Here is a 461,373-nt window from a genome sequence, read left to right as displayed (position 1 = left end):
CTCAAGCTTGCCGGTTTTGCTTAGTTCGTCGTTCAGTTTGTGTTCTTTGTCCTTAATGCGTTTTTCAGCTTCCTGCATCTTCTTTTCTCTGGACTGAATATCAGCATCATGCTGCGACTTCAGTTCAAGGAATTTTTCTTTTGCCTGCAGCTGCTTTTCTTTTTTAATGGATTCTGCCTGAACGGTGGCTTTTTCTATCAGGTTGTCGGCGTTTTTCTGTGCGTCATCAAGGATGAATTTTGCCTTTGAATTCAGAGAGCTTTTAGAAAACAAATATCCTAAGACCGCTCCTAAAACTATACCGACAATGCCAATGATTATTGCGGTTGTTGTCATATATGTTGAGTTTAAATTTAAAATGTTCAAATGCGTGTTTCAAGTTTCAAATTTTAGATTTCAAGTTTTACTAAATTGTAACGTGAAACAAAAAAACCTACAACAGTTCAGTGATTTAGAGTAAACTCCTAATCAACACGATTTGGACTGTTTTTCACTTTCTGTAATCCGCGTAAAACGGCACGCCATTAAGTGAACATTCGCCCGGTAATTGTTTAGCGTTGAGTTTACCTGTAATGTGTTAGAACTATTGTAGGCAGTTTTTATCGGAAAAGAAAAATCTACTTTTCCAGCTCTTCCAGAAGTTTGTTCATCTGCTGAACACGCTCGTTGGAGGCGTTTATATTTTTTTCATTGTTTAAAGCAAAAACTTCGGCATTGGTTCCCAGTTTCAGGGCGCACATGGCCAGTGCATCCTGTTTGTCGCGAACATCAAAGCTGGCTTCAAAATCCTTGATCATACTTTCAATCTGCTTTCCGACCTTCCGAAGAGTTTCTTCCTCGGCGGCGGGAACATTCAGCGGGTAAGTACGCCCGGCAATGTTGATGGTAATTCTCCTCACATCCATTATAAGCCGCTGTTCTGAAGTTGTGCAATACAGTAATCCACTTCTTTTATGAGCCTGTTGATATGATTTTTCATCAGTCGGTTATGCTCGGGATTTCCTGATATTGCGGACTGAAGTTTTATATTTTTTTGTTCTTCCGCTAATTCCTGACTTTTTTTCCGCTCAGCCTCATACTTCTCCTTCATTTCCTCGTAATCTTTAGAAAGTGCCGCGTGCTCCTCACGCAGATTCTGGTAATCTTTTTTAAGCATCAGAATCCTTTTTTCCAGCAACAAAAAATTACTTTCTAAATCTTTCAGCATCTCAGGTTTTTAATTCTAACTATTGCAAAAATATAAAAATTTAATATTAAAAGATGGAAAACCACACTTTAATTTTTTAATTAAAATAATAAAAAGAGCAAATCATTTCAATCTCCTCTTTTAAATATTTTATAATCAGAAGCTTAAATTATTCAAATTTCAGAACAAACATAAATACGCGGCTGTGCATTGCAGAAATTGCGCTTGCCCAATATGGCGGCGTGTCTGCATTGTCTTTCACCAGTTCATTATTCATCACAAAAGTGCCGCGGAAGCCTGGCGTAAGCTTAAATCTGCTGAAGTAAAACTGCAAACCGGCCTCAACACTCCACCCGAAATTGTGCGTGGTACTTCTGAAAACTCCCGTTGAATTATCTTCAGTTGCGTTTTCGTTAGACTGCAAATTTGCCATATAATTAACACCTGCCGCAGCATAAGGGCGCGAATTGTACCAGCGGTCACCATGAAACTCCAGCAAAAGCGGCACATCCAGGTAAGTGGATTTTAAATTTCTTTTTTTGTCGGCGTCTGTAAGAGTTATGGGCATGAATGGTGGGATTGAATTCGTCCCCGCTGCAAACTCTGAATTTTCCTGTGTGTCGAAAACGAGCTCTCTCTGCACAAACTGAAGTCCGGGTTCCAAACGGAGATCGAAACTGTTGTTAAGCTTCATTTTTCCGATCAGTCCTGCGCCAAAACTGTAAGAGCCTTTAGACTGTACTGCATTTTGCCTGCCGTTCATCCCCAATTTTGGATCCAAGACGAGTTTGTAGTCGAAATTATTACCCGCCAGGAAAAAGCCCCAGCTGAATTTCTGCTCATCAAATTCCTGCAACTTGTCCATCCGGTCTTTGGTGCGGAAAAGCTGCGCATGTGACAGCCCCGAGACTAAAAAGGAGCAAAGTAGCGTAATTTTAAAAATATTGTTCACCATATCATTTGGTTGCTTTGTAAATCGTGGCAATACCCAGGCTGAGCTTTTTGTATTCTACTTTTTTGAAGCCAGTATCGAGCAAAATCTGCTTCATTTTTTCGCCAAAAGGAAACGCATTAACTGAATCCGGAAGATACGTATAAGCGCGGTTGTCTTTGGAAACCAGTTTACCGATCTGCGGCAAAATGTTTTTAAAATAAAACATGTAAAGTGGCCCCAAAAATCCTTCAACTTTAGAAAATTCAAGGATATAAACGCTCTTGCCTTCTTTCACGACGCGTCTAAGTTCTGCAAGACCTTTAGCTAAATTTTCAAAATTCCTCACACCAAATCCAACGGAAACGGCATCGAATTTATTATCCTCGAAAGGCAGGTTTTCCGCATCACCTTTCATCATTGAAATTTTTTCCTGCAGGTTTTGTTTTTTCACTTTTTCAATGCCTACATTAAGCATTTGCTGTGAAAGGTCGAGGCCTACCACATCGGCTTTAGTTCCTTTATGTACAGCGATGGCAAGATCCCCGGTTCCTGTAGCTACATCCAGAGTGAGTTTGGGTTGGTCTTTGTTCATCCATTTCACCAGTTTGTCGCGCCACAGTACATCTATTTTCATGGAAAGTACGTGGTTCAGCAAATCGTATTTCGGCGCTATGTTGTCGAACATATCTTCAACCTGGCTTTTCTTGCTCGCTTCTGTATTGTATGGTGTAACCTGTTTCAATGTCTTAAAAGTTGTAATATTCTTTGTAATAATTTAAAAAATCCTGCTTTCGGAAAATTTTCACGCGGGATTCAGTCTTCTGTATGTTTTTGATGACCTTATCGTAATCCTCATCTATATTATAATAGAAATCCTCTGTGTAGAGTTTACTGAATTTCTTAGGCCCACCATAGTAGATTTTGCCATCGATGTCGGTTTTACCCAGTTTTTCGAGGAGTGAATCTTTCTTAATGTCGTAACCGTAATATTGTGTGTAGATGTAATAATCTGAATTGGTGATATTGATAAGCCCCCGAACTTTATTAACACTGAAAGCCGAGTCGTAGATCAACTTTTTAGCATCATCGAAAACTTTGATGTCGTTTTTACCTTTTTGCAGGTCCACTTTAACGTACTGCCCGGCAGAAATCACTTTTTCTTCGCCGTTATTTATTTTGAAATAATAAGTCTTGGGTGTGGGGTTATCAACAAGGTAATAATTCTTCTTTGCCAAAAAGAGAAAATAAATTCCAAACGCAAACACAGTAACCACTAACGCCACGATAAAACCAAAAAGCGCAGGATTTTTTTTCATATTTTTACAGGAGTAAGCTGCAAATTTAATAATAATTTTGGTTTGTTTGGGATTGCATTATAATTCTTAACTTTGCTGATTATATTGATTAAAAGTAAATACGCAAACCATTATGCCAAATACCATAATCATTGGTTCAGGAAGTTATTTGCCGGAAAGAGTGATTGAGAGAAACCACTTCAGTGACTCGGTTTTTTATGACGATAATTTCGTAAAAATTGATAAACCCAATGATGAAATTATACAAAAATTTGTAGAAATCACAGAGATTGAAAACAGAAGATATGTAGATGATGACCTTGTGAATTCTGACATCGGCGCGAAATCGGCACAAATCGCTTTGGATGACGCCGGGATTGATAAGGAAAGCCTTGATTATATCATCAGCGCAACCAATTTCGGGGATGTGGACCTACACGGACAGCAGAGCTTTATGCCTTCCCTTTCGGCGATCATTAAAAATAAACTTGGTATCAAGAATCCAAAATGTATCAATTACGATATGATTTTCGGTTGTCCGGGCTGGGTTGAAGGAATGGTATTGGCAGACACCCTGATTAAATCCGGAAAAGCTAAGAATATTCTGGTTGTGGGTTCCGAAACTTTAAGCAGGGTTACCGATCCCTATGACAGAAATAAAATGATTTTCGCGGACGGTGCCGGAGCAGTTGTAGTGACGGCCACTGAGGAGGAAAACGTTGGAATTATCGCACACAACACCTTGTGCTTCAACGGTGATGAACTGGCATACCTTGAAAATTCACATTCACTGAATCCTGAAGCGGACCAGACTAAAAAATACATCAGGATGCGGGGCAGAAAAATCTACGAATTTGCGCTGAAATATGTTCCTGATGCGATGAAGCAGACCATCGACAGTGCAGGGCTCACCCTGGATGACATCGATAAAATTCTTCTTCACCAGGCCAATGCAAAAATGGACCATGCGATGATTTCCCGCCTGTTTAAGCTTTACGGAAAGAGCAGTTACGAGCATTCTGTTTCTCCGATGACGATTCAGGAATTTGGGAATTCATCAGTTGCCACCGTGCCTACGATGTACGATTTAATTAAAAAAGGAAAAATGGAGGGTCACTCATTTAAAGATAACTCCTACATTTTATTCGCATCAGTTGGCGCCGGGATGAATATCAATGCGATTGTTTACAAATTTCCGTAACTGGTATAAATTATAAAGAGATACGATTATAAAGCACAATTAATTAGAAGATTGTGCTTTCTTTTTCCAGATGAAACAATTTTTTCTAATCTTCACCGGAATACTTTTTCTGCTTGAATTTTACATTTATCAGGCATTAAAAACCGTTGTCAGCAATCCGTATGGCAGAATTGCGTACATCGCCATCAATGCGCTGGTTTATATTTTTCTGGTTTATAACCTGCTATTTATCAACCGAAGCGACCGGGACCATCATCGCGTTCAGGTATCTGCAACCGTAGTTCTGGCTGTGCTTTTGCCGAAACTTTTTATAGTATTTTTTCTTCTCATTGATGACATTTTCCGGCTTTTGCAGTTCGGATTCAGTTACTTTACCAATAAAGAAACCCATTTTCCGGAGCGAAGGAAATTCCTTAGCCTGGCCGGGCTCGCAATTGCAGGCGTGTTCACTTCACTTTTTCTGGATGGTGTTGCCTTCGGAAAATACCGCCATCGGGTAAGAAAGGTTAAGGTGAAGATTAAAAATCTGCCTGAAAGTTTTAAAGGTTATAAAATCATCCAGATTTCCGACATGCACGCGGGAAGTTTTTTCCATCCGCAAAAATTACAGCATGCTTTTAACATGATTAATGAGCAGAAACCAGATCTTGTGCTTTTTACCGGGGACATGGTCAACAATCTTGCGGAAGAGTTTAACAGTGTGAAAAATCTTTTCGCTTCAATTAACGCAAAAGACGGTAAGTTCTCAGTTCTGGGAAATCACGATTACGGTCTTTACATCCAATGGAATTCGAAACAGGAACAGGCACAGAATATTCCGAATTTAATAAAACTTCAGAAAGAAGCCGGATTTGAAATGCTTCTCAATGAGCACCGAATCATCGACAAAAATGGTGAGAAACTTTACATCATCGGTGTTGAGAACTGGGGACTGAAACCATTTCCGCAATATGGAGACTTGGATAAAGCCACGAGAGGAATTCCGCAAAATGCCGCAAAAATCCTAATGAGCCACGATCCTACCCATTTTGATGAAATTGTAAAAGAACATCCATCGGACATTTCTCTTACGCTTTCCGGACACACACACGGGATGCAGTTTGGTCTGGATTTAAAGAACATCAAGTGGTCACCGGTGCAGTACCGTTATAAAAAATGGGCCGATCTGTATGAAAGCGGGGGCAAATATCTGTATGTAAACCGTGGTTTCGGAGTTATAGGTTATCCGGGAAGGGTTGGCGTTTTACCGGAAATTACTTTGATAGAGCTTACTTAATTGGATAAGAAAAGTAATTCAAAAATCTTTCACATCAGCCTTTCTTCAAAGTTTCAAGCCAGTTTTCCGCAATACGCTTAATTTTATTTGATTCATTATCAATAAGCACCCAAAGAGTCCGGGAATCTGCTACCAGTTCATCACCTCTGTAAAATTCAACCTTTCTAGGCTGGCGAATACCTTCCGGATTTTGTGGATAGGTTAATATTTTCAGGTCATCACCTTTGTAAACCTGCTTTCTGTATTGGATATGATGATCCGCCATCACCCAGTAATCGTTGGGATAAGGCGTATCAGCTTTAACGAGTTCCCAATGCTCCTTAGCAATTTCTTCCACCCACTGCACATATTGAACGTTATTCACATGATTGAACTCGTCCAGATGCTCTTCTTCAACTTCAATTATTTTTGAGTGAATCAAATACATTCTAAATTTTTTAAAATCCTTTTATAGATTATCAAATTCAGTTAATGATTTGCGTACCCAATCCGGAACTTCGACTGTTTTTCTGGTTTGCATATCGAACATGATTTGTGTAGTACTTCCGGTGGCATGGATTACGGTTTCCCCTTTTTTGTCAGAGGTGATTGCATATTCAAAAACAAAACTTTTAGTTCCGATTTTGGAGGTTCTTACATGAACCCGAACGTTCTGTGAAGTGAGCAAAATTTCCTTCTGAAAATTTACGCTTACATTACCGATCAAAAACATATTTTGCAGCCAGTCCCACTGTGGACAGGCTTTCATCATATACAGACCTCTTGCAGTTTCAAAATAGGTAACATAAATAGCATTGTTTACATGACCCAGAGCATCCGCATCATTCCACCGCATCTGTATCGGGAAACTGAAATTGAAATCGTGATCTATAGTTTGCATAATGGTAGAATCGAAAAGTTTTTTAGCCCTCAAATTTAGCTCAATTTTGATAACTGATTATTAATGCAGAGTAAAATATTGATGTCACTGAATAGGTCACTGCACACACTCGAAAAAAAATCCAAAATTTGGTCTGAAAAAATCATTTCAAAATCAATTTTCAATCGCTCGTTTAGATTTTTTCCAGTGACCTATTTTTGAAATTGAAACAGGTCACTGAATAGGTCACTGAAAATATGTGCGAATTTGTTGCTCTTTGATATCAGCATAAAACGAAAAATGCCGTAAAACCTATGTTTTACAGCATTTTGTGCTACTTTGGTAAAGTAATCGCGATCCGGACGGGACTCGAACCCGCGACCTCCGCCGTGACAGGGCGGCATTCTAACCAGCTGAACTACCGGATCAATTTTTTCGAAGATAAAATTGTAAATCTCTGCGATCCGGACGGGACTCTTTTAAATTTCTTAAAAGCCCTATCCACAACCGTTATGCGGAAATAGTGTTATGACAGGTCACTGAATAGGTCATTGTCAAAACGCTATTAAGAGCGTCGTTTTTCAATAGTGCAAATATATTGTTTTTTTGATTATTTGCAAATAAAGTTGATTATTTTTTGGACGGGTTTGGTAGTAATATTTGACTCTAAAAAAAATGATAAAGAATTTCATTAATCAAAGTATAGTGTATTTACTTAAAAAAATGACTAACAATTTGATTAGATGCTCACTATTATGAAACAAATTCAAAAATTTTGCTTTACCCACTCACGCAAATATTTAATTGGAAATGGAAAAACGGTCAACTCACCATTTTTCACAAAATCAACGTTCATCAAAGATGTCAATCTATCAAAAATTATTTCTGAACCTTCATATGACTCTATTTCTCTGATCGTTGATGCTCGGGAGATCTGTTGCTGAATTCCCTCTCCTTTGATGCCTACGTAATAATAGAGCTTTTCATTTTCTCTAAGTATATGAATATCCAATTGGCTATCTAAGATTTCGTATCTCGTTTTATCTCGAAAGTACGATTTCAAAATTTCTCCTGTTTCAGTTTTAATTTTTTCCGCGAATTTCTTTTTATCAGTTCTATTTTCAAAACAATCAAGAAGTGACTTTTTGCTCCAATGCTCAATCTTGTTTATTCTAGCAATTATTTCATCCCCATTTTTAACATTTTCGACGATTTCACTTAAATATTTTATTGCATCAATTCTTGATAATTTTAAGGGAATGGATTCATTATGAAGTTTTTTGAATAAAAGACCATAATTTGGTATTGTATAAAATGGTGTCTTGTTTATTAAATTGATGTTACCTTTCTCGTCTTTTACTAAAAATTCTACATTGTTATTTTCTTCAAAAGCTTTACAAAGCATATCAAATTCGGTTTGATTGAATAAATTCGGTTCAAAAATCTCAAATTTCAAATTTCCATTTGGATGAATAGTAAGAAAACAAAACTGTTCATTTAACCTGGCTCCGAAAATCCATTTTTCTTTAAATTCATATTTTTCCCAATTTGTTATTGAGATTTGATTATTCTTAATATCATTTCTAATAATTGATTCTATAATCAATGCTTTGAGTGTTGCATTTGAATCAATTGTGAAATCTTCGAATGTAAAATGTTGGCTAATTAAACTAGATTTATAAGGATCCTTTTTCCCATATCTAGTATAGTATGATTTATTGTGAATTAAATTTAAATTGTAACCATTCTTATTTTCCTTTTTCACAATCTTAACATTCGCTTTTGGCAGTAACCTTTTTAGCGAACTTTTAACTTGATTAATGTAATCCCCTGAATCCTCGTCTTTAATCAAATCAAGCAAATAAATATTTTTGTCAAACCCAGCAATATTAAACGATGAATTATAGCGAATCGTTTTTTCGACAGGAAGTTCAGTTAATTCAATTGACAAATAATCAAACAATTTTTCTTCAATGCGTTGAATGATTAAATTTAATAATCCTATTTTACTGTCATTAAATTCCTGTAAATTTTTGAACGATAAAAATGGAATGAGATTTTTCTCCAAAACTCCGTTCCTAGTTGTTTGTTTTTGAATAAATTGGTTTTCTCCTTGAATATTATTGTCAGAAGCTAAAACTCTCCTTAATGTCCCTGTGGAATGTACAAAAGTATATTTTGGAAATTCGCTGAATTTTTTCTTAGAAAAATCCATGTGTTTACTCAGGAGTACGCTTGAAAATGTCTTTACATTAAGTTGAAATGATAAATCAGAAGCAATATTCAATTCTAAAGCAACTATTTTAAAAACCTGTTCCCTATCCTTCGTCTTTGATATTTTGAAGAAGTTAGGTGAAAAAAGATATAATTTTCCTGTTAGATTATTAAAAGAGAGTTTATTATTCTTGGGGTTTGAAAGTGAGTTTATGAGTAGTTGTGCAATAGTATGGTTAGCTATTTCACTTATTTCAGTTGTATTTAATAACTTATAAAATAGTGTTTCTCCACTTTCTAACTTTTCTAAAGATTTTGATAAATCAATCTTTTCAATCTTTTCTTTTTCAAACAAAGCATAAAAAGATTTCCCTCCTTCGAAAACAATGCTTTTTGCCTCTAATGCATAGCTTAATTCATCCAAGATTAAAGCTCCGTACTTAATGTAATTTTCTGAAGTGGAAAACTTTACAATGATAAAATCTCGAAAAATATTATCTAAAGTTAAATTTATCTTAAGTCGATTAATTTTGCAAATTTTCATACCCTTTTAAATTCTTTTAGAAAGTTAGTATCCAATTCCTGTCTACTCATATTCCAAAGACAAGGAATTTCTACGATTTTGCCATCAGAAGATTTTATAGGACTTCGGTCTTCCGAAGATAAAATATTAATAATAAATACTCTTTCTCCCTTAACTTTTTTTAATTTTTCTCGGATTTTATTTTCTTGTTCGTCGAAACTAATTTCTGTATTTTCTTTCCAATGCTTAAAGTCAATATAAGTATTGGTGTTTTTTACTTTAAAGTCAAAAAGTTCATAATTTTCTAAATCCAATTCTTCTAGTTCTACTTCAAAGTGTTTTTCGAAGATAAATCTTCCCACTTGCTCTCCTAAAGCACCTTTGTAAATATTGTTGAATAAAATGGGAGAAAGCATATATTTGTTTAAGGCAAAGTCTGTCGCCCAATTCTTTGATTTAAAATATGATTTCACTCCATCTATTTGTAAAAGTTCGACCAAACGACTTGTTCCAACAGAAACTTCCCTTCCAATATTCTTATCAAAATCAATTTCAACATTGTGATAATCATTAACTTCATCTCTCTCATTTAATTGGAAGAAATATTTATTGTTTTCGCTTGGCAATTCTATATATAAGTCTAGAATTCTATTAAGTTTAAATTTGCTTATTTCATCTACGGAAATGGTTGGAAATCGCAAGCACATTTCTCTTAAATGCTCCCACTCCACTTTTCTATTTTCGTTCCATTTCCAATCGCTAGATATAAACTTCCGAATTTTACTATATACTTTTTTATTAGTTGCAGTTGCAATGTTTTTTAATTTCAAATCTTTGTTATTTTCATCTTGAATTTTTTGCCTTCCTGATTTGACAAGAGCTTTAAACTCATTTAAAACTAAATTGTTGTCAACATCATAATCAGAAATCAGACTGTCTAATTCACTATCTGCAAAAATGTAGATATTAGGAGATTTTAAATTTGTCCTGCAAATTCTTCCTATAGCTTGAATGATGAATTTTACAAAATGCTGTTTGATATTATAATCTTTGTATAAAAAGCTGTTATTAGGACTCTCAGGTTTTTTCGAGGTGCTAAAAGATGCTAATAAATTTTTAAATGCAATCGTAACCTGATAGTTTAATTGCTTTACAGAAATTAATCCTGCTTGAGCTAAAAACTCTAGCTGAAAAAGGTATTTGATGAATCCTTCTTCATTTAGGTTAATATTGATCTGTTGGATTATGTGTGTAGGTTTATCTAGATATATCGCATTAATGTCAGTTTCATTTTGAAAATTCCAATTAAAGGACGATTCATCCTGAACATTAACCAAATTTTCAGGATTAGGCGAAATAAATTGTAAATTTTGTCCCGCTCCCATAGTTTGATACATCGAAATAATAAATACTTTTTTGCCTTTTTCCAACCGCTTGATGAATGACTGCTTTTTATTGTCAAAGTCGCTACTGTTAATTATAGTATAAGATTCGATAACTTTAAAAGTGTTATCATCCGAAATAAAAAAGGATTGCGTTTTCGTTGTTTCTTCAATTAGATATTCGAAGATAAGTTCAAGTATTCTCAAATTAAGGTCTTTATCATTCTTTTTAGGTTCCTTGTTAAGCAAACATAAGAAGCCCAAAATATCCTCTTTTGATATAAATTGTTTGAAACAATAACCTATTTTTAAGTATCTATTGAAATGATAATCTGTTGAATTTGGATTTGTAGCAATTAGTTCTCCCACAATACTTTCTGCCAATTCCTTATTTTCAAATAATTTTTCAAATTCCTGAATTGCTTTTTCTTTTGATTCTCCTCCACTCAAGAAATTTACCCATTCGGGAATAATATGTACATTATTGTAATGCTTATTTTGGTTGTCAAATAAATTTTTCAAATGGAACTTTTCGTTTTCAGTTAATTCGAAAAATTTCTCTCCAAGTTGTCTTTTGAAATATTGAATATCATAATTGCCCGTAACAGTCTCAATAAGAGCAGTAGCCGAAATACCAACCACTTTCGCTTTTTCTGCTAATTTTAAAATAAATTTTTCAGGTGTATTTTGAAAATTATAAATGAATGTTTTTGTCTTGGACTGATGCGAATCATCATCTACAAAATCATAGTATCTAAATCCATTCTCATAAAAACTCAAATCATAATTTAATTCATAGGCACCGTCTAATCTTCTGCGAGTTTTTTCCCTAGCGCTTAAAATATTGTCGATAATATAGTTTTTATGCCTACTTTCCAACCCAAACTCTTCAATAACAGTACTAAGTGCTAAATCGAAAGTAAACTCATTTCTTTTGGGATTATTACTTCTTTCTTGTTCCTCTAATTGTTGATAATTCTCGGCAATACTTTTAATAATACCACTAAAGTAATTAACAAATCCTTTAATTTGATTTAGTAGTGATACAATATTCTCACCTGTTTGAGGTTTGTCGCTCTCAAATGTAATTTCATTTATTTTTTCATACTTATTAGGATTTAATTTTATATATTTTTTATCATTCCTATAAACTGAATGGTATTGGAAATCGTGAAATAGTAAATTTCTTTGATTTGAATTTTCTTCATTAACATCCATAGTCTTAAAACTAAAATCCAAACTATATTTTTCGACAATTTCCTCGGCTTTTTCAAGTAAGATACTTTGGATATTTTCTAATGTAAGACCATACTTGTTCTTAATTTGCTCTATACGTTTTTCAGAATGAATTGTGAATTTTTTAGGGAAAACATTTTTGGATAGTGCCCAATATATTTCTGTGAAAAGGTGCATGAAATCAATCCTTTGCTTCTTACCCTTTTCAATAATATTATTTAGGATATTTTCTTTCGTCGCATCAAATTCATCAATAAAAATAATAGCATTTTTAGTTAGTTCATTTTCTAAAAATGAATAAGAAGGTTCAACAAGTGTACTATTTTTATGATAGAATTTGTCAATACTTAAAAAGAAAATTTTCTTTTTAGAAGAAAAGACAGCAGGGTACAACTCTCCAATCCACATTAAATCTCTATTGGTTTGAATTGCCCTGATTCGCTCTTGCCGATTAGAATAATTTTCCTTTAAATATTTTTCTATTGACCTTCTAAATTTAGGTTCAAGATCATTGCGCAATTCTTCATTTAATTTTGCAACAATTGTACGTAATGAAGGATTTGATTGATGTCTTTTAATTTCCGAAACACTATTTTTGATTGCGTAGAATATTTTTAAATTTTTAAAATACTCATTAACTGAATGTTCTACTTGTTCAAATCTTTTAACTAGACAATCTGCGTTTGAATCTAAAAAAGTTACATATTTATCAAAATCCTCCAATTGTTTATTTGGCGCGAAGAATTCATCCTTTAGCTTTTGATCGGGAAGATTTTTTTTCAAATTGGTCACAAAGAAAATTTTCTTGTTGTCTTTGCAGAATTCTTTATAATTTTTAAAAATCCAACTTAACACATGGTGCGTTTTGCCTGAGCCTGTAGGAGGATTGAAGAGCAAAAGTCCGCTCTCCTTATTACAATAATTATTTAATATTTCGATCATGCTCTTTTAGTGTTATTTTTGTAATAGTTATCTATATTTAGGTATTAAAACAAAAGGTCATGATAACAAGATAATACCTTCACCATTCAAAGAAAGAATCATCACCTACCTTTAAAAAATGAAAAAATAATTAAAGTGATAATTTTAACTAATTATTTACAATCTTTAAACTTCTTAAAAATCTTTCACAACCAAGTAAATCATAATATGAGTTTTTCAATATTTCCAATTGGAATTTTACAGGCAAGAATTTACCATATTTTGAAAAATCTAAAATGTTGGGGTTTGCATCTAAAACATTTGCTAGCACCAAATCAATGTTAACATCAAAAGATGATAATTTTTTTAATTTTTGTGCAAATTCATCCTTATTTATTTTGATTTCAAATGCGCTTTCGAGCTCAGTATAAAAGTTTTCAATTCCTACTGCATCGAAAACTATTTTTAAAGTTTTATTAATTTTTGAACTCGTAAAAGAAAAGAAAGTAAGATTACTATTAGTGGAATGAAGCGGTCTTTGACTATATAAATCATTGATATCAAAAATCGAAAATTCTTTTTGCATTTCAGTTATGATATTCTGACTTGGCTCGTCAAGAAAATCATACTCTTTTTTTGAAACCAAAATTTCTAACATTTTTTGCCTTATTCTTTCAGCTATATTAGCACCGTTTCCTTCAAAAATAGGTTTCTTTCCATCATTTGCCGGAATAACTTCAATTTTTTTTGATTTCAAATCAACATGAGCAATTTTCCAAATTCGGGCAGATAAATAAATATTTTCATCTTCGCGAACCTGAATCGTAAGTGGTATTTCGCCGATTTTATTTCCTTTATGCGAAACTTTAAATAAATCTTCGGTTTGAAAAACACTATAAAACTCCCGATTGTTGACAATCTTTTCTCCCTCAATTCCTAAAATTAATTCAAATTCAAGTTTTTCTAAAAGGTCTTTTGCTACTAAAAAATCAATGATCTCTTCAATATCGGTTTTTGAAATATTTTTAAAGGCGTTATTTTCTTGTAAAACAGAAATTAGATTCTTTTTTAATATACCCGAAGTGCCCTTTACCGTAGAAAGTATCTGATGAACCAAAATATCATATGCCTTTTCTTTCAAAATTACAGGCTCGATATATTTTTCCTCATATAATAACCAACAAGCAACAGATTGTAGCAATGTCCATCGATTGGTTGCATACAAAAATAAATTACTCGCTTTATCATCCCTTCTTCCACTTCGTCCTACTCGTTGGATTAATGAAGCAATACTATGAGTTGCATCAATCTGTACAACCTGATCGACACTTCCAATATCAATTCCCAACTCTAAAGTTGACGTACAAGCAATGCTAAAATTCTGATAGGTATTATTTTTCGCAAAAAACTCTACATATTCTCTCACCTCTTTATCAACAGAAGAATGATGCGAAAAATAATTTTGATGTCCACCAACTTTATCTGAAATCTTTCTCAATTTTACAGCGACCTCTTCTACCCTTCCTCTAGCATTAGGAAAAATAAGTGATTTATTATTTCTTGTCTGAACGTATAAATCCTTCAACAAATCGAGAGGTAATTCAGCACCTGTACCTTCAAAATATCTAAAAACAGCATTGATAGGTTTTGGCGTGATATCCCTAATAATTTTTGTATTCTCAACATCGCCAATAAAATTTTTTAACTCAACATATTGATTAGAATCACTAACAGTGGCAGAAAGCGCTAAGGTTTTGAACTTTGTTTTATTTATTTTTTGTAGTCGCGACAATATTGATTGCAATTGGATTCCCCTGTCAGAACCTAAAAATGAATGAATTTCATCGATGACAACAAATTCTAATGATTCAAACAAATGCTTTACATTGTATGGCTTGTTTACAAACATTGCTTCCAAAGACTCAGGAGTAATCAATACAATTCCACTTGGATTTTTGAGTAGTTTTTCTTTTTGACCTCTGCTTGCTTCACCATGCCATTTTGTTACAGGTATGTCCAAATATTCGCACAATTCTTCCACTCTGCGAAATTGGTCATTTATCAATGCAATTAATGGAGAAATATAAAGAATCCTAACTCCTTCTTTTTTGAAATTTGCCCTTGACAATATAGGCAGAAATGCGGCTTCTGTTTTGCCTGACGCAGTCCTTGAAATCAACACATAATTATTTTCTGTGCTTAATATTCGTTGGATTGCAGCTTCCTGAATTGGTCTAAGACTTTCCCATCCTTTATCTCTAATATATTTTCGAATCGGCTCGGAAAGTAGATTGAAGGCTATCATAATTCTTCGATGCTATCCAAGATATTCAAATCGTTTGGTCTTTCATCCTCAATTTCTATATCTCCAAACAATTGGTTCTTGTCCACTTCTGGATTTTGGCGAATGATATTTAAAATGTTTAAAAAATCACGAATCACTTCTCTTGGTGTAAGAAATTCAGAAGCTCCTGGTTTATTAAACATTTCCTCCATAAAGGCTGAAATTTCTTCATCAGAAATATTGATATCAGTCTTATAATTAAAATCAAATATTAACTTTAACTTCTTTAGTAGAACAAAAATTTCATTATGGTTTAACGGAGTGAGTTTGATCACTGGCTGTGCAAAATCCCTCATCTCCAATGTTTCAAATTTATTAGTTTGTAATCGAGATTTTAAAGCTTGGTAACTAAATAGACCGCGTCTTTCATTCTCCAAAAACTCCCTCGTACCTGCAAAATTGATGAATAAGTTTGATACTTTACCCTGAAAACAGTCATTATAGATGCTGAGAATTTTTTCGTAATTCTTCTCCCTCATCACAGAAGTTGAAATTTTATAGAGGTTGATTGCTTCATCCAAATTAATCATAAAACCACTGTAACCCATGCTGACAAACAATTTGCAGAAATTTTTCAGCATATCATAAAAGTTTTGGTCGTTGATAATTTCACGAACCCCTAAATCTTGCCTTGCTTCAGTTTTTGTTTTGTATTCTCCCTTCAACCATTTTAACGCATTTCTACGCAAAAGTTCATCTCCTTTTATATAACCCTCATAATATTTGACAATGACGGAACCGAAATCAAAACCTCCTACTTCCGTAATTTCATTAATAGTCTTGATTATAGAATTTTGAATCAAGCCAAGGTATTCCTCATTTCGAATATCAACCAAAGAGATTTCATTTTCCTGTGCTGTTTTTGTAATTACTTGCTCAATCCATTTTTCCAACAGCGTTTGCAAAGCTCCACCTTCAGGCTTGGTTTGAATCGCAATATTGTCCATAATTGATGAATAGAGCAAAACACTCTTTCCATCGTTTGAATAAAGTCGATTGTCCGGTGTAAAATCTGCGTTTGCCACCACAAATTTCTGTTTCAGTGCAACAGTATTGAGCAAATGAAGCATAAAAGACTTCCCACTCCCAAAATCACCAATCCAAAACTTGGCTAAACTATGCCCGTTTTTAACATCGTTGAGTGCTGAGATGAATGCTTCTATTTCATCGGTTCTTCCAACCGTTATATGCTGAACACCAATTTTGGGGACTACACCGCTTACAAGTGAATTTACTATTGAGGTAGCTTCTTTTGGTTTAATGTTATCAATCATTCTTTAATAGTTTTTTGTAATAATTTTCGTTTATAGTAAAATACTCATCGTCTTCTTCAATAAGTACATCATCAAATGTATCAAAACAGTGTTCGTTAATAGAATCTACTACCGAATTCATCATTTGGTTTTTTGCTTTTAGGAAATCTTCAAGTTCGGTTTGGGGAATACTGAAACTGCTTTTTTCAAAGATTTCCAAAACTTCTTTTTGAAGTTCAGAAAGATTTAATTCATTTAAAAATTTAGAAGAAACTAAATCTTCATTATCGTTAATTATATTAATTTGAACAACATCCTCTTCTTTTCCCCATTCTTCATTTTGCACATCTTCTTCCATCTCTTCTTGCAAATATTCATTAAGGAGACTTACCGTTCCCGAGTGTTGTTTCTGGACATCTTGAATTGTTTTTTTATCAATGGATATTTTTCGTCTCTTTGGGATATAAAACTCATTTATACACTTTAATGCCTCTTCAAGATTCTTTTCAACAATGAATTTATTCAATATTTTTTCAAAATCGTCAAATTGTTCAGCTGTATTAAATAAACTTTTTTGAATTGTTTTATTCATCTGCTTATTGTCAAACTGCGTTGATTTTAAGTCAGCATCAATATAGCGAAGGTAAAGCCGGAGAGAACAAACTTTGTCAATTTTTGCCACAGATTTTGATGCTTCGTAAAAAATATTTTCTACTGAAGGATTTTTGACATTCTGCTCCGCCAAGTTGATGATTTGATTTTCGAATCCATCCGCAGATGAAAAATCTTTTAAAATTTTTTCAAACTTGGACTTCCAACGAGTGGTATTACTTTCATTTAGTAGTTTTTCTGTGTCCAAATCCGGTGGTATTATGTTCTTCTTGTCTTCAACAAAAAAGTCAGCTAATTTTGAAATGATTTTTTCATCATATAGATTTAAAATCTCAGGAGTTCTGTAATTCAATTCCGCAGTTAATTTTCGTTTATTGGAAAATTCTTCTCTAACATTATTTTCTGTCAATTTCAAAATGTGACCGTAGATTTCTCCTTTTACAGAATCGAAAGTGTATTTATAATTTTGACTACCTTTTCTATAATGATAATATTTTCTAACAATAAAATCCGACAGTTCGTCCATTAAATTTTCAAATGAATTGTCAGTCGAAACATAATTACGCTGTAAAAATTCGTAAGCTCTCAAAAATCCTTTTAGTATTTCAATTTTGCAGAACTCAATTTCATTGAACACATTATTTTGAAGCCATATTCTGTTAAGAATTTGCTCTTGTTCATTGGTAAGATTAAGCTTCTTTTTGTATCGTCTTCCCAATTTCCAATAGTCGTAATCGTATTGGTAGTTTTTCTCCCTGAATAAATCAGCTTCATTATCCATATTGTATTCTTCAAGTTTTTTGAGCAAAAACGACACGCAATATGATTTTGTTCTAGGATAGTTATTTCCTAAATCTTCTAATTGTTTTTCAATTTTGTGGTAATCTTTGTGATTTTCGAATTCATTCAGTAAATCAAAAAGTAAAATAAAGGCATAGTTATTATTGCCATTTAGATAGATGAAGTTTTCTTTTAAGAATTCATTTCTAAATTTTTCGTAAAATGCCTTTTGCGCTTGAGTTGCATAATTTATTTCGTTGTATGAGTAAATATATTGATGTGCCCAATACGGAATTGAGGAATAAGAAGAGGTGTAATCAGAAGTAACTTTGATATTTCCAATCAATGTGCTTACAAGTTCAGAAACATCAATAACGCTATCATCATTTATTTTAGATGAATTTGTGTTATGAAAAGACATGTCTTCTATTGCTTTAGAACGGCTTTTTGCAGATATACTATTAACTGCAGATGGTTGAATTAAAGAATTTGAGTTCTTAAAGTATACTTTTTTGCTTGGATTCTTTTTCTTACTTAGAACAACGATAAGAATTATCAAAAATAAAATAATAAAAATTGTCATATTTACTAAAATCAGATTCTATCAAATTCCGATAAATGTTATCAAGGAATTTGATTTGGAATTAAAAAGTTAATATTAATTTGGATTTTTTTACCAATATTGGCAATCTAACAAAGATAAAATATTTGTCTTAAATATTTGTTATTAAGAAAAGTGATGAATAAAAGAATCAGAACTATTCATTTTTTGCTATGAAAATGCTCTTAAGTTCTATACACATTTGTACCAATAAAAAAATGCCTCGGGATTACTCTTTTTTAACTTGTTCAGTTTATTGTAGGTGGGATGTTCAATCAGCCAATCTTTGATTTCAGTTGGATTATTAAAGCGCTCTATTTCTTTATTTCCACCCTTTTTTATTAAAGTTGTGAGATAAGCCACTTTTGAAGATGCAACAATCGCCTCTTCAATTGAAAAACGGTCGATGATAAAATTTGTGAAATTCTTGATACCTAACTGCAAATGTTTGAATTCATCAGACTTCTCATCTCTTTCCGACAAGATATAGCATGTTTGCCAAGTATCATTCAAAACCACATCAGCGTCAATTTTCAAATTCCTATATCTTATTTCTTCCCCTACAACTCTAGAATAACTTTTTCTTACAACATCCAAATCAGTTATTTGGTCGAATAGAAACGCAATGTCATACAATTGTTTAATAATTTCTACAGGACGATTTTTAGAATACAATATTCCTGTTGTTTTTGGAGCAAATGCTGTTAACTTATCTCCTAAAATGGCTTCAAATGTTGGTAAGACGACATCAGTTGCTTCTCCATCAGTTAATAGCCACTTATGTTTTATCGGATAAAGTTTTGTTTCAGGATAAGGATTGGTTGAATATAATAAATCCAACAAAATAGGTTCTTCGTGACCATCTACACTGCTTTTGTAAAATATTTTGAAATGTCCAATAGGTGCATCTTGGGTGTGTTTTCTATCATTATCGTCCTCCCATCTGATAAACATCTCTAATTGACTTATTTTTTCTAAAACCGTTTTGATTTTGTCTTCAGATTCTTCGGTAATAATGTCGATGTCTATTGAAAAGCGTCTCGGATTTTCCGTCGCTAAAAGTAGTGCTGTTCCTCCTTTGAAGACAAATTCTAGATTGTTCAATCTCAATTGCTCCAAGAGTGTCAATGCATATATTACTTTTTCTATAAGTTTCGGGTCAACACGTTTGCCAAAACTATTTCGTAAGTTAGTTATCCATTCTTCAGTGTAAGATTTTGCATCTATCATAATTGTTTAAAATTGGCAAAATATGTTTATTTTGCCAAACTTATATTTATTAATTCATAAATTTCCTTTTCCCTGTTTCTTCTTGAAGCATATCTATTCATCTTCAGTTCATTTAATGTAAATCTTTGTTTTACATTCTTAATGATTATTTCTTTTTCATTTTGTTGAGCCGAAAAAAGCGAAGCATCAATCAACATATCTACCAATAACTTTTCAAGTGTAGGAATAGTTATTTTATCTCTTTCAATTAATGGTGATTCCGAAATCAGATTCTTCACAATTACAACCTCATCAACATTGTGAATGTAGCGCTCAAAAATTTCTTCATCAGGATTGAAAAAGACATTTTTCATTGTTTGCGACAAAAATGAAAACACTGATTCACAAGCATCTTTTTCAACCTCTAAAACAACATAGTTCTTAAAAGGCTGATGAATCATAAAGTCATTGAACCATATCGTGTCCCAAACACAAAACGAAATATAGGGGAATTCTCGATTTACTTTATTGTAAATTCTTTTAAGATTACTTGAGATTTTAGGATAAAACTGTTCTTTGTTCTCTATCTCATAGATTCCTCTTGAGGGATTATTTAAAACTCCGTCTTTTTTAAGTTTGGAGAGATACATATTGATGGTATTTTCAGACCAACTTGGAAAGTCCTTCTTTATAGAAAATACAAGCCTATCCTTGGAAAGTTTATCGCTTCCCTTAAAATAATGTTCAATATGTTGTTCCAAATTTCTTAACATTACAGTGCAAAGATATGCATTTATATAATATTGGCAAAATTCAATATAATTGACGAAGTTATATTTTAAAAAATTAACTTAATTATGACATGAGGACAACTATCATTACAAATGTTTTATCATTTTCTGTAAAAATCTTCTTTTACTAAATATGTAGTATCGTTCTCAAATATTTTTGAAAAATTAAGTACGTAACTATCATAACCTATGTATTTCAAAATTAACAAATTGATTAATGTATAAAATCGAACAGATGCATAATACATATCTCTATCTTTTTGACTGATTCCCCTGTTTTCTCCTAAATTTTTGTAATCAGTAATACGACCATGCAAAAAATCATTTCTTGACCCAATCACTTTCACATCTCCTTCAAATAATTCAATACCGATTATTTTGAATGGAAGTATGAACTTTGGTATGTTGGTTATTTAATTTTATTTTATTTATTCGATGATTCCTATTTAAAATATGGATATGTATATATTTTTTGTGTCCCAACTTCAAATGGTAATGTTAAATCGGGATAAACATTTCTTCCCTTAAGGTGAAGCTCAAAATGTTCAATATCAATAGTTAAATATTTGCTACAAAACATATAAAAAGTTGGAGTATTTATTATGAACATTCCATTTACATTGTAAGAAGTAAAATCAAGATTTTGATTGTTGGAAATTTTAACAAAGTGTTGATTAACAATCGGTATATTATTAGCAACCCAATCTATCTTTTTTTGCAATTGAGGTTCATATTTTTTTTCAAAATTTGTAAAATCCTGTCTGTAGCCTACAGCTTCATACCTCGCTTTATTATATTTAGAATCTGCAACAACAATTTCTTTTCGAATACCATCAATGAAGATAAAATCTATTTCGCCACAAGTAGCATTATCAATATTAATATTATTATTTGTTGCTGTTTTAAAACTCTTTATATTCCGAGCAAATAAGATTCTATTAGTTTTAAAGTATTGTTCAATTCGGTCTTCTAATAATTTATCATGTTCATTACTTTTTTTATTAATATACTTTTGAAAGCATTTTTTTTGTCTCCATTCAGCATTTAATGTATTCCATTGAACTGCGTTTGTTGCTAAAACATAAACTGATTCAGAAAATTTATCTTCTGAAGTTAATAGTCGTTGCTCATTGTTTATATTATAAATTAAAAAAGGTCTGTAAAGAAAGCGTTCAGTAGAGTAGGGCTTCAATATTGTATCAATTAAAGACAAACAATTTTCTTTTGATATAGACAATCCTTTGTAAATATTTTCTGCATCCTCATTAGATAAATCACTAAATTCTGACTTTAAATTTATTGGTAGTACATAAGGTTCAATAGTTTGACAAGGATTTCCCGAAAAATGCTTTTTTATGAAGAAAGGAATTCCAAATGTTTTATCATAATGTACTCCATAGCATTCTTCAATCTTTTGTCTCAATTCGGTAACGCCCGTTTCATCAACCACACCAGTCTCATATCCTTTTGAAAAATAAGACATTAAATGATGTTCAACAGTACCATAATTATTTTGCCAGTTAATAACAATGTCATTTTCTTCGAAGTTAATAAAATATGCACCGTTAAGCATTCTATGATAGGCTATCTTGTCAGCAAACATATAAAGTTGCATCCCAATATAAAATAATCTTTGAACATTTTCACTAAACGTATCTGCAGAAGTATCATTAAGAGTTCCCCATTGCATATCTACATTACAGCCTTGTTCAAGTACTATTTTTAAAATCCTTCTGTATATAGCGAAATGAGACTCCTCAATTGATTCAAAAAGGTCTAATTCACCGCTTCTTTCCTTAAGCATTAATTTTAAAGAATCTTCGTGCAATCTAAAAACATAACAGTAGAATTTGAAGTTGCTAATATTGGAAACTATTTCTTCGAATTTTTTAATGAAATATAAAAAGCATTCATTAAGACATTCATCTACTTTTTCTAAATCATCAATGATATTATCCCCATATTTTTTAATGATCTTTTGACTTATTTCATTCCAATAAATGTCTTTGTAAGGGCTATATTCATAAGTAAATACTATATATCCTGCAATGCTTAATTTTGCCATAAAAATTGGTTTCGTTTTGTAGTATCCCGGTTCGTTGGACACTTTTAAACTCTTCTTTTTTGTAAATATATAAATTTCACGTTGATGTTGTTGTTAAATTTGTTGAAAGGGAGAAAACTGCTTTTTGGTGATTGGTTTGGATGAGTTTTCCTCTTTCAACAAATACGTCATCGGGAGTAAGTTCCCCAAACTTTCATGTGGACTGACAGTATAAGTTATAACTACAACAGCGACGGGAAGGCATTCGAGCAAAATGGCTTCGCATGTTACAAGGAAAGCATTTTACATAATCTTAAAATATGGGCAGTGCGGTCTTATTACGACGAAATTTTAGTTTTGCAGTAAGATGGGTTTCAAACGTTGTTTGGCGCAAAACCATTATGGACGAACTTACCGTTGAAGCTTGCTTTTCTTATGATTTCACTTATCTTACTTTCTGTGGCTGAGCGGAGATTATTTAATGGATTTAAGAAGATTTTTAAAATTTGAATTCAATGTTTCTTTTACATCACTTTCAGATACTGACCATAATTCAGATAAAAATGTAATAACACTTTCAACTTGTCCTGGTTTTAAAGGTGTATTATTCTCCTGCACAAAAGGTCCATCTGTTTCAGTCAAAAGAAAATTCTTAGGAATTTTTTGTAAAATTTTTCTCCCATTTTGAGATTTTATCATAGCTGAGTTAACAGAAAAGAAAAAACCACATTCTGCAATTTCATCAATCAATTTTATGCTTCCAGAATACCAATGAAAAATAGCATTTCTAATTTTATACTCTTTAAGTAAATTTAAAACTTCCCTTTCAGCCTTTCTTGAATGTATGCTCAATATTTTTCTCTGACCAATAATATTAGATAATATTTTTGTGAATGTTTCAATTTGAATATCCTTAGTATTAATGCCTTCCATTGAAAAATCTAACCCTACTTCTCCAATGTATGAAGTCTTATGTAAATTTCTCATAAATAAAGGAAATTCTTTTTTGTGAAATTCCGCCATTAAAGGGTGCATACCAAGAGCTAATCTTACTTTTTTAAGCGTCTTAAAATACGAGTAACCAAGCTCAAAATGACTCGGTAAATTTGTCATTGATAAAACAGCTAAATTAGAATTATTAGCTTCAATCAAAATCTTTCTTGGATTCTGATATAAATCTATATGACAATGAGCGTCAATATTCATTAAATGCCTAATTGAGATTTTACAAAATTGTTACCTTTATCTCGAAACAAATTTATCACTTCCTGCTTAGATCGTAATACCATTGCTGCATAATTCTCCAAAACCGACACCTCTATATTACCACTCACAACTAAGTCTCTTTTCATTTTTTCTAATGTAATATCTCTTTTTAGATATGAAAATAATGCCGGCAAATCGTGATTAAGAGAAAGTACCGTCGTAACATCATTACCAAAGATTTCATTGTCGAAACCAGATGCGTTCAGTGCCGCTCGCCTATAAATACAAGGCATACACCTACCACATTGCTCTGTGCCATTTCTAATTGACCAATGCTGTTTTCTTCCTCTTTTACCACAAGATACTGAATCCGGAAAAGTTCTTTGTAAAAATTGTGGGTTTAAACATTCGGTGAACATTTCGCCTTTTGTCTTAAATGAATAAGAATTTATTAAGTGAACCGACAAGCCTATATCGTTAAACAACTCCTGTAATTTCATTAAAACAAATGGATGTGTTGACCTAGTACTTAAAGAACTTACGCGAGAAGGAGTTAATGGATAATTGATGGAAATTGTTCCATTTTCCGGAATAATAAGTTCGTTAACAGGGCTTAAGTAAATGCCCAAGCCAATAAAAAATAAAGATCTACTTCGATAGTTATTTTCTACAACAACTTTATTTCCTTCAATATCCTTACGTGAAAGTGCCAATTTTGATTGTATCCATTCAATTTTATTTGGGTATTGAGATGATAAATGTGATAATAGTCTATGTTGGTCACCATTTGGACCAGGTGATTTTGAATCAAAATGTGAAACCAAAAGCAACTTTTCATTATTCCGAATTGATTCCAATTTGTCTATAACTCCTATAAATGAATCAAGACCACCCGAAAATAAACTTGTTGAAATGATTGAATCTTTATCATAATCTCTCGGTAACTTTCTTCTTCTAGAAAGAGGTCTAGGATAATAAAAATTATCATGATTATTCTCACAGAAGGACACCATCCAATTGTCGCCCGTCAAAAAATCAAGTATTTTCTTTAGTTTTTCTTCCTTTCCTATCCAAACATGTAAATTAATTACAGGAAATTCAACTTCTATATCTCTTGACCATCCATCATTAGAGTGCACTGCCCTATTTAAAAGATTATCAACTCCGTATACTATAGCTGCTATTAGGAAAAAATCAAACTTAACAGAACTTAAATCATTTGAAAAGTCATAAACATTTTCATATCTTAAAAAAGAGAGTGGCACTCTTCTTTCTCTTCCATTTTCAACAAAACTAAGATGCATATCCGAAAATTTACCATAATCCGCATCATTAAAAAATATATCTACTCTCATAATTATTCGAAAACAGTTAAAACATCTTGTTGAATATTTTTTACAAGCCTATCAGCTTCATCAGAACTCCAATCCACATTCTGTAGTGGGTTTCTTCGGTGGATATCATTAACTCTTTCGAAAATGAAGTTTTTAATCTGACCGAAAAGATTATTGCAATCATTTTCACCCTTACTTTTTATTAGATTTTCGTAAAACCATTTTGAAAGAAGCTCATTAATGTAATAAGCAAAATATTTTACTATTATATCTTCTAAACTATTTGAAGAAAAAGTTTGTTCTAATAGGGTTTCTACTTCGTCAACCGACTCAGCCTGTCCGATTAATTCTTCTAGCAATTGTCTTGTCGCTTCTTTCGCTGCGTTATCATCTATTGATGCTGCACTATCTGAGCAATATTCAATCAAATGGTTAATAACATCACCAACAGACCTATTATTAATATCTGTAAGACCCGTATAAGCTAAAGTTTCTCTAATATTATTTCCCGAACTTATAAATTGAGATAAAACGCCACCAATTTTTTTTGCAGTTCTAATACTACTTCTCGCGCCAGCTCTTGAACCCCCACGACCTCCGGTATTAGCACCACTTAATGCTGATACAAAATTCCCCATAATGGATTTAAGTTTTGGTGTTGTAAGTTCGGATGAATTACAATTTGTAGTGAGTGATGAACTCAAATTACCCCAATTGGGAATCATAGAGTGTTTCACATCTGAAAAGGATTTTGATGTGCCCATAGTTATTTTTTTAAATTAAAAGATCTGCTTGCCGGAGATTTACCACCTTGAAAATAATTGATTAAAAAATCACCAATTATAGGGTCAGATTTAAAGTTAGACAGTCTTAAAGCTACTGCCGGCTCAATATTAGATATATTAATTACTTTAAGAGCTTCAATATAATATTGAGCAGTGTTATCAATTTTTTCCTCTAGCATAATTGTAAAGATATCATACAACCTTTTTTGTTGTGGATTTCTTTTAATATTAGAAGAAAGTAAATTAAAGAAAGCTTCTTTTTCGATATTATTTAGTTGCTGAAAACTGTTGGAAAGTATATCCTTAGTTACGGCAGCAGGCATTTCATCAGGTAATAGCTGACCAAATAAAGATTTTACTACTGGCGGAATCATACTACCTGAAGTTATTGAATTTTCTAATTTGTCTCGGGCAATCCAATAATAATCTCGCAAATCTATTTCAGACAAAAAAGGTTCAATTTGGAACCACTTTATGACTTTTGGTTTATTCCATTCTTTAAAGTCAGAATCATTAAGATCTTCGCTTATTTTTTCAATTTCTTTTTCTTCACAAATAGACTCAATCTCCCCAATTTCTTTTGGAATGCCGTCCTGCACTATTTGCCAGTCAAATAGCTTTTTGAATAATTTTGGTTCGGAATATTCCAGAATCATCATTTTTGCAAGAACCGAATCTTTAAAACCTGTTAAAGATGCCACTTCTGCAAGTCTTTTCCTAACTGTAAATGTATTTAGAAAGCGCTTAATTTGCCGTGGATTGCCATATAGACTATTTGTAATTAGTGGAACTAGCGCAGGAATTGTAATAACGTTATCTTTGACTTTACTAAAATCATCTGCATCCAAAATTGACTCAAATTCTGACAAACCAAAAGCAGAGTATTTATTTTTTAGTCTGTATTTCTGAAATGCCTCTATAACAATTTTAAATTTCTCATTTCCAATTTCTTTTTTACATATTAGCATTGAAATATAAGTTTCAACCTCTGACTCAGAAAGTCTTGGCAAAGAATAGGGTAACTGAATTAATTTTTCTAAATAATCAATTACTATCCGGCTGTTATCTTCTTCAATTTCCTTGTCGTTTTTATATTTATGCTCGATTGCATATTTGACAATGCGTGGATCTGCACCAATAACGAAGGCTGTTTTCGAAACATTAACGAACAACTTAATTGCCTCCAAATTTTCAATAATTCTTTCGGGACTGCAACGATCCAAATCATCTATTATTACAACTAATCTTTTAAAATTAGTTGCTTCTAAAAGTTCTGAAAAATCCTTTCTAAATTCTGCTACTGCATTAATAGTTTTTTTATCTTCTTCTTGCGATTTGAAGAAAGCTTTAAAAGTTTCCTGACCTTCTTTTGATTGAAGTTTTCCAATTATTTTCTCAGGATTATCGCCCAATTCACTCAATTTTTGAATAGCAAAAGGAACTAAGCTGACTCCACCTGTAAAATAAGCTGAAACTGCTGGTAAAGCAATATTTTTCATAACCATTCCGGCACCACGCATCCAGTCAACAGATTTCCATAGCTTTTTTGCTTTTTCTTTAATTGTTTCTTTTATTTCTGCTGAAATCTTTTTGTTATCCTCTAATTCTTTAAGAATTGAATTCAGCAATGCAGCTTTTGCATCATCATATCCTTCGAAAGTCCATCCATTAAAGTATATGCAAAGCGAATCCTTATCTTCTTCTTTATCAAATTCATCTTTTACAATCTGCAAAATACTAGATTTACCGCTTCCCCAATCACCAAAAACTCCAATCGTAATTGGAAGTACGGATTCATCTTTTATTATATCGATTAATAAGTCCGCGTGTACTTTAAATCCTAATAAATCTTCGGAAGTTTCATTATCTGCCCACATAGATTATAATTTAATATTTTTATAATATTATAATATTCATAATAATACAGTAAATCATTTACTGTAAAAGAAACAAAATCAGATAAAAATAACCAAAATAATTGTGATTATAATACATTGTGGAAAAGTAATTTGAAAGAACGCTAGTAGAATTGTCCTTTCATTTAAAAAATTACAATTTATATATACTTTGTATACTCCAATTATATAACCAAGCAAGAATCGTTCAAAATAGCTATTAATAAAGAGAAGTAACAAAATACGTTATATAACAACTTAGTTACACTTGTATACTTTTATGTTACTTTTCGTGACTCCTACTCAATCCGAAAATACCCCCTTGCTCAATTTAGATATAACCTACCTGCTCAATATAAATACAACCCCTTCCTCAATTCAAATACAACCACCCTGCTCAATCCAAATACAACCTACATGCTCAAAATATACACAACCCCCTGCTCAATTTAGATACAACCACCCTGCTCAATCCAAATGCAACCTACATGCTCAAAATATATACAACCCCTTCTCAATTCAGATACAACCCCCTGCTCAAAATAGATACAACCTCTAATATTAATTTCTTTTTCAGAGCTTGCTCAAAATAAGTACAACCCCTGCTCAATTCAGATACAACCTACTTGCTCAATTCAGATACAACCCACCTGCTCAAATTAGATACAACCACCTTATTTAACTAATTGAAAATCAAATTTTTAAAAATTTCATCAGTTACACAATCCACTCCAATTTTGAAAACGATTTTTCTAATCAAAAATCAAACTTCAATTTTTCTTCTGCAACCGTCAATCTTTGATTATTCAAAAAACCGCCTATTTAAAGCCTTTTTCACCACTTGATGTAAACATTTATTGCTATCGATGTGAAGTTGCAAGATGTGTCTTTGTACGCACAATTTTGCAAATTGGCTTCCAAAGACCCTCTTGCCTTTCCTGTCGGAAAGGGTGAAAAAATTCGGAACTCATTTTTTTCTTTTTTCTGAACATTAGATTTTGGATTTTTTATTCAACAATATTTTTATCAAAATCATCGAAATATTTTCAGGAATGAAAATTCAAAAATTCATTTCCAATCATTTCTGTTTTCAATCATATCTTGTTTGCCATCAACTACAAAGTCCGTAGCAAATCGCGAACGAAATATTTACTTTCAAAAATCTTCATTTGAAATTCTCAACTGTCTATTTCAAATCTAAATCGGCGACAATTCAAATTACCCAAACTGCAAAAAATTCCACCGCAGTCCATTCTATTTCTTAAAATTTAGAAAAACGTGTGTTTATGTATCACAGGTTATGTTTATAGTCTTCCGAAATTGAAACATAGTGATAAAACTGTCCGCACAGTGCAACTTTGTCCCCGAAGAACAGAGAAATATTTTGCAGGCAGAAATGAAAACAAGCACCAAAAATGTAAGACTTTTTATACGCCTGCAAAAAGAAAAAAAGGAGGCTTGGAAGAAATTGTGCGACACAAGAAACATCAGCCTTACCAATTTCATTATCGATTCCGTGGAGCAAAAAATGCTATCGGACGAGAGAAGAAAAGTATTGGCGTTCATTGAAAAACAGGATAACCTATTTGCGAAAATCGAGAACAACATCAATCAGGTGGCGAGAATTGCAAACTCCCAAAAGTTCATCAGCGAAACCGAACTGAATTCGTTCAACCAAAAATTGGAAAAGATTGCCGAACTGAAAAATCAGCAAAACCAAATTTTCCTCAAGATTTATGAGATGATGTCGGATGCTAGTTAAGATTTTGGGTTCGGCAGGCGATGATTTTCACGGGGTGAGGTACAACGAGAAAAAGATTGATTCAGGAAAAGGAGAACTGATGCTGATGAAGAACTTTCCGTCATTCATTAACGAAGAAAGCAGTTCCGAGGAGGTAAGAAATTACCTGAGAGCAATTTCCAAAAGTGACCGAGTGAAAAAACCACAGTTTCACGCCGTGATTTCGTCGAGATTTCAGGAGGAAACGAAAGAGCAACTCACCGAAACCGCCGAGAAATTTATGGACGAAATGGGATACGGGAAACAGCCGTTTCTAGTGATTTTCCACAGCGATACCGAGAACAACCATGTCCACATCGTTTCCACGAGAGTCAATAAAAAATCGGGTAGAAAAATCAACGATTCCTATGAAAAACTCAAAGCACAAAAAGCGTTGGCAAAAGTTCAGGAGCAGATTTTCGGAATCAGCCAAGAATCAACCTTGAACAGACTCTTGTCCTACCGATTCGCTTCCATCAAACAATTGGAAACACTTCTGAATCGGAATGGATTTCGGGTAGCGATGAACAAGGCAGATGAAAATTCAATCGACCTCCTTAAAAATGGAGTGATTCAGAAAACGCTCGACATCGGAAAAATTTCATTTCAAGATTCAGATGATTTAAGCCGAAAGAAAAAGATTAAAGCCATCATTTCCAAATACAGGGAAATATGCTCCCCTAAAGTTTTCAAGGTGGAAGACAACAGAAAGTTTGAAGGATTATTTGAAAAGCAAGCCGATTCCACACCAAAGATTGAGTTCGAAAGCGAACTTCAGAAAAAGATGCTAGATGTGTTTGGAATCGACATCGTCTTCCACCACAAAGATTTTAAGAAGCCTTTCGGTTGCACCATCATCGACCATAAAACGGGAAACGTCTTCAAAGGAAGCGAAATTTTCAAGATGAACGAGATGTTTGAGTTTACCGAAAACACCATCGACAAAAGGATGTTTGAACGCTTGAAAGATTTCAACATTCGGGACGAAAAGGAAAAGGAAGTCTTGATTAAATCCCTCAACGACGATTCAGTAAAGGACTTTATGGTTTTCGAGAACAAGTTTAGAAAGACCAAGGAAATTTATCAGTCCATCAGAAAGGAGGTTTTGGAGTACCTGAAAAATGGACAAAACGACCAAATCTCCATAGTGAAGAACGATGAAGGCGATTTTTATGCAGTACACCACCGATACCACCATATTCAGGACTTGAAGTCTTTGGTGGGCGAAAAAATCATCGAGCAAATATTTTATCCTGACCAAAATCTGCAGGAATCAAAGGGAACGATTCAGAAACATGAAAGCAACCTCTCAAAACTGATTGACGAACTCCTGAAATCTTCCTTCATCCCAAAAGACCCTGCCGAAGACGCACTGAAAAAGAAAAGAAAAAAGAGAAAATAATGATTATCACATTTGCCACACAGAAAGGCGGTGCCGGAAAAACCACGCTTGCCATTGCCTTTGCCAATTATCTCGCCTTACAGAAAAAGGAAATCCACGTTTTCGATTTCGATTTTCAAAAATCTTTCTACAACAAGTGGATGGAGGATGAAGACTTGAATCTCCCAAAACTTTACGAGGTTCAGATTTCGGAGGACAATCAGGCTCCTTTCTCCGATTTTGAAACATTGATGAAGATGAAGTCCGACGAAGCGGTCTATCTTTTCGACCTTGCCGGAACACTTGATATGAAGTACACCGACATCCTTCAATACAGCGACTTTATCATCATTCCTTTTGAATATTCCGACATTTCCACCAAATCGACCTTGGTCTTCATCAACTTTTTGGGGCTTTTGGAAAGTGAAGCCGGAAAGATTTTCATCCGTTCACGCTACGAGAAAAATTTTGAGTATCCCAACAAGCCTATGATGGACGAGGAAATCTCAAGGTTCGGAAAACTGATTAGCCAACCTGTCCTCAAACGGAACATCCTTCAGAAAATCAACACCCGCTCGCTAAAAGGTCACCAAAGACTTGCCGTGAAAGATGTTTTCTCGGAAGTGGTGGAACACATCGAAAAGGCTTCCAAAGAGAAATAACCTTCAAGAAAATCAATCTTCAACACCTAAACACCTTTATCCATTATGGGAAAATTTACAATGATTATTTTGGGAATCTATATTCTCTACTATGCGGTAAATATTGTCTATGACTTGTTTCTAAAGAAAACCAATTCGGTGAAAACCGACGACACGGAAGTTTTTTCGATTGGCGATTTTGCAGAACGCGACCACCCGGACATTATCCAAGTCGGAATCGAGGATGCTGAACCGCTGAATGTCCCAAATTCCTTTTCTCCATCAGATTATGCTTTTGAAGAAGATCCGCAATCTGTTTCCGAAACTGAAACAGAACCCGACATCGAAGCACTCCGTAGGAAGTTCGAGCAAGAAGAATTTTATGGACAGTTGGATGAAGCATTGGAAAATCTATCAAAAATAACGGAACCCACACACAAACCTGAAGAAGTCCAACAGGATTTTTTAAGCAGGCAGGAAGACAAGTTCAGACAGATGCTTAACCTTGCTGAAACCAACGTACAGATGGTCAATGTTAATGGAATCAAATCCTACAAATCTGTACTCCCCTCTTTCAACTAACACAAACCCTAATTTTTAACCCTTACGAATTATGAATTCAAAAATGAACAAAAGAAAATTGTTTGGAAAAATGCTGACCGCAGGACTACTGTTTTTGGCGGTTGCACCACTACTCGCACAAGCCGGAGGAGCAGGCGCACTTGCCGGAGCGAACACCTCTATCCGTTCCTATTGGGAACCCATCAAACTGATTATTCAGGCGATTGGTGCCGTAGTCGGACTGATTGGCGGTGTGAGAATCTACAACAAGTGGACGAATGGAGACCAAGACATCAACAAGGAAATTGTTGGTTGGGCGGGAGCCTGTCTTTTCTTGGTGATTGTTCCACAATTCGTCGGCGCCTTCTTCGGAATGTAATGGGCTTTTTTCTTTACAAGGGGCTTAAAAAACCCCTTGTCTTTTTCGGACTGAAGGACAAGTACATCTACTATGCGATGGGAACGGCAGTCGGTGGACTTTTTTGCGCCGCCATCTTCTCCTCACTCATCGGGATTTTCGGAACCGTGTTGGGATTGATCCTCGCCGGAAGCGGAATCTATATGATTTACAAAATTCAGGATAGAAAAGGACTCTACAACAAGACCAAAAACCACGAGCAGATCCACATTTTCCCAAAACGCTTCAACCTTAATGAGCAAAACAATGAAAAAGAAAAAAATTGAAATGGACATCCCGTTCATCGGCTATGACCACGGCAACAAACACGATTGGAATTTTGACGTGATGGTCGGAAAGTTCGGAAATCCCGTCATCGGAATCAAAATCAAAAATATGGTGGAGCAATATTCTGCCGATCCCGACCTTTATCTGCAGTATCACACGCTTTTAAACCAAATCGTGGCGACTTTGGGAGAGGGACATTTACTCCAAAAACTTGACATTTTTTCCAAAAGGCAGTATTCGGCGGAACCGTCCAATCAGTTCCTGCAGCAAAAATATTCCGAACATTTCGAGGGAAGAATCTTTAAGAGTATTGACACCATTTTACTCTTTACCGACATCCTCGACCAACAGAAAAAAAAGACCTCGTATTCCTTCTCGGAAAAAAACTACAAAGACTTGCGCGACCGTTGTCAGAAGATTTTTATGCTTCTCTCCCAATACCACTGCGAACCGAAATTTTTACGGGAGAAAGATTTTGAATATTATGTCGGTGGAAGTCTCTCGATGAATTTCGTTAAGAATCAAGTCTTCGACAATATCTACTCCAATAACGAGTTTCTGCGCATTGGAAAACAGTTTGTGAAAACCATTTCCTATGTGGATGTGGAACGCATCGAACTTCCCTCCGAAATTGAACCCTACTCGCTTTTGGGCGGAAACAACGCCTCTTCCGATACGGCGGTGGATAATTTCTCCTTCATCAACGAGTTGGAGGACTACAACACCATCATCTACAACCAAATTATCTCGATTCCCATCCAAACCCAACGACAGCGCGATTTGGAAAAGAAGAAGAAAAAGCACGAAGGCGTTGCAAACAGCGCACCGTCGAATGCGATTGTCGCTGCCGAAATCGACGAACTCCTGCACAATGTGACGGTTGATGGTCAACTGATTGTGGACGCGCATTTCTCCATCGTCTATTCCGCCGACTCACTCGACAGAATGGAGGAAACACAGTCGCTGATTGAGAGCAAACTGTTCACCAAGGGCATCAACATTTCCAAGAACGCCTTTAACCAATTGGAACTCTTCCGATGTTGCCTTCCCGGAAATGCGGTCGAACTGAAAGACTACGATTTATTTACCACGACGAGCGAGGCTGCGTTATGTTTTTTTTTTAAAGAAAGTTACCCAATGAGTGAAAATTCGAATTTTCATTTGAGATTTACCGACAGACAGGGCGTTCCGCTTCGCGTGGATCCCGCCGATTTGCCGATGAAGACGGGACGAATCAACAATCGGAACAAGTTTGTTTTGGGACCTTCGGGAAGCGGGAAATCTTTCTTGATGAACAATATCGTGGAGCAGTATCTCACCTACAATTACGACGTGATTATCGTGGACACTGGAGATTCCTACTCCGGAACTTGCAGTTATAAAGGCGGAAGATATATTCAGTACACCGAGGAAAAACCTATTACGATGAATCCTTTCCTGATGAACAAGGAGGAATTCAACATCGAGAAAATAGAGTTTTTGACCAACCTCATTTTTTTGATTTGGCAGGGAGCGGACGCAACAATGAGCAATACCCAAAAATCCATCTTGGACAATGTGCTGATGTCGTATTACCACCAATATTTCAATGCGGGAACGAATTGGTTTGAACACAAGGATTCCGACGAACTGATGCTCTACCTCAAAAAATACAATATCGACGAGGCGGACATCGAGTCCGAGTTTGAAAAGGATTTTCAGGATGCCAAGACTTTTTACGATTTGTTGGGACTTCCATTTGATGCCTCGACCAAAGAAATTAAGGAAACGGGAAGAAAACTCATCCGTTATTACCATCCCGATTCCAACATCGGAAACCCCGATTACGATAGCGAGATGTTCTACCGAATTTTTGAAGCGTATGAAACTTTGACTGACGAGGAAAGACGAAAAACCTACAACGAGTCGCAATTGGTTCTGACCAAAACGAGAGACCTTATAAAGCGTCCCGAATCCTCGCAGGAATGGAATGACGCCTACCGAAAGACGCTCATCAAAAAAATTGGCGGTCTTGAGGAAAAACTCGCTGTAAAAGAACTTTCTTTTAATGGGTTTTATGAATACTGCGAGAAATTTCTTCCTGTCTTTTTGAACAATAAAAAGCACAAAATTGGTGAAAAGGAATTCAACCTGCGAACCTTTTTGTTTGTTCTGAAGGATTTCTACAAAGGTGGAAGATACGGAACAACTTTGAACGAAAGTGCAGATAACACTCTATTTGATGAACCTTTCATCGTGTTTGAAATCGACAATGTGAAGGACAACCCGAAACTCTTCCCCATCGTGACGCTCATCATCATGGACACTTTTATTCAGAAAATGAGGTTGCGAAAAGACCGAAGAAAAGCCCTGATTATCGAGGAAGCATGGAAGGCGATTGCCTCAAAACTGATGGGAGGCTACATTCTTTATCTCTATAAAACGGTGAGAAAGTTTTGGGGCGAAGCCGTAGTGGTGACACAGGAATTGGACGACATCATCGGAAATGCAGTGGTAAAGGATTCCATTATCAATAATTCGGACACCTTCATTTTGTTGGACCAAACCAAGTTCAAGGACAATTTTGACCGAATCGCATCGCTCCTCTCGCTGAACAAGGTGGAACAGAACAAAATTTTTACCATCAACAACCTGAACAACAAATTCGGAAGAAGCCGATTCAAGGAATTTTATATGAAGCGGGGTTCGAGAGGCGAAGTTTACGGAAACGAGGTTTCTCTAGAACAATATCTCACCTACACTACCGAAAAACCCGAAAAGTCCGCCATAGAATATTACGCCAAGGAAAGCGGAAGTTACGACGACGCGCTCAAAAAATTTGTGAAAGATGTGATGGCTTTCAACAACGATTTGGGTACTATGGTTTCCCTCGTGAATCTCTACAAAAAACCTTTGGACAAAAAGGCGACCTCCTTTTACCAAAAAATGAAATCACAGTTCAAAGATCAGAACGTGTTCAAGAAAATCACAGAAATGATGGAGTATTCCGAACTGACTTTTGAAGAATTAATTCAACAAAACGATTTGCATCATGAAAAAGTTTAAAATTTTGACCGCCCTTTTTGGAATCGGATTCATTTCCGCCCAAAACACCTACATCGACCCGACCACGACGGCAGCGCTGATTCTCTATTCCGAAAATCTAAAATCGGAGCAGCAGAAAACCATCGAGCAGCAGAACAAACTGCAACAGGCACAAACTTGGGTCGGTGCTCAAATGGTGGTAGCCAACGATATTCAGAACAAAATTCTGAAAGGGCTTCGTGAAGTTTCGGGAACGCTTCAAAACGGTATTCAGGTAAAAGAAATCTATTCCGATTTACAGGATTGCGCCAACTATTCCTCGCAGATTTCAACCTTGGTGAGTGATGCTCCCGAATACGCCATTTTCGGTGTTAAAGCCACCAAGGAAACTTATGAGAGCGTCCTTGCAATGAGCACCGATGTTTCGGAACTGATGAAATCGGGGGAACTCAACCTCGCCACAGCAGGAGACCGTTACCGACTTCTATTCAGTATTTCTGAAAAGGTGAAAACATTGAAGATTTGGCTCCTGACCATCATGATGACCATCGAACGCGCCAAACGCCTCGGCTTTCTGAAAGCCATCAATCCTTTTCAGGGCTACATCAACACCGACAAGACCATCGTGGAAAATATCATGATTAAATACAAGCACAATTTCTGATGAAAGCCAAATTCTATCTTTCGGCGGTGCTGATTGCGGCACATTCGCTTCTGACTTCGAGCAGTGGCGGTTCCACGCCGTCGTGGCAGCAGGAAAATGTCTCCTTTCCGATGATGAATTTGGAAATCCGCCACACGATGGAGGAAAACGGTCGGCAAAAGGAGATGAAGAACAAACAGACGCTGAATCTCGCCACCGAAAACCAAAACAAGAAGCAGTGGACGAAACTTCGGGAAACGACGGTGAAGATTCAGGACCGGCTCCGTTTTGTAGATTTTGCGATGCAGTCCATTCCCACGGGTTACGCAATCACGCAGGAAGCGGCAAGAATCCGAAACAACGAACTCTTGATTATCGAGGAACTGCAAACCGCTCCTTATGCACTCATCGTGGCGTTGCCGGGACAGATTCAGTTTGCGGACGATCTGCAGATGGTGGTAAGGCTTTTGGCGGGCATCGTGGTTTCCTACGGCGCCATCAACCAAATGGAGAAAGCCGAACGGAAAGTTTTGTTGGATTACGCCCTTGAGGAAGTGAAACGGCTTGAGAGCGAATCCTACTACACCCTTTTCCTGATTCGGGAACTACGAAGAAAAATCGAATACAAGAAGGCTTTGTTGGAATATTATGTCAACCGAGACCGACAGGTGGTTCAGAGCATTATTAACGGAATAAACACTTTTTAAAAATGAAAAAGATTCTTTTGACCGCATTGTTTTTTTCGGGATTTTGTCTGTTTCAGGCACAAGACACGAGCTTCATCGTGATCAACGACAAACTGTTGGCGCAGCTCACCAAAAATCAGGGTGTCCGTTTGGCAAGCAATCAGGCCTACCTCGATTCCTACGAAAAGCAAAGAAAACTCTACGAGCAGGCGAACCAAAAAATGATTCAGGTGGTCGCCATCCACGAGTTTATCTACGACAAACTTTCGAACATCAATTCCTCCATCAGAAACGGGAAACAGCTCGTGTATTTTTATAAATATTTGGGCGACATCCTCACCCATTCTCAGGAAATGATGCAACTCAGCGCACAAAATCCCGAATACGCCATTCTGCTGACCAAATACTACAACCAAATCATTCGGGAATCCGTCCTGCTGAAGCAGGAAATGGTTTCCGACATTATGAACGAGAACAAGGATTTTCTGATGAACGCCTACGACCGCGACCTGCTTATCGAAAAAATGTTGGCGCGCGCAAGAGCCATCGACGGTTGGATTTTGTACATCAACATCATCCTGAAGACCGCCAAAAACAGACCCTACCTCTATCAAATTCCCGTCCTACAAGACTATATCAATCTCGACAGGATTTTGGTTCAGGACATCCTCACCAAATACAGAAACCTTTTTTAATGAATCATTATGCATACTAAAACAAACTTCGCCTTCCTCATTGCCCTTATTGCAATGATTTTCTCTGAAAATCTGAAGGCACAATTTACCGTCAAACGACTGAACGACCCTTCCATCGTGGCACAACAGAAAAGGATGGTTTTCGAGGGATGGGGCGATTGGAGACCCTATCCAAAATATTTGCTCGGGATTCAGACCAATTTCGCCTACGCCACAATTTGGGGAATATGGGCACCGTCTAGAAACCGTGACTATAAGGACGGTCCCGATATCCGACCGCTAAAGCCGACAGGATTGGAAACCCAACGATTCGGCGAACTCGAACTGCAAAGAAAGGAGACGGAACGCATCAAGATGGAAACCGACACCATCCACAAAAGAAGCGTTCAAGATTTTGCGCATTGGACTTCAGCCACAGTCAGCGCAGACCCGCTTTGGTTGCTCTACTACAACAGGATGCTGAAACCGCTACGTGAATTTCCCGACAACCCTCAAAATTATTTGGAGTGGGGATTTCAAAAACCCGAAGTCTATCAGACTTTGCTTTCTACGGGTGGAATTAGTCTCCTGAAAGAAAAATTGGATTTGCTTAAAGACAAGTACAATATTTCAAGAACGGTGGATATGCCGAGAGGGAAACGCTTCCTGATGTACCACGAAACTTTGATCGGATGGCGAAAATTTTCGTCCGAAATCCGAAGCCACGACCTAAAAGGCGGACTGTATATGGATTATCACAAGATCCTTCAAGACCTAAAAAATACTACAAACCTATTCGGAACGAAAAATTTCAAAACCGACAAGGAAATCGCACAGGAAGTGATGAACCACTACAAACACCAATTTTAAGATGAATAGCAAAACAATTTTAAACGTGCTTTGCCTTATGGCGCTCCTGGTTCCCGTAATGGGATTTGCGCAGACCAACAACAGCGTCAACAGTTTATTGCAGTTTCTGAAAGGTGACGGCGCATTTGAACGATGGTATATGGAGGTCTTCACTCAATTGGACACCGACATCCAAAGCAACGCGATTGCAGCGAGTATGCTCGGAAGAACCATCGGCGGTTTGGGAGCGTTGATGTATCTCGGATACCTCGGATTCCAAATGCAGGAAGGAGCGAGACCTTGGGAAGTGACGCCGATGATTAGACCCATCATCATCGGGATGATTCTCCTGCATTGGGTGAGTTTCTACCAAATGATTCAATATCCGTTGCAGAAATTGGCGCAACCTTCCAAGGACATTTTTTTATCGATTGAAAAACAGGCAAACGACATCCGCGTCAAAAGATTTGAAAAGCAGACCCAATTGTTGGAGTTCCTGATTAAGCAGAAAGCCGAGGAGGAAGCCAAACAGAAGGAACTTCAAATCAACGAGGACAAAGGATTCGGTGACCGAATCATCGAGGGAATGAGCAAACTTTTCACGCCGATTCAGGAGTGGATGATTAGGATGGATTTCCAATTTCAGAAACTTATTTCGGAAGTGTTGGAGGCGGTTTCGCTGACGATTTTGCGGGTCTGTACCTACTTTATCTTCTTTATACAAAAAATTTGGAGTTATGTGTTGATTGTGCTCGGTCCTGTCGCCGTCGGTCTTTCGCTGATTCCGGGATTTGAGAGTTCCTTTCAAAATTGGGTGGCGAAATTCATCAACATCAATCTCTACACCTTCGTTTCCTACACCATTATCAACATCGGTCAGCAACTGATTATCTCGGGCTATCAACTTGAAATAGAACGCTACGACCTGCTTTTGAACAACGGAACCGTGACCGACCTCAATATGCTCGCTGCCTACATTTCTAATAACGGGATGATTCACACTGTACTTTTCCCCTGCGTCGCGTACATCGTAACGGGAATCGGCGTACTGATGACCCGACCATTGCAGACTCCATCGTTTCTGCGGGAGGTGCGGGAATCATGACCAAAGGAAAGAGTGCGGCAGCCAAAGTGATGAGCATGGGTAAAACCGCTGCGGCTTCTGCGGCAACGGGAGGAAAGGCAATCGCAGTATCTGCCGCCAAGACTGCGGGTGAAATGGGAAAATCAATCAAGGCTTTACGATAAAAACTAAAAACTATGCTGATAAAAAGTATTGAAGAAAAAATAAGGATTAACAAGGCGGTCTCCATCACGGCTTTGACGGTGTCCCTGTTCATGGTTTTGGCGGGATTCGGATTCGCCTACCAACTTATCAAGGAATCGAGAAAATCGCTCTATGTTTTGGATAACGGCGTTCCGGTTTTGGTAAAGCAGACCGACGAACTGCTGAACCGTCCGGTGGAATACCGTTCGCAGGTGGAACTCTTCCACCGACTGTTTTTTACCCTTGCTCCCGATGACCAATACATCAAGGACAATATCGAGAAATCGCTATACCTGATTGACGATACGGGAAAAAAAGAATACACCAACCTTCGTGAAAAGGGATTCTACAACCAACTGATTTCCTCGAACTCGATGGTGACGGTTACCACAGACTCCATCCAAATCAATTCCAACGAAAGGAAGTTCATGTATTTCGGCAAACAGATGATCAACAGAAAAACGGCACTCATCGTGAGAAAACTCTTTACCGAAGGTCGTTTCGAGGACATCGTCCGAAGTCCGAACAATCCGCACGGTGTGCTGCTGAAAGATTGGCGCATCATCGACAATTCAGAAATCTCCAACCAACCCAAATTCTCCTATTAACATGCAAGAAAACATCATCAAAAAATACGGGGTGCTGAAGGAACGAATAATCTCCCAACCCCGAAAAGTGTTCTTTTATGCGATGGCGGTACTCATCCTCTCACTGATTTTCTCCATCCTGCAATACTGCTTCTTTCCACCTAAAGTAACCTTGGGAAGCGCAATTCCAAGTTTGTACACCAAAAGCGACAAGGTAAAGCAAAATCAGGAGGCGAAAGAGAAATCGATGGAAAAAATCGTGGGCGAACTTTCGGCCTTTAAAGCGAAAGGTTCGCAGCAGTCTTTGTCGAAAACCGACAGCATCAGGATTGAGTACCTCTATAACCAATATGAAAAATTAAAAAATGGACTTTAAAAAAATAAACCTTAAACAGCAGAAATACATCCTTCCGCTCATCGCACTGCCCTTTATCCTGTTTTTAGGATTTCAAGGAAGCAAGTTTATGGGAAGTGATGATGCGAAGAAACCGCCACAGCAGGAACTTTCGGTATCGCTCGGCGAAACGCAGGACTCTATCCTCTCCAAAAACGACGCCTACGACAAATTATTCTCGAAAACCGACGGCAGGACGATGTTGGACGGACTGCAACAGGAAAATGACAGCCTGAATCAATTCAGCGACAATTTGGAATACCGACAGAAACGCTATATCGATTCCCTGAACGAGTCGAGAAAAAGTCAGATTTCGGAAAAGGGAAATCAGGGACAAAACTCTTACTACACACCGAAAACTTCCGACGACGGAGACTTTCAGCGTTCCAAGGACATCATCCGAATGTTGAACCAAGAAGGTTCGAGCGGAAGTTCAAATAATGCGCAGAATTTAGCAAAGAACACCTCTCCATCTGCTGAGGATTCAAAAGCGTTGGATCCGGTAAAGATGATGCGTCAGCAAATGCTCGTGCTCGATTCCTTGGAAAAATCAAGAGACCCCGAATTTCAGGCGCAATTAAAGGCGCAGGAACTGCTGAAGAAGAATAAGGAAAAGATGGACGCCTTTCTCAATTCCACCTATTATGTCGCAAAATCCAATATCCACAACGGCTTCAATTCCATCTACCGTGAAAAGGAGGGCAACTTTGTGAAAGCCGTCATAGATGAAAACCTGACCGGATTTCTAGGCAGCAGGATACGGTTGCGATTGTTGGAGGATGTCTTCGCAGGCGGACAAAAACTGCCGAAGGGAACCCTGCTTTATGGTCAGATTTCGGGATTTTCTTTGCAGCGGGTGAACCTGAACGTGGTTTCCGTAATGCGCAGTGGCGAAATCCTACCCATCAATTTAACCGTTTACGATACCGACGGAATGCAGGGACTTTATGTTCCGAACAGCACCTTCCGTGAAATGTTGCGAGAGCTTGGAAGCAATTCCGTGCAGGGAACGAACATCGATTCCGAAGGCAAGGGATTTTACACGAGTCTTTTGTCGGGAGCGTTCCGTTCCGCCTCACAAACCGCGGCAAACCTGATTAGAACCAACAAAGCCAAACTCAAGTACAATTCCTACATCTTTTTAATTAATGAAAAAGACCTTAAACAAAATACCAATCAACCTTAACATTATGAAGCCCTTTTTTTACACCATCCTCTCCTTTTTATTTTCGGCAAGCGTTTTTGCCCAAACTTCCACACCCGAAATCCGCATCACCCAACTTCCCGAACTTGACATGGGCGAAGGCGTGAACGTGCACATCATCTCCCCCGAACCGATTCAGTTTGTGGACTTGTCCTCGGATTTTTTGGTGGGCGACCTTCCCGCTGAAAATATTGCGAGAATTAAAATCAATCCCGCTCCGAAAGATTCGATTTCCTCGAAACAGTTCAACAAAAAAATAATGAAGTCGAGCGAGGAAGTCGGCGTGGTAACCGTAGTGGGACAATCGTTTATGGCGCAATACCGCGTTCTTTTTGGATCGAGCGACCGAATCAATGTGCAGACCAACATCCAAATTCAGCCGGAGGATATGCAGCCCTTGGAATTTCCGAAACAGGCTTTTTCCAACACGGAACTCCACCGATTTTCGAAAAACATCATCGAAAAAACCTACAAAACGCCTTTGAGGACGGTGAACGAACTGAAACTTTCCCTGCAACTCAACAATGTGTACGTGGTTGGCGACTACATCTTTCTCGACATCAATATCGCCAACAAGTCGAATATGAGTTACCAAATTGACGACGTCAAGTTTTCCGTGGAGGACAAGAAAATCTACAAGGCAACCAACAACCAAAGCATCGAAATGAAACCGATTTACCGATTTCAGTCGCAGAAAGGTTTCAAGAAAAACTACCGGAACATCTATGTCTTCAAGAAGTTTACCTATCCGAACAGCAAGATTCTGAAAATACGCTTCGTGGAGGAACAACTTTCGGGAAGAACTATTGAGATGGGAATCAAGTATTCCGACATCCTGAACGCAGACACTTTTTAATCATTTAAAATCAAAAATTATGGCTACCAAAACCACCAACAAACTGAAAACACTTTTTCTAAATCTGAACCTCGACGGACTTATGACCCCGAAAACCGACAACCCGAGATTTGTTGACGAATTCAACGACACCGTCAACGAGGCAAGCATCATGAAGTTTCAAAAGGAATTCATTAGCCTGTTTGACGAAAAATATTTCTGCATCCGCTTTTTCTACGTTTACGATTGGCTTCAATTCAGAAAGCGATTTGAAATCTCCGCTACAGATTCCGAAAAATTTGAAAAAGCCGTCCAATTGATTAAGCCGCTTTACGGCGTAAAGGTGTATTACGACAAGATTTCCAAGGAACATTTTACGGACATCATCCTTTTCCTGCGGGAATTTGCCTCGCTGTGCCACATCGACATCTCTTTGAACGACATCAACACCATTATTGAAAACAGATACCCATAATGCAGGAACAGCAGCACCAAATCAAGATTTACGGATTCTTCCAAAAATTGGTCTATGCCGTCGTGGCGATGGAATGCATCACGTTGTTTTTCCTACACGCCAATGTTCCCGTGCTTTCAAAACTGTTGGAGGGATTTGCCAAGATGGGGATTTTCTCCCCGCCCATCAACGCCAAAATTTCGACACTGATTTTAATCGCCATCGTAGCGGCGGGAACCAAGGCGAAGAAGAAACAGGATTTGAACATCGTGAAATCCATCATCCTGCCGATTATTTTCGGTGTCGGAATGATGGTCGGCTCACTCTTCCTCATTCCTCTTACCGACGACAGATCCATCCCAAACATCCTGCCCGGAATGAACGTCTTCCAAATCGGATACGCCCTGCTTTCCCTTTTGGGAGCGATGATTGCACAGATGGGTGCCGACAGCATCTCGAAATACATGCAGCAGAAAATGGGGAAAGACCGATGGAATGTGGAGGAGGAAAGTTTTGCTCAAAACACAGAATTGGCGGAAACCGACACGTCGGTGAACCTGCCCTATTTGTTCCGCTACCAAAAGATGACGCACAAGGGATGGATCAACCTCAATCCGTTTCGTGGAACGATGGTCATCGGAACGCCCGGCTCGGGAAAATCGTTCGGCGTCATCAATCCCGCAATCCGACAGATGGTCGCCAAAGGTTTCTCGCTGTGTATCTATGATTTCAAGTTTCCCGACCTTTCACAGATTGCGTACTACCACTATCTTTTGAAGAAATCCAATGATGGAGGATATCAACATCAATTCAACATCATCAATCTGAACGAGGTGGAAGGCTCGAAACGAGTGAATCCCTTTAAAAAGGAATACATCCGAACTTTGGCGGAAGCACAGGAAATGGCGGAAGCGATGGTTTCAGCACTGCAAAAAGGTGGTGCAAGTGCAGGTGGCGGTTCGGAGCAGTTTTTTACGCAATCAGCAATTAATTTTTTATCCTCGTGCATCTACTTTTTTGCAACTTACGAGAACGGAAAATTTTCCACACTGCCCCATCTTTTGGCTTTTATGAACAAGAGTTACGAGGAAATATTCGAGACGCTCTTTACTCACGAGGAACTGTCCTCGCTTCTTTCTCCCTTCAAGACGGCATATGACAACAAGGCATTCGACCAATTGGAGGGACAGGTCGGAACCTTGAAAATCTTCCTCTCAAGATTGGCGACCAAGGAAAGTTTTTGGGTGTTTTCAGGCGACGAAGTGGAACTGAAGATTACCAACAGCGAAAATCCGTCGATAATGATTTTGGCTTCCAATCCCGGAACACAGGACATCAACTCAGCCCTTTACTCTTCCGTCTTAAACAGAACTTTGACCTTGATTAACAACAAGGGAAATCTTCCCGGCGGAATTATTGCCGACGAGTTCCCAACCATCTACATCCACAAAATCGACAATGTGGTGGCAACCGCAAGAAGCAACAAGATTGCCGTGCTTTTGGGACTTCAGGAAATTCCGCAACTCCGACAGTTTTACAAAAAAGAAGTCGCAGACACCATTTCCGCCATCGTCGGGAACATCCTTTCAGGTTCTGCAAGGGATAAGAACACCTTGGAATGGCTCGAAAAACTATTCGGAAAAATAAAGCAGAAAACCTATTCGCAGAGTATCTCGCAACAGGGAACCACCACGAGTATCAACGAAAAGATGGACAATATGATTCCTGCAGGAAAAATCGCCGCACTCCGCACCGGAGAAATGGTCGGAATGATTGCCCAAAGCGAGGAAAACGACAACTCGGAATACAAATCTTCGGCAATCAGCGGGAAAATCAACCTCGATATGGAGAAGATTAAACACGAGGAACAGAACTATGTGAAAATGCCGACCTACTACAATTTCACGGACAAAACGGGAAAAAACCGAAAAGAGGAAGTGCTGATGACCAATTTCCGAAGAATCAACAAGGAGGTGGAACTCATCATCGACGCCCTGAAAATCTTAAACTGACCAAAATGAAACGATACATCCTACTTTTTACCGTGCTCATTCAATTTTCGATAAAGGCACAATTCAACACTGTGACTTTTGTGAAGAAAATGGAAGAAAACAAACCTGAATTTATTGAAAATTCAGGCAAGCAAACTAATTCTAAAACCAATGAAACAAGAGTTTCTGAAAAGGGAAATTTTTTGCTGAAGAATTCTTCAAAGAAAGTCTTGCTTAAGGAACTTGATTCTCTGAAAAAGATGATTTTGGAAATGAACAAGGTAAAGCCTATTCCACATCAATTAGACATCAAACGCGTGGAAGATTCCCTTATCCAAATCCTTAAAAGAAATCTTTCTGTGGAAAAATCGGGATTGCAAAAATCCTTAAAACCAAAGGAAGAAAATGTTCTTTCCCCGAACAAGATTATGATGCCCGTGAAAAATGCACTCAACTTGAGTTCGGCTTTTGGAAACCGCTTCCATCCAATTTTTGGCGGACAAAAATTCCACAACGGCATCGACATCAAGGCTCGATACGAAAATGTTTTTGCCGTGATGGACGGCATCATTACCGAATCGGGATGGGACACCAAAGGTGGCGGAAACTACATCAAAGTCCTGCACCACAACCGTTTCGAGACCGCCTATCTGCACCTCTCCGAAAAATATTATAAAGCGGGAGAAGTGGTAAAGGCGGGATTCGTCATCGGCAAAAGCGGAAACTCGGGAAACTCAACCGGACCGCACCTGCATTTTTCCGTGAAGGAATTTGGAAAATTCATCAATCCCCTGAATTTTCTGAACGAACTCATTCAAGCAAAACAATTAATCGCACAACATTATGAACACTAACCCACTACCAACAGACGACCTAAAAAAATTCGGCATCATCGAAGCCGACAATTCGTTCTCGAAAAGACTGAACGCAAACGACATTATCGAGTTTATGCAGGGAAAAATCCTTGTCGCCGACAACGAAAAAGACCGAATTACCTTCCAACTGACCGACAACAACTCCAAATTGGAGGTAAAGGTCTATCAAATGGAGCATTCCCTTTCCGAAATTTTAAACCAATCCAAAAAAGACTCGGTACAGTATGTTTCGGAGAAAAATCTGAACGAACAAAACCCCAATTTGAACATTGCTAAAAAGGCTTTCCTCTACAACGAATCCACAAAATCGTTGGAGGAGTACGATATGGTTCTGAATGCTGAAGTTCTGACCAAGACTATTTTGGGGCGAAACGATTCCGAGGAAATCAACCGCTACAAGGACGAACTCCTGAAATTGAAAGAATTCCTGCAGGAAAAAATCGACAAGTATCCCGAAATCGCCAAGGACATCATCAACGACCTCAATATCGTGTCCAAGGAAATCAATACCGTGAACGAGGTGTCTCAAAATCCAAAACAGGCGCAAAAACAGCAGCAGTCCGAAGTACGGTTGGATGTGAACGACCCCGACCTTTATCAGGATGCGAATTCCGCAAGGGAAGCCAAATCGCAGCACGAGGACGAGGAAAACGATCAAGAAATCGAACAGGAACAAGAAAAACGTAGAGGATTCCGCAGGTAATTTTTATGGCGATGGACATAGACCTTTTTAATTATCAAAGCAAATATGGACCGAACACGAATTTCCGCTTTCCAACGGACGAGGCGACGAAATATCTCAAAACTTCGGAAGGCAAAGTTTTACCGTACAAACTTTTCAGCGGGAGAAATGATGCTTACCCAAATTCCGCCATTCTACGGGAAAAGGACAATCAAGGTTATGCCAATGATTTTGCGCTCGTAGAGAGGCAGTTTTCGGAAAATAAAAGTCTTTCATTTCGAGCGGGAACAAAAGTTTCCGATGTGAACGATGTGGCGTGGCTTTTCCGCGCCCTTGAAGACGAGGCGGTGGAACACACTTTTGCACTCTACAAATTCAAGGACGACAGTTACCTTGTTCAGCATCTTTCGACAGGCGGAATTACTTCCACGGTGGTGGATTTGCGCTTGTTGACAGGAAATGTCTTCAAAATGCAGCCCGAAAGCATCACGCTCGTCCACAACCATCCAAGTGGACAGCTGATTTCTAGCAAACACGACCGACTGATGCTTCAAAGATTGCACGATATTTTTGACCATACGGGAATCAAGGTGGAAGACGGCATCGTCATCAACCTTCGTTCGGGAAAATATTTGGTTTTCAATGGCGAGTTGGGAAGTGACCGTGTATTGGAACTTTCCGAGCAAAACCAACCGCAGGGAAAAGTCAGCACCTTTTCTTTCAACAAGCAGATTTTTGCCGCCAATTATCAGCCGTTCAAAATCAGCAGTCCCGAAGATAGCGCCGCGTACATTTCAAGCCAAAAGTTTGGATTGTCGGACAAAACGGAAGCCATCATCCTGAACAATGCAAACGACATCGTGGGGAAGTTCATTCTGCCGCAACATCGACAGTTCGAGAAACTGACGGAATTGATGACCATTCACGCCGGAACCGGAGTCATACTTTATGGAAATAATATGAACGAGCAGATGTACAAAGATTACCGTGAAAAACTAGAATTGATGGGATTCACGGCTTTGGACGCGATTTTATTGGAAAGCGGAAATTTTCATTCCCTTTATGAAAAGACTAAAATCAATGTCTATGACCATCTCGTGGACAAGTTTAGCAAGAATAATCTGAATGCGGAGCCGATGGTCGGCGAATTGGGAAATCGATATGGCTCGAATGAAAAGATAACCGTGGAAATCGGGGTTTATGCGAATGAAGAAGCCAAATCCGTGGTACCAAAACCTTTTGATTTTGACTCGACTGAAGAACTGAAGGCATACTTGGATTTGACGATGTCGCAGTATGATACACACCCGATTCTTTTGGTGAGAATCGCCAAAGGAAAACAGCCCTTTTTATTGGACAGGCTTTCTCAATACGCACTGAATGAACTGATGAACGAGGTGGAAAACCATTTTTCATCAAAAAATGTCGTTGAAAATACCTTGACTGAAAATCACGAGGAGAAATTTCTCAAGCATATTCCCGAGGAGCGTCAAGGTGAGGCATTCCATATCAAGGTCAATCGCTCGGAAGCAGAATATCTTTTGGCGAACGATATTTTGGAGGACATTATGTGTAAAGAATATGGCGACGACGATGATTGGGTTGGCGTTACTAAAGACGATATGGATGAGGAAATCGGCGGTTTTGACGAGGAATACATAACCTTTGAAATCGACCTTTCCCATAATCCACCGGAAGAATTTGTAAAGAAAATCCTCGAAGAACTCGAATTATTTAATGGCATTTTTCATCAGAAGGAGATTCCGAAAGATGTTCAAAGCCATTACGAATTGACCTTTTTTGACAAGTACATCACGCCCAAAACCAAAGCCTATAAAGATTTTATCTCCGAAATGGAAACCACTTCCCCCGAGATATTCTTTAAGAACGGAGAACGCGAATTTTCCGAAAAGGAAAAAAAGTGGATGCAGATTTATGATTTTAGAAATGGACTGAATCCCGCTCCCAAATCTGCTTCCCTACAACAAATAACAAATCAAGACAACCAAAACAATTTTATTAACAACCCAAAAACAAGCATTATGAGCACACAAGAATTCGACACTGCGCAGTACCTGAAAGACCAAATGAAATACCTAGGTTTCGGGGAAGGAGAAAAACTCCACAAAGATTTGGAAAACGCCATTAATGGCGAGGAAAGACAGTTTGAAATCAAGACGACTTCAGACAAAACCCTGCCCGAAAACAAGGTGGATTTTACCCTTAAATTCAACAAATCTGAAAAGGGCGGAATCTTCCTGAACGCTTATCAGGCGGAACTGACCAACGACAAAGGCGAAAAATTCACGCACAACTTCGGCGTAGGCAAGGAAAATTCCTTTACCGCAAAAGAAGCCGTAAATCTTCTTGAAGGCAGAGCCGTGAAAACGGAACTGAAAAACACCAAGACCGACGAGATGATTCCCGCCTTTGTGAAACTGAAATTCAACGAGGCCAAAAACGACTATGGAAACTACAAACTCGAAATCTACAACGAAAATTACGGGGTGGACACAGGGAAAATTGTGGATAAGGCAGGTCTGATTTTCGACAAGCCGGAATACAGAGACAACGTCATCAAGTCTTTGGAGAAAGGCAACATCGTGAAAGTGAAATTTTCACTCGACAACCAAACCGTGGAAGGAAAAGCCGTTTTGAATCCGCAGTACAAAAACCTCAACCTGTACGACAACGAGATGAACCGAATCAATACCAACAAGCCTTTGAAGGGTTTGGAAGTTGAGAGTCCCGAAAAGAATCAGGTGAAACAGCAGAGTATTTCAAGAGGAATCTAAAAACCATTTCAACATCTAATCTTCGGCGGTAAATGACGGTGTTGTTTACCGCCTTTTAACAACCATCAATGCTATGAAAATTATAATTCTGCTATCGGTGCTACTATCTTTTGTTTCGTGCAAAAAAGAAATCATCGCCAAAAAAGGCGGACTCGACATTATTTCCAATGTCTATATCGGTGCTTCCAAAAACCTTGAAAATCGCAGGAGTTTCCTGATTTCGAGGTTAAATTATTTGGGAGACTCCATCGTGGAAATTGTTCCCGAACCCGAAATTCCCGAAATGAGCCGACATCTATTCTTCATCAAAGATTCCGTGTTTTATCCATTGGAACCTGCGGGAAATCTGTTGCTTTCTGAAATTTCAAAGAAGACGAAACCTTCCTTGGTTTTTGATAAAAAAGCGGGCGCCATCTTTTCGAAAGACCCAATTCCCAATTACAGAAACCGCAGAAATTTGAGCGATACCATCTTGTTCAATAAGAAATTCAGACGCTTCGAAATTAATTCGCCGTGGAATTACACGAGGTATTATGTCTATCCAACAGACACGATTTTGCCGTATGCACTTTATCGGCACGCCGAGAAAGATTATTCGGGAAGAATTGAGCGTATCGATTCCTACAACAAAAAAGACGATGTCTTTGTGTCGATGCAACTGATTCCAAGAAAAAATTGGGACAACGAGGCGAAAGAAATCTTTGAGTTCAACCATTTTGCAACCCAAAGGAAATAGTGGAAAATAGATATTCTCAGGATGAAATACGGCAGATTTCGGAAAGTCTTTCCATGTTGGACTATTTTCAGGATTTGGCGCGAAGAAATCTCGTGCGTTACGACCGAAAATCGGGAAAAGACCACTATTTCCTCACGCCTGAAAACAAGTTTTCGGTGAATGAAAGAAAATATTTCGATTTCAAAACCAAGGAAGGTGGCGAAATCATTAAAGCCGTGATGCATTTTGAGAACAAAAGTTGGAAGGAGGCAATGGAATATCTAAAACAATTTTCTCCAAATCACTTTAACCATCCTATCTCCACAAATCCACAATCATCAAAAACCTTGAATAATTCAACTATGGTGAACTCCTCTCCTAAAATAGTGAACATCATTCCACCCAATAACGAGACGCTTATCGATTATTTTAAAAATCGGGGGATTTCTAGGGAGATTCTTGCGGAAAACACCAAACAGGTTCATTATGAATCTAGCGGAAAATCCTATTTCGGATTGGGTATCGAAAACCTTTCCGGCGGTTACGAACTGCGAAACCCGATGATAAAGACCAAAATAGGAAAAAGCGACATTTCCGTGGTGGAAGGAACAAGAAAAGATGAAGTCATCGTTTTTGAGGGAATGACTGATTTGCTTTCTTTTCTGCAACTGCAGAAGGACAATCAGATGAAAAACACTAGAACTTTGGTGGCGCTCAATTCTGTAGTAAATTCGGACAAGTTCATCAAGTCCTTCCAAGATTTTGAGGGGAAAATTTTTCTTTGTCTTGACGGCGACGAAGCAGGAAACTATGCCACGAAAAAAATCCTTTCCGAAATGAAAGACCTAAAAATAAAAGATGTTCGACTTCTTTACGGAATATCAGAAACGGGACATAACGATTTGAGCGATTATCTGCAAAAGAAGGTGGAGAATCTGAAAAAAAGCCTTAATTTAGAATGTTCAAAACACAGCCAAAATGGAAATACTGAACCTCAATCCGAAACAATATCCCAAACTCTCCAATTGGGAGGAAGAACACCTGAACGAGACCTTGGAAAACCTGAGCAAATCAGCCAATCCGAGCAACAAAACCATCAGCAGAGCAGACAAAAAATGGACGGCGAAAATGCTAGAAATGGATTTACAAGCGCAGTCGGGAGCCATCTTCGAGGAGCAGGAAAAATGGGAACACCCGCACTTGGAACACAACCAAAAAATGCTCAAGAAAATGCAGGAGCAGAAAATTCCGTGGTCGGACGGTTATCCGGAATAGCCGACAAGACAGGAATTGCTGAATTAGACCGAATTTTAGAACAACATAAAGATCAGAAACTGACCAACGAACAAGTTGCGGAAATCGTCTCCGCGACTTGTTTTGTTTCGGATGATAAGGAAGTTCATCTGAAAGAGCATCTGAACATTACCGACGAACTCAAAAAAATTTGTCGTCAGTTCAAAAGCGGCGGAATGCTAAAGGAAGGTCGTGGAATTCTTGATGAATATTATACGGACACCAAAATTGTCGAAGCTGTCCGAAATTTAATCAAAGACCATTTTTCGGGAAAAGACCATATTTCTGTGCTTGAACCGAGTGTTGGAACGGGTAATTTCATCAATGCCTCGAAAAATTTAAGCGAAAACATTTCCGTCAATTCTTTTGAAATCAACGAAACTTCTGCGAAAATTGCCAAAATCCTACATCCGGAAATTACCGTCAATCTGCGTTCTTTCGAGACGGAATTTATTTTTGAGAACGGCACGAAAAAAAATCCTGAAAATTTTTCGGAAAAATACGACTTGGTTCTCGGGAATCCGCCTTATGGAGAACATCGTGGCATCTACAAAGGTTTGGGCGAGGAGAGCAAAATCTCAAAATACGAGGACTATTTTGTGAAGCGTTCCTTAGATTCTTTGAAACCAAATGGAATTTTAGCAATGGTGCTTCCTTCGGGATGGATGAACCGACAGAAAAAATTGAAATCCGCCGAATTGCTTGAAGCCTACCGATTGCCTGCAGGTGCTTTTTCGGGAACGAAAATCGGAACGGATATCGTGATTTTGAAAAAGACTTCCGATAAATTGTCCCGAGATTATTCCGAATATTTCGAGAAAAATTCAGCCCATATTTTGGGGAGCATCAAGGAAAAAACCAACCGCTTCGGAAAACTTGAGGAATATGTTTCCGGAAGTTTGGAAGACGCTCTCGCTATTCTTGAGCAACTTCAAAACAACAAAAAGCAAGTCCGTATTGGAAATCTTTTTGAAGACCTTGATGCAGAAATTTCACCGCCACCAAAACCTTTGCAAAAAAAGGAAAGAGTTTCGGACAAAAAAACGCAAGATGCAGAAGAAAAAAATGCAGAAGTTTTTGACCGAACTGCTCAAATCGATTTGGCAAAAGCGAAAGTGGAAGACGTTTTGGCGCACCTTTACCACATCAAATTCAAGTCATCGCTTATAACTTCGGAGATTTTACGGTATGAAAAATTGAAGTCTGAACTTTCAGAGAAACCCGAAATTTTTGACCAAAAACAGATTGCGGAACTGCTGAAAAAAGCGGAAATCATCATCAAATCTAGAAAGGAAAGAAATTCCGAATATGAGATTCAAACAAAACCTGAAATCAAGAAAGGAATACTGAAATATCAGTTTTTTAAAAATGATGAAATCGTTGATACAGCGCTTCAAAATTCTTCCAACATCAGTCCCGAACAGCTATCTGCTTTTCACGATACGGAATATGACGGAACACTCAACAACAGAGGAAAACATTACGAACTTGCCAATTATTTTGAAGGACGATGGATGCACGATTTCTATTATGCTGAAGGAAATATTTACGCCAAATTGGAACAATTGGAACGTGATTTTGCCGATAAAAATGCAGTCGGCGGTATGGACAACCAATATGAAAAACAAAAAGCGCTCCTTGAAAGTGTTTTGCCTAAACCCAAAAGTTTGGAAGACATCATTATCAGTCCCAACCACGAATTTGTCCATCAATTTTCAATGGGAAAAATGGAAAAGGAAAAATGGAATCCAAACACAAGACAAACGGAAAACGTAAAAGAGGATGCGTCTTTGGCGGAAACTTTCAAAACTTTTGTGAGTTCGTTGCCCGCTTCTGCTTTTGCGGGTTCGTCGTCGTGGGAAGTGCGCAGTTTTGTAGACAATGAAAATGTAACCGGAAGCGACAAGGAAAGAAATGCGCTGATTCGGGAAAGAAGAAAGGATTCCGCAAACGACCTTTTTAGAAAATATGTAAAAGAGGAACTTTCCGAAGAAACCCGAAATCGCTTTGTGGCGGAATTCAACAGAAAGTTCAACAATATCCACGTTCCGGATTATTCGCGGTTCCCTTTGTTTTCAAAAATCAATAAAAATTTCAAAGGAGAACCGCTTTCCTTGACCGAAGTTCAGCGAGCCGGAGTCGGAAGATTGACCACGAAAGGTGTCGGACTTTTGGCGCACGAAGTGGGATTCGGGAAAACACTTTCGGGAATTATCTCGATGCACGAAGCGATGCAAAGAGGAAATGCAAAACGACCTTTAATCGTTGTTCCCAATGCAAATATCCTGAAGCAATGGGTGGAAACCATTTTTGAAACGATTCCCGAAGCGAAGTTGAATGTTTTGGGAAACTTGGGAAGGGATTACGATTTGTCACATTTCGACAATAAGGACGGGGAAATCACTTTGGTGACTTACGAAGGTTTCAACAATATTGGTTTTTCAAGGGAAACAACGGAGCAACTTGCGTCCAAGTTTTCTTACATCACCGAATCAGAACTCAAATCCATAAAAAACAGCGAAAGAGATTCGCAAATTGAGATTCAAAAAGAAAAAGAGGTGGAAGGAAAAATGAGGCGCGGAAAAATTTACGATTGGGAGGATTTCGGTTTCGACCACATCACTTTCGATGAAGTGCACAATGCCAATCACATCGTCGGGAAAGTGAGGATTGAGGACAGAAGATTTTCTTCGGATTTTAGAAATCAGAATCAGCGGACATCGGGGTTGGGAATCAATGCTTGGATGGCGTGTCAATACATTCAGGAAAAAAATAACGGCAGGAATGTTTCGCTTCTTTCGGCGACGCCTTTCACGAATAAGCCTTTGGAATACTACTCTATTTTGTCGCTTATCGCCAATAAAAGATTGGAGGAAAGCGGATATTTCAATGTGAACAACTTCTTTGAAACCTTTATGGAAGCCGACAACGAGATGGAAATCGGTGCGACAGGCGATGTAAAATTCAAATCGAATGTGCGAAGATTTAAGAATAATTCACTTTTTCAGCAATTGTTGTCGGAGTTTATTGATTTGAAGGGCGAAGAAGACAATCCCGAACTGAAGCGACCTAACCGAATCAATAAGGAGTATAAAATTGAGCAAAATGATTTGACGAAGGAACAATACGAAATTTTGAATGATTCTTTTTCGGAGAAGGAACCGGGAGCGATTCTAACACATATCCTTAATGCGAGATTAATTGCGATTTCACCCTATCTTTCGATTCATTACGAAGATGAAAATCCCACCACAAAAGAATTTATCGAAAATTCACCGAAACTGAAACTGACGATGGATTTGATTTCCCAAAATAAAAAGGATGTTCCGAATGCAGGACAAATCATCTATTCCGAATTGGCGGTTGCAGAATTTCCGAAATTGAAGGAATATTTGGTTTCGGAAATCGGTTTTAAACCCAATGAAGTCGGAATTATTACGGGATCGACCACAAAAAATCAGCGGATTGACATTCAGAACGATTTTAATTCGGGGAAAATTAAGGTGATTATCGGAAGTGAGGCGATTCAGGAAGGAATGAATCTGCAGGAAAAAACTTCGGATATGTATCTGCTTTCCCTACCCTACAATTTTACTTCGCTTCGGCAAGTGGAAGGTCGCGCTTGGAGACAGGGAAACCAATGGGAAAATGTGCGCATCAATTATATGCTTACCAACGACAGCATCGATGTTTTTATGCTTCAAAAATTGCAGGCAAAACAGGCGAGATATCTTGAAGCGATGAAAAAGGGAGCAAATGTGGTAGATGTTTCCGATGTGAACACACAGGAACTGAAAACCGCCATCATCACTAAACCTGAAACTCGTGCGAACATCGAAATTGAACTTTTAAAGAAAAAACTGCAAAATGAAAAAGACCGATATTTCGCCGACCAATCTTTTGTCCTACGAAAATTTGAGGATTATACTAAAGTAAAAGAAAAGTTGGACTACGCCATCTCAAGTTTGAAAAGAGTAGAACAATGGGCGAAAGACGCAGGTGAAGACAGCACTTGGAATCGCCATATCTATAATTACGAAGACAATGTGAATCGAGCAAAACAGGAACTGCAGGAAACCATTGACCATCTCGCAAAAAAAGGCGTGAATATCTCTGAAATAGAACTCCAAAACGAACTTACCGAAAAGAAAATTGCCGAATTTGAGGAACAGATTGAAAAACTTCCCGAAGTTCAGTCGGCCTTGGTGTTGCAATATCAGAAAGAAAATGAGGAACGGTCGAGAAAGGTTTCTTTGGTGGATAATTTGGCGGAAAGAAAGGTGGAAAATGAAGTTTTGTTTGGAAGTGAAAAAATGAAAAATCAATCCATAGTAGCGGAAAGAAGTATTGGAAAGAACCGATAAATCTTACTCTTTTGGACGAGTGATATTGGGAACTTTTTGTAGAGAAATGGAATTGGAAGGCGCATTTTGCAGATAAGGAATGAGGTTTTTTACCGAGAGTTTCCAATTGGTAATGGGTTTTCCCAATGCGTTTTTCCAACCATTTTCTAGCCAATTTCTGTATTTTTCTTCAAGAGCGTTTTGCATATTTTCTTGGTAGCAATCTAGGGTTTTGGCAAATGAAAGAAACTCATCCAAAGATGGAATGCTTATTTCTAAATCTAATTTTGGAGTTTCTGCAATTGTTGGCGTAATTTCTGATTTTGGAAATTTCTTTTCTGAAGATTTGATTGCTTTTTGTTTCTTTAGAATTATTTTCTCTTTTTGGAAACTTTCTTTTTGGGTTTCACTATTTTTCGCATTATTTGTTTTTTCAAAATTATACTGCACGGAACCACCTTTGGGGATTTCAAAATATAAAAGCCCTACCCTTTTCAGTTTTTCTCGGCAAATTCTTACCGTGTTTCTGCTGATGCCCAAATCTCGTGAAATTTGAGTGTCAGCAACGGAAAATTCTTTTGCTTGATTTTTTTTCAATTGCCACAACAGATAGAAATACATTGAGACCGTCGATGTTCCCAATAATCCGAAATCGCAATGATTCCAAATCCGCTGAAACAATTTTTCATTCGTCATTTTTGTGTAGGATTGTTTTCAGAAAAAAGTTGAAGCGCTTTATCCACATCAATGACGATGACTTTTCCATTTTGGATAATGGCATCATCTAAAATCCCCGATGCTTTGATTTGGTAGGCTTTGGAACGAGAACAACCTAAAATCTTAGCCAAACCTTTGATGCCGTATTCGTAGGTTTTTTCTTTGGTTACTTCTCTCTGCAGTTCCTTAAACTCGTCAATGGTGAGTTGCCACAGGTATTTTTTGGTTTCCTTGTCCTCTTTTCCCTTCATCTTGGTTTTTACTTTTATGAAAATTTTGATAAAAGTAAAGTGGTAAGACGGATGCTACAAGATATTCAAAAGGTGGATAAGTGAGTTGATTGGTTTATTTTTTTGAGATAGAATATGTTATCTGTAGTTGTTTTTATAATTCAATTTTAAACTTAAAATTACGTTTTAGAACTTCTTTTGCTCTTTTTTGTAACCAATTCTCTATTGATTCGTTTTTTCTTAACAAATTTTGTTCAATAAACGTTATTAAATCTTCTTCTGTTTTTATTTCATGCAATACTTTTCTTAAAAATTTCACACCTCCTTTCTCAATAATTGCATCAATAATTAATGCGCCTGTCAAATAAGCAGTTGAAATATTTTTGTCAAAATTGGAACTATTTTTAATGGATAATCTATAATTTTTGTCTATTAATTGATGATTTTCTAAAAGTTGAAATAATTCTTTGAAAGTATATTGTTGCAAAGCATTTTCACCATCATGATAAATACTTAAACCTGAAAGTAAATAATAGTTTGCATCAAGATATTTTGAGTTTATTGCATGAATCAATTCATGTCTATGGAACTCACGATAAAATTTGGTTGTGTAAATAATATTATTTGAGGTGTCATAAAATGCACATTTCTCTTGTGTAGTCATTGTTGGAACAAAATCAAATCCTGAATTACTAAAAACATCAAAACAATTTTCTGAAATAAAATAGTCTATATTTTTATCTAATTTTATTTCAAAGAGATTAAACATTTTTTTTAAATAATTATTTGCTTCTTTTGCAATATCAGTGTTAAATTCATAATTCTTTGGAAAATGATAATTTATCATTTCGGTATTTTTTGTTTCCCAATTTGATGTTGATTTTAGTAAATAATCAGAAAATAAATAATTGTTATCAATTTTATAAACTAAAACTTTTGTTATAGCAAAAGGGTTTAATTCATTTTTTTCAGAAGTAAAATAGAAAATTGAAGATAATTCATATTCTGATTTTGAAATTTTTCTAATGCCTAAAATTTGATTCCTAAAATGTAAATTGAACAAAGAAGGATTATAAAATCCTTGGCTTGAGAGAAGATTGCAATTATCACTTTTTAGAAATTTATTTTGCATCCAAAATGAACATTTTCCATTAGAATTTGAGTTCATTGTTGATAAATAATCTTTCCAATTTTTTGTAATTAAAATCTGCTCCTCGTCAAACAAATACTCATAAGGACTTTTTTCACTTATTGTTTGTGAAAACAATAAAGAATTACATAAAATTATTAAAACATTAAGTATTTGACGCATAGCTGGTGACAATTACAGATAACGGAAAAAGTATTGGCGAAGTGCGGGCTAAAATGGACTGAAAGTTCAATTTAGACTAAACGTAGCCGATGCTTTTTTCGGATTGTCAAATTAAGAAAAAAATCAATACGAAAAAGCAGCGGCGGATAAATTTTACAAAAAGTTCAACTTTTCCTTCACCCCGCATTTTGCCAATACGATGTTATCTGCTGTGTTTATTATTTTTCTGTTTTTACATCAATATTTATGGCTGGAACGACACCTGCAGAAATTTTTTGCCAATTTTCAACATATACTCTTAAAAATCCTTTTCCGAAAAGACCTGCACTAATCCAAAATTCATCGCTGAAATCTGGTTCAAGCACTTGATAAGCGACAAATATTCTGTCGTTAATCCAAATGTTTTTGTCAGAAACATCTAAAGTAAAAACGCCATTCTTAATATTTTGCTTACTGATTTCAAATATTATGTCTTCTGAATTAATAATCTCGTTTGGAATTCCATTTTTTTCAGAATAGATTGTAAATCTTGAGCGTAGTGAATTGTTGAGTTCAAACTTTGCAAAATTCATCTTAATTCTTAATAATTTGGATCTTTTCTTATTGTCAATTTGAATTGCAACTTCGGGATTTTGCATTTTTTCAAGTTGTTCCTTATTGAAATTTTTCTTTGCATAATCTGAACTTCTTGAAATAAAAAGAATGTGTGGCCTTTTCATTTTAGAATTGCTTCCCAAGTTTTGATCAACATAATTTTTACCTAAAATCGATACTTCTTCAATGCTTATGACTCTCGGATTTAAAGAAATTTTAATAGGATTTGTAAGTTCTAATGTTGAAACTTTGTTTAGATAAGTTTCAAATCCTGCAACTTCTATTTTGATTTGTGAATTTTTATCAATACCGGTTAGATCAATACTGAAATTTCCATTGTCATCGGTTAAACTTCCAACTTGCAAATTTTCGACCCCAATTTTAACAAAACCTATGGGAGAATTATCTTCGCTTGAGACTATTGTTCCGTTAACGATTTGGGAATAACTCAAAAAGCCCAAAAATGTAAATATAAATAATGTTAATTTATTCATGTTTTATTTGATGTAGTGTTTTTTTAACATAGCAGATAAACCCAAATATACGCAATTATCACAAATCACCAAATAGTGAATAAAATTTTATAAATTATTGATTATTAGACACAAAACCATTTATAAGCATTTGTAAGCATTTGTATCGCTTAAAAATTGTTAGAAATACAAAATATACATTTAAAATTTTTGGAATAAACCTTACTTTCTCTTATCCCAACAACTTTCTTCATATCCAAAAAGATTAAACATTTCACGCATTCTTGAACGTAGTCTATTTCCGTAAATGGTTTCAATTTCTGTTGCGGTTAGATTGGTCGTAATATGCGTTATCAATCCTTTTTCTTTAAATAAATCGTAGCGTGTGAGGAGAATTTCTGCCATTACATTGCAGTCGTTCCCGAAGTATTTGGACGCTGATTCTGCTCCAAGATCATCAAAGCAAATGGCACGAGGTTGCCGTGTTTCGTTATAAAGATTTCCCCGAGAATATTTCTCGATGGTTTCGTAACCCGACTGCATAAATTCTGACACAATCTGCCTAGTAGAGATGATTCCGAAAGATTTTCTTTGGGACGGGAATTTCTGCATCAACATCATCAAAGTAGTTTTTCCACAACCAATTGGTCCTGTTAAAATCAATCCTTTATTAAGGTCGATGTCCATTTCTTTTGCCACCAATTCATCTTGTAAAAACCACGCCAATGTTCCAAAAATAATTCCCCGTTCGTTTTCTGCAATTTCAAATTTTCTGCCAAGAAAATCCTGCGCGATTTTGGTTAACAGAGCCACAACTTGCCTGTAATCGTATGACATTTCAATTTCTCGTTTGGGAAGTTGCATAATGGTTGAAATTTTCAGAGTTTTTCTTGATAGGATTTTTGAGTGTTTGCATTTAGATGATTTGCTTTCGGAATGGAAGGCATTTTTGAAAATCCACTATTTGTAGATTTCGAAGTTTCAAAACCATATTTTTTGCTGTTCAAAAGCCATTTTCTAGCACTTGCCTGCCAATTTTTCATTAGAGAATTTCCACCTACAAGCCAACCGTTGCTTTCGTAGTAGTTGAAAAATTTTTCGGCTTCCAAAATTGTGGAATCTTTTTCCTCAAAAAACATTTTCACTTCCCATAACTCGGGCGGAATGTTGGAACCTTGTTTTTCCATTTTTGAATTAAATCTATTTTCTTCTACCAATAACCTTTGTGGTTGCGCCGCTCTCTTTGTAAAGTTTTTATAGTTTGATAGGTTTTTATAAGGCATCAATGCTTGTTCAGAACCTGTATGAATTTTGGTATCATTGCTGTTCATTACTTGTTCAGCACCCGTCTGTTTTTTGATATGATTGTCGTGCGATTTTTGAACGGGTTCCTGTTCATTTTTTGCATGGGTAATTTTTTGGTTTTGAATAAAATTTTCTTCACTGTTAATTTTGTCTAAATCTCCAAAGTCAAATAGATGCACCAAACTTCCTTTGTATGGATTGAAGGACGGTAAATATTCAATATATCCAAATTGGTGTAGTTCCTTGATGCATTTGTGGTAAGTTCCATAAGCCGAAATTTTGCTAAGTTTCATCATCTCGTTTCGGGAAATGCTGATTGGATTTCGAAAGAGATTGAGATTCCAAAACTGAAACAATGCGAGATACAGACTGATGTGTGTAGGATTCAGTTGCTCATCATTCTGAATTTTATCGAAAAAACCTGTTAAATGCCGAATGTAGTTCATAACTCTTTATTTTTGATTCAACATTTTTTCGATGTCCTCGTAATTGTAATAAAGTGTTCCACCGACTTTGGAAAACCTTAAAGTCCCATTGATTCGTAAAGTTTGAAGTGTTCCTGCTGAAATCTTCAGCATCTCCCTCACTTCTGCAGATTTTAACCATAATTTTTGTTCGGTTGTCTTGAAATGAAAGAGATTTTTGATCTCTTCAATGAGTTCTGTTTTGAAGTTCTGCAAGTCTTCCTGAGTGATGATGTTTGTTACCATAATTTTTGATTTGTTTTGTTTTGACAAATTTTGGAATTACGGGAAAATAAAACACCCAAGGTTTTCCCAAGTTGGGTATGAAATTTTTGAACGAGTACGATGCGAAGGTGTATCGGAGCGTATTTTTTTGAAAAACGACAAAAACCTCAACAAATTTCTGACGAGGTAAATCTTGAAAGAAAGGTGTTTTTCAGGTGTTACACAAGTTGGGTGATTATTATAATGTAAGAACTTTGGGTTAAAGTTTTAAATATTCTCAAAAGTCGGGAGACTTTGCGCAGCGGTGTAATGAGTAATGGGCAACAAGTATTCTCCCCCAATTCGCTTAGCAATATCGTGCCAACTCCGCTATTTTCCATTATTAACAAAGGCTTGGATTTCTTTAATAAACGAATAAGGTTTTTTTACTCAAATATTTCCTAATTTATCTCTCAATTTTCACGTCCACATTTATGGCAGGAACAATACTTGCCGGAAGAACTCGCCACGGTTCGAGGTAACTTCTTTGAAACGCTTTTCCTAAAAATCCTGCGCTTACAAAGAAATTCCCTTCAAAATTTCTGTCCAATGGTTGAAAGCTGATAAAATGTTTTCCTTTCAGCCAAATGTTTTTTCTTGAAACATCGAGTGTGCAAACGCCGTCTTTTATCGCATCCTTCGAAATTTCAAAAACAAGGTCTTGTGAATTAACTAATTGATTCGGTTTCCCATCTTTTTCATCATAAATATTGAATCTTGCAGGAATTGGCTTATCTAAAGTGAACTGTGCAAAATTCAAATTAATTTTCATCAGTTTCGTATTTTTCTTTGGCTCAATCGAAATGGCGATTTCGCTTTGCGGTTGGTTGAGTTCTTCTTCGGAATAGCGTTTTTTGACATTCTTCGAGTTTTTCGAAAGATAATCGATATGAATGCTTTTGGATTTTGAGTTGTAACCGAGATTTGCATCTTTGAATTTTATCGGCGTAATCGCGATTTCAGGAATATCGCTGATTCTTTCTTCCAAGAAAATCTGATGATTGTTTTGGGAAATAAATTTGCCAACCGAAATCTGAAAAGGTTTAAAACCCGCGACTGCCACAATTAAGTTTCCGCTATTATTCACATTGGTGAAATCTAAAGAAAAGCTTCCTTTTTCATCTGCAATTGCTCCCAAAATTTCGTTTTGAATTCCGATTTTGGCAAAAGGAACGGGTTTTTTGGTTTCGTTGGAAATGATGGTTCCGTGTATGATTTGCGAGGAAAACCAATTGGAAAACAATATGAATATTAATAAATAAAGGTGTTTGAATTTCATCGTAATTTATTAACAAATTTTAAATATATACTAAGTTTTGGCAAATTATATTCGTATCTTAAAGAATCGACATTTTTTATGTTTTCTATTGGATATGACCCTAATTTTTTCGTTTCTGCGTCAAATTGTAGCTGAGTGCCAAATTTTTGTTTCTTTTTCTCGCTCGTTAAATCTCTATCGATTAGATATGCTTTATTGCCTAAAGAAAAGGAGTTTAATTTCGACACATATTCCAATATTTCCTTTCTGAAATTAATCTCCATGTCGCTATGTTGAGCAATATAAAAAATACTTTTGCTTGCCAAACAATCACAATCCTCATCAAGTATTTTCTTTAAAGTATGTTTTTTTATCAACGATTTTACAAATTCCCTGCTTATTGAATCATGTTTAATCATCAAACGAGTTATGCTGTCACTTTTTTCAGGATTACTTTGGTATTTATTAAACAATCTTCTGTATTTTTGGTCATCTTCATAAATCTGATTCCAATCGATTTGGCTTAATTCACTGTTTTTATTGCAAGTACTGTATTGATTGTAATATTGAATTAGTTCTTTGGTTCCCAAATCACATTTGCTTATTTTATCATGATTTTTTTTGATTAGTTCTTCCGCTAATAAAAAATTCTTTTTCTCTTTTGATTTTGTTAGATATTTTAAAATTATCGCTTTTTTGGAATCATTATATGAATGAAATAATGGAATCAAGTTTTTTTGGGTATAGTTTGAAAGGGTTGCGCTATCAGAAAGTAAATTCAAACTATCTGCCTTTTGCATTTGATTTACTAAATTTACAGGTGTATTACTAGTTTTCAGACAAGAAGTAAGAAATAAAAATGAAACAAAACAAACAATAATATTTTTCATAATTAACTGATATTTTTAGTTTAATTTTTCCGCATATTCTGCAATAAAATGCTTATTCGGTTTCAGATAAACCACATTGTTCTGAAAATCTAAAATCGCATTGAACCTTTTCAAAATCTCGTTACCTAAAAAATTAGTTTTAAAACCTGCAGGTTTATTGTGCGAATTTATTTGTGCAGGAACGCTCTGTAAAACATATTTTCCAACATGCAATTTCGGAAGCAAAACCGTTTTTACAGGGATTTCCTCGTTTTGAGAGTTATACATTTTTGTTTCCTTGATAAGTTTAAAGTTTTCAATTCCTAAACTGATTTCTTTCAAAATATCATTATCCAACATTACGGCTCTTTGATAACCGCTGTCAAAAAGATAGCGGGTTTTATGTTTTTTGCCGTTCTGTTCTAAATCTAGATAAATACAAAAGTGTTCTTTCATCAATTCCATATCAAACTTTTCATAATCTTTGCTGATTTTGGGAAGTTTGGAATGGGCAATCATCAAATTTTTATCATGATCGATTTCCAAGACTTTTCCGTCGAAAGCGTTCCAACCAAACATTCCGCCCGTTCCTTGTCCTGTTGTATCGATAGGATAAATCTGCTGATGTTTCCATTCAAGATTTCCGATTTTAAAATTATTGTCACTAATGTCGTCCATCGTCAACTTTTTTCCTTCGGGATTTAAGAATTTTTTTATGGATGATTTTATCATATAGAAATCTATCGAACCTGTATCAAAAGTGAGAAAAATAGTGTCTTTTTTATTGAGAACCGATTTTACTTTGATATTGTTGAACTCCGTAATTTGAAAGGGAATTGTATCTCGTAAGACAGGTTTCGCTTTGGAAAAGTTTACAATTTCGGGACTTTCAAATGTCGTGTGGCAAGAATCTTTGCCTTTTAACAAAACAATAAAATCAAATTTTTGCTTTGGTTTTAGTTTAACTTCAATAGAATCGATATCTGTAACAAGTTTTACCGATTTTGTTTTGGCGATTTTTCCTGTGGTGTACACATCGGGTTTCAGTTTTGGGTTTAAAGTCCAATCCGTTATTATTTCGCCGCTTTCAATGATTTTTACATTTGGGGAATTGGATTTGATGATGGGAAGTTTCTTTTGGGAGAAAACCATTGTAGAAATTAAACAAAAGAATAGTAAGGCAAAGTTTTTCATTAAGATTTTCAAATAGTATTACTGTTAGAATAGAAATCAATAATCTCGGGAATGTGAAGAAGTTGTTCTAAATATTTTTTAAGATTTTCAGTTGTCAAATCCTGATTTTCTTGAATTTGCATACTTCTTAAACTGCCATCTTTTTGCGGTGCAATTAGAATTATTTTACCATATTTCAAATTATATAGTTTCATATTCACAATTGCAAACTGCTCATTTTCTATTGTAATAAATGCAGAAAAATCGATCTGATTATTCTTTGTTTTGATATAACCTTGTCCAATTGCATCAGGGAAATTTCTTGAAACAATTTGAGACTTCATGGATGAAAATTCTTTATCATCAACAAAATCAGTCAAAACAGCGATTGTAAAAAAGACATTGTCTTTTCCTTTTATTCTATATTTATTTAGTTTGCTCTTTCCTTCAAAAAAACTTGTATAAACTACCTTTTTGCCGTTCACATCAATTCCGTAGAAGTTTCCAAGTGTTCCAATTCCTGCAAAGGTGTTTTTACTAATGCTGTCATAATCGGGATATGGAAAAATGCCGTATGTAAATGGCCCCATTTTTTCACCTTTAATTGCCAATTCTTCTTTTACTCTATTAAAATCGAGCGCATTATTTTGGTTCTGAACCTCTAGTTGTTTTTCTCTGACTTTCGAGATTACATCGTAGTTTTGCGCACTACAGGAAATTGCAAAAAGTGAGAAAAAAAGAAAACGGGTTAATTTCATATCATCAATATTTTAAAGAATTACCAATTATTTATTCGGATACACAATCGCCTTATCCAACTCAATCGGATTATTAAATTTCTTCAATTGAGTTCGCAACGTCTCATTGATTTCTCTTTGGTTTTTCGAGTTCACCACAGTTCCGTCATTCAAGAAGAATTCAGAATTATTTGAAGAACCAATTGCATTTTTAATGAAGTTCACAGGAGAATCGTAGTAAGAAAGTTTGGAACTTTTGTACTTTTCCCAAGTTACGGGAACGCCCATTTTCTTTGACATTTCGATGAATTGGTTTTCTTGCGATTCTTTAAAGTTTTCAGATTTTACCAATGAAAATTTATAGTTTCCCTTATCGTCCTCAAGTTCTACAATCAATCCAGGCAATCCGTGAAATTTATATGGTCCTTCCTGAAAATGGATTTCCTTTGCAAACCAAGCCATCCAATTTCTTTTTCCCCAATTTGTAGTCGCCTTTTGTAAAGTAAGACCATTGATGACTTTTTTTTCATCCGATAGTTTCCAAATCTGCGAATCTTTTGATTTTAGGTTTAGAACCGTATTTTCAAGTAAATCGTATTCTTCAAAATCTTGGCTTCCTTTTTTGTGCGAAATAATATTTGAAGTATTGAGTTTCATCTCTTTTGGAAAAGGGATATTGTTGTTAATCAACGAATCTGCAACAAAAAAATCTCGGGAATAATAATCGGAATGGGTCGGAAAAATATCCAAATGCCAATTTTCCTTGGTCATCAAAGTGGAAGTAGAATCTTTTTTATATTCCACATCATAGATGAAACGGTGCGTTTGTGAGTTTGCAAGGAAACCAAAAAGCGCCAATAAAATCAAAAATTTATTCTTCATCAGTTTTTTCATTTATAAATTGTTCTTCTTCTTTGCTTAATAGAACTTCGCCTTTATCCTCAGAAACTTTCATTTTGTTCCAAAAGGGTTTATATATTTCCACAGGATTTTCAACGCCTTTTGCTTCTGTTGGTTGAAAGTTTTTGAAAATAATTTCTCTCGCGGAACGTAATTCAAACGTTTTTGCATCCGTAATTGTTTTGAAACCTTCCGCAACCACGCTCACTTTTGAGGGAACATATTTTTCACCATTTTTATAGAAATCGAAAATTATAGTTCCGTCACCACGTTGCCGAAAATATTCTTTTCCGTTTTCATCTTTCATTTTTTCGGGCGGAAAATTGCTTTGGCGGAAATTCATTTCATAATAGGTAATCGCTTTGTCTTTTTTGTTGTAGGTAATTCTCCCTCTATACAAAAGGTTTTCATCTGTTTTTATGGAAAATGAAATTTCCTGTTCTTCTTTATTTTCATGAATTAATCTTCCTGTTGTAAGTGATTTTTTGAAACCGATAAAACGATTGATGTTGAATAATTCATAACTGAAAAATAGACTTCCGATATAATCATGTCCTTTATCTTGCTTTTTAACTTTAATAAAATTTTCATAAGGTTTTGATTTTAAATATCTTAAATCATCAATTTGGAGTTGCACAAAATTATCAAACTTATTGTTGAATGCTTCCTTGGAATTGTAACTTCCATCTCTGCTCCAAAATTTTCCGTGGGCAATCATCAGCAATTTCATGTCGTTATTTTCAAATGCTCTCTGTTTAAAAGTAACATCATAAATCGCGGATTTGTCGTAATAAATTTCGGAATATCGGTTGGAAACGTCTTTAAATATTTTCTTCACATCTATATTTACAATCTTTACTTCCTCGATGTCCTGATAAAGTGGCGTCAAAGAAATTATTTCCGAAACTTTATTCAATTTTTCAGTTTGATATCCTGATTTTGAAGTTTCTAAATTCTTTACATTTTCAGGAATTAAGGCGAATCCATCATCATTGGAATAGACCACCTCATTAGAGAAAAGAAGTCGCACATTGGAAATCGGTTTCGAATCTTGTGAATCGATAACTTTGATTTTCTTTAAGTTTTGCGAGAATAGAAATCCGCTAAAAAGGAAAAATAGTAATTGTAAATATTTCATTTAATCATCGTTGATAAAGTCCCAAAAAAGTTACTAAAGTTGTGTGATAAAATCGCAAGCAAAATACTTCTGCTTTTTATAGTTATCCATCCCCAAATATATCCTGCAAAACCTGTTTGTATAAAATATACCGCATCAAAATCAATCGAAAAACCTTTATCAAGAGTTAGTGCGTGCATAAAACCGAAAAGAACTGCTGTAATTAACACACTCGGATTTCCAAAAATTGAAAAATTGTCTTTTAGAGCAGTTGACAAAAGTCCGAGTAATATTCCTCTAAACATTATTTCTTCATCAATTCCAGGAACCGAAATTTGAAATGCCAAAGTTTCTAAATCAAATTTTTGATTTCCCAATAAAAACCAAATGACTGTGGATATTAAAACTACTAAAATTGCTCCAATTTTTGCTTTTTTGAAGCCGTCTTTATTTTGTCTAAAAGTGAAGAAATCGTTTTCAATAAAGTATTTATTAAAAGTAAAATAGGATAAAATACCGAAAATAATTCCATAAACTTTTCCATCCCAATTCCAACTGCTTGTTATGAAATCGAAAGTCGAATTTATTTTTGGAAAAACAAGGCATAACTGATAAACGACATAACAAAGGACAAAGATTAGCAATCTTTGAAAATTAACTTTTGTTTTATCTTTTAGAAATAAAATTGCAAAAGGAATTAGAATCAAAACCTGCAATAATGCTTCTGCTAATATTTTTGTGATAAAATTCTGTTTAAATAAATTACGCATCCGATTCGTTCATTTTGTCATTCAATAAATTTTGCAATCCTGATAGGAATTTTGTTCTTGCATTGCGGTTCTTAATCTCAAGATAAGAACGGTAAACATCTCCTAAATCCGTATTGAAAACCACTTCAAAATATTTTGCAATTTCTTTGATATCAGCCTGTCCATTATTGAAAGAACCTTTGTAATAGAGTGCATAAATAAGTTCAATCAGCGAGGCTTTGCTGTCCGTCCAATTCAGTTTCACTTTGGGTGCAAAAATTTTATGTTCATCAGGTTCGGTTCGTTTCAAACGATCCAATTCTTCTTTCAAGTAAACTTCCAACATATCATTGGCGATGATTCTTGCCACTTTAAAATCATGAGAAGTGGTAAATTTCGGGTCGGATTCAAAAACGAAAGTATCAATGCTCAAATGCATATCCAATTTACCTCGGACAAAGTATTTATAATCCATAAAAGTATTTTGAGCACGATAGTAAGCATAAAAGTCAGAGTTGTTGTTAAAATATCTTTTCAGTTTTTTCAGTTCGTCCCGCAAATATTTTCCAACAATTTGCTCTCCACCACTAGGTCTTTTCATTTCTATATTATAAACTTTATTGAAGTATATAACCTTGGAAAGAAAATGCGGCTTTATATATTTAAAAAATTCAATCTCTTCAGTTTCTGATTGGAATTTATATTTCAGAATAAACCTCTTCAATTTTTTTAGTGCTTCCAAGCATTCCTTCATTGACATTTCTGCCAAAACAATATTTTTGTGATTTTCAAGACTAATAAAATGCAGTCGGCTGTTGAGTTCCGACTCTAGATTAGAAGTAAAGTTTTTCAAAGAGTGTCGTCGTTTTTTTCATGTTGTGCATTTAGAATCAGATAGCAAATATAATACATTTCACTATATAGTGATATGAATTGAATTGAATTTTTCACTTCGTCGTGATTTGAAGATATAAAAATGAAGTAAATTTGTGCAAAACAAACAAATCAATGGCAAGAAAACGCATCCAAGGACCCGTCCGAAACAAGGAAAAAACCAAAGACAGAATGCTTGAAGCAGTAGGCAAAATCCTAAAAAATGAAGGCTACACAGGACTGAAGGTGACCAATATTGCCAAAACTGCGGAAGTTGATAAAAAACTAATTTACGATTATTACGGCTCTACCGACGAAGTGATTAATACCTATATCAAATCACAGGATTATTGGGATAATGTTTCTGAAAACAGTACAGAAATCATCGAAGAAAGTATAGCAGATAACGGAAAAAGTCTTTTGAAAGATTTTTTGAAAGGTCAACTTGCCACGATGACAACCAATACGGAACTTCAAAAAATCATTACTTGGGAACTCTCCGAACCACAACCAATTTTAAAAAAACTTGCAGAAGAACGAGAAGAGCAGGGAGAAATGCTTTTCAAGAATCTTACAGACCCCTATTTTAAAGAAAACGCCATCTCCTTTCGAGCAATACAGGCATTGCTGATTTCTGGAATTTATTATTTAAGCATTCATAATAGCGTGAATGGCAGCAAATTCTGCGGAATTGATATGAATACAAAGGATGGCTTGTCCGAAATTGAAAAAGCAGCAGAATTGGTAGTACAAATGTCATATGAAAGATTGGGAGAAAAGGAATAGTTGAAACATTAAAAAAAACTTATCAAATTAAATTTTCAGAATAATAATTATATCACTGAATAGGGATATAAATTAAATGCATATATTGTCACTTCTATGTGATATGTAACAAAATAGGCATCCCGATTGTCATAGTTTAAATTTGATTAATGAAAAAAAATACCGTTGCCGTTGTTCTGCTTTTCTCTCTTTCTTTCTATTCCCAAGAAGTAAAACCTTCCGATTCAATTATCAAAACGAAAGAAATTCAGGAAGTTTTAATTAAAGCACAGCGGAAAAAGCAGTTTTCCGACCACGCCAATTATACTTTCGACAAAGAAGCGTTGGAAAAAGCGAGACATTCCAAAGATTTATTGACAACGCTTCCCGAATTGCAATTAGACCCGATTTCAAATACCGTAACAAGCATTAAAGGCGGAAAAATCTTGTTTTTGATAAACGGAATCGAAGCAAGCGACAACCAAATTAAAAGCATTGCGCCAACCAATGTGGTGAGGGTTGAATATTTTGACATTCCACCAACAAGGTTTGTGACAAGAGCAGATACTGTGGTCAATATTGTGACGAGAAATCCTGAAAAAGGCTACAGTTACGGCGCAGATATTACTTCGGCTTTTATAACGGGTTTTGTAAATGGCTCTGCTTATGGAAATTATACCAAAGGCAAAAATGATTTCGGATTGGAATACAATATCAATCTCCGAGATTACGACAACCGGATTGTTGATAAAATCTACGAATACGACCTAAATAATCTTCGTTATCGCTCTGCTGAACAACAGAATGACCATTTTGGATACACCGACTAAAACATTACCGCAAGATACACCAATGCAGAAACAGGAAAATATGCTTTTCAAGCCAAACTGAACTTAAATATTAGTGATTCTTTCAGCAATGGAAACGGACAAAGTGTTTTCTCGCAGGGAAATCTACAAAATGAGCACGGAACTGTTCACAATCGTGCCTCCAATTACTTGAATCCGACTTTGGATTTATACTATTCTAAAAATATCGGTAAAAAAGATGAATTGAGTTTGAATTTAGTTGGTTCGCATTACGACACCAATTCCACACAATTTGACAGAGAATGGATTTTAAATTCCAATCAAGATGTTTTCAACAACGATATGATTTTGAAAGCGAAACAAAATGGAATTGTGGCAGAAGTAGCACACTCCCACAGTTTTAAAAAAGGAAAACTGAATTCGGGATATAGAATTTCCAATAATTCCATTTCGAACGATTTGCAGAATTTGGCGGGAAATTCAAATTACACCGTAAATTATCTTCAACAATATCTTTACACCGAATATTCAGGGAAGAAAGATAAATTCACTTACAGACTTGGTTTGGGTTTAACGAATATTCACAATAAAAGCGCAGAAACAGTTACAAATAATTGGTCGCCAACTCCTAAAATAGTACTAGGATATCAAATAAACAAAAATCAAAGCATCAGGTTTAGCAGCGATTATACACTTAGAAGTCCTTCAAGTCAAGCCTTGAGTAGCAATATTGTTCAGGTTGTTCCTAATATTACTCAGTTTGGGAACCCATTGCTAAAACCATACAGTTTGTTTTATAACAGCCTTCAATATCGTTTGAATAATAAATATTTTGATATGAATGTGGTAGTTTTTCATAATTACCTGCCTAATTCTTTCAGCCAATTTTATATAAAAACAGATAATGGTTTTGGGCTAACCTATGTCAATTCAGAATTGTTAGAAATTTAGGAATGCAATTATCGGGTTCTATCAAGCCTTTTGGCAACAATCTATTAGTTTTAAAAACCTTCTTGATGCCAATATCCATAAAGGTTAAAAAAGACGATCAAACCCAAATGCAAAGTTTTTGCGTGAGAAATAATTTTAACATTTCTTCTGAATACAAAAATTTTTCACTTCAATATCAGTTTAATTTCCCTGTTTTTATGCTTAATGGAGCTTTTCTATCAACAACAGAAAACGCAAGTCACTTGTTTGCAAGTTATAAACTAAAAGAATGGACTTTTAAAACAGGATTGTATTGGATGGGAATGCCATCGGAATACAAAACTAAAAGTTTGCCTGAAAGTTTAGTGAATTATTCAACACACACCCAAATCTTCAACAACAAAAATATGTTTGTTCTCGGATTGAGTTATGATTTTTCAAGCGGTAAAAAACTGCAGATTCAAAAGAAATTGGAAAACTCTACTGCGCCTGCGGCAACTTTTTAATTTTACATTCATATTTTTCTCAGAAAACTCGGCTATGTGCCGAGTTTTTTGATTTCTTTTTTTTTAGTTTCTTGTTTTTGCTGTAGAATAAGTTTTAGATTTCCCATATCTTGGCTTACTTTAGAATCCAAAATCTTCGCATAATGTTGTGTAGTTTTAATGCTTTTATGTCCAAGCATTTTGCTTACGCTTTCTATGGAAACACCGTTTGACAAAGTAACCGTCGTTGCAAAAGTGTGTCGTGCAATATGATAGGTTAATTCCTTTTCAATTCCACATAAATCTGCAATCTCCTTCAAATAGGCATTCATCTTTTGATTACTCAAAACAGGAAGCAGTTTCCCCGAATTGAGGCAGGTTTTGTTATCCTTGTACTTTTCTAAAATACTTTCCGCCTGTGGAAGTAATGGAATATTGGAAGTGGTTTTTGTTTTTTGGCGTTTCGTGAAAATCCATTTGTTACCGTCCAAACCAAGATTGATATTTTGATGCGTGAGTTTTTGGGTATCAATATAAGCAAGTCCTGTATAACAACTGAAAAGGAAAATATCCCGAACCAAAGAAAGTCTTTCGTTTTTGAAATCTTTTGTGCTAAGGTTTTCAAGTTCATCTTCATTTAAAAATACTCGAGTTACCTCGTTGAATTTGGATTGATAATTCAAATAGGGATCTTTATCTAACCAACCATTCGCCAAGCAAATCCTGATGATTTTCCCGAAGTTTTTTAGATACTTAACCGCAGAATTGTTGTTGCAGGATTTTTCGGTTCTTAGATAGAATTCAAAATCATTGAGAAAAGCGTAATCAATCTTCTTGATATCTATGTCCGAAACTTTAAATTTCCATTTTAGAAATTCTTTGGTGTGGCTCATACAGGTCTGATATCTTCCTAGCGTACCTTTCGCATATTCCTTCCCTACCAATTTCTCCATTTTATCGTTATGGTCTTGAAAAATGAGGATAAGCATTCTTCTTCTGACCTCTTTTCCGAGTAGTTTATTTTTTAATAGTTCGCAGGTAATGTGACCTTTGTCCTTCATCAACTCGTGATAGGTGTCATAAATACGTTGTTCAAAAGTTTTAAGGTAGAAATTAAGCGATTTTACCGCTTCTGAGTTGCCATTCACCTTTTGTCCCACAGAATTCCACAAAGAAGGATTTATGTTCCTTTTCGTGCTTATTTCGGAAACGATTCCATCAATGGTCATTCGAAGATAAATTGGCGCTTCGCCTTTTGAATTGGTCTTCGCTTTTCGGACATAGAAAAGCAGGTTGAAAGATTGATTCATTTTTTATGCCTTTAAAAGAGTTTAAAACTAATCTTAAACAAACCTACTCACAAGATATTCAATCCTTGAATAAGCCTTGTACAGGTTGTTTTCAGAATTTTCAGTGACCTATTTCTGACCTTTCTAACAGGTCACTGAATAGGTCACTGACAGATTGTGAAAATTTGACTCTTTTTGATAACGGCATAAAACAAAAAATGCAGTAAAACCTCTATTTTACTGCATTTTGTATTACTTTGTTGTAATAATTGCGATCCGGACGGGACTCGAACCCGCGACCTCCGCCGTGACAGGGCGGCATTCTAACCAGCTGAACTACCGGATCTCATCAAATCAAAAGAGCTCTTTCTTTTTGGTGAGTGCAAAAATACAACTTTTATAGAACTTTGCAAATTAATTTGTAAAAAAAATGCCTTCCTAATGGGAAAGCATTCATTTTCAATATTTTTATTTTTTATAAGTGCGCTGAAAGCTTCTCGGCAAGCACCTCTTTCGGCGCTACACCCACCACTTTATCCACAACTTCACCATTCTTGAAGATCAATAAAGTAGGGATATTTCTGATTCCGTAATCTACAGAAACCTGCTGATTATTGTCCACATCTACCTTTCCTACTACTGCCTTTCCTTCAAAATCGTTAGCCAGCTCTTCTACGATTGGCCCTACCATTCTGCACGGCCCGCACCAAACTGCCCAAAAATCTACCAATACCGGCTTATCTGAATCTAAAACCAGCTCTTTAAACGTGTTGTCTGTAATTTCTAATGCCATAATTTTTATGTTGTTTTAATTAAAATCTTTTTACAAAAGTAACAATTCTGATACCATTAAGACTCGTGAAGTGTCTATCCTACACATTTGTTTTTTCTATAGCGGATGTCTGATAAATTTCTTGCAATGCTTCAACAAAATAGTCAATATCAGCTTTTGTGGTGTGGTGGCTGAAAGAAATTCTGAGCGGCGTGGTATTCTCCAGCTCATCATCTTGCAAAATCATCATCATTACCATAGAGGGTTTTGCGGCGCCCGATGAACAGGCACTTCCCTGAGAAATCGCGATACCTTTCATATCCAGCTGAAGCCCGATCAAAGGATTTTTGAATGGCAGGAGCGCGCTTAAAACAGTATAAAGGCTCTTCTCCAAATCTTCCGAGTGACCGTTGAATTTTATTCCCGGAATAGTTTCTCTAAGTTTCTGGGCTGTGTAAGATTTGATTTCTTTCATATGATTTGCATAACGGTCAAGATTGGTCATGCAAAGGTCCAGTGCTTTACCCAAGCCCACAATTCCGGAAACATTTTCAGTTCCGGCCCTCAGTTCCCTTTCCTGTGCACCGCCTAAAATCACCGGTTTGATGCGCGATGTCTTGCGGATGTACGCAAAACCTACACCTTTGGGACCGTGGAATTTATGGGCGCTGCATGAAGCGAAATCAATATTAATTTTTGAAAAGTCAAGATCCAAATGTCCTATGGTCTGCACCGTATCCGAATGGAAATAGGCACCGTACTTTTTACAAATTTCACCCACTTTTTCTATATCCAGTATATTACCAATTTCGTTGTTAGCGTGCATCAGTGATACCAAAGTTTTCTTGTCCGAGGCTTGCAAAGCTTCTTCAAGTTGTTGTAAACTGATGTCACCATTATGATCAGGACGCAGATAAACAACCTCGCAGCCTTTTCTTACTTTAGCATCCCGAACGGCTTCTGCAACGCATTTGTGCTCAAGCGGCGAGGAAATAATTCTTTCCACGCCAAGATGTGTGACACAAGATTTGATAATCAGGTTATTCGATTCGGTTCCGCATGAAGTGAAGATAATTTCCCCCGGCTGCACATTCAGATACCTGGCAACATTTCTCCGTACGCCTTCTATCAGGGCTTTTGCTTCCTGTCCTGCGCTGTGCGTGGAGGATGGATTTCCGTAATTCAACCTCATCGCTTCTACCATTGCATTGATGACCTCCTCTTCCACCGGCGTGGTTGCGGCATTATCCAGATAAACTTTGGTATTCATTTTTAGTTTAGAGTTTTACTTTTTAGCTTAAAATTAGATTTTGAATTAAAAAAAACCGATTTCAATAACCGGTTGTAATTTTAACAGCGTTAAATTTAGTGAAAAAATTTAAAATGACTTTCGTCTGCAAATGCCAGCATTTCTCTGTCGCCTGAGGTGTCCCCGAAAGCTATTATTTTATCAAACTTTTCATTTTCGATTTCTTTTTTGATCCGGTTTACTTTCTCCCGGCCATTACAGTTTTTTGTGGCAAAATTTCCCGTGAAAATTCCGTTAAGAAATTCCGCTTCGGTGGCAAGCAGCTTAATCTGAAATTTATCTGCAAAAGGTTTTACCCATAAATCCACAGACGCTGTTACGATCAACGACTCTGTATTCTCCCGGTCCATGTTTTCGATAAAATCCAGGGCATTTTTTCTTATGATTTGAGGATAATGTTCTTCGAAAAACTTCTGCGCCTTCAGTTCTAATTTCTCTTTTTTTTCGCCCTTTAAAACTCCCGATATAAAACTTCTCTTTACTTTTTCAGCCTCAATTAAACCTAATTTTAATAAAATGAACAGCGGCGTATGTTTTACAAACTGCCGGTAAAATTTCTTTTTATCATAAGATTTCAGGTACAAAAACATCGTATCCCTGTAAGTAAGTGTTCCGTCAAAATCGAAGCAATACAGTTTTTTCATTTAGAATGAGCGAAAAAGGTATTCCGCATTATGATTTTAAAGTTTAAGTTTTTTAAATATAAACTCGGGAATATGTTTAATGATCAGCATAATGAGCCACCATACTGGTAAAACGTAAGCCACATTTTTTCTTTTTTTATAGGCTTTGTAAATACTTCCTGCCGCCTGCTTGGGGGTGGCTGTGAGTTTAGGATTCAGCGGCAGCCCTTCGGTCATTTTGGTTGCCATAAATCCGGGTTTCACCGTCAGAACATGAACTTTTTTATCGAAAAGATAATTGCGTAAACCGCTCAAATAGGCCGTAAACCCTGCTTTTGCAGATCCGTAGATAAAATTGCTCTGCCGACCTCTGTCACCAGCTACAGATGACAGTGCGATAATGGTTCCGCCCCTCCTGGATTCCATTTTATGGACAAAATAATTCAGCACCGGAACCAGTTTTGCATAATTTATATCGATGATTCTTTCTGTATTTTTAAGATTGTATAACCCTTCATCAGTGCCTTCACCCAGATATCCCGCTGCACAGAACAGAAGCGGCGAGGAAATATGATCGAAGTTACTGTAATTAACCTCCTGCATCAGATCCAGAAAGACAATTTCACTGTTCTGCAGATACTTCACTTCCAGATGTTTTGCAAATTTTTGGGTTGTCTCTGTATTTGATGTGAAAAGATATATTTTTGGAAATTTCTCCCCCTCACCCAATACTTTTTCTACAAAAGCCTGCGCTACATCTGAATTACTGCCAAGTACGATCATTTTTTAAGTTAGTTATTGTGAATTATTCTTTTTTGTTGAAGGGAGACAAATTTCGGATTCTTCACGTTTTGTAAGTAATTTGTGAGGGAGGGCCTGCTCATGCTGTCCTTAGTAAGGTATATTCTGCCCCCAAATTCTTCCACAATGGCGTCGAGCTCGCTGACAAGTTTCTTCAGCCGGTTATTCATTTTAAAATCAAGCGCTAAAGTATAACCTTCCAATGGGAAAGAATTGTAAGCCTCCGGATTATTTTTACCGAAAAGCTTCAGCACCGCAAGGAATGAGCCGTTTCCACTATTTGCAATAACATTGAGGATTTTCTTTAACCCTTCTTTTCCCTTTTCTTTTGGAATTACCATCTGATACTGTATAAAACCAGCCTTTCCGTAGATTTTATTCCAGTCGCTTACAATGTCCAGCGGATAAAAAAACGTTTCATAATCTACAAAACTGTGCATTTCTTTTTTACGCTGTTTCTGGAAGTACAGTAGGTTAAAAAGCTTTACGGCAAAGGCATTGAGGACAAATGCCGGTAAATAGAACGGAATGGTTGGTATAAACCTCTGCTTTAATCTTAAGGGATTTTCGCGGAGATTTGTCGGAAGTTCTGCTTTCAAGGCATGTTCCCCGCGCATAAGTATTGAGCGGCCAATGTTTTTACCTTTCTGCAAACAGTCAATCCACGCGACATTGTAAGTCCAGTCTTCGCTTTCTTCGAATAATTTAAAAATTTCATCAAGATTTTCAGCTTTGATGCTTTCCTGCTTTATGTAAGCTGTTTCAATATTTTTTAGCTTCAGTTTGGCTGACAGGATGATTCCCGTAAGGCCCATTCCTCCGACAGTAGACCAAAACAATTCTGCATTTTCAGTGCGCGAACAAGTCAGCACAGTGCCTTTTTCATTCATAATGGAAAATTCTGTAACCCAAGCAGAAAAACAACCTTCCGAATGATGGTTCTTACCGTGAACATCCGATGCTATAGCGCCACCAACGGTAATAAATTTTGTCCCGGGAGTAACATAGAGAAAATATCCCTGCGGTACGATGACTTCTAAGATTTCGGAGAGCAGGACACCCGATTCACATTCGATGATACCATTAAGCCGGTCGAAACTGATGAATTTATTTAACCTCCTGGTGGAAAATATGTGCTCGGCCAGAGCAGCATCACCATAACACCGGCCATTGCCGCGGGCGATAATTTCATTGTTTTTTAAAATAAATTCTCTTATTTTTTGCAGAGAATCTTCGGATTTAACTTCTTTTTCCACAATTGGGTAGTTTCCCCAATTTGTCACCTTTTGTGTAAAATTTGCCTTCATTTTTATCCCATCAAATATTTGTGATAAATCAACAGCATGAACGATACAGCCCACAGCACAATCGTAATCTGGATATATCGGTCTCTGTAAACGATTTTGGTTGGGGATTCCGTTCGGTTATAAACCAGTGTTTGCTGAAGATAACGCAGAAAAGCGAAAACAACAAAAATCACCGTGTAAAATATTCTAATTCCGAAGCGTTCCTGAACTTCAGGAGTTACAGTAAACATCAAATAACTTACAATGGCCAGTGTAACCGAAATTGAAAGCGCTATGTCCGCAAACTGCACATTGTAGCCGTCCAGCGCCCGTCTTGTTTTTCCTGAGATTTGTGCATTAATCAGTTCGCCACGCCTTTTTCCTAATGCTAAAACCAAAGCCAGCACAAACGTCAGAAGTATCGCCCATTGCGAAATAGGAATTCCGGTTGCATAACCGCCGGCTAAAACCCTTAATACGAATCCCATTGAAACGATCGTTACATCAATAATCGCAACATGCTTCAGCCGGGATGTGTACGCAAGATTCATTAAAAAATAAAAAATGATAATGACGCCGAACTTCCAAATGTTGATTTTAAGGAAAAACGCTCCAAAAAAAAGTAATCCTGTGACTGCGAGAATTAAAAATCCTACGATAAATAATGCGTTATGTTTTGCGATTGCACCACTTGCCAGGGGACGGTATTTCTTTTCGGGATGTTTTTTATCAGCTTCAATATCTGTATAATCATTAAGAATATAAATACTGCTGGCCGTAAGCGAAAATACAGCGAAAGCATATAAACTTTTTAGAAATAAATCTGTTTCAAAAATATTGCCTGAGAAAAAAAGTGGAAGAAACACAAAGAGGTTTTTCACCCATTGTTCAATACGGATAAGCTTCAGATATTTCGTCATTTATGCTTTAAAAAGTCAAGAACAAAAGTAATGAAATTTATTGATATCAAATTTAAAGAAAACAAAAAAGCCGCTATCAAATAACGGCTTAAATATTTTGAAGTTTAGAAGTTTACTGTTTTACTTCTTGCTGTGCATCTTTAATCATTTCCTGGTTTGCAGTGATCGCAAATTCCACACGTCGGTTTTGCGCTCTGCCGGCTTCGGTATCATTAGTGGCAACAGGTTCTTTCGCACCCACACCCATTGCAAACATTCTGCTGGAAGCTATACCTTTCGAAACCAAATAATTTTTTACAGAAGCTGCTCTCCTTTCGGACAATCCCTGGTTATAAGCGGCGGAACCTTTGCTGTCCGTATGCCCATAAATGTTGATATTGGTATCTGGGTTGTTTTTCAGAACTTCTGAAAGCTTGTCCAGATTGGCTTTTCCTGAAGCTGTGAGCGCCGCAGAATCAAATGCAAAATTCACGATGCTTTCCGGAAGCGTTACTTTAATACTTTCACCCACTCTTTCAACTTCAGCTCCAGGCAAAGTTTCTTTAATTTCTTTGGCCTGCTTATCCATTTTCGCCCCGATAGCATTACCTACAACACCTCCAACAACACCTCCCAATACAGCACCTTGTGGAGCGTTACCGCCTTTACCGACGTTGTTACCAAGCACACCACCGATTACAGCACCTGCGGAAGTACCAATCACTGTACCTTTCTGCTGATTGTTTGCATTCTGTACCGCTTCGCAGCTGGTGAGCACCAAAGCGGAAGAAAGGAACAGTGCACCAATATTTGTTTTATTGAAAATTCTCATAATCTTTTATATTTTGATATTATTTACTTAATTATTTGTCCGCTGTTCTTTGGAAATTGTAGGTTACTCTTACAATCTCACCGTTAAAAGGAACATTTTGCTGAAGGCTGAACTGATCAATACCATGATTAACCATCGTCAGGCTGTAACCTGCGATGTTTTGTTTAGCTTTCGTTCCGTCTTCAATTTTTTTTAACTGGAATATATTTCCGTCCTTCACCTCAAATTTGATGGGTCTTGTTAGTGAGGGGCAAGAACCGCCACCATTCAAGGTATAAGCTCCGGAATAATTATTAGGAATCAGCCTCCAGTGGCTTCCCACGAAGCACTGCGCGTCAGCGCCTTCGTCAAACGGCCTGATTCTGTATGATTTGTCGTAATCAACACTTGTAATTTCCCAGTCACCTTTCAGTTTTAGGAACTCAGCTCTGTTTTGCTGAGCAGTTTTTGCTGTAGAGCATGATACGGTAAGTGCCGCACCAAAAATTCCTGCTAATAAAACATTTTTCATCTCTAGAAAAAATTAATTGTTCGTGAGAACAGATATTAAAAAACCGTGCCATTTTCTCTGAAAAAATAAAAAAAGCCCGGAAAATCGCTTTTATAAGATCATATTTTGAAGAATTACTTCCTTCTCACGGGATATTTCTTTTTAGTTGCTGATTTCTTTACCGTTGCCGTTTTCTTCAGGACAGGTGTAGCTGTTGAAGATGTTGGTTTATAGAAATTTGTATACGCATACTCTGCAGCTTTCCTCAAATCTATCACACCGCCAGCTCTGGAAATCAGATCAAACCTGTTATTTTCATTGGTTGGCAACATCGCATTTACTGTTGACTGATTTGCGGTTTTAACCAACGACTCAATGATCTGCTCGGGTTTGAGGTTTGGCATATATGCCAGAAGAACTGCCGCCGAACCGGCTACAACCGGCGAGGCCATCGACGTGCCCTGCAGATATTCGTACTTTCCGTCCGGTACGGTAGAATAAATTTCATCTCCCGGAGCAAAAACATCAACCATTTTCCCGTTAAAATTTGAGAAGCTGGCTCTTAGGAACTCGCTGTTATTCGTGCTGGCGCCCACCACAATCATATTCTTAAAATATGCCGAAGGGTCCGATACATTTTGAAAATTGGTAGGATAATAAACATTTTTCGAAATGTCTTCATTTTCGTTTCCGGCAGCTTTTACCAAAAGAACACCTTTATCCTGAGCATATTTGAACGCATCCCAAACGTATTTCTTGCCCGGAGAAACAGGTTTGCCAAAACTCATGTTAAGGATTTTAGCCCCGTTGTCAACAGCATATCTTATTGAGTTGGCAACGTCTTTATCACGCTCATCACCGTCAGGAACGGTTCTTACGGTCATGATTTTTGCAACCTTATAAGCAACGCCGTACTGAATTTCTTTCCCTTGCGGGTAACCGGCAATGATTCCGGCGACGTGAGTTCCGTGTTTTGCATCGGGACCTTCGTAATGGTTGTTACCGTAGTATCTTTCAGAATAATCTTCGTAATTATCTCCTACCATCGATGCACGCGGATCGAAATCCAGATTATACTGTTTTGTCGCCTGAGGTCCGTAATAATCAAGAGCTTCCTGAATTTCCTTATTCAGCATTTTATCCACTTCCGCCGCAGACTTTCCTGCAAATTTTGGATCCTGAGCTACATTTGCCAGAACGTTAGCAGCAATAGCCTGATCCTGAGTTGTCGGCCTTAGGGTCGCCACCACTTCCGGCGTAAGGTTTCTGCCGTTTAGCATTGCAACCATCGTTGGAATCAGGGTCTTGATTTTTGAGTAATTTTGAAAGGCCTGCTGAGCTTCAGGGTATTTTTTGTTGTAGATTTCCTTGCTCTTCATATACATATCAAATTCCTCCTTCATATTCGCCTGGTTCGCTTTGTTGGTTGCCGAATTAGGTCCTTCAAATATGGGTTTGTATTTTTTTACGACTCTGGTAACCTCCATATTGTCAACATCGACATCTGAAGTTTTGTTGCCAAGGAAATTCCAGCCGTAAACATCATCAATGTACCCGTTTCCATCATCATCTTTACCGTTATTTGGAACCTCGTTGGGATTTTTCCACATATTTTTCACCAACCCTGGGTGATCTACTTCTACACCACTATCCAATACACCAACGACAACGGTTTTTGGTTTCAAACCTCTGGATTCCAAATATTTATAAGCATTTTGCGTATTTACACCGAAAGTGCTTGTGGAAGCGTGATCCTTGTGGTACCAAGTCATCAAATCCCTGTCCTGCATCGGATCGGGCTGAGTTTTTTCAGTTTGAGCATAAACTGCTGTAAAACCTGCTAAAAACGATGCGGAAATCAATAGTTTTTTCATCTTTATAATTTAATATTCTGTATATAAGTTAAACTTTCCGGTCCCTTGTTACAAAGCAAATCAATAATGGAAAGATCAGCCAAAAACCCTAATTTGTCCGAAAAGGTCTGGTAGTACTCTTCCATTTCAAATTCCGACGGTTGTTTTGCAGAGAACTTTTCCCTGTAATTTATCTCCGCGGGATTGCGGGCGTATTCATCATTCAAAGAATATGCCTTTTCAGTTTTCAGGAGCTTTAGAATAATTTCCAGCGCTCTTAAATTGAATTTGATAAGAGATTTTTCTTCGGAATCAAAGATTTGTTTCAAATGATCTTCGTAAAACTCAAAATACGGTGAGCTTTGGTAAGCATTTTTTATGGATTTCCAGTGAAGGTGCTGCCAGTTTTCCGAATACGAAATTTCAATATCCTTCATTGCCCTTTTTCCGTTGTGATGGATGGGAATGATGAGTGAAAGTTTACCGTTCGCCCCGTAGATATTGGCGCGGTTTCTATAGGTTTGCTTTGGGAAATTTTCGTACTGCTCCAAAACAACTTCTGAATCGTGATGGAGGAATACTGAAAACCACGAAACTGGTGGCAGATAAAATATCGGTAAAAGTATTTTCATTTTATGTTCAGGCGAAAAGCCAATCTGTTTTTAAATTTAAAAACGGGCTTCAGCCCGTTTCATTTTAGTTTATGTATTCAGTTTTCATAGCCCCGATTGCAGTGTAAATCCTTTTTTGTGAGAGGCTTTGACGAACAAAAAAGATTGCAACGGAAAGCGGGAAAAAGCTCCTGATAATTAATCTTCTGCTTTTTTCTTTTTAAATAATTTGGAAATGTAATCCCAACCAAAGAAGAGCACCAAAATCAGCACCGCCAGCCACGCATATGAAGTTTTGTGAAGCTCACCGGTATTTGTGGCTTTGAACATTCTGTCCCATCTTATTTTTTTTCCGTTCGCCTGATAAGTTGAACTCTGGTCCGGGAACAAGCCTTCCACGCTCATCCATGTGAACATCGGTTTTCCAACAATGTGTGTTTCAGGGATATAACCGAAAAATCTGCCGTCAAGGGATGCATCACGGTTGTCGCCAATCATCATGTAATAATTGTATTTTACCGTGTACTTACTGGTTGGCTGCCCGTTGATGAAGATCTGCCCGTTCCTGTTTTCGAGGGTGTTGCCTTCGTGTTTTACGATGAGTTTTTCGTATTCCGGCAGAGTTTCCGGGGTAACGGTGATTACGTCACCTTTCTTTGGAATTCTGATTGGTCCGTACCAGTCGATATTCCAGCTTTTATTGTGTGGGAAAATGGTCGACGAATAGTTGATTTTTTTACTTGGCACCATTTGCTGCGCTTCGATAGACTTTTGAATATCAGGATAGTAGCTGATATCCTGTTTTCCCTGCGGCTGGATTTCTTCCTGAATTTTCACAACCTGCGGAAGCTTGCCGATTTCCCTGGCATTTTCATCCGTCAAACCCTGAAACCTGTAATAATATCCGTTCTGCATTTGCTGTTCATTCACCGGTAAAAATCCGTAAACGTCGTACAGCGCAGGAACATCAAGCTGCGAACTGGTATAAACTTCGTAAGCATGCTGCACTTGGGCATCGCCCATTCTCACTTCCGGTTTGCCGTTGATGTAAAGTTTTCCGGCTCTGAACTCCACCGTATCACCGGCTTCGGCTACCAAACGCTTTACGTAAGGGTCTTTGCGGTCAATCGCCACGTGCACGGAATCATCCGGATAATTGAAAACTACAATATCATTTCTCTTTGGCGATTCCCAACCTGGAAATCTGAAATATGGCAGTTTTACGGCTTCCACGTAAGATTTTGGATCGTCTTTCGGATTGCCTTTTTCGCCGGTATCCATTATCGTTCCCTGCAAAAACGGAATGGCCAGCGGGCGCATCGGCGGACGGAAACCATAATTCAGTTTATTTACAAAAAGGAAATCTCCGACTAAAAGCGTGCGCTCCATGGAGCCGGTCGGAATGCCAAACGGCTGCGTAATAAAAACGTGGATTATTGTCGCAAAGACAACCGCAAAAGTGATAGAACCGAGGAATGTATCTTTCTTTTTTGCCGGTTCTTCCTCGCCTGGAAGCAGGAAAGCCGGTTCATCAATTTCGGTATCCTTGCCGTAATTTACCACCGCCATATAGATGAACGGCAGGAAAACGGTCATCAGTTTTTGACCAATGGTGTTTTTCCCGAATTTATCCATCAAAAACAGATGGAAAACCGTCATCATAATGGGACCTACAATCGGAAGGTAAGCCAGCGCGGCCCACCAGGTGGAATGTTTGGTTTCCTTTAAAATAATGTAATAATTATAAAACGGGATAAACGCAAACAGCGGATTATACCCCATTTTCTTAAACAGCTTCCACGTAGAAATCCCCATCAACAGAGATAAAATGAGAACATAAACGGTATAGGTGATAAAGTAATTCATATTGATTTTATATCGGCTTTCGGCTTATTCTCAGACTTTAGTTTGTGAATTAGTTTCTTTAAAATTAAAATTGTTACAGTCCCAAAACATCGTTCATAGAAAAAACCCCTACTTTTCCCCTAACCCATTCTGCAGCGATCACCGCTCCCAGCGCAAACCCATTTCTGTTGAATGCGGTATGCTTGATCTCGATTTCATCGACTTCTGAACGGTAGTAGACGCTGTGTGTCCCAGGAACTTCATCTTCGCGGATGGCGAAAATTCCGAGCTGGTTTTTTTCTGTTTCGTGAAGTTTCCACGCGTTGAAATTTGGATTGTTTTTTATGATGCCCTCTGCAATGGAGATCGCAGTACCGCTCGGAGCGTCTTTTTTGTGGGTGTGGTGAATTTCTTCAAGCTGAATGTTGTATTCGCTGAAATTCTTCATAAGATCAGCAAGTTTTTCATTCAACGCAAAAAACAGATTTACGCCCAGGCTGAAATTGGAACCGTAAAGGAATGCGGTCCCGTTTTCTTTGGCAATATTTTCGATTTCCGGTTTTTGGTGAAGCCAGCCTGTAGTGCCACATACCACGGGAATTTTATTTTCAAGACAGGTTTTTATATTGTTGAACGCCACTTCAGGCTGGGAGAACTCAATCACGACATCGGGATTGTTCAGGTTTTCAGCTGCCGGCGTTTCGTTGAGGCGTGCCACCACTTCATGACCTCTGGAGGTTGCAATTCCGTCAATAATTTTCCCCATTTTTCCGTAACCGACGAGTGCTATTTTCATTTTCTTATTTGAAGTTTTTGTTATATGTATCCTTAGACATGCACAAGGAGCTATTTTTTAATTGTATCCTTTAAAACCTGAAGCTTAAACTTACACCGGGTTTTGTATTCTGTTTTGCGAATTCATCATAAATCACCGCCGGTTTTATGGCCAAGTCCGGATCGTTTTTCTGTTCGTAAAGATGTGCATCTACGACGGCATCCATAATATTAAGGATATAAACGAGCCCCGTAACCGCAATGGAATAATCGCGCTGGCGCTTCATTCTGTCCTGCGTTCGGCCTAATGCCTCTTTGGTAATTCCGGGAATATCAGAAAACTCGTGCGGCAAACCGTTAAGCTGGGCTACATAAGCATCCCGGTAGCGCCTGTACTGTTTATCGTTCCACAGGGTCACGCCAACACCGGTTCCAATTGCTCCCCAAACGAGAGGAATTTTCCAGTATTTTTTGTTGTAATATTGTCCCAAGCCCGGTAAAACTGCGGAGTAAAGACCGGCTTTCGTAGGGCTGTAATTTGGCTTTACGGCCGGAGCGTTTGATTCTTCAATATCGGTAAGAACCTCAACCTCGGATCTTGGCTTGATGGTAGAAATACTGTCTGTAGGGTGATTTTCAACACGTATTGTGTCGTTTTTCGTGACCTGCGCGAAAACGGACAGCGAACAGAACAGCAGAAATATTGAAAGTATTTTCGGCATTAACTAAAGTGTGAAAGAATTTGCTCCAGTTCTTTTTCGTTTTTAAAATCAAGGACAATTTTTCCTTTTTTACCGTTGGCAGCAGTTTTAATCTCAACTTTTACATCCAGAATATCAGCTAATTTTTTTTCAGCTTTTCTGTGCTCGTTTGACAGCGTTTTTGCCCTGGTTAAAGACTTTGTGGGATTTTTAAGAGCATTTGCAGCAAGTTCTGCCTGGCGCACATTGAGCCCTTCATTAATAATCTTTTGAAATAATTTTTGCTGAAGCTCTTCAGAATCCAGACTAAGAATTGCCCGTCCGTGTCCCGCAGAAATTTCGCCGCTGCGCACGGCATTCTGAACATCAGGGCTTAGTCTTAGCAAACGGATGGAGTTGGTAATCGTAGAACGCTCTTTTCCTACTCTTTGGCTTAGATTTTCCTGCGTCAATCCGATTTCATCAAGTAATCTCTGATATGTTAAAGCCACTTCAATCGCATCAAGGTCTTCACGCTGAATATTTTCAACCAAAGCCATTTCCAGCAATTCCTGATCATTTACTAAGCGGATATAGGCCGGAACTGATTTTAATCCCGCAATTTTTGAGGCACGGAAACGTCTTTCCCCCGAAATAATTTCGAACCGGTCGCCGTCTTTCCTTAAAGTAATCGGCTGGATGACACCGAGATTCTTGATGGACTGCGCCAGGTCGTTCAGCGCTTTTTCGTCAAAGTAAGTCCGTGGCTGCGACGCGTTAGGATAGATATCGTCCAAAGAAACCTCAACGATATTTCCCACCAAAACCTCTGCACCCTCATCAGTGGCAGAATTGATAGAGACTTTGGATTCGGAGCTTAAAATCGCGCCGAGCCCTCTTCCCATTGCTCTTTTCTTATCTTTCAACTTTTTCTTTTTTTGTTTTTTTTGATGTCTTTTCGTTTTTTAGAAGCACCTCCTCAGCCAACTGAATGTACTGAATTGCACCTTTACTTTCGGCATCATACATTAAAATGCTTTCGCCAAAACTTGGCGCTTCACTCAATCTCACGTTACGGCTGATGATGCTGTCGAAAACCATTTCCGGAAAATGCAGATTCACTTCCTCTACAACCTGGTTAGACAGCCTTAATCTGCTGTCGTACATGGTAAGCAAAAGCCCTTCGATATCTAAATCCGGATTATGGATTTTCTGCACGTTTTTGATGGTGTTCAGTAATTTACCCAGACCTTCCAACGCGAAATATTCACACTGGATCGGGATAATTACGGAATCTGCGGCAGTAAGCGCGTTCACGGTAATCAAACCTAAACTTGGTGCGCAATCGATGATGATATAATCGTACTGCTCTTTTATCGGTTCCAAAGCGTTCTTCAGCATATACTCACGCTTGGTCTTATCTACAAGTTCGATTTCAGCTGCAACCAAATCAATGTGAGACGGCACAATATCGAGATTGGGCGAAGTCGTTCTTTGGATACATTTTTCAACATCAGCACTGTGTTCCAGCAGGTTATAAGTTGAAAACTGCACTTCTTCAACCCCAAGTCCTGAAGTTGCATTAGCCTGCGGATCGGCATCAATTAAAAGAATTCTTTTTTCCAGAACTCCCAAAGCTGCTGCAAGATTTACTGCTGTTGTCGTTTTACCGACGCCCCCTTTCTGATTGGCAACACCAATGATTTTAGCCATTACTAAGATTTTAATCACCAAAAATACAATTTTTTTGATGCAAGGACAGTCCTTAATAAATATGAAGGCGTTAAAGTATTGTTAATTAAGATTTTATCCCCCAAAAAAATTATCCACAAAATCAACGACCTTGTGGATAAAATATAGAGAGGCAATGTCAATATCAATTATTCAAATATCATCGAAACCGGAAACTTAAAGTAGCTTCTCACGGGCTGGCCCTTCACTTTTGCAGGCACCCATTTTCCCTTTACGCTTTTTATAGTTCTTTCGGCTTCACGGTTGAAGGATGCATCAGGTCCGTTGGCTTTGATATTGGAAATGGTTCCGTCTCTTTCAACAATAAAAGTTACGGTCGTTTTCAAAGTTTCTCCGCTGCCTTCAAAATCTGAAGTTTCAAAATTACTGATCACTCGGTTCCTGAAACTGTTGATCCCTCCTGTAAAAACCGCCTCTACATCTACATTTTCTGCAATCGCATCCGGGTTTTCAACTTTGGGTTCCGGTGCAGGTATTGTCACTGGCCCGGTTTGTACTGGTCCTGTTGTATTGGGCGACTGAAAAGACCCAGTTGGTTTTTCACCTGCAATATCCTGAGTTCCTGCAACTGCCTTATCGTATTGATCAATGGTAGCAGCCGGAGTTTCTTTTTTTACATTCGCTTTCGGTGTAGGAACGATGGAATTGAAAGTCTCTACCTGCTTTGGGCGAATTAATACTGGTGGTACAACTTCCGGTACTTCGGGCGTATCCACGTTGTCGAGAATATGAGGACCTGATGGTGTTGATGTCTCCACTTTATCAGCTGTTCTAAAAGAATTGACGGCAAACGGCGTCAAAGTAATCGCCGCAAATAGACCGATTCCGATAAACATTGATTTTGTAAGGATCTTATCAGCTTCATGTCTCAGTACATAGGCTCCATATTCCTTATTACGTCCCCTGAAAAGGATTTCATCCAACTGAAATTCCTGGTTTTTAAATAAATTTTTCATCATTACACTTATTTTATGTTTAAATTTAGGTTAAAAAAATTAGAATATTATCCTTTCGCAATTATTTTCACAGATACCTTAAACTAAATTCAATTTTCTTGCCAAATTTTTACATGATTTACATATATATACAAAAAAATATTTAAACCCCAATATTCTTACAAAAAAAATCCGGCTGTTTGCCGGATTTCCATATTTTATTTAAAATTAAATTTAAAACAATTCCTTTCTGATGATATTCTGACTCCTTTCCGGGCCTACAGAAACCAAATAAACATTAATTCCTAAATAGTTTTCGATAAACTCGATGTATTTTTTGGCATTTTCTGGGAGGTCGTCGTACGTCCGGGCGTGCGAAATATCTTCATCCCAACCTTCAAGCTCCTCATAAATCGGTTCGTAATCGTAGAGTTTTGTGGTTGAAGAAGTAAAATAATCGATAATTTTTCCGTCTTCGGTTTTGTATTTCGTAGCGATTTTCAGTGGTGAAATTCCCGAAAGCACATCCAGTTTGGTAATCACAAGATTGTTGATACCGTTGATCATCGTCGCATGTTTCAGGGAAACTAAGTCGAGCCAGCCTGTTCTTCTCGGTCGGCCGGTTGTTGCGCCAAACTCACCACCTATTTGGCGGATTTTTTCGCCCAGTTCATTGCCGAGCTCGGTTGGGAAAGGTCCGTTTCCCACTCTGGTGGTGTACGCTTTTGCCACACCAATTAAATTTTGCAGCGATGTGGGCGGAACCCCAGCCCCGGCACAAACTCCGCCTGTGGACGGCGATGAAGAGGTCACGAAAGGATACGTCCCGAAATCAATGTCAAGCATCAACGCCTGCGCGCCTTCAAAAAGGATAATTTTATTGTCGCGGATGGCCTCGTTCAGTTCCAGTTCTGTATCCACGATTCTGTCCTGGAGTTTTTTGCCGATTTCCACAAATTCATTGTAGATCTCGTCGATATCAAGCGTAGGTTTTTCAAAATATTTCTCGAAAAGGGAATTTTTTACCCGGAGGTTTTTCTCAATTTTTTCCCTCAGGATTTCAGGATTCAGGAGGTCAACCATTCGGATGCCTACTCTGGCAATTTTATCTTCATAGCAAGGGCCTATTCCTTTTTTGGTCGTGCCGATTTCTGTGCCGCCTTTCTCTTCTTCACGATACGTATCGAGCAGGATGTGGTAAGGCATAATGACGTGCGCCCTTCTGGAAATAAACACGTGGTCGGTATTCATTCCCTTGCTTTCCAGTTGCTCAATCTCGCGGCTAAAAGATTTGGGATTTACCACCACTCCGTTTGCAATGATGCACTTCCCTTTGCACTGCAAAACACCCGACGGCAAAAGGTGCAGCACAAATTTCTCATCGCCTACATACACTGTATGCCCAGCATTGTCACCACCCTGAAAACGAACAACATAATCTGATTTAGCGGAAAGAACATCGGTAATTTTCCCTTTTCCCTCATCTCCGTACTGAAGACCAACAACCACGTAAGTTGACATAAAATTTTACTTTTTATAGATTCACGCAAATTTACTCTTAATATAAAACGTGGGCAATTTTTGTGGAAAATTTATTTGGGCGTGCCCCTCGTCCCTCACCTTCCCCGCACAACTCGGGTCGGGCTTTCCGCTGCAAGTCCTCATGCCATCGCTCCAGGCCGGGCAATTCCGGGCTTTCCGCTGCAATCCCTCACGCAAGATTGCGGGCGCTCCAAAAGCTCACCTCATTGGCGCTCGCTGCGCTCGCGCCATACTTCCTTTTGGCCAGTCGCGACTTCTCACTACGGTTACCCAACTTTTTCTTAAATTTGCCTTTTGGAATACTATATGGAAACAGTCAAAATCCACGACAAAGAATTCGTTCCCTACCTGAGAAACGATGAAATTCAGGAAATCATAAAAAATCTCGCTCTGAAAGTTTACGAAGATTACAAAGACGAAACACCCGTATTCATCGGCGTATTGAACGGCGTGATTATGTTTTTCTCAGATTTCCTCAAACATTACCCCGGCCAGTGCGAAATCGCATTTATCCAAATGAGTTCATATCTCGGCGGAATGCAGTCTACAGGCATCGTTTACAAGAAAATGGACCTTACCAAAGATGTGGAAGGCCGCCACATCATTTTGATGGAGGACATCGTGGACACGGGAAACACCATCGAGAGCCTTTTTGAATATTTTAAAAATACCCAAAGGCCAAAATCTCTGAAAGTGGCTTCCCTGCTACTGAAACCGGAAGTTTTCAAAAAAGATTTCACCATCGATTATGTTGCCAAGGAAATTCCCAATAAATTTGTTTTAGGATACGGCCTTGATTATGACGAATTGGGAAGGAATCTGCCGGATTTGTACCAGTTGGCAGAAGGACGAATCAATCATTAATACTTGGGGAGAGGTCATGAGTTGGCATCAGGCATTTATACTTTCGCATAAGCCGAAGAACTGAAGATGAAAAATCCCAAACTCACCTGAAGATTCAGGAAGATATAGACAGTAAGAAGAAAAAGAAAGGAAAAAACAACGATCCTAATAAAGTTAAACCATAAAATGGCAACGCTCAAAGCCTAGAGCCGACAGCAGCTTGCCGACAGCAAATCATGATAAACATCGTACTATTCGGCCCTCCCGGAAGTGGCAAGGGGACACAGGCACAGAATTTAATCGAAAAATTCAACCTGAAACAGATTTCAACCGGAGATTTGTTCCGCTACAATATGAAAAATGATACCGATTTAGGGAAACTTGCAAAATCGTACATTGATAAAGGAGAGCTGGTTCCCGATCAGGTAACGACCGATATGTTGGTTGATGAAGTAAAAAAACCGACGGACGCTGCCGGATTTATTTTCGACGGCTACCCGCGAACAGCCAACCAAACTGCAGAGCTGGAACGAATTGTAAAAGAAGTTCTGAATTCCGAAATTTCTGTTTGTCTTTCTTTAGTTGTAGATGATGAAATATTGGTTGAAAGACTGCTGAAAAGAGGCGAAACTTCCGGCAGAACCGACGATTCCAACGAAGAAATTATCCGCAACCGCATCAAAGAATACTACACCAAAACCGCTGAAGTCGCCGAACTGTACAAGCAGCAGGGTAAATATGTGGAAATCAACGGCGTAGGCGAAATTGATGAAATATCGCAGAAACTTTTCGCAGAAGTAGAGAAAATTAAATAAAGGCCCCGGCTTTGGCAGTCCGCTTTCAGCGTGAAGGGCTGACTGCAGAACGCCGACACAGAAAGCAACAGAGCATGAGCAACTTCGTAGATTACGTAAAAATACACTGTACCAGCGGACACGGCGGCGCCGGATCTGCACACCTCCGCCGTGAAAAATATATCCCGAAAGGCGGTCCCGACGGTGGTGACGGCGGCCGTGGCGGCCACATCATCATGAAAGGGAATTCCCACGAATGGACGCTCCTGCCCTTGCGCTACACACGCCACGTCAAAGCACAGCGCGGCGAAAACGGTGCAAAAAACCAGCTGACCGGCGCTGACGGTGACGACGTATATATCGAGGTTCCAATCGGTACCATTGCAAAAAATGAAGAAGGCGAAATCATCGGTGAAATCCTTGAGCACGGCCAGGAAATTATCCTGATGAAAGGTGGAAAAGGCGGCCTCGGAAATGAACATTTCAAATCTTCCACCAACCAGACGCCGCGTTATGCCCAGCCCGGACTTCCCGGTGAAGAAGGCTACATCACTTTCGAACTGAAAATTTTGGCAGATGTCGGCTTAGTGGGCTTCCCAAATGCCGGAAAATCGACGCTTTTAGCTTCAGTTTCGGCAGCAAAACCTAAAATTGCGGATTACGCGTTCACCACTTTAACGCCCAACCTCGGTATCGTAGATTACCGCAATTACAAATCTTTCGTGATGGCCGATATTCCAGGAATTATTGAAGGTGCAGCTGAAGGTAAAGGTTTGGGACACCGCTTCTTAAGGCATATTGAAAGGAATTCCATTTTACTTTTTTTGATTCCGGCGGATTCAGAAGACCATTTCCAGGAGTTTAAAATCCTTGAAAATGAACTGAAGGAGTATAATCCCGAGCTTTTGGATAAGGATTTCATTATTTCTGTGTCAAAATCAGATCTTTTGGACGATGAACTGAAAAGAGAAATTGCTGCAGAATTCCCGGAGAATAAGCAGCCGCTGTTCTTTTCGGGCGTTACGGGCGAAGGATTGACGGAACTGAAGGATGTGATCTGGAAGAAACTGCACGGGTGATTTTAGAAGAAATATCATATTACAGACTTGAAATTTCAGGTCTGTTTTATTTTAGGAATGGTTATTGGATTGCAAGCATAAAATTAAAATTATGAAATTTTTTTTAGCCCTTTCTTTAGGATTACTATTCACCTCCTGTACTGTAGCAAAAAACAATTACACAAAAATACAGTACGAAGCCGGAGCATGTTTCGGATTCTGCCCGATGTTTAAACTGACCATCAATCCCGACCGCACCACCGTCATTGAAGCCGAACATTTCACGTTTGAAGAAGGTCGCAGCAAAGATGATTTTTCAAAAGAAAAAGAAGGAAATTTTACCTCTACCATCCGGCAGGAAGACTATAATACTTTGATTAAGATGCTTAATAAGATTAATATAAAATCCCTTAATGCAAAATATGGAAACCGCAATGTGACCGATTTGCCAACCTCATATCTTACGGTAACTTTTAAAGACGGGACCGTGACAAAAGTGGAAGATTACGGAAAGAACGGCACTGATGAGCTCGCCGAACTGTGGATGTTCCTTGAAAATCTGCGCAAAACACAGACCTGGACAAAAGTGAAGTAATTCGGTTAGCTTTTACAACAGGTTTCAACATATTTCGGGAAAAAGGTCACGAGCCAATCTTCTGCGACTGCCACACAACGTAAACTCAGCACAATAACAAAATAAAACATTATCTTTGTGCCATATTTCGCGGCATTCTTTGGCCAAATTCGTGAGCGTTGTTAGGTCTTGGAACCCTAAATAACGCTTCCAACTGCTGAAAAAATGTTGAAACAGAAGGTTTCGCCCGCACACATTTTTTAAACTTATACATTTGTTATTTACCGAATTAAAACTTATTAAGCCCATCCTCGATGCGCTTCAAAAGGAAGGTTACGAAAGACCTACACCCATTCAGGAACAGTCTGTCCCGTCAATTTTAGAAGGAAAAGATTTATTGGGAACCGCACAAACCGGAACCGGCAAAACCGCCGCTTTCGCCATCCCCATCCTGCAAAATCTTCATCAGAAAAACATCAGGAACAACCAGATAAAAGCCTTAATCCTAACGCCAACCCGAGAACTGGCAATTCAGATTGAAGAAAGCTTCAAAGCGTACGGCGCCAATCTTCCGCTGCGAACTTTGGCGATCTTCGGCGGCGTGAAACAGGGCGCCCAGGAAAATGCACTGAAGAGGGGCGTCGATATCTTGGTGGCGACGCCGGGAAGGCTGCTGGATTTTATTTCACAAGGCATCATTTCACTAAAAAATCTTGAAATTTTTGTACTCGATGAAGCCGACCGGATGCTCGACATGGGTTTTGTGCACGATGTGAAACGAGTGGTGAAACTTTTGCCGCAAAAAAGACAGACTTTATTTTTCTCCGCCACATTTCCAAAAGAAATTCAGGAACTTGCCAATTCGATGCTCACGAACCCGGTGAAAGTTTCGGTGACGCCGGTTTCCTCTACTGCGGACACCATCCAGCAGTCCGTTTATTTCGTTGAAAAAGAAAATAAACTGGATTTGCTCACGCATATTTTGAAAAACCACATCGATGAATCTGTGCTGGTTTTTGCGAGAACCAAACACGGTGCAGACAAAATTGCGCGCAAACTGCAGAAAGAAAAGATTTCCGCCGAGGCCATCCATGGAAATAAATCCCAAAACCAAAGGCAGAACGCTTTAACCAATTTTAAATCCGGCAAAACGAGAATTTTGGTCGCGACGGATATTGCAGCACGCGGCATCGACATAGACGAGTTGAAACACGTGATTAATTTTGAACTTTCCGACGTTTCAGAAACCTACGTTCACCGCATCGGAAGAACCGGCAGAGCCGGTAATGAGGGCAGTTCCATCTCTTTTGTGGACGGCCTGGATTTAATCAATTTAAAAAATACCGAAAAACTGATTGGTAAAAAAATCCCGGTGGTAAAGGACCATCCATTTCATACCGACGATTTGGTGGTGCAGAAAAGAGACAGCAACAATAAGCCTTTCACGCCGAAACCGAAACCGCAAACCAAAGAAACCATCAGTTTCAAAAAGCCGAAAAATAAAGGATTTTTCAGGAAGAAATAATTCATTGCCACGAATTCACGGATCATTTGTGCATTTGTGGCAATTTAATGTTGCTGAAAGATTTTCTCGGCATTTTCGGTGGTGATGCGGTCGATTTCCGCAAAATCTTTTTTATAAATATCCACGAGTTTTCCGACAACCAAATCGAGATAAGCACTTTCGTTGCGTTTTCCACGGTGCGGAACCGGTGCGAGGTAAGGCGAATCGGTTTCCAAAACGATTTTTTCTAACGGAATTTCGTGCAGAAACTGGTCGATTTTTCCGTTTTTAAAGGTCACTACTCCACCGATTCCCAAAAGAAAATTCAAATCAATGGCGTGTTTTGCATGATCTAAACTCCCTGAAAAACAGTGGAAAATACCGCGCAGTTTCGGGTGTTTTTTTCTTTCCAAAACTTCGAAAACCTCATCAAAACTTTCGCGCGTGTGAATGACGATTGGCAGGTCGTAAGCCATCGCCCAATCTATTTGCTGCTCAAAGGCTTTAGTCTGAATGTCCAAAGTGGTTTTATCCCAATATAAATCAATCCCGATCTCGCCAACTGCGCAAAATTTCCGCTGCTTCAGGTAATTTTCGACAATTTGCAGTTCATTTTCCCAGGTTTCCGGCTTTACATACGTTGGGTGAAGACCCATCATTGCGAAGATTTTGCCAGGATAATCACTTTCCAAAGTGAGCATATTTTCGTGATATCCGGAATCGATCGCGGGAAGGAAAAATTTAGAAATTCCTTTGTCTAAAGCGCGCTGAATCATTTCCGAACGGTCGCCGTCGAATTCCTCGGAATATAAGTGGGTGTGGGTGTCGATCATAATAAACTCAGTATTGAGTAAATATTTTGTGTTTCACTTTCGTTTGCTGCAATGCGATTCTGCCTTTCAGGTTTTCAAGAAATTCCTGGTATTTTGCATTGGTTTCATCAGCAGGCTTATGCTGTAAAGCCTGGTGTATTTTAAAATTTTCCTCAATAAAATCCATGGTTTCATCAGAAAAAAAGGCATTTCCGAATTTTTCAAAAATATAATTCACCGCCTGAGAACTCGGATGGATCATGTCTTCTTTATAAAAACGGTAATCCCGCAGATCGTCCATCATGATTTCGTAAACCGGCAAATACTGGCAGTTTTCAAAATCTGGAATGACTTCGTGAATCGCCGAAATCAATTTTGCTTTGCTCAAAGTGTTTTCCACCATGCCGTCTTTGGTGTGGCGAACGGGGGAAAGGGTGAACAGAATCTGAACATCCTGAGGACAAATGTCCTTTAAATTCAGAATGGTATCACGAATGGAATTTGAAATTTCCTTGTTGGTGAGAAGTCTTTTTTCAAAGAATTTCCCCGGAATCTTATGGCAGTTGGCCACGAGTTTATTCTTCGGCAAAAATTCGTGGATGAAAGCAGTTCCGTAAGTCACAATGACCCATTTCGCCGATTGCAGAAAAAGGTTCCCTTCCTCAATCCCCGAATTGATTTTCTCCAAAGTTTTGTGCGTGAAAGCGGAATTGAAACTGGTATGGTGATCCAGCGAAATTACCTGCTCATGGTACGTTATCAGATCATTCTCTGTATAAAATTCAGAATCGTGAAGTTTTTTAACCGCAACATTGATGCTGTAAGGATTGAATATGGTTCCAAACGGATTGTTGAGAGACCGCAGCTGCCCGTTTGCCAAAAGCGCAGAAATCTCCGACGAAAAACATGAACCGATTGAGAAAATTTTATCATTAATTTCAATTTTCTCTTCAGAATCAGCAATATTTACTTCTGTCCGGAACTTCATTTAAGATTCTCTGCGTAAAAGGTAATTGGCAAGCTCGATAAACGGTCTTTTCTTTTCTTCCGGCAAATTGATTTTGTTCAGGTAATCCTGTCCGATTTCATTGTGTTTTTGAATCAGTCTAAGAACTTTTTCATCGATTTTCGTGCGTCTGAAAATATTAATGACGCTGTGAACTTTATCGACATTATCTATTTTTTTAGAATACCAATATTTTAGCTCCGCTCTTTCCTCTTCGGTAGCCTGCTCCAATGCGAGAAGATAAAGTACCGTTTTCTTATTTTCATAAATATCGCCGGCCTGTCTCTTACCAAACTGTTCCATATCTCCATATACATCCAGATAGTCATCCATGATCTGGAAGGCGATTCCAATGTGCTTACCGAAATTATAAAGGGCTTCAGCATCTTGATCAGATGCTCCCGCAATCAAAGCGCCAATTTTAAAAGACGCCGCACTCAAAACGCCGGTTTTATTAGTAATCATCTGGATATAATCGTCGTAAGTCACATTATTATCCGTCTCGAAATTGACGTCCATTTGCTGGCCTTCACACAGAACAGCACCGGTTTCGGAGAAAATCTTAACACATTTTTTAAACAGTTCAGGCTCCAAATCCTCAAAAAACTGGTAAGCCTTTATCAGCAATGCGTCGCCGGAAAGAATTCCAATATTGATTCCGTGAATCGTATGAATTGTTGGTTTGTTTCTGCGCAGCGGCGCTTCATCCATAATATCATCGTGAATGAGTGTGAAATTGTGAAAATATTCGATGGCAAGAGCCGGTTTGATCGCTTTTTCAGTATTGCCGCCAAATAAATCATTAGCCATTAAAACCATAATCGGGCGCAGCCTTTTACCGCCGTGGCTGATGATGTAATTCATCGGCTCATATAATTCTGCGGGCTTATTTTTAAAGGTATATTTTTCTATTGCCTTAGCAACGGTTTCCTGATAGTGGTCTAAAAACTCCATAAAAAATGTTTAAATGCAAAAATATGATTAATTGGGCGTTTTCTAAAATTTAATAAAATAAAAAACCACCTCCGGAGAAATGGTTTTGTATAAGATTTAAATGGTTTTTATTAAGTGAAAGCTGTTACCAAAAGGTAAGTAACCGCAGCGATTATCGCACTCACCGGGATGGTAAGAATCCACGCCCAAAGCAAACTTACAGTAACTCCCCAGCGAACTGCGGAAACCCTTTTAGTCAAACCAACACCGATAATGGAACCGGTAATGGTGTGCGTTGTAGAAACCGGGATCCCCAGGTGATCGGTCAGGAAAAGTGTAATAGCACCGGCAGTTTCCGCGCTTACACCTTCAAGCGGTGTTACTTTCGTTATCCTGGTACCCATGGTCTTTACAATCTTCCAGCCGCCGCTCATAGTCCCCAATCCAATAGCCAGGAAGGACACAAACGGAACCCAAATATAGTCTGTGGAGAAATACTTGAAACGTTCCGATGATTCCATCATCGCGTAAGGATCATTGCCACCAATCATCGTTACGTGGTAGTAGATTACCGCAGCACCGATGATACCCATAACCTTCTGTGCATCATTCAAACCGTGACCCAAACTGAAGAGCGCCGATGAAAACAGCTGCCATTTCTTGAACTGGCTGTCGGCTTTGTGAGGGTTAGTATTTTTAGAAATATTTACAATAATTAAGGTAATAATTACCGAAACTATCATCCCGATGATCGGCGCCATAAATATGAAAAGGAAAATCGGAATTACTTTTTCGTATTTTACGACACTTTGGGTAAAGAGCTTCTGAAAGGCCTCGCCTAAGTTCTGAAAGACGTTATAATCTGGGTGAGCAGTCGCTACTGCGTTGTAATCCAGCATCAAAGCATGCATTAGAGCAGCTCCAAGGAAGCCACCAATCAATGTATGTGATGATGATGAAGGTATACCGAACCACCAGGTAAGAAGGTTCCAGAAAATCGCTGCGATAAGTCCTGAAAATATCACTTCGAGGTTGATGAAATCTTCATTCACGGTTTTGGCAATGGTATTACCAATTTTAAATTCCCCGATGATATACATCGCTACGAAGAATGCCGCAAAATTCCATAAAGCTGCCCAAACCACCGCCTGAAAAGGTGTAAGCACCTTTGTGGAAACTATGGTTGCAATTGAATTCGCCGCATCATGAAACCCGTTGATAAAGTCAAAAATAAGCGCAAGCCCAATAATAATGATTAATAACAGAGGAAAATCCATCTATAATGTTTTGTTAAAAATAATTAAGCGTATTTGATGACGATATTTTCGATGGTGTTGGCCACATCCTCCGCCTTATCGGTCACGATCTCAAGATACTCCAATACGTCTTTTACTTTAATGATATTTATAGGGTCATTGGATTCGAAAAGTTTTACCAAAGCCTGGCTCAGCACATCATCTGCAATATTTTCAAATGAGTTGATTTTAATACATGATTCTTTAACCTCAGCCGGGTTTTTGAATCCGTTCAGGTTGTGGATTGCGTTCTGCAGTTCCACACAAGATTTGTGAATCAGCAGTGAAAATTCTGAAAATTCTTTGACCTCAGGAGTTTTGTAGAGGAAAATATATTTGGCTGATGAAAAAATATAGTCTGCAATATCATCCAGCCCGGAAGCCAGGTAATTGATATCTTCCCTATCGAACGGAGTAATGAAGTTTTCACCAAGCTGAACAAAAATCTCATGGGTAAGATCGTCCATCTTGTGTTCGTAATCACTCATTTTTTTTAGAAGCGTATCATCATTCAGATCGAAGTCGATAAGGCCTTCGTGAAATTCTTTCGACATCTTTACAAGGTTACTTGCAACCTCTTCAAATAATACAAAAAAAACTTTGTCTTTTGGCTGAAATGCCTTGAAAATATTACCTATTCCCATCTTAAGTTGTTGTTATTTTTTAGGTTTGCAAATATCCGTATAATGCCGCCAAACTTTTTTATTTGGATATTAATTTTTGTTAACATTGGAATAAAAGCACAAAAAACCGGCCTTAAAAAAAGCCGGTATTAAGATTTAGTTAGCTTCTTCAGCTCTCATTTCCTTTCCTTTGAATTTCATGGAACTCAAATTGTTCAGGATTTCATTTGTAAAGTCTTTTTCAACTTCGAAGAATGAGAATTTTTCCAGGATTTCTATATCGCCGATATCGGGGCGTTTTCTGGCTTTCTTGGTTGCTTTGTTGATGATGTCGAGCATATCAACTTTTTTCAGGTTGTCTCTCTTACCAAGATTGAAGAAGAAACGCGTCATATTATCATTTTTGCGCCTTGGTTTTCCGCCGCGGTCTCTGCCGCCATCACGGTCGCCACGTCTTCCGTCCCTTTCATCTCGCCTGCGTTCACTTCTGCTTGACGGCACATCTCTTTCGTCTGAAAGTTTATGGGCTGCCAAATCTTTTTTGTCTTTGTAGAACATTGAAAGATCTCTCAACTGCAACTGAAGTAACTTGTGAACCAGTTCTTCTTTTGAAAATTCTGATAAATCCGGAATCAAAGCGTCATCAAATGTAAAGAAGTCCTCATGCTCGGTAAATAATCTTTCAAAGACACCTTCTACCTGGGCTTTGATGATTTCATCACCAGTCGGGATTTGCTTTTCAGTAATATCAATCTTCGTGACGGACTTGATCTGTTTCAGTTTCCTGGTTTCTTCAGGTTTAATCAAAGCCATAGAGATACCGTCTTTCCCTGCTCTACCGGTTCTCCCGCTCCGGTGAACGAAAACTTCCGGGTCATCAGGCAATGAATAATGTATGACGTGAGTAAGCGAATTGACATCCAAACCTCTCGCCGCAACGTCAGTCGCTACCAGAATATCAATATTTTTCAGCCTGAATTTCTTCATTACCGTATCTCTTTGCGCCTGCGACAAATCGCCGTGAAGCGCATCCGCCGCATACCCGTTCTGCATCAGGAAATCTGCAATTTCCTGAGTTTCCATTCTGGTACGGCAAAAAATGATGGAATACTGGTTCGGATTGGCATCGATTAATCTTTTCAATGCTTCTTTTTTCTGCCTGTAACCTACCACATAAAATTCGTGGGAAATATTTTTCTTCACCTCATTGATAGAACCCACAGAAATTCTGTGCGGTTTGGTAAGGTAATTTTTTGAGATTCTTTCCACCTCTTTATTCATCGTTGCCGAGAAAAGAAAGGTTTGTTTCGTTTCCGGTGTTTCGCTTAAAATGGTTTCCAAATCGTCTTTGAAGCCCATGGAAAGCATTTCATCCGCCTCATCCAAAACCAGCCAGTGAATTTCAGAAAAATCAAGCGCTTTTCTGTTAATCAGGTCGATGACACGTCCCGGAGTTCCCACAATAATCTGTGGTTTTTCCTTAAGGGAACGGATCTGTTCCATAATGCTGCTTCCACCATACACCGCTGTGGTTTTGATGTTTGGAAGGTATTTCGAATAATTTTTAATGTCTTTGGTAATCTGCAGACACAGTTCTCGTGTAGGACACAGCACCAATAATTGGATTTTGCGACTCCCGTCGTCAATCATATCCAAAATCGGAAGCGAAAATGCTGCTGTTTTGCCTGTTCCTGTCTGCGCAAGTGCGATGAGATCGCGAATATCTGAAGAGATAAAAGGAATAGTCTGTTTTTGGATTTCTGTAGGGCTCACAAAGCCCAAATCGCCAACTGCCTTCAAGATTTCAGGACTTAAGTTGGTCTCCGTAAATAAATTCATGTAAATGATCGTCTATAATTCAGCGGCAAAGATACGTTTTTTATTTTTGATAAATTTTGATGTGTTTTATTAAATTTTTGTTAAAGAAAAGTAAATCAAATTTTTAGGAGATAATTTTATTAATTTTGATATAAATAAGAATAAAATGTCCGCCACCATCACAAAAGAAACTCTCAGTTTTCTGAAAAAACTTGAAAAGAATAACAACCGCGAATGGTTTAACGAAAACAAAACACTTTACACTGCAGCACAACAGAATGTGTTGGAATACGTGACTGAACTGTTGGAAGAAATGTCAAAATTTGACGAAACCTTCGCGAAACTGGATCCGAGGAAAACGTTGTTCAGAATTTACCGCGACACAAGATTTTCTAAAGACAAATCACCTTACAAAACCAATTTCGGCGCATCGATCAATAGTTTCGGAAAAAAAGACGGCAGTGCGGGTTATTACCTGCACATATCGCCTGGAGAATGTTTTACTGCAGCTGGAGTTTACAGGTGCGATCCGAAAAAATTTAAAGACCTTCGCAAGGAGATTTCCGTCAATGCAGACGAATTTAAATCAATAATTCAGGATAGGAACTTCAGGAATTTTGAATTCAATAATGAAAAACTTTCGCGTGTGCCACAGGGTTTTGAGAAAGACAACCCCATGGCAGAGTATCTAAAAATGAAACATCTGGTGGTATCACAAAACATCAAAGATGAAGATTTAATGAACACAGAATCGGTAAAATTTGTTGCAGAAAACTTCAGGAAAATGTCAAAGTTTGTAGATTTTCTGAATGCTTCTTTCGGGTAATTTATCTGATCCTTCAACGGTTTGAAATCCTTGAAGGATGCTGTAATTATATTTTCTCAAACAAAACTATTCCAAAACCGGTGTCTATAGCGGCTTTTCCGTTCTTCACGGTGGTGGTTTTTCCGCTGTATGCATCGCGGAGTTTTGTTCCGTCTGCAAAAATGTTTGCTACGGAAATTTCCTTTAAGCCAAAACTCAAATCCAGACCCACCAAAACTTTATCTGTTCCATAAGTTCTTGTAAACCAATAGGGCGACTGTGAAATCATATTATGAATCCCCGCGCCCACCGCCGGGTGATTGGCCCTGAATTTTCCTAATTTCTGATAATGTTCCAAGAGTTTTTGGGTTCCGTGGTTATTTTTCACATCATTCCAGTTCATATTGCTGCGAAGGTTGGCATCACCTTCTGCACCCGCAACGGTTAAGGTTCTTGCGGTTTCATCACCATAATAAACCTGCGAAATTCCGGGAGCAAGAAGAATTTTGGTACCGGCTTCATAGGTTTTTTTCCGATCTTTATCGAATGGTGAGCCATCATCGTGAGAGGCGGTATAATTCATCACGCTCAAACCTTTCAGATCAGAATTGAGAATCTTCGAATATTTGCTGAATATTTCTTCATAAGATTTCGTGGCATCACCTTTAAAATCAAAATTAATCAAAGAGGCAAAACCATTATCGAAATAATTTACTTTTCTGTCTCCAAAATCGTAAATCTGCTTCTGCGAAATTCCGTAGCCATATACTTCACCCACGGTAAAAAACTTACTGTTATCCAACACTTTATTTGGATTATTTCTCCTGTATTCATCAAAAGCGGCCTGACAGACTTTCTGGAATTCCTTCCAAACATCTTCATTGGTATGTTTCACAGTATCAACACGATATCCGTCAATTCCAAATTCGGCAATATAATCGGCAAGCCATTTCATGATATAATATTTTGGCGCTCTTGGATAACCTGTTTTGGTGAAAAAAGCATCAAGTTCCTGCATTTCTTTCTCATAACGGCCTTCAGATTTCCATTTATCAACCAACTGTTTCGGTAAATCTGCAGGCGCATTGCTTTCCGTTAAAATATCCGGCAGGTTAGCCACCAGGGTACAGGCAGTGGTATTGATGTAATTGTCATATTTACACTGTGGGGAAGTTCGCACCCAACTGTTTGGAAAAACCGGATCGACCGGCGTCACCGGACCTGTATGATTAATGACAGCATCCAGAACAATCCGGATTCCCTTTTTGTGGGCTTTATCCACGAGTTCTTTTAAATCGGCTTTGGTTCCGAAGTTGGGATCAAGGGCAGTCCAGTCTTTGGTCCAGTAACCGTGAAAACCATAGGTATTTCCTGTTCCTTCATTGGTTGCCCCGTGAATCTGTTCAATAACCGGCGTCATCCAAATCGCATTGATTCCCAAATCTGAAAAATAATTATCATCAATTTTCTGAATGATTCCGCGCAGGTCACCGCCTTCAAAACCACGTAAAACCGCAGTTTTCTCGGTACGGTTGAAGTTGACGTCGTTATTTGGATTTCCGTTGTTGAAGCGGTCGGTTAAAAGAAAATAAAGATTGGCGCCTTCCCAAACGAATGGCTGCTTATCGGATCCGGAATTCTGCACCGCAGTACAGGAAGTTAACAATGCGAAAGCACCAATGAATAAGGTCTTTTTCATAATTTTTAAAATGTTCTTTAAAGTTACGGAAATACTTGAAATTTAAATATGAGTATCAAATAAATTCCATTTTTGATGGCGATTTTAACATTTCTTTAACAAATTTTTCTATATTTGTTTTTCCCGTAGCTCAAAAGTATGTCGATATACAGCCTCATTGCAGAGAAACTGCAGTATTTTAGCCCAAGTTTTTACAAGGAAAGGTTTTTCAAAAAACTGAAAGGCCTGAACCGTGAGAATATCCTTGAAAGAAGAGTAGAACCGGAACTTCTTTGGATTAAAGATTACCTCAGCGAAAATGATGTGTATATGGACATAGGAGCCAATGTTGGTGCCTACCTTTACCAGCTGGAAAACAAACTTCAGCATCAAAATATTTACGCATTTGAGCCGAATCAAAAACTTTATAAAAGGTTGAAACGTATTTTCCCTGCTGTGTACACCTTACCGCTGGCTTTGTCTGATGAGAACACTTTTGCAGAATTTAAAGTGCCGGTGATGAACGGAAAAAAAATTCACTCCAGGGGAACCTTACAAACCAAACTGAGGGAAGAAGGCGAATCCGCCTCTGAAATCCATAAGGTGAAAGTCACCAGGTTGGATGACTGGGCTGAACTTGAAGATTTTACAAGGCTAAATTTCATAAAAATTGATGTAGAAGGCAATGAATTACACACACTTCGGGGTGCAAAGAAAACCCTACAGAAATTTAAGCCGACAATAATGGTTGAGATAGAACAGAGACACCATGAGGAGCCGGGCTGGAACATTATTTCAGAAGTAGAAAACTGGGGATTTGAGGCGCATTATCTCGACAGGAATTCTTTTAACCTTGAAAAACTTACCAAAAACCTAATCGAAGCGCAAAACAGCGAAAATGTGAAGCAGTACACAGAGTATATTAATAATATTATCTTTGTGCCCGCAAAATGAGTGTTGTAGCTAGACAAGGATTTAAGTATTCGCTGATTGGTTATTTTGGTTTTCTACTGGGAACCATTTCTTCGGTATTTATTTTTCCGTTTGATATGGAGTTCTACGGAAAGCTGCGCTACGTGCTCCCAACTGCGGAAATGCTTTTGCCGATCGTGGTATTTGGGCTCTCATTTTCCAATGTAAAATTTTTTCTGCAAAGCCAGAAAGACGGCAAACACCAGAATTTTCTTTCGCTGTCGTTGGTAGGAGTCATCATCAATTTTATCATATTTCTGGGATTGTTTTTTGCCTTTTTCTATTTCTTCCCCTCCTTCAAAGCATGGCAGATATGGGAAATGAAAGGCCTGATTCTTCCTTTAATATTGATTTTGGCACTCTCCGCGGTGCTGAATAAATATATTTCCAATTTTAAGCGGATTGTTGTCCCCAACATTTTTGAAAACATCTTCCCCAAGATTGCTAATTTAGGCGCTTTCGTCCTGTTTTTTTGGATGGGCGCAACTGAGAAAACATCCTATGCTTTTTTCTTTGCAATGTTTTTTACAGCTTTTCTCGGATATATTTTTTATGCCAACAAGCTGGAGAAAATAAAGCCTGATTTTACTACTGATTACATTAAAAAAAATAATTTATGGCGTGAGGTTTTGAGTTACAGTTTCTTCGGATTTTTGGGAAACATTGGAAATTATATCGCCTTCCGTGTCGATAATTTTATGATAGGCGAATTCCTTTCTTTTGAGGAGAATGGCGCCTACGGCATTCTCCTTTCTGTTCTTTCCTTCATCATGATTCCACAAATGGGGCTCTTTAATATTTCTGCACCAATCATCTATCAGTCTATTTATGAAAATAACTTTGAAGAACTCGACCGGTTTCATAAAAAAACTTCGCTAACACTTTTCTTCCTGGGCGCAGTTCTGTTTTCATGTATTTTAATCGGCTTTCCTTATTTAACGCATTTTATAAAGAATGGTGAACAGCTTCGGCTGGCCTCTCCTGTAGTTTGGATTTTAGGCTCAGCGATGCTCTTTGATTTGGCCACTGGCTTCAACGGTCATATTATTTCACTTTCCAAGTATTACAGGTTCAATATCGTCGTGATGCTCTTTCTGGCAGTAACCACCATAGTTCTGAATATCTATTTTATCAAAAACACAGATTTCGGAATTGTTGGCGTGGCTATGGCGACTGCAGTTTCGCTGACACTTTTTAATATTGTAAAGATTGCCTTTAATTATTGGAAATTCAAAGTTTTGCCTCTTTCTATGGAAATGGTTTACACTACAATACTGTGCTGCCTGGGAATTACCCTTTCAATCATTTTGCCCGAAAGCAAAAATGCCTTTGTGAACATGATATACAAACCCGCAGTGGTCCTGGCCATTATTGGAACAGGAAATTATTTCATGAAAATTTATCCGCTCGAAAAGTACTTCAATAAAAACTTCTTTAGGAGCCTGATTAAATTTTAAAACAAAAAAAAGCAGCTAAAAAACCGCTTTACTTTCATTTTATATATCTCAGGAGATAACCGTCTTTAGAATACATCACATCGTAAGTTCCGTTAAGCTCCACCAGAAATTTTTCGTCCCCGTCTGCTTCTTTAATGATATAAGCTTTTTCCACTTTATGTTTGGACTGTTTTGTGTTCAAATGTGATTTAGAAATGGTCGGGAGGTTGTTGACATCAATTCCGTAGTAAGTTTCAATCAACTCACCATTCTTATAAACCGCAAAAGATTTTACTTTTTCCTTATTCAAAAATTCCACGAAAACTGCGCCTTGACCGGCCGTCCATTTCAGAGCTTTCGATTCCGGGAAATCTGAATTAAAATTAAAAACCAGTTCAACTTCTGGATGATAAACTGCTGCGGCCGGTATGATATCTTTAGGCAAATCTGTCGCTGAAACGGTTGTAAAAGTAAATGCTAATAAAAAGCCTGCTATATAATTTTTCATAATGTTCATTTTAAAGGTTGCTGAATAATTGCCAGAAAATGTGCCAATAAAATGATAGATGAGAATTTTGAAAATCTATCTTTTAATTATGGAAAATCAGATGATGGAGTGCAAAAGCTGATGTAAATCCCTGGAAACGAATTCGTAAGAATATTTTTTTTCAAAATCAAAATACTTTTCTTTCAAAGCTAAAAACTGCCGGACAATATCTTTTTCCTGGGGAATTATAAACTTGAAGGAGCTGTAATAATCTTCCGGAACTACAGCAAGTTTAGAATATTTGATGGCATCACCAATATTACCGGTCATTTTGGTTTTACCGTAAATTTCAGGGTTGCTGAAGAATTCCGTTTTAGACTGAACGGGGCACCAAAGGATATCCGCCTTTTCCATCCATTCATCAAAATCTTTTTGATTTACTTTTTCGGTGAAATACCTGATTTCAACGTGTTCCGGCTTTGTATGCTCCAGGTTCTGCAGAGATTTCAGCTCATTTCCTGTTGCCTTTCCTAAGAATACGAATTCCCACCTTTGATTTTTTGGAAATGCAGGAATTGTACTGAAAATCATCCGGTAATCTCGGCGCTTTTGCGAAACCGCCCCAGGAATCACAACCGTAAAAACCGAGTGCTTTTCATTATTTTGAGATCTGGTATAGAAGACGGGCAAATATCTCAAATTTTCTGTTGCTAAATTTTCATCCAAAACCAAAAGATGGCTGGCGTTTTTATAAATTTCAGGTGCCTCCAAAAGACCTTCCTTCAGCAATAATTTGAAGCGGAAAGTAAAATCTTTTTTGAAAATTTTTGCAAACAGGTGAAATTTTGAAAGCCTGGAAAAATTAAGGTTATGCACGATGACCGAAGTTCTGTATTTCGTGCAAACCTCATTGAAAACATTGAAATAACGGTGCACCGTACCGATAATGACCAGATCGTATTTTTTTCGCGAGAGTTGATGAAGCAGGTTTGCTGCGGAACTGTGAAAAACGTTATCCGATTGTGAAAGTCCCAGCTGTTTCAGAATTTTCTCCGAGAAATAGAAATCAACTTCAAACTCCTCGGAACTTTTAGTCAATTCTTTAAAGTTTGAAGCTATTTCCGCGTGGGTATCGAGCTCTATGTAGGCAATTTTTTTCAGTTACTTACCAAGTTTTATGTTCTCGAGGAACGTTTCGTAATCGAAAACCAGCTCCCCATTGATGAAGGTTTTAAAAACTCTCGTTGCCAAAATCTGATCTTCCGGAATCGTCATCAGGTCTCGGTTCAGCACCACAAAATCAGCATATTTGCCTACTTCGAGGCTTCCTTTTTCTTTCTCCTCGAAACTTCCTTTTGCAGCCCAGATCGTCATTCCGCGCAGTGTTTCTTCTCTCGTGAGTGCATTTTCTTTCTGGAAACCGCTGGCTGGCCAACCTTTGGCATCTTTCCTGGAAACTGCGGCGTAAAATGTGAGAATCGGGTTCACCTCCTCAATCGGAAAATCAGTCCCCAAAGGAATCCAGCCGTTCTGTTTCATTAAATCCTTAAATGCATAGGCATATTTCAAGCGTTCTTTTCCCAGCCTCTCTCCTGCCCAATACATATCTGAAGTGGCGTGAGTGGGCTGTACAGAAGGCACAATGGAGTATCTTCCAAAATAATCGAAATCATTTTTATTCACCACCTGGGCGTGTTCAATCCTCCAGCGACGGTCGTTTTTACCTTTTAAGATTTCGGCATAAATTTTCAGCAGAACACGGTTTGCAGAGTCACCGATAGCGTGTGTATTCATCTGGAAACCATTATCGTACATAATTTTAGCCATTTTTTTGAAGTGTGGAATATCAGAAAGCAAAAAACCTCGCTGATGGGGCTTATCCGAATAATCTTCCAGCAAACACGCGCCGCGCGAACCTAACGCTCCGTCCCCATAGAATTTAAAACCGTTTACATGCAGCCTTCCGGTATTGATCTTCCCTTTTTTGATGAGCCAGTCTATGTTTTTCTGGGAGTCCGAAAGCATGACGTTCAGTCTCATTTTTAGTTTTCCGGCTTTTTGCAGAGCATCAATTTCGTTCACCAAATCGTAATCTAACCCCGCATCTACAACCGTGGTAAGTCCGTACGAAAACGAATTTTTCTGTGCATCTAAAAGGATTTGTTCCACCTGTTTCTTATTGGGTGGCGGAATCTTACGGGAGACCTGTTCCATCGCATTATCCACCAAAACACCTGTCAGTTTACCGTTCTGTTTTATAAAGTCGCCACCTGCAATCTTCGAGGTGGTGTTTATCCCTGCCACATCCAACGCTTTTTGATTTACAATCGCTGCGTGGCCATCAATTCTTGTGAGGTAAACTGGCCTGTCCGGGAATAATTGATCGAGTTTTTCCTTCGTTGGAAATTCTTTTACAGCCCAGTCATTCTGGTCCCAACCTCTGCCCAGAAGCCAGCCTTCGGGATGTGTTTTTGCAAAATTTTGTAAAACAGTGAGAATTTCATCCCAGGAATTCGTATCGCGCAAATTGGCGTTTTGAAGATTACCGCCGTAGCCGAAGAAATGGGCGTGAGCATCAATAAATCCGGGATAGACCGGCTTCTCGTACGCGTTATAAATTCTATCTGAAGAATATTTCTCTAAAATTTCCTTATCGGTCCCCAATGCCAGAATTTTACCGTCTTTCACCGCCATGGCCTGCACGACAGAGAATTTGCTATCCACAGTATAGATTTTCGCATTGTGAATGATCTGGTCGGCATTTTCTTTATTGGTGGAAGCACAGCCAGAAATTATTGCTAAAGCAAATAAGAAAAGTACATTTTTCATAATTAAATCTTGAATTTGCTGAACATGTTTTTCCATCTTAAACCGCGGATGTACGAGATTTCTTCCGAAGTTAATACCCGTCGCGATTTTTGTCTGAGAAACGCATTCATGGTGATGAAAAATTCTTTCAGCGATTTATTCTTCAGTGAAGATTTTAATGAAGAAACAGCTGCCAGAGGCAAATTTAAACCAATATTATAAAAATATTCACCAAGTTTTTCTGCCTTTTGGTTTTTGTATTTATAAGCGGTTGGCCGAAGATGTTTTACCCAAAGAGATTTAACGGTAACCACTTCCCAACCGTGTTTCTGTGCGAGCATGACGTCGATATTATCCCATCCCAAAACGGTACGGAGACCGTTCATATCATCAAAACATTGCTTCCGATAAGATTTTACCGGACCGCGAACATGATCTTTGGAGGACAAATTCTCAAACTGCCATTGCCTTTTTTCGTCCTGAAAATCAAAGGCGAGGTCTTTTTCAAAAACCGACTTCTTGATTTTTACAATTCCCGAAACCATTCCTGCCTTAGGATTAATGGTATAAACCTCACTGATTTTTTTCAGATAATTCTGTGGAAAAATGATATCAGCATCAAATTTACATATAATATCAAAAGTGGTTAGGCTCTGGGATTTCAGTCCGGCATTGAAGGTACGGACGACTTTCGCACCCGGCTGATGTTCAGATTTCTCAAGATTTAAAAGCTCGAAATTTGGATTTTTTGAAATAAATTCTTTCGCAATTTCAGCAGTTTTATCCGTCGAACCATCATTCACGACCACAACCTTGAAATCCTCAAACGTTTGCTGTTCCAGTGATTTCAGGCAATAGAAAATATTTTTTTCCTCGTTGTGCGCGGGAATGATGATCAGGATCTTCAATGCGTTTAATTATGCGGTTGAAGCATATTTTTAGGATCTAAAATTTCATCCAGTTTTGCCTGTGAAAGAAGTCCTTTTTCCAGCACCAGATTATAAACGCTTTTGCCGGTTTCCAGAGCTTCCTTGGCAATTTCTGTTGAATTTTTATATCCAATGTAAGGGTTGAGAGCCGTTACGATCCCGATGCTGTGCTTCACCAAATTCAGGCAAACCTCTTTATTGGCTGTAATTCCAACCACACATTTTTCGCGCAGTGTTTCCAGTGCGTTCCCAAGGAAATGGATATTTTCCAAAATCGCATGAGCCATCACAGGTTCCATGACGTTCAGCTGCAGTTGGCCGGCTTCGGCGGCAAAAGTTACCGTAAGGTCATTTCCAAACACTTTATAGCATACCTGGTTTACCACCTCGGGAACAACTGGATTTACTTTCCCCGGCATAATTGATGATCCAGGCTGCATTGGTGGCAAATTGATTTCAAAAAGCCCAGCTCTGGGACCAGATGAAAGCAGCCTCAAATCATTACAGATTTTGGAAAGCTTTACCGCCAGGCGTTTCATAGCTGATGAATAAATTACATACGAACCGGTATCGGGCGTGGCTTCAACCAAGTCCGGCGCGGAAACGAACGGGTAACCGGAAATTTCAGCAAGGTTCTTAGCACATAATTTTGCATAACCTATGGGAGCATTCAAACCGGTACCAATCGCGGTTGCGCCCATATTGATTTCTACAAAGAGCTTAGCGTTGTTGTTAAGTTTTTCAATGTCTTCTTCCAGGTTTGCTGCAAAAGCTTCGAATTCCTGGCCCAATGTCATCGGCACCGCATCCTGCAGCTGGGTTCTGCCCATCTTAATAACATCGGAAAATTCCTTACCTTTTGCACGGAAGGCTTCAACAATCGCTTTCAATTTTTCAACCAATTCTTCATTTTCCTGAAGTAAAGCCAGTTTCAGGGAAGTAGGATAAGCATCGTTGGTTGACTGTGAAAGGTTGATATGGTCGTTTGGGGAACAAAACTGATAATCGCCTTTATTTTTCCCAAGCTTCTCAAGGACAACATTTGCGATCACTTCATTGGCGTTCATATTGACTGAAGTTCCGGCACCACCCTGTATCATATCGAGCGGAAATTGGTCATCGTACTTTCCGGATGCCACTTCGTCGCAGGCTTCGGCAATTTTAAAATATAAATGTTCTTCAAGCAATCCCAGCTCGTAATTGGTTTTTGCAGCCGATTTTTTCACCAAAGCCAATGCCTTAATGAATTTTGGGTAAGATGACAGCTTTTGACCTGATATTTTGAAATTTTCAATCGCACGCTGCGTTTGGACCCCATAAAAAACACCTGCGGGAACATTCAGTTCACCCAATAAATCGCTTTCTTTTCTGAAACTTACCATTAAAAAATATTTGAGTGAAAAGTTAAGATTTTTTTAGAATACAAAACAAAAAAAGCGCATGATCACCATACGCTTTTTAAACCTGTTTTCGAAGCTATTTTGCAGGATACTTTTGTAAAAGTGCCTGCAGAATCGCCCATGTCTCCAAATCCATAATGCCGTCGTATTTTTCTGGCCTGAAATGGTACTGAAAGGCTTCTATAGTCCGCTTTGTAGCATTATCATAAGTTCCGCTTGGCATAATTCCGTAACCAAAATCATTTAGAAACGTTTGATATTTAAAGATAAAGGTTGAATTAGCACTTTCCAACGCAAAGGTTTCCGGCGTCATTTGGTTCATAAAAGCCATTTTTGCAGTGTCATCATACCACATTCCCACGCCATATTCGTTATAAAGGCGCTTCCATGGAAATTTCGGACCCGGATCTTCTTTCCTTGTTGGCGCGATATCCGAATGTGCGATCACGTTTTGTGGCTTAATATCATATCTTTTCACAAGATCTTTTACGAGTTCACCAACTTTCTTAAACTGCCATTCCGGATAGTCATAAAAAGTTTTCACGCCCTGCGCATCAGCCGTATAACCGGGGTTTACAATTTCAATTCCGATTGAGGTGTCGTTAAGATTGGTAATTTTTCGCCATTCGCTAATACCTGCGTGGTAAGCTCTTTTATTCTCATCAACCAGCTGATAAATTTCCCTGTCATCAGTGTCATTAACCAAATAATGGGAGCTCACACTTTGCTCGGTCAGCACTCTTACCGATTTATCGTGATCCAAAGCTGTGTAATGCAGAATAATATAGCGCTGTCTGAAATTTTGCCCAACTGAAGGAAAAAAACTGTGAACCACTTTGTAGCGGCCTGGATTGGCAGAAACGACCGATCCGTAACTGATGGTGTTATCGCCCTTTGAAGCATCTGCAATATTAACTTTATAAAAATGATTACTTCCCTGGTTATCCATCTGCGGTTTTACAGGAGTCTGTACCGGAGTTTTTACCGGTGCAGTGGTGGTTGGTTTCGGAACAGGCTTCGCCGCAACTTTTTGCACGGGTTTCTGCGTGGTTCCGCACGAAATTACAAGCATCCCTAATGCGATGATATGTAATGAATTACGCATAAATAGTAGTTTTGAGTGATTTGTTGGGGTAAAAATACAAAAAAAATTAAGCAAATTTTTTTGGTAATAATGGAAAAGGTTTATATATTTGCACTCGCAATTAAGAAAAGCAGTTCTTACAAAAATTGCAGGGAGGGTTGCCGGAGTGGTTAACGGAGCAGTTTGCTAAACTGTCGACGCGCAAGTGTCGCATGAGTTCGAATCTCATACCCTCCGCAACAGAAAAACTCGGGGTGTAGCGTAGTCCGGTCATCGCGCCTGGTTTGGGACCAGGAGGTCGCAGGTTCGAATCCTGCCACCCCGACAAATTCTAAAAATTCAGCAGAATTTTTGATAATCAAAAACTTTAGGGTGCGTAGCTCAGCTGGATAGAGCATCTGCCTTCTAAGCAGACGGTCAAAGGTTCGAATCCTTTCGCGCTCACTTTAAGAGGAATCATTTTATGGTTTCTCTTTTTTTATTTTATATTTTGTAAAAAACAAAAGAGAAACCTTTCTGTTCCTCTTTTTTTCTTAATCGCGCTGATAATCGTCCTCGATCCGGACAATATCATCCTCTCCGAAATAAGAGCCCGTTTGCACCTCTACAAATTCTAAAGTTTCCGATGAGCGGTTTTCAATTCTGTGTTTAGCTTCGCGGGGAATGAAAATACTTTCTCCGTAGCCCAAAAGATGTTCCTCGCCTTCCAGGGTTACCACAGCATTGCCCTTAACGACCGTCCAGAATTCCTGTCTTTTAAAATGGTATTGGTAGGAAAGCCGTTGTCCAGGGTTCACCACTATTTTCTTTAGCTTAAAATATTCCTCGTCCTGCAGCACGTAATATTCGCCCCAAGGCCTTTTTCCCACTTCCAGATATATTCCATTTTGACTGCTTTCCATTTAAATTTCTTTGTTTAAAGCACAAATTTAGAAAAATTAAAACAAGATGCAGCAACGGCTCAATCCGTGGTTTTTAACTATTTTTGCCTGATGAAGCACGTTGTAATCATCGGAACCGTAATTCCAGAGCCCAACTCTACCGCCGCCGGGAAAAGAATGCTTCAGTTGATTGATTTTTTTCAGTCTGAAAATTACAAAGTAACATTTCTCTCTGCAGCCTCAATTTCCGAGTTCAGTTTCGATTTAAATTCCATTGGCGTTGATTTGCACAACATCTTGCTTAATGACAGTTCTTTTGAAATTTTAATAAAAGATTTAAACCCAAACGTTGTCATTTTTGACCGATTTACCACCGAAGAGCAGTTCGGCTGGAAAGTGTCGGAAATGTGCCCAGAGGCTGTCAGAATTCTTGATACAGAAGATTTGCATTTTTTGAGGAAAGCACGTGAAAATTCCTTTAAGCAGAACAAAATTGCGGAGGACAAAGATTTAATCTCAGATGTTTTTAAACGTGAAACCGCATCAATCCTGCGTTGCGACTTATCGTTGATCATTTCTGAATTTGAAATGAAGCTGCTCACCGAAAAATTTAAAATTAATGAAACGATACTGCATTACCTGCCGCTGTTTGCGGAAATAAAACCGGCTGAAAGATCATTTTACGAAAGAAAAAATTTCGTTAGCATTGGGAATTTTCTGCATGAACCAAATTGGCAAACGGTTTTGAAACTCAAAAAAATATGGCCGGAAATCCGGAAGAAACTGCCGGAAGCTGAAATGCATATCTACGGTGCCTACGTCACAGAAAAAGCCAGACAACTGCATAACGGAAAGGATAAATTTATGATAAAAGGACGCGCAGAAAGCGTGGAAAAAATCTTTGAAAATGCCAGACTGTTACTCGCTCCGATTCCATTCGGTGCCGGTATAAAAGGAAAATTGCTCGACAGTATGGTAAACGGGCTTCCAAGCGTGACATCCACCATCGGCGCGGAAGGAATGAACGGAAACATGGACTGGAACGGCCACATCACCGATGACGATTCTGATTTTGTAAAAAAAGCCGTTGATCTTTACAGCAACGAAAATGAATGGAAAAAGGCGCAGCAAAATGGCTATAAAATCATTGAATCAAGGTTTAAGAAAGAGAATTTTTTACCTTCTTTTTCTGAAAAAATCAAAGATCTTCTAGAAAATACTGATGAGCACAGACAACGGAACTTCCTTGGGCAGATCCTGCAGCACCACACTTTACTAAGCTCGAAATATCTCGGAAAATGGATTGAGGAGAAAAACCGCAATTAATTTTTCTCCAGTAAAAGCGACATCCATTCTTCGCGCTGCTGCCTGTTTTTCAGGGTTAATCCCTCTTCATAGCAAACCTCCAGAATATCGTCCACATCGAAGAAGCAGAGCCCAGATAGCAAAAGCTGTCCGCCGTCATTCAGCACCGAAACATAAACCGGAATGTCAGAAATCAAAATATTCCTGTTGATGTTGGCCAAAATGATATCAAATTTTTCACTGCCCAGATTGTCTGCAGTTCCTTGAGAAATATCGAGCTCTACCCCATTTCTGGCAGCATTTTCCCTGGAATTTTCTACGGACCATTCATCAATATCTATCGCTACCGTCCTGCCGGCCCCTTTCTGTTTTGCAAAAATGGCTAAAACCGAAGTTCCACAACCCATATCCAGGACAGACTTATCCCTGAAATCCATTTCCAGCATCTGCTGAATCATCAGGTGTGTTGTGGGGTGATGGCCGGTTCCGAAAGACATCTTGGGCTGAATTACGATTTCGTGCAGATCTGCATTGGGCGCGTGGAATTCTGCACGGATCAGAACTTTATCTGCAACATAAATAGGGTCAAAGTTCTTCTCCCATTCCTCGTTCCAGTTGATGTTCGGCATTTCCTTAAAATCATAGGTAATCTCCACATCAGGATTATTAAAAATGTACAAAGATTTCATTTCATCTTCATTGAAAGCATCTTTTTGAACATAGGCCAGAATGCCGTAGTGCTCTTCCGTAAAGCTGTCGAACCCGACTTCAATAAGTTCGGCCATTAAAATTTCGCTCCAGGGCTGAACGGGATTTATTTTAAAATTGAATTCTAGATAATTCTGCATCGTGATATTTTTAGCAAAAATAAGGAATACGATTTTGCTTTGCTGCGATTTCAGGAACTGAAGAAATAAAATTGCCACGAATGCACTAATTTCTTAATGATTCGCGGCTAATTTTATTATGGTGCAGAAACCCATAGCCCTGATCGCAGCGGCTACCCCGCAGCCAAGCTTCGGCAGGCTATGCCTGCCCGCCTTGGCGCGAGGAGTAATAGCGGAGAGCAGGTTCCCGGCTCCTGAAAAAACTAATTGAAAGCCCCGATGATTTTTGAGAAATCCTCGATCTTCAAAGCTGCACCGCCGATCAGTCCGCCATCGATGTCCGGCTGCGAGAAAATTTCTTTGGCGTTATCCGGTTTTACAGAACCGCCGTAAAGGATAGAAACTTCGTCAGCGACCTCCTGGCCGTATTTTGCAGCAATGAGCGAACGGATGTGCGCGTGAATTTCCTGCGCCTGCTCCGGAGTTGCGGTTTCGCCGGTTCCGATTGCCCAGACCGGTTCGTAAGCGATCACTACTTTCTTGATTTCATCGGCTGAGAGCGTGAAAAGTGCGGTTTCCGTTTGGTTTTTCACTACATCGAGGTGTTGCCCGGCTTTTCTTTGTTCTAAAGTTTCGCCGTTGCAGTAAATTGGCGTTAAACCTTTATCCAAAGCCAGTTTCACTTTTTTATTGCAGTGAGAGTCGGTTTCGCCGTGGTACTGTCTGCGCTCAGAATGTCCGATGATGGCGCCTTTCGCGCCTACAGATTTTATCATATCGGCAGAAATTTCACCGGTGTATGCGCCGCTTTCGTGCTCGCTTATATCCTGGGTGAAAACTTCTACTTTGCTGTATTCAAAAATATTTTTTGCAGTTACGGTATAAAGTGCAGGTGGTGCGATGTAAATTTCACAATTGGCAGAACTGTTCGCAGCATAAGCGGCCAGCTCCTCCATAAGAGACTGCGCACCAGCGAAATCCTTGTTCATTTTCCAGTTTCCTGCAACGATGTTTTTTCTCATTTGATTAGAATATTTTTATTGGTTAGTCCACATATTTTTCAAAAGCCTGTAGAATCGGTGCTCATCATCGCTGACATCATCATCAGCCTTGATCAAAGATTTTGCAAAATCCAAAAATTTTGCGCGTTCATTTTCCTCGGAATCCTCCATGAAACATCTGGCGTGGAACTCGAAATGGTCTTTCCATTCCTCTGGTTTCAGGGTTGCGATTACATCAAGTTCGTTGTCAAGATTTACGCGGAACGGAAACTCTTCAGCAAGATATTCCTGGATTTTCATGCCTTCTGCAGGCGCAAATTCGCCGTCAACTGATGACAAAATCATTAGAAGATGGTAACCTGCAATGGATTTATTTGATTTTTGCATAGCAATTATATTTGTTGTGTTTATATTTAAAATTATTTATTTGAAATCTTGTGCGGGTATTTTCTCGACAATTTTACCTTTATTTAAAACCAAAATAAAAGGATTGCTCCTCGCGATGGTCTTGATTGCGGTCCCGTCCATGGTTGCGTTCGGAATTCTTGTAAAAGTATTTGGATTGGTAGAAACACCGTAAACAAAAGGTTTTCCACTCACTGCATTTTCTGCGTTCTGGATTTCCTCATTGGTCAACGCTTGCGGTTTATAGGAAAACACCAAAACCGCTTCCTGGGCATTAAGGATTTGGCTGGTGATATCATTGCCCTTTTCATCATCAATCCTGAATTTTGAGATCTCGGATTCGTAGCCTTTTTTTACGATTTCAGAAGTGGTTTTATCTTTCTGAATTTCCCAAGGTGTGCCCTGCTCCCAAAGTTTTTTATCTGAAACAAAATCATCTGAACTTACCTTTCTTTCCTCGCCCGTCGATTTGTTTTTAAGTATATAGAATGTCTTGTACTCCGACGGATTTTGCTCAATTTTCTGTTTTTCAAGCCTTATATCGGTACCAATTTTATAATCCCTGAAATCGACCAGCGGTTCATTTTTAATTCCCCAACAAATGATGAAAGTGGTTAAAAAAACTGTCATCCAAAGGATTGGTGACTTAATGCGTCCTGCAGGCTTTTCGAATTTACCGGAATTTTTGTAGGCCAACCATAAACCAATGAGACCAGCAAGCAACAAGACATCCTTCCAGAAACTTTGCCACGGTGTCATTTTCAGGGCGTCGCCAAAGCAACCGCAGTCGGTCACAACATTAAAATAGGCAGAATAAAACGTAAGAAATGCAAAAAATACACACAGTGCAATCAGCAAGGCGAGTGTTTTGCGAAGCTGAATTTTCATCAGCAGCATGACACCTAAAACAATCTCCAAACCGCTGACAAATGCCGCAATTACTAACGCAAATTTTTCCATAAACGGCATATTGAAGACTGATGGTGAAAAATATTCCTCCAGCTTAAAAGAAAAACCAACGGTATCTACTGCCTTCACGAAGCCGGAAGCAATGAAAATCAGCGCGATGATATATCGTAGAATTGCTTTCATCATACAAATTTGGGTTTGGAAGATTCCTGATTTTCAGAAACTTTAATTAAGCAGAACACCGCATAATTCAGCATATCGAAAAAGTTGGCATCTAAACCTTCGGAGGCTTGTGTGAGCCCATTATTTCTGTGAATGGATTTCATTCTTAAGATTTTCTGAAAAATCAAATCGGTAATCGACTCAAGCTCCATATCCCGCCAAGCCTCACCGTAATCGTGATTTTTCTTTTCCATCAAGCTTTTGGCTTCAGCAGTATACTGATCGTACATCGTCATGATTTCCGCTTTTGTACCTTCAAAATCTTCTGCAAATCCTTTCTCTAACTGAATCAGGCCAATGACGGAGTAATTTACTATTGCTGTTAAATTATCTTTTTCAGAATCACCAACTTTAGAGATTCCCGTAAGCTGATAATTCCTTAGATTTTTAACCTTAATAAGAATTTGATCCACAACAGAAATGGTGCGCAAAACCCGGAATGACGCGCCATAATCTGACTGCTTTTTTTCAAACAGATCGCGGCACTCACCGATAACCTCATCAAACTGAATCGAAGTTCTTGTCATATCTTTTCTTAATGTTTCAAAGATACTGAATTTACGGTGAAGATGGAAGCAAGTGCCCGAAGTTTTCTTTTGCTAAATTTGCAGCATGAAACCTACTGAATCGGGACTTGAACTGCCTTTCTTTTCCATGAACTGCAACGGTAAACTGATAGATTTATCGGTTCCAAAAATTATGGGAATCCTGAATATGACACCGGATTCCTTTTCGGACGGCGGAAAGTTCAATGATGAAAAAAATGCGCTTCTTCAAACTGAGAAAATGCTGGCAGATGGTGCTGAAATCATTGACATCGGGCCACAGTCGACCCGGCCCAATGCTGAGTTTTTATCTTCTGATGAAGAAATCGCCCGTTTGGGAAAAATCATTTCAACCATAAAAAGAGAATTCCCCGAAAGTTTACTTTCCGTTGATACTTTTTGGTCCGAAACCGTGAAATATGCTTACAATGAGGGGATTGATATTGTAAATGACATCTCGGCCGGGCAGTACGATCCGAAACTTTTTGAAACGGTTGCCGGGACCGGTTTGCCATACATTCTGATGCACGTAAACCCCACCTACAAAAGTATGCATGAGAAGATTGCGTATGATGACGTCACGGTTGCCGTTAATAAATTTTTGCTCGAAAAAGCCCGGGAACTTCTAAAAATTGGTGTAAAGGATATTATCCTTGATCCCGGTTTCGGCTTCGGGAAAACGTTTGAAGACCAGCACAAAATGATTGAGGAAACCCAATTCATCGGACTTGGAAAATTCCCGGTTTTAATCGGTATTTCAAGGAAATCATTCATTTATAAACCCTTAGGAAAGGGACCGCTCGATATCAACGAAGAAACCCAGAAACTACACCTGAAAGTCCTGCAGCAGGGCGCAAAAATACTGCGTGTTCATGATGTTGCGGAAGCGAAGAAAACTTTAGATTTATATGTGACCTCATTGTTTTGATATAAAAAAGTAAAGCGGAAATCATTCCGCTTTAATATTTTATCTTTCAAATTTCACGTTGGGCAGAAGCTTAGGACGTTCAGGTTCATTGGCAACTTTCCAGCTCGTTCGGTACATCCATTCGGTCATTTTATACAATTTTTTGTAATTGATGTTTTCAGATTCATCCTGCGGCTGGTGGTACTGATGATGCAGCACACTGGTGAAAAATAACGACGGGATACCGAGCTTCGCATACGGAACATGATCAATCCTGAAGTAGAAATATTCCGGATGTTCCGGCAAATCCCATTCTCGCAGATATTTGAATTTTGTACTTTCATTGTTGGCTTCTTCGGCCATTCTTACCAAATCATCGGAATTTTTGTGCGGCGAAGTACCCCCTAAAAGTGCAGCTTCATCCAAATTATTTCTGCCGATCATATCGCCGTTCAGCACGGCAACAATATTTTCCCTTGGAACCACAGGATGTGCGGCATGCCATCTGGAACCAAGCAATCCGCGCTCTTCGGCACCGTGAAATACAAAATGAATGCTTCGTTTTCCGGGCTGTTTTCTGTACGCTCTCGCCATCGCCAGCATTGCCACACAGGTACTCGCATTGTCATCAGCACCGTTGTAGATCGTATCATTCTTCACAGGATGGCGAATACCGTCGTGATCCTGGTGACCGGAAACCAGCACATATTCATCTTTTAGTTTTGGATCTGTGCCTTCAATTTTCCCAATAATATTTACCGAAGGATATTTATATGTTTCAGTAATTAGTTTGAAATCAATTTTTGCATTATTTTTCACCCAATTTTCGTTGGCTCTTTGAATCCAGAAAACAGGAACTGTATTCGAAACTTTTTCACGAAGGCCTTCCACACCGTACTGCCCGCGCGTCATTTGCGGCACCACTTCAACCCAGCTTTTTTCTGAAATATCGTCGGTGATGAAGATGATTCCTTTCACGCCAAGGTTTTCCGCAGTTTTATAGTATTTCGTCCGGATGAATCCTGGATATCGGCGCTCAAAAAGCGTCATTTCCTTTGCCACATCTTTATCGGAAACATTGATAGCCACAACTTTGCCCTTTATATTAAGTTTTGCCAGGTCTGCAGGCTCGGCTTTTCCTGCGTGTATGATTTCACCGCTGTATGCAGCATTTACCACATCCGCTACCAGAATATCTTTCCAGATTTTGCGTTCACTGCCGTTGATCTTTATTGAGCTTTGCGGTGCAACCTGATGCCGGTACATATCAAAGAACTGGAAAAAAGTACCGTTATCTCCAGCAGGTTTCATACCTGCTTCCGCGGCTTTGTTAGCCAGCCACATGGAGACCTTCAGTTCATCCAAAGTTCCGGCTTCTCTACCCCAAAACTGGTCTGCAGCCAACTGAAACATGTCGGTACGCAGGTCGGTTTCCTTGATGGCGGAAACCAACGGCTTTTTGTAAGTCTGCGCATTGGCAAACCCGACAAAAGCCAGGAAAAACCATGTCAAAGTTTTGATTTTGATCATATTAAATGAATTTAATTTGGTTTCGTTTTCTGAAATCTGATGCTAATTATTCTGCGCAATTTTTTCAGCGTACTCCTTTGCGAAAACTTTTTGGTCAGCCTTCAATTTTTCAAGATCATCCGGAAGCGTGTAGTTGAAAAGCACTTTTTCCTCGTTATCTAAAAAGATAATTTCCTTCTCCTCGCCATCAATCATCTGGGCAAAAATTTCCCACATGGAAGTATCTCTTATCTTTAAAAGTTCAAAAAACTGCTGGGCTTTTATTTCAATCGTCTTCATATATCAAAAATAAAACTTTTCCGAAAATGTTCATTATTTTTACCAAATGATTTCCAAAGAGACCATCGACAAGGTTTTTTCCGTCATCCGCGTGGAAGAAATCATCGGCGAATATGTGCAGCTGAAACGTGCAGGCTCCAACTTCAAAGGGCTGAGCCCATTTCAGGATGAGAAAACGCCGAGTTTTGTGGTATCGCCAAGCAAGCAGATCTGGAAAGATTTTTCGACCGGGAAAGGAGGAACGGCAATTTCTTTTTTAATGGAAATTGAAAATTTTACGTATCCTGAGGCGCTTCGCCACGCCGCGAAAAAATACGGCATTGAAATCGAAGAAACGCAGGCTGAACAAACCGAAGAGCAAAAAGCTGCACAAACGGAGCAAGATTTACTTTATAAAATTCACGAGGTTGCCAATAATTTCTTTCAGGAACAGATGTATGACACTGAGGAAGGCCAGAACATAGGGCTTGCGTACTTTAGAGAGCGCGAACTTCGTGAAGACATCATCCGAAAATTTCAGTTGGGTTATTCACCCGAACAGAAAAATGCATTTACCGCATACGCTCTGGAAAAAGGCTATTCCAAAGATATTTTAGAAAAATCCGGACTCTCCATTTTTCCGGAAAATTCATCCAACGGCATCGACCGTTTCCGGGAACGTGTGATTTTTCCGATTCACAGTTTTTCGGGCAGAGTGCTGGGTTTTGGGGCCAGAATTCTTAAAAACAATGTCAAAACTGCCAAATATCTCAATTCTCCGGAAACGGGAATTTATCACAAGTCCAGCGTTCTTTATGGCTTAAACCAAAGCAAACAGTCGATTTCCAGAAATAATCTTTGCCTTTTGGTTGAGGGCTATATGGATGTGATTGCCCTTCATCAGGCAGGAATCGAGAATGTGGTTTCAAGTTCAGGAACTTCTTTGACGACCGAACAGATTAAGCTCATCAAAAGGCTTACAGAAAATGTGACCATCCTTTTTGATGGTGATGCTGCGGGAATAAAAGCCAGCTTCAGAAGTATTGACATGCTGTTGTCGGAAGGAATGAATATCCGCGTGCTGCTGTTTCCTGACGGTGACGACCCGGATTCTTTCTCCAGAAAACATCCGCAGGAGTTTGTTGAAAACTATATTAAAAACGAAGCAACGGATTTCATCGACTTCAAAGCTGAAATTTTACTTAAAGAAGCAGGAGGCGATCCTATAAAAAAAGCGGAAGCAATCCGCGACATTGTAAAATCGGTCGCTTTTGTTACAAATGCCCTGAAACGTGAGGTCTATCTAAAAGAAGTTTCGAGTAAATTTGGGTTGAGCGAACAAAGTTTATTTAATGAACTGGGCGTGCAGAAGCAAATCGCTCAGCAAAACCAAAGATCGGAAGCCCCAAAACCACAACCAAAACTTGAAGTTGTTGGGGAGACCGTTTTCGCAGTAAATCCATTGATTGTTTTGGAGGAAAAACTCGTCGAGCTGATGCTGAAGTACGGCGACCATGTTTTAACGCGGTCCGACCATGAAAACCAGCCCTACCAAATCACAGTGATTGAAGAAATACTGGCACATTTTGACGAAGACGGTTATGAAATTCAGTCTCCCGTAAATGAAAAAATCATTTCAGAAATAAAATCCGGGATTGAATCGGATGAGCTGCGGGCCGGGAAATTTTTCTTAACTTTAATGGATGAAGAGGTTTCGGACCGTGTGGCAGATGCACTTTTGGAGCCGTATGAAAACAGCGACTGGAGCAAGCATAATATCTTTTTCAGCAAAGAACAGGAACTGGTTCCAAAAATCATTGAAGACGTCATCATCCGCCATAAACGGGAATTTACGGTGAAAATGATCAATGATTTAAAAGATACACTGAAAGCCGAAGCCGACAACACAGAAACTTATATGAAAATCTTGCGTCTGAACCAGCTGAAAAATGAGATCGACGAAGCGCTGCACAGGATTTTGTGACAAAAGGTCAGAATTATTTTGTGGAATAAGGTTTGTTAAAATACTCCCGAAAAGAAACATCTGAAACAATCCAGGTTTCTGATGAACTGGCGTGGTGAGTTATAAAAAACTTTGGCCTGTGCCGGAACAGGAAGTAAAACAATTATTAGACGAACAGATAAAAGATTATATATGGATATAAAAAAAGATTTCAGAGATTTCTCTGTAAAACATTTAGGAAACAGCGGTTTGGCAACAGACCAGTATATGGGGATGTACGGCCCCACTAACCTTACACCTTACATTATGGAGGAAAGACGGCTGAACGTAGCTCAGATGGACGTTTTCTCCCGTTTGATGATGGACAGGATTATTTTTCTGGGAACCGGAATCGACGATCAGGTAGCTAACATCGTCACGGCTCAGCTTCTTTTCCTGGAAAGTGCTGATCCATCGAAAGATATTCAGATCTACATCAACTCGCCGGGCGGAAGTGTTTATGCAGGTTTGGGAATTTATGATACGATGCAGATCATCAAACCTCATGTAGCGACGATATGTACAGGTATGGCTGCAAGTATGGGTGCTGTGCTTCTGGTAGCCGGTGAAAAAGGTAAACGTTCAGCATTGAAGCATTCCAGAGTGATGATCCACCAGCCGTCTGGCGGTGCGCAGGGCGTAGCATCAGACATGGAAATCAACCTAAGAGAGATGCTTAAACTGAAAAAGGAACTTTACGAAATCATTTCTCTCCACTCCGGACAGCCGTATGAATGGGTAGAAAAAGCGTCTGACAGAGATTACTGGATGACATCATCCGAAGCTAAGGAAATGGGGATGGTGGATGAAGTTCTGGAAAAAAAACCTACAGGTGAGAACTAAAAAACAGATTAAAAAGAAAGCGGCTTTTGGCCGCTTTTTTATTTGAAATCTTCCCTGATAAATTCGATGATATTTGGAAAGATTAAACTGTCGCGTTTCTTTTTGCTGAACAATCTGGGCATATGACCCGCATTTTTCATATAAACAAGCTTATGCGGAATTTGCTTTTCTTCCAGTTTTGATGCCAGCGACAAACCCTGATTCTTGTTTACCAAATGATCTAAATCTCCCTGAAAAATCAAAGTAGGTACATGACTGACCTGCCATAGTGGGCTCGCTTTCCGAAATTCCTCCGCAATGTTGCCGCGTTTAAATTTAGTTCCTACCACATCCTGAATAGTGGGCGAAGTATATTTGGAATTTAATGTTGACGTAAAACGCTCTGAATAAAAATCGGTCGGTCCGCTCATTGATATTAATTTGCTCACTTTATCCGGATTGTTATATCCGTACAGCAACGCCAAATGTCCACCGGCACTTTCTCCCAGAAGTATAAGATTACCAGGATTAAATTTCCACTCTTGAGAATGCTTTTTGGTTTCTTTAACAGCCGATTCAATATCTTCCAGCTGCTGTTGATACGTAATTCCTTTTTTTGAGCTAACCAAACGGTAGTTGATATTTACTGTCGGAATATTTTCTTTAAAAAGTCTTTTCTGAATCATCTTCATATGTTCCTTTCTTCCAAATTTCCAGGCTCCGCCGTGCACAATCATTACCAATGGGGAATCTTCCGAATGATTCTGAGGAAGAAAGACATCCATTACATTCCTTTTATCTACACCGTATTTATAATTGTAATTTTTTTTTGAACCTTCTTCATTAACAACCCTTTGCGCTGTGATACAGGATGAAAGGAGCATGCCCATCATTCCAAGAATCCAGAAATGATAATTTAAAATATGTTTCTTCATATTTCATTATTTAAAAATCTGTACCATTAAAGTATCTTTTCACACTAAAAATTATTCTACACATCTAAAAAAAGAGACTCTTTAAAAGTCTCTCTATTGCTCATCAACTGAATAAATCTTTTACTTTATCAAAGAATGATTTTTCTTTTCCTGACGGTTCAGCGTCCATTTCACCGTTCTGCATCTGTTTTTCGAAGAAATCTTTTTGCTCTGGAGTTAATTTTTGTGGCGTCCACACGTTGATGTGTACAAACATATCGCCTTTGCCGTAACTGTCTATACTTGGCAAACCTTTCCCGGCCAGTCGTAAAATTTTACCGGATTGCGTTCCTGCATCAATTTTTATTTTCACTTTTCCGCCAACGGTTGAGATCTCCTTTGAGGTTCCCAAAGCTGCTTCTGCAAAAGAAATGAATAATTCCTGGTGAAGATTATCACCTTCACGCTTGATCTTGCTGTCTTCCTCCTCTTCTACAACCACGAGCAAATCTCCCGGGTTTCCGCCAAAAGGCGCATCATTACCTTTTCCCCGGACGTTCAGTTGGATTCCTTCTCTCGCTCCCGCCGGAATGTTGATGGTTACTTCTTCGTCTTCTTTTACAAGGCCCTGTTCATTGGCACCGCTCGGAATTTTGTCGGCAACCTTCCCAATTCCCTGGCAGGTTCCACAGGTCGTCTGCGTCTGCATTTGCCCAAACATGGTGTTCATTACCTTGATCTGAGCGCCACTTCCGTTACAGGTAGGGCATGTTTTAGAAGTTGCTCCCGGCGCACCTTTCAGCTTTTTAACCTTAATCGTTTTCTGCGTACCGTTCACCATCTCTTCAAGACTGAGCTTGATTCTGACTCTCAAATTGGAACCACGCAACTGCTGTCGGCCCCCGCCGCCGCCGAAACCGCCAAATCCGCCGCCGAAATGTCCACCGAAAATATCTCCAAACTGGGAGAAGATATCTTCCATATTCATTCCGCCACCGAAACCTCCGCCAAATCCGCCGGAACCACCCATTCCTGCGTGACCAAACTGATCATAGCGTGCTTTCTTGTTATCATCGCTCAAAACTTCATAAGCTTCGGCTGCTTCCTTGAATTTTTCTTCAGCCTCCTTGTCACCCGGATTTTTATCGGGATGATATTTTAAAGCCTGTTTACGGTAAGCCTTCTTTATCTCTTCTGCGGAAGCACTTTTGGACACGCCAAGCACTTCGTAATAGTCTCTTTTCGACATAAATTATAGTGAATTTCTTTGAATGAATCGCTGGCTGTGAATTGTGAATTAAGCCTCACCTTTTAATTCACTGCCCAGCAAATAGACTACGGATTAGTTTCCTGTAACCACTTTTGCGAAACGGATCACTTTGTCATAAAGCGTATAGCCTGTTTCGATTACATCTACGATTTTACCCTTCAGCTCCGGTGAAGGTGAGGGAATCTGCGTGATTGCTTCGTGCAGATCGACATTGAAATCGTCTCCGGCTTTCACTTCCATTACTTTCAGGCCTTTTTCACCAAGTTTTGACTTGAATTTCTGGTAGATGAGTTCCACACCCTGCAACGTGAATTCGTCTCCGTTTTCAGAAATATTTTTGATGGCTCTTTCAAAATCATCAAGAACACCAAGCATCGAAATCATCATGTCCTGATTGGCAAACTGAAAGAACTCCATTTTCTCTTTGGCAGTCCTTTTTTTATAGTTTTCAAATTCAGCATACAGACGGATATAACGGTCTTTTTCTTCTGCCAAAAGGTCTTCAGCGGAAGGCTGCTCTGTCACATTTGCAGCGTTTTCAGTCTCAGTATTCAGATTTGTCTCCTCCTGATTCTCCAGATTTTCGTCGTATTTATCGTGATTTTCTGACATAATTTTAATTTTAATATTGATAGATTTTCAAAACTATTGCCAAAGACAATTTGTGGACAATTAGTCACGTTGCTATTTTCCGGAAAAAGTTTCAAACAGGAGATAAAGATTGAGAATAACGATAATCATGCTAATGATCCAAACCAAAATTCTGAACCAGTTTTTGTTGACGAATCTTCCCATTTTCAGTTTATCATTCGTAAACATCACCAACGGAATGACCGCAAAACTTAGCTGCATCGAAAGAATTACCTGGCTCAGAACCAAAAGTTCCGAAGTTCCTTTTTCACCATAAAATAATGTGACGAAAAATGCCGGAATCACTGCAATTAAGCGGGTAATCAATCGCCTTAGCCATGGTTTTAATTTTAAATTTAAAAACCCTTCCATCACAATCTGTCCGGCCAGTGTACCAGTCAACGTTGAGTTTTGGCCCGATGCCAAAAGCGCCACAGCAAAAGCAATACTTGCGAACGATGTCCCTAGCAGCGGTTCGAGCATACGGTGTGCATCATATATATCCGCAATATCCTTATTTCCAGAAGTGTGAAAAGTCGCTGCCGCAACGATCAGAATCGCGGCATTGATGAAAAACGCCAACAGCAAAGACGCCGTGCTGTCGATAGTGGCAAACTTTATGGCTTCTTTTTTACCTTCATCGGTCCGCTCATAATTTCTGGTTTGCACGATACTGCTGTGCAGGTAAAGGTTGTGCGGCATCACCGTAGCCCCCAAGATTCCAATTGCGATGTAAAGCATGGACGGATTAGAGACAATTTCCTTTTGTGGAACCAAACCACTCAGAATTGGGAAAATCTCTGGTTTTGAAATAATGATCTGGTAACCAAAACAGATTAAGATAATAAAAATCAAACCGCCCACCACGCTTTCAAGCCAGCGAAAACCTTTTGACTGCAGCAATAAAATAACAAAAACATCGATAATTGTTATTGCAACGCCCCAAGTTAAAGGAATTCCGAAAAGCAAATTCAGTGCAATCGCGGTTCCCAGTACCTCCGCCAGATCCATAGCTGCGATTGCAATTTCACAGAAAACCCATAAAATAAAATTTACAACGGGATGAAAATGGTCTTTGCAGGCTTGCGCCAAATCACGCTCAGCAACAATTCCGAGCTTTAATGACAAATGCTGCAATACAATCGCAAAAAGATTTGAAATCAGGATGACCGAAAGCAACGTATAACCAAACTGAGCACCGCCGGCAATATCCGTAGCCCAGTTTCCGGGATCCATATAACCCACTGAAATCATCAAACCCGGACCTAAAAACGCTATAAGCTTTCTCCAAAAGTTTGCATTTTTTGGAATTTCTACCGAGGAAAATACTTCTGCAAGGGAATCAGAGCTGCGCTCCTGCCGCCAGGCTCTTTGTAAAAGATTTTTCATTTGTTAGATTAGACTAACAAAAATAATAAATGTTTCCTAATTTATAATCATTGTTAAATTCATTTTGAAAAGTTTCAGACAAAAATTTCTAAATCCAATAACAGCATTAAACCCAAACTCTGAATTCAAATATTCAAAATCACTATTTTTGCAAAATGATTAACAGCGACCAACTGAAAGAAATACAGTCCAGGATAGAGGATCTACATAAATTTTTGCAGATAGACAGAAAGAAAATCGAAATCTCCAATGACGATGAAAAAACAGCCGCTCCCGAATTTTGGAACAACCCGAAGGAAGCCGAAGTTTTCCTGAAGCAGCTCCGTTCCAAGAAAAAGTGGGTGGAAGATTACGAAAATATTCACGCTGGATTTGAAGATCTGCAGGTGCTGATGGAATTTGCTAAAGAAGATCCGGATTCTGAACAGGAACTCGATATTCAGTTTCCCCAACTGGTTGAAAAAATCGAAAACCTGGAGTTTAAAAATATGCTTTCCAATGAAGGTGATGAACTTTCGGCTGTGCTGCAAATTACCGCCGGAGCCGGTGGAACGGAAAGTTGCGACTGGGCTTCGATGCTGATGAGAATGTATGTGATGTGGGCGGAGAAGCAAGGCTACAAAATTCGTGAACTGAACTTTCAGGAAGGTGACGTAGCCGGAGTGAAAACCGTAACTCTCGAAATCGACGGCGAATATGCGTTCGGTTATCTTAAAGGCGAAAACGGGGTTCACCGTTTGGTGAGAATTTCACCTTTCGACTCCAATGCGAAAAGACACACAAGTTTCGTTTCTGTGTATGTGTATCCCTTGGTTGACGACACCATTGATATCCAGATCAACCCGGCGGATATTTCTTTTGAAACGATGCGTGCTTCCGGAGCTGGTGGACAGAATGTAAACAAAGTAGAAACTGCAGTTCGCCTCCGCCACGCACCCACCGGGATTATTATTGAAAACTCAGAAAGCCGTTCGCAGCTGCAGAATAAGGAAAAAGCGATGCAGTTATTGAAATCCCGACTTTATGAGATAGAACTGGAAGAAAGAATGAAAGCCCGAAACGAGATCGAAGCCAACAAAATGAAGATTGAATGGGGCAGCCAAATCAGAAATTATGTGATGCATCCTTACAAACTGGTGAAAGATGTAAGAAGCGGATACGAAACTTCGGACGTGGATTCTGTGATGAACGGAGAAATCACGCCTTTCCTTAAAGCTTTTTTGATGGCGGATGGAACAGCAGTATCCGAAGACGACTTCGATTTGTAGATATAACTAAAAAGGAATATTTGCCACGAATGCACAAATTATTGGTGAATTCGGGGCTTTTTTTATTATTTTATATTAATTATTCTGCTTTACTTTTACGAGACGTGTACACTGAGTTTAAGGGTTGGAGAAAGCTATGGTTGCACAAATCACCTCTTCTGAAATCGCAATGCAAAATATGGGCATATTTTAATGCACTGATAAAGAATAAATAATTAATTGTTAAAAAATCTTAATAATTTTTGTTAAGGATTTAATTACATTATTTTTGCGAAATTAAGAAAATTTATGGAGCATTTTGAAAGTTGGAAGGACCTCCTCAATCCTGAATTCTACATCAAACTTGGGGGATTTTGGCTTATTTTATTCATTATTTTCGCAGAGACCGGTCTTTTCGTAGGATTTTTTCTTCCCGGCGACTCGCTGCTCTTTGTCTCCGGAATCTATGCCCAGGAGCTTATCGCCGAAACATTTGGCAGTACCGGCAGCGACTTTCTGGATACAACAATTTTGGCGACTTGCGTAGCGGTGGCCGGAATTATAGGTAATGAAGTTGGTTACTGGTTCGGTCTGAAGGCGGGCCCCACTTTATACAAACGGGAAGACTCCACATTTTTCAAGAAAAAATATCTGTTCCAGGCGCACGATTTTTTTGAAAAACACGGCGCATTAGCAGTAATTATGGCGAGATTTTTACCGATTGTAAGGACGTTTATGCCAATTGTTGCGGGAATTGTAAAGATGGATAAAAAAGAATTCCTGAGAGACAATATAATTGGCGCTTTCCTGTGGGCTTTTTCGCTGATTTTTGCCGGACACTATCTTAACGAACTTTTCAAAACGCAGTTTGATATTGATTTGAAGAAACATCTTGAAATGATTATCATCATTATTGTTTTGATTACGACGGTGCCGGTGATCATCAAATTTATTTTTGGTAAAAAGCAAAGCGATGAAAATGAATCCCCAAACATCTAGGATTCACTAAAATAATTATACGAAAGTCCTTCAAAGAAGGGCTTTTTGTTTGCCAAAAATTTTATATTTTTAATAATAATTTCCTATAAAAAATGAAAATTCTCACTTCCTTTTTCCTGGTACTTTCCTTACTGTGTTCAGCTCAGAAAAAATATGTTTTGGTGATACACGGGGGAGCTGGAACAATTACCAAAGAAAATATGACGTTTGAAAAGGAAAAAGCGTACAAAGACAAGTTAACCGAAGCTCTGAAAGCCGGTTACGCAGAAATTCAAAAAGGAAAAACTTCAGTTGATGCGGTGCAGTCTGCGATTGTCGTGATGGAAAACTCACCACTGTTCAACGCCGGAAAAGGCGCTGTGTTTACCCACGAAGGAAGGAATGAACTGGACGCATCGATTATGTATGGTAAAGACAAATCTGCAGGTGCTGTCGCAGGGGTACATACCATTAAAAATCCAATCAAGGCAGCGATTGCCGTGATGCAGAAATCTGAACACGTGATGCTCTCCGGTAAAGGCGCTGAAGAATTTGCAAAAGAACAGAAGCTTGAAATTGTAGATCCAAAATATTTTTGGACCCAGGACAGGTGGAACGGGCTGCAGAAAGCTTTGGAAAAAGAAAAACTGAAAAAAGCAACCACCCAGAACAAAAAGCCGGACTACCTTGAAATTGACCAAAAGTTTGGAACGGTAGGCGCAGTGGCTTTGGATAGAGAAGGCAATATCACCGCAGGAACTTCTACGGGCGGCATGACCAATAAAAAATGGAACCGCATCGGCGACTCCCCGGTGATCGGCGCCGGAACTTATGCGAACGCTCAGGTCGGAATTTCCGGAACGGGTTGGGGTGAATTTTTCATACGTTCCACCGCTGCCAGAACTGTTGCCGCAAAAATGGAATACCAGCACAAAGATGTGAAAACAGCAACCCAGGAAGTGATCGCAGAAATAGGGGAAATGGGTGGTGATGGTGGCCTCATAGCATTAGATAATAACGGAAACATTGCCATGGAAATGAACACGGCCGGAATGTACCGAGGTGCGATCACAGATAAGGGCGAAATTGAGGTAGAGATTTATAAATAAGCAGAAAGATTGAAGTTTGGAACCAGCAGTTGGAAAACAGATAAGCAGTTATAAAATTTTAGAGTTTAAATGACTTTCAAAATTCATAAAATCGAGGACTGGCAGGAAGTTGTAAATCAAATTCTGCCGAAACTTGAGCATAATTTATTACTTTTAAAAGGTAATCTCGGTGCTGGAAAGACAACTTTTACCCAATTTTTACTCAAAAATCTGGGCAGCACGGATGAAGTGTCCTCGCCCACCTATGCAATTGTTAATGAATATCGTACTCCAAAAGGAAATGTTTTTCATTTTGACCTTTACCGGATGAAGTCGGTTGGTGAAGTGTATGATATCGGAATGGATGAATATCTCGACAATGCTTTTCTATGCATCATCGAATGGCCGGAAATTTATGAAGAGGAACTGCAGGCGCTGCCTCACCATACCATGACCATCGAAAATACGGGTGATCTGCGCGAAGTTTTTTTCAGCTAAATTATAAAGTTTAATTCTTGCAGGTTGTGTATCTTTGCTCATTAATTCTTTCAACTTTTTATAATGAGCGGAACGATTTTCACCCCTTTTAAGGAAGAAGATTTATTACCAAAGGAAGAAAAACTGGAGGTCGTAAAAAAAGGAAAAAAATTCACCATCGGAATACCGAAGGAAACCTGCCTGAATGAGCGCAGGACATGCATAACCCCAGATGCAGTGCAGGTTTTGGCATTAAACGGCCACGAAATCATCATAGAATCTGAAGCCGGAAAAGGCTCTTTTTTTACCGACCAGCAATACTCCGAAGCTGGTGCGAGAATTACCAGCGACCCAAAGGAAGCTTTCGGACAGGATCTTGTTCTGAAAATCAATCCGCCGACCGATGAAGAAATTGAATATCTGAAACCTGATGCTTACTTGGTTTCGGCTCTGCAGATCAATCTGCGAGATAAGGAATATTTTAAAAGGCTTGGTGAAAGAAAAGTCAATGCCATCGCCTTTGAATTTATTGTGGATGATTACGAGCAACTGGCTTTGGTAAGACTCATCGGCGAAATTGCCGGGACGACTTCGGTACTTTATGCATCTGAACTTTTGGCACTTTCAAACGGGCTGATGCTGGGCGGAATTACCGGCATACGCCCCACAGAAGTGGTGATTATAGGTGCGGGAATTGTGGGCGAATTTGCTACTAAAGCGGCCATCGGTTTAGGGGCAAATGTGCGGATTTTCGACAATTCACTTTCAAAATTAAGAAGACTTCATACCCTGATCGATGCCCGGGTACCAACTTCAATTATAGATCCAAAGGAACTGTCAAAGAGCTTAAGGCGTGCTGATGTCGTGATCGCCGCATTACCGAGAATGTGCCAGTGTCCTGTGGTAACGGAAGATATGGTTCTGAAAATGAAGAAAGGCAGCGTAATTATCGATGTAACCATCGACAACGGAAAGGCGATTGAGACCTCTGAACTGACGACGCTGGATAACCCGTATTTTATAAAACATGGTGTCATTCACTGTGCTTTGCCAAATATCACTTCCAGAATTCCACGCACGACAACGAAGGCGATTTCAAACTTTTTCCTTTCTTATCTTTTAAATTATGATGAGGAAGGAGGCTTCGCTAATATGCTGATCCACAAAAAACAAATGAAAGACAGTCTCTACATGTACAAGGGCCGCCACACCAACAAAGCGATATGTGAAAGGTTTGATCTCACCTACCACGACATCAATCTTTTGATTTTTTAAATTTAAACCAAAAAAACTTCGCTGAAAATCAAATTCTGACGAAGTAAAATATATGCGCAAACTTAAATTCTTTTTTATCGGATTGATTCCGGGATTGCTTTTCGTGTTTTTCATTCTTAATAAAAAGGGGGCAACCTGTTCCGGTTATCTGCCAAACAGCCGCGTGATCGCGGAAACACTGAGCAAAGATTTTAAATTTTCTGAAAATTTTAAAAATGAGATTTCTGCCTTAAAAATGGATGAAAAATTCCTGAAAGACAGCATCATTACCAAAGGTGAAATCGATTTTACCAGAAGTCATGCCCAGAAAGTTCCCTGCCCAGATTATACTTTAGTTTATCCGAAAAAAAATCCGCGTTTCGAAATTACTTTTGAAAAATGCAGGGAGGAAGCTATCTTCAATACAATAAAAAAAATTAAGTGATGAAAATCGCGGTTGTGGGTGTTGGATTAATAGGCGGTTCGATGATGCTGAAACTACGGCAGAGAGCTTTGGCTTCCTATGTTTTTGGTATTGATAAAAATGAAAGGCATCTTCAGGAAGCACTTCAGCTCAATATCATTGACGAAGCCGCTGATCTTGAGAAAGGGATTGAAAACGCTGACCTGATCATCATTGCGATTCCTGTTGATTCCACCCGAGTCCTACTTCCTGAAATCCTTGACAAAATTTCAGAAAATCAAACGGTAATGGATGTAGGCTCTACCAAATCGGGAATTACGGAGGCCATAAAAACACACAAAAAGAGGAACCGTTTCGTAGCATTTCATCCGATGTGGGGAACCGAGAACAGTGGCCCAAAATCCGCGTCAGCAGACAGTTTTTCCGGTAGGGCCGCAGTGATCTGCGACAAGGAAGATTCCGCACCAGATGCCTTAAAAACTGTCGAAAAAATCGCAGAATATCTTGAAATGAATCTGCTTTACATGACCGCGGAAGACCATGACATTCACACCGCTTACATTTCTCATATTTCGCATATTACCTCTTACGCTTTAGCCAACACCGTTTTGGAAAAGGAACGTGAAGAAGACACGATTTTTCAGCTGGCGAGTTCCGGTTTTTCCAGTACGGTTCGCCTGGCAAAATCGCATCCGGAAATGTGGGTACCGATATTTAAGCAGAATAAAGAAAATGTGCTGGATGTTCTGAATGAACACATCACGCAGCTCCGAAAGTTTAAATCTGCGCTGGAAAAAGAAAATTATGATTTGCTGGAGCAGCTGATTTTAAATGCCAATCGGATACGCCCGATTCTCGAGAATAAATCCTGAATCAACGTGCTTTAATTAAAAAACAGGCTTGAAGCCGTTGTCTATTTTATCTCAAATTTAACATTCAGCTACGTTCACCGCTATCGCAAGGCCACCCTCCGAAGTTTCCTTAAATCTTTCGTTCATACTTTGAGCGGTATCCCACATCGACTGAATGACTTCATCCAAGGTAACCCGGGCTTTATTCGGATCACTTTCTATGGCGATATTTGCGGCCGTAATCGCCTTCATTGCCCCCATTGAATTTCTTTCAATACAAGGGATCTGAACCAGTCCCGCGATCGGGTCGCAGGTCATTCCGAGATGATGTTCCATTGCAATCTCTGCCGCCATGACAACCTGGCCTGGCGTTCCGCCCATAATTTCTGTTAAACCGGCTGCAGCCATTGCCGCAGAAACTCCCACTTCTGCCTGGCATCCACCCATGGCTGCGGAAATTGTTGCATTTTTCTTGAATAAGGTTCCAATTTCACCGGCAACCAAAATAAAACGTATTATATCGTCATCGGAAACATGATCGGTGAAAGCCTGTGCATACATCAGCACTGCCGGAATTACGCCGCTGGCACCGTTGGTTGGAGCCGTGATGATTCTTCCGAAACTTGCATTTTCTTCATTCACGGCCAGGGCAAAACATGAAACCCATTTATTGATGGTATTGAAAGTTTCCTCGGCATCGACCACCAGCTTGAACCATTCATCGATATTGGTGTAGGTTTTTCCGCCAAGGAGCTTTTTATTTAAACCAGCTGCCCTTCGCGAAACGTTCAAACCACCTGGCAAAACGCCTTCTTTATTCACACCTTTGTAAATACATTCTTTTATCTGCTGCCAGATGTAGAGCGCTTCCGCATCGGTCTGCTCTTTTGTCCTCCAACTTTCCTCGTTCAGATAAACCAGGTCCGAAACCCGGTTCAATTTTAATTTTTCGATATTTTTTAAAATTGCACTGCCGCTGTGACAAGGATATAGTGTTCGCACACAATGGCTCTGTATAGAGTTTTCCTCTTTGGTTGCCACGAATCCTCCACCAACAGAGTAATAATCCTGTTCGAGAGAAGTACCGTCCGAAAAAACAGCTTTGAAAATCATTCCGTTGGGATGAAAATCAAGAGAATTTCTCATATTTAAAACCAAATGATGCCCATATACGAACGGAATGATCTTTTCCCCACCGAGATTTAACTGGTTGCTTACTTTTATTTCAGCAATTTTTTCATCAATCTTTGTGGTATCAATCCGTTTAAAATTTTCTCCGGAAAGTCCCAGCATCCCGGCAATATCAGTTCCGTGCCCAATTCCGGTTTTTGCAAGCGACCCAAAAAATTCAAGATAAATTTCCTGCACGTCCTGGATGGAACGGTTTCTCCTGATTAAATCCAAAAACATCTCGGCAGCATTCCAGGGACCCATAGTGTGTGAGCTGGAAGGGCCAATACCTACTTTTATAATTTCAAAAACTGATATCGATTGCATAAATAGTTAGCTATTGTACAAATATAATCATTATGCAACACACGATAAAAGCCTTCCGTACGTGAAAAATAAACCTGACAACAATTATTGAAGAATTTTTTCGAGAATAAGCGATACCTCCTTATGTTTTGTGGCCGGGAACAGATGTGTGCCGCCTTTGATTACGTAATCCGGCTTAGAATTTTTGAGTGGGAAAACGATATCCTTATCGCCCATGATCTGTACTACATCGGGGATTTCTTCACACTTCCATGCTGAAATTTTTTCGATACTCCATTTCAAATAATAGGGATCGCGTACCCTGAAATATTCTAAGACCTTTGGATTTTTTGGATCAAAAAAATTACGGATGTATGAATAAAGTAGCGAAGATTTACCGTTGAAAATTCTTTGCGGTATATATTTCGGAAGGCCCGTAATTTCGCCCATTTTTATAAAACGAGATTTCTCCTTATCTGAACGGATGCTTGCTAAGATCACCACTTTTTCTGCCGGTTTTATCTTATGGATTTCCTGCACCATAATTCCGCCGAAAGAATAGCCCAAAAGGTAAAACGGTTCAGAATCATCAATTCTGTCTGCCATTTTTTGCACGTAATGTTCAAAAGATTCATTAGAATCAGGAATCATCCAATCTAAGAATACGACCTCCAGCACCTCCGGAAATTTCAGTTTTTCCAGAACTTTAAAATCTGCGCCAAGCCCGCTTATAACATAGATTTTCATGACTCAAAAATAAAAAAAATAAAAAACCTCTGCCAAAAAATAGCAGAGGTTCCCATTAACACATAAAAAAACTTATTTTGCAGTAATATCTACCTTCATATCCACATCATCTTTCACCACTACGTCCTTCATTGTTGATTTGTATGCAATGTCGAACTTCTGTCTGTCGAAGCTAAATTTATCAGAAACCAGCCGTACCACACCGTTATTAACCGTAATTACAGCCGGGAAAGACACAGGATTGGTCTTGTTTTTAGCGGTAAGATTACCGTTTACCTGATATTTATTTCCTGCAATTTTCCTTACAGAAGTAATTCTGTACACTGCTGTAGGGTATTTGTTGGTTTCGAAGAAATCGCCGTTTTTAAGGTGATTGTTCAATTTTGTTCTGTACTCACCGGTAAGGTCGGTCGCATTGATTGAATTCATATCCAGCACGAAAGTTCCGCCAACAACATTATTACCTTTCAAAATAACATTTCCTGACTTTACGCCAACGGTGCCGGTGTGCTGAGATGCTTCTGTCTTAGCAAGTTTGTACCCCCACCAGTTTACATTAGATGCCAATACTTTTTTTGTTTGTCCGAATGCAAGTCCGCTTACAAGAACCGCTCCAACGATTATCTTTTTCATTGCTTAAAATTATTTTACGCAAAATTAGACCTAAAAAAGCGGCAAGTACATTGATCTATGATAAGAAAAGAGCCTTAGGTTTGTAAGGCTCGATTATTATTTACTGATTACCGGTTTCTATGAAAGTTCCGTAGTAGGCTGCACCCTCGATGATGCCCATCTCATTCCGTAAAATATATATAGGAATGTCTTTAAGCAAATGCTCCATCCGGTCAGAGATTTTAAAATCTTTATAGAATTTTTCCCTGTCGATCAGACTGTGGATTTTGTCGGTAATTTCACCAGTAATAATGAGCCCCCCGGTAGCTTTCAGTTTAAGAACTAAGTTATTGGCTTCTCTTGCCAAAAATTGCAGGAACATTTCAACCGTAAGATCAACCAGCCTCGATGAATTCTCCCGCCCGTAACCCGCGATCACATCGAGGAAATCTTCATTATGCACTTTTTCATTCAAGCCCTGATCCTCCTTATGACGGCCGACATCGCGAAGAAATCTGTAGATATTATAAATCCCATTTTTGCTCAAAACACTTTCCCAGGTTACAATGCCATAAATTTTATTCAGAAACTGATAAAACTGGATTTCAAAATCGGTTCTTGGCGAGAATTCGCTGTGCCCGCCTTCGGTTGCAAAAGGCCTCAAACTTACGCCATCATAAAACAAACCGGCTTCACCCAAACCATTTCCGGGAGCTAAAATAGCCACATTACCACGAACCCTGTTTTTTGAAGTGTGTATTGTTTCAAATTTATTGTCGTAAACATCGGCCAGGCTGTAGGCGGTTGCTTCAAGGTCATTTATTAAATAAGCTTTTTTGAATCCCAAATCCGTCCGCACCACTTCCGCTTCAATAACCCATGGCAGATTTTCAGTCTCACACCTTCCGGAAATCACCGGACCGGGAACTGCGATTGAAATCCTTTCGATGCCGCTGATTTGGTAATCCGAAATGAATTTTTGTGCTATCGCAGAAAAATCAGGGAAATCTTCAGTATTGTAATCAGCCTCTACTTTTAGTTGAATATCCCCTTCGGAACAGTTATATACAGATATTTTACTTTTTTTTCTGCGTAAATCGGCCGCAATTACTGCCGTATTTTTATTCGTAGGACAGTCTCTGCCAGGTAAATATAATGGGAATTTGGTTTTAGCGCACATATAAAAATGTTTACTTGTAAAGATAAAAAAATATTCTTTTTAGGCTGCAAAAAAAAACTTCCCAAAAAATTGGGAAGTCCGTTTGATATCTGTGTTAAATTACTTGCCTAGAGGAATATTATAAGATACTCCGGCACCCAGTGCTCCTGCACTGTATTTTTGGCCTCCTATCTCTCCTTTGTCACCTGTAAATACTTTTTGGTACTGTAGGGCAAAGTTCCAGTCTTTATTGTGGTAACCGATTTCCGGCTTGATGTAAAATCCACCGTCTGGTCTTTCTACAGCTGAGTTTGAAGCAACCTGTTTATCACCAGTGATAAATCCGTAACCTAAATCAGTACCCAAATAAAAACCTGTTTGTTTAGGGTAAACTCTAATTAGCGCTGCTACCGGTACCACACCAAAGTCATTATTATTCAACCCATTATTTTCTTTACCGAAATAATGTGTATATCCGGTGGCAATACCAAAACCGAAGCCCGGAGTTGCAAGATTTTGATAGGCTACATCAACACCTGCAGCTGCTGAAGCATTTTCAGCGGGCAATGCAACACCAGCATTAGCACCAATTTTAAGCATATTTGTCATATCTGCACTTTGGGCACTTACTATTCCTGTTGTTGCTAATCCTAAAAGAAGAACTGTTTTTTTAATTGTTTTCATAATTTTAAATTTTACTCTTTTAATTTTAAATTAATTTTAAATTTTACTGATGTCTTAATTGAAAACATTGTGCCAAAAGAGATTGCAGCAGGTCAATAAATACCGGGAAAAAGACCTATCAACTTGATAACCAATTATTTAATAGTTAAACATTTATTTAATTTCGATAAGTAAAAAAGTGATATTTTGTCATTAATTTTTCATTAATTTTTTGTTTAATACAAAAAAAACTCCGCCTATGCAGAGTTTTGATTTAATTTACTTCGTTATAAATCAACTTAATCCGGTAATCACACCATTTAAGTCAATGTCCATGCCTTCAGCAGCCGGAACATTTGGCAGACCAGGCATCCGCATCATATCACCTAAGATGGGAATGATGAATCCTGCACCGGCTGCAAACTCAAACTCACGCACGGTCACCTTGAAGTTAGTTGGCCGCCCGATTTTGGTTTCATCGTCAGTTAGAGATTTCTGCGTTTTCGCCATGCACACCGGAAGTTTATCGAATCCCAAATCGTAAATCGTCTTAAGCTGAGCTTTTGATTTTTGAGAATAATTCACGGCATCAGCACCATAAATTTCTTTAGCAATGGTTTCAATCTTGTGCTCCACCGTATCTTCAACATTATATAATGGCTGAAAATCATTACCGCAGTTGGCAGCACAGTAAACCACTTCTTCGGCAAGCTCCCTCATTCCTTCGCCACCATGAACGAATTCATCAGCAAGAATGGCTTTTACGCCCAATTTTTCACATTCAGATTTAACGAATTCAATTTCATCCTCAGCATCTGTCGCAAAGTGGTTGATGGCAATGATCGGTTTTAAACCAAATTTAAAGGCGTTTTCAATATGTTTTTTAAGATTGTCAATTCCATTTTTAACAAACTGGAGGTTCGGTTGGCCGTACTCCCCTTTTTTGGTCGCACCGCCGTGATAGCGCAATGCTCTGATCGTTGCCACGATGACGTACGCATCGGGTTTCATTTTACCGTAATGGCATTTGATGTGAAGAAATTTTTCTGCGCCTAAGTCTGCACCGAAACCAGCTTCAGTCACGACATAATCCGCAAGTGACAGACCGGTTTTTGTAGCAATGATTGTGTTGGTACCCTGCGCGATGTTTGCGAACGGGCCGCCGTGCAAAATCGCAGGATTTCCCTCCAACGTCTGTACAAGATTTGGTTTAATGGCATCTTTCAAAAGAATTGCCATAGCGCCTTCGGCTTTTAAATCTCTGGCAAAAACCGGTTTTTTATCGAAAGTATACCCCACGAAAATATTCCCCAGCCTGTTTTTTAAATCCTCGAAATTTTTTGAAAGGCAAAGAATTGCCATCACTTCCGATGCTGGAGTGATATTGAAGCCTTCTTCGCGTGTGATCCCGTTGTTGGAGCCTCCCAGGCCGATAACAATCTGGCGGAGCGAACGGTCATTCATATCCATTACTCTCTTCCAAACGATGGTTCTGGGATCTATATTTAAAGAGAATTTTTTATTCTGAAGATTGTTATCAATCAAAGCTGAAAGTAAGTTATTGGCTTTCTCAATCGCTGCAAAATCTCCTGTGAAATGCAGGTTAATATCCACCATAGGAATCACCTGGGCATAACCACCGCCGGCAGCACCGCCCTTGATCCCGAAAACCGGACCCAAACTCGGTTCGCGGAGCACAGCAACTGCTTTTTTGCCGATTTTATTCAGTCCGTCACAAAGCCCAACAGAGACCGTCGTTTTACCCTCACCGGCGGGAGTCGGATTAACAGCGGTAACCAAAACCAGTTTGGATTTTTTTATTTTTTCTTCGTCGATGTAAGTGAGTGGGATTTTGGCTTTGTATTTACCGTAATATTCTAAATCATCGCGGTGGATACCAATTATTTCTGCTATTTCCCGAATGTGCCGGATGTCGGCATTCTGCGCAATTTCTAAATCTGTAGGAAAACTCATAATATGATTGTAATACTCACAAATTTAGCAGTAATTGGGCAATAGAAGAAATGTACTGGTTTGAAATTTATCAGTTTAAGATGAAAATAAAAAAACCTCACGAATGCTGTGAGGTCTTTAACATTAAGGCGCAACACGCTGTGCCATGGCCTTTTCCTGCTGTTTGCGGTTTTGCTTCTCTTCGTATTTTTTTACGATAAAACCGATAGCGATCGGCGCAACCCACATCAGGATTCTTCTTAAAAGTGTTGGATTCATAATTTAATTTTTATTTACTTTTCTTTTTGCAATTTGTGAGCCAAAACCGCCGCACGTAGAAATCTTGTAAATAAAAAAGCCCCTGAAAAGGAGGCTTCGTTTTTATGCATTCTCAGTTGGCTGCTGCCCTTCCTGATTATGATTTCTTGGTTTATCCTGTCTAGGTTTGCTTTCCGGTTTTGGCGGTCTTGGCAATAAAACTTTTCTTGAAAGCCTCATTTTCTTACGGTCATCATAACCTAGGAATTTCACTTCTACCTCATCGCCTTCGGCATAAGGTACTTTTTCCGTACGCTTCCAGTCGATTTCAGAAATGTGAAGAAGGCCTTCCGTTCCTTTTGCCAACGCTACGAAAGCTCCGAAATCCATCACCTTTACTACTTTTCCAGTGTAAACATTACCTACAACAGGTACAAAAGTAATCTCATTGATGGCCGCAATCGCTGCATTGATTTTTTCGCGATCTGTACCTGCGATTTCAATTCTTCCGATCTCGCCGATTTCTTCAATCGCAATTACGGTATCAGTATCTTTCTGAAGCTGCTGAATGATTTTTCCGCCAGGCCCGATTACCGCCCCAATGAAATCTTTCGGAATTTCCAAAATTTCCATTTTCGGTGCGTGAGGTTTCACATCGGCTCTTGGTTTATCAATCGTTTTAAGGATTTCACCAAGAATATGGAGACGCCCTTCTCTTGCCTGGTTTAGTGCTGTTTCCATGATATCCATCGTTAGGCCCTGGATTTTAATATCCATTTGGCAAGCCGTAATTCCGTCTGCAGAACCCGTCACTTTAAAGTCCATATCTCCAAGGTGGTCTTCATCACCTAAAATATCAGAAAGCACTGTGAATTTTCCTGTTTTTGGGTCAGTGATTAATCCCATTGCAATTCCGGAAACTGGTTTCGTAATCTGCACACCCGCATCCATCAATGCTAAAGTACCGGCACAAACTGTTGCCATAGAAGACGAACCGTTGGATTCCAAAATATCAGATACTACACGGATCGTATAAGGATTTTCTGGCGGTATCATTCCTGCTAAAGCTCTCTGCGCCAGATTTCCGTGACCAACTTCCCTTCTTGAAGTTCCTCTTAAGGGTCTTGCTTCACCAGTAGAAAATGGCGGGAAGTTATAATGAAGGAAGAATTTTTCGTCGTAATTGATCGCTACGGAGTCCACCATGTTCGCATCCTTTACAGAACCTAAAGTTACTGCCGTCAAAGACTGGGTTTCACCTCTGGTGAAGATTGCGGAACCGTGCGCGCCTGGTAAATAGTCGATTTCAGACCAAATTGGGCGGATGGTTTTAGAATCACGGCCATCCAGACGGATTCCCTCGTTAAGGATCATCTGGCGCATCGCTTCTTTTTCCACATCGTGGTAATACACTTTCGCGAATGGCTCTACCTCTTCTCTTTCTTCTTCAGAATATTGTGAAAGGAATTCCTCTAAAACAGCCGCGAAATTTTCGTGTCTTTCTTCTTTTGCAGAAGGTGTTTTCGCTACAGCGTAAACTTTATCATAAGTTTCTTTCCACACTTTTTCGCGGATTTCCTCATTGTGCGTTTCGTGCTCGTAGGTTCTTTTTACCTGTGAAGACGGAATTCTTGCAGCCAGTCTTTCCTGAGCCTCGATCTGAACTTTGATTTCTTCGTGAGCATATTTAATGGCTTCAAGCATTTCGGCTTCAGAAATTTCCTTCATTTCACCTTCTACCATTACGATGGAGTCTTTGGTAGCACCCACCATAATATCAAGGTCAGCTTTTTTAAGATTTTCGATGCTTGGGTTTACGGAATATTCGCCGTCGATCCTCACCACTCTAACCTCTGACATCGGCCCGTTGAACGGAATATCTGTAATGGCAATCGCTGCAGACGCTGCAAGCCCTGCAAGCGCTTCAGGCATTGTTTTTTCGTCGTAAGAAATAAGGGAAATCATCACCTGCACTTCCGCGTGGAAGTCTTGAGGGAATAATGGACGGAGAACCCTGTCCACCAGTCTCATCGTAAGCACCTCATCATCAGAAGGTTTTGTTTCTCTTCTAAAGAAATTTCCCGGAATTTTACCGCCAGCGTAGAATTTTTCTCTGTAATCTACCGTCAGAGGAAGAAAATCCACTCCCGGATTAGCATCTTTGTTAGCAACAACGGTTGCCAAAAGCATCGTGCCGCCACATTTTACAACCACAGAACCGTTCGCCTGTTTTGCGAGACGACCTGTTTCGATGGAGACTTCTCTCCCGTCTTTTAACTGAAATTTTTCAATAATTGCTTCTGGAGCATTCATAAATTGATCTGTCTTTTGCAGTCCGTATTGACTGCGTTAAATATTTAAACTTTTTAAATTTCGAGGGCAAAGATACGTAAAAATGAGGGATTTTTTTTGAAATTTAACCCGTTAAAAATTTGAATTCCAGATTTTCATAATTCCCATTTACAAATCTGATGGCATAAAACTGGAATTTAACAAATGGAAATCATTAAAAAAATTATTATGGGAATTTTATGGACTATCATTATCGGAGCCGTTGCAGGTTGGCTGGGCTCCCAGATCTTTAAAGGCGGCAGCCTTGGATTGATCGGGAACATCATCGTTGGGATCGTAGGCGGATTTATCGGTTACTGGCTTTTGGGAAATACTTTTGGCACAGAAATCATAGGCCAGATTTTAACAGGAGCTGTGGGTTCCATCGTGCTTTTAGCAATAATTAATCTCGTCTCCGGCAGGCGCGTTTAGAAAATTAAAAAAAAGCAACTCGGGCTGAGTTGCTTTTTTTGTCCGTAAGAGATTTATTTTCTTAATCCTAATTCAGCGATAATCGCTCTGTATCTTGCGATATCCTTGTTTTTAAGATAATCTAACAATCTTTTTCTTTTACCTACCAATTTTACAAGGGCTCTTTCAGTAGCATAATCTTTGTGATTAGCTTTTAAATGACCTGTAAGGTGGTTGATTCTGAAGGTAAACAATGCGATTTGACCTTCTGCAGAACCTGTGTTTTCTGCCTTTCCGCCGTGTTTAGCGAAGATTTCTGCTTTTTTCTCTGATGTTAAGTACATGCCAATATTAATTAATGATTATTATGTAACGAGGTGCAAAAATACAACTATTTTGAATAACAGCCAAACATTATAGATATTCTTGATAAAGCTTATAACGAAAAACGTTAAAAAAATCTTAAAATCTATAATTAAAATCAGCAAAATGGTGCTATTTTTGCATCACTAAAACAAGATGAAAAAACTTTTACTCCCTCTCCTTTTTATCGCTGCCGGGACACTTGTACTTACCAGCTGCATCAGCATTCCCAGGAATTTATCTGAAAATTCATTGGACAACCTGCAGCACGACAAGCACCGGATTGTTTACTTTAATCCTGAAGTTTACCCGGATGTCGAGGAGATAAAGTTTCCCTCTTATCAGGCGTTTTTTGATGGCGTTACTGAAAAACTGCGCAAATTTGAACATTTAAAACTGTCCAGAGTAGACACTCCCCTGGTTTATGATTCGATCGATGTGCAGACGATCAAAGAAATTTGCCATAACAATAATTCTGATCTGGCTGTCGTTCCAAAAATTAAATATTTTAAAGTTGGCCTGGGAAAATATGTATTTTCAAACCAAGTAGTGATCAGCATGAAGATGTTTAATTCTGAAGGTACACTCCTCACTGAAACATCTTACGACACTTACAGGAAGAACAGGAGAATGCTGGGCAGTACCACCAACTCCATCAAAATCGGGACAGAAGGCGCTATGAATGAAATCCTGAGAGAAATAAGACTTATGAACCGCATCACAGCTATCGAAACACCGCCCGATACACCAAAGGCACTTATTACCACACCTTAATTCTCTTTATTTTATTAATTTTATGGCTGAAAACAGTGCTTCAGCTTATGAGAATTATTTCGACGGTACCTTCGATCACAGAAACTTTATTCGATTTTGATTTAGATAGAACTGAAATCGTTGGTCGTACTAAATTCTGCATACATCCTACAGAAAAGGTTTTCGAAATTGAAACTGTTGGCGGTACGAAAAACCTTAATCTTGATAAAATTAAATCCTTGATGCCGGATCTGATCATTGCCAATAAGGAGGAAAACCAGAAAGACCAGATTGAAGCACTGATGCAGGATTTCAACGTTTGGGTGACCGATATTGAAACATTGGAAGACAACGAAAAATTCCTCACTGAACTCGGCGGCAAACTCCATAAACAGGATCTGGCTGAGAAATTTAACAGCGAAATTTCAAATATTTTCAGAAATTTAAATACCGAAAAAAGAAAAAAAGCAGCCTATCTGATATGGAACAATCCTTATATGACGATAGGTTCAGACACTTTCATTCATCATATTTTAAATAAAATCGGCTTCGATAATATTTTCGACAATCAGAAACGTTATCCCAAAATCAATACAGAAGATTTGAAAAATGCTGAATACATTTTGCTTTCTACGGAACCTTATCCGTTTAAGGAAAAACATAAAAAAGAGTTTGAGACTTTATTCCCAAACTCAAAAATTATGATTGTTGATGGCGAAGCGTTCTCATGGTATGGCACGCATTTAACCAAAGTTAAAAACTACCTGTCGGAACTCGCACAAATTAATTAATCCTATAAAATCCCAGCGACCTTTTCACAAAGCCATTCCAGCAGCTCTCTGTCTTCATCGGTAAAAGGATTGAGCTGGTGCGAATCGATATCAATTTGTCCGATATTTTCTCCGTCTTTGATGATTGGAACCACAATCTCAGCTTTTGTATCCACTGAACAGGAAAGATAATTATCCTGCTCATGAACATCGGGCACAACAAAAGCTTCGTTGGAAATAGCCACCTGTCCGCAGATTCCCTTTCCGAAAGGAATGACTGTATGATCAGTTGGCGCACCAACGTATGGCCCCAAAACCAATTCATCCTTATCGCCATTTTTGAAATAAAAACCCGTCCAGTTATAATAAGGAATCTCCTGATCCAACAGATGGCATATTTTTTCAAGTTTGGCATTGGTGTCTGCACTTGGACTTTCTATGATAGACAGCAGTCTTTTTTTCAGCTCGCTCATAATTCTTCGATTTGTATAGTTTCTTTATAGCCAAAGAGCCCCCTTTCCTTGATCATCTCGGCAACGCCTTCGGGCAGCTGGTTTTCCCAGCCGGTTTCGTGTTTCGCGATTTTTGCAAGGACTTCACGTGAATAAATTTCAGAAAAATCAGGATTATAATCTACAATATCCACAATTCTCCTGTTGGCGATAAAATATTTATATAGCTCTTTCACATTATCGTTTACTTTCAGGTTTTTCGAGGTCAGCAATTCGTGGGTCTCAGGATCTTTATAAGGATAGAGGTAAACCCGCATGTCTTTCCTGAAAAATTTACCGAAAGCCTCCAAAATACCACCTGACAGGTGTTCATAATACTCTTCATCAAAAACCATCTGCAGGTTATTAACGCCCATTGCGACGCCAAAATAACGGATGTTATAAGTCGTAAAATATTCTGCCAGGCGGTAATATTCTGCAAAATTTGAAATCATCACCGTGTAGCCCAATTTGGCGAGCACATCCACCCTGTCGAGGAAATCCCTTTCATCAATCTTACCGGTCGCACGCAGGTTAAACGTCGTAATTTCGAAAATAATGACAGTATCTTCGGGCTTGCCCTCCGTATCTTTCAGGAACATCTTCAAGCCTTGCTCGAACATATCGGTATTAACCAGTGTGACCGGCCTGAAACTTCCACGCACCGCAAATACATCTTTTTTATAAAGAATATCAGCCGGCAGCATATTTTTACCTTCTGAATTGAAAATCACGGCATCCGTCATTCCTTTTTTTACAAGCTGAAGCGACATCAAACGGTTGTCAACATAAGGAAAAGCCGGGCCTTCAAAATGAATGGTATCGATCTCAATTTTATCTACTGAAATATCATCGTAAAGTGATTTTATCAGTTCCCGCGGATTGTCATAAAGATTGAACGCCCCATAAATCAGGTTTACACCAAGACTACCAAGAGTTTCCTGCTGCAGACTGGCTTCATTTTCCCGGAACCTGACGTGAATGAGAATCTCGCTGTATTCCCCATTCGGCGAATGCTGAAACATAATCCCAACCCAGCCGTGACCTTTGAAGGTTTTATGGTAATTGATGGTGGTTACTGTGTTGGCATACGAAAAGAAACGTCGGTTCGGCGTTTCTGTATTATCCAATCTCTCGTCGATAAGTTTTATCTCGTGCTTCAGCATCTTTTTAAGACGGTTCTGCGTTACAAATCTGTTTTTCTCCTCCTTACCGTAAATCGAGTTACTGTAATCCTTATCGTATGCAGACATTGCTTTCGCAATGGTGTTTGATGCGCCGCCCGCCCTGAAGAAATGCCTTACAGTCTCCTGTCCGGCTCCAATTTCGGCAAAAGTACCATATATATTATGGTCAAGATTTATTGCTAAAGCCTTCTGTTTAGGGGTTAAGAACTGCTTAATCTCGGACATTTTTAAATTTTTGTAAAAATATGAATTATTCAGGCAAAATACCAATTTTTCTTTCAAATGCCGATGAACAGGCACTTTAAAATTTTCTACTTTTTAAACAAAAGCAGCAAAAAGCAACCAAATTAAGCATTTGTTGTACTAAATATTATACTTTTATTTCACGGTATTGGTACCAAATTGAGCCGTATAAATATCCTTTCTGTCGCATTTTTTAATGCAGACACTAACCCTAAATTTTTATACAATGGCTACATTGAAATTTATCCTGAAAACCCACCAGGAAGACAAAAGCGGCAAATGTCCGCTTTACATCAGATTAATTAAAGACAGAAAAGCCAAGTTTATTTCTACCGGAATAAAACTTGAAGCACAGCATTGGGACGAAGACAAGCAGAAAGTAAAAAAGAATTATCCCAACAGTACCAGGATGAATGCCGTTTTGGCTTCCAAACTTGCCGATGCTTCTATTCAGGTTCTGGATGAAGAAAGAAAAACCAAAAATGTAACTGCCAAAAAATTGAAGCAGGCCCTTGTAGGTTCCAGTTCAGTTAATTTTTTTGAGTATGCAGACAAAACACTTAAGAACATCCGCGAAACCATATCTGAAAACACTTATACTGTGTATCGGGCGCAGGTGAATAAGTTCAAAGAATTTGTAGGAACAGATGAACTGTTGTTGGAAGATCACCACAAAGCAGGAACTTTGGCGAACCTGCTTCAAAAAATGGTTTGTGGCAATGGTAGCCTGCGTACTGGACGAGAAACAGGTAAACCAGACCGTAATCGTTTTTTCCGGAAAACAGGGATTGGGAAAAACAACCTGGATAGAAAAGCTCATGCCTAATCCATTGAAAGAGTACATCTTTTCCGGCACCATTAACCCAAGCAATAAAGATACTCTCATTCATTTGGCAGAATGTATGCTCATCAACCTGGACGAACTGGAAAACCTGAACAAAACAGAAATCGGAACGCTTAAGGAAATTATCACCAAAACGCACATCAGAATGAGAAAAGCCTACGGTCACAACAACGAAAATATGCCCCGAAGGGCATCTTTTGCCGGCAGTGTAAACACTGCCCAGTTTCTGAACGATACCACCGGCTCACGCCGTTTTCTTTGCTTCGAGGTGGAGCATATCGAATACACCCACGAAATCGACATCAACAAAGTTTTTTCTCAGGCTTTAAAACTCAAAACAAGGCTTCCGCCACTGGTTCAACCAGGAGGAAATCAAAGAAATCAATGCGAATAATGAACAATATCAGTTGAGAAGTCCGGAGGAAGAGTTGTTGCTGACTTGGTTTGAAAGTGCAGAAAAAGAAACCGCCCAGTACTTTTTAAACACCACACAAATTCTGCAAATGATAACAAGCCGGGCAAATCTAAATATTTCGGATGCTTCTGTAAACAAATTGGGAAAAGCGTTACGGAAGCACGGTTACAACCGGGTGATGAAAAATAACTCGTATGTGTACGCAGTTAATTTTTTGGAACCTGAAATAGTAGATGCAAAAAATAAAGAGGGTTCAGAGGCTAAGAAGGTATGTGCTGTCCAGCAGGAAATTCCGTTCCGCTTTAAATCGTGATTTTTAAATATATTAAAATTGAGATGGTTTTGCACTAAGTCTGGTCTGCTGCAGGCTTTACGCTCACTTTTTCAATCCTTTTCTTATCAGTTTTAAGTACGGTGAAGACATAATCGTTCCAAAAAACTTCTTCTCGCTCTTTTGGGAAATGTTGCAGTTGGGAGATGAGGAAGCCACCCACGGTGCTATAGTCACCGGGTTCATACTCATCTTCCAATTCTAATTTTTGCAATAGTTCGTAGTAGGAAAATTGACCGTCCAATATTAAGCTGCCGTCCGTATTTTCAGAAATCTGCATGTCTCTTTGTCCATATTCGGTTGCATCACCTATTAAGGCATCCATTAAGTCATCCATCGCAATCAATCCTTCCAGGGAGCCATATTCGTCAACAACAAATGCATAGTGTATTCTTTTAGTTTTAAACTGTTCCAAAACCCGGTAAGCAGCAGTGTTTTCATGCACAAATAGTGGTTCTCTTATAAATGGCTTTAGTTGAAATTCTTCATAATCAGTAACTTTTGAAAAAAGCTCTTTTACAGATACATATCCTATCAAATTATCCAGGTTTTTATCTACCACAGGATAAATCGAATGGGATTCTATATTGCTTTTTTCTTTAATCATCTGCAAACCGTCGGTAATGTCGAAATAAATTAGGTCTTTCCTTGGCGTCATGAGTTCGCGCACACGTCGGTCTCCCAATGCGAATACACGCTCAACAATATTCTGCTCTATTATTTTCACATCACCACCTTCCACACTTTGCTGCAGCATGGCTTTTATTTCTTCTTCGGTTACCAGTCCGTCATTTTTTTCGTTTATACCGAAAATACCAAGGACAAAATTATTGGTCTTGGTAAGCAACCAAATAAACGGTTTTGCAATGGTGGAAAGCAATGTCATAGGTTTGGCCATCATCACGGCAATTTTTTCCGGAAAAATCAGGCCTATTCTTTTCGGAATGAGTTCGCCCAAAACAATGGAAGAAAATGTTAATACAACCAGTACCAACACCACGGATATTGAATCAGAATATTGCTGCAGTGGCTCCAACCTCGAAACGTATACTTTCACATCTTCAGTAATTTTATCGCCGCTGTAAATACCTGTTAAGATGCCGATTAAGGTAATGCCAATCTGTACGGTGGATAAAAATGTGTTCGGTTTTTCGGCGAGTGCTATTGCTTTTCTAGCATTGGCGCTCCCTTTTTTAGCCAAATTTTCAAGTTTGAATTTCTTTGCGGATACCAACGCAATTTCACTCATTGAGAAAATGCCGTTTAATAATATCAGTAAGAATAGAATCAATATTTCCATGTAATAATCTTTTGCTTCCTAAGGAGCGAATTTGCTATGCACAAATATAGATAACCTAAATAATAATGTAATTTCGCGAGGTTTTAAGGTTACGCTGGTAGATAGGAAGTCTTTATTTCTCACAGCTGTAAATTATACCATCATCCGCTTAAATCTTCCCACACTAAAAGTATGGTATATTTTACATTTGCACTAAACTTTTATGAGGATGAATAATGCGATAAAAAATATACTGATTCCCCTAGACTTTACCCGTAAAAATGAAAAATTTCTGAACATCGCTGCAGCGATGGCTAACCGTCACGGTGCTAAGGTGCATGTTCTTAATGTGGTCCCTTACTCATTGTTGGGAACGGGGAGTGCATCAAGCGGAAAATTTTTTTTCCACGGAAACGCAATGATTGAATCTGCGGAAAAACAGTTGGCAACTTTCAAAATGGTGATGAGTCAAATTACAAATGAAGATGTTATCGCCCAACACGCCATTGGATCTGTCGCTACAGAAGTTCTGAAATACAGCAATCAGAAAAACATAGACCTCATTTTGATGCCTGTGCAATATCCAAAACGAAGACCGGGCTTCATCAGTTCGAATACTTATGAGATTATCGCAAACAGCGCGGTACCAGTCATAACGATTCCTGAAAATTTCAATAAGGAAAAGTTTGAAAAAATCCTTTTTCCCATTCGCAATGTAAAGGCGGTGGAAGATAAACTGCAGTCTGTAATACCGATCGCCAAAAAGAATAAAGCCAATGTTCGTCTTGTGGCTATTGACGCTTTCGAGCGTAACAGCAACATCCGAAAGTTAGAAGATAAAGTACAACTTCTTGGTGAAAAGTTAAGCAATTCTAAAATTGCTGCTATTAAAGAGGATTTAAGAGTTTCCTTGGAGCCCCACAGCGATATTTTGGCACTTGGAGACCAGAATAATTCAGATTTGATTGCGGTTAATGTTTCTACGAAAAAATCTTTTACCCAACTCTTCAAAAATAATTTTACTGAAAATATAGTTTACAAATCCAAAAGACCAGTTTTTTTCTTCCGCAATGAAGAAGATGCTACGCCCGCACAGGAATATGTTGCTATGCCTTATCCAATGATGCCGGTCTAAAAATAACGAACACAAATGCAAATTATAAAGTTTTCCAATACACACATTCCGCTATCGTACCGTCACGAAGTTGCTAATTTTCTTTTTGAGCATTTACAAGAATTTGGCGATCCGAAAGACGATATTATGCTTTCCCTCAATTATATTGATGATAAAGAAACAGGAAAAGGGGGTTATTTACTTGTCGCGATGGATGATGATGTAATGGTTGGCGCCGTAGTGGTAAATAAAACAGGAATGCAAAGATACATTCCGGAGAACATTTTAGTATACATTGCCACGCACAACCAGTACAGAGGGAGAGGAATTGGAAAAAAACTGATGCAGGAAACAATCAAGGTTTGCGATGGTGCTATTGCGCTGCATTGCGAACCTGATAATCCTGCAAAATACCTTTACGAAAAATTAGGCTTCACTTCGAAATATCTCGAAATGCGCCTGCCAAACGAAAAAAATGTCAATAGTAACACTCAACAGACGAAAACTAAGGGAGAATTTCAACTATCTTAATCGTTTTTTTGCTGAAAAAAATATAGAATGGAGCGTAGTAACTAAAGTGCTTTGCGCAAACGAAACTTTTCTCGAAGAAGTGCTTTCGTTGCCCATTGATGAGTTCTGCGATTCCAGAATTTCAAATTTAAAAACAATAAAAGCCTTAAACCCGGATGCTCAAATCGTCTACATAAAACCTGTTCCTCTTACTTTTGTAGAAGATGTTGTAAGATATGCAGATGTTAGTTTTAATACGGAAGTAGAAACCTTGTCTTTATTGTCCAGTAAAGCAGTGTCGCTGAATAAATTTCATAAAGTTGTTATAATGATTGAAATGGGTGAATTGCGGGAAGGTGTCGTTCGGGAAAGGCTTTTAGATTTTTTCGGTAAAATATTGAAACTTCCTAATATAGAAGTGGTGGGAATCGGCACCAATCTTTGCTGTATGAATGGCGTATTGCCCGACTACGACAAAATGAAACTGCTTCACGAATCAAAACAAGAAATAGAAAAGACGTTCGACGTTCATATTCCCTATATTTCGGGCGGTGCATCTGTGGCTATACCGTTGCTATTGAACGGCGAAATGCCACCGTATATCAACCATTTCCGGATTGGCGAAACTTTGTTCTTTGGAACCAATGTTTATGACGATTCCCTTATTGAAGGCATGCATCACGATGTCTTTAAACTGAACGCCGAAATTATTGAGATTAAAGAAAAACCCAATATTCCTGAAGGGAAATTAGGGACGAACCTCACCGGAGAAAAAAAAGATTTTAATAACCTGAAAAAAATAAAAAATACCAAAAGGGCCATTGTGGACATTGGTTTGTTGGATTTGTCACCCAACAATATTAAGCCCGTCAATAAAAACCTCGAAATTGTGGGGCAAAGCAGCGATATGTTGGTCTTGGATCTGCAAAATTCCTACAAAAACTATAAAGTGGGAGACATGGTTGCTTTTGAACTGAATTATATGGGGTTGTTGAGCCTTATGAACTCTTCCTACGTACAAAAGAAAGTCATTTCAGATGTTCACTGTCATATAAAAAAAAGAAAAAACCGTTTCCTGGAACGCATCTGCTAATTAACTGTTTCATAATTTTAATTTATAATTTGTTCCATGGCAGTGTTGAAATATACCATAATTTATTTTATGGTATATTTTATCTTTGTGGTATATTTTACATCGCTTATGGAAGATTTTGACACCTTGATAAAATATACTATTAAGAACATAAAGGAGCATGATGCGGACGTGGTAGATTTTGCTTTTTACAGGTTTGCTCACTTCTTGAAGGATGCCCCGCATCTTTCGGAACCACACCGCCACGATTTTTACGCTTTAATTTATACTATTAAAGGTAATGGCTCGCACAGCATCGATTTTGAAGAATATCTAATCGCACCAAACCGGCTTTTTTTTATCAATTACGACCAAGTACATTCTTGGAATATTGCTTCCGATGTCGAAGGGTATATCCTGCTTTTTTCAAAATCTTTTTACAATCTTATATTTACCGGTAATGATTTGGTGCAAAGCGATACGGCGGTAGAAAGTTTGCCGGTATATATCGACATACCCGAAGACGAGAAACATTTTTGGCTGAACATTTTTGAAAACATCAAACTCGAATTCCAAAAAAAGGAAGGCTATTCTCGGGAAGTCATCTGTTTGTTGCTGAAAACCTGCGTTCTGAAGATGTCCTCGGCGTCAGAGAATTCTAAATTCGAGGCTTCTGTCTCAGACCACAAGGGTTTATTAGTTTCCGAGTTCCGTAAGCTGGTCAATCTGCAGTTTCGGGAGAAGAAAATGCCTAAGGAATACGCTGCTCAATTGTCCGTAACGCCTAATTACCTTAATGCAGTGGTAAAAGAATATCTTGGCAAACCGGCCGGAAACGTCATTAAAAACCGTATTGTATTGGAAGCCAAACGGCTGCTTTCGCACACAAAACTTTCCGTGAGGCAGATTTCTTTGGAATTGGGTTTTAGCGACAATTCTCATTTTGGGAAATATTTTAAAAATTCCACAGGTCAAACACCCGAAACATTCCGTAAGAATCTTCAGCATTAAAATTTTAGTCCGAACCGTTTTCCTAAACTTCAGGAAAACAATATTTAACATTTAAAATCTAAAATTTAAAATCATTAATATGATGAACTCAACACAACATATAGAAATTTGTCCCTTAAAACCTGAACAGTATTCAGAATTATTGGACGTCATGAAGATGGCCTATCCCAATTGGCAGGGCGGTTATTGGAGTGAAAAATCCATTCAAAAACTAACACAAATTTTTCCGGAAGGGCAGTTGGTTGTCCTTATCGAAGGAAAAGTTGCCGGATGCGCACTCTCGCTAATTGTGGATTATGAAAAATTTGGCGACAGGCACACCTACGAGCAAATCACCGGCAATTACACCTTTTCTACATTTGATGAAAACGGAAAAACGCTTTACGGTATAGAAGTATTTATCCACCCGGATTACAGAGGGTTAAGATTAGGCAGAAGATTGTATGACGCACGAAAAGAACTTGCCGAAAAACTGAACCTTAAGAATTTCATTTTCGGTGGCAGAATTCCTTTTTATCACAAATACGCCGATGAACTTTCACCAAAACAATATCTTGAAAAAGTAAAACACAAGGAAATTTATGACCCGGTGCTGAGTTTTCAGATGAGCAACGATTTCCACGTGAGGAAAATTATTAAAAACTATATTCCGGATGATGTGCAGAGCAAGGAGTTTGCAACGCTTTTGGAATGGAACAATGTCTTTTATGAAGATGAAGATTCCGACAAAAAAACACCAAAGAAAAACGTCCGCATCGGCTTGGTGCAGTGGAAGATGAGGATGTATAAAAACTTGGATGATTTGTTTACACAGGCAGAGTATTTTGTCGACGCCATTTCCGGCTACAAATCCGATTTTGCCTTGTTTCCGGAATATTTCAACACCTCGCTGATGGCGGAATTCAAAAATGTTTCTGAGGCTGAAGCCATGCGTTTGCTTTCCAAATACACGCTTGAAATTCGGGATAAATTTAGTGAATTGGCTGTTGCTTACAACGTCAATATCATTGCCGGAAGTATGCCTTTCTACGAAAACGGCGAACTGAAAAACACGGGTTTCCTGTGCCACAGAAACGGGAAAATAGACCGTTACGACAAAATTCACATTACGCCCGACGAAACCAAATATTGGGGCTTGAAAGGTGGCGACACTATTAAAACTTTCGATACCGATGCCGGAAAAGTGGGCGTTTTAATTTGTTATGATGTTGAATTTCCGGAACTTCCCAGAATCTTGGCAGACCAGGGCATGCAGATTCTGTTTGTGCCTTACCTTACCGATACGCAGAATGCCTATATGCGTGTAAGAAAATGTGCCGAAGCCAGAGCCATAGAAAACGAATGTTACGTGGCAATTACAGGAAATGTGGGCAATCTTCCGCAGGTGGAAAATCTGGATATTCATTATTCTCAAAGTGCGGTTTTCACACCAAGTGATTTTGCTTTTCCGAGTAACGCCGTGAAAAGTGAATCCACACCAAACACTGAAATGATTTTGATTTCTGATGTAGATTTAAAATTATTGGACGAACTCCACGAATATGGCAGCGTAAGAAACCTGAAAGACCGCAGAAGTGATCTTTATAAAATTATGTCCTGCACCAAGGTGCTTGAAGTGAAAGAGATTGCTTCAGGACGAAAACTGCCTGTAGAAGTGGGGGCGCGTTATACCGGCCTTAGAAACCGCGTAGATATGCCGGTCGGAACTATAGGAATGATTGGCATCAACGAAATTATGCAGGAAAAACCTAAAGAAAAAAATGTAAGAAATGGAAAAGTCCGTTCATAAAAAACTCAACGAGTTACAGTCCACTGCAATCAGCGGAAACGACATTAGTTCAAGTTGTCTGTATGTTTCAGCGCTTACCGTGATGTATGCCGGTCAGTTTGCTTGGATTTCACTTTTGGTAGTTGCTGTGGTCTTGTTTCTATTCAGGAAAATATATGTAGAAGTCGTGGGTGCTTTGCCTTTAAACGGTGGGGCTTACAATGTATTGCTCAATACGTCCTCAAAAAAAGTGGCTTCAGTTGCGGCGGCTTTAACAGTGCTTTCTTATATGGCAACGGCGGTGATCTCCGCTTCCGAAGCCATGCATTATCTTGACCATTTAGTTTCGGTGAATGTAATGTTGGCAACAGTAGTGGTTTTAGCCATTTTTACGCTGTTAACCATTATGGGAATTTCCGAATCGGCAATTGTTGCGGTGGTAATTTTTATTACCCATTTAGCCGCTTTAAGTTTATTGCTTATTACGGGAATTGTGTTTGTTTTGGGAAATGGTTTAGATGTTTTCGAACTCAATTGGAGTTTGCCGGTGAAGGGCGGAAGTTTGCTCACGGCACTTTTCTTAGGATTTTCTGCAGCAATGCTGGGGATTTCAGGCTTTGAAAGTTCAGCCAATTTTGTGGAAGAACAGAAGCACGGCGTCTTTCCGAAAACATTAAGAAATATGTGGGCCGTAGTTAGTTTTTTCAATCCTGTGATGGCGCTTTTAGTGATTTTTATAATTCCTGTGGCCGACGTTCAGGAGCACAGTTCGGCATTATTGGCTTACCTCGGCAGCAAAACCGGCGGAAGTTGGCTCGCAACCATTATTTCCATTGATGCGGTTTTGGTGCTTTGTGGTGCGGTTCTTACGTCTTTCGTGGGTGTTTTGGGTTTGGTAAACCGTATGACTTTAGATAGAATCTTGCCCAATTATTTTCTGAAAACCAACAAAAAAGGCTCTTTTTACAGAATTGCAATAGGTTTTCTGATTCTGTGTGTTTCAGTATTGCTTGCTACAAAAGGCGATTTGGCTTCGCTTGCAGGGGTTTATACCTTTTCATTTCTTTCGGTAATGGCACTTTTCGGAATAGGGAATTTACTGCTGAAAATCAAGCGGCGAAAACTTCCACGTCCCGAAAGAGCACCGGTTTTTAATGTTCTGATTGCGGTTTCGTTTGTAGTTTTAGCATTTTTTGGTAACATTTTGCTTAACAAATCGGCTTTTTATACGTTTCTGCAATATTTAATTCCGGCATTATTGGTGGTGGGCGTTATGCTGAACCGAACCATCATTATTTCGGCTTTAATTTCGGGTTTAGAAGCATTTTCCAGACCTTTCAGGAAATTTTTCTTCAGGTCAAACAGATATTTACGGCGTTTAAACCGCAATATTCATTCGCAGGAGTTCGTGTTTTTTACAAAAAAAGATGATGTGGCCATTATGAATAAGGTGATGCAGTATGTGCAGAATAACGAGACCACCAAAAAATTTAAAGTGGTAAATGTTTTCAGAGCGGGGGATGACAACGGAGATTTAAAATCGGACCTTCGTGTTTTGGACCGTGCCTATCCGGAAATTGATATCGAGTTTGTAGAAATTCCCGGCGAGTTTACACCACAACTGATTGATGAACTTTCCCGCCATTGGAATATACCGAAAAACTTTATGTTCATAGCCTCGCCAAGCGACCGGTTTAGTTATCGTGTGGCAGATTTGGGTGGTGTAAGATTAATTATGTAGAAATTATGAAAGATATAGAATTTACGTTCAGAGAACTCTTGAACTTCAAACTTTTTACCATTGGTAAAGCCGATATTTCGGTTTCTTCGCTGATATTTTTAGTCATTTTCATGTTGGCTTTGAATTTCATTGTGAAACTTATCCGAAAACTGATTTACCGTTCGCAGAAACTCGACGAATCCAAGAAATTTACCGTTTTCAGTTTGATAAAATATGTGCTGTATGTCGTTGGTTTCATTCTCGGGATGAATATGATCGGCATAAATGTTTCCGTTTTGATGGGCGCTTCCGCAGCTTTATTGGTGGGTATTGGTTTGGGTTTGCAGAATATTTTCAGCGACTTTGTTTCAGGAATTGTGTTGCTGTTGGATTCGAGCATTAAAGTGGGCGATATTATTGAAGTGGATAACCTGGTGTGTCAGGTGAAGGAAATTAATTTGAGAACCACCACCGTTTTAACGCGGGACGACAAATATGTGATTCTGCCGAACACTTTTCTCACCAAAAACAATCTGTTCAATTGGACGCACAGCAATCTCAATTCACGGTTTGATATTCAGGTGGGTGTTGCTTACAGTTCCGATGTTCAGACTGTTATGGATCTTTTAAAATCTTTAACTGCCACTAATCCGAAAGTGGCAAAAACACCGGAACCGTTCGTTAGATTTAATGATTATGCAGATTCTGCCCTTATTTTTAATGTCTATTTCTGGTCAAGTGATCCGTTCAGGGTAGAAAATCTCAAAAGTGAATTGAGAGTTAAATATTTTGAAGCGTTCAGAGAGCACGATATTGAAATTCCTTTTCCTCAGAGAGTTGTTCACCAGGCAAAATGATGAGGGTTTATTAATTAATATAAAATCTAAATGGAAACCGGAAAATTAATACAGTCATTTCAGGACAGTTGGAACAGTTTTGTAGAACAGATTCCCAGTATCCTTGCCGCTATTTTGGTAATTGCATTGGGCATTTTTATAGCCAATAAACTCACGGACCTTTCACGGAAGTTTATAGCAGGCAAATCGACAGACCCGTTGATGAGCAATTTTTTGATCAAAGCCATTAAAACGGTATTTGTCATTATCGTTATTATGTTCGGGCTGAAAGTTGCCGGTTTGGACGGAATTGCTACAGGAGTTTTAACAGCGGCAGGTGCTTCCGCAGTGATTTTGGGATTTGCCTTTAAAGATATTGGCGAAAATTTTATTTCGGGAATTATTCTGTCCTTCAACAGGCCTTTCAACATTAATGATACGGTGAGCATTGGCGATATATTCGGCAGGGTGAAATCCATGGAGTTCCGCTACACCAAACTGAAGACTTTTGACGGAAAAGATGTCTATATTCCGAACAGCGACGTGATAAAAAAACCGGTGTTCAACTTTACCGAAGACGGTTACTTTCGGATGGATTTTATGGTCGGAATTGCTTATGAAAACGATATCGACCAAGCCAAAAAAATCATTTTGAACACGATGAACAGTCATCCGCTTTCCTTAAAAGATGAAGACCGCGAACCTTTCGTAATGACGGACGAATTGAGTGTTAATTCCGTCAATATCAAGGTCTTTTTCTGGGTAGCAGCCGAAGATTACCGGCGCGATGCCCTGATGATTCGCAGCGAAATGATTGATCAGGTGAAAATCAATCTGCTTGCCAACGGAATTTCTATGCCGGCCAACATTCAGGAACTGAAATGGTATAAGGAATAAAATTGTAATTTTAGGGCCTAAAGTACCCTGTAAATGAACAAACTTTTCAACCTTCACAACGGCGAAGAGAACAAAGAGAAAGTCCTTGAAAATGTAAAAAATAGCATTTCTTTTTCGGGTTCCAATTTCTGGATTTTGGCCTGTGCAATTATGGTGGCTTCGGTTGGTCTCAATGTCAATTCCACGGCGGTGGTTATCGGTGCGATGTTAATTTCCCCTTTAATGGGACCAATTGTGGGCGCAGGTTTCGCTTTAGGGATTTACGATTTCACGCTTTTAAGAAAATCGCTTAAAAATTTGCTGATTTCTACTTTAGTGGGTTTAATAGTATCATTTTTATACTTTTTACTTTCGCCTTTCAAGGAAGCGCAGTCTGAGATTTTAGCAAGAACAGCACCTAATATTTACGATGTTTTAATAGCTTTTTTCGGTGGTTTGGTAGGCGTAATTGCAGTCACGAGAGTTGAAAAAGGAAATCCAATTCCGGGCGTGGCCATTGCAACGGCCTTGATGCCACCGCTCTGCACCGCAGGCTATGGTTTGGCTACAGGAAACTTCGGCTACTTCGCCGGTGCGATGTTTCTCTATACCATCAATTGCGTTTTTATCTGTATTGCCACTTTCATTATTGTGAAATACCTCAATTATCCGGCAGCAGGGTTGGTGGATAACAAAAAAGCAAGTTCAGTAAGAAACTGGATTACGGGAATCACCTTGCTGATGATTATTCCGAGTGTATATTTCGCCTATCGTTTCATTCAGCAGCAGAGGTTTTATGACAAAGTTTCGCAGTATATCACCAAAGAATTTGAAGATAAGGGAAATACCATCGTTTACCGGAAAACATTTTATTCCAGTGATCCGCGTCGAGTAGAACTGGCATTTCTGACAAGGCGTTTTACTGCAGATCAGATTGCCGAAGAAAACAAGAAGATGGCAGACTTCGGTTTGGAAAATACCAAGCTGATTATTCGTCAGGACAGTGCTTTCCTCGCCAATGCCAATAAAATTCAAAATAATGAAGCCGGCAATGACGCTGCAAAGATCGCTGCCGAATTGAACGCCAAAATAGACCGCTATACTTTTAATACAGAAAATCTTTATTCCGAAGCCAAAGCAATATTCCCCGAGTTGAAGTCACTTTCTGCTGCAAAGCAGGAAATCCTTTCTGATGCTGATTCTGCGGCTGTAATTCCTGTAGCGATATACGAATCTGAAAAAGAACTCCCGGAAGCCGAAAAACAAAAACTCAGAAAATGGTTACAGGTTAGGCTGAAGGTAGATACACTCGAACTTTACAACAGAAAAAAATAATGATACCTTATTACTATTTAATACTTCTTATTTCGTTGTCTGCGGGTTTGGCGTATGTCAATCAGCGGTTTATCAAACTGCCTTTCGTTATTGGTTTGTTTTTTCTCTCTGTCGTTTTGTCGCTTGTGGTAATAATCACGAAAAATTTTTATGCGGAACCTTTTCTTCAGATTCGTGATTTGGTGGTACAATCCGACATCAGTAGTTCGGTATTAAATATCTTTTTGGGTTTTCTGCTCTTTGCCGGCGCGCTTCACACTAATTGGTTTGCACTGAAAAACCACCTGAAAAACATCAGCGTTTTGGCAGTTGGCGGAGTTCTGTTTTCCACGATTTTCATTGCGTTTGTCTTTCATTATGTCGCATTGCTTTTAGGATTGGATATTCCGATGCTTTACTGTTTTATTTTCGGGGCGCTCATTTCGCCAACGGATCCAATTGCAGTTTTGAGCATTCTGAAAGAAGCCAAGGTTCCTGAAAAAGTGGAAATTACGATTGTGGGCGAATCGCTATTTAATGATGGTATTGGCGTGGTTTTGTTCATTGCGCTTACCGAAATGATTGGCGTAAATGCGGTGGGCTTTGATGCCCGTCATTTTGCGTGGCTCTTCCTTCAGGAAGCCGTGGGCGGAGTTATTTTCGGACTGGTTATCGGTTACACTTTACATTATTTACTTTCCACGATAGACCATTATGAAACCGAAGTTTTATTAACCCTCGCGTTTGTGATGTTGGGCTATTTTATTTCTTCGACATTGCATATTTCCGGGGCTTTGGCGATGGTAATTATGGGTTTGATGGTCGGTAATTTTCGGAAAGGACAGGCTATGAGCGACAGAACCGAAGAGTATGTCGCTAAATTTTGGGAATTGGTGGATGTAATACTGAATGCGCTTTTATTTATTCTAATCGCTTTGGTTTTGGTAGTCATTGATTTCGATATTAAATATTTGATTTTGGGTGTTTTATCCGTCCTTATCCTCATATTTTCACGCTTTTTGGCGGTGAGTGTGCCGAGAAGACTGTTTCCAAGGCTTTTGGACATTCGTAAAGACGAAGCAAAAATCATCATTTGGGGCGGTTTGCGTGGAGGTTTGTCGTTGGCCTTGGTGCTGTCACTTCCCGATAATGAAACCCGCGATATTCTTTTGGTAGTTACGTACATTGCAGTGGTGTTCAGCATTCTCATTCAGGGGATTACCATCGGAAGATTTTCTAAAAGAGTGTTGAGAGAACAATAGTGATTAGACCGTTCACTCAAGTATACTTGGAACATATTCATTGATTTCCACTGAAACTCCTTACTTTCTCAAAGTAAGTAAAGTAACCAAATTTCACCAAAAGAAAATTTTTATTTTTTCTTTCAGAAAAAAAATGCTGAAATAAATATTTTCAACGCAAAGCGCTCTTCACACTTCATTGTTTTTCATTTTTCTTCATTGTATTATATAACCTGTTGTGCATTTAGAAATTAAAAAGAAAAAAGATTGTTCATTTGATTAAAAAATCGTATATTTAATTGGTTACCAAGCCATTAAATACATGAACAATCTCATTCAAAACTACGAAATTATTTTAAAAGAATTGACAAAAACCTGCAACCATATTACCACTAAGAAGCAAATCAGACTTCCAAAAATGTCCGACTTGGAACTTGTGGCACTTAATATTACCGCAGAATACATGTCGATTAACTCTGAACTACAGTTGTTTAGGTGTATTTCGGGAACTGGTTTGGACGAAAAGATAGAAAGAAGCGTATATAACAGAAGGAAAAGAAAACTTTTCCCTTACATTGAGAAAATTCGGGAAACTCTGAGCGGAAAGTTTGCAGACTTTACCGACGTCTTCATTGTGGATTCAACACCCATTGAAATATGTAAAATAAGCAGGGCAAATCGTTCCGCAATTTGCTCTACGGATGAAATCAAACCTGCATTTGGATATTGTGCGGCGCAGAAGTCAAGATATTTTGGCTATAAACTACATGCAGTTTGTGATAAGAATGGAATCTTTCACTCTTTTGATTTTTCGCCCGCAAATGTCCACGATGTAAATTATCTTTTCGATATTAAAGAAAATTTTCAAAATTGTTTATTAATCGGAGACAGAGGATATATCAGCAAAGAATTGCAAGTGGATTTATTCAATTTCTCCAAGATTAATCTTTCGGTTCCTATGCGCAGGAATCAACATGGTTTTGTGGAGTTTTCAAGGACGAAATCAAAAATAAGAAAGAGAATTGAAACCAATATCTCGCAACTGTGCGGACAGTTCACCATAAACACGAACTTTGCAAAAACCTTTCAAGGTCTTGCGACAAGAATAGTGTCAAAAATAACTTCTTTCACAATGATTCAATACCTGAATTTCTTCGTGTTTAAAAGAAGTTTAAATAAACTAAAAGTTAATTTGTGCTAAATGCACAACAGGTTTATATAGTTTTTTCTCAACAAAAAATTTTAAAAAAGTTTTGTTTCAAAACTTACTTACTTTACTTACTTATTTTTTACTTCATTGTGATCTGGCCTATGTCATTCTGCCTGGCGGCGAATGTCTGAATGAGCTGATTTTGAGGAATGGATATGCGAAACCATCCAGCGATTACTTTTGCTTTCATTTGCCTTACTTTCAGCAAATTGATACCTTTGCTAAAATGCAAAAGAAAGGAATTTATGCATTTACAAGCGATCTTTAATTTGTTGTACGTATGTTGCACTAAGGAAAGTAAGGATGCAGGTAAAAGCTCAATTTTAGGGAAGTCCCGAAAGTCTTTGGTAATTTTTGTAAATTTACTAAAAATAAACCCCAACCTCAAAAAATGAAGTTGAAATTTCTAGGAACCGGAACTTCACAGGGCGTGCCGGTGATTGGCTGCCAGTGTAGGGTCTGTACTTCTGAAAATCCCAAAGACAGCAGATTCCGGGCATCTGTAATGATTACAAATAATGATCAGAAAATCCTGGTCGACTGCGGTCCGGATTTCAGGCAGCAAATGCTCATTAATGAAGAAGAAAAGGTGGATGCAGTATTGATCACTCATGAGCACAATGATCACGTTATCGGTTTAGATGATATGCGCCCGCTTATCTTCAGATACGGAAGGGACATTCCTATTTATTGCAGCAAAAGAGTTGGTGATGAAATTACGGCGCGGTTTCCGTATGCATTTGCTGAAGTGAAGTATCCGGGTGCACCGTCATTTGAACTTTTTGAAATTGAAAATAAGCCTTTCACAATAGGAAATACCGAAATTACGCCCGTAGAAGTTTCTCATTACAAGATAAAGATCTTCGGATATAAATTTAAAAACCTGGTGTATATTACCGATGCGAGCTACATCAGTAAAGCAGAAAAAGAAAAGCTGAAAAACCTTGATTGCCTGATCCTGAACTGTATCAGGAAGACGGAACCGCATCCGGCGCATTTTATTTTACCAGAAGTCATTGAACTTTTTAATGAACTAAAGCCGAAAAAGCTTTATCTCACACACCTCAGCCATCATTTCGGGACTTATTCTACTGAAGAAAACAAGCTGCCGGAGAATATACATCTGGCTTTCGACGGGCTGGAAATAGATTTTTAGAAATAATCTTAAATAATTTTTTCAGAATTTATTTTTTGTGCTATATTTGCACACCAATTTGGAAAAGCCCAGATGGCGGAATTGGTAGACGCGTTGGTCTCAAACACCAATGCCGCAAGGCGTGCCGGTTCGATCCCGGCTCTGGGTACTAAGGATCCGAAAACTAAAAGTTTTCGGATTTTTTTGTTTCAAATTTCAAAGTTTTACTAAATAACTTTAGACACAATAAAATTGTATTTAAAAAGTGGGGATGATGGCACCGCAAGACCTTTAAAACTTCCTGCTGCCGCTGAATTATTCATAATATTATTTTGAAGTAACTGGTTCAAAGAGTTTACAAATAATTAATATCAGAGTTATAGCAAAATATTTGGTCATTTAAAATAAAATAGTAAATTTAATAGCGAAATATTTAACCAAATATGCAAAAGAACACCAAGTCGCAAAAAAGATTCAAATTCAGAGTAAAAGTTGCCCCAAAAAGAGTACAGAAAAGACATTGATTTTCACCGGTAATACAATCCGCTGAAAATCATTTTCTTTTACAGCAATCAAAACTTCGTGAATAATCTTTAAAATCCTGAACAGAAAATTTCAGGATCAGGATATTCTCCCCAAAATAATCCGGCAATCACACTTCCGGATCAGGACGATCACCCAAAAATTCTATATTCCGTTTCAGCCCTGCAAACTTGGTTCGCTTCACCGGGCTTTTCCTGAATATCTCTGAAAAAAGTTCCTGTGTAAGCTCTTTCCAGTCAGCCTTGCGGTAAGTTCTCAATATATGATTAGGCAAAAATTTAGGCTGGTTATGGGCTACAGAAAACCGGTTCCATGGGCAAACGTCCTGGCAAATATCGCAGCCGAACATCCAGTCTTCCATTTTATTTTTAAAACTTTCGGGAATTTCATTTTTCAGCTCGATCGTTGCGTAGGAAATGCATTTACTGCCGTCAATAATTCTATCGCCAACAATCGCATTGGTTGGGCAGGCATCGATGCAGCTCGTACATCTTCCGCAGTGATCCGTAACCGGTGAATCCGGTTCAAGCTCGAGATCACAGATGATTTCCGCCAAAAAAAAGAAGGAGCCTTTCTGTTTTGTAATCAGATTTGCGTTTTTTCCAACCCAGCCAATTCCTGATTTTCTGGCCCAACTCCGTTCCAGAACCGGTGCGGAATCTACGAAAATCCTGAAATGAAAATCTCCAATCTCTTCCTGAAGTTCAGCGACCATCTCTCGCAGGATTTCCCTTATAATTTCGTGGTAATCCTCGGCGTAGGCATACTTTGAAATTTTATAGTTATCCAAAGTAGAAATCTCTTCTTCCGGAAAGTAATTGTATGATAAGGAAATGACCGATTTTGAACCTTCGACCAGTTTTGTGGTATCCAAACGTTTATCGAAATAATTCTCCATGTACTGCATCTCGCCGTGATAGCCTTGGCCCAAATAGTCTTCGAGCGGCTGAGCATCTTCTTCCAAAAAGCCGGATTTAGAAATTCCACAGCTTTGAAACCCAAACTTTTTAGCCCTGGATTTTATAAGTGCAGAATATTTTTCTCGATTCGGTAGCATAAGTGACAGTGCGAAGATAAGGCAATTCATATTTTTGCAGTGAATTTTATGGAATTTCAATTCAATGAAAAATGATTTCCACCTATCAGCCGGAGAGTCTTAATGTACAATTTATTAAAAAAAGAATCCGATATTTTTTCAAACCAGTATTAAATTAAAAAATTGCCGTTGTTTGAAAAGTCAGTATTTTAGCATAAATAAAATTAAAAAAAATGGAAAATCTACAAGACATCCTGAAAGCAGGAAACTTTGAATTAATCGATGTTCGTGAACCTATGGAACTTGAAATGGACGGTGAAATCAACGGTGCAAAAAACATCCCTTTGGGTGAAATAGAAGAAAGAAAAGATGAAATCCTTAACCTTGAAAAGCCGGTAGTCCTGTTCTGCCGCAGCGGAAACAGAAGCGGAAAAGCACTAGAATATCTGAATTCTCAAGGCTTGCAAAACGGTTACAACGGCGGTGGCTGGGAGCAGCTGAAGGAAACTTTGGAGAATATCTAGAAAAAATTCAAAGACAGAATAAAACCTCTTTTAAGCCATTTGAAAGAGGTTTTATTTTTTAAAAAAGATTCATTAAAAACCACTGTATCCAGCTTCTTCAAACTCTTTTAAAAGATTTTCAAAAACTTTTTCCACAGGTAAAATCTCATCAATCAAAGCGGAAACCTGGCCTATTTCCAGTTCGCCTTCTTCCAAATCGCCTTCAAACATGCCGCGTTTTGCACGGGCGCGACCGAGCGTTTCCTTCAAAGCTTCAATATTCCTGCCTTCTTCGTAGAGTTTTTCCAGATCGCGGAAGAATTTGTTCTTTACCATACGTACCGGCGCCAGTTCCTTCAAGGTAAGATGCGTGTCACCTTCATTGAGGTTTTTAATCAAATCTTTCCAGTTATCATGAGCACTTGCTTCCACAGTTGCGGCGAAACGCGAACCGATCTGCACGCCGTCCGCGCCCAATATCATTGCGGCTTTCATTTGTGAGCCTAGCGCAATTCCTCCGGCAGCAATCAGTGGTTTGGTTATATGTTTTTTCACGTTCGGAATTAAAACCAAAGTCGTCGTTTCGTCTCGTCCGTTGTGCCCACCGGCTTCAAAACCTTCGGCCACAATGGCATCTACACCGGCATCCTCACATTTTACAGCAAATTTGGTTGAGGAAACGACGTGGGCAACTTTAAGCCCTTCTTTCTGTAGAGTTTCAGTATAGGTTTTAGGATTTCCGGCGGAAGTAAAGACAATTTTCACCCCTTCCTCCAAAATGATATTAATGATTTCTTCCAAATTCGGGTACAGCATCGGCACATTGACTCCGAAAGGTTTATCGGTAGCGGCTTTGCACTTCCGGAGATTTTCTCGCAGAATGTCCGGATACATACTTCCCGCGCCAATAAGTCCTAAACCGCCGTTATTTGATACCGCAGAGGCCAAACGCCATCCGGAATGCCAGATCATCCCACCCTGAATGACCGGATATTTTATCTCAAAAAGATCGCAAATTCTGTTTCTGTTTTGTGAATCGTGCATTTTTTTGGCTACGCCAAAATCTAAAAAACTGCTCATATCCCAAAAATAAAAAATCCCTCAGAATTTCTGAAGGATTTATGGAAGTTTATTTTTTGTCCCAGCTGCTCTTGAATGCGCAGTTGTTATATCTCTCGTTGATAGAAATAAATACGTCCGGAAGCCTGGATTTGATCCAGCGTTCTACCGTTTCGCCCTTTTTCCTTTCCAGAGCGAGGTTCTTGATTCGTTCATAATCGGTAGCGATATCGAGCTGATGGGATGGAATTACCTCATTCACCATTACGATATTTACAGTTTTCTGCTCTCTTTCGTTTTGGTCTGAAAATACATCGGTGATGTCACCTGGATTTAAACCTGCAATTTGATATGCCAAAGTCGGCGAAAGGTTGATCTTTTCTATTTTGCTGCTGCCGTCCTGTGAAGAAAGCACACCACCGTTAAATTTCGTCTGTTTATCGTCTGAATACTTATAGGCAGCTTCTTTGAAGGTTATTTTTTTCTGCTCGATCTGAGTTCTGATGTTGTTCAGCTCCTCTCTCGCCGCAGCAATTTCCTCTTCGTTTGGTGTTGATTTTAACAGAATATGTCTTACATCGTACACTTTCCCGGTTTTTTTCACCAATTGAATCAGGTGGTAGCCGAATTCCGTTTCTACAGGATCAGAAATTTCACCTTCCTGAAGGTTCAAAGCTGCGGCTTCGAACGGCTTTACCATTGTTCCTTTCGCTACATTGGTAAATAAGCCACCGTTGGAAGCAGAGGTATCTTCAGAATAAATTCTTGCCATCTGCTCAAATGTTTCTCCGTTTTGGATGTCCTGCTTTATTTTCAGAAGTTTTGCTTTGAGCTCATTTTTGTGTGCCTCCGTAAGTTTTGGAAACATCATAATTTGCGACACGGAAACTTCATCTTTCACCATCGGAAGCTGGTGTTTGTAAGTATTGTAAAAGTCGGTAACCTCATTTGGTGTTACGTCCACTTTTTCGGTAATTCTCGCATATTTTTGCTGGCCGTAATACTGATCTGTATCAATTTTCTCGATCGCATTTTTCATTTCATAAGCTGACCTGAATTTGTAAGCATTCAGCATCGTGCGCTCATCCGGGAAATTTCTCAGGATTTGGTTGTATTTCTGGTCTGCCCTTTCCTTGATCATCGCAGACTGGTTTGCGATCAGCGTATCTCTTTTGGCCTCGTAAATCAGGAGTTTGTTGTTGATGATGTTTTCAAGGAACTCGCAACGGTCGGTTACATTGGCGCCCTGCTGACGGGCATAATTCATCTGCTCTTCTATATCGCTCTCCAGCACAATTTCATTGCCGATAACCGCTGTAATTCCGTCAACCAGTGAACCTTTCTGCAACTGCGCATTAACTTTTACCGTGAATAAAGTAAAAACTGCCATAAAAAGTGACAGTAACTTTAAGTTTTTTACCATTCTGAATTTTTATAATTTGCAAAATTAAAATTCTAAATCAATTTTACTCAATTTATTTTTATAATTATTTCTTAAAATTTGTCTCGAAATCTTTTATAAAAGCAGGTTCCACAACGATTTTGGATTTCGTCCGCTGCTGAGCAACAGTTTGCTGCAAAAACCCAGCTGAAACCGCCTCAATAATAAAGGCTGTTATTTTTTTTCCATTATTTAAAGCCATTTAATCAAAATATAAATCAACTTCGAAAGTGGTAAGCTGCTTGAAAAGCGCTATCCTGTCGAGTAAATCCTGCTGGGTAACTTCCTGAAGCCTTTCGGTTCCGAATTTTTCTACGGTGTAAGATGCCATGGCTGAACCAACGATAATGGCAGATTTCATATTATCGAAACTGAAATCGCCTGTTTTTGCCAAATGTGCTGCGAAACCGCCGGCAAACGTATCGCCGGCTCCCGTAGGATCGAAAACCACCTCCAAAGGAAGCGCCGGAATTGCGAAAACTTTACCTTCGTGAAAAAGAAGCGCACCGTGTTCCCCTTTCTTAATAATCACATAATCAGGACCCATACTGTGAATTTTCTGTGCTGCTTTTACCAGTGAATATTCACCGGATAGCTGTCTTGCTTCTTCGTCATTGATCGTGATCACATCCGTTTTTGCAATCATCTCCATCAAGATATCCCATGCAGTATCCATCCAGAAATTCATTGTATCGAGGATCACCAGCTTGGGACGCTTTTCCATCTTTTCCAAAACAGAAAGCTGCACGCCCGGATGAAGGTTTCCGAGAAGTAAAACTTCGGCATCTTTGCCGCTTTCAGGAATTTTAGGGTCAAAATTTTCCAGAACGTTTACTTCTGTTACCAAAGTATCCCTGGAATTAAGGTCGTTATGGTATCTGCCGCTCCAGAAGAATGTTTTACCGTCTTTCACGACTTCAACACCTTCAGTGCTGATGTTTCGGGATTCCAGCATATCGAGATATTCCTGCGGAAAGTCGCCACCAACCACAGAAACGAGGCTCACATCTGTTTTAAGGACAGAAGCCGCCAAACCAATAAAAGTGGCTGCACCGCCCAAAATTTTATCTGTTTTTCCGAAAGGCGTTTCGATTGCATCAAACGCTACGGACCCTACTACTAATAATTTCATTTATAATCTTTTTTTTGTTTCTAGTTTCAAGCTTCCAATTTCTTTCTGCTTAATTTTTCCATTTAAAAGTATCCAGCATATGCAAAATATCCTTTTTAATATAATCTACGGCCGGAGCAAGAGAATCGGGTTTCGGTCTTGTGTTAAAATAAAGGTTTGCCGTAACGAAATGCTTCGCGCTGTCGGTCGCATAAAACTGGATGTTCGAAGCGCTCTGCCCTTTCAGTTCATATAAATTTCCGTACACTTTATTTACCGGATAACTGAATGACTTGGTTTTAATCGAAGAAGCTTTGATCGTGTGTTCGTAAACCATTTTTTCGGCTTCTTTCACATGAAGATCAAAATCGTTTTTTATAGGAAAATAGGTGAGAAAGACCTTTGCCTTCATTTTTGGATAGGTAATATAATACCAGCAAGGCTGTTTTCCCTCCTCCACTTTTGCAAAACCAGAATACTCAAAAGAATAAGGACAGGCAGATGAAAACTCCTTATATCCGGAGTTTGGATACTCGAGACGAAGGTCGCCCATCGGTTTGGGAGCAGCATCTTTACCGCAGGAAAAAAGTAAGAGGCAAATAATTGCAAAAACTGCATTTTTTAACATTCTGCAAAAATAGGCTTTTTAAGGAAATAAAAAGATTCAGAGACCTCGTTTTGATTTTGCATATCAATTATTTAATCATTTAATTTCAGTCGGTCTCTGAATCCACTTATCTATGAAATTCTCCAAAGGTTTGGGGAATGATTTCTTTTTAGATTCAGAAAAATCGACAACGTTAAAATGATTTCTTTTTGCAAGTGAAATAAAATCTACTTCATCAGTAAGATTCACAGTTTCAATCTGTATGGTAAGGTTTTTATGGGTAAGTTTATGTTTGACAACAGTTGAATTCTCCACAAATTGTTCGAACTCCACAGGAACCTCATCCGGAAATTCATAAAGTTTTTTCCAGATAAAATCATCGGCACGCTGCTTTAATAAAAACTGGTTTTTGTGATGAACGAAGTAATATTTAAGGAATAAATCCGTGGTTTTGGTACGTTTCAGTTTCACTGGAAACTTATGTACGGTTCCTGACTGGAATGCGATGCAGTTTTCGTTTAAAGGGCAACTGCCACAATCGGGCTTTTTGGGCCTGCAAATTTCTGATCCCAGATCCATCACAGCCTGATTGAAATCGCCCGGTTTATTTTCAGGCATCATCATCATCGACAATTCCGAAAAATATTTAAATGCGGAACTTTGGGAAATATCAAAATCATCGGCAAATAACCTGGAAACCACACGGTAGAAATTGCCGTCAACCGCTGGGATTTTTTCATCAAAACAAATGCTTGAAATTGCTGCGGCAGTATATTTTCCTATTCCTTTCAGTTTAAGAATGTCTTCATATTTTTCAGGAAAATTTCCGTTAAAATCTTCTACAACCTGCTTCGCTGCTTTATGAAGATTCAATGCGCGGGAATAATAGCCCATCCCTTTCCAATATAATAAAACTTCATCCGTTTCTGCTGCGGCAAGCGCCTGCACATCCGGAAATCTTTCAACAAAGTTTAAATAGTGATTAAGCCCCTGTTTTACCTGTGTTTGCTGCAGTATAATCTCGGAAATCCAAATATTATACGGTTGTTTAGTATTTCGCCATGGCAACGCTCTTGCATTCGAATCGTACCACTTCAGAAGTTTTCTACCAATGTGAACAAAATCAGGGTTTTGTTTGTTTCGTTTCAAAAATAAGTTTTATATTTGCACACCAAAATTAAAAACAAAAAAGGAAATGACAAAGGCAGAATTGGTAAACACCATCTCCAATAAGTTGGGTACGGAAAAAAACGAGACACAGAAGGTTATAGAGGCATTTATGCAGGAAATAAGAACTTCAATGTATAATGGAGACAATGTGTATTTGAGAGGTTTCGGTTCTTTCATCATCAAAACAAGAGCGGCAAAAACAGGAAGAAATATTTCTAAAAACACAGCGATCGAGATTCCTGCACACAATATTCCGGCATTCAAGCCATCCAAAAGTTTTACTGAGAAAGTAAAAGCTAAAGTAGCTGTAAAATAATAAACTGAATATTAACTTTAATCATTAAAAAAATGCCAAGCGGAAAGAAAAGAAAAAGACATAAGGTAGCGACGCACAAAAGAAAGAAAAGAAGAAGAGCGAACAGACATAAGAAGAAAAAATAACTTTTCTTTAAAACATACATAATATAGTTGATGAACTCTATTTCATTAACTATATTTTTGTTTAAGGACGTTCGCAGCACTGAACTGTTGATTCGCAGCAATGCTAAACGCATGTTTAAAAATTAATAAAATTCTAAAAATAAATCAGAGCAATGAAGAAAGAACTGATCATCTCCTATGAGAATGAAAGCACGAAGATTGCACTGCTTGAAGACGGAAGGCTCTTTGAACTCCACGAGGAGGAAGATAACAATGATTTTAACGTCGGCGATTTATTTTTAGGTCGGGTAAAAAAACTGGCGCCAAACCTCAACGCAGCCTTTGTGAACATTGGCTACGAGAAAGATGCATTTCTGCATTATCAAGATTTGGGGCCGGACTTCTTAAGCTATCAGAAATTTCTGAAAGACACTTTTGCAAAACGTCAGCAAAAATCGAGCCTGAAGAACTTTCAGGTTCAGAAAGATATCGATAAACACGGTACCGTAGATAAAGTGCTGGCAAAAGACGATGTGGTGCTAATACAGATCACCAAGGAACCTATTTCTACGAAAGGGCCGAGAATTTCTACACAAATCTCGCTCACGGGACGTTTCCTGGTCCTGATTCCTTTCGACAACAAGGTATCCATATCAAAAAAGATCAAAAGCGCTGAAGACCGCGAAAGACTTAAAACTTTAATTGACAGCATTAAACCGGAAGGCTTTGGGGTTATCATCAGAACCGTAGCGGAAGGTAAAAAAGTAGCTGAACTACATAACGACATGAATCAGCTCATTCAAAAATGGGAAACTGCCTTCAAAAATATTCAGAAGCAGAAAGTCCCGTCTAAAGTTTTAAGCGAAGAAGACAGAGCTTCAGCGATTTTGAGAGACAATTTCAATCAGGATTTCACCGGGATTATCTGCGATGATGAACAGATGGTGAGCGATATCAGGAATTACCTGGATGTGATCGCTCCTGAGAGACAGAAGATTGTGCAGTTCTACGATTCGCACATTCCGCTTTTGGAATATTACAACGTAGAAAAACAGATGAAGCAAAGCTTCGGGAAACACGTGAATATACCGAGTTCCAAAGGCGCCTATCTGGTGATTGAACATACTGAGGCACTTCACGTGGTGGATGTGAATTCCGGGCCAAATATCGCTTCAGCAGCAAACAATAAAGACCACGCGCTGACTGTGAACAAAATGGCTGCGACAGAAATTGCAAGACAGCTTCGCCTACGCGATATGGGCGGAATCATCGTTGTAGATTTTATCGACATGACGAATCCTGAACACCGCAAGCAGCTGTATGAACATTTCAAGGAGGAAATGAAGCGCGACAAAGCCCGCCACAAAATCCTTCCGCCAAGTAAATTTGGCCTGATCCAAATGACAAGGCAGCGTGTGAGGCCTGAAAAACAAATTCATACGAAAGAAGAAAATCCAAATGCTGACGGCGAAATTCTGGCACCGATCGTGGTTGTAGAACGTATGGAAGAAATGATCAGAAACCTGATCCAGAAGGAAAAAGGTAAAGTGTACCTGCACGTACACCCTTTTGTAGAGGCTTATCTTACCAAAGGAATAATGAGCATCCAGACCAAATGGTACCTCAAATACAAAAAATGGGTAACAATCATCCCTCGGGACAGTTTCAAGTATCTGGAATACCGTCTGTACAACGCAAAAAAAGAAGAATTAGTAAGTTACTCGAACTAAAAATAATTCAAGCCAAAGTGCTGAAAACTTCCGGAGCGGTCCGGGAGTTTTTTATTTATCGTCAACTTTTTGAAAAGATGCTCTTCCGGATTTTCTTCATCCAAAATTTAACCTTTCTTTAAAACTTTACCCTTCCAAAATTGCTTATTTTTACTCTATGAAAATTTTTGGAAAGGATTTACTGCGAAAGATCAAAGAGGCCGACCTGCACGGTGAACATGCGCACTCGGTGTACTCGCCGCCTTATCGTCCGCTATTTACCTACGAAGAAATTTTACAGCGGAATCCGCGTTTTGCAGCTGTAAACATCTTGCTTTATCTGAAAAATGATGAGTGGTATTTTCCATTAATGGTCCGTACCGAAAACGAAAACGACCGACACAGCGGACAGATCTCCCTGCCGGGTGGCAGCCGTGAAGAAGATGACCGTGATTTTGCACATACCGCACAGCGCGAAACTTCTGAAGAGATGGGAATTGAAGAACATTACGTACGCATTATCAGAGAAATTTCGCCTATTTATATTCCGCCGAGCAATTTCTATGTGCATCCCTATATTTCCTATACGAAGAAGAATCCGGTTTTTAAACTTCAGGAGTCTGAAGCTATGGAGCTGATTGAGTTTCCTGTAAGCTCGATCCTGCAGCTTAATGAAAAGCCTGAAATGATGGTGCTGCCTTCATCCAGAGGAACAGAAGTTCCTGTGATCAACTTTAACGGTTACATTATTTGGGGCGCAACTTCAATGATACTGAGCGAATTCAGCCAATTACTCAAAAATTTGTAATTTCGCATATTGTGTTAATTGAATAATGGCGAAGAAAAACATATTTGCAGATGCATTCGGCACCCCGTATTTCCTTAAAAGATTTGTGATCTTTATCCTGGGAATAGTATCTTACAGAAGATTCAACGGCTTCAATAAACTGAAGATTTCGGGCACCGAGCACATTAAGGACCTTCCGGATTCCAATGTGCTGTTCGTATCAAACCACCAAACTTACTTTGCGGATGTGGCTGCGATGTACCACGTTTTTTTTGCGGTGAACAATGGATATATGAACACCATTAAAAACCCTGTGTATCTCCTTAACCCGAAAGTTGATTTCTATTACGTGGCGGCCGAAGAGACGATGAATAAAGGCCTTTTGTCAAAATTTTTCAAACTCGCCGGAGCAGTAACCGTGAAGAGAACCTGGAGAGCACAGGGACAAAACGTGAACCGTATGGTTGATTTGAAGGAGGTTGATAATATCATGAAAGCGCTCGACAACGGTTGGGTCATCACCTTCCCTCAGGGCACAACTTCAGCATTTGCACAGGGCAGAAAAGGTACAGCCAAACTGGTGAAACAACAGAGGCCAATCGTAGTTCCAATTAAAATCAACGGATTCCGCAGGGCATTCGATAAAAAAGGATTAAAAATAAAAGTTACCGGCGTAAAACCTACTATGGAGTTCAAACCGCCGTTGGATATAGATTACGATAAAGAAAATGCTCAGGAAATCCTGGATAAAATCATGATCGCCATAGAACAAACTCAGGATTTCAACGTTCTGTATGAATACGAAGAAGAGCTGAAAGCTAAAAAAGAAGAACAACAATCTGAAGTAAACAATTAAAGCATGAAAAAATTAATCGCATTATTTCTGATCACAATACTGGCAGCGTGCAACAGCCATAAAGTTTTTGACAATTACGAATTAAGCTACAGCAAAAGCGGCGGCTTCGCTCCGATCTATGAAAATATGCTCATAAAAGGAAATACCGTAAATTACTTTTTTGAAGGCCAGGGTAAAAAATACAGCAAAAAAAGTACGATTACCAACGCTGAAAAGCAGAAACTTTATGACGTGATAAAAGCCAACGACCTGAAAACGATCCGCGAAGACGTAAAAAAGGTTTATGATAACATCACCACGACTGTGAAGGTGAAGTCTGCCACAGAAAACACCTTTAAGGACGACGGCAGTTTCATCGTTCCGGAGCACCAGCAGAGATGGGACAATATCACAACTGAATTTGAAAACTTCATCAACTCTAAAAACTTCAGAAAATAATTTAAATTTTGCAGTCTCCTGATCCAGCCTTAATTTTCGAACAAAACACTGATAAAACACGGGTTCTGGTCACCGGCAATACCCCCGGAATCTCTGAGCTTCTCACTAAAATCATTGATTTTTGCGGCAAAGATCTTGATTACATTTTTGCGGATGGTCATTCGAGAAGCGTAGGCAGCGACTTTCTTATTTTAGAGCTAAATGATGCTTCCACCGCCGGAAATTTTAGACCGACAGTCGTGTTTATCGCTACAGAAAACTCGAATGATGATTTTTCTGGGGTTTTAAGAAATATCGTCGCAGGTGGTATTTTAATTTATAATGAAAATGATGGAAACGTTGCAAATGCTGTGGATTTGTCAGAAAATTATTTCCGGAAACTTCCCTATGCAAAACCGGAAACCAACGGCAATTATCTGAAAACAGAAATTGGTGATATCCCTGTTAATTTCGACCCAAAAATCATGGCGCATATCGACGGTGCAAGGCTCTTTTGCCAACAATTCGGCATTATGGAAGAAGATTTTTATGAAGGATTGGCCAGCCTTTAAGACCCCAGTTCAAATAATTTAAAAATTAAAGCCGTTTCACAACTGGTGAAAACGGCTTTTCTGAGTTTTTTCCTCCTGATGGGATCTCCCTACGTCATATGGTTTCGGAATCTTTCATTTTTTATGTATAAATGAGGCGTTTTATTTACTTATTATTTTTAATTAAATTTACAAAAATCAAAAAAAGCAGGATGAGATACATAAAATCGGGAAATATTCCGCAAAAAAGGCACACCGTTTTTAAATCTGAGGACGATAATTATTATTACGAACAGCTCTTCGGAACTGAAGGTTTTCACGGTATTTCCTCGCTTCTCTATCACATTCACCGCCCAACGCAGATTAAAAGTATTGGCGTACCACAGGATGTTAATCCAAAAATTGCAGTGGAGAAAAATGTGACACCGAGAATGTTCAAGGGAATGAATATAACTCCGGAAGACGACTTCCTGGATAGCCGCAAAATCCTGATGCTCAACAACGATCTTAAAATGGGATTGGCAAAACCGAGAAAATCTACAGACTATTTCTATAAAAATTCGGAATGTGATGAGTTGCTTTACGTTCACCAAGGCACAGGAACACTTAAAACTTTTGTAGGAAATCTTGATTTCGAACGCGGCGATTACCTCATCATTCCAAGAGGAACGATCTATAAAATTGATTTTTCCGGTGAAGACAATGTATTTTTCGTCCTTGAAAGCCACTCGCCTATTTACACCCCAAAGCGCTACAGAAACGAATTTGGGCAGCTTTTGGAACATTCGCCCTTTTGTGAACGGGACATTATTGCGCCATCTTTTGTAGAACCAGTCGATGAAAAAGGAGAATTTCTCATCAAAGTAAAAAAAGAAAATCTGATCTGGGATTTCATCTACGCCACGCATCCGTTTGATGTTGTGGGATGGGACGGATATTTTTACCCGTATAAATTCAATATCAAGAACTTTGAACCGATTACGGGCAGAGTGCATTTACCGCCGCCGGTTCACCAGAATTTTGAGGCGCACAACTTTGTGGTCTGCTCTTTCGTGGCAAGAATGTACGATTACCATCCTCTTGCTGTTCCGGCTCCATACAACCACTCAAATATCGATTCTGATGAAGTTTTGTTCTACACAGAAGGCGATTTCATGAGCCGGAACCATATCGATCTGATGGATTTCACCCTGCATCCCGGCGGTGTGGTTCACGGTCCGCATCCGGGAGCTATGGAGAGAAGCATCGGGCAAAAATTTACCGAAGAATACGCTGTAATGGTGGATCCTTTCCGTCCGCTGAAACTTACGGAAGAAGCGCTGAAAGTAGAAGATGTAAGTTATATGACTTCGTGGCTGGAAGATGATCCTTCAAACCACATCGGAGACCGAAGCCAGGAATAATTTAAGAAAAATATGCATGTTGAAAAGATCCGCCATCCGGGTCTTTTTTCTTTGATAAATGTCATCTTTACTTTCCCCACGAAAATTCTTAAATTTGAAAGGAAATCAAAGTGTAATTTAAACATAAAATTCAGTATGTATACCTACGTTAGCGCTGAAGAAGCGGTATCATTGATCAAAAGTGGCGACAGAGTTTTTTCACACGGCTCCGCCTGCACGCCCAATGTTATTTTGGATGAATTGGCCAGGCAGTCGGCCAGGCTGAAGAATATTGAATTTGTTTCAATCACGCAGCAGGGCAACGTAGAAATCGCAAAACCGCAATATCAGGGAAGTTTTTATATTAATTCCCTGTTTACTTCAACACCGGTTCGTGAGGCTGTAAACTCAGAGCACGGCGATTTTATACCTGTTTTCCTGAGCGAAATTCCGACACTTTTTAAAAACGGGCTGCTGCCTATTGATGTGGCAATCGTAACGGTTTCACCACCGGATAACCATGGTTACTGTACTCTAGGAACTTCAGTCGACGTAGCGCGTTCGGCGGTAGATACTTCAAAAAAAATCATCGCAGTGGTAAATCCCAAAATGCCGAGAACCCACGGCGATGGGATGCTGCATATCCAGAAAATCGATAAAATGGTTTGGCACGAAGAGGAACTTCTGACCGTAGATTACGGATCAAAAGTGGGCGAAGAGGAACTGAAGATCGGTAAAAATGTCGCTGAACTGATTGATGATAAATCTACCCTGCAAATGGGAATCGGTACCATTCCTGATGCGGTTCTAAAATGCCTTCACAATCACAAAGACCTGGGAATCCACACAGAAATGCTGAGCGACGGGGTTATTGATTTGATTCTGAATGATGTGGTAAACAATAAATACAAAGGAACGCACAACAACCGGACGATTACAAGTTTCTGCTTCGGTACCAAGCGCCTTTACGATTTTGTGAATGATAATCCTTCGATTGCGTTTATGGATGTACAGCACGTGAATTTCCCGATCAATATCATGAAGAACAGGAAGATGACGGCGATTAACTCTGCAATTGAAGTGGATTTAACCGGACAGGTATGTGCAGACTCCATCGGAACTTTCCAGTTCAGCGGAATTGGAGGACAAATGGATTTCATGAGAGGCGCAGCGCTCAGTGAAGGCGGCAAACCAATTATCGCTATAAGTTCCAGAACCAAGAAAGGTATTCCGAGAATTGTCCCTTACCTGAAACAGGGAGCCGGCGTTGTGACTACCAGAGGACACATCCACTGGATAGTGACTGAGTATGGCGCAGTGAACCTTTATGGTAAAAATCTTCGCCAAAGGGCAAAAGCACTCATTGAAATTTCACATCCGGATGACAGAGAAATGCTGGAAAGAGGCGCCTTTGAAAGACTGAAGAAAACCATATATTAAATGCCCGACCTTTTGGAAAATAACTGAAAATTTAGATCAGCATCATTGATCAATTACAAACAAAAAAAACAGGCCGTCTTAATTGAGCGGCCTGTTTTCATTCGTGTCTTTAGAATCCTTTTAAATTCTTGCAGCATTTTTACAAATTTGAGGCCATTTTTTTAAAATAATATGTATCCTGATGAAAATCAGGCGACAAAAAAAAGCTTGTTTAAACTGAGAAAATAAGCATTCTGTACCGCAAAGACAGTAACAGTTCCAAAACCCTTAATTCATCATGAAAATAATGTAATAAATAGTTTTTTACTGATTTGAAGCTTTTTATTAAATTAGCAGATAACAAAATCAAAAAGTAAAAATAAATGTCAACACTTACATTTGCCGAGAAAATAGCACAGGCAGAAAACTTTTTACCAATCAACGGTACAGACTATATTGAATTTTACGTGGGCAATGCTAAGCAGGCCGCGCATTTCTACAAAACCGCTTTCGGCTTCCAGAGCGTAGCCTATGCAGGCCCTGAAACTGGCGTGAGAGACCGCGCATCTTACGTTTTGCAGCAAGGAAAAATCAGGCTGGTGCTTACAACTGGACTTAAATCTGATTCACCTATCAATGAACACGTTAAAAAACACGGCGATGGTGTGAAAGTTCTGGCACTGTGGGTGGATGATGCTTATTCAGCTTTTGAAGAAACCACTAAACGTGGTGCAAAACCATATTTGGAACCAACCACACTCACTGATGAGCACGGTGAGGTCCGTATGTCCGGCATCTTCACCTATGGTGAGACGGTGCATATGTTTGTAGAAAGAAAAAATTACAGCGGTGCGTTCATGCCTGGTTACGAGAAGTGGGAATCCGACTACAATCCAACCGACTGCGGATTGCTTTACGTAGACCATTGTGTTGGAAATGTAGGTTGGGACAGAATGCTCCCGGTTGTAAAATGGTACGAAGATGTCATGGGCTTTGTAAATATCCTGAGTTTTGATGATAAACAGATCAACACTGAATATTCTGCACTAATGTCGAAAGTAATGAGTAACGGCAACGGTTTTGCAAAATTCCCAATCAACGAACCGGCAGAAGGAAAGAAAAAATCTCAGGTTGAAGAGTATCTGGATTTTTATGAAGACGAAGGTGTACAGCACATCGCCGTAGCAACAAAAGACATCATCAAAACCGTCACCGATCTGAAAGCCAGAGGCGTTGAGTTTCTTTCTGCTCCGCCAGAAGCTTACTACGAAATGGTTCCTGAGAGGGTTGGACATATTGATGAAGATCTAAAAAAACTTCAGGAACTGGGAATTCTTATTGATCATGATGAAGAAGGTTACCTCCTGCAGATCTTCACAAAACCGGTTGAAGACAGGCCTACCCTTTTCTTTGAAATCATCGAGAGACACGGTGCACAGAGCTTCGGTGCCGGCAACTTCAAGGCCCTGTTTGAAGCACTCGAAAGAGAACAGGCAAGACGCGGAAACCTTTAAATATTTTTGGATTGATATTTGCAACTGATAGAAAAAATCAAAATAAAATATCTAATGAAAAACCTGCTTTTTGTATTACTTGCCATTTTCAGCGTCAGCGCACACGCGCAGTACAACGTGGTTAACGCAAGACTTGAACGCCTCGAAGCCAATAAAAAAACCGTCGAACTCACAGATCTGGATATCAGCAATAAGAAATTTGTCCTGATCAAGGATTTTGATGACCATACGGAAAGAATGTTCATCACCGTGAACGGGGAACAGGCCACTTTTGTGGAAGTTTTTGATGACAAGGCTACCGGCGAAACCGCTTCGAACATTTTCTCCGGAGATGTTGTAAAAACAGAAAACAGCGTGCTTTCTTTCCGTTTCGATATGCTTGAAGGAAAAAAAGTTGCGCTTCCCGTGGCTAAAAATTTATTGGCAACGAAACAAAAAAAGGTTCTTTATCTGGTGGATGTCAACACAGGAGAACGTTGGATTGACGAATCCGCCATTAACAAAAAATAAATCAGAGCAAACCCAATATCACAAAGTTCAGAATTTAAACCTCTGGACTTTTTTTATTAAATTTAAAAAATTAAAATCTTAAGAAGAGAAATATGAAATCTTTTGTAAACTACCCTGAAAATTCGGACTTTTCAATTCATAATATTCCATTTGGCGTAGCGGTTTTCAATAAAGAGTATATTGCGTGTGCCACGAGGATTGGCGATGTGGTTATAGACCTTGCCACACTTTACGATTTTGGTTTTCTGGATGACGTAGAAGGATTAAATGACAATGTTTTCGAAGCTTATACTTTAAATGAATTTATCGAACTTGGAAAGCCGGTTACTAATGCCGTTCGCCTGAAAATACAGGAACTTTTGCTTGAAGGCTCTTCCCTTTCGAATGACGAAAAGACAATTGAAGAATGCTTTTTCCAGATTGATGAAGTAAAGATGCTGATGCCGGTCCACGTCCCGAATTACACCGATTTCTACAGCAGTATAGAACACGCCACCAATGTTGGGAAGATGTTCCGCGATCCTGCCAATGCCCTTTTGCCAAACTGGAAACACCTGCCAGTCGGTTATCACGGACGGGCTTCGTCGATAGTGGTTTCCGGAACAGACATGCACAGGCCAAAAGGGCAAACTAAACCGGCCGATGCAGACCAACCTGTTTTCGGACCGTCGAAACAGCTCGATTTCGAATTGGAAATGGCATTCATCGTGAACAGAAATACGGAAATGGGGGAAAGCATCAGTACTGCTCAGGCTGAAGATTCAATTTTCGGGATGGTATTATTTAATGACTGGTCTGCACGCGACATCCAAAGCTGGGAATATGTACCTCTGGGACCGTTTTTAGCAAAAAATTTCGGAAGTTCAGTGTCACCCTGGATCATAACACTGGAGGCATTGGAACCTTTCAGAACTGCATCTCCTAAACAGGAACCTGAGGTTTTGGATTATCTGAAATTCAGCGGCGACAAAAATTACGACATCAACCTTGAAGTTTCAATCGCGCCTGAACAGGGTACTGAAACGGTTATTTGCCGAAGCAACTACAAATTCATGTATTGGAACATGTGCCAACAACTCGCTCATCATACTGTAAACGGCTGTAACGTGGAAGTTGGCGATATGTATGCTTCGGGAACAATTTCAGGTGAAGAAAAAGACTCATTCGGTTCGATGCTCGAACTTACATGGCGCGGACAAAATCCACTAAAACTTTCCGACGGAAGCGAAAGAAAATTTATTGATGATAATGACACGGTGATTATGCGTGGTTTTGCGGAAAAAGACGGGGTACGTGTAGGTTTTGGTGAAGTGAGTGGGAAAATATTGCCGGCGAAATGATTTTTTTTTTAAACCCTTAAGTCACTTTAGAGATCTATAACGATGGGTACAAATCTTTTGCAGCTACTAATTTTTCAAAACTTCTTTTACAATAAATGAAAACCATTATACCATCCGAAGTTTCCTCGATGGAACTGCAAACCATACTGCAAACCGCCATAGCACCGCGGCCGATCGCGTTGGCGTCCACAATTGACAGCGAGGGAAATATCAATCTTTCGCCCTTCAGTTTTTTCAATATGTTCAGCACGGCGCCGCCGGTTGTGATTTTTTCGCCGTCGAGAAGAGTGCGGGACAATACGACTAAACATACACTGGAAAACGTTTTGGAAGTTCCGGAAGTCGTTATCGGAATCGTGAATTTCCCGATTGTGCAGCAGATTTCTTTGGCATCAACCGAATATGGTAAAGCTGAAAATGAGTTTCTAAAATCTGGACTGACAATGAATGATGCCGATTTGGTAAAGCCAAAACTGATTGAAGAATGCCCTGTAAATCTGGAATGTAAAGTTCTGGAAGTAAAACATTTGGGCACAGAAGGCGGCGCCGGAAATTTAGTTATCTGTGAAGTTCAGAAAATTCATATCCAAGAGGAATATTTAAATGAAGACGGAAAACTTGACCAGAAAAAACTGGATCTAGTCGCAAGACTCGGCGGAAACTGGTATTCGAGAAACAACGAAGCCAATCTTTTTGAAGTGCCAAAACCGCTTGTGACAAAAGGAATTGGTTTCGATCAACTTCCAGCTGCGGTCAGGTACAGCAAAGTGTTTACAGGTAACGATTTGGGAATGCTGGCAAATATTGAAAAACTTCCCTGTGGCGAATTCAGTGCTGATGAACAGGCACATCTCGACGCCCAAAAGTTGCTCCTTGAAAATAAAATAGAGGAAGCATGGAAGCTTCTAATCAATAAAAAAGAGTGAAAAAAATTCACTCTTTTTTTGTTAAAAATTAAAGATTTCTTCTACACTAAGTTCTTGAAACGTACCCATCTTCCCGACAGATTCCATATCCAGATTTTCCCTTTTCCCAATAATCGCAACATTGAAATCAATTGGTTTTATATTTGAATTATAAAATTGGGTTAGATCATGGAGCGAAAGTTTTTCGATTTCTTTAAACAAATCTATACGTAAGTCGTAATCAATTCCTAATTTTTTGAGCCTTAAATGGTTAAAGAAAATGTTGGTTCTGGTAATTCGTCCGGCTGCCAACTGTTTCAGCGCCGCATTTTTTGAATTATTAAACTGAATTTCCACCTGCGGAAATTCGTTCATGAGGTCAGACATGGTTTCCACGGCAATAGCCAGTTTGTCGGGCTGCGTCCCGATGTAGGTCGTGATATAATCCGGGTGCTGAAGTTCGGGATTCGCCTGATATGAAACGTAGGCCGAATACGCCAAACTTTTGCTCTCACGGATCTCCTGAAAAACGATAGACGACAATCCGCTGCCAAAATATTCATTAAACACATTGATTTTCCCAAAATTCTTCGTGTTCACCAAATTTCCGCGGCCCACTTTCGCCATTTCCATCTGCACCATGTCGTAGTTTACGAAATACACCTTGCCTTTGGTTTCCGGTTCGGGATATATTTTCCTTTCAGGAATTTTTAAGGTTTCGGGTTTTACATACGGTTTTGAATAGAGTTTAAATGACTCAAAATCAATTCCATAGAAGAACATTTCGTATGGGAAACTGAGGAGTGATTTCATTTTGTCCGTCATTTCCTCACATCTTATCTCCTCTAATCTTTCCCTGGAAACCACATCCCTGAAACGCGAGTTATGACCAAATTTTGCGTAATGCTGCAGCCCCTGCATGATTTTGTTTTTGTCTTTTTTAGCGGCTTCGCGGCTTTCCAAAATGGTTTTTATACATTCATCGTAAACCTGTTGATCCGGAACGCAGTTATTCATCCAGTGATGCAGCAGTTCGATGCCTTTTTCGAGATTTTCTTCAAGTCCGGTTAAAGAAATGGTGAGCTGGTCTGGCGAAGTTTTAAAATCGTTACTGATACCGATTTTATAGAACTCCTGTTTCAGTTCTTCGGTGGTAAAACGGTCAGTTCCAAGGTATTGCAGCACCATCGTCGCCAGTGAAAGTTCCCGGTCGTGGTCGCTGCCAAACGGAAAAATATAATGAACCTGCGCAATGTCATTGTATTTATTTTTTACAAAACTTACTTTTTTGCCGTCAAGTTTGTCTTCGGCGATTTCTTTCTGGTAATCAATAAATTGGGGCTTAATTTCTTTTGAAGGAATATTCAGAATTTCTTTTAAAAAATTGGATTTTTCGTCACGATTGATCTGAACCGGCGTAATTCCGGGATTTTCAACGCGGATTAAATTTTCATTTTCACCCTTTTCTTTATACACCGCTACATAGTTTTCTCTGAAAAAATCATTGGCAAAACTTACCACTTCTTCCTTCGTAATCTGCTGATAACGTTCAAGTTCTTGCAGTTCTTCGCGCCAGGTTTGTTTGCGGATAAAAGTCTGGTAAAGATTGGTCGCCAAACCGTCCGCAGTTTCAAGTCCTTTCAACCGTTGAAGTTTAAAATCGTTCATGATTGCCGGCAGCAACCAGTCGGGAAAATCACCTTTTTTCACCTTTTCAATCTCTGCAAGAATAAGGTCTTTGGCTTCATCCAGCGTCTGGTTCTCCTTTGGTACAATCACCGCCGAAAAATAACCGTATTCGTTTAATCCCATCGAAAAGGCTGTCGCATAAAGCGCTTTTTGGGCGTTGTTGATATTCAGATCCAAAAGTCCGGCCTCCCCCTGATTGCTCAGAATATTGGCAACCACATCTGCCATAAGGTTTTCCTGAGTTCCGTAACTGCCGGTTCTCCAGGCAATCTGGATGCGCGGAATCGTGGGACTTTTTACGGTGCGCTTTCTAATTTCGGTAATCGGTTCTTCGTTCACCGGTGTTCTTGCAGGCAGTTCTCTATATTCAAATTTCCCAAAATATTCATCCACCAGTTTGATCGTTTCATCAAATTCAAGATCGCCGACCAGGACAATTGCATAGTTATTGGGAACGTAATACTCATCGAAATATTTGTGAATTGCCTTCATGGAAGGGTTTTTCAGATGCTCCGCTTTTCCCAAAGTCGTTTGCTGACCGTTCGGATGCGTGGGAAAAAGCAGCTCCATCAAAGCGTATTGAACCAGGCGAGCGTCGTTGTCCTGTGCACGGTTAAATTCCTCGTAAACACTTTCAAGTTCAGTATGAAAAAGCCTTAAAACCAGTTCGGAGAAACGCTCTTTTTCGATTTTGAGCCATTTTTTGAGTTCGTTGCTGGGAATGTTATTTTTGTAAACCGTTTCGTCGAACCAGGTGTGCGCATTGGTTCCGGTTGCTCCTAACGAAGAAATGGCTTTGTCATACTCGTTTGCGATGGCGAATTTGCTCGCCTTTTGAGAAACCTCATCAATTCTCTTGTAGATTTCTTTCTTTTTTTCAGGGTTGTTTTCGGCTTTGTGAAGTTCAAATAATTCTGAAATTTCATCCAGTAATTCTTTCTCCTTTTCCCAGTTCGAGGTTCCTATTTTTGAAGTGCCTTTAAACATCATGTGCTCCAAATAATGCGCAAGCCCGGTATTGTCCTCGGGGTCATTATTGCTCCCCGTTCTCACCGGAATATAAGTCTGGATTTTTGGTGCATCAAAGTTCTGGGCAAGGTAAACTTTCAGTCCGTTTTTAAGGGTGTAAACCCGTACATTGTTTTCATCGTTGGTTACTGTTTCGTATGGATAACCGTTTTTATCTGAATGATGTTGAATGATATATTTTTCCAAAAGTGTTTAATTTTTTTATTATAAAATTATTTTTGCGCAGATGTTTTGCATTCTGTTTATGAGTAAAAATACCGAATAAAATTGTTAAAATTTCTAGTTAAAGTGATTTTTAACTTTATTTTTCTATAGTATCTGATTTTTAATTAATTATAAAATTTAATTTATATATACATTAAGTTCGTTCTAAATAAATTTTTAAGAATAAAATAGATATTTAGATCTAAATAAAGATTTCCAATCGTTTTTATTAATGGTACTTTCACAATTATTCCAGTCCGAATTTAATTTATGCAAATGGTGTTTAATTTTTATTCTGTAAATTAGACAGTAAAATTAATTCACAAACTCATCAAAACCATACGCCTTTCTCATACTCTTCCGCCCTTAATTTTTATATGGACGAAGCCGCAAAAATACTAAAAAAAATCAGCGCTGAAATCAATCCAACACTGATTAAAAATCGTCGATCCAAATAATGAAATTTACCCCAAAGCGTGTGCAACATTTTGGACAGTTAACGCTCACAAAAAACTTCCAAAATAAACCGGTATTCTTTCGAAAATTTTTAGCACTTTCGTAACCTTGGAAATTCTCACCTCTACTTTGCGCTCCCAAGTACCGGATTTCCGCGTTTAAATTTATCTTGATCACGAATCACCCATTCCCTACTCTACAACTAAACCACTCAAAAACTTTTTGACTTAACAAACTCAACAAATGTACATTAATGCGCTTCAAGCCAGTTTTTCCCCACGCCCACTGCCACGAGCAGCGGAACCTGGGTCTCAAAAGCACTTTCCATTTCGGTTTTTATGAGTTTTGATGCGGTTTCCACTTCATTATCAGGCGATTCAAAGACCAGTTCGTCATGCACCTGAAGCAGCATTTTGGTTTCGAGGTTTTCTTCCTCCAGTTTTTTCTGAATATTGATCATCGCAATCTTGATAATATCTGCTGCAGAACCCTGAATGGGGGCGTTTACCGCGTTTCTTTCCGCGTGGCCTTTCACTACAAAATTGTTTGAATTAATATCTTTCAAATGGCGTTTCCTGCCCAAAATGGTTTCCACATAACCCAATTGACGAGCCTTGTGAACCTGTTCCGCCATCCATTCTTTCAGTTTCGGATAATTTTCGTAGTAGGCATCAATCATCTGTTTTGCTTCGGTGCGTGAAAGCCCGGTCTGTTCTGCCAGCGCAAAGGCACCCTGTCCGTACACAATTCCGAAATTCACCGTTTTTGCCTGCGAACGCTGGGTTTTGGAAACTTCCTCCAGTGGAATTTTAAATAATTTTGAAGCGGTGGAAGCGTGAATATCCTCCCCTTTTTTGAAGGCATCGATCATGTTTTCTTCGCCCGCAATTTCAGCAATGAGGCGCAGCTCGATCTGGGAATAATCCGCGGAAATCAGTTTTTTGCCTTCTCCCGCAACGAAAGCGCCGCGAATTTGCTGGCCGCGTAAAGTCCGGATCGGAATATTCTGCAAATTCGGATTCACCGAAGCGAGACGGCCGGTTGCAGCCGTGGTTTGCGAAAAATTGGTATGAACGCGGTTATCATCCTTGTCAATCTGCGTTGGAAGCGCGTCCACATAAGTTGATTTAAGTTTTTGGTAAGTCCGGTATTCCAGAATATGCGGAATGATTTCGTGTTTGGGAGCCAGCTTCTGCAGGACATCTTCGGAAGTTTGGTACTGTCCGGTTTTGGTTTTTTTGGCCTTTGGGTCGAGTTGCATTTTCTCGAAAAGAATTTCACCGAGTTGCCGCGGCGAATTCATGTTAAATTCTTCACCGGAAAGTTCGAAAATCTTGGTTTCGAGTTGTTTCAGGTCGTTTTCCAAATCCCGGCTTTCCTGTTTCAGCCAATTTTCGTCGAGGGAAATCCCTTCAAGTTCCATTTTAGCCAAAACTTTCATCAGAGGCATTTCGACTTTGTAAAATAAATCTTCGAGGTTTTCTTTTTGGAGTTGGGGCGCGAAAATTTCGTAAAGTTGGAACGTCACATCTGCATCTTCGGCAGCATAATTGGTCTGTGTTTCGAGGTCTGCCTCACGGAAAGTCAGTTGGTTTTTGCCTTTTTTTCCGATAATCGTTTCGATGGAAACCGGTTTATAATTCAGGTAAATCTCTGAAAGATAATCCATTCCGTGTCTACCGTCGGGATTCAGGAGGTAATGCGCAATCATGGTGTCGAAAAGATTCCCTTTGATGCCAACACCGTACAGTTTCAGAATTTTATAATCGAACTTAAGATTATGGGCAATTTTCAGCACGTCTTCTTTTTCAAAAAAAGGTTTGAAAATTTCCAAAGTTTGACGTGCTTCATCCCGTTTTTCACTCAAAGGAACGTAGTAAGCGAGTCCTTTTTTGTAAGAGAAACTCATCCCGACCAATTCAGCTTCCATTTCGTTTAAAGAAGTGGTTTCCGTATCAAAACATACGGCACGCTGCTTCATCAGGTTGTTCACAAGCATTCGCTGTGCCATGGGATTATCGATGAGCTGATACAGATGGTCATTTTCCGCAATGGTATTTTTGCTGGAAGTGCCCTGTTCCAGTTCTTCAAAATTGGCGAATAAATCCAGCTGTACCGTTTCTGAAGCGTCCTTTGAAAGGTTCACTTTATCATACCGGGAGATCTTGCCTGGATCCGTTACGGCATGTTCCATACCTTCAGGTTTGAAAGCCCGGTACAGATTTTCATAAAGCCTCCGGAATTCGATTTCATCAAATACTTCGCGTACTTTTTCAAAATCGGGCTCATCCAGGTTGTAATATTCTTCCTCAAATTCAATCGGAACATCGCAGATAATGGTCGCCAGTTTCTTGGAAAGTAATCCGCGTTCAGCGCTGGCTTCCACTTTTTCTTTGAGCTTACCTTTGAGTTGATGAGTGTTTGCCAAAAGATTTTCAATGGAGCCATATTCATTCAGAAATTTCATGGCCGTTTTTTCGCCCACACCGTCCAATCCGGGAATATTATCGATAGAATCGCCCATCATTGCAAGGAAATCTATGACCTGTTTTGGATCTTCAATCTGGTATTTGGCCTTTATTTCATCTACTCCCAGAATTTCTACGTCGCCGCCTTTCAGTCCGGGTTTGTAAATCTTGATATTTTCTGTCACCAACTGCCCGAAATCTTTATCAGGCGTCACCATAAAAATCTTATAGCCAACAGGTTCTGCTTTACAGGCAATGGTTGCAATCACGTCATCAGCTTCATAACCTTCCACGCCCAAAATTGGAATATGCATCGCCTCCAAAATACGGTGAATATATGGTATCGCAGCCTGAATTGCTTCCGGAGTTTCACCTCGATTCGCTTTATAATCTGCAAAATCATTGGTGCGGACGTTCGTTCTTCCCACATCGAAAACCACGGCCAAATGTGACGGCCTTTCACGGCGGATGAGTTCAATCAAAGAGTTGGTAAAACCAAAAATGGCGGAGGTATCCAACCCTTTTGAAGTAAGACGCGGATTGCGTATCAGAGCATAATAACCACGGAAGATCATCGCATAAGCATCGATGAGAAAGAGGCGTTTATCGTTGTTGTGTGACATAAGGACAAATATAGTTTTTTTGGCCGGAAGATGGGCGCTGGAAAAATGTAGATTTTGAGCAGGAAAATGTGAAGAAGGAGATTTTTCATTTTTAATTATCATTACCATCCTCCCACTCCTATCTTTTATGTATTTTTGAACTATGGTGAAAGACTTGTCACTTCGATCGGTAACGGTGATGCGCTACATTCTTCCGCTGCGTGAAGGCGGAAGTCTGCCGGCGTTGGCTGAAGCCGACGACGACTTTAAATACGTAGTAAAATTCCGCGGAGCCGGACACGGCGTTAAAATGTTGATTTCTGAACTTTTGGGCGGAAAAATCGCTGAAGTTTTAGGGTTAAAAATTCCGGAAATGGTTTTTATAAATCTTGATATAGATTTTGGAAGAACCGAAGCCGATGAAGAAATTCAGGATTTGCTGAAATTTTCCGAAGGTCTAAATCTCGGACTGCATTACCTGTCCGGAGCTTTGTCATATGAACCGAGTATGAAAATCGATCCGCTGCTGGCCTCAAAAATCGTGTGGCTGGACGCATTCATCACCAATATCGACCGAACCTTCAAGAATACGAATCTTCTGATGTGGCACCGCGAACTTTGGGTGATTGACAACGGCGCTTCATTTTACTTTCATCATTCCTGGCAGAATTTTGATGCCGCCGCAAAAACCCCTTTCAAATATGTAAAAGACCATGTTCTGCTTCCGCAGGCGAGCCAACTGGATGAGGCTGACAGTTTTGCAAAATTAGTTTTAAATGAAGAAATTTTCCGTGAAATTGTGAATTTAATTCCTGTGGACTGGCTTCAGTGGAATGATGCGGAAGAAACACCGGACGAAATCCGCGAAGTGTATTTTAATTTCCTGAAAACAAGGCTGGAACATTCTGAAATCTTTTTAAATGAAGCGAAAAATGCAAGAGGATAAGTTATACGAATATGCCGTAATCCGCCTGGTTCCAAAGGTTGAAAGAGAAGAATTTTTCAATATCGGACTGGTGATGTTTTCGAAAAAGGAAAAATTTATCCGGGTGGCGTTTCACATCTGTCCCGATAAATTCAAACTGATGCACAGTAAAGTTGATTACGAAGAAGTGCAAAATTCTCTTGAAAACTTTCAGAAAATTGCCAGTGGCGACAAAGACGGCGGACCAATTGCCCAACTCGACATTCCCGAACGATTCCGCTGGCTAACAGCGGTGAGAAGTTCTGTGGTTCAGACATCCCGGCCACATCCTGGAAAAACAAAGGATTTAGATGCTACGTTTGCGAGGTTGTTTGAGGAGTTGGTGAGGTGAATATGGAAATTTTAAAGGGCATTTTAACACCTATAAATTTGCAAACACTGTGTAATTAATGGGAAAAATTAAAAAGACCTGAGGTGGCTGCGTCGTTCGTTCCTTACTCCCGCAACGACAACACGTGAAAATCTGTGTAGTTCTTGAGAAAAAACCATGCGAAAATCAAATCTTCACCAGCTTCGCAAACTTAAGAATCAGATTTTTCTCCCCTTCGTTCTGGAAGATGACTTTTGCTTTAATGTTTTGAGGATCGGTGCCGTCCAGAAAAACTACTTCTCCAATTCCGAACCGGTCGTGTCTCACTTTGTCGCCGACTTCAATATCCTGTGAACTTGCGCCGCTTGGATTAATGATTTTAGCTGTGGAAACCGGTTTTAAATTTTTAGACTGAGGCAGAGACAAAGCATCAGAAGCTTTGGAAATTTTCTTTTTCGGATCAAGTTTGCGGAAAGATTTCGGTACTGAAGGTTCATCATCAAAAATATTCGATTTTAAACCTGAATGATTTACGAAACGGCTTTCTGTTGCCGGATTGATCAATTCTATATATTCACTGTTGACTTCGCTCAGGAATCTTGAAGGTTCTGCATCGGTAATTTTCCCCCATTGGAAACGGGAAACCGCGTAAGTAAAAAACGCCTGTTTTTCGGTTCTGGTAAGCGCTACGTAGAACAAACGCCGCTCTTCTTCCAGTTCTTCACGGGTCGACGAACTCATGAAACTTGGGAACAGGTTCTCCTCAAGCCCCACCAGATGCACTACAGGGAATTCCAGGCCTTTGGAAAGGTGAATGGTCATCAGCGAAACTTTCTCCTGATCATCATCCTTATTGTTGTCCTGATCCGTGGAAAGTGCAATGTTTCCGAGGAAATTGCTCAGGCTTGGGTCACCGTCTTCCAGTTGCTGCTGCTCATCGATGAATCCGCGCATTGAGTTCAGGAGTTCCTGCACGTTTTCTACTCGGGAAATGCCTTCCGGTGTCTGGTCGTCTTTCAGAAATTTGATCAGTCCCGAACGTTTGGCAACTTCCATCGCAACGGTATAGGCGTCATCGGTTTTCAGCATCACTTCAAAGGCTTTAATCATCGCCCAGAAATCAGCCAGTTTGGTTAAAACTCCATTATTTAAACCCAACTGCGGCGCATAAAATCCCAGATTATCAAGAACTTTTGACACCGAAATTCCCTGACTGTCCGCAAAAACGATAAGTTTGTTCTGTGTTGTCTCACCAATTCCGCGTGTTGGATAATTGATGATTCGGGTGAGCGCTTCATTATCGTTTTCGTTTACCAAAAGCCGCAGGTAAGCAACCAAATCTTTCACCTCTTTCCTTTGGTAAAAGGATAAGCCCCCGTAAACACGGTAGGGAATATTTTTCTTTCTTAAAGCGTCTTCAAAGGCTCTGGTCTGCGCATTGGTTCTGTAAAGAATGGCAAAATCGCTGAATTTTCTCTGTTGAGAATTGTGCTGCTCCCAGATATTTCCGGCTACGAATCCGGCTTCGTCGGCATCAGAAAGCGCGCGGTAAACCTTTATTTTCTCCCCGATTTCGTTATCACTGAAAACGTTCTTCTTGAACTGCTGCACGTTTCTGGAAATCACGGCATTGGCAGCATCCACGATGTTTTGGGTAGAGCGGTAATTCTGCTCCAGGGAAACCGTCACAGCGTCGGGATAATCTTTTTTGAAATTTAAAATATTATAAATGTTGGCGCCACGGAAGGAGTAGATCGACTGGGCGTCGTCACCCACCACACAAATATTTTCAAATTTTGACGCTAATGCCTTTACTATCAGGTACTGAGAATGATTCGTATCTTGATACTCATCCACCAAAATATAGCGGAACCTGTCCTGATATTTCGCCAGTACCTCTGGGAACCTTGTCAAGAGTTCATTGGTTCTCAATAACAAATCGTCAAAATCCATTGCGCCATTCCGGAAACAGGCATCAACATATTTGGCATAAATGACTCCCAGATGTTTCATGTTTGCCCGTTCATCCGCTTCCAGAAGTTCGGGATTGTTCATGTATGCCTTTACGGTGATGAGATTGTTTTTGTAGGCAGAAATCCTTGCCAGGACCTTTTTAGGCTTGTACAAATCTGCATCTATATTGAGTTCCTTCAGCACTTTTTTCATCACATTCAGTGCATCCTGTGTATCATAAATCGTGAAATTCGAAGGAAAACCCAGATAATGCGCTTCACTCCTCAAAATTCTGGCAAAAACGGAGTGGAACGTTCCCATCCAAATGCTTTTCGCATCACTGTCGCCGACGACTTTCGCGATACGGTCTTTCATTTCACGGGCAGCTTTGTTGGTAAAGGTCAAAGCCAGAATATTGAAAGGGCTCACCCCGTTGGTAATAAGGTGGGCAATCCTCATGGTGAGCACGCGCGTCTTGCCGGAACCAGCGCCTGCCAGAACCATCAGCGGTCCTTCGATCGTGGTTACTGCTTCGTGTTGTGCATCATTGAGTCCTTTCAGATAATCCATTATTATTTTAAAAAGTAAGAAAGCAAATTTAAGGTTTTTAACTTGAATTTTTAAGCCTGATAACTAAACATCCATTTAGTTAAAAGTTAAGCTTTCATAAAGTTAAATTCTAAAAACCATTTTTTCTAATGAAAGATTCAATGCAATAATTAAAATTTTTTAATAAAATATTTTAACCTATAACAAAAACTGACGAAATATTTTTGTATCAAGCTGATTTTGGGTGAAAATAAAATACTTTTAAATAACGATCAAAAACGTTAAAGAAACCTTAAATCCTAAAAATCTTAAGTGCGATGGAATGCTAATTGTTTGTAAAAGAGCATAACCAAATTAACAGAATATTATTATGGAAAATCAAAATGATTACAGACCAGAGTTCAGAAGCGATTATGTTTCGAGAGTTTTCAGAGACAGAGAAAGTGCGGACCGCGCATACAATGAATTAGCTGAAAGAGGCTATACAAAAGATGATGTAAACGTACTGATGTCCGATGATACCAGAGACCGTTACTTCACAAACAGTGATGTAGATACAGATCTGGGCGATAAAGTTGCCGAAAATGCAGGTAAGGGATCCTTAATCGGTGGTGGTATTGGTGCAACTGTCGGTGCGTTGGCAGCGATAGGAAGCAACATTCTTCTACCAGGACTAGGACTGGTGGTAGCAGGACCTCTCGCAGCCGGACTGGCCGGAGCAGGTGCAGGAGCCGCGACCGGAGGACTGATTGGTGCTTTAACTGGCGCAGGTGTTCCAGAAGATGAAGCAAACAGATATTCAAACGATATCAAAGAAGGCGGAATCTACATGGGATACAAGCCAAGAAACGAAGAAGATGCCCGTTATACTTATGACAGATGGCATTCTGACAGCAGAGAATATTAATAGATAATCTTTGCATAAAAAAACAAAACCGTTTACAATCGTAGGCGGTTTTATTATTCAAAATCTAAAAAAATAAATTATGAAAAATATACTGATGATCCTAACTTCCCACAGTAAGCTTGAAAACACCGACACGAAAACCGGCGTTTGGCTGGGTGAATTTACAGATCCCTATTATGAATTTAAAGATGCCGGCTACAGCATTACTTTGGCAAGCCCGCACGGTGGACAACCGCCGGTGGATGAAATGAGCAAAATGACTGAAAACATAACAGCTTCCAACAAAAGATTTCAGGACGACGAAGAGTTGAAAACGGCTTTTTCGTCGACAAAAAAGCTTAGTGAGATTGATCCCAAAGATTACGATGCTGTATTTTTTGCGGGCGGACACGGTCCCATGTTTGATCTGGCAAAAGATCCGGAATGTGGTAAAATTATTGTATCATTCTTTAATGACGGCAAGCCAATCAGCGCGGTGTGCCACGGTTCCGCAGCATTTCTAAGTACAGAAAATATTGATAAAAACTTTCTGAACGGAAGACGGATTTCCTGCTTTACCAACACCGAAGAAACTTTAGTACTGAAAAGAGGAAAAGTTCCTTATCTGTTGGAAGATGCACTGAAGGAGAAAGGCGCTGAGATTAAAAGTGCGTTAGTTCCCTTCACTACTCACGTGGAACAGGACGGCACCATTATCACCGGCCAGAATCCAGTCTCCGCCGGACCTACTGCAAGAAAACTGATCGAAGTCCTCGATAATATGTAAAATAAAATCCCGCAGAACCGGGATTTTTTTTATGCGGTGAAGTAATTCAGTTTTTTGACGACATCTTCTATATCGAAAGGTTTTGAAATAAAGGCATTTGCCCCGGATTCCAAAGCTGTATTTTCGAGGCCGTGGCTTGCTGACATGATGATTACCGGGATGTTTTTCGTGGTTTCATTGCTTTTCAGCTGTTTGCAGATTTCTCTTCCGTCCTCTTCAGAGAGCCACATATCTATAAGAATTGCATCGGGTTTGCAGGTACTTTTTATGCAACTAAAAATTTCTGAGCCGCGCTCGAAAGACTTTACATCAAACCCTTCAAAATTTAGCAACAACCCAAGAGAATCGAGGATTGCCACATCATCATCTATTATTAAAATCTTCTTTGCGTTCATTTATAAGCTGTTAAGCGTCACTTTTCGGGAGCGAAAAGCAAAACGTTGATCCTTTACCCAAAACACTGTTTACCCAAATTTTTCCGCTGGACCTTTCAACGATTTGCGATGCGATATAAAGACCTAAGCCAAGCCCCGGAAAAGTATGCTGTTCATCTCCGCTCACCCGGTAGTACTGCTCAAAAACCTTGTCGGCTTTATCGCTGGGCATACCAATTCCAAAATCTTTGACAGAAAACTGGATATCGTTATCGCATATTTCAGTTTCAATGATAATTTCATCTGCCTCCGGCGAATATTTTATGGCATTGCCGATTAAGTTGGTAATCACCTGTCCTATTCTGCTCCTGTCCGCAAAGACCGTTCCAACGGGCTTGGAATAATTGAGGATTTTGTGTCTGGAAGAAAGTTGCTGCTCCTCTACAATTTCATCTACCAAATTTTTAAAATCAAAATGACTTAGATTCAGGCCGAGTTTACCACTGTTTATTTTGGTCACATCAAGCAAATCACCAATCAATGCGGTAAGTTTCACAATCTGCTCATCCATTTTCCTGGCAAATGCCGCATTTTTTTCATCTCCAGATTTTTTTAACGCTTTTTCCAGCACCTGAGCATAGATTTTCATGCTGGTCAGCGGTGTTTTCAGTTCATGGCTGGCAATTGCAAGAAATGTGTCTTTTTGTTTCTGAAGGATTTTAAATTCGTTAATATCGGTACTGCTGCCAACCCACTGCAAAATTTCACCATTTAAGCCCAAATCGGGAACCCCACGCGACAGCAGCCAGAAATAATCGCCTGTTTTTTTATCGAAAGCGCGGTGTTCTACCTCAAAATCAGTTTTGTGCTGACTTGCTTTTCTCCAAACCGAAAGTATTTTTGGTAAATCATCAGAATGAATAAATGAACTGACGTCGCGGGGCTGCAGTTCGTGCTGGTTGAGGCCCAGATATTCTTCCATCCTTTCATTAAAATAGGTAAATTCGCCTTCGGGGGAGGCTGTCCACACAATCTGCGGCATCGCTTCAGAAAGATTTTTATACTTGGCTTCGGAAAGAGAAAGCTCTTCCGCATTCTTTCTCATCCTTTCCTTGGATTCCACCATGTCGGTCACATCAACCGCCATATTCAGTATGGCGTAGATTTCCCCCGAGAGATTTCTTATGGGTTTATAAGTGAAGTTGTAGTAAAATGTCTGCAGTTTACCGTCAACCACCAGATCAACCCGGTCTTCCGTTGCCGCATAGGTTTTCCCATCTTTATATACGTTTTGCAGCAGCTGGATAAAAGGCTGCCCTTCAAGTTCCGGAAGAGCTTTCTCCAGTGGCATTCCGATTACGGATTTATCTTTGCCCCAGGTCTCGATCATCCTGTCGTTCGCCAGCTCGATCACGAGGTCTTCACCGCGGTAAATGGCTGTGGAAAAATCTGCATTGAGTAAAAGCTCTTTGAAACGAAGTTCGCTTTCAGCCAGTTTCATTTCGGACAAAACCTGCGAGGTCACTTCGGTTGCTACCACGCTGACACCGTTTACTTTCCCTTTGTCATCATAAACAGGAGAATAAATGAAATCGAAATAGCAGGCCTCCATCCGGGAATGACGCTCCAGATAACACAACACTTTATTACCGCGAAAAGGAACGCCGGTAGTATACACTTCCTTTAGAATACTGAGGAATTCCTGATCCCTGATTTCGGGCAAACCCTCTATCAGCGGCATCCCAATAACACTTGAAGGTTTACCCCAAAGCTGTAGAATATGCTGGTTTGCGGACTCAATCACAAAATTTTCGCCCATAAGGAGAGATAAGGCGACAGGAGCTTGTGAGAAAAGTGTAATTAAAGAATCTGGACTAATTTTAGCGTTGATGAATTCATCCATTTTATCGGGTACAGTAAATCAAATTTAAGGAAATGCAAAGTAAAGGTTTTTTCATCCTTTAATAAAGAATTTATATAATTTAAATACCGAACTCTTAGCAACACTGGAAATTATATAATAAAAAAATTGCAAATGAATAAAGTACGCGGCACAAAACTTGTAAATTTAAAAACGTAATCTTAAAAACGCAGCAATGTCTGAAAATATACTTTCTTTAGAAGATTTAAAATTCCTGGAGCAGCTTTACTCAAAGCATGCGATTGAAACTTTAAGATTTGATGAAAACGGCATCACGCTGAATAACTCCGGTCTTCACATTGAAGAATCGGGGCAGATAACCTATCTTGAGGAAATCAGCAGGAAACTCAAATTCAGGCTGCAGTCGAATTGCCAGCTCATCTTCAGATCGGGTTTTAATTTTGATGTTGTCAGAATTTAATGTACATTCAGATTAATAGAGCATAACTTAAAGACGGGAAATTTCTTCCGTCTTTTTCTTTTTATCAATCCAGCAAAATGCTGAACAGCAAATAATACCATGCACAATTTTTGCTTTTATCCGCAAAAACATTATATTTGCAACCTAAATTTTTAAAGAAATAATGAGCACAATATTTACATTATTTATGGTTCTTATCGTGATCGCAAGCGTACTGCTGATCATCATCATTATGGCACAAAACCCGAAGGGAGGTGGTCTTTCAGGAACTTTTGGCGGTTCGGGAGCAGCTCAGTTTGGCGTTCAGAGAACCAATGATTTTATGGAAAAAGCAACCTGGACTTTGGGGATTGTAATTGTTTCCCTAATTATATTAAGCGTAATTCTTACAGGTAAACCTGTACAGAGAGTGCAGCCTGCCTCTAAACAGCAGACTACAGCTCCGGCACAGCAGGCACCGGCACAAAGTGCACCTGCTGCTACACTGCCAACGACACCGGCACCTGCAGGCAATTAATTTAAAAAAATTGGTTAAAAATTAAGCGGTTCAGACTTCTGAGCCGCTTTTTATTTGAGTTTCATTTTCTCTATCCGGTGACGAAGCTTCAGTCCGGCAGACAGCAGATTATGCTGCAGCCTATCGTCCCTGTAATATTTATCTACAAAAATCTGCATCGCTCCGTAAAAGCGTTCCAAATAAACCATGTCCTTAACCGTGCTTTCGCCTTTGTGATGCAGGATGGATGCCTTTCCGTAATACCAAATTTCAAGCCCTCTTCTGATAAAAGTATAGCACAAATCGATGTCTTCACCATACATAAAATAAGCTTCGTCCAAGCCACCGGCTTCTTGGTAAACTTTTTTCCTACACAGTAAAAATGCACCGGTAATCACCTCTACCTCAGCAATTTCATATTCACCGATGTCATTTCGGTAATAGGATTTTGAGTTATTTTTTTTGAAACTGATGAAGAGTTTCTCAAACGAATTGAACATATCCGGGACAGACCGTTTGCTTTCCGGCAGGAAATTGCCTTTTGCATCATGCATCCTTACGCCGAGACATCCAAAATCTTTTTTAGAATCAGCAAACTCCAGAATTTCCTTCATGTAAAAACCTTCCAGTTCCGTATCGGGATTCAGAAGAAGAATGTATTCACCGTTTGCTGCAGCTGCGGCTAAATTGTTGGCCACCGCAAACCCGCTGTTCACTGCGGATTCTAAGAACTTCACAGCAGGAAATTCTTTAATCAGTTCTTTCCACGAACGGTCTGGTGAAGCATTATCAATCACGATCACCTCATAGTTTACATCACAGAACTTTTCTATTGAAGAAAGGCATTTCCGCAAAAGCTCCGTGACATTATAATTGACGATGATAATCGAAAGTTTCATAAAGACTTACTCCCTTTCGTTATACGGCACACGGTTCTGGATTGAACGGCCCAATGAAATTTCATCCGCATATTCCAGTTCGTCGCCAACCGAAATTCCTCTTGCGATGGTTGAAAATTTCACACCGGAATTTTTGAATTTCTTGTAGATATAATAAGCGGTGGTATCGCCTTCCATAGTAGCGCTTAAAGCAAAAATCAGTTCTTTGATTTCGGTATTGCCAAGTTTTTTTTCGATTGCTGAGATATTGAGCTGATTGGGGCCAATGCCTTCCATCGGCGAAATTTTTCCGCCTAAAACCAGATATTTTCCCGTGTACTTGCCAGTATTTTCAAGTGCCATTACATCCCTAATGTCTTCTACAATACAGAGTTGTTCAGTATTTCGTTTGGCACTTGCGCATATTTTACATACCTCGAAATCTGAGAAATTGTGGCATTCTTTACAGTACTGAATATCTGTTACCAGTTTTTTCAGTGCATCTCCCAGCGCTATGGCCTGACTTTCCGGCTGCTTCAGGAGGTGGAGTGCCAACCGCAGGGCAGATTTTTTCCCAATTCCGGGCAAACCTGAAATTTCATCCACTGCTTTTGCCAAAATTTTACTCGGATAATCCATTCCGCAAATATAATTTATTGAAACATCTTACGAAAACTTAAAACTTATCGCGAAGCATACTAAATGTTTTATAATCTTGACAGAAAGCCGCGAATTCATTCCTCAAAAACATTTATATTTACCTAAAATAATATTACGATGATTCTTAAAAATCTGAATTACCCGCTCGATTTTAAATTTAAGATTACCACACTTTCAAGCGATTTCAACATCACCGATGTGCACGGAAATTATGTTTGCTACGTGCGGCAGAAGCTTTTCAAGCTGAAAGAAAATGTGGTTATTTTTTCAGATGAAAGCCGTACAAACGAACTTTACACCGTTAAAGCTAATCAATGGATTGATTTCAATGCATCATACACAATGCGGGAAGCCAGCGGAAATCCTGTGGGAACGCTCGCAAGAAAAGGAATGCGCTCATTCTGGAAATCCACTTATGATGTCCTCGACCTTAACAAAAGGCCGCTTTTTCAAATTACGGAAAGAAATGCGTGGACCAAATTTTTAGACGGTTTGGTTGGCGAAATCCCTATAATTGGCATGTTCACCGGCTATTTTCTTAATCCGGTTTATGATGTAAAAGACACCACAGGCAGGCTGATTTTTGAACTTAAAAAAATGCCTTCATTTTTCGGAAGAAGGTTTCAGCTGGAAAGAAAAGTGGATATCGCTGATGAACATGAAACATTAGTGGTTCTGTCACTTCTGATGATGGTTCTGCTAGAAAGGGAAAGAGGTTAATAAATTTTTAATCTTACCTGTTGTGCATTTAGAAATTAAAAAGAAAAAAGATTGTTCATTTGATTAAAAAATCGTATATTTAATTGGTTACCAAGCCATTAAATACATGAACAATCTCATTCAAAACTACGAAATTATTTTAAAAGAATTGACAAAAACCTGCAACCATATCACCACTAAGAAGCAAATCAGACTTCCAAAAATGTCCGACTTGGAACTTGTGGCACTTAATATTACCGCAGAATACATGTCGATTAACTCTGAACTACAGTTGTTTAGGTGTATTTCGGGAACTGGTTTGGACGAAAAGATAGAAAGAAGCGTATATAACAGAAGGAAAAGAAAACTTTTCCCTTACATTGAGAAAATTCGGGAAACTCTGAGCGGAAAGTTTGCAGACTTTACCGACGTCTTCATTGTGGATTCAACACCCATTGAAATATGTAAAATAAGCAGGGCAAATCGTTCCGCAATTTGCTCTACGGATGAAATCAAACCTGCATTTGGATATTGTGCGGCGCAGAAGTCAAGATATTTTGGCTATAAACTACATGCAGTTTGTGATAAGAATGGAATCTTTCACTCTTTTGATTTTTCGCCCGCAAATGTCCACGATGTAAATTATCTTTTCGATATTAAAGAAAATTTTCAAAATTGTTTATTAATCGGAGACAGAGGATATATCAGCAAAGAATTGCAAGTGGATTTATTCAATTTCTCCAAGATTAACCTTTCGGTTCCTATGCGCAGGAATCAACATGGTTTTGTGGAGTTTTCAAGGACGAAATCAAAAATAAGAAAGAGAATTGAAACCAATATCTCGCAACTGTGCGGACAGTTCACCATAAACACGAACTTTGCAAAAACCTTTCAAGGTCTTGCGACAAGAATAGTGTCAAAAATAACTTCTTTCACAATGATTCAATACCTGAATTTCTTCGTGTTTAAAAGAAGTTTAAATAAACTAAAAGTTAATTTGTGCTAAATGCACAACAGGTTTAATCTTAAATAAATCAATGAAATATTTTACTGCATTCATACTTCTCTTACTATTTGTATCATGCAAAAAAGAGGAAAAAACGGCCGGGGAAAAAGTTGTCCCGAAGATTGAGACCCCAGCGGAAAACAAAAAAGACACCTTAACCACAAAAGCGATTAAGCTGGAAGTTTTTGGTTTTCCACAGGAAGTTCAGGGCTGTTCGTGCTATTTCGCTACCGACCGTGAAGAGTTTGTAAAGCAAAATTACATTTATGTGGATGATTATCAGCAAAATGGTTTTATAAAAATCAATGGCGAGCGGATAAAACTGGAATTCGACCGGAAAAATGAAGTGTTACCTGATAAAATGCTCAACATTAACCTGCATAATGATCAATTCAAAGTCAACCTGAAAGGAAAAGCCGTAGAAGAAGGGGAAATAGAAACCCATCTGTACAAAGGAACGCTCACGGTAGAAAATAAAGCCAGAAAGAAAACCGTGGTTGAAGTGTACGGCGAATGCGGCTGTTAAAAATTAATTAAATTATAAAAGTGCGCTTCCGAAAGGTGTTGAAAGCGTTTTTTTATTCTTAAATTTGGTAAAAATAACAGTTATGGACATCACACAACTTGAACCACAAATAATCTGGAAAAATTTTACTGCACTGAATTCAGTTCCAAGACCTTCCAAAAAAGAAGAGAAAGTTATTGCATTCATAAAAAATTTCGGTGAAAACCTTGGCCTGGAAACTTCTGTTGACGAAGTAGGCAACGTAATCATTAAGAAACCGGCAACCGCGGGCATGGAAAACCGTAAATCTGTCGTGCTTCAGTCGCACCTGGATATGGTTTGCCAGAAAAACAACGATATTAATTTCGATTTTGAAACCCAGGGCATCCAAATGGAGATCGACGGCGACTGGGTAAAAGCCAAAGGAACCACACTCGGTGCAGATAACGGTCTGGGCGTGGCAGCGATCATGTCGGTTCTGGAAAGTTCTGACATCCCGCATCCGGCTCTAGAAGCGCTTTTCACCATTGATGAAGAAACGGGAATGACAGGCGCTACCGGTTTGAAACCCGGCCAGTTAACCGGTGACATTTTACTGAATCTGGATACTGAAGAAGATGATGAAATCGACATAGGCTGTGCCGGCGGAATTGACGTAACAGCGACCCAAAAGTACGAAACCGTGAAACCCCAAGGCCAGGTTGTAAGAGTTTACGTTAAAGGACTGCAGGGCGGGCACTCCGGAATGGACATTCATAAAGGATTCGGAAACGCTAATGTAATTTTGGGAAGGCTGCTCTACACAGGAATTTCCAACCAGAATATCGAGCTGATCTCGATCGACGGCGGTGGATTGCGAAATGCCATTCCACGAGAGGCCTACGCTGTATTTGCTGTGAGACACGCAGCGGAATTCATAGAGAACTGTGTTGCGCTAAAAGCAGATATCTTGGAAGAATTTGCAGACATAGAAAAGAGTATTGAAATCCGTATCGAAAACTATACTTCACCTGATCTGGCAGTTTCAGCGGCAGATTCAATAAAAATAATTTCAGCCCTTAAAGCAGCCCACAACGGTGTGTACAGGATGAGCCCTGATGTTGCAGATTTGGTAGAAGCATCCAACAACATAGCCAGAGTAGAACTGAAAAACGGCGAACTGAAAATCTTAAACCTTTCCCGCTCCTCGGTTGAATCTACGAAAATGGCGGTTGCCGAACAGCTAAAATCTGTATTTGAACTGGCTGGGATGGAAGTGGAATTCAGCGGTTCGTATCCCGGATGGAAACCTAAGCCAGGCTCGGAAATCGTAAAGACCATGGAAGGGATTTACGAGAAAAATTTCGGCAGCAAACCGCACGTTGTAGCCTGCCACGCAGGATTGGAGTGCGGAATCATCGGAGCCAACTATCCTGAAATGGAAATGGTAAGCTTCGGACCCACCATCCGTGGGGCACACTCGCCGGATGAACGGGCGAATATTCCTTCAACCCAAAAATTTTGGGGTTTTTTAAAGGATATTCTGGCAAATATCCCAGCGAAATAAACAGTTCCTCGAACAAGCGAGCCTAAATCCAAAAGCCGACCTGATGACCGGGGTTATCTGCGCTTACCATACTGAATAAATTGAAAATCCTGCCAGATATGTGGATAAGATTGCTGAGGTGCTGGCAAAAGGTTAAAAGAGGGAGAAAATTCTAAGGTAGTACACTGGTATTTCAAAAAAAATAAAGAAGCCGTCTCACGACTAGTGAAAACGGCTTTTTCTGCGTTTTTTACCGACCTTACGAAGATAGGTTTTTAGTGCGGACAATGTCAGTCAACGTCATATTGTTTTGAGACATTTTCTTTATTTAATTTATCCTTAAAAACTTTTATGGATAAGGTGCGATTTCCACCTCAAGTCCTTCCAGTTCTTCAGTGATGTGAATTTGACATCCCAATCTTGAGTTGTCTTTCACGTGCCAGGCTTCTGCGAGCATCGCATCCTCTTCATCACTTTTCTCTGCAAGCTTTTCCGCCCCTTCCACGATGTAACACTGGCATGACGCGCACATCGCCATCCCGCCGCAGACGCCAATCGTACCTTCCTCAGCCAGTTCATAGGAACGGAGGACTTCCATAAGGTTCATCGACATGTCGGTTGGCGCAAGAACTTCGTGGGTTACGCCTTCCCTGTCGGTAATTTTTATACTGATGTCTGACATATTAATCTATTTTTTTAACCACCGCTTTTTCGGCTTCTTTCCGGCTGCCGTCGAAACCGTCCACACCGCTTACGGTTGTATATTTTAAAACATATTTTTTACCAGGATTGATCCTGCTGTAAACGCTTTGGCACATCAAAGTTGCTTCGTGAAAACCGCAGAGAATCAGCTTCAGTTTGCCAGGATAAGTGTTGATATCACCTATTGCATAAACACCTTCAATATTGGTCTGGTAATCCAAAGCATTATTTACTTTAATGGCATTTTTTTCAATTTCAAGGCCCCAGTTTCCTATTTCGCCCAGCTTCGGCGTCAATCCGAACAATGGAATGAAGAAGTCCGTTGCAATATCCTGCTGAACGCCTTCCTGGTCAACGGTGATGGCTTGAATATGCCCTTCGCCTTTTAGTGCAACAACTTCGGCAGGTGTAATGAGGTTGATTTTCCCCTGGTTTTTGAGTTCCTGTACTTTTTCAACCGAATCCAAAGCACCACGGAATTCGTTTCTGCGGTGGATTAGTGTCACCTCGCTCGCCACATTGGCCAAAAATATACTCCAGTCCAGGGCAGAGTCGCCGCCACCGGCAATCACCACTTTTTTATCTCTGAACTGTTCAGGATCCTTTACAAAATATTCCACACCTTTTTCTTCGTACTGGGCCAAATTTTCAAGATGGTCAGGCTTTCTCGGCTCAAATGTTCCCAAACCTCCGGCGATCGCAACGGCTCTGGCTCTGTGCACGGTTCCTTTGTTTGTTACCACTTCGAACCAGTCGTCATCAACTTTAGTCAGTGTAACCGCGGTTTCCGCAAGTGTAAATCCCGGCTGAAACTGCTTAATCTGCTCCATCAGGTTATCTACAAGTTCACCGGCATTTATGGTTGGATATCCCGGAATATCAAAAATCGGTTTCTTAGGATACAGCTCCGCAAGCTGCCCGCCCGGTTGTGGCAAAGCATCGATGATATGGCATTTTATTTTTAAAAGCCCCGCTTCAAAAACTGCAAAAAGCCCTGTAGGCCCTGCTCCGATAATGAGTAAATCCGTGATAATCATTTAAAGAAATTTTAAATTTTTCTGAATAAAAAACGTTGCAAAAATACTAAAAATATAATGAAGCGATGCCTGACATACGATACAAAAAGTTCATAAACCGGCTGATATTGATCAGGAAAAACACATTATCTTTGTGGCAAACTATTTGCAAAAAAACGTGTATGAATAAGATTTTAAATATCCTTACCATATTCAGTTTCGTATTTACTTTCGCACAGCTCGGCAATATCAAATCCGGTGAAAGGCTGCATTACCGCATTCATTACGGTCCGCTCAACGCAGGAACAGCCACCCTTACCACGCTGAAAACCAACTATCAGGGCGTTCCTCATTTTTACGTGAAAGGTGAAGGCAGATCTACCGGTGCAGTGCGAGCATTTTTCCCGGTAGATGACCGTTATGAAAGTTTCATCAATATAAACACCGGCTTACCAAGCTTTTATGTAAGAAATGTGAAAGAAGGCGGCTATTCGCAGCATTTGCAGACGGCATTTAATCACAGTAACCAAACTTTAATTTTGACGGACAAAAAAAATCCGGCTAACGGGTCGAAAACCCTCAAAAGTGTTCGTGGAATTCAGGATATGCTTTCAGCGTTCTATCATTTAAGAGGAAGAAGCGACTTGACGGTTGGAAAAACTATACGGATGAATGTGTGGATCGATGATGAAATGTTCCCTTTTCAGCTTAAGGTAAACGGCACCGAAAATGTAAAAACGAAATTCGGAACAATAAACTGCCTGAAAATTACTCCCATGGTAATGAGCGGAAGGGTTTTCAAAGCCAAAGAAAGCGTAACCATGTGGGTTAGCAATGACGAAAACAAAGTTCCTATAGCGATAAAAGCTGAGCTCGCAGTGGGATCCCTGCGCGCTGATTTGGAGCGGTATTCCAATGTCATGTACGACTTGAATTTCAAAAAGTAATTTCAGTAAAAGAGTATTAGACCGGCAATTTGCCGGTTTTTTTATGCCTGGATGTAACAAACGGATGTCTTGCGTTGTCTTATCATTGTACGAACTAAAACAACTATGAAAAATCGATGGTTATTCCTGCCAATTATCATCTTCCACTCACTGATTTTCGCCCAGAGCAGCGAAGGTAAAGATGAAATAACCCGGAAATCTATAAATTCCATCCGAATCAGTTCTTCTCCAAAAATTGACGGTATCCTGGATGATGAAGTTTGGCAGAACGCACCGATTGCAAGTGATTTTATTGAAAGAAATCCGAACAACGGGAAACCACAGCCTGAGCAGTACAAAACCACTGTAAAAGTCCTTTACGATGATACCGGGATTTATTTTGGTGCGCAGATCAACTCTCCGGAACCTTCAAAAATTGCTCGCGAAATGACAGAACGCGATAATATTGCAAATGACGATCTTTTGGGAATTACAATCAATGGCTATAATGACAAGCAACAGAGTCTTATGTTCATCGTGCAGGCTTCCGGAGTGCAGGCAGACGCCAAAATTGTCATTAACAATAATGATGACTTCTCCTGGAATGCCGTTTGGTACAGCGCCGTAAAACTGAATGATAAAGGCTGGGCAACGGAAATAAAAATTCCATATTCTGAACTGCGTTTTCCGAAAAAAGATGTGCAGGAATGGGGAATTAATTTCTTTTCCCAAGTTCGGAATATACAGACGCAATACACCTGGAATTTCGTGGACAATAAGAAAGGAACTTTCATGACCTACGACGGAATCCTTACCGGAATTGAAAACATCAAAACCCCGACGCGCCTCTCCTTCCTGCCCTATTTCTCGACCTACGCCAATCATTATGATGGGAAAACGACTTTTAATGTAAACGGAGGGATGGATTTAAAATACGGCATCAATGACGCCTTCACTCTGGATATGACGCTGATTCCTGATTTTGGGCAGGCCAATTTTGACAATGCTGTGCTGAATCTTGGACCTTTTGAACAGCAATACGAAGAAAACCGCTCGTTTTTTACGGAGGGAACGGAGCTTTTCAACAAAGGAAATTTGTTTTATTCGAGAAGAATTGGTGGCAGCCCGACAAAATATCCCAACTTAACACAAAATGAAGAAGTTGTGCAATTTCCTGAAAAAGTAAAATTATTCAATGCTCTTAAAATCTCCGGCAGAACCAGTAAAGGCCTCGGTATTGGATTTTTTAATGGAATTACAGAAAAAACGTACGCGACAATTAAAAATAAAAACACTGGCGAAATGCGCGATGAAGTTGTGGAACCGTGGAGCAATTATAATGTTTTTGTGCTGGATCAAAGATTTAATGAAAATTCTTCCGTAAGCCTGGTGAATACCAATGTTACCAGAGACGGAGCTTTTCGTGATGCCAATGTGACCGCGCTTTTGGGCGACATCAGAAATAAGAAGAATACGGTCAACATTTTTGGGCACTTCAAGGAAAGTGTGGCCAATGATGCCAAAATGATTTACGGAACCGAGGCGGCGGCCGGAGCCAATAAAATCTCGGGCGTACACCGTTATGGCGCAAGTTTCAATCTGAAAACCAAAGATTACAATATCAATGACCTTGGCTACACCGGGGGAAACAACAAAGTTGCTTATCATGGAAACTACAGTTACAGATATTTAAAACCACGGGGAAACCTGAACAATCTAAATTACAACCTAAATCTTACGTCTGTTTACAGATTAGAACCTTATATGTACAGCAGCTTTGAAATCCATCAGAATTTGCAGTTGACTAATAAGAAATTCCAGAATTTTGGCGTGGGGCTACTTTTACAGCCGTCCGGGCAAAAAGATATTTTCGAACCGAGAACCTTCGGAAGGCACCTTAACGTTCCGGCGATGGTAAATCCGTGGATCTTCTACAATTCTGATCAAAGAAAGAAATTCAGCTACGGCGGCTACACTGAAATCTATGTTTACGATGCACCCGGAAGAATCAGGTACGTCTCTGAACTCAATACGCGGTACAGGGTTTCGGACCGGCTTTCAGTTGGTTACGAATTCGATTACGACATTCAGAAAAATGATCAAGGTTTTGTCGGGAAAAATGCTGACCAAATTTTTATTGGCAGAAGAGATATCAACACGTTTACTAATTCAATTTACTCGCAGTATATTTTTAATGATAAAATGGCTTTAAGCTTCAATTTCAGACATTATTTCTCCGGCGTGAAATACAGTAAATTTTCTTCGCTGAACCTGGATGGAAGCTTGGCAGATTCCGATTACGCAAAAAATAATGACGGCACCTACAATTTCTGGAATATCGACCTGCGTTACAGCTGGTGGTTTGCGCCGGGCAGCCAGTTGACACTACTTTACAGGAATGCGACAGACAGCTATCTGCCGCTAGCCAATCAAAATTTCAAAAAGAATTTCGATTACATGTTCTCGCAGCCGATGCTGAATAATTTATCGCTAAAAGTCACATATTACCTCGATTATAACAGAATAAAAAACTGGTTTTAAACTTATTATACATTTTACATTCATTTTAAAACCAAAAAATGCGCTTCCGATTGAAGCGCATTTTATTATTGTTAAAAATTCCTTACAGTGATTTGAATTGTTCCAGCATTCTTTTATCATTCTCAAAGAACATCCTGATATCACCCATCTGATAAAGCAGCATCACAATTCTTTCGATTCCCATCCCAAACGCATAACCAGAATACTGATCCGGATCGATGTTTACGTTTTTCAGAACCGCGGGATCTACCATTCCACAACCCATAATTTCCAGCCAGCCTGTACCTTTGGTGATTCTGTAATCGGTCTCAGAATTCAGTCCCCAATATACATCCACCTCTGCACTTGGCTCAGTGAAGGGAAAATAAGAAGGTCTCAATCTGATTTTTGATTTACCGAAAAGTTCGCTTGTGAAGAACTGAAGCGTTTGTTTTAAATCTGCAAAACTTACATTTTTATCAATATAAAGTCCTTCGATCTGGTGGAAAATACAGTGCGAACGGGAAGAAATCGCCTCATTACGGAATACTCTTCCCGGGGCAAGAATTCTGATCGGAGGATCATTTTGTTCCATATAACGGATTTGGACGGAAGAAGTATGCGTCCTCAGCAGCACATCAGGATTCTGCTCAATGAAGAATGTATCCTGCATATCACGGGCAGGGTGGTATTCGGGCATATTCAGCGCGCTGAAGTTATGCCAGTCGTCCTCAATTTCCGGTCCGTCTGCAACAGCAAAACCTATGGATTTGAAAATCTCCACAATTCTGTTGCGCACGAGGTTTATCGGATGCCTGGTTCCCAATTCCAGTGGAAAAGCCGGCTTGGTAAGGTCATCTTTTTCTACTGAAATATTGGTTGTGGCAGCATTTTTTAGATCTTCAAGTTTTGTCGCGACCGCCTGTTTCAACGTATTGATTTTCTGGCCAAATTCTTTCTTCTGATCATTCGGCACTTCCTTGAATTTATGGAAGAGGTCATTCAAAATTCCCTTTTTTCCGCTGTATTTTATGCGGAACTGCTCAATTACATCCTTTTCTGCAGACGAAAAGCTGCCAACCTCAGCCAGTAATTCATCAATACGTTCTAACATTTGTCTAAGTTTCTAAAGGTGCAAAGTTACGATTTTGCCCGGGAAATAAAAAGGCAAAGGTGCGACTTCAACCGCACCTTTGTCCCATCACTATTAACACTTAAAATTTTATTTCTTTTCCAAAGCTTTTACCAGGATCTGAACGTTCATTTCGTTTTTAATCAAACCGTTTTGTACCGGCAGCTGGAACTTCACTCCAAAATCTTCACGCAAAATGTCTTTAGGCTCAGTAGCAATGCTTACTTCACCGTTATCCACCTTTACGTTAGCTTTGAACTGAACAGGTTTGGTGATACCTTTTATTGTAAGGTTACCATCCAAAACCGTATTGTAATCGCCGTTTTCAGCAGCTGTTACCTTTGCAATTTCGTACGATGCAGTAGGGAATTTCTCCACTTCAAAGAAATCACCGGATTTCAAATGGCTTTCCAGTTTTCCTTTTTGCTCAGCATCATCTGCTAAATCCACATTTGCAAGACTGGACATATCTGCTACGAACTTTCCGCTTTCTAACTTGTCGCCATTTACGGTTACATCACCGCTTTCAAACTTTATAGTTCCGAAATGGCTGGTGTTATCAGATTTTAAAACCTTAAAGCCCTTCCATTCAATCTTGCTGTTCATCGTATCGAGGACGTACATCTGCCCGTTTTTGGCCGTTTGCACTTCTGTACTCTCGCTGGTTAAAGGCTTATCCTTTCCGCAGGAAACCAAAACACTACTTAAAATAATTGCCGGTAATAAGGCATTTACGAGATTTTTTTTCATCCAATTAAATACTTTATCTAATTTTCGCTAAAATACTAAAAAAATTTCAATAGAGGGAAACTAAACCTTAATTTTGCATTATGCTTCTTGAAGTTAAAAACCTGCACTTTTCATACGGCACCGACAGGAAAATTTTCAACAACCTGAACCTCAGAGTTGACGAAGGGAAAATTATCGCGCTTGCCGGTGAAAGCGGCTGTGGGAAATCCACGCTGCTTAATATTATTTACGGACTGCTCGACTGGCAGGAAGGCGAAATAATTTTTAATGGCAGAAAGCTCCTCGGTCCGAAAGGAAATATCGTTCCTGGCGAAAGCGAAATGAAGTTCGTAGCGCAGAATTACGATCTTATGCCCTACTCCACGGCTTATGACAACGTTGGAAAATTTATTTCAAACATCAATCTTGCTGAAAAACGCGAGAAAGTGATGCAACTGCTCGAGGTGGTTGGAATGGAAGATTACGCTGATGTAAAACCCCGTTTTTTGAGTGGCGGTCAGCAGCAGCGTATTGCGATTGCAAGAGCGCTTTCAGTAATGCCAAAACTCCTTTTGCTGGATGAACCTTTCAGCAACCTTGATTTTTCCAGGAAAATTGAGCTTCGGGAAAGGCTTTTTAATTATGTGAAGAAGCACCACATTTCCCTGATGATTTCAACCCACGAAATTCAGGAAGTGATGCCCTGGCTGAACCAAATTATCATTTTGCAGGAAGGCCGCCTTATTCAGAACGATTCGCCGGAAGAAACTTATAAAAATCCCTACAACGAATATGTGGCGAAGCTATTTGGTGAAGTAAATGTACTTTCAGATGAAGAAAAATCAAAACTTAACCTTTCAAAAAACCTCTGGTATCCTACACAAATAAAAATTTCAGAAAACGGTACCGAAGCCAAAGTGTTAGAAAGTCGTTTTGCCGGAAGCCACTACTGGAACAGGGTTCTGGTGAATGAGGTCCCCATCGTCATCTATTCAGAAAACCAACTCTCTGATACGGTGAAAGTTAGATTTCAATAGTTAATGTTAATATGTTGATAACTAATGAGATCATCTTTTACAGATTTGGCAGGAAAATTGAAATAATATTGTAAATTAGCTCTCCCGACAACACAAGGAAATTTTTGGTTAATTCTCTTTCTGCCTTTGTGGACTGAAATTAGTTTCATTCTATCGGAACAATGAAGTCCTGGAATTTGAACCCTGTCCAAATTTTTCCTTTTTTTTATTATTAAAAAATAAGTTCACAGTTAACCCAGATTGTGAACTTTGGTTTTTAAAACGACTTTTATCTTCTGCCGCTTTACTTTATTCTTTAATTAAGCTTTCCGTACAAATTCAGATTTGAGCGCCATTGATCCGAAACCGTCAATTTTGCAGTCAATATTATGGTCAGAATCTGGCCGCAAACGGATGTTTTTCACTTTCGTTCCTGCCTTCACTGGTTTTGGCGCACCTTTAACCGGTAAATCTTTGATTACAACGACTGAATCTCCATCAAACAGCTCATTGCCGTTGCTGTCGAAAATCCTGTTCTCACTGCCACCTTCCGCCGGATCCCATTCGTGGAAACACTGCGAACAAACCATCAGATCGTCCTGTTGATAAGTAAATTCAGAATTACATACTGGGCAGTGTACTGTATCGCTCATAATTTTCTTTTTTACAAAGATAAGATATTGGCTTAATGTTTCCGAGCGAAGCTGTAACGATTGAAAATCTCTTTACTTCAAAAACCGTATTTTTGCAAAAAATCGCAGAACGCTAATTTGCATCTGCCGAAAGCTTAAATATGGAACTCATACACCGCAATCTCCTCATCGGAATTCACGATGCTCTGCAGGAAACTTTTTTTGAAAAAAATAAATATGCCGATAAAGTTATTGAAAGGCTTTTGAAATCCCACAAAAAATGGGGCAGCGAAGACCGGAAAACCGTTTCGGAGATTTTCTACAATATCATCCGCTGGAAAAAACGCCTCGAATACTATATGGGCGAAGGCGCCAAGCCCGGAAATATCTACAAAATGATTCTGGCGTACCTGCTCTGGAGCAAAACCAAATACAAAAAATTTGAAGAATTTGAGGGCATCAAGATTGCGGACATCCTGAAAAAACTCGAGAAAAATACAGTTCCGTCTAAAGCCATTCAGCATTCAATTCCAGACTGGCTGGCCGAGACACTAGAAAAAGAACTTGGTGACAACTGGGAAAAAGAAATGATTGCTTTAAATGAGCAGGCACCAACCGTACTTCGTGCAAACACGCTGAAAACCACAGTGCGGGAGCTGATGGATGAACTGAAAGAGGAAAATGTGGAAAGTTTTAGCTTAAAACAATATCCGGACGCTGTACAGCTGGAAGAAAAGAAGAACGTCTTCCTAACCTCTGCCTTTAAAGACGGTTTGTTTGAAGTGCAGGATGCCAGTTCCCAGAAAATTGGAGAAATGCTGGATGTTCAGGAAGGTATGCGTGTGGTGGATGCCTGCGCAGGAGCCGGTGGGAAAACACTTCACCTGGCTGCTCTGATGAAAAATAAAGGCCAGATTATCGCACTGGATATTTACGAGTGGAAACTTGCCGAACTGAAACGCCGTGCCAAACGTGCCGGTGCCCACAACATCGAGACCCGCACCATTACAGATAATAAAGTCATTAAAAGGCTTCAAGAAAAAGCCGACAGGCTTCTGATCGACGCACCGTGTTCCGGTCTCGGCGTTTTAAAAAGAAACCCGGATTCCAAATGGAAAATCGACCAGGAATTCATTGACAGAATCAAAGACGAGCAACAGCAAATCCTGCAGGATTACTCCAAAATCCTTAAAAAAGGTGGCAGAATGGTCTATGCAACCTGCTCCATTTTGCCTTCCGAAAACAATGAACAGGTAGAAAAATTTCTTAAAAACAACCCCGACTTCAAATTGCTCAAAGACGAAAAAATAATGCCAAGCGAAGGCTATGACGGTTTTTATATGGCTTTGATCGAGCGACTGAAATAAATCTTGAAGTAAATCTCTCTGAACAATTTTTAGCCGTGATTTCACTCATTTTGTTCTGTTATTTCGGGGCAATTTCTTTTTACTAAAAAAAATCCTCTCAAACACTGAAAATTCCGTTTTGAACTTAAATTTTTTCGCTTTAAAAATTAATTTTAGTAAATTTTTAATTAATTAGCGTTTTTAATTTTTATTTATAAACTTTGGTTTTATTATTGCAAAAGAATTTTAACCAAAACGAATAAAACAATTTAAATCAGGTTTGAAGCTTTAAAAAACCTCGAACTTGAAACTTTAAACAAAAAAATTTATGTGCGGAATAGTATGCCTGTTTGATGCAAAACAAAAAACCGAAAGCCTGAGGCCACAGGTTTTGGAAATGTCTAAAAAAATCCGTCACCGCGGCCCGGACTGGAGCGGGATCTTTCAGGACGAAAAAACCATAATGTCACACGAACGTTTGGCAATTGTAGATCCAACTTCCGGTAAACAGCCACTTTACAGCCAGGACGGGAAAATCGTTTTAGCGGTAAACGGTGAAATCTACAACCACCAGGAACTCAGAAAAGAATTTCCGGAATACGGGTTCCAGACGCAATCGGATTGTGAAGTGATTTTGGCCTTATACCAAAGGGACGGAAAAAATTTCCTTGAAAAACTGAACGGAATCTTTGCATTTGCGCTTTATGACAGCGAGAAAGAAGTTTTTCTCGTTGGACGTGATCACATGGGAATTTGCCCGCTGTATCACGGTTGGGACAAACACGGCAACTATTACGCAGCATCAGAATTAAAAGCTTTGGAAGGCGTTTGCAACAAAATTGAAACGTTCCTGCCGGGACATTTCCTTTACAGTGAAGACGGCTACGAACTCCAAAAGTGGTACCAGAGGGATTGGGAAGACTTTGAAAATGTAAAAGACAACGAAACCGATCTTGCGAAAATCAGAAAAGGTCTTGAAGACGCAGTTCACAGGCAGCTGATGAGCGATGTACCGTACGGCGTTTTACTTTCCGGCGGTTTGGATTCCTCAATCATATCCGCGGTTACCGCAAAATACGCCCGAAACAGAATTGAAAGCGGCGACACACAGGAAGCTTGGTATCCGCGGCTGCACAGTTTTGCAGTGGGTTTAGTAGGTTCGCCGGATCTGCTTGCTGCACGAAAAGTTGCGGATCATATCGGTTCCATTCACCACGAAATTCATTTTACAGTTCAGGAAGGCCTGGATGCAGTTCGGGATGTGATTTATCATCTGGAAACCTACGATGTGACGACGGTTCGCGCGTCCACTCCGATGTATCTTTTGGCAAGAGTCATTAAATCCATGGGGATTAAAATGGTGCTTTCCGGCGAAGGTTCGGATGAGCTATTCGGCGGATACCTTTATTTTCACAAAGCTCCGAATGCAAAGGAATTCCATGAGGAAACCGTGAGGAAACTGAGCAAACTTCACCTTTATGACTGCTTACGGGCGAATAAAGCCCTGATGTCGTGGGGTATCGAGGGCCGCGTGCCATTTTTGGACAAAGAGTTTATGGATGTTGCGATGACCATTAACCCGAAAGATAAAATGGTGGACAAAGCCGAAGGTAAAATTGAAAAATGGGTTTTGAGAAAGGCTTTTGAAGATTTGCTGCCTGAAAGCGTGGCGTGGAGACAGAAAGAGCAGTTTAGCGATGGCGTGGGCTACAGCTGGATTGACAGCCTGAAGGAAGTTGCAGAAAAAGAGGTGACCGATGAAATGATGGCCAATGCAAAATTCAGATTCCCGGTAAATACACCACAAAACAAGGAAGAATACCGCTACAGAACCATTTTTGAGGAACACTTTCCAAGTGAAACAGCGGCACTGACCGTTCCTTCAGTTCCATCAGTAGCTTGTTCTACCCCAATTGCCCTGGAATGGGACGAAGCCTTCAAAAAAATGAACGATCCGAGCGGAAGAGCCGTTCTTAGCGTTCACGAAGACAGTTATTGATTTGTGAACTTACAGCCTGGATGAATGTGAATTTTGTGATAAAGTGAAGATAAAAAAGTCCCGAGGATCTTTCTTCGGGATTTTTCGTCTACGAATTTATTAACAGGTTATAAACCGTTTCGTGAGTAGTGAAACTCAGCATACATTGCTGAGCTGGCAACAGTTTTTGCTGTATGTCCTCCGTTATTTTTCTTAACAAGGTCGCGTCGTTACCATGATCAGGTAATACTTCCGATTCATCGAAGAGCTGAGGAACCGAGGGGTATGTAGAAACTGAATTTTTCGTTACGATGATTTTATCTAAACCGTAGTTTTTATGGAGGCTGAAAAGCAGCATCTTATCCGAATGGAGCAAGAAACAATTTTCCATATTCATTGTGTTGTGAGGGTGTTTTTATTCATTTTGCTGTCAATTCCGCCGTCAGCACTCCTATACTTGTTGGTTGTGCTCTCCCTTAAAATTATTTAGAATAGTGTGGTAGGTTCCTTAGGTGCATCTAAATTCAACGCCAATAATTCAGATTCGTGATTTGGAAAGGCAAAATCTTCTATATCTCTGTCTTTCAGCCATTCCTTTTCCATTGATCTGAAGAGGACGATCGGCATACGGTGTTTCGTGTTATGGATTTCCGTCATCAACTCATTTGCCTGTGTGGTAACAATCGAGAAGGTATTTAATTCTTCGCCGGTTTCCTTATCCGTCCAATTACTGTAAATCCCGCCTAGAGAAAATATCTCCTGATCTTTCACAGAAAGAAAGTGCTTATGTTTCTCCTTTCCTCTGTCATCCAGCCATTTCCATTCATAGAAGCCGTTTACCAAGACCAAACAGCGCTTATTATAATTATTTCTGAAGGAGGGTTTTTCTTTAATGGTTTCTATTTTGGCATTAAGCGTTTGCTTTTGAATTTTCCTGTCTTTTGACCAAAACGGAATCAGTCCCCAGTTTGCTGTCGTGCATACATCAGGATTTTCATCTAATATAACCGGAACCAAGGCATGAGAAAAACCGTTTAAAAATTTTGTGGGTTTATATTCCTTACCCTCAAATCCCACTCCATAAACTTCTTTGATTGCTTCTTTGGTAAGGCTGGTATCAACGTAATAGCACATAAGATTCAGTTTTGTAATGTTTTGCTAATGTAATAAATATACAGCAAAGGAATCAGCAATCCCAAACGTAGTGAAACTAAGTGCAGGGTTGTGAAATGACGATCTGGATATTTTTTTTAATAAAGTCGCGATAAGCGGTTTAAGCAATAACGCTCCCTTTGATAAGATGTTACACTTTTTTGAGTTGACCTCCTTTAAAATATCGATGGAAATCTGCTGGTCCGCCACAATGCGCTTGAGACGGGCATTTTCGGCCACCAGTTCCTTCACCCGCTGAAGCTACCTGCAAGGCAGGAAAACATTTGAAGCGAAAATCTTCTACGAACTCAGCCTGGACGGGCTCGTTCGAACTCCTGCCAAAGTTCCTCTCTAACCAAAGGTTCTATAGTTCGCTGATCACTTCATTTTAAGCCACCCTAAAATCTGAACTGCTTTGCCCGACAAAAATAGAGACCTCCCTTAAATCGCTTTAAAGGAGGTTTTTTTTATGCTTTTACTTTGGAAATTACTGAAAATGTAGAGTTGAGCAACGGTTACCGATGTTATCTGTAGTCGCAATTTCAATTTTGCAAGTCAGATATACACTTTTCTCTAACCTCCCAAATTTTTTCTAAATCGAATTTCGGTTTATCTTGTATCCATCGTTCGAGAAACAGTTTATGTATTTTAATTTTTTCGTCATTTATCTCATTGTATTCTATCTCTTTTTCTTCTAAGATTTTATCTTCAAGGTCAGAATACAGAGAATTCGGATTTGTGAAATCATAATATTCGTTCTCAATCTTTAAATAGTTATGTGCCTCAGGAATATATTCAAGACCATATTCATTCAGTGTATTTTCAATCTTTTTGGTGTATTCAGCATCCATCTTAATAATACCAACAATAAGTTTAATGTCATTCCTATCATTTTCAAGTGCCAGTTTTCGTAGAGTTGAATGTTTCGTGCTACAAGTTCCAGCTTTATCTTCGAATACGCATAAAACGCTCTTCTTGTTGCTATTCCTCTTGTATGGAAGTTTTGAGATAAAGTCACACGCACCTTTGAAATCCTTAATTCCTTTTTTTAGAAATTCATTTGAAACAACGCCTTTATTTTCAATTGTAAAATTCATTTATGGAAAGAGTTTTGGAGCGATTATAGATAACGGAAAAAGTATTAGCGAAGTGCGGGCTTTGGGAGAACTGAAAGTTCAATTTCGACCGAACGAAGCAAATTGCTTTTTCAGATTACCAAATTACAAAAAAAAGTAATATGAAAAGCAAGATGCGACTTAATGCATCGGGTTTTTCTATTATATATTCAGCCCGCCTTTTGCAAATACTATGTGCCTGTTGAATAACCTCTTTTAAAAGATACAGAAAAAAGGATTTCAGAAATAGAAAATATGGTTATAAACGGGTTTAAAATATTGAAAATCAGCTGTCTATATCCTTTATTCTCATTAAATTTGCGTATGCAAGGCAGGAAAATATTGGAACCGAAAATCTCCTATGAACTCAGCCTGCACTGGCTCGTTCGAACTCCTGCCAAAGTTCCTCTCTAACCAATGGTTCTATAGTTCGCTGATCACTTCAATTTAAGCCCTCCGAAAACCTCAGCTCCTTTGTCCGACAAAAATAGAAACCTCCCTTAAATAGCTTTAAAGGAGGCCGTTTTTTTATGCTTTTACTTTGGAAATACTGAAAATTTGGAGTTGTGCAACGGTTACCTATGTTATCTGTAGTGCTTTTTATCTCTTTAAAACTTTTCCACCATCATTCCAGCCATTTTGAAAAGCAGTTTTAGTTCCATTCCAATCATAAACACTTTCAATTATTAACATTGTTAAAATTCCTGCTATAAAAAATATAATTTCTCTTTTAGTAATTTTCATTTTATTGATTTATTTAAAGTTAAGATGAAATTTTTGATTGCTTGTTAAAGATGAGTTTATGAATAGTAATAATAAAAATGGAATAATTAAAGGATACATAAATTTAATTTGTTGATCATATAAAAGATATGTAATTACTACAGCATAAACCAATAGAAATCCCACGACAAATCCATTCATTATTTTTGGCATTTCTGTGGATTGCTTTGTCCAAAATAAATTTTCATTAATTTCTATCGGTAAAACTATTTTTCGCGAACTTAAATTAAAATTCTGTTCTATTTGAAAGTCTTTTCCTTTCACAAGAATTTTATGAGTTCCAAGATTGGTTATGAAATCTAACTTGGGATTTTTGTAATCTATATTACCAATAAAATTTCCGTCAATAAAAACTTCATACATATTATTTTTTATTGAAGATTTTTGATTTAGTTTTAATTTAATTTTCCCGTTCATAATATTCTATTTTTTTGGAAAGATAATAAAGTTTCTTTTAAAACACTGTTTTGACAGCATTGCACACAACGGTTCGGGTATTGCCGAAGGCGGGGATTTTTAGCATAAATGTTCAATCGGATAACGAAAGCTGAACCTTGCACAAACGTCCAATCGAAGGCGGTCAGACCCGCTTTTGGCAATACCTTGTAGCGGCTGGCATTCTTGTCGTCATTGTGCTAAAAGTTTATTTTCCGCAATTACTCTTTTCAAGTTGTCGCCCCAAAATGTTATGTCGCCAAACTTGTCGACACAATTTTGAAGTGAATTTAATTTGTCTAAAGTCGGCAAAATATGATTGCCAAAGTCAGATTTAAGTTCAGTTATAAAATCATTGGTGTCCACTTGCTCCGTCAAAACATAACCTGTTTTGTTTCTAAATTTATACTCCTGTCTACTACCGGGTAAGTATGAGCTTTCTCTTAAATAAACTGTCAGGTCGTGAACGGTTGGCTTCTTTTTGTCCGTATCTTTCATTGTCTCTTTTAAAGCAACACCAATGTTGAAACAAAAGTCAACGCTGTCCTTACTGTTCCAAGAAAAGTTCTGCAAGTTGATTAAAATGAAAAAGTCCCCCTTGTCTTTCCACCAAGTTTGTCCACTTGTTTGATAGCCGAGATTTTTTAAAGTCGGCTTCAAATAAGTCTTGATGAACTCTGTCTGTTTTTCTTTTGCAGTCATTTCTGTTGTCGATGGTCAATGTCGGTTGTTATGCTTGCCGCTAACGGAAAAAGTATTGGCGAAGTGCGGGCTAAATGGAACGATAAGTTCAATTTAGACCTAAATGTAGCCGATGCTTTTTTCTTACACTAAATTACTCTTTTTTGTGGAATAAAAAAGCAGCGGCGGATAAATTCACAAAAAGTTCAACTTGTTACTTTCCTCCGCATTTTGCCAATACGATGTGCCTTTGCACAACCTCTTTTCAAAGATACGGTAAAAAAGATTTCAGAAATAGAAAATGTGGTTATAAACAAGTTTAAAATATTGATATTCAGCTGTATAAATGGTTGTTTTCGGTAAATTAGCGTATGCAAGGCAGGAAAACATTTGAACCGAAAATTTTCTATGAACTCAGCCTGGACGGGCTCGTTCCCGAGGATGATTTCTACCGTAAAATCAGTCAGGAAGTACCCTTTGGCTTCCTCTACAAGTCAACCTCTCATTATTACGGCCCTTGCGGGCAGGACAGCATTGATCCGGTGGTCTTCTTCAAGATTCTTCTGGTGGGTTATCTCAACAACCTCAGCAGCGACCGCGAGCTGAACCGCCACTGTTCTAATGCGCTTAACTTGCGCCCTGGCAGATTACCCGTGCATAGATTGTAGCTTTGGATTTGTCATACTTCGATTTCTTTGCGTAGAAAGATACTTTGCAGGTGTTCATATTGTGGTGTTTTAAGGTTTAGCAATTTGAGCTAAAACACACCACAGCACAAGATGTTCAAAATTTGTACACGTCGATGAACAGGCGCATTTTGAACATTTTGGTGAGTCGTAAAATTCAGATTAACGACTCACCAAATGACTCACCAAACCATTTAGTATAATTTGCATCATTTTGGCTATGAATTAAACAAAAAACCCTTTAAAATTTCCATTTTAAAGGGTTTTGCTAAGTTTTGATTTCTTATTTGCAGAAAGGAAGGGATTCGAACCCTCGATACAGTTACCCGTATACTACCTTTCCAGGGTAGCCTCTTCAACCACTCGAGCACCTTTCTAATTAGGATTGCAAAGATATTTAAAAAATTTGGATTTGAAAATCTTAAATTATAAAATTTAGAAATCTTCGGTCATCTCACCACAAAGATCGCTGCTGAAATTCTCGGCGAAAGTCCCCTGATAATTAGGGTTATCAATTAAGTGCATCGCTTTGGTAATCGCAGTTTCTGCGGTAATATCGTTACCGCTGATGGCTCCGATTCTAGAAAAAATATTACTGTTTTCGTATTTCCCAAAACTGATTCCCCCGGAAACACACTGGCTCACGACGACAATTTCAGTGCCGTTTGCCCTGATTTTTCGCAATGTTTCTTCGGTTTCTGCGCTGCTGAAAATGGTTCCGGAACCGAAAACCTGCAAGATCAGAACTTTCATTTTAGGCAAAACCGGAAATAAATCCATCGTCATACCCGGGAAAATCCTCCAGAACAGAACCTCCGACGAAAGATGCAAATCTACCGAAAAAGGGCTATCAACCCTGGTGCGGAACAACGCGTCTTTATCAAAATTAAGGTGAACGCCCGACTGGCCAAGTATCGGATAGTTTGGGCTTTGGTAAGCATCGAAATATTCCGCAGAAAATTTCAAAGTACGGTTCCCCCTTAATAATTTATATTCAAAATAAACGGCAACTTCCTGCACCACCGCTTCATCATTCTCATAAAGGCTGGCGTAATAAAGGCTGGTCAAAAGATTTTCCTTCGCATCCGTGCGCAAATCGCCAATAGGAAGTTGAGAGCCGGTAAGGATGACAGGTTTCTTTAATCCTCTCAGCATAAAACTTAACGCTGATGCGGTATAAGCCATAGTATCCGTACCGTGAAGAATCAGAAAACCGTCATAGTTTTCATAATTTTCACCAATGTAGCCGGCAATGATTTTCCACTGCTCCGGCCCCATATCTGAGGAATCCAGCGGTTTTTGAAACGGGTGCACGGAAACTTCAGATTCGATCAGTTTCATTTCCGGAATTTTGCCGAAAATATTTTCAAAATTGAACGGGACAAGGCTGCCCGTTTCATAATCTTTTTCCATGCCGATCGTGCCACCGGTGTAGATGAGAAGGACTTTACGTTTCATATCTTCAAAAATACGTTAATTTGCGGTGAAGAAACAAATGGCTTTGGTGGTTCTATTTGTTCTATTTTCTGAAAAGAGATATTTTCGCAACAAACAGAACCGTTTATTTTGAGAAGACCTGGAATTAATGGAAAAACATCAAGAGATTTTTGAATACCTGAAACAGTTCCTGACGGAAGAGCGTCTGCAGAAAATCGAGCATTTTGCTGAAGAAAGTTCAGATTTTGTACTGCCAGTTTTGGAAGATGTTTATCAGTTCAGAAACGCAGCTGCAATCGTAAGAAGTGTGGAGGCATGCGGATTTCACAAAGTCATTGCGCTGGAGGAAGAAAATGTTTTCGATCCCAATTTACGGGTAACCAAAGGTGCCGACACCTGGGTTGAAGTGGAGAAAATGCCGGCCACACTGCAGTCGCTCGAAGATATTAAAAGCCGCGGGTACAAAATTTTAGCCGTTTCACCGGAGAAACATGCGTCCATGCTCCCCGATTATCAGGTTACAGAACCGATCGCGCTGGTTTTCGGGAACGAACTGGAGGGAGTCTCAGAGGAGATTTTGGATTTTGCGGACCAAACCCTTGCCATTCCGATGTATGGTTTCACCAAGAGCTTTAATGTTTCGGTTGCTGCGGCAATCTGCATGTATGAACTAAAACAGAAACTTCTGAAATCGGGGATTGATTATAAACTTTCTGAAGATCAAAAATTGAAGATGAAAATCCGCTGGGCAGTAAATTCAATCCGTAGTGGCGAAGAAATCTACACAAAATATATGCGGGAAAATCTTTAATATCTGAGTTCTGAGGGATAAGTGATGACTATTTATTCATTTGGTGATAATTCCATGCTGCGACAAATATTCCGGCAGTTTCAGTTCTTAACCTCTGATTTCCGAGTGAAACAGCCTTAATTCCTTTTTCCGAAAGCATTTTTATTTCATTTGGCGAAAAATCTCCTTCGGGACCTATTAAAAATGTAATATGCTGAAAGCTTTGGGAATTATTTTGGTTAATATCCTTCAGTTCTGTTCTTTCAAAACTTTCGTCGCAGTGGGCAACAAATGCATTTTCAACATTTATGTTTTTAATGAAGTCTGACAGTTTCGTAAGGTCATTAATCTTGGGAAAATGAAACCTCAGCGACTGTTTGGACGCTCCTATCGCCTGTTTCTGTATTTTTTGGGTATTAATATTTTTACGCTCAGTCTTATCCGTTTGAAGAAAAGTTATTTCGGAAATCCCGAGCTCAGTGGCTTTTTCTACAAAAAATTCAATGCGGTCGATATTTTTTGTCGGCGCAATCGCAATATGGAGTTTTGGCGAGAAATCAGCCAGATTTTCTTCAGTTTCAGAAACGTTTAACGATACCTTTTTTCCTTCAAAAACCAGATTTCCTTTAGCCAGGTTTCCTTTACCATCAGTCACATAAATTTCCTCGCCTTCCCGCATACGAAGAACTTTCACGATATGCTGCTGCTCATCATCGTCAATTTTCACCTGCGGAAATATTTCACCAAAAAAAAGTTTCATTATTATTTTAAGACCTTTTATAAAAATCCTCTTCCAAATCGTAGCGGGCAGTTGCTGAAACCGATAAATCCGAAAACTCCCCTCTTTCATATTTCAGTTTCGCCACCATTGCGATCATCGCTGCGTTATCGGTGGTGTATTCAAATTTGGGGATATAGATGTTCCAGCCCAATTTGGCAGCATTTTCTTCCATTGCCTTCCTCAAACCAGAATTTGCAGAAACACCACCCGCAATCGCAACCTCCTTTATACCATAATCCTCTGCCGCTTTTTCAAGTTTCTCCATCAAAACTTCGATAATGGTTTTTTGAACAGAAGCGCAGAGATTATTCAGATTTTTGTTTATAAAATCAGGATTTTTCCTTATTTCTTTTTGAATAAAATATAACACGGAGGTCTTCACCCCACTGAAAGAATAATCATAATTCTCCAGTCTCGGTTTATTAAATTTAAAAGAATTGGGATCACCTTCCTTCGCCAGCCGGTCAACAATGGGGCCAGCCGGATAATCCAGCCCAAAAATCTTTCCTATTTTGTCGAAGGCCTCTCCTGCTGCATCATCAGTTGTCTTACCGATGATTTTCATGTTGAAATAGTCCTTCACCAGCACGATCATCGTATGCCCGCCGCTCACGGTAAGGCATAAAAAAGGGAACTTTGGCGGCACAGGATTTGCATCCTCGATAAAATGCGCTAAAATGTGGGCTTGAAGGTGGTTTACCTCGATTAAAGGTACCTCCAGACTCATCGCCAAAGACTTGGCAAACGAGGTTCCGACAAGCAGTGAACCCAAAAGCCCCGGACCCCTCGTAAATCCTATGGCTGCAATATCATTTTGTTGTATATTTGCTTCAACCAGAGATTTTTGTACAACCGGGATTATATTTTGCTGATGAGCGCGTGAAGCCAGCTCCGGAACCACACCACCATAATCGTTGTGGATTTGCTGATTGGCAGCAATGTTGGAAAGGATTTTATTTCCTTGAATGATGGCAGCAGATGTATCGTCGCAGGACGATTCGATTCCCAAAATTATTGTTGACTCGCTCATAACGATGGCAAATTTAGAGAATAATTACGATAACGAAAAAGAACAGGAACAGTCGCCCAAAGAAGAGGTAAGCATCGAAAATGCCAGGGAACTGGTAAAAGATGCTGTGCAGAATCCTGTGGGAACCGCAAAAGAATTCACGGAGCAGGCCGCTAAAGATGTTACCAACGTCAAGTGGTGGGCAAAACTTCTGCTGATTCTTTTTTGGGTGGGCTTGGCACTTGTGGCTACTTTCTTCATTATTATCAATTTGGATTCTACCAAAAGATGGGCAGCGAACCAGGCCCTTAAGGTGCTTAACCAGGACTTCAAAGCAAAAATGTCGTACCAAAGTGTGGATGTCAACTACTTTGGCGACGTCACAATCAAAGGGCTAAAAATTCAGGATGAGAAAGGTCTCGATTTCATTAAAGCCCGTGTGTTCAGAGCCAATTCGAACTGGATTGCGCTCGCCACCAATCAGCTTCAAAAAAACAACCACTTAAGTTTCGACGCACTGCAGTTAACAGAGGCGGATATAAAAGTGGTTACTTATAAAGGCGACAGCATTTCAAACTTCATCAAATACATAGGGAATTTCGACAGCGGAAAACCGTCAGACCCCAATAAACCGCCGTTTCAGCTGGATTCCCGCATTGAGCTTGTAAATTCAAAAGTTTCAATCATCAACCAGAACAGCGAAGGCGACAAAGGAAAGTGGCTCTTGGCAAAAAACGTCAATCTTTTGGCTCCGAAGGTTAAAGTAAACGGCCCTAATGTTTCAGCACAGATCAATAACCTGACTTTCAGGACGACACGCTGGGGAAAGGAGCATTTTGTAGATACATTTTCCACGGATCTCGCGATGACCAAAGAATATTTATCCTTGAAAGATCTGACGCTGAATACCAATCACACACTTCTTCAGGGCGATCTGAAGTTTAATCTGAATAACGGTTCCTGGGCTGATTTTACTGACAAAGTACGTTGGGAAATGGACCTGATGCGCGGCAGCCAGATCAGCGGCTACGACATCAGCTATTTTGTGACGAACTGGGACAATTACAAACCGGTGAACATATCCGGCAGGATGACCGGCCCACTCAATAATTTTTATCTTGAAGATTTCGTTATTGGCAATACGGACGTGAGCATTGCCACAAGAACGATGAAACTGCGCAATCTGCTGGGCGGAAAATTCGTAATCGAAACCAATAATTTGTCAACAGATTTCACTTATAAAGGTCTGAAAGCGATGCTGCCGACTTTCATCTCCCAGAAAATGAAAAATTTCGCAGATGATTTCGGAAGGCTGCGTTTTACCGGAGCTGCGAGAATTATGCCGGAACAGGTTTATGTCCCAAACGGAAATCTGATTACGGGTGTTGGCCAGGCACGGATTAATAATTTTTATCTTGACGATTACAGCACTAACCTACCTAAATACAGAGGTTTCTTTGATATAAAAAACCTCAATACAAAGGTGATTACAAAGATGCCGCAGGTTGGCCTCATCACCGGAAAAATCAATCTTCAAGGCCAGAGTTTTGATGTAAACCAAATGATTGTTCGCACCAAAGCCAACATCTCGAGTATCGAAATCATGGATAAAACCATTAACAATTTGTACCTCGACGGCCTTCTGAACAAGAAAACTTACCAAGGAATGATCAGGGTAAATGATGAACAGGCGGCAGCTGATGTGGATGGGTTTATAGATTTCCGCACTTCAAAAATAATGGCCGATGTTGTAGCGAATATTAAAAGACTGAACCTCAACTATTTTACAGGGAAGCGGGGAAGCCAGATATTAAGCGGCTTGATTGACGGTAAAATTTCGATGACGAATCTTAATGATTTGGATCTGAATGCCAACATGAAAGGCCTCACCTTTACCGCAAACGGAAAAACGTACACCATCCCGAATGCAGATCTTAAAGTTTATTTTGCCAACGGAAACCGAGTGGTTGAAGTAGATGCACCAGGTGCTGTTAACGGTCGTATTGCCGGCAGATACCAACTGGAAGACCTTGCCGGCATGATACAGAACGGCATGCAGAAAGTTCTGGTAGGCCCACCGCCAAGAAAACTTTACAGAGGACAAAGCTTCAACATGGAATTTGATGTAAAACAGGCCCTGGTGAATTACTTTGAACCCAATTTGAGAATTCCCACCGGTGCCAGGATTTCCGGATCATACGAAGGCAACTCCAATAACCTCGTTTTGAATGTGGATGCCCGTTCGATTATTTATCAGATGACGAAAACCCGGGAGATTACAGATGCCGACAGAGCGCTTGCGGCAGCTAACCCAGCTTATAAAATTCCGGATGGCGCACGCACAACCCGGGACAGTGCTATGGTTGATAACCTCATCCTTAAGATCAATACGGCCAATCTCGACGAGCAGATTTTTGCCAAGATCGACCGTGTACTTTACAACCAGAATGTTTTCAAGGACGTTATTCTTACCGGGAAAAATGAAAACAATCAGGTGCTGCATCTCGCCGCGAATTTTCTGCACGGATCGCCGGCGGAGGAAATCGACGGCAATCTGAAAGCATACGCTGTAAACCTTAATCAAACTACCAACAGCGCTGGAGATTATGTGGTAAGGTTTGAACCGACTGAAGTTAAATTAAACAATGTGGTCTGGCAGATCGATACCAGTCCTGAACTGAACCATTCCATCACGTACCGTAAGCGGCAGGGCGATTTCTCTATACAAAATCTAAGACTTTATTCGGATGAAAGTTCACTTTTGGTAAGAAACGCACTCTTTAAATCAGCAAAAGATTTCAGTGCCGAAGGTGAAATACAGAATTTGCAGCTCGCAAAACTTATGGCTATGCAGACCGGCGGGAACGATATGGATATACACGGAGTTGCCAACGGCAAGTTCGATATTAAAATGAATAAAAATAATCTTGAGCCACTGATTGATATGAACATCGACAACATCTCAATGAATGGTAAAGATATGGGCAGTATCGTGATCAATGCTAAAAACAGTTCCAAATCCAATGTTTTTGATATCGATGCCAAGGTCATTTCATCAGAAATAATTGGCAACAACAATCTTCACGTCACCGGTACCATTAATAATAACACGAGCAAACCGACTTTGGACATCAAAGCGGATATGAAAGATTTTGATCTGGCATTTACCCAGGAATTCGTGAAAGGCGTGTTCGGAAATATGCGTGGTAAAGCCAACGGCGTTTTGGCTATAACCGGCCCACTGAACGATATCGACTACAGTGGGGACATCGCTTTGAAAGGTTTTGGAATGAAGCTAAATTTCACCGGGGTTGATTACAGTTTTGAAGACACGGTGATTCCCCTGGCCAAAGGCAGGGCAATCCTGAACAACATAAAACTGAAAGACGGCCGCGACATTTCCAGCGGAACCATTTCTGGGGTTATACAGTTTGAAACACTTGCTTCTATGGCCGTCAACCTCATTATGAGAGCAGATAATCTTATGGTACTCAATACGCAGCAAAAGGATTACGACCTGTTTTGGGGCAGAGTTTACGGCGAAGGTAACCTTTACGTCTCAGGACCTGTTTCAGGATTAAGCATTGCCACTGATCTTAATGAACCTTTCAAAGCACTGAACAACAGTGTCTTCACATTCAACGCCGGTTCTACTTCTGGAGTTGACGAATTTAAAATGCTCCGTTTCCTGAAAGAAGATAAATCCGGAACCATTGTGCTGGAAGACAGAAAGGAAAAAGGCGCCAATATGGACCTGAACTTCAATCTTGCGGTTGACAGAGGAACTACGGTGAACGTGATGCTTCCTGAAGATGTGGGAAGCATCAGCGTAAGAGGAAATGCAAATCCACTAAGATTCAGGATGTTCAGAAACGGCAATCTTACTATGAGCGGCAATTATATGGTGGACAGCGGAACCTTTGTTTCACAAGCCATTCTTGAGAGAACTTTCCAAATCGCGCGAAACAGCAGCATAAGATGGGACGGCGATGCGATGACGCCTGACCTGGCTATAAAAGCCCACTATATGCGGGCAGTAACCAATGCGGGCGCGTACCTTGGCGACCCAAATCTTCCGGCAGTGAACGTACTGCTGTCCGTTGATATTACGGGAACTTTAAACCAGCCTAAAGTGAACCTTGGTGTAAGCGCACCAGATTTATCGACCCAACTTAAGGAAACACTGGCTGCAAAAATGATGAACGAGGATGATAAAGTGATTCAGTTTGGGTCTGTGCTGATCACCAATTCATTCAATGTGCAGAATGGCGGCGGCTTCGATCTCAACCTTGAAAACGCCATTGAAAATACAGGTTACAATATGCTCTTTAAGCAACTCGGAGCTGTCTTTAATACCATCAGTAATGAGGTACAGGTTGACATCAATTACTTAAAGGGTGACGATGCATCGAACACAGGATCAAGAGCGAATGCCAGTCTGACTTTTGCACTGTCCCCAAGAGTTACCGTAAAAACGGGACTTGGAGTTCCACTCTCCAAAGGTGCTGAAGTTACCCAGCAAAACTATTTATCCGGCGAAGGTATTGTGGAGTATGACTGGAGCAAAAACAACGACAAAACCAGATTGGTTCGGGTATATTCCAAACCGTCTAATATTGGTATCGTAAGCGGCAACGCGGCCAACTCTGCGAACCAGACTTTTGGAGTGGGTGTTGTTTACAGCAAGAGTTTTAATACTATTTTTAAAAGAAAAAAGAAAAAGAACACCACAGACAGCACCAAGATAAAAGCAGATTCAGCAAGGATAAATAGTATAAAATAGCTAAAATCATCATTTGGATGAATTTCTGTTAAATATTGTTAATCCAAACATATTTTTTTTCAGTTGGTATTTTTTTCTTAAATTTGCAAAAAATACAAGAGTTTTTTATAAATTATATAATAAAAGGAAAATGAACTACCAACTTGACGAAATTGACAAAAGAATTCTGGATTTCCTTGTAGAAAACACCAGAATGCCCTTTACTGAAATTGCAAAGCAGATGGATGTATCGGCGGGAACGATCCACGTAAGGGTGAAGAAAATGGAGGATGCAGGCATTATCCTTGGGTCTTCTTTAACCATAGATTACACTAAACTGGATTATCACTTTACTGCTTTCATCGGGATTTTGCTTACAAAATCAAACAGAACGCAGGATGTTCTTAAAGAACTTTCGCTTATTCCAAACGTGATTGAAGCCAGCGTCATCTCCGGAAAGTACAATATTTTCTGTAAAGTAAGAGCCAGAAATACAGACGACGCAAAACGCATCATCTACCAGATTGATGACATACAGGACGTTATGAGAACCGAAAGTATGATCTCTATGGAAGAATACCTGAGCGACAAGAACAGGCTGATAAAAGCGATTTCTATCTAAAGAAACGCAAAATATTATAAAAGAGAACTTATGGGATTTTCCCGTAAGTTTTCTTTATTTTTACACCCATGGAAAATGAATATTTTAAAGGGGAAACTCCTGAAAAAGGAATGGGATTCATCTGCTCCCTGATTGGTCTTCTGATCTTCACTGTTATGGGAATTGGGATTGACGTGGACCAGTACCTTCAGTCCACAGAAAAGGATATCGTGATTCCGCAGTGGTATTTCTTTATCATCTTTATGATCGATGCGGTTATTTTGCTGTCGATCCTGCTTATTTATTTTTACAGAAAAGCTGGTGCTATCATCTATCCCTTAGCCACCATCGCCCACTTTATGGTTCATATGTATTTCCTGGATACGTTTCTTTATTCTGATGTTACGGCGTTATTTGTGTTTACGGGTGTTGCTCTGTTAGCGATCATTCCCAAATGGCAGTTTTTTAAATAAAATTAAAAAAGATGTTATGGTTTGTCATTGAATAAAACCAATAAATACCATTTACCTGCGGAGGACTGCAGCACTATCTACGTTCACTAACAGCCGCAGTGAGCATACAGTAATTCTTTCCGAAAAGCTGAAGCGCATTAAAAAACTTTCAGCGATCACCATATCATTAAACTTTCCAGAATGAATTCTCTCCATATTTCCGGGGCGATTTCGTATCATTGCAGAAATATCAGTACCATGGGCAAAGCAGTTTTTACTATAGTTTTTCTTCTGATTTCAAATATTTTTATGACTCTGGCATGGTACGGACATCTGAAGATGGAGGAAATGGGCTGGCTAAAAAAGACCAGTCTTTTTGTAATCATCCTGATCAGTTGGGGGCTTGCCTTTTTTGAATACATTTTCCAGGTTCCTGCCAATAAAATTGGGTTTGTGGACAATGGCGGCCCGTTTTCACTTTTCCAGCTGAAGGTCATTCAGGAGGTGATTACGCTGGTGGTTTTTACCGCTTTTGCAGTGGTGGCATTCAAGAATTTTGAGCTGAAGCTTAATCATCTTTACGCCGGAATTTGTCTTGTAATGGCGGTATATTTCGCCTTCAGAAAATAAAAAGCACGCCCGAAAGCGTGCCGTTATTTTCAAAAACCTGTTTTCCGGAATTATTGATCTAGAATTCTTCTTACAGCTTCTTTCACTGCTGCTGCATCGATTTTATATTTTTTCATCAGTTCCGCAGGTGTCGCAGATTCGCCGAAAGTATCGTTCACTGCTACAAATTCCTGTCGCGTCGGCCTTTTTCTGGCCAACATTCCGGCAACCGATTCTCCTAAGCCGCCAAGATAATTGTGTTCTTCAGCGGTCACTACTTTTCCTGTTTTTTCAACAGATTTCAGGATGATTTCTTCATCCAAAGGTTTGATGGTGTGAATGTTGATCACTTCGCAGGAAATTCCTTCTTTTTCCAGTTCGTCCGCCGCAAGCAAAGATTCCCAAACCAAATGTCCGGTGGCAACGATGGTAACGTCTGTGCCTTCCTGAAGCATGATGCCTTTTCCGATTTCAAACGGCATGTCTTCCGGAATAAAAACCGGCACTACAGGACGGCCGAACCTTAAATAAACCGGTCCATCATAATCAGCAATTGCCAATGTTGCGGCTTTTGTCTGGTTGTAATCGCAGGTATTGATCACGGTCATTCCCGGAAGCATCTTCATCATTCCGATGTCTTCCAAAACCTGGTGTGTAGCACCGTCTTCACCTAAAGTCAAACCGGCGTGGGAAGCACAGATTTTAACATTTTTTCCTGAATAGGCGATGGATTGCCGAATCTGGTCATACACTCTTGAAGTAGAGAAATTCGCAAAAGTTCCGGTGAACGGAATCTTACCGTTAATCGTCAACCCTGCGGCAAGGCCCATCATATTGGCTTCTGCGATTCCCACCTGGAAAAATCTTTCCGGTGCTTTCTCGATGAATTTTTCCATCTTAAGGGAACCGATAAGGTCGGCACAAAGTGCAACAACATTCGGGTTTTTATCAGCCAATTCTGCCAAACCGGCACCGAATCCGCTTCTTGTATCTTTTTTATCTAAAACTTCGTATTTCATTTTATTGCTTTCGGTTTTTGGCCATCTGCAATTTGCAGTTACCTCAACCATGATTTTGTTTAATTTTTTTGGTTTCTAAAAGTCCTCTTTGCCCTTAATAATCAGCCGGTGCTTCCAGATAAAGCTGCTTAATTCCAAGTTCAAGCTGTTCATCATTTGGCGCTTTTCCGTGCCAAGCGTGGGTTCCCATCATATAATCGATTCCAAAGCCCATTTCTGTGTTGAGGATGATCACTACCGGTTTACCATTACCTGTCTCAGATTTTGCTTTCTCCAGAATGGCGATCACCGCTTCCAGATCATTACCATTCTTTTCGTTCAGGACTGTCCAGCCAAATGCTTCAAGTTTTGCATGCAAATCACCCAAACTCAACACATCATCTACATCTCCGTCGATCTGGCGGTTGTTGTAATCAATCGTAGAAATTAAATTATCAACTTTATTGTGCGCAGCGAACATCAGGGCCTCCCAAATCTGGCCTTCCTGCAGTTCACCGTCGCCATGAAGCGAGTAAACCAAATTTTTATCGCCGTCTAGTTTTTTACCTAAAGCGGCACCAACCGCCACAGAAAGTCCCTGTCCCAGAGAACCTGAAGCGACTCTAACTCCCGGCAGACCTTCGTGTGTTGTCGGGTGTCCCTGCAATCTGGAATCCAGTTTACGGAAAGTCTTAAGTTCTTCTACCGGAAAGAAGCCAAATCTCGCCAATGTGGAATAGAAAACCGGTGAAATATGCCCGTTGGAAAGGAAGAAAAGGTCTTCGTTTTTGCCTTCCATAGTGAAAGGGAGTCTGTATTCCATCACTTTGCCGTAAAGCGCGGTGAAATATTCTGTACAGCCCAAACTTCCGCCGGGATGTCCGGAATTTACGGCGTGCACCATCCGCAAAATATCCCTTCTGATCTGGATTGTGAGCGATTTTAATTCTTCGATACTTTTACTCATTGCTTCAATTTATTTTGCATGCGAATTTACTGTTTTTCTGCGGGTTTTGGAAATGAAAAAACCGGCTTTAAATAAAACCGGCTTTATTTAATTCAGGCAAAAATCAGCAACCTCCTTCAATGGGATAAACACTAACTTCTACGGTTATATTATTGACCAGTTTGAAGGAAAGCGTACTTCCGGCATCACTGTCTGATAAAACAAAGTAGCTCACAGTTTTGGAAGGTTTACCGTTGTCGTCCCACTCCGGATAGACCCTGAAGCTTGGGAAATTCCGGTAAACACCGATAAGCTGGTCTCTGGTTGATCCTACGCCCATCCCACTTCTGGTACGGAATTTTGCACTGCGTGTCGTAATATTCCCAATCATTCTTGCTTCCATGTTATTCCCGCCAGTGTAGCCATAAACATATAACATCACGGTTTCGCCTTTGTAACTAATTTTTTCAGGACTGTTGGAATTACTGCTTTTAATTTTTCTTCCGGCAATCTTATCGGCTTCCACGATATCCATTTTAAGGTGAAAAGGACCTATTCTTAGAGTACTCAAATCAAAGTTATCCTGCGCATTCGCTGCCGTAAAAAGAAAGGTCAGGAATAACATAATTGTTTTTTTCATAATAGGTGTTTTTTTGTTTTTAAATTTAAAAAAATTCCGGAAGAAATATTCAACCGGAATTTTACTGTATTTAGTTTAAATTTTAACGCCATTATTTCTTTCTGATCAGCCACAATCCTAAGAACGTGAGCAAACCGTTGATAATCAGCAACTCCAAACCTATCTTAAAATCACCAAAAATATTTTCCTGGAATTTGTCGATGAAATAGGAAATCAGTGGTGCAGCGATGCAGACGTACGGCACCAATTTGTCGTGAACTTTAAATTTAGTAAAAATCCCGAATGCGAAAAGCCCGAGCAGCGGACCGTAAGTAAATCCGGCAAGTTTCAGAATCAGGCCGATCATCGAATTGTCGTTGATGATTTTAAAGATAATTACCATCACCAAAAATGCTGCGGCAACCATAAGATGAACTCTTTTCCTGAATTTTTCTTTCGTTTTATCGTCCCAATTTTTTTCCTTCAAACCAAAAATATCGATGCAGAGCGACGAGGTTAAAGCCGTCATTGCGCCATCCGCCGACGGAAAAAGTGCCGAAATCAAAGCGATGATGAAGATGATGGAAATAAAGGGCGGCATGTGGTTAAGCGCGATGTCTGGAAACAGTTGGTCTCCGGAAGATGAAACGTGTTCCGTTTGTCCGTAAAGATGCAGCAAACCGCCCATGAAAAGGAAAAGCGAAATTACGCCTACCAAAATAAAGCCGAGTGTCACCATATTTTTCTGGGAATCTTTCAGTTTGGTTACTGACAGCGATTTCTGCATCATTTCCTGGTCGATACCGGTCATCGTTATTGTAATGAATGCTCCGGCTAAAATTTGTTTAAAGAAAAAAGCTTTGGAATTGACATCGGTATTGAAGACTTCGGTGTAGCCAAGCCTGTTCATTTCTTTTAAACTTTCAAAAAGGCCCAAATTCAAATGATTCAGCATATAAGTGGAACAGATTATCAGCCCCAAAAGCATGCAGCTTGTCTGCAACGTGTCGGTCCATACGATGGTTTTCACGCCGCCTTCGTAAGTATAGAGGATGATCATCAGTAAGATCACAAGCGTCGTCACGATAAACGGTACGCCCAGACTTTCCAGAATGGTCATCTGCAAAATATTCACCACGAGGTAAAGCCGTGCGGTTGCGCCCACCAAGCGCGAAACAATGAAAATCCAGGCGCCGGTTTTAAGGGAAATCTCGCCCATCCTTTGCTGAAGATAACCATAAATGGAAGTGAGTTTCAAACGGTAATACAGCGGCAAAAGAATATACGCAATTACCACATAACCAATAAGATATCCAATAGTGATTTGCAGATAATGAAACTGATCCGCGCCTACTGCTCCCGGAACCGACACGAAAGTAACGCCCGAAAGCGAGGTCCCGATCATCCCAAAGGCAACGAGCATCCAGTTGGATTTCCGGTTTCCGATGAAGAAACTGTCGTTGTTGCTGCCTTTTCCGGTGCGGTAAGCCACCCAAAGTAAAAGCGCGAAATAGGCGATGATGATACACAACAGCACAATCGGATTCATAGAAATTTATTTTGAAAAATTTAGCAAATATAGTTTTTTTAATTTTTGTTCATATCGGAAATTAAGATCATAAAAACCGACGCGCGCCTGCGGCGCGCGTCGGTTCACAAAGCTAATTTAAAAAAAAGAATTATGATAAAACGTCGCGGATATCCTCGTTTTTATCAAAAACCGATTTTGCGTAAGAGCACAACGGAATCACCTTTTTACCGTTATTTCTGGCATATTCAGCACCTGCGTAAACCAGCTGTTTGGCGAGCCCTTTACCCGAAAAGGCTTCGTTTACTTCAGTATGATCGATGATGAATTTGTCATCTCCGGCCCAGGTATAAGTCATTTCACCGGCTTTTTCACCGTCAGAATAAATTTCAAATGAACCATTTTTTTCGCTGTTGTTTTGTTTTATTTCTGTCATAATTAATATTTGTTTAAGGTTTAATTTACTGTGCGTGGGTTGATTTTTAAATTATTTTTCACTCCAGATAACCGAATTTTCCGGAATTAAAATCCTCAAAGGCCTGGATGATTTCTTCTCTCGTATTCATCACAAACGGACCGTGTGGAAAGATAGGCTCATTTAAAGGTTCCCCGCTGATAATCAAAGCAACAGAATCTTCATTCGCGGTGACTGTAAACGTTTCGCCTTCATTTTCAAAAAGGACAAAATAATCGGTCGCCACTTTATCTTCGCCGTTCACCGTGATGTCCCCTTCAATTACCAAAGCTCCCGTATTGAAACGGGCCGGAAAACTGAATTCCGCTGTGCCGCCGCTTTTCAGTTTGGCGTTCATCAAATTTACCGGACTGAAGGTCTGCGCCGGGCCTTTCTCACCCTGAAACTCGCCCGCAATTATTTCTACAAAGCCATTTTCGCCCAAATCCACGATTTTCATATCGGCATTTTTAATCGCCTGATATTTTGGGGTGCTCATTTTATCTTTCGCAGGCAAATTTACCCACAGCTGCACCATCTGGAAAATTCCACCTACTTTCGCCCATTCCGTTTCGTGAAACTCTTTGTGCAAAACGCCGGAAGCCGCCGTCATCCACTGCACGTCGCCCTGCCCGATTACTCCGCCGCCGCCTGCAGAATCGTGATGTTCCACTTTACCCTGGTAAGCGATCGTCACTGTTTCGAAACCCCTGTGCGGATGCACGCCGACACCCCTCGGGATTTCGGATGCAGCAAAATGATATTTAGAATTATAATCCAGCATTATGAACGGATCCATACGTTTCATGTCCAGATGATAAGCACTCGGAATAAAATTATGCACCCGGAAACCATCACCCACAAAATGCGCAGCTTTTGGAGCTACTACGATCTCTACTTTTTTTGTTGCCATTTTTTAGCTCATTTATTATTTTATCGAAGTTTTGGAATTCTTCTTCCGTTTTTCATTAACAAACATACGAAAGTACAGTTTCCGGTGCATTGATGTATGGTAATTTGCGGTAATGTGGTGATGTGATCATTGACGACATTTGACGAATTGGAACAATTTTAACACCAATTTAAACTTAAAAACTTTCATTCTGCTTTCATATTATCGCCGTCGCGGATGTGCAGCCGCCTGAAGACAAAACCGGAAATGACCGTGAGAAGCCCGATGGTTAAAAATGTGTACCGGAACGCATCGTGAGTGCCCTGTTCCCCAAAACCGAGTTTGCCTTCAAAAATTTTAAGGACAATCAACCCGAACGCGGTACCAAAACCAATGGCAAGCTGCTGATTTACTGCCAGTAATGAATTTCCACTGCTGGTCATTTCCTGGCGCAGGTCGGCGATGGCGATGGTATTCATCGAGGTAAACTGTATCGAATTAAAAAATCCAAGTATCGCCAAAAGCGGTACAAACCAGTAAATCGAGGTTCTGACTCCCGGTATTGCAAAACTGATAATGATAAAACCGATAATCATGGTGTTGAGCATCAACGTTTTGCGGTAACCGATTTTATTTAAAATTTTAATGACAAAAGATTTGCCGAACATTGCAGTTAATGCCATCGGAGCCACGATCCAGCCTGAAATGACCGCACTTTGTCCGTACGCAATCTGAATCATCAGCGGAATTAAAAGCGGAACCGAAGAAATCCCCAATCTGGTCGCCAGGTTCCCTAAGATCCCGACACGGAAAGTGCGTATCTGAAATAAATTTAAAGGAAAAATGGGATTATTGTCTTTTTTGGCGTGGACGTAATAATAATACAGCAACAAAAAGCCCAACACGAAAACGCCCAAAACCGGGGTAATGTTTTTTGCATTACCTAAAAATTCAAGTGCGACGGAAAGTACAAGAGAAGCCGAAGCGAAAATCAGGAACCCTTTCAAATCGAAATCCAGGATTTTGGATTTGTAATCGGGCATATATTTTAAACCCAAAATAATTCCCGCCAAACCCATCGGAATATTGATGAAAAAGATCCAGTGCCATGTAAGATAATCCACCATATAACCGCCGACCAGCGGCCCCAGAACCGGACCGATGAGCGCAGGAATAATTGCAAAATTCATGGCTTGCACGATTTCATTCTTGTCGAATGTTTTGATTAAAGCCAGCCTTCCGACCGGAGTCATCATCGAGCCTCCTAATCCCTGGATTACCCGGGCTATCACGAGGTGCGTTAGGTTTTGAGACAACCCACAGAGCACAGAACCAAGCACGAAAAGTATAAGCGATACGACAAAAACTTTCCTGGTTCCAAATTTATCTGCCAAAAAACCTGAAACCGGCATAAAGACAGCTAAGGTGAGTACGTAACTGATGATCGCGTTCTGCATATTCAGCGGTGATTCGCCGAGGTCTTTTGCGATGGACGGCAGCGAGGTATTCAGAATCGTGGAATCCAGCATCTGCATGAAAATTGCGGTCGCGAGGATCAGGGGAAGGATTTTCTTGGTTGTTTCTAGTGGAAGTTCATCATTATTTGACATGCCACATCAGCATCAAAAATCAAACCTTTTCAGATCAACTTCCGCTGGAATTTCGTCACCATTTTCAATATGCCGGAAAAGTACTTCTGCGAAAAAGCAACCATTGAGAATTCCCCTCGCTCCCAAACCATTAAACACATAAAAGTTCTGAAACTCTGAATGATTTCCCAGGAGCGGGCGTCTGTCCCTCACTGTAGGTCTGAAACCAAAATGCTCTTCAACCACCTCAAAATCCCGCATGTAAATTTCACCGAGACCGTTAATCAACTGCTCTATTGCCGAATCGTCGATCTTATGATGAAGCTGTTCCCTGTCGTAAGTTCCGCCGTAGAAATGCAAGTGTTCATTTAACGGAAATAAGAAATGTTTTTTCTTTATCGTAAAATCATTCTGTAGATTTTCTGAAAGTTTTACGCGAATGTGATGGCCTTTATTGGGATTCAGCGGGATATTCTTGAAGTAAGGATTTTCGGTAACGCCCATTCCTTCGGCAAAAACAATATTTTCAAAAGTTATTTCCCTGTATTGATTTTTTAACGGATCGAGTTTTGAATAATCAAACCGTTCACGCATAAGGTGGCCTCTTTCCTCAAGAAAATTAGGAAAATCTTTAAAAAAGCCCGCAACATCCAGGCGTGCGGACTGCTCAACTTTCCCGGTCCCGAACGGATTTTTAACACCTTCGATTTCGGAAAATTCGGTTGAGAGAAAAGGTTTCAGTTCTTCAGTTTGGGACTTCTTAAGCCAAAGTTCCTTTTCCCTTTCATCATGAAAAATACGGCGGATATTTTCATCAACCAGATAATTTTTCTTGGTGAATTTTTCTATTTCAGCAAGTGTTGTCTTCAAAAAATCAATCTGCTCCTGTGCTTTCCAAAATGTTGTAAATTTCTTTAGCACAACCGGATTTATAATTCCCGCAGAGACCTGCGAAGCGCTTTTTCTGCCGTCGGAAAAAAGGGCGAAGGACTTATTATTTTTAATAAGCTGATGCGCAAAAAAAAGAGCTGCGTAACCGTCGCCGACAATGATATATTCTACATTTTTCATAATAAGAAAAACCTGATTAAAGTTAATCAGGTTTTAAGCAATATCAAAATTTCATGCTAATAATTCCACATGTCATTTTCCATCTGCAGAATCTGCGCTTTAATACGTTCGTGCTCCTCCATCTGCTCATCAGCATTACGTGGAATATAGTCTTTTATAACACCATTTCCCAAACCATTGTCAGATTTATAAATCACAGATGAAAATCTTCTGGCATTTAGAATGTCATCATAAGTAATATCTGAAGAAAGGTTCTTGTTGTTGAACACCACTGAGTTTACAAGCAGCGGGCGGACATTAGGATAAAAAACCCAGAACAGGTCAATATAATCATCTCCTGCATCTACCAGCTCACCGTCACCGCCAATGACTCCCATGGTTTGCGGATCCTTGCCCATCGCCGCAATGCCCAGCAAACGGTATTTCATCTGGGAATCACGCCTGTCTATATACCACATCCCTTTAATCTTAAGAAGTTTTACGTTCTCAGATTTGGTTTCGTACACGTCCGTACCAGCTTTTTTGTCTTCTTCGGTTACTGTTGCACCTGAATTAATCTTATCAATTAAGTCATCAGAGATTACCAGTTTGCTGATACGCTTCTGGATCTCATCCATACCCAATCTGGTCGTAAACATTTCGTCATCATACACTTCCTCGATCTTCCCGGACTTTATTCCATCAATAAGAATCTGATAAAGTGATTTATTCTGTGATACCAAACCGTCAGAGTTATGGTAAAGTGGCTGGTTCAGCTTATCATTCAGGTCAATAATTTCCCACACCACCATACTCTTCAGAATATCTTTTTCATCAATATAACCGTACGGTAACGGAACAGTCTCATTTGATACGATGCTGTCCCCTTTTTTTATTTTATTTTCTTCGCGAAGCTGGCGGAATTCTTCAGGCGATTTGGCATTCAGAATGGACTGTGCCTGCGAAAATCCTACCGCTGCTAAAAATAAACTGCACAATAACTTTTTCATTTTTGACAGATGAATTGTTTGTATTACTCTAGTTGCTGACATTAATTGTCACGTTGCTTGGGGTTTTAGGTATACTGTTCCCCATTCCTGTCGCAGTAACTTCAATATCAAGAATTGTTACTTTATCGCCCGCACGAAGGTTGGTAAACAGGTGGCCAACTTCGCTGAGCGAGTTTCCGCTTACAAAAGCTGTAGGTTTGCCCGGTACTTTCACTTTAAATCCGGTTACTGTAAAGCTTACCGGATATACGAATCCTGGCATATCCACGCTTACAGTCTGGTTTTTAATTGAGCTCGCCGGCATAGCAACTGCACTTTTACCACGAACCGTAGCTACTACCGGCGGTAGTTTCTTAACCATATACTTCGTGGATTTCCCGCCAACAGTCAGCGTTACTTCATCTACAGGTCCCGGCGTTACTGTCCACTTGCCACCACCTCCGGAAACTGTGGCTCCAGTTGCAGAAATAGACGTTGATGATGTAGCACCGTCAATATTCACAGGGTTAGGAAAACCCTGGTAAAGAACCGTGCCCGAAGTAATCGTCGCAGTGTAGTCCTGAGTTTTCTGCTGTGTAAAATCTTCCGTATGTGAAGAATTTGAAGTCATCGGTGGCGAAGTAGTCGGAGTCTGCGTTATCAAGGTTGAATTTGGATCTGCAATGATACTTTTCCCCTGCAAATAAATTGATAAAGCATCCGACTGGATGTTTCTTACTTCAGTTGCTAAAATCTCCAAATTAGAAAGAGCTGCAACCAATGGCTGATTATAAAACTTATGCATCAACCAGCTTTTGCCATTCTTTTTCTGAGGATATTCAGTAATCAGGTTCTGTTTCGCTCTGGATACTACAGTGGAAAACTTTTCGTCCCCTTCAAATTTTTGTATAATAAATCCGCGTAATGCGTTTATTTTATTGATCAGGGATTTTGCTTCCCCGGAAGGTTTGTTTTCGTCTCCCCCCTGAAAAAACAATTTAGTGGAATGCTCAGCGTTGTTCAAACTGTTATAGTCAAAATTTTCTTCATTAAATTTGAAGCCTGACTGCGTTACCATTGTATTTTTGATCCGATTGATATCATTCACCAAATCATCACTATAACCTTTCAGTTCAAGATAATTCTGATAAGATACCTGATCGTCGGGTGAATTCTGTGCTTTCTCTGCTAAGTTTTTTTCAAATACTTCGTTTTTTGAATTTGTCAGCGAAAGCGTTTCACTTAATGAAACCTGCGTATCGTAGAATGACCTTACAATTTCCTGGTCGATCTGCATTGCGAGCATCGCAATGAAAACCAGATACATCAGGTTGATCATCTTCTGACGCGGTGTCTGTTTTCCTTGTGCCATTTTAATAGATTTCTTTAATAATTTTACTTTTTAAAATGGTTACAATTATGACTTCATCGCATTAAGCATACCGCCGTAAACTCTGTTCAGGTTATTTAAGTTAGATGTAAGTCCTGTTAATTCTTCATTGAATTTAGCAGAATGTTCCGCAGATTTCTGAAGGTCAGCCACGTATCTGGTGTGATATTCAGACTGCTGTTTACCATGCTCGAGCTGAAGTGCGTATAAGGCGTTCATACTTTCAAGATGACTTGCAGCCAGTGTAAGCTGATCATTGTATTTACGTGTAGAGGAAGACACATCTACCGTCTGGTTTATTTGTTCTACAGAATCTGAAAACTTATCGATCCCGGACTTTAATCTTTCGAACAAATTCACATCAAGTTTCGCATCAGCCAACATTTTATCGAGCTTGTCAGAAAGTGAAACATCAAGGTCCGAAGATTCTGCGAGCTTGCTTACTGTTCTTGCCTTTGGTTGCGCTTCATTATCCAAAAGTTCCGGATAAACATTTTCCCACGCATACTGTGTGGTGGAATCGTGGTCCGGAAAAAACGCCATATAAAGGAATACTAAAACCTCTGCCCCAAGACCGATTCCCAAGATCAGGTTACCGGAAATAGGCCCTATGCTAATGTGCAGCATTTTGAATAATGCCCCAAGGATTACGATCGCAGCAAAAAATGAATAGACAAAATTTGAAATTGCAGCTCTGTTTTTAAACATTGTATATAATTTTAGTATTATTAATGTATATTAGTTGGTTCTTTTTTTGAATTTAGCAGAGCCTTCCGGGATGTCCTGTACAGTTCTGAACCCAATATAACTGCGGGCAGAATCTTTTCTTTCCCAATCGCGGTTTCCGGTCATAAGCAAGTAGCCTACATCTTTCCACGAGCCCCCTCTTACGGATTTTTTTACTTCTCTATACGCCTGATTGGACAGAGATGGGTTTAAGGTTGAGGAAAACTGATAAGTAGCGTTGTTGTACGGAGACTCGGTCCATTCAGCAACATTACCCGCCATATCATAGAGCCCGAAATCGTTTCTTCCAAATTTTTTCACCGGCGCCGTATACATATAAGTTCCTTTCTTTTCGTCCTCAATATAATTACCTCTTTTCGGTTTAAAGTTGGCCAGATAGCAACCTCTGTCATCAACCAGGTAAGGACCGCCCCATGGATATGTAGCATTTGCACGTCCACCTTTAGCAGCATATTCCCATTCTGCTTCCGTTGGAAGGCGGAAGTTCATAGGTTTTTGTTTTTTCTTTTTAAGACTTTCGTTATAGTCTGATTTTAATTTCGACTTGAAATTGCAGTAAGCTCTCGCCTGATCCCAGGTCACGCCCACGACTGGATAATTGCTGTATGCAGAATGCCAAAAATACTGGTTGAAAAGCGGTTCGTTATATGCATAATTGAAGTCTCGCAACCACACCGTCGTATCAGGATATACTGCGATACTTTCTTTTTTTAGGTAAGAAATATTTCTTTCCCTGTTTTTCACTGCACTTTCAATATCTTCCCACTCATACGCATATCTCAGCTTCCTTGCATCAATAACTCTTTCGTTATTGATTCGTTCAGCTTTAGGGATATACATCGATTCCATAATCTCAGCATACTGTACGTCCGGATATTGTGAAGTATTCCAGTATAATGGTTCGCTCCAGTCCAGTCTTTTTGACTGATCATATCCGTCACGGCCGCCGTGTGATTCAATAAATTCATCATATGGGGTTGCGTTCCCTGATTTTTTTGAAAGGTAGGCGTAATTTCCAATTCCGGTCCCGCTACCGTCTCCGGCTGCTTCTGCAAGAAGAGTTCTGGCGATCGAGTCTCTCACATATTTTACAAACACGCGATATTCCCCATTGGTAACCTCGGTCTCGTCCATAAAGAATGAAGACACAGTTACTGTTTTCAACATCGCTTTTTCAGGAGTATCAGTCATATCCTGATCTGCATTTCCCATCACAAATGAACCGCCAGGAATAGCCACCATACCATAAGGTCTTTCTGCTAAAAATGACTTTGACTTTTCAGCTGCTATAAGCTCACCCCGTGAGCCAGGTTTGCCTGCTGATCTGCTTCCCTTCGAACAGGAGACAATTACAAAGGCCGACATTACTAAAAGGAAGGTTCTTCTCATGTTATGAACTAAAAAATTAGTCTACAAAAAAATATAAGTCTTTCTAAATCTTATGAAGATTTATTTCTAACGCAAAATAAAGTATAATATTTTGTCCTGTTATGAAATTATTCTACGGTTACAGATTTTGCCAGATTTCTAGGCTGATCTACATTCGCACCTCTTAAAACAGCAATATAGTATGCCAAGAGCTGAAGCGGCACAGATGCTAAAATTGGCGAGAAACATTCCTCAGAATCAGGAATTTCGATCACATGGTCCGCCATAGATGCGACCTGCTCGTCTCCTCTGGTTACCACGGCGATTACCTTCCCTTTTCTTGCTTTAATTTCCTGTACGTTGCTTACGATTTTGTCGTAATGTCCTTTTTTCGGAGCGATAATGACGATTGGCATATTTTCATCAATCAAAGCAATCGGACCGTGTTTCATCTCAGCCGCCGGATAACCTTCTGCGTGGATGTAAGAAATTTCCTTCAGTTTCAATGCTCCTTCCAGGGCTGCAGGATAGTTGTAGCCGCGGCCAAGGTATAGAAAATTGGTTGCATCTGCGTATTGCTTTGATATCTCTTTTACATAATCGTGCGTGGATGCAAGAACTTCTTCCACTTTATTAGGGATATTGTCCAGCTCGGTAATGAGTTTCATAAAATCCTGTTTGCTCAAATTCCCGTTATGGTGCCCTAATTTGATGGCAATAAGAGACAATATCGTAAGCTGAGCGGTGAAAGCTTTGGTAGAAGCTACACCGATTTCAGGCCCTGCGTGCGTATAAGAACCGGCATCTGTAATACGCGCAATAGACGAGTCAACTACATTACAGATTCCGTAGATAAACGCCCCTTTTTCCTTAGCCAGCTTAAGCGCAGCCATAGTGTCAGCCGTTTCACCAGACTGTGAAATCGCAATTACCACATCTTTATCCGAGATGATCGGGTTTCTGTACCTGAATTCTGAAGCATATTCTACTTCGACAGGAATTCTGGCAAATTCCTCGATTAAATATTCCCCAATAAGGCCTGCATGCCATGAAGTTCCGCAGGCAATAATGGTAATTTTATGAGCATTTTTGAATCTTTCAAGGTGATCCCAGATTCCGGCCATTTTAATGATGCCTTCATCCACAAGGATTCTTCCTCTCATCGTGTCATGGATGGACTTAGGCTGCTCAAAAATTTCTTTAAGCATAAAATGTTCATAACCGCCTTTCTCGATCTGCTCCAGGTTAAGTTTTAATTCCTGAACGGTCGGATCAATTTTAGAATTGTCAATGATTGTGCGGATATCTACTCCATCCTGCAAAGAGATTGTTGCCATATGTCCTTCTTCCAGGTAAATGGCTTCTTTCGTAAATTCTACGAACGGGGATGCATCTGATGCGATGAAATATTCATTATCACCAAGCCCAATTGCCAGTGGAGAACCTAACCTGCCTACTACCAAAAGTCCAGGGAAGTCGTCGTGCATTACGGTAATTGCATAAGCACCATAAACCTCGTTAAGCGCATTTCTTACGGCAGTTGGGAAGTCAATGTCAGGATTGATGTCCATGAAGTATTGGATAAGGTTCACCAGAACCTCAGTATCCGTCTCGGACTGGAATGTAAATCCTTTTTCAACAAGCATGGTTTTGATGGTGTCATAATTTTCGATGATTCCATTATGTACCAATGCAATTTTTCCGTTATTTGAAAGATGCGGGTGCGAGTTTCTGTCGCTCGGCACACCATGAGTTGCCCACCGTGTGTGTCCCATTCCCACTTTTGCTTTGCCTCTCAAGTTTTCAGAAATCGCCACCAGGTCATCTACCTTTCCTTTTGTTTTAGCGATATCAAAAGTATTATTATAAGAGTCCAGCACAATACCTGCACTGTCGTAACCTCTGTATTCAAGTCTTCTTAAACCGTTGATGACGATTTCATAAGCGTCCTGAAATCCCGTATAACCTACAATTCCACACATAATTTTTTTTCTATTGAGTTTTTTTAGTTGAATAAATAATATGAAGTTGAGCCCTGTTTGCCAGCTGCGGGTTAGCCGGATTATCTGTATCCGTACCTACCAGGACAATTCTGTTCGGCGTATAGACTCTTGTGTTGTACTGCTGTGCCACCGGCATTCCGGTATTGGAATTCAAATCATAAGCCCCCACCGATAATGCGATATCTTTCGCTTCTTCTGATTTTTCGATAATATCTTTGAAGGTTTGAGTAACAGTCAGTTCGTAATAAGCAGGATTTTTATCAAGGTTATAACCTTTGATCAACTGTATTGCCCCGTTTGCAGAGAAAGCTGCAAGATCTGTCAGGAAGGTTGACATATCCCTCCTTTCTTTTTGAGGTTTTGTAGGATCAAAATATTCCGAGGTAAAATTTGTTGGTTTTTCATAACTGTTATTCCAAACTGATGTGTCGGAATACAGTTTTATTTTCGCGGAAAGAATTCCTATTTTTTGAGTTTTATAAAGTTCACGCACCTGTGCTACTGTAGCCGCCGGAATCCTGATCCCAACACTTGGACCGCCCATTCCCTGGGCGTAGATCCTTTTATCACCTGTTTGGTAATTTACTGCAGCCGTTTTGCCGTAAGGTTCAGAAGGTGTACCCGTACGCACATTTGCAATCTGGTTAAAATGAACATTTCCGGAACCTAAAGATATCGGGTAAACTGCCGCAGTTGCCTTTGTAGTCCCGTTGGAAGTGACATCACTTTTATAATAGATTTTAATCTGCGTGTCGTTTGGCGTGAATTTGAAGATGTAGCCGTCGTTTTCTGCTACAGAAATTCTGATGCCTTTGAAATATCTTATGAAATTAGAAGCATCAGAAAGTTCCGGCTGCCCTTTTTTGGCAATAATCTTATTCTGGAAGAAATTCTTGTCCAGATTTACACGGATGTATGGATCACTTTTATAAAGTTCCGAATTATCGGTCTTTTTGGTTATTGTGGTACCAGTAACGGTGCCGCCAATCTGTTTGCTTCCAAGTAAAGTGCTGTAATTTACCACCTGGTCAGAATAAACTATATCTGACGGTGCGCCAAGGAAATCGGTCACTTCATGAACGTTTACGGTCAGCTTCAGGTTTTTGTTTCCGTATTTCGTAACTGGATACGTATTGGTTACTTTTTTAGCTTCTACATTTCCATCTGGATAAACAAATTTGTCATCGGTCACCGTTTTTACTGAATCTGTGGGATATACCGGCTTAATCTCAAGAACCACCGAGTCTACAACAGGATTCGTCCCGAAGTCAGGATTGTAGGTTGAAAGCCTTGCCTGAGTCACATAGCTGGATTTCTGCAAACCGAACTGCGGTTCATTGAAAGCTCCCAGAGTTGCGTATGTAAGTTTTGAAGCATCACTCCGTATCGTATCATTATTGCTGATGTTGTACGCAATTACATCATAAGCCTTGTTCACCCCTTCTGCAGATGCCCCTTCAAAAAATTGTGAACCTAAATTATCAGCTTCAGATTCACAGTTCCACAGCATAAAACTTCCGGCCATTAATAAAACAGAAGTTTTAAAAATACTCTTAATATTTTTTGTCATTGAAAATTCAAATAGATTAATAAACTTTTTCGATAGCGTCAGGCTCCACATAGTCCGCTTTTTGTACTTTGGCCTTTTCGTAGGATTGATCAATATTACCTTCCAGGAACTCATCGCCTTTTACCACTACATCAGCAAAATTCAGACTGTCGGTCACAAACTGTTCAGAGTTTGGGGATTCTAACGATTTAAGCTCAGAAATATTGTCAAACTGCAGCACTTCCTTTACCGTATCGGTAAGCTGCACATTTTCCTCATTGTAAACGGAAATTACAATTTTAGTATCTTTAAAATAATAATCGTTCTTGTAGAAGGTCTTCAGGTATATTGGAATGAGTGAAGACATCCAACCGTTGATGTGGATCACGTCGGGCACCCAGTTCAGTTTCTTGATGGTTTCTATCACGCCTCTGGCAAAGAAGACGGCACGCTCGCCATTGTCTTCAAAACCTTTTCCCTCCTCGTCTGTATAATAGGATTTGCGCTGGAAATATTCTTCATTATCAATAAAATAAACCTGCAAACGCTCACCCGGCAGAGATGCCACCTTTATGATCAGCGGCTGATCAAGATCATTAATAATGATATTCATCCCGGAAAGCCTGATGACCTCGTGAAGCTGAAATTTTCTTTCACTTATCAGCCCAAACCGCGGCATAAACACTCTCACATCATTTCCCTCATGGTGCATCTTCAGCGCCATCCTGTTCACCGTTGCCGCCATGCTGCTCTCTTCCTGATAAGGATACATCTCGGTGGTAACGTATAATATTTTCTGATTCGGCATAATTTCTTCCTGATCTTTTTTAAAGACACAATTCACCGCAAAAGTACGAAATTTTGAAATAATAATTTTAAATTAACGATTTTTAAGATATCTCACACTGCAAATAAGTTTACAGATATTTTAGCTTTTGATTTTTTTAATTATTTTTGTTTGAAACATACCTTAAAAAAAGATGGAAGTACTGAGAAGTAAAAACGCACTGTGCGCCTATATCGAGCGAAACAGGGAAATGGGAAAAAAGATTGGTTTTGCACCCACGATGGGAGCCCTGCATGAAGGACACCTTTCTCTATATGAAGCTGCCCGCAAGGAAAATGACTTGGTAATTTCATCCATATTTGTAAACCCTACACAGTTCAACAACAGCGCTGATCTGCAAAAATATCCCCGAACGGTAGAAGCAGACATAAAACTGCTTGAATCTACAGGAAATATTGACGCGGTTTATATCCCGAAAGAGCAGGACATATATCCCAACGGCCTGAAAAGCGAAAAATACGATTTCGACGGTCTTGAAAACGAAATGGAAGGCAAATTCCGGCCGGGACATTTTGATGGCGTGGGAACAGTGGTTGAAGAACTCTTCCGCCAGGTGCAGCCGGACAACGCTTACTTTGGTGAAAAAGATTATCAGCAGCTGGCCATCATCAAGAAAATGGTTGAAAAGAAAAATCTTCCTGTAAAAATACACGGTGTTCCCACACTAAGAGAAGACAGCGGACTGGCCAGGAGCTCCAGAAACGAAAGATTAACGCCGGAGCAGAGAAAAACTGCCAAAATAATACACGAAACGCTGACGCAGGTAAACGACTGGTTCCGCGTAGTATCAATCCCGGAGATTAAAGACCGGGTGAACAAAATCTTTGAAAAAACCAGCGGAATTGTGCTGGAATATTTCATCATCGCAGATGAAGAAACCCTGAAGGAGACAGATTTCTTTTACAAAGACAGAAATTACCGCGCATTTATCGCCGCATTTGCCGGGGAGGTGCGGCTGATTGACAATAAACATTTAGACTAAATTTTTATCAGTTAAAATTTCCCGGGTTACTTCAAACCAGAACATAACACTTCCCTTAGGATAGATTTATTCAAAGAATAAGTACAGTTTTCTTAAAATTTTTATTGAAACATAAAAGTACTTTTTAAATCTTCAGAAACAACACCGCAAACATCAAAGGCTTCCCGAAGGAAGCCTTTGAACACCAAATCACAAAATATTAATATGAAAAAAATTTACTTTTCAGCAAATTTGTGACCTGGCTGGGATTCGAACCCAGGACCCATACATTAAAAGTGTATTGCTCTACCAGCTGAGCTACCAGGTCTTTTTCTTAATTAACAATTTTACCAATTAAGAAAAATTGAGATAAAGAATTTCAAATTCTCTATATACTTTCACTGTGCCTGCGACTGGACTCGAACCAGCACATCCATAGGAAACCACCCCCTCAAGATGGCGTGTCTACCAATTTCACCACACAGGCAAAAAAAAACCGTAACACATACGGGCTTCTTTTGTTTGTGACCTGGCTGGGATTCGAACCCAGGACCCATACATTAAAAGTGTATTGCTCTACCAGCTGAGCTACCAGGTCGGCCACTTTTATTGGCAGTGTTAACTGCTCAAAAAGTGGTGCAAAGATAGGGCTTTTTTTAAATTCTCAAAATTTTTTTAGATATTTGTTTAAATTTAAAACATGATAATTTCTTTGGCCGGCTATATGGGCAGCGGTAAATCTCACATTTCCAAAATATTGAGCGATAAACTCAATTTCAAACTCATTGACCTGGACAAAGAAATTGTGAAAAAAAATAAACTCACCATCCCCGAAATATTCCAGAAAAAGGGTGAGATCTTCTTCAGAAAACAGGAAAGAGAAGTTCTGGAGGAAGTTCTAGCCACTGAAAACAACTGCGTTTTAAGTTTAGGAGGCGGCACACCGGCTTACTACAATAATATGGATGTCATCAATCAAAATTCGTTGAGTTTTTATCTTCGTGCCAACGTCGCAACCTTGTCAGACCGCCTAAAAAAACAAAAAGCTAAGCGTCCGCTCCTCGCCAATATCGCCGATGAGGATTTACCTGAATTTATTGCCAAACACCTCTTTGAAAGAAACGCCTACTACAATAAATGCCGGTTCACAGTCAACACAGACCACCGGACTCCCGAGGATATTGCGGAAGAAATCATTCATCATCTTCCGACGTATTAAAGAAGCTGTCCCAATAATCTTCGTCGCCTGCCGCCACCTCTGGATCATCTGCAGAAACATAATCCTCGATTTCGCGGCGGTCTTTCTTGGTTGGCCGTCCCTCGCCTTTTATGCGGTAATAATTCTGCTCCATACGGCGCATTTTCAGGATTTCATACTGTTCTTTATCTGTCATATCCACGACATGAAGAGGAACCAGTTTAGCCCCAATTCTGCTTTTGGGAATCTGCAACACCTTGATCTTATAATCGATCTGGTTTTTTCTTATTTTGATGATATCGCCTTCTTTGATCTCTTTGGAGGATTTCACGACATTTTCTCCTACCGAAACACGGTTTTTCTTTATTTCATCTGAGGCCATGCTGCGGGTTTTGTAAAACCTTACACTCCACAAAAATTTATCAATTCTCATTATTTTTTTTACTTTTGCGTATTCAAAAATAATCATTAATATGAAAAAAGCCCTAATATATATCGCTGCCGCAGCGTTGACCGTTACATCTTGCCGCAAAGAAGACACTGACAGCACTGAATCTATCATTAAGGATGAAGTGAAAGATCTAACTGTGCAAAACAGCAATGATGACAAAGCGATTGCGAAATATATGGATGAGCATTATCTGGATGCATCGGGAAAAATCACAAGATTTAGCAGCACAGATACATCTGATGATGCCAATAAAAAACTTTCTGAACTTAATGTTCAAAAACTCCCTTCAGGTGTAATCGTCATTGTGCGCGAAGGTGCGCAGCCAAATCCTGGAACTGCCATCGGCGCAACGGATATCATCAGCATCATGCAGAGATCCTACTCGTTCGTAGCACAGGAAAACAACGGCATCGAGTATGTTTCTGAGATTCCGTTTGCCAACACGATTGACGGCACCGGAAACCCAGAAGTGGACCCGTCATACTATTATGTAAAGCAGTCTGTGATGGATGCCAGCAATAAGACAAGGGCATATTACGAGATCGAAGGCTTCCAGGAAGGTCTGAAATATTTTAAAAGTTTTAATTTGCCAAATTCAGCAAACTATAACCTTCAGGGCGTGATCCTGGTTCCATCGAGAGCAGCATTTGCGAGAGACGAACACTATCCGTACTCCGGAATGAGTTTCAGGAACAGGTCATTTGTCTTCAACTTCCAGATTTACAGAACAACGCCAAGATAAAAAAAGCGGGATTCAAATTGAATCCCGCTTTTTTTTAATTTCTGTTTTTCACATTCCCCAAAATATCCGGGAAATAAAGGTCTGCCAATTGGTCAAATTCATCACCACGCATAAACATGCTGGCATCTACCTGATCGTAGGAATCGCGGCCGGCAGCAGCAATCAGTTCGTTGCAGGTATGAAGCGTGTTTTTATGGAAATGATATACCCTTTCCGCTTTATCGGTTACATCAAGGCCTTTAATCAGCATTTTATCCTGTGTAGCCACACCTGTCGGGCAGGTATTGTTGTTGCAGCGCAACGCCTGGATGCAGCCCAGCGAAAACATGAAGCCACGGGCATTGTTACACATATCGGCGCCCATTGCAATCGCTCTCAAAATGTCGAGAGACGTCAGCACTTTGCCGCTGGCAATTACTCTAAGCTTATTTCTTACGTTGTAGCTTTTTAAAGTTTTGTTCACGAACATCAATGCAGGTTCCAGAGGCATGCCCACCCCATCAGAAAATTCTGGCGGTGCTGCTCCGGTGCCCCCTTCAGCACCATCGACCGTGATAAAATCCGGATAGATTTTCAGGACATTCATCTGGGCACAGATTTCTTCAAACTCTTTAGTATCACCAATGCAAAGTTTGAAACCGACAGGTTTTCCGCCGGACAGCTCACGCAGCTGCTGCACGAACTTCAACAAACCGGCCGCATTGGAAAATGCGGAATGCGACGGTGGCGAAATAATCGTCATTCCCGGTGTTACGTGCCGTATTTTAGCGATTTCCGGAGTGTTTTTTGATCCCGGTAGTACACCCCCGTGTCCAGGTTTTGCTCCCTGTGAAAGTTTGATTTCGATCATTTTCACGTTTGGGATTTTGGATTTCTCTGCAAAAAGTTCCGCCGAGAATTTGCCTTCCTCATCGCGGCAGCCGAAATACCCCGTACCAATCTGCCAGCACAGATCGCCACCTTCCATGTGGTAAGGTGAAATTCCACCTTCGCCGGTGTTATGATAGAAGTTTCCTTTTTTGGCGCCCCGGTTTAGGGAAATCTGTGCACGGTCGCTCAGTGAACCGAAACTCATTGCTGAAATATTGAAAAGCGACGCACTGTAAGGCTGCGAACACTGCTCGTTCCCTACCATCACCCTTGGCAATTCTTCTTTCGGTGACTTTGCATAAATGGAATGCTTAATTCCTTCATATTTCCTGTGGTTGATGTTCAGCTGGGTACCGAAGGCCACGGTGTCGCTAAGGTTTTTCGCACGCCTGTATGCGGCTGAACGCTCATTTCTTGGGAAAGGCTTTCCATCGGTTTCCCTTTCGATGAAATACTGCTGCATCTCGGGTGAAATGCTTTCAAAAAAATAGCGGAAATACCCTAAAACCGGGAAGTTCCTTAAGATCGCATGTTTGGTTTGGTTCGCATTGTAAACCCCAACCAAGTAAATTACGGTTAACAGTATGGGAATCCAGTAATGCGCCCTGATCAGCAGTGATATGGCCCATGTGATAATGAGCAGCACGACTCCCCATCGCAGAAATTTATCTCTCATAAAGTTTTAAAAATTTTTCAAAAATACTCAAATAAAAAATCTCGGTAATTTAATAAAAATCTAATAAAAATTTGAAACATCTAATGAAAAATTCACAAAACAGAATTTAAATTGAGTTTTCCTAACTCAATATTGCAGTCCCGTAAATTTTATAAAAAAATATAACGACAATTGAAAAAATCTATTTATGAAAAAAAGAAAATCCGGAGCAGTCCGGATTTAATTTATTGAGTTTTAAATTCTAAACTTTAGCCAGGAACTCATCAAAAGAAACCTCTGCATCAAACGTTCCGTCGGGCTTTATGTGTTTCAGCGTGACCAGTTCAATCTGGTTGACTGAACCAGCAGCGAAAGGTTTGCGCACACGCACATAATTTTCGGTAAAACCGTACATATAACCCTCTTTGTTTTCATGCTCCCAAAGTACCGGCAAAGTTTTACCGATTTGTGACTGATAAAAAGCCATTTTCTTTTTCTCGGAAAGGATGCGCAACATTTTGTTGCGGCGTTTTCTTTCGGGAATTGGCACCACACCGTCCATTCCGGCGGCTTCGGTATTTTCTCTTTCAGAATAGGTGAAAACGTGCAGATACGTGATCGGAAGTTCGTTCAGGAAGTTGTAGGTTTCCAAAAAATGTTCTTCCGTTTCGCCCGGAAATCCCACGATTACATCGACGCCGATTGCCGCATCCGGCATCACTTCACGGATTTTCGCCACACGGTCGGTGTACAGTTTGGTGAGGTAGCGGCGTTTCATTTTTTTGAGCAGATCATCACTTCCCGACTGCAGCGGAATATGGAAATGCGGCACGAAACTTTTCGATTTTGAAACCAGTTCGATGCTTTCGTCTTTCAGAAGATTCGGTTCGATGGACGAAATGCGGATTCTCTCGATGCCATCCACCTGGTCGAGTTCCCTGATTAAATCCAGGAAAGTATGCTCATGTTTTTTGTTACCGAATTCGCCTTTGCCGTAATCCCCGATATTGACACCGGTAAGAACGATTTCCCTGATGCCTTTTTCTGAAATTTCGCGGGCGTTTTTCAACACATTTTCAATCGTGTCCGAACGGGAAATGCCGCGTGCCAAAGGAATCGTGCAGTAGGTGCATTTGTAATCGCAGCCGTCCTGAACTTTCAGAAACGCGCGGGTTCTGTCGCCGATGGAATAACTGCCGATGAAAAAATCCGTTTCCTCAATTTCGCACGAGTGTACAATTCCCTGATTTTCAGATTTTTTCAAATCTTCGAGGTAACTTAAAATATTGAATTTCTCTTTCGCACCCAAAACCAGATCCACGCCTTCGATTTGGGAAATTTCTTCAGGTTTCAGTTGGGCATAGCAACCGACGACCACCACCAAACCGTCCGGATTGGCCTTCATGGCGCGTTTTACGTGGAGCTTGCACTCTCTGTCCGCATTATCGGTGACGGAACAGGTGTTGATGACGTACACATCCGCTTTCTCATCAAAACTCACCTTCTCATACCCTGCGCCGGTTAAATTTCTGGCGATGGTAGAAGTCTCTGCAAAGTTAAGTTTGCAGCCAAGTGTGTGATATGCAGCGGTTTTTGTTGTGTTCTGTTCCATATTTTCAAGGGTGCAAATTTAGGGAAAAAATTTGGGAAGGGTGATTCAAAAAAAATTATGCGGATATCGAATCCCTTTTTTCATTCCAACTCTATAACAATAAATGGGGATTAATCTTAAAGGATTGAGTCTCCAAATAATTGATATACAAACCTCTAAGTTGCTGCTTCAGCACAAATTCTTCTGGCGAAATTGAAACTTAGAGTAAAACTTGTAAAATTTTTGTCGATTCTAAAGAAATCTTTTAATGAATAAATCTTTCATTTTCATAAATTAAAAACCAAATTACGAAATGCTATTTTATGTGAACGAGATTTCCGCAGAGGTTTTCCAGGTGGAAGATTTTGTGAAAAGGTGATTTGATCTTATGCAGGTCTTCCTTGTTCTGAATGAAAGAAAACCGCGAAGCCAAAGAATTCATATCCGAGACGATCACGAGCCAGCACTCATCGACACTGCTGTCGTAGAATGGGTATTTCTGATTTTTTTTGTGAATGAGATCGATGATTTTCTCAGAAGAAAGCCCGTCGAACAGACTCAAATTGTAATCGTGTGTAATAAAGACATTTCTGCGGTGGTGTGACTTGCGGATTTTTTTCACGAAGCCTGATGCTTTTTTGCGTGTGATGCATTTTATGATGTTTTGGGTGATTTCTTCCTGTTTGTCTGTAATCATCTGCATGGTGAGCGGAATGAATTCTAAAAAATAGACACCACGGTGTTTCGGGGTGTCTTCTTCTTCGAGCAGCAGTTCTGCCTGGCGGAAAATCTTATTCATCTGGCACTCAATCTTTTTGATTTCGAGATTGTTGATGACTTCTGTAAGTTCAATACCGATTTTTTTGCCGTCAATTTTAGCGATGAAATCCGGGCTTTCGCAGGTGAGGTTTTCAAAAGTAACTTCCGGAAAATGATGAAGGAAGGAATTGAGGAGCAGGATTTCAGATTTTTTCTTGTATTTCTCGCGGTCGTGGAGCTGGGAGCTGTCGATCTCGCGGTGGTACCGCTCTATCGGCTTCTTTTTGAGATGTCGGTTGAGGTAGTAGAGGTTTAGGTTTTTCACCAAATCTTCATCAGAAAAAACTCTTTTCATAGCAACAAGTTTTTAGTGACTTCAATTCAGTTTCTCCGCCGCCTAATTCCGCTTCATTTCCTGAAAACAAGAAGTTATTTGTGACTGAAAATCAAAATTTTATGCTCCTAAATTAATTAAAAAAAGATTACAAAGCACTGTTTCAGTCAAATTTAAAGTTCATTTAACATTCAAAATAATTTTTTAAGCAAAAAAGCATGATCACTGATAATTTTACTCCAAAAGCAGACGGTTAATGATATAAATTAGTTTTAAAAAGAAATTAAAAATCAATAAATTTGCTGAGTCAAATATTAAAACAATAACATGGATTTTAAAAACTTCCAGATGCCGTACAGCATCAACCCGGATTACTCGAAAAAAGTAGCCTATTTCTCGATGGAATTTGCCATCGACCAGGCCCTGAAAATATATTCAGGAGGTTTAGGTTTCCTTGCAGGATCGCATATGAGAAGCGCCTATAACCTAAAACAGGACTTGATAGGTATCGGCATCCTGTGGAAATTCGGTTACTATGACCAGGCCAGAAACCACGACCAAACCCTGCAGCCGACGTGGACCAAGAAGATGTACAGCTTTCTGCAGGATACGGGCATCAAGTTCCAGATCGACATTCACGACGCACCGGTTTGGGTGAAAGTTTGGTATTTGGATCCAGAAATCTTCCACACTGCGCCGATGTTCTTCCTTTCGACAGACGTCCCTGAAAACGACCATATTTCTAAAACGATCTCCCACAGATTATACGATGCCAACGAGTCCACAAAAATCGCTCAGTACATCCTTCTGGGAAAAGGTGGTGCCAAAATGCTCGACATGATGAATTTCAACAGGGAAGTTTACCATCTGAATGAGGCGCACGGTTTGCCGGCAGCGTTTTACCTTTTAAGAAAATTCGGCGGCGACCTTTCAAAAGTAAAAGAAAAACTTGTGTTCACGACGCACACGCCTGAAGAAGCAGGTAATGAGAAGCACAACTTCGATATGTGCTACGACATGTCTTATTTCTCAGGTTTTGAGAAAGATGAAGTGAAAGCTATAGAAGGCGGCGGCGACAACAATATGTTCAACCACTCGCTGTGTGCTTTGAGGATGGCGAGAATTTCAAATGGTGTGTCCCAGCTTCACGGTGTGGTTTCCAGAGAAATGTGGGGCAAATATGAAGGAATCTGCGAGATCAGATCCATCACCAACGCTCAGGAATTCAAATATTGGGCAGACAAGCCGCTTTATGATGCCAAAGATGAAAACGACGATACTTTATTCGATTTCAGAAAAAAGCATATCAAGAAAAGACTTTTCAAAACTGTTGCTGACCAGTGCGGGAAATTATTCGATCCAAATGTTTTCACCATCGTTTGGGCGAGACGGTTCGCAGGTTACAAGAGAGCTGATTTACTGCTTCACGATAAGGTAAGATTCGAGAAATTACTGAACAATCCAAAATATCCGGTACAGATCATCTGGGCAGGAAAACCTTACCCAATGGACTACACAGCGATTTCCACTTTCAACAGCCTGGTTGAAGAAAGCAAATATTACAAAAACATGGCAGTTCTAACCGGTTATGAGCTGGCTCTAAGTAAATTAATGAAGCAAGGTTCTGACCTGTGGCTGAATAATCCGAGAGTTCCGAGAGAAGCTTCGGGAACATCGGGAATGACGGCTGCGATGAACGGTTCCGTAAACCTTTCTACCGACGACGGATGGATTCCTGAATTTGCAAAACACGGCGTAAACTCTTTCGTGGTTCCAAAAGGTGATTATGCAAAGATGAGCGTTTACGAGCAGGATAATTATGATTTGGAAAAACTTTACCAAATCCTTGAAGACGAAATTATCCCAACATACTACGACAATCCGGATCAATGGAGAAAAATCCAGCAGGCTGCAATGGACGATGTGAAAGACAACTTCAACAGCGACAGGATGGCGGATGAATATTACAAACAGATTTACAATGCTGAAATTTTAGCACCGGTAAATTCTTAAGATTTTGTTGATAGAAACTATTCCGGCGGAGCCTTTGGCTCCGCCGGAATTTTTATTTCCTGGATTTAGCACCCGGTTTCTTCGGAACTTTCAGTCCTTTTTGCCCGGCTTCCGAAATGCCGATGGCTATTGCCTGTTTCCTGTTGGTTACCTTCTCTCCGGAACTGCTTTTCAGTTTACCTTCCTTAAATTCTTTCATTACATCGCCGATCTTATCCTGCGCTTTTTCTGAATATTTTCGGGTTGCCATAATATTTAATTTTTATGATTTAAGGTTCAGCAGCTATAATTCAGCCAAAAATCCAAAAACCATGGGATGTCGCAAATATTTTCTGAAATTTTATATCTTTGAATCTTACATCTAATAAAAAATTATGAAAAAGGTACTTTTATCCCTATCCATCGTAGTTTCCGTAGCCTCATCTGCCCAGACCATTACTCTGGACAAAATATATTCCGGTTACTACCGTGGAAAAGGCATCGCAGGAATTGCATCCCTTAAAAACGGTGAAAATTATGCGATTATCGAGCGTGGTGGCATAGCAAAATATTCGTATAAAACCACACAAAAAGAGGGAAATATTGTTGACGGAAATTTCGAGAGCTACCAATTTTCAAATGATGAAAGCAAAATCCTGCTTCAAAAGGAAAGCAAGCAGATTTACAGGCATTCCTTTCTTGGAAAATATGATGTAAAGGATCTTAAAACCAGCAAAACAATCAGTTTAAATAATGGAAACTTCGCTCAGGAGCCAAGATTTTCTCCGGATGCTTCCAAAGTGGCTTTTATTGCAGACAATAACCTTTTCTGGCAGGATTTGAATTCAGGAAAAATCACTCAAATAACGACAGACGGAAAGAAAAACCAAATACTGAACGGGCTTGCAGACTGGGTTTATGAAGAAGAATTCGGCCACGCCCGACTGTACGAATGGACAAAAAATTCTGACGCTCTTGTTTTTGTAAAGTCCAATGAAAGCGAAGTTCCGGAAATGTATATTCCGATTTACAACAAACAGCTCTACCCTTCTGAAATGCGTTTTAAATACCCGAAAGCTGGTGAAAAAAACTCAGTCGTTTCAGCACATTTATACAGACTGGACAGCGGCAGCACTACTGAAATCAACCTGAAAAATTTCAAGAATTACTATATTCCCAATGTCATACAAACGGCTAAGGCTGATGAAATTATTCTGATCACATCGGAAAGAACTCAAAATGCTTCTGATGTTTTGAAAGTGAATACGAAAACGGGCGCAGTAAAGAAACTCTTCACCGAAACCGATGAAAAATGGGTGGAAACCGATAATGTAACGATGGAATTTTTGGATGACAATTCGTTCATCTGGGGTAGTGAGCGTGACGGAAACCGACATCTCTACCTCTACGACGAAAACGGAAAACTGAAAAAGCAAATTACCAAAGGAAACTGGGAAGTGACTGACTACTACGGTTATAACCCAAAAACCAAGGAAGTTTATATCCAGACCAATCAAACAGGAAGTATCAATAAGGTCGTTTCTAAAGTGAATATCGCCAACGGGAACACCTCTATCATTTCCGGCAAAGATGGCAACAATTCTGCAAACTTCAGTGGCAACTATAACTACTTCATCGAGACTTCATCTACAGCCCAGCGCCCGCATACTTATGTTTTGAAAGACAATTCGGGAAAAGCGGTGAAGGAACTTCAGAACAACAATGAAATGCTCGAAAAACTGAAGGCCGACAATTGGGTTGCTAAAGAATACATCACCGTTCCGAACGAGGTTGGCGACCAGATGAATGCCTGGATTATGAAACCAAAAAACTTTGACCCTAATAAAAAATATCCATTGTTTATGTTCCAGTATTCCGGTCCCGGATCTCAGCAGGTAACCAATTCCTGGGATGGCGGCAACGGTTTATGGTTCAACCATTTGGTTCAGCAGGGTTATATCGTTGCGTGCGTAGATGGCAGAGGGACCGGTGGTAAAGGGACAAAATTCAAGAAATCAACGTATATGCAGCTTGGTAAATACGAAATAGAAGACCAAATTGCTGCTGCAAAATGGTTCGGAAAACAGTCGTATATCGACAAGGACAGAATCGGAATTTTCGGCTGGAGTTTTGGCGGTTACATGGCGAGTTTGGCGCTTACCAAAGGAGCAGATGTATTTAAAGCAGGCATTGCCGTAGCACCGGTAACCAACTGGAGGTATTATGACACCGTTTACACCGAAAGGTTTATGAGAACCCCGCAGGAAAATCCTTCCGGTTACGATGACAATTCCCCAACCACGCATGCCAAACTAATGAAAGGCAAGTTTCTGCTCGTGCACGGAACAGCTGATGACAACGTGCATTACCAAAACGCCGTTGAATTCGCAGAAGCGCTGATTCAAAACAAAAAACAGTTTGAATTCATGACCTATCCTGATAAAAACCACGGCATCTTTGGCGGAAACACAAGGCCACAGCTTTATCAGATGATGACGGACTTCCTGCTGAAAAATTTATAAAACAGGAACCCACAAGCAATAAAATAAAAGCCGTCTCACGATTCGTGACAACGGCTTTTTTTGTGTTTTTCTCGAACTCCTGATGCAGCGAGGTTTGCGTTTTGACGATTCTCAGACATCATATGATTTTGCGGCATTTTCTTTCGTTTTTTAAAACCTGTTAACCAAATTTTAAAATAATTTTGTGTTTAAATTAAATAAGCTATTTTTGAAAAAATTGAATTTTTATGGAGAAATCAACATCTAAACATCCGAAAGGGCTTCCCTACCTGTTTTTCACGGAAATGTGGGAACGCTTCGGGTACTACCTTATTTTAGGAATTTTCGTGCTGTACATGATCGACCCGAAAGAAACGGGTGGATTGGCTTTCAACGATAAAAATGCAGACGACATTTTCGGAACTTTTATCGCACTCACCTATCTCACTCCTTTTTTGGGCGGTTTTTTGGCAGACAGAGTTCTTGGCTACGTGAAAGCAATCTATATTGGTGGTGCTTTAATGGGACTCGGTTATGTCGGATTGGGTGTTTTCAAGGAAGTTTCCATGTTTTATGTTTCCATGGCATTAATTATTCTGGGAAACGGTTTCTTTAAACCAAGCATTTCTACCCTTTTAGGAAATCTTTACGAAGAAGAGCCGTACCGGATAAACAAAGATGCGGGTTACAATATTTTCTACATGGGAATCAACATTGGTGCTTTCGCCTGTAATATTATCGCCGCTTTTATGCGGAATAAATTCGGTTGGGGTGAAGCATTTATTACGGCCGGAGTGGGAATGTTCATCGGCCTGATTATCTTTTCATTAGGAAGAAAACACATCATGAAAGCCAATGTTAAAAAACCCGTTCAGGAAGGTGACACCAAGATTTCTGACGTTCTGGTGAAAGTGTTTCTGCCCGCAATCATTGCAGGGATCATCGGCTGGATCATTCCTGGAAATATTTTCGGAAGCGACTCCACCGACGCCTTTATTTTTGCCTGTTTACCGGTGATTTATTTCTACGTCATGCTTTGGGTAAAAGCAAACGCAGAAGATAAAAAGCCAATCGGAGCTTTGTTGGCCATTTTTGCGGTGAGCTTAATGTTTTGGGCGGTTTTCAAACAAAACGGAACAGCTTTGACACGATGGGCAAATTATTACACGGACCGAAGTGTTCCTGCAGCTCTGGAAAAACCTTTGGAAGCCATTTATCTGGTAGACGCGAAAGATTATCAAACCAAGGAAGTGGGGGTTTTTGATGATCAGTATCAAGCGCAGAAAGATGAGGCCGGGAAACCAATTAAAGAACAAGGGAAAGACATCTACTTCCGGAATGTTTCGCCTGAGAAAAAAGCTGTGCTGGAAGCCAACCCGACGGATAAAGTTTATCTGTACAACACTGAATTATTTCAATCGGTGAATCCGTTTTGGGTAATTGTTTTAACACCAGTTGTGGTGGGATTTTTCATGATGCTTCGAAGAAAAGGCAAGGAACCCACTACACCGAGCAAAATTGTGTTGGGGCTGTTTATTTCTGCGCTTTCCTGTTTGGTTATGGTGGGAGCAGTTTATGCAGGGAATAATGGTGCCGTAAAAGTATCGGCGTTGTGGTTGGTGGCAGCGTACGGAGTGATTACTGTGGGAGAATTATGTCTTTCACCGATGGGCCTTTCGTTGGTCTCTAAACTTTCTCCGCCTAGAATTACAGCATTGATGATGGGTGGATTTTTCTTATCAACTTCAATTGGTAATAAGCTTTCAGGAGTTTTGGCGAGTTTCTGGTACGACTATGAAAATAAGGCCAACTTCTTTATCGTTAATTTCGGATTGCTTTTGTTGGCAACACTACTGGGATTATCGATTCTTAAAAGGTTAAACAAAATCATGAAGGAAAAAGGAGTAAATTAATTGCTTCTCAATAAAATATATAAAAGTGTCGGAGAAATTCGGCACTTTTTGTTTTCAAAACCTAAAATAATCGTACTTCAATTGCGAAAAAAACCTATATTTGTTGGTCTTAACAAAATTTAACAATAAAAAAATATGGATACAGCAGTGCAAAAAGGGCACCCGAAAGGACTCTATCTTCTGTTTATGACAGAAATGTGGGAACGTTTTTCCTACTACGGAATGCGGGCAATTTTCGTTTTATACATGGTGAAAATGCTTGCTTTTGACGATGCGAAAGCATCTGAAATTTATGGAAGTTACACAGGTTTGGTTTACCTTACTCCACTTTTGGGAGGTTATCTTTCCGACCGTTTTCTGGGGAACCGAAGAAGTATTGAAATTGGAGGTGTTTTAATGGCGATTGGACAATTTTTGATGTTTTTCAGCGCTGCAAGTTCAGGGGCAATGGCTATTACGCTGATGTGGATCGGTCTTACCTCGCTCATCATCGGAAACGGTTTCTTTAAACCGAATATTTCTACCATGGTAGGTCAGTTATATCCAAAGGGAGACCGAAGGGTTGACGCCGCCTTCACGATTTTCTATATGGGAATCAACCTGGGAGCATTCTTTTCACCGCTTGTTTGCGGAACTTTAGCAGAAAAAGTTGATTTTAAATGGGGCTTTTTAGCTGCGGGAATCGGGATGGTTATTGGTTTGATTACCTTTATCGCACAGAAAAATAAATTGCTCGTGGATCAAGACAACAAACCAATCGGTATGCCGACGAAACCTTTTGGAATTACTCAAATTGGTGTCGTTTTGGCAGCGATTGCAGTGATCTTTTTCTTTATGAACTTTAAAACAATGTTCAACAGTGATTTGGATATTATTGGTTATTTGATTTATGGAGCGATGATTGTGATGCCCTTAATTATTTTAACCGACAAATCTTTAACAAAAGACGAACGCGACCGGATCATGGTGATTTTTATCCTTGCTTTCTTCGTGATCTTCTTTTGGGGCGCATTTGAACAGGCAGGAGCTTCATTGACCATTTTTGCAGACCGACAAACGGATAGAAACCTTTTCGGTTGGGAAATGCCTGCAAGTTATTTCCAATCGGTGAATCCTTTGGCAATTATTCTTTTGGCGCCTTTATTCTCCTCATTGTGGCTCAACTTAGGAAACAGAGGAAAAGAACCTTCTTCGCCTAAGAAAATGGCCATTGGTCTGGCTTTGGTTTCATTAGGATACGTTGTAATTGCATTTGCTGTTTACGGATTAGGAATTGCTGACAAAGTTTCAATGTTTTGGTTAATCGCACTTTACGTAATTCACACGATGGGAGAACTTTGCTTGTCACCTATAGGTTTATCAATGGTTTCTAAGCTTTCACCCATCAGATTCTCCTCTTTATTAATGGGAACCTGGTTCCTGGCAAATGCCGCTGCGAACAAATTTGCAGGTACTCTTTCTGCATTGATTCCTGGTGGTGGAGAAAATGGTGAAGCTGCTAAAACCACTTCATTTTTAGGTTTTCAGATTGCAAATCTTTTCGATTTCTTTATGGTATTCATCGTAATGTGTGGTGTTGCAGCTGCAATTCTATTCGTTTTGAGCCGTTGGTTGGAAAAAAGAATGCACGGAATCAACTAACTGCTGAAAATTTTAATTAATCATAAAAACCACTGATTATTCGGTGGTTTTTTCTATTTTAGTACAATGAATTCTTTGGGAAATTCACTTTTCAAGTCTAAACAAGATATTAACGTGCAGGCCCGCGAAAAAGTTTTTCGAGCAGCCAGTTCTGCTTTGTTGCCTTCGTATTGCCAATTGAAAAGTTAATTGTGGAAGACGAAATACAAGGAAAAAATTGTGCAGAATACCTAATCTATAAATGAAATTCAAACATTAATTCTCTATAAATTATGAACCTCACCCTCGAACAAATCCAGGATTTTAAAGGAAAATATCCACGTCAAATATGGTCTCTCTTTTTTTCTGAAATGTGGGAAAGGTTTTGCTTCTACGGGATGCGCGGAATGCTCGTTTTCTTCATGATTTCTGAACTGAAATTTGGAGACCAACAAGCAAATTTGCAGTATGGCGCCACACAGGCTTTCGTTTATGCATTTACTTTTGTGGGCGGACTTTTCGCTGATAAAATTTTGGGTTTTAGAAAGTCTTTGTTTTGGGGCGGATTATTGATGATCGTCGGAAGTTTAATTCTGGCATTTGAACCGCATCAGTTTTTCTTTTTAGGCATCGCTTTTACCGTTGTAGGAACCGGATTTTTTAAACCCAACATTTCCACGATGGTCGGGAAACTCTATAAATCTGATGATACCAGAAGAGATGCCGGCTTCTCGCTTTTCTACGCAGGAATTAATTTGGGCGCACTTCTCGGTGGCTACTTATGCATCGCCATTGGGAAAGGCGAAATGCTTTCATCCATCATTCCGGAAGATAAAAGATGGAATGTTGCTTTTGGTTTGGCCGCAATCGTGATGGTAATATCGCTCATCAATTTTGTATTCACCCAAAGAAGAATGGGACCAATTGGACTTGCGCCGCAAAAAATACTGGCAGACGGAACAAAAGTCGCCCTCGAAAAATGGAAAGAATATGGCGTTTATGTGTTGTCACTAATCTTTGTTCCGTTAATCATGGTGATGGTTTCTGTGCCGCAATACACCGATTATTTTATGTGGACGGTGGGGCCATTAACGCTGATTTACCTTTTCTATGAAATGTCGAAAGTAACCTCTCCGGAGCGGAAGAAACTTTGGGCAGCGTTGATTTTCATTTTATTTTCAATATTATTTTGGGGAATTTATGAACAGTCGGGCGGTTCACTAAGCATTTTCGCTGCCAAAAACCTCAACAAAGATTTACTCGGGCTTGATCCTAACGGCGTGAACAATTCCGGCGGCGCATTTTTCATCATTTTCCTCGCTCCGCTCTTCGGACTTTTATGGATTTGGCTGAGCAAAAGAAAGCTGGAGCCGAATACCATAATTAAATTCGGCCTTGGATTTATCTTCCTTGGATTGGGGTATTATGTGTTATTTGCCACTAGATTTTTTGCTGATTTACAGGGTATTACCTCGTTAAACATATTTACAATTGCACTATTGGTCATTACCTTTGGAGAGCTCTGCCTCTCTCCTATTGGTTTATCGATTATGACCAAACTTTCCACCGAAAAACTTCAGGGAATGATGATGGGACTCTGGTTTCTCGCGTCAGCGTACGGACAGTACGTGGCGGGAATTATCGGTGCAGGTATGGCGACTGCCAAGGAAGGCTCATCGAATATGGATGCACTGATCGCCTATACCGACGGCTACAAACAACTCGGTTTATATGCTTTAATTGCGGGGGTTTTGCTTATTATCATTTCTCCCTTTGTGAAAAAACTGATGCAGGAGGTAAGGTAAATTTAACCTTAAACCCGTTTTATCATCAAAGATCTATGAGAAAAATTTCAGGGCTGTTATTCGTGTTCGCTTCCTTCTTTGCTTTTTCACAAGTTAAGTGGATGAGCATTGAAGATGCTTTGAAGGCACAGCACACCCAGCCAAAAAAAATTTTCATAGATTTCTATGCAGACTGGTGTGGGCCCTGTAAAATCATGGACAAATACACCTATAATAATCCGGTTATTGCGGAATATTTGAACGAAAACTATTACGCAGTAAAATTTAATGCTGAGGAGAAAGAAAGCATTCAAATTTATGGTAAGACCTTCACGAACGAAAATTCGCCAGGGCAAAAAGGCCGAAATTCAATGCATGGATTTACAAAATACATGAATGTGAACGCGGTGCCCAGCATCATTTTTCTGGATGAACAAAGTATGCCGATAACCATTTTACAGGGCGCTTTGACCGCCAAGGAACTGGAACCCTATCTCCCCTTTTTCGCCAATGATGAATACAAAAAAATTCAAACCCGTGAAAAATGGGAAAATTATCAGAAAAAATTCAAATCAAGTATCAAATAATACTGAAGCTTTCCTAATTTGGAGAGCTTTTTTACTGTGAATTTTCGGTCAAAGGATTCAGGAGTTTAAAATCGCTATATATTGTTCAATTTATATTTCAAAATTCTTATTGCAGTAATTTGATTTCAAAAAAAAATTACGAAATTCGTGTTCTCAGCTAAAAATTTATGCCCGAAATAATCACCAACAGAAAGCCAAAACCAAAATACGACATCGTACTTATCGGTGGCGGCATCATGAGTGTTACGCTTGCAACACTGTTACATGAACTGGAACCAGAACTGGAAATTGCAATTTTTGAAAGACTTGGAAGATTTGCCAAGGAAAGCTCCGCCGCCTGGAATAATGCAGGCACCGGACATTCTGCATTTTGCGAACTGAACTATACGCCGGAAATGAAAGACGGAACCATCGACATTTCAAAGGCTGAAAAAATCGTGGAACAGTTTGAGATTTCAAAACAGTTTTGGGCCTATTTGGTAGATAAAAAATTAATAGACCAGCCGCAGCAGTTCATCACGTCCTGTGCGCACATGAGCCTCGTATTTGGTGAGAATGACGCCAGTTTTTTGGAGAAACGTCACAAAAAAATGACTCAATCGCATCTTTTTTCCGAAATGCAGTTTACCAGGGATCACGACAAACTCCGGGAGTGGATTCCGTTGATCATGAAGGGCAGAAACAGCTCCGAAATCCTTGCCGCTACAAAGATGGATTTAGGAACCGATGTAAATTTTGGAACATTAACCCGTAAATTGGGATTTCATTTGCTTAATGCTTCGAATGTTGAAATTTTTCTTTATCACGAAGTGAAAGATATTGACCCGAAAGATGACGGAAGCTGGGAACTGAAGATCAAAGACCGTCTGCACTCGCACAAGCAGGACGTTGCCGCTGATTTTGTGTTCATCGGCGCCGGCGGTTATGCGCTGCCGCTTCTGGACAGTTCAGATATTGCAGAAAGTGAAGGTTACGGAGGATTTCCGGTTTCAGGCGAGTGGTTGGTGTCGCACAACGAGGAATTGATCAGGCAGCATAAGGCGAAAGTTTATACGCTGGCATCTGTGGATGCGCCGCCAATGTCGGTTCCGCACCTCGATCTGCGTATTATCGACGGCAAAGAAGCGCTGCTGTTTGGTCCGTTCGCAGGTTTCTCAACCAAATTTTTAAAAGAAGGAAGTTACCTTGACTTACCTGAAAGCGTAAATTTTAAAAATATCCGTTCCCTGTTTGGTGCGTGGTGGCACAATTTGCCGTTAACAACTTATCTAATTCAGCAGGTTGCCATGACCAAAATGCAGAAAATGAACCACCTGCGTGAATTTGTAAAAGATGCAAAAGACGAGGACTGGGAACTGAAAATCGCCGGACAGCGGGTACAAATCATCAAAAAAGATGAAGCAGAAGGCGGCAAACTGGAATTCGGTACCGAGGTCGTGGTGAATAAAAAAGGAACGATTGCTTCTCTTTTGGGCGCGTCGCCGGGCGCATCAACCTCGGTATCTGCAATGCTGACGGTTTTAGAAAAGTGTTTTCCTGAAAAGGTAAAGGGTGAATGGGCATCAAAAATCGTGGAAATGATTCCAACTTATGGAAAAAAACTTTCAGAACATCCCCAATTAACGCGGGACATAAGAAATTTCACCAAAGAAAAACTTCAGTTACATTACTAATTGTCCATCAAACATAGACGGGCTGCACTATTGTTTAATCAAAAAGATTCAGCGTGCCAACCACCGATAAACCAAAAATTGCAGAAGAACTTCTGCAATCGCTGCAAACGAGAACTCTGGAAGAAAAGCAAGTGATCGTGCATTGTTGTTTTCCCGGGTCGGCGGCATTTGGAAATCTGATCAGGATTTGGCAAAGTACTTTCCTGATTGATGATACGATTGGGCACAGAAGCCATTTAATCCATGCTGAAAACATTGCAGTTTTCCCGTACTGGACCGAAGTGCCACCGATGAAAGATTTTTGGTTTACGCTGGTGTTTTCGGGACTTCCAAAAGAATGCAAACGGTTTGATTTTATGGAAGTGATTCCTGAAGAAGGTGGTTTCTTTGTGCAAAACATCAGGCGAAACGAAAGTGATGTTTACCGGATAAAAATTAGTTGATATGAGAATAAAATTACTCTATACACTGTTAATTTCAGGATTTCTAATTTCCTGCGGAAATAAAGTAAACCCAGCAGATTATAAGACTGAAATTGAAAAATTCCAGACCGAGCTCAACGAAGGCTATACCAACGAAAAAACGACACCGCTTCGCGGGGACAATTTCAAAAACTTCAGACAACATCCTTTTTTCCCAATCGATTCAAAATATCGTGTGGACGCCAGGCTGGTAAAATCAGAAAATTCTGAATACTTCGATTTTCCGACCTCCTCCGGCAGAACAAAACGCTACCGCGAATACGGAAAAGTGTATTTCAAACTGGACGGTAAAAATTTGGTTCTCACGTTATTTCAAATTGAAAACGCCGGGAAGATGAAAGGCTATGAAAAGCGTTTGTTTCTTCCATTTAAAGATTTAACTGCCGGCAAGCAAACCTACGGCGGTGGAAAATACCTTGATCTGGAAATACCGACATCAGACCGGATGATGATAGATTTCAACAAATCCTACCATCCCTACTGCGCTTATAACGCTTACGATTACAGCTGCCCGATCGTGCCTGCAGAAAACAACCTCCCGGTAGAGATTAAAGCCGGCGTGATGTATGAGGATGTTTATTTTGAGCATTAATATCTTACAGGTCAAAGTTTTTTAGTGTGAGAAATAAATTCTGTGAGTTTTCGACAGCTATAATTTTAGTGATTCTTTATGAATTGCTATGCTATTTTTTCATTGTTCTGAAAAAACCAATAACCGGCGATGAGCACCATTTTTACGAAACAATAGTGAATTTCAGTAAGAACTTGACCTGGGGTACGATCCTGAGCTATGATGAACTAATTACACCTTTAACTTTTATCATTTATGGCTGGTTTGCAAAAACTTTTGGGACTGATCTGCATACCGTAAGAATTGTCTCGCTAATAATTGGATTTTTTACGCACACATTTTTTTTTGTACTTCTGAAGAATATTTTGCGGCAACCATTTATTTACTGGGGCCTTTTTATTATCTGGCTTTTAAACCCATATATTGTAGGGTTTAACGGGTTGGTTTTTACCGACGGGCTGTCAAACTTACTGATTGTTGGTTTTCTTTTCGCCGTTTATAAAAATCATTATATGCTTGCATTTTTAGCGGCATCTCTTCTGATCTACACACGCCAATACAATATCCTCATCGTCGGAGCTGCGGGAATCTATTATCTGCTTCTAGCTTCTAAAGATCAGGGATTAAACTTAAAAATGCTTTTATCCTTGGCGTTGGGAAGTGCAACTATAATCCCTCTTTTCATAATGTGGCGAGGTTTTAGCCCGGTCGGTGCAATGTCTGAAAAGTTGACTGCTGTTCCGTTTATTTTTTATGCCGAGTCGCTGCCAGTTTATATTTATTGTATTTTCATCTTTGTTTTGCCAATTTCCGGGTTCATAATTTGGCACAGTAAAATATCAAAAAAAGAGTGGTATTTTATAATAATCTTCACCTTATTTTATTACAATTTATTTCCTGTTGCTCCATCCTTTATTGCTGTTCAGGACGGATTTCATACTGTTGGGCTTTTCGATAAACTGGTTACGCTGATTTTTGGAAACAATATAGTTAAGCATTTGCTGCTTTATTTATCCTTCCTTTTTGGGAGCGTGCTGTTTTATCTTTTTGTAAAAGAATTTTTCCTCAGAAGATATAATCTGAAATCTCTGGACTTTCACAGATTTTCGCTTATTTATCTGATCATTTTCCTTGCCGCGATGATGGTAAATTTTCAGATATGGGAAAAATATTTCACGCAAGTATTACCAGTAGTTTTAATTATGTCGGGAAAACTGCTGGAACAGAAATTACCACAACTGTCTGATAATTTCAAGAGACTTAGGCGTTTTAAAGCCTGAATGGTGGCAACTGTAATAAAAAAGAATACTGTCAAGTACCGCGGGCCTGCTCAAGCTTTCTATTTTTATTTGATACGGTTCGCTTTCAGAGAGGATATTTTTCCAGTAATTTGAGACAGTTTCAGAATAAAGAGAGTTCACGGGCTCATCTGTAAAAACTCCTCCATCCGCATCCAAAAATTTACCCTCAGAAATAAATGGCGCAACGCCCAATACTTTCAATAATTTAACCATAAAAACCAGATGAGCACTGTAATTTCGGTTTTCAATCTCTGTTAGTAGTTTGCAAACTTCGTAATAAACTAACTGTCCTTCGGTTTCATCCCTCAAAATATGGTTTAGAAACTCACTTACAAAAAATAAAACTGAATCTGATTTGCTGCCGGGGCTTTCAACAATTCTAAGTGGTTCAATGCTTAAAACTTCCGGCATTGATGACGATGATTTATCCCTAATTTTAAAATTCAATTCATTTAAGGGTTGTAGATAGCTTTTTTTTCTGCTTTTCTGCGTGAAAACTGACTTTATAAAATAACTCCTAAAGCCCTTTTCCTTAGTGAAAGAGTGCAGGACCGCATCGGCGTCGCCATATTTGATATAGGAAAGAAGAAAACCGTTTTCTGAGTGAACCATCAGTTTACGACCGCTATTTTTGCAGTTGCCTTATCGGTGCCATCTGCGTTTGTCATCAAAACAAAATAAATTCCTGAAGCAACTCTTTTTCCACGATTTGTAAGGTCCCACTCATAATAACCGCCTCTTGCCACAGCTTGGTGAACGAGGTTTCCGCCCGCATCTGTAATTCTGATATTTGTCCTTTCGGCAAGGCCTTTTATTTTTACATTACCTTTGTAATTAGCCTGGACTACCGGATTCGGGTAAACGATCACATTACCAAAATTTTCCGTCACATTTGACAAGTTCCCTTTGTAGGAAACAATACCTTCACGGCTTACAAAAAAAACTTCACCAGCAGACTCATCTATCTGGATATCCGTAATATTATCAACCGGCAACGGAGAATTACCGCGGGTAAAATGCTCAACCGTTCTTTCACCATTGGGGCTCAAATAATAGACACCTCCTTCTTCAATCGAAATCCATTTAAAATTACCGGAGTCCACAGTAATATTTAAAATCTTACTATCCCTGAAAAGCTCTTCCGCAATGCCATTTTGAACAATAATAACCGGTTCAGCTTTAGGCTTTAATTCATCAATCGCAGCTGCTGGGTTTCTTAGAATTTTTAAACCTGATGCCGTGCCGATCCATAAATCTCCTGTTTTATCGATAGCTGAGCAAACAGCTCCGGTCGGAATGCCATTTTCCGCAAGCAAAAGTTTGGATTTGTCATCGTTAACTGAAGCTGTTCTGTTGTACTTGTAAAGAACCATACTTCCACCAAGTTCATCTGGTGAGGCAATATATGCGATTCCATCATTAAGCAGAAGGTTCTGTACCTGATTAGAGTGAATTTTAGGATAATCTACAAAAGTATCCGTAACCTTGTCGTAGTGTTGTAAAGAAATATTGACGCCCCAGCCATTGGCATTAAATTCATGCCACAATTTGGTACTGAAAAGCTCGTTGTTCTCATCATATTCCACATTGATTGGGACTCTGATATACGAAATATGTGGTTCGTTATAAAGTTTTACAAATTTGTCGTTTTTCATCCGGAAAATTCCTTTTTCCGGATTTTTCTGCAAAGAATTTGTAAAAAAAAGTTCTGTGTCATCGGCTGGGTTTACAGCGATATCGGTAATGTTAAATGAAAAATTGTCAGGATTAAGTTTAAAATAATCAGGATAAATCCAGCTTTTCCCGTCAAAGTAATAATAACCGAGTTTTGAAGGATAAAGCCCTGAATATGCGCCTGAAGCCACCCACATTTTATCCTTTTTAAGGAAAATTTTGTAAGACTGGTTATTATACGGCCCATCCGGTTTATAAGATTTCAAGCCCGAATCAAAAATCCCTGAATGCTCGGTGGCGGCGTAGATTTTACCATCGCTGATCCAGGAAGAATTGAGATTTTCTTTGGCTTCTAAAGTTCCTGCTGCAGCTCCTGTTCTTGAAAACGAAAATGCAGTTTCAGCATCTGTTACCAGAATATTCTGCGGCGTAACCGTTACATCTTTTATTGCTGAAAATCCCTGAGGAATCGGGCTGAAAGAATTACCATCACCATACAGAACCTGGTTTGTACCTGCCAGAGCAATGAGATTATTTTCAATGTCAATATGATTGAAACTTCCCACCTCAGCGTCGCTCCAACTGGAATAGATCGGGAAAGTGACATTAATTTCGTGTTTCTTTACTGCAGAAGCTGTCACCGCATAAACCGTATTGTCTTTTATAACAGATTCTATTGCAGGAATATAAACGCCGTTTGAAATAAAAAATGAGGTATCACCAAATTCTTTTTTTTCAAGATCAAAAATAGAGACGCCATAATTCACCGAAACTACCGCACGGTTGCCGGTGATCGAAATATGGTTGATTTTTTTTGAACCCGTATATCCGGTGGCTAAAGGAATATCCACAACATATGTAATTCCGTCGGGCTTTATCACATCCATCGTTCCGTTCACATAACCTACGAGTCCGGTTTTTGTTTCAGGGTTGTAATCGAAAGCTGAAATTTTAACTTCGTGAAGGCCGTTTGCCTTGGAAAGCTTGGTAAGTTCACCCGTCTTGGGCGTGTAGAATAATATTCCGTTTTCGGTTGCTGCAATCAGCTTGCCGTTGTCTTCGCGGATATGCAGCACATTGTTATACGAAAACAAGTCGGTCCACCGGCTCGAAGAGATCACCTGCGACTGCAAAATCAGAAAACTGAAAACTGTAAAAACGGATAATATTTTTTTCATTTGCTAAACCAGAACAGCATCAAGCTTGGAGTCGATAACCTGATTATTCCAGGTGATATTTTTTACATTTTTGTTTTTATCAAAGAAGAAATCAAGCCTTCCCAAAAGAAGCCCCGCAAAACCAACCTGATTTATAAGAACGGATTTCCCTGCCCTGTTCGTATATTTCTGCGGCTCAGAAAGGAAGGTGTGCGTGTGCCCGCCCAGGATTAAATCAATATTTTCGGTTTGGGAAGCCAGTGTGATGTCTGAAACTTTATTGTCATTATCGTATTTGTAGCCCAAATGCGAAAGACAGATCACCAGGTCGCATTTTTTATCGTTCTTTAAAAATTCTGAATATTGTTGAGCAATTTCAACAGGATTCAGATACTTTGTTTCTTTATACTGCTTCTTACCTACAAGACCGTCCAGCTCTATTCCGACACCAAAAATCCCAACTCTGATGCCGTTTTTAACAAAAATCTTATACTTTTCAGTTCTTCCGTCTACGATGGTATTGGTGAAGTCGTAATTTGAAGTTATAAAGGGAAATTTTGCATTTGGCAAAACTTTAACAAACCCTTCCAAACCGTTATCGAAATCGTGATTGCCCATCGTAGAGGCATCATAACCCATCATCGACATCAGTTTAAATTCCAGTTCACCACCAAAGAGATTAAAATATGGCGTTCCCTGAAAAATATCTCCCGAATCCAGAAGCAGAACATTATTTTCCGTTTTTCTGATTTCTTTTATCAGGTGCGCTCTTCTGGCAAAACCACCCTGATTTGCGTTCCTGCCGGCCGATGAATCGAATGGTTCAATCCTGCTGTGCTGATCATTGGTGTGTAAGATGGTCAGTTTGTGAGGGGTATCTGCAAACAAATTATTTTTGGCCAAAAGTAAATTTGGGGCAAACGTCATTGCCAAACTTCCGGCACCTGCTATTTTTAAAAATTCTTTCCTGTTCATCACTTTTTGCCTTTAAAAATTAATCTTAAATCTGCTGGAGCAGTTACATTTGGATTTTGTTTGAATTTTTCGATGTATAAATCGCGTAGTTTCACGCCCGTAGAAATCATTTCACCTGCGCTGAAAAACTTCATATTATCACCACCCAAAGCCAAGTAATCGGATGTCGCGATAAAATAAGTTTGTGCCGGATCAACCGCTGCACCGTTGATCAGCGCTTTATTGATCTTGCCGGCTTCAGTTTCAATAACCATATTTGAAACCGGGTTATTCTTTTGGGTTTGAAGGTAATAACCGAACATTGCCTGCAGTTGCGCACCCGTCATTTTCACGATTACCAGTTCGTTCTCAAACGGCATCACTTCATAAATATGCCTCAGGAGAATGTCCCCTTTACCGATATTGGTTCTGATACCGCCGATATTGATGACCGCACCGTCAATTTTTGCGACATTGTTTTTTGCAGCCCATTCTTTCGCGCCCTGAAACGTATAATCTGCGAGAAGGTTCCCCAAGCTGCTGTTGTCGCCCTGTTTTGTGAGTTCAGCGTTGGTATAGGAAATTTTGGTATCCATTTGAGATTCCAAAGACTTCTTGTAGGGCTCAATCACCATTGCTGTAGCGCCGTCTTCAGGGATTGACTGTGCGATGCTGATGTTTTTCTGGGTCTGGATATTGGTTAGATTCATCGGCGTTCTGCAAGAAACAAGCGCCATAGATGCAAATCCGAGAACTATAATTCTGTTTTTCATTTTTAGTAAAAACTTATACCTGCAAATATAATTATATGTATAATTATTTAAATGTTTTTAACCTATTTCTTTACTCTAAATTCCATAAATTTGAAACTTAATAATTTTTTACCAATGAGCAGATTAAAAGGCGTTGGTGTTGCGCTGGTTACACCCTTTAATGAAGATTTATCCGTAGATTTCGACTCGCTTACCAAGCTTGTAGAGTACAATATCGAGAATGGAACCAATTATCTAGTAGTTTTGGGAACTACTGCAGAAGCTGCAACACTTTCCGCGGAAGAAAAGAAACAGGTTACAGATCATATCGTAAAGACCACCAGCAAACGCCTGCCACTGGTTTTGGGAATTGGTGGAAACAATACCCTCGACATCAAAAAACAGATCGAGGAAACCGATTTATCCGAGTTCGATGCGGTACTTTCTGTTTCGCCATATTATAACAAACCCAATCAGGAAGGGCTTTATCAGCATTATAAAATGCTGGCGGAAACCGGGAAACCAATCATCATTTACAACGTACCGGCAAGAACCGGGCAAAATGTGGAAACTTCTACAACCCTGCGTCTTGCTAAGGAATTTCCTAATCTTTTTATGATCAAGGAAGCTGCACCAAACATTTTGCAGTATTTTGATATTTTAAGGCAAAAACCGGCTAATTTTTCGTTAGTCTCAGGTGATGATGAATTTACTTTGCCGGTAACTCTTGCAGGTGGCGACGGTGTAATTTCAGTGATTGGACAGGGCTATCCGAAGGAATTTTCAACGATGGTGCAGCTGGCATTTGACGGTAAAGTGAAAGAAGCCTACGAAATCCACAACAAACTTGTTGAAATCACAAGGTTGATTTTTGCTGAAGGAAATCCGTGCGGGATCAAAACGATTCTGGCTGAAAAAGGTATCATCAAAAATTATTTAAGACTGCCGTTGGTAGCTGCTTCAGAAGGTCTTCAGGCGCAAATCAAAGCAGAAATGGCAAAACTGTAACTCACGACTTCAATAATAATTTTTTAAGTGGAATTCAGCAGTGGATTTCACTTTTTTAATATTTTTACAATATGAAATTTATTCAAGCAAAAACCGACGATATCGCCCTGATACAGCAGCTTGCAAGAACATCCTGGGAAAGTGCCTATGCGGAAATTCTCTCTAAAGAACAGATTGATTATATGTTAGCCGAAATGTATTCTACCGCTGAAATCAGTTCGCACCTGACGAATCCAAATTACCATTATTTTTTGATTGAAAACAATGAAAAACCGGTAGGATTTATCGGATTTGAACACCATTACGAACCGGGGACAACCAAACTTCACCGTTTATATCTCATTCCCGAAGCAAAAGGTTCAGGTCTGGGGAAAGCCGCCATTAATTTTTTAAAAGAGAAGACTGGGGAGACCGGTAACAAAAGAATAATCCTGAACGTCAATAAAAACAACAGCGCCAGAAAGATCTATGAATCACAGGGGTTTAAAGTTTATGACGAAGGCGTTTTCGATATCGGCGGTGGGTACGTTATGGATGATTACCTGATGGAATTCATCCTTTAAAATATAAATTGCCATTATAATTCTGTAAGCACATTTATCTAAAGTAAGCGGAGATTTGTGAGACTAAAAACCGACAAATGGAGAACCTCAACTCACTTGAAGAATATTTTGTGAAAATCTATAAAAACTATGGTATTACCAGCCTTGATTTTCGCGACAATAAATTAGAAATCGATGACCAGCTCATCAAGCACATGGTTTTCGCATCAGATGATTTCAATTCAGAATTCGATAACCTTCTGGAGCATTGCCTGTTGGTTTACAGCGAACTGCAGCGTAATTTTTCACTGAAGGTGAAGCGCGACATCAACAATAATTATTTCGTTTTGGTTGCGTAACGGTCGGCATTCCTACCAAAGTTAATACTTTTTTGAAATTCCCGGTTTTGCGGGAATTTTCGTTGAAGGTTAATTATAATATTCACCATTTAAAACTTTGACAAACTATTTGTATATTTACTTTTACAAAAAAATTATCCACGAATGAAAATGAATGTGAAGTTCGACTTCAACACCATCTGCAAAAAAGTTTTGGAAGAGCAGTTGAACAGCCTCAATATCAATTACAGAATTCTGAATTTTGGTGAAATAGAGCTCCTGGAAAAACTGTCGAAAGACACCGAAAAACAGCTCCGCGCCAAGCTTGATGAGTACGGAATTGAAGTTATTGAAAACCAGAAGACCGCTTTAGTTCAGAAAATAAAAGACGTCATCGTAGATATGATTTTCTCCGAAGAACAGGTGCAGGTGAAAGCATCCGTTTATCTGGCAGAAAAACTGGGCCACAGCTATGGTTATATTTCAAATATTTTTTCACAGGTAACTTATACATCCATCGAGAACTTCATTATCATCCAAAAAATTGAGTACGCGAAGCAGCTGCTGATCATAGAGAATCTGTCGCTTACTGACATTGCCCACCGTTTAAATTACAGCAGTGTAGCGCACCTGAGCACCCAATTTAAAAACACGACCGGGATGACGCCATCACAGTTCCAGAAAATTATAAATAAGAGAAGAGATAACATAATCAAGAACTAAATATGACTAAAGAATATACCTACATTGTACTTGCAGACGACGATGCGGACGACAGACTGTTCTTCACCGATGCGTTCGATGAGCTGAAGATCAATACAAAAGTGCAGACCTTCAACGATGGTGCTGAATTGATGGATTACCTGAACGGTGAAAACTCGCAGCTCCCGGAAATACTTTTCCTGGATCTGAATATGCCAAAGAAGAACGGCATCGAATGCCTGCACGAAATCAAAGCCAATCCGAGATTTGAAAATATCGCGGTGGCGATTTACTCTACCTCATCATCCGAGGAACATATTGAGGAAACTTTTGTAAGCGGCGCCAATATCTATATCAAAAAACCAAACGATTTCAATACTTTGAAAAAAGTTCTTTCAGACGTGGTGACTATAAACTGGCAGTACCACACATCGGGAATGAACAAGGATAATTTTCTTTTGAGATTTTAAGTGAAAAAACTCTTTGATACGTCTACGTTTTATTTAAGATTAATTGTTGTTGTTGCAACGGCATTAATCTTTTTTTTAATGGGGCTCACCTACAAACACCTCGAGCGGGTAAATGAAAACAACCAATGGGTAAACCATTCTTTCGAAGTGTCGCTTAAATTGGAAGAATTATATTCCAACGTAAAGAATATAGAAAACGAAAGGATACATTTCCTTGCTACAGGCAATCCTCAAAACCTGGACAATGTTCCGGCGCTGAAAATTGCGGTACAAAAAGAGCTTGCAGATTTGGGGCGATCTTTCTCACATAGCCCAAAGCAGTTAAAAAATTTGCAGGATCTTAACAGGCTGGTTTCTGAAAAAATAAAACTCGCCGACAGCGCAGCCATACTTCAGGACTCTAATTCGAGCGAACTTAAAATTCATCTTTTAAAAGACAGCGCACTTACACGGGATATATCCTTAAAAATCCGGGAAATGCTGCTTGAAGAAAAACTGATACTCCAGGAGCGCCGCTCGCAGCTTTTTTTCGATCAGAGAAGTACACCGGTCTATCTCTATATCATTTCATTATTTTCTCTAGGACTTTTGGGTTTTGCATTTTACCGTATCAATAAAGATGTAAAGATCCAGAAACAGGTCAACCGTAGCCTTCAGGTATCACTCGACACCTCCAAACTGGCGGAAAAAGTAGGAGATTTTGGAATATGGATTCTGGATTTGGAGAGCAACCAATACACTTTCTCGGATAATGAATACCGCATTCTGGGTTACGAACCCGGCGGTTTTGAAGCTAAGTATGAGGGATTCATGAAGCATATACATCCTGAAGACTACGATTACGTAAACAAGAGGGCCAAGGAAATGATCAGTGGCAAAAATATGCTGCCGTTCACCTACCGGGTCATTACCAAGGATGGAAAACTGAAACATTTTCAGTCCGCCGGACAAATCGTGGAAATGAACACTGGCGAGAAAGTTGTCCTGGGAATCACCAAAAATGTTACTTCTGACATTGAAAACAAACTGCAGCTCGAAAGCATTAACTGGGTACTTTCTGAAAGAAATAAAAACCTGAGCATTGCGAATGAAACTTTCGGGGAATCCGAGAAAATCGGTGCCTTCGGTACATGGCAGTGGTTCCCTCAAGATGATTATTTTGTATTTTCTAAAAACCTGATCTGCTTATACGGCTTCAATCCGGAAAATTTTGAACATGAACTGAAGAATTTTCTTCCGGCCATACATCCTGAGGATAAACACATCGTAAATGAACGCATAAAAAAAATGTACGAAGGCCAGGAAGTAAAAGCTTTCGTTCACAGAATTTACCGTGCGGATGACCACAAACTGCGTTACCATTCCGTAACCAGTAAAAAAATCAGTGATCCGGCAGTTGGTGAATATATGCTCTTCATCACCCGGGACATTACCGAAGAATATCTCGACAAGCAGAATATTGAAGAAAAAAATATCCTGCTCGAGGCCAATAACAAAGAGTTACAGGCCTTCAATTATGTGGCCAGCCACGACCTGCAGGAACCTTTGCGCAAGATAGAAACTTTTATTTCCAGGCTTTACGATAAGGATAACGACCGCCTTTCCGACTCCGGGAAACAATATCTGGAGCGCATACAGTTTTCGGCAGGCAGAATGCGGAAACTCATCGATGATTTGCTGCAGTTTTCACGTTCTACCAGAGCAGACCAAAAATTTGAGTATACAGAACTCGATGAATTGATGCAGAATGCCACTGATGAACTGCAAGCCACCATTGAAGAAAAGAATGCAACAGTAAACCTGGAGCCTTTACCAATGCTCAAAGTAATTCCTTTTCAGATCCAGCAGCTTTTCGTCAATATTTTGGGAAATTCACTTAAATACTCCAAAAAGGGCGTTCCGCCAGTCATTGACCTGCATGTTACAGAAGTAGAGTCCGATAATGAACCGTTAATTCTAAAAAAATCAAAAAAGATTTATTTCAAACTGCAATTTACCGATAACGGAATTGGTTTCGAACAGCAATATGCCGACAGAATCTTCACACTGTTCAACCGGCTTCACGACAAAGACGAGTTTGAGGGAACAGGTATAGGCCTCGCCATCTGCAAAAAAATTGTCGAAAACCACAACGGTTATATCTATGCAGAAGGCACGCCAGGCGTTGGCGCCAAATTCACTATCTTCCTGCCACAGTATTAGCAAATTACCCAGCTATTTAATCATTCTTTCTACAAGCACCCTCCAGAATCTTGAAAGTAACACTCAAAATTGTGTAATAAGAAACTTCCAAATTAAAATCATATTTGTATTACAAAACGATCATTTAAAACAAGTGGTGAAATTTTAAGGAAAGTGATTTTCTGTGAATAAAATTCCATAAATAAGCTTCCGGGCGATTATTTTTTAATTTAAAAAGATTATTTTATGGAAATTTTATAAAAATCGTTTACAAACACGTAAAGCTTACAAAGCAAAGATCAATGAAATTTGTACCATAAGAAAGCACAACAGATGATAGCAATGAGTAACAGTTTATTTTATGTTGTATCCGCGGTACTGTTTATCACCTGGTTTCTAGGATTTATGGTTTTTGATGCAGGCGGGGAAATTCATTTTGTCTTTTTAGCAGCTGTTTTAGTAATAGTGTATAAAATATTTATCGATCACAAAACAAATAATAGATTATGAAAAATTTACAATTTTTATCAAAAGCCCAAATGTTTATTTTAACAATGTTTGCATCAGCCATCCTTTTCGCACAGGAGAAAGCTCCGGATCTGAAGGTGGATGTGGATGTTGATAAACCGGGAGAAGCTATGGGTGGCGACTGGATGTCTAATCCTTTGGTTTGGGTTATAGGAGCTTTAGTGCTTATCCTTATTATAGCTTTAGTAGCACGAGGCGGCGGAAGCAGAGACTAAAAAACTTCATTACTTATATTACACTTAAAATCGGAAAGCCGTTTTGAATTCATTTTCAGGCGGCTTTTTTATTTACGAAATTTTGCCCCACTTATTTTTCCCGCGGTATTGTTTCTGGTAATAATACTTCATCGCCAGATGATCCGGATGGCTAAGAAAAGGATCCTTTGAAATGATTTTCTCTACCGTTTCTTTTGAAGCTTTGATGATTTTGGCATCCTGAACCAGATCCAGCCGTTTGTAATCTACAACACCGCTTTGCTGCGTGCCGAGAATATCGCCCGGACCGCGGAGCTGCATATCTACCTCAGAAATTTTGAAGCCGTCGTTGGTCTCACACATCGTTTTGATGCGTTTGCGGCTCTCGTTTGAAAGCTTGTCAGAAGTCATTAAGATACAGTAACTCTGCTCGGCTCCGCGCCCCACACGGCCCCGCAACTGATGCAATTGGGAGAGGCCGAACCTTTCAGCACTTTCTATCACCATAACCGAGGCATTGGGAACATTCACGCCGACTTCAATAACCGTGGTAGCCACCATAATCTGTGCTTTTCCGGAAGCGAAATACTGCATTGCTGCATCTTTTTCGGCGGGCAGCATTCTTCCGTGCAGCATCGTCACATTATAATCGCTAAAGTGCTGTAAAATATGGTCGAAACCTTCCATTAAATTTTTATAATCCAGCGTTTCGCTTTCTTCGATTAAAGGGTAAACAAAATAGATCTGCCGTCCCTTAATAATCTCGTCCCGACAAAAATTGTAAACCGAAATTCTGTCTTTTTCTTTTCGGTGCGCGGTAATGATGGGCTTTCTTCCTGCTGGCATCTCGTCTATCACTGAAACATCCAGATCAGAATAAAAACTCATGGCCAGAGTTCTGGGGATCGGCGTAGCCGTCATCACCAGAATATGCGGCGGAATGCGGTTTTTTGCCCAAAGTTTAGCACGCTGGGCCACCCCGAAACGGTGCTGTTCATCGATGATGGCTAAACCTAAATTTTTAAACTGAACAATATCTTCCAAAACAGCGTGCGTCCCCACCAGGATTGAAAGTTCGCCGCCTGATAATTCTTCGTGAATGATTTTTCTTTCAGAATTTTTTGTGGAGCCTGTGAGCAGTTTTACTGTAATTCCTGTGCCTGCCAAAAGTTCGGATATCCCGCTGAAATGCTGTTGTGCCAGGATTTCGGTCGGCGCCATCATACAGCTCTGGAAACCGTTATCCATAGCAATGAGCATGGAAAGAAGCGCAACCATTGTTTTGCCTGAACCAACATCGCCCTGCAAAAGCCGGTTCATCTGCACCGGACGTTTCATATCGGTTCTTATTTCTTTTAAAACCCTTTTCTGTGCACTGGTAAGGTCAAAAGGCAGGAAATTTTCATAGAAATTGTTGAAATAATCACCCACAACCGGAAACGGATTTCCTTGGGAATTGGTTTGATGATATTGCTTTTTCAGTCCGTAACCTAACTGGAAAAAGAAGGCTTCCTCAAACTTAAGGCGCCGGTCGGCCGCCTCGAAATGTGTCATGTTTTCAGGAAAATGAATATTGAGAAATGCCTGCTGCCGCGACATCAGCTTCAAAAACTTCATCAGATAATCCGGCAGGTTTTCCTGAATGAGGATTGGAATTTGGAGGCAGATATTTTTCAGTAAATTTTGAAAAAATTTCTGGTTAAGCCCTCTTTTGGTCAGCTTTTCTGAGCTTGGATAAATCGGCTTCAGGTAATTTTCCTGTTCACGCTTTTCTTCGATCTCAATTTCCGGATGCGCCATAGAAAACTGATTATTGAAGAAACTGGCCTTACCAAAAATGAGAATTTCCCGGTTTACAGGCAGCTGATCCTTGAGCCATTGGGAATACTGAAACCAAACCAAATCCACAGTCCCGGTCTCATCCTGAAATTTTCCGGATAACCGCTTGGTTCTCCCCGTTCCGATCTCCTTTAACTCCTTTATTTTTCCTTTCAGCTGTACATCGGGCAAACCTTCTTTTAAGTCCTTGATTTTGTAAATTTTGCTTTTGTCCAGATAACGGATGGGATAAAAGTTGAGAAAATCCTCCACCGTGGAAATACCAAGCACATTTTTGATGAGCTTCGCGCGTTCGGGACCGATGCCCTTGAGGTATTCTATGGATGTGTCAAGATTCAAAACTGAAGCCGAATTTCGGGATTTTTTTTGATTTGTAACCAATGGATTTTATGGGATTCCCCGAAATTGAGTGCCGACTCGCAATGCGCAAGGGATTGCAGTGGAAAGCCCGGAGTAAGCGTGGGCGCGAAGCGCCGAAGGCGATGAGCGCCGGTGCACGAGGACTTGTAACGGAAAGCCCGGTGCGAGCGACTGAACGGAGGCACGGAGTGAGGGAGCGAGCATGCGCCCCAATCAAAAAAAAAAAAAGCAATTATGTCAGTTTTGCCGTAAGTTTTTTGAACTGTTTTTCCGGGTTCTTATCTTCATACAGAATCCCATAAATGGTATCTATAATTGGTGTTGAAATATTTTTCTCCTTCGCGGTATTGTAAATGGAATCTGCGGCGTAATATCCCTCCGCAACCATGTTCATCGACTGTATTGCAGATTTCACGGTGTAGCCCTTACCAATTAAATTTCCTAAATTCCTGTTACGTGAAAACAGTGAGTACGCGGTTACCAAAAGGTCCCCAAGATAGGCGCTTTCGTTCACATCGCGCGGCGCTTCATAAACGCCCTCGAGGAAAGTTTCCATTTCACGGATTGCATTGGTTACAAAAACAGCGATGAAGTTGTCGCCATAACCAAGTCCACTGGCAATTCCGGCGCCGACTGCATAAATGTTCTTGAGGATCGCGCTGTATTCATTGCCCAAAATATCCGTGCTGTTGTTAACTTTTATAAATCTGGAAGTGAACAGCTGATCCAATTTCTGTGCAACCTCTTCTTCTACCGTGGCGATGGTAAGGTACGACAGCCTTTCCATAGCAACTTCCTCAGCGTGGCACGGACCGGCAATCACCGCCTGGTTTCTGAAACCTATATCGAATTTTTCTTTCAAATAATGAGCAACGACATCATTATGCTCCGGAACAATACCTTTAATCGCTGAAATAAAGATTTTATCCGCATAATCGCAGGTCATTTTTTCAATGGTTTGCGCAAGATAAATGGATGGGGTCGCCAACACGATGACATCACATGCCGCAACAAGCGCGTTGATATCTGTCGTAATATTCAGATTTTTGGTATTGAAGCTGACTGAAGTAAGGTAGGTAGGATTATGCCCCCGGAGTTCGATAGCGCCTTTTACAAACTCATTGCGAACGTGCCAGTGTACCATTTTGCAGTTTTCTGTGAGCATTTTTACAATAGCCGTTGCAAAACTTCCGCTGCCCACCACGCCGACACTGCATGGTTGCTGTGGCTTACCCGTTTTTGCGGGGTTAGTTTTCGTTTTTACGGTTTTAGCATCTTCCTTAGTCTTTTTCTTCGCCATAGCTTTTGAGAAATAGGTAATTTACAAATATAATTAAAAATAAGGTGGCTGGCGACTCCGGATTTTATAGCGCCATTTAACCTATTAATGTTTTCAGAATCAAACCACTCCGATTAAGATCTAATTCAATTTTTATTTTTTATTTAAATTTGCAGTCCCAAAAAAAATGAAAAGAATGAAAAATTTTTTGAAAAATAAAAATAAAGCAAACATTCTGCTGGGTATTCTTTTGGCCGTTGTTTTTGGCCAGGCTTTAATAATAGGAAAGCTTTTCACTGAAAAGAACCAGAAAAATTACGAGGTGAATCTCGTGAAAATCAATACTGAAAAAGACAGCATCGATTACCTCAAAATGAAAAATGACCTAACCCTGATCGACAGCAGCGTAAGGGAAATAAATGGATTTCTGCTTTCCAAAAACATCACCAATGAAAGAATAATGACGCTGGATCAGGACAGTTTGGATAATGCCGTCTATCTTGCAAAAGTAAGCAACCGCTACAGCCAGTACCTGGTAGATCTTCAGCAAAAGTTGCAGCAAGTACCACTGGGAATTCCTACTTCAGGATATATTTCGTCAAATTTCGGAAAAAGAATCAACCCCATTCCGGTAAAGAGGACAGTGATGATGGCTGCAGTGAAAGCTCCGGCAATGGAAGCGGCAAAACCCGAACCGCAAATCATCGAGGAAAAAGACAGCTTGGGAAATGTGGTTAAAAGAACGGTGATTCCAGAATCTGCAACCGCGGCTGCAAACAAATCCAAAGCAGTTCCCACAGAAAAAAATAATCCTCCCGCAGAAGCTGACCAGATCCAGTTTCACAAAGGCATGGATTTCGCGGTGCCTTACGGCACTGATGTGCGCAGTGCAGCAATCGGAACCGTAATTTTTGCAGGGCAGAAAGGCGGTTACGGAAACTGCGTGATTATCTCACACGGCAACGGTTTGGCGACGCTTTACGGGCATCTTTCACAAATTCTGGTTCAGACCAATGATCAGGTGAAAGTAAATCAGGTCATCGCAAAATCAGGAAACAGCGGCCGTTCGACAGGCCCGCACCTTCACTACGAAGTGCACAAAAACAACACTCCGGTAAACCCAAAACTGTTTTTGAATTTCTAAAAAAGATAAAGCCTCCAAAATCCGGAGGCTTTTCCTATTTGTTTATTTCCTTTTGATAAGTGGTGAAAACCAGGCCCTTTAAGCTTTCAAGAACTTTGTTATGATTGAGATCTGAAGGATTATTAAGCAAAGTTACTTTTCCGTCCCTGCTCACAAGTTTTGTATTGGAAAGTGAAACAACAAAACCTTCGTTCAGAAAATCATAACGCACCCGGGATGATATTTTACCGTTGGAAAAAGGCATTAAAAGATTCACATCCAAATGATCGTTCCCGGAACTGTTGGTCTTCACTTCAAACTTATCCGACGCCAAAATATTCAGTAAAAAAAGGTCGGTTTTAGCCTTTACGAGCGCTTTATCGTTTTTTCCAGAGTATTGGTACATTTCTCTTAGCGGGGTCTTTTGTGCCCAAACCAATCCTGAAAATGCAATTAAAAATGCAAGTATTGTTTTCCTCATTTCAAAATTTATTTCCTTTTTTAACAAATAATTTTTGTGCCAAGAATGAGGGCTTTTCCCATATTAACTTATTTTTATGAATTTAATGAGATTATTTATGAAAAACCACTTTAAATCTCTACGAGCTCGCCGATATTAAAACTATTTCAGTGTACCATGCCTTAATCCAGTTTTTCTGCTTTGAAAAGTTGGAGGTTTTGAAAGGCAATATATTGTAAATTATAAGAATTTTATTTTCTCATCTCATTAAATTTGGGTGTTTCCACATAATAAAAAAGGTCAAAATCCGAGTGTTTATATTTCTTACGTAATGCCGTCCCAGTCGATTTTGGTTTTATATTCCTTATAATCCATAATTGGTAAAATAAAAAAACCACTTACAATTTGTAAATGGTTGATTTAAAAAAGTGGCCCCACTTGGGCTCGAACCAAGGACTTGCTGATTATGAGTCAGCTACTCTAACCAACTGAGTTATAGGGCCTCAGTTATAACTGTTTGCTGTTACCTGCCGATGGCTGTCAGCATGCGCTATAGAAATTTAAAACTTTTGAAGTCCTAAATTGGTTTGCAAAAATAATCTTTTTTGAAGAATATCAAAATTTATTATGGCTTTTCCTGGCAAAGCTCTACCAAAACGCCGTTTGTGGATTTAGGGTGCAGAAACACAACCAGCTTATTATCAGCGCCTTCTTTCGGTTCTTCAGTGATAAAAACAAAGCCTTCATTTTTTAAACGTTCTACCTCAGCTTTGATATCTTCTACACCAAACGCAATATGATGGATGCCTTCGCCTTTTTTAGCAATAAATTTTGCGATCGGGCTGTCGGGATTTGTCGCTTCCAGAAGTTCGATTTTGCTTTCACCAACTTGGTAAAAAGATGTCGTCACACCTTCCGTTTCTACAGCTTCCTGTTTGTAATTGGGCTTTCCCAGTAATCTCGCAAAAAGATTATCTGAACTTTCAAGCGATTTTACGGCGATCCCAAGATGCTCTATTTTCATAATGACATTATAATTGTTTAAAAGGAAATCCCCCTACTTACAGCTTCCTCCGCCACTATCCCTCATTCTCATACAAAAATACTAAATTTGCCGTATGAACGAAAGCAACAGACAAAGAAAGGTCGCACAGATCATACAGGAAGATTTTGCGGAGCTTTTCCGCAAACAGTCCGCCGAAAGCAGGCAAAGCTTTATGGTTAGTGTTTCGGATGTGAAGGTGACGGCAGATTTGGGAATTGCCAAAATATATCTAAGCATCTTCCCACAGGAATTCCGCAAGCCGGTTATGAAGGAAATTGAGGAAAACAAATCCCAGTACCGCAATTTCATTGGCCAGAAAATGGGAAAACAGGTACGGATAATACCGGAACTGAACTTCTACCTCGATACTTCCCTGGATGATGTAGAAAAACTGGAACGCGAACTGAAAGGCCAGGGCGATAATCCTATTCTGTAACCAAGCGTGGCAAATACGGCGTTTTACATTGCAAAAAGATATCTGATAGCCAAGAAAGGCAGCACAGCTGTGACTTTCATTACCTGGCTATCGGCTTTTGCGATGATGACGGCTGTAGCATCGATGTTTATCATCATTTCTGTGTTTGCCGGACTTGAGGACCTTAACAGGGAAATGATCGCTAATCTGCACGCTGACCTCACCATTTCCGGCCAGGTAGAAAAAAAACTGAAGGACCCGGAAGCGGTAGCCAAAATCCTGAAACAGCAACCCGAAATACAGCATTCATCTAAGGTTATTGAAGAAAAAGTTTATGTAAACAATGGCGGAATTGGTGAAATTGCCTATCTGCGTGCAGTGGACTCGGCTTACACTTTTGTAAACCCAATCGATAAAAATATTTTTTTCGGGAAATATCCTGATTTTCAGTACAGCAACGAGGTAATCCTCGAAAATGGCCTTGACAACCGTTTGCAGATCCCCGTGGGCGAAAACTCTTCACCGGCACTGCTTTATATGCCTAAACCCGGCACGGGAATCATCACGACTGAGGATGATATTTTCACCAAAAAAGAAATTTATGTTACCGGCGTTTTCCCGGGCAATGACCAACTCAACAATTATGTAATCAGTCCCCTGGAACTGGGACAGGAATTGTTGAACTTACCGAAAGATGCAGCCTACAAAATCGTCATCAAACTTAAAAATCCGGATGATGCCGATGATTTAAAGGAAAAATTAAAGACAAAGCTTGGAAAAGATTATACAGTCAAAACCAAGGCCGAGGAAAATGCCGCCTTCTGGAAGATGATCAACACCGAAAAACTGATGATCTACCTCATTTTTGCTCTGGTGATTTTCATTACCACTTTTAATCTGGCGGGCGCCATCATCATTCTCCAGCTTGATAAGAAAGAACAGGCAAAATCGCTGATTTCTTTAGGGCTTTCTTTGCGCAAATTGAGAAATACCTACTTCTATACCGGTGTACTTATCGTGGTTTTCGGAATTATTTCCGGACTGATGATCGGTACCGCAATATGCTATTTCCAGATGTCGACGGACTTCTTTAAAGCCGGAATCGAACTGCCGTTTCCGGTCCGAATCAAAGCTTTAAACTATTTAATCGTTACAGCCGTTGCGTTATTATTTGGGCTCTCTGTCTCATGGTTTTTTTCAAAGATCAACAGGGAGTATATATTAACAAAATAAAATATGAGATAATTACTTATTACTTGTAATTTTACCCACTCAAAAAAAATTTTAAATACATAATGAAAAAACTTTCCTTTCTGATCCTGATATTTTTATCACAGATCATTCTTGCTCAGGCTCCAGCAAATTATTATGACGGCACTGCAGGACTGACCGGAGCAGCACTCAAGACAAAATTGAGCCAAATAATTTCCAATGGCCACATAGATAAAGGCTATGGAGGTCTTTATACCGGCTACGAAACAACAGACCGCGACAATTTTTTTGAAAAAGATGGCACCGTGCTCGATATGTATTCGGAAAATCCAAACGGACCGGATCCATACAATTACACCCCGGGACAAAAACAATGTGGAAACTATTCCCAGGAAGGCGACTGCTATAACAGAGAACACGTTGTCCCACAAAGTTTTTTCGGTTCAAATGCGCCGATGGTTTCTGACATCAACTTTATCCGCCCTACTGACGGAAAGGTAAATGGTATGAGAAGCAATTATCCATTCGGGATGGTCTCAAAGCCTACTTTCACATCGAGAAATGGAAGTAAGGTAGGTAATAACACAACATCCGGATATTCGGCAACTGTCTTTGAACCTATCGATACTTTTAAAGGTGACATTGCCAGAATGGTTTTCTATTTCGTGACTCGGTATGAGTCTAGAATGGCTGATTTCAGTACTGGTAATATGCTTGCGAATAATACATATCCAAGTTTGCAGGACTGGGAGCTTCAGGTGCTTTTAACTTGGGCTGCACAGGATCCGGTTTCACCGGAGGAAATCGCGAGAAACAACGCGTCGTACAATTTTCAGGGTAACAGAAACCCATACATCGACCATCCGGAATGGGTCCAGGCAGTTTGGGGCACAACGTCTTCAGACACGCAGGCACCAACGGCGCCTGCTAATCTTGCAGTAAACTCAACAACAGCTTTCACAGCAACGCTTTCTTGGGCCGCTGCTACTGACAATATAGGTATTGCATCTTATGAAATCTATGTGGATGGAATTTTAAAAACAACTGTTTCCGGTTCCGTAACATCAGCCACTGTTACAGGACTTGTAGCCAATACTACTTACAGCTTCTATATCATCGCAAAAGATGCTGCAGGCAATGCTTCGCCTGCGAGCAACACGGTGCAGGGAACTACTTTGATGGCAAACACCGATACTTCTTGCGCGAACGAAGATTTTGAAAATATACCGGCTAACAATAACAGTTACTCTACAAGAACCTGGACCAACAAGGGAATTAACTGGACTGCAACCGATGCAAGAACGGATGAAAAGCTTAACAACAGAGCCATCGTAATCAGAAACGGATCACTTACAGGTTCTGCCGTACCAAACGGTATTGGATCACTGACAGTTACTACTCAGCTAAAATTCAGTGGCACTGAAGGAACATTCGATTTATTTGTAAATGGAGTGAAAAAAGGTGCGGTTCCTTATGCATCTGGAAAATTAACTACAACAATCTCGGACATCAATATTGAAGGAAACGTTACTGTAAAATTGGTAAATACGTCTACATCAAACCGGGTTGCTTTAGATGATCTTTCCTGGACCTGCTACTCGTCAACATTAGGATTAGGTGAAACGAATGTGGGGGCAAAAAAACTTACGGTTTCGCCAAACCCAGTAAAAAACGGAACGATTCAGATCTCCGGATTGGAAGAAAGTAATGTTAGAGCAGAAATCTATAACATGACGGGGCAGCTTGTACAGACTGTGGATAAAGTTTCAAAAACATCAGACAGGATACAGTTAAAGAACCTTCCAAAAGGCATTTATATACTTAAGGCTGGAAACCAGGCTGCGAAATTTATCATAGAGTAAATCGCACAACTGATATCGTTCAATGGCCGGAAATTTCTCCGGCCTTTTTTTGTAACTTTGATTTTATGGAAAATGTTAAAAAATTTGGTTTGGTAGGCAGAAACATCGCCTATTCTTTCTCAAAGAAATATTTTACTGAAAAGTTTAAAAAACTCTTTTTGAAAGATCATTCGTATGAAGTTTTTGATATAAAAGACATCAGCGAAATTTCAGACGTCCTCCAAACTGAAAACCTTCACGGATTTAATGTCACGATTCCGTACAAAGAGCAAATCTTACCTTTCCTTGACGAACTGAGCGATGAAGCAAAAGAAATTGGGGCTGTAAACACCGTATCCATAAGAACCGGCAAAACAAAAGGCTTTAACACAGATACCTACGGTTTTGAAAAAACTTTAAACCTTCATAAAAAAGGCCATCAGCAAAGTGCACTTGTTTTGGGTGACGGTGGTGCCGCGAAAGCAGTACGGTACGTCTTAAAACAAAAAAATATTCCCTTCGAAACCGTTTCCCGAAAATCGGATATTAACTTTGAAAACCTTAGCCGTGATTTGGTGTCATCGCATAAAATTATTGTGCAGTGCACTCCTGTGGGCACTTATCCAGATGTAAACGATTGTTTAGCATTTCCTTTTGAAGCACTCACAAACGAACATCTGATCATCGACCTCATTTACAATCCAACCTACACGGAATTCATCAAGAAAGCTGCAGAGCAGGGAGCGAAATGCGTCAACGGTTATTTCATGCTGGAGCAGCAGGCCGAAAAAGCCTGGGAAATCTGGAATTCGTGATCCGGGAATTTTTAAACATTTTTTTTAAAATACCAACCAAATAGAAAAAATAAGTATATTTATTGCAGTTTTTATAAGGCAGAGATGGCTTAGCCTAGCATTTAAATTTGAAAAAGTACTTAAAAATAAGTTGCTATGAACACGGAAAATCAAAATCCTGAAAACGAAGATCTAAAACCTGGAACCGAAGGACAAATTGGGGAAAATTCTGAAAACCAGTCTGATGTGGACACTCAGAAATCGGTGCAGATGCCGCCGGAAGAAAAGGTTTTATCTGAAGTAGATCCAAATAAGGAAGAAATGCTTACTGATGAAATAAGCGAAGAAGTTCCGCAAAGTTCAGCGACAGAAATCATGGAGGCCACTCCGGAACACCAGCAAAGCATGCATACTCAAAAGCCTTTCCACATCCCGGAGGAAAAAGTTCTTTCCGAGATTGACCCCGAAGAGGCTGAAGAGGATCAGGAAGAAACACCGGATCATACAACCGACTCCCGGAATGCTGAACAGGTAATTGGTGAAATGGAAAAACTCGTAAATGAGCAAAATGCCGGTGAAAAAAACCGTCAGTTCCAACAGCTGAGAGAGTTGGCAACCCAAAAAATGCAGGAGGAAACCGAAGACAAGAAACACGAGTTTATCTCCGCGGGAAACAGCGAAGAAAACTTCAGCTGGGAACATCCGTCATTATCAAAACTTTCCGGGTTAATCACGATATTCAAAGAGAAACACGACAGTTACCTTGCCAAACAGGAAGAGCAGCACGCTGAAAACCTTGCCGCCAGACAGGAAATTATAGAACGGCTGAAAAACCTCTACACCAACAGTGAGCCGGGAACCAACCTTTTCAAGGAAATCCGTGAGATCAAACAGGCTTGGAGCAGCGCCGGACAGGTGGCAAAATCGGAGTTTAAGCTTCTGAATAACAATTATTTCCATCATTTGAACCAGTTTTATGCCATGCTGGATCTGAATAAGGATTATCTGCATCAGGAATACACCCACAACCTTGAAAAAAGGCAGCAAATCATTGAGCGGGCAAAAGAGCTGGTAAAAGAACCGGTACAGAAAGCCCTGAATGAGCTGCAATACCTTCATAAATTATGGAAGGAAGAGGCAGAACCGGTTGCAGAAGAATTCCGTGAGAAAACCTGGGACGAGTTCAGGGAGATCTCTAACCAAATCCACGAAAGAAAATCTGAACTTTCTGCAGCAATTGAAGAGGAACAGAAGGCCAATCTGGAAAAGAAAAACCAGATCATAGCCGAAATAAAAAAACTCTCTTCACCAGAAAATGCGCCTAACCACAGCTTCTGGCAAAATGCCATAAAAAAAGTGGAAGATTTAAGGACAGAGTTCCTGAAGATTGGCAGCGTCCCAAGAAAGATTTCAAACCAGAACTGGAACGATTTTAAGCAAACCCTAAGGGACTTCAATACCGTTAAAAACAATTTTTACAAAAACCTGAAGGGGAGCCAGGTCACCAACCTTGAAGAAAAACTGAAACTAATTCAGATTGCCAAAGACAATATGAATTCCGAAGACTGGGACACCATGGTACCCCTCTTCAAAAAACTTCAGGAAGACTGGAAAAAAATCGGTCACGTTCCCAGAAGCCAGGCTAATAAGATTTGGGATGATTTCCGCGGGGCCTGCAATACTTTTTTTGGAAACTACAGGTCTAAAAATACTACCGGCAGCGGCGACAACTGGAAGGAAAACTATAAGCTCAAACGCGCCCTGCTCGATGAACTAAAGGAAGTGGGCAGCGACGAAACCAGCGTTGAAAAAATTGAAGAAATCAAAGGAAAGTGGAATGCAATAGGTAAAGTGCCGCGCGAGAAACTTTCTATAAATTCCGAATTCAATAAAACTTTAAGAGAAAAATTGAAGCTCAACAAAGTAAGCGAATTCGAAATAAAAGATGAAAACCTTTCTGAAAATCAACTGACTGACAAAGCCCGGAAGATTAAAAATCAGGTTGCAGATCTAGAGGCAGAAATCGCAACGCTGGAAAACAACCTCGGTTTCTTTAGCAATCCGAGCAGAGAAAATCCTTTATTGAAGGACACTTATGCAAACATTTACGACAAAAAGGCACAGCTTGAAACCCTGAAACAAAACCTCCACAAAATTATCAGCGGAGAGTAAAAATAATTTAGAAAACTGAAAGGCGAAGCAAAGAAATTTGTCTTCGCTTTTTTATACAATGACGGACGAATTTTATTTAAGACGCTGCATTGAACTGGCGAAAAAAGCTGCCGGAAACACTTATCCGAATCCCCTGGTAGGCAGCGTGATCGTTCATAACGGTAAAATTATCGGGGAAGGTTATCATGAAAAAGCCGGTGAGCCGCATGCGGAAATCAACGCGATAAACTCTGTAAAAGATTCATCATTGCTACCCGAATCCACCATTTATGTATCACTGGAACCCTGCTCCCATTTCGGAAAAACACCGCCCTGCGCATTAAAACTAAAGGAAATTGGTTTTAAAACCGTCGTTATTGGAACTTTGGATTCCCACGAAAAAGTTAACGGCAAAGGAAAACAGATCCTCGAAGACGCAGGAATCAAAGTTGTAAGTGGTGTGTTGGAAAAAGAGTGTAGGGATTTAAACAAAAGATTTTTCACTTTCCACCAGAAAAAAAGGCCATATATTATTCTAAAATGGGCGCAGTCGGAAGATGGTTTTATGGATAAAAATTTTCAGCCCTACCCGATTTCAAATGTCATTGTAAATCAGTATACACATCAGCTCCGTGCTGACGAACATGCCATTTTAGTTGGGACGCAAACGGCTTTAAGAGACAATCCGAGCTTATCTGTACGGAATGTTTCCGGTAAAAATCCAATCCGGATTCTTATTGATTTTGATTTGAAAGTTCCTTCGGATTTCAATATTTATAACAGTGAAGCAGAAACATTTATTTTCAATTCGAAAAAAGAAGTTGCTGAGGAAAACATAAAATTCATCAGAATATCAAAAGAAAATTTCCTGCAGGATTTAATGCACCGGCTTTACGGGATGCAGATCCAGTCGGTTATTGTAGAAGGCGGAGGTTTTACGATTCAACAGTTCATCAGTCAAAATCTTTGGGATGAGGCCTTTGTGATTACCAACGAAAACCTTTTTCTGAAAAGCGGCACCACAGCACCTGAAATTTCGGCACTACCTTTCAGCACAGAACATTTCCGGAGTAATGTCGTGAAACACTACTTGAACCATGCAGTTTGAATTCAGAACCATTAAATCGCCCGTAGAAGACATCCTTTTAAAGGAGAAAGGAAGCAAATTCCTTGGTTTTGCCTATCCTGTAAACGATGAAAAAGAGTTAAAAAAGTTCCTCGACGCCCTGAAAGCTGAACATCCGAAAGCCACACACCACTGCTACGCATTTCGCCTGGGTTTAAATGGCGAAAATTACCGCGCCAATGACGACGGCGAACCTTCCGGAAGTGCCGGATTACCCATCTATAACCAACTTCTTGCGAACGATCTTACAAATATTCTTCTCGTCGTGGTTCGGTATTACGGCGGTACAAAACTCGGGGTTTCGGGGTTGGTAAAGGCCTATAAGGAATCGGCAAAAATGGTTCTGGAAGAAGCAGAAATCATCACCCGCGAACTGGAGTCCGTGCTCGAAATTCATTTCGGGTTTAATCAGCAAAATGTTATTTTTACCCTGCTTAATAAATTCGACGGAAAAATTCTTGACTTCACGACGGAGCAAAACTGCACCATTACAGCAATGGTTAAAACTTCACAAAAAGAAAACATCTCGGAAGTTCTTTCCGAGATGCAGCATATTTCTTTTAAATTTATTTAATTTAATCTCTCCTTCCCGTAAGCATCGACGCGAAATAAATAAGCTGAGCTAACGATCCCAAAGCTGCTACAACATAGGTTCTCGCGGCCCATTTAAGCGAATCATCCGCACCTTCATACTCAGCTTTGTTGGCCAGTGTGCCTGAGCTTTTCAACCAGGCTAGTGCCCTTTTACTCGCATCATACTCTACAGGAAGCGTTACAAACGCAAAAGCTGTTGTTACAGCGAAAAGAATCACACCAATAAGCAAAAGCGTTTTATTCCCGCTGGATGCCATTACTACAATACCCGCCATAAGAACAAACTGTAAAAGTTTTGATGAAAAGTTAACCGCCGGAACCATTTTGGAACGCAGCTGCAACATAGAATAACCCACAGCGTGCTGAACGGCGTGGCCGGTTTCGTGCGCCGCAACCGCTGCCGCCGCCGCATTTCTCTGCATATAAACCCCTTCAGACAGGTTGATGGTCTTATTTTCAGGATTGTAATGGTCCGTAAGCTGGCCAGGTACCGATATCACCTGAACATCCTGAATTCCGTTGTCCCGAAGCATTTTTTCAGCAATTTCTTTCCCGGACATCCCATTCTGCAGATGAACATTGGAATAGTATGCAAATTTTGAACGGAGCCTGTTCTGCACGATCATACTGATAATGAAAATCGCTCCAATGATAAGATAATAACCACTCATTTCTATTATTTTTTGATTGTTTTTTCAGTTTAAAATTCTCTTTTTTTATGGAAAAACTATGCCAAATTACTACTCATTTTTAATTAATAAGTATCTTTGTCTTTCCTTAATTTTACAAACATGTCTGCGATCTTTATTAAAGAGGTAAAATCCGATAATGAGCTGATGGAATTCATCCGGTTCCCTATGGATTTATACAAAAATAACAAAAACTTTGTACCCTCTTTAATTACCGATGAAAAGCAGATCTGGAACAAAAAAGAAAATCCCGCACTCCAGTATTCCGAAGCCCGGCAGTTTCTGGCCTATAAAAATGAAAAAATTGCCGGCAGAATTGCGGTGATCATCAATAAAAAGGAAGAGGCTGAACTTGGGATCAGAAAAGTACGGTTTGGGTGGATCGATTTCATTGATGATGTTGAAGTGTCCAAAGCACTGATTGAGACGGCGGTAAATTTCGCTAAAGAAAACAACATCAGCAAGATCGAAGGCCCAATGGGATTTACCAACCTGGATAAAGCAGGAATGCTGGTGCACGGTTTTGATGAAATTGCTACGATGATCGGCATTTACAACTTTGAATATTATCCGAAACATCTTGAAAATCTGGGTCTTACCAAAGAAAAGGAGTGGGTGGAATATGAAATCAAATTTCCTGAAGTTCTTCCTGAAAAGGTTATAAAATTTAATGAACTTGTAAAAGAAAAATACAAGCTCAAAGTATTGAATTTCAGAACTAAAAATGAAATCATACCCTACATAGACCCCATGTTCAGGCTCTTGGATGAAACTTATAAAAATCTCTCTACCTACACCCCAATTACCGAAGAGCAGATTAAGACTTACAAGGAAAAATATTTCCCGTTCATCAATAAGGATTATATCATTTGTATTGCAGATGAGCAGAACAATTTAATTTCCTTTGCGATTACCATGCCCTCTTACTCCCGGGCACTGCAAAAATCCAACGGCAAACTTTTCCCTTTTGGGTGGTGGTATTTCCTGCAGGCCGGAAAGAAAAACGACCGCGCAAATTTTTATCTGATCGGGATACATCCGGAATACCAGCGTCGCGGCGTGACTTCAATTATATTCAAAGAAATCTTCGACAGGTTCAGAAAAAAAGGCGTAAAACACCTGGAAACCAATCCTGAACTCGAAGAAAACAAAGCAATCCAACTGCTGTGGCAGGACTATAATCCTGTAAATCATAAACGGAGGAGAACCTATTCTATGGAATTTTAAGTTAAAAAGAGATGAAAAAACACCTCTACATCTATGGATCGATGATCCTTTTGTTTATCGTCTACAATCAGTTTTTTCAGATACAGGATGATCGTATCAATACCATTGTGAATATTCTCTTTGCCAGCTTCCTATTTCTTTACATCGCGTTTATGGCCTTTATCGCAATTAGAAAAATGAAAAATTCAAGCAAAAAATAATTATTTATAACAATTCTAAATACCGACACTAAGGTATCATTCTTTTCGTTTTTTTTTGAGTCTTTGGATTTCGTTTTAATCTTTATTTGCTAAATTTGCAGATTGAGAAAACAACCCAGTAATGAACTTACCTGAAAATTATATCCCGATACTCATACAGGCAGCTGTAGGTTTGAGTTTCGTTCTGCTGTCTCTAATCGGAACCCATTTCCTGGGACCAAAGCAAAGCAAAGCCCAGAACCGTAAAAACGAAAGTTTCGAGTGCGGAATCGAAGTTGAAGGAAATGCGAGAACGCCGTTTTCGGTTAAATATTTCCTTACTGCCGTACTTTTTGTGCTTTTTGATATCGAGATTGTATTCTTTTATCCTTATGCTGTAAATTTCAGGGAATTCGGTGTGGCCGGTTTTCTCGCGGTCCTTACTTTCGTAGCTGTTTTCTTCCTTGCATTTATTTATGTTTGGAAAAGAGGCGCACTGGACTGGGATAAATAACAAAAGGAAGCAGGAACATGAGTTACGAATAAAATTTGAACTTTAAACCTGAAACCTTAAACTTTTAACTTTAAACACAAGACTTATGTCAGATAATAAACCGGTAGTAAGAATGGATGCGCAGGCACCTGAAGGTTATGAAGGTGAAGGCTTCTTTGCTACCAAATTGAGCAGCGTAATCGGTTTGGCGAGAAGTTACTCGCTTTGGCCTTTACCATTTGCAACTTCCTGCTGCGGCATTGAATATATGGCGTTCCTGAATCCTACATACGACGGATCAAGATTTGGAATGGAGAGAAACTCTTTCTCGCCAAGACACGCGGACATGCTGATGGTTTGCGGAACTATTTCAAAAAAATTAGCCCCTGTCTTACAGCAGGTATACACGCAGATGGCTGAACCGCGCTGGGTGGTTGCAGTAGGAGCATGTGCGAGCAGCGGTGGTATTTTTGATACTTATTCAGTTCTCCAGGGAATTGACAGGATTATTCCAGTGGATGTTTACGTGCCGGGATGCCCGCCAAGGCCAGAGCAAATCATCGAAGGTGTGATGCAGGTTCAGGCACTGGCACAAAGCGAAAGCCTCAGAAGAAGAGACACACCGGAATACCAGGCATTGCTGGAATCTTACGGAATAAAATGATTTGAAAGTGTGGGAATTTGAAGATTTGAAAATTTCAAATTCTTAACATTTGAATAGAATTGAATAAAATTTGAGTGATATAATTTTTTAATTAACTCATTTTCAAATTTTCAAATTAATCAAAATGACAAACGAATTTGTTTTAGAAGCGATAAACAGAGAGTTTCCAGGAAGCGTTCTTTCAAGTTCAGAACCTTACGGAATGCTGACGCTGGAAATCAAAAAAGATGACCTGAAAAAAGTAGTACACCATCTGCGGGATTCTTCCCTTGAGATCAATTTTCTTACCGATATTACGGGTATTCATTATCCAGAAAATAAAGAAAAGGAGCTCGGCGTCATTTACCATCTTCACAATATGAAAGATAATTTCAGAATTCGTCTGAAATCTTTTACACAACGTGAAGGCGCCGAATTTGAAACGCTTACCGACCTCTACGCAGGAGCCAACTGGATGGAAAGAGAAACCTTCGATTTTTTCGGAATCAAATTCAAAGGGCATCCGGATCTGAGGGTCATACTGAATTCACCTGACCTTGGCTACCACCCAATGCTGAAGGAGTACCGTCTGGAAGACGGCACCAGAACAGACAAGGACGACAAGATGTTCGGACGCTAAAATCATTTGAAATTCAAAATTTGATATTTGAGATTCAGCAATTTCAAACCTCAGATCTCAAAACTAAAATCAAATATTATGAAAGACAACGCACTATCCAATATAATAAACCAGTACGACTCCAGCGAACACATCGACGGGCAGCTGTACACCCTGAACCTCGGCCCTACGCACCCGGCGACACACGGTATTTTTGAAAACGTGCTGACGATGGACGGCGAAAAAATAGTTCATGACGAGCAAACCGTGGGTTACATTCACAGGGCTTTCGAGAAAATTTCTGAGAGAAGAAATTTTGCACAGATCACCACCCTTACTGACCGTATGAACTACTGTTCATCGCCCATCAACAACATGGGATGGCACATGACGGTAGAAAAACTCATCGGTTGCGAAGTTCCGAAGCGCGTGGATTATATGCGTGTGATTATGATGGAACTTGCCCGAATTGCCGACCATATGATCTGTAACGGTGTAATCGCGATGGATGCGGGTGCTATTACCGGACTGACTTACCTTTTCCGCGAAAGAGAAGCTATTTATGAGCTTTATGAACAGATTTGCGGTGCGAGGATGACCACGAATATGGGAAGAATCGGAGGCTTTGAAAGAGATTTCTCACCCAAATTCCACGAACTGTTACAAAACTGGCTGAAAAAATTCCCAAAAATCTGGGGTGAATTTTGTACGTTGAATGAGCGAAACAGAATTTTCATGGACAGAACCATTGCCGCAGGCACCATCTCCGCAGAACGTGCTTTAAGTTACGGTTTTACAGGTCCAAACCTTCGGGCTACCGGGGTTGACTATGATGTTCGGGTCGCCAGTCCGTATTCTTCATACAACGATTTTGATTTCATCATTCCAGTGGGAACTTCAGGGGACACTTATGACCGTTTTATGGTGCGCCAGCATGAAGTTTGGGAATCATTGAAAATCATTGAGCAGGCATATAATAACCTGCCTGACGGGCCGTTCCACGCCGATGTGCCGGAATTTTACCTTCCTGAAAAAGCAGATGTTTACTCAAAAATGGAAGCTCTGATTTACCATTTCAAAATTGTAATGGGTGAAACGGATGTTCCAAAAGGTGAAGTTTACCACTGCGTAGAGGGCGGAAACGGAGAATTAGGATTCTATCTGGTGAGCGACGGCGGAAGAAGCCCGTACCGACTGCATTTCAGAAGGCCTTGCTTCATTTATTACCAGGCTTACCCTGAAATGATTAAAGGCGGAATGATTTCTGATGCCATCGTTACCATGTGTTCGATGAACGTCATTGCGGGGGAATTAGATGCATAAATTTAAAAACGTACAATGTACAATGTACAATGTACAATGTACTGTAAAAATAAAAATCTTTGTACTTTGTACATTTTACATTTTACAAAATTAAAAAATGAGCGAAACGATTGCTTTCAAACCTGAAACTTTAGAACAGGTACATAAAATTATCTCAAGATATCCCGAGGGAAGACAAAAATCTGCCCTTATACCGATTCTTCATGTGGCACAGAAAGAATTTGGCGGCTGGCTCGATGTTCCGGTGATGGATTATGTAGCCCAAATCCTGAACATCAAACCTATCGAAGTGTACGAGGTGGCCACTTTCTACACCATGTTCAATATGAAACCGGTAGGAAAATACGTTTTGGAAGTTTGCAGAACCGGGCCCTGTATGGTTTCAGGAAGCGAAAAAATACTGAATCACATCCGCACCAAACTCAACATTAAAGATGGTGAAACCACTGCGGACGGACTGTTTACGCTGAAACCTGCGGAATGTCTTGGCGCGTGCGGCTATGCCCCGATGATGCAGTTGGGCAAATTTTATCACGAAAATTTAACTATAGAAAAAGTGGACGAGATCCTGGAACTTTGCAGACAGGGCGCCGTTGCTTTGGATTAAATATTTATGAAACTTACACCACAGGAAATACAGAAAATCCAGACATTTTTCCGGGATAAACCGGTAAAAAAAGTTTATCTGTTTGGTTCTTTTGCCCGTGGTGAAGCCGATGAAAACAGCGATGTTGATCTTTTAATCGATTGGGATTATAATCATCACATCGGATTAAATTACATTAAATGGTTGTTTGATGTAAAGGAAATTTTAGGGAAAGAAGTAGATTTTGTTTCCTGGGAATTTATCTCACCATTAATTGAAAAGTACATTCAAAATGATAAAGTTTTGATTTATGAAGCATAAATTGGGAGATATTGACAGAATTAATCACATCGTTGATTCCATTGAAAAAATTGAAAAGATCTTGGAAGGTGTTTCAATGAGGATTTTGTCACAAATTATGAAAAAAGCCTTGCTGTTGAAAGATTGTTGTTAATCATTGGGGAAGCGACAAATCATATTTCTGAAGAGACACTGTATGATGAAGAAAATTCAACACCATGGAAATTAATTGTTGGGTTAAGAAATTTACTTTCGCACGAATATTTTAGAGTTGATAATAAAACTATTTTCCAACTCGCCACAAAAGATATTGAAGCGATGAAGAGAGAAATTTTAAGAATTAAAAATAAACTTGAAAATAATGGTTAAGGCAATTTGCTGAAAACCAAAACAATACGAAAATGAGTAAAAAACTTTTACTTAAAGACGCTCACGTTGAGGGAATCCGCTATTTCGATGTTTACAGAAAACAGGGCGGTTATGAGGCCTTGGAAAAAGCGTTGAAAATGACTCCCGAGGAAATTCTGGAAGAAGTAAAAACTTCCGGGCTTCGCGGCCGTGGTGGTGCCGGTTTCCCTACCGGTTTGAAATGGAGTTTCCTTGCAAAACCTGAAGGCGTACCGAGACACCTGGTGGTAAATGCCGATGAATCGGAACCGGGAACTTTTAAGGACAGATATTTAATGGAATTCCTTCCCCACCTTTTGATTGAAGGGATGCTGATTTCATCATACTGTTTGGGTTCCAATACGTCTTATATCTACATCCGCGGTGAATATTCATGGATTCCGGATATTTTGGAAGAAGCTATTGAGGAAGCCCGTAATGCAGGTTTCCTTGGTAAAAATATTTTAGGAACCGGTTTCGACTGTGAAATTTATGTTCAGAGAGGTGCCGGAGCCTACATTTGCGGCGAAGAAACCGCGCTATTGGAATCCCTTGAAGGAAAAAGAGGAAATCCAAGGCTGAAACCGCCGTTCCCTGCCGTGAAAGGGCTTTGGGAAAGGCCAACCGTCGTCAACAACGTGGAATCTATCGCTGCGGTAGTTCCTATCATTAATATTACCGGTGCTGAATATGCCAAAATCGGAGTAGGTAAATCTACCGGGACCAAACTGATTTCTGCCTGCGGAAATATCAATAAACCAGGCGTTTATGAGATTGATATGACCATTACGGTTGAAGAATTCATTTATTCTGATGAATACTGCGGTGGAATTAAAGACGGAAAACGGCTTAAAGCCTGTATTCCCGGAGGTTCTTCCGTTCCCATCGTCCCGGCGAATTTACTTTTGAGAACCATCAACGGCGAACCGAGATATATGAACTACGAATCCCTTGCGGACGGCGGTTTCGCGACCGGAACGATGATGGGTTCGGGAGGTTTCATTGTTTTGGATGAAGACCAGTGCGTGGTGGAACACACAATGACGTTAGCAAGATTTTATGCCCACGAAAGTTGCGGACAGTGCACACCGTGCCGCGAAGGAACCCCGTGGATGTATAAAATTCTGAAAAAAATAGAAAACGGAGAAGGTACAATGGCAGATATCGATTTGCTTTGGGATATCCAGAGAAAAATCGAAGGCAACACGATCTGCCCTTTGGGTGACGCTGCAGCTTGGCCTGTAGCAGCGGCAATTCGCCACTTCAGAGATGAATTTGAATGGCACGTGAAAAACCCTGAACTTGCTAAAACACAGAATTACGGATTAGCCAATTACGCCGATCCAATTCCTGCTCCGGCAGCCAATTAATTAATAAATCAGGACGCTGACTGCCAACAGCAGGACGCCGACAGCATAATTATGAGCGAAGAAGTTAAAAAATTTAAAATCACCATCGACGGACAGGAAACCGAAGTTGCGCCGGGAACTACCATCTTGGAAGCGGCAAGACAAATCGGCGGAAAATCTGTACCGCCTGCAATGTGCTACTACAAACCGCTGGAAACCAGTGGCGGACGGTGCAGAACCTGCCTTGTAGAAGTCTCCAAAGGTTCGGAAGCAGATCCACGGCCTATGCCGAAACTCGTGGCAAGCTGCAGAACCGGAGTGATGGACGGTATGGAAGTAAAAAACCTGACCTCCGAAAAAACACAGGAAGCCAGAAAAGCCGTAACCGAATTTCTTTTGGTAAACCACCCTTTGGATTGCCCAATCTGTGACCAGGCCGGTGAATGCCACCTTCAGGATTTGGGTTATGAGCACGGTGTGGAACAAACCAGAACTGAATTTGAAAGAAGGACTTTCGAGCCGGAAGATATCGGGCCGTACATCAAACTTCATATGAACAGATGTATACTTTGTGCAAGATGCGTACTGGCAGCAAATCAACTGACGGAAAAACGCGAGCACGGAATCCTGTTCAGAGGCGACCATGCTGAAATTTCAACCTATCTGAATAAAGCGCTCGATAATGATTTCTACGGAAACGTGATTGATGTTTGTCCGGTAGGGGCACTGACCGACAGAACTTCCAGGTTTGCAAGCCGTGTTTGGTTCACCAAACCGATGAATGCAAGCTGTTCCTGCGATAAATGTTCCGGAAAAGCAGTGCTTTGGATGAAAGGCGACGAAGTAATCCGTGTAACAGCAAGACAGGACCAGTACGGAGAATCTGAAGAATGGATCTGCAACTCATGCCGTTGGGATAAGAAAGATGTGAAATACTGGAATATCGAAGGCCCGAGACATATCGACAGGCATTCGGTGATTTCTCTGAACCACTATCAGAAAGCAGCTGACGAACCTGTTTTGCTCGACAATCCGATGGCGAAACAGATCAGCACAAAAGACGAAGCACAGGCCGAAGAACAAAAATAATTTATAATCAGATAATTTGAGAATGGGTTAATGAGATAATTTTTAAATCTCGAATCTCGAATCTCAAATCTCGAATCAAAAAAATTATGGATTTAATCACTTTTAAAATCATACTGGTTGTATCTCTTTTTGCAGTATCATTGGGTATTGCCGCCTACTCTACATGGGGCGAAAGAAAAGTTGCAGCCGCACTGCAGGACAGAATTGGGCCGAACAGAGCCGGACCATTCGGATTATTGCAACCTTTGGCAGACGGTGGTAAACTGTTTTTTAAGGAAGGGTTTATTCCGTCAGGTGCTGAGAAATTCCTCTTTATTTTAGGACCTTCCATCACCATGTTTATTGCGTTGGTTACCGGTGCAGTGATTCCGTGGGGAAAATCTTTAAACATAGGCGGCGAATCTTTTGCATTGCAGGTTGCGAATATCGATGTTGGAGTGCTTTTCCTTGTGGGAATGGTATCCATCGGTGTTTACGGAATGATGATCGGGGGCTGGGCTTCCAACAATAAATACTCACTGATCGGAGCCATCCGTGCATCTTCCCAGATGATCTCTTATGAGCTGGCCATGGGACTTTCCCTTCTTTCAATCATTATGATGAGCGGAAGTCTGGATTTGAATAAAATCGTTGCAGATCAGGGAACCGGAAAACTTTGGGGGCTTTTTGAAGCAGACGGGTTCAACTGGAACATCCTTTACCAACCGTTGGCATTCATCATCTTTTTTGTAGCGGCAATGGCTGAAACCAACCGCCACCCTTTCGATTTGCCGGAGTGTGAATCTGAACTTGTAAACGGTTATATGACTGAATATTCATCCATGAATTTCGGGATGTATATGTTCGGGGAATATGTGAATATGTTCATCTCTAATGCATTAATCGCGACTTTATTTTTCGGCGGCTTCAATTATCCGGGAATTAACTGGGTCACTGAAAACTGGGGCGAAAATGTAGCCGGAATCCTGAGTATCCTGGCAATTATGGCTAAAGCCATCATCGGTATCTTAATCTTTATGTGGATCAGATGGACGATTCCGAGATTCAGATATGACCAACTGATGCATCTGGGATGGAAAACTTTAATTCCATTGGCATTGATAAACCTTGTGATTACCGGTGCGGTGATTTTGTTCGCCGGAGCGTAACTGCGTGAGCGATGGTAGCGGAAAGCCCGCAGTAGCGTGGGCGCGAGCGCAGCGAGCGCCGTTGAACGAGGACTTGAAGCGGACGTAGCGACCCGAATGAGCGAACGGATGCGCCGAAAGGCGCAGGAGTGAGCGAGTGAGGGACACGCCCAAATAAAAGTGAAAAAGCAGTGGAGTGTTGTGTGGTATAGTTCTAAACTTTAGACATCATACTTCTAAAAAATAAAAATTTTGCAGGCTGAAAGCAGATTGCCGGATGCCGAAAACAAAATATATCATAATGAAACTAACAAACAGGTCAAAAGTTGTTTCGAATAAGGAAATGACCTTTATGGAAAAACTGTACCTTCCCGCCATTGTGAAAGGTATGGGGATTACCCTGAGGCACGCCCTCGAAGGTTCTAAAGGGAAAGTTTTCGCGTATCCGGAAGTTCAGAAACCGAGAGCCAAAGTGTGGCGGGGACTCCACGTGCTGAAGCGTGATGAAGAAGGCAGGGAAAGATGTACCGCGTGCGGACTTTGCGCTGTGGCGTGTCCTGCGGAAGCTATTACCATGACTTCTGCCGAGCGTACTAAGGACGAGAAACACCTTTACAGAGAAGAAAAATATGCTTCGGTGTACGAAATCAATATGCTGAGATGCATCTTCTGCGGCATGTGCGAGGAAGCGTGTCCTAAATCTGCCATCTACCTGACGGACAGACTGGTAGATGTGGAAAGCAACAGAGGTTCTTTCGTTTACGGTAAAGATAAACTGGTGGAAGATGTGAATAACCGAATCGACATCACCGACCGCCAAAGCGAACTACAAAAAAAGGCAGTGAAATAATGGAACAGGTTTTATTTTTCTTTGTGGCTGCTGTTGCGGTTATAAGTGCTGCAAGTTTTGTATTCAACCGTAACCCGATATACTCAATCCTTTCACTTATTGTGACGATGTTCTCGATTGCGGGAATGTACGTACTGCTGAATGCGCAGTTCCTGGGCATAGTTCAGGTGATTGTGTATGCGGGAGCGATCATGGTTTTATTCCTTTACATCCTGATGATGCTGAACCTGAACAAAACAGACGAAGGCAAAAAACAGAATGCTCTGAAATTTATAGGAGTTTTTGCCGGCGGTATTTTGCTTGTGGGAATGCTGGGCGCTTTCAGAGGGGTGAAACAGAATATTGTTGCCGGTGATGGAATAGACTACAGCGTAGGCTTGACCAAAAATTTAGGAAGACTTTTGTTTAACGAATATGTGCTGCCTTTCGAACTGGCTTCTATCCTCATTCTTGCGGGAATCGTAGGTGCGGTATTGATTGGTAAGAGAGATTTATAAAATTATGGGTGAAGTAAATACATTTATACACAGCGTTCCGCTGAATTATTTCGTAATTCTGTCCACGGTATTGTTCTGCCTTGGGGTTCTTGGTGTTTTGTTGAGGAAAAATGCCATCATTATCCTGGGTTGTGTGGAACTGATGCTGAATTCTGTAAATCTGCTTCTGGCAGCGTTTTCTAGTTATATGGGTGACGGACACGGGCAGATTCTGGTGTTCTTCATCATGGTGGTTGCCGCTGCGGAAGTTGCTGTAGGTTTGGCAATTATCGCGATGATGTACAGAAATACCAAATCTGTTGACGTAAGTATATTTAACAAATTAAGAGGATAAGAAAGAATGGAAAATTTGATTTTTGCTATTGTACTTCTTCCACTTGCCGGATTTTTAATCAACGGGCTTTTCGGGAAAATGCTTCCAAAAAATGTAGTGGGCGGAATTGCAACCTTAGTGGTTTTTGCGGCTTTCTGTATCGCATCTTATTTGTTTTTTAATTTTGACAAAACTTCACAGCCGGTTATCGTAAGGGCTTTTGAATGGTTCCGGGTAAACGGTATTCAGGTGAATTTCAGTTTCCAGATTGATCAGTTGTCTTTAATGATGATCATGATCATCACGGGAATCGGTTCACTGATCCACCTCTATTCTATCGGTTATATGAGCCACGATAAAGGTTTCCACAGGTTCTTTGCGTACCTGAACCTTTTCGTTTTTATGATGCTCCTTTTGGTAATGGGCAGTAACTACATTATCCTCTTCATCGGATGGGAAGGCGTAGGTCTTTGCTCTTACCTACTGATCGGTTTCTGGTTCAAGAATAAAGAATACGGAAAAGCAGCGAGAAAGGCCTTCATTATGAACCGTATCGGTGACCTTGGGCTTTTGATGGGTATCTTTATGATTGCCTTCCACACCAACGCATTCGACTATCTTTCGGTAGCACAAAATGCTTCAAAATTTGAACTGGACGGTTCGGTAATTATCTTTATCTGTGCTGCGCTTTTCATTGGTGCTACAGGTAAATCGGCACAGGTTCCGCTTTATACATGGTTACCTGATGCGATGGCCGGCCCCACTCCGGTTTCAGCACTCATCCACGCAGCAACGATGGTTACTGCGGGGGTTTACCTGGTTGTTCGTTCAAACTTCCTGTATGTTCTGGCTCCAACGGTGATGGACGGCATTCTGTTCATCGGCTTGCTCACTGCGGCTGTTGCCGCATTCTACGCAATGAGGCAGAATGACATTAAAAAAGTTTTGGCTTATTCCACGATTTCACAACTCGGTTTCATGGTTGTGGCTCTGGGTGTAGGTGCTTACACGGCTGCGATGTTCCACCTTATGACTCACGCATTCTTCAAAGCATTATTATTCCTTGGTTCCGGTTCGGTAATTCACGCGATGGGCGGCGAACAGGATATGCGTTTTATGGGCGGGCTGAAAGATAAGATTAAAATTACCCACATCACATTCCTTATCGGAACATTTGCGATTGCGGGGATGCCATTATTCTCCGGGATGATTTCCAAAGATGAAATTATGGTTGCAGCGTGGGCAAAAAATCCGGTTTTCTGGGTAATCCTTTTCCTAATTGCAGCCATGACGGCGGCGTATATGTTCAGACTTTATTATCTGACATTCCACGGACAGTTCAGAGGGACTGAAGAGCAGAAACACCATCTTCACGAAAGCCCACTGAATATGACTGTACCTTTGATGGTTCTTGCGGTACTTTCTGTTGTGGGAGGTTTTATCAACCTGCCTCATATCATCGGACACGGGCATTACTCCAAACTTCAGGAGTGGCTAAGCCCGGTTTTGGTTGAGAATGCTAAAAGCCAGCTGGAGGCGAATCTAAAAGGAGTTTCAGTTTCTACAGAATACATCCTGATTGCAGCGACTGTTGCAATGTTCTTCGCGGTTTGGTTTATCATCAGAAATATTTATGTCAACAAAGGCAAACTTCCTGTTGCGGAAGAAGAGTACACAGGCTGGGAAAGACTTTCTGCCAAAAAATTATATGTGGATGAACTGTACAACGCTTTGTTTGTGAGAACGGTTGAAGGTTTGGGCCGCGGTGGAAAAATGTTCGATAATAATGTTTTGAATAAAGTAGTCGATTTCGTGGGCGATGGTGCTGAAGAAAGTGGAAAATCGATGAAGAAACTGCAGAACGGAAATGTGGAGAATTATGTTCTGGTGATGTCTCTGGCTATCGGAATTATATTGATTGTTAACTTTTTATTACAATAATAATGTCGTATCATTTATTAGCATTATTACTTATACCTCTTGTAGGTTCGGGATTGCTGTTTGCCTTAAAAGGTAAAACCGGCAAGTACATGGCGTTTGGAATTGCTTTAATACAGATGTTGGTTACGTTCTTTGTCCTTTATGGATTTGATGCGAGACCAACTGTAGACAGTGTACTGCAGCACGAAATCAATTATCCGTGGTCACAGTTTCTAAAAAGTTCGCTGCATTTCGGGATTGACGGGATGAGCATGCTGCTTTTGCTTCTGACCAATATTTTGGTGCCTTTAATCATTTATTCATCATTCAATGAAAATGTAAGTTACAGAAATTCTTTCTACGCGCTTATTTTGCTGATGCAGTTTGGTCTGGTTGGCGTTTTCACCGCGCTGGACGGGCTTTTATTCTACATTTTCTGGGAAGTAACTTTAATACCAATTTGGCTGATCGCCGGACTTTGGGGCCAGGAAAACAAAAGATTCCAGTTTACGACTAAATTCTTCGTTTATACGTTTGTGGGTTCACTGTTTATGTTGGGTGCCTTCGTTTACATCTATAATTATGCACCGTCATTTGCGGTAACCGATATGTATAATGCAGGCTTGAACATCACCCAGCAGACGGTGGTTTTCTGGTTTATTTTCTTTGCCTTTGCAGTGAAACTACCGGTATTTCCGTTCCACACCTGGCAGCCCGATACTTACACGTACTCTCCGACACAGGGAACGATGCTTCTTTCAGGGATTATGCTTAAGATGGCAGTTTACGGAATTTTTAGATACCTGCTCCCAATTACTCCGGATGCTATTGCGGGAATTTCAGGTTCTATCGTGTTGATGCTTGCGATCATCGGCGTCCTTCACGGTGCTTTGATTGCTTTAATTCAAAATGATATTAAAAGAATATTCACCTACTCATCATTCTCACACGTTGGACTGATGGTAGCCGGGATTTTCGCCACGGCACTTTTGGTGATGAAGGGAAAATTCACGATTGAAGGTGGCGAGGGAGCTTTAGTGCAGGCTTTTGCGCACGGTTTCAATGTCGTAGGTCTGTTTTACTGTGCTGATATTCTTTACAAAAGATTCAAGACCAGAGATATCCGTCAAATGGGCGGTTTGGCGAGAGTTGCCCCAAAATTTGCGGTCCTGTTTATGATCGTACTTCTCGGTTCTGTGGGATTGCCCTTAACCAACGGTTTCATCGGGGAGTTCATTCTGATAAAGTCAATTTTCGATTATAATGTGCTGGCTGCGATTATTGCGGGAATCACGATTATTCTTGCAGCGGCTTACCTTTTCAGAAGTTATGGTAAAACAATGTTTACGGAAGGCGACGAAAGGGTTCTTTCTACTGCGAAAGACCTTACAGATGCGGAATTTGCCGTGATGGCAAGTATCGCAGGAATGGTGATCCTTTTCGGAGTTTTCCCACAGCCGGTGATTGAACTGGTGAGCAGTTCGCTGAAGTTTATCTACCAATCGATGTTGAATTAAAAAATAAAAAAATTGTACCCTGAGCCTGACGAAGGGTCGAATTTCAAATCAATAATATGAGTGTTTTAATTATTGTTTTCCTTACCGCCGTTATTGCGCTGTTTACCGGGGTTTTTCAGCAGGGGAAACTCGCAAGGTATATCGGAATTGCAGGTTTGCTGGTGGCGCTTTATGTAAGTTACCTGCCGGAAGCGCAATTCTTTGCCCAATATAACCACATGTTCGAATTTGGCCCGAACACCGCCCTGTTCACCAAAATATCGATCGTCGTAACGCTTCTGATTTTCTTTATGGGTGGTTTTGCCTTCAGCAATCACAGAAGCCATCAGTCTGAACTGTATGCGCTGATGCTGTTTTCACTTTGCGGCAGCATTGTACTTTTCGGATATCAGAACTTGGTAACGCTTTTCATCGGCATTGAAATCCTTTCCATTCCGCTTTATGTAATGGCTGGTGCCAATAAAACCGATCTGCGCTCCAACGAAGCATCGTTAAAATATTTCCTGATTGGAGCATTCGCAACCGGATTTTTACTTTTTGGGATTACTTTAATTTACGGAACTTCTGGAACATTCGATTTATACCAGGTTCACGCATACGCCAAAGAATTTCCTGGTGATTTGATGCTGATTTTAGGTATGATTTTAATGATTGCCGCACTGGCATTTAAAGTAGCACTCGCTCCGTTCCACATGTGGAGTCCGGACGTTTACCAGGGTTCACCGTCGCTGATTACAACTTTTATGATGAGCGTGGTGAAAATCTCAGGATTCTACGCATTTTTCAGACTTCTTACGATTGCCTTCATCGGCGTTTATGACGAATGGTTCAATATCATGGGAGTTTTGGTAATCATTACTTTATTCCTTGCCAATACGATGGGACTGGCGCAGAGCAATGCCAAGCGTATGCTCGCCTACTCTTCCGTTTCGCACGCAGGATATTTGGGACTGATTTTCTTTGGAATCAATAATCTTTCAACTTATAATCTGGCGTTTTACCTTTTTGCTTATTCTTTAGCAACCATCGGTGTTATGATGACACTAATCTGGGTTGAAAAACTGAAGAGAGAAACCTCATTCAACGCCTTTAAAGGTTTGGCAAAATCAGAACCGTTACTCGCTGTCGTTGGCGCGATCTCCATGCTTTCAATGGCGGGGATTCCGTTAACTGCCGGTTTCATGGCGAAATTCGCACTTTTTGCTCAGGCTATGCACGGTGCAGCATTTCTGGTGCTGATCGCGATCTTAGGTTCTGCAATTTCAATTGCATACTATTTAAGATTGATTATTGCGATGTTCTTCTTCAAGGAAAGCAGTTTCAAAACTTCAGAATCAGTGACTTTAACCTACAATATTCTGGCGGTTTTCATCATTCTGGCCATTGTGGCGTTGGGCGTATTCCCGGATTTGTTTGCAATGCAGTTTGCGTCTTAAGAAATTTTAAAAACAATACAGAACCCTTTCAGAATTGGAAGGGTTTTTTATTTCACCGGAGCAATAAGTTTCTGCAGTCTACGACAGGTTCACCGTGTTCCCCTGTCTTTTTTGGTAGCTTAAGGTTTTTGAACGCAGTCGAAAACTCGAGGCCCAAAAAAGGAATGCAGCTGCTTATATTGTTGATGTGGTAAGGCTTATGATAGATTTTGCGGTACAGAAAAACGAGTTTATTTATAGGAAGCAGATTGTCTTGGGTTTACCCACACGCACGGTCCCGCTTTCCATTACAATCTTTTTGGTTTGGCAGCTGCGAAAACCCGGAAAAACCAAAAAGGATTTTCATTGCAATCGGGGCTAGGAAGACGTTGCGGTCATTCTTTCCCCGAATAAAAAGTAGCCGGCAAGAAAACCACGTTGCGCTCCTACAGAGCGTCCCAACCTCCATCAAACTTTCTTCGCCTCTTCCCAGAGCAAATCCATTTCTTCCAAAGGCATTTCTGAAAGATTCAGGTTGCGTTCGCTGGCAAGGTTTTCCATTTTTTGGAAGCGTGAAATAAATTTAAGATTGGTTCTTTCCAAAGCAGAATCAGGGTTTATTCCGGAAATTCTCGCGTAATTAATCAGCGAAAAAAACACGTCGCCCAGCTCCTGTTCTTTCTTTACCAAATCAGTTTCAGTGTGAAATTCTGCGAGTTCCTCATCAACTTTTTTCCATGCATCTTCCGCGTTGTGGAATTCAAACCCGATTCCTTTCACTTTTTCCTGAATGCGGAAGGCTTTCACCACACTCGGTGTACCTTTGGAAACTCCGGAAAGGACTGATTTATTACCTTCTTTCAGTTTTAGTTTCTCCCAGTTTTGCTTCACTTCTTCCTCATCTTTCACCTCAACATCCCCATAAATATGCGGATGGCGAAAGATCAGTTTTTCATTCAAAGAATTTATGACATCGGCAATATCAAAACTCTCTTTTTCAGAACCGATTTTAGCATAAAAAACCAGATGCAGCAACACATCGCCGAGTTCCTTTTTTATCTCGTCCAGATTTTCCTCCAGCAAAGCATCGGAAAGTTCGTACACTTCCTCGAGCGTGAGGTGCCTTAAACTTTGCAGATCCTGCTTTTTGTCCCACGGGCATTTTTCGCGCAGGTCGTCAATAATGTCTAGAAGCCGGCCGAAGGCTTCCAGTTTTTCCTGTTTTGAATTCATAAACTGTAAATAAAATTCCCACAGAATAACAGCATTCTGTGGGATATAAATTTAAGGATAAAATCTGTTTATCCCTGTTTTCTCTGTGTAGTTTTTACCGTTGATTTTGCACCGGAAGATGCTTTGGCTTTTGGAGCTGCGGGCTTTTCAGTTTTTGGAGCAGCTTTCTTGGCAGCTGGTTTTTTTTCTGCTTTTTCTTCAGTTGCAGCTTCTTCTGAAGCTACTTCTCCTTCAGCTTTTACGAAGCTGTCAGGTGTGATATAACCGGCCTTGTGAAGGATGTTGTACCACTGTGAAAGTTTTTTGATATCAGATAGGTAAACGCGCTCTGTATCGTAATTTGGCAACGCTTTTTCCATAAACGCTTTAAGTTCTGCGTCATTAGATTTATGGGAAATGGTCTCTTTGTAATCGTGCTGTTTTGCAATATTTTCAAAAACATCGAATAACGGAACTTCTTTATCAAAAGTAAACATCGCAATATTATCGAGCAAACTCACCTGTGAAGAATTCCCGATGCTTACTTTCTTTTTTGTGGTAACGTCTTCAATAATAAAACCGTTTCTCAACTGTGAAACCAGCTTAAACAAGCCCGGCTTACCTGAAATTGAAATAATTTTTTCTAACAACATAATTTTAATTTTTAAATCTTGTTTGACAGTTTGATTGTTTTTCAAATCTATGATGTTCTTTTGAACTCTCGAACCATTTCAAAACCTCAAACCATTTCTAATTTTACTTCGGGAACCTCATTTTATAATTCACATCTGTTTCGCCTTTCATAATCTTCTGCAGCTTGCCTTTCACAAGCTTCTTTTTGAGGGACGAAAGATGGTCTGTAAACAGAATTCCCTCGATATGATCGTACTCATGCTGAATTACGCGGGCACGAATATCGGAAAAAGTTTCGGTATGTTTCTCAAAATTTTCGTCTAAATACTCTATGATGATCGTTTCCTTACGTTTCACATCTTCGCGCACATCAGGTATCGAGAGGCATCCTTCATTGAATTTCCACTCTTCACCGGTTTCTTCCAGGATTTTTGCATTGATGAAAACTTTTCTGAAATCTTTCAGCTCCCCGGCTATATCTATATAATCTTCATCTTCTGCCAAAGGCGATACATCAACCACGAATAGACGGATATCAAGCCCAATTTGCGGCGCTGCAAGACCAATCCCATTGGCACTGTACATCGTCTCAAACATATTGTCGATCAGCTCCTGAAGTTCAGGGTAATCTTTATCAATATTCTTTCCTACTTTCCTTAAAACCGGATCGCCAAAGGCGCGAATTGGTAAAATCATTCTAAATTTGAATTTGTTTAAAACAAAGAATTGCCTCTTTGCTTCTGTTCCAGAAAATTCTGTAAAATAAGGGTGGCACTCACTTTATCAATCAGCGCTTTGCTTTGGCGTTCCTTACGGCTTTTAGCGCTTTGGCTGATATATAATGACGCTATTTTGGAGGTAAATCTTTCATCCAATCTGGAAACCGGAATCTGTGGATATTCCTTGCGGAAATTTTCGATAAACCTCTGAATATCGGCTTCCACTTCCGACATATTACCCCTCAAATCTATGGGCAGTCCAATGACGATGCTTTCAATCTGGTTTTCTGAAAAATATTTCTTCAGAAATTCAAAAATCCTCGCAGTTTCCACGGTATCCAAACCGCTGGCGATGATCTGCATGTCATCGGTTACGGCAATACCTGTGCGCTTCTTTCCATAATCTATTGCCATAATCTGTCCCATAGTGTGCAAATTTAAGGATTTTGAAGGAATTTCATCAATTCACACATCATAAAGAAAGCGCCAAAAAGGCGCTTCATTCTAAATATTTTCGAAAAATCTTAGTGACCTAAAACTTCTTTTACCTTATTAGCCGCTTCTTCAAGCGTGATTGCTGAGTGAATTGGCAGACCTGCGTTGTCGATCAGCTGTTTTGCTTCCTCAGCATTGGTACCCTGAAGCCTCACGATTAATGGAACCGGGAACTGCCCGATTTCTTTGTAGGCATCTACAACACCCTGTGCCACTCTGTCGCAACGAACGATACCGCCGAAGATGTTGATCAGAATCGCCTTCACGTTCGGATCTTTAAGGATGATGTCGAAAGCTGTTTTTACTCTCGCAGCGTCTGCAGTACCACCTACGTCCAGGAAGTTTGCAGGATTTCCGCCTGAAAGCTTGATGATATCCATCGTTGCCATTGCGAGACCGGCACCGTTTACCATACATGCCACGTCACCATCCAGTTTCACGAAGTTAAGGCCTGCTTCACCTGCTTCTACATCCATCGGATCTTCTTCTCTCTTGTCCCGAAGTTCAGCCAGATCTTTATGACGGAATAGCGAGTTATCATCCAAAGTTACCTTGGCATCTACTGCGATAATCTTGTTATCAGAAGTTTTCAGAACCGGGTTGATTTCGAAAAGCGACGCATCGATACCAACGTAAGCATTATATAAATTGGTGATGAACTTTGTAAATTCTTTAAAAGCATTTCCTTCCAGACCAAGGTTGAAGGCAATTTTTCTCGCCTGGAATCCCTGCAGTCCAAGAGCGGGATCAATAGTTTCCTTGTGGATGAGGTAAGGCGTTACTTCTGCCACGTGCTCAATATCCATACCACCTTCAGTAGAGTAAACTACGGTGTTTTTTCCCTGCGCTCTGTCCAAAAGGATCGAAACATAAAATTCTTTAGTTTCGGTTTCTCCCGGATAGTACACATCTTCCGCAACCAGTACAGAGTTCACTTTTTTACCTTCTGCAGAAGTTTGAGGTGTAATCAGCTGCATTCCGATGATGTTTTGTGCATTTTCCTTCAGTTTATCCAGATTTGGTGAAAACTTTACACCGCCGCCTTTCCCGCGTCCACCGGCGTGAACCTGTGCTTTTACGACCCAACCGTCGGCTCCGGTCATTTCTTTCAGTTTTCCGGCAGCTTCTACGGCTTCATCCACATTATTAGCAACAAAACCGCGCTGAATTGCAACGCCATACTTCGATAAAATCTCTTTAGACTGATACTCGTGAAGATTCATAATATTTTTTTGTTAGATTTTTTTCTGAATTTTTAGATTTACAAATTTAGTGAAAATTGGCGGAAGAAAAATATTAGATACAGCAAGATTTTAGAAATCAGCCGGATGTTTATGTTTTTTTTCATAAAAAGTTACTGCAATTCCGGAAAGAATGAGAAAACCACCTATCATATGAGTGAGGGTAAGTTTTTCATCCAGAAAGACAGTGGCCAAAAGCGCTGCGAAAACCGCCTGACTCAGCAAGCTTAATGAAACCCGCGTCGCGCGCATTCTTTTGGTCGCAAAAATGATGAGCAGCCACGCAATGAGCTGACAGACAATTCCCTGAACCAAAAGGGAAACCCAAGCTTCCGTTGAAAATCCCCAAAACGATTCCCCAAAAAAGAGATTTACAAAAAATAAGAAAATGCTGCTGAAGAGCATACTGAACGCCATAAATGTGACGACATCCATTTTTTGAAGCACATTTTTACTGACGAGGATGTAGAGGGCATAAAAAATTCCGGAAAGAATACCGAGAAAAAAAGCCGTATCGAAATTGAAATTGAGCACCGTGTCAAAGCCCACAAAAACCACCATCCCCGTTAAAGCAACAGCTGTTCCGAGCCAAAAACTTTTTTTGGGACGAAAATTAAGAAAGAGGAATGAAAGCACGCCTACCCAAATGGGTGAAAGATTGGTGAGCAAGGTCGCCTGTGTTGCCGAAGAACCTTGTATAGAGACATTCCACACTGCAATGTCCGCAGCGAAAAGAACGCCGCAAAGGAGCAGTCCGAAAAACTGTTTTTTACTTTCGATTTTCAGTTTCCCCAACACGGCGGCAACGGGAAATAATAAGGCTGTTGCAATGGCCATCCTGTAAAATGCGGAAATCAGTCCGGAAGTCAGGCCCATCCTGACAATCACAGGAAAAACCGAAATACATAAAATTCCCAGGAAAAGAGCGGCTCTTGCTTTGTTCATCTTAAACCGTCCTTCCTGCTTCTCTGCAAACTTCCAACAGTTCCGGAGGCATTTTGGAAAAAGCACCCTGCTCAAAATATTCGTCGGTATGAGGAATGTAGATGGAATAAGCTTTTCCAAGTGGTATCAGCGGAATAAAAAATAATTCAAAATATTTTTTATAAACTGTAATCACGGCGTTTACATCAAAACCGTTTCTGCGAATCTGCCGGTTTATTTTTTCAACCGGCTTCTTATTAAATCCAAATATGAAAAACATAATATATAGCTTTAAGGTGTGAGATATCAGATATCAGACCAAAAATCTCATACCCAGTGTCTTAAAGCTTTGCTTTTACAAAATAAAAAATCAGCATTACCCATGACACGATCATCAACATTCCGCCGATCGGAGTGATGGGGCCGAGAAATTTCAGGTTTGTTCCCCAGTAATCCTGAAACGCCAAAAGGTAAATACTGAACGAGAACAGCAACGCCCCTAAAATCATCAGCCAGGAAATCCAGTTTTCAGATTTGGTTTCAAATTTTAAAATATAGCCAACAAAAAGCAGGAAAAATGCAGCGTACATCTGATAACGTACTCCAGTTTCAAAACTTTCCAGTTTTTCCGGTGATAAAATTTTTTTGAATGCGTGCGCTCCAAATGCGCCTAAAATTACCGACAGAACGCCGTAAACAGCACCGATGACCAATGTAAGTGTTTTCATATTTTACTTTTAAAAATTGGGTAAAAATTACCGATTTGCTTTGCTTTCATCAAAAATTATTCGACCCAAACGAAATAATTTCCGACGGATTTCTGTTTGGGCAAATTGGTTTTTTTATTTGCTGTAATCCAAAAAAATCCGTCCAAGCAAAGTGAGAATTCCAAGAATAATGAGAATATTTGCCATTTTTCTCGAAGAATCCCAGCGTGGATTTTTACTGAATTTAATCACCAGGCCGAACGCAATAAAAATTAGGGGTAAACCGTATTGAAGATACTGAATCATAATCTATTTTTATATTTTTTTTGCCATTGCGAGGAGGAAGAATGACGGCAATGCCATGACAACGTATTATTTATTTCTAATCCTCTCCAATTCCGCAATCACCTCGTGGTGGCTTACGGTTTTATCTTTGAAATAATTCACAAAATACTGCTTCTCTTCTTCGGTCGCACCCATTTGGTTCAGAATATTGAACAAATGCATTTTCATATGCCCTTTCTGAATTCCGGTGGTAACCAGTGAACGTAGTGCCGCAAAATTCTGCGCCAGTCCCGAAACTGCTAAGATACTCATCAATTCCTGTGCTGAAGGCTTACCAAGCAAAGCTAAAGAAAATTTCACCAACGGATGCAGGTTCGTCAAACCGCCCACAACCCCCACAGAGATCGGCAAATCGATCCAAAACCTGAAAACACCGTTATCGGTGGTGCAATGCGTTAAAGAAGAATATTTTCCGTTTCTCGCAGCATAAGCGTGTGCACAGGCTTCGGTAGCACGGAAATCGTTTCCGGTGGCAATTACGACTGCATCTACACCGTTCATAATGCCTTTGTTATGCGTGGTGGCACGGAACGGTTCAATCTCGGCAATGGTAACCGCCTGTTTGAATTTCCAGGCAAATTCTTCGTTGGAAATCCCGCTGTCATCTTTCAGATCATCAATTTTACAGGAAACTTCAGCGCGCACGATACAGTCCGGCGTGTAATTGGAAAGAATATTCATCACCACCTGAAGAGAATCTTTTTCTTCCTGAGTGAAATCATCGGCATTAGCAACTTCTTCCTTCAAAGTTTTACCAAACTGCTCCAGACACGAGTTAATGAAATTCGCACCCATAGAATCCACCGTATCGAAACTGGCTTTCAGTTGGAAATAATGATCCATTTCTGCTGTTTTATCCACTAAGCGGATATTTAAAATTCCGCCACCGCGGCTGCGCATATTTTTGGTGATGTCTTCAGTGGCTTCAAAGAGTTTTTGCTTTAATTTAAAGTTGAAAAAATGCTGCAGTTTGTGCGATTCAACCTTGAAAATAAAATGCGTGTGACCCAATTTTTTGGTATTGATGATTGTAGTTTTGAAACCGCCTTTATCCAACCAGAATTTGGCAGATTTTGAGGCAGCTGCCACTACGGAACTCTCTTCCACCGCCATCGGTAAAGCCAACAGTTTCCCGTCAATCAGGAAGTTGGGAGCAATTCCGTACGGCATATAAAAATTGGAAATGGTATTTTCGGAGAATTCTTCGTGAAGTTTTTGCAGGTCCGGATCTTCGTTCCAGTATTGTTTCAAAATCTGCTGATATTCTTCGTTTCCTTCAAGATATTCATTTACAATCCAATCGATTTTTCCCTGCTTTGTAAGTTTAGAAAAACCTTCAACCGGTTGATGGTTCATAGTTCAAAATTTTGATTGGTAAATATAGGGATTTAAGGATGAATTTTGTTAGAATTTATAGCAGAAATCGTTCTGAAAATCTGTTTTTAATTTTTATTTTTGAATTATCAATTTAACATAATAAAATGAATTTCGACCGCCTTAACGAAAAACTGGAAATCCTTGCAGATGCTGCAAAGTATGATGTTTCCTGTGCATCCAGCGGAGGAAAAAGATCCAACAAAGGCGGGCTTGGAAACAGCCATGGTTCGGGAATTTGCCATAGCTACACCGAAGACGGACGATGTATTTCCCTGCTTAAAATTCTGTTGACAAACCACTGCATTTTCGATTGTGCGTATTGTGTTTCCCGGAAATCAAACGACGTTAAAAGAGCTGCTTTCACCGTGGATGAAGTGGTGGAACTTACCATGAGTTTTTACCGCAGAAATTATATTGAAGGCTTGTTCCTGAGTTCCGGAATTTTTAAAGATGCCGATACAACCATGGAACGGCTGGTTCGTGTGGCAAAAAAACTTCGGCAGGAGCACAAATTTTTCGGCTATATTCATCTGAAAACCATTCCCGGCGCAAGTGATGAAATTTTAAAAGAAGCTGGGCTTTACGCAGACCGACTTTCCATTAACCTTGAAATTCCCACAGAAAAAGGTTTAAAACTTCTCGCTCCCGAAAAAAGTCACGCAGATATGGTAAAACCGATGACTTTTATTAAAAATGAGCTCACACTTTACAAGGAAGAAAAGAAAATTTTCAGAAAAGTCCCAAAATTTGCGGCTGCAGGACAATCTACACAAATGATTGTGGGTGCAACCAATGAAACCGATTTAAAAATCATTAAAGTGGCCGATCATTTCTATAAAAATTACGAAATGCGCCGCGTTTATTATTCCGGTTACGTTCCGATGCTGGAAGATCCGAGATTGCCCTCGGTTTTTTCACAAGTTCCGATGCAGCGCGAAAACCGGTTGTATCAGGCAGATTGGCTGATGCGTTTTTATGGGTTTCAGGCGGATGAAATTGTGGATTTGCAAAATCCTTTTCTCGATCTGGAAATTGATCCAAAATTGGCCTGGGCTTTGCGTAACCGTGAAAAATTTCCCGTAAACATCAATACGGCAAGCAAAGAAATGCTGTTGCGAATTCCGGGAGTTGGTGTTCGCTCTGTCAATAAAATTCTGATGGCGCGGAAATTCCGAAAGCTAGAAATGGAACATTTACAGAAATTGGGAGTTGCCATGAATCGGGCAAAATATTTTGTTGAATTTGAAACGCAGAATGTTTTTTCGAATATGATTGACCAAAAGCAGCTGCGGCAGATTATTGTGAACAGCATAAAATCGAAATGGCAAAACCCGTTTTCCCAGCAACTTTCACTGTTTTAAAATGAAAATTCTACTTTACGATGGTAGTTTTGAAGGCTTACTGACTTCGATTTTTGAAGTTTTTGAATATAAATTTGAAAACGCAGAAATTGTAGCAGAGCAAAATTTTTCTACTGAAAATCTCTTTGCAGAACAGCATCAGGTTTTTAAAAATGCTGAAAAAAGCGCGAGAGTTTTGGCAAAAATCGAACAAATATCCGGCAAAGAAACCATCAGCATTTTACTCAGAATTTTTCTGTCAGAACATCCTCATAAAGAAAGACTGATTTTGAAAAGTATTGAAGACATTTTACAAAATCCGGGGGTGGATGTTTTTCAAAATCTGGCGGATCGGGATATGCTGGAAATCTCAAAAATCCTCAAAAGTATGCGTCGCGAAATCCACCGGATGCATGCTTTTGTACGGTTTGAAAGGCTAAAAGATAATCTTTATTTTGCAAAAATAGAACCTGATTTCGATGTCCTGCCTTTAATCGGAAATCATTTTGAAAAACGTTATGCCGATCAAAAATGGATGATTTTCGATTTGAAGAGACATTACGGCATTATCTATGATTTGGAGAACGTGGATTTCTTCTATCCTGAATCTGCCCAAATTCAAAACTTAAAAAATCCCGAACAGTTTCATCACGAAGAAGAAAAGCACTTCCAAAAAATGTGGCAGAATTATTTTGTGAAAACCGGTATCCCGTCAAGAAAAAACATGAAACTTCATATTCAGCACGTTCCGAAGCGGTATTGGAAATATTTGACAGAAAAGCAGCGTTGATTTGTTTTTTTAATTAATTTTACCTTCTTACAAAACCGCCGCCGGAAACTGTAATTTTACTTTCTTATCATACATCAATGTCTGCAATTTGTTACAGCTGTACCTTTGCTTTATCAAATTTAAATATTAACTAAAAATCAAAATATTATGGCAACGAAATGGAACCTGGACCCAACTCACAGTGAAATTATGTTCAGTGTAAAACACATGATGATTTCCAAGGTAAAAGGGCAGTTCAACACGTTCAGCGCAGAACTTGAAAGCGAAGATGATACCTTCAAAAACGCTAAAGTAACAGCGACCGTAGAAACCGATTCAGTGGATACCAACAACACTGACAGAGATGCGCACCTAAAAAGTGCTGAATTTTTCAATGCAGAACAGCATCCTGCTATTACCTTCTCCGCAAATTCGCTGAACGGAGATGTTACCGGCGAAATTACCATCAACGGTGTTACAAAACCGATTGATCTGGATGTTGATTTCGGTGGAATCAATAAAGATCCCTGGGGCAACACCAAGGCTGGTTTCTCATTCGAAGGAAAAATTAAAAGAAGTGATTTCGGACTGAACTGGAATGCAGCCCTGGAAACCGGCGGTGTTTTGGTGAGCGACGATGTTAAAGTATTTGGCGAACTGCAGTTTGTGAAAGCATAAACAACAGGAAACCTGAAGATCGAAGATGGGAGTTTCTTGGGAGGCTTCCATCTTTTTTTTCTAAAAATTTTGAAAATGAATTTAAACGATTTAAGCAATATTTCCGAAGGTTTCAAAACCACCGAAAAAATGCCTGTTCTCTTTCTGGGACACGGTTCACCGATGAATGCGATTGAGGAGAACCAGTTTGTGGCTGGATTTCGGGAAGTTTCTAAAAAAATTCCGAAACCTAATGCCATTCTCTGTGTTTCTGCGCACTGGTTTACAGAGGGAACTTTCGTTACTGCGATGGAAATGCCGAAAACCATTCACGATTTTTATGGTTTCCCTAAGGAACTGTTTGAAGTGCAGTATCCCGCTCCCGGAAATCCGGCTTTGGCAAAAGAAACTGCCGAACTTTTTGCGCCGGTTTTGGTGGAAGAAGACCACAGTTGGGGACTGGACCACGGTGCGTGGAGCGTCATCAGACATCTGTATCCTGAGGCCGATATTCCCGTAATTCAGTTGAGTATCGATTACACGAAACCGCCGCAATATCATTTCGATTTGGCTAAAAAACTCAACAAACTGCGTGAAAAAGGCATCCTTATCCTCGGCAGCGGAAACATCGTCCATAACTTGCGGATGATTGATTGGCGCCACATCAACACGGTCGGTTCCGGTTGGGACTGGGCAATTGAAGCCCGCGAGAAAACCAACAACTGGCTTCTGGAGGGCAATTTCCAGAATTTAATTGATTATCAAAAACAGGGAACTGCTTTGCAATACGCTGTTCCAACGCCGGACCACTATCTGCCGCTGATTTATACTTTAGGGTTAAAAGAAAAATCTGATGAACTGTCTTTATTTAATGATGAACTGATTGGCGGAAGTTTGAGTATGACGAGTGTGAGGATTGGGTGATTTAAGTGAGAACAGATGTATTAGTTGCAACGTGCATATTGGATCATTGCTTCTTGATAAATCTGAAATTTTTGCGTAAGTACTGTCAATCCGCAGGAATCTAAATAAAAAATAAACAAATATTTTGCTGAGATTCCTACGGAATGAAAAATTTAAAATTAATTCACCACGAACTTCCTGTTCCTGATCAACTCCGCAATCGCGAGCATATCGTTTCCGATCAAACGGTCATCTTCCAGTTTGGCAACTTTGGAACGAAGGATCGCGTAATTTTCTTCCACAATTTTTGAGCATTTTGCCGGGCGTCGGAATTCCAAACCTTGTGCTGCGAACATGAGCTCAACCGCTAAGATATTCACCAAATTATCCAAAACCTGGTTGAATTTCCGGCCAGAAATGCTGCCCATAGAAACGTGGTCTTCCTGCCCAAGGCTCGTCGGAACAGAATCTGCCGAAGCCGGAAAACAAAGCGTTTTATTCTCCGTAACCAACGCCGCAGAAGTATATTGCGGAATCATAAAACCGGAATTCAAACCTGAACTTTCCGTCAATAATCTTGGCAGACCGAATTTTCCTTCAAGCAACAGATAACTTCTTCTGTCCGAAATATTTCCCAGTTCTGCCGTCGCCAACGTCGCATAATCCAAAGGCAGCGCCATCAGTTGCCCGTGGAAATTCCCTCCGGAAATGGATTCTTCCGCGCTTAAAACGATTGGGTTATCGGTTACGGAATTCAGTTCAGTTTCTGCCATTTGACGAAGATGTTCAAAAGCATTTCTGCTTGCGCCGTGCACCTGCGGCACACAACGGAAAGAATACGGATCTTGAACACGGTCGCAAAACTCGTGAGATTTCAAATTTTCGGAATTTTCAAGGAATTTCACCATTCTGGCGGCCACTTTTTTGCTTCCCTCAAACGGACGGATTTCGTGCAGTTCTTTTTTAAACGGACTTGCAGAACCGCGATACGCCTCGAGCGACATCGCTGCGGTGAGATCCGCCAGATCCAGCAAATATTCCATTTTTTCCAAACCTTTGATGGCGTGTGCGAGAATGAATTGCGTCCCGTTGATGAGGCCCAAACCCTCTTTCGGCCCTAATTTTAAAGGTTCAAGATTATTTTTTTCGAAAATTACAGCAGTTTCTGCCGGAACCCCGTTTTCCCAAACCTGTCCCAGCCCGAGCAGCGGCAAAACCATGTGCGCCAACGGTGCCAAATCGCCCGAAGCGCCCACACTTCCCTGTTCCGGAATTACGGGGATGATATCTTTTTCAAGCATCAAAATCAGACGCTCAATCACTTCCAGAGAAACGCCGGAAAATCCTTTGGACAAAGCGTGAACCTTTGCTATCATCATAATTTTCGAAAGTTCCTTATCAATCGGTTTTCCGACACCTACTGCGTGAGAAATAACAAGATTATGCTGAAGCTGTGCCGTTTCCTCCTCAGAAATTTTCACATCGCACAACGGCCCGAAACCGGTGTTGATGCCATAAACCGTGCGGTCCGACTCTACAATTTTCTGAACATTTTTCTTGGAATTCAGAATCTGGTCTTTTGCCTGCGAGTTGAGTTTGGCTTTTGAAGGGTTTTTGGCGATCTCCAAAACATCGTGAAAAGTGAAAGTATCTATACCGTAAATCATGGTTTAAAATTTGGTTTTAAAATTACTGAATTTTCATAAAAAGACGAAATCTGCGCCCCGGATTGAACGGCATGTTTGAGCTCTTTTTGCAGGAAGGGGCCGAAGCCAGGCGCAAAAAAGCGAGTAGTGAAAGCCGGAATTGTGCGCCCCGATTAAAAAATCATTCACTATTTTTGTTAGGTGAACTCCGATCTCGAACTTCAACTGAAAACCCTGCCTTCCGATCCCGGCGTGTACCGTTATTACGACAGAAACGGGCAGCTGCTGTATGTCGGTAAGGCAAAAAATATAAAAAAACGCGTCCTTTCTTATTTCAACAAGAATCTCTCAGGTTACCGCACGAGGATTATGGTGGGCAAAATACAACGGCTGGAAACCACGATTGTTCCCAGTGAATACGATGCGCTGTTGCTGGAAAACAATCTGATCAAGGAACATCAGCCGTTTTATAACGTGATGATGAAGGACGACAAAACCTATCCGTGGATCTGCATCAAAAACGAAGATTTTCCGCGCATTTTCCTCACCAGAACGATTATAAAAGACGGTTCGGAATATTATGGCCCTTACGCCAAAGTGCGCCCGGCAAAAATCCTGCTCGATACCATTAAACATATTTACAAACTAAGAACGTGCAACCTGAACCTGGCTCCTGAAAAAATTGCCGAAGGAAAATATAAAGTCTGCCTGGAATATCACATCAAAAACTGCAAAGGCCCGTGCGAGCAGCTTGAAAGCAAGGAAGATTACGATAAAAAAATAGAAGCCATCCGCGGGATCATCAAAGGGGATTTCCGGCTTGCAAAGAATTATCTGGTGGATGAAATGACCTCTTATGCATCAAATCTTGAGTACGAAAATGCACAAATGGTGAAGGAACGCCTCGATTTACTGGAAGATTATCAGGCGAAACACACGGTTGTAAATCCCAGCATCAATGATGTGGATGTTTTCGGGATGACCAGCGATGAGACGGCGGCCTATGTGAATTATTTCAAGATCCAGAACGGAAATATCATCCAAAGTTACACCACGGAAATAAAGAAAATAATTGAGGAAACCGACGAAGAAATCCTGGAAGAAGCGCTGATCGAGATACGCCGGAAATTTGATTCTGACTCCAGGGAAATTTTGCTTCCGTTTCATTTGAATTTTGAAATTCCGGGCGTTAAACTGATTGTCCCAAAAGTGGGCGACAAAAAACGCATCGTGGAACTTTCAGAAAAAAATGCCAAAGAATACCGCCTCGAAAAGCTGAAACAGGTGCAGATTGTAGATCCGGAACGCCACACCAACCGCATCATGGCAGAAATGCAGAAACTGCTGCGAATGCCGGCCGAGCCGCGCCATATCGAAGGTTTCGACAATTCCAATATCCAAGGGACAAATCCGGTTTCGGCGTGCGTGGTTTTCAAAGACGGCAAACCTTCCAAAGCGGATTACAGGATCTTCCACCCGAAAACTGTAGACGGGCCGAACGATTTCGCCACGATGGAAGAAGTGATTTACCGCCGCTACAAAAGGCTCCTGGATGAAGGTGAGCCGCTGCCGCAATTAATATTAATCGACGGCGGAAAAGGCCAGCTCTCTTCTGCCGTGAAAAGTTTAAAACTGCTCGGGCTTTACGGAAAAATTACCATTATCGGCATTGCAAAACGTTTGGAGGAAATTTTCTTCCCGGAAGATTCAATTCCTTTGTACCTGGACAAAAAATCTGAAACCCTGAAAATCCTGCAGCGCGTGCGTGACGAAGCCCACCGTTTCGGCGTAAAACACCACCGCACGAGAAGGAAAAATTCAACCATAAAAACAGAGCTGGAGGAAATTCCTGGCGTCGGTGAAAAATCCATCGAACTGCTCTTCAGCAAATTAAAATCCGTTAAAAGAATTAAGGAAGCGCCGATTGAGATTTTGGAAGAAATCCTCGGGAAATCTAAAGGCAAAATTGTTTGGGAATATTTTAATTCGAATTAAGGTCTGACAGTTTTTAGCCTGCGCAGCTTTCTGTAATGATAACCAAATATCTTCACCGCGTTTTGGTTAAACACAAAAAAACCTCAACAACTGAGGCTTTTTTTATTGTCTTATGAATTCTTCCTTTCTGTAAGAACCGTCGTTTTGGGGAATTTCGACCACCAGCTTATTTCCCTCATCATAACCTAATGTTTGAATTCCATTTTCCAGCTGAACCCGGTATACTCCGGATTTAGTTGATTCCCGAAAAGTTGCAAACGGTACAGAACTGTTACTGTTGGTAAAAATAAACTGTGTAGGAGATAATTTCACTTTATTGAAAGCAACATTTCCGTTCTTGAAGATTTCCGCTCTGTTTTCAGTGCCTGGGGAATTTACAGAGGTAACCTTTTGAACGGTGTTTACAGGAACAGCCTGCTCTTGCGTAACGTTTTCCACTTTTGCAGCCGGTTCAGTTTTCGCAACAGGCACTGTTACGAGAGTAGCAGCAGAAACCGGAACTCTGGCAATTGCTTTTACCAAAGCATCCTGAAAACCTTTGTCAAATTCCTTATAATCACCGGTTGCAGGAATGCTTAAAACCACCTTACCATTGCAGTCAGTAAAATCAAGCTTCACACGGTTTTTCAGCATATTGCTATCATTCAGAACTTCCGACATCAGAACAGAGCATTTATCCTGCTGCAATTCCTCCGGCCATTCTTCCGGCAGGTCATTTACAACCCTGTAATTTTTATCTCCCAATTTCAGGGAAAGAATTTTATTGAGGTTGTACGCGTTATTGGTTTTAAAATCCTTAAATTTTTTCGGTACGTAGACGTATGTATAGTCTGAAACCGACTGCGCTGAAAGCCCGGCAAAGGACAGCACGAACATTATTTTAAAAATTGATTTCATATTGTGATTGTTATACGTTCAAATTTAAATAAAAAAACAATGCCCGGCTTCTAATTTCGGAAACCGCCCATATCCAGTTTCAGAGAAAAGAAATTGGAGAAGAAATTGGAACCGTTGATACCGGAATTTGAGATCGCATAATCCAGCGTAAGGCCTTTATACTTTATTCCCAGGCCTGCACTCGGCTGAAAGGAAACTTCTCTTTTTAAATCTTCAATATCGGTTACAGTCTGGAAACGGTTGACACCCACCCGCACGAAAATCATATCCTGAAATTTCAGTTCAGCGCCGGCGTAAGGCGTGATGCTTGCAAAATCCGTCGAAATCAGGGCCGCAGTTTTTGCAAAATCGACATTAATTCCTGCTTCGGGGAGAAGTTCCAGATCTCTGTTGAGTTCAAAATTTCTGGAAATCCCTGCATTCAGCTTAGGCATGGTTATTTCTATTTTATCTTTCGGTGCCGGATTGAACTCTTCTCCATTTACGGCTGCAGAAAGTTTTTCCTGATTAACTGTCCAGAAATTTACGGTCGTAGTGGCATCTCTCAGCATCGCACCGTAGCGCAAGCCGTTATCAGCCTTATACATCGCACCGACATCGAACCCAAAACCGAAACCGTTGGCGAACTGCCCCACGTTTCTGTACACGATTTTGGCATTTACGCCCAGGTTCAGCTTATGGTTTCCGCCAAGATTGAAAGCATAAGAAAGGATTCCCGCATAATCCGCCTGAGAAAACTTCTGAATTTTATCGTAATCAATATTTCCTTCAGAATCAATCATTTGGGTAGTATCCAGGATATCATCAACTCCGAGTCTCACCAAAGAAACCGCAAAAACACCACCTTTATTATCCAAGGGTTTTGCGAAGGCTATATAATCGTATTTAGCAATATTTTCAAAATATTCAGCGTGCATTGCTGCGCCTTGCCAATCCCTTTCTATACCGAGCAAACCTGCGGGATTCCACATTGGCGAGTAAACATCATCCTGATTTGAAATCACCGCACCGCCCATTCCAAGGCCTCTTGCACCGGCACCGATATTCAGAAATTCATTGGAATACTTCCTTACAATCTGCGCGTGGGAAATGCTGAAGCAAATTATTAAAACAAAAAATAGATATCTTTTCATAACTGTGTTTCAATTTGTCTGGCTTTCTTCCTGGCTTTTATAATTCCGTTGGCGACAATAGAGAGGATCATCACCAGCGATGCCACATAAAATACCGGGCTCATATGCTCTGAATCGCCAAAAATAAAATACGCCAGGATAATCCCGTAAATCGGTTCCAGGTTTACCGTTAAAATCAGCGTAAACGGGGTGATATGCTTCATAAGGTTAATCGATTCAAACATCGGATATGCCGTGAAAACAGCCGCCAACAATGTAACTAACGCTAAATCCCTGTAACTTATTTCATTAAGCTGCCCAACCTGTCCAGTTAAAATATAGAAAACACTGAGAATTGCCCAACCACAGAAGATCTCGTAAAAAATGATATTTCCTGAAGAAGTTTTGCCGTAAAGTCTGCCGTTAAAAACAGAAAAGACAGTTCCGAAAAGCGCGGTGAGCACGCCATAGAAAATTCCTTCCTTATACCTGAATTCTGTCTGGAAGATCAAATACATACAAAACAGAATGACGATTCCCATCGCGATTTCGGAAACATCGATTTTCCGTTTAAAGATTACAGGTTCCAGAATCGCCGCAAATAACGTGGATAGGGACAGGCAACTTAGTGCAATAGAAACATTTGAAACTTTGATGGAATGAAAGAAACAAAGCCAGTGCAATGCCATAAAAGCGCCGATTGCCGCCAGCTGCCAAAACAGTTTTTTCGAAACTCTAATGCTTTGTTTTTTGAAAATTCTGATGAAAACAAAAAGAAAAACTGCCGCAAACAGCATACGGTAAAAAACCAAATTTTGTGCATTCGCATGGATAAGTTTTCCCAAGATTGCTGTGAATCCCCAAAGAAAAACGATAAAATGAAGGCGGAAGAGTGCAGAGTTTTTCATAATCTGAACAAAACTAAAATTTTTACTCCAAAGTTTTACATAAAAATGGAAAAACCACAGCCGGTGCCGTGGTTTTTTTGTACATATTTAAAATTTTATCCTAATAACCGGAACTGGCCTCGTCGCCTTTCAAAAGTGCCGACGCCGAAGAAGTCCCGATTCTGGTCACCCCCAGATTGATCATCTGTACCGCTTCATCGTGGCTTCGTACTCCGCCGGCTGCTTTCACAGGGAGTTTTCCGGAGTTGGCTTTCATGATTTTAATGCCTTCTGGCGTGGCCCCGTTAGGTTTCCCGTTTTCAGTTTTATAAAATCCTGTGGATGATTTCACGAAAACTTTATCTTCCTGTCCGGGAAATTTTTCCTCGACCCAGGTTGAAATACGTTTCGTAAGGTCTGCGATTTGCATATCCGTCAAAGCTGCGATCTCGATGATCCATTTTGCAGTTTTTCCATGATCGAGACACAACTTTGTGCATTCAAAAACTTCTTTTTCAACAACCTGGTAATCGCCTTTTTTGTAAGCTTCGTAATTGATCACAAAATCAAGTTCATCCGCTCCGTCATTAATGGCCTGTTCTGCCTCTGAAAGTTTTTCATCAGGAGAATAATTTCCTTCGTGAAAACCAATTACTGTTCCCACTTTAACTCCGGATTTTAATTGTTGCAGATGATTTTTAACCTCTTTTACATAATCCGGACGAATCATTACCGCAAAAATATTTTGAGCATCGGCTTCATCAGCCAGCGCCATTACTGTTTTTAAAGTCTGTTCTTCTGTAAGGCCGGATTGCGCAGGAGTCTTCAGATAAGTGGAATCTAAATAAGTGTTGATTTTCATAATTACAATCTTTATTAAATAAAAAAAAATCATCAGCCGCAGCCAATGATCTTGATATTTTTGTGTAAAAATCTTACACCTTCAGCTGTCGGTTGATACTCTGCTCCAAAGATATGAAAGTTTCGGTTCTCGTTACCCCTTTCAGCTTCTGGAGTTTGTTGAGGATCTGCATCAGGTGGTCGTTATCACGGCAGAGCACCTTCAGGAAAATCGTATAATTTCCTGTGGTATAATGCGCTTCTACCACCTCATTTACGTCCTTCAACGCTTTTACGGCTTCCTGGTAATGGCTCGGCTGATCGAGGAAAACACCGATGTACGAAACCACTTTATAGCCTATTTTTCTGGGATTCAGGAAGGAAATGGAGTTTTCTATAACCCCCGCCTGCTCCAGTTTTTTTATCCTCTGGTGAACTGCGGTTGTCGAGATCCCCACATTTTTTGAGATGTGCGCCAAAGAGGTCTTCGCATTATCCATCAGCATATAGATGATTTCTTTATCAATCGCATCCAACTGATAGTCTACGTTGCTTGCACTTTTCATTTAAATGTCAAGTTTTTTTTTAATTAATATTATTTAAATTGAACCAAAACAGGAAAATGATCACTGTATCCGCCGAGATACCGCGTTCCTGCGTACGTTCGGAAAGGCCGGCCCCTGAACTTCCGGTCCCAGTTCGAAATTTTCAGATCGTTGAAAACTTCTGCAGACCGAAACTGAAGGCCAGATTTTCCAGTTATAAAATCATCCGACATAATGATCTGGTCGAAAAGCAGCCCAAACCGTTGGTGATACGTCGAATAGTTTTTATTTCTGAATAATTCCAGGAAAGGATTAAAAAGTTTTCTGCCAAAATCACTGCTAACTAAAGCCGCAAGGTTTTCATCATCAGGGTTTTCATTGAAATCTCCCATCACGATTACAGATTCTTCACTTTTCAGCAATATATCTATCCTTTCCTTAATTTCTTTTAAAATATAGCTGCGCTTCGGTTTATTGACATCCATATCCCTCTTTGAGGGCAAATGCAGCACAAAGACATTGATAATTTTGCTTTTAAACTTCACCTTGCAAAACAGTACGTCGCGCGTTGTATCATAGTTCTCTGGATCATTATCAGCAATTTCAAAGAAAAAACTGATCGGTTCAGAAACCAGTACTTCCACTCTTCTTTTATCATACAGCATTGCGACATCAACGCCTCTTTCGTCCATGCTTTCATAATGCACTACACCGTAGTCCCCGTTGAATGGCGGTAAAGCGAGCAGTTCATTCAACGGCTTAGCACCCTCTATTTCACCGAGCCCGATGATGAACGGCAGGTTGCCTTTGTTCTCCTTTATAATATCAAAAACGTGGGCTATTTTATGAAGTTTGTTGCTGTATCGGCTAAGATTCCAGTTTTTTAGTCCACCCCTAATTCGCTCTTTTCCGGTAACCGGCAAAAGCAGGTTTTCAACATTATAAAAAGAAACGGTTTCGCTGTTTTCTGATGTAATTTCCCCAAGCATTATCGAAGTTGTAAATTTAATAAAATTATTTGTTTATGATTAAAGTATTTTTAAGCTAAAATTTAATCTGATTCCCTTCTTAGTTAGTCATTTAAAAAAATTAGTGAATTGATAATTTTTCATCTGTTAACCGGCTTTGATTTGTATATTTACAATTCAGACATAATAATAGCTCAAAAGTCTCAAATTAATTGTAAATTTAAAGGCTAATTTAATGAACATAAAAATTAATTCTTATGAAAAAAATATTACTGACTATTGTGGCTACGGTTGCAATCACAGGAATTAAAGCGCAAAGCGAACCTGCCTATCTTGATGATATACTGCTGCAGTCTTTCGGTTGGGACGAGTACAACCAGCCCCGAAACACAAATGAAGGCGGGCTGTATGAGTTTTACTACTCACGCGCCGGAAACTTGAAAGCTTTGGGTTTTGATATGATCTGGATGCCGCCGCCAAGCAAGTCTACCGGAGGTGTAGGCTATTTCCCGACAGAACTTTACAATTTTTCCAACACATCCTGGGGCACCGAAGCTCAGCTCCGGAAAATGCTTTTGAACATGAACGCGAGAGGGATCAACCCGATTGCTGACGTCGTAGCGAACCACCGAAGCGGCACAACCGGCTGGACCGACTTCACAAACCCAACCTGGGGTTGTGATGCTATTGTGAGCAACGACGAAGCGACAGCAGCTTACAATAGCGGCACAGCGGGAGTAACGTGCAGACCGAGTGGTGCAGCAGATACCGGGGAAGGATTTGACGGATCCAGAGATATGGATCACACAAATCCTGTGGTGCAGAGTGGCTATAAAGAGTTTCTGACCAAATTAAAGGAGCTGGGCTTCAAAGGCTGGAGATGGGATGTTGCAAAAGGCTTCTCTCCTTCTTATTTTGGAATGTATATTAATGAAAGCCAGCCATACTATTCTGTTGGCGAAAACTGGGACGGCAATGTAGAGGTGCTTAAAAGCTGGATTAACGGGACTTATGCTGGCGGAGCTACTGTTTCAGGTGCATTTGATTTTGCGCTTTATTATAATATGTCGAATACTTTTGCAACCGCCAACGCATCAAATAATTATAATAATTTAAACTGGTCTGGTGCTATGGCCGGACTTGCCGGGCAGTTTGGGTTTGCAGAAAAAGCGGTGACATTCGTAGACAATCATGACACATTTGTTCAGAACTCTGCATTTTTAGGCGCCAACATTCCTAAGGCATACACCTATATCTTAACACATCCGGGCATTCCTTCTGTTTTTGCTCCTCATTATTTTGGTGGAACATATACTAAAGATGGTGTTACCCGAACGTACTCCACAGCGAACAAGCCGATCATTGAAAAATTGATGGCCATAAGAAAAAGTGCAGGAATCGATGCCTACAGCCATATCAATATAGACAAATCAGAGAATGGCATATATGCAGCATATATCCTTAAAAGATCAGGAGATGCGGGACCAGCGATTGCAATGAAAATCGGACCTTACGACTGGACGCCGGCGGGAGGCGGATGGACTCAAGTTATTTCGAGCCCGGATAATGAATATGCAGTGTGGACCAAGACCGCAGTGAACGTTCCGCCGGTAATTCAGATAAATGAACCTAGTGGAACCTACAGTGCAGGAGCGTCAAAATCAATCAGTATTAAAGCAACAGATGACAGCGGTACAACGCCAGTAATCCGTTATACCACAGATGGTTCTGAACCCACTTCCGCATCAGCAGTTTACAGCGGCCCATTTACCATCAACGCAACCAGCACAGTAAAAGCCATCGCTTTTGACAATGCCAATGCCAGCTCAGGCGTGGTGGAAAGAAACTACACATTTGCTACACCTTCCACTCAAGGTATTGTGATCAGGTTCAATCCGAGCGGCAGCGGCTGGACCCAGCCTTACATCCACTATTGGAACGTTCAACCTGCTGGAACGATCGCAGATGCCAACTGGAACTCTCCGGTTGCCATGACTCCAGATCCTTACAATCCGGGATGGTTTACTTACACTTTCGCTGGTGCAACCTCTGTCAATTTCTTATTCAGGAATGGCAGCTCTACAGGAACGCCTGGTTCAACACAAACCCGGGACATCAACAATGTAACACAGAACAACTGCTATGTTTGGGACGCAACTTCGTCAAATTTTGTAAGAACCACCGATTGCTCAGCACTTAACCTTGCTACAGGTGAAACCGATGCAAAAGACAACAAAACTACGCTTCAGATTACCCAAAACCCCGTAACGAACGGAGAAATGAAAGTGAAATACACCAATGCAAACCGAGGCGTAATCCATATGTTTGATATGAGCGGAAAAGCTGTTGGAAGCTATAAATTAAGCAGCAATTCTGCAGAAGAAACATTCAGATTAAACGGTGTAAAAGCCGGCATTTATGTCGTTCAGCTAAAATCTGATTCGGGAACGGCAGCAGCAAAAGTAATTGTGAAATAACTCCCCACAGTTTAGATAAAAAAACCACCTCGTTCAGGGTGGTTTTTTTATTCATCCAATAAATCTGGTCTTCTTTCTCTGGTAATCCTCACCGCTTCATCGTGCCGCCATTCTTCGATCTTTCCGCTGTGGCCGCTGAGCAAAACTTCCGGTACCTTTAAACCTTTGTATTCCTCCGGTCTTGTATAAATGGGTGGCGACAATAAATCATCCTGAAAACTGTCAGTCAACGCACTTTGTTCGTCATTCAGAACACCTGGAAGCAAACGGATTACAGAATCTGCCAATACGCAGGCCGCCAGTTCGCCGCCGGTCAAAACATAATCCCCAATGGAGATTTCTTTGGTGATATGTAAATCGCGAACACGCTGGTCAATGCCCTTGTAATGCCCGCAAAGGAAAATCAGGTTGTTTTTTATCGATAAAGTGTTCGCAATTTTTTGAGTTAAAGTTTCACCATCGGGAGTGAGGTAGATAATTTCGTCGTAATTGCGCTGGGATTTAAGTTCAGAAATACATTTATCCAAAGGCTCAACCATCATCACCATTCCTGCTCCGCCGCCGTAGGGTTCGTCGTCCACCTGGCGGTGTTTTCCCACAGACCAGTTCCTCAACTGGTGAAAATGAACCTCTGCCAAACCTTTCTGCATTGCCCTTTTAAGAATAGAGGTCTGAAAAGGACTCACCATCAGCTCCGGCAACACACTTATAATGTCAATTCTCATTGTTCCGTACTGTTTTTTTTGTTGGGAAGAATGATGAGCCGTAGCGAAGAATCTTTATTGATATAGCTCCACATCCAGTTGAAGAAAATGGCAATTTTGTTTCTTACGGAAAGAATCAGCATCAGGTGCAGGAACATCCAGAAGTACCAGGCAAAAATCCCCTGGAATTTAAATTTCGGCAAATCCACAACAGCACGGTGTTTCCCGATGGTTGCCATGCTTCCGCGGTCTTCGTATTCGTATTCTTTCCAGTCTTTTTCAGATTTTTTCAGGATATTTTTGCCTAAATTTTTCCCCTGGTTGATCGCCACATTCGCCACCTGCGGATGGCCGTGCGGATACTTCGGTGTTTCCATATAGGCAATATCGCCGATGGCAAAAATATTTTCGTAACCCACCACGCGGTTGTAGCGGTCGGTTTTGTAACGGTTTCTCACCAAAATTTCAGGATTCAGCCCTTCAATCACGTTTCCGGTGACGCCTGCTGCCCAAATCACGTTATTGGCAGGAATTTCTTTTCCACTGGCTGTATGAACAATCTCACCGTCATAATCAGTTACCCTCTCGCCGCTCATGAAATTCACACCCAGCTGTTTAAGGTAGAGCTCAGATTTGTCCTGGGCCTCCCTGCTCATCGTATCCAGCGGTTTATCGGTCGCGCTGATTAATATGATGTTCAGATTATCGAAATTCATATTCGGATAATCGCGCGGCAGGATGTCTTTTTTCATTTCAGCGAAAGCTCCGGCAAGCTCCACACCAGTTGGCCCGCTGCCCACGATGACGATATTCCAGTTACCGTCGTCGCTGCGGCTTCTTTCAATAATCAGTTTCTCGAAAGTGAGGAGCACATGGTTTCGTATAGAAATCGCTTCCTGTGTATTCTTCATCCCGAATGCCACACTTTCCATGATCTCGTTACCGAAAAAATTAGTTTTACACCCGGTCGCAATCACGAGTTTATCATAATGGAATTCAGCGTCTGAAGTAACGATTTTATTCTGTTCCGGCACAATTTTCTGCACATCCGTCATCCGGTACTGCGTGTTTCTCGATCTTTGAAAAATCTTACGGAACGGAAAAGAAATATTAGAAGGCTCGATCCGTCCGCAAGCCACCTGATAAAAAAGCGGCTGAAACATATGGTGGTTTACCTTATCAATCAGAATCACCTTTTTATTCCTGTTATTCAAGGTTTTTGCCAGTTGCAGACCTGCAAAACCACCACCGATAATCACTATTTTTTCCCGTGTTTCCATAATGCGCAAAATTACTGAAATTATTTTTAGGAGCCCTGCTTTCCGTTGGAATTCCTCGCGCCCTTGCTGCCAGGCAGAGCCTGTCCAGGCCTGCTGTGGGATTTCCGCTGCAATCAGGACTACTGAAAGCTATAAACCTGTCGCACCTGCGGCGCTCCGCCAACTGATTTCTTTTAAAATTCAAAAAAATTCGTGCAATCCATTCAAATAAAATATTTTTGCACACCGATGGCGAAGAAAAAACCCACAAAAAATAAAACCACCCGGAAAATTCATAAGAAAAGGCGAAAAAATTTCATTCTTCGCCGCAAAATCCTTCTGTTGGTTCTCGCCGTTGCTTTGATCGGGACCGGTTTCTACCTGAAAGAGAAAATCGCTTTCTACTACGCGATGTATTTCAATAAATTCGAGCACAAAAAACTGAAAAATTCCGAGCGTGAAGCCGCCAGAATCGACCGGATTGTCGGGGATTATGCCGATAAAACCTTCGGTTTCGATATTTCACACTATCAGGAAGCGAAAGACATCAAATGGGATTCGCTTTCTATCGGTAACCGCACCATTCCTTTAAAATTTGTCATACTGCGCGCCACGATGGGCAACCGAAGCAAGGATAAAAATTTTGATACCTTTTGGGAAAAGGCCAAAAAACATAACCTCATCCGCGGTGCGTATCATTTTTACCGTGCCGATGAAGACCCGGTGACGCAGGCCAACAACTTCCTGGAAAGCGTGAAACTGGAAGAAGGCGATTTAGTCCCCGTTTTGGATATTGAAAGGATTCCGCGTAAAAAATCCAATGAACAACTTATCGAAGATTTGAAAATATGGCTGAAAATCGTGGAAGAAAAATACGGCGAAAAACCGATTATCTATACCTTTTATCATTATTACAAAGACAACCTGCGCGGCGAATTCGATGATTATCCTTTATGGCTGGCCAATTACAACGACGTGCCACAGCCTTCACCCGATGACGACTGGAAAATCTGGCAGTTCACCGAAAACGGAATCGTTTACGGCATCAATACCAAAGTTGATCTGAATGTTTTCAACGGCAACACCTGGTCGCTGAAACGGCTGACAGTGGAGTGATCAGACTTGAAAAAAATCAATGATATACAAATTTCTCCAGTTCGGGAGGATTTTTAAGAAAATTTTTGAAATCCATGTCAAAAAAAAACGCTGCATGCGTAGCCAAAATTTTTTGCGCCGCCAAAAACTTTTTCCAAACGCAAGGCAATGTTCGGTATAATATTTCCTCTTAAGACTTCACAACTTTCCACCCGGCAACTCACCAAATAACCGTATTTTCGCAATCTCAATCTCAACCATTATCCAAAACTGAAAATGAACTACGTCTCCGCCGAAAATCTCAGCAAATCTTACGGTGTTAAAAGCCTTTTCAAAAATATTTCTTTCAATATCAACGAAGGCGACAAAATCGCGATAGTAGCCAAAAACGGCAGCGGCAAATCAACTTTACTCAAAATTATTTTGGGCAAAGAAATTGCCGACAGCGGCGAAGTATCCATTAATAAAGACGTTCAGGTAGTACTGTTTGACCAGGAAATTGAGTTTGATTCCCAACTTACGGTGGAAGAATTTATGATGACGCTGGATTCTGCACCCATTCAGGCTTTGAAAAACTACCATAAATCCCTGATTTCCCAAGATGCGGAAGACATGGAACTGGCCATCGCCGAAATGGAAGCCCAGAAAGCCTGGGATTTGGAAAACGAGATGAAACAGATTCTTTCCCAACTGAAAATCACCGATCTGGAAGCGAAAATGGGAACACTCTCGGGCGGTCAAATCAAACGCGTTGCTCTGGCAAAACTGCTCACCGAAACCCGCGCTGAACACCGCCACGTCCTGCTGATTATGGACGAACCCACCAACCACCTGGATGTGGAAATGGTGGAATGGCTTGAAAATTACCTCTCGAAAGCGAAAATCACGCTTCTTTTGGTAACGCACGACCGCTATTTTCTGGATTCGGTTTGCGACACGATTTGGGAAATGGAGGACCAGAATCTCTACGTTCACAACGGCAGTTACGCCACTTATCTCGAAAACAAAATGATTCGGGAGGATCATCTGAATGCCACCATCGACAAAGCCAACAACCTCTACCGTAAGGAGTTGGAATGGATGCGCCGCCAGCCCAAAGCGCGGACCACAAAATCGAAATCGCGGATTGATGCCTTCTACGAAACTGAAAAAGTTGCGAAAACTGACACCAGAAAACAGGCTCTGGAACTCGATTTCGAGATGAAACGTTTGGGAAAAAAGATTCTGGAACTTAAAAATATCAACAAAAGTTTTGGTGAAAAGATTTTACTGAAAGATTTCTCCTATTCATTTCAGCGCGGCGAAAAGGTAGGAATTGTCGGGAAAAATGGTGCCGGAAAATCGACACTTCTCAATATCATTCAGGGTTTTGAACCAAAAGATTCCGGGGAAATAGAAACCGGTGAAACCATAAAATTCGGCTACTTTTCGCAGAAAGGCCTGAATTATAATGAAGAAGAACGGGTGATTGATTTCATCAGGGAAATTTCCGAGAACTTTCCCATGGCAAACGGACGGACGATTTCCGCATCTCAGTTTTTGAGGCTGTTCCTATTTGATGACCAAACCCAATATTCGCCGATTTCCAAACTTTCGGGTGGTGAAAAACGGAGGCTGCATCTGATGAAAGTGCTTTACGAAAATCCCAATTTCCTGATTTTCGACGAACCTACAAACGACCTGGATTTGCCTACGCTGACGGTTCTGGAAAATTTTCTGCTGAATTTTCAGGGCTGTGTGATCATCGTTTCGCACGACCGCTATTTTATGGACCGGATTGTGGACCACGTTCTGGCGTTTGAAGACGAAGGAAAAATCAGGGATTTTGTGGGGAATTTTTCGGAATACAGAGAGAAGATTCGAGAGACCAGAATCGAGAACCAGGAGCGTCAGGCTCAAGCTAAAACTGACGAACCACAAACCAAAAGCGAAAATCCTGCGACCAGCAACCAAAAACCGGCCACCAAAAAACTGTCCTTCAAAGAGCAGCGAGAGCTCGAAAGCATCGAAAAAGAAATGCCAAAACTGGAAGAAAGACGCGCTGATATTTTAGAAAAGCTTAATAACGAAAGTGATTATGAGAAAATCTCAAAACTTTCGGAGGAACTGCAAACGGTTTCAGATGAACTGGGAGAAAAGGAAATGCGCTGGCTGGAACTGCAGGAAATGCAGAGCTGATAAATTGTTAAACCACAAAAAGGAACAAAAAGAATAAACGATTTGTTACTGCTTAAAGAACTTGTAAAATTTTTAAAACTTAATTATTTAATTTAAGATTTTTAAATTTTTCATACCTTTTGTGGCTCAAAAAAAAAACGAAACCATTGGAACAAAAACAGAAATTAGAGGCAAAATACGGGTTATTTACCGCCATTTCGCTGGTTATCGGCCAGGTCATCGGTTCGGGGATTTTCTTTAAGGTTGATGATGTACTGTCCGCAACACAGGGCAACAGTTTTGCGGGGCTTCTGGGCTTTGTAATTGTGGGTATCAGTGTGGTTTTTGCGGCGGTTTCCCTGGCGAATTATGCTGAACTATTGCCTAAAGACGGCGGAATCCTGAACTATGTGGAATACCGTTTCGGCAAGAAAACCGCAGCCTTTGTTGGGTGGATGTACCTGAGTCTGTTTTATCCTCTGCTCACTGCGGTGCTGTTTACGGTTTCAGGCATTTACATTTCCCACTTCGTGGCTGAATTTGCGGGCTTCAAACCCACTTTTCTGCATTATACGCTGATTGGTATTTTCAATCTGGTTTTATTTTTAGGTTTAAATATTTTCCGACCGAAAACTTCAGGGATATTTCAGCAAATGACGACCGTTTTGAAATTGATTCCGTTGATTTTAATTGCGTCTTTCGGCATCATCAGCCTTGTAAAAGGAGATGTAGAAGGAACCAACACATTTTCATACGCTGCAAAAAATATTTCTGAAGGCCAAAATCTTTGGCTGCTGGTGGCGGCAAGTTTTGTTCCGATTGCGTTTGCGTTTGACGGCTGGTATATCGCCACACAACTTTCAGGAGAAATCAAAAATTCATCCAAAAATCTTCCGAAGGCTTTGGTAATCGGCACTTCCGTGGTTTTGGCGGTTTACGTTCTCTATTATTCGGGAATAGTTCTAAAGATGAGCGGCACCGAAATCATGGCTTTAAAGGACACTTATATCACAGAATTTTCCAGAAAAATAGCCTCCAAAACCGGAGCAATCCTCATACAAATCTTTGTGATTATTTCAGTTCTGGGCACTGCGAACGGGCTTCTGCTGGCGAGCACAAGGGTGCCCTATCAATTCTATAATCAGGAATATTCCAGGAAATTTCTCAATCTCGGGAAGGTAAACCCAAAAACCGATACGCCCGTAAACAGCGCGTTGCTGGCTTTCACCCTCATTTTTATTTACCTGATCATTTATTACATCACAAACACCGCAAGTTACTTCACCACCAAAGGTTACGATATATCAGCGATTCCGGTGGCGTTTATCTATATTGTAAACGGCGCTTTATTCATCGGACTTTTAAAACTGATTAAAAATAAAACCTTCGGGGGAAATTCATTCGTTAAATACTTGATGGCCATCATCGCGTTCCTTGGCGTGGCAGTCGTTTTAATAGGAACAGCAACTGCACCGAACGGTATTTCCTATATTTTAATTAGCATCTTATACATTATCGCAGGATTTTTCTTCATCAAAGTGAAAACTGACAAAAATCAGCTTTAGGTTGATCCTCTGATCATCAACAAGTTAGGTTCTATTGTATAATATTGTTTAGAATTATTCCAAATAAATTTTGCGAATAGCGACTCAATTTTTACTTTTGCACCGTTATTTTAATTCATTCTAAATAAAGGTAAATGAGAAGGGAAATTCTAACAGCAGCAGTTCTTGCGATTTCAGTAAGCGTGTACGCTCAAGGACCACGACACATTGATACGGACACATTAAAAATTCAGGAAATTGAAGACATTATACTTCATAAAACCGGAAACCCAAACAAGGGCCGCTCTTTCACCACAAAATCGCTGATTCCCCTTATCGAAAATCCACAACCGATACAGATGGTGACGCACGAGATCATCGAGCAGCAACAGGCAAAACAACTGAGCGATGTGGTGAAAAACGTGAACGGAATCTACATCACCTCCGCAAGAGGCGGCTCGCAGGACAGTTTCGGCGGGCGTGGCTTTACTTTTGGAAATGAAAATATTTTTAAAAACGGAGCAAAGGTTAACAGCGGTATCTTCCCTGAAGTAAGCGGTTTGGAACGTGTGGAAGTGCTGAAAGGCGCCAACGCAATGCTTTACGGCAATGTGGGCCCGGGCGGGATCATCAATATGGTGACCAAGAAACCGCGTTTCAGTTTTGGAGGAAGCGTCGGGATGAATGTTGGCAGTTGGAACTCATATAAGCCCACGGTGGATATTTACGGGCCGCTTTCTCAAAAAATTGCTTTCAGAATCAACGGGACCTATGAATATGCCGACAGCTTCCGCGATGTGGTGAATTCTCAAAAACAATATTTCAATCCTTCTTTTGCATTTAATATTGGCGAAAACACCCAAATTTTTGTAGAAGGCGATTATTTGAAACAACATTTCACGCCAGATTTCGGTTTGGGTGCCTTAGTGGAAAAAACCACCGGAATTTCTTCATTTGAAACCGGTTTGGATAAAAAGCAGTTCCTGGGCGAAGACTGGAATTACCAGACCAGCCAGCAGGCGACCGGCGGAATTACTTTAAACCATAAATTCAACGACCGCTGGTACCTGAATTCAGTGGCTTCATATCAAAATTATACCAAGGATTATTTCTCTGTTGAAAGAATCCAATGGAAATACACCGGGAACCCAAGCCAGTCTGAACCGACCTGGGACCGCACACTGAACAAAACTTACAACGAACAGAATTATACTTCGTTACAGATTAATTTGAACGGTGAATTCAACACCGGAAATGTGAAACATAAAGTGCTCTTCGGTGCCGACGGCGATTACGGTACTGCAGATGCGTACACGTTCTACAATCCGACTAACAATAAGAATTTCGGAACCTCGTACATCGTCGGCAACTGGAAGCTCAATACACCTACAACCTGGACACATATCGCAGAGCCGAATTCTGAAAAGAACACCAGAAACCGCATCAACACGACCCGTTACGGCGTTTATATTCAGGATTTTGTGGAACTTTCAAACTATTTTAAAGTTTTGGGAGGTGTAAGATATTCTAACCTTCAGAATGATGATACAGTAGAAAGAAATTTCAGGACAAATACTGAAAAAACCAAGGATAATACCGGCACCAGCGAGTATGCTTTCTCACCAAAGGCCGGACTGGTTTTCACACCAAATGAAAATTTCACGGTTTACGGAACCTATACCAATTCTTTTGTACCAAATTCAGGATTTACGGTTGACAATGCGCCACTGAAGGCATCTGTAGTGGACCAGTACGAAATCGGAATCAAGAAAAATGTGTTCAACAATACGGTGGCTTTCAACATCAATGCTTACCAAATCGACAACCGGAACACTTATACTACCGCGATTTACGATAAAAACGGCAACCTCAATTCCGATTCAAGCATCAAGGAATTTGCAGGAAAAGTGAGGAGCCGCGGTGTTGAACTGGACATCACCGGAAATCCGACGCCACAATTGTCATTAATCGGCGGGGTTTCTTACAACCACTCCGTTTATACGGAAACGCCAGAGATTACAGGTTATGTAGAAAATCAAAGACTGGTGAGAACGCCGGCAACTACAGCAAATGCTTCCGTTTTCTACAAATTTGACAACACCCTGAAAGGCCTCATTTTAGGAGCATCAGGCTTCTACACCGGCGACAGGAAAGCCGGATGGAACGATACCAAAACCCAAAAAGAAACCACAAGAATGGTATATTTGAAAGGTTATACCACGGTAGATTTATCTGTTGGATATGAATATAAAAACTTCCTGATACAGGGGAAACTGGGCAATATTTTCGAGGCAGAAAACTACAACGTTCACGAAAATTACTCGGTAAACCCGATTACACCGAGAAACTTTTACTTCACGCTGAGTTATAAACTTTAAGATTAAAAAAAACAAAAATGAAAACAAATAAGAAAACAAACGTAACGTCGACGATGCGGATTTTGCACCGTTATCTGGGATATTTTACGGCGGGAATTATGGCGGTGTACGCAATCAGCGGGGTTTTGCTGATTTACCGTGACACGAATTTCCTGAAATCCGAAAAGAAATACGAAGTTGTGCTTCAACCGAATTTGGAGGAGAAGGAACTTGCTAAAGAAATCAAATCAAGAAATCTGGAATTTACCGGCTCGAAAGGCGACATCCGCGAGTTTGAAAACGGAACTTACAACATCAGAACCGGTGAAGCGAAGTACACTAAAATGGAACTGCCGTATGTCCTGGCAAAGTTCAACGAACTGCACAAATCGACATCGAAACACCGTTATGCCTCCCTGAATACGCTGTTCGGACTGGTGCTTTTCTTCTTTGTGGTTTCATCGTTCTGGATGTTCAACTTCAAATCAAAAGCGTTCAGGAGAGGAATGATCTATGCCGGAATAGGCTTCATCATCGCTCTGATTATGGTGTTTTTTCAATAGCGTATCTCATACAGAGACAGACGAAGCAATATCAAATTAATTCTTCATTTAACGTATAAAGCCCTGCCGAAATTTTAGCAGGGTTTTATCTGCTTCAGGTTTTTTTTACGCCTTTCTTACTTATTCGGTTGTGGTGTGCAGCGCAGCTAAGGTTTAATTTTCTGTCGCCCCTTTGGGAAAAAATTTCGCGCGCTCCTTCTGCAGGAATTGGCTGAACACGACATATGAACCCTCCTCCCAATTGGCAGGAGTGAATTTTCCTCGGTTAAAATTTTCATAAATTTGAAAAAAAATGAGCATTAATGGACGAAAGTAAAAAATACATCGATTTGGTTATTGGGGTTTTGGAAAACTGGTGGGTGAAATTCGCGGAGTTTACACCCAACCTCATCGTGGGAATTCTAGTCTTTTTGTTTTTTCTTTACACCAGTAAATTTCTGAGTAAAATAAGTGTAGACCTTTTTCAGAAACTTTTTCCAAAAAGCAGAAATCAGGATACCGTGATCACTTTGATAGGATTTTTCAGGTTTCTGATTATCCTCATCGGCACTTTTATCACGCTGGAAATTATGGGGCTGAGCGGTTTCTTCATCAAATTTCTCGGAAGTTTGGGTGTAGCCGGGATCATTGCGGGTGTCGCTTTAAAAGATATTGTATCATCCATGTTTTCCGGGATGCTGGTAAGCGTGGACAAAGCCTTTAAAGTGGGTGATTATGTAACCATCAACAATATTTCGGGAACGGTTGAAGAAATTGGCTTCCTTACGACCAAAGTGATTAATGATGAGGGAAAGAAGGTTTTTATCCCGAACCAAATGATTTTTAGTGCGCCTTTCATTAATATCACGGCATCACAGCACCGTAAAATCATCATTGATCTGGAGATTCCAAATACGGAGAATCTGGAAAAAGCCAAAAGCGTTTTGCTCAATGAAGTTCAAAGTTTGGGCTTTGTGCAGGATCCGGAGAGTGCCGAAGTGGTGTTCGTGCGTCAAAAACTGGGAATTTACAGTCTGCAGGTCAGGTTTTGGATGAAACCCGGTGAAAATATTCAGTCAGTAAGAAGTGAAGCCATCGTGAAACTGAAAAACCGCCTGGATGCAGAAGGAATTGCGACTTCAGTACCGGCAACGGTAAGCAGCCTTTAATGGACATTACTCAGAAATACACCCACACGATTACCTGTATTTTAAATATTGTGCATCCACTCCAAACACAAAGCCAGAAGGCGGAAAGTGAATCCGTAAAAAGATAATTTGAGCACCCGGTGACATCAGCTGATTTTCTCTTGCGGGAATCTTCGGTAAATTTTTATTTTTGAATCATATTATTTTTTAATTTCGTTTTTAAGATTTAAATAAAAATAAGTGAAGACACTGTACCTTGTACGCCACGCTAAAAGCGACTGGACCCACGATGTGCCCGATTTTGACCGACCGCTGAATGAACGCGGTCACAGCAACGCCCGGGGCATGGCGAAACATCTGCTCGAAAACGGCTTCAATATCGGGTGTTTCATCTCGAGCCCGGCAAAAAGAGCACTGACGACGTGCCGGTATTTTGCGGAAACATTTGGCAATTCAAACATCAAAAAAATTGAAGACCTTTACGAACCTTTGCTGGAAGATTTCACCAATACGGTTGTGAGAATTGATGATGAATATAGCTCGGCAGCTCTGTTCTCCCACAATCCGACGATTTCTCAATTTGCCAGTTCGCTCACCTCTGAAGTATTGGAATTTCCGACCTGCGCTGTTGCAGTTTTTGAAGTGGATTGCGAGGAATGGTCACAATTTGAAGTTGCACATAAAACCCTCACTCATTTTTTTCTTCCAAGAGAGATCCTATAATTACAGTCATCACGGCTACACCTTAAGAATCTAAATCATCTTTCAGTAATAAAAAAACTTCAGCCCATGCTGAAGTTCCTGTAAACCTGTGCAATCCTTACACAGACACTATTTCGTCCTCTTCAAATCCAAATCTTCAAAGTCGAAAGAGAAATCCGTAACATCAGAAATCGGTTTCATTTTCGCACTTTGCGCTTTTCCGTTCTCGTCATAATTAAAAATTAAGAAGGCGTCGGCGTCATAGCTTCTGTCGTCCCATTTTGCAATAAATGTGCTGGCTGAATACGGGATCAGTTCTCCTTTCAGCCGTGGTGACGTTTTGCTGGCAATTCTGTAAGTACTGGAATGCCTGGTTATTTCTACATCGCCAAACCAGGGATCGGTGTATGTTCCGGTAATTTGTTCTGGTACCACTTTGCAGGCCTTTGATTTTTGGAAGGCCTCAGCTTTTGCAAAGATTTCTTTTTTTCCTTTCTCGAAATCTGCATTCATTTTTGCCATTCTTTCGCCGTAGGTTTTCAGCCAGTTTCTGTCATCAATTCCAAGGTAAAAATCCTTTACCGTGTTGGTAATGGTATTGAACGCAGCGCCGCTTTGCTGATTGGTAAGCACAACGATACCCAGCTTCATATCAGGAATCAGGGTAAACTGCGTTACCGTCCCGATCAGCCCGCCGGTGTGCTGCACCTGTTTATGCCCTTTTACATCGCTGATGAACCATCCCAGCCCGTAACCATAATTCTGGGTATCATAAGGATTTTTCAAAGCTACCGTCGAAGGCTGCTGTATTTGCCAAAGTTGTGCAATCTGCTTGTCAGAAACCAGTTTTTTGCCCTCTTTTGTGGTAAAGCCATTGATCAGGAAATCCGCCCAGGTCAGCATATCCGGAATATTGCTCATAATTCCGCCCGCTGCGTTGGCCGTTTCGTTCCAGTCGTGCGGCACCTGTACGGCTTTGCCGTTTACCGGCGCATGCGCATCAATTTTGTTGGCAACACTCTTCGCGCGGTTATAGCTTCCGAAACTTTGCATCATGCCGACAGGTTTCATAATTCGCTGCTCGATGAATTCTGCCCAGCTCAAACCGGTAATTCTCGTAATCACCTCTCCGGCTACAATGTACATCACATTATTATAATCCATCTGGTTTCTGAAAGAATGTTCCGGTTTCAGATAACGTACGTTGTGCACGATATCTTTCACCGTCAATGTGCCGCCTTCAGGGAAAAACATCAGGTCGCCCTGTCCCAGCCCAAGCCCTGCTCTGTGCGTAATCAGATCTTTCACCGTAATTTCCTGCGTTACATATGAGTCATACATCTGGAATTCAGGAATAAATTTTGTCACTTTATCGTCCCAGTTCAGTTTGCCTTCGTCCGCCAGAATTGCCAGAGCGGTCGCCGTAAACCCTTTTGAATTCGAAGCAATTCCCACCAGAGTATTTTCGTTCATCGCCTGTTTTGTTTTCAGCGACGCAACACCGTGGCCTTTAGCATACAGGATTTTACCGTCTTTGATGATTCCCACCGACATACCGGGAACATCAAAAGTTTTCAGCGTATTTTGCACCAGTTCATCAAGTTTTCGTTCTTCAATCTGCGCAAAAGCAAGCACGGAAAACAGTACAAAGAGTAGAGAAAATTTTATTTTCATGAGATAAATTTTCATCAAATATAAATATTTTTATGAGGAGCAAGACAAGCAGTGCTCCGGTTTCTGCGCAGTCCGGCTGTTCATTACAATCTTTTTTGCCGGATGTCTCGGGATAACTTCAGACGGAATTCCCAAAGCAAAAAAGGATTTCCATTGCCATCCGGGCTGGAAATTTCGTTCGATCTGTAAAAGTCGCGGGTAAAAAGTCCGTCATTATTCATCTAAAACTCATCAAAAACCCCGCATCTCTCCCACTTCGGTTTCCATCTTCCCGCAAATAATCCTAACTTTGTAGAAATCAAAACAAGTAAATGGAAACTAAAAAAGAGTTCTTTCTGGAGTGCTACAAACTCGGCATCATCAAGTTCGGAAGATTTACACTGAAATCGGGTATCAAAAGTCCGTTTTACGTAGATTTGCGGCCACTGGCCTCAGACCCGAAAATCCTGAAAAATCTGGCAAATTATATGCTTGATATGCTTCCGTTGGACAATTTCGACCTGATCTGCGGGGTTCCTTACGCTGCACTTCCGATGGCGACGGCGATGTCTCTGGAAAGTTACCTTCCATTAATCATCAAAAGAAAGGAAGCCAAAGATTACGGCACCAAAAAACTTATTGAAGGTATTTACCAAAAAGGACAGAACTGCCTTCTGGTAGAAGACGTAATTACTTCCGGAAAATCACTTTTGGAAACCATCCCCGAAATTGAAAATGAAGGCATTACCGTTTCCGATATCGTTGTAGTGCTCGACAGACAACAGGGCGGTAAAGAACTTCTGGAGAGTAAAGGTTTCCGGGTACATACATTATTTACCATCAGTGAAGTTTGCCAGCTACTGCAGGAAGAAGGCCAGCTTACTGACGACGAAGTTGGAAGAATCAAGGATTTCCTTGCCGGAAATGTGGTGAAGTTCGAAGAAAAGAAACGCAAATCTTACCAGCAGAAAATTGATTCTAACAACCTGCATTCAAAAGCCAAAAAACTTCTTGAAGTTGCGCTTGAAAAAAAATCAAACCTGATTGCTTCTGCGGATGTCCTTACGACGAAAGAACTTCACGACCTTGCAGAAAAAGTGGGTCCAAACATCGTGGCGCTGAAAACGCACATCGACATCATTACTGATTTTGATTACGATAAAACAATCATTCCACTTATTGATATTGCTGCAAAACATAATTTCCTTCTGATGGAAGACCGCAAATTTGCAGATATCGGAAACACACAGGAACTGCAATATTCATACGGCATTTACAAAATTTCAAATTGGGCAGACCTCATTACTTCGCAGGTGATCGGCGGTTTCCAGTCGCTGGATTTCTTTCATAACTCAGGAGTAATCGCTATTTTAGGCATGTCATCTGCCGGCACATTGACGGATAAAAATTACCGCGATGAAGCCACAAAAATTGCGCAATCACACCCGAACGTGATCGGAGGCGTCGCGCAGAACGAACTGCCCGAGGAACTTCTTCTCTTCACCCCGGGCATCAATCTGGACACCAAAGGCGACGGAAAGGGCCAACAGTACAACACCCCGGAACATGTCTTCAGAAACCTGCACACGGATTTTATTATCGTTGGCAGAGGAATTTATAAAGCTGAAAATCCTGAGCAGGCTTCATTAAGCTATAAAATTGCAGGTTGGGACGCTTATGAAGCAAGTTTAGGATGAAGTTGAGATTTTAAAGACCGGGATTTGTGTCAAATATAATTTTACTTTTCCTTTGTATAGCCCTGGGAGCCCTGCTCCGAAAGGGAAAAATACTCCCGGAAAACGGACATGTGGCGCTGAACGCTTTTGTGATCAATATATCACTGGCCGCACTTTGCCTTTTTTACATCCCAAAGATTGAATTTGACCTAAAACTGATATTCCCCGTCGCTGTTGCCTGGCTGAATATCTTTTCTGCAATACTGCTATTTACCTTTGCGGGCAAGAAATTTGGCTGGAACAAATCATTGATTGGGGCTGTAATTATGTGTGCCGGATTTGGAAACACCTCATTTGTCGGTATTCCCGTCATTTCAGCTTTATACGGTAATGAAGGTTTAAAGACCGTAATGCTGGTGGATCAGCCTGGAAGTTTTGTAGCACTTTCCACAGTTGGGATTGCGGTCGTAAATTTCTATTCCGGAAGCCACAGTTCCGCTGGTGAGATTTTAAAAAAAATCATCAGGTTTCCGCCCTTCATCACCTTTTTACTCGCTATTTTTCTGAACATTTTTCAATTTCATGTTCCTGAGGTTCTGGATGATGTCTTAAGCAAACTCGGTGCGACGACCGTCCCACTCGCACTGGTTTCCGTAGGCAGCCAGTTAAGATTCGAAAGTCCGGGACCATACACAAAACCCCTTGCCGCCGGGCTTTTATTTAAACTGATTTTTTTTCCGCTTATAATTTTCATCCTTTACTGTTTAATCTTAAAACAAAATGGTGAAGTGATTGAAATTTCTCTGATGGAAGCAGCAATGGCTCCGATGATTACCTCAGCAATTCTGGCTTCATCTCATGATCTGGAACCAAAACTATGCAACCTTTTCATCGGTATCGGAATTCCGCTTTCCTTACTTACACTGACGCTTTGGTATCTTGTTTTGCAACAGCTCTGAGATTAATTGACGAGCCTCAAACATCTCTTTTAACACGCCTCAATGGTCTGATACTTGTTGTTATGTAAATTTGAATTCCCAAAAATATTGTGATGACTGTAGATATATTCAGCGACATTCGTTGCCCTTTTTGCTACGTGGGCAAAAAGAAATTTGAAAAAGCACTTGATAAATTCGCAAAGCGCGACGACATAAAAGTCGTTTGGCACAGCTACCAACTCGACCCGTACCTGCAAACACAGCCCGATCGCGATCCTTATGATTTTTTCTCAGAGTCTAAAGGCATCCACCTTCAGCAGGCAAAAATGATGCATGAACATGCTAAAAATGCCGGTATAGAAGCTGGAATTGAATTTAATTTTGACAATCAAAAAATTGCAAACTCATACAGAGGTCACCTTCTCATTCAGTTAGCAAAACAAAAAGGAATAGCCAATGAAATGGAAGAAGAACTCTTCAAAGCTCAATTTATCGATGCCAGGAACATCGATGATGAAAATGAATTAATCAGCATCGGAAAAAATGCAGGCCTGACCGAAGATGAGGTGAAAAACGCTTTGAATTCGGATGAATTAAAAAACAAAATCGCAGAAGACAGTTTACTGGCACGAAAAATCGGAGTTCGGGCCGTCCCGTTTTTTGTTTTTAATGATAAATATGCAGTTTCGGGCGCGCAAAGTCCTGAAGTCTTTCTGGAGGTTTTGGAGAAATCCTATGAGGAATTTTCCGCAGGTAGCACAGGGCTTAACCTAATTGATTCACTATAAGTTTCTTAATAGGGCCTCGCCAGATCTCGGGGATCGCTTTTGCTACACCAAACATCACCATAGCGGTATATTTCATAATGTAAAATTTAAACCCCGCTGCATAAACTTAACATTAAAAATTTTATATTTATTGTAATTTTGGGGAAAGTTGAGATGAAAGATGACAGATCAGTTTAATCCGAGAGACATTACTTGGCTTGCATTTAATGAAAGGGTTTTGCAGGAAGCCATGGACGAAAGTGTTCCTTTACCGTTACGAATCCGGTTTCTGGGTATATTTTCCAATAATCTCGATGAATTTTTCCGTGTACGCGTCGCCGGACTCAAGCGCGCTATGGACTTCAAAAACAAGATTTTAAGCGAGAGTTTCTATCAGCCGCCTTCTAAAATCCTGAAGAACATCACCGAAATCGTTATCGAACAGCAGGCTAACTTTAACAAGACCTGGGATAAGATTCAGGAAGAAATGGCGGAGAAAAACGTTTTCATCAAAACTCATAAAAACCTGAACCGGCAACAGCGCGATTTTGTTCGCAGTTATTTCGATGAGGAGGTTGAAAGCAACGTGATCCCGATCCTGCTTCACCAAAATACGCCGATGCCTTATCTGAGGGATAAAAGTTTGTATATCGGTGTTGCCATGCGAAAAAAAGAATGGCAGTACGAAAGCAGGTATGCGATTATCGAGGTTCCGTCACGGATTCTGGGGCGTTTTGTGCTTCTACCCTCCGAAAGCGGTGAGAAAAACGTGATGCTGCTGGAAGATGTCATTATCGCAAACCTTCCGTATATCTTTTCATATTTTGGTTATGATGATTTCGAAGCGCATTGCTTTAAAGTAACCAAAGACGCCGAATTTGACCTCGACAACGACATCAGAACCACCTTGGTTGAAAAGATTGAAAAAGCTGTGAAAAGCCGCCGCAAAGGAAAGCCTACACGTTTCACTTTCGATAAGAATATGGATAAGGCACTGCTTGAGTTTCTGATTAAAAAACTGCAGCTCACATCCAGAGACAGCATTATTCCGGGCGCTAAAATTCACAACTTTAAGCATTTTATGGATTTCCCGGATGTCTTCAAAGCGATAGAAAAACCGCAGGAACGAACATCATTTACACATCCCGATTTTACTGATGGCCAGCGAGTTACTGATGTGGTTTTACGGAAAGATGTACTCCTGACCTTTCCCTACCATTCTTATGTGCCGGTGATTGACCTTTTACGGGAAGCCGCGATGGATCCCGATGTAAAAACGATCCAAATTACCGCCTACCGTCTCGCATCCAATTCAAAAATCGTCAATGCGCTGATCAATGCAGTACGAAACGGAAAAGATGTCACCGTGATGGTGGAACTCCGCGCAAGATTTGATGAAGAAAATAACCTGAAGTGGAAGGAAAGGCTTGAAGTGGAAGGCGTAAAAGTATTGGTCGGCATTCCGAATAAAAAAGTACACGCCAAACTTTGCGTGATTAAAAAAAGGGTAAACAATAAAACCATGCAGTATGGTTTTGTAAGTACCGGAAACTTCAACGAAAAGACCGCAAAAATATACGGCGACAACCTGCTGATGACCTGCAACCGGTCCATCATGGCTGATATTAACAAAATTTTCAATCTTTTCCGAAAACCAAAGCTTAATCCGGAAGAAGCCCTGAAAAACTGCAAGACGCTGGTGGTTTGCCCAAAATATATGCGGGAAAAAATCGAGTGGCATATCAATAAGGAAATATCAGAAGCCAAAGCCGGAAGGAAAGCGATGATGATCATCAAAGTGAATTCACTGAGCGACCGGGGCCTGATTTTAAAACTCTACGAAGCTGCTGAAGCCGGTGTGACGATTAAAATGATTGTCCGCGGAATTTACTGCGCGGTTAATAAAAAAAGTTTCAAACAGCCCATCGAAGCTATCAGTATTGTGGATGAATATCTGGAACACTCCCGCATAATGTATTTCTACAATAAGGGGCAGGAAGATATCTATATCTCATCCGCCGACTGGATGACCAGAAACCTTGACTACCGTGTGGAGGCAGCTGTAAAGATCACTTCAAAACCACTGAAAAATGAAATAAAAGACTTGCTTGAAATTCAGTTGAAAGACAATGTAAAAGCAAGGATTCTGGATAACAAACTGCGGAATAAATATGTGAAAAAAGACGGCACGGAGTTCCGTTCGCAAATCGAGATTTATAAATATCTGAAAAACAAAGCCGACGAGCAGAACCAGCGGCGGATGAAAGCCCTGTAAAAATTCTTAATTTTGTAAAAAATCTTAAATGAAAATTGCCGCCATAGATATCGGGAGTAATGCCGCAAGACTTCTGATTAACGAAGTAACTGAACCAAAAAAAGGACAGCCCGAATTTGTAAAACTCAATCTGCTGAGGATCCCGCTGCGTTTGGGGATGGATGTGTTCAGCAATGGCGAAATTGGTGAAGAACGCGAAAAAATGGTGATTGATTCCATGAAGATTTTTGCAGACCTGATGAAAATTTATAATGTGGAACACTACCGTGCCTGCGCAACCTCAGCGATGCGCGATGCCAAGAACGGAGACCATATCCGCGAAATGGTGAAAAAAACGTCCGGCATCAATATCGAGATCATCTCCGGTGATGAGGAGGCCAGCCTGATTTATGAAAACCACGTTGCAGAAACGCTCGACAAAAATTATGGTTACCTGTATATCGACGTGGGAGGCGGTTCAACGGAAATGATGTATTTCGAAAACGGCAAAATGAAGTACAAAAGATCTTTCAACATCGGGACAATTCGCCTGCTGAACGGTTTGGTAAACGAAACACACTGGAAGGAGATGAAGGACGAAATAAAAACCAAAATCGTGGGTAAGAAACCGATAACCGCTATTGGTTCCGGCGGCAACATCAACAAAATCTTTTCTTTAAGCAAAACCAAAGACGGGAAACCACTTTCACTGAATATGCTTAAAACCTACTACAAGGAATTTTCTGCGCTGAGCATCGAGCAAAGAATGCACAAATACAGTCTTCGTGAAGACCGTGCCGATGTTCTGGTCCCAGCTTTGGAAATTTACACTAAAGTGATGCAATGGGCAGAAATTTCAAGAATTTTTGTGCCGAAGATTTCTGTTGCTGATGGTTTGGTACACAGTATTTATGATAATTTACAGAAGAAAAGGACCACCATCTAAACCGGCACATTTGAATGGAATAAAAGGATGCTCAGAATTTCTTTAAAAAACAAATGATGCCACTCCGGTTTATAAAAAAATAAGCGGGCTAAAACCCGCTGTCTTTTAAAACATTTAATCGAATTTATTCTACATTCAGAACCTCGGTAATTTCGGGTGCGTATTGTTTGATCGTGTTTTCCACACCGAGCTTCATGGTTGAAAAGCTCATCGGGCAGCCATTGCAGTTGCCGATCAATTTCACCAAAACCTTGTCGCCCTCTACGTCTACCAGCTGAATATCGCCGCCGTCCCTGTTCAAAAAAGGCCTTATACTTTCCAAAGCTTCCATCACCTTGGTTACTGTCTCTTCGTGTTTTATATTGGTGTTCATCATTTTATTTTTAGTTCGAAATCGTTTGATTTGGTTCGAAGTTCGCAATCGGTAATATCGAACTTCAGAGCATATCAAACTTTAAATTATTTCCTGGTTGAGCAGCCTGCCATTGTCGTGATTTTCACAGCTTCGGTTGGCGGAAGATTTTTGTTTCTTTCTACCAGGCTCTCAATCATCTTCTGCGCTGTGGTCTTATAAATCTCTTCGATTATAGAACCTTCCTGCATTGCTGCCGGCCTGCCGACATCACCTGCTTCTCTGATGCTCTGAATTAAAGGTATTTCGCCTAAAACAGGGATTCCCAAATCTTCTGCAAGATACTGTGCCCCCTGTTTTCCGAAAATGTAGTATTTATTTTCCGGTAATTCTTCCGGGGTAAAGTACGCCATATTTTCGATTAATCCCAAAACAGGAATATTGATGCTTTCCATCTGGAACATCGCAATACCTTTTCTTACGTCGGCCAAAGCGACGTGTTGCGGGGTAGAAACGATCACAGCACCCGTTACAGGAACTTCCTGAATGATTGACAGGTGAATATCACCAGTTCCAGGAGGAAGATCGATCAGGAGAAAATCCAGTTCGCCCCAATGTGCATCGCGGATCATCTGGTTCAGAGCTTTTGACGCCATCGGTCCGCGCCAAACTACCGCCTGGTTGGCTCCGGAGAAATAACCGATGGAAAGCATTTTCACGCCGTAATTTTCAATAGGCTGCATCAGGTTTCTACCGTCAACCTCTACCGAAAGTGGCTTAGAACCTTCGGTATCCAGCATCGTTGGAACTGAAGGCCCATAAATATCAGCATCCAAAAGTCCTACTTTAAAGCCCATTTTTGCCAAGGTCACGGCCAAATTTGCCGCTACGGTAGATTTTCCAACGCCGCCCTTTCCAGAGGCGACAGCTATAATATTCTGGATTCCGGGAATCTGTTTTCCTTTAATTTGATTTTGCTGAACTTCGGTGGGTTCCGGAGAAACAATTTTTAATTTTAACACCACATCTTCACCAAACTCAGAGGCGAAGGCCTGCTTCATTGCGACTTCAAGTTTCTTTTTTTCGTGCATTGCCGGTGAATGAGCAGTCATATCAATATACACGTCATTGCCCATCACCTGGAGGTTATTAACCAGATCATCAACTTCTATTTCTTTCAGGAACTCCTGAACTTTTGCTTTCGTCAACATAATCTTTTTATTGATTCACAAAATTACGGAATTATTTCTTTAATTTAGAATGATTAAAATCAAGGTAGGGATAAATAAAAAAGGACTTCCTTATGAAAGTCCTTCTTAATGTCTTTATAAATAAGTTATTCCGCCTGAAAAGCCAAAGCCTTTTCCTGATCAAACTCTCCCTCCCATTTTGCAATTACAACCGATGCAAGACAGTTCCCGATTACATTTACAGAAGTTCTACCCATATCCATCAATTCATCAATTCCTAAAATGGCTGCAATGATGAATGTTGGCAAGCCAAACTGATCTGCGGTTGCAATAAGAATAATTAAGGATGCTCTTGGAATTGCGGCTACACCTTTACTCGTAATCATCAAAGTTAAACAGATGAGAAGCTGCTGACCGAATGACAAATGCATTCCCGCAGCCTGCGCCACAAAAATCGATGCCAACGAAAGATAAAGCGTAGTGCCATCAAGATTGAAAGAATAACCTGTAGGAACTACGAAAGAAACCACTTTTCTCGGAACGCCGAAACGCTCCATATTCTGCATTACTACAGGAAGTGCCGCATCTGAACTCGTGGTTGCAAATGCGATGGAAACCGGTTCTTTAATGGCTTCTATAAATTTTTTGATGGGCACTTTCATATACAAAGCAATCGGCAAGAGTACCAAAAGTATAAAAGCAATGAGAGCGGCATAAAGTGTTATGAGAAGCATAAAAAGATACCTTAATATATCAATTCCCATATGTCCAACGGTGTAAGCCATGGCAGCACCTACACCAATTGGTGCAAAGTACATAATAATATGCGTATACTTGAACATCGTTTCCGCAAGACTTTCCATAAAATCGACGAGTGGTTTTTTCTTCTGCTCGGGAAGTTGCGCCAAACCGATACCAAAAATCACTGCGAAAATTACAATCTGAAGTACCTGATTTTCGTAAATAGATTTCACAATATTCTCCGGAAAAATATCTCTAAAAAAAGCTGTTGTTTTAAATAACCATTGATTTGCTTCGGGAATTTGCTCCAAAGCTTTTATGTCGGCTTCCTTTACGGCAGATGTTTTAGGAAGTTCCTGATGCGGAATTTTTGACGCATCGATACCAACACCTGCTTTTGAGATATTAATTGCTGCAAGACCAATGAATAAAGCAATTGTTGTTGCAGAATAGAAATAAAGTAATGATTTCCACGCCATTCTCCCGACCTGTTTAAGGTCTGAATGACCTGCAATTCCGTAAACAAGCGTTGCAAAAAGTATAGGCCCAACGATTGTTTTAATTAAACGGATGAATCCCTGACTTAATGGCTGCATTGAAAGTGCAATGCCAGGAAAATCACGCCCTAAAATAATACCGATAACGATACTGATTAATATCCACGTGGTAAGGCTTTTTCTGCGCAAGGCGTAAGTTACCATCCCAAGAATAAGTAACAGGTGGCCAAAAACCAGATAATCTGCAGGAAGTGGCGAAATAAAATTGATACCGTGTAAAATAACTGCTATAGTGAGTGTTATCAACGGAAATATCTTCAGAAATTTTGAACTCATATATATTTGTTGAAAGATTTACAAATATAAGTTTTTTTGTTAAAGATTTGTTAAGCCGGAGAGAAACCGGACAAGCGATTGCAGCGGAAATCCTTTTTATTTTCGTGAAAATAAAAAGATTGCAGCGGAAAGCGCGGTCCCGTTATAATTTTGCGAGCAGAGAGGGTGGGAAATTATAACGGGATGGCCCCTGAATAATGAATAACTGAGAAGGAATAATTAATAATTCTGACTGAACAAATGAAAAACCTCCGGAAAATCCAGAGGTTTTGTTTTAGTGAAAAGTATAAGGACTAAGCTCTTAAATATCTTGCATAAGCGTAACCTTCTTCACCTGATGAAGTTCTGATTTTCCACCATTCATCTGAAGACTGCTCTACCAATGTTACCAGCTCGCCTTTTGCAGCTTTACCTACAATTGCAGCTTCTGTAGATGGCTCCTGACGAATATTCAGGTTTGAATCGTCTGTCGCTACGGTAAGGTTTGCACCTGCAGCAAGCCCTGTAACCTGTACATCGATGTTGATATCTGTAGCGGAATACGATGCATCGATAGCGCCCAGTGCGTTCCATACGGCATCTTTTGCCGCGGTGGAAGCTGCGTTACCTGAAACATAAAGTACACCGTCCTGCTCCTGAACCTGCAGATTTGAGATTCCCGCAGACTGAGCTGCAGAAACTACGCTTGAATATTTATCCTGTAATGCGCTCATTTTTCTATTATTTTACTACTAAACTGTTTGTGTATTTACCAATTTTCAAAGCATCAACCGATTCCTTGATTTTTCTTGCCTGTTGTGGAGAAACATTACCTGTAAGGGTAAGTTCACCGTTTACAACTTCCGCTTTTACGGATGGGAAATCCTTCACCGCGTCCTGTACTTTTGCAAGTACTGCCGGATCAACCGCATTTACTTCAACCGCTGGAGCTACAGTCGCCATGTCCATAACTTCTTTTACTCCCGGGATTGCTTTTAGAGATGCAATTGCAGCATCTTTGTCAGCCTGAGTTGCGTAAGTTCCGCTAAGGTGTGCTACACCGTCTTTTACTTCAACAGAAGCGTTAGGGTTTGATGTAACTACTGTTGTAGCCTTTGTTTGCAGCTCAGCATCAGTAACTTTTTTCTTACAGGAAACCGCTCCAAAAGACACTGCAAGTGCCAAAGCAGCCATTGTGATTGATTTTTTCATAGTTTAAAAAATTATTTTAATGTTAAATATCCTTGAACCAAATTTAGCATTAAAAGTTGGAATGCAGTTCTTAAAAAATTATAAAGTTTTCTTAAAAATAAAGTCTTGTACTCATTTTTCGATAGTTCTGAAGGTAAGGTTTACCCGTGGATGCAAAACTTTTTTGGTTGGCGGTAAACGGTGCAGCCAGTAAGTTTGTGTTTCGCCTTTCATGACTAAAAGACTGCCGTGTTCCAGATTGAGTTCCACTTTTTCTTTGGTGGTTTTGTGTTTGAATGAAAACTTCCTTTCGGCACCGAAAGTCAGCGAGGCAATTGCGCCGTTCTTCTTCAGATCTTTTTCGCCGTCGCTGTGGTAAGCCATTCCTTCGGAACCGTCATGATACAGATTTAACAGGCAGGAATTGTAGGTTTCACCCGTAAGTTCTTCTGTTCTTTTTTTGAGATGAAGAAGATTGGCCGTCCACTGTTCTGCACGTTTTGTTCTCCCGGAATAAGTGTATTCAAATTCTTCATCGCCAAACCAGGCCACTTTTCTTTTGGTTTCGATCAGTTTCCCGAAAATGACAGCTTCGTCAAATTTCCAGGGAATCCCGTTAAGCAAATATTTCAAATAAAAATCAGACTCTTCCGGAGTGAAAACTTTCCCATAGTAATTTACAGTTCCGTCTTGTGGAAGGAGGTTCTTCTCAGAATTAAATTCAATGTCAAATAAACTCATTTTCTTAGCATGAAGAAGACTCCTTTAATTTATTTATCTAAGCGTGAATTTTATCTTTATTGAAAGCCAAAATCTATATCAATAGAGCAATCCAACCTAAAATGCACCAATAAAAAAGGCGAACTGTAATAGTTCCAATTTTTATGATTTAAAAAAAATTTTAATTGTTTGAAAGATGGTAGTAAGCCAACATTTTGTAGTAAAGTTTCGCGGCTAAAAATGCAGTCGGTTTGGCGAATGGCGAATCCATCAGTTCCACGATATCGAAAGCTACGACGTTGCATTTTTCAAAAACTTTTTTAAGAAGCTGCAGCGTTGGATACCATTGTAACCCGCCGGGTTCCGGTGTTCCGGTTGATGGCGCGAAGGACGGATCGAAGGCATCCAAATCAATGGTAATATACACATTTCCGGAAACTTTTGCCAAAACATCTTCAATCCAGTTTGGGTTTATTGCAATTTCGTGAGCCCAAAAGCACTGCCCTTCAGGAACATACTGCATTTCCTCCAAATCGCAGGAACGGATTCCTACCTGAACGAGATTTAATTTCTGTGAAGCTTCAAAAACTGCACAGGCATGGTTGGAGGTTGAGCCGTGGAAATCAGGTCGCAAATCGGTATGCGCATCGAGTTGAAGCACCGTCAGATCAGGATATTTTTCACCGAACGCACGGATTGAACCGATGGAAACCGAGTGTTCGCCGCCAAAAAGCGTGAACAGTTTCCCTTCGTTCTTCATCAGTTCTTTGGTTTTGTTGTACACCGCTTCGGTCATCGCTTCGGGTGTAGAATTTTCAGAAACTTCGCCTGCCATCCAAACGCCGTGCAAATACGGCTCGGTGCGGGTTTCGATATCGAAAAGTTCCATATTTTCGGATGCATCGAGGAAGAGTTCCGGGCCTTTGTCGGCACCTTTACCCCAGGTTGAAGTTCCGTCGTAAGGAACGGTAACGAGCATTACTTTTGAGTTTTCGAGCATGGCATTTTCTTCGGGAATTCCGGCGTAGGTTTTCATATTTTTTTGGTCTAATGTTTTAGTTGAATGTTTCGCAAAGATAAAGATTTTGGATGCCACTTCAAATCTAACTGATTCTTCAAAAAAAATTTTTTTTATTGTTTCAAAACAAATTCACTTTAATTTTATTAAAAATAATTTTAATTTTATTTAAGTTTATTGTAACAATATATATATTTGAATTACTAATTTGAAAAACAGTTTTAATGAAACTTCCTATATTTTGTCCCAGTTGCGAAAGTTCGCTGAATGTGAGCCAGATGAAATGCAACCATTGCCAAACTGAAGTCAATGGAAATTACGACCTACCGCTTTACCTGAAACTTTTGCGGGAAGAGCAGGATTTTATTCTGGAATTTTTTCTTTCAAGTGGCAGCATCAAAGAAATGGCGAAACAGGCCGAACTCTCCTATCCGACGATGAGAAACAAAATGGATGATTTAATTGAAAAGATAAAAAAATTAAAAGATTAGAAATTATGAAAAAAATTGCAGTAAAATATGGGATTGAAGTAATGGTCCTCGTTGGTTTGCCTTTTCTCTTCATTCTTGCAGATGCTATAAAAAAAGGAAATATAAAAGGATTTTTGTTCGCAATTGCCATCTTAACTCTTGTTTCAATTTTCATATTCGGAATAAAATATTTTATAAAAGAAAATGTATTGATTATTCAAAACAGTGTTTTTGGCAGCACAGAAATCAATATTCACGAAATTAAAATGATTGAGAAAACATGGAACGCAATTTCTTCTCCCGCCCCGTCGCTCGCGGGAAGAATAGAGATATACTGGGATAAAAAAAGTATTGTGATATCGCCAAAAGACTATCAAGATTTTAAAAATGAGATGCAGAAAATTAATTCAAATATTCAATTTAAAGACTGAAAACAATGAACTGGAAATATATTTTTAATCCGTTTGAAAAATTCGATGAGAAAACTTTGCTCATCGTGGGAATTTCGATTTACATCATCGTGAATTTAATTGCTTATTTTTCAGGTTCAAAACTGGACGGAATCATGCACTTCGACAGTTTGGATGAGAAAAATGTAGTAAAAGAAATGCTGTTATCATTTGGCGTAATCGCTGTTTCGACAGTATTAATTTTTATTTTGGGTAAAATTTTCAACAGAAGAACGAGGCTGATCGATATTGTCAATATGATTTTAATATCGCTGTTTCCCACAATTCTTATTCTGTTGATCGGCGAAATCCCGGTTTATAAAACAGCAGTCCACCAAGTGGCAAAACTCGCTACAGAAAATTCTCCCGTAATTGGTTCGGATTTAATCATTGTACTGCTGTTCACTTTCCTGCTGCTTCCTTTCCTAATCTACAATATCGTTCTGCTGTACAATGGCTTCAAAACTGCGACCAACACGAAGAAATGGCAACATATCGCGATTTTTTTCGCATTTATTTTTATTCTGAATACCATCACTCAAATATTAATTTAAAAAAAATCAAAAATGAAAACTAAACTTTTTTTAATAGCACTTTTGGCAATATTCCAAAGTGTTTTCGCCCAAGACATTACCGGTTCGTGGAAAGCGGAACTGGAGATACGGGGAAGCAAATTACCGCTCATTCTAAATGTTAAGAAAAATACTGCAGGATATTCTGCAACTCTGGACAGCCCGATGCAAAATGCGAAAGACATTCCTGTTTCGAAAATAGAATTCGGCAACGGAATTTTGAGTTTCGAATCTTCCCTCATTGGCCTTAAATACAGTGGAACATATTCATCAGAACCAAAAATCCAGGGGCAGTTTTCCCAAAACGGGTTTCAATCCGCTCTTACATTTTTCCCTTTAGATAAGCCGGTACAAACGATGGGTAAACTCCCAGCAGACTATGGAAAAAACCTCGTAAAACTTGACGAATATCTTAGCTACTTAGAGAAAAATAACGTCGAAGCCGGTAAAGTTTCAATTTTTAAAGGCGGAAAAGAAATTTATCAAAGAACATTCGGAGAAAATAACCTCCCTGGATATAATCCTAAAAACAATTTATTTCAGATAGGCAGCATTACCAAAACCATGACGGCAGTTATGCTTCATCAGCTTGCCGAAAGGAAAAAGATCGATCTGAACAATAAACTTTCAATCTATTTTCCGGAAGTTCCAAATGCGGACAAAATCACGCTGAAACAAATGCTGAATCACTCGGCAGGGCTTGCCAATTATGTTGACAGCGAGAGCGAACCGAAATGGCTAACTGAATATTACACAGAAAAAGAAATTCTGAACTATATAAATTCCCAAAAGGCCATATTTGAGCCGGGAACCTCAACCGAATATTCTAACACCGGTTACTATTTGCTGACTAAAATCCTCGAAAAAACTACCGGACAAACTTTCGCGGAAAACCTCAGCCGAATGATTCTGAAACCGGCGGGTTTAACCAAAACTTTTACTATAAGTTCTAAACCAGTGAACGTTTTCAGAGGATTCTCTTATGCCAATGGCTGGATTCCGGTTAAGGATTTTGATTTCAGAAATGTGGTTGGTGTTGGCGATATTGCTGCTGATCCGGGTGATCTGAATAAGTTCATCAGCCAGCTGTTCTCGGGGAAATTTCTATCTTTAAATACATTGGAATCAATTAAACCAAAGAAAAATCATCAATTCGGATTAGGTATTGCAAGAGTACCTTTTTACAACAAAACGTTTTACGGCCACAGCGGCGGGACGTACGGCACAAAGTCACTGATGATTTACAATGAAGAAGATCAGCTCGCCGTATCATACTCGCTGAATGCAGACAGGATGGGAGCTAATAATTTCGCCTTTGATATTTTGAGCCTGCTTTACGGATTGGAGGTAAAACTTCCTGTTGTAAACAATCAGAAACTTTCTGAGGCAGATTTAAAAACATTTGAAGGGAAATATACTTCTACTCAAATACCGCTGGGAATAAAAGTTTTTGTACGAAACGGCGGACTTTTCGCTCAGGGCGACGGTCAGCCGGCATTCCCGCTTGAATTTGTAGAAAAACAAACCTTCAAGTTCGACCAGGCTAACCTTAAAATGATATTTTTACCGGCTGAAAATAAAATGACACTGATACAGAACGGCGAGTTCATTTTTTCCAGAATTTTAGAATAATATAAAATTTGCAAAATTTTTGTTTAGAACATGTAAAAAAAATGTTAAAAAATCACAGTAAACTTAGCAGATAAACAAAAATAATTTTATTCTTTGCATATTAAAATTAAATTTACTATATTTGTAAAAATTGATAAAAGCAACAATATGAAAAAGACAGAAAAAGACATTTTAGAGAAGGATGGTTTGCTTTATTTCAATAGGTTAAACCAGATTTTTCCTTCAAAACAACAAATCGCACCGGGATATTCCGCAAATGTGAATTTTTATAAGATCGCAGTGGCAGTACTGTCGCTTCTTGTTTTATTGAGCATCTTCTATTTTGTGGAGCGCACCATTGCAATTTAATTCTCCGGCATTTCCGTGCGAGGAATTATAATCATAATCCAGACATTGCCAAAGTTTTGAACTTTGGCAATGTTGTTTTAGTTTTGCAAATTAAAAAAATATGCCCCTAAAAGCTGTACTTTTCGATATGGACGGCGTGATTGTGGATACCGAACCACTACACCGCAAAGCTTATTATAAAATGTTTGACGATTTCGGAATTGAAGTGGATGATGAATTCTACTCCACGTTTACCGGTTCATCTACGAAAAGTGTCTGCGAAAGACTGATTGAAAGACATGGTCTCGAAATTTCCTGGGAAGACATTGCCGCAATCAAGAGGAATTATTTCAAGCACTATTTTGACACGGATCCGGATTTTGATTTGATTCCCGGTGTAAAAGACCTCATTCTGCATTATCACGAAAACAGAATTAAACTCGTGCTCGCTTCTTCGGCTCATATGAACACGATTAACTGGGTTTTTGAGAAATTTGACCTCGAAAAATACTTTATTGCAAAAATAAGCGGGGCTGATCTAAAAGAATCCAAACCACATCCCGAAATTTTTGAACTGGCAGCAGAAATGAGCGGTGAACCAAAGGATCACTGCATGGTTATCGAAGATTCCACCAACGGAATAAAAGCCGCCAACGCTGCGGGAATTTTCTGCGCTGCATTTGTGAGCGAGCATTCTGTGCTTCAGCATTATGAAACTGCGGATATTGTGGTTTACGATTTTGAGGAATTGCGGGTAGAAAAAGTGGGGAAATACTTTTAATAACACCAGTACAACAATAAGTTTTGGCTGAAGCCCTATTAAATTAGATTAAAAAAAACGGGCTAAAGCCCGTTCCTATTTATATTTTTTATTGAGTTTAGTATCCAAGTAATTTCAGCACATCTTCAGGCTCCTGTTTTTCGCGGAAGATCTCGTACTGGAAGTTGCCTTCCTCATCTTTCTGAATCAGAATATGCCTTGGCTGCGGCATCAGACAGTGATGAACACCGCCGTAACCGCCAATAGTTTCCTGATAGGCTCCCGTATGGAAAAATCCAATATATAAAGGTTTAGTATCACTGAAAACGGGAAGATAAATCGCGTTGGTGTGCTGCTCCGAATTGTAATAATCGTCAGAATCGCAGGTTAAGCCTCCAAGGAAAACCCTTTCGTAAGTATCGTCCCAACGGTTAAGCGGAAGCATAATAAAATGACGCGAAATAGCCCAGGTATCGGGTAAAGTTGTCATGAAAGATGAATCGATCATATTCCATTTTTCCCTGTCGTTCTGGCGCTTTTGTGAGATGATCTTATAAAGGTTTGCACCGCTCTCACCCACCGTGAAACTTCCAAATTCAGTATAAATATTTGGCTCTTCCACACCCTCTTCCTCACAGAACTTTTTGATCTGGAACACGATTTCCTCCACCATATACTGGTAATCGTAATCAAAATTAAGTGATGTTTTTATCGGGAAACCTCCGCCAATATTAAGCGAATCTACTTCCGGCGCTATTTTTTTCAACCTGGCATAAACCCGGAGACACTTATAAAGTTCGTTCCAGTAATACGCCGTATCCTTAATTCCGGTATTGATGAAGAAGTGCAGCATTTTAAGCCTGGCGTTCGGATGTTCTGCGATTTTTTGGGAGTAATACGGAATAATGTCTTTATAACCAATGCCTAACCTGGAGGTGTAGAATTCAAATTTTGGTTCCTCTTCGGACGCAATTCGGATTCCGATGTTGAAGGTAGCATCAATGCTTTCGGTTAGTTTGTCGAGTTCGCGGTAATTATCAAGAATTGGTGTGATATTCTCGAAGCCGCTGTTTATCATCTCAGAAATTTTCTGCAGATAGTCATCGGTTTTAAAACCGTTGCAGATCACCTCGATATTTTTATCAACCTTTCCTTTGTCGTAAAGCGATTTCACGATGTCCATATCGTAAGCCGAAGACGTTTCGATGGAAATATCGTTTTTCAGTGCTTCCTCAATCACAAAATTGAAGTGACTGGATTTCGTGCAGTAGCAATAACGGTAACTTTTGGTATACTCGTGCTTTTCAAAAGCTTCCCTGAACCAACCTTTTGCACGCTGAATATTTTGTGAAATTTTTGGAAGGTAACTTATTTTTAGAGGGGTTCCAAACTGTTCGATAACCTCCATTAAAGGGATATCATGAAATAAAAGATTATTTTCTGCCACATTGAATTCCTCTGTTGGGAAATACAAGGTCTGGTCAATAAGTTCTTTGTATTTAATTTTCATCAGCGCATCAAAATATTAAATCGTGAACTGCAAAAATACTGAATTAGAAACGATATAATTAATTTTACCGGTGATTTTTAAAGATAATTTCCTCCAACAAAGATTAAGAGGTCTCCGCTTTGATAACTGATACGGATCTCATCATCCACAGCAAAATTGCGGGTCCCGATCCTGTCAGTAATTTTAAGGATTTCAGAATTTAAAGGCCAGTTTAAGCCGTTGGTTACAACATTTTCCGCCACTGGAAAAGGGTAAAGCGAGATCAATTTATCCTTCACATCCTTTAAAACGAAATCGTTCGGAATAAAATAATAGGTTGAGAACTCATCAAAAAATGTGATTTCAATTTTATCCTTAAAAGAATAAGCCACTGTTAAATTTCCAAGAAAATGATCCATTTCGGCACCGCTTCCGCCAAAAACGTCAACGGATTTGGCCCCTTCTTCAACAAGAATTTCAAGCGATTTCCCGAAGTCGGTTTTATCCTGATCAGGAGTGTGGATGAATTTTTCTGCATAAAGAGATTCATCTGCACCTGAATGCGAATCGAAATCCCCGGAAATAAAATCCAGTTTATGGAGCGGAAAATTCATTGATTTTAAATAATGAAAAGCACCATCAGAACAGGCGATAATATCATAACTCTCCGTTACAGGAAGCTTTTTTGGCGCGTCACCGTTTATGAAAAGAAGGGCTTTTTTATTTTCCACAGCTTATAATGTTACCTGTTATTGGGATTCCAGTATTCCTCCACTTCGTCATTAAGTTTTGAAACGTATCTCGCCAAAATAAACAGATAATCGGATAAGCGGTTCAGGTATTTTATCAGTTCCGGGCGCACCTCTTCAGTTTCATTCAGGAAAACCAAAGCACGCTCTGCCCTTCTGCAGACCGTTCTTGCTACGTGAAGCGATGTCGCCGCTTTTCCGCCGCCGGGAAGGATGAAAAACTGTAAAGGTTCTAAATCTTTATCAAAATCATCCATCCAAAGCTCAAGTTCCTCAATTTCTTTTTCAGAAATGGTTAAAGGTAAGCGTGGGTTTCCGTTTGCCAGAAACATTTTATCCGCAGGCGTTGCCGATTCTGAACCCACAGTGAACAGGTCAAACTGAATTTTTTTTAGCTGTGAAAGAACTTTTTCATCAGAAATTTCACTCTTTGCAGAGCCAATGAACGCGTTCAGCTCATCGATGGTTCCGTAAGATTCTACTCTGGCAGATGCTTTGGAAACTCTCGTTCCGCCGTAAAGTGCGGTTTCCCCTTTGTCGCCGGTTTTGGTATAGATTTTCATTTTAATGAATTTACTCGGTCCATTTTTTACTTTTCTTCATATACCTCACAAAAAGGTAATATGCCAAAAATACAGCTACAGCAATGGCAGCAGAAGTATTGCGCAGGCGATCATCCCCATCGGTAAGCTGTGGATATTTAAACAGAAGAATCAATGCAATGCCCGACAGCCATACAAACTGCGTGTTGTATTCCTTAATCAGCCATCTTTTCCATTTAAAACTCATGGCAGAAAAAGTTTTGCCAATACCCGACAAGTTTGGTATCCAGCGGTGTACTTTTTGGGTATATTCGTCGAATGACGCTCCGAATTTGCCACGCAGGAAATTTTCTTCAGCCAAAACAATCGCCTGATAAATGAACAGGAATACCGGCATGATCACTGCAACATAAATCAGTGAATTGGCCAGGATTCCAACACCTAAAAGCATAAGAATGTTACCAACATACAGCGGATTTCTTACGTGTGTAAAGATGCCTTCGGTCACCAGCTGGTCTGCATAAACTTTTTTATCTCTCCCGCCCCGCACAATGTAAGCGAGGCCGATAGTCATTCCGCGGATAATCTGTCCGGTTACTGTAACCAACAGTCCCAAAATAATCGGATACAGATAATAATTCCGTCCAAAAGTCTTCTCGCCAAAAATCGGCGGCGACGGAATGAAAAGCAGCAGATAAAGGATTATAAAAAGAAAATTTCTGTATTTGAAAAAAAAGTTACCGATCTGTATCATTTAGATTTTTTGCAATTATACCTGTGAAATTGTACCATCTGAAAAACACCTCAACTTCCTTGAATCCCGCTTCTCTCAGCAAATTGATGTTCTCACTCGTCTTGTAGGGAATCAGCACATTTTCCAGCGCTTCTCTTTTTTGTGAAATCTCGAGTTCGCTGTATTCGTTGCGGCGCTTAAAATCGTAATAATAGTCGATATATTCCCTGTTGAAAGATTTTTCTTCGGTAAGGATCTTTTCGATGAGAATGAAAACGCCGTCTTTATTCAGTCCTTCGAAAATATTTTTAACAATATTCAGCCTTTGCAGTGGACGGATAAACTGCAGCACCAAAACCATGGTCACTACCGAGGCGTTATCAATTTTGAAGTGAGCTGCCAGGTCTGCCGCCATCAGCTCAACTTCGCGGCGCATACTGAAATTCGAGAGTTTTTCACGGCATTTTGCGATCATTTCTTCGGATTCATCGATGCCGACAAAAGGAATTCCCTCAGTAACCATCTTATCCATCATCAGCATCGTGGTACCTGTGGAACAGCCCAAATCGTAAACCTTCGTATTTTCTTTGGCATGAGTGGCTGCAATTTCTGCGGTCATACGCTGCATTTCGTGGTAGAACGGCACAGAACGGCTCACCATATCATCGAAAACGCCGGCAACGGTCTGGTTGAATTCAAAGTCGGACGGCTTCAGTATTTCGTTGAAAACTTTATCTGAATTGGTTTGATTTTTCATAGTAATGCTATTTCTTCACTTCCACAAACTGGTAAACCATTTGATTTTTAGGGTTATATATGATCGTGCTGAAATTAGGGAAGCGCTTCACGCGGTAATACTCGATGCTTCTGTCGTTTTTAATTTCATTCAGAAAACTAAAATCTATGGTGTTTGCGGGAAGAAATTTTTCAAAAAAGGTAATTTTCTCTATGATTGAAGCGCCATCCGTTTTCTGAAATTCCTTTGATGATTTGGCCTCATCCGTTGTATTCTGTTCAACCAAAGATTTCAGGAGTGCATCTTTATCGGTAGTTTTATACTTGAAAACATAAAACGGCCGCCCGTTTGGAAAAGCAACTTTTTTACCGGTTTCATTTTCAACCAATGCAGCATTTTGCTGTGGGAAGATACTGTCGAAAGCGATATTTTCAGCATTTACAATTTTATTGAGCTGCTCGTTTACAGTTTCCTGAACTGCTTCTGTCGCTTTTTGCTGGGCTTTCTGTTTTGCAGTTTCAACGGTGGTATTCACAGTTTCCTCAATTTTTTGGCAGGACGACACTGCAAGGAGCAGAAGAATACCGAGGGTTATTTTTTTCATAAAAATTAGCAAAAAATTAATTTTCGCGATACGAATTTACTAATTTATCCAGATTTAAACTTCGTGCGGAGGCATCAAAAATTTTCCGGTAAGTTCCGTGTCTTTCAATCAGCTGATCATGCGTTCCACTCTCGGTCACTTTTCCTTTTTCCATCACATAAATTTTATCAGAATCCAGAATTTGGGAAAGCGAATGCGAAATCATAATCACAGTCCGGCCTTCTTTAATCGCGTCCAGAGAATTTTTAATCTGTTCTGTCGCAATGGCATCCAGACTTGCCGTAGGCTCATCCAGGAAAATGATTGGTGGATTTTTAAGAAATAATCGGGCAATGGCAATGCGCTGCTGTTGTCCGCCCGAAAGCTGGGTTGCATCGTGTTTATACTGTTCCGGCAATTCAATGATTTGGCTGTGCAGATATGCTTTCTTTGCGGCTTCGAGAATTTCGTCAAAAGAAGCATCCATATTTCCGTAGCGGATATTGTCTTCGATACTGCCCTGGAAGATGTGGTTTTTCTGCAGCACCAGCCCGATATCACCACGCAAAGATTCATTGTCATAATCATTTAAATCAATGCCATCTAAGAGAATTTTCCCGGAATCCGGAAGGTAGAACTTACATAAAAGATTGATGACCGTAGATTTTCCGGCGCCGCTCAACCCGACCAAAGCGGTGGTTTTTCCGCTTTCGATCTTCATCGTGACATCTTGTAGTGCTTTTGTACCGTTGGGATAAGTAAAATCTACATTCTGAAGCTCAAAATTTCCTTTGATCTCACGTTTTACCGTTCCGTTTGGCTCTTTTTCGCTGTCGGCATTCAGGATATCAAAATAACCTTCGGCGTAGATCATCGCATCGTTCATATCATCATAAATGCGGTGAAGCTGGCGAATCGGCGCCGAAACATTATTAAAAAGCATGATGTGAAGCATAATCGCACCAATGGTCATCTGCTGATTGAGAACGAGATAAACTGTAAGCAAAATGACTAACACCACACCAAACTGCTCGATAAAAGTCTTCAAACCGTCGTAATAGAAATTGGTTTTGCGCGTGTACAACTGGCTTTCCATAAGCTGCATCTGAAGGTCGTACTGCTTTTTGCCTTCAAAATTTTCCCGCACAAAACTCTTGATCACCATAATGGAGTTGATGAGATTCAGAAGCCCGGATGTTTTCTGCTCCCGCTGATTTCTTAAGGTTCTGCGAACTCCGCTCAATTTTTTAGCCTGAAGCGAGCTTACCCAAAAGTAAATCGGCACGACAACTGTGGAAACCAGGCCTACATAAACATTCTGCATATACATCACCACCAATGCAATGATTGCATTTGAAAACAGTGGCAGGATGTCGATGAAGAAATTCTGGACGAGCCGGGTCAAGCTTTCAATTCCGCGGTCTATTCTGGTCTGCAGTTTCCCGGACTGATGGTTTTCATCCGAAAAATAGGCAACTTTATACGTTAGAATTTTATCAATTGCGGTTTGTGCCAGGACGGAACTGGTGTTAATCCTTATTTTTTCACCATAGAATTTTTGTCCGAAATTGATGAAAATATTCAAAAGTTCTTTACCAATTAAAATCCCTGAAATCAGCGCTAACACATGTATTCCTTCGCGCATAGGATCCGGGAGCTTAATAAGTTTTTCCACTTCATCAACTGAATATTTCAGCACCAATGGATTAACCTGCGCCATTAAAGCACCGATAAATGTGAGTGCCAAAGTACCGAAAATCATCCATTTATAAGGCTTGATAAACGGCATAATCTGTCGGTAAATACCCAACAGTGTGACTGTTCTGTGAAAAGGTTTTGCCATATGGAAAACGGCGGAAAATTTCCGGCTTGCAAGTTAATTTTTTTAAATTTTACCGGATCTTGCTTTGTCTTTATTTTCTGGGGATTTCACAACAGGTTCAACAATATTTTTCATCAGCATAGCTTTCAGTTTACGGTCCCGCTTATATATATCATTGCTGAACATAAGGTTTCCGTTATGATCAACCCAAGTTGTGTAATATGTAAGGTAAACCGGCATTTTCTTGGCAAGGACAACGCGGTTTTCTTTTCCTTCATTCATTTTTTCAACAATAATGCTGTCGGTGATATCTTTATTGTCTTTCAAGACGAATTTTGCAAGCTTCAGCGGATCGGCAACTCTTACGCAACCTGAACTTTGTGCTTTGTTTTTACTTTTAAACAAATATTTTTCGTTGGTATCGTGCAGGTAGATGTTATAGGTATTGGGAAACATAAACTTGGCCTTCCCGAGCGGATTTTTCGGGCCGGGCTTCTGCCGGATCAGAGGAATATCCCTGGTAAGCTTGCCAACTTTTTCCATGCCGTTTCTCGCAAGGTAGCTTGAGCTGCGGTTCATCGCGGGAATAATTTTGCGTTTCAAGATTCCCGGCGGAATGTTCCAGTACGGGCTGAAATCTATATACGACATTTTATCACTGAAGGCGACGGTTCTCCGGTTTGAGGTTCCCACAATCACATCCATATCCCATAGATAATCCTGCGAATTGTATGCGAAAAGCTTGTATTCCGGAATGTTTACCATCAGATATTCATCATCTTCAGGGCTGATCCAGCGCATACGTTCCAGGTTGACCAACATTCTCTCGAGGCGGTCGCGCCCCGGAACATTTAATGATTCGAGGAAAGATTTCCCAATAACGCCCGATGAATCCAGCGAATGCCTGTACTGAAAATGATGCACGGCAGAAAGCATCTCTTTATCAAATTCACCCGAAGGTTCATTAGTTTTTAAATCTCCTAAAAGAAATAACCGCTCCCGGATTTTGGAGATTACGGCCGAGCTGTCGCCCATTTTATAAGTTCCTGCAGGAAACTGATAAGTTACGGTATCGAGACCTTTATTGTGAAAATCCAATATCTTTTCTTTTAAAGAGGTGAAATGCCTGTGGGTCGGTTCATCTGTGAAAATCTTTCCACCGTTTTGAACTGCGCTGCTCATCATTTCCACGGCATCATATTTCCCGGCAGCTTTCAGCCAGTCTGCACTTTTTGCAAGTTCATCGGCCTTACCTTCAAAAGTCCGTTTACTGTATGCGATATATTGTGAAGTGAGCATTAACTCCACTTTTTCCTCGTCTTCTTTTGCGATTTCGTTGTCCATCATACTATGGAAACGTTTGTGATAAGGCAAATCGAGCTTTTTGCCGTCTTTTTCCAGATTCATCAATCTTACTGCCAGGTGATCCGCCTGTTCAGAAAGCCCATCTTTATCAAACCACGCATAAGCACTGCTTCTGTTTTTATAAAACTGGCTGATTTCGTTTTTGTAAGGTGCAAATTCTTTAAACTCATTGAAAAAATATCCGATAGAATCCAAATCTAGTTTCTTTTCAGTCTGTGTGCTGAAAGCCCCGATCAGTGTGGGATCAAAATTAACGTCCAGAATTTCACCGTCATTTACCAAACCTCTTTCGTAGCTGGCGGAATCCTTTGTTTGTTCAGTATTCTCTGTAAAATCTGTATTTTCGGTTTTCTTCGAGCAGAAATGGAGAAGCGAAAAAATGAAAGCAAAAAGGAGATAATTATGTATTTTCATTATTGTGTAAAGATTTGAATTAAAATTCTTCAATGCAAAATACACGCGATTATAAGGAAAATTCTTACAAAATTTTCCCGATAATTTACAATGAAATTAAAGATTTAGCCTTCGAAAACGTAGGTTGTGAGGTAGTGAAGTTCAGGCTTTGAAAGTTGCTTTGCCAGAGCTGCTGCCTGTTCTTTTGTGTTGGCAGCTCCGAGATTGACTTTTTGGAAGAGGAACGAATTATTGGCGTTTTTGTCCACAACATTTTTGAAAATATTCTCGATTTCAGAATTGGCAAGCGATGCAAAACTGATATCTTCGAAACCGCTGAACAGGCGAAGATTGTCCTGTCCGGCGAAATTCTCATCCACAAAAGCCTGAAACTGTGCACGGTTGTCAAAATTTCCTGCCCAAATGTTGTATGCCGACGTTTTTTTCTTCGGCTTATCATCAATGCTTTGATACACAAAATTTTCACCAAGATAAGCTTCACGAACCTGCGGATCATTAGCCAAATCTTCAGGAAGACCTTCTTTCAGGATTCTTCCCTCAAACATGATATAAGTTTTGTGAGTGATGGCGAGGGTTTGCTGCACGTTGTGGTCGGTGATTAGAATTCCGATATTTTTCTGGGTGAGGCTTCGCACAATTTTCTGAATATCCTCTACCGCAATCGGGTCCACACCTGCGAAAGGTTCATCAAGAAGAATAAAATTTGGGCTCGTGGCCAGACAGCGCGCAATTTCCGTCCGGCGCCTTTCACCACCGGAAAGCAGATCACCTCTGTTGCTGCGAACATGCTCCAGAGAGAATTCTTCGATCAGTTCATCACATTTCATACGTTGTGCTTTCCTGGAAAGGTTGGTAAGCTGCAGAACGCCCATAATGTTCTCCTCAACCGAAAGTTTTCTGAATACTGAAGCTTCCTGCGCTAAATATCCGATTCCTTTCTGTGCACGGCGGTACATCGCATCGCCGGTTATGTTCTGATCATTAAGATAGATTTTTCCGGAAGTAGGCTTTACCAAACCAACAATCATATAAAATGTAGTGGTTTTACCTGCTCCGTTTGGGCCAAGCAAACCGACAATTTCGCCTTGGGAAACTTCTACAGAAACGCCTTTTACTACTTTTTTCGGTCCGTATTCTTTAATTAAATTTTCGCCTCTTAAGATCATAGAATGCAAAGATAATTATTTTGATGCAAGCGGCAAGGCTCAGCAGAGAAAGCATAAATCATATATAATTAATTGATTGATAAAGTGTAACATTTAATTTTTCGCAGCGACTGATAATAAAAATCAATATAAATGGAAACTTACGGCTATACGAATCCTGAAGACAATAAGCCAAACTACGTGTACCGAAGCGAAAAGAAGATTGCAGCTGCATTGCTTGGAATTTTTCTCGGCGGATTTGGTGCGAATAAGTTTTTCCTGGGCTATATCAATGAAGGCATCATACAAATTGTGCTCAACATCCTTACTTGTGGTATTGCGTCTATAGTTCCTTTTATCGAGGGCATTATTTACCTTACAATGAGCGATCAGCAGTTTGATAAAACTTATATTAAAAATAAAAAAAGCTGGTTTTAACCATTAATCAAATTAAATTTTCAACAAAAAAACCGTTTCACAAGTGGTGAAAACGGCTTTTTTTGCGTTTTTGTCCCGACCTCCTGACGGAGAGAGGTTTTCTTTCAGACCCTTATTACCCTACAGCATTTGAGACAGTTACTTTCATTAATATTTAGTATCCTACATTAGTTATTTAAAAGCATTGCCGCTTCTTTTGCAGCGTAAGTAAAGATCATATCAGCGCCCGCCCTTTTAATGCAGGTCAAACTCTCGATGATGGCTTTATCGTTATCTAGCCAACCGTTTTGGGCCGCGGCCTTCAGCATGGCGTATTCACCGCTCACGTTGTATACTGCAATTGGCAGATCGATCTGCGCCCGAACCTGCGAAACGATATCCAAATACGGCAGTCCCGGTTTGATCATGATGATATCCGCACCTTCTGCCACATCTTTCATCACTTCATCCATTGCTTCACGGGCATTGTGAAAATCCATCTGATATGTTTTTTTATCTTTCGGAATGTCCACATTTTCTTTCGGAGCACTGTCTAAAGCACTTCTGAACGGCCCGTAAAATGAACTGGCATACTTGGCGGCATAACTTAAAATTCCAACATCCGTAAAACCACTTTCTTCAAGTCCCGTTCTTATTGCAGCAACGCGGCCGTCCATCATATCGCTGGGCGCTACGATATCCGCACCTGCTTCTGCGTGGGAAACAGACATTTTCACCAATGCTTCATTCGTGGCATCGTTGTCTACTTTTCCGTTGGTAATGATCCCGTCATGACCGTAAATTGAATACGGATCCAAAGCAACATCAGGCATTACAACCATTTCCGGAACTGCATCTTTGATCGCCTTGATGGTATTCTGCATCAGTCCGTTTTTATTCCATGCTTCTTTACCGGTGTTGTCTTTCAGGTTTCCTGAAACTTTCATATACAGGTTAACAGCTTTTACACCCAATGAAAAGAGCTCCTTACACTCCTTTACCGTCAGGTCAACAGATCTTCTGTAAATCCCCGGCATCGATGGAATTGGTTCCTCTTTATTTTCACCTTCCATTACGAAAACCGGCATTACAAAATCATTTACAGTGAGTACAGTTTCCTGCACCAGGCTTCTGATGGAGGCGTTTGTTCTTAACCTTCTGTTTCTGGAATATATTATCATGATAATCTTAAAATTGGTATTATATTTGGTTGCAAATTTACTGATAAATTGAATTGTTATTTCATGCGATTTGTCATACATTTGTAGTAGTAGCAGTAACCCCATATAAATTTGAATGAATAAATTTTTATTTTTTCTATTCTTTTTCGGAATTTTCTTCAGCATTTCAACAGTGAAGGCACAGACCACGAAGGAATCTTACCCGACGGCCCAAAAAGCTGACGACGGTGTGTTGGTTGCTTACCCAAATCCTGCGCGTGATTTTTTAATTGTAAAAGCAAAAGATGCCGCCTTGAAAATAAAATCAGTCACTTTTTACTCTATTTTAGGAATGCAAGTCGCCACCATCAATGTCAATATGAATTCAGGGGAACTGAATCTTGAAAAGCTCAAACCTGGCAAATATCTTATGAGGTATACCCTGAGCGACAACACGCAAAAAATTACTCAAATTATAAAACATTGAATCGTGAAACTTCTTCAGGATTTTTTTATCTCAAAAACTTCCCCGTTAGGCTTTTAATCCTTTCCAATTTCCCTAAAAGTATTATCTTTAAAGGAAATTTTAAGAAGAAACATGGATTTAGAATTTAATAAAAGAGAAGACCAAAACAAACTTAAACTTGCAGAAATCAACCGCCTTTTGGCCGAAATCAAAAAAGGTGGTGGTGAAAAACGGCTTCAGAAACTTCGTGATGAAGGTAAAATGACTGCCCGTGAAAGAATTGAATATCTTCTCGATAAAAATTCAGAATCTATTGAAATAGGTGCTTTTGCAGGTTACGAAATGTACCAGGAGCACGGCGGCTGCCCAAGCGGTGGCGTTGTTGTGGTGATGGGTTATGTATCAGGAAAACAGTGCATCGTCGTTGCAAATGATGCCTCCGTAAAAGCCGGAGCCTGGTTCCCGATAACCGGAAAGAAAAACCTTCGCGCACAGGAAATCGCGATGGAGAACCGCTTGCCAATCATTTACCTTGTAGATTCAGCCGGCGTTTACCTTCCTATGCAGGACGAAATATTCCCTGATAAGGAGCACTTTGGACGTATTTTCCGTAATAATGCGAAGATGAGTTCAATGGGGATAATCCAGATTTCAGCGGTGATGGGGAGCTGCGTTGCCGGTGGTGCGTATTTACCAATCATGAGCGATGAGGCGATGATTGTGGATGGCACAGGTTCCATTTTCTTGGCTGGAAGTTACCTGGTAAAAGCCGCCATCGGTGAAAATATAGATAACGAAACATTGGGAGGCGCAACGACGCATTGCGAGATTTCTGGTGTTACGGATTATAAAGCTGCTGATGACAAAGATGCACTGGACCGGATTAAAAACATCATGAAAACGGTTGGCGATTTTGACAAAGCCGGCTTCGACCGTACCGAAAGTTATCCGCCAAAGAAAAGCCCGTCCGATATTTTTGGAATTATCCCCGCATCCCGGGCTGATCAGTATGATACTTATGATATCATCAGATGTCTGGTAGATCAATCAGAATTTGAAGAATATAAACCGGATTATGGTAAAACAATCATTTGTGCCACTGCAAGAATTGATGGCTGGGCGGTAGGAATAGTGGCCAACCAAAGGAAGCTCGTAAAAAGCGGCAAAGGTGAAATGCAGTTCGGCGGGGTGATTTATTCTGATTCAGCTGACAAGGCAACGCGATTTATTGCCAATTGCAACCAGCGTAAAATCCCGCTGTTATTTTTACAGGACGTCACCGGTTTTATGGTGGGTTCAAAATCAGAACATGGCGGAATTATAAAGGACGGAGCGAAAATGGTTAACGCAGTCTCAAACTCGGTCGTACCTAAATTTACCGTAATCACCGGGAATTCTTACGGCGCCGGAAATTACGCTATGTGCGGTAAAGCTTATGATCCGAGATTAATTGTCGCGTGGCCGTGGGCAGACCTTGCAGTGATGGGCGGCGCGCAGGCTGCTAAAGTTTTGGCACAGATCCAGGAGTCCACACTTAAAAAGCAGGGCAAAGAGATTACTGAGGAAGAACACAACGAGATTCTCGATACTATATCTAGAAAATATCAAAAACAAACGGAAGCAACTTATGCCGCCGCCAGATTATGGACCGATGCCATCATTAATCCTGAAGATACCAGAAAATGGATTTCAATGGGGATCGAAGCAGCCAATCATTCGCCGATAACAGAAAAGTTCAACTTAGGAATAATTCAGGTGTAAATTAAAAGACAAAAACGTGCCCCGCTAAAAAACTGAGCGGGATTTTTTGGGTGCAATTTAGATTAATACCCTTCCAGCTCTCAAACGGCCTCTACTTCAGTGAACCGCTCGATTCCGGAACACCAAAATACACTTGGCGTTATAACCCGCTTTTAAATAGGGAGCATTTCGGGAAGCCCATGCTCATTTCTTTCCCCCCCCGCTGTTCGCTGTATCTTTTGCTCTTCGCCCTGCTCATCACAAAAGGATGCCGCTTCCATCGGGGCTATAAGGGCGGCCGGGACCCGGTAGAGCAATAAATGATGAATGATGAATAGGATGACCGGCAAAGGCATATTCAGGCTTCCTTCGCACTACTTTATCGAACACCACCTAACCTTTCGGGCTCCTTTAAGCCCCAGGTATAAAACAAAAAAAATCCTTCACTCTTTCGAATGAAGGATTTTAAAAAAAACTGGCGGCGACCTACTCTCCCGCGTTAGCAGTACCATCGGCGCTAGAGGGCTTAACTTCTGTGTTCGGAATGGGAACAGGTGAGCCCCTCTGCTAAAACCACCCTAAATATTGTATTGCTGTACTATGTAAAATGTATAATGTACATTCTTGTTATGATGCACCATCAATACTTTGTACATTGTACATTGTACTTCGTACAATATTTATCGATAAAAACGCTCACAAAGAAAAAACCTTGAGTTGCACTTCCGAGTGCCGGACCAATAGGCTATAAATCTACGGGTAATTAGTACTACTCGGCTATGCTGTTACCAGCTTTACACCTGTAGCCTATCAACGTCGTCATCTCCAACGACCCTTAAAAGATGTCTCATCTTGAGGCAGGTTTCGCACTTATATGCTTTCAGTGCTTATCCTTACCAAACATAGCTACTCTGCGGTGCGCCTGGCGGCACAACAGATACACCAGAGGTTTGTTCAAATCGGTCCTCTCGTACTAGATTCAAGCCCTCTCAAACATCTAACGCCCGCAATAGATAGAGACCGAACTGTCTCACGACGTTCTGAACCCAGCTCGCGTGCCACTTTAATGGGCGAACAGCCCAACCCTTGGGACCTTCTCCAGCCCCAGGATGTGACGAGCCGACATCGAGGTGCCGAACCTCCCCGTCGATGTGAGCTCTTGGGGGAGACTAGCCTGTTATCCCCGGAGTACCTTTTATCCTATGAGCGATGGCCCTTCCATGCGGAACCACCGGATCACTATGTCCTGCTTTCGCACCTGATCGACTTGTAGGTCTCACAGTCAAGCACCCTTATGCCATTACACTCTACGCACGGTTACCAAGCGTGCTGAGGGTACCTTTGAAAGCCTCCGTTACTCTTTTGGAGGCGACCACCCCAGTCAAACTACCCACCACGCAGTGTCCTTCCTAAAGAAGTTAGGCTCCAAGTAAGCAAAGGGTGGTATTTCAACGTCGGCTCCACCGATACTGGCGTACCGGCTTCAAAGCCTCCCACCTATCCTACACATTGCTTACTCAAAGTCAATACGAAGTTATAGTAAAGGTTCACAGGGTCTTTTCGTCCCATTGCGGGTAATCGGCATCTTCACCGATACTACAATTTCACCGAGCTCGTGGCTGAGACAGTGCCCAGATCGTTACACCATTCGTGCAGGTCGGAACTTACCCGACAAGGAATTTCGCTACCTTAGGACCGTTATAGTTACGGCCGCCGTTTACTGGGGCTTCAGTCAACGCCTTCGCTTACGCTAAGCGCCTTCCTTAACCTTCCAGCACCGGGCAGGTGTCAGACCCTATACAGCATCTTTCGATTTAGCAGAGTCCTGTGTTTTTGATAAACAGTCGCCTGGGCCTCTTCACTGCGGCCCCGATTGCTCGGGGCGTCTCTTCTTCCGAAGTTACGAGACTATTTTGCCTAGTTCCTTAGCCACGACTCACTCGAGCACCTTAGGATTCTCTCCTCGACTACCTGTGTCGGTTTTGGTACGGGTTGCTTCTCTTCGGCTTTTCTTGGATCCACCTTCATTACAGCAGCTTCGCCCGAAGGCTAGGCCTTGACTATTCCGTCAGTCTTCAGCAACTACAGTGAACCGTCCCCTTTTAACGAGAGCAAGTTTAGGAATATTAACCTAATGTCCATCCACTACCCCTTTCGGGTTCGCGTTAGGCCCCGACTAACCCTCAGCTGATTAGCATGGCTGAGGAAACCTTAGTCTTTCGGTGAGGGGGTTTCTCGCCCCCTTTATCGTTACTTATGCCTACATTTTCTTTTCTATAAGCTCCACAATACCTCGCGATACTGCTTCTGCGCCGATAGAATGCTCCCCTACCCAGTATAAATACTGCCATAGCTTCGGTAATATGCTTATGCCCGATTATTATCCATGCCGGACCGCTCGACTAGTGAGCTGTTACGCACTCTTTAAATGAATGGCTGCTTCCAAGCCAACATCCTAGCTGTCAATGCAGTCCAACCGCGTTGTTTCAACTTAGCATATATTTAGGGACCTTAGCTGTTGGTCTGGGTTCTTTCCCTCTCGGACATGGACCTTAGCACCCATGCCCTCACTGCTGCGCATCATTTATTAGCATTCGGAGTTTGTCAGGAATTGGTAGGCGATGAAACCCCCGCATCCAATCAGTAGCTCTACCTCTAATAAACTAACGCAACGCTGCACCTAAATGCATTTCGGGGAGTACGAGCTATCTCCCAGTTTGATTGGCCTTTCACCCCTACCCACAGGTCATCCGAAGACTTTTCAACGTCAACCGGTTCGGTCCTCCACTTTGTGTTACCAAAGCTTCAACCTGCCCATGGGTAGATCACAAGGTTTCGCGTCTAATCCTACTAACTATTCGCCCTATTCAGACTCGCTTTCGCTTCGGCTCCGTAACTTAATTACTTAACCTCGCTAGTAAAATTAACTCGTAGGCTCATTATGCAAAAGGCACGCCGTCACCCAACTTGTGGGCTCCGACCGCTTGTAGGCGTACGGTTTCAGGTTCTCTTTCACCCTTCTATTCGAAGTGCTTTTCACCTTTCCTTCACAGTACTTGTTCACTATCGGTCTTTCAGGAGTATTTAGCCTTGGAGGATGGTCCCCCCATATTCAGACAGGATTTCACGTGTCCCGCCCTACTCATTTATCACTTATGTATGCCTTTCATATACGGGGCTATCACCCTCTATGGCCGTTCTTTCCAAAACGTTCTATTAAACATATAAAAGCTTTTGGGCTAATCCGCTTTCGCTCGCCACTACTTACGGAATCTCTTCGATTTCTTTTCCTCCGGGTACTTAGATGTTTCAGTTCTCCGGGTTTGCTCACCTTGCGGTGTGACTGGTCTTCAACCAGCCGGGTTGCCCCATTCGGACATCTGCGGATCAACTCGTGTGTGCCAATCCCCGCAGCTTTTCGCAGCTTACCACGTCCTTCCTCGCCTCTGAAAGCCTAGGCATCCGCCATACGCCCTTAACGATTTCTTTCCTATTTTTGTTAGTTTCCTAAAGCACTCGAAAGTGCTCGGTTTTCTCTTTGTGATGTCTTTACCGTTAATGTCAATGATCTTTTTTCTTCTCTTCAAACTGATGAACAGACGTTGTTTTTGGCTCCGTCCGTAACTTTTAAACCAGTCTTCCAAAACTGTGGAGAATAAGGGAGTCGAACCCTTGACCTCCTGCGTGCAAGGCAGGCGCTCTAGCCAGCTGAGCTAATTCCCCTCTAGTAGACTTTGAGAACCCAGAGCCGAGATTCAAGACTTAGACCGTCCTGGTTCCTGGTTCGGGCATCTCCCAATCTGTTCAATTAGTAGTCTCGGGCAGGCTCGAACTGCCGACCTCTACATTATCAGTGTAGCGCTCTAACCAGCTGAGCTACGAGACTGTCTGCTTAGACAATTAGATTCCAGATTCCAGATACAAGACTCTATCGTCTTGATTCTTGGCTCTTGGCTCTTGTATCTCTTTCCCTGTACTAATTTCTAGTGGGTTTTATTTTTTAATATACAACCGAGTAAAAAAAACCAAAGCAAAACTTTAAGCAAGTTCTTTTTGTTTTGTTTTGACGTATAGTCTCTAAAATGAGATGTTCCAGCCGCACCTTCCGGTACGGCTACCTTGTTACGACTTAGCCCTAGTTACCTGTTTTACCCTAGGCAGCTCCTTTTACGGTCACCGACTTCAGGTACCCCAGACTTCCATGGCTTGACGGGCGGTGTGTACAAGGCCCGGGAACGTATTCACCGCGCCATGGCTGATGCGCGATTACTAGCGATTCCAGCTTCATAGAGTCGAGTTGCAGACTCCAATCCGAACTGAGACCGGCTTTCGAGATTCGCATCACATCGCTGTGTAGCTGCCCTCTGTACCGGCCATTGTATTACGTGTGTGGCCCAAGACGTAAGGGCCGTGATGATTTGACGTCATCCCCACCTTCCTCTCTACTTGCGTAGGCAGTCTCACTAGAGTCCTCAACTGAATGGTAGCAACTAGTGACAGGGGTTGCGCTCGTTGCAGGACTTAACCTAACACCTCACGGCACGAGCTGACGACAACCATGCAGCACCTTGGAAGCGGCCCGAAGGAAGGCCTATTTCTAAGCCTGTCCACTCCCATTTAAGTCTTGGTAAGGTTCCTCGCGTATCATCGAATTAAACCACATAATCCACCGCTTGTGCGGGCCCCCGTCAATTCCTTTGAGTTTCATTCTTGCGAACGTACTCCCCAGGTGGCTAACTTATCACTTTCGCTTGGTCTCTGAGTCCGAAAACCCAAAAACGAGTTAGCATCGTTTACGGCGTGGACTACCAGGGTATCTAATCCTGTTCGCTCCCCACGCTTTCGTCCATCAGCGTCAGTTAAATCTTAGTGACCTGCCTTCGCAATTGGTGTTCTAAGTAATATCTATGCATTTCACCGCTACACTACTTATTCCAGCCACTTCAAATTTACTCAAGACTCGCAGTATCAACGGCAGTTCTACAGTTAAGCTGCAGGCTTTCACCACTGACTTACGAGCCCGCCTACGGACCCTTTAAACCCAATAAATCCGGATAACGCTTGCACCCTCCGTATTACCGCGGCTGCTGGCACGGAGTTAGCCGGTGCTTATTCATACAGTACCTTCAGCTACTTACACGTAAGTAGGTTTATCCCTGTATAAAAGAAGTTTACAATCCATAGGACCTTAATCCTTCACGCGGGATGGCTGGATCAGGCTTGCACCCATTGTCCAATATTCCTCACTGCTGCCTCCCGTAGGAGTCTGGTCCGTGTCTCAGTACCAGTGTGGGGGATCACCCTCTCAGGCCCCCTAAAGATCGTAGACTTGGTGAGCCGTTACCTCACCAACTATCTAATCTTGCGCGTGCCCATCTCTATCCGCCGGAGCTTTCAATATCAATTGATGCCAAATGATATATTATGGAATATTAATCCCCCTTTCGGAGGGCTATCTCCCAGATAAAGGCAGGTTGCACACGTGTTCCTCACCCGTACGCCGCTCTCAAGTTCCCGAAGGAACTCTACCGCTCGGCTTGCATGTGTTAGGCCTCCCGCTAGCGTTCATCCTGAGCCAGGATCAAACTCTCCATTGTATGTTTGTTCTGACTCACTCAAAGTTTGACTTCGCTTTGGTTTTTTTTCCTTACTTGGTTGTTATATCTTATTTCAATGATCTGTTTCTCTTCTCGCTCTTCAAACTACTTTCTGTCGTTTCGTCTGATTTGCGAGTGCAAAAGTATAAAGTATTTTTTAATTGACCAAATGTTTTTGAAAAAAAATTTAAAATTTTATCCAACTGCTTTCTTTTCAGAAAGAAAAATTTTAAAGTTATGATCTCCTAAACATAATCTCTAATTATCAACTCCTCTTCTGCGCTCCCCTTCTCTCGAATTGGGACTGCAAAGATACGTTTATTTTTTAACTGTGCAAATAAATTTTTATCTTTTTTTGCTACCGTTATTTTTAAACTACTTCTGCGCTACTTTGTTTTAAAGTGGTGCAAATGTATGTAAAGATTATGTTAACTTCAAAACGAATTATGTTAATATTGAAGTAATGTGGATAATGTGGAGCTTGAAATTTCTGGTTCTTAGTGAATTATAAACGTTTAAATTTTATCCACAAATTCTATTCAGAGGTTTGTAAAGGCTTTAAGCGATAGGGATAGTAGCGAAAATCCCGCAGCAGGTGGATGGCAAACAGGCGCGGGCGCGAGGAATTGCAGCGGATAGCCCGGTGCCTGCGGCTGGAATTTTACATTATATATATTAAGCGTTGGCAGGGAATCGCCCAAAAAATTTAGAATGGCAGTGTTTTAATCTTTTTGAAAAACCAATATCCCAGAAGTACGCCCAGGGTATCGGCGAGAAGATCGAGGGTTTCTAACGAGCGGCCCATGTGCATCTCGTCCTGAAGGATTTCTGTAAGGATTGCGTAAATGAGCATGATCTGGATAAAGGCAGCGAAGCGGATTTTGGGAAATGCCGCCATAAACGAAAACCCAAGCAATATGAAGATTGAGATATGCAGAACTTTGTCGATACCGGAGAACATGAACCAGTATTCGTGGTTTTCGACGCCTGGCTTCAGAAGCATATAAGTAAGAAATGCCCAATAAATGGGCAATATCTTACTGAATATGTTTGAAATTTTATCCAAGGGTTGCCTGATATTCTTCGGCAGAAAGCAACTCGGACAGATCTGCATCGTCCGCAATCTGTACTTTGATTATCCATCCCTCGCCATACGGGTCTGAATTAAGCAACTCGGGCTGGTCTTCTAAAGCTGAGTTGAATTCGGTTACAGTTCCGGTTACAGGTAAGTAAAGGTCTGAAACGGTTTTCACCGCTTCCACGCTTCCGAAAACATCGCCTGCTGATAAATCATCATCTACGGAATCTACATCCACAAATACGATATCGCCAAGTTCGCCCTGTGCAAAATCTGTAATACCGATGGTTGCAATATTTCCGTCGATTTTAACCCATTCGTGGTCTTTGGTGTACTTAAGTTCTGAAGGTGTATTCATTTCTAATGTTTATTATTGACCAAATTTAATCTAATTCCGCAAATATTACAAATAATTAGTGTTTTTTAATACGACGGCGCGCCGCCAAAATTGAAGGTTGCCGTTATACCCGCTCTGATTGTAGAAAGCGGAAAAGCGGTTGATATCTTGTATTTGGTCATCAGCTGGTCGTAAAAAAGGCGGATATTAAAATTCTGCGACATATTATAATCTGCAGTAAGTTTAATTCCGAATAGCTTCTGGCCGCCTGTAACCTGGGAATCATCAAGCAGAATATTGGTAATCCTGGTTCTGCTGTCACGTAAAGAGAAATCTCCTTTTATATTAAGGTCGCTTGTGATATTTTTAGATTTTCCGCGGACGTTCAGTTTCAGTTTAAGATCTTTTACCAAATAACCGAAACCAACGATATATTCCCTGCTGTCGTCTTCGGTCAATGTATGGTTGACCAGCCCGAGCATAAACAATCTGTCCTTATTATACTGTGCACTTAGTCTCATGTTATTGCGAAGCGTCACATCGGCGCCCAGGAGCGGTGAAAAAGATTCCACATAACCTACAGTAGAGAATACATAAGGATTTACAAAATCATTATTGATATCTCTTGAATTGGGATCGTTGTAAAAATCAATGTTGGACTGTATTCCCGTTCCCGTGTAAGTTGAATTGTAAGCGTGCAAAATGTCAAATTTCGAAAACTGACTGTTAATTAAAGGAATGTTACTAAGCCCGGAGTATGTCACCCGCCAGTTTGGCAAAGGCACTCCAACTTTTGTGGGATTAGCCAGGGTTTTTGTACCTCTGCCCTCTACAGCTGCCTGAAAAGCAGGAATCAGAACGTAGGCATTCGCAAGGCTGTAGCCGTCGGAATAGCCATTGTTTGAAGTTCCGCTTCCAAGTAGTGCAGAAATTGCTTTTGCATTGGCAATCATATTTTCATAAATGGATTCGCCGGACTTAAATGAAGTTCTGAACATCCAGTTTGAACGTGAATAAGTGAGCAATTCATTCTCAAATGCAAAATCAAAATATGGTGTTGAGGGATCCGCATCCAGGTTGAAACCACCCTGAAGCATATTTCTGTTGTAGCGCATCATACCGCTCAAATCGATCCGCAAATCATTCAGCGGCATAATCTGAAGATTTGCATCAAACGTTTTTGAGCTGAGCTGAGAAAAAGGATCATTCAACAGTTCAGAAGTTGTGAGCCATGAATTTTCGATAGCGACTCTTCTGATATCAGCCTGTGATCCCAGAAGGAAACCGTAGGTTGGCCCGCCAATTCCCTGTCCGTAGCCATAGAAATTTGGTGAAGACAGAATTCCCGGCAATACGGTTCCGTTGTTCTCATTATAATTAATGTCAAGCTGCCTGATCGAAGTCAGCGCGTAAGCAATGCTTTGGAAAGGGGTAAGTCTGTTTTTAAACTTATGTCCTTTATATTTATTAAGAATAAAGAACTTGTTTTTCTTGGCAATCTTCAGAGCCTCCTCGCTGTTGATATTATTTAATGAGTCAATTTCCCGGCCACGTTTTAGCATGGTTTGATCAATATCCCTGAAAAACTTAAATTTCCTGAAAAACTGCGGCATGTCAACGGAAGCCGTAACAACTTTATTATTGGTGTTCTGAGAGATATTTCCGAGGTTTCCTGCAGGGCTGTTCAACAGAACGTTGGAGCGTGCATTCCAGTTGTAAGTAAATCCGTAACCTACTTCAGCATTTATAAAATCAAGATGCGGCAAGAACTCAAACGGCAACCTGTAATTTAGCTGCACCCTGTGATTGTACAGCACAGGACGGCCGGCACGGAACGGATTCTCAAAAATGGATTTGGTGTTCATTGTGTTTGCTGCAATGTTGTCGTTAAGTGTTCTTGTTGCAGAATTCACTTCCATTTTGAGGGAATTGGTAAATTTAAACCCTAAATTATACTGCCACCCGAAATAGAAATTCCTGTTCTTGAGGATATCAAACTCGCTGCCCTGATTTCCGTTCAGCAGGGATTCCACGTTCCGGAACTGCATTTCGTTGTAGTTTCTGTCAAGTTCAGTTCTGAAAGAGAATGTTGTAGGAACCGGATTGAAATTGAACTCCCTGATCCATCTTAAATATTTGTAAGATTTAGCCGTATCGCTGACTAAATTTTTAAATGGCCTCAATACATAAGGTTTGAAGCTGTAATTATAGTCCAAATAACTGCGCAGGAACTGCCTGTAATTCCTCTTTGTATAAACATCACGATAAAAATCATCGTTGTAGATTGCCGTAAACGAAAGGTTCTCTACATCGTAAAATCTCGGTTTGCTGTTTTCGTTCATCCTTTCCTTACGCATGTTCACGACGCTGATACTTCTTTGCTGGGTGTATGTTCTTGCTACTTTTTTCAGTTCCTCCTTGTTGGAAGCTTTCTGAAACTCAACATCTGTATCGATTGGATTGTATTTAGGGTCTTCGATGGTTTGGGTGTATGAATAATTTACCGGGATCCGCATTCCCACTTTTTCAGGGATAAATTTATCCACGTTTACCGTCGTATTGATGTTGAAACCGGAGTTTGTAGCCTGCGCCCTTTCCACAGGTTTCTGGTCAATAGCTCCAAAGCCAACCGTCGAATACGCAGCATTGGCATTGACAACTGCAAAATCGCCAAGGTTAAAATTCAAACTTGCATTTCCGGCATAACCGCCTTTGTTTTCAATTTCAGAAAGACGGATTTCATTCACCCATAGTATTAAATCTTTAGACTGAGCCTGGAGGTTCCGCACCCCGATCATCATGGTGGTGATGTTTCCTAAAGATGGGCGGCCTTTTACATAGATTTTCTTGTTGGTATCACCGTAAGCGGCGTAATGGTAACGGTAGCCGATTAAATTTGCTGCTTCCTGATCTCTTTTAAGTTTTGCATCTACGAAATTCTGAATTTCCAAATCTACGTTGTTTTCTACAGGCCAGATCTCCAAGGGTGATTTCGCATTTTTTGGCGTGTACTGCAATGAGGCTTCGTATTCGTAATAGTTGTCGGTGGCATCGCTACCAAATCTGATGAAGAATTTGGTATTTTCATCCAACTGATTACTTGGCGCACCTGCTTTGATGTCTTCAGCATGTACAAACAGTTCAAGCTTTTTGTATCTGCGCATATCGATGAAGGTATTTTTCGTCACACCTTTTGCATCATTGCCAAGATTGAGGAATTTCATAAAAAGTGAAGATTCGTTCTGCCTTTGTGCACCTGCATTACCGCTTAAAACCTGTCTGTCAATTCCGGGCGGCAAGACATACGGCGGCGTTCCCAGTGCATTTTCTTCAAGATTTACGCTCCCTACAAAAAAATCATCATTATTTACAAGCATTGAACCTTCATTATCCGGTAAGGAGGGATCCGGCGGAATATTGCTTGCTGCGATATTCTTGTTATACTTTCTCCAGTCTGAACGTACCAAATCCATAGTTCCGAAACGGAGCGTCGAAGTTTCCTCGAAGCCGTCGAGTATAATTCTTGCAAACCTTACATTATTTAACACATCTGTGGATGCGTCTCCGGCGTTAGAATCAAACTGAGAAACCGGCACACGGAAAAGATACCACTTGTTGGTTGCTTCCTGTCCGTTCTGGAATTTTGATTTTACTTCTTTTACATCAGCGATGAAATTTTGGTTCAGAACCAAACTTGCTTTATCGAGGCTGATGGTATACTGGTTATAGCTTTCATTTTGGTCCAGGTTATAATCACGGTTTACATCTTCAGCATCGGGAGTCTGTGATGACACTTCGAGTGAACCGGACTTTGAATTACCTTCTGGATTTCTGAAGTATTTATAGCGCTCCGTTAATGACGATGCCTGGGCTCCGGTGAATTTATTGGAAAGGTAATACACAAAGTCGTCCGCAGCGGGATCGAGCTCATTTGTGACAGGATTGATGAAACTGGTGTTGAATTTCACAGCTTCTTCCTCATTGTTTAAGCCATCATAACCGGCATCCTGTATCGTGCGTTCCTCACCTTCTGAAGAAAATGCATAGAGAACCGGAAACTGGTTGGGCTGTTTACCCCAGTTTGTCGTAGAAACCGATGAAGGAGAATTCGGTGTCGGAAGCCCGTTTTCGTACTGAAGTTTTCCGTCTTTCAAAACATCTTCAGAAACATTTCCCAATTGTAACTTTAATTTGGGAGCATTACCGACCGCTTTACCGTCTGCGTAAGGATCCATCATCCAAAACTCAACATATTCGATATTGGAATTTGTAAAATTGGAAACCGAAATCGGCCTCATCAATCCGCCCCATCTCTGAAGTACGGATTCCTGATTCGGATTGACGTTGTATGGGCCGCGTTCTGCCGGGTAAAATGTAATGTCGAAAGTATTGGTAAAAGTCTGTTCACCCGCGACAAAATCCCGATTATTCAAAATTTCAGACATGTGAACCCGGCGGGAAGCGTGGTTGGAAACGGTTTGCGCATTAATACCGCTTGGTGCTTTTCCGCCGACGCCCCAGAATCTCGGGTCAATATTGTACCACGACAGCAGGCCTCTGCCGTAACCGCTTTGAAGGTTGTCATTTAAGCCAGCACTATTATAAATCGGATCATTGAAATTCTTCTCCGGTTTTGAAGCCAAACTCCACATCGCAGGGTCTTTAATCGAAATTTTGGTCGAAGACTGCTCGAAATCATCGATATAAGACTGGTCATTAATTCCTTTATTCTGTCCCGGAATCAGGTAGGCGCCTTCTGCTTTAAAATTAATATTGGACGGAGCTTCAGTGTTTACCAAAGGTATTTTGTCTGCAAGCCTCGTAAGGAAAGGAACTTCTTTGTTGAACATCAAGTTCATTCCTGCCATGGTATTATTTACGGCTTCATCGCCGAAGTTGACCTTTTGGGTAAGCGGCCTTTCTGCATAATTCACCACAGTGGCGCCCAGAAGAAGGTTTTCGTTGAATTTCCTTTCTAAATTTAATCCTAAAAACCTTTTCCGCTGCGTATTGAACATCAGCTGGCTTTCCATAGAAATATTGATGGCCTGGCCCGAATTTTTGATCTGTTCGTTGATGATATTTACCGTTCCGAACATATAATCCACGGTGTAGTCCTGCCCTTCGATCAGCTGTACGCCATTTGCAGTAACTTTCACAGAACCCTGCGGAATATTCAGTGCACCGAGAGCAATTCCGGAACCCTGTGTTCCTTTAAACCTACCTTCAACGGTATAGCGCAGGGCAAGATTGCTTTGAGCGGCAATCTGTTTTTGCTGGGTATATAAATCCGTAAAAACAAACTGCGGATCGCTGCTTCCCAAAACATTCTGCATATAGCTTCCGAAAGGCTGAGATTTGGTGAAAATCAGTTTTCCGTCCTGAGATTTGATGGTGATTCCTTCAACGAAATCAAAAAGGCCGTCGCCGGTATCAGTTCCGTTATTCTGAAGGTCATTGTTCAGGTTTAGCCTGTCCCAGTTTAAAAGCTTGAGAAGGTTGATGTCCTGTACATTGGTTCCCGGCAGGTAATTTACTTTACCGTTTTGCGGTGAATTGTAATAAACGTTTGCGGCGAAGTTTTCCTGTGAAATTTGGTTGGCATTGATCGGGTAAACGTTCTTCATCATGAGGTTCCACATGGGGGATGTGGTTTTCACCGTGGTATTCGGCTTTAAAAGTTTTGTGATTAAAACCGGGCTTTCCTCGGAAAACTCTCCTACTTTGTAAACCGTTCTTTCGCCGTTCACGGTGTACGAATAAGCAACTGCCAGCAGCTGATTGTCATTTAATTTTTGATTTAGTGATAAATATCCTAACTGCCTGTCGTAAGTAAATTCGTTAGGATTCAGCCTTCTTGCTTTTCTGTTGAAGATAAACTGTTCACCGTCTATATAAACTTCCGGTGCGCCACTGGCATTTGGGAAACTTTGACCTTTAATGGTGTTGTAAGCTGTATTCGGGTCACGAAGCCCTGCTCCCAGATTGCTGATGTTTTGATAGAGATTATTTTGGAGGTTGCTCGGGTATCCTGACGTTCCTTCACCCAAATCCCTGATACCGATGATACTTTTCTGATCCTGAAGATTCCCCGAACCCTGTTCAAGAACCCAGGCTTCAATACGGTTGATATTTATTTTTGAATTGATTAAAGGGTAATTCAAAAGCGCATTGTCATAATTGTTGAGGAAATAATGTCCCAAGTAATAGTGCTGGTTTTCCTCATAATCAATCGCGTTTATTTTAAAAGTCTGCAATGCTCCACCACCCTGAACGACAATATTTCTCGCCTCGCCCTGCTGTTGCGAAAAAACCATCGTTCCGTAGGTTTTACCAAGCTGGAATTCGGTTTTTAAACCAAAAAGCGACTGCGAACCGCGGATTAAACCGGTAGACAGCGGCATATTCACATTTCCGAATTCCACCCTTTTTATGATTTTGTCTTCGCCGCCGGTGGTGGGATCATTCAGTCCCTTGCTCTGAAGGTCTTTCCAGGTGCCTTTGGCCTGCCAAACTAAATTCATACGATTTTCGAAGGCGAAACCGCTCTGCGTGTCGTAGTTGGCCCTAAGCTGTAAATTTTCTCCGACTTTCCCCAACAAACCAAGCTGAATTCTTTGCTGGATGTTGATTGCGAAATTGCTTCGGTTCTGCGGCAGTATTAAAGGATTGTCAATTTTTTGGTAAAGTCCACCCAAGTCGAAAGAGGCAAATCCCTGCGGTATAAGCTCTATTTTGTTGCTTCCGAAAATGCTTTCAAATAATTTGTTTTTCACCAAAACTGCCGGAATGAGCCCTTTTTTCTGGGCTTCCGTCTGGTCTTTACGGAAAATCACATTATAATTAGCAGATTTCTCTCGGTAGTAATCTGCAAGCTGGGTGCTCATCACATAATCCTGATATTCCCTCACCGTCATCACCGTGGGTGCGCCGATGACCGTGTTCCCAATCTTTGGATAAAGAAAATACATTCCGGTTTCCACATCGTAGAAAGCTTCGTAGCGTGTAGGATTGGGCAGACTGAAATCTTTCCGGATGCTTATACTGTCCTGCGGCAAGGCCTGGGCAGTAGATTTAGCAAAAGAAAAGAACAGAAATAGGAAAACAGATAATCTATAAATTATAAAATTCTTTCTCACCAAGTGTTTTTAAAGGTTTTTTAAAATCTGCTTTACAAGATCTTCGACCGAAATTTCCGGCTTTTGTTTCAGGAACCTGTCCGCAATTTTTTCGCTCATTTTTTTAGAAATTCCTAAAACTTCTAATGCAGATAACGATTCTTCCTTTACTTTATTATTTACTGAAACAGAATTATTTTTCTCTTCGGTACTGAATTTTTGTACTTTATCTCTCAGGTCAACAATTATTCTTTCTGCGGTTTTGGCACCGATACCTTTTACCCTTTGCAAAAGCCCACTGTTACCCGATAAAACCGCATTGCCAATCTCCACATTATTCAATGAGGACAGCATGATGAGCGCCGATACCGGGCCAACGCCGTTCACGCTTATCAGAAGATTAAACATCTCTTTTTCCGAAGAAGTATGAAACCCAAAAAGCAAATTTGCATCTTCACGGATAATTTGTTGGGTAAAGAGAAAAGTTTCCTTACCCAAATTTAGTTTTTCTGAGGTCTGCAGGCTGATTCCCACGTAATAACCAACACCGTTAACATCGATGACGGTATAAGTTGGTGTGAGTTCCTGTACAGTTCCTTTTAACGAGTAAATCATTTTCCGGACTTTTTCATTTCTTCTCTTCTCTGCGCATCCAGAACGGCAATGGTGGCCAAATTCACGATTTCATCCACACTGGAACGCATCTGCACCACGTGGACCGGCTGTTTCAAGCCCATTAAAATAGGTCCTACAACCTGCGCTACTTTCATTCCTCTGATAATTTTGTATGAAAGGTTCGCACTTTCAAGATTCGGGAACACAAAAACGTTTGCCGGTGTTGTGCCCAGTTTGGAGAAAGGATAATCTGCCAAATGGTCTGCATTCATCGCAAAGTCAGGCTGAATTTCGCCATCAACAACCATTTTAGGAAACTTTTGGTGAAGAATTTCGACCGCTTTTGCCACTTTCTTGGAAGTCTCTGAGATTCCTGCGAAATTTTCGTAGCCCAGCATCGCAATTCTTGGTTCGATGGCGAAAGTTTTCACAGTAATTTCAGCCATTTTCGCAATGTTGACCAAATCTTCGACTGACGGATCCGCATTGATGGATGTATCTGCAAAGAAAATCGGTTTCTTCTCGGTTAAGATCATCATCATCCCAGCTACTTTATCTACACCGTTTTCTTTTTCAATGACTTCTAAAACCGGCCGGAGTACAGAGGTGTAATTTTTAGAAAAGCCGACAATCAGCCCGTCGGTATCGCCGTGTTTCAGCATCAGCGGGCCAAAATAATCACGCTGGCGGACAAAACGTTTCGCCTTGTACTCATTCATACCTTTTCTTTGGCGAAGTTTCCAAAGCGTATCCCGGTATTCGCGGCGTTTTTCTTCCTGGTCATCATCCATCGGATCCACGATTGGCACATCGATTTCGATTCCGAATTTCTGCATTTGCTCCCTGATGAATTTTTTCTCACCCAAGAGAATAGGTTGCGCAATCCCTTCTTCGTAAAGAATTTGTGCAGCTTTCAGGACATTATACTCTTCAGCATTTCCAAGTGTAATTCTTTTCGGGTTTGAACGCGCCCTGTTCTGCATCATACGGATCAGTTTCTCGTCGCGCCCCATTCTGTCGAGGAGATTGTTTTCATACTCCTCAAAATCGGTGATCGCTCTTCCCGCAATACCGCTTTCCATAGCTGCTTTTGCCACAGCGATAGAAACCCTTGTGATCAAACGGTTATCGAAGGGCTTGGGAATAAAATAATCTCTGCCGAAATTCAAAGATTTCAAATTGTAAGCTAAAATCACAGCTTCCGGAACAGGTTCTTTGGCAAGATCTGCAAGGGCGTGAACTGCCGCCAATTTCATTTCTTCATTAATTCCTGAAGCCTGCACATCCAAAGCGCCACGGAAAATATATGGGAAGCCCAAAACATTGTTCACCTGGTTAGGAAAATCGCTTCTTCCGGTAGCCATGATCACGTCTTTGCGGGTTTTTATCGCCAGATTATAATCAATTTCCGGAGTTGGGTTAGCCAAACCAAAGACAATTGGATTTTCTGCCATCGAGTTCAGCATATCCGGCGTCATCACGTCGCCTTTTGAAAGCCCAACGAAAACATCGGCACCCATTAATGCTTCGTCCAAGGTATCTTTATCCGTATTTACGATAAAATCGAGCTTTTCCGGAGTTAAATTTTCTCTTTTGTGGTTGATCACGCCTTTGCTGTCGCACATCAGCACGTTTTCTTTCTTTAATCCGAGAGCGATATAAAGTTTTGTACAGGCAATCGCTGCGGCTCCGGCACCGTTCACGACCATTTTCACCTCATCAATCTTTTTTCCGGCCAGCTCCAGAGCATTCAGCAAAGCTGCTGCAGAAATGATTGCAGTACCGTGCTGGTCATCGTGCATCAACGGAATGTTGAGTTCTTCTTTCAGTCTTTGTTCGATATAGAAAGCTTCAGGTGCTTTAATATCTTCAAGATTGATTCCGCCAAAAGTTGGGGCAATTCCTTTGACAATTTCGATGAATTTATCAGGATCTTTTTCACTAATCTCGATATCAAAAACATTGATGTCTGCGAAAATTTTAAATAAAAGCCCTTTCCCTTCCATCACCGGCTTTGAGGCTTCAGCACCGATATCCCCCAGTCCCAGTACCGCGGTTCCATTGGAGATCACTGCTACCAGATTTCCTTTTCCGGTATAATCGTAAATGGTTTGCGGATTTTTTTCAATCTCAAGACACGGAATTGCTACGCCCGGCGAATAAGCCAGGGAAAGATCCCGCGCTGAGGAATGCGGTTTTGATGGAATGACTTCTATTTTACCTTTTGGTTCTGCTTTATGATAGTCGAGAGCGGCTTGGTTGAAGTTTTTCTCGTCTCTGTTTTTGTATGTAGGCATTGATTTGATTTGAAATTTAAAAAATTATATCCCAAGATTCGGGAGAATGTACTGTCTGTGGTATTCCACAAGGCTTTCGATAGGCTTCTGCACAATCTTGCCGATGTTTAAGTGCAGGTCGGCTGCTGCTGAACGCAAAATATCTTCGTAATAATAGGCGATGGATCCAATGAAATTCACCTCACTGCTTTTACTTTCCTCATACGGAATGACCTGATAATCGAGGTAGTTTTTCAGTTCCTGAAAGACGAGATGCTGCAGATACGGATGCTCTTTGCGTGTAACGATAAATCTGCTGAATTCTGCCAAATAAGCATTTGCCCGGGGATTGTGGTACATATTTGCGATAAGATCCTCGATATTCAGGTTATAAGCTTCCGTAAATTCTTTGTGAAGGTCTGGCGGCATTTTTTTCATGAAATAGTTCTTCACCAAAAGCTTCCCAAGAGCGCAGCCGCTTCCTTCATCACCTATTAAAAATCCAAGAGACGGCAGTTCGCGCTTAATGTTTTCGCCATCGAAATAGCATGCATTGGAACCGGTCCCGAGAATACAGACGATGGCCGGCCTCCCGTTGTATGCTGAATAAGCTGCTGCAGTAAGGTCTTCTTTTACGGTAATTTTAGCGTTTGTAAAAACTTTCTTCAGCGAATCTTCAACCCTGAGGCAATTTTCGCGCACACCGCAGCCAGAACCATAAAAATAAATATGATTCACCTGAAAACGGTTTTCGGAAAGCTGCTGATTATTTAATATCTCTGCCGGAATTTGTGAAACGTCTATGATATTGGGATTGAACCCAATGGTTTCTGTCTTGAAGGCGATGTCCCAGTTATGATCCAAAATAACCCAATCGCATTTTGTGGAGCCGCCATCAACAATAGCAATCATATTTTAACAAAATTTAAAGATGCTAAAATATAAAAATTAATCTTAAAATTATATGCTTAATCTTCGCTGCTTTCTTCCAGAAGCCAGTCTTCTATCTCGTCTTCAAGATATGAGGTCTGCAGTTTTACAGCGTTAATGAAATCATCCGGAATAGATGCTCCTTCAGAGGTTTCAAGATTCCAAAGCTCGTCCGACATCGTTTGGTATTCAGAATAAACTCTCCTGAAGCGGTCATTTGTTTTTTCAAGCTCTTCAATACGTTTTTGTTGAGGCTCAAATTTGCGGTATCGTCTTGAGTTGTTCACAATACTTTCACATTTAATGGTTAAAAAGGATAAAGTCAGACAATGTATTCTTAGAGAATCTTCAAGATAAGCCGCGCTGCCAGCGAATAATTTTCAGCAGCAGGGTGATATCAGGTAATTTTTTGCAATTTATTGATTAAAGGTAAAAATATTTTTGAAACTGCAAAATTTCTTTTGATAATTTTATTAATGTTTAACATTATTTTAAATTTGCAGCACAAAAGATAAAATGAAACAACTTCTGCTGAGCCAAAAACAGGTGCTTTTCTTTGTGTTAGCAGGCGCTATGAGCGCTGTAATCGAAGTTGGGACATTTAAATTTTTCAGCGTGCAGCTGCCGCCGATATTTGCCTGGGAAAAGAATCTGTACGGAGTTCATTTTCCTTTAAGCAACATTCTTTCAACCTCCTGCGGTATTATTTCAAACTATTTTTTCAGCATCTGGTTTGTTTTCGAGAGAGGCAAGCATTCAAAAAGGAGAGAATTTGCTTATTTCATTGCAATTTCTGCGATTTCCACGGTGCTCAGCCTTATGTTTTTCCAGATATTTTACAGCAGCGCTTTCAGAAATGAATATTTCGATTTAGGATTTTTCGTCTTCAGCCCGGAAATGCTGAGCAAGATCGCTGCAATCGTTTTGGTTTCTGTCTTGAATTACTCCGTTAAAAAAAGAATTATTTTCAGCGGATAACCTCAGCACCTAAATTTTTATATTTTTGAGGCAGAAAATTTCTATGAAAAAAATTCTGAATTATCTGTGGCGCGCCTGGTTCCTATTTCTGGCATTTCTATTTATCCTGATTTTTGGCCTGCCGGTAATCCTGCTTTCCATCAAAGAATCTCATTTCAAATATGCCTACATCTTTATCCGCTGGTGGTGTATCATACTTTTTTACGGCATGGGATTCCGCTACGAACTCATCAAAAAGACCGAAAAATCCATCGATAAAAAAAGGCAATATATTTTCATATCTAATCATACTTCGATTATTGATATTATGCTGATGAGCGTTCTTCATCCGCACCATCCCTTATGTTTCATCGGGAAAAAAGAACTTGCCAACATCCCCGTTTTCAGTATTATCTATAAAAGAATATGCATTCTGGTGGACCGTAAAGATCCGCGCAGCCGCGCCGATGTTTACCGCCGGGCAGCAGAAAAAATGAACCACGGACAAAATATTGTGATCTTCCCGGAGGGCGGCGTTCCCGATGACAGTTCGATCATACTGGATACCTTTAAAGACGGAGCGTTCATTCTCTCAGCCAAACATGATTTTCCAATAGCGGTTTATACTTTTGCAGGCTTGAAGGAAATGTTTCCGTTTGATTATTCGAAGGGTTTTCCGGGAAAGGTTCAGGTTTATTTAAATGAAATTCTTGAACCTTCAGCAAATACACAGGAGCTGAAATTAATTTCTCATAATGAGATAAAAAAGACGCTGACTGAATACTTTGAAACCAAATAAATAATTATATTTGTTTTAACAATTACCAAAAATATGTCTGTAAACACCAAACAAACCAACTGGGGACAGTTTATCCCGCTGGTTACTGTATTTTTCTTCTGGGGCTTCGTTGCTGCGAGTAACGACATTTTGATTCCGGTTTTCAAGAAAGCTTTTAACCTGACCCAAATGCAGAGCCAAATGGTTCAGTTTGCGTTTTATGTGGCATATACGGTGGGATCCCTTATTTATATGTTAATTTCTAAGGGGATGAAGCAGGATTTAATCAATAAAATCGGTTACAAAAACGGTTTGATATTAGGTTTGCTGATTTCTGCAGCGGGCACGCTCCTGTTTATTCCTGCGGCAAACGCAGGTTCTTTTGTCCTGATGATATCGGGACTTTTCACGGTAGGTTTGGGATTCTCCCTTCAACAGATTGTTGCTAATCCACTGGCAATCGCATTAGGGCCAAATGAAACCGGATCACAAAGACTGACGATGGCCGGCGGTATCAACAATTTTGGTACGACCATCGGCCCGCTTATTGTTTCTTTCGCAATTTTCGGTTCCGCAACAGCAGCAAATACTGAAGCAAGCGTTGAATCTGTTAAAATTCCGTATCTGATTTTAGGTGCGGCTTTTGTTTTAGTTGCGCTCCTGCTTAAATTTTCATCTCTGCCTAAAGCCACTGAAACCAATACTGCAGATACCCATGATTTACAGCCTGGGCATCACCGCAAAAGTGCTTTTGCTTTCCCACAATTGGTTTTGGGAATGATTGCGATTTTCGTGTATGTTGGTGTGGAAGTCTCCACTGCGAGTAATTTACCGGCTTATATGGAAAACAATCTTGGTTTTGAAACTAAAGATATCGCACCTTATGTTTCTTTATACTGGGCATCTTTGATGATCGGCAGATGGACCGGCGCTGTAGAAGCGTTTGATGCCGGAGCTGGCTTCAAGAAAACCATGAGGTTTATCGCGCCATATCTTGCTTTTGCGGTATTCCTGTTGGTTAACTTTATTGCTCAGCACGATCTCAAACCTTTCTATATTTATGCGTTCGTAATTTTGGTGATGATTGCGGCTGACATTGCGAGCAAAGGTAATCCGGCAAGAATGCTTCTTATCTTTTCCTGCCTTGGGATTCTGGCACTGTTGATCGGGATGCTGACTTCCGGAATGGTTTCTGTTTATGCATTTACCAGCGTAGGTCTGTTCTGCTCTACTTTATGGCCATGTATTTTTGCTCTTGCAATTAATGGATTGGGAAAACACACCAATGAAGGTTCCGGTTATCTGATCATGATGATTATGGGTGGAGGTATCGTGAGTTTGCTTCAGGGCTATATCGCTGATCTTACCAATATTCATTTCAGCTATATTGTTGGAATCGTGTGTTTTGCATACCTTGCGTTCTATGCTGTGCGCGTTACAGGAATCCTCAGGGCTCAGGGAATTGAACTTGACAAAGTAAAAACAGAAGGTGGCCATTAATAATACAAAAATATTATCAAAGAAAAGGTTTTGGGCAGGTGTTTTACTTGCCCAATTTCTTTTGTTCTACCTATTCTCAAAAATAGATTTTATCATCCGGCTGGCTGAGTCATTCTTTGAAAAGCAAAAAGCCATTCACCAAAGCCTTTTTTCAAAATTTAATTTTTCGGTGGGCGATGTTTTTTATGTTTTGCTTGCCGTCTTATTAATTTATCTGATTTTAAGAACCGTTCTGAAGCGGGGCCAACGGAATGGTGTCAGGCTGCTGATCATTTTAAATATAATCTATTTTAGTTATCAGATATTTTGGGGACTGCTGTATTTCCAGGATCCAATAAGTGAAAAGCTTCCCGATTACGAAATAAAACTGGATGACGCAAAAGCATTATCCCTGATATATCTTGAGAAATGTAAAAGAACCAGAGCACAGGTACAGGAAGACCGGAACGGTGTTTTTAAGGTTTATGATAAAAATTTGGTGGTGGAAGAAATTCTCAGGAATCAGAAGCAGTTACCGCAATTCCTTAACCCAAAAGCCGGAAGTGATGTTGACAGCTTTAAATCTTCCCTATTCAAAGACATCATGAGTTACACTGGGATTTACGGCTACTATAATCCATTTACTGCGGAAGCTCAGTACAATCCAAAATTACCTTCGACACATCTCCCATTCACTTTAGCACATGAGAGCGCCCACCAGCTGGGCTATGCGCGTGAACAGGAAGCTAATTTTATAGGGTATTTAATTGGTGTAAACTCCCGGAACATGGATTTGAAATACAGCACGGAGTATTTCGTGCTTAAAAGCCTGTTAAATTTGATTGTAGAGCAGGATGAAAAATTTGTAAAAGCTGTTATTGCCCGATATTCTCCAGGAATGAAAAGAGACAGGCTATATGAAATAATGTTTCGATACAGACATTCCGGAGTTTTAGATTCATTCTTTGGGTTTACAAATAATATTTTTCTAAAAACAAACCAACAGGAAGGCAGCATCACTTACAGCTATTTTAACGATTTGTTAATCAGGTATGAAAAAGAACACCAATAAAAAAGAATCGCATCTTGCGACACGATTCTAAAAACACAAATGATGAAAAAAAATTTATTGCTTCTGTGAAGCGTGTGCCTCATTAAAGCGATGTAAAAGTAGCACAATTTTTTTTTATAACAAATTTTTTTATACTTTTTTCTTTCAAATTTTGAGAAATTTTACTTTATGGATTCTACTGAAGCTTTTTTAATATTTATCTATAAAAAATATTCAAAAGCAGCACTTTTGTAGCAAAATAATTATCTAATCGGTGTTTGCCACACCCAATTACAACCTGGAACATTCTTTCATTTACGAAACAGAATTGAGCAGGTAATAAAAAAACCGATGCACAAAATGCATCGGTTTTAGTAGCGAAGACGGGAGTATAGATTAATTTCAATAAACAACCATAAATATTTATTTTATTGTTTTTTAACATTTTACAATATTTTATAACACAATGAAAAACATTAAAACCCAATGAACAATCCCAAATTTAGTCCCCGATTTTTGAAGGAGGGACTAATAAAAATTACCCAAATTGAATTATTATTAGGTTTCGATATTGTCTCTGTCCCCCAATAATATAGAGACATACGCCCCCTAAAATTTATTTTAATTATCATTAGTTAGTCGTTCCTTAACAAAACCCACTATTTAATTTATTTTTAAAAACAGGATTAGAAAACAGCATAATTTGTATCTTACAAAATAAGAAAATAATTTTCTGTTTCAGTAGTTCCATCATTTTCTTCATGTTCCAAGCGGTTGCAGCTAGTAATGCATTGATTTGTGGTCCCGTTTCTCCCATGAAGTAATTTTTTGCCAGCCTAAAATCGGTTTTTAAATGTCCGATGATAGTTTCTATTGCCGCTCTGGTTCTAAATTTTTTGCGCTTTGTCTGCTTTTGATAAGCAGTGTCTTTTTTTCTTGGAGTGCTTGGGATGAAGATTTTCACGCCCTTTATTTCTGATTTTCCTCTGCCACCTCTATCGTAAAGGAGTTCTTTTGGGAGCTTTTGACCACCGGTTTCCATCTGTTCCAAAAGTGGTTCTATGGTGTGACCATCGTAAGGAGTTTGCAAAAATGCTTTAATCCCGAGAATGATTTTCTTGCCTTTGTTGGCGGTGGTTATCAAACCTACCTTATTCCCAAATTGTTCATTGCTTTATTATTGTTTTTTAATGGTATTCACGAATACTTCGCATTTCATACTGGCTATGCGCTTTTCCTTTGGCAATACATCGGGTAAAAGGCTTGTGAATACTGTAAATTTTATCGGCATCGTTTCTTTTTTGTGTGACAACCTTGGTGTACAATGTCATTAAATCTTTATAAATTCTTGCTGTCCTGCATTAAAATTCCGTTGCAATTCACGAATCAGTCTCATGGCGATGGTTTTGAGCTGTCTTTGAGATTTCCTTGCCGCTTTTGCCCGCTTGGGATGTTTTCCGTTGTAGGTGTTGCGCACCATTTGTTTGCTGACTTTTGTGTAGCGTTGTCTTTGTTTTATGCCTTCATTTCCGGCTATTTTGTTGCAATAATCGATCACTTTTTTGCACAATTTTGCATCGGTAGGAAAAGAGGTATTATTCTCCTGAACGGTAGTATCGGACAAAACAAAATTTGAGGTGTTCGTCTTGGCATCGTGCATTCTTACGCTGTAGGCAAAGATTTTTTCGATACCTTTTTCGCCAATTCTTTTTCGGAAATGAACAAAATTACTCGGGTCACAAGGAAATTCGTGTTCAAAGAAAACCCTGCCACAAAAATGCTGCATATAAGGATTCATGATCCAGGCTTTTTCCAACGTCTCATTGCCCAAATTATACAAATGTTTCAGTAGCAAACAACCCACCATAAACCGAATCGGATGGCTCGGATTGCCCACTTTGGAATACAAGGGCGAAAATTCTTTCTCAAAATAATTCCAATCTATTTTTTCTGAAAGTAGAACAAGTTCATGCTCGTGGTCAATAAAATCCACCAACATTGGGCGGAATAATTCTGGCTTCTTTTCTGGATTTTTCCCCAACATATTTGCAAGGTTTTAAAGCTCTAAGATACAAATTCTTGCAATAAAAAACAAGCTATTCTAAACCCAAAATACTACTAATCAGTAAATTATAGGTGGTTTAAGGAGAGACTAAACATTCCTTATGTGCCTGAATGAAAAAAGCGGCTGTAAAGACAGTGGTATGGAATGCTGAAAGAAAATGCTTTTTGTTGCTGGAAGTGGGGCGATGGGTGCTGGAAGTTTTTTGGAAAGGTATTTTCTTTCAGTATGGAATACGACTGTGCGCGGTGAAGAAAGCGACTGGACGACTTGTCCGTGCAGTGGCTGAAGGAACTTGGAAAATCCCGAAACAGTCTGTACCATTTTTCTGCATCCTTGAATGGGTGGCGGGGATTTGAAGGTTTTGATTTGGGAAACTTATCTTCTAAATTATAATGACACCGGCGGCTGGAAGGCGGTGGATTGTGCGGGCTTCGCCCAAACAAAAGGAAAGCATTTTACATAATGCCACATTATAGGCACTTGGCATTAGCTTGTGAGGGAATGAAGGTTTGCAGAATGTTTTGGAATTTGCTTTGGACTGCATACCGTAAAGGACGAACTCCCCGTTGCGTTGGACTGTGCGTATAATGTTCATTATGTAACTTGCTGGGGAAGAGCGGGGATTAACTTAATATCTTTATAATTCTAATTTCATTTTTATACTCAGCGATTCCAACCCATGTTTTAGCAAACATTTGATTTTTCTTAAACGAAATATATTGATCTAGTCTTTTTTCAAGTAATTCGTAATCATTACCAATCATGAATGTAAAACCAAATCCTCCATCTGACATTGTAAAAATCGAAGCATCATGCAATTCATCATCTTTGTAATACATTTTCTTAATTTTTTCAATTTTCTGCATCAAGTCATTTATTGAATTACGATTAAAACTTAACAGCTTTAATGAAACCAATGATTTACATGGAATAGATGAATTATCAATTTTTGATATTAATTCTTTAAATTTTAAATTTTTGAAATATGAAGGTTTCTTAATAGGTCTACCTTCAAAAAGATGCATATAATAATTGTTTATAAAGTCAGTTTCATTATCAAAGTATACATAATTGGCTCCTTCATTTTTCGCTTTTTCAATAAATCGATCCAAATCTAAACCTCCTCTACTAATAAAATATCCCACTAAATCCATTTCTTCATATATGTGTGCATCATTGTACTCCAAAAATCTTGATCTAGAATCTAAATAATGAAATAATAGAGAAGGGGTTTCGAAAAAATCATTTATAGAAATTAAATCATACAAACTTATGATCCACGGAAAATATTTCTCAGAAAAAAAATTTAATTCGTCATCAGTTTTTATTTTAGGAATGATGTTGCCTAAAGGTTCTAGAGTTAAACTGACTAATTGAAAAACAGCATTTCGCGGCTTTTCAATTACAATTAATTTCCCATTTTTATCATAAAAATCTGCACCAATTTCAATAAAATCAATTGTTCGAACTGCCTGATCATATGATTTTTTTATTAAATCATTTAAGTGATCCTTTGTTTTATCTTTATGACCGGATTTTGCTTTTTCAGAAATAACATTTGCTTTTGCTTCAATAACAAATACATAATTATCAAAAACAATAATAGCGTCAGTCTCATATCTATTTTCACCGTCATAATAAAAGACATTCTTATAGATTTTTGATTCTGGTAAAAGTGAGGAAAAGTAATCTACACCAGTATCTAATAGAAAATCGTGTTTAATCTTTGTATACCTATCAAATAATTTTGTGTGTTTGCGGAATTCCTTTTTGTAAACCTCTTCCACCGCCCAATTAAAAAGGGGGATTGAAGGAATTAAATAACTTTCATTGTGCTTGATAATAGGTTTATGATGCAGATAGTTCAAAGGTTGATAAATCTTTTCATTTTCAGGGATTTCCAGGAATTGACAAGAATAAGTATTTAGAAAATTTTTTACTTCTGTTACATCAATATCGCAGAATTCCGCAAGTTCATCAACTGTGAAAACATAGCATTTACTAAAATTTTTGTAGAGTTGCGTAAGACTATGCTTAATGCACAAATCTCGAATGTCGATTTCACGCTTATTTATTACTTCTTCGAGGTTAACAATATTTGATCCAATACTTTCTGCCCCAACAACTCCTTTTTTATATTTTATTAATTGCTTTGCAAGTACTTTACCTTTTTCTATTGTTTCATCAGATGCAGTGGCATATTTTTTACGTAAAAATTCAACAATTTTCTTTCTTATAATTATTGTTGTATCGTGTGAAAACCCGAATATTTTTTCTATTTTATCATTAAATGGTTTGTAAAGTATTTTAGAAAAAGATAAATGATGTTCAGGATGACCGGGATTTCTTATATTAGCCGACTCTCTTTGTAAAGTCAAATTAATTTCGGACAATAAACTTTTATCCATTGGTTTTTCAGACATGGAAATAGCATCACTTAAAAAACAGAAGCGTAAAGCGGCTTCTTGAATTTTCTCGAAAGCAAACGGTAGTTCATCTTCGGAAATGATAGTTTGTTCAATAATCGGTTTTTTCAGGCAGTGAATTGCAACAGCTTCTGCAACAAAAAAGTGTTTATCTTCCCTATAATCTGAATATTCATTGCCATTGTGCAACGCATTATAAAATGCCAAATAGCTAATTAGATCTAAAGAATTGATTTTACCGGATATATCACAAATTATTTCAAAATTTTCCTGTAGCTTGACCGGGAGATCTTTTTTCCATTCATCGTAAATTTTTTCATGCTCTTCCATTCTAAGCTGTAAAAATCACGGATAAATTAAAATGAACTTAAATCAAAAGCGTAAGTATAATCAATCAAGGCATTGTCTTCCTGATTTTTAAGCCACGCTGTTTCTTTATGACTAATCTCCACCACTTCTTTGGTAGTTTTCCCTTTAAAAAATCTACAAACATTTTGCAATGTTTTTAGTTCATCTTCCGAAAACGACTGCCAATCTGAAAGCTTCTCGTCTCCTAAAAGGAACTGTTCGCCTACTTTACCATCCGGATATTCTATGTATTTTATTTTTACAAAACTATCCTTTTCCATTTTTTCAAAAAGACTTCTGAAGTTATCCGGAACCGGACCTCTTGCTATGGCTGCGTATCGGCAACCTGATATTGAAGAACCAAAATTTTTATATTGCAAAAAATCAGAATAAAAAAGTAATTTATTTAATAATGTTTTTTGTGGTTTCAAATTTTTAGCAAAGTATGCAACCATGGTTGCTAACCTGTTATAATCCGGCGATTTGTAACCCGTAAAGGGGCTTGGTTCTTTACCACCCAATAAAAACTCTTCAAAGGAAAAATCATCTTCAAAACCTACAAGTTTTGCATTGATTTTTGTAATTATTGATTTATAGTCTTTCTCCTTAATTATTGCTTTATTGCTTTCCAACATGTTTTTGAAAACAAAAGGACTGTCCGCTAAACGTATTGCCTTTGCATTCGAAATACTGGGAATTTCTCCATTTTCATAGAGAGCATACTGATTAGGACCAAAACCAAACAGTTCGCTCATTTTTGCAGCAGACAAGCCATATTTCTGACGAAGTTTTTTAATTTCTTCCGGGAACGGAATGTTATTCAATTCCCGGTATTTGTTATAAATCTGACGAAGGTTAACTTCATCTAATTCTGTGGTTACCACACTTTGTTTCGTGTCTTCACAATAATAACTAAGGTTTGTGTATTCGATTTCCTGTTTTCTGAAACTTACTTTTCTTGATTCTTTTTGTAGTTTCATTTCTTTTCCCGTGAAAGGACTTTTCATAATGTTCTCACTTAAATGGATAGTTCATAGGATACTGTGAGGTATGGAAAGAAATACATATTACATTAAGCGCGGTAATTGTAATTTTAATGTATACTTCCTTTTCTTTGACTTTCTTTCCGAAAACCCACATGGGTTCTATGCCATACTGATCGTTATCTAACGGACCTTCGGAATAGTCTTCCAGAACAAGCTTTTCGATATAAGCTTTTCTTTCAAGTGCTTTAATCTCTAACTCTGCGAGTGTTTGGGTGTTTACCTGCCTGTCGATAAAGAAAATTTCGCCTGCAGCGCTTACAGACTTCAGTTCTTTAAGAAACTGTGATACTTCATCTTTGGTGGCCAAGGTTGTAATCTTTGCGCAAAGATATAAAACAAAAATTAAACCACAAAGTTTTATTTATCATTTAATTTAACAATTTTATAAACTTTAAAGTTAGAATTTCATATAAATCGGAACTTCGCTTAAATTCATTGGAAGTGTCGGCAGACCATTACTTTCTTTTTGACCTTCTTCATAATTAATAATAAAAGCAAGATACATTATCGCAGCTCGAACTGTTTTTAACAACCGCAAAGTTTTACTTTCAAAATCATCACGGTTTATTATAAAAATAATTTCTTTGTCAGCATTAAAGAAATTACTATACAAATAAGTATCATACATTATTTTCAGGCCTTTGTGCTCAATAGAGTTTCGTAATTCGGCAATCTGTTTTGAATCTGGATCTAACACCTCATCATGTTCTTTAATGAAAAAATCTTTACTTAACCAGAATAACCCTCTTAAAGCCCAATTTTGAGAGTTTTGAAAATGCTCATGTAATGTTTTGTTATCTTTCTTGAACCAAACACTTCTAAAGTTTACGCGATTGTAGTTGTTTCCCAGTTTCAAATAATCATTTAGGAAATATGCAATTTTATCTAAAATTGAATAGGTGTTGCGAAAAGCACTTTTAGCGAGTTCAAGATTGTAAGAAAACAAAGCACTTTCCATAGTATCTACAATTACTACATCTTCGTCTGAAAAATGAGGATCTTGAAAAACGACTGATTTGTAATAGAAATATCTTGCAGTTGCAAATTCCTGCTTAAGTTGATTGTAAAGTGTGAAATATGTTGGTGGCGCTTTGGTTTCTAAGATTAAAGATGGCAAATTCAAGCAATCGTGAGAAGCAAATTTAGACGCTCCCAAATCGTTTAAAGGATTAATGTAAAGGTAATTTTCTAAACACCAATATCGGTAATTGTTCAGTTTTTCATTATCACCAAATTCAAAACTGTTTAAATTAAACTGTTCTGAAAGGATTTTTACATCATAAGTAGCATCCATATACGATTTCATCTTGAGAAATTGATTTGCAGCATCACCTTCAAGATATTCCTTAAAGTGTAATGCTTCTTTGATTTTATGGTAGCCGTAGTTAATAAAATATAACTTATGTGAATTGTCAAAAATTTGATTTGAATAAAACATTAAGCCATGTCCACTATTTGCTAATGCCATTGGAAAATTAGGGAAAATATTTAATGCCTTGCGCCAATATTCCTGCGCTTCAATAAACCTGCCTATAAAAGAAAAAGTATTACCAAGATTAGTATAAATCTGACATTTCCTTAAGTCATCTATTTCTTCAAATCCTAGAGATGCAATTGCTTTTCGAAGATGGAATACCTCATGTGAAATTTCTTCCATTTCAAAATTCCAGGAATCGGGTGTGTTGAAATATTTTAATTTACGCAAATAGCCGTAGCCGTTTGCAATATCGTAATAAAGCAACGTTTGCAAAGGGGCTGATAATTCTTCTATTTGAATCTGACCAATTAAATCAAAAGCTTTACTAATACCTGAGATACTATTATTATCAAAAGAAAGATCAAACAATTCTCCAACAATATCTACCTGTTCTTTACCTGTAAGATTAGAAATATCAGTAATTAGCAAAAGGTCTTCAAACTTTTTCATGTAGTTACCAATGCGATTGTATCCTTTTAATTTTCTGATATCTATCCTGGTGAATCGCAACAATTTCATCGACTAAATATTCTCGCCACCCTATATGATTAAAAGGCTTTATAAAAATGATTGGAATATTATTCTTGCAATAGATTTCTTCACGTCTTCCATAGTCATTTAGACCGGGATTACCGATTACCTCAATGTAAATTCCCAATTCAGGCAGGTAAAAATCCGGACAAAATATGCGTGGGCGATTGCCATCATCTGTAAGAAATACAGGTTGCTCGAATGTCCAAAATATTTTAAGTTCTTTTAAGAAATTGCAGACTTCCAATTCTGCTTTTGACATACTGTCGTAGACGCTATTCATTTGGATTAATTTAAGTTGCTTAATCGTTCTTTAATTTCTATCCATTCAAACATTGGTTTTCCTTGTGAATTATATTCAGGCAGAACCTGATTTTCAAGTGGGTGCTTGTAGAAATCGCACAGTGGCAACGGTAAAGATTTAACAATACAATATTTTTCTAAATAATTAACGGAATTAGAACTGCTTTTGCCCAACCACGTATATCCCAACACACTAAGGGCATTATAATATATAAAAAGTTGTTCGTGACTTGTTAACTGCGCTCTTAAGTTGGTAATATAATTGTATTTTTCATCGTCTGAAAGTAATTCAGTTGGCTGATCATCTACAAACTTCACTATTTGAAAAAGGTGGCGAACATAATGGCTTAATTCTGAAGAATGACCAATGAAAGCACGATACCTAAACCTTATCCAAAAAGTACGTCTTTCATTTGAAAGATATTCGTAATCCGTTTCTTCAATTAATAAAAACATTTCTTTTACCTCCTCATAAATAGAAAACAACCTATCACTCATTAATTCTTTAAACAAAGGGTTATTACTATTATTGATCCCAAAGAAAAAAATTAAGTAGGCTAATTGGTAGAGTTCTTCCTCAGTATAATTAGAGGGGTTAGAATCGAAAGAATCAAAAAGGAGATATTTGTTATATAATATTTCGTAAGCACATTTCAACTCCTGAACAAGAGGATAAAAGACTTTAACACCCGCGTATTTATCTCCAATTGAAATCTCTTGTGTTTTCACGATGAATTTCTAAAAGATTATAATATTTATTCTCGAATTGCTCTTTGCTGATACGATTTTGGGCATCCAAAAAACGTGATTCCTGTATTTTTGCATCATCTTGTTGTGATTTCTGATTTAAAAGAAACTGTTTCCGTTGCTCAATGTTCGCATCATATTGTGCCCAAAATGCTATAAAAGTTAGCATTGCTGCAATGATTGCAACACTCGGTCCCATAATACCACCAATGGTATCTCCTATTTCGTTAGGCTTGTCAATTTTAAATGACAAACAGCTGCTACACTGTGTTACTATCCAAGGTAAAAAGAGTATTATAAATATTGATATTCCAAAAGAAATCGATCCTACTTTTAAAATACTGTTAGGCTTTTTTTCAAGTTTTGAAATTATTTCTTCATCTGTAGAATTTTGCTGCATACTATCTTATTTTTTCAAGAATTATTCTTAATAAATGAAAGGCACTATTGTATGCTTTTTGGGCTTCAAGATTAGGAACTAACTCACCATGAAAAAGAACGTTCCGCATCTGATATAAAATTTCAATAAGAGCCCTTATTACCAAATGTCCGTAACAATTGGGGTTTTGTATATCGCGCTTTAATTTGTAGGCATCACACACATAATAATTTATTGGTGCTTCTCTTGGTTCATCCTGCATTACCGAAATTATATTTGATGGTTCAAGTTCCTGAAAGCACAGACGAACCTGTTCTTTCACCTGATTAGAAAGGCCTTGATAATGCGCGTTATTTTGCAAATGAACTAAATCATATTCTGTATGTTGATAACTGAAAACACTTGAACTATCTGAAAGTTTGTTGACATTAATCTGCACAGAGGTTACCTCACCAACAAATCTACCGTCTGTTCTACGAAGAAAATATCGATTTCTGTTAAAATCAATACTTTTTTGATTTATAGTATTTCTTTCTTTTACAATATTATCAAATGATATTCTACCATCTCGCCCATTGATCTGTTGTGCTTGTAACTGAAAAATTAAAGTTGCCAAATGACTTTTGAACTCCAAGGATAGTTGAGAATCTGTTTCCAATAACATATTGATTGCATTTCTTACCGTATTTGCATCGTTCTTTATTGTATTGATTTTCTCTCTATCAGAATTGAATTGAGGATAAGTATTATTATACCAAGCATTAAAGGGAATCCACGCTTTAATGTAATGCCCAATATAATCTATATTCGCCTGATCAATCCAGCGGTTTATGTTTTCCTGACTTACCGGCATCTTTACTATTTTGATTTATGAACTCCATCGCTTTATCCTCGTTTTGCTCAATGGCAATTTCTACAGCTTGCTTTGCAACCTGCAATAGCTGTTCGCTTTCGTTTTTTAATTTGAAACTTTCCTGAACTAAATCTGAAATTTCCTGTTGTATTTCAAAATCTAAAATCGGAATTACCACCTGTGCAATTTCTGAAGGTTTCCAATGTTGAATGATTGAACCTCCCGCATCGCGTTCTGCCTGCATTTTTACTACGATAGAATTCAGAACCAATGTCAGGTAATCCGGCAATATTTTTTCTTTGTTTTTGACTTTTAAATGTAGGATTGCGCCGGAAGTAATTGCATCTATATCTTTTTCTACTTTATAAGCAATTCCCACCGTACCATCTTTAGACAGCAGAATTGAATCTTTTGTAGGTTTGATAATGTTTGAGAACTCTGTTCTATCTAAATGGATTTCGGGATCTGTAAGGCCATATTTACTTAAATTTGAAACTCTAATAAACGGAACACCCTCTTCCTGATATGCCCCTGAGCCTGGCTCAATAGATTTCTTAACTGTAACCAAATACCCTAGTTTATCATTACTTACAGAATTAATATGGGATAAAAGTTCTTCATACTGTGGTTGGTAATATTCAGCGTCCAAACGACCAGATTTCAGAAAAGAATCACTTAAGGACTTTTTGTTAAAATTTTCGTTAGAAAAAGTCAAATTATACAGTCCTAATTTTTCTAGCAAAATATTCTCGGCATTTTTATAAACTGATTTCGATATTTTTTGTGCTTCAGTAATTATTTTGAATAAACCGTCAATAATATTCTCTAATTCTTGTGAAAAAGTAGGTACTGGAATCCTATATAAGTCTGGTTTACTCACAAATGAGATCAACAAATTTGTTTTATAACGATCTTTAAATGAAACACCAAATTTTGATATAAGATATGTTAATAAAACATTTTTACTAATTTTTTTATTTACAGTTAATTTAAATAAACTACCTGTAACTAAAGTCTTCTTCGGAAAATCATCTGGAACTATTGCTACTTTTTCAATTTTCCCTTTAACTTCAATTAATATTTCACCAGGAACAATTCTTCCTTTTGGATACCTTTCCCATTCAGTATTATCTACATAAAATAAATTTTCGGTGGAAATAAATGGAGTTTTGATATCAGTCGCTTGCAAAAATATAGGATATTTTCTTTCAATCGCTTCTATAGAATCAACAATTTTAGTATTTTCATAAACAACCCGATAACCATCTTTGACTAATGATCCCAATGGTCTCAAATTAGGAACAGAATCAAAAAAACTTAAAAATTGTTTCTTAAAATATTCACTATCAATCCTCCTATTATCATTATCAATTAAAACATCTGTTAATTGTAATACACTAATTTCCAGCCCTTCCAACAAATTGTTGTATTTCTCCTGGTTGAAAGGGCCTAGTTCTTTCCCGCGAAAGAGAGTTTTTCTTTTTTGGCAAATTCTATAAATGCTTCTGCTATACCGTCTTTTGTGAGTCCTTCGTGGTTGAACAAATCGTGTTTTACAATAAGGTGGCCGTGTGTATCCAGTAAGAATTCTTCAAGATCAATTGGTTCTTCATCATACACATCTATTGCTACATCCTCCAAATCTTCATTTTTGGTTTTTTTGGCAGACTTTGGATAGTCTTTTTTCTTAACATAGATTTTTTCTCCAGAATTGTCTTTGCTTGGTTCCTGCATTGTCGCAAAGAAGATTGGGTAATCTTCCATCTTTGGACACAAATTATCATCCCATTTCTGAACCAATAAAACTGAAGTTTTTGTGCCTGTGTGTGGTTTAAAAACATTTCCGTGCAAGCCAACAACACCTAAAATACGGCAATGCTCCGCAATGTATTCCCGGATCTGTTTATCCGAACTGTTGTTGAAACGACCTTGAGGTAAAACAATTGCCATACGACCCCCCGGTTTCAGGAAATCTAAATTTCTTTCAATGAACAGAATATCTCTACCTACTTTGGTTTGGTATTTACCATCCGGCTTTTTACCCAAATCGTATTTTGCCAGAATTCTGCTTTCTTTGATATCTCCAGCAAAAGGAGGATTTGCCATCAGGATATCAAAAGTGAAATCACGATTACTGTTTTTGTTGGCTCTTAATTTTTTAAGTTTTTTCCAACCCTCAAAATAAGTGTCTTGCCAATCTTCGTCTTCTGTTTTTTCATCCCAACGCTCCCAATCTAAAGTATTGAGGTGTAAAACATTTGTTTGTCCATCACCTGCAATCAGATTTAGGGTTCTTGCTACGCGAACTGCTCTTTCATCAAAATCTATTGCAAATACTTTATCGTTGACATAATCCGTGCATTCCTGCGGTTTTTCCTCCAAAGTAAACAGGTGGCTTTTATCCAGACCTTTGCTTTTAAGAATGTTTTCCCATACATGAAAAATCGTGTGAACCGGAAAACCACAACTCCCTGCAGCGGTGTCGATAATTGTTTCTTCTCTGTGAGGATTCAACATTTTCACACACATATCAATCACATATCGCGGTGTAAAATATTGTCCTTTTTCCCCTTTACTGCTTTTGTTAATGAGATATTCAAAGGCTTCATCTACTACATCTAAATTTGAATTGAACAGTTTAACATCCTGCAAGGAAGCCACACAAACTGATAAGTGAGAGGGCGTTAACATGATTTTTGCATCATCTGTAAATACGCCTTCCCATTTCTTCTTAGCATTATCAAACAGTTTCTGAATTTTTTCTTTCAATTCAGATTCTGTATCGCCGTAATTTCTAAACTCCAAATTTCTGTCTGCATTTCTACCACTCTGCATTTCATCAAACAATTTTGTGAAAATGAGTTTGAACAATTCTTCAAAAACATCCACACCGGCATTTGCCAATACTTCGTCTTCCATTTCCAGAATAAGATCCTTCAATGATTTTCTTTCGGATACCAGTTTATCTTTTTTGATCAGATCTGCAATTTTCCATCTTTCTTTTAGAACATCAGAAAGTTTTTCGAACGCTGTTGGCAACTGCGATAAATCCTCAAAATAGTTAGGATCTTTACGGTGGTAATAAGAAATTGAATCTCCGTTACTCCAAACACCAATAGGTGCACCTGTTGCATTACAGTAGGATTTTAACTGCTCTTTACCGTCTTTTAATTTGGGTTTTTTAAGTTCCACCATAATGTATGGCGAAGTGGTTTTGTCCTTATCGAAAATGACAATATCAGCACGTTTTTTTTCACGACCAAAGGACACTGCATATTCCAATTCCATACGGTCTGTAGGATAATCCAAGTCTTCAGTAAGCGTTAAGAGGTAAAGTTGCCTAATTGCTTCTTCCGGTGTAAGTTTTATATCTTTTTTGCGGACAATGCAACTGATATAAGGAACTTCTTTATCTTTTACCGTTTTTGTGAAAATTGAGTTTTCAAATTTTTTTATTTTTTCTTCTGAAAACTGGGTTAGTTTATAGTTGGAATCTTTGAGGAATTCTGATAGTGTCATTAAATTGAGTTGTTGGGTATTCTTACAAAAATAGGATAAAACAAACTAAAAAATTGATCTAACAGCGATTTTATTTTATAAAAAAGCCAAAAGTAAATCAAATGCTACCTCCTTTTATCTTTTGACTCCTCGTCATACACAAACTGGTTAAACATCTCCCTCATCCTAGATCTCAAACGATTTCCGTAAATGGATTCAATTTCTCCGGCAGTAAGATTGGTGGTGAGGTGGGTTATGATTCCTTTTTCTTTAAAAAGATCTTAACGTGTGAGCAGATTACTACATACAATTAGTACACAATCTTCAAAGATACTTTAAACTTATTAAAAAAAACTTTTCTTTCAAGGAATTTTTGTTCATTCACTTATTAGGCGAGAAAGATTTTCGTTAAAAAGAATCAAACTTCTCCATAGCTGTTGCTTTTATTTCATCAGCAATATCAATATATGGCTTCATTGCCTTATAATCACTATGTCCTGTCCATTTCATAACCACTTGAGGTGGAATTCCCAAAGACAAAGCATTGCAAACAAAGGTTCTCCTTCCAGCATGAGTACTCATAAGTGAATATTTTGGTAAAACTTCTTCAATCCTTTCATTACCTTTAAAATAAGTTTGGGTAACTAGTTCATCTATCTCAGCTAATTCAGCTAGTTCTTTTAAATAATCGTTCATTTTTTGATTACTGATTACAGGCAAAGCTTTATTATGCTCAAATTCTACATCGATATATTTGTTTAGAAGTTTTCGGCTATAACTATTCAATTCTATTATCAAATTATCTGCTGTTTTGAGTGTTGTTATCTCTAAGTAACCGTCCTTTACATCAGATCTTTTCAAATTAAACACATCCGAATATCTCAATCCCGTAAAGCATTGAAATAAAAAAACATCTCTTATTTTTTCAAGATAGCTTTTATCCGTAGGTATTTCATATTCAGTAAATCTCTTTAACTCAGACTTGTTCAAAAAAATGATTTTCTTTTGAACATTTTTAATTTTTGGTTTAAACTTTTCAAACTCTCCACTTTTTGTATAACCTTTCTTCATAGCCCATTTCAAAAACCACTTCAATGCAGCAAGCTCTTTTGAAATTGTTGAATTCTTGTGATTCTTCCCTTCTAAATATCGCTGATAATTTGAAAGATATTGCTCATTAAATTTCTCAAATGAAATATCATGGTCAAACTCTTCCAATACTTTTTTCTGCGTTTTCATTTTTTGAAGAGTCCTGAAATTCCATTGACTGTTAATCGATTCCTCATTTACAAACATATCATATATCTCAAAAAAATTCTTTTCAGATTTCAGTTCTTCCTTAGGCGTTCTTCCAATCTCAACATTAAACCATTCCCTAAACTGGTCTTGGTTAGGTATCACACCATCAATTTCATATTTCTGAAAAGTTTTCTCACAAGCGGATTCAAATAGTTGTATCTTTCTATTTATAACACTTGCCGAGACTTTTTTGTTCCCGTGAGTTGTATTGGCCTTACAGCGTTGTGTTTCCTTGCTCCATTTTTGTATTTCTACTCTATATCCCAAATTGAAAGCCACAATATTGCCATCCCACTTAATGCGATATCGCAGTTTTGCAGTAGGATTGTCTTTTTCCCTGTCAAGAAGAAATTGAGCGTGATACTTTATATTCATATTAGAAAAATTGATTATCGATTTTCAATAGAACCCAATTTAAAGTCCCGTATTGACACTCCTTCTGCTTTTATAAAGTCATCTAAAGAGTATTTTAAAGTCTTTATCAGTTGGTTGTCAGCATAAATATTTATTGTTTTGGACAAGGTTGGTAAAGTTGTTTGTTCTGAACTGTTTTTATGTGTGTAGATTTTTAAAGAAAAATATAAAACAGGTTCGCGGGTTTCAAAAGATTCAATGGGCTTTAATGAGTTTGCTAATATTCCTGTTTCATTTCTATTACTTGTAAGCTCCTGGGAAATCTTCATTAAGTCAGTGAAAGATGTATAATTAAACCCTCCTGCTTCATCTTTCCAATTGTTCGTTCCCATTGTATTTGTAACAACTGAAATATCCTTATCTCTCGTATCAACAATCTGTTCTAAATTTCCATTATTCACTTTTACAATACGAAGCCATATATTTTGATTGTATTTCTCAATGTCCCCTTCGTTTATTATCTCAATTTTCAACTTTTTTTGAATTTTTATTAAATCTGCTTTTTCATCTTCTAATTTCTTATTTTCTTTTTCCTGATATTTTGAAAAAACCTTTTGTGCGATTTCTGCATCTCTACTTTTCCAATTATTCAAAGCATTTTTCTTCTGCTGAGCAATCACGATTCCCCCAAATAAAATAGCACTAATTATCAAAATCCTTTTCATAGTTATTTTTTTAAAATTTCAAGAAGTATAGTAACCTGTCTCATGCTATCCGATAGTTGCTCTTGACTGGTTTTCAATCTTTCTGTTAGTTCTTTTTGTATTTCTTGATAGCCTTTTTGAAGTTCTATCATATTAGAAAACTCGCTATGCGAAATAGTAACATTTCCACTAATATTTCCATTAATGTTGCTGTTTACATTATTTCCTGAGCCATTATTATTAATGTTTTGGTTGTTGGTTTTTAGCATTTCACCTGATTCCGAAATAAACCACTCTGGATTCAAATCGGTATAAGTGTATAGTATTTTTTCAATAGTATCTGAGTTGAGTCCCGAGTTGTTTTTTATAGCTCTGCCAATTAAACCAACAGACAAACCAGCTTCAACAGTGATTTTATTGGGGTTTAACCCTTTGTAGGTCATGTAACTTTGCAATCTTTCAGTTATAGTCATCTTTAATTTTTTTTTTGTTTTTGAGATTAAAATATAGATATATTTCAATATTTATTTTATATTTGCAATACAAATATAGTAAAATATATACAAATAAGTATTTTTTTAGAACAAATTACAATAAAAATTTCAAAATGGAAGATTATAATAGACCAATTTGGCAATTGACCATAGGTGAATTTGTGGAAATTTTAGATGCCAGAAAACAAGAATCATCAGAAAACCCCACACAAGAAAAGGTATTTAATGAAAAGTATGTTTACGGTCTTTCTGGATTAGCAAGAATATTGGGATGCTCTAAAAATCATGCAGGAAAATTGAAAAGTAAGGGAATTTTTGATGAAGCCATCATTCAAAATGGGAGAAAAATTATCATTGATTCGGAAAAAGCATTAGAACTTTTTAAAGATAACAGCTGATGGAAAACATAACCCCACAAACACCTCTTTGCAATCTGACCGTAAAAGAATTTTTAGAGATATCTAAAAATTTAAATTCTGAAAATATGTATGAATACGGTTTAAAAGGTTTGGCAAAAATTCTGGGCTGTTCCATTTCAAAAGCATCCAAGATTAAATCTTCAGGAATTTTGGATGAAGCCATCATTCAGAAAGGAAACATCATCATCATCGACAAGAAAAAGGCTATAGAACTTTTTGCAAGCAGTTAGAAATGTATTACTTGGAACTTATCGACCGATTTTGGGACTTCAATCACAAGGCAAGACTTGGCTCTTCGGCAATTTCGCTCTATCTGTACCTTTTGAAATTAGGAAAGGACAACGATAGTTATAAGGTCGTTATTTCCGATGTTGCACTCGGTAATGCATTGGGAATAACTAGAAAAACCGTAAAACCGACCAAAGATAAACTTCGCGAGTTGGGTCTTGTTGAATTTGAGTCCAAAAGTGGATTTCCTTGTAATTACAGAATTCTGTTAAATTACTTATCTGATATTCCCATACTGGAGAAAATAGAGAAGGAAAAAATCGAAAAAGTACCAAGTTTGGAAATTGTTGAAAAACATGAAACTTTAAAGAGAAGCGATTCGTCCAAGGAAGTTGTTCCCAAAATCAGTAAATCTAGTGATAAAGTTTCCATTACTGATACTTCCAAAAGCAGCAAGTCAAAAATTATTCCCGAATTGGAAGAATTTATTCAGTTTGCAACAACTTTAGAGGATTATCAGCCTCTTTTGGACTCTGTAATTGAAGAAAAATATCATTCGTGGTTAGAAAACGACTGGCGGAATAGTTCTGGAAGACCCATTTCCAACTGGAAATCCTCATTAAAAAGTATCCTGCCCTATTTGAAGAATAGTCAAAATGATGATACAGTTTCCGTCGATTCCATTCCAAATATCAAACGACCGAAAACATCATGAAATCAATAAAAAGTCGATTTCATTTCTAACAAATCGTAAAAACTTAAAACAATGAAAATATCTGACTTAAAACCTGGTCAAAAAGTAACCATCAATAAAATATCTTACGAATATCTGGGTATCCAGAAAGTGAGGATCCCCAATATAGGAGAAGCCGAAAAAAGGGTGTTCAAAGCAACTGGTGTTGATTCCTACAAACACTACAATCTCATTGATGGAGACAAAACACTGAAAAGTGAGAAAATAAAACTAGTAAAGAAAACTGTTCGAACCAAATAATTACCATCTGAAATCAGGAAATAAGAAATCAGGAACATTAAGAATAGAAAATGTCTTTATCTGAAAAAGATTTGCGCCATGTCCGAAAGAAGTTTGAGGACAAGGGAGAAAAAGTTCCCGACAAGATTCGGCTGGGAAACCATTTCGTGGACGACTTTATTTTTGATGACCAACAAGCGGCGGACATCCCAATCAATGCGCTTCGAGTCATTTTCAATATCGTTGCAATTATCGGCAATGAACAGTTTCGTCCCGAAGACCGTCCGAAGCAACTTTCCCTATTTGATGAAGAATTTGAAACAGAAAATAACATTTTCGCCTCCATCAAAATCCGGAACAGTAAAATTTCTCCGAGTGGTTCCACAAAGCAGGTTGTGGATGCCTATGAGTTTCTCGCCAAATTTAAGATGGGATGGTACAAATCGCTTAATTCAAAAGGGAAAGAAATCAAAACATTTGGCGGACTTATTTCTACGCCAACCTATGACCAAAGAGGTTTTACCACATTTCTAATTAGCAGTTACTGGCTGAAAAAATTATTGGTTATTCCCGAATATAATTATGTACTCTATCATCTGGTGTATAATATCAGAAACAACAAACACATTATTTTCTCCATCTGGCTTTCAAAAATTCCCGAATCGGGAACAATGCTGAAGCTGGGTAATTTCAATAAAAAGTTTGGGTTAAATTATAAAAATACCAAAGATTTCTGCTTCAAATTTCTAAAGCCCATCAAAATCAATCTCGACAGATACAATAGTTTTTCTTTCCAATACAGGTATGAAAAGGATTCCATATTTATTGTTCCTATCTTAACCAAAGGATTTTCTCATCCATTTGAAGAAGCAAAAAAACTTATAGAATCAAACCAAGAGAATTTTAACCAAAGTCATAAAATTAACCGAAGATTGCTCTATTTCAAAAAACGATATAGATTAGACGAAGCCGAAACAGTCCAGTTTTTCCATCAATACGAAAATATACCGCAGACAAGGGAACTGATTGAAAGAGCCTTCAAGGAATTTATTAGGAACTGCAGAATGAGAAAGATAGCATCGACCGACTTTAAAGGTCAAAAATTTCTTATTGAAATTCAGGCACACATCAAGCATTTGTATAGAAATACAAAAATGGGAGAAATATTCCCTAATGGCTATCCGATGATTGTCTGATTTCGGAATTGCACTCACCACCAATTCGGAATTGCACTCACTAAAGTTAAAGAAATGTTAAAAATGAACAAAATAACAGCATCGAATTCGGAATTGCACTCACCCGAAGATTTAGAAAACACAAAAATTGTGGATAACCTAGCTGTTTTGTGGATAACTACGGTTATCAGAATAAATGGAAAAATCGATTCGGAATTGCACTCACCCCAAAACAGGCTTTATTTCGGAATTGCACTCACCCAAATTTCGGAATTGAACTCACTAGTTTTCGGAATTGAACTCACCGAAAAACACCATTAAATCCTTTGTGGCAAAAGAAGAATGCCGTTTGCTAAAAGTAATATAAAAATAAATTAAAAGTCTTTTTTATTTAAAAGGGAAATGTGGATAAGTAATTTGCATTAAAAGAAAAAAAATGAATTGCGAAAAAGTCAAGCAAAACGTCGGAATTCGGGCGGTTTTGGAGTCGTTCGGGCTGTTTCCGGTCAAAGAAAATCCGAAAACTGCGTTTTATTTTGCGTTGGACCGGGAGGAAAAAATTCCAAGTCTGGCGGTCGATTTTGTCAAAAACAAGGCGTTCGATTTTGGAAATGGAAAAAGTTACGATGTGATTTCAATTGTCCAACAGATAAAGAAATGTTCCGTTTCAGAAGCATTGAAATGCCTTTCAACATTGGATTTTAGAGTTCAAAATGAAATAAAATATCACGAAACTACTGGTCAAACATGCAATCAGATTTTAGAAATCAAAGAAATCCAGCATCCTGCATTAATTCAGTATCTGAAGTCCCGAAGAGTTTTTGAGCAAAAGCATAGGGTTAAGGAAATTCACTACGAATTGAAAGGAAGAAAATATTTCGGAATTGGATTTCAGAATAAGTCCGGAGGTTTTGAGATTCGCAATCCACAGTCAAAAATATGTTTGGGAAAAAAGGATGTGACGTTGATTGTTAATGATAACAATCTCAAGAACGAGATTCTCATATTTGAGGGCTTTTTCGATTATCTGACCTACCGAAATTTAGACAAATCAGATAATTCAAACTGTGATTACTTGACTTTAAATTCAACTGCAATGTTTTTCAAGGTGGAAGAAAAACTGAAACAATATGAGAAAATTTCACTTTTTCTAGACAATGATAAGAATGGGAAATCGGTTAAATTAAAAATTAAAAGTCAATACAAAAATGTAGAGGATTGCTCTTTAATTTATCATAATTTTAAGGACTTGAACGAGTGGTTTTGTAATATTTGATCAGTTTAAATCATTGGAGAAACCATTTTCCAATGAATTTCCTTTAGTTTTCCATTAACAACCACGTCCATTGATTAAGTTTCCCAACTGCGGTTGGGCTTTTACGTTTGCAAATGTAGGACGGCACCACCCACACAAAAAAATCTTTTTGGGTTTCTAAAAAAATTCTTTCCACAAGCTCCAACAATTTTTCCAGACACTCCTAAATCCTTCGGACAAAAAGATTTCAAGCCCGATTCGGAATTTTCTGCCTTTATCCAGCGGAACCGAATCGGGTTTTGTATGGATGGTGCCGTCCTATGTTCATGGGCAAAGAAAAAGCCGGAACCTCAGTTGTACGAATCAAATCAACCATAGACGTTCTTTGAAATCAACGGAAAAACAATAAAAATCCAGCAAAAAATACTGTTTTCTAACTTAATATAAAAAAAGAAAAATGCCGAGTGTCCTCGATACCAAATCAATTCACTCCCAACATTTGACCTTTGACAAAACAAAAATTAACAAAATATTAACATTTTAAAATTTAAGATTATGAACACAATCGTAGGTAGAATTACCAAAAATGCAGAAATCAACACCTTGAAAAACGATAAACAGGTCGTAAACTTTTCGGTAGCACCCAATGACTAAATTACTAAAAAAAGTGGAATTGAAAAGCATATGCGGCTAAATATTTAGGCTTTTCAATTCAAGACTTCATCCCGCATTTTGCCAATACAATGTTGAACTAAACCTTCGGTAGCTTTCTCAGCGCTATATTTAGTTACTTTGTAAAACTAATTAAAAATCAGTAAAATGGCAACAAAAAAAAGAGTGTAGAAGAGCTTAGAGAAAACAAGATCATCAATCAGGCAAAGCGCGAAGTTCCGGGATTTGCGGAGCTTTTGCATAGGTTTGAACGTACGGTTTCTGTATTGGGAAGAAGCCAAAGTACCTTTCAAAATTACTCCAGACACGTCGCTGCGGTGTCGCTACATTTCGGAAAAATTCCTACAGAATTGGATCCCGAGCAAATTCACGATTACCTTTTTTACCTTCAGAAAAAATCAAAATCACCTTCACAGTCGTATTTTAAACACACCGTTTACGGACTTCGATTTCTGCTTAAATCGGAAGGTTTGAGCTATGATTATTTGAGTCTTCCGGAAATTAAAAGAGAGAAAAAACTGCCTGTAGTGCTTAGTAAACAGGAGGTTTGGCAGATGTTGTCCGGCTGTAAACTTTTAAAACATAAAATTTTGATCGGCATTCTTTACGGCTGCGGATTGCGCTGTATGGAAGTTCGAAATCTCCGTTTGTGCGACTTAGATTTTGGTCGAAAACAACTCAAAGTGGTTCAGGGAAAAGGCAAAAAAGACCGCTATTTACCACTTTCCGAACATCTGATTCGTGGGCTCAAAAAGTATATCGAAGCGGAAAAACCGGAAGATTATCTCTTTGGAGAACCTCGTGGAGGGCGTGCTGGTGGCGATTTCGATTCCCGTTACTCCCAGCGCGGCGTTCAGTGGGCGGTAAAGCAGGCATCAAAAACGGCAAATATCCTGAAAGAAGTGAGTGTCCATACGCTTCGGCACAGTTTTGCGACGCATCTTCTGGAAGATGGGATGGATATTTTGAGCATCAAAAATCTTCTCGGTCACGAAAGTATCGATACCACGCTGGTTTATCTTCAAATTGCCCAGCTTTCAACCCAAAAACTCTTTTCACCGCTCGATACCCTTTTTTCAGAATTTGGGAAAAAATGAGCGGTTTAAAAACCTCAAAAAAACAGTCAGTTCAACCTCAATCTCAACCTCAATACGAAGTCGCCGATGTTTTAAACAAATTAGGTTCAAAATTGGAAGATTTAGGACTTAATTCTTGGCAATTACGAACACTTTCAGCGTTGAAAAAATGCCGTACCTCTGCTTTGGGTGGTCATATTGACGCTTGTGATGAATGTGGAAATGTAAGCATCAGTTACAACTCCTGCCGAAACCGTCATTGCCCAAAATGTCAGAGCAAAAACCGAGAGCAATGGATTGAAAATCGGGAAACCGAACTGCTTCCGGTACCTTATTTCCACGTGGTTTTTACGCTTCCTGATGTATTGAACAAAACCGCGCTTCACGAGCCCAAAATGTTGTACGATTTTTTATTTGAATCTGCCTGGGAAACGCTTCAAACGTTTGGTGAAAATCGAGGTTTAAAAATGGGAATGATTGCTGTTTTGCACACTTGGGGGCAGAATCTGAGCCTTCATCCGCATTTGCACTGCATTGTTCCGGGCGGTGGAGTGGATGAAAGCGGAGCTTGGAAAAATCTACGTTCAGACGGCAAATTTTTGTTTCCGGTAAAGGCTTTGAGTAAAGTTTTCAGGGCTAAATTTTGTGAGAAATTAAAAGATAAAAACTTTGAAGAGTATACCAAAATCAGGCAAAATCTGTGGGAAAAGTCTTGGGTTGTTTACGCCAAAAAGCCTTTTGGAAGCCCAAAATCTGTGGTAGAATATTTGGGCAGATACACGCATAAAATCGCCATCAGCAACCAGAGAATCAGGAAAATTGACGCGGAAACGGTAACTTTTTCTTACAAAGATTACCGCCAAAAAGGCATCAAAAAGCAGATGGTTTTGAGCCATGAAGAGTTTATCCGCCGTTTTGTGATGCATATTTTACCGAAAAGATTTGTAAAAATCCGTCATTATGGTTTTTTGAGCAGCACCTGGAAGCGTATCAAACTTAAAAATCTACAACAAAATTTAGGCATCCAGCCCAAAGAAAAGCTTCCGCCAAAAGCTTTTCAGCCGAAATGTACGTGTTGTAAAGATGGAAATCTTGTGACGATTGCCACGTTCGATCTACGAGGTCCGCCAAGTTGGTTTTTGGAGATGAGCCGAAATTTACCTGCTCCTAAATCTGCATTTTAGCGGATTTGGGTAAGGGAAATGTTAACCTAACGTGAAGGAAAGCACGATAAAACCAAGAAAAACTCGCCAAAATCACCCACAAAAAAAGAGACTCTTCTCAAAGTCTCTTGTATCTCTAAAAATCTTTTGTCGATAAACCCATAGTGTGGGAAAATACCCAACCAAAAGCTGCCGAAGGTTCCGTTCAACAGGGTTTTCATTGTTCGTGCTGCGCACGCAACGAAAACTTAGCTATTATGTGTAGTTTTTTTGTATATTTGTCAGATGAAATTATCAGATTAGCATATTTACTTTACGCAACGTATAGGAAGAGAATAGTTTAGTACTATTCTTTGTCTCCTTATTGTCTTATTGTAAATTAAATATGTTAAATAATGAAAAATTTCTTCGAAAGTCCTTTTAAAGGAAAAATAATCAAAGACCACATAACTAATCCCAATATAATTTCGGGTAAATATTCTTATTATTCCGGTTATTATCACGGTCATTCATTTGATGATTGTGCTCGTTATCTGTTTCCGGACAGGAATGATGTCGATAAACTAATTATCGGTTCTTACTGCTCAATAGGGAGTGGTGCAAGTTTCATAATGGCAGGTAATCAAGGTCATAAATATGATTGGATTTCCAGTTTTCCATTTTTTTATATGTCTGAATTTGATGTTTTCAGTAAAAGCCAAGATGGATTTCAAAAAGCAGGAGATACAGTTGTTGGGAATGATGTTTGGATTGGTAGTGAAGCTATGATAATGCCAGGAGTTCAGATAGGAGATGGAGCTGTTATTGGCAGTCGTGCTTTGGTTACAAAAGATGTTGAACCTTATTCAATTGTAGGGGGAAATCCAGCCAAATTAATAAAAAAGAGATTTAGCGATGATGACATCCAAAAGTTGCAGGAAATGAAATGGTGGGAATGGGATGAGGAAAATCTTTTTGAAGCAATGCCAATTCTTTGTTCAAATAAAATCGATTTGTTGTACAAGTTTTTTAGAAAAATGAAATGATAAAAAGAAGGTTCCGGAATTCGGAGCCTTTTTGTTTTAACTGCGTTTGCGGCTAAAATTACACATAACGGGAAACGCATTGGCGAAGTGGCGGATAAATTGGACAAAAAGTTCAATTTAGCGAGAACGTAGCCGATGTGTTTCCACAGAGCTAACTTACAAATAAAAAGCGAATGTGGAACACATTCGGCGGAATAAAATGCAGAAACTTTCAATTTAGCACTTAACCTGCCATTTTGCCAATGCGATGTTATGTGAAGGAATTTTTAGTATCTTTGTATTCAAATAATTCACATTTTATGTATTTCAGCAAGCCTTGGTAATTAAAAATTAAAGTAAATTATTAAATCGTCTTTTTGAGACGGTTGCTATTTGGTACGTTAATTTTTAATTTAAAATAAGGTAATAATGAAAAATATAAAACCCTTAACTTTTCCGTTTAATTCGGAAAATAATACATCCATAAAACAAAGTCTTTTTCGATTTCGAGAATATTTTGATTCTTCTACAATTGTTGGTTTAGGCGAAAACTCACATTTCATAAAAGAGTTTTTTACATTCAGGCATCAAGTTATTGAGTTTTTAGTAACTGAATGTGATTTTGACACCTTGGCATTTGAGTTTGGTTTTTCTGAAGGATTAGAAGTTGATAAGTGGATAAAATCACAAATTCCATTCGACGATTTGGATAAGTTACTGTCACACTTTTATTATCCAAATGAGTTTAAAGATACTTTGCTATGGCTTCGTCGGTATAATCAAGACAATAATAATCAAATTACCTTTTTAGGTGTGGATATTCCTAAAAATGGAGGTTCTTATTTTCCAAACTTTCGTATTGTATCTGATTATTTGCAAAGACTTTCAATCGTTTCTTCTGATGTCTTACAGAAGATTTTAAATCTTGCTGAGAAATTTGATTTCTATTCGACTTCTCAGCTTGCGTTAAATTTATCGCTTTTTGATGAAGCTGAACATAATGAATTAAAAGCATTGCTATTAAAAGTTTACATTCGTTTGATTACTCTTCAACCAAAATTAGAAAGTTTAGAATTTCAATCGATAGTTCATCAAGTTAAAGGCTTGATTTATATGAATTATAATGCTGATGCTATGGAAAGTTTCATTACTGAAAGGGGAATTGAAGGAGATATGGGAGCAAAAGACCAGTATATGGCAGAAAGCATTGATTGGTTTTTGAAAAATTCACTTGGTAAAAAGATTATTTTGGTTGCCCACAATGCTCACATTCAAAAAACTCCGGTAGATTTTGATGGATTTATTAGTTGTTATCCAATGGGGCAAAGACTTTCGATGACTTTTGGAGAAAAATATAAAGCATTTGCAATAACTAATCTACGTGGAGAAACTGCGGCATTGTATCCTGATAATGATTATCAATTTGGCTTTAGGGTTGATAAATTTCCACTTGATTTTCCAGAGTCGGATTCTGTTGAATTTATTATGCAAGAATTTGGAGGAAAAGAATGCTGTTTACTAATGAACAGAAGTACGGAATTAAAAAATTGTAATAAGATTCGATTTGATTCGATGTGCCTAAAAACTGAAATAGAAGAAGCTTTTGACGGAATTTTTCTAATAGAAAAATCAACTGTTTCAGAAGTAGTGGATTGAGAATTTATAAATTTAATTTCGAAACGGCACTTTCTTTTTGGAGGTGCCGTTTTATTCTTTCACATAACGGTTTGGCGCTTGGCGCAGTGGCGGATTTTGGAGCACAAAACTGTCAATACACCACAAAAGTTGATGCGAGGTAGAATGTTCAATTAACCACGTCACCCGCCATTGAGCCAAACGCCTGTTACCTGCTGGCATTCTTTTAAATTATATTCAAGTCTTTAAATACTTTTTTGGTAATTTCTTTTCTGCAACTTCCGAAATCAGACCTTTTCATTTTTCTGTCTTGTAAAAGTCTTGTTGCAAAAATATAAGTCCCATTTTTGGTCTCAATGTACCCTGTCCACCAACCTGTATTGATGTTATTTTCCCTTGTCCAACCTGTCTTAGCCCTTATAGTATATTCTTCATTTTGTTCCGTAATCATTACGTTTTTAACAATGTCAATATTTCGCTTAGAAAAGGGTAATTTTTCTTCATAAAAAGATTTTACAAATTCGACCTGATTTTTAGGCGAAATTGCAAAGTCTCCAAAATTCCAAAAATCGGCTTCAGTTTGGGATAAATTATTGTTTCCATACTTGCTCTCTGCGAGGTGTTTTCTATAGGTATCTTTTCCGATTTTCTTTGCAAGTTCTACAAAAACCCAACCTGCTGATAATTCAAAGGCTTCTTTGACTGGCATATCGTGATAAATTTCGGGTCTATAACCATACTTAACTGTATCTGTACTACCAACCCATTTTATTATTTCGTTTTCATCTTTGATAGTATTAGTTTCAAGAGCAATCAATAAATTTATAATCTTGAATGTAGATGCTGGAAGCGTTTCAATTTCTAATCCAACTGTGTCCGATACAATCCATTTATCATTTCTAATGTCATAAATAGCAATTGTGCCTTCAACTCCGCAACTGTCAAAATAATTTTGGAAGTCGCCCCGTATATTTATGTCGTTCTTAGCCAAAATATTTGATTTTCCATCTGCTTGTCTGTTAGACGAACATCCATAAATAAGGAAAAGTGTTACAATAAAAGAAAATAAACTTTTTGATTTCATTAGTTTCTTGAATTTACGGTTTGGTTTTTTATGCTTGCAGGTAACGTTTGGCAAATTGGCGATGGAGCCGACTTTTAGCACAAATGTTGAATAGAATTACTAATCTTCAACATTGCACAAAAGTTCAATAGAAGTACTTCACCGGCTCTATTGCCAATTTGTTTGTTATGTGCCGTTTTATTCCATTTTATACATTTAACAATTGCTGAAACGTAAAGTCGGGTTTAAACATTTCAATTTCGTTTTGAGTTGATTCTTCTTGTGCTTCTTTGCCATAGATAAACATTTGCTGTTCATAATTTTTAACAGCCTCTTCAATGCTATTAAATTTTCCATCGGCTAGATTATCAGACAATATCAAGGCATCCACCAACCCACTATTTACTCCCTGCCCTGCAAAAGGCGGCATCAAATGTGCGGCATCCCCAATCATTGTTATGGGTAATGGGCGCTTGCTTTTCCAAGGCTTTTCTAAAGGAAATATCCGTGTAGCCAATCCTACAAATGACAACGTCGTATGAATCAATTCTTTGTAGCGTTCGTCCCAATCGGAAAATTCTTTCAGAAGAAAATCAACGACACTATTTCTGTTTTGAAAATCTACCTGCGTTTGGTTTTTCCATTCATCAGGTGTTTTAAAACTTATTCCAAAATGCAATGCACCATTATTATTGGGGTTAGCAAATAATAAATTACCTTGGTGAGATGCCATTAGCCGGTTTCCATTGCATAGCTGAAAAAATCCAGGACAGTTTATCTCTGGTTGATGAATATCGGCTTGTATATTGAAAGTACCTGTTTCTTCAACTTCCGTGTCGGTAACAAATTTTCTTACCTTGGACATCCCGCCATTGGCAAGAATAACCAAATCTGCTGTTTCACTCGGTTTATTCTCAAAAGTTAGTGTCCACTTCTTCTTACCAGGTTCAAGCATAACAAGTTTTCTATCCCAAATAACCGTGTCGTTTTCTAAACTATTCAACAAGATAGCCCTTAAGTCATTTCTGTTTATTTCAGGATTGTCAAATCGATTTTCGGGCTTTACATTTTTTGTGGATAAAATATTGCCTTTTTCATCAGCAATATTTACACCCATTGGTAAGGCTAAGTCATAATAAGTTTGTAACAATCCCGCTTTTTTCATTGCTTCCTGACCTGAACCTTTGTGTAGGTCAAGGGTTCCACCAAAAATTCTTGCCTCTCGGTCGTTGTCTCTTTCGTAAACTGAAACGTCTATGCCGTTTTGCTGTAATAATTTTGCCATAGTCAGTCCAACGGGTCCACCACCAATTATTGCAACGTTCTTATCACTAAGTAAATTCATTTGTTTGTCTGTATCTATTCGCATTGTCATTCAAAAATGGCACATAACGGTCAAGTATAAGCGTAGTGCGGGATTTCGGAGCAATTCACTGTCCGCCCACCACAAAGTTTCTTAGGAGCAAAAATGCTCAAATTTAGCAGTTCAGCCCGCATTACGCTTATACAATGTTGGCGGTAGTTTTTTTTATTCAATTCTCCTTAATACCCCCTTTAATTTTGCTTCAACTCCAAGATTATCAAAAAGTTTTTCAGTCAATGTTAATGTCTTCTTGAAAGCTGTTTTAATATCTGTCGGATCTAATTCTGATGTTGTCTCCTGAAATAACGAATACCAATCTGGGTCTATGTCTTTTTCCAAGCTTTTTGTTGGACTTTCCCAATGTTTGGTTTGGTATGTTTCAATTCTTATTAACCAAAGTAAATATTTTTGAACATTTGATAAGCTTTGGTAAGCGTGAGCAAATTCCTGTCGTTTAATTAAGTTGCTTGTTGTAAGTAAAACATTCAACAATGATTGGCTCAACCACAGGATATTTTCATTTGTTGTTCGATCAGGTACTTTAGTTTTTATTTCTTTGAGCGTGTTAGTCAATAAATCTTCTTTATCTACTAAAATCATCTTGTCAAAGTCGCTAAACTCTACCAAACCGTCCCACGATTTGATAACTTCCATTTGGTCGTTTGTCAAAAAATGAAACTCCCCCCTTATCATATTTTCAAAAATGGCAACTTCACTTCCATACTCGTTGGTAAAATATAATGCCAAAGGATGAATTTGGCTTACCCAATTTTCAGCGGAAAAATTTTCTTTATCCTTCAAGAAGATGTAGAATTCAATATCTGAATATTTGTCCCCTTCATTTTTGGTAAATGACCCGTACATAAATACGGCAGAAATATTTTTATCATTTTGAGCTATTGACTTTGTTTTGTCAATCATTTGTAACTGTGTCATTTTCTAATTTTTTAATATTAACAATCGCCCTTTCTACTTTGCGTATTAAAGGATATTTCAATTCTTATTCTATCTTACAGTTACTTATAGCTTCATTTTCTTGAATGTTTTTCGTTGTTAATTGTTTCTTCAAATTACCGCCAACACTCAAATATATGAATATTTATGAATCAAGCATCATAAAATCGTAATTTTTTTTGAATCTTTATTAAGTATTTGTATATTAATATTTTATAGCTATATTTGGATTGCGTATTTTAAATTATTGGCGGCGGATAACATCCAACGCCATCTGATTTTAGCTTTTTTTAATATATAAAAAATACGCAGTGGTGGTATGGATTTTTCAGACAAAAGATTTCAGTTTTCCTCCGGAACTCACAACGGCTCCAACGTTATTTGGGTGCAGTTTGAAAAAGACCGGCAGCTCATTTCCTTTCTGCGCGAACACACAAAAGCACGGTGGTCCGCCTCACAAAAAAAATGGTATGTTACCGATAACAGGCACTACCGCAAACTTTTTGGGCTGCCCGAGAAAATAACCGGCAAGGCAGTACTCTCCAAAATTCACCTTGTCAATTTGCCGGAGTTCCAGCGTTTCCAGGAACATCTCCTGCTGAAGCGGTACAGTCAAAATACCTTACGCACTTACAGCATAGAATTTGCACAGTTGCTCTACATCCTAAAAAGTTATCCCGTGCAGGAGCTTTCTCCCGAACGTTTGCGGTCTTATTTCCTCTACTGCCACGAAAAACTGAAACTCTCGGAAAGCGAAATCCACAGCCGCATGAATGCCGTAAAGTTTTATTTTGAGCAAGTGCTCCACCGCCAAAAAATGTTTTTCGACATTCCGCGCCCAAAGAAAAAGCTGCTGCTTCCCAAAATGCTCAGCAAAGCTGAAATCAAGAAAATAATAGCTGCCACACTAAATCTCAAACATTCACTTGTTCTGAAAGTGTGTTACGGCATGGGGCTCCGTGTGAGTGAAGTGGTAGCGTTAAAACTTTCCGATATCGACAGTGCGGAAATGCTGGTGCGCATCGAACAGGGGAAAGGTAAAAAAGACCGCATCGCCGTACTTCCACAAAGCTTACTGCCCGAATTGCGGGAATATTACCTGAGCTACCGCCCAAAGGTTTACCTTTTCGAGGGTAAAGAAGGCGAGGCATATTCTGTACGGTCTGCGCAGGCGGTATTTAGGAAGGCGATGGAAAAGGCAGGCATTCGCAAGAAAGTCGGTATTCACGGATTGCGCCACAGTTTTGCCACTCACTTAATGGAAACAGGAACCGATATCCGCTTTATTCAGGAGCTCCTTGGGCATAATTCCATTAAAACCACCCAAATCTACACGCATGTGACAGACCTTTCAAAGTCCAGGATAAAAAGTCCGCTGGATTCTTTATAATTTTTTTCTAAAACGGCTGTTCTTTCCTGTTTAAAAGTGTTTCTCCATTTTGATATTTGCTCTTTCGTAAACTCCACTTTCAAGTTCAACTTCTTCAAACCCATATTTTCTAAATAAATGAATAGCCGATTGCAACGTTGTGTTTGAGTATAAAATAAGTATCGTTATTTGTTTTTGTTTGGCAATATTTAAGCAATGTTCAATCAATATTGTCCCAATACCGTGTCCCTGTGCTTTGTCGCTGACAGCCAATTTACCTAATTCGTAAACCGTTTCACTTTTCTTTAACAGTGAGGCTGTACCAACAATTTCACCATTGAGTTTAGCATAATAAATATGGCCGCCTTTGTCTATGATATGCTTTTGGGGATCTGAAAGTGATGCAACATCACCTTCTTCTATACGAAAATATTTTTCAAGCCACTCGTAATTCAGTGTCTTAATTGGTTCAGATAACTCTTCTGAAAATTCTATGATATCAACCAAGTTTTTTTTACTCATTTGCCGGACAATTACATTTATAGATTTTTTTAAATCGACTGTTCTTCCCTGCTTACATCACTTCTTCCACAGTATAGATCCAATTTAAAACCAAAAATAAATTGGAGAAATAACAGATTTATTATAGATTTTTCTATTTTTTTAAAGAAATTAATAACTTAAAGATCCGCTGAACTAAAGCTTCGGCAGCTTTAACAACCGCCTAAATCTGTAACTTTGTAAAATTAACTAAAAACGGGTAAACCGCCCAAAAAAGAGACTCTTTCAGAAATCCCCTGTAAATCTCTAAAATCCTTCGCCGATAAACCCATAATGCTGAAAAAAAACTCCCGAAGCTTCCGTTAAATAGGGTATCACTGTTCGTTATTCGCACGCAACAAGAACTTAGCTGTTGAACTAAACCTCCGGTAGCTTTTCCCATTTGCCGTTTTAGTAACTTTGTTTTTATTAACCTTTTAAAAACTCATGAAATGGCTAAAAAAAAAAATCTACGGAGGATTTAAGGACCAACTATATAGCTCCAACAGATAATTGTATTCATGATGGCTCCACAGTTAATACAAAGAGTTTGGATATTGTTATGACGTATTTGGGACATTTTAAAATTTAATCTGATTCTCCGCAAACACACCTAATATTTTTAGTATATTAGCGCTCAAAAAGCAGGGATTATGAACATATTCAGTTTTACGGCTCATTTCGGTTCGGAGGAAGATTGTCGTTTGCATTTCAAGGAGCAGCGTGATAAGGAAGGGGTTGTCTGCAAGCGATGCGGGGGCACTTCCCATTATTGGTTACAGGGTAAATGGAGTTATGAATGCAAAGGTTGCCGTTTCCGCACCTCGTTGCGCAGCGGTACGATCATGGAGAGCTCCAAGCTGCCGTTTCTGGTGTGGTACAAAACGATGTTCCTGATGAGTTGCACAAAAAAGGGATTCTCCACCAACGAACTCCAGAAGCAATTAGGATTGAAGCGTTACGAACCGGTATGGGCGATGGTACACAAACTCCGCAGGGCGATGGGCAACCGGGATGCAAGGTATACACTGGAAGGGATGATAGAACTGGATGAGGGTTACTTTTCGGTGGCCAGTAAGGAAATCGAGCGAGGCAAGGGTACACGTGGCCGGGGAGCCGAGGGAAAGCAGAACGTTGCGGTGATGGCCGAAAGCACCCCGTTGGAAGATATCGAAACGGGCAAAAAGGAGAAGCATGTGCGTTATTTCAAGGCCAGGGTACTGGATAGCCATCAAAGTGAAGGAATCAACGGCGTGGTCAGGGACTGCATGGAGGATGATGCCATCGTATTTTCGGACAAAAGCACTTCTTACGTTGACATCTCCGATCTGGTGGAATTGCACGTCACCGAGAAATCAGACGCCAAAACCACCAAGGAAACACTCAAATGGGTGCATATCGCAATCAGTAATGCAAAACGGACATTGCTGGGCAACTACCATAAAATCAAAAGGAAATACTTACAGTTGTATCTCAACGAGTTTATTTACAAATTAAACAGACGGTATTTTGGAGACAAACTCTTTGACAGAATAGTAATTGCGAATATAACAGGTGCATAAACGGATAATCAGAAAAAACAAACCCTTAATTCTAGTCACCAACGATGACGGTATCACTGCTCCAGGTTTACGTGCCTTGATAGATGTGATGAACGAAATAGGAGATGTAATTGTAGTTGCCCCTGATAGCCCACAGAGTGCTATGGGACACGCCATTACGGTAAACTCAACCTTGTATTGTAGCCCTATTACGATTTCTGAACAAGACATACAATTGGAATACAGTTGTAGTGGAACACCTGCAGATTGTGTAAAACTTGCTGTAAATGAAATACTCAATCGCCCACCTGACATTTGTATCAGCGGTATAAATCACGGTTCAAATTCCTCAATTAATGTAATTTATTCAGGCACAATGAGTGCAGCGGTTGAGGCTGGAATTGAAGGAATCCCGGCCATAGGGTTTTCATTATGTGATTATTCTTGGGAAGCCGATTTTGAAGCTGTTAAGCCCTATGTCAAAACCATTACACAAAACGCCCTTAAAAATGGCATACCCAAAGGTGTTGTACTAAATGTCAATTTTCCGAAACTCAAAAAAGATCAAATTAAAGGAATTAAGATTTGTCGACAAGCCAAAGCGCGCTGGGTAGAATCATTCGATAAGCGAACAAACCCAATGGGACGGGACTATTATTGGTTAGCAGGTAAATTTGTCAATCAAGACAAAGGAGAAGATACAGATGAATGGGCCTTGGAGCATGGTTATGTATCGGTTGTTCCTGTACAGTTTGATCTGACGGCTCATCATACTATTCAAGACCTTAACACCTGGGATCTGAATGATTAGAAAGGAAATTATTACTGGTTTTTTAGTTGGAATCATTGCTAATATTGTCGGAACCCTAGGTTATTTATTATTATTTTCAGACCTTTCTATTGCCAGTAGTTTGCAAATTGCACAGAAACAGGGTCATATTGGAAGCATATTAGCCCTGGGCGCACTTCTAAATTTAGTCGCCTTTTTTGGTTTTATTAAATTAAAACGTGACCATAGAGCAAAAGGGGTGTTGATCGCTACATTTTTAACTGCAATAATAATCCTACTGTTAAAGTTGTTTTGAAATTAAATTAAAAGACTGTGAAATACTATATCATTTGTGGAGAAGCATCAGGGGATCTGCATGCATCGAATTTAGTAAAAGCACTTAAAACGGTAGATAATAAGGCTGTTTTTAGAGCCTGGGGTGGTGATTTACTCAAAGCAGAAGGCGTAGAATTGGTCAAACACTATAAGGAGCAAGCATTCATGGGATTTTTCGAGGTGCTTTTGAACCTGAGAAAGATTTTTTCTAACATACGCTTTTGCAAGGAAGATATAGAGAAGTTTAATCCTGATGTGCTGATATTTATAGACTATTCCGGTTTTAATTTGCGGATTGCCAAATGGGCAAAACCAATGGGATACAAAACCTTCTATTATGTGTCACCACAAATATGGGCCTCTAGAGAATCAAGAATAGAGGCCATAAAAAGAGATATTGACCAGATGTTTGTTATTCTCCCTTTTGAAAAGGAATTTTACGAAGATAAACACAATTATCCTGTTCATTTTGTCGGTCATCCTCTTCTTGATGCTATAAATAACTTTGAGCAAATCACCCCTGATCAATTCAGATCCGAGAACAAACTCGATCAGCGGGAGATTATCGCGCTATTACCCGGGAGTAGGAAACAGGAAATTTCCAATATGCTAAGTGTTATGCTCAGTATAGTGGATGAGTTTAAGAACTATCAATTTGTGATCGCCGGCGCTCCTAGCCAGGACTATCAATTCTACCGCCAGTTCATCAAAAAAAGCAATGTGCATTTTGTAAGCGGTAAAACATATGAACTCCTTAGTGTTTCCAAGGCTGCTCTGGTCACAAGCGGAACAGCTACTCTGGAGACCGCATTATTTAAAGTTCCTGAAGTGGTTTGTTACAAAGGCAACTGGATCAGTTATCAAATAGCCAAACGCATTATCACACTCAAATATATCTCTCTGGTAAATTTGATTATGGATAGAGAGGTTGTTAAAGAACTCATACAATCAGAATTCAATTCCAAAAACCTTAAAAGTGAACTAGAAAGGATACTCAGTGAGCCGGTGAGAAAACAAATGTTTCTAGATTATTTTGAATTGGAACAAAAATTAGGTGGGAATGGGGCAAGTTTAAAAACAGCGCAATTGATTTACGATAAAATTTCTTAATTTGGCTGAGGTACCCAAAAAAGCATCATGAAAAATATATTTTTAGCATTTCTAATTATAAGTCTTATCGGATGTAAATCCAAGCAAAAATCAGTTTCCGTAAGTGGATCAAAACCTCATATTGAAGTAGAGGGTAAGCAAACCAACACAGAGACTAACTATAATAAAAGCAATCGTAAAGGCTCGAAAAAATCCAATGCAATTATAAAAACAGCCATGGAATATAATGGCACCCCCTACCGATATGGAGGCACTACCAAAAGGGGAATGGACTGTTCTGGACTTGTCTATGTATCCTTTAATGAAAACGGCATTCCATTACAACGTATTTCTTCTCAAATGGCAAAACAGGGCAAGAAAATAAAACTAAGGCAGGTTGAAAAAGGAGACTTATTATTCTTTACTACCAGCAAAAACAAACGAAGAATTAATCATGTTGGTTTGGTTGTAAGCACTCGTGGCGGTGATATTCAATTTATCCATTCCACTACCTCTAGAGGAGTTTTGGTATCATCCCTAAGTGAAGGTTATTGGAATTATGCTTTTAATCACGCCAGAAGAATACTTTAAACTAACTTTTAGGTAATTTCAGTCGTTAAATTATTTTATCGAAAAATAGCTTGTATTTTGTAACTTTACTAAAATGTATCAACTATGTTTTCCAAAAAAGATCCAAGACAGCTAAGTGAGATTGATATTGATCAACACGAACTTATAGAAACGGCCCAAAGTAGAATACGACAAAAAAAGAGGCTATACTACCATTTTATACTTTTTCTCCTAGGAAGTATATTTATGATCATTGCCAATAAATTTTTAAACTACGGAGTCCAATACAATTGGTTTGTATGGGGAATAGGCGTATGGACCTTTATATTCTTAATACATTTTATCAATGTTTTTATCACCAATAGGTTCTTGGGTAAAAAATGGGAAAGAGAACAGCGAGAAAAACTAGTAAACATCCAAAAAAACAAATTAGCAAAAATCCAACAGGAGATCGAGAAGGCCAAGTCCTCAGAAACTTCTACAAATACAAACCCTGATAACGCATTGACTTAAATGATTACCATCATAGCTGCAGCAGCCGAAAATAATGCCCTTGGAAAGGATAATGACTTAGTATGGCATCTACCTGATGATTTCAAGAGATTTAAAGTACTTACAAGTGGGCATTCGATCATCATGGGACGAAAAACATTTGAGAGTTTACCCAAGACCTTACCCAATCGCACCCATATTATTATCACAAGGAGCCAAGATTATAAAGCTGTAGGGAATTGCATTATAGTCCACAGCCTAAAAACTGCATTACAAGCAGCTCAAAACGATGATCAACCCTTTATCATCGGTGGAGGGGAGATCTATAAACAGAGCATGGATATAGCAGATAAAATAAAACTGACCCGAGTTCATACCCAGGTAGAGGCCGATACCTATTTTCCAGAAATCAACCCGGAACAGTGGGAACTAATATCACAAGAATATCATCCTGAGGATGAGAGACACAAATACGCATTCACTTACCTTACTTATATACGAAAAAAGAAGGCTTAAGATCCTAAAAATCTACTTTTGCAATTGTTTTATCAGCAGAAAGAGACCCCAAAAAACTTTCAAGTACACCAAGGTCTTTGTTGGTATAGAATCTAAAATTGGGTATACTTTTAACCTGACTGAGCAGACCTCTTTGATCTAAGATATTTTTAGTTTGCTTAGCCACCGCATCAGCAGCGTCAATAATCTGAACCCCAGCGGGCAGTATGGCCTGAATTTGAGAACGCAGAAAGGAATAATGCGTACAGCCTAATACAAGGTAATCAATCCCAGCTCTTATCATAGGGGTTAAATATTCGGTGAGTAGGGCCTGCATTTGCTTTGACTCGATTTCTCCGGATTCAATAAGTTCAACCAAACCATCACCGTATTGCTCAATGACTTTACGATCCTTTGCATATAGAGCAGCTGTTTTAGCAAACAAACTACTGGCCAGAGTTCCTCTGGTGGCCAGAACTCCTACCACCCCGGTTTTAGAATTTAAAGCCGCCGGTTTTATAGCCGGTTCTATTCCTATAATGGGAACACTATAGGATTGGCGTAATACATCAATCGCATTTGTTGTAGCGGTATTACAGGCCACAACAATGATCTTACATCCATGCTCCAATAGATAATCCACATTCTTTCTACTAAGTTGGATGATTTCACTCTGAGGTCGCCCGCCGTAAGGTGCATATTTACTATCTGCCAAATACAGTACAGACTCTCCAGGCATCAAATCATAAATAGCCTCCCATACAGAAAGTCCTCCGAGTCCAGAATCAAATATACCTATAGGCTTTACGCTCATCCAATTAACAAATAAAAACTGCCTATAAAGATAGGCAGTTCATTGAAAATTATATTAAAATAACCTGATTCTCCGCAAACACACCTAATATTTTTAGTATATTAGCGCTCAAAAAGCAGGGATTATGAACATATTCAGTTTTACGGCTCATTTCGGTTCGGAGGAAGATTGTCGTTTGCATTTCAAGGAGCAGCGTGATAAGGAAGGGGTTGTCTGCAAGCGATGCGGGGGCACTTCCCATTATTGGTTACAGGGTAAATGGAGTTATGAATGCAAAGGTTGCCGTTTCCGCACCTCGTTGCGCAGCGGTACGATCATGGAGAGCTCCAAGCTGCCGTTTCTGGTGTGGTACAAAACGATGTTCCTGATGAGTTGCACAAAAAAGGGATTCTCCACCAACGAACTCCAGAAGCAATTAGGATTGAAGCGTTACGAACCGGTATGGGCGATGGTACACAAACTCCGCAGGGCGATGGGCAACCGGGATGCAAGGTATACACTGGAAGGGATGATAGAACTGGATGAGGGTTACTTTTCGGTGGCCAGTAAGGAAATCGAGCGAGGCAAGGGTACACGTGGCCGGGGAGCCGAGGGAAAGCAGAACGTTGCGGTGATGGCCGAAAGCACCCCGTTGGAAGATATCGAAACGGGCAAAAAGGAGAAGCATGTGCGTTATTTCAAGGCCAGGGTACTGGATAGCCATCAAAGTGAAGGAATCAACGGCGTGGTCAGGGACTGCATGGAGGATGATGCCATCGTATTTTCGGACAAAAGCACTTCTTACGTTGACATCTCCGATCTGGTGGAATTGCACGTCACCGAGAAATCAGACGCCAAAACCACCAAGGAAACACTCAAATGGGTGCATATCGCAATCAGTAATGCAAAACGGACATTGCTGGGCAACTACCATAAAATCAAAAGGAAATACTTACAGTTGTATCTCAACGAGTTTATTTACAAATTAAACAGACGGTATTTTGGAGACAAACTCTTTGACAGACTAGTAATTGCGAATATAACAGGTGCATAAACGGATAATCAGAATCTTTAAACATCCTAATTAACTACCTGCGGATTTTAGGTATTATTATAGAAGCCCCCATGAATAAATCGCTCATCATTTTCGGCATCGTCAACATAACCTCGGACAGTTTCTCCGATGGAGGCCGGTATCTGGCGCCAGACGCAGCCATTGCGCAGGCGCGTAAGCTGATGGCCGAGGGGGCAGATGTGATCGACCTCGGTCCGGCATCCAGCAATCCCGACGCCGCGCCTGTTTCGTCCGACACAGAAATCGCGCGTATCGCGCCGGTGCTGGACGCGCTCAAGGCAGATGGCATTCCCGTCTCGCTCGACAGTTATCAACCCGCGACGCAAGCCTATGCCTTGTCGCGTGGTGTGGCCTATCTCAATGATATTCGCGGTTTTCCAGACGCTGCGTTCTATCCGCAATTGGCGAAATCATCTGCCAAACTCGTCGTTATGCATTCGGTGCAAGACGGGCAGGCAGATCGGCGCGAGGCACCCGCTGGCGACATCATGGATCACATTGCGGCGTTCTTTGACGCGCGCATCGCGGCGCTGACGGGTGCCGGTATCAAACGCAACCGCCTTGTCCTTGATCCCGGCATGGGGTTTTTTCTGGGGGCTGCTCCCGAAACCTCGCTCTCGGTGCTGGCGCGGTTCGATGAATTGCGGCTGCGCTTCGATTTGCCGGTGCTTCTGTCTGTTTCGCGCAAATCCTTTCTGCGCGCGCTCACAGGCCGTGGTCCGGGGGATGTCGGGGCCGCGACACTCGCTGCAGAGCTTGCCGCCGCCGCAGGTGGAGCTGACTTCATCCGCACACACGAGCCGCGCCCCTTGCGCGACGGGCTGGCGGTATTGGCGGCGCTGAAAGAAACCGCAAGAATTCGTTAACTTTTCGGTGGCCAGTAAGGAAATCGAGCGAGGCAAGGGTACACGTGGCCGGGGAGCCGAGGGAAAGCAGAACGTTGCGGTGATGGCCGAAAGCACCCCGTTGGAAGATATCGAAACGGGCAAAAAGGAGAAGCATGTGCGTTATTTCAAGGCCAGGGTACTGGATAGCCATCAAAGTGAAGGAATCAACGGCGTGGTCAGGGACTGCATGGAGGATGATGCCATCGTATTTTCGGACAAAAGCACTTCTTACGTTGACATCTCCGATCTGGTGGAATTGCACGTCACCGAGAAATCAGACGCCAAAACCACCAAGGAAACACTCAAATGGGTGCATATCGCAATCAGTAATGCAAAACGGACATTGCTGGGCAACTACCATAAAATCAAAAGGAAATACTTACAGTTGTATCTCAACGAGTTTATTTACAAATTAAACAGACGGTATTTTGGAGACAAACTCTTTGACAGAATAGTAATTGCGAATATAACAGGTGCATAAACGGATAATCAGTAAATTTAATAATAAATTGGAAAAGGAAAAAGACATATTAGACAATCTTGAACTACGTTCAGAAAACGTGCAGGATATTCTCACGCAGCCGCCACATTGGATGATTCGATGGGGAAACACGGTAATTTTCGTCATTCTCCTGATGGTTCTCTTGATGAGTTATGTAATTAAATATCCTGAGTTTATACCTGCCCCCATAGTCGTAACTTCCAAAAATCCACCTGAAAAACTTGAAGCAAGAACAAATTCTAAAATTGAAAAAATTTTAGTGAAAGATCATCAGTCTGTAAATAAAAATCAAGTCATGATGGTGCTTCAGTCAGCTGCTGATTACAAGGATATTCTAGCTCTAAAAGATATAGTTGATTCAATGTCATCATCACAAGTTCTCTACTTCCCTACTCAACAGGCATCAACCTTCAAACTTGGCGAAATACAGGGAGAATACAATAGTTTTGCAAAAGCATTGCAGGATGAAAAACTTTTTACTCGTCTTAAGCCCTATGCTCCTGAAAATATTGCAGCAAACCAAAGTCTTGGGGAATACAGGGCAAGGATTGCTACATTACAACAGCAGCGGAACTTAGAAGTTACAAAATTTGACCTTACCAAAAAAAATACTTGCGCTCCCAAGAATTGTTCAATCAAGGTGTAATTGCCGCGATGGAACTAGAAAATGAAAAAACAAAATTTCTACAGGCAGAACAAAATTTGAAAAATATCAATATAACATTGTCACAGATGCAGGAAGCGGTTTCAAATCTAAATAAAACCAAAAGCGGTGCATCAATAAATACTGAGAAAGATAAGATTACATACAGCTCCCAAACGCTCCAATTATTTGAACAGCTAAGAAAATCACTGAGACAATGGGAACAAAATTATCTCATTATTTCTTCTACTGAAGGAGTAGTTAGTTTCCAACAATTTTGGGGCGAGAACCAATTTGTAAAACCCGGTGATATTGTGATGTCTGTTCTACCCAATGATAAGGAATTAGTTGTTGGTCGGATGTTGATTCCATCAGTGAATTCCGGTAAAGTTAAACCAAATCAAAAGGTTTTAGTAAAGCTTGATAATTACCGATACCAAGAATATGGAATCGTTGAAGGCAAGGTCCAAAACATTTCTCTTACTCCAGATGATAAAGGGAACTATTATGTTGACGTTTTGCTTCCAAAAGGATTGCGGACTTCTTTTGGGAAAAAGTTGCCATTTGACAGAGAGCTCAAAGGAAGTGCCGAGATTGTCACCGAGGATTTAAGGCTAATTGAAAGGTTTTTCTATCAAATTAGGAAATTGTTGGGGTATCAAGCTTGATGTTTTTAGTAAAAAAAGATTAGATAAAAGCAAAATTACGCAAAATGGTTAGAACCGTTGCTATACAATGCTTTATAAAATAGTAGTCCAAGTTCAGAAGTCGGTGTCCGATAGTTTTTGGGCGTGAAAATACAAAGTTAGGTTACTAAATCGTTACTGATTGACTTCGGTAACTACATAGCTTAACCGATTATATTTCAGTCTTTTGCACCCTTTTCTACATTCCCTTGTAACTCAATGTAATTTAATTTTAAACGTTAAACATTTGAGTTATGGAGCAGACAAAAAAATCGACGTTCAAACTGCTTTTCTATTTGAAAAAGAACGAACTGAAAAAGAACGGTAATGCCCCGATTATGGCACGTATTACCATTGACGGAACCCCTAAAACTTTCGGTACAAAGTTAGAAATTGACCCCAATAATTGGGATTTAAAACACGGAAGAGTTCAGGGCAAAAGTGCGCAGGCATTAAGCATCAATAAAAAACTGGATAACATACGTGGGCGCATCGACAAGATTTATGAAGATATGCTGAAACACGAGGGCTTTGCGACCGCCCAAAAAGTAAAGCTATCGTTCTTAGGTGTTGGTGTAATGGATGATGCTATCCTTAAAGTTTTCAACGACCAAAATGAGGACTTTAAAAAATTAGTCGAAAAGGAAGAGCGTTCGCAAAGCACCTACAATAAGTATATCACGGTTTACAATCATCTTACCACGTTTATAAAAGAACGCTATCATCGTGATGATATGGCTTTTCGTGAGTTGACTGCCGATTTTATCCGTGAGTTTGATTTTTACCTCCGGTACGATTTGCAGTCTTCGCATAATACGGTTTGGGTTTACACTATGCCTGTATTAAGTCTGGCGGAACTGGCTATTAAAAAAGGCTTGATACGTGATAATCCATTTCAGGATTACGAAATCAGTATGGAGGAAACCGACCGGGGTTATATCCTTAAAGAAGATGTAGAAAAGTTGATGATGTGCGTACCACCGCACCCACGGTATGAACTGGTAAAAGACCTGTTTATTTTTAGTTGCTTTACTGGGCTTGCTTATGCGGATATTAAGAAACTGACAAGGAATAATATTCAATCATTCTTTGACGGTCATCAATGGATTATCAGCAGGAGAAAGAAATCAGATATTGCTTCCAATGTTCGGTTAATGGAAATCCCTAAACGTATCATTGAGAAATATCAGGGTACAACAAGGAATGAATTTATCTTTCCTGTTCCAACAAATGCAACCTGCAATACACACATAGGCAAACTGGTTGAAAAGGCGGAGATTATTACGGAGCAAAAAGTAACCTTTCACACGGCAAGGCATACTTTCGGAACAATGTTTTTGACTGAGGGCGTACCGCTTGAAAGCCTTAGCAAAATGATGGGGCATAAAAACATTTCCACCACACAGATTTACGCCAAAATCACAAGCCAAAAAATCAGTAAGGATATGGATTTGGTTACGCCGAAATTCAAGGCTATGGAGGAAGCATTTATGATGGCAATCTAATCAGCTTTTATCTAATCACAAGAGCAGAACTTCACGGTTCTGCTTTTTTTATGCCCATACTTCTTGTGTAGGTAAAGCACATTTACTTCCTCTACCCAGTCCAACGCTGTAAAAGAGCTTATTACCTACTTGCTAAATAGAAAATTGAAAAACGAAACCCATATCTAATGTCCTTCTGCTATTCCGTTTTTCAAATCTCTATTACAGGCTATGATAGCCTGGTCATTAATTCCATAAAAATTTAGGGTAGAAAATTTCCACAATCAACCGGTAAAAAGGCAGCTAAGTTATAGCGGGCAGCCACCCCACACGTCCAACCAAAAGACTACGGCATAATGGCAAGGCAAAATGTTGGCTTCGCCGAATTGCTGTGTGTTGCCTTGCCACCCTCCGGGACTTATTCCGTTTCCTTTCGGTTTTACGCTGTTGCCCGCTTGGATTATCTGCTTTCTTTTTTCCGGTTTTTCTTTTGGAAAAATTTATGCGAAGCGAAGCGGAGCAAACCACAACGGGAAGCGGGAAACGAGAAAAGCGAGTGAGTAAATAACATTTTTTCAAACATCAAAATTTAGCATTATGGCACACAACATCAATTTCAACGAGCAAACAGGACGTCATTCATTTTTCAGCGTTCAACAAAAAGCGTGGCACGGTTTGGGGCAAATCGTGGAGCAGTACCCAACAAGCGAGGAAGCAATAGTACACGCAGGTTTAGATTACGAGGTTATCAAATCCCCACTGTTTACACAGGGCAGAACAATGAGCATAGGCGACAGCGGAGAGCTGATTGAAGCCAATGACATCTTAGTACCTAACAGTTTCGCTACACTCCGCACCGACACCAATACACCACTGGGCGTAGTAGGCAAAGACTACCATATCGTACAAAACCGTGAGGCGTTCAATTTCTTTGATGCTATTGTAGGCGGAGGCGATGGAATACTGTACGAAACCGCAGGAGCATTGGGCAACGGGGAACGCATTTTTATCACTGCCAAGCTGCCCGACTATATCCGAGTAGGTAACGGCGACGACGTAACAGAAAAGTACATCTTCTTAACCACAAGCCACGACGGTAGCGGAAGTATTACCGCAGCGTTTACTCCTATCCGTATCGTATGCCAAAACACCCTTAACGCTTCATTGCGGAGTATGACCAACGTAGTGCGTATCAAACACACGTCAGGAGCAAAACAACGCCTTGAAAACGCTCATAAGGTTATGGGGCTTGCCAACACTCTAAGCACACAGTTAGAGAACATTTTTAACGATTGGGCTAAAGTAAGGGTAACAGACCGAGAAGTAAGAAAGCTAATCCAGTTGGCACTTTGCCCGAACAAAGAAACGCTTAACCTGCTCAAAAAAGGTGCTGAAGATGAAGTTTCCACCGTGTTCAAAAACACCGTAGATGATGCCTTTGAATACGCTATGATAAGCGACACCCAACAAATGGCAACTACCAAAGGCACATTATTCGGGGCTTACAATGCCGTCACAGGCTACTTTCAGAATGTACGCAATTACAGGGATGGCGAAGCCAAACTACAATCCATTGTTATGGGCGGTACAGCACAGCTAAAGACACAAAAAGCCTTTGAACTGTGTACAGACTTTGCCTATTCAGGAGCAGAGATTTTCAACTTCAATTAATCATCAAAGGCGACTGCCTGCAAAGGTGGTCGCCTACTAAAACAAAAGATATGAAAGCATTAGATAAAATGGATAACCTCGATAAAGCGGGTTTGTTATGCAAACTGTTTCCCGCAGAACTGGAGAACCTGCAAAACGCTATAAAAACGCAATGCGACTACTTCCTGCAAAATGAAACCGCCTTTCGTGAGGGTTGGTATCAAAAAGGATTTTTCACCGCTGAATTTTGGTACAGGCTTGTGCAGAATGCACAAAAAGGCATAGACAAAGCTGAACCACTTTGGAAACGCCCGCACTGGTTTACAGACCATTTTTTTGACGGACACCATTCAATTTTCGCTATTCACTGCCTGATTGAATATACAGATGATGCACAATGCGACCCGCAATTAAAACAGGCGATACACCTGCTTTTCGGGAGCGACAAATTTTTACAGATAACCTTAAACGATAAATAATTATGGCTAATTGGTGCAACAACTGGGTTGTTTTTGAGGGAACAGCCGAAGCAATAGAACAGATTACACAGCTATTCAAATCAATGGCTAAACAGGAGCAAAAAGACGACTGCGGGCAACTGCCCAATTTCGTACAGGACACGCACGGCGATTATTTCTACAATATCAGTCAGGACAATGAAAGTGCGGGCGTATTCCAGTATGAAACAAAATGGTCACCAAATACGCAAGCCGTTAAGCAGATAGCCGAACATTTCAATGTGAATTTCACACAGGACTATGAGGAATTAGGATGCTTAGTGTATGGTCAGGCAATATTTGAAGACGGCATACTAACGGACACCTGCTTAGATAGCAAGGACTTTGACAACTACGAATTAGACGAGGAAACAGACACCTACCATTTTGAGGGCAAGGAGTACGACAGCGAATGGGAAATACTCGAAACCTTGTTAGAGCGTAAAATCGAAAATCAGTTAAACACCACTAAAATTTAAAACTATGAAATTATCAGATAAAGCGACAGCACATATTTTGATTAAAGCCAATACCAACAGCGAATGGGATAATTGCGAGTTTGCAATTATCTACCTATCCGAAGAATGGAAACAGGAACAGGCAAAACGGCTTGCAGTGGTTAAGCCGTTAGAGGGCAATAATTATTTCTGCTCAATGAACTACTATGATACAGCAGTAGATTTTTACAGAACAGGCAAACACGACAACCCTAATATTGAAGAACTGCTAAAGGGTAAGGAATGGGTATTTGTGGAACTTGACGAGCAGGAGCAGGAAACGTTTTCCGTACCAGAAAACCGACTGGACTGTTACAGGCTTGTATTGCGAGCAAACGGTACAGGCTACTATACAGCCTACGGGAAGCATACGAGCGAGGAATTTTGGACGGAAGAATTTTCATTAACCCAATTAACAGCTTAATCAATAAACCCCAATTTCAATTTATGACACGTTCAAATCTTCATATCAAATTGAGCAACTGCAAATCTCTTATTTGCGTTGCCGACAGCAGCAGCGCACCCGAACAGGGATATATCGTTGAAAGGCTTTTTTTGCCCTTGTTATCCCTTGATAACAGTAAGCAGGAACTCGAAATGCTTACGGAGCATTGCACAATGGATGAAAGGCGGATAAACGAAGACTACCGCTATTTATTAGACCTTACCACCAAAGAAGTAAAGTTCTTTGAAGAGCATTACAGCTATACAAAGGACACTTTCAGGAAAGGCAAGGATATAACGGAACGTTATGAAGTGTATTTAAAAACCATAAGCTAAAATAGCAGCCGCCTGACCTGAAAAGTCGGGCGGCAAAAAGACAGATCCTCCCGATGGTCGGGCAGTCTTTTTGCATTTAAGAGGTGCAACCCCTTTACTAAAATGCACTGCTCAGCACAAATCCTTTTCCATTTTACTAAACAGATTGCGACATTATTTCGTGGGATACTCATTATCCCATTTGTTCTATTTGGAGTATTTTCAATTTTAAGTTTTATCCCACAGGATGCCTTGTCTATTGGGGAAAAAGCCCACCTTTAATAAAATTAATTTTTGTAATAGTCCTGTGCAATTTCCACAATACCCGCACTAAAGTATTGCCCCCCATTAAAAAGAGTTTCAACAGCCTTTTTTAATTCGTCAGGGTCGGCTCCTTTTAGAACGTAACCATTAGCACCACATTCAAGCATTTTTATAACGTCCTTTTCATCATCATTAACACTGAATGCCAATATTTTTAATTGAGGGTATATTTCCAATAATTTTTTTGTGGTTTCAAAACCATTCATAACAGGCATATTTACATCGACGATGCAGAGGTCAGGAACATACTCACAGAGCGCAATTTTGTCGATAGCAGATTTTCCGTTCTCCGCTTCAAATAATACTTCAAAACCGTAGCCTATCAGAAAATCACAAATACCTTTTCTTAGCAGGTCGTGGTCATCTATAAATGCTATCTTAATTGTTGGTTCTTTGCTCATTTTCTTCTTTTAATAAGTTTAAAAATCCGGGTTTAGATAAATTAACATCTTTTATACACGTGAGATATGCCATCATTAACGGCAATATCCCTAACATTAAAACGGCAAAGCCATTCTTTAAAGTGTGCTAAATCATTAGGTTTGAAACGTACAATTTCCCCATTTTTAAGAGATATAATAAAAACATCTATACAGAGAGAGAAAGCTGATAGTTGCGACGCAGGGAGGTCAAAATCGGGGTAAAAATTTTCTTTGCTTTCCATAATCTTAATGTTTATTAAGTTAGTGGAACCTGCAAAAAAAATAAGGCGCAGGCAACCACACTTACTGGCATTAAGGCACTGGTACGCCTGACCCCCAAATAAGCGAGCGCCCACGCCTATAACGTGAGCGTTCTTACTTATCTGTTCCGGGGTTTTAAAAATTACCAGTTTCTAATGCGGAACTTAAAGCAAAAACACTTTAAGTATTTCTATATTTTCTGCAAACAAAGATACTAAACTCATTCCTTTTTGATAGCATATAACACAAAAAAGGTTACAGTCAATGTATTTTATGGGAGTTGTAATTCTGCTCCAGTATAGTCAGAATATCGCTTTCCTTGTAAATAATCTTGCCGCCAATCTGTATATACGGCAGGATATTATCATCACGGTACTGCTGTAAAGTGCGTTTGCTGATATGAAGCAGCTTGCACATATCTTCGCCCGAAAGGTAAATTTCCCCGTTCATTACAGGACGGTAGTTTTTCAATATGCTTTCGATACGGGTTCTTAGCTGTGTTATCATTTCCTGATGGGCAATGATTTCTTCATTGTCATTCGTGAATAAATCCATTTTCGACAGTATTGTACGGTTGTCCGGCTTCGAGCAAAGCCTGCACATCCGAGCGTTTATAATAAGTCTTACGGTTCAGTCGGGAATAAGGCAATAACCCTTTGTCCTTATACGTCTGCAAAGTCCGCTTGGTAATGTTCATCATCAGGCACACTTCCTGGTTATCGAGCCATTGCTCTTCTTTAAAAATGGGTGTGTATTTCTGCGTGGCATTTTCGGTCAGTTCCAAAAGTGCTTTCAGCTCATTTTTCATTCTGTCCAGTGCGGATTTTTGTATTGCGATTACTTCCATTGTTTGCTCAATTTTGCTTTGGAAGTTGAATTTATAAAGGCTTATTTCTGCGTTGGGGAAAGTTGCAGGGTTTGGCTTTGAGAGGTAGTGTTTGGCGGTTTACTATCCTGTATAAAACAAAAAATCGGATAACCTTTTGGCTATCCGATTTGCTTTAAAATGTATGCTGAAACAATTATCTGCGTTGGACAGGTTGTTCGGTTTTTACTTCAGGTTGCTGTTTTTCCTTTTTCTCACGGGAGTACACCCACAACGATAATAGCCCGAATATAATCAGGGCGTAAGCTATCCATTTGCCCACCCTTTCAATCAATTTAATGAAAACCGAACTTTCATAAGATGAGAAGCCCTCTGCTCCCATAGGGCTGCGCCTGTAAAACTTTCTACGGTTAATCCAGTAACGAAGTCCCAAGCCTGCAACCAAAAATATGATACCTATAACTAATGATGCAACCATAACAAAAAACACTTTATTTCCACTGTTTGAATTTACAAAAAATATTTGTTTCAGCCTGTAAACGATGTGAATTAAATGCGAAAACGGCTCACCCAAAAAGGCAAGCCGCTTTCATTGTTTATGGAAATAAAATCTTACTCAATAACTGAAACAGGTTACAAGGATAAGAAATTATTTCTTTTGAAATACACTGCCCGGCTTAAAATTAAAAACGGCTTACCAATCAGATAAGCCGTTTTTTATAAAATGAAATACTGCTCTTAGTCGCTGCTATTGAACTGAAAAGTTATCTGCTTTTCATTGCCGAAGTTGTCCGAAATCCAAACATCAAAGGACTGTGATACGGCAGACGTTGAAGTGTAGTACAGCCTGAACTGCTCCGATGGTAACTGGTACAGGTCATTGGGCTGATACGGCGGTTCGTTGTAGTATTGCAATGTTCCCTGCCCGTCAAATTGAAAGTAACGGAGGAAATACTGTGTATTGCTGTAATTGCCTGTGCGCTGTATGGTAATGCGTATTTCTACGGTCTGCCCGTTGGCAACATCTTTAGGCACTGGCATAACATTCACCTCGAAAGGAAAATTGTGCTGTATTTCGAGTTCATCATCTTTGCTGCAAGATACCAACGTAACCGAAGCTGTAAGGATTGTCAGGAATACATATAATGGCAGTAGCCCTGTTCTGAATTTATTGAATATTGCTATCATTGTTTTACGTTTTAAAAGTTAAACCTTAATCCCACACCTGCGGATGGACGGAACTGTTCCAGATCCGTCCCCCACAAAACTTTTGTACGCCCTTGTAAGACTAAAACGAAACGGTCGGACAAGTACGTTTCAAAAGTGAGGCGACCGCCTGCTCCGTATATAAAATTATCTTCGCTCAGTATCTTCGCTCCGTCATACAGCATCGCTTCGCCCCGGTTGATGCTTTCGTAGCCGACTACGCCCGTTACGGCAAAATTCAGCGTGATGTTCTTACGGGCATCGCCCAACAGGAAGAAGCTGTAACCACCCTCTGCGGAATAGGTTTCCTGCGGGATGCGGAGGTCTTTATACTCGTGGTACTGGTGGGTATATTCTAACGCCCAAAGCTGATAATTACCGTTCTTACCGTTTACCGTCATTGCTGCGCTGATGTAGTAATCATTGCCAATCTTATCATTGGACATTACGCCTGCACTTATTTCCAATCCTTTCTGCTTCGGCAGCATCCTTTGCGCCTGTGCAGCCGTGATGCCTATCAAGACAAGCACCACGGTATAGATATACTTTTTCATTTTCTTGTTATTGCTTTAAAGGGTTATTAAAATTTCAGGTGCATATCGTCAATCAAACGGGCTTTGATTAAATCGGAATTTTCGACCTGCAATGTTTGATGTCTGCCGCCGTTCTTCTCGAAAATCTCAATCAGCAGTACCTTGTCATCGGCAATGGTAAACTGGTCTAACAGGAACACGTTTTGTTCGGTCGATTTTCCGGCAATACCGTCCAATGGCTTGTAAGTTCTCAAAGGCGTTAAAGGGCGTTCCTGGACTACGGTGCGTTTGGCTACCTTTTTATCCACTACTTTGAAATTGATAAAATCAATCTCGAAAGGAACGTTTGTACGGTTTCTCAATTCAGTATGGAAATAGTATTTGCCGTTGTGTATGTAAATGCCTTTCAGGATAAACTGAATGCCGAAACTCTTAGCCCCGATATGTTTTACAATGCGCCTGTCTTTCTTGTAAATTGTTTCCAGTAACAAGCCTGCCAGTGATGGCGAATTGTTGCCCAGTTCCTCAAAAAGCACATCGTTACCATTGGCTTTATCCACCGCTTTTTGCATTGTGAGCAGGTCGTAGCTCAATGCCTCCGGGTAGGAACTGTAATACACGTTGAAGCTGTAAAAACGCCCGTCATTTGTGATAACTGAAAAATTCGTTTCCGGCTCAAAGTCCCTTACTGATGCTTTTACACGTAACACGTTTTCCGCATCTTCAGCTTTCCCTGCAATCAGGTATTCGCTGCCCAAATCCACATAACGAATGGCGGTCGGGAAAATCAGGTGCGACGTTTTATCGTAGGTAACTTCCATACGGTACGGTTCTATTTTGCCCAATGCAAGCGGTGTTTTTGCAGTTGCACTGTCCTGTGCATAAGTTGTAACGGCAAAGCCGAGTATCAGGGCAATAGCCCAAAAGGTTTTTAAATAATTTTTCATTGTTTTATTTATTTGAGTTCAACATTATTTTTTAGATACAAGGAAGACCTGATAGCCTGCTTTCAGCGTAACCTTTGGTGTTCTTACTTTCTTGGCGAAATAGCCCGAAATACCCTGTACCACGCCACGGCTTAAATCAGCCGCTACCTGTTGTCCGGCATTCTGCGTGAGCATTACGCTTGTTCCTCCGGTTTGGCTCATATTGCCCGCCATTTCGGTAAGGGCGTTCATTTCCGGCGAATACGGAACGTACAAGCCTTGTTGTCCGTCCAAATCGTAAATGGTTATATCTACCGGGATGATGTTGCCCTCCAGTTCCACGGAGGTAACTTTTAATTGCAGCCTGCCATTCTGAAATTTGGCATTAGCTGTTACAATCGTTCCTTTGGGGATGGTACGTTGTGGGGTTTTGGCAGGCTCCAACAAGCGTAAACGTACACCCGTTTCGCCCACTACCGTTTGGGCTTCGTGTACACAGGCTTTGATACTGTTTTTAGGCTGTACCGCCTGTTCAATAGAACCTGCGGTATAGAACCCACGGTTTTTTGTTTGACTCCAATCGGCTGCAAATGCACTGTCCGACGGTTCACGGTACAAGGCTGATACAATGTTCTTTCTTGTTGGTGTGAACGATACAAATTGCTCTTTTTGGTTTGTACCCGCAGCCCCATTAGTTGCACCATTGGCAGGAGCAGCGTTTCCGGTATTGGCATTTTGCGGAAGATACTTTGCAGCCATTTCATAGGATTTCTCCATTAATTTGAGTTGGTCGTCAACGGTGGCCACAGGTGGCACATCTTTTTCCGACAACTTTGCTTTCAGTTCGTCCACCTGCTTACGGAGTTCCATTGTTTCTGCATTGTCATTATTATAAAATGAACTCAATGTGCTTTGCGCATTGCGGTAGCTGTTCAATCCGGAATTACCGTTTCTTCCCGAATTTCTGCCACCTCCCAAGCCGTTGCTTTCGTCTTCTTCAGGTAAACTTTCTTCATTGTCAGCAGATGCACTTTCCTCCGTATTCCAATAGTCAGAAAGCGTGGTCAGTGCATTGCGCTTTTCCTGCTCTTTGCGTTCGAGCATTTCCTGCTCATACGCCTTGCTTTTGTCGTCGGGCATTCCTGCTCCGGTAGCCTGTGGCACGGCATCGTTCAGCCCAATATTTTCGACCGCCTTTTTATCTTTCGACGGTTTAAATATGAGGTACATACAGCCGAGAAATACCACGCCCATCAAAAGGAAGATAATTGGCTTTTTGAGCCTATCCTTATTGCTCTTTTTATTATCCGGCAGATTTGATGCTGCGTTTGGGTCTTCTCCCTCAACGAGAAAGCTGACCCTTTTTTCATTTTCTTTCATAAATCTGATTTTTTAAAATTGTTGATACACTATCCTGCAACCTTGCAGGGTTTTTACTTTTTAGGACAGGGTTCTCGATATGGTCTATGACCATACCGTTACCGGACTTTGAGGTATCATACATCACTTTGCCAATGACCGCTACGGTAAGCAGCAGATAACCCACAAAGAAGTACAGCGTATATCGGTGCTGTTTGCGCAAGGGCAACGCCCGCCAACGGTCGTCCAGCTTGTCAAAGTACCTGTCCATATTTGCTCTTAATTTTTTCATAGCCTTACTATTTCTGTGTTACAGCTTGAAACGCTTAGGACTTTTACCCACCTGTTGCTTCGGCGCATCGTTGACCAGTGCGACCGCTTCCGTTAATTTGGGTGCGGACATTACGGACAGGTTTGCCAGTTCCGATTTTTTGAGCAGTTGCCCGAAGCCGTCTTTCTTTGCTACCTCCATACGGCTCAATGAGAATTTGCCATTCAGGTACTTTACCCACATACTGCATTCTACACGGGGCTTGTCATCGCCCGACCATTGCAGGTAGCCTGTCAGCAGTAAGTCCTGCTTAGGCAAAGTATCTGCACCTTTTTGGCAGCTTTCGAGGTAATCGCTGATGCTGTCTTTCAGCTTTCCGGCATACGCTCCCTGCGTATGGAAATACCCGCTATATCCTTTATCAGTAAGGATTTTTGCGAACGTGCTTAAATCTGATAATGCTTCCATAAGATTGTTTTTTAGCGTTCGATAACCTCTATATCCTTATTTTCCACGACTGCAAATTTTTCAATATTGAAGCCCTGCGGATTGTTGTCGGAACGAACGGAGTTGACGAGATAGCAGGAAGTAATCAGGTTACGCCTGGTTACATTGCTTGACCGGATAATAAATTGTTTGGCATAGGTGCGCACTGCATACGGGTAGTTGTCGAAGTTGCAAACGACACTATCTACTTCTATGCGTTGCTGCACGTTACCCGAAATGATACGGCTGTAATACCCCTTTTCCGACAAGTCTTTGTAGTAGTCGAAAGCACTTTTATCGGCAAGGTTAAATGCCCTGCTCATATTGCTTTCAATAGCGTTCTTGTCGGGAGCAAGCGTAAAGAACAGTTCGTGAAATCTTCTAACGTGTTCCCTTGCTTCAACCGGGCGGTTGATGCTCGCATCTTGCGATAAGGCAAGCATCAGGGATTTTCCGTTATCCAGTACATAGATTTTTTGGCGTTGTTCTTCTGCAAAGCGGTAGGAACGCCATACGGCGTAACCTACCACGCTAATGCAGAGAACCGCAAACACAATGGCATATAATCTTATCTGCCTAAAGCTGTTTTCGATATTTCTTAGCGTTTTAAATTCCATTTTTAGAATGATTAATGATTATTTATTCATCAGTTTACCGCCGATGTTTCCAACTGTTGAACCTGCGCCTGCTCCGGCGATGTTTCCGGCTTTCATTGCTGTGGAGTTTACATTGCGGGTAAAGTTTCCTGCGCCTCCGGCTTGGACTACCCAACCTGTTACTGTCGGGATTGTGAAGTACCCGATGATGCCGATAATCATAAAGATGATGTACACGGTATTGCTCGTATCAGGGATGTAGGTGGGGTCGGCAAGCATTGCTATATCCCGTTCTAAAATGAGGGATTGTATTCTTGCCAACATTGAGCTGAACAAATCCGAAACAGGAAGCCACAGGTAAACACTGACGTACCTTGTGAGCCATTGTGTGAGCGTGGACTGAAAGCCGTCCCATACCGAAATAGCAAAGGCTATTGGTCCGAGTATGGAGAGGACTATTAGGAAAAACGTTCGTATGGTATCAATGACCAAAGCCGCCGCCTGAAAGAGTATTTCCAGTAGATTGCGAAACCAATCCTTTATGGCTTTCTCTATCTTGTAGGCTTGCCTGTCCATATACATACCCGCCATTGTTCCAATGTCGGAGGGCGACCAACCCAGTTCGTCCAGTTTCTTATCAAACTCTTCGTCTGATACCATATAGGCGGTTTCGGGGTTCCTGACCATTGCCTCATATTCCAACTGGTCTTTCTGCTGTTGCAGCTTGTTCAGGTCAAGCACCTGGTCTTCCAGTATTTGATGGGTTCCTACCACCACCGGACTTAGTACCGCATTGATGGTTCCCAATACAATGGTCGGGAAGAACATAATACAAAGCCCTAAAGCGAACGGGCGCAGCAAAGGGAACATATCAATAGGTTCGGCACGGCTTAAAGCCTGCCAAACCTTTAACGCAACATAGAACAACGCTCCCAATCCCGCCAAACCCTTAGCGACTGCCGCCATATCGCCTGCAAGTGGCATCATATCATCATAAAGCGACCGCAGGAGTTCGTGAAGATTATCCCATTCCATTTTTACCAGTATTTTTGGTTAGCAGTTCCGTAGAGTTCAAGCACTCTTTTGGCATCGTTTTTCTTTTTCGCTCTTAGGTAGCTTACAGAAATATTCTTGTTGGTGTAGTAGCGTACAAGGCTGTGGTAATCCTTTACCTCTTTGTACACACGGTCAATAATATCCATACGCTCCTTATCGTTTAGGGAAAGGCTTGAAGAGGTTACAATTTGTTTCAACTCTTTTAGCAGTTCGGTACTTTCATTAAGGAGTGCCGAATAACCGTTGCCGATAGCGACCAATTCTTGCGGTGTGAAATTTGGGTCGTTCATCATTTTACCAAAATTCTGCACGTACATTTCGGACACATCGCCTACCAACAATACCGTTTGTTGCACCTTGCGGGCATCTTTCACAAGGTTGTTGATAGCTTTCAGCTTATCGTAATATTCCTTGCCCTGGTCGTACACTTTCTTCACTTCGTTGAAGTTCTTTATCACATTGCTTACGGTCGAAGAAGTCTGTATGATTTCGTTCGCAGAGTTGATAATGCCCGAAGCCAAATTAGCCGGGTCGGTTACAACCCACTGGGCTTTTGCTGACGGTGCTACGGCGAGCATCAGTGCCGTACACACCAGATACAATACTTTTTTCATTGTTTCTGAATTTTTAAATTGTTAATGATTATTGATTTGAATTGTCCCGCCTTTGCATTGCGATATGCTTAATGGCGAGTTCTACATTGCCGTCCAGTTCAGCAGCAAGCTGCATCACTTCCATTTTTTCGGTTTCTTCGGTCGTGTAGGCGAGGTATTCCTCCAAACTAACTTCGGTGGCATAGACTGCCGAGTGCGTACCACCTAAGCCAATCCAAACCTCTTTGTAAAGTCGGCTTGCATCATTGTTCATATTGATGGAAAGTACCTGTCCTTTCTCTTTGTCCGTAAGTCCGAGCATCGCCTGTATATCGTCGAACTTGTTCATATACTTGCGTTGGTCAAGCAGGATTTTACAGTCGGAGTTATTGATGATACTTTCTTTCACAATAGGCGACTGGATAATATCATCGACCTCCTGCGTTACGACAATCGCTTCTCCGAAGAACTTTCTAACCGTTTTGAACAGGTACTTGATGTATTCCGCCATTCCCTCTTTGGCAATAGCTTTCCACGCTTCTTCAATCAGGATGAGCTTGCGAATACCTTTCAGTCGGCGCATCTTGTTGATGAACACCTCCATAATGATAATCGTAACTATGGGAAAGAGGATTTTGTGGTCTTTAATCGCATCAATTTCAAACACGATAAAGCGTTTGGAAAGCAGGTCTAACTGCTTGTTGGAGTTCAGCAGGTAATCGTACTCGCCACCCTTATAGTAAGGTTCAAGTACGTTCAGGAAGTTGGCAATGTCAAAGTCTTTTTCCCTGACCTGCTTTTCTTCCAGTACCTTACGGTAATCGCCTTTCACATACTCATAGAAACCATTGAATGATGGGTACACATCTTCCGTTTTGATACGCTCGATATAACCGCTTACCGCATTGGAAAGGGCAACTTCTTCAGAACGGGTTGGCGGTTCATCATCACGTTTCCACAAGGTCAGTATCAGGGTTTTGATACTTTCCCGCTTCTCAATGTCGAACACGCCATCATCGGTATAGAAAGGGTTAAAGGCAATCGGGTTATCTTCGGTATAAGTGAAGTAAACACCGTCTTCGCCTTTGGTCTTTCCTTTGATGAGTTCGCACAATCCCTGATAAGAGTTACCCGTATCTACGAGCAATACGTGTGCACCCTGTTCGTAATACTGCCGTACCATATGGTTAGTGAAGAACGACTTACCTGAACCCGACGGACCAAGTATGAACTTGTTCCGGTTCGTGATGATACCACGCTTCATAGGCAGGTCGGAAATATCCAAATGGATAGGTTTTCCTGTAAGCCTGTCAGCCATCTTGATACCGAACGGCGAGGGCGAATTGTGGTAGTTGGTTTCTTCCGTGAAGAAGCACAATGCAGGCTCAATGAACGTGTAAAAACTTTCCTCACTGGGGAAGTCGCCCGCATTGCCGGGCATTCCTGCCCAATACAAAGTGGCTACGTCCGTCGTGTTGTGCCGAGGCTTACACTCCATCAGTGCCAACGCACTACCGCAATCATTCTTTAGCTGTTTCAGTTCCGCAGGGTCTTCCGACCACGCCATAATGTTGAAGTGCGCACGGATAGAAGACAGTCCGAAGCTATGGGCTTCGTTCAGGTACTTTTCTATCCACTCTTTGTTGATTTGGTTGGCACGGCTGTACCTTGCCAGTGAGTGCATATTCCTTGCGGACTTCTCAAACTTTTGCAGGTTGTCTTCGCTGTTATCCAAAAAAATGTACTGATTGTAAATGTGGTTGCAGCTTAACAGCAAACCCACAGGTGCGGCGAATGACAAACGGCAATCGCTACGGTCGGTGGATAGCTTTTCAAAACGGGTATCTGCCGATACCGTTCCAGGCAGGTCGTCCGTATCTGAAAGGGTATGCAGGCTTAACCTTTTGTTACCGATGCGCACTTCTTCGTTTCCGAGTGCGATGTCTTGCATTGGTGTTCCGGCTCCCCTCGATAGCGTGAGGTACTGTTCCAATAATCCCTGTGTGTCTTCCGTGCCGATGATTTCATCTTCAGAAAGTCGTTTCAGGGTTACAAAACCGCTATCGTTCAGGATACGCTCAAACTGGGCAACCGCCTCCATAAAGCGGTGTATCGTTTCCTTGTTCCTGATTTCCTTTGGTATCAGCGTACCTTTGCAAAGCGAACTGAAGTTGCTTTGCATCCGCATTCTTTCCTTAGTGGTCTTCGTCAGGAACAGGTAGCAATAGTGGTTCAGGAATGGTCGCTCATTGAAATGGCGTTGATAGGACTTTGATAAAAAGCTCTGGTCTTCGATTGCCAAATCGGGCGCATAGCTTTCCTTGATGTACCAATCCTGTTTGTGAATGACCGTAAAATCAGGCAGGGTTTTGATAGCCTTGTGCCAGGCGGAATGTATCGCTTCATACTCCGCAGATGCTACCGTAAACAGTTCCGGCAAACGCACTTCAAAGCAGGCGGTAATGTCCGCATCTTTGGATAAGATGCAGTTGTTCTCTACTGCCAACAAAGGAAATTTATTTTCCAGTGTGGTGGTCTTTGCTACATTTCTCATACGGCATTCTGTTTAGGCGTGAATTTTAAATAGCGGTGTACAGGCTTGCGGCAGATGATGTAGCGGGGATGCCTTTTATTGGCTGCAATTTTCATCAGCCCGTGTTCGCCGTACTTCCTGTTGAGCGAAAATGTCTGCCATATAATGAGCGAAGCACCGCCTGCTCCGAGGAACAGGCAGATGTAAGAGTTTACGCCTGCCATATACAGTATCATCACGAGGATAAGCGTACCGAGCAGCCCACCTGCGAAAATGAACAGGTATTGTGCTTTCAGCCCTTTAAATTCCACCGTCCTGCCGATGCCTTTGTTGATATTGTAATTCATAAGGCAACGGATTAAAGGAAGAATGAACGCAGGATAGTAGCGGCAACAATCAGGAAGATACACGCACCGAACCACGAAGCTGCGGTCTTGCTCGTATCAGGGTCGCCGGAACTGAACTTGTTGTACACCTTAACGCCCCCGATTAACCCGACTACCGCACCGATGGCGTAGATTAATTGCGTTGCGGGGTCGAAATAACTTGTTACCATTTGGGTAGCCTCGTTGATACCTGCCGAGCCGTTTCCCTGTGCGAACGCACCAATTCCTGACAGCATTGCCACTGCTGCCAGCAAAACTTTTTTTCTTTGTTTTTCCATAATTGAAACACATTAATTTGTTACTGTTTATCCCGCACCTTGCGAGCTTTCGGGACAAATGTCTTATGGAAAAAGAGGCGTTATGAGAATGTGGCAGTCAAAGGAAGTGTTTGGCTGTGAGTGGCTTTACGGTGTGTGGAGGAGCATAAAAAAACGCCAAACTTTTTACGGTTTGACGTTCGGTTATCGGTGCGCCGATTTACATTTTTCTACCTTTCGGTTTACTTCTTTTTGGTTGTGTTGGCTGTTGTTTTTTGGTAGCTTTTTGCAGGTTCTTTTCTTCTTTCAGATTGCTTTTAATCAAACCAACAAGAAAGGTTTTTTCCCAGGGTATTTGCTTCGCTTCAAACTGTAATTTCAAACCCTGCTTTGCCAGTCCGTGTGTCAGTTCAAATCCGTAGTGCCTGTTCCATCCAATCCTGTCAAGCAGTCTTTCGGAGGGAAACTGTACAGCGATTAAATCTTTGGGAAGTTCTTTGATAGTCCGGTAATCCGGTTCCTGAAATTCGTGTGTCTTAGGATTGTAGGGAATAGTATAAATCCTTTTATCTTCATCATAGTAGTTTGATATATCCGAGAACACAATACCTTTTGAAAGGAAATCATCTTTTGGGCGCAGCATATCCATTCTTATATCAACATAGAATGTATGCCCTGCAATAGCTATCGTTGGCAGCATTCCTTTGTTTACACGCAAATCGTAGGCTTCTTGGTCAACAATATTGTTGGTCGGTTTTATATCTGCCTTTTTCTGCTGAATACCCACTACCCAGTCAATGTAGCCTTTTGCATCATCTAAGTTGTGCGGTACGGACTTTCTGCCCCCGGACAGCTTGCTATCATCAAGCCCAATGATAAATCCGTGATTGGGGAACTCATCTGAACGGTAAACGATGATGAGATTATTAATGTCTTTGCCAACAACATTGTTCTTGTGGCTTGCTATGGTATGTCCTTTATATTCCTCGAATATATAATCAGGGTCGTCTTTCTTAATCATATCTGTACTGTTTTTTATCAGGCTGCAACGCCTTTAAAAAGACAAAAGGGAGCTGTCTTTTCAGACAAACTCCCCAATGTCAAAATCACCCAAATCACTTTTCCGCAAGGTGGAAGAACCGTCGTCGCTTTCAGATGAAAGTGTGCTATCCAAAAGCTCGGCAATTTTTCGGGAAGCACCTTCAATGGAATTTTCCAGTAGGCTGAATAATTCGGTTCCCTGTAATTTCTGAACTATGGCTACCGCTGTTTCCTTTTGAGCCTGTTCCAAATTCTCTTTTTGGAGCAATGCCCCTACGGAGCTTAGTTCGTCGTAGGTAACCCCTTGGGCAAAACCGTTATCGCCACCGGATATTCCGTACCGGTTCCATTCTTCTTCCTCTTCTTCCAAATCAGGTATATTGCTGAAAACTTCATCCAGTTCTTCCTGCGGAATTTGAATGCTGACGTTTTCGTTTTCGTCGTATTCAATGTCTAAATTATCAGGGTTTATCTCCGGTTCCGTTATTTGGCTTTCATTGGCAGTGTTTGGCACTAAATGGCTTTTTACTGGCTTAGGCTGCCCCATAATATCGGGCAGGTTCGGGTTAACTTTTTCCTGTGTGGGCTTTTGTTCCGACCTTTTATGAATGACAATCTTATCCTGCAACAGCAGGACAATGACTATCAGCAGGCAAATCACAATTACTATTTCCATAATCAGATGCTTTAAAAAATGGGTTTAAACTTTTCGTTGAAATCATCGGTAATTGCTTTTTCAAATAGCTCAAAATGATGCTCCAGTATGTTATCAAGATAGGCATACAGGGGTATGGCATCTTTACCAATGACTTGTACAATACGGGATAGCCGTTCGTGATATTCCTGCCGGATATAAATGCTTTTATCGCCCCGCTTTGTCATTGAGTGGCTTTTCAAAAAGTGTTCGCCGTAGCTTCCGTCAAGGCTTTTCTTGTTGCGGTTCCTTTCCCGTTGTGCGGGTTTGCTTTGTGGTAATTCGTCCTGCTTTACCTCTTCTTGTTCAGCTTCCTTTTCCTGCTCTTCAGCAGGTTCGGGCGGTAGCT

Annotated in this window: 438 protein-coding genes, 13 tRNA genes, 3 rRNA genes and 2 pseudogenes (2 of these 456 cut by a window edge); 214 read left to right on the top strand and 242 right to left on the bottom strand. The window is 39.9% G+C overall.

Annotated elements, in window-relative coordinates:
* The 6 genes from rny to CKV81_RS12935 form a co-directional block, all read right to left on the bottom strand.
* Positions 1 to 336, bottom strand: the 5' end (the start) of a protein-coding gene (gene rny / locus CKV81_RS12960; protein WP_095073956.1) for a ribonuclease Y. 1,236 nt of this gene lie to the left of the window's left edge; the window shows 336 of its 1,572 coding nt (coding positions 1–336); it begins with the start codon at positions 334 to 336; its stop codon lies off the left edge, out of view.
* Positions 337 to 617: 281 nt separating this feature from the next.
* Positions 618 to 905 (bottom strand): cell division protein ZapA, encoded by a 288-nt coding sequence (locus tag CKV81_RS12955; RefSeq protein ID WP_095073948.1) that lies wholly within the window; start codon positions 903 to 905, stop codon positions 618 to 620.
* Positions 905 to 1,207, bottom strand: coding sequence for a hypothetical protein (locus tag CKV81_RS12950; protein ID WP_095073946.1), 303 nt, complete (start codon positions 1,205 to 1,207; stop codon positions 905 to 907). Before CKV81_RS12950 ends, CKV81_RS12955 begins: the two co-directional genes overlap by 1 nt.
* 148 nt (positions 1,208 to 1,355) lie before the next feature.
* Positions 1,356 to 2,141 carry a type IX secretion/gliding motility protein PorT/SprT gene (gene porT / locus CKV81_RS12945; RefSeq protein ID WP_095073943.1) on the bottom strand — a complete coding sequence of 262 codons (786 nt, stop codon included), beginning with the start codon at positions 2,139 to 2,141 and terminating at the stop codon, positions 1,356 to 1,358.
* Position 2,142: 1 nt separating this feature from the next.
* Entirely contained in the window at positions 2,143 to 2,805 is a 663-nt protein-coding gene (gene ubiE / locus CKV81_RS12940; protein WP_258454608.1) for a bifunctional demethylmenaquinone methyltransferase/2-methoxy-6-polyprenyl-1,4-benzoquinol methylase UbiE, read from the bottom strand.
* A gap of 61 nt (positions 2,806 to 2,866) precedes the next feature.
* Positions 2,867 to 3,436 (bottom strand): hypothetical protein, encoded by a 570-nt coding sequence (locus tag CKV81_RS12935; RefSeq protein WP_095073937.1) that lies wholly within the window; start codon positions 3,434 to 3,436, stop codon positions 2,867 to 2,869.
* 112 nt (positions 3,437 to 3,548) lie between these two features.
* Between CKV81_RS12935 and CKV81_RS12930 the strand changes: the two genes are divergently transcribed.
* Together CKV81_RS12930 and CKV81_RS12925 are read left to right on the top strand one after the other, a co-directional pair.
* Entirely contained in the window at positions 3,549 to 4,616 is a 1,068-nt protein-coding gene (locus CKV81_RS12930; protein ID WP_095073935.1) for a 3-oxoacyl-ACP synthase III family protein, read from the top strand.
* Positions 4,617 to 4,686: 70 nt separating this feature from the next.
* On the top strand, positions 4,687 to 5,892 hold the full coding sequence (locus tag CKV81_RS12925) for a metallophosphoesterase (RefSeq protein WP_095073933.1): 1,206 nt from the start codon (positions 4,687 to 4,689) through the stop codon (positions 5,890 to 5,892).
* A 34-nt stretch (positions 5,893 to 5,926) separates the two neighbouring features.
* On the opposite strand, the gene CKV81_RS12920 is transcribed toward CKV81_RS12925, so the two are convergent.
* From CKV81_RS12920 to CKV81_RS12845, 15 genes are all read right to left on the bottom strand, one after another.
* Entirely contained in the window at positions 5,927 to 6,319 is a 393-nt protein-coding gene (locus CKV81_RS12920) for an acyl-CoA thioesterase (RefSeq protein WP_095073929.1), read from the bottom strand.
* Between the two features lie 21 nt (positions 6,320 to 6,340).
* Positions 6,341 to 6,772, bottom strand: coding sequence for an acyl-CoA thioesterase (locus CKV81_RS12915; RefSeq protein ID WP_095073927.1), 432 nt, complete (start codon positions 6,770 to 6,772; stop codon positions 6,341 to 6,343).
* A 333-nt stretch (positions 6,773 to 7,105) separates the two neighbouring features.
* Positions 7,106 to 7,179 (bottom strand) — tRNA-Asp (locus CKV81_RS12910).
* Between the two features lie 338 nt (positions 7,180 to 7,517).
* A complete protein-coding gene (locus tag CKV81_RS12905) occupies positions 7,518 to 9,509 on the bottom strand; it encodes a hypothetical protein (protein WP_095073924.1) in 1,992 nt (663 codons plus the stop codon).
* On the bottom strand, positions 9,506 to 13,048 hold the full coding sequence (locus CKV81_RS12900; protein WP_095073921.1) for a hypothetical protein: 3,543 nt from the start codon (positions 13,046 to 13,048) through the stop codon (positions 9,506 to 9,508). The genes CKV81_RS12905 and CKV81_RS12900 overlap by 4 nt, the downstream gene beginning before the upstream one ends.
* 148 nt (positions 13,049 to 13,196) lie before the next feature.
* Positions 13,197 to 15,332, bottom strand: a complete 2,136-nt coding sequence (locus tag CKV81_RS12895; RefSeq protein WP_258454386.1) for a DEAD/DEAH box helicase — start codon at positions 15,330 to 15,332, stop codon at positions 13,197 to 13,199.
* Positions 15,329 to 16,645, bottom strand: coding sequence for an ATP-binding protein (locus tag CKV81_RS12890; protein WP_095073919.1), 1,317 nt, complete (start codon positions 16,643 to 16,645; stop codon positions 15,329 to 15,331). Before CKV81_RS12890 ends, CKV81_RS12895 begins: the two co-directional genes overlap by 4 nt.
* A complete protein-coding gene (locus CKV81_RS12885; protein ID WP_095073917.1) occupies positions 16,638 to 18,599 on the bottom strand; it encodes a tellurite resistance TerB C-terminal domain-containing protein in 1,962 nt (653 codons plus the stop codon). Before CKV81_RS12885 ends, CKV81_RS12890 begins: the two co-directional genes overlap by 8 nt.
* A gap of 210 nt (positions 18,600 to 18,809) precedes the next feature.
* Positions 18,810 to 19,847: a nucleotidyl transferase AbiEii/AbiGii toxin family protein gene (locus CKV81_RS12880; RefSeq protein ID WP_095073915.1), complete on the bottom strand. Its 1,038-nt coding sequence runs from the start codon at positions 19,845 to 19,847 to the stop codon at positions 18,810 to 18,812.
* Positions 19,848 to 19,873: 26 nt separating this feature from the next.
* On the bottom strand, positions 19,874 to 20,587 hold the full coding sequence (locus CKV81_RS12875) for a DUF6577 family protein (protein WP_258454385.1): 714 nt from the start codon (positions 20,585 to 20,587) through the stop codon (positions 19,874 to 19,876).
* Between the two features lie 472 nt (positions 20,588 to 21,059).
* The gene (locus CKV81_RS12865; protein WP_157727440.1) at positions 21,060 to 22,682 is read right to left on the bottom strand and encodes a hypothetical protein; all 1,623 of its coding nucleotides are present in this window, start codon (positions 22,680 to 22,682) and stop codon (positions 21,060 to 21,062) included.
* A gap of 453 nt (positions 22,683 to 23,135) precedes the next feature.
* Entirely contained in the window at positions 23,136 to 23,867 is a 732-nt protein-coding gene (gene qatD / locus CKV81_RS12860; protein WP_095073905.1) for a Qat anti-phage system TatD family nuclease QatD, read from the bottom strand.
* Complete coding sequence (gene qatC / locus CKV81_RS12855; RefSeq protein WP_095073902.1) at positions 23,867 to 25,222, bottom strand: Qat anti-phage system QueC-like protein QatC; 1,356 nt, start codon at positions 25,220 to 25,222, stop codon at positions 23,867 to 23,869. Before qatC ends, qatD begins: the two co-directional genes overlap by 1 nt.
* 2 nt (positions 25,223 to 25,224) lie before the next feature.
* Positions 25,225 to 25,965 carry a hypothetical protein gene (locus CKV81_RS12850; protein ID WP_095073899.1) on the bottom strand — a complete coding sequence of 247 codons (741 nt, stop codon included), beginning with the start codon at positions 25,963 to 25,965 and terminating at the stop codon, positions 25,225 to 25,227.
* A gap of 2 nt (positions 25,966 to 25,967) precedes the next feature.
* The gene (locus tag CKV81_RS12845; protein WP_095073889.1) at positions 25,968 to 27,863 is read right to left on the bottom strand and encodes a KAP family P-loop NTPase fold protein; all 1,896 of its coding nucleotides are present in this window, start codon (positions 27,861 to 27,863) and stop codon (positions 25,968 to 25,970) included.
* A gap of 1,348 nt (positions 27,864 to 29,211) precedes the next feature.
* Here CKV81_RS12845 and CKV81_RS12840 point away from each other — a divergent pair.
* The 24 genes from CKV81_RS12840 (at position 29,212) to CKV81_RS12730 (ending at position 56,261) form a co-directional block, all read left to right on the top strand.
* Complete coding sequence (locus tag CKV81_RS12840) at positions 29,212 to 29,643, top strand: hypothetical protein (RefSeq protein WP_258454384.1); 432 nt, start codon at positions 29,212 to 29,214, stop codon at positions 29,641 to 29,643.
* Positions 29,633 to 31,063 (top strand): relaxase/mobilization nuclease domain-containing protein, encoded by a 1,431-nt coding sequence (locus CKV81_RS12835; RefSeq protein WP_095073883.1) that lies wholly within the window; start codon positions 29,633 to 29,635, stop codon positions 31,061 to 31,063. The genes CKV81_RS12840 and CKV81_RS12835 overlap by 11 nt, the downstream gene beginning before the upstream one ends.
* Positions 31,063 to 31,704, top strand: a complete 642-nt coding sequence (locus CKV81_RS12830) for a ParA family protein (RefSeq protein WP_095073880.1) — start codon at positions 31,063 to 31,065, stop codon at positions 31,702 to 31,704. The genes CKV81_RS12835 and CKV81_RS12830 overlap by 1 nt, the downstream gene beginning before the upstream one ends.
* Before the next feature lie 45 nt (positions 31,705 to 31,749).
* Positions 31,750 to 32,265 carry a hypothetical protein gene (locus CKV81_RS12825; RefSeq protein ID WP_095073878.1) on the top strand — a complete coding sequence of 172 codons (516 nt, stop codon included), beginning with the start codon at positions 31,750 to 31,752 and terminating at the stop codon, positions 32,263 to 32,265.
* Positions 32,266 to 32,308: 43 nt separating this feature from the next.
* Positions 32,309 to 32,623, top strand: a complete 315-nt coding sequence (locus tag CKV81_RS12820; RefSeq protein ID WP_095074545.1) for a DUF4134 domain-containing protein — start codon at positions 32,309 to 32,311, stop codon at positions 32,621 to 32,623.
* A complete protein-coding gene (locus CKV81_RS12815) occupies positions 32,623 to 32,928 on the top strand; it encodes a DUF4133 domain-containing protein (RefSeq protein WP_095073876.1) in 306 nt (101 codons plus the stop codon). Before CKV81_RS12820 ends, CKV81_RS12815 begins: the two co-directional genes overlap by 1 nt.
* Positions 32,909 to 35,974 (top strand): TraG family conjugative transposon ATPase, encoded by a 3,066-nt coding sequence (locus CKV81_RS12810; RefSeq protein WP_095073874.1) that lies wholly within the window; start codon positions 32,909 to 32,911, stop codon positions 35,972 to 35,974. The genes CKV81_RS12815 and CKV81_RS12810 overlap by 20 nt, the downstream gene beginning before the upstream one ends.
* Positions 35,961 to 36,617: a hypothetical protein gene (locus CKV81_RS12805; RefSeq protein WP_095073872.1), complete on the top strand. Its 657-nt coding sequence runs from the start codon at positions 35,961 to 35,963 to the stop codon at positions 36,615 to 36,617. Before CKV81_RS12810 ends, CKV81_RS12805 begins: the two co-directional genes overlap by 14 nt.
* Entirely contained in the window at positions 36,617 to 37,303 is a 687-nt protein-coding gene (locus CKV81_RS12800) for a hypothetical protein (RefSeq protein ID WP_095073870.1), read from the top strand. Before CKV81_RS12805 ends, CKV81_RS12800 begins: the two co-directional genes overlap by 1 nt.
* A 2-nt stretch (positions 37,304 to 37,305) precedes the next feature.
* Complete coding sequence (locus tag CKV81_RS12795; RefSeq protein ID WP_095073868.1) at positions 37,306 to 37,977, top strand: hypothetical protein; 672 nt, start codon at positions 37,306 to 37,308, stop codon at positions 37,975 to 37,977.
* Positions 37,978 to 37,986: 9 nt separating this feature from the next.
* Positions 37,987 to 38,826: a hypothetical protein gene (locus CKV81_RS12790; protein WP_258454382.1), complete on the top strand. Its 840-nt coding sequence runs from the start codon at positions 37,987 to 37,989 to the stop codon at positions 38,824 to 38,826.
* 1 nt (position 38,827) lies between these two features.
* The gene (locus CKV81_RS12785) at positions 38,828 to 39,910 is read left to right on the top strand and encodes a hypothetical protein (RefSeq protein ID WP_258454381.1); all 1,083 of its coding nucleotides are present in this window, start codon (positions 38,828 to 38,830) and stop codon (positions 39,908 to 39,910) included.
* On the top strand, positions 39,907 to 40,053 hold the full coding sequence (locus tag CKV81_RS13640) for a hypothetical protein (RefSeq protein WP_258454380.1): 147 nt from the start codon (positions 39,907 to 39,909) through the stop codon (positions 40,051 to 40,053). The genes CKV81_RS12785 and CKV81_RS13640 overlap by 4 nt, the downstream gene beginning before the upstream one ends.
* A 12-nt stretch (positions 40,054 to 40,065) precedes the next feature.
* Complete coding sequence (gene traK, locus CKV81_RS12780) at positions 40,066 to 40,680, top strand: conjugative transposon protein TraK (protein ID WP_095073865.1); 615 nt, start codon at positions 40,066 to 40,068, stop codon at positions 40,678 to 40,680.
* A gap of 1 nt (position 40,681) precedes the next feature.
* Positions 40,682 to 41,035: a hypothetical protein gene (locus CKV81_RS12775; protein ID WP_095073863.1), complete on the top strand. Its 354-nt coding sequence runs from the start codon at positions 40,682 to 40,684 to the stop codon at positions 41,033 to 41,035.
* On the top strand, positions 41,025 to 42,239 hold the full coding sequence (locus tag CKV81_RS12770) for a conjugative transposon protein TraM (protein ID WP_095073861.1): 1,215 nt from the start codon (positions 41,025 to 41,027) through the stop codon (positions 42,237 to 42,239). Before CKV81_RS12775 ends, CKV81_RS12770 begins: the two co-directional genes overlap by 11 nt.
* A 4-nt stretch (positions 42,240 to 42,243) precedes the next feature.
* The gene (locus CKV81_RS12765; protein WP_095074542.1) at positions 42,244 to 43,113 is read left to right on the top strand and encodes a DUF4138 domain-containing protein; all 870 of its coding nucleotides are present in this window, start codon (positions 42,244 to 42,246) and stop codon (positions 43,111 to 43,113) included.
* 19 nt (positions 43,114 to 43,132) lie between these two features.
* Positions 43,133 to 43,567 (top strand): hypothetical protein, encoded by a 435-nt coding sequence (locus tag CKV81_RS12760; protein ID WP_095073859.1) that lies wholly within the window; start codon positions 43,133 to 43,135, stop codon positions 43,565 to 43,567.
* On the top strand, positions 43,567 to 45,558 hold the full coding sequence (locus tag CKV81_RS12755) for a type IV secretion system DNA-binding domain-containing protein (RefSeq protein WP_095073857.1): 1,992 nt from the start codon (positions 43,567 to 43,569) through the stop codon (positions 45,556 to 45,558). Before CKV81_RS12760 ends, CKV81_RS12755 begins: the two co-directional genes overlap by 1 nt.
* A gap of 5 nt (positions 45,559 to 45,563) precedes the next feature.
* Complete coding sequence (locus CKV81_RS12750) at positions 45,564 to 46,391, top strand: M23 family metallopeptidase (protein ID WP_095073853.1); 828 nt, start codon at positions 45,564 to 45,566, stop codon at positions 46,389 to 46,391.
* Entirely contained in the window at positions 46,381 to 47,115 is a 735-nt protein-coding gene (locus tag CKV81_RS12745; RefSeq protein ID WP_095073850.1) for a hypothetical protein, read from the top strand. Before CKV81_RS12750 ends, CKV81_RS12745 begins: the two co-directional genes overlap by 11 nt.
* Before the next feature lie 11 nt (positions 47,116 to 47,126).
* On the top strand, positions 47,127 to 49,889 hold the full coding sequence (locus CKV81_RS12740; RefSeq protein ID WP_169842775.1) for a JAB domain-containing protein: 2,763 nt from the start codon (positions 47,127 to 47,129) through the stop codon (positions 49,887 to 49,889).
* Between the two features lie 73 nt (positions 49,890 to 49,962).
* Complete coding sequence (locus CKV81_RS12735; protein ID WP_095073846.1) at positions 49,963 to 50,625, top strand: hypothetical protein; 663 nt, start codon at positions 49,963 to 49,965, stop codon at positions 50,623 to 50,625.
* A 53-nt stretch (positions 50,626 to 50,678) separates the two neighbouring features.
* Positions 50,679 to 56,261, top strand: coding sequence for an Eco57I restriction-modification methylase domain-containing protein (locus CKV81_RS12730; RefSeq protein ID WP_095074540.1), 5,583 nt, complete (start codon positions 50,679 to 50,681; stop codon positions 56,259 to 56,261).
* A 3-nt stretch (positions 56,262 to 56,264) separates the two neighbouring features.
* On the opposite strand, the gene CKV81_RS13400 is transcribed toward CKV81_RS12730, so the two are convergent.
* The 15 genes from CKV81_RS13400 to CKV81_RS12650 all read right to left on the bottom strand — a co-directional run bounded on the left by CKV81_RS13400 (position 56,265) and on the right by CKV81_RS12650 (position 69,156).
* Positions 56,265 to 56,690, bottom strand: a complete 426-nt coding sequence (locus CKV81_RS13400; protein WP_157727438.1) for a ribonuclease H family protein — start codon at positions 56,688 to 56,690, stop codon at positions 56,265 to 56,267.
* Positions 56,691 to 56,932: 242 nt separating this feature from the next.
* The gene (locus CKV81_RS12720) at positions 56,933 to 57,208 is read right to left on the bottom strand and encodes a DUF3853 family protein (RefSeq protein WP_095073842.1); all 276 of its coding nucleotides are present in this window, start codon (positions 57,206 to 57,208) and stop codon (positions 56,933 to 56,935) included.
* Positions 57,209 to 57,341: 133 nt separating this feature from the next.
* Entirely contained in the window at positions 57,342 to 58,511 is a 1,170-nt protein-coding gene (locus CKV81_RS12715) for a hypothetical protein (RefSeq protein ID WP_157727436.1), read from the bottom strand.
* Positions 58,512 to 58,717: 206 nt separating this feature from the next.
* Complete coding sequence (locus tag CKV81_RS13635; RefSeq protein WP_258454377.1) at positions 58,718 to 59,587, bottom strand: carboxypeptidase-like regulatory domain-containing protein; 870 nt, start codon at positions 59,585 to 59,587, stop codon at positions 58,718 to 58,720.
* Between the two features lie 201 nt (positions 59,588 to 59,788).
* Positions 59,789 to 60,430 carry an AAA family ATPase gene (locus tag CKV81_RS12700; protein WP_095073838.1) on the bottom strand — a complete coding sequence of 214 codons (642 nt, stop codon included), beginning with the start codon at positions 60,428 to 60,430 and terminating at the stop codon, positions 59,789 to 59,791.
* Between the two features lie 14 nt (positions 60,431 to 60,444).
* On the bottom strand, positions 60,445 to 61,317 hold the full coding sequence (locus CKV81_RS12695) for a transcriptional regulator (RefSeq protein WP_095073835.1): 873 nt from the start codon (positions 61,315 to 61,317) through the stop codon (positions 60,445 to 60,447).
* A gap of 6 nt (positions 61,318 to 61,323) precedes the next feature.
* Entirely contained in the window at positions 61,324 to 61,581 is a 258-nt protein-coding gene (locus CKV81_RS12690; RefSeq protein ID WP_095073833.1) for a helix-turn-helix domain-containing protein, read from the bottom strand.
* A gap of 424 nt (positions 61,582 to 62,005) precedes the next feature.
* Positions 62,006 to 62,878 (bottom strand): carboxypeptidase-like regulatory domain-containing protein, encoded by an 873-nt coding sequence (locus CKV81_RS12685; RefSeq protein WP_095073830.1) that lies wholly within the window; start codon positions 62,876 to 62,878, stop codon positions 62,006 to 62,008.
* The gene (locus CKV81_RS12680; protein ID WP_157727434.1) at positions 62,875 to 63,747 is read right to left on the bottom strand and encodes a hypothetical protein; all 873 of its coding nucleotides are present in this window, start codon (positions 63,745 to 63,747) and stop codon (positions 62,875 to 62,877) included. Before CKV81_RS12680 ends, CKV81_RS12685 begins: the two co-directional genes overlap by 4 nt.
* A 15-nt stretch (positions 63,748 to 63,762) precedes the next feature.
* Positions 63,763 to 64,920: a hypothetical protein gene (locus CKV81_RS12675; RefSeq protein ID WP_157727432.1), complete on the bottom strand. Its 1,158-nt coding sequence runs from the start codon at positions 64,918 to 64,920 to the stop codon at positions 63,763 to 63,765.
* A gap of 8 nt (positions 64,921 to 64,928) precedes the next feature.
* On the bottom strand, positions 64,929 to 65,657 hold the full coding sequence (locus tag CKV81_RS12670) for a hypothetical protein (protein ID WP_095073823.1): 729 nt from the start codon (positions 65,655 to 65,657) through the stop codon (positions 64,929 to 64,931).
* A 27-nt stretch (positions 65,658 to 65,684) separates the two neighbouring features.
* A complete protein-coding gene (locus CKV81_RS12665; RefSeq protein ID WP_157727430.1) occupies positions 65,685 to 66,518 on the bottom strand; it encodes a GLPGLI family protein in 834 nt (277 codons plus the stop codon).
* Positions 66,508 to 67,674, bottom strand: a complete 1,167-nt coding sequence (locus tag CKV81_RS12660) for a hypothetical protein (protein ID WP_095073819.1) — start codon at positions 67,672 to 67,674, stop codon at positions 66,508 to 66,510. Before CKV81_RS12660 ends, CKV81_RS12665 begins: the two co-directional genes overlap by 11 nt.
* A complete protein-coding gene (locus CKV81_RS12655) occupies positions 67,671 to 68,423 on the bottom strand; it encodes a CPBP family intramembrane glutamic endopeptidase (RefSeq protein WP_258454376.1) in 753 nt (250 codons plus the stop codon). Before CKV81_RS12655 ends, CKV81_RS12660 begins: the two co-directional genes overlap by 4 nt.
* Entirely contained in the window at positions 68,416 to 69,156 is a 741-nt protein-coding gene (locus CKV81_RS12650; protein WP_258454606.1) for an RteC domain-containing protein, read from the bottom strand. Before CKV81_RS12650 ends, CKV81_RS12655 begins: the two co-directional genes overlap by 8 nt.
* Positions 69,157 to 69,410: 254 nt before the next feature.
* On the opposite strand from CKV81_RS12650, the gene CKV81_RS12645 reads away from it, so the two are divergent.
* The 4 genes from CKV81_RS12645 (at position 69,411) to CKV81_RS13655 (ending at position 72,285) form a co-directional block, all read left to right on the top strand.
* On the top strand, positions 69,411 to 70,061 hold the full coding sequence (locus CKV81_RS12645) for a TetR/AcrR family transcriptional regulator (protein ID WP_095073815.1): 651 nt from the start codon (positions 69,411 to 69,413) through the stop codon (positions 70,059 to 70,061).
* Positions 70,062 to 70,210: 149 nt separating this feature from the next.
* Positions 70,211 to 70,870 carry a TonB-dependent receptor gene (locus tag CKV81_RS13665; RefSeq protein ID WP_309300016.1) on the top strand — a complete coding sequence of 220 codons (660 nt, stop codon included), beginning with the start codon at positions 70,211 to 70,213 and terminating at the stop codon, positions 70,868 to 70,870.
* Between the two features lie 3 nt (positions 70,871 to 70,873).
* Complete coding sequence (locus CKV81_RS13660; protein WP_309300031.1) at positions 70,874 to 71,800, top strand: TonB-dependent receptor domain-containing protein; 927 nt, start codon at positions 70,874 to 70,876, stop codon at positions 71,798 to 71,800.
* Positions 71,801 to 71,802: 2 nt separating this feature from the next.
* Positions 71,803 to 72,285: a hypothetical protein gene (locus tag CKV81_RS13655; protein ID WP_309300015.1), complete on the top strand. Its 483-nt coding sequence runs from the start codon at positions 71,803 to 71,805 to the stop codon at positions 72,283 to 72,285.
* A gap of 32 nt (positions 72,286 to 72,317) precedes the next feature.
* Here the strand turns inward: CKV81_RS13655 and CKV81_RS12635 are convergent, their stop codons facing one another.
* From CKV81_RS12635 to CKV81_RS12545, 19 genes are all read right to left on the bottom strand, one after another.
* Positions 72,318 to 73,574, bottom strand: a complete 1,257-nt coding sequence (locus CKV81_RS12635) for a site-specific integrase (protein ID WP_095073813.1) — start codon at positions 73,572 to 73,574, stop codon at positions 72,318 to 72,320.
* Positions 73,575 to 73,825: 251 nt separating this feature from the next.
* Positions 73,826 to 73,899, bottom strand: a tRNA-Asp gene (locus CKV81_RS12630).
* A 129-nt stretch (positions 73,900 to 74,028) separates the two neighbouring features.
* Entirely contained in the window at positions 74,029 to 74,346 is a 318-nt protein-coding gene (trxA, locus tag CKV81_RS12625) for a thioredoxin (RefSeq protein ID WP_095073811.1), read from the bottom strand.
* A 79-nt stretch (positions 74,347 to 74,425) separates the two neighbouring features.
* Positions 74,426 to 75,595: a cysteine desulfurase family protein gene (locus CKV81_RS12620; protein ID WP_095073809.1), complete on the bottom strand. Its 1,170-nt coding sequence runs from the start codon at positions 75,593 to 75,595 to the stop codon at positions 74,426 to 74,428.
* A gap of 95 nt (positions 75,596 to 75,690) precedes the next feature.
* Entirely contained in the window at positions 75,691 to 76,278 is a 588-nt protein-coding gene (locus CKV81_RS12615) for an HAD family hydrolase (protein WP_095073807.1), read from the bottom strand.
* A gap of 36 nt (positions 76,279 to 76,314) precedes the next feature.
* On the bottom strand, positions 76,315 to 77,040 hold the full coding sequence (locus CKV81_RS12610; protein WP_095073805.1) for an SDR family NAD(P)-dependent oxidoreductase: 726 nt from the start codon (positions 77,038 to 77,040) through the stop codon (positions 76,315 to 76,317).
* Between the two features lie 8 nt (positions 77,041 to 77,048).
* The gene (locus tag CKV81_RS12605; protein ID WP_095073803.1) at positions 77,049 to 78,365 is read right to left on the bottom strand and encodes an FAD-binding oxidoreductase; all 1,317 of its coding nucleotides are present in this window, start codon (positions 78,363 to 78,365) and stop codon (positions 77,049 to 77,051) included.
* A gap of 2 nt (positions 78,366 to 78,367) precedes the next feature.
* A complete protein-coding gene (locus CKV81_RS12600) occupies positions 78,368 to 79,264 on the bottom strand; it encodes a decaprenyl-phosphate phosphoribosyltransferase (protein WP_095073801.1) in 897 nt (298 codons plus the stop codon).
* Between the two features lie 112 nt (positions 79,265 to 79,376).
* Positions 79,377 to 80,075, bottom strand: a complete 699-nt coding sequence (locus tag CKV81_RS12595; RefSeq protein WP_095073799.1) for an OmpA family protein — start codon at positions 80,073 to 80,075, stop codon at positions 79,377 to 79,379.
* A 31-nt stretch (positions 80,076 to 80,106) separates the two neighbouring features.
* Positions 80,107 to 80,586, bottom strand: coding sequence for a lipocalin-like domain-containing protein (locus tag CKV81_RS12590; protein ID WP_095073797.1), 480 nt, complete (start codon positions 80,584 to 80,586; stop codon positions 80,107 to 80,109).
* A gap of 113 nt (positions 80,587 to 80,699) precedes the next feature.
* Complete coding sequence (locus CKV81_RS12585) at positions 80,700 to 82,439, bottom strand: S8 family serine peptidase (protein ID WP_095073795.1); 1,740 nt, start codon at positions 82,437 to 82,439, stop codon at positions 80,700 to 80,702.
* Between the two features lie 2 nt (positions 82,440 to 82,441).
* The gene (locus tag CKV81_RS12580) at positions 82,442 to 83,050 is read right to left on the bottom strand and encodes a WbqC family protein (protein WP_095073793.1); all 609 of its coding nucleotides are present in this window, start codon (positions 83,048 to 83,050) and stop codon (positions 82,442 to 82,444) included.
* A 177-nt stretch (positions 83,051 to 83,227) separates the two neighbouring features.
* Positions 83,228 to 84,895 carry a signal peptidase I gene (gene lepB / locus CKV81_RS12575; protein WP_095073791.1) on the bottom strand — a complete coding sequence of 556 codons (1,668 nt, stop codon included), beginning with the start codon at positions 84,893 to 84,895 and terminating at the stop codon, positions 83,228 to 83,230.
* Positions 84,896 to 84,968: 73 nt separating this feature from the next.
* Complete coding sequence (dapB, locus tag CKV81_RS12570; RefSeq protein ID WP_095073789.1) at positions 84,969 to 85,670, bottom strand: 4-hydroxy-tetrahydrodipicolinate reductase; 702 nt, start codon at positions 85,668 to 85,670, stop codon at positions 84,969 to 84,971.
* Positions 85,671 to 85,740: 70 nt separating this feature from the next.
* Positions 85,741 to 86,370, bottom strand: coding sequence for a DUF5683 domain-containing protein (locus CKV81_RS12565; protein WP_095073786.1), 630 nt, complete (start codon positions 86,368 to 86,370; stop codon positions 85,741 to 85,743).
* Positions 86,370 to 87,254 (bottom strand): ParB/RepB/Spo0J family partition protein, encoded by an 885-nt coding sequence (locus tag CKV81_RS12560; protein WP_095073784.1) that lies wholly within the window; start codon positions 87,252 to 87,254, stop codon positions 86,370 to 86,372. Before CKV81_RS12560 ends, CKV81_RS12565 begins: the two co-directional genes overlap by 1 nt.
* Positions 87,244 to 88,041 carry a ParA family protein gene (locus tag CKV81_RS12555; protein ID WP_095073781.1) on the bottom strand — a complete coding sequence of 266 codons (798 nt, stop codon included), beginning with the start codon at positions 88,039 to 88,041 and terminating at the stop codon, positions 87,244 to 87,246. Before CKV81_RS12555 ends, CKV81_RS12560 begins: the two co-directional genes overlap by 11 nt.
* A gap of 167 nt (positions 88,042 to 88,208) precedes the next feature.
* Positions 88,209 to 89,039, bottom strand: a complete 831-nt coding sequence (locus CKV81_RS12550; RefSeq protein ID WP_157727428.1) for an energy transducer TonB — start codon at positions 89,037 to 89,039, stop codon at positions 88,209 to 88,211.
* A 210-nt stretch (positions 89,040 to 89,249) separates the two neighbouring features.
* On the bottom strand, positions 89,250 to 90,536 hold the full coding sequence (locus tag CKV81_RS12545) for an adenylosuccinate synthase (RefSeq protein WP_095073777.1): 1,287 nt from the start codon (positions 90,534 to 90,536) through the stop codon (positions 89,250 to 89,252).
* Between the two features lie 327 nt (positions 90,537 to 90,863).
* Here CKV81_RS12545 and hpt point away from each other — a divergent pair, with 327 nt between their 5' ends.
* The 5 genes from hpt to CKV81_RS12520 all read left to right on the top strand — a co-directional run bounded on the left by hpt (position 90,864) and on the right by CKV81_RS12520 (position 95,351).
* Positions 90,864 to 91,421, top strand: coding sequence for a hypoxanthine phosphoribosyltransferase (hpt, locus tag CKV81_RS12540; protein ID WP_095073775.1), 558 nt, complete (start codon positions 90,864 to 90,866; stop codon positions 91,419 to 91,421).
* 215 nt (positions 91,422 to 91,636) lie between these two features.
* Positions 91,637 to 92,215: an adenylate kinase gene (locus CKV81_RS12535; RefSeq protein ID WP_095073773.1), complete on the top strand. Its 579-nt coding sequence runs from the start codon at positions 91,637 to 91,639 to the stop codon at positions 92,213 to 92,215.
* Between the two features lie 74 nt (positions 92,216 to 92,289).
* The gene (gene obgE / locus CKV81_RS12530; protein WP_095074534.1) at positions 92,290 to 93,273 is read left to right on the top strand and encodes a GTPase ObgE; all 984 of its coding nucleotides are present in this window, start codon (positions 92,290 to 92,292) and stop codon (positions 93,271 to 93,273) included.
* Between the two features lie 91 nt (positions 93,274 to 93,364).
* On the top strand, positions 93,365 to 93,847 hold the full coding sequence (locus CKV81_RS12525) for a DUF6438 domain-containing protein (protein WP_095073770.1): 483 nt from the start codon (positions 93,365 to 93,367) through the stop codon (positions 93,845 to 93,847).
* Positions 93,848 to 94,100: 253 nt separating this feature from the next.
* The gene (locus CKV81_RS12520; protein ID WP_095073768.1) at positions 94,101 to 95,351 is read left to right on the top strand and encodes a DEAD/DEAH box helicase; all 1,251 of its coding nucleotides are present in this window, start codon (positions 94,101 to 94,103) and stop codon (positions 95,349 to 95,351) included.
* A gap of 44 nt (positions 95,352 to 95,395) precedes the next feature.
* Here the strand turns inward: CKV81_RS12520 and CKV81_RS12515 are convergent, their stop codons facing one another.
* The 6 genes from CKV81_RS12515 to CKV81_RS12490 form a co-directional block, all read right to left on the bottom strand.
* Positions 95,396 to 96,163: a TatD family hydrolase gene (locus tag CKV81_RS12515; RefSeq protein WP_095073765.1), complete on the bottom strand. Its 768-nt coding sequence runs from the start codon at positions 96,161 to 96,163 to the stop codon at positions 95,396 to 95,398.
* A gap of 7 nt (positions 96,164 to 96,170) precedes the next feature.
* Positions 96,171 to 97,130 carry a GSCFA domain-containing protein gene (locus CKV81_RS12510; RefSeq protein WP_095073762.1) on the bottom strand — a complete coding sequence of 320 codons (960 nt, stop codon included), beginning with the start codon at positions 97,128 to 97,130 and terminating at the stop codon, positions 96,171 to 96,173.
* Positions 97,131 to 98,102, bottom strand: coding sequence for a polyprenyl synthetase family protein (locus tag CKV81_RS12505; protein WP_095073760.1), 972 nt, complete (start codon positions 98,100 to 98,102; stop codon positions 97,131 to 97,133). It lies immediately after the preceding gene.
* A 110-nt stretch (positions 98,103 to 98,212) separates the two neighbouring features.
* Positions 98,213 to 99,358, bottom strand: coding sequence for an inorganic phosphate transporter (locus CKV81_RS12500; RefSeq protein ID WP_095073758.1), 1,146 nt, complete (start codon positions 99,356 to 99,358; stop codon positions 98,213 to 98,215).
* A 23-nt stretch (positions 99,359 to 99,381) separates the two neighbouring features.
* On the bottom strand, positions 99,382 to 100,020 hold the full coding sequence (locus CKV81_RS12495) for a DUF47 domain-containing protein (protein ID WP_095073756.1): 639 nt from the start codon (positions 100,018 to 100,020) through the stop codon (positions 99,382 to 99,384).
* Positions 100,021 to 100,155: 135 nt separating this feature from the next.
* The gene (locus CKV81_RS12490; protein WP_095073754.1) at positions 100,156 to 101,838 is read right to left on the bottom strand and encodes a DEAD/DEAH box helicase; all 1,683 of its coding nucleotides are present in this window, start codon (positions 101,836 to 101,838) and stop codon (positions 100,156 to 100,158) included.
* A gap of 145 nt (positions 101,839 to 101,983) precedes the next feature.
* Here CKV81_RS12490 and CKV81_RS12485 point away from each other — a divergent pair, with 145 nt between their 5' ends.
* Entirely contained in the window at positions 101,984 to 102,643 is a 660-nt protein-coding gene (locus tag CKV81_RS12485; RefSeq protein WP_095073751.1) for a DUF2461 domain-containing protein, read from the top strand.
* A gap of 46 nt (positions 102,644 to 102,689) precedes the next feature.
* Here the strand turns inward: CKV81_RS12485 and CKV81_RS12480 are convergent, their stop codons facing one another.
* The gene (locus CKV81_RS12480) at positions 102,690 to 104,321 is read right to left on the bottom strand and encodes an alpha-amylase family glycosyl hydrolase (RefSeq protein WP_095073748.1); all 1,632 of its coding nucleotides are present in this window, start codon (positions 104,319 to 104,321) and stop codon (positions 102,690 to 102,692) included.
* 138 nt (positions 104,322 to 104,459) lie between these two features.
* Between CKV81_RS12480 and CKV81_RS12475 the strand changes: the two genes are divergently transcribed.
* Positions 104,460 to 105,254 (top strand): FkbM family methyltransferase, encoded by a 795-nt coding sequence (locus CKV81_RS12475; protein ID WP_095073744.1) that lies wholly within the window; start codon positions 104,460 to 104,462, stop codon positions 105,252 to 105,254.
* Positions 105,251 to 106,729 carry a lipopolysaccharide biosynthesis protein gene (locus tag CKV81_RS12470; protein WP_095073741.1) on the top strand — a complete coding sequence of 493 codons (1,479 nt, stop codon included), beginning with the start codon at positions 105,251 to 105,253 and terminating at the stop codon, positions 106,727 to 106,729. The genes CKV81_RS12475 and CKV81_RS12470 overlap by 4 nt, the downstream gene beginning before the upstream one ends.
* 34 nt (positions 106,730 to 106,763) lie before the next feature.
* Here CKV81_RS12470 and CKV81_RS12465 read toward each other — a convergent pair whose 3' ends face one another.
* The 6 genes from CKV81_RS12465 to CKV81_RS12440 all read right to left on the bottom strand — a co-directional run bounded on the left by CKV81_RS12465 (position 106,764) and on the right by CKV81_RS12440 (position 113,437).
* On the bottom strand, positions 106,764 to 107,216 hold the full coding sequence (locus CKV81_RS12465) for a hypothetical protein (protein ID WP_157727426.1): 453 nt from the start codon (positions 107,214 to 107,216) through the stop codon (positions 106,764 to 106,766).
* Between the two features lie 96 nt (positions 107,217 to 107,312).
* Complete coding sequence (locus CKV81_RS12460) at positions 107,313 to 108,293, bottom strand: hypothetical protein (protein WP_258454372.1); 981 nt, start codon at positions 108,291 to 108,293, stop codon at positions 107,313 to 107,315.
* Positions 108,294 to 108,356: 63 nt separating this feature from the next.
* Entirely contained in the window at positions 108,357 to 110,024 is a 1,668-nt protein-coding gene (locus tag CKV81_RS12455) for an amidohydrolase (RefSeq protein ID WP_095074533.1), read from the bottom strand.
* A gap of 2 nt (positions 110,025 to 110,026) precedes the next feature.
* Positions 110,027 to 110,911 (bottom strand): glycosyltransferase family 2 protein, encoded by an 885-nt coding sequence (locus tag CKV81_RS12450; RefSeq protein ID WP_095073731.1) that lies wholly within the window; start codon positions 110,909 to 110,911, stop codon positions 110,027 to 110,029.
* Positions 110,912 to 110,916: 5 nt separating this feature from the next.
* Positions 110,917 to 112,314, bottom strand: a complete 1,398-nt coding sequence (gene aspA, locus CKV81_RS12445; protein ID WP_095073726.1) for an aspartate ammonia-lyase — start codon at positions 112,312 to 112,314, stop codon at positions 110,917 to 110,919.
* A 94-nt stretch (positions 112,315 to 112,408) separates the two neighbouring features.
* Positions 112,409 to 113,437, bottom strand: coding sequence for an N-acetylmuramoyl-L-alanine amidase (locus CKV81_RS12440; protein ID WP_095073722.1), 1,029 nt, complete (start codon positions 113,435 to 113,437; stop codon positions 112,409 to 112,411).
* Positions 113,438 to 113,568: 131 nt separating this feature from the next.
* Between CKV81_RS12440 and CKV81_RS12435 the strand changes: the two genes are divergently transcribed.
* The 3 genes from CKV81_RS12435 to CKV81_RS12425 all read left to right on the top strand — a co-directional run bounded on the left by CKV81_RS12435 (position 113,569) and on the right by CKV81_RS12425 (position 113,860).
* Positions 113,569 to 113,653 (top strand) — tRNA-Ser (locus CKV81_RS12435).
* Positions 113,654 to 113,666: 13 nt separating this feature from the next.
* A tRNA-Pro gene (locus tag CKV81_RS12430) sits at positions 113,667 to 113,741 on the top strand.
* 45 nt (positions 113,742 to 113,786) lie between these two features.
* Positions 113,787 to 113,860 (top strand) — tRNA-Arg (locus CKV81_RS12425).
* 89 nt (positions 113,861 to 113,949) lie between these two features.
* Here CKV81_RS12425 and CKV81_RS12420 read toward each other — a convergent pair.
* Complete coding sequence (locus tag CKV81_RS12420; protein WP_258454371.1) at positions 113,950 to 114,318, bottom strand: phosphomannose isomerase type II C-terminal cupin domain; 369 nt, start codon at positions 114,316 to 114,318, stop codon at positions 113,950 to 113,952.
* Between the two features lie 90 nt (positions 114,319 to 114,408).
* On the opposite strand from CKV81_RS12420, the gene CKV81_RS12415 reads away from it, so the two are divergent.
* Positions 114,409 to 115,623: a glycosyltransferase gene (locus tag CKV81_RS12415; protein ID WP_095073719.1), complete on the top strand. Its 1,215-nt coding sequence runs from the start codon at positions 114,409 to 114,411 to the stop codon at positions 115,621 to 115,623.
* Here CKV81_RS12415 and prmA read toward each other — a convergent pair.
* From prmA to CKV81_RS12390, 5 genes are all read right to left on the bottom strand, one after another.
* Positions 115,620 to 116,450 (bottom strand): 50S ribosomal protein L11 methyltransferase, encoded by an 831-nt coding sequence (gene prmA, locus CKV81_RS12410; protein ID WP_095074528.1) that lies wholly within the window; start codon positions 116,448 to 116,450, stop codon positions 115,620 to 115,622. The two genes, CKV81_RS12415 and prmA, sit on opposite strands and share 4 nt — an antisense overlap.
* Positions 116,451 to 116,692: 242 nt before the next feature.
* Positions 116,693 to 117,451 carry a triose-phosphate isomerase gene (gene tpiA / locus CKV81_RS12405; RefSeq protein WP_095073716.1) on the bottom strand — a complete coding sequence of 253 codons (759 nt, stop codon included), beginning with the start codon at positions 117,449 to 117,451 and terminating at the stop codon, positions 116,693 to 116,695.
* A gap of 15 nt (positions 117,452 to 117,466) precedes the next feature.
* On the bottom strand, positions 117,467 to 117,817 hold the full coding sequence (locus CKV81_RS12400) for a tellurite resistance TerB family protein (protein ID WP_095073711.1): 351 nt from the start codon (positions 117,815 to 117,817) through the stop codon (positions 117,467 to 117,469).
* 36 nt (positions 117,818 to 117,853) lie between these two features.
* Entirely contained in the window at positions 117,854 to 118,930 is a 1,077-nt protein-coding gene (locus tag CKV81_RS12395; RefSeq protein ID WP_095073709.1) for a BT_3928 family protein, read from the bottom strand.
* Positions 118,927 to 119,493 carry a DUF1599 domain-containing protein gene (locus tag CKV81_RS12390; protein ID WP_095073707.1) on the bottom strand — a complete coding sequence of 189 codons (567 nt, stop codon included), beginning with the start codon at positions 119,491 to 119,493 and terminating at the stop codon, positions 118,927 to 118,929. Before CKV81_RS12390 ends, CKV81_RS12395 begins: the two co-directional genes overlap by 4 nt.
* An 85-nt stretch (positions 119,494 to 119,578) precedes the next feature.
* Between CKV81_RS12390 and folP the strand changes: the two genes are divergently transcribed.
* Positions 119,579 to 120,439 (top strand): dihydropteroate synthase, encoded by an 861-nt coding sequence (gene folP, locus CKV81_RS12385; protein WP_258454368.1) that lies wholly within the window; start codon positions 119,579 to 119,581, stop codon positions 120,437 to 120,439.
* Positions 120,440 to 120,478: 39 nt separating this feature from the next.
* Here the strand turns inward: folP and CKV81_RS12380 are convergent, their stop codons facing one another.
* Both CKV81_RS12380 and CKV81_RS12375 read right to left on the bottom strand, forming a co-directional pair.
* Entirely contained in the window at positions 120,479 to 121,948 is a 1,470-nt protein-coding gene (locus CKV81_RS12380) for a M28 family metallopeptidase (RefSeq protein ID WP_095073705.1), read from the bottom strand.
* Positions 121,949 to 121,990: 42 nt separating this feature from the next.
* Positions 121,991 to 122,227 (bottom strand): hypothetical protein, encoded by a 237-nt coding sequence (locus tag CKV81_RS12375; RefSeq protein ID WP_095073702.1) that lies wholly within the window; start codon positions 122,225 to 122,227, stop codon positions 121,991 to 121,993.
* Positions 122,228 to 122,273: 46 nt separating this feature from the next.
* Between CKV81_RS12375 and dnaG the strand changes: the two genes are divergently transcribed.
* Positions 122,274 to 124,190 (top strand): DNA primase, encoded by a 1,917-nt coding sequence (dnaG, locus tag CKV81_RS12370; RefSeq protein ID WP_095073700.1) that lies wholly within the window; start codon positions 122,274 to 122,276, stop codon positions 124,188 to 124,190.
* A 171-nt stretch (positions 124,191 to 124,361) separates the two neighbouring features.
* Positions 124,362 to 125,051 carry an ATP-dependent Clp endopeptidase proteolytic subunit ClpP gene (gene clpP, locus CKV81_RS12365; RefSeq protein WP_095073698.1) on the top strand — a complete coding sequence of 230 codons (690 nt, stop codon included), beginning with the start codon at positions 124,362 to 124,364 and terminating at the stop codon, positions 125,049 to 125,051.
* 38 nt (positions 125,052 to 125,089) lie between these two features.
* Here the strand turns inward: clpP and CKV81_RS12360 are convergent, their stop codons facing one another.
* The 4 genes from CKV81_RS12360 to CKV81_RS12345 all read right to left on the bottom strand — a co-directional run bounded on the left by CKV81_RS12360 (position 125,090) and on the right by CKV81_RS12345 (position 129,233).
* Entirely contained in the window at positions 125,090 to 125,965 is an 876-nt protein-coding gene (locus tag CKV81_RS12360) for an alpha/beta hydrolase (RefSeq protein ID WP_095073695.1), read from the bottom strand.
* Between the two features lie 103 nt (positions 125,966 to 126,068).
* Positions 126,069 to 127,193 carry a molecular chaperone DnaJ gene (dnaJ, locus tag CKV81_RS12355; RefSeq protein WP_095073693.1) on the bottom strand — a complete coding sequence of 375 codons (1,125 nt, stop codon included), beginning with the start codon at positions 127,191 to 127,193 and terminating at the stop codon, positions 126,069 to 126,071.
* A 93-nt stretch (positions 127,194 to 127,286) separates the two neighbouring features.
* On the bottom strand, positions 127,287 to 127,826 hold the full coding sequence (locus CKV81_RS12350) for a nucleotide exchange factor GrpE (protein ID WP_095073691.1): 540 nt from the start codon (positions 127,824 to 127,826) through the stop codon (positions 127,287 to 127,289).
* 72 nt (positions 127,827 to 127,898) lie between these two features.
* A complete protein-coding gene (locus CKV81_RS12345) occupies positions 127,899 to 129,233 on the bottom strand; it encodes an Nramp family divalent metal transporter (protein ID WP_095073689.1) in 1,335 nt (444 codons plus the stop codon).
* Between the two features lie 155 nt (positions 129,234 to 129,388).
* Between CKV81_RS12345 and prfB the strand changes: the two genes are divergently transcribed.
* The 7 genes from prfB (at position 129,389) to CKV81_RS12305 (ending at position 135,573) form a co-directional block, all read left to right on the top strand.
* A complete protein-coding gene (gene prfB / locus CKV81_RS12340; RefSeq protein WP_095073687.1) occupies positions 129,389 to 130,501 on the top strand; it encodes a peptide chain release factor 2 in 1,113 nt (370 codons plus the stop codon).
* 288 nt (positions 130,502 to 130,789) lie between these two features.
* The gene (locus tag CKV81_RS12330) at positions 130,790 to 131,479 is read left to right on the top strand and encodes a DedA family protein (protein WP_095073683.1); all 690 of its coding nucleotides are present in this window, start codon (positions 130,790 to 130,792) and stop codon (positions 131,477 to 131,479) included.
* Between the two features lie 92 nt (positions 131,480 to 131,571).
* Complete coding sequence (locus CKV81_RS12325; protein ID WP_095073680.1) at positions 131,572 to 132,567, top strand: isoaspartyl peptidase/L-asparaginase family protein; 996 nt, start codon at positions 131,572 to 131,574, stop codon at positions 132,565 to 132,567.
* 69 nt (positions 132,568 to 132,636) lie between these two features.
* Entirely contained in the window at positions 132,637 to 133,044 is a 408-nt protein-coding gene (gene tsaE, locus CKV81_RS12320; RefSeq protein WP_095073676.1) for a tRNA (adenosine(37)-N6)-threonylcarbamoyltransferase complex ATPase subunit type 1 TsaE, read from the top strand.
* A 63-nt stretch (positions 133,045 to 133,107) separates the two neighbouring features.
* On the top strand, positions 133,108 to 134,298 hold the full coding sequence (locus tag CKV81_RS12315) for an alanine dehydrogenase (protein ID WP_095073672.1): 1,191 nt from the start codon (positions 133,108 to 133,110) through the stop codon (positions 134,296 to 134,298).
* 52 nt (positions 134,299 to 134,350) lie between these two features.
* Positions 134,351 to 134,722 (top strand): hypothetical protein, encoded by a 372-nt coding sequence (locus CKV81_RS12310; protein WP_095073670.1) that lies wholly within the window; start codon positions 134,351 to 134,353, stop codon positions 134,720 to 134,722.
* Positions 134,722 to 135,573, top strand: a complete 852-nt coding sequence (locus tag CKV81_RS12305) for a prephenate dehydrogenase (RefSeq protein WP_095073668.1) — start codon at positions 134,722 to 134,724, stop codon at positions 135,571 to 135,573. Before CKV81_RS12310 ends, CKV81_RS12305 begins: the two co-directional genes overlap by 1 nt.
* Before the next feature lie 57 nt (positions 135,574 to 135,630).
* On the opposite strand, the gene CKV81_RS12300 is transcribed toward CKV81_RS12305, so the two are convergent.
* The 8 genes from CKV81_RS12300 to CKV81_RS12270 all read right to left on the bottom strand — a co-directional run bounded on the left by CKV81_RS12300 (position 135,631) and on the right by CKV81_RS12270 (position 144,733).
* Complete coding sequence (locus CKV81_RS12300) at positions 135,631 to 137,049, bottom strand: L-serine ammonia-lyase (protein ID WP_095073666.1); 1,419 nt, start codon at positions 137,047 to 137,049, stop codon at positions 135,631 to 135,633.
* Between the two features lie 84 nt (positions 137,050 to 137,133).
* Positions 137,134 to 137,775: an alpha/beta hydrolase gene (locus tag CKV81_RS12295; RefSeq protein WP_095073665.1), complete on the bottom strand. Its 642-nt coding sequence runs from the start codon at positions 137,773 to 137,775 to the stop codon at positions 137,134 to 137,136.
* 72 nt (positions 137,776 to 137,847) lie between these two features.
* Positions 137,848 to 138,408, bottom strand: coding sequence for a YceI family protein (locus CKV81_RS12290; protein WP_095073663.1), 561 nt, complete (start codon positions 138,406 to 138,408; stop codon positions 137,848 to 137,850).
* Between the two features lie 100 nt (positions 138,409 to 138,508).
* Positions 138,509 to 139,567 carry a glucokinase gene (locus CKV81_RS12285; protein ID WP_095073661.1) on the bottom strand — a complete coding sequence of 353 codons (1,059 nt, stop codon included), beginning with the start codon at positions 139,565 to 139,567 and terminating at the stop codon, positions 138,509 to 138,511.
* A 99-nt stretch (positions 139,568 to 139,666) separates the two neighbouring features.
* Entirely contained in the window at positions 139,667 to 140,230 is a 564-nt protein-coding gene (locus CKV81_RS12280) for a hypothetical protein (protein WP_095073659.1), read from the bottom strand.
* A gap of 273 nt (positions 140,231 to 140,503) precedes the next feature.
* Positions 140,504 to 142,183, bottom strand: a complete 1,680-nt coding sequence (locus CKV81_RS12275; RefSeq protein WP_095073657.1) for a formate--tetrahydrofolate ligase — start codon at positions 142,181 to 142,183, stop codon at positions 140,504 to 140,506.
* Positions 142,184 to 142,306: 123 nt separating this feature from the next.
* Complete coding sequence (locus tag CKV81_RS13630) at positions 142,307 to 142,441, bottom strand: hypothetical protein (RefSeq protein WP_258454361.1); 135 nt, start codon at positions 142,439 to 142,441, stop codon at positions 142,307 to 142,309.
* Positions 142,442 to 142,543: 102 nt separating this feature from the next.
* Entirely contained in the window at positions 142,544 to 144,733 is a 2,190-nt protein-coding gene (locus CKV81_RS12270) for a polyribonucleotide nucleotidyltransferase (protein WP_095073655.1), read from the bottom strand.
* A gap of 207 nt (positions 144,734 to 144,940) precedes the next feature.
* Here CKV81_RS12270 and CKV81_RS12265 point away from each other — a divergent pair, with 207 nt between their 5' ends.
* Positions 144,941 to 145,183, top strand: coding sequence for a GlsB/YeaQ/YmgE family stress response membrane protein (locus CKV81_RS12265; RefSeq protein ID WP_095074522.1), 243 nt, complete (start codon positions 144,941 to 144,943; stop codon positions 145,181 to 145,183).
* Between the two features lie 53 nt (positions 145,184 to 145,236).
* Here the strand turns inward: CKV81_RS12265 and rpsO are convergent, their stop codons facing one another.
* Positions 145,237 to 145,506 (bottom strand): 30S ribosomal protein S15, encoded by a 270-nt coding sequence (gene rpsO / locus CKV81_RS12260; RefSeq protein ID WP_095073653.1) that lies wholly within the window; start codon positions 145,504 to 145,506, stop codon positions 145,237 to 145,239.
* 175 nt (positions 145,507 to 145,681) lie between these two features.
* On the opposite strand from rpsO, the gene CKV81_RS12255 reads away from it, so the two are divergent.
* Together CKV81_RS12255 and CKV81_RS12250 are read left to right on the top strand one after the other, a co-directional pair.
* Positions 145,682 to 146,299: a pyruvate decarboxylase gene (locus CKV81_RS12255; RefSeq protein WP_095073651.1), complete on the top strand. Its 618-nt coding sequence runs from the start codon at positions 145,682 to 145,684 to the stop codon at positions 146,297 to 146,299.
* A 47-nt stretch (positions 146,300 to 146,346) separates the two neighbouring features.
* Positions 146,347 to 147,069 (top strand): ABC transporter substrate-binding protein, encoded by a 723-nt coding sequence (locus tag CKV81_RS12250; RefSeq protein ID WP_095073649.1) that lies wholly within the window; start codon positions 146,347 to 146,349, stop codon positions 147,067 to 147,069.
* Between the two features lie 2 nt (positions 147,070 to 147,071).
* Here CKV81_RS12250 and CKV81_RS12245 read toward each other — a convergent pair whose 3' ends face one another.
* Positions 147,072 to 147,521 carry a GAF domain-containing protein gene (locus CKV81_RS12245; protein ID WP_095073647.1) on the bottom strand — a complete coding sequence of 150 codons (450 nt, stop codon included), beginning with the start codon at positions 147,519 to 147,521 and terminating at the stop codon, positions 147,072 to 147,074.
* Positions 147,518 to 148,951: a nicotinate-nucleotide adenylyltransferase gene (locus CKV81_RS12240; protein WP_095074520.1), complete on the bottom strand. Its 1,434-nt coding sequence runs from the start codon at positions 148,949 to 148,951 to the stop codon at positions 147,518 to 147,520. The genes CKV81_RS12245 and CKV81_RS12240 overlap by 4 nt, the downstream gene beginning before the upstream one ends.
* Positions 148,952 to 149,195: 244 nt before the next feature.
* Between CKV81_RS12240 and CKV81_RS13485 the strand changes: the two genes are divergently transcribed.
* Genes CKV81_RS13485 through CKV81_RS13475 form a run of 3 tightly spaced genes read left to right on the top strand, consistent with a single transcriptional unit; the run spans position 149,196 to position 150,541 of the window.
* Positions 149,196 to 149,795 carry a hypothetical protein gene (locus CKV81_RS13485; protein WP_198409823.1) on the top strand — a complete coding sequence of 200 codons (600 nt, stop codon included), beginning with the start codon at positions 149,196 to 149,198 and terminating at the stop codon, positions 149,793 to 149,795.
* Entirely contained in the window at positions 149,689 to 150,207 is a 519-nt protein-coding gene (locus CKV81_RS13480) for a virulence-associated E family protein (RefSeq protein WP_258454358.1), read from the top strand. Before CKV81_RS13485 ends, CKV81_RS13480 begins: the two co-directional genes overlap by 107 nt.
* Before the next feature lie 13 nt (positions 150,208 to 150,220).
* Positions 150,221 to 150,541 carry a DUF3874 domain-containing protein gene (locus CKV81_RS13475; RefSeq protein WP_198409821.1) on the top strand — a complete coding sequence of 107 codons (321 nt, stop codon included), beginning with the start codon at positions 150,221 to 150,223 and terminating at the stop codon, positions 150,539 to 150,541.
* Positions 150,542 to 150,575: 34 nt separating this feature from the next.
* Here CKV81_RS13475 and CKV81_RS12225 read toward each other — a convergent pair whose 3' ends face one another.
* Complete coding sequence (locus tag CKV81_RS12225) at positions 150,576 to 151,808, bottom strand: hemolysin family protein (protein ID WP_258454357.1); 1,233 nt, start codon at positions 151,806 to 151,808, stop codon at positions 150,576 to 150,578.
* A 259-nt stretch (positions 151,809 to 152,067) separates the two neighbouring features.
* On the opposite strand from CKV81_RS12225, the gene CKV81_RS12220 reads away from it, so the two are divergent.
* The 13 genes from CKV81_RS12220 to CKV81_RS12155 all read left to right on the top strand — a co-directional run bounded on the left by CKV81_RS12220 (position 152,068) and on the right by CKV81_RS12155 (position 165,814).
* Positions 152,068 to 152,973, top strand: a complete 906-nt coding sequence (locus CKV81_RS12220) for a universal stress protein (RefSeq protein WP_157727424.1) — start codon at positions 152,068 to 152,070, stop codon at positions 152,971 to 152,973.
* Between the two features lie 15 nt (positions 152,974 to 152,988).
* Complete coding sequence (locus tag CKV81_RS12215) at positions 152,989 to 153,483, top strand: GNAT family N-acetyltransferase (protein WP_095073641.1); 495 nt, start codon at positions 152,989 to 152,991, stop codon at positions 153,481 to 153,483.
* A complete protein-coding gene (locus CKV81_RS12210) occupies positions 153,428 to 154,555 on the top strand; it encodes an alanine racemase (protein WP_095073639.1) in 1,128 nt (375 codons plus the stop codon). The genes CKV81_RS12215 and CKV81_RS12210 overlap by 56 nt, the downstream gene beginning before the upstream one ends.
* A gap of 69 nt (positions 154,556 to 154,624) precedes the next feature.
* Positions 154,625 to 155,545, top strand: a complete 921-nt coding sequence (locus tag CKV81_RS12205) for an AraC family transcriptional regulator (RefSeq protein WP_169842774.1) — start codon at positions 154,625 to 154,627, stop codon at positions 155,543 to 155,545.
* A 79-nt stretch (positions 155,546 to 155,624) separates the two neighbouring features.
* Positions 155,625 to 157,334 (top strand): carbon-nitrogen hydrolase family protein, encoded by a 1,710-nt coding sequence (locus tag CKV81_RS12200; protein ID WP_258454356.1) that lies wholly within the window; start codon positions 155,625 to 155,627, stop codon positions 157,332 to 157,334.
* Positions 157,315 to 159,054, top strand: a complete 1,740-nt coding sequence (locus tag CKV81_RS12195; RefSeq protein ID WP_095073636.1) for an APC family permease — start codon at positions 157,315 to 157,317, stop codon at positions 159,052 to 159,054. Before CKV81_RS12200 ends, CKV81_RS12195 begins: the two co-directional genes overlap by 20 nt.
* Before the next feature lie 5 nt (positions 159,055 to 159,059).
* Positions 159,060 to 159,890, top strand: a complete 831-nt coding sequence (locus tag CKV81_RS12190; RefSeq protein ID WP_258454355.1) for a mechanosensitive ion channel family protein — start codon at positions 159,060 to 159,062, stop codon at positions 159,888 to 159,890.
* 30 nt (positions 159,891 to 159,920) lie between these two features.
* Positions 159,921 to 160,766 carry a mechanosensitive ion channel family protein gene (locus CKV81_RS12185; RefSeq protein ID WP_095073634.1) on the top strand — a complete coding sequence of 282 codons (846 nt, stop codon included), beginning with the start codon at positions 159,921 to 159,923 and terminating at the stop codon, positions 160,764 to 160,766.
* A 33-nt stretch (positions 160,767 to 160,799) separates the two neighbouring features.
* The gene (locus CKV81_RS12180) at positions 160,800 to 162,080 is read left to right on the top strand and encodes a DUF389 domain-containing protein (RefSeq protein ID WP_095073632.1); all 1,281 of its coding nucleotides are present in this window, start codon (positions 160,800 to 160,802) and stop codon (positions 162,078 to 162,080) included.
* Positions 162,080 to 163,321 carry a cation:proton antiporter gene (locus CKV81_RS12175; protein WP_095073630.1) on the top strand — a complete coding sequence of 414 codons (1,242 nt, stop codon included), beginning with the start codon at positions 162,080 to 162,082 and terminating at the stop codon, positions 163,319 to 163,321. Before CKV81_RS12180 ends, CKV81_RS12175 begins: the two co-directional genes overlap by 1 nt.
* A gap of 301 nt (positions 163,322 to 163,622) precedes the next feature.
* Positions 163,623 to 164,501 (top strand): IS982 family transposase, encoded by an 879-nt coding sequence (locus tag CKV81_RS12170; RefSeq protein ID WP_095070070.1) that lies wholly within the window; start codon positions 163,623 to 163,625, stop codon positions 164,499 to 164,501.
* Between the two features lie 400 nt (positions 164,502 to 164,901).
* Positions 164,902 to 165,666 (top strand): MBL fold metallo-hydrolase, encoded by a 765-nt coding sequence (locus tag CKV81_RS12160; protein ID WP_095073626.1) that lies wholly within the window; start codon positions 164,902 to 164,904, stop codon positions 165,664 to 165,666.
* Positions 165,667 to 165,732: 66 nt separating this feature from the next.
* A tRNA-Leu gene (locus tag CKV81_RS12155) sits at positions 165,733 to 165,814 on the top strand.
* A 483-nt stretch (positions 165,815 to 166,297) separates the two neighbouring features.
* Here CKV81_RS12155 and queG read toward each other — a convergent pair.
* Positions 166,298 to 167,245 (bottom strand): tRNA epoxyqueuosine(34) reductase QueG, encoded by a 948-nt coding sequence (queG, locus tag CKV81_RS12150; protein WP_095074513.1) that lies wholly within the window; start codon positions 167,243 to 167,245, stop codon positions 166,298 to 166,300.
* Between the two features lie 212 nt (positions 167,246 to 167,457).
* Here queG and CKV81_RS12145 point away from each other — a divergent pair, with 212 nt between their 5' ends.
* On the top strand, positions 167,458 to 167,748 hold the full coding sequence (locus CKV81_RS12145; RefSeq protein ID WP_095073624.1) for a rhodanese-like domain-containing protein: 291 nt from the start codon (positions 167,458 to 167,460) through the stop codon (positions 167,746 to 167,748).
* A gap of 72 nt (positions 167,749 to 167,820) precedes the next feature.
* Here CKV81_RS12145 and CKV81_RS12140 read toward each other — a convergent pair whose 3' ends face one another.
* The 5 genes from CKV81_RS12140 to mutY all read right to left on the bottom strand — a co-directional run bounded on the left by CKV81_RS12140 (position 167,821) and on the right by mutY (position 173,094).
* Positions 167,821 to 168,807: an NAD(P)H-dependent flavin oxidoreductase gene (locus CKV81_RS12140; protein WP_258454353.1), complete on the bottom strand. Its 987-nt coding sequence runs from the start codon at positions 168,805 to 168,807 to the stop codon at positions 167,821 to 167,823.
* A 49-nt stretch (positions 168,808 to 168,856) separates the two neighbouring features.
* Complete coding sequence (locus tag CKV81_RS12135) at positions 168,857 to 170,209, bottom strand: peptidylprolyl isomerase (protein WP_095073622.1); 1,353 nt, start codon at positions 170,207 to 170,209, stop codon at positions 168,857 to 168,859.
* 220 nt (positions 170,210 to 170,429) lie between these two features.
* The gene (locus CKV81_RS12130; protein WP_095073620.1) at positions 170,430 to 171,359 is read right to left on the bottom strand and encodes a PfkB family carbohydrate kinase; all 930 of its coding nucleotides are present in this window, start codon (positions 171,357 to 171,359) and stop codon (positions 170,430 to 170,432) included.
* A gap of 49 nt (positions 171,360 to 171,408) precedes the next feature.
* Positions 171,409 to 171,966, bottom strand: coding sequence for a gliding motility lipoprotein GldD (gene gldD / locus CKV81_RS12125; RefSeq protein ID WP_095073618.1), 558 nt, complete (start codon positions 171,964 to 171,966; stop codon positions 171,409 to 171,411).
* Between the two features lie 75 nt (positions 171,967 to 172,041).
* The gene (gene mutY, locus CKV81_RS12120; protein WP_095073616.1) at positions 172,042 to 173,094 is read right to left on the bottom strand and encodes an A/G-specific adenine glycosylase; all 1,053 of its coding nucleotides are present in this window, start codon (positions 173,092 to 173,094) and stop codon (positions 172,042 to 172,044) included.
* A 46-nt stretch (positions 173,095 to 173,140) separates the two neighbouring features.
* Between mutY and CKV81_RS12115 the strand changes: the two genes are divergently transcribed.
* The 12 genes from CKV81_RS12115 (at position 173,141) to CKV81_RS12060 (ending at position 184,946) form a co-directional block, all read left to right on the top strand.
* Positions 173,141 to 173,431: an HU family DNA-binding protein gene (locus CKV81_RS12115; protein WP_095073614.1), complete on the top strand. Its 291-nt coding sequence runs from the start codon at positions 173,141 to 173,143 to the stop codon at positions 173,429 to 173,431.
* A 277-nt stretch (positions 173,432 to 173,708) separates the two neighbouring features.
* Entirely contained in the window at positions 173,709 to 175,265 is a 1,557-nt protein-coding gene (locus CKV81_RS12110) for an Rne/Rng family ribonuclease (protein ID WP_095073612.1), read from the top strand.
* A 157-nt stretch (positions 175,266 to 175,422) separates the two neighbouring features.
* Complete coding sequence (locus CKV81_RS12105; RefSeq protein WP_095073611.1) at positions 175,423 to 176,052, top strand: NUDIX hydrolase; 630 nt, start codon at positions 175,423 to 175,425, stop codon at positions 176,050 to 176,052.
* A 25-nt stretch (positions 176,053 to 176,077) separates the two neighbouring features.
* On the top strand, positions 176,078 to 176,887 hold the full coding sequence (locus CKV81_RS12100) for a lysophospholipid acyltransferase family protein (protein WP_095073609.1): 810 nt from the start codon (positions 176,078 to 176,080) through the stop codon (positions 176,885 to 176,887).
* Positions 176,888 to 176,890: 3 nt separating this feature from the next.
* A complete protein-coding gene (locus tag CKV81_RS12095; RefSeq protein WP_095073607.1) occupies positions 176,891 to 177,325 on the top strand; it encodes a hypothetical protein in 435 nt (144 codons plus the stop codon).
* Between the two features lie 8 nt (positions 177,326 to 177,333).
* A complete protein-coding gene (locus CKV81_RS12090; protein WP_095073605.1) occupies positions 177,334 to 177,876 on the top strand; it encodes a hypothetical protein in 543 nt (180 codons plus the stop codon).
* A gap of 191 nt (positions 177,877 to 178,067) precedes the next feature.
* Positions 178,068 to 179,258 carry a homogentisate 1,2-dioxygenase gene (locus tag CKV81_RS12085; RefSeq protein ID WP_095074509.1) on the top strand — a complete coding sequence of 397 codons (1,191 nt, stop codon included), beginning with the start codon at positions 178,068 to 178,070 and terminating at the stop codon, positions 179,256 to 179,258.
* A gap of 135 nt (positions 179,259 to 179,393) precedes the next feature.
* Positions 179,394 to 180,677, top strand: coding sequence for an acetyl-CoA hydrolase/transferase family protein (locus CKV81_RS12080; RefSeq protein WP_095074507.1), 1,284 nt, complete (start codon positions 179,394 to 179,396; stop codon positions 180,675 to 180,677).
* Positions 180,678 to 181,039: 362 nt separating this feature from the next.
* A complete protein-coding gene (gene hppD / locus CKV81_RS12075; RefSeq protein WP_095073603.1) occupies positions 181,040 to 182,170 on the top strand; it encodes a 4-hydroxyphenylpyruvate dioxygenase in 1,131 nt (376 codons plus the stop codon).
* A 54-nt stretch (positions 182,171 to 182,224) separates the two neighbouring features.
* Positions 182,225 to 182,680 carry a hypothetical protein gene (locus tag CKV81_RS12070; protein ID WP_095073601.1) on the top strand — a complete coding sequence of 152 codons (456 nt, stop codon included), beginning with the start codon at positions 182,225 to 182,227 and terminating at the stop codon, positions 182,678 to 182,680.
* 92 nt (positions 182,681 to 182,772) lie between these two features.
* A complete protein-coding gene (fahA, locus tag CKV81_RS12065) occupies positions 182,773 to 184,020 on the top strand; it encodes a fumarylacetoacetase (protein WP_095073599.1) in 1,248 nt (415 codons plus the stop codon).
* 95 nt (positions 184,021 to 184,115) lie between these two features.
* The gene (locus CKV81_RS12060) at positions 184,116 to 184,946 is read left to right on the top strand and encodes a flavin reductase family protein (RefSeq protein WP_095073596.1); all 831 of its coding nucleotides are present in this window, start codon (positions 184,116 to 184,118) and stop codon (positions 184,944 to 184,946) included.
* Positions 184,947 to 184,967: 21 nt separating this feature from the next.
* Here CKV81_RS12060 and CKV81_RS12055 read toward each other — a convergent pair whose 3' ends face one another.
* A complete protein-coding gene (locus CKV81_RS12055; protein ID WP_258454348.1) occupies positions 184,968 to 187,829 on the bottom strand; it encodes a M16 family metallopeptidase in 2,862 nt (953 codons plus the stop codon).
* Between the two features lie 724 nt (positions 187,830 to 188,553).
* Positions 188,554 to 191,394: a DNA polymerase I gene (gene polA / locus CKV81_RS12050; RefSeq protein ID WP_095073594.1), complete on the bottom strand. Its 2,841-nt coding sequence runs from the start codon at positions 191,392 to 191,394 to the stop codon at positions 188,554 to 188,556.
* A 142-nt stretch (positions 191,395 to 191,536) separates the two neighbouring features.
* On the opposite strand from polA, the gene CKV81_RS12045 reads away from it, so the two are divergent.
* Both CKV81_RS12045 and CKV81_RS12040 read left to right on the top strand, forming a co-directional pair.
* Complete coding sequence (locus CKV81_RS12045) at positions 191,537 to 192,319, top strand: HipA family kinase (RefSeq protein WP_095073591.1); 783 nt, start codon at positions 191,537 to 191,539, stop codon at positions 192,317 to 192,319.
* Complete coding sequence (locus CKV81_RS12040; RefSeq protein WP_095073589.1) at positions 192,306 to 192,689, top strand: DUF3037 domain-containing protein; 384 nt, start codon at positions 192,306 to 192,308, stop codon at positions 192,687 to 192,689. The genes CKV81_RS12045 and CKV81_RS12040 overlap by 14 nt, the downstream gene beginning before the upstream one ends.
* 165 nt (positions 192,690 to 192,854) lie before the next feature.
* On the opposite strand, the gene CKV81_RS12035 is transcribed toward CKV81_RS12040, so the two are convergent.
* Positions 192,855 to 195,191 (bottom strand): ATP-dependent helicase, encoded by a 2,337-nt coding sequence (locus tag CKV81_RS12035; RefSeq protein ID WP_095073587.1) that lies wholly within the window; start codon positions 195,189 to 195,191, stop codon positions 192,855 to 192,857.
* A 349-nt stretch (positions 195,192 to 195,540) separates the two neighbouring features.
* Between CKV81_RS12035 and CKV81_RS12030 the strand changes: the two genes are divergently transcribed.
* Entirely contained in the window at positions 195,541 to 196,077 is a 537-nt protein-coding gene (locus tag CKV81_RS12030; protein ID WP_095073585.1) for a hypothetical protein, read from the top strand.
* 79 nt (positions 196,078 to 196,156) lie between these two features.
* A complete protein-coding gene (locus tag CKV81_RS12025) occupies positions 196,157 to 196,843 on the top strand; it encodes a type 1 glutamine amidotransferase domain-containing protein (protein WP_198409820.1) in 687 nt (228 codons plus the stop codon).
* Between the two features lie 29 nt (positions 196,844 to 196,872).
* Here CKV81_RS12025 and CKV81_RS12020 read toward each other — a convergent pair whose 3' ends face one another.
* Both CKV81_RS12020 and CKV81_RS12015 read right to left on the bottom strand, forming a co-directional pair.
* Complete coding sequence (locus CKV81_RS12020) at positions 196,873 to 197,238, bottom strand: response regulator (protein ID WP_095073584.1); 366 nt, start codon at positions 197,236 to 197,238, stop codon at positions 196,873 to 196,875.
* A gap of 10 nt (positions 197,239 to 197,248) precedes the next feature.
* Positions 197,249 to 199,120, bottom strand: coding sequence for an ATP-binding protein (locus tag CKV81_RS12015; RefSeq protein WP_095073582.1), 1,872 nt, complete (start codon positions 199,118 to 199,120; stop codon positions 197,249 to 197,251).
* Positions 199,121 to 199,313: 193 nt separating this feature from the next.
* Between CKV81_RS12015 and CKV81_RS12010 the strand changes: the two genes are divergently transcribed.
* Both CKV81_RS12010 and secG read left to right on the top strand, forming a co-directional pair.
* Positions 199,314 to 199,559: a hypothetical protein gene (locus CKV81_RS12010; protein ID WP_095073580.1), complete on the top strand. Its 246-nt coding sequence runs from the start codon at positions 199,314 to 199,316 to the stop codon at positions 199,557 to 199,559.
* 163 nt (positions 199,560 to 199,722) lie between these two features.
* Positions 199,723 to 200,076, top strand: coding sequence for a preprotein translocase subunit SecG (secG, locus tag CKV81_RS12005; protein WP_095073577.1), 354 nt, complete (start codon positions 199,723 to 199,725; stop codon positions 200,074 to 200,076).
* A gap of 50 nt (positions 200,077 to 200,126) precedes the next feature.
* Here the strand turns inward: secG and CKV81_RS12000 are convergent, their stop codons facing one another.
* Both CKV81_RS12000 and recR read right to left on the bottom strand, forming a co-directional pair.
* Positions 200,127 to 200,954, bottom strand: coding sequence for a glycosyltransferase family 2 protein (locus tag CKV81_RS12000; protein WP_095073574.1), 828 nt, complete (start codon positions 200,952 to 200,954; stop codon positions 200,127 to 200,129).
* Positions 200,955 to 200,960: 6 nt separating this feature from the next.
* Entirely contained in the window at positions 200,961 to 201,572 is a 612-nt protein-coding gene (recR, locus tag CKV81_RS11995; protein WP_095073571.1) for a recombination mediator RecR, read from the bottom strand.
* Between the two features lie 138 nt (positions 201,573 to 201,710).
* Here recR and CKV81_RS11990 point away from each other — a divergent pair, with 138 nt between their 5' ends.
* From CKV81_RS11990 to CKV81_RS11975, 4 genes are all read left to right on the top strand, one after another.
* A complete protein-coding gene (locus CKV81_RS11990; protein ID WP_095073569.1) occupies positions 201,711 to 202,313 on the top strand; it encodes an LURP-one-related/scramblase family protein in 603 nt (200 codons plus the stop codon).
* 106 nt (positions 202,314 to 202,419) lie between these two features.
* Positions 202,420 to 203,298, top strand: a complete 879-nt coding sequence (locus CKV81_RS11985; RefSeq protein ID WP_095070070.1) for an IS982 family transposase — start codon at positions 202,420 to 202,422, stop codon at positions 203,296 to 203,298.
* 31 nt (positions 203,299 to 203,329) lie between these two features.
* A complete protein-coding gene (locus CKV81_RS11980; protein WP_095073567.1) occupies positions 203,330 to 203,824 on the top strand; it encodes a hypothetical protein in 495 nt (164 codons plus the stop codon).
* 82 nt (positions 203,825 to 203,906) lie between these two features.
* Complete coding sequence (locus CKV81_RS11975; protein WP_095073565.1) at positions 203,907 to 205,349, top strand: aminoacyl-histidine dipeptidase; 1,443 nt, start codon at positions 203,907 to 203,909, stop codon at positions 205,347 to 205,349.
* A gap of 328 nt (positions 205,350 to 205,677) precedes the next feature.
* On the opposite strand, the gene CKV81_RS11970 is transcribed toward CKV81_RS11975, so the two are convergent.
* Together CKV81_RS11970 and CKV81_RS11965 are read right to left on the bottom strand one after the other, a co-directional pair.
* Entirely contained in the window at positions 205,678 to 206,010 is a 333-nt protein-coding gene (locus tag CKV81_RS11970) for a 2Fe-2S iron-sulfur cluster-binding protein (RefSeq protein WP_095073563.1), read from the bottom strand.
* A 1-nt stretch (position 206,011) separates the two neighbouring features.
* Positions 206,012 to 207,067 carry an NAD(P)/FAD-dependent oxidoreductase gene (locus tag CKV81_RS11965; RefSeq protein WP_095073561.1) on the bottom strand — a complete coding sequence of 352 codons (1,056 nt, stop codon included), beginning with the start codon at positions 207,065 to 207,067 and terminating at the stop codon, positions 206,012 to 206,014.
* Positions 207,068 to 207,228: 161 nt separating this feature from the next.
* On the opposite strand from CKV81_RS11965, the gene CKV81_RS11960 reads away from it, so the two are divergent.
* Positions 207,229 to 207,993, top strand: a complete 765-nt coding sequence (locus CKV81_RS11960; protein ID WP_095073559.1) for a DUF3108 domain-containing protein — start codon at positions 207,229 to 207,231, stop codon at positions 207,991 to 207,993.
* Positions 207,994 to 208,098: 105 nt separating this feature from the next.
* Positions 208,099 to 210,513 carry a DUF5916 domain-containing protein gene (locus CKV81_RS11955; RefSeq protein WP_095073557.1) on the top strand — a complete coding sequence of 805 codons (2,415 nt, stop codon included), beginning with the start codon at positions 208,099 to 208,101 and terminating at the stop codon, positions 210,511 to 210,513.
* Positions 210,514 to 210,595: 82 nt separating this feature from the next.
* Here CKV81_RS11955 and pheS read toward each other — a convergent pair whose 3' ends face one another.
* Positions 210,596 to 211,606: a phenylalanine--tRNA ligase subunit alpha gene (gene pheS / locus CKV81_RS11950; RefSeq protein ID WP_095073554.1), complete on the bottom strand. Its 1,011-nt coding sequence runs from the start codon at positions 211,604 to 211,606 to the stop codon at positions 210,596 to 210,598.
* A 108-nt stretch (positions 211,607 to 211,714) separates the two neighbouring features.
* On the bottom strand, positions 211,715 to 212,374 hold the full coding sequence (locus tag CKV81_RS11945; protein ID WP_095073552.1) for a YceI family protein: 660 nt from the start codon (positions 212,372 to 212,374) through the stop codon (positions 211,715 to 211,717).
* An 80-nt stretch (positions 212,375 to 212,454) separates the two neighbouring features.
* Between CKV81_RS11945 and CKV81_RS11940 the strand changes: the two genes are divergently transcribed.
* Positions 212,455 to 213,390 carry a sulfate/molybdate ABC transporter ATP-binding protein gene (locus CKV81_RS11940; RefSeq protein ID WP_095073549.1) on the top strand — a complete coding sequence of 312 codons (936 nt, stop codon included), beginning with the start codon at positions 212,455 to 212,457 and terminating at the stop codon, positions 213,388 to 213,390.
* Between the two features lie 299 nt (positions 213,391 to 213,689).
* Here the strand turns inward: CKV81_RS11940 and CKV81_RS11935 are convergent, their stop codons facing one another.
* Positions 213,690 to 214,022, bottom strand: coding sequence for a zinc ribbon domain-containing protein YjdM (locus CKV81_RS11935; protein ID WP_095073546.1), 333 nt, complete (start codon positions 214,020 to 214,022; stop codon positions 213,690 to 213,692).
* 140 nt (positions 214,023 to 214,162) lie between these two features.
* Between CKV81_RS11935 and CKV81_RS11930 the strand changes: the two genes are divergently transcribed.
* Positions 214,163 to 215,368, top strand: coding sequence for an RsmB/NOP family class I SAM-dependent RNA methyltransferase (locus CKV81_RS11930; RefSeq protein ID WP_095073544.1), 1,206 nt, complete (start codon positions 214,163 to 214,165; stop codon positions 215,366 to 215,368).
* 307 nt (positions 215,369 to 215,675) lie between these two features.
* A complete protein-coding gene (gene asnB, locus CKV81_RS11925) occupies positions 215,676 to 217,346 on the top strand; it encodes an asparagine synthase B (protein ID WP_095073542.1) in 1,671 nt (556 codons plus the stop codon).
* An 88-nt stretch (positions 217,347 to 217,434) separates the two neighbouring features.
* On the opposite strand, the gene CKV81_RS11920 is transcribed toward asnB, so the two are convergent.
* The 6 genes from CKV81_RS11920 to CKV81_RS11895 form a co-directional block, all read right to left on the bottom strand.
* Positions 217,435 to 217,716 carry a hypothetical protein gene (locus tag CKV81_RS11920; RefSeq protein WP_157727422.1) on the bottom strand — a complete coding sequence of 94 codons (282 nt, stop codon included), beginning with the start codon at positions 217,714 to 217,716 and terminating at the stop codon, positions 217,435 to 217,437.
* 95 nt (positions 217,717 to 217,811) lie between these two features.
* Complete coding sequence (locus CKV81_RS11915; RefSeq protein WP_095073538.1) at positions 217,812 to 218,459, bottom strand: SOS response-associated peptidase; 648 nt, start codon at positions 218,457 to 218,459, stop codon at positions 217,812 to 217,814.
* A 560-nt stretch (positions 218,460 to 219,019) separates the two neighbouring features.
* Positions 219,020 to 219,574, bottom strand: a complete 555-nt coding sequence (locus CKV81_RS11905; protein ID WP_095073534.1) for a hypothetical protein — start codon at positions 219,572 to 219,574, stop codon at positions 219,020 to 219,022.
* A 618-nt stretch (positions 219,575 to 220,192) separates the two neighbouring features.
* Positions 220,193 to 220,336 carry a hypothetical protein gene (locus CKV81_RS13395; protein ID WP_157727420.1) on the bottom strand — a complete coding sequence of 48 codons (144 nt, stop codon included), beginning with the start codon at positions 220,334 to 220,336 and terminating at the stop codon, positions 220,193 to 220,195.
* A gap of 9 nt (positions 220,337 to 220,345) precedes the next feature.
* The gene (locus CKV81_RS11900; RefSeq protein WP_095073532.1) at positions 220,346 to 220,792 is read right to left on the bottom strand and encodes a hypothetical protein; all 447 of its coding nucleotides are present in this window, start codon (positions 220,790 to 220,792) and stop codon (positions 220,346 to 220,348) included.
* 210 nt (positions 220,793 to 221,002) lie between these two features.
* Positions 221,003 to 221,512 (bottom strand): DUF4304 domain-containing protein, encoded by a 510-nt coding sequence (locus CKV81_RS11895; protein WP_095073530.1) that lies wholly within the window; start codon positions 221,510 to 221,512, stop codon positions 221,003 to 221,005.
* Positions 221,513 to 221,862: 350 nt separating this feature from the next.
* Here CKV81_RS11895 and CKV81_RS11890 point away from each other — a divergent pair, with 350 nt between their 5' ends.
* On the top strand, positions 221,863 to 222,159 hold the full coding sequence (locus tag CKV81_RS11890) for a transposase (protein WP_095073528.1): 297 nt from the start codon (positions 221,863 to 221,865) through the stop codon (positions 222,157 to 222,159).
* A 308-nt stretch (positions 222,160 to 222,467) separates the two neighbouring features.
* Here CKV81_RS11890 and CKV81_RS11885 read toward each other — a convergent pair.
* Both CKV81_RS11885 and CKV81_RS11880 read right to left on the bottom strand, forming a co-directional pair.
* Positions 222,468 to 222,554 (bottom strand) — tRNA-Ser (locus CKV81_RS11885).
* Positions 222,555 to 222,612: 58 nt separating this feature from the next.
* A complete protein-coding gene (locus CKV81_RS11880) occupies positions 222,613 to 223,635 on the bottom strand; it encodes an asparaginase (RefSeq protein WP_095073526.1) in 1,023 nt (340 codons plus the stop codon).
* Between the two features lie 127 nt (positions 223,636 to 223,762).
* On the opposite strand from CKV81_RS11880, the gene CKV81_RS11875 reads away from it, so the two are divergent.
* Positions 223,763 to 224,425 (top strand): TrmH family RNA methyltransferase, encoded by a 663-nt coding sequence (locus tag CKV81_RS11875; protein WP_095073524.1) that lies wholly within the window; start codon positions 223,763 to 223,765, stop codon positions 224,423 to 224,425.
* Between the two features lie 28 nt (positions 224,426 to 224,453).
* On the opposite strand, the gene CKV81_RS11870 is transcribed toward CKV81_RS11875, so the two are convergent.
* Together CKV81_RS11870 and tsaD are read right to left on the bottom strand one after the other, a co-directional pair.
* Positions 224,454 to 225,164 (bottom strand): RsmE family RNA methyltransferase, encoded by a 711-nt coding sequence (locus CKV81_RS11870; protein ID WP_095073522.1) that lies wholly within the window; start codon positions 225,162 to 225,164, stop codon positions 224,454 to 224,456.
* Positions 225,165 to 225,171: 7 nt separating this feature from the next.
* Entirely contained in the window at positions 225,172 to 226,215 is a 1,044-nt protein-coding gene (tsaD, locus tag CKV81_RS11865) for a tRNA (adenosine(37)-N6)-threonylcarbamoyltransferase complex transferase subunit TsaD (RefSeq protein WP_095073520.1), read from the bottom strand.
* Between the two features lie 4 nt (positions 226,216 to 226,219).
* Here tsaD and CKV81_RS11860 point away from each other — a divergent pair, with 4 nt between their 5' ends.
* The 4 genes from CKV81_RS11860 (at position 226,220) to CKV81_RS11845 (ending at position 232,639) form a co-directional block, all read left to right on the top strand.
* Entirely contained in the window at positions 226,220 to 230,977 is a 4,758-nt protein-coding gene (locus CKV81_RS11860) for a translocation/assembly module TamB domain-containing protein (protein ID WP_095074499.1), read from the top strand.
* 130 nt (positions 230,978 to 231,107) lie between these two features.
* Positions 231,108 to 231,578, top strand: a complete 471-nt coding sequence (locus tag CKV81_RS11855) for an Lrp/AsnC family transcriptional regulator (protein ID WP_095073517.1) — start codon at positions 231,108 to 231,110, stop codon at positions 231,576 to 231,578.
* A 68-nt stretch (positions 231,579 to 231,646) separates the two neighbouring features.
* Positions 231,647 to 232,030 carry a hypothetical protein gene (locus CKV81_RS11850; RefSeq protein ID WP_095073515.1) on the top strand — a complete coding sequence of 128 codons (384 nt, stop codon included), beginning with the start codon at positions 231,647 to 231,649 and terminating at the stop codon, positions 232,028 to 232,030.
* 180 nt (positions 232,031 to 232,210) lie between these two features.
* Positions 232,211 to 232,639: a DMT family protein gene (locus tag CKV81_RS11845; protein ID WP_258454339.1), complete on the top strand. Its 429-nt coding sequence runs from the start codon at positions 232,211 to 232,213 to the stop codon at positions 232,637 to 232,639.
* 50 nt (positions 232,640 to 232,689) lie between these two features.
* On the opposite strand, the gene CKV81_RS11840 is transcribed toward CKV81_RS11845, so the two are convergent.
* The 15 genes from CKV81_RS11840 to CKV81_RS11770 all read right to left on the bottom strand — a co-directional run bounded on the left by CKV81_RS11840 (position 232,690) and on the right by CKV81_RS11770 (position 249,548).
* Positions 232,690 to 233,637, bottom strand: a complete 948-nt coding sequence (locus CKV81_RS11840; protein ID WP_095074496.1) for a transketolase family protein — start codon at positions 233,635 to 233,637, stop codon at positions 232,690 to 232,692.
* 94 nt (positions 233,638 to 233,731) lie between these two features.
* Positions 233,732 to 234,583: a transketolase gene (locus CKV81_RS11835; protein ID WP_095073511.1), complete on the bottom strand. Its 852-nt coding sequence runs from the start codon at positions 234,581 to 234,583 to the stop codon at positions 233,732 to 233,734.
* Positions 234,584 to 234,686: 103 nt separating this feature from the next.
* Complete coding sequence (locus tag CKV81_RS11830; RefSeq protein ID WP_095073509.1) at positions 234,687 to 235,202, bottom strand: hypothetical protein; 516 nt, start codon at positions 235,200 to 235,202, stop codon at positions 234,687 to 234,689.
* Positions 235,203 to 235,293: 91 nt separating this feature from the next.
* Entirely contained in the window at positions 235,294 to 236,730 is a 1,437-nt protein-coding gene (locus CKV81_RS11825; RefSeq protein WP_095073507.1) for a sodium:solute symporter, read from the bottom strand.
* A gap of 130 nt (positions 236,731 to 236,860) precedes the next feature.
* Positions 236,861 to 237,145 (bottom strand): GNAT family N-acetyltransferase, encoded by a 285-nt coding sequence (locus CKV81_RS11820; protein WP_095073505.1) that lies wholly within the window; start codon positions 237,143 to 237,145, stop codon positions 236,861 to 236,863.
* 58 nt (positions 237,146 to 237,203) lie between these two features.
* Positions 237,204 to 238,076 (bottom strand): pirin family protein, encoded by an 873-nt coding sequence (locus CKV81_RS11815; RefSeq protein WP_095073501.1) that lies wholly within the window; start codon positions 238,074 to 238,076, stop codon positions 237,204 to 237,206.
* A 185-nt stretch (positions 238,077 to 238,261) separates the two neighbouring features.
* The gene (locus CKV81_RS11810) at positions 238,262 to 239,665 is read right to left on the bottom strand and encodes an MFS transporter (RefSeq protein WP_095073498.1); all 1,404 of its coding nucleotides are present in this window, start codon (positions 239,663 to 239,665) and stop codon (positions 238,262 to 238,264) included.
* A gap of 12 nt (positions 239,666 to 239,677) precedes the next feature.
* Complete coding sequence (locus tag CKV81_RS11805; RefSeq protein WP_095073495.1) at positions 239,678 to 240,715, bottom strand: NAD(P)/FAD-dependent oxidoreductase; 1,038 nt, start codon at positions 240,713 to 240,715, stop codon at positions 239,678 to 239,680.
* Between the two features lie 56 nt (positions 240,716 to 240,771).
* Positions 240,772 to 241,704: a type IX secretion system ring subunit PorN/GldN gene (porN, locus tag CKV81_RS11800; protein WP_095073494.1), complete on the bottom strand. Its 933-nt coding sequence runs from the start codon at positions 241,702 to 241,704 to the stop codon at positions 240,772 to 240,774.
* Between the two features lie 28 nt (positions 241,705 to 241,732).
* On the bottom strand, positions 241,733 to 243,055 hold the full coding sequence (locus tag CKV81_RS11795; RefSeq protein ID WP_095073491.1) for a GldM family protein: 1,323 nt from the start codon (positions 243,053 to 243,055) through the stop codon (positions 241,733 to 241,735).
* A gap of 45 nt (positions 243,056 to 243,100) precedes the next feature.
* On the bottom strand, positions 243,101 to 243,781 hold the full coding sequence (porL, locus tag CKV81_RS11790) for a type IX secretion system motor protein PorL/GldL (RefSeq protein ID WP_095073488.1): 681 nt from the start codon (positions 243,779 to 243,781) through the stop codon (positions 243,101 to 243,103).
* A gap of 30 nt (positions 243,782 to 243,811) precedes the next feature.
* Entirely contained in the window at positions 243,812 to 245,209 is a 1,398-nt protein-coding gene (porK, locus tag CKV81_RS11785; protein WP_095073485.1) for a T9SS ring complex lipoprotein PorK/GldK, read from the bottom strand.
* Positions 245,210 to 245,316: 107 nt separating this feature from the next.
* Complete coding sequence (glmS, locus tag CKV81_RS11780) at positions 245,317 to 247,170, bottom strand: glutamine--fructose-6-phosphate transaminase (isomerizing) (protein ID WP_095073482.1); 1,854 nt, start codon at positions 247,168 to 247,170, stop codon at positions 245,317 to 245,319.
* A gap of 10 nt (positions 247,171 to 247,180) precedes the next feature.
* A complete protein-coding gene (locus CKV81_RS11775) occupies positions 247,181 to 248,716 on the bottom strand; it encodes a DUF4270 domain-containing protein (RefSeq protein WP_258454336.1) in 1,536 nt (511 codons plus the stop codon).
* Between the two features lie 61 nt (positions 248,717 to 248,777).
* The gene (locus CKV81_RS11770) at positions 248,778 to 249,548 is read right to left on the bottom strand and encodes a glycogen/starch synthase (protein WP_095074494.1); all 771 of its coding nucleotides are present in this window, start codon (positions 249,546 to 249,548) and stop codon (positions 248,778 to 248,780) included.
* Between the two features lie 172 nt (positions 249,549 to 249,720).
* Here CKV81_RS11770 and panC point away from each other — a divergent pair, with 172 nt between their 5' ends.
* A complete protein-coding gene (panC, locus tag CKV81_RS11765; RefSeq protein WP_095073476.1) occupies positions 249,721 to 250,569 on the top strand; it encodes a pantoate--beta-alanine ligase in 849 nt (282 codons plus the stop codon).
* Between the two features lie 234 nt (positions 250,570 to 250,803).
* On the opposite strand, the gene CKV81_RS11760 is transcribed toward panC, so the two are convergent.
* From CKV81_RS11760 to CKV81_RS11750, 3 genes are all read right to left on the bottom strand, one after another.
* Positions 250,804 to 250,876: transfer RNA gene (locus CKV81_RS11760), tRNA-Lys, on the bottom strand.
* A 76-nt stretch (positions 250,877 to 250,952) separates the two neighbouring features.
* Positions 250,953 to 251,035, bottom strand: a tRNA-Leu gene (locus tag CKV81_RS11755).
* A 38-nt stretch (positions 251,036 to 251,073) separates the two neighbouring features.
* A tRNA-Lys gene (locus tag CKV81_RS11750) sits at positions 251,074 to 251,146 on the bottom strand.
* Between the two features lie 102 nt (positions 251,147 to 251,248).
* Here CKV81_RS11750 and CKV81_RS11745 point away from each other — a divergent pair.
* The gene (locus CKV81_RS11745; protein WP_095073474.1) at positions 251,249 to 251,767 is read left to right on the top strand and encodes a shikimate kinase; all 519 of its coding nucleotides are present in this window, start codon (positions 251,249 to 251,251) and stop codon (positions 251,765 to 251,767) included.
* On the opposite strand, the gene CKV81_RS11740 is transcribed toward CKV81_RS11745, so the two are convergent.
* Entirely contained in the window at positions 251,742 to 252,179 is a 438-nt protein-coding gene (locus tag CKV81_RS11740) for an RNA-binding S4 domain-containing protein (protein WP_095074492.1), read from the bottom strand. The genes CKV81_RS11745 and CKV81_RS11740 overlap by 26 nt on opposite strands.
* Positions 252,180 to 252,219: 40 nt before the next feature.
* Here CKV81_RS11740 and CKV81_RS11735 point away from each other — a divergent pair, with 40 nt between their 5' ends.
* A complete protein-coding gene (locus CKV81_RS11735; RefSeq protein ID WP_095073471.1) occupies positions 252,220 to 252,939 on the top strand; it encodes a hypothetical protein in 720 nt (239 codons plus the stop codon).
* A 34-nt stretch (positions 252,940 to 252,973) separates the two neighbouring features.
* Here the strand turns inward: CKV81_RS11735 and CKV81_RS11730 are convergent, their stop codons facing one another.
* The 3 genes from CKV81_RS11730 to CKV81_RS11720 all read right to left on the bottom strand — a co-directional run bounded on the left by CKV81_RS11730 (position 252,974) and on the right by CKV81_RS11720 (position 257,169).
* Positions 252,974 to 254,485: an FMN-binding glutamate synthase family protein gene (locus tag CKV81_RS11730; protein WP_095073470.1), complete on the bottom strand. Its 1,512-nt coding sequence runs from the start codon at positions 254,483 to 254,485 to the stop codon at positions 252,974 to 252,976.
* 241 nt (positions 254,486 to 254,726) lie between these two features.
* The gene (gene mtaB, locus CKV81_RS11725) at positions 254,727 to 256,076 is read right to left on the bottom strand and encodes a tRNA (N(6)-L-threonylcarbamoyladenosine(37)-C(2))-methylthiotransferase MtaB (protein WP_095073469.1); all 1,350 of its coding nucleotides are present in this window, start codon (positions 256,074 to 256,076) and stop codon (positions 254,727 to 254,729) included.
* A 295-nt stretch (positions 256,077 to 256,371) separates the two neighbouring features.
* Positions 256,372 to 257,169 carry a hypothetical protein gene (locus CKV81_RS11720; RefSeq protein WP_095073467.1) on the bottom strand — a complete coding sequence of 266 codons (798 nt, stop codon included), beginning with the start codon at positions 257,167 to 257,169 and terminating at the stop codon, positions 256,372 to 256,374.
* Between the two features lie 306 nt (positions 257,170 to 257,475).
* Here CKV81_RS11720 and glgP point away from each other — a divergent pair, with 306 nt between their 5' ends.
* Positions 257,476 to 259,161, top strand: coding sequence for an alpha-glucan family phosphorylase (gene glgP, locus CKV81_RS11715; protein WP_095073465.1), 1,686 nt, complete (start codon positions 257,476 to 257,478; stop codon positions 259,159 to 259,161).
* 52 nt (positions 259,162 to 259,213) lie between these two features.
* On the opposite strand, the gene CKV81_RS11710 is transcribed toward glgP, so the two are convergent.
* Positions 259,214 to 259,411, bottom strand: a complete 198-nt coding sequence (locus CKV81_RS11710; RefSeq protein WP_095073463.1) for a DUF6496 domain-containing protein — start codon at positions 259,409 to 259,411, stop codon at positions 259,214 to 259,216.
* Between the two features lie 124 nt (positions 259,412 to 259,535).
* Here CKV81_RS11710 and CKV81_RS11705 point away from each other — a divergent pair, with 124 nt between their 5' ends.
* The 9 genes from CKV81_RS11705 to CKV81_RS11665 all read left to right on the top strand — a co-directional run bounded on the left by CKV81_RS11705 (position 259,536) and on the right by CKV81_RS11665 (position 271,551).
* Complete coding sequence (locus tag CKV81_RS11705) at positions 259,536 to 261,662, top strand: S9 family peptidase (protein ID WP_095073461.1); 2,127 nt, start codon at positions 259,536 to 259,538, stop codon at positions 261,660 to 261,662.
* A 227-nt stretch (positions 261,663 to 261,889) separates the two neighbouring features.
* Complete coding sequence (locus tag CKV81_RS11700; protein WP_095073458.1) at positions 261,890 to 263,554, top strand: peptide MFS transporter; 1,665 nt, start codon at positions 261,890 to 261,892, stop codon at positions 263,552 to 263,554.
* 135 nt (positions 263,555 to 263,689) lie between these two features.
* Positions 263,690 to 265,195, top strand: a complete 1,506-nt coding sequence (locus tag CKV81_RS11695; RefSeq protein WP_095073456.1) for a peptide MFS transporter — start codon at positions 263,690 to 263,692, stop codon at positions 265,193 to 265,195.
* 272 nt (positions 265,196 to 265,467) lie between these two features.
* Positions 265,468 to 266,979, top strand: a complete 1,512-nt coding sequence (locus CKV81_RS11690) for a peptide MFS transporter (RefSeq protein WP_095073454.1) — start codon at positions 265,468 to 265,470, stop codon at positions 266,977 to 266,979.
* A gap of 101 nt (positions 266,980 to 267,080) precedes the next feature.
* On the top strand, positions 267,081 to 267,545 hold the full coding sequence (locus CKV81_RS11685; protein ID WP_309300014.1) for a thioredoxin family protein: 465 nt from the start codon (positions 267,081 to 267,083) through the stop codon (positions 267,543 to 267,545).
* Between the two features lie 167 nt (positions 267,546 to 267,712).
* Positions 267,713 to 269,218: a malate dehydrogenase (quinone) gene (gene mqo / locus CKV81_RS11680; protein ID WP_095073449.1), complete on the top strand. Its 1,506-nt coding sequence runs from the start codon at positions 267,713 to 267,715 to the stop codon at positions 269,216 to 269,218.
* Between the two features lie 53 nt (positions 269,219 to 269,271).
* A complete protein-coding gene (locus tag CKV81_RS11675; protein WP_095073447.1) occupies positions 269,272 to 269,661 on the top strand; it encodes a hypothetical protein in 390 nt (129 codons plus the stop codon).
* Between the two features lies 1 nt (position 269,662).
* Complete coding sequence (locus CKV81_RS11670; RefSeq protein WP_095073445.1) at positions 269,663 to 270,292, top strand: DUF1684 domain-containing protein; 630 nt, start codon at positions 269,663 to 269,665, stop codon at positions 270,290 to 270,292.
* 26 nt (positions 270,293 to 270,318) lie between these two features.
* Positions 270,319 to 271,551, top strand: a complete 1,233-nt coding sequence (locus tag CKV81_RS11665) for a hypothetical protein (RefSeq protein WP_157727418.1) — start codon at positions 270,319 to 270,321, stop codon at positions 271,549 to 271,551.
* Here CKV81_RS11665 and recO read toward each other — a convergent pair.
* Genes recO through CKV81_RS11645 form a run of 4 tightly spaced genes read right to left on the bottom strand, consistent with a single transcriptional unit; the run spans position 271,501 to position 276,130 of the window.
* Positions 271,501 to 272,184, bottom strand: coding sequence for a DNA repair protein RecO (gene recO / locus CKV81_RS11660; RefSeq protein ID WP_095073441.1), 684 nt, complete (start codon positions 272,182 to 272,184; stop codon positions 271,501 to 271,503). The two genes, CKV81_RS11665 and recO, sit on opposite strands and share 51 nt — an antisense overlap.
* Entirely contained in the window at positions 272,184 to 274,424 is a 2,241-nt protein-coding gene (gene porZ / locus CKV81_RS11655) for a type IX secretion system anionic LPS delivery protein PorZ (protein ID WP_095073439.1), read from the bottom strand. The genes recO and porZ overlap by 1 nt, the downstream gene beginning before the upstream one ends.
* 3 nt (positions 274,425 to 274,427) lie before the next feature.
* The gene (locus CKV81_RS11650) at positions 274,428 to 275,378 is read right to left on the bottom strand and encodes a bifunctional metallophosphatase/5'-nucleotidase (RefSeq protein ID WP_095073437.1); all 951 of its coding nucleotides are present in this window, start codon (positions 275,376 to 275,378) and stop codon (positions 274,428 to 274,430) included.
* On the bottom strand, positions 275,378 to 276,130 hold the full coding sequence (locus tag CKV81_RS11645) for a 5'-nucleotidase C-terminal domain-containing protein (protein WP_095073435.1): 753 nt from the start codon (positions 276,128 to 276,130) through the stop codon (positions 275,378 to 275,380). The genes CKV81_RS11650 and CKV81_RS11645 overlap by 1 nt, the downstream gene beginning before the upstream one ends.
* Positions 276,131 to 276,244: 114 nt before the next feature.
* Between CKV81_RS11645 and dapA the strand changes: the two genes are divergently transcribed.
* The 8 genes from dapA to CKV81_RS11610 all read left to right on the top strand — a co-directional run bounded on the left by dapA (position 276,245) and on the right by CKV81_RS11610 (position 282,093).
* Positions 276,245 to 277,117: a 4-hydroxy-tetrahydrodipicolinate synthase gene (gene dapA, locus CKV81_RS11640; RefSeq protein WP_095073433.1), complete on the top strand. Its 873-nt coding sequence runs from the start codon at positions 276,245 to 276,247 to the stop codon at positions 277,115 to 277,117.
* Positions 277,118 to 277,188: 71 nt separating this feature from the next.
* A complete protein-coding gene (locus CKV81_RS11635) occupies positions 277,189 to 277,680 on the top strand; it encodes a GNAT family N-acetyltransferase (RefSeq protein WP_095073431.1) in 492 nt (163 codons plus the stop codon).
* 77 nt (positions 277,681 to 277,757) lie between these two features.
* Positions 277,758 to 278,018 carry a hypothetical protein gene (locus CKV81_RS11630; protein ID WP_095073428.1) on the top strand — a complete coding sequence of 87 codons (261 nt, stop codon included), beginning with the start codon at positions 277,758 to 277,760 and terminating at the stop codon, positions 278,016 to 278,018.
* Between the two features lie 144 nt (positions 278,019 to 278,162).
* Positions 278,163 to 278,720 carry a helix-turn-helix domain-containing protein gene (locus tag CKV81_RS11625; protein WP_095073426.1) on the top strand — a complete coding sequence of 186 codons (558 nt, stop codon included), beginning with the start codon at positions 278,163 to 278,165 and terminating at the stop codon, positions 278,718 to 278,720.
* Positions 278,721 to 278,722: 2 nt separating this feature from the next.
* The gene (locus CKV81_RS11620) at positions 278,723 to 279,169 is read left to right on the top strand and encodes a response regulator (RefSeq protein WP_095073424.1); all 447 of its coding nucleotides are present in this window, start codon (positions 278,723 to 278,725) and stop codon (positions 279,167 to 279,169) included.
* A 78-nt stretch (positions 279,170 to 279,247) separates the two neighbouring features.
* Positions 279,248 to 281,371: a PAS domain-containing protein gene (locus tag CKV81_RS11615; protein WP_157727416.1), complete on the top strand. Its 2,124-nt coding sequence runs from the start codon at positions 279,248 to 279,250 to the stop codon at positions 281,369 to 281,371.
* Between the two features lie 312 nt (positions 281,372 to 281,683).
* Positions 281,684 to 281,860 (top strand): lmo0937 family membrane protein, encoded by a 177-nt coding sequence (locus tag CKV81_RS13720; protein WP_198409819.1) that lies wholly within the window; start codon positions 281,684 to 281,686, stop codon positions 281,858 to 281,860.
* Complete coding sequence (locus CKV81_RS11610) at positions 281,857 to 282,093, top strand: hypothetical protein (protein ID WP_095073420.1); 237 nt, start codon at positions 281,857 to 281,859, stop codon at positions 282,091 to 282,093. Before CKV81_RS13720 ends, CKV81_RS11610 begins: the two co-directional genes overlap by 4 nt.
* A 72-nt stretch (positions 282,094 to 282,165) precedes the next feature.
* On the opposite strand, the gene recG is transcribed toward CKV81_RS11610, so the two are convergent.
* Both recG and CKV81_RS11600 read right to left on the bottom strand, forming a co-directional pair.
* Complete coding sequence (recG, locus tag CKV81_RS11605) at positions 282,166 to 284,250, bottom strand: ATP-dependent DNA helicase RecG (RefSeq protein WP_258454333.1); 2,085 nt, start codon at positions 284,248 to 284,250, stop codon at positions 282,166 to 282,168.
* Positions 284,251 to 284,503: 253 nt separating this feature from the next.
* A complete protein-coding gene (locus tag CKV81_RS11600) occupies positions 284,504 to 285,436 on the bottom strand; it encodes an NAD(P)H-dependent glycerol-3-phosphate dehydrogenase (RefSeq protein ID WP_258454603.1) in 933 nt (310 codons plus the stop codon).
* 310 nt (positions 285,437 to 285,746) lie between these two features.
* On the opposite strand from CKV81_RS11600, the gene CKV81_RS11595 reads away from it, so the two are divergent.
* Complete coding sequence (locus CKV81_RS11595) at positions 285,747 to 286,694, top strand: M23 family metallopeptidase (RefSeq protein WP_169842773.1); 948 nt, start codon at positions 285,747 to 285,749, stop codon at positions 286,692 to 286,694.
* 34 nt (positions 286,695 to 286,728) lie between these two features.
* Here the strand turns inward: CKV81_RS11595 and CKV81_RS11590 are convergent, their stop codons facing one another.
* The 3 genes from CKV81_RS11590 to mce all read right to left on the bottom strand — a co-directional run bounded on the left by CKV81_RS11590 (position 286,729) and on the right by mce (position 288,157).
* The gene (locus CKV81_RS11590; protein ID WP_095073414.1) at positions 286,729 to 287,154 is read right to left on the bottom strand and encodes a hypothetical protein; all 426 of its coding nucleotides are present in this window, start codon (positions 287,152 to 287,154) and stop codon (positions 286,729 to 286,731) included.
* Positions 287,155 to 287,562: 408 nt separating this feature from the next.
* Positions 287,563 to 287,636, bottom strand: a tRNA-Ile gene (locus CKV81_RS11585).
* 122 nt (positions 287,637 to 287,758) lie between these two features.
* Complete coding sequence (mce, locus tag CKV81_RS11580) at positions 287,759 to 288,157, bottom strand: methylmalonyl-CoA epimerase (protein WP_095073412.1); 399 nt, start codon at positions 288,155 to 288,157, stop codon at positions 287,759 to 287,761.
* Between the two features lie 94 nt (positions 288,158 to 288,251).
* Here mce and rbfA point away from each other — a divergent pair, with 94 nt between their 5' ends.
* The 7 genes from rbfA to CKV81_RS11545 all read left to right on the top strand — a co-directional run bounded on the left by rbfA (position 288,252) and on the right by CKV81_RS11545 (position 296,291).
* Positions 288,252 to 288,614: a 30S ribosome-binding factor RbfA gene (gene rbfA / locus CKV81_RS11575; protein WP_095073410.1), complete on the top strand. Its 363-nt coding sequence runs from the start codon at positions 288,252 to 288,254 to the stop codon at positions 288,612 to 288,614.
* Positions 288,615 to 288,620: 6 nt separating this feature from the next.
* Positions 288,621 to 289,826, top strand: coding sequence for an ABC transporter permease (locus tag CKV81_RS11570; RefSeq protein WP_095073408.1), 1,206 nt, complete (start codon positions 288,621 to 288,623; stop codon positions 289,824 to 289,826).
* 62 nt (positions 289,827 to 289,888) lie between these two features.
* Entirely contained in the window at positions 289,889 to 291,667 is a 1,779-nt protein-coding gene (locus CKV81_RS11565; protein ID WP_095073407.1) for an endonuclease, read from the top strand.
* A gap of 65 nt (positions 291,668 to 291,732) precedes the next feature.
* Positions 291,733 to 292,461: a shikimate dehydrogenase family protein gene (locus CKV81_RS11560; protein WP_095073405.1), complete on the top strand. Its 729-nt coding sequence runs from the start codon at positions 291,733 to 291,735 to the stop codon at positions 292,459 to 292,461.
* Between the two features lie 354 nt (positions 292,462 to 292,815).
* Complete coding sequence (locus CKV81_RS11555) at positions 292,816 to 294,612, top strand: DUF349 domain-containing protein (RefSeq protein ID WP_095074487.1); 1,797 nt, start codon at positions 292,816 to 292,818, stop codon at positions 294,610 to 294,612.
* Positions 294,613 to 294,670: 58 nt separating this feature from the next.
* Positions 294,671 to 295,699, top strand: a complete 1,029-nt coding sequence (gene ribD / locus CKV81_RS11550) for a bifunctional diaminohydroxyphosphoribosylaminopyrimidine deaminase/5-amino-6-(5-phosphoribosylamino)uracil reductase RibD (protein WP_095073403.1) — start codon at positions 294,671 to 294,673, stop codon at positions 295,697 to 295,699.
* Positions 295,689 to 296,291 carry a YigZ family protein gene (locus CKV81_RS11545; protein WP_095073401.1) on the top strand — a complete coding sequence of 201 codons (603 nt, stop codon included), beginning with the start codon at positions 295,689 to 295,691 and terminating at the stop codon, positions 296,289 to 296,291. The genes ribD and CKV81_RS11545 overlap by 11 nt, the downstream gene beginning before the upstream one ends.
* Position 296,292: 1 nt before the next feature.
* Here the strand turns inward: CKV81_RS11545 and CKV81_RS11540 are convergent, their stop codons facing one another.
* Complete coding sequence (locus CKV81_RS11540; RefSeq protein WP_095073399.1) at positions 296,293 to 296,982, bottom strand: zinc metallopeptidase; 690 nt, start codon at positions 296,980 to 296,982, stop codon at positions 296,293 to 296,295.
* Positions 296,983 to 297,102: 120 nt separating this feature from the next.
* Between CKV81_RS11540 and CKV81_RS11535 the strand changes: the two genes are divergently transcribed.
* The 18 genes from CKV81_RS11535 (at position 297,103) to CKV81_RS11450 (ending at position 312,855) form a co-directional block, all read left to right on the top strand.
* Positions 297,103 to 298,227 (top strand): GNAT family N-acetyltransferase, encoded by a 1,125-nt coding sequence (locus CKV81_RS11535; protein WP_095073396.1) that lies wholly within the window; start codon positions 297,103 to 297,105, stop codon positions 298,225 to 298,227.
* Positions 298,228 to 298,238: 11 nt separating this feature from the next.
* Positions 298,239 to 298,427 carry a hypothetical protein gene (locus tag CKV81_RS11530; RefSeq protein WP_095073394.1) on the top strand — a complete coding sequence of 63 codons (189 nt, stop codon included), beginning with the start codon at positions 298,239 to 298,241 and terminating at the stop codon, positions 298,425 to 298,427.
* 121 nt (positions 298,428 to 298,548) lie between these two features.
* Positions 298,549 to 298,920: an NADH-quinone oxidoreductase subunit A gene (locus CKV81_RS11525; RefSeq protein WP_095073392.1), complete on the top strand. Its 372-nt coding sequence runs from the start codon at positions 298,549 to 298,551 to the stop codon at positions 298,918 to 298,920.
* A gap of 85 nt (positions 298,921 to 299,005) precedes the next feature.
* A complete protein-coding gene (locus CKV81_RS11520) occupies positions 299,006 to 299,563 on the top strand; it encodes an NADH-quinone oxidoreductase subunit B (RefSeq protein ID WP_095073390.1) in 558 nt (185 codons plus the stop codon).
* A gap of 124 nt (positions 299,564 to 299,687) precedes the next feature.
* Positions 299,688 to 300,182, top strand: a complete 495-nt coding sequence (locus tag CKV81_RS11515) for an NADH-quinone oxidoreductase subunit C (protein WP_095073388.1) — start codon at positions 299,688 to 299,690, stop codon at positions 300,180 to 300,182.
* A gap of 78 nt (positions 300,183 to 300,260) precedes the next feature.
* The gene (locus tag CKV81_RS11510) at positions 300,261 to 301,484 is read left to right on the top strand and encodes an NADH-quinone oxidoreductase subunit D (protein ID WP_095074483.1); all 1,224 of its coding nucleotides are present in this window, start codon (positions 300,261 to 300,263) and stop codon (positions 301,482 to 301,484) included.
* A 97-nt stretch (positions 301,485 to 301,581) separates the two neighbouring features.
* Positions 301,582 to 302,091 carry an NADH-quinone oxidoreductase subunit NuoE family protein gene (locus CKV81_RS11505; protein ID WP_095073385.1) on the top strand — a complete coding sequence of 170 codons (510 nt, stop codon included), beginning with the start codon at positions 301,582 to 301,584 and terminating at the stop codon, positions 302,089 to 302,091.
* A 6-nt stretch (positions 302,092 to 302,097) separates the two neighbouring features.
* A complete protein-coding gene (locus tag CKV81_RS11500) occupies positions 302,098 to 302,391 on the top strand; it encodes a nucleotidyltransferase family protein (RefSeq protein ID WP_095073383.1) in 294 nt (97 codons plus the stop codon).
* Between the two features lie 123 nt (positions 302,392 to 302,514).
* The gene (locus CKV81_RS13625; protein ID WP_258454328.1) at positions 302,515 to 302,739 is read left to right on the top strand and encodes a HepT-like ribonuclease domain-containing protein; all 225 of its coding nucleotides are present in this window, start codon (positions 302,515 to 302,517) and stop codon (positions 302,737 to 302,739) included.
* A 32-nt stretch (positions 302,740 to 302,771) separates the two neighbouring features.
* The gene (nuoF, locus tag CKV81_RS11490) at positions 302,772 to 304,127 is read left to right on the top strand and encodes an NADH-quinone oxidoreductase subunit NuoF (RefSeq protein ID WP_095073381.1); all 1,356 of its coding nucleotides are present in this window, start codon (positions 302,772 to 302,774) and stop codon (positions 304,125 to 304,127) included.
* Positions 304,128 to 304,178: 51 nt separating this feature from the next.
* Positions 304,179 to 305,195, top strand: coding sequence for a 2Fe-2S iron-sulfur cluster-binding protein (locus tag CKV81_RS11485; protein ID WP_095073379.1), 1,017 nt, complete (start codon positions 304,179 to 304,181; stop codon positions 305,193 to 305,195).
* Between the two features lie 86 nt (positions 305,196 to 305,281).
* Positions 305,282 to 306,343, top strand: a complete 1,062-nt coding sequence (gene nuoH / locus CKV81_RS11480) for an NADH-quinone oxidoreductase subunit NuoH (protein ID WP_095073377.1) — start codon at positions 305,282 to 305,284, stop codon at positions 306,341 to 306,343.
* A 280-nt stretch (positions 306,344 to 306,623) separates the two neighbouring features.
* Positions 306,624 to 307,172, top strand: a complete 549-nt coding sequence (locus CKV81_RS11475; protein WP_095074480.1) for a NuoI/complex I 23 kDa subunit family protein — start codon at positions 306,624 to 306,626, stop codon at positions 307,170 to 307,172.
* Positions 307,172 to 307,669, top strand: coding sequence for an NADH-quinone oxidoreductase subunit J family protein (locus CKV81_RS11470; RefSeq protein WP_095073376.1), 498 nt, complete (start codon positions 307,172 to 307,174; stop codon positions 307,667 to 307,669). Before CKV81_RS11475 ends, CKV81_RS11470 begins: the two co-directional genes overlap by 1 nt.
* 4 nt (positions 307,670 to 307,673) lie before the next feature.
* Positions 307,674 to 308,003, top strand: a complete 330-nt coding sequence (gene nuoK / locus CKV81_RS11465; RefSeq protein ID WP_095073374.1) for an NADH-quinone oxidoreductase subunit NuoK — start codon at positions 307,674 to 307,676, stop codon at positions 308,001 to 308,003.
* 6 nt (positions 308,004 to 308,009) lie between these two features.
* Positions 308,010 to 309,923, top strand: a complete 1,914-nt coding sequence (gene nuoL / locus CKV81_RS11460; protein WP_095073372.1) for an NADH-quinone oxidoreductase subunit L — start codon at positions 308,010 to 308,012, stop codon at positions 309,921 to 309,923.
* A 2-nt stretch (positions 309,924 to 309,925) separates the two neighbouring features.
* Positions 309,926 to 311,419, top strand: coding sequence for a complex I subunit 4 family protein (locus CKV81_RS11455; protein WP_095073370.1), 1,494 nt, complete (start codon positions 309,926 to 309,928; stop codon positions 311,417 to 311,419).
* Between the two features lie 56 nt (positions 311,420 to 311,475).
* On the top strand, positions 311,476 to 312,855 hold the full coding sequence (locus CKV81_RS11450) for an NADH-quinone oxidoreductase subunit N (protein ID WP_095073368.1): 1,380 nt from the start codon (positions 311,476 to 311,478) through the stop codon (positions 312,853 to 312,855).
* 447 nt (positions 312,856 to 313,302) lie between these two features.
* On the opposite strand, the gene mazG is transcribed toward CKV81_RS11450, so the two are convergent.
* The 10 genes from mazG to CKV81_RS11405 all read right to left on the bottom strand — a co-directional run bounded on the left by mazG (position 313,303) and on the right by CKV81_RS11405 (position 320,466).
* Positions 313,303 to 314,067, bottom strand: a complete 765-nt coding sequence (gene mazG, locus CKV81_RS11445; protein WP_095073366.1) for a nucleoside triphosphate pyrophosphohydrolase — start codon at positions 314,065 to 314,067, stop codon at positions 313,303 to 313,305.
* Between the two features lie 68 nt (positions 314,068 to 314,135).
* Positions 314,136 to 314,699, bottom strand: a complete 564-nt coding sequence (locus CKV81_RS11440) for a DUF5606 family protein (protein ID WP_095074477.1) — start codon at positions 314,697 to 314,699, stop codon at positions 314,136 to 314,138.
* 103 nt (positions 314,700 to 314,802) lie between these two features.
* Positions 314,803 to 315,375 (bottom strand): peptide deformylase, encoded by a 573-nt coding sequence (gene def / locus CKV81_RS11435; protein ID WP_095073364.1) that lies wholly within the window; start codon positions 315,373 to 315,375, stop codon positions 314,803 to 314,805.
* A 17-nt stretch (positions 315,376 to 315,392) separates the two neighbouring features.
* Entirely contained in the window at positions 315,393 to 315,824 is a 432-nt protein-coding gene (gene ruvX / locus CKV81_RS11430) for a Holliday junction resolvase RuvX (RefSeq protein ID WP_095073362.1), read from the bottom strand.
* 98 nt (positions 315,825 to 315,922) lie between these two features.
* On the bottom strand, positions 315,923 to 317,116 hold the full coding sequence (gene sucC / locus CKV81_RS11425; protein WP_095073360.1) for an ADP-forming succinate--CoA ligase subunit beta: 1,194 nt from the start codon (positions 317,114 to 317,116) through the stop codon (positions 315,923 to 315,925).
* A gap of 90 nt (positions 317,117 to 317,206) precedes the next feature.
* Positions 317,207 to 318,079 (bottom strand): DMT family transporter, encoded by an 873-nt coding sequence (locus tag CKV81_RS11420; RefSeq protein ID WP_095073358.1) that lies wholly within the window; start codon positions 318,077 to 318,079, stop codon positions 317,207 to 317,209.
* Between the two features lies 1 nt (position 318,080).
* Positions 318,081 to 318,338 carry a zinc ribbon domain-containing protein gene (locus CKV81_RS11415; protein WP_095073355.1) on the bottom strand — a complete coding sequence of 86 codons (258 nt, stop codon included), beginning with the start codon at positions 318,336 to 318,338 and terminating at the stop codon, positions 318,081 to 318,083.
* A 61-nt stretch (positions 318,339 to 318,399) separates the two neighbouring features.
* Positions 318,400 to 318,786, bottom strand: coding sequence for a DUF423 domain-containing protein (locus tag CKV81_RS11410; RefSeq protein WP_095073353.1), 387 nt, complete (start codon positions 318,784 to 318,786; stop codon positions 318,400 to 318,402).
* A 114-nt stretch (positions 318,787 to 318,900) separates the two neighbouring features.
* Positions 318,901 to 319,071 carry a hypothetical protein gene (locus tag CKV81_RS13385; RefSeq protein WP_157727414.1) on the bottom strand — a complete coding sequence of 57 codons (171 nt, stop codon included), beginning with the start codon at positions 319,069 to 319,071 and terminating at the stop codon, positions 318,901 to 318,903.
* Between the two features lie 66 nt (positions 319,072 to 319,137).
* Positions 319,138 to 320,466 (bottom strand): hydroxymethylglutaryl-CoA reductase, degradative, encoded by a 1,329-nt coding sequence (locus CKV81_RS11405; protein WP_095073351.1) that lies wholly within the window; start codon positions 320,464 to 320,466, stop codon positions 319,138 to 319,140.
* Between the two features lie 125 nt (positions 320,467 to 320,591).
* On the opposite strand from CKV81_RS11405, the gene CKV81_RS11400 reads away from it, so the two are divergent.
* The 4 genes from CKV81_RS11400 (at position 320,592) to ygiD (ending at position 324,177) form a co-directional block, all read left to right on the top strand.
* Positions 320,592 to 321,848 carry a putative DNA modification/repair radical SAM protein gene (locus CKV81_RS11400; protein ID WP_095073349.1) on the top strand — a complete coding sequence of 419 codons (1,257 nt, stop codon included), beginning with the start codon at positions 320,592 to 320,594 and terminating at the stop codon, positions 321,846 to 321,848.
* A gap of 1 nt (position 321,849) precedes the next feature.
* Positions 321,850 to 322,617, top strand: coding sequence for a TIGR03915 family putative DNA repair protein (locus tag CKV81_RS11395; RefSeq protein WP_095073347.1), 768 nt, complete (start codon positions 321,850 to 321,852; stop codon positions 322,615 to 322,617).
* Between the two features lie 147 nt (positions 322,618 to 322,764).
* Positions 322,765 to 323,274, top strand: coding sequence for a YceI family protein (locus CKV81_RS11390; RefSeq protein WP_095073345.1), 510 nt, complete (start codon positions 322,765 to 322,767; stop codon positions 323,272 to 323,274).
* Positions 323,275 to 323,349: 75 nt separating this feature from the next.
* Positions 323,350 to 324,177 carry a 4,5-DOPA-extradiol-dioxygenase gene (gene ygiD / locus CKV81_RS11385; RefSeq protein WP_095073342.1) on the top strand — a complete coding sequence of 276 codons (828 nt, stop codon included), beginning with the start codon at positions 323,350 to 323,352 and terminating at the stop codon, positions 324,175 to 324,177.
* 158 nt (positions 324,178 to 324,335) lie between these two features.
* Here ygiD and hutH read toward each other — a convergent pair whose 3' ends face one another.
* Entirely contained in the window at positions 324,336 to 325,823 is a 1,488-nt protein-coding gene (gene hutH, locus CKV81_RS11380) for a histidine ammonia-lyase (RefSeq protein WP_095073340.1), read from the bottom strand.
* Positions 325,824 to 326,003: 180 nt separating this feature from the next.
* Between hutH and uvrC the strand changes: the two genes are divergently transcribed.
* Positions 326,004 to 327,797, top strand: coding sequence for an excinuclease ABC subunit UvrC (gene uvrC / locus CKV81_RS11375; protein ID WP_095073338.1), 1,794 nt, complete (start codon positions 326,004 to 326,006; stop codon positions 327,795 to 327,797).
* A 102-nt stretch (positions 327,798 to 327,899) separates the two neighbouring features.
* Here uvrC and CKV81_RS11370 read toward each other — a convergent pair whose 3' ends face one another.
* From CKV81_RS11370 to CKV81_RS11345, 6 genes are all read right to left on the bottom strand, one after another.
* A complete protein-coding gene (locus tag CKV81_RS11370; RefSeq protein WP_095073335.1) occupies positions 327,900 to 328,694 on the bottom strand; it encodes a hypothetical protein in 795 nt (264 codons plus the stop codon).
* Positions 328,695 to 328,744: 50 nt separating this feature from the next.
* Positions 328,745 to 329,827 carry a putative type IX sorting system protein PorV2 gene (locus CKV81_RS11365; RefSeq protein WP_095073333.1) on the bottom strand — a complete coding sequence of 361 codons (1,083 nt, stop codon included), beginning with the start codon at positions 329,825 to 329,827 and terminating at the stop codon, positions 328,745 to 328,747.
* A complete protein-coding gene (locus tag CKV81_RS11360) occupies positions 329,824 to 330,714 on the bottom strand; it encodes a DMT family transporter (protein ID WP_095073331.1) in 891 nt (296 codons plus the stop codon). Before CKV81_RS11360 ends, CKV81_RS11365 begins: the two co-directional genes overlap by 4 nt.
* Positions 330,715 to 330,814: 100 nt before the next feature.
* Complete coding sequence (gene deoC, locus CKV81_RS11355; protein WP_407641690.1) at positions 330,815 to 331,558, bottom strand: deoxyribose-phosphate aldolase; 744 nt, start codon at positions 331,556 to 331,558, stop codon at positions 330,815 to 330,817.
* 70 nt (positions 331,559 to 331,628) lie between these two features.
* Positions 331,629 to 332,099: an Lrp/AsnC ligand binding domain-containing protein gene (locus CKV81_RS11350; RefSeq protein ID WP_095073329.1), complete on the bottom strand. Its 471-nt coding sequence runs from the start codon at positions 332,097 to 332,099 to the stop codon at positions 331,629 to 331,631.
* 29 nt (positions 332,100 to 332,128) lie between these two features.
* On the bottom strand, positions 332,129 to 333,067 hold the full coding sequence (locus tag CKV81_RS11345) for an endonuclease/exonuclease/phosphatase family protein (protein WP_095073327.1): 939 nt from the start codon (positions 333,065 to 333,067) through the stop codon (positions 332,129 to 332,131).
* Positions 333,068 to 333,303: 236 nt separating this feature from the next.
* On the opposite strand from CKV81_RS11345, the gene CKV81_RS11340 reads away from it, so the two are divergent.
* Positions 333,304 to 335,523 (top strand): chitobiase/beta-hexosaminidase C-terminal domain-containing protein, encoded by a 2,220-nt coding sequence (locus CKV81_RS11340; RefSeq protein ID WP_095073324.1) that lies wholly within the window; start codon positions 333,304 to 333,306, stop codon positions 335,521 to 335,523.
* Positions 335,524 to 335,570: 47 nt separating this feature from the next.
* On the opposite strand, the gene trmD is transcribed toward CKV81_RS11340, so the two are convergent.
* Both trmD and CKV81_RS11330 read right to left on the bottom strand, forming a co-directional pair.
* Positions 335,571 to 336,248 carry a tRNA (guanosine(37)-N1)-methyltransferase TrmD gene (gene trmD, locus CKV81_RS11335; protein ID WP_095073321.1) on the bottom strand — a complete coding sequence of 226 codons (678 nt, stop codon included), beginning with the start codon at positions 336,246 to 336,248 and terminating at the stop codon, positions 335,571 to 335,573.
* Positions 336,245 to 337,507 carry an NAD(P)/FAD-dependent oxidoreductase gene (locus CKV81_RS11330; RefSeq protein WP_095073317.1) on the bottom strand — a complete coding sequence of 421 codons (1,263 nt, stop codon included), beginning with the start codon at positions 337,505 to 337,507 and terminating at the stop codon, positions 336,245 to 336,247. The genes trmD and CKV81_RS11330 overlap by 4 nt, the downstream gene beginning before the upstream one ends.
* A 228-nt stretch (positions 337,508 to 337,735) precedes the next feature.
* Between CKV81_RS11330 and CKV81_RS11320 the strand changes: the two genes are divergently transcribed.
* The 7 genes from CKV81_RS11320 (at position 337,736) to CKV81_RS11290 (ending at position 347,052) form a co-directional block, all read left to right on the top strand.
* Entirely contained in the window at positions 337,736 to 338,602 is an 867-nt protein-coding gene (locus CKV81_RS11320; protein WP_095073310.1) for a glycoside hydrolase family 25 protein, read from the top strand.
* 255 nt (positions 338,603 to 338,857) lie between these two features.
* The gene (locus CKV81_RS11315; protein ID WP_095073307.1) at positions 338,858 to 340,759 is read left to right on the top strand and encodes an ABC-F family ATP-binding cassette domain-containing protein; all 1,902 of its coding nucleotides are present in this window, start codon (positions 338,858 to 338,860) and stop codon (positions 340,757 to 340,759) included.
* Positions 340,760 to 340,905: 146 nt separating this feature from the next.
* Positions 340,906 to 342,303 carry an APC family permease gene (locus CKV81_RS11310; RefSeq protein WP_157727412.1) on the top strand — a complete coding sequence of 466 codons (1,398 nt, stop codon included), beginning with the start codon at positions 340,906 to 340,908 and terminating at the stop codon, positions 342,301 to 342,303.
* 134 nt (positions 342,304 to 342,437) lie between these two features.
* Complete coding sequence (locus CKV81_RS11305) at positions 342,438 to 344,660, top strand: TonB-dependent siderophore receptor (RefSeq protein WP_095073301.1); 2,223 nt, start codon at positions 342,438 to 342,440, stop codon at positions 344,658 to 344,660.
* 17 nt (positions 344,661 to 344,677) lie between these two features.
* Positions 344,678 to 345,202, top strand: a complete 525-nt coding sequence (locus CKV81_RS11300; protein ID WP_095073298.1) for a hypothetical protein — start codon at positions 344,678 to 344,680, stop codon at positions 345,200 to 345,202.
* A 302-nt stretch (positions 345,203 to 345,504) separates the two neighbouring features.
* Entirely contained in the window at positions 345,505 to 346,350 is an 846-nt protein-coding gene (locus CKV81_RS11295; RefSeq protein WP_095073296.1) for a mechanosensitive ion channel family protein, read from the top strand.
* A 219-nt stretch (positions 346,351 to 346,569) separates the two neighbouring features.
* Entirely contained in the window at positions 346,570 to 347,052 is a 483-nt protein-coding gene (locus CKV81_RS11290) for a SixA phosphatase family protein (RefSeq protein WP_095073294.1), read from the top strand.
* Positions 347,053 to 347,160: 108 nt separating this feature from the next.
* Here CKV81_RS11290 and CKV81_RS11285 read toward each other — a convergent pair whose 3' ends face one another.
* Complete coding sequence (locus CKV81_RS11285) at positions 347,161 to 348,705, bottom strand: serine hydrolase (protein ID WP_095074470.1); 1,545 nt, start codon at positions 348,703 to 348,705, stop codon at positions 347,161 to 347,163.
* Between the two features lie 311 nt (positions 348,706 to 349,016).
* Here CKV81_RS11285 and pyrF point away from each other — a divergent pair, with 311 nt between their 5' ends.
* The 5 genes from pyrF (at position 349,017) to CKV81_RS11260 (ending at position 355,265) form a co-directional block, all read left to right on the top strand.
* Positions 349,017 to 350,381: an orotidine-5'-phosphate decarboxylase gene (gene pyrF, locus CKV81_RS11280; RefSeq protein WP_095073291.1), complete on the top strand. Its 1,365-nt coding sequence runs from the start codon at positions 349,017 to 349,019 to the stop codon at positions 350,379 to 350,381.
* Positions 350,382 to 350,407: 26 nt separating this feature from the next.
* Entirely contained in the window at positions 350,408 to 351,319 is a 912-nt protein-coding gene (locus CKV81_RS11275; protein ID WP_095073289.1) for an AEC family transporter, read from the top strand.
* A 92-nt stretch (positions 351,320 to 351,411) separates the two neighbouring features.
* Positions 351,412 to 352,086, top strand: coding sequence for a DsbA family oxidoreductase (locus CKV81_RS11270; protein WP_095073286.1), 675 nt, complete (start codon positions 351,412 to 351,414; stop codon positions 352,084 to 352,086).
* A 160-nt stretch (positions 352,087 to 352,246) separates the two neighbouring features.
* Positions 352,247 to 354,340: a polyphosphate kinase 1 gene (gene ppk1 / locus CKV81_RS11265; protein WP_095073284.1), complete on the top strand. Its 2,094-nt coding sequence runs from the start codon at positions 352,247 to 352,249 to the stop codon at positions 354,338 to 354,340.
* 28 nt (positions 354,341 to 354,368) lie between these two features.
* Positions 354,369 to 355,265 (top strand): Ppx/GppA phosphatase family protein, encoded by an 897-nt coding sequence (locus CKV81_RS11260; protein WP_095073282.1) that lies wholly within the window; start codon positions 354,369 to 354,371, stop codon positions 355,263 to 355,265.
* 124 nt (positions 355,266 to 355,389) lie between these two features.
* Here the strand turns inward: CKV81_RS11260 and CKV81_RS11255 are convergent, their stop codons facing one another.
* From CKV81_RS11255 to speB, 7 genes are all read right to left on the bottom strand, one after another.
* The gene (locus CKV81_RS11255) at positions 355,390 to 355,638 is read right to left on the bottom strand and encodes a NifU family protein (RefSeq protein WP_095074467.1); all 249 of its coding nucleotides are present in this window, start codon (positions 355,636 to 355,638) and stop codon (positions 355,390 to 355,392) included.
* Between the two features lie 86 nt (positions 355,639 to 355,724).
* The gene (locus CKV81_RS11250) at positions 355,725 to 356,828 is read right to left on the bottom strand and encodes an Mrp/NBP35 family ATP-binding protein (protein WP_095073280.1); all 1,104 of its coding nucleotides are present in this window, start codon (positions 356,826 to 356,828) and stop codon (positions 355,725 to 355,727) included.
* A 125-nt stretch (positions 356,829 to 356,953) separates the two neighbouring features.
* Positions 356,954 to 358,381: a dicarboxylate/amino acid:cation symporter gene (locus CKV81_RS11245; RefSeq protein ID WP_095073278.1), complete on the bottom strand. Its 1,428-nt coding sequence runs from the start codon at positions 358,379 to 358,381 to the stop codon at positions 356,954 to 356,956.
* 293 nt (positions 358,382 to 358,674) lie between these two features.
* A complete protein-coding gene (locus CKV81_RS11235; protein ID WP_095073273.1) occupies positions 358,675 to 359,094 on the bottom strand; it encodes an SH3 domain-containing protein in 420 nt (139 codons plus the stop codon).
* Between the two features lie 7 nt (positions 359,095 to 359,101).
* Complete coding sequence (locus CKV81_RS11230) at positions 359,102 to 359,572, bottom strand: BON domain-containing protein (RefSeq protein ID WP_095073271.1); 471 nt, start codon at positions 359,570 to 359,572, stop codon at positions 359,102 to 359,104.
* A 111-nt stretch (positions 359,573 to 359,683) separates the two neighbouring features.
* On the bottom strand, positions 359,684 to 360,292 hold the full coding sequence (locus CKV81_RS11225) for an alpha-ketoglutarate-dependent dioxygenase AlkB family protein (RefSeq protein ID WP_095073269.1): 609 nt from the start codon (positions 360,290 to 360,292) through the stop codon (positions 359,684 to 359,686).
* Between the two features lie 160 nt (positions 360,293 to 360,452).
* Positions 360,453 to 361,307, bottom strand: coding sequence for an agmatinase (speB, locus tag CKV81_RS11220; protein ID WP_095074464.1), 855 nt, complete (start codon positions 361,305 to 361,307; stop codon positions 360,453 to 360,455).
* Positions 361,308 to 361,513: 206 nt separating this feature from the next.
* On the opposite strand from speB, the gene CKV81_RS11215 reads away from it, so the two are divergent.
* From CKV81_RS11215 to CKV81_RS11190, 6 genes are all read left to right on the top strand, one after another.
* Positions 361,514 to 361,780, top strand: coding sequence for a DUF2089 family protein (locus tag CKV81_RS11215; protein ID WP_095073259.1), 267 nt, complete (start codon positions 361,514 to 361,516; stop codon positions 361,778 to 361,780).
* A gap of 5 nt (positions 361,781 to 361,785) precedes the next feature.
* Positions 361,786 to 362,190 (top strand): PH domain-containing protein, encoded by a 405-nt coding sequence (locus CKV81_RS11210; RefSeq protein ID WP_095073256.1) that lies wholly within the window; start codon positions 361,786 to 361,788, stop codon positions 362,188 to 362,190.
* A gap of 5 nt (positions 362,191 to 362,195) precedes the next feature.
* Positions 362,196 to 362,762, top strand: a complete 567-nt coding sequence (locus tag CKV81_RS11205; protein WP_095073253.1) for a YIP1 family protein — start codon at positions 362,196 to 362,198, stop codon at positions 362,760 to 362,762.
* Positions 362,763 to 362,774: 12 nt separating this feature from the next.
* On the top strand, positions 362,775 to 364,412 hold the full coding sequence (locus CKV81_RS11200; RefSeq protein WP_095073249.1) for a serine hydrolase domain-containing protein: 1,638 nt from the start codon (positions 362,775 to 362,777) through the stop codon (positions 364,410 to 364,412).
* A 147-nt stretch (positions 364,413 to 364,559) separates the two neighbouring features.
* Positions 364,560 to 364,760 (top strand): hypothetical protein, encoded by a 201-nt coding sequence (locus CKV81_RS11195; RefSeq protein ID WP_095073247.1) that lies wholly within the window; start codon positions 364,560 to 364,562, stop codon positions 364,758 to 364,760.
* Positions 364,761 to 364,860: 100 nt separating this feature from the next.
* Entirely contained in the window at positions 364,861 to 365,520 is a 660-nt protein-coding gene (locus CKV81_RS11190) for an HAD family hydrolase (RefSeq protein ID WP_095073244.1), read from the top strand.
* Positions 365,521 to 365,617: 97 nt separating this feature from the next.
* Here the strand turns inward: CKV81_RS11190 and CKV81_RS11185 are convergent, their stop codons facing one another.
* From CKV81_RS11185 to lptB, 9 genes and pseudogenes are all read right to left on the bottom strand, one after another.
* Positions 365,618 to 367,009, bottom strand: a complete 1,392-nt coding sequence (locus tag CKV81_RS11185; RefSeq protein ID WP_095073239.1) for a type III PLP-dependent enzyme domain-containing protein — start codon at positions 367,007 to 367,009, stop codon at positions 365,618 to 365,620.
* A gap of 77 nt (positions 367,010 to 367,086) precedes the next feature.
* Positions 367,087 to 367,719, bottom strand: coding sequence for a thiamine diphosphokinase (locus CKV81_RS11180; RefSeq protein WP_095073235.1), 633 nt, complete (start codon positions 367,717 to 367,719; stop codon positions 367,087 to 367,089).
* A gap of 11 nt (positions 367,720 to 367,730) precedes the next feature.
* The gene (locus tag CKV81_RS11175) at positions 367,731 to 368,300 is read right to left on the bottom strand and encodes a cob(I)yrinic acid a,c-diamide adenosyltransferase (RefSeq protein WP_095073233.1); all 570 of its coding nucleotides are present in this window, start codon (positions 368,298 to 368,300) and stop codon (positions 367,731 to 367,733) included.
* A 10-nt stretch (positions 368,301 to 368,310) separates the two neighbouring features.
* Positions 368,311 to 369,033, bottom strand: a complete 723-nt coding sequence (locus CKV81_RS11170) for a methyltransferase family protein (protein WP_095073229.1) — start codon at positions 369,031 to 369,033, stop codon at positions 368,311 to 368,313.
* Complete coding sequence (gene cmoA / locus CKV81_RS11165) at positions 369,017 to 369,769, bottom strand: carboxy-S-adenosyl-L-methionine synthase CmoA (RefSeq protein ID WP_095073226.1); 753 nt, start codon at positions 369,767 to 369,769, stop codon at positions 369,017 to 369,019. Before cmoA ends, CKV81_RS11170 begins: the two co-directional genes overlap by 17 nt.
* A gap of 7 nt (positions 369,770 to 369,776) precedes the next feature.
* Positions 369,777 to 370,352, bottom strand: coding sequence for a membrane lipoprotein lipid attachment site-containing protein (locus CKV81_RS11160; RefSeq protein ID WP_095073222.1), 576 nt, complete (start codon positions 370,350 to 370,352; stop codon positions 369,777 to 369,779).
* Between the two features lie 16 nt (positions 370,353 to 370,368).
* Entirely contained in the window at positions 370,369 to 372,093 is a 1,725-nt protein-coding gene (locus CKV81_RS11155) for an ABC transporter ATP-binding protein (RefSeq protein WP_095074461.1), read from the bottom strand.
* A 123-nt stretch (positions 372,094 to 372,216) separates the two neighbouring features.
* Positions 372,217 to 373,932: a L,D-transpeptidase family protein gene (locus CKV81_RS11150; RefSeq protein WP_095073220.1), complete on the bottom strand. Its 1,716-nt coding sequence runs from the start codon at positions 373,930 to 373,932 to the stop codon at positions 372,217 to 372,219.
* A gap of 440 nt (positions 373,933 to 374,372) precedes the next feature.
* Positions 374,373 to 375,098 (bottom strand): annotated as a pseudogene (gene lptB / locus CKV81_RS11145) (LPS export ABC transporter ATP-binding protein); the annotation flags it as partial.
* A 132-nt stretch (positions 375,099 to 375,230) separates the two neighbouring features.
* Between lptB and CKV81_RS11140 the strand changes: the two are divergent.
* A complete protein-coding gene (locus tag CKV81_RS11140) occupies positions 375,231 to 375,515 on the top strand; it encodes a TM2 domain-containing protein (RefSeq protein ID WP_095073215.1) in 285 nt (94 codons plus the stop codon).
* Positions 375,516 to 375,682: 167 nt separating this feature from the next.
* Here CKV81_RS11140 and hemB read toward each other — a convergent pair whose 3' ends face one another.
* Positions 375,683 to 376,675 carry a porphobilinogen synthase gene (hemB, locus tag CKV81_RS11135; RefSeq protein ID WP_095074456.1) on the bottom strand — a complete coding sequence of 331 codons (993 nt, stop codon included), beginning with the start codon at positions 376,673 to 376,675 and terminating at the stop codon, positions 375,683 to 375,685.
* A gap of 115 nt (positions 376,676 to 376,790) precedes the next feature.
* Here hemB and CKV81_RS11130 point away from each other — a divergent pair, with 115 nt between their 5' ends.
* Positions 376,791 to 377,141 carry a T9SS type A sorting domain-containing protein gene (locus tag CKV81_RS11130; protein WP_095073213.1) on the top strand — a complete coding sequence of 117 codons (351 nt, stop codon included), beginning with the start codon at positions 376,791 to 376,793 and terminating at the stop codon, positions 377,139 to 377,141.
* 111 nt (positions 377,142 to 377,252) lie between these two features.
* Positions 377,253 to 378,881 (top strand): acyl-CoA carboxylase subunit beta, encoded by a 1,629-nt coding sequence (locus CKV81_RS11125; RefSeq protein WP_095073211.1) that lies wholly within the window; start codon positions 377,253 to 377,255, stop codon positions 378,879 to 378,881.
* A 452-nt stretch (positions 378,882 to 379,333) separates the two neighbouring features.
* Here CKV81_RS11125 and rrf read toward each other — a convergent pair.
* The 12 genes from rrf to CKV81_RS11065 all read right to left on the bottom strand — a co-directional run bounded on the left by rrf (position 379,334) and on the right by CKV81_RS11065 (position 397,098).
* Positions 379,334 to 379,441: ribosomal RNA gene (gene rrf / locus CKV81_RS11120) — 5S ribosomal RNA — on the bottom strand.
* Positions 379,442 to 379,603: 162 nt separating this feature from the next.
* Positions 379,604 to 382,349, bottom strand: a 23S ribosomal RNA gene (locus tag CKV81_RS11115).
* Positions 382,350 to 382,509: 160 nt separating this feature from the next.
* Positions 382,510 to 382,583, bottom strand: a tRNA-Ala gene (locus CKV81_RS11110).
* Between the two features lie 89 nt (positions 382,584 to 382,672).
* A tRNA-Ile gene (locus tag CKV81_RS11105) sits at positions 382,673 to 382,746 on the bottom strand.
* A gap of 194 nt (positions 382,747 to 382,940) precedes the next feature.
* A 16S ribosomal RNA gene (locus CKV81_RS11100) occupies positions 382,941 to 384,457 on the bottom strand.
* The 16S, 23S and 5S rRNA genes sit together here with 2 tRNA genes alongside, the layout of an rRNA operon.
* Before the next feature lie 706 nt (positions 384,458 to 385,163).
* Positions 385,164 to 385,460 carry a VanZ family protein gene (locus CKV81_RS11095; RefSeq protein WP_309300013.1) on the bottom strand — a complete coding sequence of 99 codons (297 nt, stop codon included), beginning with the start codon at positions 385,458 to 385,460 and terminating at the stop codon, positions 385,164 to 385,166.
* Positions 385,461 to 385,515: 55 nt separating this feature from the next.
* Positions 385,516 to 385,893, bottom strand: a complete 378-nt coding sequence (gene gcvH, locus CKV81_RS11090) for a glycine cleavage system protein GcvH (RefSeq protein WP_095073209.1) — start codon at positions 385,891 to 385,893, stop codon at positions 385,516 to 385,518.
* A gap of 65 nt (positions 385,894 to 385,958) precedes the next feature.
* Positions 385,959 to 393,014 carry a T9SS outer membrane translocon Sov/SprA gene (sov, locus tag CKV81_RS11085; protein ID WP_456064380.1) on the bottom strand — a complete coding sequence of 2,352 codons (7,056 nt, stop codon included), beginning with the start codon at positions 393,012 to 393,014 and terminating at the stop codon, positions 385,959 to 385,961.
* 6 nt (positions 393,015 to 393,020) lie between these two features.
* Positions 393,021 to 393,605, bottom strand: a complete 585-nt coding sequence (gene ruvA, locus CKV81_RS11080) for a Holliday junction branch migration protein RuvA (RefSeq protein ID WP_095073207.1) — start codon at positions 393,603 to 393,605, stop codon at positions 393,021 to 393,023.
* Complete coding sequence (locus CKV81_RS11075; protein WP_095073204.1) at positions 393,602 to 395,902, bottom strand: NADP-dependent malic enzyme; 2,301 nt, start codon at positions 395,900 to 395,902, stop codon at positions 393,602 to 393,604. Before CKV81_RS11075 ends, ruvA begins: the two co-directional genes overlap by 4 nt.
* Positions 395,903 to 395,926: 24 nt before the next feature.
* Complete coding sequence (locus CKV81_RS11070) at positions 395,927 to 396,793, bottom strand: BadF/BadG/BcrA/BcrD ATPase family protein (protein ID WP_095073202.1); 867 nt, start codon at positions 396,791 to 396,793, stop codon at positions 395,927 to 395,929.
* A 56-nt stretch (positions 396,794 to 396,849) separates the two neighbouring features.
* Positions 396,850 to 397,098 carry a hypothetical protein gene (locus CKV81_RS11065; RefSeq protein ID WP_095073200.1) on the bottom strand — a complete coding sequence of 83 codons (249 nt, stop codon included), beginning with the start codon at positions 397,096 to 397,098 and terminating at the stop codon, positions 396,850 to 396,852.
* A gap of 229 nt (positions 397,099 to 397,327) precedes the next feature.
* Here CKV81_RS11065 and CKV81_RS11060 point away from each other — a divergent pair, with 229 nt between their 5' ends.
* From CKV81_RS11060 to CKV81_RS11045, 4 genes are read left to right on the top strand one after another with little or no spacing between them, the layout of a single operon-like run.
* Entirely contained in the window at positions 397,328 to 397,789 is a 462-nt protein-coding gene (locus CKV81_RS11060; protein ID WP_095073197.1) for a GtrA family protein, read from the top strand.
* A 43-nt stretch (positions 397,790 to 397,832) separates the two neighbouring features.
* The gene (locus CKV81_RS11055; RefSeq protein WP_095073194.1) at positions 397,833 to 398,567 is read left to right on the top strand and encodes a lysophospholipid acyltransferase family protein; all 735 of its coding nucleotides are present in this window, start codon (positions 397,833 to 397,835) and stop codon (positions 398,565 to 398,567) included.
* Positions 398,568 to 398,600: 33 nt separating this feature from the next.
* Positions 398,601 to 400,046, top strand: coding sequence for an MFS transporter (locus CKV81_RS11050; protein WP_095073192.1), 1,446 nt, complete (start codon positions 398,601 to 398,603; stop codon positions 400,044 to 400,046).
* The gene (locus tag CKV81_RS11045) at positions 400,042 to 401,097 is read left to right on the top strand and encodes a DUF3810 domain-containing protein (RefSeq protein WP_095074445.1); all 1,056 of its coding nucleotides are present in this window, start codon (positions 400,042 to 400,044) and stop codon (positions 401,095 to 401,097) included. The genes CKV81_RS11050 and CKV81_RS11045 overlap by 5 nt, the downstream gene beginning before the upstream one ends.
* Positions 401,098 to 401,722: 625 nt before the next feature.
* Here CKV81_RS11045 and CKV81_RS13470 read toward each other — a convergent pair.
* Both CKV81_RS13470 and CKV81_RS13465 read right to left on the bottom strand, forming a co-directional pair.
* A complete protein-coding gene (locus tag CKV81_RS13470) occupies positions 401,723 to 402,220 on the bottom strand; it encodes a hypothetical protein (RefSeq protein ID WP_220096588.1) in 498 nt (165 codons plus the stop codon).
* A 186-nt stretch (positions 402,221 to 402,406) separates the two neighbouring features.
* Complete coding sequence (locus tag CKV81_RS13465; RefSeq protein WP_198409817.1) at positions 402,407 to 403,120, bottom strand: transposase; 714 nt, start codon at positions 403,118 to 403,120, stop codon at positions 402,407 to 402,409.
* 131 nt (positions 403,121 to 403,251) lie between these two features.
* On the opposite strand from CKV81_RS13465, the gene CKV81_RS11030 reads away from it, so the two are divergent.
* Positions 403,252 to 403,497: a hypothetical protein gene (locus CKV81_RS11030; protein ID WP_095073188.1), complete on the top strand. Its 246-nt coding sequence runs from the start codon at positions 403,252 to 403,254 to the stop codon at positions 403,495 to 403,497.
* 267 nt (positions 403,498 to 403,764) lie between these two features.
* Here the strand turns inward: CKV81_RS11030 and CKV81_RS11025 are convergent, their stop codons facing one another.
* The 13 genes from CKV81_RS11025 to CKV81_RS10965 all read right to left on the bottom strand — a co-directional run bounded on the left by CKV81_RS11025 (position 403,765) and on the right by CKV81_RS10965 (position 417,579).
* Positions 403,765 to 405,897, bottom strand: coding sequence for an NERD domain-containing protein (locus tag CKV81_RS11025; protein ID WP_095073186.1), 2,133 nt, complete (start codon positions 405,895 to 405,897; stop codon positions 403,765 to 403,767).
* Between the two features lie 26 nt (positions 405,898 to 405,923).
* Positions 405,924 to 406,895, bottom strand: a complete 972-nt coding sequence (locus CKV81_RS11020) for a type II TA system antitoxin MqsA family protein (protein WP_258454602.1) — start codon at positions 406,893 to 406,895, stop codon at positions 405,924 to 405,926.
* Positions 406,896 to 406,929: 34 nt separating this feature from the next.
* Positions 406,930 to 407,268 carry a type II toxin-antitoxin system MqsR family toxin gene (locus CKV81_RS11015; RefSeq protein WP_095073184.1) on the bottom strand — a complete coding sequence of 113 codons (339 nt, stop codon included), beginning with the start codon at positions 407,266 to 407,268 and terminating at the stop codon, positions 406,930 to 406,932.
* 90 nt (positions 407,269 to 407,358) lie between these two features.
* Positions 407,359 to 408,888: an LA2681 family HEPN domain-containing protein gene (locus tag CKV81_RS11010; RefSeq protein ID WP_095073182.1), complete on the bottom strand. Its 1,530-nt coding sequence runs from the start codon at positions 408,886 to 408,888 to the stop codon at positions 407,359 to 407,361.
* Positions 408,889 to 408,892: 4 nt separating this feature from the next.
* The gene (locus CKV81_RS11005; RefSeq protein WP_031504028.1) at positions 408,893 to 409,231 is read right to left on the bottom strand and encodes a hypothetical protein; all 339 of its coding nucleotides are present in this window, start codon (positions 409,229 to 409,231) and stop codon (positions 408,893 to 408,895) included.
* A 26-nt stretch (positions 409,232 to 409,257) separates the two neighbouring features.
* Positions 409,258 to 410,001, bottom strand: a complete 744-nt coding sequence (locus CKV81_RS11000) for a putative phage abortive infection protein (RefSeq protein WP_095073179.1) — start codon at positions 409,999 to 410,001, stop codon at positions 409,258 to 409,260.
* Positions 409,970 to 410,419, bottom strand: coding sequence for a hypothetical protein (locus CKV81_RS10995; protein WP_095073177.1), 450 nt, complete (start codon positions 410,417 to 410,419; stop codon positions 409,970 to 409,972). The genes CKV81_RS11000 and CKV81_RS10995 overlap by 32 nt, the downstream gene beginning before the upstream one ends.
* A gap of 1 nt (position 410,420) precedes the next feature.
* Positions 410,421 to 411,251: a hypothetical protein gene (locus tag CKV81_RS10990; RefSeq protein WP_095073175.1), complete on the bottom strand. Its 831-nt coding sequence runs from the start codon at positions 411,249 to 411,251 to the stop codon at positions 410,421 to 410,423.
* Entirely contained in the window at positions 411,214 to 412,668 is a 1,455-nt protein-coding gene (locus CKV81_RS13460; RefSeq protein WP_198409816.1) for a restriction endonuclease subunit S domain-containing protein, read from the bottom strand. The genes CKV81_RS10990 and CKV81_RS13460 overlap by 38 nt, the downstream gene beginning before the upstream one ends.
* A 32-nt stretch (positions 412,669 to 412,700) precedes the next feature.
* Positions 412,701 to 414,770, bottom strand: a complete 2,070-nt coding sequence (locus tag CKV81_RS10980) for an N-6 DNA methylase (protein ID WP_095073173.1) — start codon at positions 414,768 to 414,770, stop codon at positions 412,701 to 412,703.
* A 387-nt stretch (positions 414,771 to 415,157) separates the two neighbouring features.
* Positions 415,158 to 416,423 (bottom strand): site-specific integrase, encoded by a 1,266-nt coding sequence (locus tag CKV81_RS10975; protein WP_095073172.1) that lies wholly within the window; start codon positions 416,421 to 416,423, stop codon positions 415,158 to 415,160.
* Between the two features lie 14 nt (positions 416,424 to 416,437).
* On the bottom strand, positions 416,438 to 417,127 hold the full coding sequence (locus CKV81_RS10970) for a hypothetical protein (protein ID WP_024564038.1): 690 nt from the start codon (positions 417,125 to 417,127) through the stop codon (positions 416,438 to 416,440).
* A 2-nt stretch (positions 417,128 to 417,129) separates the two neighbouring features.
* The gene (locus tag CKV81_RS10965) at positions 417,130 to 417,579 is read right to left on the bottom strand and encodes a hypothetical protein (protein WP_133159943.1); all 450 of its coding nucleotides are present in this window, start codon (positions 417,577 to 417,579) and stop codon (positions 417,130 to 417,132) included.
* Positions 417,580 to 417,713: 134 nt separating this feature from the next.
* Between CKV81_RS10965 and CKV81_RS10960 the strand changes: the two genes are divergently transcribed.
* The 11 genes from CKV81_RS10960 (at position 417,714) to ere(D) (ending at position 427,221) form a co-directional block, all read left to right on the top strand.
* Positions 417,714 to 417,998 (top strand): DUF3853 family protein, encoded by a 285-nt coding sequence (locus CKV81_RS10960; protein ID WP_024564040.1) that lies wholly within the window; start codon positions 417,714 to 417,716, stop codon positions 417,996 to 417,998.
* Entirely contained in the window at positions 417,998 to 418,249 is a 252-nt protein-coding gene (locus CKV81_RS10955; protein WP_024564041.1) for a DUF3853 family protein, read from the top strand. The genes CKV81_RS10960 and CKV81_RS10955 overlap by 1 nt, the downstream gene beginning before the upstream one ends.
* Before the next feature lie 2 nt (positions 418,250 to 418,251).
* Complete coding sequence (locus tag CKV81_RS10950; RefSeq protein ID WP_024564042.1) at positions 418,252 to 418,962, top strand: ribonuclease H family protein; 711 nt, start codon at positions 418,252 to 418,254, stop codon at positions 418,960 to 418,962.
* Between the two features lie 51 nt (positions 418,963 to 419,013).
* Complete coding sequence (locus tag CKV81_RS10945) at positions 419,014 to 419,241, top strand: hypothetical protein (RefSeq protein ID WP_024564043.1); 228 nt, start codon at positions 419,014 to 419,016, stop codon at positions 419,239 to 419,241.
* A 50-nt stretch (positions 419,242 to 419,291) separates the two neighbouring features.
* Complete coding sequence (locus tag CKV81_RS10940) at positions 419,292 to 420,416, top strand: hypothetical protein (protein ID WP_024564044.1); 1,125 nt, start codon at positions 419,292 to 419,294, stop codon at positions 420,414 to 420,416.
* A 63-nt stretch (positions 420,417 to 420,479) separates the two neighbouring features.
* Positions 420,480 to 420,716: a hypothetical protein gene (locus CKV81_RS10935; protein ID WP_123903502.1), complete on the top strand. Its 237-nt coding sequence runs from the start codon at positions 420,480 to 420,482 to the stop codon at positions 420,714 to 420,716.
* A 115-nt stretch (positions 420,717 to 420,831) separates the two neighbouring features.
* On the top strand, positions 420,832 to 421,671 hold the full coding sequence (locus tag CKV81_RS10930; protein WP_024564046.1) for a toprim domain-containing protein: 840 nt from the start codon (positions 420,832 to 420,834) through the stop codon (positions 421,669 to 421,671).
* Positions 421,672 to 422,558: 887 nt separating this feature from the next.
* Positions 422,559 to 423,419: a tyrosine-type recombinase/integrase gene (locus CKV81_RS10920; RefSeq protein ID WP_029728479.1), complete on the top strand. Its 861-nt coding sequence runs from the start codon at positions 422,559 to 422,561 to the stop codon at positions 423,417 to 423,419.
* Positions 423,416 to 424,582 carry an IS91 family transposase gene (locus tag CKV81_RS10915; RefSeq protein WP_024564049.1) on the top strand — a complete coding sequence of 389 codons (1,167 nt, stop codon included), beginning with the start codon at positions 423,416 to 423,418 and terminating at the stop codon, positions 424,580 to 424,582. The genes CKV81_RS10920 and CKV81_RS10915 overlap by 4 nt, the downstream gene beginning before the upstream one ends.
* 374 nt (positions 424,583 to 424,956) lie before the next feature.
* A complete protein-coding gene (gene catB, locus CKV81_RS10910; RefSeq protein ID WP_035589996.1) occupies positions 424,957 to 425,586 on the top strand; it encodes a type B chloramphenicol O-acetyltransferase in 630 nt (209 codons plus the stop codon).
* A gap of 408 nt (positions 425,587 to 425,994) precedes the next feature.
* Positions 425,995 to 427,221, top strand: a complete 1,227-nt coding sequence (ere(D), locus tag CKV81_RS10905; RefSeq protein WP_095073170.1) for an EreD family erythromycin esterase — start codon at positions 425,995 to 425,997, stop codon at positions 427,219 to 427,221.
* A gap of 205 nt (positions 427,222 to 427,426) precedes the next feature.
* On the opposite strand, the gene blaOXA is transcribed toward ere(D), so the two are convergent.
* The 3 genes from blaOXA to lnu(I) all read right to left on the bottom strand — a co-directional run bounded on the left by blaOXA (position 427,427) and on the right by lnu(I) (position 430,562).
* On the bottom strand, positions 427,427 to 428,284 hold the full coding sequence (blaOXA, locus tag CKV81_RS10900) for an OXA-1327 family class D beta-lactamase (protein ID WP_005938297.1): 858 nt from the start codon (positions 428,282 to 428,284) through the stop codon (positions 427,427 to 427,429).
* Positions 428,285 to 428,471: 187 nt separating this feature from the next.
* Positions 428,472 to 429,638, bottom strand: a complete 1,167-nt coding sequence (locus CKV81_RS10895; protein ID WP_008651082.1) for a tetracycline-inactivating monooxygenase Tet(X2) — start codon at positions 429,636 to 429,638, stop codon at positions 428,472 to 428,474.
* Between the two features lie 153 nt (positions 429,639 to 429,791).
* Complete coding sequence (gene lnu(I), locus CKV81_RS10890; protein ID WP_008992950.1) at positions 429,792 to 430,562, bottom strand: lincosamide nucleotidyltransferase Lnu(I); 771 nt, start codon at positions 430,560 to 430,562, stop codon at positions 429,792 to 429,794.
* Between the two features lie 337 nt (positions 430,563 to 430,899).
* On the opposite strand from lnu(I), the gene CKV81_RS10885 reads away from it, so the two are divergent.
* Complete coding sequence (locus CKV81_RS10885; protein WP_024567409.1) at positions 430,900 to 431,970, top strand: tyrosine-type recombinase/integrase; 1,071 nt, start codon at positions 430,900 to 430,902, stop codon at positions 431,968 to 431,970.
* 30 nt (positions 431,971 to 432,000) lie between these two features.
* Here the strand turns inward: CKV81_RS10885 and CKV81_RS10880 are convergent, their stop codons facing one another.
* Entirely contained in the window at positions 432,001 to 432,471 is a 471-nt protein-coding gene (locus tag CKV81_RS10880; RefSeq protein WP_024565583.1) for a GNAT family N-acetyltransferase, read from the bottom strand.
* A gap of 671 nt (positions 432,472 to 433,142) precedes the next feature.
* On the opposite strand from CKV81_RS10880, the gene CKV81_RS10875 reads away from it, so the two are divergent.
* The 7 genes from CKV81_RS10875 (at position 433,143) to CKV81_RS10845 (ending at position 437,802) form a co-directional block, all read left to right on the top strand.
* Positions 433,143 to 434,051: an IS1595-like element ISBbi1 family transposase gene (locus tag CKV81_RS10875; protein WP_095073168.1), complete on the top strand. Its 909-nt coding sequence runs from the start codon at positions 433,143 to 433,145 to the stop codon at positions 434,049 to 434,051.
* Between the two features lie 7 nt (positions 434,052 to 434,058).
* On the top strand, positions 434,059 to 434,841 hold the full coding sequence (gene surE / locus CKV81_RS10870) for a 5'/3'-nucleotidase SurE (RefSeq protein WP_095074442.1): 783 nt from the start codon (positions 434,059 to 434,061) through the stop codon (positions 434,839 to 434,841).
* The gene (locus tag CKV81_RS10865) at positions 434,834 to 435,115 is read left to right on the top strand and encodes a hypothetical protein (RefSeq protein ID WP_095073166.1); all 282 of its coding nucleotides are present in this window, start codon (positions 434,834 to 434,836) and stop codon (positions 435,113 to 435,115) included. The genes surE and CKV81_RS10865 overlap by 8 nt, the downstream gene beginning before the upstream one ends.
* Before the next feature lie 17 nt (positions 435,116 to 435,132).
* Positions 435,133 to 436,245 (top strand): lipid-A-disaccharide synthase, encoded by a 1,113-nt coding sequence (lpxB, locus tag CKV81_RS10860; RefSeq protein WP_095073164.1) that lies wholly within the window; start codon positions 435,133 to 435,135, stop codon positions 436,243 to 436,245.
* 27 nt (positions 436,246 to 436,272) lie between these two features.
* Positions 436,273 to 436,815, top strand: a complete 543-nt coding sequence (locus CKV81_RS10855; protein ID WP_095073162.1) for a C40 family peptidase — start codon at positions 436,273 to 436,275, stop codon at positions 436,813 to 436,815.
* Between the two features lie 84 nt (positions 436,816 to 436,899).
* Entirely contained in the window at positions 436,900 to 437,307 is a 408-nt protein-coding gene (locus CKV81_RS10850; RefSeq protein WP_095073160.1) for a 2TM domain-containing protein, read from the top strand.
* Positions 437,308 to 437,802: a dihydrofolate reductase gene (locus tag CKV81_RS10845; RefSeq protein WP_095073158.1), complete on the top strand. Its 495-nt coding sequence runs from the start codon at positions 437,308 to 437,310 to the stop codon at positions 437,800 to 437,802. It abuts the gene before it with no gap.
* A gap of 4 nt (positions 437,803 to 437,806) precedes the next feature.
* Here the strand turns inward: CKV81_RS10845 and murI are convergent, their stop codons facing one another.
* A complete protein-coding gene (gene murI, locus CKV81_RS10840; protein WP_095073156.1) occupies positions 437,807 to 438,595 on the bottom strand; it encodes a glutamate racemase in 789 nt (262 codons plus the stop codon).
* A 124-nt stretch (positions 438,596 to 438,719) separates the two neighbouring features.
* On the opposite strand from murI, the gene CKV81_RS10835 reads away from it, so the two are divergent.
* From CKV81_RS10835 to CKV81_RS10790, 11 genes and pseudogenes are all read left to right on the top strand, one after another.
* A complete protein-coding gene (locus CKV81_RS10835; RefSeq protein ID WP_005807145.1) occupies positions 438,720 to 439,628 on the top strand; it encodes an IS1595-like element ISBbi1 family transposase in 909 nt (302 codons plus the stop codon).
* Positions 439,629 to 439,699: 71 nt separating this feature from the next.
* Positions 439,700 to 440,515, top strand: coding sequence for a sulfonamide-resistant dihydropteroate synthase Sul2 (sul2, locus tag CKV81_RS10830; RefSeq protein WP_001043260.1), 816 nt, complete (start codon positions 439,700 to 439,702; stop codon positions 440,513 to 440,515).
* Position 440,516: 1 nt separating this feature from the next.
* A pseudogene (locus tag CKV81_RS10825) lies at positions 440,517 to 441,017 on the top strand (IS1595-like element ISBbi1 family transposase); the annotation flags it as partial.
* A 28-nt stretch (positions 441,018 to 441,045) separates the two neighbouring features.
* Positions 441,046 to 441,684 carry an HlyD family secretion protein gene (locus CKV81_RS13620; protein ID WP_214649541.1) on the top strand — a complete coding sequence of 213 codons (639 nt, stop codon included), beginning with the start codon at positions 441,046 to 441,048 and terminating at the stop codon, positions 441,682 to 441,684.
* An 8-nt stretch (positions 441,685 to 441,692) separates the two neighbouring features.
* Positions 441,693 to 442,349 (top strand): HlyD family efflux transporter periplasmic adaptor subunit, encoded by a 657-nt coding sequence (locus CKV81_RS13615; RefSeq protein WP_214649542.1) that lies wholly within the window; start codon positions 441,693 to 441,695, stop codon positions 442,347 to 442,349.
* A gap of 272 nt (positions 442,350 to 442,621) precedes the next feature.
* Positions 442,622 to 443,872: a site-specific integrase gene (locus CKV81_RS10815; protein ID WP_095073154.1), complete on the top strand. Its 1,251-nt coding sequence runs from the start codon at positions 442,622 to 442,624 to the stop codon at positions 443,870 to 443,872.
* A 576-nt stretch (positions 443,873 to 444,448) separates the two neighbouring features.
* Positions 444,449 to 445,522 (top strand): DUF932 domain-containing protein, encoded by a 1,074-nt coding sequence (locus CKV81_RS10810; protein ID WP_095073152.1) that lies wholly within the window; start codon positions 444,449 to 444,451, stop codon positions 445,520 to 445,522.
* A gap of 50 nt (positions 445,523 to 445,572) precedes the next feature.
* A complete protein-coding gene (locus CKV81_RS10805) occupies positions 445,573 to 445,980 on the top strand; it encodes a hypothetical protein (RefSeq protein ID WP_095073150.1) in 408 nt (135 codons plus the stop codon).
* A gap of 2 nt (positions 445,981 to 445,982) precedes the next feature.
* Positions 445,983 to 446,477 carry a DUF1281 family ferredoxin-like fold protein gene (locus CKV81_RS10800; protein WP_095073148.1) on the top strand — a complete coding sequence of 165 codons (495 nt, stop codon included), beginning with the start codon at positions 445,983 to 445,985 and terminating at the stop codon, positions 446,475 to 446,477.
* A gap of 4 nt (positions 446,478 to 446,481) precedes the next feature.
* A complete protein-coding gene (locus CKV81_RS10795) occupies positions 446,482 to 446,919 on the top strand; it encodes a hypothetical protein (protein ID WP_095073146.1) in 438 nt (145 codons plus the stop codon).
* A 23-nt stretch (positions 446,920 to 446,942) separates the two neighbouring features.
* Positions 446,943 to 447,275 (top strand): penicillin-binding protein, encoded by a 333-nt coding sequence (locus CKV81_RS10790; RefSeq protein ID WP_095073144.1) that lies wholly within the window; start codon positions 446,943 to 446,945, stop codon positions 447,273 to 447,275.
* Between the two features lie 266 nt (positions 447,276 to 447,541).
* Here the strand turns inward: CKV81_RS10790 and CKV81_RS10785 are convergent, their stop codons facing one another.
* The 20 genes from CKV81_RS10785 to CKV81_RS10690 all read right to left on the bottom strand — a co-directional run.
* Positions 447,542 to 447,979, bottom strand: coding sequence for a response regulator (locus CKV81_RS10785; RefSeq protein ID WP_095073142.1), 438 nt, complete (start codon positions 447,977 to 447,979; stop codon positions 447,542 to 447,544).
* A gap of 41 nt (positions 447,980 to 448,020) precedes the next feature.
* The gene (locus CKV81_RS10780; protein WP_095073140.1) at positions 448,021 to 448,242 is read right to left on the bottom strand and encodes a hypothetical protein; all 222 of its coding nucleotides are present in this window, start codon (positions 448,240 to 448,242) and stop codon (positions 448,021 to 448,023) included.
* Positions 448,243 to 448,522: 280 nt separating this feature from the next.
* Complete coding sequence (locus tag CKV81_RS10775) at positions 448,523 to 448,768, bottom strand: helix-turn-helix domain-containing protein (RefSeq protein ID WP_456064384.1); 246 nt, start codon at positions 448,766 to 448,768, stop codon at positions 448,523 to 448,525.
* Between the two features lie 28 nt (positions 448,769 to 448,796).
* The gene (locus tag CKV81_RS10770) at positions 448,797 to 449,108 is read right to left on the bottom strand and encodes a helix-turn-helix domain-containing protein (protein ID WP_095073136.1); all 312 of its coding nucleotides are present in this window, start codon (positions 449,106 to 449,108) and stop codon (positions 448,797 to 448,799) included.
* A gap of 175 nt (positions 449,109 to 449,283) precedes the next feature.
* Entirely contained in the window at positions 449,284 to 449,565 is a 282-nt protein-coding gene (locus CKV81_RS10765; protein ID WP_095073134.1) for a molybdenum ABC transporter permease, read from the bottom strand.
* A gap of 260 nt (positions 449,566 to 449,825) precedes the next feature.
* Complete coding sequence (locus CKV81_RS10760; RefSeq protein WP_095073132.1) at positions 449,826 to 450,275, bottom strand: DUF3872 domain-containing protein; 450 nt, start codon at positions 450,273 to 450,275, stop codon at positions 449,826 to 449,828.
* An 11-nt stretch (positions 450,276 to 450,286) separates the two neighbouring features.
* Positions 450,287 to 450,847 (bottom strand): conjugal transfer protein TraO, encoded by a 561-nt coding sequence (locus CKV81_RS10755; RefSeq protein WP_095073130.1) that lies wholly within the window; start codon positions 450,845 to 450,847, stop codon positions 450,287 to 450,289.
* A gap of 26 nt (positions 450,848 to 450,873) precedes the next feature.
* Positions 450,874 to 451,773 (bottom strand): conjugative transposon protein TraN, encoded by a 900-nt coding sequence (gene traN, locus CKV81_RS10750; RefSeq protein ID WP_095073128.1) that lies wholly within the window; start codon positions 451,771 to 451,773, stop codon positions 450,874 to 450,876.
* Positions 451,774 to 451,797: 24 nt separating this feature from the next.
* Positions 451,798 to 453,132, bottom strand: a complete 1,335-nt coding sequence (gene traM / locus CKV81_RS10745; RefSeq protein ID WP_095073126.1) for a conjugative transposon protein TraM — start codon at positions 453,130 to 453,132, stop codon at positions 451,798 to 451,800.
* Positions 453,119 to 453,403, bottom strand: a complete 285-nt coding sequence (locus tag CKV81_RS10740) for a nitrogen regulatory IIA protein (protein ID WP_095073124.1) — start codon at positions 453,401 to 453,403, stop codon at positions 453,119 to 453,121. Before CKV81_RS10740 ends, traM begins: the two co-directional genes overlap by 14 nt.
* An 18-nt stretch (positions 453,404 to 453,421) precedes the next feature.
* Complete coding sequence (locus tag CKV81_RS10735; protein ID WP_095073122.1) at positions 453,422 to 453,850, bottom strand: hypothetical protein; 429 nt, start codon at positions 453,848 to 453,850, stop codon at positions 453,422 to 453,424.
* An 11-nt stretch (positions 453,851 to 453,861) separates the two neighbouring features.
* On the bottom strand, positions 453,862 to 454,485 hold the full coding sequence (gene traK, locus CKV81_RS10730; protein ID WP_037440337.1) for a conjugative transposon protein TraK: 624 nt from the start codon (positions 454,483 to 454,485) through the stop codon (positions 453,862 to 453,864).
* Between the two features lie 18 nt (positions 454,486 to 454,503).
* Complete coding sequence (gene traJ, locus CKV81_RS10725; protein ID WP_095073120.1) at positions 454,504 to 455,499, bottom strand: conjugative transposon protein TraJ; 996 nt, start codon at positions 455,497 to 455,499, stop codon at positions 454,504 to 454,506.
* Between the two features lie 2 nt (positions 455,500 to 455,501).
* Positions 455,502 to 456,134: a DUF4141 domain-containing protein gene (locus CKV81_RS10720; protein ID WP_095073118.1), complete on the bottom strand. Its 633-nt coding sequence runs from the start codon at positions 456,132 to 456,134 to the stop codon at positions 455,502 to 455,504.
* 28 nt (positions 456,135 to 456,162) lie between these two features.
* Entirely contained in the window at positions 456,163 to 458,667 is a 2,505-nt protein-coding gene (locus CKV81_RS10715) for a TraG family conjugative transposon ATPase (RefSeq protein ID WP_095073116.1), read from the bottom strand.
* Positions 458,664 to 458,993, bottom strand: coding sequence for a DUF4133 domain-containing protein (locus CKV81_RS10710; protein ID WP_084019010.1), 330 nt, complete (start codon positions 458,991 to 458,993; stop codon positions 458,664 to 458,666). The genes CKV81_RS10715 and CKV81_RS10710 overlap by 4 nt, the downstream gene beginning before the upstream one ends.
* An 11-nt stretch (positions 458,994 to 459,004) precedes the next feature.
* Positions 459,005 to 459,310 carry a DUF4134 domain-containing protein gene (locus CKV81_RS10705; RefSeq protein WP_002979435.1) on the bottom strand — a complete coding sequence of 102 codons (306 nt, stop codon included), beginning with the start codon at positions 459,308 to 459,310 and terminating at the stop codon, positions 459,005 to 459,007.
* A gap of 199 nt (positions 459,311 to 459,509) precedes the next feature.
* Complete coding sequence (locus CKV81_RS10700; protein ID WP_095073114.1) at positions 459,510 to 460,310, bottom strand: hypothetical protein; 801 nt, start codon at positions 460,308 to 460,310, stop codon at positions 459,510 to 459,512.
* 60 nt (positions 460,311 to 460,370) lie between these two features.
* On the bottom strand, positions 460,371 to 461,006 hold the full coding sequence (locus tag CKV81_RS10695; protein WP_095073112.1) for a conjugal transfer protein TraD: 636 nt from the start codon (positions 461,004 to 461,006) through the stop codon (positions 460,371 to 460,373).
* An 11-nt stretch (positions 461,007 to 461,017) separates the two neighbouring features.
* Positions 461,018 to 461,373, bottom strand: partial view of a DUF3408 domain-containing protein gene (locus CKV81_RS10690; RefSeq protein WP_095073110.1) — the 3' portion only. The gene runs 94 nt beyond the window's last position; 356 of the gene's 450 nt are visible here — the last part of the coding sequence; the start codon falls outside the window, past its right edge; its stop codon occupies positions 461,018 to 461,020.

Origin of the sequence: Chryseobacterium taklimakanense (assembly GCF_900187185.1) — a bacterium.
GTDB lineage: Bacteria > Bacteroidota > Bacteroidia > Flavobacteriales > Weeksellaceae > Planobacterium > Planobacterium taklimakanense.
The sequence above is the reverse complement of the archived record's forward strand: the minus strand, read 5'-3'. Positions and strand labels throughout refer to the sequence as shown.

What these genes read in the sequence shown, in the direction of transcription:
- CKV81_RS12955 (WP_095073948.1), bottom strand. Translation starts at nt 905, where the DNA reads ATGGATGTGAGGAGAATTACCATCAACATTGCCGGGCGTACTTACCCG.
- CKV81_RS12950 (WP_095073946.1), bottom strand. Translation starts at nt 1,207, where the DNA reads ATGCTGAAAGATTTAGAAAGTAATTTTTTGTTGCTGGAAAAAAGGATT.
- porT (WP_095073943.1), bottom strand. Translation starts at nt 2,141, where the DNA reads ATGGTGAACAATATTTTTAAAATTACGCTACTTTGCTCCTTTTTAGTC.
- ubiE (WP_258454608.1), bottom strand. Translation starts at nt 2,805, where the DNA reads ATGTTCGACAACATAGCGCCGAAATACGATTTGCTGAACCACGTACTT.
- CKV81_RS12935 (WP_095073937.1), bottom strand. Translation starts at nt 3,436, where the DNA reads ATGAAAAAAAATCCTGCGCTTTTTGGTTTTATCGTGGCGTTAGTGGTT.
- CKV81_RS12930 (WP_095073935.1), top strand. Translation starts at nt 3,549, where the DNA reads ATGCCAAATACCATAATCATTGGTTCAGGAAGTTATTTGCCGGAAAGA.
- CKV81_RS12925 (WP_095073933.1), top strand. Translation starts at nt 4,687, where the DNA reads ATGAAACAATTTTTTCTAATCTTCACCGGAATACTTTTTCTGCTTGAA.
- CKV81_RS12920 (WP_095073929.1), bottom strand. Translation starts at nt 6,319, where the DNA reads ATGTATTTGATTCACTCAAAAATAATTGAAGTTGAAGAAGAGCATCTG.
- CKV81_RS12915 (WP_095073927.1), bottom strand. Translation starts at nt 6,772, where the DNA reads ATGCAAACTATAGATCACGATTTCAATTTCAGTTTCCCGATACAGATG.
- CKV81_RS12905 (WP_095073924.1), bottom strand. Translation starts at nt 9,509, where the DNA reads ATGAAAATTTGCAAAATTAATCGACTTAAGATAAATTTAACTTTAGAT.
- CKV81_RS12900 (WP_095073921.1), bottom strand. Translation starts at nt 13,048, where the DNA reads ATGATCGAAATATTAAATAATTATTGTAATAAGGAGAGCGGACTTTTG.
- CKV81_RS12895 (WP_258454386.1), bottom strand. Translation starts at nt 15,332, where the DNA reads ATGATAGCCTTCAATCTACTTTCCGAGCCGATTCGAAAATATATTAGA.
- CKV81_RS12890 (WP_095073919.1), bottom strand. Translation starts at nt 16,645, where the DNA reads ATGATTGATAACATTAAACCAAAAGAAGCTACCTCAATAGTAAATTCA.
- CKV81_RS12885 (WP_095073917.1), bottom strand. Translation starts at nt 18,599, where the DNA reads ATGACAATTTTTATTATTTTATTTTTGATAATTCTTATCGTTGTTCTA.
- CKV81_RS12880 (WP_095073915.1), bottom strand. Translation starts at nt 19,847, where the DNA reads ATGATAGATGCAAAATCTTACACTGAAGAATGGATAACTAACTTACGA.
- CKV81_RS12865 (WP_157727440.1), bottom strand. Translation starts at nt 22,682, where the DNA reads ATGGCAAAATTAAGCATTGCAGGATATATAGTATTTACTTATGAATAT.
- qatD (WP_095073905.1), bottom strand. Translation starts at nt 23,867, where the DNA reads ATGAATATTGACGCTCATTGTCATATAGATTTATATCAGAATCCAAGA.
- qatC (WP_095073902.1), bottom strand. Translation starts at nt 25,222, where the DNA reads ATGAGAGTAGATATATTTTTTAATGATGCGGATTATGGTAAATTTTCG.
- CKV81_RS12850 (WP_095073899.1), bottom strand. Translation starts at nt 25,965, where the DNA reads ATGGGCACATCAAAATCCTTTTCAGATGTGAAACACTCTATGATTCCC.
- CKV81_RS12845 (WP_095073889.1), bottom strand. Translation starts at nt 27,863, where the DNA reads ATGTGGGCAGATAATGAAACTTCCGAAGATTTATTAGGATTTAAAGTA.
- CKV81_RS12835 (WP_095073883.1), top strand. Translation starts at nt 29,633, where the DNA reads ATGCTAGTTAAGATTTTGGGTTCGGCAGGCGATGATTTTCACGGGGTG.
- CKV81_RS12830 (WP_095073880.1), top strand. Translation starts at nt 31,063, where the DNA reads ATGATTATCACATTTGCCACACAGAAAGGCGGTGCCGGAAAAACCACG.
- CKV81_RS12825 (WP_095073878.1), top strand. Translation starts at nt 31,750, where the DNA reads ATGGGAAAATTTACAATGATTATTTTGGGAATCTATATTCTCTACTAT.
- CKV81_RS12820 (WP_095074545.1), top strand. Translation starts at nt 32,309, where the DNA reads ATGAACAAAAGAAAATTGTTTGGAAAAATGCTGACCGCAGGACTACTG.
- CKV81_RS12815 (WP_095073876.1), top strand. Translation starts at nt 32,623, where the DNA reads ATGGGCTTTTTTCTTTACAAGGGGCTTAAAAAACCCCTTGTCTTTTTC.
- CKV81_RS12810 (WP_095073874.1), top strand. Translation starts at nt 32,909, where the DNA reads ATGAAAAAGAAAAAAATTGAAATGGACATCCCGTTCATCGGCTATGAC.
- CKV81_RS12805 (WP_095073872.1), top strand. Translation starts at nt 35,961, where the DNA reads ATGAAAAAGTTTAAAATTTTGACCGCCCTTTTTGGAATCGGATTCATT.
- CKV81_RS12800 (WP_095073870.1), top strand. Translation starts at nt 36,617, where the DNA reads ATGAAAGCCAAATTCTATCTTTCGGCGGTGCTGATTGCGGCACATTCG.
- CKV81_RS12795 (WP_095073868.1), top strand. Translation starts at nt 37,306, where the DNA reads ATGAAAAAGATTCTTTTGACCGCATTGTTTTTTTCGGGATTTTGTCTG.
- CKV81_RS12790 (WP_258454382.1), top strand. Translation starts at nt 37,987, where the DNA reads ATGCATACTAAAACAAACTTCGCCTTCCTCATTGCCCTTATTGCAATG.
- CKV81_RS12785 (WP_258454381.1), top strand. Translation starts at nt 38,828, where the DNA reads ATGAATAGCAAAACAATTTTAAACGTGCTTTGCCTTATGGCGCTCCTG.
- CKV81_RS13640 (WP_258454380.1), top strand. Translation starts at nt 39,907, where the DNA reads ATGACCAAAGGAAAGAGTGCGGCAGCCAAAGTGATGAGCATGGGTAAA.
- traK (WP_095073865.1), top strand. Translation starts at nt 40,066, where the DNA reads ATGCTGATAAAAAGTATTGAAGAAAAAATAAGGATTAACAAGGCGGTC.
- CKV81_RS12775 (WP_095073863.1), top strand. Translation starts at nt 40,682, where the DNA reads ATGCAAGAAAACATCATCAAAAAATACGGGGTGCTGAAGGAACGAATA.
- CKV81_RS12770 (WP_095073861.1), top strand. Translation starts at nt 41,025, where the DNA reads ATGGACTTTAAAAAAATAAACCTTAAACAGCAGAAATACATCCTTCCG.
- CKV81_RS12765 (WP_095074542.1), top strand. Translation starts at nt 42,244, where the DNA reads ATGAAGCCCTTTTTTTACACCATCCTCTCCTTTTTATTTTCGGCAAGC.
- CKV81_RS12760 (WP_095073859.1), top strand. Translation starts at nt 43,133, where the DNA reads ATGGCTACCAAAACCACCAACAAACTGAAAACACTTTTTCTAAATCTG.
- CKV81_RS12755 (WP_095073857.1), top strand. Translation starts at nt 43,567, where the DNA reads ATGCAGGAACAGCAGCACCAAATCAAGATTTACGGATTCTTCCAAAAA.
- CKV81_RS12750 (WP_095073853.1), top strand. Translation starts at nt 45,564, where the DNA reads ATGAAACGATACATCCTACTTTTTACCGTGCTCATTCAATTTTCGATA.
- CKV81_RS12745 (WP_095073850.1), top strand. Translation starts at nt 46,381, where the DNA reads ATGAACACTAACCCACTACCAACAGACGACCTAAAAAAATTCGGCATC.
- CKV81_RS12740 (WP_169842775.1), top strand. Translation starts at nt 47,127, where the DNA reads ATGGACATAGACCTTTTTAATTATCAAAGCAAATATGGACCGAACACG.
- CKV81_RS12735 (WP_095073846.1), top strand. Translation starts at nt 49,963, where the DNA reads ATGAAAATTATAATTCTGCTATCGGTGCTACTATCTTTTGTTTCGTGC.
- CKV81_RS12730 (WP_095074540.1), top strand. Translation starts at nt 50,679, where the DNA reads ATGTTGGACTATTTTCAGGATTTGGCGCGAAGAAATCTCGTGCGTTAC.
- CKV81_RS12720 (WP_095073842.1), bottom strand. Translation starts at nt 57,208, where the DNA reads ATGAAGGGAAAAGAGGACAAGGAAACCAAAAAATACCTGTGGCAACTC.
- CKV81_RS13635 (WP_258454377.1), bottom strand. Translation starts at nt 59,587, where the DNA reads ATGAATAAATTAACATTATTTATATTTACATTTTTGGGCTTTTTGAGT.
- CKV81_RS12700 (WP_095073838.1), bottom strand. Translation starts at nt 60,430, where the DNA reads ATGCAACTTCCCAAACGAGAAATTGAAATGTCATACGATTACAGGCAA.
- CKV81_RS12695 (WP_095073835.1), bottom strand. Translation starts at nt 61,317, where the DNA reads ATGAACTACATTCGGCATTTAACAGGTTTTTTCGATAAAATTCAGAAT.
- CKV81_RS12690 (WP_095073833.1), bottom strand. Translation starts at nt 61,581, where the DNA reads ATGGTAACAAACATCATCACTCAGGAAGACTTGCAGAACTTCAAAACA.
- CKV81_RS12685 (WP_095073830.1), bottom strand. Translation starts at nt 62,878, where the DNA reads ATGAAATTCAAACACCTTTATTTATTAATATTCATATTGTTTTCCAAT.
- CKV81_RS12680 (WP_157727434.1), bottom strand. Translation starts at nt 63,747, where the DNA reads ATGAAAAATATTATTGTTTGTTTTGTTTCATTTTTATTTCTTACTTCT.
- CKV81_RS12675 (WP_157727432.1), bottom strand. Translation starts at nt 64,920, where the DNA reads ATGAAAAACTTTGCCTTACTATTCTTTTGTTTAATTTCTACAATGGTT.
- CKV81_RS12670 (WP_095073823.1), bottom strand. Translation starts at nt 65,657, where the DNA reads ATGAAATTAACCCGTTTTCTTTTTTTCTCACTTTTTGCAATTTCCTGT.
- CKV81_RS12665 (WP_157727430.1), bottom strand. Translation starts at nt 66,518, where the DNA reads ATGAAGAATAAATTTTTGATTTTATTGGCGCTTTTTGGTTTCCTTGCA.
- CKV81_RS12660 (WP_095073819.1), bottom strand. Translation starts at nt 67,674, where the DNA reads ATGAAATATTTACAATTACTATTTTTCCTTTTTAGCGGATTTCTATTC.
- CKV81_RS12655 (WP_258454376.1), bottom strand. Translation starts at nt 68,423, where the DNA reads ATGCGTAATTTATTTAAACAGAATTTTATCACAAAAATATTAGCAGAA.
- CKV81_RS12650 (WP_258454606.1), bottom strand. Translation starts at nt 69,156, where the DNA reads ATGAAGGAATGCTTGGAAGCACTAAAAAAATTGAAGAGGTTTATTCTG.
- CKV81_RS12645 (WP_095073815.1), top strand. Translation starts at nt 69,411, where the DNA reads ATGGCAAGAAAACGCATCCAAGGACCCGTCCGAAACAAGGAAAAAACC.
- CKV81_RS13665 (WP_309300016.1), top strand. Translation starts at nt 70,211, where the DNA reads ATGAAAAAAAATACCGTTGCCGTTGTTCTGCTTTTCTCTCTTTCTTTC.
- CKV81_RS13655 (WP_309300015.1), top strand. Translation starts at nt 71,803, where the DNA reads ATGCAATTATCGGGTTCTATCAAGCCTTTTGGCAACAATCTATTAGTT.
- CKV81_RS12635 (WP_095073813.1), bottom strand. Translation starts at nt 73,574, where the DNA reads ATGAATCAATCTTTCAACCTGCTTTTCTATGTCCGAAAAGCGAAGACC.
- trxA (WP_095073811.1), bottom strand. Translation starts at nt 74,346, where the DNA reads ATGGCATTAGAAATTACAGACAACACGTTTAAAGAGCTGGTTTTAGAT.
- CKV81_RS12620 (WP_095073809.1), bottom strand. Translation starts at nt 75,595, where the DNA reads ATGAATACCAAAGTTTATCTGGATAATGCCGCAACCACGCCGGTGGAA.
- CKV81_RS12615 (WP_095073807.1), bottom strand. Translation starts at nt 76,278, where the DNA reads ATGAAAAAACTGTATTGCTTCGATTTTGACGGAACACTTACTTACAGG.
- CKV81_RS12610 (WP_095073805.1), bottom strand. Translation starts at nt 77,040, where the DNA reads ATGATCGTACTTGGCAGTAATTCAGATGTAGCGCAGGCTTTTGTAGAA.
- CKV81_RS12605 (WP_095073803.1), bottom strand. Translation starts at nt 78,365, where the DNA reads ATGAAGGCAAATTTTACACAAAAGGTGACAAATTGGGGAAACTACCCA.
- CKV81_RS12600 (WP_095073801.1), bottom strand. Translation starts at nt 79,264, where the DNA reads ATGACGAAATATCTGAAGCTTATCCGTATTGAACAATGGGTGAAAAAC.
- CKV81_RS12595 (WP_095073799.1), bottom strand. Translation starts at nt 80,075, where the DNA reads ATGAGAATTTTCAATAAAACAAATATTGGTGCACTGTTCCTTTCTTCC.
- CKV81_RS12590 (WP_095073797.1), bottom strand. Translation starts at nt 80,586, where the DNA reads ATGAAAAATGTTTTATTAGCAGGAATTTTTGGTGCGGCACTTACCGTA.
- CKV81_RS12585 (WP_095073795.1), bottom strand. Translation starts at nt 82,439, where the DNA reads ATGAAAAAACTATTGATTTCCGCATCGTTTTTAGCAGGTTTTACAGCA.
- CKV81_RS12580 (WP_095073793.1), bottom strand. Translation starts at nt 83,050, where the DNA reads ATGAAAATACTTTTACCGATATTTTATCTGCCACCAGTTTCGTGGTTT.
- lepB (WP_095073791.1), bottom strand. Translation starts at nt 84,895, where the DNA reads ATGAATTACTTTATCACCTATACCGTTTATGTTCTCATTTTATCTCTG.
- dapB (WP_095073789.1), bottom strand. Translation starts at nt 85,670, where the DNA reads ATGAAAATAGCACTCGTCGGTTACGGAAAAATGGGGAAAATTATTGAC.
- CKV81_RS12565 (WP_095073786.1), bottom strand. Translation starts at nt 86,370, where the DNA reads ATGCCGAAAATACTTTCAATATTTCTGCTGTTCTGTTCGCTGTCCGTT.
- CKV81_RS12555 (WP_095073781.1), bottom strand. Translation starts at nt 88,041, where the DNA reads ATGGCTAAAATCATTGGTGTTGCCAATCAGAAAGGGGGCGTCGGTAAA.
- CKV81_RS12550 (WP_157727428.1), bottom strand. Translation starts at nt 89,039, where the DNA reads ATGATGAAAAATTTATTTAAAAACCAGGAATTTCAGTTGGATGAAATC.
- CKV81_RS12545 (WP_095073777.1), bottom strand. Translation starts at nt 90,536, where the DNA reads ATGTCAACTTACGTGGTTGTTGGTCTTCAGTACGGAGATGAGGGAAAA.
- hpt (WP_095073775.1), top strand. Translation starts at nt 90,864, where the DNA reads ATGGAAACAGTCAAAATCCACGACAAAGAATTCGTTCCCTACCTGAGA.
- CKV81_RS12535 (WP_095073773.1), top strand. Translation starts at nt 91,637, where the DNA reads ATGATAAACATCGTACTATTCGGCCCTCCCGGAAGTGGCAAGGGGACA.
- obgE (WP_095074534.1), top strand. Translation starts at nt 92,290, where the DNA reads ATGAGCAACTTCGTAGATTACGTAAAAATACACTGTACCAGCGGACAC.
- CKV81_RS12525 (WP_095073770.1), top strand. Translation starts at nt 93,365, where the DNA reads ATGAAATTTTTTTTAGCCCTTTCTTTAGGATTACTATTCACCTCCTGT.
- CKV81_RS12515 (WP_095073765.1), bottom strand. Translation starts at nt 96,163, where the DNA reads ATGATCGACACCCACACCCACTTATATTCCGAGGAATTCGACGGCGAC.
- CKV81_RS12510 (WP_095073762.1), bottom strand. Translation starts at nt 97,130, where the DNA reads ATGAAGTTCCGGACAGAAGTAAATATTGCTGATTCTGAAGAGAAAATT.
- CKV81_RS12505 (WP_095073760.1), bottom strand. Translation starts at nt 98,102, where the DNA reads ATGGAGTTTTTAGACCACTATCAGGAAACCGTTGCTAAGGCAATAGAA.
- CKV81_RS12500 (WP_095073758.1), bottom strand. Translation starts at nt 99,358, where the DNA reads ATGGATTTTCCTCTGTTATTAATCATTATTATTGGGCTTGCGCTTATT.
- CKV81_RS12495 (WP_095073756.1), bottom strand. Translation starts at nt 100,020, where the DNA reads ATGGGAATAGGTAATATTTTCAAGGCATTTCAGCCAAAAGACAAAGTT.
- CKV81_RS12490 (WP_095073754.1), bottom strand. Translation starts at nt 101,838, where the DNA reads ATGAATTTATTTACGGAGACCAACTTAAGTCCTGAAATCTTGAAGGCA.
- CKV81_RS12485 (WP_095073751.1), top strand. Translation starts at nt 101,984, where the DNA reads ATGTCCGCCACCATCACAAAAGAAACTCTCAGTTTTCTGAAAAAACTT.
- CKV81_RS12480 (WP_095073748.1), bottom strand. Translation starts at nt 104,321, where the DNA reads ATGAAAAAGACCTTATTCATTGGTGCTTTCGCATTGTTAACTTCCTGT.
- CKV81_RS12475 (WP_095073744.1), top strand. Translation starts at nt 104,460, where the DNA reads ATGTCGATATACAGCCTCATTGCAGAGAAACTGCAGTATTTTAGCCCA.
- CKV81_RS12470 (WP_095073741.1), top strand. Translation starts at nt 105,251, where the DNA reads ATGAGTGTTGTAGCTAGACAAGGATTTAAGTATTCGCTGATTGGTTAT.
- CKV81_RS12465 (WP_157727426.1), bottom strand. Translation starts at nt 107,216, where the DNA reads ATGAAAAATTATATAGCAGGCTTTTTATTAGCATTTACTTTTACAACC.
- CKV81_RS12455 (WP_095074533.1), bottom strand. Translation starts at nt 110,024, where the DNA reads ATGAAAAATGTACTTTTCTTATTTGCTTTAGCAATAATTTCTGGCTGT.
- aspA (WP_095073726.1), bottom strand. Translation starts at nt 112,314, where the DNA reads ATGGTAAGTTTCAGAAAAGAAAGCGATTTATTGGGTGAACTGAATGTT.
- CKV81_RS12440 (WP_095073722.1), bottom strand. Translation starts at nt 113,437, where the DNA reads ATGCGTAATTCATTACATATCATCGCATTAGGGATGCTTGTAATTTCG.
- CKV81_RS12420 (WP_258454371.1), bottom strand. Translation starts at nt 114,318, where the DNA reads ATGGAAAGCAGTCAAAATGGAATATATCTGGAAGTGGGAAAAAGGCCT.
- CKV81_RS12415 (WP_095073719.1), top strand. Translation starts at nt 114,409, where the DNA reads ATGAAGCACGTTGTAATCATCGGAACCGTAATTCCAGAGCCCAACTCT.
- prmA (WP_095074528.1), bottom strand. Translation starts at nt 116,450, where the DNA reads ATGCAGAATTATCTAGAATTCAATTTTAAAATAAATCCCGTTCAGCCC.
- tpiA (WP_095073716.1), bottom strand. Translation starts at nt 117,451, where the DNA reads ATGAGAAAAAACATCGTTGCAGGAAACTGGAAAATGAACAAGGATTTC.
- CKV81_RS12400 (WP_095073711.1), bottom strand. Translation starts at nt 117,817, where the DNA reads ATGCAAAAATCAAATAAATCCATTGCAGGTTACCATCTTCTAATGATT.
- CKV81_RS12395 (WP_095073709.1), bottom strand. Translation starts at nt 118,930, where the DNA reads ATGATGAAAGCAATTCTACGATATATCATCGCGCTGATTTTCATTGCT.
- CKV81_RS12390 (WP_095073707.1), bottom strand. Translation starts at nt 119,493, where the DNA reads ATGACAAGAACTTCGATTCAGTTTGATGAGGTTATCGGTGAGTGCCGC.
- folP (WP_258454368.1), top strand. Translation starts at nt 119,579, where the DNA reads ATGAAACCTACTGAATCGGGACTTGAACTGCCTTTCTTTTCCATGAAC.
- CKV81_RS12380 (WP_095073705.1), bottom strand. Translation starts at nt 121,948, where the DNA reads ATGATCAAAATCAAAACTTTGACATGGTTTTTCCTGGCTTTTGTCGGG.
- CKV81_RS12375 (WP_095073702.1), bottom strand. Translation starts at nt 122,227, where the DNA reads ATGAAGACGATTGAAATAAAAGCCCAGCAGTTTTTTGAACTTTTAAAG.
- dnaG (WP_095073700.1), top strand. Translation starts at nt 122,274, where the DNA reads ATGATTTCCAAAGAGACCATCGACAAGGTTTTTTCCGTCATCCGCGTG.
- clpP (WP_095073698.1), top strand. Translation starts at nt 124,362, where the DNA reads ATGGATATAAAAAAAGATTTCAGAGATTTCTCTGTAAAACATTTAGGA.
- CKV81_RS12360 (WP_095073695.1), bottom strand. Translation starts at nt 125,965, where the DNA reads ATGAAGAAACATATTTTAAATTATCATTTCTGGATTCTTGGAATGATG.
- dnaJ (WP_095073693.1), bottom strand. Translation starts at nt 127,193, where the DNA reads ATGTCGAAAAGAGACTATTACGAAGTGCTTGGCGTGTCCAAAAGTGCT.
- CKV81_RS12350 (WP_095073691.1), bottom strand. Translation starts at nt 127,826, where the DNA reads ATGTCAGAAAATCACGATAAATACGACGAAAATCTGGAGAATCAGGAG.
- CKV81_RS12345 (WP_095073689.1), bottom strand. Translation starts at nt 129,233, where the DNA reads ATGAAAAATCTTTTACAAAGAGCCTGGCGGCAGGAGCGCAGCTCTGAT.
- prfB (WP_095073687.1), top strand. Translation starts at nt 129,389, where the DNA reads ATGATTAACAGCGACCAACTGAAAGAAATACAGTCCAGGATAGAGGAT.
- CKV81_RS12330 (WP_095073683.1), top strand. Translation starts at nt 130,790, where the DNA reads ATGGAGCATTTTGAAAGTTGGAAGGACCTCCTCAATCCTGAATTCTAC.
- CKV81_RS12325 (WP_095073680.1), top strand. Translation starts at nt 131,572, where the DNA reads ATGAAAATTCTCACTTCCTTTTTCCTGGTACTTTCCTTACTGTGTTCA.
- tsaE (WP_095073676.1), top strand. Translation starts at nt 132,637, where the DNA reads ATGACTTTCAAAATTCATAAAATCGAGGACTGGCAGGAAGTTGTAAAT.
- CKV81_RS12315 (WP_095073672.1), top strand. Translation starts at nt 133,108, where the DNA reads ATGAGCGGAACGATTTTCACCCCTTTTAAGGAAGAAGATTTATTACCA.
- CKV81_RS12310 (WP_095073670.1), top strand. Translation starts at nt 134,351, where the DNA reads ATGCGCAAACTTAAATTCTTTTTTATCGGATTGATTCCGGGATTGCTT.
- CKV81_RS12305 (WP_095073668.1), top strand. Translation starts at nt 134,722, where the DNA reads ATGAAAATCGCGGTTGTGGGTGTTGGATTAATAGGCGGTTCGATGATG.
- CKV81_RS12300 (WP_095073666.1), bottom strand. Translation starts at nt 137,049, where the DNA reads ATGCAATCGATATCAGTTTTTGAAATTATAAAAGTAGGTATTGGCCCT.
- CKV81_RS12295 (WP_095073665.1), bottom strand. Translation starts at nt 137,775, where the DNA reads ATGAAAATCTATGTTATAAGCGGGCTTGGCGCAGATTTTAAAGTTCTG.
- CKV81_RS12290 (WP_095073663.1), bottom strand. Translation starts at nt 138,408, where the DNA reads ATGAAAAAGATAATCGTTGGAGCGGTTCTTGTAAGCGGACTTGCATTC.
- CKV81_RS12285 (WP_095073661.1), bottom strand. Translation starts at nt 139,567, where the DNA reads ATGTGCGCTAAAACCAAATTCCCATTATATTTACCTGGCAGAGACTGT.
- CKV81_RS12280 (WP_095073659.1), bottom strand. Translation starts at nt 140,230, where the DNA reads ATGAAAACAATTAAAAAAACAGTTCTTCTTTTAGGATTAGCAACAACA.
- CKV81_RS12275 (WP_095073657.1), bottom strand. Translation starts at nt 142,183, where the DNA reads ATGAGTTTTCCTACAGATTTAGAAATTGCGCAGAATGCCGACATCCGG.
- CKV81_RS13630 (WP_258454361.1), bottom strand. Translation starts at nt 142,441, where the DNA reads ATGAATCCAACACTTTTAAGAAGAATCCTGATGTGGGTTGCGCCGATC.
- CKV81_RS12270 (WP_095073655.1), bottom strand. Translation starts at nt 144,733, where the DNA reads ATGAATGCTCCAGAAGCAATTATTGAAAAATTTCAGTTAAAAGACGGG.
- CKV81_RS12265 (WP_095074522.1), top strand. Translation starts at nt 144,941, where the DNA reads ATGGGAATTTTATGGACTATCATTATCGGAGCCGTTGCAGGTTGGCTG.
- rpsO (WP_095073653.1), bottom strand. Translation starts at nt 145,506, where the DNA reads ATGTACTTAACATCAGAGAAAAAAGCAGAAATCTTCGCTAAACACGGC.
- CKV81_RS12255 (WP_095073651.1), top strand. Translation starts at nt 145,682, where the DNA reads ATGAAAAAACTTTTACTCCCTCTCCTTTTTATCGCTGCCGGGACACTT.
- CKV81_RS12250 (WP_095073649.1), top strand. Translation starts at nt 146,347, where the DNA reads ATGAGAATTATTTCGACGGTACCTTCGATCACAGAAACTTTATTCGAT.
- CKV81_RS12245 (WP_095073647.1), bottom strand. Translation starts at nt 147,521, where the DNA reads ATGAGCGAGCTGAAAAAAAGACTGCTGTCTATCATAGAAAGTCCAAGT.
- CKV81_RS12240 (WP_095074520.1), bottom strand. Translation starts at nt 148,951, where the DNA reads ATGTCCGAGATTAAGCAGTTCTTAACCCCTAAACAGAAGGCTTTAGCA.
- CKV81_RS13485 (WP_198409823.1), top strand. Translation starts at nt 149,196, where the DNA reads ATGGCTACATTGAAATTTATCCTGAAAACCCACCAGGAAGACAAAAGC.
- CKV81_RS13480 (WP_258454358.1), top strand. Translation starts at nt 149,689, where the DNA reads ATGGTAGCCTGCGTACTGGACGAGAAACAGGTAAACCAGACCGTAATC.
- CKV81_RS12225 (WP_258454357.1), bottom strand. Translation starts at nt 151,808, where the DNA reads ATGAGTGAAATTGCGTTGGTATCCGCAAAGAAATTCAAACTTGAAAAT.
- CKV81_RS12220 (WP_157727424.1), top strand. Translation starts at nt 152,068, where the DNA reads ATGAATAATGCGATAAAAAATATACTGATTCCCCTAGACTTTACCCGT.
- CKV81_RS12215 (WP_095073641.1), top strand. Translation starts at nt 152,989, where the DNA reads ATGCAAATTATAAAGTTTTCCAATACACACATTCCGCTATCGTACCGT.
- CKV81_RS12210 (WP_095073639.1), top strand. Translation starts at nt 153,428, where the DNA reads ATGTCAATAGTAACACTCAACAGACGAAAACTAAGGGAGAATTTCAAC.
- CKV81_RS12205 (WP_169842774.1), top strand. Translation starts at nt 154,625, where the DNA reads ATGGTATATTTTATCTTTGTGGTATATTTTACATCGCTTATGGAAGAT.
- CKV81_RS12200 (WP_258454356.1), top strand. Translation starts at nt 155,625, where the DNA reads ATGATGAACTCAACACAACATATAGAAATTTGTCCCTTAAAACCTGAA.
- CKV81_RS12195 (WP_095073636.1), top strand. Translation starts at nt 157,315, where the DNA reads ATGGAAAAGTCCGTTCATAAAAAACTCAACGAGTTACAGTCCACTGCA.
- CKV81_RS12190 (WP_258454355.1), top strand. Translation starts at nt 159,060, where the DNA reads ATGAAAGATATAGAATTTACGTTCAGAGAACTCTTGAACTTCAAACTT.
- CKV81_RS12185 (WP_095073634.1), top strand. Translation starts at nt 159,921, where the DNA reads ATGGAAACCGGAAAATTAATACAGTCATTTCAGGACAGTTGGAACAGT.
- CKV81_RS12180 (WP_095073632.1), top strand. Translation starts at nt 160,800, where the DNA reads ATGAACAAACTTTTCAACCTTCACAACGGCGAAGAGAACAAAGAGAAA.
- CKV81_RS12175 (WP_095073630.1), top strand. Translation starts at nt 162,080, where the DNA reads ATGATACCTTATTACTATTTAATACTTCTTATTTCGTTGTCTGCGGGT.
- CKV81_RS12170 (WP_095070070.1), top strand. Translation starts at nt 163,623, where the DNA reads ATGAACAATCTCATTCAAAACTACGAAATTATTTTAAAAGAATTGACA.
- CKV81_RS12160 (WP_095073626.1), top strand. Translation starts at nt 164,902, where the DNA reads ATGAAGTTGAAATTTCTAGGAACCGGAACTTCACAGGGCGTGCCGGTG.
- queG (WP_095074513.1), bottom strand. Translation starts at nt 167,245, where the DNA reads ATGCTACCGAATCGAGAAAAATATTCTGCACTTATAAAATCCAGGGCT.
- CKV81_RS12145 (WP_095073624.1), top strand. Translation starts at nt 167,458, where the DNA reads ATGGAAAATCTACAAGACATCCTGAAAGCAGGAAACTTTGAATTAATC.
- CKV81_RS12140 (WP_258454353.1), bottom strand. Translation starts at nt 168,807, where the DNA reads ATGAGCAGTTTTTTAGATTTTGGCGTAGCCAAAAAAATGCACGATTCA.
- CKV81_RS12135 (WP_095073622.1), bottom strand. Translation starts at nt 170,209, where the DNA reads ATGGTAAAAAACTTAAAGTTACTGTCACTTTTTATGGCAGTTTTTACT.
- CKV81_RS12130 (WP_095073620.1), bottom strand. Translation starts at nt 171,359, where the DNA reads ATGAAATTATTAGTAGTAGGGTCCGTAGCGTTTGATGCAATCGAAACG.
- gldD (WP_095073618.1), bottom strand. Translation starts at nt 171,966, where the DNA reads ATGTTAAAAAATGCAGTTTTTGCAATTATTTGCCTCTTACTTTTTTCC.
- CKV81_RS12115 (WP_095073614.1), top strand. Translation starts at nt 173,141, where the DNA reads ATGACAAAGGCAGAATTGGTAAACACCATCTCCAATAAGTTGGGTACG.
- CKV81_RS12110 (WP_095073612.1), top strand. Translation starts at nt 173,709, where the DNA reads ATGAAGAAAGAACTGATCATCTCCTATGAGAATGAAAGCACGAAGATT.
- CKV81_RS12105 (WP_095073611.1), top strand. Translation starts at nt 175,423, where the DNA reads ATGAAAATTTTTGGAAAGGATTTACTGCGAAAGATCAAAGAGGCCGAC.
- CKV81_RS12100 (WP_095073609.1), top strand. Translation starts at nt 176,078, where the DNA reads ATGGCGAAGAAAAACATATTTGCAGATGCATTCGGCACCCCGTATTTC.
- CKV81_RS12095 (WP_095073607.1), top strand. Translation starts at nt 176,891, where the DNA reads ATGAAAAAATTAATCGCATTATTTCTGATCACAATACTGGCAGCGTGC.
- CKV81_RS12085 (WP_095074509.1), top strand. Translation starts at nt 178,068, where the DNA reads ATGAGATACATAAAATCGGGAAATATTCCGCAAAAAAGGCACACCGTT.
- CKV81_RS12080 (WP_095074507.1), top strand. Translation starts at nt 179,394, where the DNA reads ATGTATACCTACGTTAGCGCTGAAGAAGCGGTATCATTGATCAAAAGT.
- hppD (WP_095073603.1), top strand. Translation starts at nt 181,040, where the DNA reads ATGTCAACACTTACATTTGCCGAGAAAATAGCACAGGCAGAAAACTTT.
- CKV81_RS12070 (WP_095073601.1), top strand. Translation starts at nt 182,225, where the DNA reads ATGAAAAACCTGCTTTTTGTATTACTTGCCATTTTCAGCGTCAGCGCA.
- fahA (WP_095073599.1), top strand. Translation starts at nt 182,773, where the DNA reads ATGAAATCTTTTGTAAACTACCCTGAAAATTCGGACTTTTCAATTCAT.
- CKV81_RS12060 (WP_095073596.1), top strand. Translation starts at nt 184,116, where the DNA reads ATGAAAACCATTATACCATCCGAAGTTTCCTCGATGGAACTGCAAACC.
- polA (WP_095073594.1), bottom strand. Translation starts at nt 191,394, where the DNA reads ATGTCACACAACAACGATAAACGCCTCTTTCTCATCGATGCTTATGCG.
- CKV81_RS12045 (WP_095073591.1), top strand. Translation starts at nt 191,537, where the DNA reads ATGGTGAAAGACTTGTCACTTCGATCGGTAACGGTGATGCGCTACATT.
- CKV81_RS12040 (WP_095073589.1), top strand. Translation starts at nt 192,306, where the DNA reads ATGCAAGAGGATAAGTTATACGAATATGCCGTAATCCGCCTGGTTCCA.
- CKV81_RS12035 (WP_095073587.1), bottom strand. Translation starts at nt 195,191, where the DNA reads ATGGATTATCTGAAAGGACTCAATGATGCACAACACGAAGCAGTAACC.
- CKV81_RS12030 (WP_095073585.1), top strand. Translation starts at nt 195,541, where the DNA reads ATGGAAAATCAAAATGATTACAGACCAGAGTTCAGAAGCGATTATGTT.
- CKV81_RS12025 (WP_198409820.1), top strand. Translation starts at nt 196,157, where the DNA reads ATGAAAAATATACTGATGATCCTAACTTCCCACAGTAAGCTTGAAAAC.
- CKV81_RS12020 (WP_095073584.1), bottom strand. Translation starts at nt 197,238, where the DNA reads ATGAACGCAAAGAAGATTTTAATAATAGATGATGATGTGGCAATCCTC.
- CKV81_RS12015 (WP_095073582.1), bottom strand. Translation starts at nt 199,120, where the DNA reads ATGGATGAATTCATCAACGCTAAAATTAGTCCAGATTCTTTAATTACA.
- CKV81_RS12010 (WP_095073580.1), top strand. Translation starts at nt 199,314, where the DNA reads ATGTCTGAAAATATACTTTCTTTAGAAGATTTAAAATTCCTGGAGCAG.
- secG (WP_095073577.1), top strand. Translation starts at nt 199,723, where the DNA reads ATGAGCACAATATTTACATTATTTATGGTTCTTATCGTGATCGCAAGC.
- CKV81_RS12000 (WP_095073574.1), bottom strand. Translation starts at nt 200,954, where the DNA reads ATGAAACTTTCGATTATCATCGTCAATTATAATGTCACGGAGCTTTTG.
- recR (WP_095073571.1), bottom strand. Translation starts at nt 201,572, where the DNA reads ATGGATTATCCGAGTAAAATTTTGGCAAAAGCAGTGGATGAAATTTCA.
- CKV81_RS11990 (WP_095073569.1), top strand. Translation starts at nt 201,711, where the DNA reads ATGATTCTTAAAAATCTGAATTACCCGCTCGATTTTAAATTTAAGATT.
- CKV81_RS11985 (WP_095070070.1), top strand. Translation starts at nt 202,420, where the DNA reads ATGAACAATCTCATTCAAAACTACGAAATTATTTTAAAAGAATTGACA.
- CKV81_RS11980 (WP_095073567.1), top strand. Translation starts at nt 203,330, where the DNA reads ATGAAATATTTTACTGCATTCATACTTCTCTTACTATTTGTATCATGC.
- CKV81_RS11975 (WP_095073565.1), top strand. Translation starts at nt 203,907, where the DNA reads ATGGACATCACACAACTTGAACCACAAATAATCTGGAAAAATTTTACT.
- CKV81_RS11970 (WP_095073563.1), bottom strand. Translation starts at nt 206,010, where the DNA reads ATGTCAGACATCAGTATAAAAATTACCGACAGGGAAGGCGTAACCCAC.
- CKV81_RS11965 (WP_095073561.1), bottom strand. Translation starts at nt 207,067, where the DNA reads ATGATTATCACGGATTTACTCATTATCGGAGCAGGGCCTACAGGGCTT.
- CKV81_RS11960 (WP_095073559.1), top strand. Translation starts at nt 207,229, where the DNA reads ATGAATAAGATTTTAAATATCCTTACCATATTCAGTTTCGTATTTACT.
- CKV81_RS11955 (WP_095073557.1), top strand. Translation starts at nt 208,099, where the DNA reads ATGAAAAATCGATGGTTATTCCTGCCAATTATCATCTTCCACTCACTG.
- pheS (WP_095073554.1), bottom strand. Translation starts at nt 211,606, where the DNA reads ATGTTAGAACGTATTGATGAATTACTGGCTGAGGTTGGCAGCTTTTCG.
- CKV81_RS11945 (WP_095073552.1), bottom strand. Translation starts at nt 212,374, where the DNA reads ATGAAAAAAAATCTCGTAAATGCCTTATTACCGGCAATTATTTTAAGT.
- CKV81_RS11940 (WP_095073549.1), top strand. Translation starts at nt 212,455, where the DNA reads ATGCTTCTTGAAGTTAAAAACCTGCACTTTTCATACGGCACCGACAGG.
- CKV81_RS11935 (WP_095073546.1), bottom strand. Translation starts at nt 214,022, where the DNA reads ATGAGCGATACAGTACACTGCCCAGTATGTAATTCTGAATTTACTTAT.
- CKV81_RS11930 (WP_095073544.1), top strand. Translation starts at nt 214,163, where the DNA reads ATGGAACTCATACACCGCAATCTCCTCATCGGAATTCACGATGCTCTG.
- asnB (WP_095073542.1), top strand. Translation starts at nt 215,676, where the DNA reads ATGTGCGGAATAGTATGCCTGTTTGATGCAAAACAAAAAACCGAAAGC.
- CKV81_RS11920 (WP_157727422.1), bottom strand. Translation starts at nt 217,716, where the DNA reads ATGGAAAATTGTTTCTTGCTCCATTCGGATAAGATGCTGCTTTTCAGC.
- CKV81_RS11915 (WP_095073538.1), bottom strand. Translation starts at nt 218,459, where the DNA reads ATGTGCTATTACGTTGATACCAGCCTTACCAAAGAAGCAATCAAAGAA.
- CKV81_RS11905 (WP_095073534.1), bottom strand. Translation starts at nt 219,574, where the DNA reads ATGAATTTTACAATTGAAAATAAAGGCGTTGTTTCAAATGAATTTCTA.
- CKV81_RS13395 (WP_157727420.1), bottom strand. Translation starts at nt 220,336, where the DNA reads ATGAAAATTACTAAAAGAGAAATTATATTTTTTATAGCAGGAATTTTA.
- CKV81_RS11900 (WP_095073532.1), bottom strand. Translation starts at nt 220,792, where the DNA reads ATGAACGGGAAAATTAAATTAAAACTAAATCAAAAATCTTCAATAAAA.
- CKV81_RS11895 (WP_095073530.1), bottom strand. Translation starts at nt 221,512, where the DNA reads ATGACTGCAAAAGAAAAACAGACAGAGTTCATCAAGACTTATTTGAAG.
- CKV81_RS11890 (WP_095073528.1), top strand. Translation starts at nt 221,863, where the DNA reads ATGCAAGGCAGGAAAACATTTGAACCGAAAATTTTCTATGAACTCAGC.
- CKV81_RS11880 (WP_095073526.1), bottom strand. Translation starts at nt 223,635, where the DNA reads ATGAAACGTAAAGTCCTTCTCATCTACACCGGTGGCACGATCGGCATG.
- CKV81_RS11875 (WP_095073524.1), top strand. Translation starts at nt 223,763, where the DNA reads ATGGAAAAACATCAAGAGATTTTTGAATACCTGAAACAGTTCCTGACG.
- CKV81_RS11870 (WP_095073522.1), bottom strand. Translation starts at nt 225,164, where the DNA reads ATGAAACTTTTTTTTGGTGAAATATTTCCGCAGGTGAAAATTGACGAT.
- tsaD (WP_095073520.1), bottom strand. Translation starts at nt 226,215, where the DNA reads ATGAGCGAGTCAACAATAATTTTGGGAATCGAATCGTCCTGCGACGAT.
- CKV81_RS11860 (WP_095074499.1), top strand. Translation starts at nt 226,220, where the DNA reads ATGGCAAATTTAGAGAATAATTACGATAACGAAAAAGAACAGGAACAG.
- CKV81_RS11855 (WP_095073517.1), top strand. Translation starts at nt 231,108, where the DNA reads ATGAACTACCAACTTGACGAAATTGACAAAAGAATTCTGGATTTCCTT.
- CKV81_RS11850 (WP_095073515.1), top strand. Translation starts at nt 231,647, where the DNA reads ATGGAAAATGAATATTTTAAAGGGGAAACTCCTGAAAAAGGAATGGGA.
- CKV81_RS11845 (WP_258454339.1), top strand. Translation starts at nt 232,211, where the DNA reads ATGAATTCTCTCCATATTTCCGGGGCGATTTCGTATCATTGCAGAAAT.
- CKV81_RS11840 (WP_095074496.1), bottom strand. Translation starts at nt 233,637, where the DNA reads ATGAAATACGAAGTTTTAGATAAAAAAGATACAAGAAGCGGATTCGGT.
- CKV81_RS11835 (WP_095073511.1), bottom strand. Translation starts at nt 234,583, where the DNA reads ATGAGTAAAAGTATCGAAGAATTAAAATCGCTCACAATCCAGATCAGA.
- CKV81_RS11830 (WP_095073509.1), bottom strand. Translation starts at nt 235,202, where the DNA reads ATGAAAAAAACAATTATGTTATTCCTGACCTTTCTTTTTACGGCAGCG.
- CKV81_RS11825 (WP_095073507.1), bottom strand. Translation starts at nt 236,730, where the DNA reads ATGAATCCGATTGTGCTGTTGTGTATCATCATCGCCTATTTCGCGCTT.
- CKV81_RS11820 (WP_095073505.1), bottom strand. Translation starts at nt 237,145, where the DNA reads ATGACAGAAATAAAACAAAACAACAGCGAAAAAAATGGTTCATTTGAA.
- CKV81_RS11815 (WP_095073501.1), bottom strand. Translation starts at nt 238,076, where the DNA reads ATGGCAACAAAAAAAGTAGAGATCGTAGTAGCTCCAAAAGCTGCGCAT.
- CKV81_RS11810 (WP_095073498.1), bottom strand. Translation starts at nt 239,665, where the DNA reads ATGTCAAATAATGATGAACTTCCACTAGAAACAACCAAGAAAATCCTT.
- CKV81_RS11805 (WP_095073495.1), bottom strand. Translation starts at nt 240,715, where the DNA reads ATGAAAAATGTAGAATATATCATTGTCGGCGACGGTTACGCAGCTCTT.
- porN (WP_095073494.1), bottom strand. Translation starts at nt 241,704, where the DNA reads ATGAAAAAGTTATTGTGCAGTTTATTTTTAGCAGCGGTAGGATTTTCG.
- CKV81_RS11795 (WP_095073491.1), bottom strand. Translation starts at nt 243,055, where the DNA reads ATGGCACAAGGAAAACAGACACCGCGTCAGAAGATGATCAACCTGATG.
- porL (WP_095073488.1), bottom strand. Translation starts at nt 243,781, where the DNA reads ATGTTTAAAAACAGAGCTGCAATTTCAAATTTTGTCTATTCATTTTTT.
- porK (WP_095073485.1), bottom strand. Translation starts at nt 245,209, where the DNA reads ATGAGAAGAACCTTCCTTTTAGTAATGTCGGCCTTTGTAATTGTCTCC.
- glmS (WP_095073482.1), bottom strand. Translation starts at nt 247,170, where the DNA reads ATGTGTGGAATTGTAGGTTATACGGGATTTCAGGACGCTTATGAAATC.
- CKV81_RS11775 (WP_258454336.1), bottom strand. Translation starts at nt 248,716, where the DNA reads ATGGCCGGAAGTTTTATGCTGTGGAACTGTGAATCTGAAGCTGATAAT.
- CKV81_RS11770 (WP_095074494.1), bottom strand. Translation starts at nt 249,548, where the DNA reads ATGCCGAATCAGAAAATATTATACGTTACCACCGAGATGTATCCTTAT.
- panC (WP_095073476.1), top strand. Translation starts at nt 249,721, where the DNA reads ATGGAAGTACTGAGAAGTAAAAACGCACTGTGCGCCTATATCGAGCGA.
- CKV81_RS11745 (WP_095073474.1), top strand. Translation starts at nt 251,249, where the DNA reads ATGATAATTTCTTTGGCCGGCTATATGGGCAGCGGTAAATCTCACATT.
- CKV81_RS11740 (WP_095074492.1), bottom strand. Translation starts at nt 252,179, where the DNA reads ATGAGAATTGATAAATTTTTGTGGAGTGTAAGGTTTTACAAAACCCGC.
- CKV81_RS11735 (WP_095073471.1), top strand. Translation starts at nt 252,220, where the DNA reads ATGAAAAAAGCCCTAATATATATCGCTGCCGCAGCGTTGACCGTTACA.
- CKV81_RS11730 (WP_095073470.1), bottom strand. Translation starts at nt 254,485, where the DNA reads ATGAGAGATAAATTTCTGCGATGGGGAGTCGTGCTGCTCATTATCACA.
- mtaB (WP_095073469.1), bottom strand. Translation starts at nt 256,076, where the DNA reads ATGGAACAGAACACAACAAAAACCGCTGCATATCACACACTTGGCTGC.
- CKV81_RS11720 (WP_095073467.1), bottom strand. Translation starts at nt 257,169, where the DNA reads ATGAAAAGAGTTTTTTCTGATGAAGATTTGGTGAAAAACCTAAACCTC.
- glgP (WP_095073465.1), top strand. Translation starts at nt 257,476, where the DNA reads ATGGATTTTAAAAACTTCCAGATGCCGTACAGCATCAACCCGGATTAC.
- CKV81_RS11710 (WP_095073463.1), bottom strand. Translation starts at nt 259,411, where the DNA reads ATGGCAACCCGAAAATATTCAGAAAAAGCGCAGGATAAGATCGGCGAT.
- CKV81_RS11705 (WP_095073461.1), top strand. Translation starts at nt 259,536, where the DNA reads ATGAAAAAGGTACTTTTATCCCTATCCATCGTAGTTTCCGTAGCCTCA.
- CKV81_RS11700 (WP_095073458.1), top strand. Translation starts at nt 261,890, where the DNA reads ATGGAGAAATCAACATCTAAACATCCGAAAGGGCTTCCCTACCTGTTT.
- CKV81_RS11695 (WP_095073456.1), top strand. Translation starts at nt 263,690, where the DNA reads ATGGATACAGCAGTGCAAAAAGGGCACCCGAAAGGACTCTATCTTCTG.
- CKV81_RS11690 (WP_095073454.1), top strand. Translation starts at nt 265,468, where the DNA reads ATGAACCTCACCCTCGAACAAATCCAGGATTTTAAAGGAAAATATCCA.
- CKV81_RS11685 (WP_309300014.1), top strand. Translation starts at nt 267,081, where the DNA reads ATGAGCATTGAAGATGCTTTGAAGGCACAGCACACCCAGCCAAAAAAA.
- mqo (WP_095073449.1), top strand. Translation starts at nt 267,713, where the DNA reads ATGCCCGAAATAATCACCAACAGAAAGCCAAAACCAAAATACGACATC.
- CKV81_RS11670 (WP_095073445.1), top strand. Translation starts at nt 269,663, where the DNA reads ATGAGAATAAAATTACTCTATACACTGTTAATTTCAGGATTTCTAATT.
- recO (WP_095073441.1), bottom strand. Translation starts at nt 272,184, where the DNA reads ATGGTTCACTCAGAAAACGGTTTTCTTCTTTCCTATATCAAATATGGC.
- porZ (WP_095073439.1), bottom strand. Translation starts at nt 274,424, where the DNA reads ATGAAAAAAATATTATCCGTTTTTACAGTTTTCAGTTTTCTGATTTTG.
- CKV81_RS11650 (WP_095073437.1), bottom strand. Translation starts at nt 275,378, where the DNA reads ATGAACAGGAAAGAATTTTTAAAAATAGCAGGTGCCGGAAGTTTGGCA.
- CKV81_RS11645 (WP_095073435.1), bottom strand. Translation starts at nt 276,130, where the DNA reads ATGAAAAACAGAATTATAGTTCTCGGATTTGCATCTATGGCGCTTGTT.
- dapA (WP_095073433.1), top strand. Translation starts at nt 276,245, where the DNA reads ATGAGCAGATTAAAAGGCGTTGGTGTTGCGCTGGTTACACCCTTTAAT.
- CKV81_RS11635 (WP_095073431.1), top strand. Translation starts at nt 277,189, where the DNA reads ATGAAATTTATTCAAGCAAAAACCGACGATATCGCCCTGATACAGCAG.
- CKV81_RS11630 (WP_095073428.1), top strand. Translation starts at nt 277,758, where the DNA reads ATGGAGAACCTCAACTCACTTGAAGAATATTTTGTGAAAATCTATAAA.
- CKV81_RS11625 (WP_095073426.1), top strand. Translation starts at nt 278,163, where the DNA reads ATGAAAATGAATGTGAAGTTCGACTTCAACACCATCTGCAAAAAAGTT.
- CKV81_RS11620 (WP_095073424.1), top strand. Translation starts at nt 278,723, where the DNA reads ATGACTAAAGAATATACCTACATTGTACTTGCAGACGACGATGCGGAC.
- CKV81_RS11615 (WP_157727416.1), top strand. Translation starts at nt 279,248, where the DNA reads ATGGGGCTCACCTACAAACACCTCGAGCGGGTAAATGAAAACAACCAA.
- CKV81_RS13720 (WP_198409819.1), top strand. Translation starts at nt 281,684, where the DNA reads ATGATAGCAATGAGTAACAGTTTATTTTATGTTGTATCCGCGGTACTG.
- CKV81_RS11610 (WP_095073420.1), top strand. Translation starts at nt 281,857, where the DNA reads ATGAAAAATTTACAATTTTTATCAAAAGCCCAAATGTTTATTTTAACA.
- CKV81_RS11600 (WP_258454603.1), bottom strand. Translation starts at nt 285,436, where the DNA reads ATGCTCACAGAAAACTGCAAAATGGTACACTGGCACGTTCGCAATGAG.
- CKV81_RS11595 (WP_169842773.1), top strand. Translation starts at nt 285,747, where the DNA reads ATGAAAAATTTTTTGAAAAATAAAAATAAAGCAAACATTCTGCTGGGT.
- CKV81_RS11590 (WP_095073414.1), bottom strand. Translation starts at nt 287,154, where the DNA reads ATGAGGAAAACAATACTTGCATTTTTAATTGCATTTTCAGGATTGGTT.
- mce (WP_095073412.1), bottom strand. Translation starts at nt 288,157, where the DNA reads ATGAAAATAGAGCATCTTGGGATCGCCGTAAAATCGCTTGAAAGTTCA.
- rbfA (WP_095073410.1), top strand. Translation starts at nt 288,252, where the DNA reads ATGAACGAAAGCAACAGACAAAGAAAGGTCGCACAGATCATACAGGAA.
- CKV81_RS11565 (WP_095073407.1), top strand. Translation starts at nt 289,889, where the DNA reads ATGAAAAAACTTTCCTTTCTGATCCTGATATTTTTATCACAGATCATT.
- CKV81_RS11560 (WP_095073405.1), top strand. Translation starts at nt 291,733, where the DNA reads ATGGAAAATGTTAAAAAATTTGGTTTGGTAGGCAGAAACATCGCCTAT.
- CKV81_RS11555 (WP_095074487.1), top strand. Translation starts at nt 292,816, where the DNA reads ATGGAGGCCACTCCGGAACACCAGCAAAGCATGCATACTCAAAAGCCT.
- ribD (WP_095073403.1), top strand. Translation starts at nt 294,671, where the DNA reads ATGACGGACGAATTTTATTTAAGACGCTGCATTGAACTGGCGAAAAAA.
- CKV81_RS11545 (WP_095073401.1), top strand. Translation starts at nt 295,689, where the DNA reads ATGCAGTTTGAATTCAGAACCATTAAATCGCCCGTAGAAGACATCCTT.
- CKV81_RS11540 (WP_095073399.1), bottom strand. Translation starts at nt 296,982, where the DNA reads ATGAGTGGTTATTATCTTATCATTGGAGCGATTTTCATTATCAGTATG.
- CKV81_RS11535 (WP_095073396.1), top strand. Translation starts at nt 297,103, where the DNA reads ATGTCTGCGATCTTTATTAAAGAGGTAAAATCCGATAATGAGCTGATG.
- CKV81_RS11530 (WP_095073394.1), top strand. Translation starts at nt 298,239, where the DNA reads ATGAAAAAACACCTCTACATCTATGGATCGATGATCCTTTTGTTTATC.
- CKV81_RS11525 (WP_095073392.1), top strand. Translation starts at nt 298,549, where the DNA reads ATGAACTTACCTGAAAATTATATCCCGATACTCATACAGGCAGCTGTA.
- CKV81_RS11520 (WP_095073390.1), top strand. Translation starts at nt 299,006, where the DNA reads ATGTCAGATAATAAACCGGTAGTAAGAATGGATGCGCAGGCACCTGAA.
- CKV81_RS11515 (WP_095073388.1), top strand. Translation starts at nt 299,688, where the DNA reads ATGACAAACGAATTTGTTTTAGAAGCGATAAACAGAGAGTTTCCAGGA.
- CKV81_RS11510 (WP_095074483.1), top strand. Translation starts at nt 300,261, where the DNA reads ATGAAAGACAACGCACTATCCAATATAATAAACCAGTACGACTCCAGC.
- CKV81_RS11505 (WP_095073385.1), top strand. Translation starts at nt 301,582, where the DNA reads ATGAGCGAAACGATTGCTTTCAAACCTGAAACTTTAGAACAGGTACAT.
- CKV81_RS11500 (WP_095073383.1), top strand. Translation starts at nt 302,098, where the DNA reads ATGAAACTTACACCACAGGAAATACAGAAAATCCAGACATTTTTCCGG.
- nuoF (WP_095073381.1), top strand. Translation starts at nt 302,772, where the DNA reads ATGAGTAAAAAACTTTTACTTAAAGACGCTCACGTTGAGGGAATCCGC.
- CKV81_RS11485 (WP_095073379.1), top strand. Translation starts at nt 304,179, where the DNA reads ATGAGCGAAGAAGTTAAAAAATTTAAAATCACCATCGACGGACAGGAA.
- nuoH (WP_095073377.1), top strand. Translation starts at nt 305,282, where the DNA reads ATGGATTTAATCACTTTTAAAATCATACTGGTTGTATCTCTTTTTGCA.
- CKV81_RS11475 (WP_095074480.1), top strand. Translation starts at nt 306,624, where the DNA reads ATGAAACTAACAAACAGGTCAAAAGTTGTTTCGAATAAGGAAATGACC.
- CKV81_RS11470 (WP_095073376.1), top strand. Translation starts at nt 307,172, where the DNA reads ATGGAACAGGTTTTATTTTTCTTTGTGGCTGCTGTTGCGGTTATAAGT.
- nuoK (WP_095073374.1), top strand. Translation starts at nt 307,674, where the DNA reads ATGGGTGAAGTAAATACATTTATACACAGCGTTCCGCTGAATTATTTC.
- nuoL (WP_095073372.1), top strand. Translation starts at nt 308,010, where the DNA reads ATGGAAAATTTGATTTTTGCTATTGTACTTCTTCCACTTGCCGGATTT.
- CKV81_RS11455 (WP_095073370.1), top strand. Translation starts at nt 309,926, where the DNA reads ATGTCGTATCATTTATTAGCATTATTACTTATACCTCTTGTAGGTTCG.
- CKV81_RS11450 (WP_095073368.1), top strand. Translation starts at nt 311,476, where the DNA reads ATGAGTGTTTTAATTATTGTTTTCCTTACCGCCGTTATTGCGCTGTTT.
- mazG (WP_095073366.1), bottom strand. Translation starts at nt 314,067, where the DNA reads ATGAATTCAAAACAGGAAAAACTGGAAGCCTTCGGCCGGCTTCTAGAC.
- CKV81_RS11440 (WP_095074477.1), bottom strand. Translation starts at nt 314,699, where the DNA reads ATGTTGTTAGAAAAAATTATTTCAATTTCAGGTAAGCCGGGCTTGTTT.
- def (WP_095073364.1), bottom strand. Translation starts at nt 315,375, where the DNA reads ATGATTTTACCAATTCGCGCCTTTGGCGATCCGGTTTTAAGGAAAGTA.
- ruvX (WP_095073362.1), bottom strand. Translation starts at nt 315,824, where the DNA reads ATGGGACAGATTATGGCAATAGATTATGGAAAGAAGCGCACAGGTATT.
- sucC (WP_095073360.1), bottom strand. Translation starts at nt 317,116, where the DNA reads ATGAATCTTCACGAGTATCAGTCTAAAGAGATTTTATCGAAGTATGGC.
- CKV81_RS11420 (WP_095073358.1), bottom strand. Translation starts at nt 318,079, where the DNA reads ATGAACAAAGCAAGAGCCGCTCTTTTCCTGGGAATTTTATGTATTTCG.
- CKV81_RS11415 (WP_095073355.1), bottom strand. Translation starts at nt 318,338, where the DNA reads ATGTTTTTCATATTTGGATTTAATAAGAAGCCGGTTGAAAAAATAAAC.
- CKV81_RS11410 (WP_095073353.1), bottom strand. Translation starts at nt 318,786, where the DNA reads ATGAAAACACTTACATTGGTCATCGGTGCTGTTTACGGCGTTCTGTCG.
- CKV81_RS13385 (WP_157727414.1), bottom strand. Translation starts at nt 319,071, where the DNA reads ATGATTCAGTATCTTCAATACGGTTTACCCCTAATTTTTATTGCGTTC.
- CKV81_RS11405 (WP_095073351.1), bottom strand. Translation starts at nt 320,466, where the DNA reads ATGAACCATCAACCGGTTGAAGGTTTTTCTAAACTTACAAAGCAGGGA.
- CKV81_RS11400 (WP_095073349.1), top strand. Translation starts at nt 320,592, where the DNA reads ATGAATTTCGACCGCCTTAACGAAAAACTGGAAATCCTTGCAGATGCT.
- CKV81_RS11395 (WP_095073347.1), top strand. Translation starts at nt 321,850, where the DNA reads ATGAAAATTCTACTTTACGATGGTAGTTTTGAAGGCTTACTGACTTCG.
- CKV81_RS11390 (WP_095073345.1), top strand. Translation starts at nt 322,765, where the DNA reads ATGGCAACGAAATGGAACCTGGACCCAACTCACAGTGAAATTATGTTC.
- ygiD (WP_095073342.1), top strand. Translation starts at nt 323,350, where the DNA reads ATGAATTTAAACGATTTAAGCAATATTTCCGAAGGTTTCAAAACCACC.
- hutH (WP_095073340.1), bottom strand. Translation starts at nt 325,823, where the DNA reads ATGATTTACGGTATAGATACTTTCACTTTTCACGATGTTTTGGAGATC.
- CKV81_RS11370 (WP_095073335.1), bottom strand. Translation starts at nt 328,694, where the DNA reads ATGAAATCAATTTTTAAAATAATGTTCGTGCTGTCCTTTGCCGGGCTT.
- CKV81_RS11365 (WP_095073333.1), bottom strand. Translation starts at nt 329,827, where the DNA reads ATGAAAAGATATCTATTTTTTGTTTTAATAATTTGCTTCAGCATTTCC.
- CKV81_RS11360 (WP_095073331.1), bottom strand. Translation starts at nt 330,714, where the DNA reads ATGAAAAACTCTGCACTCTTCCGCCTTCATTTTATCGTTTTTCTTTGG.
- CKV81_RS11350 (WP_095073329.1), bottom strand. Translation starts at nt 332,099, where the DNA reads ATGAAAAGTGCAAGCAACGTAGACTATCAGTTGGATGCGATTGATAAA.
- CKV81_RS11345 (WP_095073327.1), bottom strand. Translation starts at nt 333,067, where the DNA reads ATGCTTGGGGAAATTACATCAGAAAACAGCGAAACCGTTTCTTTTTAT.
- CKV81_RS11340 (WP_095073324.1), top strand. Translation starts at nt 333,304, where the DNA reads ATGAAAAAAATATTACTGACTATTGTGGCTACGGTTGCAATCACAGGA.
- trmD (WP_095073321.1), bottom strand. Translation starts at nt 336,248, where the DNA reads ATGAGAATTGACATTATAAGTGTGTTGCCGGAGCTGATGGTGAGTCCT.
- CKV81_RS11330 (WP_095073317.1), bottom strand. Translation starts at nt 337,507, where the DNA reads ATGGAAACACGGGAAAAAATAGTGATTATCGGTGGTGGTTTTGCAGGT.
- CKV81_RS11320 (WP_095073310.1), top strand. Translation starts at nt 337,736, where the DNA reads ATGGCGAAGAAAAAACCCACAAAAAATAAAACCACCCGGAAAATTCAT.
- CKV81_RS11315 (WP_095073307.1), top strand. Translation starts at nt 338,858, where the DNA reads ATGAACTACGTCTCCGCCGAAAATCTCAGCAAATCTTACGGTGTTAAA.
- CKV81_RS11305 (WP_095073301.1), top strand. Translation starts at nt 342,438, where the DNA reads ATGAGAAGGGAAATTCTAACAGCAGCAGTTCTTGCGATTTCAGTAAGC.
- CKV81_RS11300 (WP_095073298.1), top strand. Translation starts at nt 344,678, where the DNA reads ATGAAAACAAATAAGAAAACAAACGTAACGTCGACGATGCGGATTTTG.
- CKV81_RS11295 (WP_095073296.1), top strand. Translation starts at nt 345,505, where the DNA reads ATGGACGAAAGTAAAAAATACATCGATTTGGTTATTGGGGTTTTGGAA.
- CKV81_RS11285 (WP_095074470.1), bottom strand. Translation starts at nt 348,705, where the DNA reads ATGAAAATAAAATTTTCTCTACTCTTTGTACTGTTTTCCGTGCTTGCT.
- pyrF (WP_095073291.1), top strand. Translation starts at nt 349,017, where the DNA reads ATGGAAACTAAAAAAGAGTTCTTTCTGGAGTGCTACAAACTCGGCATC.
- CKV81_RS11270 (WP_095073286.1), top strand. Translation starts at nt 351,412, where the DNA reads ATGACTGTAGATATATTCAGCGACATTCGTTGCCCTTTTTGCTACGTG.
- ppk1 (WP_095073284.1), top strand. Translation starts at nt 352,247, where the DNA reads ATGACAGATCAGTTTAATCCGAGAGACATTACTTGGCTTGCATTTAAT.
- CKV81_RS11260 (WP_095073282.1), top strand. Translation starts at nt 354,369, where the DNA reads ATGAAAATTGCCGCCATAGATATCGGGAGTAATGCCGCAAGACTTCTG.
- CKV81_RS11255 (WP_095074467.1), bottom strand. Translation starts at nt 355,638, where the DNA reads ATGAACACCAATATAAAACACGAAGAGACAGTAACCAAGGTGATGGAA.
- CKV81_RS11250 (WP_095073280.1), bottom strand. Translation starts at nt 356,828, where the DNA reads ATGTTGACGAAAGCAAAAGTTCAGGAGTTCCTGAAAGAAATAGAAGTT.
- CKV81_RS11245 (WP_095073278.1), bottom strand. Translation starts at nt 358,381, where the DNA reads ATGAGTTCAAAATTTCTGAAGATATTTCCGTTGATAACACTCACTATA.
- CKV81_RS11235 (WP_095073273.1), bottom strand. Translation starts at nt 359,094, where the DNA reads ATGAGCGCATTACAGGATAAATATTCAAGCGTAGTTTCTGCAGCTCAG.
- CKV81_RS11230 (WP_095073271.1), bottom strand. Translation starts at nt 359,572, where the DNA reads ATGAAAAAATCAATCACAATGGCTGCTTTGGCACTTGCAGTGTCTTTT.
- CKV81_RS11225 (WP_095073269.1), bottom strand. Translation starts at nt 360,292, where the DNA reads ATGAGTTTATTTGACATTGAATTTAATTCTGAGAAGAACCTCCTTCCA.
- speB (WP_095074464.1), bottom strand. Translation starts at nt 361,307, where the DNA reads ATGAAAACCTACGCCGGAATTCCCGAAGAAAATGCCATGCTCGAAAAC.
- CKV81_RS11215 (WP_095073259.1), top strand. Translation starts at nt 361,514, where the DNA reads ATGAAACTTCCTATATTTTGTCCCAGTTGCGAAAGTTCGCTGAATGTG.
- CKV81_RS11210 (WP_095073256.1), top strand. Translation starts at nt 361,786, where the DNA reads ATGAAAAAAATTGCAGTAAAATATGGGATTGAAGTAATGGTCCTCGTT.
- CKV81_RS11205 (WP_095073253.1), top strand. Translation starts at nt 362,196, where the DNA reads ATGAACTGGAAATATATTTTTAATCCGTTTGAAAAATTCGATGAGAAA.
- CKV81_RS11200 (WP_095073249.1), top strand. Translation starts at nt 362,775, where the DNA reads ATGAAAACTAAACTTTTTTTAATAGCACTTTTGGCAATATTCCAAAGT.
- CKV81_RS11195 (WP_095073247.1), top strand. Translation starts at nt 364,560, where the DNA reads ATGAAAAAGACAGAAAAAGACATTTTAGAGAAGGATGGTTTGCTTTAT.
- CKV81_RS11190 (WP_095073244.1), top strand. Translation starts at nt 364,861, where the DNA reads ATGCCCCTAAAAGCTGTACTTTTCGATATGGACGGCGTGATTGTGGAT.
- CKV81_RS11185 (WP_095073239.1), bottom strand. Translation starts at nt 367,009, where the DNA reads ATGAAAATTAAATACAAAGAACTTATTGACCAGACCTTGTATTTCCCA.
- CKV81_RS11175 (WP_095073233.1), bottom strand. Translation starts at nt 368,300, where the DNA reads ATGAAAATCTATACCAAAACCGGCGACAAAGGGGAAACCGCACTTTAC.
- CKV81_RS11170 (WP_095073229.1), bottom strand. Translation starts at nt 369,033, where the DNA reads ATGATACAGATCGGTAACTTTTTTTTCAAATACAGAAATTTTCTTTTT.
- cmoA (WP_095073226.1), bottom strand. Translation starts at nt 369,769, where the DNA reads ATGAAAAATCAAACCAATTCAGATAAAGTTTTCAACGAAATACTGAAG.
- CKV81_RS11160 (WP_095073222.1), bottom strand. Translation starts at nt 370,352, where the DNA reads ATGAAAAAAATAACCCTCGGTATTCTTCTGCTCCTTGCAGTGTCGTCC.
- CKV81_RS11155 (WP_095074461.1), bottom strand. Translation starts at nt 372,093, where the DNA reads ATGATTTTCGGTACTTTGGCACTCACATTTATCGGTGCTTTAATGGCG.
- CKV81_RS11150 (WP_095073220.1), bottom strand. Translation starts at nt 373,932, where the DNA reads ATGAAAATACATAATTATCTCCTTTTTGCTTTCATTTTTTCGCTTCTC.
- CKV81_RS11140 (WP_095073215.1), top strand. Translation starts at nt 375,231, where the DNA reads ATGGAAACTTACGGCTATACGAATCCTGAAGACAATAAGCCAAACTAC.
- hemB (WP_095074456.1), bottom strand. Translation starts at nt 376,675, where the DNA reads ATGATAATATATTCCAGAAACAGAAGGTTAAGAACAAACGCCTCCATC.
- CKV81_RS11130 (WP_095073213.1), top strand. Translation starts at nt 376,791, where the DNA reads ATGAATAAATTTTTATTTTTTCTATTCTTTTTCGGAATTTTCTTCAGC.
- CKV81_RS11125 (WP_095073211.1), top strand. Translation starts at nt 377,253, where the DNA reads ATGGATTTAGAATTTAATAAAAGAGAAGACCAAAACAAACTTAAACTT.
- CKV81_RS11095 (WP_309300013.1), bottom strand. Translation starts at nt 385,460, where the DNA reads ATGCTTCTGAAGCCAGGCGTCGAAAACCACGAATACTGGTTCATGTTC.
- gcvH (WP_095073209.1), bottom strand. Translation starts at nt 385,893, where the DNA reads ATGAATACACCTTCAGAACTTAAGTACACCAAAGACCACGAATGGGTT.
- ruvA (WP_095073207.1), bottom strand. Translation starts at nt 393,605, where the DNA reads ATGATTTACTCGTTAAAAGGAACTGTACAGGAACTCACACCAACTTAT.
- CKV81_RS11075 (WP_095073204.1), bottom strand. Translation starts at nt 395,902, where the DNA reads ATGCCTACATACAAAAACAGAGACGAGAAAAACTTCAACCAAGCCGCT.
- CKV81_RS11070 (WP_095073202.1), bottom strand. Translation starts at nt 396,793, where the DNA reads ATGATTGCTATTGTTGATGGCGGCTCCACAAAATGCGATTGGGTTATT.
- CKV81_RS11060 (WP_095073197.1), top strand. Translation starts at nt 397,328, where the DNA reads ATGAAACAACTTCTGCTGAGCCAAAAACAGGTGCTTTTCTTTGTGTTA.
- CKV81_RS11055 (WP_095073194.1), top strand. Translation starts at nt 397,833, where the DNA reads ATGAAAAAAATTCTGAATTATCTGTGGCGCGCCTGGTTCCTATTTCTG.
- CKV81_RS11050 (WP_095073192.1), top strand. Translation starts at nt 398,601, where the DNA reads ATGTCTGTAAACACCAAACAAACCAACTGGGGACAGTTTATCCCGCTG.
- CKV81_RS13465 (WP_198409817.1), bottom strand. Translation starts at nt 403,120, where the DNA reads ATGTTGGGGAAAAATCCAGAAAAGAAGCCAGAATTATTCCGCCCAATG.
- CKV81_RS11030 (WP_095073188.1), top strand. Translation starts at nt 403,252, where the DNA reads ATGAAAAAAGCGGCTGTAAAGACAGTGGTATGGAATGCTGAAAGAAAA.
- CKV81_RS11025 (WP_095073186.1), bottom strand. Translation starts at nt 405,897, where the DNA reads ATGGAAGAGCATGAAAAAATTTACGATGAATGGAAAAAAGATCTCCCG.
- CKV81_RS11020 (WP_258454602.1), bottom strand. Translation starts at nt 406,895, where the DNA reads ATGAAACTACAAAAAGAATCAAGAAAAGTAAGTTTCAGAAAACAGGAA.
- CKV81_RS11010 (WP_095073182.1), bottom strand. Translation starts at nt 408,888, where the DNA reads ATGAAAAAGTTTGAAGACCTTTTGCTAATTACTGATATTTCTAATCTT.
- CKV81_RS11005 (WP_031504028.1), bottom strand. Translation starts at nt 409,231, where the DNA reads ATGTCAAAAGCAGAATTGGAAGTCTGCAATTTCTTAAAAGAACTTAAA.
- CKV81_RS10995 (WP_095073177.1), bottom strand. Translation starts at nt 410,419, where the DNA reads ATGCAGCAAAATTCTACAGATGAAGAAATAATTTCAAAACTTGAAAAA.
- CKV81_RS10990 (WP_095073175.1), bottom strand. Translation starts at nt 411,251, where the DNA reads ATGCCGGTAAGTCAGGAAAACATAAACCGCTGGATTGATCAGGCGAAT.
- CKV81_RS10980 (WP_095073173.1), bottom strand. Translation starts at nt 414,770, where the DNA reads ATGACACTATCAGAATTCCTCAAAGATTCCAACTATAAACTAACCCAG.
- CKV81_RS10975 (WP_095073172.1), bottom strand. Translation starts at nt 416,423, where the DNA reads ATGAATATAAAGTATCACGCTCAATTTCTTCTTGACAGGGAAAAAGAC.
- CKV81_RS10970 (WP_024564038.1), bottom strand. Translation starts at nt 417,127, where the DNA reads ATGAAAAGGATTTTGATAATTAGTGCTATTTTATTTGGGGGAATCGTG.
- CKV81_RS10965 (WP_133159943.1), bottom strand. Translation starts at nt 417,579, where the DNA reads ATGACTATAACTGAAAGATTGCAAAGTTACATGACCTACAAAGGGTTA.
- CKV81_RS10960 (WP_024564040.1), top strand. Translation starts at nt 417,714, where the DNA reads ATGGAAGATTATAATAGACCAATTTGGCAATTGACCATAGGTGAATTT.
- CKV81_RS10955 (WP_024564041.1), top strand. Translation starts at nt 417,998, where the DNA reads ATGGAAAACATAACCCCACAAACACCTCTTTGCAATCTGACCGTAAAA.
- CKV81_RS10950 (WP_024564042.1), top strand. Translation starts at nt 418,252, where the DNA reads ATGTATTACTTGGAACTTATCGACCGATTTTGGGACTTCAATCACAAG.
- CKV81_RS10945 (WP_024564043.1), top strand. Translation starts at nt 419,014, where the DNA reads ATGAAAATATCTGACTTAAAACCTGGTCAAAAAGTAACCATCAATAAA.
- CKV81_RS10940 (WP_024564044.1), top strand. Translation starts at nt 419,292, where the DNA reads ATGTCTTTATCTGAAAAAGATTTGCGCCATGTCCGAAAGAAGTTTGAG.
- CKV81_RS10935 (WP_123903502.1), top strand. Translation starts at nt 420,480, where the DNA reads ATGAACAAAATAACAGCATCGAATTCGGAATTGCACTCACCCGAAGAT.
- CKV81_RS10930 (WP_024564046.1), top strand. Translation starts at nt 420,832, where the DNA reads ATGAATTGCGAAAAAGTCAAGCAAAACGTCGGAATTCGGGCGGTTTTG.
- CKV81_RS10915 (WP_024564049.1), top strand. Translation starts at nt 423,416, where the DNA reads ATGAGCGGTTTAAAAACCTCAAAAAAACAGTCAGTTCAACCTCAATCT.
- catB (WP_035589996.1), top strand. Translation starts at nt 424,957, where the DNA reads ATGAAAAATTTCTTCGAAAGTCCTTTTAAAGGAAAAATAATCAAAGAC.
- blaOXA (WP_005938297.1), bottom strand. Translation starts at nt 428,284, where the DNA reads ATGAAATCAAAAAGTTTATTTTCTTTTATTGTAACACTTTTCCTTATT.
- CKV81_RS10895 (WP_008651082.1), bottom strand. Translation starts at nt 429,638, where the DNA reads ATGACAATGCGAATAGATACAGACAAACAAATGAATTTACTTAGTGAT.
- CKV81_RS10885 (WP_024567409.1), top strand. Translation starts at nt 430,900, where the DNA reads ATGGATTTTTCAGACAAAAGATTTCAGTTTTCCTCCGGAACTCACAAC.
- CKV81_RS10880 (WP_024565583.1), bottom strand. Translation starts at nt 432,471, where the DNA reads ATGAGTAAAAAAAACTTGGTTGATATCATAGAATTTTCAGAAGAGTTA.
- CKV81_RS10875 (WP_095073168.1), top strand. Translation starts at nt 433,143, where the DNA reads ATGAACATATTCAGTTTTACGGCTCATTTCGGTTCGGAGGAAGATTGT.
- CKV81_RS10865 (WP_095073166.1), top strand. Translation starts at nt 434,834, where the DNA reads ATGATTAGAAAGGAAATTATTACTGGTTTTTTAGTTGGAATCATTGCT.
- CKV81_RS10855 (WP_095073162.1), top strand. Translation starts at nt 436,273, where the DNA reads ATGAAAAATATATTTTTAGCATTTCTAATTATAAGTCTTATCGGATGT.
- CKV81_RS10850 (WP_095073160.1), top strand. Translation starts at nt 436,900, where the DNA reads ATGTTTTCCAAAAAAGATCCAAGACAGCTAAGTGAGATTGATATTGAT.
- CKV81_RS10845 (WP_095073158.1), top strand. Translation starts at nt 437,308, where the DNA reads ATGATTACCATCATAGCTGCAGCAGCCGAAAATAATGCCCTTGGAAAG.
- murI (WP_095073156.1), bottom strand. Translation starts at nt 438,595, where the DNA reads ATGAGCGTAAAGCCTATAGGTATATTTGATTCTGGACTCGGAGGACTT.
- CKV81_RS10835 (WP_005807145.1), top strand. Translation starts at nt 438,720, where the DNA reads ATGAACATATTCAGTTTTACGGCTCATTTCGGTTCGGAGGAAGATTGT.
- sul2 (WP_001043260.1), top strand. Translation starts at nt 439,700, where the DNA reads ATGAATAAATCGCTCATCATTTTCGGCATCGTCAACATAACCTCGGAC.
- CKV81_RS13615 (WP_214649542.1), top strand. Translation starts at nt 441,693, where the DNA reads ATGGAACTAGAAAATGAAAAAACAAAATTTCTACAGGCAGAACAAAAT.
- CKV81_RS10815 (WP_095073154.1), top strand. Translation starts at nt 442,622, where the DNA reads ATGGAGCAGACAAAAAAATCGACGTTCAAACTGCTTTTCTATTTGAAA.
- CKV81_RS10810 (WP_095073152.1), top strand. Translation starts at nt 444,449, where the DNA reads ATGGCACACAACATCAATTTCAACGAGCAAACAGGACGTCATTCATTT.
- CKV81_RS10805 (WP_095073150.1), top strand. Translation starts at nt 445,573, where the DNA reads ATGAAAGCATTAGATAAAATGGATAACCTCGATAAAGCGGGTTTGTTA.
- CKV81_RS10800 (WP_095073148.1), top strand. Translation starts at nt 445,983, where the DNA reads ATGGCTAATTGGTGCAACAACTGGGTTGTTTTTGAGGGAACAGCCGAA.
- CKV81_RS10795 (WP_095073146.1), top strand. Translation starts at nt 446,482, where the DNA reads ATGAAATTATCAGATAAAGCGACAGCACATATTTTGATTAAAGCCAAT.
- CKV81_RS10790 (WP_095073144.1), top strand. Translation starts at nt 446,943, where the DNA reads ATGACACGTTCAAATCTTCATATCAAATTGAGCAACTGCAAATCTCTT.
- CKV81_RS10785 (WP_095073142.1), bottom strand. Translation starts at nt 447,979, where the DNA reads ATGAGCAAAGAACCAACAATTAAGATAGCATTTATAGATGACCACGAC.
- CKV81_RS10780 (WP_095073140.1), bottom strand. Translation starts at nt 448,242, where the DNA reads ATGGAAAGCAAAGAAAATTTTTACCCCGATTTTGACCTCCCTGCGTCG.
- CKV81_RS10775 (WP_456064384.1), bottom strand. Translation starts at nt 448,768, where the DNA reads ATGATAACACAGCTAAGAACCCGTATCGAAAGCATATTGAAAAACTAC.
- CKV81_RS10770 (WP_095073136.1), bottom strand. Translation starts at nt 449,108, where the DNA reads ATGGAAGTAATCGCAATACAAAAATCCGCACTGGACAGAATGAAAAAT.
- CKV81_RS10765 (WP_095073134.1), bottom strand. Translation starts at nt 449,565, where the DNA reads ATGGTTGCATCATTAGTTATAGGTATCATATTTTTGGTTGCAGGCTTG.
- CKV81_RS10760 (WP_095073132.1), bottom strand. Translation starts at nt 450,275, where the DNA reads ATGATAGCAATATTCAATAAATTCAGAACAGGGCTACTGCCATTATAT.
- CKV81_RS10755 (WP_095073130.1), bottom strand. Translation starts at nt 450,847, where the DNA reads ATGAAAAAGTATATCTATACCGTGGTGCTTGTCTTGATAGGCATCACG.
- traN (WP_095073128.1), bottom strand. Translation starts at nt 451,773, where the DNA reads ATGAAAAATTATTTAAAAACCTTTTGGGCTATTGCCCTGATACTCGGC.
- traM (WP_095073126.1), bottom strand. Translation starts at nt 453,132, where the DNA reads ATGAAAGAAAATGAAAAAAGGGTCAGCTTTCTCGTTGAGGGAGAAGAC.
- CKV81_RS10740 (WP_095073124.1), bottom strand. Translation starts at nt 453,403, where the DNA reads ATGAAAAAATTAAGAGCAAATATGGACAGGTACTTTGACAAGCTGGAC.
- CKV81_RS10735 (WP_095073122.1), bottom strand. Translation starts at nt 453,850, where the DNA reads ATGGAAGCATTATCAGATTTAAGCACGTTCGCAAAAATCCTTACTGAT.
- traK (WP_037440337.1), bottom strand. Translation starts at nt 454,485, where the DNA reads ATGGAATTTAAAACGCTAAGAAATATCGAAAACAGCTTTAGGCAGATA.
- traJ (WP_095073120.1), bottom strand. Translation starts at nt 455,499, where the DNA reads ATGGAATGGGATAATCTTCACGAACTCCTGCGGTCGCTTTATGATGAT.
- CKV81_RS10720 (WP_095073118.1), bottom strand. Translation starts at nt 456,134, where the DNA reads ATGAAAAAAGTATTGTATCTGGTGTGTACGGCACTGATGCTCGCCGTA.
- CKV81_RS10715 (WP_095073116.1), bottom strand. Translation starts at nt 458,667, where the DNA reads ATGAGAAATGTAGCAAAGACCACCACACTGGAAAATAAATTTCCTTTG.
- CKV81_RS10710 (WP_084019010.1), bottom strand. Translation starts at nt 458,993, where the DNA reads ATGAATTACAATATCAACAAAGGCATCGGCAGGACGGTGGAATTTAAA.
- CKV81_RS10705 (WP_002979435.1), bottom strand. Translation starts at nt 459,310, where the DNA reads ATGGAAAAACAAAGAAAAAAAGTTTTGCTGGCAGCAGTGGCAATGCTG.
- CKV81_RS10700 (WP_095073114.1), bottom strand. Translation starts at nt 460,310, where the DNA reads ATGATTAAGAAAGACGACCCTGATTATATATTCGAGGAATATAAAGGA.
- CKV81_RS10695 (WP_095073112.1), bottom strand. Translation starts at nt 461,006, where the DNA reads ATGGAAATAGTAATTGTGATTTGCCTGCTGATAGTCATTGTCCTGCTG.